390 protein-coding genes, 2 tRNA genes and 1 pseudogene (2 of these 393 running past the window's edge) are annotated in these 461373 nt (G+C 56.0%); 201 read left to right on the top strand and 192 right to left on the bottom strand.

Annotated features, from left to right (window positions below):
• On the top strand, positions 1-141 hold the 3' portion of the coding sequence (locus ABVF61_RS22715) for a VOC family protein (protein ID WP_353995804.1). 231 nt of this gene lie to the left of the window's left edge; the window shows 141 of its 372 coding nt (coding positions 232-372); its start codon lies off the left edge, out of view; its stop codon occupies positions 139-141.
• Positions 142-148: 7 nt separating this feature from the next.
• Here ABVF61_RS22715 and ABVF61_RS22710 read toward each other — a convergent pair whose 3' ends face one another.
• The 6 genes from ABVF61_RS22710 to ABVF61_RS22685 all read right to left on the bottom strand — a co-directional run bounded on the left by ABVF61_RS22710 (position 149) and on the right by ABVF61_RS22685 (position 6018).
• Complete coding sequence (locus ABVF61_RS22710; RefSeq protein WP_353995803.1) at positions 149-949, bottom strand: inositol monophosphatase family protein; 801 nt, start codon at positions 947-949, stop codon at positions 149-151.
• Between the two features lie 84 nt (positions 950-1033).
• The gene (gene der, locus ABVF61_RS22705) at positions 1034-2461 is read right to left on the bottom strand and encodes a ribosome biogenesis GTPase Der (protein WP_353995802.1); all 1428 of its coding nucleotides are present in this window, start codon (positions 2459-2461) and stop codon (positions 1034-1036) included.
• 150 nt (positions 2462-2611) lie between these two features.
• A complete protein-coding gene (locus ABVF61_RS22700) occupies positions 2612-3964 on the bottom strand; it encodes an outer membrane protein assembly factor BamB family protein (RefSeq protein WP_353995801.1) in 1353 nt (450 codons plus the stop codon).
• Positions 3961-4644, bottom strand: coding sequence for a tetratricopeptide repeat protein (locus tag ABVF61_RS22695; protein WP_353995800.1), 684 nt, complete (start codon positions 4642-4644; stop codon positions 3961-3963). The genes ABVF61_RS22700 and ABVF61_RS22695 overlap by 4 nt, the downstream gene beginning before the upstream one ends.
• Before the next feature lie 197 nt (positions 4645-4841).
• On the bottom strand, positions 4842-5420 hold the full coding sequence (locus tag ABVF61_RS22690) for an NnrU family protein (RefSeq protein WP_353995799.1): 579 nt from the start codon (positions 5418-5420) through the stop codon (positions 4842-4844).
• Positions 5421-5607: 187 nt separating this feature from the next.
• Positions 5608-6018, bottom strand: a complete 411-nt coding sequence (locus tag ABVF61_RS22685; RefSeq protein WP_353995798.1) for a Fur family transcriptional regulator — start codon at positions 6016-6018, stop codon at positions 5608-5610.
• A gap of 401 nt (positions 6019-6419) precedes the next feature.
• Here ABVF61_RS22685 and ABVF61_RS22680 point away from each other — a divergent pair, with 401 nt between their 5' ends.
• Positions 6420-7814 carry a mannose-1-phosphate guanylyltransferase/mannose-6-phosphate isomerase gene (locus ABVF61_RS22680; RefSeq protein ID WP_353995797.1) on the top strand — a complete coding sequence of 465 codons (1395 nt, stop codon included), beginning with the start codon at positions 6420-6422 and terminating at the stop codon, positions 7812-7814.
• A 90-nt stretch (positions 7815-7904) separates the two neighbouring features.
• Positions 7905-9110, top strand: coding sequence for a 3-oxoadipyl-CoA thiolase (pcaF, locus tag ABVF61_RS22675; protein ID WP_353995796.1), 1206 nt, complete (start codon positions 7905-7907; stop codon positions 9108-9110).
• Here pcaF and ABVF61_RS22670 read toward each other — a convergent pair.
• The 3 genes from ABVF61_RS22670 to puuE form a co-directional block, all read right to left on the bottom strand.
• Positions 9077-9412, bottom strand: a complete 336-nt coding sequence (locus tag ABVF61_RS22670) for a hypothetical protein (RefSeq protein ID WP_353995795.1) — start codon at positions 9410-9412, stop codon at positions 9077-9079. The genes pcaF and ABVF61_RS22670 overlap by 34 nt on opposite strands.
• Before the next feature lie 254 nt (positions 9413-9666).
• The gene (locus tag ABVF61_RS22665; RefSeq protein WP_353995794.1) at positions 9667-10050 is read right to left on the bottom strand and encodes a winged helix-turn-helix domain-containing protein; all 384 of its coding nucleotides are present in this window, start codon (positions 10048-10050) and stop codon (positions 9667-9669) included.
• Between the two features lie 1105 nt (positions 10051-11155).
• Complete coding sequence (gene puuE / locus ABVF61_RS22660) at positions 11156-12067, bottom strand: allantoinase PuuE (RefSeq protein ID WP_353995793.1); 912 nt, start codon at positions 12065-12067, stop codon at positions 11156-11158.
• 231 nt (positions 12068-12298) lie between these two features.
• Here puuE and ABVF61_RS22655 point away from each other — a divergent pair, with 231 nt between their 5' ends.
• The gene (locus ABVF61_RS22655) at positions 12299-12448 is read left to right on the top strand and encodes a hypothetical protein (RefSeq protein WP_353995792.1); all 150 of its coding nucleotides are present in this window, start codon (positions 12299-12301) and stop codon (positions 12446-12448) included.
• A 43-nt stretch (positions 12449-12491) separates the two neighbouring features.
• Here the strand turns inward: ABVF61_RS22655 and ABVF61_RS22650 are convergent, their stop codons facing one another.
• Complete coding sequence (locus tag ABVF61_RS22650; protein WP_353995791.1) at positions 12492-12854, bottom strand: hypothetical protein; 363 nt, start codon at positions 12852-12854, stop codon at positions 12492-12494.
• 316 nt (positions 12855-13170) lie between these two features.
• Here ABVF61_RS22650 and ABVF61_RS22645 point away from each other — a divergent pair, with 316 nt between their 5' ends.
• The 5 genes from ABVF61_RS22645 (at position 13171) to ABVF61_RS22625 (ending at position 20963) form a co-directional block, all read left to right on the top strand.
• Complete coding sequence (locus ABVF61_RS22645; protein WP_353995790.1) at positions 13171-13722, top strand: PadR family transcriptional regulator; 552 nt, start codon at positions 13171-13173, stop codon at positions 13720-13722.
• Positions 13723-13746: 24 nt separating this feature from the next.
• The gene (locus ABVF61_RS22640; protein WP_353995789.1) at positions 13747-14850 is read left to right on the top strand and encodes an efflux RND transporter periplasmic adaptor subunit; all 1104 of its coding nucleotides are present in this window, start codon (positions 13747-13749) and stop codon (positions 14848-14850) included.
• Entirely contained in the window at positions 14847-18830 is a 3984-nt protein-coding gene (locus ABVF61_RS22635) for an efflux RND transporter permease subunit (RefSeq protein WP_353995788.1), read from the top strand. The genes ABVF61_RS22640 and ABVF61_RS22635 overlap by 4 nt, the downstream gene beginning before the upstream one ends.
• A 143-nt stretch (positions 18831-18973) precedes the next feature.
• On the top strand, positions 18974-19876 hold the full coding sequence (locus ABVF61_RS22630; protein ID WP_353995787.1) for a fatty acid desaturase family protein: 903 nt from the start codon (positions 18974-18976) through the stop codon (positions 19874-19876).
• A 136-nt stretch (positions 19877-20012) separates the two neighbouring features.
• Positions 20013-20963 (top strand): helix-turn-helix domain-containing GNAT family N-acetyltransferase, encoded by a 951-nt coding sequence (locus ABVF61_RS22625; protein ID WP_353995786.1) that lies wholly within the window; start codon positions 20013-20015, stop codon positions 20961-20963.
• Positions 20964-20973: 10 nt separating this feature from the next.
• Here the strand turns inward: ABVF61_RS22625 and ABVF61_RS22620 are convergent, their stop codons facing one another.
• The 4 genes from ABVF61_RS22620 to ABVF61_RS22605 all read right to left on the bottom strand — a co-directional run bounded on the left by ABVF61_RS22620 (position 20974) and on the right by ABVF61_RS22605 (position 24007).
• Positions 20974-21507, bottom strand: a complete 534-nt coding sequence (locus tag ABVF61_RS22620) for a GNAT family N-acetyltransferase (protein ID WP_353995785.1) — start codon at positions 21505-21507, stop codon at positions 20974-20976.
• A gap of 80 nt (positions 21508-21587) precedes the next feature.
• The gene (locus ABVF61_RS22615; RefSeq protein ID WP_353996482.1) at positions 21588-22340 is read right to left on the bottom strand and encodes an SDR family oxidoreductase; all 753 of its coding nucleotides are present in this window, start codon (positions 22338-22340) and stop codon (positions 21588-21590) included.
• Positions 22341-22421: 81 nt separating this feature from the next.
• Positions 22422-23228: a CDP-alcohol phosphatidyltransferase family protein gene (locus tag ABVF61_RS22610; protein WP_353995784.1), complete on the bottom strand. Its 807-nt coding sequence runs from the start codon at positions 23226-23228 to the stop codon at positions 22422-22424.
• A gap of 74 nt (positions 23229-23302) precedes the next feature.
• Positions 23303-24007 (bottom strand): phosphatidylserine decarboxylase, encoded by a 705-nt coding sequence (locus ABVF61_RS22605; RefSeq protein ID WP_353995783.1) that lies wholly within the window; start codon positions 24005-24007, stop codon positions 23303-23305.
• 350 nt (positions 24008-24357) lie between these two features.
• On the opposite strand from ABVF61_RS22605, the gene ABVF61_RS22600 reads away from it, so the two are divergent.
• The gene (locus ABVF61_RS22600) at positions 24358-25248 is read left to right on the top strand and encodes a hypothetical protein (protein ID WP_353995782.1); all 891 of its coding nucleotides are present in this window, start codon (positions 24358-24360) and stop codon (positions 25246-25248) included.
• A 72-nt stretch (positions 25249-25320) separates the two neighbouring features.
• Here the strand turns inward: ABVF61_RS22600 and ABVF61_RS22595 are convergent, their stop codons facing one another.
• The gene (locus ABVF61_RS22595) at positions 25321-26238 is read right to left on the bottom strand and encodes a LysR family transcriptional regulator (RefSeq protein WP_353995781.1); all 918 of its coding nucleotides are present in this window, start codon (positions 26236-26238) and stop codon (positions 25321-25323) included.
• A 96-nt stretch (positions 26239-26334) separates the two neighbouring features.
• Between ABVF61_RS22595 and ABVF61_RS22590 the strand changes: the two genes are divergently transcribed.
• Positions 26335-26526 carry a hypothetical protein gene (locus ABVF61_RS22590; RefSeq protein ID WP_353995780.1) on the top strand — a complete coding sequence of 64 codons (192 nt, stop codon included), beginning with the start codon at positions 26335-26337 and terminating at the stop codon, positions 26524-26526.
• Between the two features lie 20 nt (positions 26527-26546).
• Here ABVF61_RS22590 and ABVF61_RS22585 read toward each other — a convergent pair whose 3' ends face one another.
• From ABVF61_RS22585 to ABVF61_RS22575, 3 genes are all read right to left on the bottom strand, one after another.
• On the bottom strand, positions 26547-28499 hold the full coding sequence (locus ABVF61_RS22585; RefSeq protein ID WP_502949989.1) for an ABCB family ABC transporter ATP-binding protein/permease: 1953 nt from the start codon (positions 28497-28499) through the stop codon (positions 26547-26549).
• 33 nt (positions 28500-28532) lie between these two features.
• Positions 28533-28925, bottom strand: a complete 393-nt coding sequence (locus tag ABVF61_RS22580) for an ArsR/SmtB family transcription factor (RefSeq protein ID WP_353995779.1) — start codon at positions 28923-28925, stop codon at positions 28533-28535.
• Positions 28926-29059: 134 nt separating this feature from the next.
• On the bottom strand, positions 29060-30862 hold the full coding sequence (locus ABVF61_RS22575; protein ID WP_353995778.1) for a LysM peptidoglycan-binding domain-containing protein: 1803 nt from the start codon (positions 30860-30862) through the stop codon (positions 29060-29062).
• Between the two features lie 190 nt (positions 30863-31052).
• Between ABVF61_RS22575 and ABVF61_RS22570 the strand changes: the two genes are divergently transcribed.
• Together ABVF61_RS22570 and ABVF61_RS22565 are read left to right on the top strand one after the other, a co-directional pair.
• On the top strand, positions 31053-31688 hold the full coding sequence (locus ABVF61_RS22570) for an LOG family protein (RefSeq protein WP_353995777.1): 636 nt from the start codon (positions 31053-31055) through the stop codon (positions 31686-31688).
• Positions 31689-31840: 152 nt separating this feature from the next.
• Positions 31841-33097 (top strand): GGDEF domain-containing response regulator, encoded by a 1257-nt coding sequence (locus ABVF61_RS22565; protein ID WP_353995776.1) that lies wholly within the window; start codon positions 31841-31843, stop codon positions 33095-33097.
• A 14-nt stretch (positions 33098-33111) separates the two neighbouring features.
• On the opposite strand, the gene rarD is transcribed toward ABVF61_RS22565, so the two are convergent.
• The 4 genes from rarD to cysS are packed head-to-tail and all read right to left on the bottom strand — an operon-like array spanning position 33112 to position 37615.
• Positions 33112-34029, bottom strand: a complete 918-nt coding sequence (gene rarD, locus ABVF61_RS22560) for an EamA family transporter RarD (RefSeq protein ID WP_353995775.1) — start codon at positions 34027-34029, stop codon at positions 33112-33114.
• A gap of 28 nt (positions 34030-34057) precedes the next feature.
• Positions 34058-35653 carry a citramalate synthase gene (cimA, locus tag ABVF61_RS22555; protein ID WP_353995774.1) on the bottom strand — a complete coding sequence of 532 codons (1596 nt, stop codon included), beginning with the start codon at positions 35651-35653 and terminating at the stop codon, positions 34058-34060.
• Between the two features lie 25 nt (positions 35654-35678).
• Positions 35679-36203, bottom strand: coding sequence for a GFA family protein (locus ABVF61_RS22550; RefSeq protein ID WP_353995773.1), 525 nt, complete (start codon positions 36201-36203; stop codon positions 35679-35681).
• Complete coding sequence (gene cysS, locus ABVF61_RS22545; protein ID WP_353995772.1) at positions 36200-37615, bottom strand: cysteine--tRNA ligase; 1416 nt, start codon at positions 37613-37615, stop codon at positions 36200-36202. The genes ABVF61_RS22550 and cysS overlap by 4 nt, the downstream gene beginning before the upstream one ends.
• Positions 37616-37726: 111 nt before the next feature.
• Here cysS and ABVF61_RS22540 point away from each other — a divergent pair, with 111 nt between their 5' ends.
• The 3 genes from ABVF61_RS22540 (at position 37727) to ABVF61_RS22530 (ending at position 40304) form a co-directional block, all read left to right on the top strand.
• The gene (locus ABVF61_RS22540) at positions 37727-39559 is read left to right on the top strand and encodes a L,D-transpeptidase family protein (RefSeq protein ID WP_353995771.1); all 1833 of its coding nucleotides are present in this window, start codon (positions 37727-37729) and stop codon (positions 39557-39559) included.
• A 140-nt stretch (positions 39560-39699) separates the two neighbouring features.
• Positions 39700-39888, top strand: a complete 189-nt coding sequence (locus ABVF61_RS22535) for a sugar transporter (RefSeq protein ID WP_353995770.1) — start codon at positions 39700-39702, stop codon at positions 39886-39888.
• A gap of 74 nt (positions 39889-39962) precedes the next feature.
• Positions 39963-40304 (top strand): ArsR/SmtB family transcription factor, encoded by a 342-nt coding sequence (locus tag ABVF61_RS22530; RefSeq protein ID WP_353995769.1) that lies wholly within the window; start codon positions 39963-39965, stop codon positions 40302-40304.
• Between the two features lie 29 nt (positions 40305-40333).
• On the opposite strand, the gene ABVF61_RS22525 is transcribed toward ABVF61_RS22530, so the two are convergent.
• Both ABVF61_RS22525 and ABVF61_RS22520 read right to left on the bottom strand, forming a co-directional pair.
• Positions 40334-40849 carry a CreA family protein gene (locus ABVF61_RS22525; RefSeq protein WP_353995768.1) on the bottom strand — a complete coding sequence of 172 codons (516 nt, stop codon included), beginning with the start codon at positions 40847-40849 and terminating at the stop codon, positions 40334-40336.
• A 160-nt stretch (positions 40850-41009) separates the two neighbouring features.
• Positions 41010-42245 carry an MBL fold metallo-hydrolase gene (locus ABVF61_RS22520; RefSeq protein WP_353995767.1) on the bottom strand — a complete coding sequence of 412 codons (1236 nt, stop codon included), beginning with the start codon at positions 42243-42245 and terminating at the stop codon, positions 41010-41012.
• Positions 42246-42615: 370 nt separating this feature from the next.
• Between ABVF61_RS22520 and ABVF61_RS22515 the strand changes: the two genes are divergently transcribed.
• The gene (locus ABVF61_RS22515) at positions 42616-43116 is read left to right on the top strand and encodes a MarR family winged helix-turn-helix transcriptional regulator (RefSeq protein ID WP_353995766.1); all 501 of its coding nucleotides are present in this window, start codon (positions 42616-42618) and stop codon (positions 43114-43116) included.
• A 131-nt stretch (positions 43117-43247) separates the two neighbouring features.
• Positions 43248-44600, top strand: a complete 1353-nt coding sequence (locus ABVF61_RS22510) for a DUF2865 domain-containing protein (protein ID WP_353995765.1) — start codon at positions 43248-43250, stop codon at positions 44598-44600.
• Here the strand turns inward: ABVF61_RS22510 and gltX are convergent.
• A complete protein-coding gene (gltX, locus tag ABVF61_RS22505; RefSeq protein WP_353995764.1) occupies positions 44563-45924 on the bottom strand; it encodes a glutamate--tRNA ligase in 1362 nt (453 codons plus the stop codon). The genes ABVF61_RS22510 and gltX overlap by 38 nt on opposite strands.
• 359 nt (positions 45925-46283) lie before the next feature.
• On the opposite strand from gltX, the gene ABVF61_RS22500 reads away from it, so the two are divergent.
• On the top strand, positions 46284-48440 hold the full coding sequence (locus tag ABVF61_RS22500; protein WP_353995763.1) for a hypothetical protein: 2157 nt from the start codon (positions 46284-46286) through the stop codon (positions 48438-48440).
• A 379-nt stretch (positions 48441-48819) separates the two neighbouring features.
• Here the strand turns inward: ABVF61_RS22500 and ABVF61_RS22495 are convergent, their stop codons facing one another.
• The 4 genes from ABVF61_RS22495 to ABVF61_RS22480 form a co-directional block, all read right to left on the bottom strand.
• Positions 48820-50025 carry an MFS transporter gene (locus tag ABVF61_RS22495; RefSeq protein ID WP_353995762.1) on the bottom strand — a complete coding sequence of 402 codons (1206 nt, stop codon included), beginning with the start codon at positions 50023-50025 and terminating at the stop codon, positions 48820-48822.
• Between the two features lie 62 nt (positions 50026-50087).
• Entirely contained in the window at positions 50088-51755 is a 1668-nt protein-coding gene (locus ABVF61_RS22490; RefSeq protein WP_353995761.1) for an NAD+ synthase, read from the bottom strand.
• A gap of 96 nt (positions 51756-51851) precedes the next feature.
• Complete coding sequence (locus tag ABVF61_RS22485) at positions 51852-52388, bottom strand: response regulator (RefSeq protein ID WP_353995760.1); 537 nt, start codon at positions 52386-52388, stop codon at positions 51852-51854.
• Positions 52389-52543: 155 nt separating this feature from the next.
• Positions 52544-53926: a class II 3-deoxy-7-phosphoheptulonate synthase gene (locus tag ABVF61_RS22480; protein WP_353995759.1), complete on the bottom strand. Its 1383-nt coding sequence runs from the start codon at positions 53924-53926 to the stop codon at positions 52544-52546.
• Between the two features lie 275 nt (positions 53927-54201).
• Between ABVF61_RS22480 and ABVF61_RS22475 the strand changes: the two genes are divergently transcribed.
• A complete protein-coding gene (locus ABVF61_RS22475) occupies positions 54202-54933 on the top strand; it encodes a VIT1/CCC1 transporter family protein (protein ID WP_353995758.1) in 732 nt (243 codons plus the stop codon).
• A gap of 22 nt (positions 54934-54955) precedes the next feature.
• Here the strand turns inward: ABVF61_RS22475 and ABVF61_RS22470 are convergent, their stop codons facing one another.
• Positions 54956-55549: a gamma-glutamylcyclotransferase family protein gene (locus tag ABVF61_RS22470; protein ID WP_353995757.1), complete on the bottom strand. Its 594-nt coding sequence runs from the start codon at positions 55547-55549 to the stop codon at positions 54956-54958.
• Positions 55550-55603: 54 nt separating this feature from the next.
• On the opposite strand from ABVF61_RS22470, the gene ABVF61_RS22465 reads away from it, so the two are divergent.
• From ABVF61_RS22465 to ABVF61_RS22455, 3 genes are all read left to right on the top strand, one after another.
• A complete protein-coding gene (locus ABVF61_RS22465; protein ID WP_353995756.1) occupies positions 55604-56797 on the top strand; it encodes an aminotransferase class V-fold PLP-dependent enzyme in 1194 nt (397 codons plus the stop codon).
• Between the two features lie 105 nt (positions 56798-56902).
• Positions 56903-58429, top strand: a complete 1527-nt coding sequence (locus ABVF61_RS22460) for a sensor domain-containing diguanylate cyclase (RefSeq protein WP_353995755.1) — start codon at positions 56903-56905, stop codon at positions 58427-58429.
• A gap of 266 nt (positions 58430-58695) precedes the next feature.
• Entirely contained in the window at positions 58696-60165 is a 1470-nt protein-coding gene (locus ABVF61_RS22455; RefSeq protein WP_353995754.1) for a diguanylate cyclase domain-containing protein, read from the top strand.
• A gap of 22 nt (positions 60166-60187) precedes the next feature.
• Here ABVF61_RS22455 and gor read toward each other — a convergent pair whose 3' ends face one another.
• The 3 genes from gor to rpiA all read right to left on the bottom strand — a co-directional run bounded on the left by gor (position 60188) and on the right by rpiA (position 63011).
• Positions 60188-61576, bottom strand: coding sequence for a glutathione-disulfide reductase (gene gor / locus ABVF61_RS22450; protein WP_353995753.1), 1389 nt, complete (start codon positions 61574-61576; stop codon positions 60188-60190).
• Between the two features lie 222 nt (positions 61577-61798).
• A complete protein-coding gene (locus ABVF61_RS22445) occupies positions 61799-62305 on the bottom strand; it encodes a DUF2059 domain-containing protein (RefSeq protein WP_353995752.1) in 507 nt (168 codons plus the stop codon).
• 64 nt (positions 62306-62369) lie between these two features.
• Positions 62370-63011 carry a ribose-5-phosphate isomerase RpiA gene (gene rpiA, locus ABVF61_RS22440; protein ID WP_502950013.1) on the bottom strand — a complete coding sequence of 214 codons (642 nt, stop codon included), beginning with the start codon at positions 63009-63011 and terminating at the stop codon, positions 62370-62372.
• Positions 63012-63285: 274 nt separating this feature from the next.
• Here rpiA and ABVF61_RS22435 point away from each other — a divergent pair, with 274 nt between their 5' ends.
• Both ABVF61_RS22435 and gph read left to right on the top strand, forming a co-directional pair.
• A complete protein-coding gene (locus tag ABVF61_RS22435; protein ID WP_353995750.1) occupies positions 63286-65055 on the top strand; it encodes a methyl-accepting chemotaxis protein in 1770 nt (589 codons plus the stop codon).
• Between the two features lie 95 nt (positions 65056-65150).
• Complete coding sequence (gene gph, locus ABVF61_RS22430; protein ID WP_353995749.1) at positions 65151-65825, top strand: phosphoglycolate phosphatase; 675 nt, start codon at positions 65151-65153, stop codon at positions 65823-65825.
• Between the two features lie 43 nt (positions 65826-65868).
• On the opposite strand, the gene ABVF61_RS22425 is transcribed toward gph, so the two are convergent.
• Entirely contained in the window at positions 65869-67872 is a 2004-nt protein-coding gene (locus ABVF61_RS22425) for a DUF4139 domain-containing protein (RefSeq protein ID WP_353995748.1), read from the bottom strand.
• 140 nt (positions 67873-68012) lie between these two features.
• Between ABVF61_RS22425 and ABVF61_RS22420 the strand changes: the two genes are divergently transcribed.
• A tRNA-Val gene (locus ABVF61_RS22420) sits at positions 68013-68087 on the top strand.
• Positions 68088-68134: 47 nt separating this feature from the next.
• On the opposite strand, the pseudogene ABVF61_RS22415 reads toward ABVF61_RS22420, so the two are convergent.
• Positions 68135-68350, bottom strand: a pseudogene (locus tag ABVF61_RS22415) (ATP-grasp domain-containing protein); the annotation flags it as partial.
• Positions 68351-68579: 229 nt separating this feature from the next.
• Here ABVF61_RS22415 and ABVF61_RS22410 point away from each other — a divergent pair.
• Positions 68580-70424, top strand: coding sequence for a tetratricopeptide repeat protein (locus tag ABVF61_RS22410; RefSeq protein ID WP_353995747.1), 1845 nt, complete (start codon positions 68580-68582; stop codon positions 70422-70424).
• 7 nt (positions 70425-70431) lie between these two features.
• On the opposite strand, the gene ABVF61_RS22405 is transcribed toward ABVF61_RS22410, so the two are convergent.
• From ABVF61_RS22405 to ABVF61_RS22380, 6 genes are all read right to left on the bottom strand, one after another.
• Positions 70432-71316 (bottom strand): class I SAM-dependent methyltransferase, encoded by an 885-nt coding sequence (locus ABVF61_RS22405; RefSeq protein WP_353995746.1) that lies wholly within the window; start codon positions 71314-71316, stop codon positions 70432-70434.
• Between the two features lie 57 nt (positions 71317-71373).
• Positions 71374-72558: a cytidylyltransferase domain-containing protein gene (locus tag ABVF61_RS22400; RefSeq protein ID WP_353995745.1), complete on the bottom strand. Its 1185-nt coding sequence runs from the start codon at positions 72556-72558 to the stop codon at positions 71374-71376.
• A 31-nt stretch (positions 72559-72589) separates the two neighbouring features.
• On the bottom strand, positions 72590-73339 hold the full coding sequence (locus tag ABVF61_RS22395) for a class I SAM-dependent methyltransferase (RefSeq protein WP_353995744.1): 750 nt from the start codon (positions 73337-73339) through the stop codon (positions 72590-72592).
• Between the two features lie 68 nt (positions 73340-73407).
• Positions 73408-74271 (bottom strand): N-acetylneuraminate synthase family protein, encoded by an 864-nt coding sequence (locus tag ABVF61_RS22390; protein WP_353995743.1) that lies wholly within the window; start codon positions 74269-74271, stop codon positions 73408-73410.
• Positions 74272-74515: 244 nt separating this feature from the next.
• Positions 74516-75328, bottom strand: coding sequence for a ferredoxin--NADP reductase (locus tag ABVF61_RS22385; protein WP_353996480.1), 813 nt, complete (start codon positions 75326-75328; stop codon positions 74516-74518).
• Between the two features lie 181 nt (positions 75329-75509).
• Positions 75510-76250: a TylF/MycF/NovP-related O-methyltransferase gene (locus tag ABVF61_RS22380; RefSeq protein WP_353995742.1), complete on the bottom strand. Its 741-nt coding sequence runs from the start codon at positions 76248-76250 to the stop codon at positions 75510-75512.
• Positions 76251-76589: 339 nt separating this feature from the next.
• Here ABVF61_RS22380 and ABVF61_RS22375 point away from each other — a divergent pair, with 339 nt between their 5' ends.
• Positions 76590-77624, top strand: coding sequence for a GlxA family transcriptional regulator (locus tag ABVF61_RS22375; RefSeq protein WP_353995741.1), 1035 nt, complete (start codon positions 76590-76592; stop codon positions 77622-77624).
• Positions 77625-77677: 53 nt separating this feature from the next.
• Here the strand turns inward: ABVF61_RS22375 and ABVF61_RS22370 are convergent, their stop codons facing one another.
• Positions 77678-78448 carry a sulfite exporter TauE/SafE family protein gene (locus ABVF61_RS22370; RefSeq protein ID WP_353995740.1) on the bottom strand — a complete coding sequence of 257 codons (771 nt, stop codon included), beginning with the start codon at positions 78446-78448 and terminating at the stop codon, positions 77678-77680.
• A gap of 204 nt (positions 78449-78652) precedes the next feature.
• Here ABVF61_RS22370 and ABVF61_RS22365 point away from each other — a divergent pair, with 204 nt between their 5' ends.
• Positions 78653-79870: a winged helix-turn-helix domain-containing protein gene (locus ABVF61_RS22365; protein ID WP_353995739.1), complete on the top strand. Its 1218-nt coding sequence runs from the start codon at positions 78653-78655 to the stop codon at positions 79868-79870.
• Between the two features lie 59 nt (positions 79871-79929).
• Here the strand turns inward: ABVF61_RS22365 and ABVF61_RS22360 are convergent, their stop codons facing one another.
• Complete coding sequence (locus ABVF61_RS22360) at positions 79930-80175, bottom strand: hypothetical protein (RefSeq protein ID WP_353995738.1); 246 nt, start codon at positions 80173-80175, stop codon at positions 79930-79932.
• Between the two features lie 66 nt (positions 80176-80241).
• Between ABVF61_RS22360 and ABVF61_RS22355 the strand changes: the two genes are divergently transcribed.
• A complete protein-coding gene (locus ABVF61_RS22355) occupies positions 80242-80898 on the top strand; it encodes a hypothetical protein (protein ID WP_353995737.1) in 657 nt (218 codons plus the stop codon).
• A 91-nt stretch (positions 80899-80989) separates the two neighbouring features.
• Here the strand turns inward: ABVF61_RS22355 and ABVF61_RS22350 are convergent, their stop codons facing one another.
• From ABVF61_RS22350 to ABVF61_RS22340, 3 genes are all read right to left on the bottom strand, one after another.
• On the bottom strand, positions 80990-81364 hold the full coding sequence (locus ABVF61_RS22350; RefSeq protein WP_353995736.1) for a DUF805 domain-containing protein: 375 nt from the start codon (positions 81362-81364) through the stop codon (positions 80990-80992).
• Positions 81365-82251: 887 nt separating this feature from the next.
• Positions 82252-83658, bottom strand: a complete 1407-nt coding sequence (locus tag ABVF61_RS22345; RefSeq protein WP_353995735.1) for a nicotinate phosphoribosyltransferase — start codon at positions 83656-83658, stop codon at positions 82252-82254.
• A 53-nt stretch (positions 83659-83711) separates the two neighbouring features.
• Positions 83712-84776: an NUDIX domain-containing protein gene (locus ABVF61_RS22340; RefSeq protein ID WP_353995734.1), complete on the bottom strand. Its 1065-nt coding sequence runs from the start codon at positions 84774-84776 to the stop codon at positions 83712-83714.
• A gap of 357 nt (positions 84777-85133) precedes the next feature.
• On the opposite strand from ABVF61_RS22340, the gene ABVF61_RS22335 reads away from it, so the two are divergent.
• The 3 genes from ABVF61_RS22335 (at position 85134) to ABVF61_RS22325 (ending at position 87095) form a co-directional block, all read left to right on the top strand.
• The gene (locus ABVF61_RS22335; RefSeq protein WP_353995733.1) at positions 85134-85337 is read left to right on the top strand and encodes a YgaP family membrane protein; all 204 of its coding nucleotides are present in this window, start codon (positions 85134-85136) and stop codon (positions 85335-85337) included.
• Positions 85338-85684: 347 nt separating this feature from the next.
• Entirely contained in the window at positions 85685-86071 is a 387-nt protein-coding gene (locus ABVF61_RS22330; RefSeq protein WP_353995732.1) for a hypothetical protein, read from the top strand.
• 55 nt (positions 86072-86126) lie between these two features.
• Complete coding sequence (locus tag ABVF61_RS22325) at positions 86127-87095, top strand: DoxX family protein (RefSeq protein WP_353995731.1); 969 nt, start codon at positions 86127-86129, stop codon at positions 87093-87095.
• Between the two features lie 37 nt (positions 87096-87132).
• On the opposite strand, the gene tdh is transcribed toward ABVF61_RS22325, so the two are convergent.
• From tdh to ABVF61_RS22310, 3 genes are all read right to left on the bottom strand, one after another.
• Complete coding sequence (tdh, locus tag ABVF61_RS22320; RefSeq protein ID WP_353996479.1) at positions 87133-88158, bottom strand: L-threonine 3-dehydrogenase; 1026 nt, start codon at positions 88156-88158, stop codon at positions 87133-87135.
• An 11-nt stretch (positions 88159-88169) separates the two neighbouring features.
• Entirely contained in the window at positions 88170-89357 is a 1188-nt protein-coding gene (locus tag ABVF61_RS22315) for a glycine C-acetyltransferase (protein WP_353995730.1), read from the bottom strand.
• Between the two features lie 124 nt (positions 89358-89481).
• The gene (locus ABVF61_RS22310; RefSeq protein WP_353995729.1) at positions 89482-90042 is read right to left on the bottom strand and encodes a helix-turn-helix domain-containing protein; all 561 of its coding nucleotides are present in this window, start codon (positions 90040-90042) and stop codon (positions 89482-89484) included.
• Between the two features lie 247 nt (positions 90043-90289).
• On the opposite strand from ABVF61_RS22310, the gene ABVF61_RS22305 reads away from it, so the two are divergent.
• From ABVF61_RS22305 to ABVF61_RS22275, 7 genes are all read left to right on the top strand, one after another.
• Positions 90290-91960: a formate--tetrahydrofolate ligase gene (locus ABVF61_RS22305; protein ID WP_353995728.1), complete on the top strand. Its 1671-nt coding sequence runs from the start codon at positions 90290-90292 to the stop codon at positions 91958-91960.
• A gap of 186 nt (positions 91961-92146) precedes the next feature.
• Positions 92147-92851 (top strand): cobalamin B12-binding domain-containing protein, encoded by a 705-nt coding sequence (locus ABVF61_RS22300; RefSeq protein WP_353995727.1) that lies wholly within the window; start codon positions 92147-92149, stop codon positions 92849-92851.
• A 52-nt stretch (positions 92852-92903) separates the two neighbouring features.
• Positions 92904-93524 (top strand): DUF1638 domain-containing protein, encoded by a 621-nt coding sequence (locus ABVF61_RS22295; protein ID WP_502950012.1) that lies wholly within the window; start codon positions 92904-92906, stop codon positions 93522-93524.
• Positions 93525-93626: 102 nt separating this feature from the next.
• Positions 93627-93929: a virulence factor gene (locus ABVF61_RS22290; RefSeq protein ID WP_353995725.1), complete on the top strand. Its 303-nt coding sequence runs from the start codon at positions 93627-93629 to the stop codon at positions 93927-93929.
• Positions 93922-94812: a methylenetetrahydrofolate reductase gene (locus ABVF61_RS22285; protein WP_353995724.1), complete on the top strand. Its 891-nt coding sequence runs from the start codon at positions 93922-93924 to the stop codon at positions 94810-94812. The genes ABVF61_RS22290 and ABVF61_RS22285 overlap by 8 nt, the downstream gene beginning before the upstream one ends.
• Positions 94813-95769: a methyltetrahydrofolate cobalamin methyltransferase gene (locus ABVF61_RS22280; protein ID WP_353995723.1), complete on the top strand. Its 957-nt coding sequence runs from the start codon at positions 94813-94815 to the stop codon at positions 95767-95769.
• A gap of 172 nt (positions 95770-95941) precedes the next feature.
• Entirely contained in the window at positions 95942-97975 is a 2034-nt protein-coding gene (locus ABVF61_RS22275) for an ASKHA domain-containing protein (RefSeq protein ID WP_353995722.1), read from the top strand.
• Between the two features lie 45 nt (positions 97976-98020).
• Here ABVF61_RS22275 and ABVF61_RS22270 read toward each other — a convergent pair whose 3' ends face one another.
• Both ABVF61_RS22270 and ABVF61_RS22265 read right to left on the bottom strand, forming a co-directional pair.
• On the bottom strand, positions 98021-98845 hold the full coding sequence (locus ABVF61_RS22270; protein WP_353995721.1) for a DUF1194 domain-containing protein: 825 nt from the start codon (positions 98843-98845) through the stop codon (positions 98021-98023).
• 300 nt (positions 98846-99145) lie between these two features.
• Positions 99146-99412 (bottom strand): hypothetical protein, encoded by a 267-nt coding sequence (locus ABVF61_RS22265; RefSeq protein WP_353995720.1) that lies wholly within the window; start codon positions 99410-99412, stop codon positions 99146-99148.
• A 225-nt stretch (positions 99413-99637) separates the two neighbouring features.
• Between ABVF61_RS22265 and ABVF61_RS22260 the strand changes: the two genes are divergently transcribed.
• Positions 99638-100459 (top strand): enoyl-CoA hydratase, encoded by an 822-nt coding sequence (locus tag ABVF61_RS22260; protein WP_353995719.1) that lies wholly within the window; start codon positions 99638-99640, stop codon positions 100457-100459.
• A 73-nt stretch (positions 100460-100532) separates the two neighbouring features.
• On the opposite strand, the gene ABVF61_RS22255 is transcribed toward ABVF61_RS22260, so the two are convergent.
• Positions 100533-100646: a BA14K family protein gene (locus ABVF61_RS22255; protein ID WP_353996478.1), complete on the bottom strand. Its 114-nt coding sequence runs from the start codon at positions 100644-100646 to the stop codon at positions 100533-100535.
• Positions 100647-100733: 87 nt separating this feature from the next.
• On the opposite strand from ABVF61_RS22255, the gene ABVF61_RS22250 reads away from it, so the two are divergent.
• A complete protein-coding gene (locus ABVF61_RS22250) occupies positions 100734-100988 on the top strand; it encodes a hypothetical protein (RefSeq protein WP_353996505.1) in 255 nt (84 codons plus the stop codon).
• A gap of 304 nt (positions 100989-101292) precedes the next feature.
• Complete coding sequence (locus tag ABVF61_RS22245; protein WP_353995718.1) at positions 101293-101730, top strand: hypothetical protein; 438 nt, start codon at positions 101293-101295, stop codon at positions 101728-101730.
• Positions 101731-101860: 130 nt separating this feature from the next.
• On the opposite strand, the gene ABVF61_RS22240 is transcribed toward ABVF61_RS22245, so the two are convergent.
• The gene (locus tag ABVF61_RS22240; RefSeq protein ID WP_353995717.1) at positions 101861-102406 is read right to left on the bottom strand and encodes a peptidoglycan-binding domain-containing protein; all 546 of its coding nucleotides are present in this window, start codon (positions 102404-102406) and stop codon (positions 101861-101863) included.
• Between the two features lie 261 nt (positions 102407-102667).
• Between ABVF61_RS22240 and ABVF61_RS22235 the strand changes: the two genes are divergently transcribed.
• Together ABVF61_RS22235 and ABVF61_RS22230 are read left to right on the top strand one after the other, a co-directional pair.
• On the top strand, positions 102668-103198 hold the full coding sequence (locus tag ABVF61_RS22235) for a CoA-binding protein (RefSeq protein WP_353995716.1): 531 nt from the start codon (positions 102668-102670) through the stop codon (positions 103196-103198).
• A 148-nt stretch (positions 103199-103346) separates the two neighbouring features.
• Positions 103347-104627 carry an O-acetylhomoserine aminocarboxypropyltransferase gene (locus ABVF61_RS22230; RefSeq protein WP_353995715.1) on the top strand — a complete coding sequence of 427 codons (1281 nt, stop codon included), beginning with the start codon at positions 103347-103349 and terminating at the stop codon, positions 104625-104627.
• A gap of 48 nt (positions 104628-104675) precedes the next feature.
• Here ABVF61_RS22230 and ABVF61_RS22225 read toward each other — a convergent pair whose 3' ends face one another.
• A complete protein-coding gene (locus ABVF61_RS22225; protein ID WP_353996477.1) occupies positions 104676-105695 on the bottom strand; it encodes a COX15/CtaA family protein in 1020 nt (339 codons plus the stop codon).
• Between the two features lie 224 nt (positions 105696-105919).
• Here ABVF61_RS22225 and ABVF61_RS22220 point away from each other — a divergent pair, with 224 nt between their 5' ends.
• Entirely contained in the window at positions 105920-106135 is a 216-nt protein-coding gene (locus ABVF61_RS22220) for a DUF2842 domain-containing protein (protein WP_353995714.1), read from the top strand.
• Here ABVF61_RS22220 and ABVF61_RS22215 read toward each other — a convergent pair.
• Positions 106095-107129 (bottom strand): polysaccharide deacetylase family protein, encoded by a 1035-nt coding sequence (locus ABVF61_RS22215; RefSeq protein ID WP_353995713.1) that lies wholly within the window; start codon positions 107127-107129, stop codon positions 106095-106097. The two genes, ABVF61_RS22220 and ABVF61_RS22215, sit on opposite strands and share 41 nt — an antisense overlap.
• Positions 107130-107338: 209 nt before the next feature.
• Here ABVF61_RS22215 and ABVF61_RS22210 point away from each other — a divergent pair, with 209 nt between their 5' ends.
• The gene (locus ABVF61_RS22210) at positions 107339-108547 is read left to right on the top strand and encodes a GNAT family N-acetyltransferase (protein WP_353995712.1); all 1209 of its coding nucleotides are present in this window, start codon (positions 107339-107341) and stop codon (positions 108545-108547) included.
• 97 nt (positions 108548-108644) lie between these two features.
• Here the strand turns inward: ABVF61_RS22210 and ABVF61_RS22205 are convergent, their stop codons facing one another.
• The gene (locus ABVF61_RS22205) at positions 108645-111104 is read right to left on the bottom strand and encodes an exopolysaccharide transport family protein (protein ID WP_353995711.1); all 2460 of its coding nucleotides are present in this window, start codon (positions 111102-111104) and stop codon (positions 108645-108647) included.
• Positions 111105-111300: 196 nt separating this feature from the next.
• Between ABVF61_RS22205 and ABVF61_RS22200 the strand changes: the two genes are divergently transcribed.
• The 8 genes from ABVF61_RS22200 to ABVF61_RS22165 all read left to right on the top strand — a co-directional run bounded on the left by ABVF61_RS22200 (position 111301) and on the right by ABVF61_RS22165 (position 120550).
• Entirely contained in the window at positions 111301-111858 is a 558-nt protein-coding gene (locus ABVF61_RS22200; protein ID WP_353995710.1) for a polysaccharide biosynthesis/export family protein, read from the top strand.
• A gap of 105 nt (positions 111859-111963) precedes the next feature.
• Positions 111964-113193, top strand: coding sequence for a glycosyltransferase (locus ABVF61_RS22195; RefSeq protein ID WP_353995709.1), 1230 nt, complete (start codon positions 111964-111966; stop codon positions 113191-113193).
• Entirely contained in the window at positions 113193-114797 is a 1605-nt protein-coding gene (locus tag ABVF61_RS22190; RefSeq protein WP_353995708.1) for an undecaprenyl-phosphate glucose phosphotransferase, read from the top strand. The genes ABVF61_RS22195 and ABVF61_RS22190 overlap by 1 nt, the downstream gene beginning before the upstream one ends.
• Positions 114794-116101: an O-antigen ligase family protein gene (locus tag ABVF61_RS22185; protein WP_353995707.1), complete on the top strand. Its 1308-nt coding sequence runs from the start codon at positions 114794-114796 to the stop codon at positions 116099-116101. Before ABVF61_RS22190 ends, ABVF61_RS22185 begins: the two co-directional genes overlap by 4 nt.
• A gap of 26 nt (positions 116102-116127) precedes the next feature.
• Positions 116128-116204 (top strand) — tRNA-Pro (locus tag ABVF61_RS22180).
• A 146-nt stretch (positions 116205-116350) separates the two neighbouring features.
• On the top strand, positions 116351-118219 hold the full coding sequence (locus ABVF61_RS22175) for an adenylate/guanylate cyclase domain-containing protein (RefSeq protein ID WP_353995706.1): 1869 nt from the start codon (positions 116351-116353) through the stop codon (positions 118217-118219).
• A gap of 635 nt (positions 118220-118854) precedes the next feature.
• On the top strand, positions 118855-119487 hold the full coding sequence (locus ABVF61_RS22170; RefSeq protein WP_353995705.1) for a hypothetical protein: 633 nt from the start codon (positions 118855-118857) through the stop codon (positions 119485-119487).
• Positions 119488-119695: 208 nt separating this feature from the next.
• Positions 119696-120550, top strand: coding sequence for a LysR family transcriptional regulator (locus tag ABVF61_RS22165; RefSeq protein ID WP_353995704.1), 855 nt, complete (start codon positions 119696-119698; stop codon positions 120548-120550).
• A gap of 365 nt (positions 120551-120915) precedes the next feature.
• Here ABVF61_RS22165 and ABVF61_RS22160 read toward each other — a convergent pair whose 3' ends face one another.
• A complete protein-coding gene (locus ABVF61_RS22160) occupies positions 120916-121524 on the bottom strand; it encodes a VPLPA-CTERM sorting domain-containing protein (protein ID WP_353995703.1) in 609 nt (202 codons plus the stop codon).
• A gap of 495 nt (positions 121525-122019) precedes the next feature.
• Here ABVF61_RS22160 and ABVF61_RS22155 point away from each other — a divergent pair, with 495 nt between their 5' ends.
• Complete coding sequence (locus ABVF61_RS22155) at positions 122020-122532, top strand: hypothetical protein (RefSeq protein WP_353995702.1); 513 nt, start codon at positions 122020-122022, stop codon at positions 122530-122532.
• Here ABVF61_RS22155 and ABVF61_RS22150 read toward each other — a convergent pair.
• Together ABVF61_RS22150 and ABVF61_RS22145 are read right to left on the bottom strand one after the other, a co-directional pair.
• On the bottom strand, positions 122453-123163 hold the full coding sequence (locus tag ABVF61_RS22150) for a hypothetical protein (protein WP_353995701.1): 711 nt from the start codon (positions 123161-123163) through the stop codon (positions 122453-122455). The two genes, ABVF61_RS22155 and ABVF61_RS22150, sit on opposite strands and share 80 nt — an antisense overlap.
• A 513-nt stretch (positions 123164-123676) precedes the next feature.
• A complete protein-coding gene (locus ABVF61_RS22145) occupies positions 123677-123919 on the bottom strand; it encodes a hypothetical protein (protein ID WP_353995700.1) in 243 nt (80 codons plus the stop codon).
• A gap of 218 nt (positions 123920-124137) precedes the next feature.
• Here ABVF61_RS22145 and ABVF61_RS22140 point away from each other — a divergent pair, with 218 nt between their 5' ends.
• From ABVF61_RS22140 to ABVF61_RS22130, 3 genes are all read left to right on the top strand, one after another.
• Positions 124138-125373, top strand: coding sequence for a cytochrome P450 (locus tag ABVF61_RS22140; protein WP_353995699.1), 1236 nt, complete (start codon positions 124138-124140; stop codon positions 125371-125373).
• A 46-nt stretch (positions 125374-125419) separates the two neighbouring features.
• Positions 125420-126619 carry a glycerophosphodiester phosphodiesterase family protein gene (locus ABVF61_RS22135; RefSeq protein ID WP_353995698.1) on the top strand — a complete coding sequence of 400 codons (1200 nt, stop codon included), beginning with the start codon at positions 125420-125422 and terminating at the stop codon, positions 126617-126619.
• A gap of 120 nt (positions 126620-126739) precedes the next feature.
• Positions 126740-128110, top strand: a complete 1371-nt coding sequence (locus ABVF61_RS22130; protein ID WP_353995697.1) for a hypothetical protein — start codon at positions 126740-126742, stop codon at positions 128108-128110.
• Positions 128111-128122: 12 nt separating this feature from the next.
• On the opposite strand, the gene ABVF61_RS22125 is transcribed toward ABVF61_RS22130, so the two are convergent.
• The 6 genes from ABVF61_RS22125 to ABVF61_RS22100 form a co-directional block, all read right to left on the bottom strand.
• Positions 128123-128707: a MerR family transcriptional regulator gene (locus ABVF61_RS22125; protein ID WP_353995696.1), complete on the bottom strand. Its 585-nt coding sequence runs from the start codon at positions 128705-128707 to the stop codon at positions 128123-128125.
• Positions 128708-128718: 11 nt separating this feature from the next.
• Positions 128719-129033, bottom strand: coding sequence for an integration host factor subunit alpha (locus tag ABVF61_RS22120; protein WP_023003819.1), 315 nt, complete (start codon positions 129031-129033; stop codon positions 128719-128721).
• Between the two features lie 143 nt (positions 129034-129176).
• The gene (locus ABVF61_RS22115; RefSeq protein ID WP_353995695.1) at positions 129177-130154 is read right to left on the bottom strand and encodes a beta-ketoacyl-ACP synthase III; all 978 of its coding nucleotides are present in this window, start codon (positions 130152-130154) and stop codon (positions 129177-129179) included.
• Positions 130151-131215, bottom strand: coding sequence for a phosphate acyltransferase PlsX (gene plsX, locus ABVF61_RS22110; protein WP_353995694.1), 1065 nt, complete (start codon positions 131213-131215; stop codon positions 130151-130153). The genes ABVF61_RS22115 and plsX overlap by 4 nt, the downstream gene beginning before the upstream one ends.
• A gap of 213 nt (positions 131216-131428) precedes the next feature.
• Positions 131429-132001 carry a YceD family protein gene (locus tag ABVF61_RS22105; RefSeq protein WP_353995693.1) on the bottom strand — a complete coding sequence of 191 codons (573 nt, stop codon included), beginning with the start codon at positions 131999-132001 and terminating at the stop codon, positions 131429-131431.
• A gap of 31 nt (positions 132002-132032) precedes the next feature.
• On the bottom strand, positions 132033-132581 hold the full coding sequence (locus tag ABVF61_RS22100; RefSeq protein ID WP_353995692.1) for a ubiquinol-cytochrome C chaperone family protein: 549 nt from the start codon (positions 132579-132581) through the stop codon (positions 132033-132035).
• 114 nt (positions 132582-132695) lie between these two features.
• On the opposite strand from ABVF61_RS22100, the gene ABVF61_RS22095 reads away from it, so the two are divergent.
• From ABVF61_RS22095 to ABVF61_RS22070, 6 genes are all read left to right on the top strand, one after another.
• Positions 132696-133133: an outer membrane protein assembly factor BamE gene (locus ABVF61_RS22095; protein WP_353995691.1), complete on the top strand. Its 438-nt coding sequence runs from the start codon at positions 132696-132698 to the stop codon at positions 133131-133133.
• A gap of 265 nt (positions 133134-133398) precedes the next feature.
• Positions 133399-134115: a class I SAM-dependent methyltransferase gene (locus tag ABVF61_RS22090; protein ID WP_353995690.1), complete on the top strand. Its 717-nt coding sequence runs from the start codon at positions 133399-133401 to the stop codon at positions 134113-134115.
• Between the two features lie 177 nt (positions 134116-134292).
• Positions 134293-135894, top strand: a complete 1602-nt coding sequence (locus ABVF61_RS22085; protein WP_502949988.1) for an LIC_10190 family membrane protein — start codon at positions 134293-134295, stop codon at positions 135892-135894.
• Positions 135895-135945: 51 nt separating this feature from the next.
• Positions 135946-136890: a UDP-glucuronic acid decarboxylase family protein gene (locus ABVF61_RS22080; protein ID WP_353995688.1), complete on the top strand. Its 945-nt coding sequence runs from the start codon at positions 135946-135948 to the stop codon at positions 136888-136890.
• A gap of 1 nt (position 136891) precedes the next feature.
• Positions 136892-137869, top strand: coding sequence for a glycosyltransferase (locus ABVF61_RS22075; protein WP_353995687.1), 978 nt, complete (start codon positions 136892-136894; stop codon positions 137867-137869).
• A gap of 101 nt (positions 137870-137970) precedes the next feature.
• The gene (locus tag ABVF61_RS22070) at positions 137971-138594 is read left to right on the top strand and encodes a hypothetical protein (RefSeq protein ID WP_353995686.1); all 624 of its coding nucleotides are present in this window, start codon (positions 137971-137973) and stop codon (positions 138592-138594) included.
• A 141-nt stretch (positions 138595-138735) separates the two neighbouring features.
• Here the strand turns inward: ABVF61_RS22070 and ABVF61_RS22065 are convergent, their stop codons facing one another.
• The 16 genes from ABVF61_RS22065 to ABVF61_RS21990 all read right to left on the bottom strand — a co-directional run bounded on the left by ABVF61_RS22065 (position 138736) and on the right by ABVF61_RS21990 (position 154707).
• Entirely contained in the window at positions 138736-140874 is a 2139-nt protein-coding gene (locus tag ABVF61_RS22065) for a sodium-translocating pyrophosphatase (protein ID WP_353995685.1), read from the bottom strand.
• A gap of 217 nt (positions 140875-141091) precedes the next feature.
• Positions 141092-142315 (bottom strand): MFS transporter, encoded by a 1224-nt coding sequence (locus tag ABVF61_RS22060; protein WP_353995684.1) that lies wholly within the window; start codon positions 142313-142315, stop codon positions 141092-141094.
• Between the two features lie 118 nt (positions 142316-142433).
• Positions 142434-143432 (bottom strand): thiamine-phosphate kinase, encoded by a 999-nt coding sequence (gene thiL, locus ABVF61_RS22055; protein WP_353995683.1) that lies wholly within the window; start codon positions 143430-143432, stop codon positions 142434-142436.
• 2 nt (positions 143433-143434) lie between these two features.
• Positions 143435-143953 (bottom strand): transcription antitermination factor NusB, encoded by a 519-nt coding sequence (gene nusB / locus ABVF61_RS22050; protein WP_353995682.1) that lies wholly within the window; start codon positions 143951-143953, stop codon positions 143435-143437.
• A 5-nt stretch (positions 143954-143958) separates the two neighbouring features.
• Positions 143959-144408 carry a 6,7-dimethyl-8-ribityllumazine synthase gene (gene ribH, locus ABVF61_RS22045; protein WP_353995681.1) on the bottom strand — a complete coding sequence of 150 codons (450 nt, stop codon included), beginning with the start codon at positions 144406-144408 and terminating at the stop codon, positions 143959-143961.
• Between the two features lie 145 nt (positions 144409-144553).
• Complete coding sequence (locus ABVF61_RS22040; protein WP_353995680.1) at positions 144554-145165, bottom strand: riboflavin synthase; 612 nt, start codon at positions 145163-145165, stop codon at positions 144554-144556.
• Position 145166: 1 nt separating this feature from the next.
• Entirely contained in the window at positions 145167-146291 is a 1125-nt protein-coding gene (gene ribD, locus ABVF61_RS22035) for a bifunctional diaminohydroxyphosphoribosylaminopyrimidine deaminase/5-amino-6-(5-phosphoribosylamino)uracil reductase RibD (RefSeq protein ID WP_353995679.1), read from the bottom strand.
• Between the two features lie 19 nt (positions 146292-146310).
• A complete protein-coding gene (gene nrdR, locus ABVF61_RS22030; protein ID WP_353995678.1) occupies positions 146311-146787 on the bottom strand; it encodes a transcriptional regulator NrdR in 477 nt (158 codons plus the stop codon).
• Positions 146788-146815: 28 nt separating this feature from the next.
• Positions 146816-148114, bottom strand: a complete 1299-nt coding sequence (gene glyA / locus ABVF61_RS22025) for a serine hydroxymethyltransferase (RefSeq protein WP_502950011.1) — start codon at positions 148112-148114, stop codon at positions 146816-146818.
• Between the two features lie 227 nt (positions 148115-148341).
• Positions 148342-148569 carry a DUF6898 family protein gene (locus ABVF61_RS22020; protein ID WP_353995677.1) on the bottom strand — a complete coding sequence of 76 codons (228 nt, stop codon included), beginning with the start codon at positions 148567-148569 and terminating at the stop codon, positions 148342-148344.
• A gap of 98 nt (positions 148570-148667) precedes the next feature.
• A complete protein-coding gene (locus ABVF61_RS22015; RefSeq protein ID WP_353996475.1) occupies positions 148668-149975 on the bottom strand; it encodes a L,D-transpeptidase family protein in 1308 nt (435 codons plus the stop codon).
• A 370-nt stretch (positions 149976-150345) separates the two neighbouring features.
• The gene (gene ldtR / locus ABVF61_RS22010) at positions 150346-150861 is read right to left on the bottom strand and encodes a transcriptional regulator LdtR (protein ID WP_353995676.1); all 516 of its coding nucleotides are present in this window, start codon (positions 150859-150861) and stop codon (positions 150346-150348) included.
• Between the two features lie 193 nt (positions 150862-151054).
• On the bottom strand, positions 151055-151945 hold the full coding sequence (mmsB, locus tag ABVF61_RS22005) for a 3-hydroxyisobutyrate dehydrogenase (protein ID WP_502949987.1): 891 nt from the start codon (positions 151943-151945) through the stop codon (positions 151055-151057).
• 95 nt (positions 151946-152040) lie between these two features.
• On the bottom strand, positions 152041-152460 hold the full coding sequence (locus ABVF61_RS22000) for a DUF6163 family protein (protein ID WP_353995675.1): 420 nt from the start codon (positions 152458-152460) through the stop codon (positions 152041-152043).
• An 18-nt stretch (positions 152461-152478) separates the two neighbouring features.
• Positions 152479-153513, bottom strand: a complete 1035-nt coding sequence (locus ABVF61_RS21995) for an enoyl-CoA hydratase/isomerase family protein (RefSeq protein ID WP_353995674.1) — start codon at positions 153511-153513, stop codon at positions 152479-152481.
• A 54-nt stretch (positions 153514-153567) separates the two neighbouring features.
• A complete protein-coding gene (locus ABVF61_RS21990) occupies positions 153568-154707 on the bottom strand; it encodes an acyl-CoA dehydrogenase family protein (RefSeq protein ID WP_353995673.1) in 1140 nt (379 codons plus the stop codon).
• Between the two features lie 270 nt (positions 154708-154977).
• On the opposite strand from ABVF61_RS21990, the gene hemB reads away from it, so the two are divergent.
• The 3 genes from hemB to ABVF61_RS21975 all read left to right on the top strand — a co-directional run bounded on the left by hemB (position 154978) and on the right by ABVF61_RS21975 (position 157846).
• Positions 154978-155973: a porphobilinogen synthase gene (gene hemB / locus ABVF61_RS21985; protein ID WP_353996474.1), complete on the top strand. Its 996-nt coding sequence runs from the start codon at positions 154978-154980 to the stop codon at positions 155971-155973.
• Positions 155970-157223, top strand: coding sequence for a threonine ammonia-lyase (locus tag ABVF61_RS21980; RefSeq protein ID WP_353995672.1), 1254 nt, complete (start codon positions 155970-155972; stop codon positions 157221-157223). Before hemB ends, ABVF61_RS21980 begins: the two co-directional genes overlap by 4 nt.
• 116 nt (positions 157224-157339) lie before the next feature.
• A complete protein-coding gene (locus tag ABVF61_RS21975; RefSeq protein ID WP_353995671.1) occupies positions 157340-157846 on the top strand; it encodes an RDD family protein in 507 nt (168 codons plus the stop codon).
• A 74-nt stretch (positions 157847-157920) separates the two neighbouring features.
• Here the strand turns inward: ABVF61_RS21975 and ABVF61_RS21970 are convergent, their stop codons facing one another.
• Positions 157921-158406, bottom strand: a complete 486-nt coding sequence (locus ABVF61_RS21970) for a TspO/MBR family protein (protein WP_353995670.1) — start codon at positions 158404-158406, stop codon at positions 157921-157923.
• A gap of 268 nt (positions 158407-158674) precedes the next feature.
• On the opposite strand from ABVF61_RS21970, the gene ABVF61_RS21965 reads away from it, so the two are divergent.
• The 5 genes from ABVF61_RS21965 (at position 158675) to ABVF61_RS21945 (ending at position 162883) form a co-directional block, all read left to right on the top strand.
• Positions 158675-159826, top strand: a complete 1152-nt coding sequence (locus ABVF61_RS21965) for an ABC transporter substrate-binding protein (RefSeq protein ID WP_353995669.1) — start codon at positions 158675-158677, stop codon at positions 159824-159826.
• Between the two features lie 62 nt (positions 159827-159888).
• Complete coding sequence (locus tag ABVF61_RS21960) at positions 159889-160962, top strand: FecCD family ABC transporter permease (RefSeq protein WP_353995668.1); 1074 nt, start codon at positions 159889-159891, stop codon at positions 160960-160962.
• On the top strand, positions 160959-161732 hold the full coding sequence (locus ABVF61_RS21955) for an ABC transporter ATP-binding protein (protein WP_353995667.1): 774 nt from the start codon (positions 160959-160961) through the stop codon (positions 161730-161732). Before ABVF61_RS21960 ends, ABVF61_RS21955 begins: the two co-directional genes overlap by 4 nt.
• Positions 161716-162195 carry a pseudoazurin gene (locus ABVF61_RS21950; RefSeq protein ID WP_353995666.1) on the top strand — a complete coding sequence of 160 codons (480 nt, stop codon included), beginning with the start codon at positions 161716-161718 and terminating at the stop codon, positions 162193-162195. The genes ABVF61_RS21955 and ABVF61_RS21950 overlap by 17 nt, the downstream gene beginning before the upstream one ends.
• Positions 162196-162202: 7 nt before the next feature.
• A complete protein-coding gene (locus ABVF61_RS21945) occupies positions 162203-162883 on the top strand; it encodes a class I SAM-dependent methyltransferase (protein ID WP_353995665.1) in 681 nt (226 codons plus the stop codon).
• Positions 162884-162981: 98 nt separating this feature from the next.
• Here the strand turns inward: ABVF61_RS21945 and ABVF61_RS21940 are convergent, their stop codons facing one another.
• Entirely contained in the window at positions 162982-163893 is a 912-nt protein-coding gene (locus tag ABVF61_RS21940) for a LysR family transcriptional regulator (protein WP_353995664.1), read from the bottom strand.
• A gap of 98 nt (positions 163894-163991) precedes the next feature.
• On the opposite strand from ABVF61_RS21940, the gene ABVF61_RS21935 reads away from it, so the two are divergent.
• The 5 genes from ABVF61_RS21935 to ABVF61_RS21915 all read left to right on the top strand — a co-directional run bounded on the left by ABVF61_RS21935 (position 163992) and on the right by ABVF61_RS21915 (position 168683).
• On the top strand, positions 163992-164396 hold the full coding sequence (locus ABVF61_RS21935) for an MAPEG family protein (RefSeq protein WP_353995663.1): 405 nt from the start codon (positions 163992-163994) through the stop codon (positions 164394-164396).
• Positions 164396-165070, top strand: coding sequence for an SDR family NAD(P)-dependent oxidoreductase (locus ABVF61_RS21930; protein WP_353995662.1), 675 nt, complete (start codon positions 164396-164398; stop codon positions 165068-165070). The genes ABVF61_RS21935 and ABVF61_RS21930 overlap by 1 nt, the downstream gene beginning before the upstream one ends.
• Positions 165070-165735, top strand: a complete 666-nt coding sequence (locus ABVF61_RS21925) for a cupin domain-containing protein (RefSeq protein ID WP_353995661.1) — start codon at positions 165070-165072, stop codon at positions 165733-165735. Before ABVF61_RS21930 ends, ABVF61_RS21925 begins: the two co-directional genes overlap by 1 nt.
• 307 nt (positions 165736-166042) lie before the next feature.
• Complete coding sequence (locus ABVF61_RS21920; RefSeq protein ID WP_353995660.1) at positions 166043-167878, top strand: SLC13 family permease; 1836 nt, start codon at positions 166043-166045, stop codon at positions 167876-167878.
• Positions 167879-167909: 31 nt separating this feature from the next.
• The gene (locus tag ABVF61_RS21915; protein WP_353995659.1) at positions 167910-168683 is read left to right on the top strand and encodes an arginyltransferase; all 774 of its coding nucleotides are present in this window, start codon (positions 167910-167912) and stop codon (positions 168681-168683) included.
• A 21-nt stretch (positions 168684-168704) separates the two neighbouring features.
• Here the strand turns inward: ABVF61_RS21915 and ABVF61_RS21910 are convergent, their stop codons facing one another.
• Together ABVF61_RS21910 and ABVF61_RS21905 are read right to left on the bottom strand one after the other, a co-directional pair.
• On the bottom strand, positions 168705-169370 hold the full coding sequence (locus tag ABVF61_RS21910) for a uracil-DNA glycosylase (protein WP_353995658.1): 666 nt from the start codon (positions 169368-169370) through the stop codon (positions 168705-168707).
• A gap of 9 nt (positions 169371-169379) precedes the next feature.
• A complete protein-coding gene (locus ABVF61_RS21905; RefSeq protein WP_353995657.1) occupies positions 169380-169973 on the bottom strand; it encodes a LabA-like NYN domain-containing protein in 594 nt (197 codons plus the stop codon).
• 378 nt (positions 169974-170351) lie between these two features.
• Here ABVF61_RS21905 and rpoZ point away from each other — a divergent pair, with 378 nt between their 5' ends.
• The 9 genes from rpoZ (at position 170352) to recO (ending at position 178302) form a co-directional block, all read left to right on the top strand.
• Entirely contained in the window at positions 170352-170753 is a 402-nt protein-coding gene (gene rpoZ, locus ABVF61_RS21900) for a DNA-directed RNA polymerase subunit omega (protein ID WP_353995656.1), read from the top strand.
• Positions 170754-170861: 108 nt separating this feature from the next.
• Positions 170862-173108: a RelA/SpoT family protein gene (locus ABVF61_RS21895; protein ID WP_353995655.1), complete on the top strand. Its 2247-nt coding sequence runs from the start codon at positions 170862-170864 to the stop codon at positions 173106-173108.
• A 30-nt stretch (positions 173109-173138) separates the two neighbouring features.
• On the top strand, positions 173139-173720 hold the full coding sequence (gene pyrE, locus ABVF61_RS21890) for an orotate phosphoribosyltransferase (RefSeq protein ID WP_353995654.1): 582 nt from the start codon (positions 173139-173141) through the stop codon (positions 173718-173720).
• A 34-nt stretch (positions 173721-173754) separates the two neighbouring features.
• Positions 173755-174357 (top strand): DUF2062 domain-containing protein, encoded by a 603-nt coding sequence (locus tag ABVF61_RS21885; RefSeq protein ID WP_353995653.1) that lies wholly within the window; start codon positions 173755-173757, stop codon positions 174355-174357.
• A 61-nt stretch (positions 174358-174418) separates the two neighbouring features.
• A complete protein-coding gene (acpS, locus tag ABVF61_RS21880; protein ID WP_353995652.1) occupies positions 174419-174850 on the top strand; it encodes a holo-ACP synthase in 432 nt (143 codons plus the stop codon).
• Between the two features lie 116 nt (positions 174851-174966).
• On the top strand, positions 174967-175719 hold the full coding sequence (gene lepB / locus ABVF61_RS21875) for a signal peptidase I (RefSeq protein WP_353995651.1): 753 nt from the start codon (positions 174967-174969) through the stop codon (positions 175717-175719).
• Positions 175720-175765: 46 nt separating this feature from the next.
• Positions 175766-176473, top strand: coding sequence for a ribonuclease III (gene rnc / locus ABVF61_RS21870; protein ID WP_353995650.1), 708 nt, complete (start codon positions 175766-175768; stop codon positions 176471-176473).
• A gap of 82 nt (positions 176474-176555) precedes the next feature.
• On the top strand, positions 176556-177482 hold the full coding sequence (gene era / locus ABVF61_RS21865; RefSeq protein WP_353996473.1) for a GTPase Era: 927 nt from the start codon (positions 176556-176558) through the stop codon (positions 177480-177482).
• 58 nt (positions 177483-177540) lie between these two features.
• Positions 177541-178302, top strand: coding sequence for a DNA repair protein RecO (gene recO / locus ABVF61_RS21860; RefSeq protein WP_353995649.1), 762 nt, complete (start codon positions 177541-177543; stop codon positions 178300-178302).
• 7 nt (positions 178303-178309) lie between these two features.
• On the opposite strand, the gene lepB (ABVF61_RS21855) is transcribed toward recO, so the two are convergent.
• Positions 178310-179014, bottom strand: coding sequence for a signal peptidase I (gene lepB / locus ABVF61_RS21855; protein WP_353995648.1), 705 nt, complete (start codon positions 179012-179014; stop codon positions 178310-178312).
• Positions 179015-179296: 282 nt separating this feature from the next.
• On the opposite strand from lepB (ABVF61_RS21855), the gene parC reads away from it, so the two are divergent.
• Complete coding sequence (gene parC, locus ABVF61_RS21850; protein WP_353995647.1) at positions 179297-181549, top strand: DNA topoisomerase IV subunit A; 2253 nt, start codon at positions 179297-179299, stop codon at positions 181547-181549.
• Positions 181550-181555: 6 nt separating this feature from the next.
• Here parC and ABVF61_RS21845 read toward each other — a convergent pair whose 3' ends face one another.
• Positions 181556-182464, bottom strand: a complete 909-nt coding sequence (locus ABVF61_RS21845) for an AraC family transcriptional regulator (protein ID WP_353995646.1) — start codon at positions 182462-182464, stop codon at positions 181556-181558.
• Here ABVF61_RS21845 and ABVF61_RS21840 point away from each other — a divergent pair.
• The 3 genes from ABVF61_RS21840 to ABVF61_RS21830 all read left to right on the top strand — a co-directional run bounded on the left by ABVF61_RS21840 (position 182463) and on the right by ABVF61_RS21830 (position 184581).
• Entirely contained in the window at positions 182463-182870 is a 408-nt protein-coding gene (locus tag ABVF61_RS21840; RefSeq protein WP_353995645.1) for a DUF2000 family protein, read from the top strand. The genes ABVF61_RS21845 and ABVF61_RS21840 overlap by 2 nt on opposite strands.
• 95 nt (positions 182871-182965) lie before the next feature.
• Positions 182966-184126 carry an iron-containing alcohol dehydrogenase gene (locus tag ABVF61_RS21835; RefSeq protein WP_353996472.1) on the top strand — a complete coding sequence of 387 codons (1161 nt, stop codon included), beginning with the start codon at positions 182966-182968 and terminating at the stop codon, positions 184124-184126.
• On the top strand, positions 184123-184581 hold the full coding sequence (locus ABVF61_RS21830) for an acyl-CoA thioesterase (protein WP_353995644.1): 459 nt from the start codon (positions 184123-184125) through the stop codon (positions 184579-184581). The genes ABVF61_RS21835 and ABVF61_RS21830 overlap by 4 nt, the downstream gene beginning before the upstream one ends.
• A gap of 186 nt (positions 184582-184767) precedes the next feature.
• On the opposite strand, the gene smpB is transcribed toward ABVF61_RS21830, so the two are convergent.
• Both smpB and dapA read right to left on the bottom strand, forming a co-directional pair.
• Positions 184768-185247, bottom strand: a complete 480-nt coding sequence (gene smpB / locus ABVF61_RS21825; RefSeq protein WP_305985277.1) for an SsrA-binding protein SmpB — start codon at positions 185245-185247, stop codon at positions 184768-184770.
• Between the two features lie 33 nt (positions 185248-185280).
• A complete protein-coding gene (gene dapA / locus ABVF61_RS21820; RefSeq protein WP_353995643.1) occupies positions 185281-186159 on the bottom strand; it encodes a 4-hydroxy-tetrahydrodipicolinate synthase in 879 nt (292 codons plus the stop codon).
• Positions 186160-186428: 269 nt separating this feature from the next.
• Here dapA and ABVF61_RS21815 point away from each other — a divergent pair, with 269 nt between their 5' ends.
• Entirely contained in the window at positions 186429-187358 is a 930-nt protein-coding gene (locus ABVF61_RS21815) for an alpha/beta fold hydrolase (RefSeq protein WP_353995642.1), read from the top strand.
• A 149-nt stretch (positions 187359-187507) separates the two neighbouring features.
• Here the strand turns inward: ABVF61_RS21815 and ABVF61_RS21810 are convergent, their stop codons facing one another.
• The 10 genes from ABVF61_RS21810 to phnC form a co-directional block, all read right to left on the bottom strand.
• A complete protein-coding gene (locus ABVF61_RS21810; protein ID WP_353995641.1) occupies positions 187508-188713 on the bottom strand; it encodes a porin in 1206 nt (401 codons plus the stop codon).
• Between the two features lie 543 nt (positions 188714-189256).
• Entirely contained in the window at positions 189257-191383 is a 2127-nt protein-coding gene (gene pbpC, locus ABVF61_RS21805) for a penicillin-binding protein 1C (protein WP_353995640.1), read from the bottom strand.
• 11 nt (positions 191384-191394) lie between these two features.
• Complete coding sequence (locus tag ABVF61_RS21800; RefSeq protein ID WP_353995639.1) at positions 191395-196932, bottom strand: MG2 domain-containing protein; 5538 nt, start codon at positions 196930-196932, stop codon at positions 191395-191397.
• 94 nt (positions 196933-197026) lie between these two features.
• The gene (gene parA / locus ABVF61_RS21795; protein WP_353995638.1) at positions 197027-197668 is read right to left on the bottom strand and encodes a ParA family partition ATPase; all 642 of its coding nucleotides are present in this window, start codon (positions 197666-197668) and stop codon (positions 197027-197029) included.
• 138 nt (positions 197669-197806) lie between these two features.
• Positions 197807-199006 carry a lytic murein transglycosylase gene (locus tag ABVF61_RS21790; protein WP_353995637.1) on the bottom strand — a complete coding sequence of 400 codons (1200 nt, stop codon included), beginning with the start codon at positions 199004-199006 and terminating at the stop codon, positions 197807-197809.
• A 146-nt stretch (positions 199007-199152) separates the two neighbouring features.
• Entirely contained in the window at positions 199153-199695 is a 543-nt protein-coding gene (locus tag ABVF61_RS21785; RefSeq protein WP_353995636.1) for a cysteine hydrolase family protein, read from the bottom strand.
• Between the two features lie 73 nt (positions 199696-199768).
• Positions 199769-201106 carry a phosphonate ABC transporter, permease protein PhnE gene (gene phnE / locus ABVF61_RS21780; protein WP_353995635.1) on the bottom strand — a complete coding sequence of 446 codons (1338 nt, stop codon included), beginning with the start codon at positions 201104-201106 and terminating at the stop codon, positions 199769-199771.
• A gap of 11 nt (positions 201107-201117) precedes the next feature.
• The gene (gene phnE / locus ABVF61_RS21775; protein WP_353995634.1) at positions 201118-201966 is read right to left on the bottom strand and encodes a phosphonate ABC transporter, permease protein PhnE; all 849 of its coding nucleotides are present in this window, start codon (positions 201964-201966) and stop codon (positions 201118-201120) included.
• Positions 201967-202239: 273 nt separating this feature from the next.
• Positions 202240-203157 carry a phosphonate ABC transporter substrate-binding protein gene (phnD, locus tag ABVF61_RS21770; protein WP_353995633.1) on the bottom strand — a complete coding sequence of 306 codons (918 nt, stop codon included), beginning with the start codon at positions 203155-203157 and terminating at the stop codon, positions 202240-202242.
• A 55-nt stretch (positions 203158-203212) separates the two neighbouring features.
• Entirely contained in the window at positions 203213-204046 is an 834-nt protein-coding gene (gene phnC / locus ABVF61_RS21765) for a phosphonate ABC transporter ATP-binding protein (protein WP_353995632.1), read from the bottom strand.
• Positions 204047-204439: 393 nt separating this feature from the next.
• On the opposite strand from phnC, the gene ABVF61_RS21760 reads away from it, so the two are divergent.
• The 6 genes from ABVF61_RS21760 (at position 204440) to ABVF61_RS21735 (ending at position 207806) form a co-directional block, all read left to right on the top strand.
• Complete coding sequence (locus tag ABVF61_RS21760) at positions 204440-205066, top strand: DapH/DapD/GlmU-related protein (RefSeq protein ID WP_353995631.1); 627 nt, start codon at positions 204440-204442, stop codon at positions 205064-205066.
• 79 nt (positions 205067-205145) lie between these two features.
• Positions 205146-205583, top strand: coding sequence for a GFA family protein (locus ABVF61_RS21755; RefSeq protein ID WP_353995630.1), 438 nt, complete (start codon positions 205146-205148; stop codon positions 205581-205583).
• Entirely contained in the window at positions 205580-205990 is a 411-nt protein-coding gene (locus ABVF61_RS21750; RefSeq protein ID WP_353995629.1) for a VOC family protein, read from the top strand. Before ABVF61_RS21755 ends, ABVF61_RS21750 begins: the two co-directional genes overlap by 4 nt.
• A gap of 78 nt (positions 205991-206068) precedes the next feature.
• Entirely contained in the window at positions 206069-206641 is a 573-nt protein-coding gene (locus ABVF61_RS21745; RefSeq protein WP_353995628.1) for a helix-turn-helix domain-containing protein, read from the top strand.
• A 48-nt stretch (positions 206642-206689) separates the two neighbouring features.
• Positions 206690-207310, top strand: coding sequence for an HD domain-containing protein (locus ABVF61_RS21740; protein ID WP_353995627.1), 621 nt, complete (start codon positions 206690-206692; stop codon positions 207308-207310).
• 130 nt (positions 207311-207440) lie between these two features.
• A complete protein-coding gene (locus ABVF61_RS21735) occupies positions 207441-207806 on the top strand; it encodes a SpoIIAA family protein (RefSeq protein WP_353995626.1) in 366 nt (121 codons plus the stop codon).
• A gap of 72 nt (positions 207807-207878) precedes the next feature.
• On the opposite strand, the gene ABVF61_RS21730 is transcribed toward ABVF61_RS21735, so the two are convergent.
• The 3 genes from ABVF61_RS21730 to ABVF61_RS21720 all read right to left on the bottom strand — a co-directional run bounded on the left by ABVF61_RS21730 (position 207879) and on the right by ABVF61_RS21720 (position 211454).
• Positions 207879-208994, bottom strand: a complete 1116-nt coding sequence (locus tag ABVF61_RS21730) for a class I SAM-dependent methyltransferase (protein WP_353995625.1) — start codon at positions 208992-208994, stop codon at positions 207879-207881.
• Between the two features lie 190 nt (positions 208995-209184).
• On the bottom strand, positions 209185-209973 hold the full coding sequence (locus tag ABVF61_RS21725) for a class II glutamine amidotransferase (protein ID WP_353995624.1): 789 nt from the start codon (positions 209971-209973) through the stop codon (positions 209185-209187).
• A gap of 14 nt (positions 209974-209987) precedes the next feature.
• Positions 209988-211454, bottom strand: a complete 1467-nt coding sequence (locus ABVF61_RS21720) for an aminotransferase class V-fold PLP-dependent enzyme (protein ID WP_353995623.1) — start codon at positions 211452-211454, stop codon at positions 209988-209990.
• Between the two features lie 104 nt (positions 211455-211558).
• Between ABVF61_RS21720 and ABVF61_RS21715 the strand changes: the two genes are divergently transcribed.
• Complete coding sequence (locus ABVF61_RS21715; RefSeq protein WP_353995622.1) at positions 211559-212020, top strand: Lrp/AsnC family transcriptional regulator; 462 nt, start codon at positions 211559-211561, stop codon at positions 212018-212020.
• Between the two features lie 58 nt (positions 212021-212078).
• On the opposite strand, the gene ABVF61_RS21710 is transcribed toward ABVF61_RS21715, so the two are convergent.
• On the bottom strand, positions 212079-214769 hold the full coding sequence (locus tag ABVF61_RS21710) for an SH3 domain-containing protein (RefSeq protein WP_353995621.1): 2691 nt from the start codon (positions 214767-214769) through the stop codon (positions 212079-212081).
• Between the two features lie 219 nt (positions 214770-214988).
• Here ABVF61_RS21710 and ABVF61_RS21705 point away from each other — a divergent pair, with 219 nt between their 5' ends.
• Positions 214989-215420 carry a hypothetical protein gene (locus tag ABVF61_RS21705; protein WP_353995620.1) on the top strand — a complete coding sequence of 144 codons (432 nt, stop codon included), beginning with the start codon at positions 214989-214991 and terminating at the stop codon, positions 215418-215420.
• Between the two features lie 100 nt (positions 215421-215520).
• Here the strand turns inward: ABVF61_RS21705 and ABVF61_RS21700 are convergent, their stop codons facing one another.
• Together ABVF61_RS21700 and ABVF61_RS21695 are read right to left on the bottom strand one after the other, a co-directional pair.
• Positions 215521-216645: a Gfo/Idh/MocA family protein gene (locus tag ABVF61_RS21700; RefSeq protein WP_353995619.1), complete on the bottom strand. Its 1125-nt coding sequence runs from the start codon at positions 216643-216645 to the stop codon at positions 215521-215523.
• A gap of 36 nt (positions 216646-216681) precedes the next feature.
• A complete protein-coding gene (locus tag ABVF61_RS21695) occupies positions 216682-217392 on the bottom strand; it encodes a GntR family transcriptional regulator (protein WP_353995618.1) in 711 nt (236 codons plus the stop codon).
• A gap of 231 nt (positions 217393-217623) precedes the next feature.
• Here ABVF61_RS21695 and ABVF61_RS21690 point away from each other — a divergent pair, with 231 nt between their 5' ends.
• From ABVF61_RS21690 to ABVF61_RS21665, 6 genes are read left to right on the top strand one after another with little or no spacing between them, the layout of a single operon-like run.
• Entirely contained in the window at positions 217624-218778 is a 1155-nt protein-coding gene (locus tag ABVF61_RS21690; RefSeq protein WP_353995617.1) for an LLM class flavin-dependent oxidoreductase, read from the top strand.
• Complete coding sequence (locus tag ABVF61_RS21685) at positions 218778-219668, top strand: aldo/keto reductase (protein WP_353995616.1); 891 nt, start codon at positions 218778-218780, stop codon at positions 219666-219668. The genes ABVF61_RS21690 and ABVF61_RS21685 overlap by 1 nt, the downstream gene beginning before the upstream one ends.
• Complete coding sequence (locus ABVF61_RS21680; RefSeq protein ID WP_353995615.1) at positions 219668-220183, top strand: flavin reductase family protein; 516 nt, start codon at positions 219668-219670, stop codon at positions 220181-220183. The genes ABVF61_RS21685 and ABVF61_RS21680 overlap by 1 nt, the downstream gene beginning before the upstream one ends.
• Before the next feature lie 58 nt (positions 220184-220241).
• The gene (locus ABVF61_RS21675) at positions 220242-220832 is read left to right on the top strand and encodes a TRAP transporter small permease (protein WP_353995614.1); all 591 of its coding nucleotides are present in this window, start codon (positions 220242-220244) and stop codon (positions 220830-220832) included.
• The gene (locus ABVF61_RS21670) at positions 220832-222322 is read left to right on the top strand and encodes a TRAP transporter large permease (RefSeq protein ID WP_353995613.1); all 1491 of its coding nucleotides are present in this window, start codon (positions 220832-220834) and stop codon (positions 222320-222322) included. The genes ABVF61_RS21675 and ABVF61_RS21670 overlap by 1 nt, the downstream gene beginning before the upstream one ends.
• Positions 222323-222349: 27 nt before the next feature.
• The gene (locus tag ABVF61_RS21665; protein WP_353995612.1) at positions 222350-223408 is read left to right on the top strand and encodes a TRAP transporter substrate-binding protein; all 1059 of its coding nucleotides are present in this window, start codon (positions 222350-222352) and stop codon (positions 223406-223408) included.
• Between the two features lie 204 nt (positions 223409-223612).
• On the opposite strand, the gene ABVF61_RS21660 is transcribed toward ABVF61_RS21665, so the two are convergent.
• Positions 223613-224053, bottom strand: a complete 441-nt coding sequence (locus tag ABVF61_RS21660; RefSeq protein WP_353995611.1) for a tetratricopeptide repeat protein — start codon at positions 224051-224053, stop codon at positions 223613-223615.
• Between ABVF61_RS21660 and ABVF61_RS21655 the strand changes: the two genes are divergently transcribed.
• From ABVF61_RS21655 to metG, 3 genes are all read left to right on the top strand, one after another.
• Complete coding sequence (locus ABVF61_RS21655) at positions 223994-225418, top strand: cytochrome-c peroxidase (protein WP_353995610.1); 1425 nt, start codon at positions 223994-223996, stop codon at positions 225416-225418. The two genes, ABVF61_RS21660 and ABVF61_RS21655, sit on opposite strands and share 60 nt — an antisense overlap.
• Positions 225419-225429: 11 nt before the next feature.
• A complete protein-coding gene (locus tag ABVF61_RS21650) occupies positions 225430-226425 on the top strand; it encodes a YeiH family protein (RefSeq protein WP_353995609.1) in 996 nt (331 codons plus the stop codon).
• Positions 226426-226920: 495 nt separating this feature from the next.
• Positions 226921-228441 (top strand): methionine--tRNA ligase, encoded by a 1521-nt coding sequence (gene metG / locus ABVF61_RS21645; protein ID WP_353995608.1) that lies wholly within the window; start codon positions 226921-226923, stop codon positions 228439-228441.
• A 90-nt stretch (positions 228442-228531) separates the two neighbouring features.
• Here the strand turns inward: metG and ABVF61_RS21640 are convergent, their stop codons facing one another.
• Both ABVF61_RS21640 and ABVF61_RS21635 read right to left on the bottom strand, forming a co-directional pair.
• Positions 228532-228819: a YciI family protein gene (locus tag ABVF61_RS21640; RefSeq protein ID WP_353995607.1), complete on the bottom strand. Its 288-nt coding sequence runs from the start codon at positions 228817-228819 to the stop codon at positions 228532-228534.
• A 33-nt stretch (positions 228820-228852) separates the two neighbouring features.
• Positions 228853-229455: a TetR/AcrR family transcriptional regulator gene (locus ABVF61_RS21635; RefSeq protein WP_353995606.1), complete on the bottom strand. Its 603-nt coding sequence runs from the start codon at positions 229453-229455 to the stop codon at positions 228853-228855.
• 357 nt (positions 229456-229812) lie between these two features.
• On the opposite strand from ABVF61_RS21635, the gene ABVF61_RS21630 reads away from it, so the two are divergent.
• Genes ABVF61_RS21630 through egtD form a run of 3 tightly spaced genes read left to right on the top strand, consistent with a single transcriptional unit; the run spans position 229813 to position 232213 of the window.
• A complete protein-coding gene (locus ABVF61_RS21630; protein ID WP_353995605.1) occupies positions 229813-230007 on the top strand; it encodes a hypothetical protein in 195 nt (64 codons plus the stop codon).
• A complete protein-coding gene (gene egtB, locus ABVF61_RS21625) occupies positions 230004-231269 on the top strand; it encodes an ergothioneine biosynthesis protein EgtB (protein WP_353995604.1) in 1266 nt (421 codons plus the stop codon). The genes ABVF61_RS21630 and egtB overlap by 4 nt, the downstream gene beginning before the upstream one ends.
• Positions 231266-232213, top strand: a complete 948-nt coding sequence (gene egtD / locus ABVF61_RS21620; protein ID WP_353995603.1) for an L-histidine N(alpha)-methyltransferase — start codon at positions 231266-231268, stop codon at positions 232211-232213. The genes egtB and egtD overlap by 4 nt, the downstream gene beginning before the upstream one ends.
• A gap of 65 nt (positions 232214-232278) precedes the next feature.
• Here egtD and ABVF61_RS21615 read toward each other — a convergent pair whose 3' ends face one another.
• Complete coding sequence (locus ABVF61_RS21615) at positions 232279-232905, bottom strand: LysE family translocator (protein ID WP_353995602.1); 627 nt, start codon at positions 232903-232905, stop codon at positions 232279-232281.
• A gap of 331 nt (positions 232906-233236) precedes the next feature.
• Between ABVF61_RS21615 and ABVF61_RS21610 the strand changes: the two genes are divergently transcribed.
• The 6 genes from ABVF61_RS21610 to ABVF61_RS21585 all read left to right on the top strand — a co-directional run bounded on the left by ABVF61_RS21610 (position 233237) and on the right by ABVF61_RS21585 (position 241969).
• Positions 233237-234106: a MurR/RpiR family transcriptional regulator gene (locus ABVF61_RS21610; protein WP_353995601.1), complete on the top strand. Its 870-nt coding sequence runs from the start codon at positions 233237-233239 to the stop codon at positions 234104-234106.
• A gap of 53 nt (positions 234107-234159) precedes the next feature.
• On the top strand, positions 234160-235128 hold the full coding sequence (locus ABVF61_RS21605; RefSeq protein ID WP_502949986.1) for a TAXI family TRAP transporter solute-binding subunit: 969 nt from the start codon (positions 234160-234162) through the stop codon (positions 235126-235128).
• A 185-nt stretch (positions 235129-235313) separates the two neighbouring features.
• Positions 235314-237941 (top strand): TRAP transporter permease, encoded by a 2628-nt coding sequence (locus tag ABVF61_RS21600; RefSeq protein ID WP_353995600.1) that lies wholly within the window; start codon positions 235314-235316, stop codon positions 237939-237941.
• On the top strand, positions 237938-238372 hold the full coding sequence (locus tag ABVF61_RS21595) for a universal stress protein (RefSeq protein WP_353995599.1): 435 nt from the start codon (positions 237938-237940) through the stop codon (positions 238370-238372). The genes ABVF61_RS21600 and ABVF61_RS21595 overlap by 4 nt, the downstream gene beginning before the upstream one ends.
• A gap of 363 nt (positions 238373-238735) precedes the next feature.
• Complete coding sequence (locus ABVF61_RS21590; RefSeq protein WP_353995598.1) at positions 238736-241165, top strand: EAL domain-containing protein; 2430 nt, start codon at positions 238736-238738, stop codon at positions 241163-241165.
• 27 nt (positions 241166-241192) lie between these two features.
• Positions 241193-241969: a substrate-binding periplasmic protein gene (locus ABVF61_RS21585; RefSeq protein ID WP_353995597.1), complete on the top strand. Its 777-nt coding sequence runs from the start codon at positions 241193-241195 to the stop codon at positions 241967-241969.
• A 45-nt stretch (positions 241970-242014) separates the two neighbouring features.
• Here ABVF61_RS21585 and ABVF61_RS21580 read toward each other — a convergent pair whose 3' ends face one another.
• Positions 242015-242902, bottom strand: a complete 888-nt coding sequence (locus ABVF61_RS21580; RefSeq protein ID WP_353995596.1) for a LysR family transcriptional regulator — start codon at positions 242900-242902, stop codon at positions 242015-242017.
• Positions 242903-242998: 96 nt separating this feature from the next.
• Here ABVF61_RS21580 and ABVF61_RS21575 point away from each other — a divergent pair, with 96 nt between their 5' ends.
• Positions 242999-244258, top strand: coding sequence for a M24 family metallopeptidase (locus ABVF61_RS21575; protein ID WP_353995595.1), 1260 nt, complete (start codon positions 242999-243001; stop codon positions 244256-244258).
• 9 nt (positions 244259-244267) lie between these two features.
• On the opposite strand, the gene ABVF61_RS21570 is transcribed toward ABVF61_RS21575, so the two are convergent.
• On the bottom strand, positions 244268-244915 hold the full coding sequence (locus ABVF61_RS21570) for a hypothetical protein (RefSeq protein ID WP_353995594.1): 648 nt from the start codon (positions 244913-244915) through the stop codon (positions 244268-244270).
• A gap of 11 nt (positions 244916-244926) precedes the next feature.
• Positions 244927-246327, bottom strand: coding sequence for a selenium-binding protein SBP56-related protein (locus ABVF61_RS21565; protein WP_353995593.1), 1401 nt, complete (start codon positions 246325-246327; stop codon positions 244927-244929).
• Positions 246328-246746: 419 nt separating this feature from the next.
• Between ABVF61_RS21565 and yghU the strand changes: the two genes are divergently transcribed.
• From yghU to ABVF61_RS21540, 5 genes are all read left to right on the top strand, one after another.
• Positions 246747-247619 carry a glutathione-dependent disulfide-bond oxidoreductase gene (gene yghU / locus ABVF61_RS21560; protein WP_353995592.1) on the top strand — a complete coding sequence of 291 codons (873 nt, stop codon included), beginning with the start codon at positions 246747-246749 and terminating at the stop codon, positions 247617-247619.
• A gap of 388 nt (positions 247620-248007) precedes the next feature.
• The gene (locus ABVF61_RS21555; protein ID WP_353995591.1) at positions 248008-249591 is read left to right on the top strand and encodes a Re/Si-specific NAD(P)(+) transhydrogenase subunit alpha; all 1584 of its coding nucleotides are present in this window, start codon (positions 248008-248010) and stop codon (positions 249589-249591) included.
• A gap of 12 nt (positions 249592-249603) precedes the next feature.
• Positions 249604-251037 carry an NAD(P)(+) transhydrogenase (Re/Si-specific) subunit beta gene (locus tag ABVF61_RS21550; RefSeq protein ID WP_353995590.1) on the top strand — a complete coding sequence of 478 codons (1434 nt, stop codon included), beginning with the start codon at positions 249604-249606 and terminating at the stop codon, positions 251035-251037.
• Between the two features lie 242 nt (positions 251038-251279).
• Complete coding sequence (locus ABVF61_RS21545; RefSeq protein WP_353995589.1) at positions 251280-253646, top strand: calcium-binding protein; 2367 nt, start codon at positions 251280-251282, stop codon at positions 253644-253646.
• Between the two features lie 321 nt (positions 253647-253967).
• Complete coding sequence (locus ABVF61_RS21540) at positions 253968-254567, top strand: RNA polymerase sigma factor (protein ID WP_353995588.1); 600 nt, start codon at positions 253968-253970, stop codon at positions 254565-254567.
• 14 nt (positions 254568-254581) lie between these two features.
• Here ABVF61_RS21540 and ABVF61_RS21535 read toward each other — a convergent pair whose 3' ends face one another.
• The 5 genes from ABVF61_RS21535 to ABVF61_RS21515 all read right to left on the bottom strand — a co-directional run bounded on the left by ABVF61_RS21535 (position 254582) and on the right by ABVF61_RS21515 (position 259695).
• Positions 254582-255580 carry an ABC transporter ATP-binding protein gene (locus tag ABVF61_RS21535; protein ID WP_353995587.1) on the bottom strand — a complete coding sequence of 333 codons (999 nt, stop codon included), beginning with the start codon at positions 255578-255580 and terminating at the stop codon, positions 254582-254584.
• Positions 255577-256611, bottom strand: coding sequence for a Gfo/Idh/MocA family protein (locus ABVF61_RS21530; RefSeq protein WP_353995586.1), 1035 nt, complete (start codon positions 256609-256611; stop codon positions 255577-255579). Before ABVF61_RS21530 ends, ABVF61_RS21535 begins: the two co-directional genes overlap by 4 nt.
• Positions 256608-257447, bottom strand: coding sequence for a carbohydrate ABC transporter permease (locus ABVF61_RS21525; protein WP_353995585.1), 840 nt, complete (start codon positions 257445-257447; stop codon positions 256608-256610). Before ABVF61_RS21525 ends, ABVF61_RS21530 begins: the two co-directional genes overlap by 4 nt.
• A 12-nt stretch (positions 257448-257459) precedes the next feature.
• Positions 257460-258374, bottom strand: a complete 915-nt coding sequence (locus ABVF61_RS21520) for a carbohydrate ABC transporter permease (protein WP_353995584.1) — start codon at positions 258372-258374, stop codon at positions 257460-257462.
• Between the two features lie 67 nt (positions 258375-258441).
• Entirely contained in the window at positions 258442-259695 is a 1254-nt protein-coding gene (locus ABVF61_RS21515) for an ABC transporter substrate-binding protein (RefSeq protein ID WP_353995583.1), read from the bottom strand.
• Between the two features lie 427 nt (positions 259696-260122).
• Between ABVF61_RS21515 and ABVF61_RS21510 the strand changes: the two genes are divergently transcribed.
• From ABVF61_RS21510 to ABVF61_RS21465, 10 genes are all read left to right on the top strand, one after another.
• Complete coding sequence (locus tag ABVF61_RS21510) at positions 260123-260776, top strand: NADPH-dependent FMN reductase (RefSeq protein ID WP_353995582.1); 654 nt, start codon at positions 260123-260125, stop codon at positions 260774-260776.
• Positions 260777-261016: 240 nt separating this feature from the next.
• On the top strand, positions 261017-261220 hold the full coding sequence (locus ABVF61_RS21505) for a hypothetical protein (protein ID WP_353995581.1): 204 nt from the start codon (positions 261017-261019) through the stop codon (positions 261218-261220).
• A 390-nt stretch (positions 261221-261610) separates the two neighbouring features.
• Positions 261611-264055 (top strand): tetratricopeptide repeat protein, encoded by a 2445-nt coding sequence (locus tag ABVF61_RS21500; protein WP_353995580.1) that lies wholly within the window; start codon positions 261611-261613, stop codon positions 264053-264055.
• A gap of 272 nt (positions 264056-264327) precedes the next feature.
• Positions 264328-265659, top strand: a complete 1332-nt coding sequence (locus ABVF61_RS21495) for a GumC family protein (protein WP_353995579.1) — start codon at positions 264328-264330, stop codon at positions 265657-265659.
• 30 nt (positions 265660-265689) lie between these two features.
• A complete protein-coding gene (locus ABVF61_RS21490; RefSeq protein WP_353995578.1) occupies positions 265690-266526 on the top strand; it encodes a CpsD/CapB family tyrosine-protein kinase in 837 nt (278 codons plus the stop codon).
• Between the two features lie 392 nt (positions 266527-266918).
• Complete coding sequence (locus tag ABVF61_RS21485) at positions 266919-267863, top strand: glycosyltransferase family 2 protein (RefSeq protein ID WP_353995577.1); 945 nt, start codon at positions 266919-266921, stop codon at positions 267861-267863.
• 2 nt (positions 267864-267865) lie between these two features.
• Positions 267866-269104 carry a glycosyltransferase family 4 protein gene (locus tag ABVF61_RS21480; RefSeq protein ID WP_353995576.1) on the top strand — a complete coding sequence of 413 codons (1239 nt, stop codon included), beginning with the start codon at positions 267866-267868 and terminating at the stop codon, positions 269102-269104.
• 338 nt (positions 269105-269442) lie between these two features.
• Complete coding sequence (locus ABVF61_RS21475; RefSeq protein WP_353995575.1) at positions 269443-271074, top strand: glycosyltransferase family 39 protein; 1632 nt, start codon at positions 269443-269445, stop codon at positions 271072-271074.
• 1189 nt (positions 271075-272263) lie between these two features.
• Positions 272264-275413, top strand: a complete 3150-nt coding sequence (locus ABVF61_RS21470; protein ID WP_353995574.1) for a right-handed parallel beta-helix repeat-containing protein — start codon at positions 272264-272266, stop codon at positions 275411-275413.
• Between the two features lie 460 nt (positions 275414-275873).
• Positions 275874-276713, top strand: coding sequence for an ExeA family protein (locus ABVF61_RS21465; protein ID WP_353995573.1), 840 nt, complete (start codon positions 275874-275876; stop codon positions 276711-276713).
• A 134-nt stretch (positions 276714-276847) separates the two neighbouring features.
• On the opposite strand, the gene ABVF61_RS21460 is transcribed toward ABVF61_RS21465, so the two are convergent.
• Both ABVF61_RS21460 and xrtD read right to left on the bottom strand, forming a co-directional pair.
• Entirely contained in the window at positions 276848-278191 is a 1344-nt protein-coding gene (locus tag ABVF61_RS21460; protein ID WP_353995572.1) for a nucleotide sugar dehydrogenase, read from the bottom strand.
• 327 nt (positions 278192-278518) lie between these two features.
• The gene (gene xrtD / locus ABVF61_RS21455; protein WP_353995571.1) at positions 278519-280129 is read right to left on the bottom strand and encodes a VPLPA-CTERM-specific exosortase XrtD; all 1611 of its coding nucleotides are present in this window, start codon (positions 280127-280129) and stop codon (positions 278519-278521) included.
• 268 nt (positions 280130-280397) lie between these two features.
• Between xrtD and ABVF61_RS21450 the strand changes: the two genes are divergently transcribed.
• From ABVF61_RS21450 to ABVF61_RS21415, 8 genes are all read left to right on the top strand, one after another.
• Complete coding sequence (locus tag ABVF61_RS21450; protein ID WP_353995570.1) at positions 280398-281672, top strand: glycosyltransferase family 4 protein; 1275 nt, start codon at positions 280398-280400, stop codon at positions 281670-281672.
• A gap of 114 nt (positions 281673-281786) precedes the next feature.
• Complete coding sequence (locus ABVF61_RS21445) at positions 281787-282374, top strand: acyltransferase (protein WP_353995569.1); 588 nt, start codon at positions 281787-281789, stop codon at positions 282372-282374.
• Entirely contained in the window at positions 282371-283270 is a 900-nt protein-coding gene (locus tag ABVF61_RS21440; protein WP_353995568.1) for a glycosyltransferase family 2 protein, read from the top strand. Before ABVF61_RS21445 ends, ABVF61_RS21440 begins: the two co-directional genes overlap by 4 nt.
• 369 nt (positions 283271-283639) lie before the next feature.
• Positions 283640-285094, top strand: a complete 1455-nt coding sequence (locus ABVF61_RS21435; RefSeq protein WP_353995567.1) for an oligosaccharide flippase family protein — start codon at positions 283640-283642, stop codon at positions 285092-285094.
• Complete coding sequence (locus ABVF61_RS21430; RefSeq protein WP_353995566.1) at positions 285084-285806, top strand: CatB-related O-acetyltransferase; 723 nt, start codon at positions 285084-285086, stop codon at positions 285804-285806. Before ABVF61_RS21435 ends, ABVF61_RS21430 begins: the two co-directional genes overlap by 11 nt.
• Positions 285807-285918: 112 nt before the next feature.
• Entirely contained in the window at positions 285919-287088 is a 1170-nt protein-coding gene (locus ABVF61_RS21425) for a polysaccharide pyruvyl transferase family protein (RefSeq protein ID WP_353995565.1), read from the top strand.
• 7 nt (positions 287089-287095) lie between these two features.
• Positions 287096-288301, top strand: coding sequence for a Coenzyme F420 hydrogenase/dehydrogenase, beta subunit C-terminal domain (locus ABVF61_RS21420; RefSeq protein ID WP_353995564.1), 1206 nt, complete (start codon positions 287096-287098; stop codon positions 288299-288301).
• 4 nt (positions 288302-288305) lie between these two features.
• Positions 288306-289673 carry an O-antigen ligase family protein gene (locus tag ABVF61_RS21415; protein WP_353995563.1) on the top strand — a complete coding sequence of 456 codons (1368 nt, stop codon included), beginning with the start codon at positions 288306-288308 and terminating at the stop codon, positions 289671-289673.
• 4 nt (positions 289674-289677) lie between these two features.
• On the opposite strand, the gene ABVF61_RS21410 is transcribed toward ABVF61_RS21415, so the two are convergent.
• The 6 genes from ABVF61_RS21410 to rfbC all read right to left on the bottom strand — a co-directional run bounded on the left by ABVF61_RS21410 (position 289678) and on the right by rfbC (position 295165).
• Entirely contained in the window at positions 289678-290727 is a 1050-nt protein-coding gene (locus tag ABVF61_RS21410; RefSeq protein WP_353995562.1) for a glycosyltransferase family 2 protein, read from the bottom strand.
• A gap of 203 nt (positions 290728-290930) precedes the next feature.
• Complete coding sequence (locus ABVF61_RS21405) at positions 290931-291731, bottom strand: FkbM family methyltransferase (RefSeq protein WP_353995561.1); 801 nt, start codon at positions 291729-291731, stop codon at positions 290931-290933.
• Positions 291732-291838: 107 nt separating this feature from the next.
• The gene (gene rfbA / locus ABVF61_RS21400) at positions 291839-292708 is read right to left on the bottom strand and encodes a glucose-1-phosphate thymidylyltransferase RfbA (RefSeq protein WP_353995560.1); all 870 of its coding nucleotides are present in this window, start codon (positions 292706-292708) and stop codon (positions 291839-291841) included.
• Complete coding sequence (rfbD, locus tag ABVF61_RS21395) at positions 292705-293553, bottom strand: dTDP-4-dehydrorhamnose reductase (protein WP_353995559.1); 849 nt, start codon at positions 293551-293553, stop codon at positions 292705-292707. The genes rfbA and rfbD overlap by 4 nt, the downstream gene beginning before the upstream one ends.
• The gene (gene rfbB / locus ABVF61_RS21390; protein WP_353995558.1) at positions 293550-294605 is read right to left on the bottom strand and encodes a dTDP-glucose 4,6-dehydratase; all 1056 of its coding nucleotides are present in this window, start codon (positions 294603-294605) and stop codon (positions 293550-293552) included. The genes rfbD and rfbB overlap by 4 nt, the downstream gene beginning before the upstream one ends.
• Positions 294606-294613: 8 nt before the next feature.
• Positions 294614-295165 (bottom strand): dTDP-4-dehydrorhamnose 3,5-epimerase, encoded by a 552-nt coding sequence (gene rfbC, locus ABVF61_RS21385; RefSeq protein ID WP_353995557.1) that lies wholly within the window; start codon positions 295163-295165, stop codon positions 294614-294616.
• 631 nt (positions 295166-295796) lie between these two features.
• Between rfbC and ABVF61_RS21380 the strand changes: the two genes are divergently transcribed.
• From ABVF61_RS21380 to ABVF61_RS21370, 3 genes are all read left to right on the top strand, one after another.
• Positions 295797-296471 (top strand): sugar transferase, encoded by a 675-nt coding sequence (locus ABVF61_RS21380; RefSeq protein ID WP_353995556.1) that lies wholly within the window; start codon positions 295797-295799, stop codon positions 296469-296471.
• A 666-nt stretch (positions 296472-297137) separates the two neighbouring features.
• Positions 297138-297866: a hypothetical protein gene (locus ABVF61_RS21375; protein ID WP_353995555.1), complete on the top strand. Its 729-nt coding sequence runs from the start codon at positions 297138-297140 to the stop codon at positions 297864-297866.
• Positions 297867-299113: 1247 nt separating this feature from the next.
• The gene (locus tag ABVF61_RS21370; RefSeq protein ID WP_353995554.1) at positions 299114-300262 is read left to right on the top strand and encodes a S8 family serine peptidase; all 1149 of its coding nucleotides are present in this window, start codon (positions 299114-299116) and stop codon (positions 300260-300262) included.
• Positions 300263-300265: 3 nt separating this feature from the next.
• Here ABVF61_RS21370 and ABVF61_RS21365 read toward each other — a convergent pair whose 3' ends face one another.
• Both ABVF61_RS21365 and ABVF61_RS21360 read right to left on the bottom strand, forming a co-directional pair.
• Positions 300266-302311 (bottom strand): trypsin-like peptidase domain-containing protein, encoded by a 2046-nt coding sequence (locus tag ABVF61_RS21365; RefSeq protein ID WP_353995553.1) that lies wholly within the window; start codon positions 302309-302311, stop codon positions 300266-300268.
• Between the two features lie 84 nt (positions 302312-302395).
• Positions 302396-303685, bottom strand: a complete 1290-nt coding sequence (locus ABVF61_RS21360; protein WP_353995552.1) for a hypothetical protein — start codon at positions 303683-303685, stop codon at positions 302396-302398.
• A gap of 519 nt (positions 303686-304204) precedes the next feature.
• Between ABVF61_RS21360 and bchI the strand changes: the two genes are divergently transcribed.
• From bchI to ABVF61_RS21340, 4 genes are read left to right on the top strand one after another with little or no spacing between them, the layout of a single operon-like run.
• Entirely contained in the window at positions 304205-305242 is a 1038-nt protein-coding gene (gene bchI / locus ABVF61_RS21355) for a magnesium chelatase ATPase subunit I (protein WP_353995551.1), read from the top strand.
• A complete protein-coding gene (locus ABVF61_RS21350; RefSeq protein WP_353995550.1) occupies positions 305235-307109 on the top strand; it encodes a VWA domain-containing protein in 1875 nt (624 codons plus the stop codon). The genes bchI and ABVF61_RS21350 overlap by 8 nt, the downstream gene beginning before the upstream one ends.
• Positions 307106-308029: an alpha/beta fold hydrolase BchO gene (gene bchO, locus ABVF61_RS21345; RefSeq protein ID WP_353995549.1), complete on the top strand. Its 924-nt coding sequence runs from the start codon at positions 307106-307108 to the stop codon at positions 308027-308029. The genes ABVF61_RS21350 and bchO overlap by 4 nt, the downstream gene beginning before the upstream one ends.
• Complete coding sequence (locus ABVF61_RS21340; protein WP_353995548.1) at positions 308010-309323, top strand: ATP-grasp domain-containing protein; 1314 nt, start codon at positions 308010-308012, stop codon at positions 309321-309323. Before bchO ends, ABVF61_RS21340 begins: the two co-directional genes overlap by 20 nt.
• On the opposite strand, the gene ABVF61_RS21335 is transcribed toward ABVF61_RS21340, so the two are convergent.
• A complete protein-coding gene (locus ABVF61_RS21335; RefSeq protein ID WP_353995547.1) occupies positions 309298-310686 on the bottom strand; it encodes a cytochrome P450 in 1389 nt (462 codons plus the stop codon). The genes ABVF61_RS21340 and ABVF61_RS21335 overlap by 26 nt on opposite strands.
• 52 nt (positions 310687-310738) lie before the next feature.
• On the opposite strand from ABVF61_RS21335, the gene ABVF61_RS21330 reads away from it, so the two are divergent.
• The 3 genes from ABVF61_RS21330 to ABVF61_RS21320 all read left to right on the top strand — a co-directional run bounded on the left by ABVF61_RS21330 (position 310739) and on the right by ABVF61_RS21320 (position 314383).
• A complete protein-coding gene (locus ABVF61_RS21330; RefSeq protein WP_353995546.1) occupies positions 310739-311518 on the top strand; it encodes a DUF2306 domain-containing protein in 780 nt (259 codons plus the stop codon).
• A 124-nt stretch (positions 311519-311642) separates the two neighbouring features.
• Positions 311643-313202: a phytoene desaturase gene (locus tag ABVF61_RS21325; RefSeq protein WP_353996470.1), complete on the top strand. Its 1560-nt coding sequence runs from the start codon at positions 311643-311645 to the stop codon at positions 313200-313202.
• A complete protein-coding gene (locus tag ABVF61_RS21320; RefSeq protein ID WP_353995545.1) occupies positions 313199-314383 on the top strand; it encodes a phytoene/squalene synthase family protein in 1185 nt (394 codons plus the stop codon). The genes ABVF61_RS21325 and ABVF61_RS21320 overlap by 4 nt, the downstream gene beginning before the upstream one ends.
• Positions 314384-314411: 28 nt before the next feature.
• Here the strand turns inward: ABVF61_RS21320 and ABVF61_RS21315 are convergent, their stop codons facing one another.
• Positions 314412-315248 (bottom strand): carotenoid 1,2-hydratase family protein, encoded by an 837-nt coding sequence (locus tag ABVF61_RS21315; protein WP_502949985.1) that lies wholly within the window; start codon positions 315246-315248, stop codon positions 314412-314414.
• A 5-nt stretch (positions 315249-315253) separates the two neighbouring features.
• The gene (gene crtD, locus ABVF61_RS21310; protein WP_353995543.1) at positions 315254-316852 is read right to left on the bottom strand and encodes a 1-hydroxycarotenoid 3,4-desaturase CrtD; all 1599 of its coding nucleotides are present in this window, start codon (positions 316850-316852) and stop codon (positions 315254-315256) included.
• A gap of 112 nt (positions 316853-316964) precedes the next feature.
• Here crtD and ABVF61_RS21305 point away from each other — a divergent pair, with 112 nt between their 5' ends.
• The 12 genes from ABVF61_RS21305 to pufC all read left to right on the top strand — a co-directional run bounded on the left by ABVF61_RS21305 (position 316965) and on the right by pufC (position 328047).
• Positions 316965-317834, top strand: coding sequence for a polyprenyl synthetase family protein (locus ABVF61_RS21305; protein ID WP_353995542.1), 870 nt, complete (start codon positions 316965-316967; stop codon positions 317832-317834).
• A gap of 21 nt (positions 317835-317855) precedes the next feature.
• Positions 317856-319055, top strand: coding sequence for a methyltransferase (locus tag ABVF61_RS21300; protein WP_353995541.1), 1200 nt, complete (start codon positions 317856-317858; stop codon positions 319053-319055).
• A 107-nt stretch (positions 319056-319162) separates the two neighbouring features.
• Positions 319163-320104 carry a chlorophyll synthesis pathway protein BchC gene (bchC, locus tag ABVF61_RS21295; RefSeq protein ID WP_353995540.1) on the top strand — a complete coding sequence of 314 codons (942 nt, stop codon included), beginning with the start codon at positions 319163-319165 and terminating at the stop codon, positions 320102-320104.
• Entirely contained in the window at positions 320101-321108 is a 1008-nt protein-coding gene (locus ABVF61_RS21290; RefSeq protein WP_353995539.1) for a chlorophyllide a reductase iron protein subunit X, read from the top strand. The genes bchC and ABVF61_RS21290 overlap by 4 nt, the downstream gene beginning before the upstream one ends.
• A gap of 15 nt (positions 321109-321123) precedes the next feature.
• Positions 321124-322710 carry a chlorophyllide a reductase subunit Y gene (bchY, locus tag ABVF61_RS21285; protein ID WP_353995538.1) on the top strand — a complete coding sequence of 529 codons (1587 nt, stop codon included), beginning with the start codon at positions 321124-321126 and terminating at the stop codon, positions 322708-322710.
• Complete coding sequence (gene bchZ, locus ABVF61_RS21280; protein WP_353995537.1) at positions 322704-324149, top strand: chlorophyllide a reductase subunit Z; 1446 nt, start codon at positions 322704-322706, stop codon at positions 324147-324149. The genes bchY and bchZ overlap by 7 nt, the downstream gene beginning before the upstream one ends.
• A 47-nt stretch (positions 324150-324196) precedes the next feature.
• On the top strand, positions 324197-324433 hold the full coding sequence (locus ABVF61_RS21275; RefSeq protein ID WP_353995536.1) for a hypothetical protein: 237 nt from the start codon (positions 324197-324199) through the stop codon (positions 324431-324433).
• Between the two features lie 129 nt (positions 324434-324562).
• A complete protein-coding gene (locus ABVF61_RS21270; protein ID WP_296594192.1) occupies positions 324563-324709 on the top strand; it encodes a light-harvesting protein in 147 nt (48 codons plus the stop codon).
• 27 nt (positions 324710-324736) lie between these two features.
• Complete coding sequence (gene pufA / locus ABVF61_RS21265; protein ID WP_353995535.1) at positions 324737-324934, top strand: light-harvesting antenna LH1, alpha subunit; 198 nt, start codon at positions 324737-324739, stop codon at positions 324932-324934.
• Between the two features lie 145 nt (positions 324935-325079).
• Positions 325080-325925, top strand: coding sequence for a photosynthetic reaction center subunit L (gene pufL, locus ABVF61_RS21260; protein WP_353995534.1), 846 nt, complete (start codon positions 325080-325082; stop codon positions 325923-325925).
• Between the two features lie 11 nt (positions 325926-325936).
• Positions 325937-326899 carry a photosynthetic reaction center subunit M gene (pufM, locus tag ABVF61_RS21255; RefSeq protein ID WP_353995533.1) on the top strand — a complete coding sequence of 321 codons (963 nt, stop codon included), beginning with the start codon at positions 325937-325939 and terminating at the stop codon, positions 326897-326899.
• 11 nt (positions 326900-326910) lie between these two features.
• Positions 326911-328047: a photosynthetic reaction center cytochrome PufC gene (gene pufC, locus ABVF61_RS21250; RefSeq protein WP_353995532.1), complete on the top strand. Its 1137-nt coding sequence runs from the start codon at positions 326911-326913 to the stop codon at positions 328045-328047.
• A gap of 137 nt (positions 328048-328184) precedes the next feature.
• Here the strand turns inward: pufC and idi are convergent, their stop codons facing one another.
• The 15 genes from idi to bchF are packed head-to-tail and all read right to left on the bottom strand — an operon-like array spanning position 328185 to position 344533.
• Positions 328185-328718, bottom strand: a complete 534-nt coding sequence (idi, locus tag ABVF61_RS21245) for an isopentenyl-diphosphate Delta-isomerase (protein WP_353995531.1) — start codon at positions 328716-328718, stop codon at positions 328185-328187.
• 25 nt (positions 328719-328743) lie between these two features.
• Positions 328744-329961, bottom strand: a complete 1218-nt coding sequence (gene hemA / locus ABVF61_RS21240; RefSeq protein WP_353995530.1) for a 5-aminolevulinate synthase — start codon at positions 329959-329961, stop codon at positions 328744-328746.
• Between the two features lie 33 nt (positions 329962-329994).
• Entirely contained in the window at positions 329995-330852 is an 858-nt protein-coding gene (gene puhE / locus ABVF61_RS21235) for a putative photosynthetic complex assembly protein PuhE (protein ID WP_353995529.1), read from the bottom strand.
• Between the two features lie 7 nt (positions 330853-330859).
• Positions 330860-331969, bottom strand: a complete 1110-nt coding sequence (acsF, locus tag ABVF61_RS21230; protein ID WP_353995528.1) for a magnesium-protoporphyrin IX monomethyl ester (oxidative) cyclase — start codon at positions 331967-331969, stop codon at positions 330860-330862.
• Positions 331966-332271 carry an O2-dependent cyclase accessory protein gene (locus ABVF61_RS21225; RefSeq protein WP_353995527.1) on the bottom strand — a complete coding sequence of 102 codons (306 nt, stop codon included), beginning with the start codon at positions 332269-332271 and terminating at the stop codon, positions 331966-331968. Before ABVF61_RS21225 ends, acsF begins: the two co-directional genes overlap by 4 nt.
• On the bottom strand, positions 332268-332762 hold the full coding sequence (puhC, locus tag ABVF61_RS21220; RefSeq protein ID WP_353995526.1) for a photosynthetic complex assembly protein PuhC: 495 nt from the start codon (positions 332760-332762) through the stop codon (positions 332268-332270). The genes ABVF61_RS21225 and puhC overlap by 4 nt, the downstream gene beginning before the upstream one ends.
• 9 nt (positions 332763-332771) lie before the next feature.
• Positions 332772-333452, bottom strand: a complete 681-nt coding sequence (gene puhB / locus ABVF61_RS21215; RefSeq protein ID WP_353995525.1) for a photosynthetic complex putative assembly protein PuhB — start codon at positions 333450-333452, stop codon at positions 332772-332774.
• Positions 333449-334234, bottom strand: a complete 786-nt coding sequence (gene puhA, locus ABVF61_RS21210) for a photosynthetic reaction center subunit H (RefSeq protein ID WP_353995524.1) — start codon at positions 334232-334234, stop codon at positions 333449-333451. The genes puhB and puhA overlap by 4 nt, the downstream gene beginning before the upstream one ends.
• Positions 334235-334269: 35 nt before the next feature.
• The gene (locus ABVF61_RS21205) at positions 334270-335706 is read right to left on the bottom strand and encodes a BCD family MFS transporter (protein WP_353996469.1); all 1437 of its coding nucleotides are present in this window, start codon (positions 335704-335706) and stop codon (positions 334270-334272) included.
• Positions 335706-336425 carry a magnesium protoporphyrin IX methyltransferase gene (gene bchM, locus ABVF61_RS21200; RefSeq protein ID WP_353995523.1) on the bottom strand — a complete coding sequence of 240 codons (720 nt, stop codon included), beginning with the start codon at positions 336423-336425 and terminating at the stop codon, positions 335706-335708. The genes ABVF61_RS21205 and bchM overlap by 1 nt, the downstream gene beginning before the upstream one ends.
• A gap of 16 nt (positions 336426-336441) precedes the next feature.
• Positions 336442-337371: a ferredoxin:protochlorophyllide reductase (ATP-dependent) iron-sulfur ATP-binding protein gene (gene bchL, locus ABVF61_RS21195; protein WP_353995522.1), complete on the bottom strand. Its 930-nt coding sequence runs from the start codon at positions 337369-337371 to the stop codon at positions 336442-336444.
• The gene (locus ABVF61_RS21190; protein ID WP_353995521.1) at positions 337368-341138 is read right to left on the bottom strand and encodes a magnesium chelatase subunit H; all 3771 of its coding nucleotides are present in this window, start codon (positions 341136-341138) and stop codon (positions 337368-337370) included. The genes bchL and ABVF61_RS21190 overlap by 4 nt, the downstream gene beginning before the upstream one ends.
• On the bottom strand, positions 341113-342684 hold the full coding sequence (bchB, locus tag ABVF61_RS21185) for a ferredoxin:protochlorophyllide reductase (ATP-dependent) subunit B (protein WP_353995520.1): 1572 nt from the start codon (positions 342682-342684) through the stop codon (positions 341113-341115). Before bchB ends, ABVF61_RS21190 begins: the two co-directional genes overlap by 26 nt.
• Positions 342675-343982, bottom strand: a complete 1308-nt coding sequence (locus ABVF61_RS21180) for a ferredoxin:protochlorophyllide reductase (ATP-dependent) subunit N (RefSeq protein WP_353995519.1) — start codon at positions 343980-343982, stop codon at positions 342675-342677. Before ABVF61_RS21180 ends, bchB begins: the two co-directional genes overlap by 10 nt.
• The gene (gene bchF / locus ABVF61_RS21175) at positions 343979-344533 is read right to left on the bottom strand and encodes a 2-vinyl bacteriochlorophyllide hydratase (RefSeq protein ID WP_353995518.1); all 555 of its coding nucleotides are present in this window, start codon (positions 344531-344533) and stop codon (positions 343979-343981) included. Before bchF ends, ABVF61_RS21180 begins: the two co-directional genes overlap by 4 nt.
• Before the next feature lie 384 nt (positions 344534-344917).
• Here bchF and ABVF61_RS21170 point away from each other — a divergent pair, with 384 nt between their 5' ends.
• The 6 genes from ABVF61_RS21170 to ABVF61_RS21145 all read left to right on the top strand — a co-directional run bounded on the left by ABVF61_RS21170 (position 344918) and on the right by ABVF61_RS21145 (position 351137).
• Positions 344918-345700, top strand: coding sequence for a cobalamin-binding protein (locus ABVF61_RS21170; protein ID WP_353995517.1), 783 nt, complete (start codon positions 344918-344920; stop codon positions 345698-345700).
• The gene (ppsR, locus tag ABVF61_RS21165) at positions 345697-347133 is read left to right on the top strand and encodes a transcriptional regulator PpsR (protein WP_353995516.1); all 1437 of its coding nucleotides are present in this window, start codon (positions 345697-345699) and stop codon (positions 347131-347133) included. The genes ABVF61_RS21170 and ppsR overlap by 4 nt, the downstream gene beginning before the upstream one ends.
• Positions 347134-347253: 120 nt before the next feature.
• Positions 347254-348174, top strand: coding sequence for a chlorophyll synthase ChlG (gene chlG, locus ABVF61_RS21160; protein ID WP_353995515.1), 921 nt, complete (start codon positions 347254-347256; stop codon positions 348172-348174).
• Positions 348175-348186: 12 nt separating this feature from the next.
• On the top strand, positions 348187-349557 hold the full coding sequence (locus ABVF61_RS21155) for a BCD family MFS transporter (protein WP_353995514.1): 1371 nt from the start codon (positions 348187-348189) through the stop codon (positions 349555-349557).
• 42 nt (positions 349558-349599) lie between these two features.
• Positions 349600-350805, top strand: coding sequence for a geranylgeranyl diphosphate reductase (locus ABVF61_RS21150; protein ID WP_353995513.1), 1206 nt, complete (start codon positions 349600-349602; stop codon positions 350803-350805).
• Positions 350802-351137, top strand: coding sequence for a hypothetical protein (locus ABVF61_RS21145; RefSeq protein WP_353995512.1), 336 nt, complete (start codon positions 350802-350804; stop codon positions 351135-351137). The genes ABVF61_RS21150 and ABVF61_RS21145 overlap by 4 nt, the downstream gene beginning before the upstream one ends.
• Here ABVF61_RS21145 and ABVF61_RS21140 read toward each other — a convergent pair.
• On the bottom strand, positions 351068-351514 hold the full coding sequence (locus tag ABVF61_RS21140) for a TspO/MBR family protein (protein ID WP_353995511.1): 447 nt from the start codon (positions 351512-351514) through the stop codon (positions 351068-351070). The two genes, ABVF61_RS21145 and ABVF61_RS21140, sit on opposite strands and share 70 nt — an antisense overlap.
• A gap of 384 nt (positions 351515-351898) precedes the next feature.
• On the opposite strand from ABVF61_RS21140, the gene dxs reads away from it, so the two are divergent.
• The 13 genes from dxs (at position 351899) to ABVF61_RS21075 (ending at position 374914) form a co-directional block, all read left to right on the top strand.
• Entirely contained in the window at positions 351899-353797 is a 1899-nt protein-coding gene (gene dxs / locus ABVF61_RS21135; RefSeq protein WP_353995510.1) for a 1-deoxy-D-xylulose-5-phosphate synthase, read from the top strand.
• A gap of 125 nt (positions 353798-353922) precedes the next feature.
• A complete protein-coding gene (locus ABVF61_RS21130) occupies positions 353923-354855 on the top strand; it encodes a cobalamin B12-binding domain-containing protein (protein WP_353995509.1) in 933 nt (310 codons plus the stop codon).
• A 207-nt stretch (positions 354856-355062) separates the two neighbouring features.
• Positions 355063-356703, top strand: coding sequence for a magnesium-protoporphyrin IX monomethyl ester anaerobic oxidative cyclase (gene bchE, locus ABVF61_RS21125; protein WP_353995508.1), 1641 nt, complete (start codon positions 355063-355065; stop codon positions 356701-356703).
• A 2-nt stretch (positions 356704-356705) separates the two neighbouring features.
• Positions 356706-357296, top strand: coding sequence for a bacteriochlorophyll 4-vinyl reductase (gene bchJ, locus ABVF61_RS21120; protein ID WP_353995507.1), 591 nt, complete (start codon positions 356706-356708; stop codon positions 357294-357296).
• Positions 357297-357937: 641 nt separating this feature from the next.
• Positions 357938-365494 (top strand): Ig-like domain-containing protein, encoded by a 7557-nt coding sequence (locus tag ABVF61_RS21115; RefSeq protein WP_353995506.1) that lies wholly within the window; start codon positions 357938-357940, stop codon positions 365492-365494.
• A gap of 582 nt (positions 365495-366076) precedes the next feature.
• On the top strand, positions 366077-366787 hold the full coding sequence (locus tag ABVF61_RS21110) for a FadR/GntR family transcriptional regulator (protein ID WP_353995505.1): 711 nt from the start codon (positions 366077-366079) through the stop codon (positions 366785-366787).
• On the top strand, positions 366780-367805 hold the full coding sequence (locus ABVF61_RS21105; RefSeq protein ID WP_353995504.1) for an ABC transporter ATP-binding protein: 1026 nt from the start codon (positions 366780-366782) through the stop codon (positions 367803-367805). The genes ABVF61_RS21110 and ABVF61_RS21105 overlap by 8 nt, the downstream gene beginning before the upstream one ends.
• Positions 367802-368938: an ABC transporter ATP-binding protein gene (locus ABVF61_RS21100; protein WP_353995503.1), complete on the top strand. Its 1137-nt coding sequence runs from the start codon at positions 367802-367804 to the stop codon at positions 368936-368938. The genes ABVF61_RS21105 and ABVF61_RS21100 overlap by 4 nt, the downstream gene beginning before the upstream one ends.
• Entirely contained in the window at positions 368931-370436 is a 1506-nt protein-coding gene (locus ABVF61_RS21095) for an ABC transporter substrate-binding protein (RefSeq protein WP_353995502.1), read from the top strand. The genes ABVF61_RS21100 and ABVF61_RS21095 overlap by 8 nt, the downstream gene beginning before the upstream one ends.
• Before the next feature lie 60 nt (positions 370437-370496).
• Complete coding sequence (locus tag ABVF61_RS21090) at positions 370497-371444, top strand: ABC transporter permease (protein ID WP_353995501.1); 948 nt, start codon at positions 370497-370499, stop codon at positions 371442-371444.
• Between the two features lie 14 nt (positions 371445-371458).
• Positions 371459-372322, top strand: a complete 864-nt coding sequence (locus ABVF61_RS21085) for an ABC transporter permease (RefSeq protein ID WP_353996468.1) — start codon at positions 371459-371461, stop codon at positions 372320-372322.
• Positions 372323-372357: 35 nt separating this feature from the next.
• Positions 372358-374145, top strand: coding sequence for a gamma-glutamyltransferase family protein (locus ABVF61_RS21080; protein WP_353995500.1), 1788 nt, complete (start codon positions 372358-372360; stop codon positions 374143-374145).
• A gap of 16 nt (positions 374146-374161) precedes the next feature.
• Positions 374162-374914: a DUF1028 domain-containing protein gene (locus tag ABVF61_RS21075; protein WP_353995499.1), complete on the top strand. Its 753-nt coding sequence runs from the start codon at positions 374162-374164 to the stop codon at positions 374912-374914.
• A 151-nt stretch (positions 374915-375065) separates the two neighbouring features.
• Here ABVF61_RS21075 and ABVF61_RS21070 read toward each other — a convergent pair whose 3' ends face one another.
• The 10 genes from ABVF61_RS21070 to ABVF61_RS21025 form a co-directional block, all read right to left on the bottom strand.
• Positions 375066-375818: an SDR family NAD(P)-dependent oxidoreductase gene (locus ABVF61_RS21070; RefSeq protein WP_353995498.1), complete on the bottom strand. Its 753-nt coding sequence runs from the start codon at positions 375816-375818 to the stop codon at positions 375066-375068.
• A gap of 24 nt (positions 375819-375842) precedes the next feature.
• Entirely contained in the window at positions 375843-376607 is a 765-nt protein-coding gene (locus ABVF61_RS21065; protein ID WP_353995497.1) for an SDR family NAD(P)-dependent oxidoreductase, read from the bottom strand.
• Between the two features lie 3 nt (positions 376608-376610).
• Positions 376611-377720: an ABC transporter ATP-binding protein gene (locus ABVF61_RS21060; RefSeq protein ID WP_353995496.1), complete on the bottom strand. Its 1110-nt coding sequence runs from the start codon at positions 377718-377720 to the stop codon at positions 376611-376613.
• Complete coding sequence (locus ABVF61_RS21055; protein ID WP_353995495.1) at positions 377720-378619, bottom strand: carbohydrate ABC transporter permease; 900 nt, start codon at positions 378617-378619, stop codon at positions 377720-377722. Before ABVF61_RS21055 ends, ABVF61_RS21060 begins: the two co-directional genes overlap by 1 nt.
• Entirely contained in the window at positions 378612-379553 is a 942-nt protein-coding gene (locus ABVF61_RS21050; protein WP_353995494.1) for a carbohydrate ABC transporter permease, read from the bottom strand. Before ABVF61_RS21050 ends, ABVF61_RS21055 begins: the two co-directional genes overlap by 8 nt.
• Positions 379554-379620: 67 nt before the next feature.
• Positions 379621-380895 carry an ABC transporter substrate-binding protein gene (locus ABVF61_RS21045; RefSeq protein WP_353995493.1) on the bottom strand — a complete coding sequence of 425 codons (1275 nt, stop codon included), beginning with the start codon at positions 380893-380895 and terminating at the stop codon, positions 379621-379623.
• Between the two features lie 119 nt (positions 380896-381014).
• Positions 381015-381755, bottom strand: a complete 741-nt coding sequence (locus ABVF61_RS21040; RefSeq protein ID WP_353995492.1) for an SDR family oxidoreductase — start codon at positions 381753-381755, stop codon at positions 381015-381017.
• A 9-nt stretch (positions 381756-381764) separates the two neighbouring features.
• A complete protein-coding gene (locus ABVF61_RS21035; protein ID WP_353995491.1) occupies positions 381765-382607 on the bottom strand; it encodes a fumarylacetoacetate hydrolase family protein in 843 nt (280 codons plus the stop codon).
• On the bottom strand, positions 382604-383917 hold the full coding sequence (gene eno / locus ABVF61_RS21030; RefSeq protein WP_353995490.1) for a phosphopyruvate hydratase: 1314 nt from the start codon (positions 383915-383917) through the stop codon (positions 382604-382606). Before eno ends, ABVF61_RS21035 begins: the two co-directional genes overlap by 4 nt.
• The gene (locus tag ABVF61_RS21025) at positions 383914-384927 is read right to left on the bottom strand and encodes a phosphotransferase family protein (RefSeq protein WP_353995489.1); all 1014 of its coding nucleotides are present in this window, start codon (positions 384925-384927) and stop codon (positions 383914-383916) included. Before ABVF61_RS21025 ends, eno begins: the two co-directional genes overlap by 4 nt.
• A 113-nt stretch (positions 384928-385040) precedes the next feature.
• Here ABVF61_RS21025 and ABVF61_RS21020 point away from each other — a divergent pair, with 113 nt between their 5' ends.
• A complete protein-coding gene (locus tag ABVF61_RS21020) occupies positions 385041-386039 on the top strand; it encodes a LacI family DNA-binding transcriptional regulator (protein WP_353995488.1) in 999 nt (332 codons plus the stop codon).
• 164 nt (positions 386040-386203) lie between these two features.
• On the opposite strand, the gene ABVF61_RS21015 is transcribed toward ABVF61_RS21020, so the two are convergent.
• The gene (locus ABVF61_RS21015) at positions 386204-386620 is read right to left on the bottom strand and encodes a DUF1499 domain-containing protein (protein ID WP_353995487.1); all 417 of its coding nucleotides are present in this window, start codon (positions 386618-386620) and stop codon (positions 386204-386206) included.
• A gap of 175 nt (positions 386621-386795) precedes the next feature.
• Positions 386796-388013: an FAD-binding domain-containing protein gene (locus tag ABVF61_RS21010; protein WP_353995486.1), complete on the bottom strand. Its 1218-nt coding sequence runs from the start codon at positions 388011-388013 to the stop codon at positions 386796-386798.
• A 273-nt stretch (positions 388014-388286) separates the two neighbouring features.
• Between ABVF61_RS21010 and ABVF61_RS21005 the strand changes: the two genes are divergently transcribed.
• Positions 388287-388868: an SOUL family heme-binding protein gene (locus ABVF61_RS21005; protein ID WP_353995485.1), complete on the top strand. Its 582-nt coding sequence runs from the start codon at positions 388287-388289 to the stop codon at positions 388866-388868.
• 200 nt (positions 388869-389068) lie between these two features.
• On the top strand, positions 389069-389851 hold the full coding sequence (locus ABVF61_RS21000) for an Fpg/Nei family DNA glycosylase (RefSeq protein ID WP_353995484.1): 783 nt from the start codon (positions 389069-389071) through the stop codon (positions 389849-389851).
• A gap of 316 nt (positions 389852-390167) precedes the next feature.
• Here the strand turns inward: ABVF61_RS21000 and ABVF61_RS20995 are convergent, their stop codons facing one another.
• From ABVF61_RS20995 to ABVF61_RS20955, 9 genes are read right to left on the bottom strand one after another with little or no spacing between them, the layout of a single operon-like run.
• On the bottom strand, positions 390168-390926 hold the full coding sequence (locus ABVF61_RS20995; protein WP_353995483.1) for a hydroxypyruvate isomerase family protein: 759 nt from the start codon (positions 390924-390926) through the stop codon (positions 390168-390170).
• Positions 390923-391570 carry a 3-oxo-tetronate 4-phosphate decarboxylase gene (gene otnC / locus ABVF61_RS20990; protein ID WP_353995482.1) on the bottom strand — a complete coding sequence of 216 codons (648 nt, stop codon included), beginning with the start codon at positions 391568-391570 and terminating at the stop codon, positions 390923-390925. Before otnC ends, ABVF61_RS20995 begins: the two co-directional genes overlap by 4 nt.
• Positions 391567-392799 (bottom strand): 3-oxo-tetronate kinase, encoded by a 1233-nt coding sequence (gene otnK, locus ABVF61_RS20985; RefSeq protein ID WP_353995481.1) that lies wholly within the window; start codon positions 392797-392799, stop codon positions 391567-391569. Before otnK ends, otnC begins: the two co-directional genes overlap by 4 nt.
• A complete protein-coding gene (ltnD, locus tag ABVF61_RS20980; protein ID WP_353995480.1) occupies positions 392799-393701 on the bottom strand; it encodes an L-threonate dehydrogenase in 903 nt (300 codons plus the stop codon). The genes otnK and ltnD overlap by 1 nt, the downstream gene beginning before the upstream one ends.
• Positions 393698-394651 (bottom strand): SMP-30/gluconolactonase/LRE family protein, encoded by a 954-nt coding sequence (locus tag ABVF61_RS20975; protein ID WP_353995479.1) that lies wholly within the window; start codon positions 394649-394651, stop codon positions 393698-393700. The genes ltnD and ABVF61_RS20975 overlap by 4 nt, the downstream gene beginning before the upstream one ends.
• Positions 394648-395592, bottom strand: a complete 945-nt coding sequence (locus tag ABVF61_RS20970; RefSeq protein WP_353995478.1) for an ABC transporter permease — start codon at positions 395590-395592, stop codon at positions 394648-394650. Before ABVF61_RS20970 ends, ABVF61_RS20975 begins: the two co-directional genes overlap by 4 nt.
• Positions 395589-396554 carry an ABC transporter permease gene (locus ABVF61_RS20965; RefSeq protein WP_353995477.1) on the bottom strand — a complete coding sequence of 322 codons (966 nt, stop codon included), beginning with the start codon at positions 396552-396554 and terminating at the stop codon, positions 395589-395591. The genes ABVF61_RS20970 and ABVF61_RS20965 overlap by 4 nt, the downstream gene beginning before the upstream one ends.
• A complete protein-coding gene (locus ABVF61_RS20960) occupies positions 396547-398064 on the bottom strand; it encodes a sugar ABC transporter ATP-binding protein (protein ID WP_353995476.1) in 1518 nt (505 codons plus the stop codon). Before ABVF61_RS20960 ends, ABVF61_RS20965 begins: the two co-directional genes overlap by 8 nt.
• Positions 398065-398120: 56 nt before the next feature.
• Positions 398121-399200, bottom strand: coding sequence for a sugar ABC transporter substrate-binding protein (locus ABVF61_RS20955; RefSeq protein ID WP_353995475.1), 1080 nt, complete (start codon positions 399198-399200; stop codon positions 398121-398123).
• 145 nt (positions 399201-399345) lie between these two features.
• Between ABVF61_RS20955 and ABVF61_RS20950 the strand changes: the two genes are divergently transcribed.
• Positions 399346-400371, top strand: a complete 1026-nt coding sequence (locus tag ABVF61_RS20950; RefSeq protein ID WP_353995474.1) for a LacI family DNA-binding transcriptional regulator — start codon at positions 399346-399348, stop codon at positions 400369-400371.
• A gap of 816 nt (positions 400372-401187) precedes the next feature.
• Here ABVF61_RS20950 and grrM read toward each other — a convergent pair.
• The 4 genes from grrM to ABVF61_RS20930 are packed head-to-tail and all read right to left on the bottom strand — an operon-like array spanning position 401188 to position 407762.
• A complete protein-coding gene (grrM, locus tag ABVF61_RS20945; RefSeq protein ID WP_353995473.1) occupies positions 401188-402339 on the bottom strand; it encodes a cyclophane-forming radical SAM/SPASM peptide maturase GrrM/OscB in 1152 nt (383 codons plus the stop codon).
• Positions 402339-402575, bottom strand: a complete 237-nt coding sequence (locus ABVF61_RS20940) for a hypothetical protein (RefSeq protein WP_353995472.1) — start codon at positions 402573-402575, stop codon at positions 402339-402341. The genes grrM and ABVF61_RS20940 overlap by 1 nt, the downstream gene beginning before the upstream one ends.
• An 11-nt stretch (positions 402576-402586) precedes the next feature.
• Positions 402587-406201, bottom strand: a complete 3615-nt coding sequence (locus ABVF61_RS20935; protein WP_353995471.1) for an nSTAND1 domain-containing NTPase — start codon at positions 406199-406201, stop codon at positions 402587-402589.
• Between the two features lies 1 nt (position 406202).
• Positions 406203-407762 (bottom strand): toll/interleukin-1 receptor domain-containing protein, encoded by a 1560-nt coding sequence (locus tag ABVF61_RS20930; RefSeq protein ID WP_353995470.1) that lies wholly within the window; start codon positions 407760-407762, stop codon positions 406203-406205.
• A gap of 142 nt (positions 407763-407904) precedes the next feature.
• Between ABVF61_RS20930 and ABVF61_RS20925 the strand changes: the two genes are divergently transcribed.
• The gene (locus ABVF61_RS20925; RefSeq protein ID WP_353995469.1) at positions 407905-408396 is read left to right on the top strand and encodes a RipA family octameric membrane protein; all 492 of its coding nucleotides are present in this window, start codon (positions 407905-407907) and stop codon (positions 408394-408396) included.
• Positions 408397-409126: 730 nt separating this feature from the next.
• Positions 409127-409786 (top strand): transglycosylase domain-containing protein, encoded by a 660-nt coding sequence (locus tag ABVF61_RS20920; RefSeq protein ID WP_353995468.1) that lies wholly within the window; start codon positions 409127-409129, stop codon positions 409784-409786.
• A 372-nt stretch (positions 409787-410158) separates the two neighbouring features.
• Here the strand turns inward: ABVF61_RS20920 and ABVF61_RS20915 are convergent, their stop codons facing one another.
• The 12 genes from ABVF61_RS20915 to ABVF61_RS20860 all read right to left on the bottom strand — a co-directional run bounded on the left by ABVF61_RS20915 (position 410159) and on the right by ABVF61_RS20860 (position 422919).
• Positions 410159-411664, bottom strand: a complete 1506-nt coding sequence (locus ABVF61_RS20915) for an aldehyde dehydrogenase (NADP(+)) (protein WP_353995467.1) — start codon at positions 411662-411664, stop codon at positions 410159-410161.
• 314 nt (positions 411665-411978) lie between these two features.
• Positions 411979-412983, bottom strand: a complete 1005-nt coding sequence (locus ABVF61_RS20910; protein ID WP_353995466.1) for a 4-hydroxythreonine-4-phosphate dehydrogenase PdxA — start codon at positions 412981-412983, stop codon at positions 411979-411981.
• Positions 412983-413696 carry a GntR family transcriptional regulator gene (locus ABVF61_RS20905; RefSeq protein ID WP_353995465.1) on the bottom strand — a complete coding sequence of 238 codons (714 nt, stop codon included), beginning with the start codon at positions 413694-413696 and terminating at the stop codon, positions 412983-412985. Before ABVF61_RS20905 ends, ABVF61_RS20910 begins: the two co-directional genes overlap by 1 nt.
• Before the next feature lies 1 nt (position 413697).
• A complete protein-coding gene (locus ABVF61_RS20900) occupies positions 413698-414609 on the bottom strand; it encodes a dihydrodipicolinate synthase family protein (RefSeq protein ID WP_353995464.1) in 912 nt (303 codons plus the stop codon).
• On the bottom strand, positions 414606-415781 hold the full coding sequence (locus tag ABVF61_RS20895; protein WP_353995463.1) for an L-rhamnonate dehydratase: 1176 nt from the start codon (positions 415779-415781) through the stop codon (positions 414606-414608). Before ABVF61_RS20895 ends, ABVF61_RS20900 begins: the two co-directional genes overlap by 4 nt.
• Before the next feature lie 3 nt (positions 415782-415784).
• Positions 415785-417281: a tripartite tricarboxylate transporter permease gene (locus ABVF61_RS20890; RefSeq protein ID WP_353995462.1), complete on the bottom strand. Its 1497-nt coding sequence runs from the start codon at positions 417279-417281 to the stop codon at positions 415785-415787.
• Positions 417282-417287: 6 nt separating this feature from the next.
• On the bottom strand, positions 417288-417728 hold the full coding sequence (locus ABVF61_RS20885) for a tripartite tricarboxylate transporter TctB family protein (RefSeq protein ID WP_353995461.1): 441 nt from the start codon (positions 417726-417728) through the stop codon (positions 417288-417290).
• Between the two features lie 93 nt (positions 417729-417821).
• Positions 417822-418766 carry a Bug family tripartite tricarboxylate transporter substrate binding protein gene (locus tag ABVF61_RS20880; RefSeq protein ID WP_353995460.1) on the bottom strand — a complete coding sequence of 315 codons (945 nt, stop codon included), beginning with the start codon at positions 418764-418766 and terminating at the stop codon, positions 417822-417824.
• A 702-nt stretch (positions 418767-419468) separates the two neighbouring features.
• Positions 419469-420290 (bottom strand): GntR family transcriptional regulator, encoded by an 822-nt coding sequence (locus ABVF61_RS20875; RefSeq protein WP_353996467.1) that lies wholly within the window; start codon positions 420288-420290, stop codon positions 419469-419471.
• Positions 420291-420335: 45 nt separating this feature from the next.
• Entirely contained in the window at positions 420336-421091 is a 756-nt protein-coding gene (locus ABVF61_RS20870) for an ABC transporter ATP-binding protein (protein WP_353995459.1), read from the bottom strand.
• Entirely contained in the window at positions 421091-421858 is a 768-nt protein-coding gene (locus ABVF61_RS20865) for an ABC transporter permease (RefSeq protein ID WP_353995458.1), read from the bottom strand. The genes ABVF61_RS20870 and ABVF61_RS20865 overlap by 1 nt, the downstream gene beginning before the upstream one ends.
• A gap of 26 nt (positions 421859-421884) precedes the next feature.
• Positions 421885-422919, bottom strand: coding sequence for an ABC transporter substrate-binding protein (locus tag ABVF61_RS20860; protein ID WP_353995457.1), 1035 nt, complete (start codon positions 422917-422919; stop codon positions 421885-421887).
• A gap of 218 nt (positions 422920-423137) precedes the next feature.
• On the opposite strand from ABVF61_RS20860, the gene ABVF61_RS20855 reads away from it, so the two are divergent.
• From ABVF61_RS20855 to ABVF61_RS20815, 9 genes are all read left to right on the top strand, one after another.
• Positions 423138-424679, top strand: a complete 1542-nt coding sequence (locus ABVF61_RS20855; protein ID WP_353995456.1) for a sulfatase — start codon at positions 423138-423140, stop codon at positions 424677-424679.
• A gap of 10 nt (positions 424680-424689) precedes the next feature.
• Positions 424690-426624: an acetoacetate--CoA ligase gene (locus ABVF61_RS20850; RefSeq protein ID WP_353995455.1), complete on the top strand. Its 1935-nt coding sequence runs from the start codon at positions 424690-424692 to the stop codon at positions 426622-426624.
• The gene (locus ABVF61_RS20845) at positions 426621-427784 is read left to right on the top strand and encodes a thiolase family protein (protein WP_353995454.1); all 1164 of its coding nucleotides are present in this window, start codon (positions 426621-426623) and stop codon (positions 427782-427784) included. The genes ABVF61_RS20850 and ABVF61_RS20845 overlap by 4 nt, the downstream gene beginning before the upstream one ends.
• Positions 427781-428212: a Zn-ribbon domain-containing OB-fold protein gene (locus ABVF61_RS20840; protein ID WP_353995453.1), complete on the top strand. Its 432-nt coding sequence runs from the start codon at positions 427781-427783 to the stop codon at positions 428210-428212. The genes ABVF61_RS20845 and ABVF61_RS20840 overlap by 4 nt, the downstream gene beginning before the upstream one ends.
• Entirely contained in the window at positions 428209-428658 is a 450-nt protein-coding gene (locus tag ABVF61_RS20835; protein WP_353995452.1) for a MaoC family dehydratase, read from the top strand. Before ABVF61_RS20840 ends, ABVF61_RS20835 begins: the two co-directional genes overlap by 4 nt.
• Before the next feature lie 108 nt (positions 428659-428766).
• Entirely contained in the window at positions 428767-429432 is a 666-nt protein-coding gene (locus ABVF61_RS20830; protein WP_353995451.1) for a class II aldolase/adducin family protein, read from the top strand.
• Positions 429429-430391, top strand: coding sequence for a carbohydrate kinase family protein (locus ABVF61_RS20825; protein ID WP_353995450.1), 963 nt, complete (start codon positions 429429-429431; stop codon positions 430389-430391). The genes ABVF61_RS20830 and ABVF61_RS20825 overlap by 4 nt, the downstream gene beginning before the upstream one ends.
• Complete coding sequence (locus ABVF61_RS20820; protein WP_353995449.1) at positions 430388-431143, top strand: SDR family NAD(P)-dependent oxidoreductase; 756 nt, start codon at positions 430388-430390, stop codon at positions 431141-431143. Before ABVF61_RS20825 ends, ABVF61_RS20820 begins: the two co-directional genes overlap by 4 nt.
• An 18-nt stretch (positions 431144-431161) precedes the next feature.
• Complete coding sequence (locus ABVF61_RS20815; protein WP_353995448.1) at positions 431162-432598, top strand: flavin-containing monooxygenase; 1437 nt, start codon at positions 431162-431164, stop codon at positions 432596-432598.
• Between the two features lie 356 nt (positions 432599-432954).
• On the opposite strand, the gene ABVF61_RS20810 is transcribed toward ABVF61_RS20815, so the two are convergent.
• The 4 genes from ABVF61_RS20810 to ABVF61_RS20795 form a co-directional block, all read right to left on the bottom strand.
• On the bottom strand, positions 432955-436224 hold the full coding sequence (locus tag ABVF61_RS20810) for a calcium-binding protein (RefSeq protein ID WP_353995447.1): 3270 nt from the start codon (positions 436222-436224) through the stop codon (positions 432955-432957).
• 328 nt (positions 436225-436552) lie between these two features.
• Complete coding sequence (locus ABVF61_RS20805; protein WP_353995446.1) at positions 436553-445702, bottom strand: SPM autocatalytic domain-containing protein; 9150 nt, start codon at positions 445700-445702, stop codon at positions 436553-436555.
• Positions 445703-447056: 1354 nt separating this feature from the next.
• Positions 447057-447587, bottom strand: coding sequence for a hypothetical protein (locus tag ABVF61_RS20800; RefSeq protein ID WP_353995445.1), 531 nt, complete (start codon positions 447585-447587; stop codon positions 447057-447059).
• 81 nt (positions 447588-447668) lie between these two features.
• Complete coding sequence (locus ABVF61_RS20795; protein ID WP_353995444.1) at positions 447669-448037, bottom strand: hypothetical protein; 369 nt, start codon at positions 448035-448037, stop codon at positions 447669-447671.
• 1403 nt (positions 448038-449440) lie between these two features.
• On the opposite strand from ABVF61_RS20795, the gene ABVF61_RS20790 reads away from it, so the two are divergent.
• A complete protein-coding gene (locus ABVF61_RS20790; protein WP_353995443.1) occupies positions 449441-451021 on the top strand; it encodes a hypothetical protein in 1581 nt (526 codons plus the stop codon).
• A 41-nt stretch (positions 451022-451062) separates the two neighbouring features.
• On the opposite strand, the gene ABVF61_RS20785 is transcribed toward ABVF61_RS20790, so the two are convergent.
• The 5 genes from ABVF61_RS20785 to ABVF61_RS20765 form a co-directional block, all read right to left on the bottom strand.
• Positions 451063-451479, bottom strand: coding sequence for a hypothetical protein (locus ABVF61_RS20785; protein ID WP_353995442.1), 417 nt, complete (start codon positions 451477-451479; stop codon positions 451063-451065).
• Between the two features lie 560 nt (positions 451480-452039).
• The gene (locus ABVF61_RS20780) at positions 452040-453986 is read right to left on the bottom strand and encodes a relaxase/mobilization nuclease domain-containing protein (protein WP_353995441.1); all 1947 of its coding nucleotides are present in this window, start codon (positions 453984-453986) and stop codon (positions 452040-452042) included.
• Positions 453987-454044: 58 nt separating this feature from the next.
• Positions 454045-454452 (bottom strand): hypothetical protein, encoded by a 408-nt coding sequence (locus ABVF61_RS20775; protein ID WP_353995440.1) that lies wholly within the window; start codon positions 454450-454452, stop codon positions 454045-454047.
• 241 nt (positions 454453-454693) lie between these two features.
• Positions 454694-456199, bottom strand: a complete 1506-nt coding sequence (locus ABVF61_RS20770; RefSeq protein ID WP_353995439.1) for a rep family protein — start codon at positions 456197-456199, stop codon at positions 454694-454696.
• Between the two features lie 857 nt (positions 456200-457056).
• On the bottom strand, positions 457057-457968 hold the full coding sequence (locus ABVF61_RS20765) for a DUF3102 domain-containing protein (RefSeq protein ID WP_353995438.1): 912 nt from the start codon (positions 457966-457968) through the stop codon (positions 457057-457059).
• 227 nt (positions 457969-458195) lie between these two features.
• Here ABVF61_RS20765 and ABVF61_RS20760 point away from each other — a divergent pair, with 227 nt between their 5' ends.
• Together ABVF61_RS20760 and ABVF61_RS20755 are read left to right on the top strand one after the other, a co-directional pair.
• Complete coding sequence (locus ABVF61_RS20760; RefSeq protein WP_353995437.1) at positions 458196-461246, top strand: type I restriction endonuclease subunit R; 3051 nt, start codon at positions 458196-458198, stop codon at positions 461244-461246.
• 13 nt (positions 461247-461259) lie between these two features.
• Positions 461260-461373: the beginning of a restriction endonuclease subunit S gene (locus ABVF61_RS20755; RefSeq protein WP_353995436.1), read on the top strand. It continues 1152 nt past the right edge of the window; 114 of the gene's 1266 nt are visible here — the first part of the coding sequence; the start codon lies at positions 461260-461262; its stop codon lies off the right edge, out of view.

Here is a 461373-nt window from a genome sequence, read left to right as displayed (position 1 = left end):
GATGTCAGGGAGTTACAGAAAGAGCTCAAGGCAAAGGGGCACAAATTCGAGGCGGAGGCCGATGAAACCTCGACCGGGCCGGCGAGTTTCGTGCTGATCGATCCTGACGGAAATCCTGTGCTCGTCGACCAGCACGTTTGACCTGCCCTTACTCCGCGGCTTCCAGCGGTGCAAAAGAACTGTCGGCGATTTCCTTGAGGTCGGCGAAAACGCCCGGCGCTCCAACGACAACACGTGCGCCGTGGTAAAGCGCGTGATTGACGTCCTGATCCATAACGATGCCGCCAGCCTCCTTGATCAGCAGCATTCCGGCGACGCAGTCCCACGCATTCATGTGCGATTCCACATAGCCGATCAGCCGACCGGACGCCACATATGCGAGCATAAGTCCACCGGAGGCATTCCTGAAAAATACACCACCCTTGGACACCAGCGCGCCGACGACATTTACGGCGTCCGTGATCGCCGTCCGGCCATTAAAGCCAACACCAACGGAACCGGTGGCAAGGCTTTCGCTGGTGGAGACCCTTATGGGTTTGCCGTTGAGAAGTGCTCCCTGACCGGCTCCGGCTGTGAAGGTTTCACCTGCAACCGGATCGTGGATCACGCCAACGATCACCTGACCCTGATGGACACAGGCAATGATGACGCACCATTGCGGGATGCCGGTGACAAAATTCGCCGTTCCGTCAATCGGATCGGTCACCCAGGCATAGCCGGAAGACCCTTCCTCCATCCCGTGTTCTTCGCCTAGTATGCTGTCATCGGGATAAGTTGCCGCGAGTTCCTTTCGGATAAGCGTTTCGACGTTCCTGTCAGCTTCTGAAACAAGGTCCTGGTGTCCTTTCTGGGTGATCGTCAGCGTGTCGAGCTTCCGAAAATAGTCCAGACCAAGTTCACCAGCCTTGATTGCAAGTCTTTCGGCAAAAGCAAGCCGTTCGGAAATCATCAAATCACTCCTTCAAAACCAGACTGAGCAGTTGCTGTGCTCGATTGAACCAAACGCCGATCGGCCGGCTTGTGGTCTCCAGGACTATTGTATTTTTCGCTTTTTCCTGGGGGCATAAGGGTTGTCCCCCTTTCTATAGGCCAGACGAATTGGTGTGCCTTCGATGTCGAACGCTTCGCGCAGGGAGTTCACCAGATATCGCGAATAGCTTTCCGGCAATTGTTCCGGCCGGGAACAGAACACGACAAAATGCGGTGGCCGCGTTTTTGGCTGGGTCATGTAGCGCAGCCTCACACGGCGACCGGAAACGGCAGGTGGCGGATGATTAGCTGTCACCCGGTCCAGCCAACGGTTCAGTTTTGCCGTCGATACGTGTGCGTTCCACGCTTCATAGGCCTTGAACACGCTTTCGACCAGACGATTTATGCCCTGGCCTTGTATTCCGGACAAAGTCACGATCTGAACGCCCCTGATCTGGTTGAAATAGCGTTCATTGGCGTCACGGATCTTTTTCCAGGCAGCTTCCCGGTCCTCGATCAGGTCCCATTTATTGATCGCAATGACCAGCGCTCTGCCTTCGCGGGCGACAAGGTCGATGATCTGCAGGTCCTGTTTTTCGAACGACATTGTGGCGTCGAGCGTCACGACAACCACTTCGGCAAACTTGATCGCCCGCAGAGCGTCGGCGACGGACAGCTTTTCGAGCTTCTCCTGAACGCGCGCCTTCCTGCGGATCCCTGCCGTGTCGAAAAGCTTGATGTGACGCTCGCGCCAGATCCAGTCGACGGAAATCGAGTCGCGTGTAATGCCTGCTTCCGGTCCCGTCAACATGCGGTCTTCGCCCAACATCTTGTTGATCAGCGTCGATTTGCCGGCGTTGGGCCTGCCAACGATTGCGACCCGCAAGGGCCTTTCTATTGTTCCCGCGGGATCCTCTTCATCGATCAGTTCGCCGTCTTCGTCGACGTCGACATTTGTGATGGCTTCGTCCCGTTTTGCCTCTTCCTCTTCCGAAACCCTGTCAACATGCGGTTTCAAAGCGTCATAGAGGTCGGAAAGCCCTTCGCCGTGTTCGGCGGAAATCGCGATGGGATCACCAAGGCCCAGTGAATAGGACTCATATAGACCGCTTTCGCCCGCACGACCTTCGGCTTTGTTCGCGAGCAGGATAACCGGCCGCGTCGTCTTGCGTGCGACTTCGGCGAAATGCGCATCAAGAGGCGTAACGCCGGCACGTGCGTCAATCAGGAAGAGGACAGCATCGGCGGTGTCAATCGCTTCCTCCGTCTGGCGGCGCATTCTGCCTTCCAGAGAGTTCTTGTCCGCATCTTCAAGTCCGGCCGTATCGACAATCGTGAACCGCAAGTCACCCAAGCGGGCCTCACCCGGCCGCCTGTCCCTTGTGACACCAGGCGTATCGTCAACAAGTGCCAGCCGTTTGCCGACGAGACGATTGAACAACGTGGACTTGCCGACATTCGGCCGTCCGATAATGGCGACAGTTGCGCCCACGGCAGTTACTCCTGACACGCGGGCTTCACAAAGGTCCCAACCCCGAAATCCGCTAAAACCTCTCCACGCCGGTCTCGGCGCAGGAAGCTACATATGCTCTTCAGCGCATGGCAGGGCGGGAACGGTCTTTGCGACCGGACCGCCTCCAGCCTAGTTGAACGCGGTGACCCCGTCTTTTCCGCTCAGAACGATCACCCGGCCACCGGCAACAATCGGCGTTACATAGACGTCCGCATTTGTGCGCTGCGTCGTCATGATGTTTCCGCTGGTTGCGTCGACAATTGCGATTTGTCCGTCGCTCGAAAACGCCACAAGCGCACCGTTAGCCAGGATTGGTCCGGCCCAATTCCGGCGACGCTTTTTCTTTTCGGGCCTTGGAAGCGATGTAGCCCATAGCGTGTCACCGCTCTTCAGATCAAGTGCCACCATGCGATCATCAAGATCCACCATGAACAGGGCACTTCCAGAGACAACGGGCGTGTGAACACTACCGAGATCCTGTTCCCAACGACGCAGACCGGTGCGCGCTTCCACGGCAACGGTTCTGCCGGCAACCCCCGTCGCGTACACCATGTTCCCCGACACGACCGGGCTCGCGGACACATCCGCCAGACCTGAAAGCGCGAGCGTACGGAATCCACGAGACACGCTGTCAATCCATTCAGCCTCGCCCGATTTCATGTCGATTGCCATGATCTCACCAGAAGAGAACGGAACGATGACGCGATTGCCCGAGATCGCCGGATTGGCTACGGACAACAGTCCGGCGGTTTCTTCAATGCCGGCGTATGTCCACGTGACGGTGCCGTCAGCCTGCGACAGGGCGTAAACCTCGTTTGACTGCGACACAACGAATACCTGACCGCCTCCGGCAACGGGTGCGCCACGCGCCGGCGTGTCGAGATCTGCGGTCCAAAGCACCTGCCCTGAACCGGCGTCCATCGCAATCAACTGTCTGTAGCTTGTCGCGGCATAAACAACACCGTTGGCAACGGTCACACCGCCACCCGGGCCAACATCCCGTTCGCCTTCAGGACGCAGGTTCTGCGTCCAGACGCGTCCACCGGCGGTTGACAAGGCCACCACTTCACCGTTGGGTTTATAAACATAGATCTTGCTGCCGTCGCTCACCGGCCTGGCAGACAATCGCAACGCCGATGATGTCAGGCCGCGCCCGGACGTTCCCACATTCGACCGCCAGGATGTCGTTCCGGAGACAGAAACCGCGACATTACCGGGATCGTTGGAAAGTCCACCACCACTGGTCGTCCAGCTCTGTCCACCTGTTGCGGGCCCAACCTTGGCGGTCTGGCCAAGCGCCCTCGCCGCCGGATCAGCGCCATCGAACACAGGCTGACGCTCGCCAGGCAAAATCTTTTCCCTGGAAAACGGATTCACCGATTCACCAAATTCGCTCACCGATCCGCAGCCCGTCAGCGCGAGCGAAATTGCAAAGACACCAAGCAGGGTGTTCCTGCTGCGAAAACCTGCCGCAAAAATCACTGATCGTTTCCCTCGCCGGCTGTCTCGCTGTCACCGCCGCTGGCGCGGATCACATCACGCAAAAGAGACGCGCGGTTAGACACGTCACCCGGCGTTTCCGGGTCATTTTCAAGTGCGGATATCCAGGTTCGAGCCGTTTCGTAATCACCATTTTTCCAAGCGCTTAGAGCAAGCAGCTCACGAGCTGCCGCCCTGAAGGGTCCGGTATCGCCCGTCAACGACTCCACACGGTCTGCAACAGCGGAATAATCTTCAAAATCAACCGCAATATAGCCCGCCCGCAAACTTGCCACGTTGCGCATGGCTTCCATCAGGCTGCTGTCGCGGGAAAGCTGATCAAACGCGGCGAGCGCTTCTTGCGACTGACCCGAGTTTGCCAGATCCGTCGCCATGCGCAGCTTCGCCAGTGCGGGATACCCGCCGACTGCGCCTTCCAGTTCGCCGTAAAGCTCGGCCGCTTCCTGGTATTGCTGGTTTTCGGACAGTTGAACCGCGTCAAAAAAAGTGTCGCCGGCTTCCTGGGACTGGACTTCCTGCCAGTAAAGCCAGGTGCGGTACCCGATTGTTCCAATAACGATCAAAACCGCAAAGGCGATAATCCACAGACCAAACTTGCTCCAAAGCCGACGATATTTCTCCTGGCGAATGTCTTCATCGACTTCACGAAAAATGTCAGACATGCGTGTCTTTTTCCTGCATTCGTCTTGCCGGGTCTTCACAGAACCGGACCACCACCCCGTTTTGAGTGGCGCACATTATCCATTTGATCCTTCTTGGGCAATTCCCTGAAGGGGCTTTAAGCCCCCCTTCATGGCGCAAGTGGGGCAATCCGTTCCAAATCGACAAAATCCCGGACGATTTTAGCGCGACTTCCGCTCTAACCTACCGGCACGCCGATAAGAAGGACGTGGAGTTTCCAGACAAACAACCCGTAAAGCGCCAATCCGATGAGAATCACTATGACATCGGAGTACTTTCCAGGCTCGCCGACTGCCGGGCCCTGCCCTGCGCCGGGTCCGCGTTTCTTGACCGATATGCGATCGGCAACGGCCCAGAGAAAGAAACTTCCAAACAACAGCACCGAAGCAAGGTCACCGTTTGTGAGCAAATGCGACAACGCCCAGAGCTTGACGGCAACAAGCATCGGATGTTTCAGAGCTCTTTTGATTTTGCTCGGGACATAGGCCGCAACCAGAAAGATGAAAACCGGCACCATAAGCAGCATTGTCACATGGTGCAGCCAGATCGGCGGATCGTAGACGAGCGGCGGGCCGTCTGCGCGTGCAGCGCCATAACCGTAGATCAACAACCCGAGGCCCACGGCAGAAACGAGCGCGAACAGTCCCTTGTAGGCGTTCTCGCCCAGTCGCTCGCTCAAACCGCTGCGCACTGCAGGGAGCATCGGCACGACATGCATTCCAAAAAACAAGATAATTCCGGCAATCAGCAACGACATGCCGCTCTCCCTCAGTCTGCCCAAAACCGGCCCGGGAATAATAGCTTAGCCCGGGCCGCCAGCGGACCATAAGAGGCAGACGAGATGCCTGCAACAAGGATAAGCCGACAGCTCAAAACGAAATCTGGATTGTCCGGATGTCCACCATATGTGGGACTTATCGCGGTTGCCCCACGGACCGTGCGTTTCACGGCGCCAGGCTGCTGCAATTCCTGCAGGTACCTCGCAATTCAATCGTCGTCCTGGAAAGACTGAATTCCTGAGCTTTCGTCCAGTCTTTCAACAAGCGCATCACTTCGTCCGGAGCAAATTCGCTCACTTGACCGCATTTCTCGCAAATTGCGAACGCCGCCGTTCCGTGGTCTGTACACCCGCTATGCGCACATGCAACGAACGCATTGAGGCTTTCCAACCGGTGAACCATCCCGTACTCAACGAGCTTGTCGAGGGCACGATAGACCTGAAGGGGTGCCCTAAAGCCGTTTTCGCGAAGCAGATCGAGAATAGCGTAGGCCGTCAGCGGACCGTCTGCATCCGACAAGGATCCGAAGACGAGCGACTGATTTTTCGTCAGTTCGGGATGAGCGTGAGCGGTCACTGACTGTCTCCTGGTATTTTTGCTCCGGATCGAGGTCCCGTTGTTGTGATCCGGCCCTTATCCTTCTCACGAGTCTCTTGTCGCGGACAAGACTGATAGCGAGCGCCTTCAGGAAAGCCACAACAAGAACCGGTATGGGCGATATATAGTCGTTTCAAGCGACATTGCCCGCTTAAACGCTCGATACCACTTCCACGACACCCGACGGAGCGAACTGTCTTTACCCGCGTCATGACAGATCTGCAGGTAACACGCAACAAAAGCCCGCTGCTTGTGAAATGGATCACGGAACTGCGTCAATTCTGAGCTCAGGCCGGACTTGAACGGATACCGTTAATCAATTCAACTTGTTTGACGTATATACAGCGATAGGGATCTCGCTTGCATTCAGGACCATCCTCATGATCTTTCCCTGCATTCTTTCCGGCGGTGTCGGCTCACGGCTTTGGCCCCTTTCCCGCAAGGACAGACCAAAGCAATTCCTGCCGTTGTTCGATGGTGAAAGCCTCTTTCAGAAAACCTGTAAGCGGGTCAACACCGAAGGGTTTGCCGCTCCGATAGTGATCGGCAGCAATACGCACCGCTTCCAGATGGGTGAACAATTGTCGGATCTGGGCATTGCAGCGAATACGATCCTGCTGGAACCCATTGGTCGCAACACCGCTCCGCCGGCATTGATCGCAGCGATCATCGCCGAAGAAACCGATCCGGACGCATTGGTTCTGTTGCTCCCTTCCGATCATCTCATCCGCAAAGAAGATGTCTTTCTCCAGAAGGTCCACGCGGCTGAAAAAACCGCCCGCGAGGGATCAATCGTCACTTTCGGCATCACCCCCACGGAGCCAAATACCGGCTACGGCTATATCAAGGTGGCAGCGGGCGATGCGCCGGTGCGTGCCGTCGAAGAGTTTGTCGAGAAGCCAGACTACGCGAAAGCCAAGGATTTTCTTCAAGACGGCAGTTATGTCTGGAACGCTGGCATTTTTCTTTATGCCGCCAGGACCATGATCGACGCCTTTCAAAAACACCAGCCCAAGCTTTATGAAGACGTGGTCGCCGTGATGCGAACCCGTCATAGTGACCTCGATTTTACACGGCTGGACCAGGACGCTTTTGAGAAGCTCGACAATATCTCCATCGACTACGCGATCATGGAAAAGGCAGACAATGTCTATTGTGCGCCAGTGGCGCCCGAGTGGGACGACCTGGGGTCATGGTCGGCAATCTGGACCGTTCTCGACAAGGATGAAGAGGGCAATACTGGTCTGGGCGACACCCGTTTCCTGGACAGCCGGAATTGTCTTGCCTATTCGCAACAAAGTCTCGTTTCTGTCATCGGACTGGAAGATGTGATGGTGATTGCAACGAGCGACAGTGTTCTGGTGGCTCACAAAGACAGCGCGCAGGACGTCAAGCGCGTTGTCGAGGAGCTCAAGGAGGAAGGCCGGAACGAGGTCGACCGCCACACCCGCGCCTACAAACCCTGGGGTTACACGGAAAGAATAAGTGCAGGAGACCGGTTCGCGGTTCAGTCCATGATGATCAAGCCCGGCAAGCAACTAAGCCTGCAAAGCCACCTGCATCGCACGGAACACTGGGTCGTGGTGTCCGGTACCGTCGAAATCACCATTGACGGTCAGAAGAGCCTTTTGACGGAAAACCAGTCGGCTTACGTCCCATTGGGCGCGCGACACACCTTGCACAATCCTGGCAAGATCCCTGTGCGCATGATCGAGATCCAATCCGGAACCTATCTTGCCGAGGATGATATTCAGCGCCACCAGGACGGAACGTGAAGCGACCCGCCGCACACGCCTTGTTGCATTTGCAGGTAAAACCGGACAAGACCTAGGGACTGCCGAAGTGGCGCTACCGGGGAACCGTCCATGCATCATGTATTTGTCTGCGATTATGTGCGCACTCCAATAGGCCGCTATGGCGGCCGGCTCTCCGGCGTTCGAACGGACGATCTTGGAGCAATCCCGCTTGAAGCACTGATCGAACGAAATCAGGATGTTGACTGGTCGCAGCTCGACGACGTGTTTTTCGGCTGTGCCAATCAGGCTGGCGAGGACAACCGAAATGTGGCGCGCATGTCTTCGCTTCTCGCCGGTCTCCCGGAAACCGTACCTGGTCTTACCCTCAACAGGTTGTGCGGCTCAGGCATGGACGCGGTGATGTCCGCAGCACGTGCAATCAAGTCCGGTGAAATGGATCTTGCGATCGCGGGTGGTGTGGAAAGCATGTCGAGAGCGCCTTTCGTCATGCCCAAGGCTGACACGTCGTTTTCAAGAAAAGCAGAAATCTACGATACGACGATCGGCTGGCGATTCATCAATCCCCTTCTGAAACGGCAATATGGCGTCGATTCAATGCCGGAAACCGCTGAAAACGTCGCCGAAGATTTTTCGATTTCCCGTGCTGACCAGGATGCTTTCGCGCTGCGGAGCCAGCAAAAGGCAGAGGCTGCACGAAAAAACGGCCGCCTGGCAGAGGAAATCGTTCCGGTAATGATCCAGCAACGAAGAGGCGACCCGATCCTGGTCGACACCGATGAGCACCCCCGCGCGGACACAAGCATGGAAACACTGGCGGCTCTGAAAACACCTTTCCGCGAACATGGAAGTGTGACCGCTGGCAATGCCTCCGGGGTCAATGATGGTGCTGCAGCACTGTTGCTGGCCTCCGAAGCGGCCGTCAAAAAATATGGATTGAATCCGCTGGCGCGGGTTGTCGGCGGTGCAACTGCGGGTGTGCCGCCCCGCATCATGGGGATCGGCCCGGCGCCGGCAACACGCAAGTTGTGCGCGCGGCAGGGACTGGCATTGTCGGAGTTTGACATCATCGAATTGAACGAGGCGTTCGCCGCTCAGGCAATCGCCGTCATGCGCGACCTCGGACTGCCGGAAGACAGCGAAACACTCAACCCGAATGGCGGCGCCATCGCGCTTGGTCATCCGCTAGGCATGTCCGGTGCCCGAATTGTCGGCAGTGCCGCGCTGGAACTGAACAAGCGCGCTGGCAGGCTTGCACTTGCCACAATGTGTATTGGAGTCGGTCAGGGCATTGCCCTTGCACTTGCCGCCGCATGATGGCGCACGGCGACCGTGCGCTCATCGTTCTCGGGTGTTTGAGCCGGTTGAGACTGTGACCGCTTCTGCAGATCATCATTGAATTTGTCGAGGCGATCCGCCAGACGTTCGAACACCAGAGACGGCATCCGCATCGCGGTCACATAGAGTGTGACAAACTCGTCCGATGCCGCCTTCCAGCGGAAGTCACGCACTTCCCTGTAAGCCCCGGTCGCCAGATTTTTCAACTCGACAGCATCTTCTACCATGGGACGAGCGAGTTGCACCGCACGATCGGGCCCGGTTGCAACCCAGGCCGCCATGAATACAGAAACACACGCAAAAACAAGTATATGGAAATTTCGCAGCAAGAACCGCATTGCAACCTCAGGCATCAATTAAGACTTTATTAACTTTTTAACGTCGTAAAAGATGCACGCAGAAGACGCAACCTGCTCTGTTCAGTTTTAAGTTGTATTTTCTGGATTAAGGTTAATCGTGGGCCTGCTGCCCAAAACGAAAAAAGCGCGGGGCCAGCCTCCAGCTCCCGCGCTTTCTCAACATTCAAAGGTGTTTTTCAGGCCGGACGTATTGCAGACGCGCGGATCTGCTCCTTGGTGTCGTCGTCGAGACTGTACCCCATTCCGACAAGCCAGTTGATGTTCACACCATGGGGTTTGAGTTTCTTGCGAAGGAGACAGATGTGCACACGCACATTTTCAAGCTCAGGACCACCGTCGTCACGGTCCGCATACAGGAATGCATGGATCTGTTCCCTGTTTGCAAAATTCCGTTTCAGCAAGAACCGCAGGATGCGGGTCTGGATCCGGGTCAGATCCCATTGCGTTGGGAACACGATCTGCTGGTCAGCGATCAAACGCTCCAGTTCCGCGATACGCGCTTCCTTTTGCTCCAGCTGCGCACGCAAGTGGACAATTTCATAGTCAAGCGCAAGGCTCATAGGCTGACCCTCCCGCCACTGTCATCGAGTTTCGATTCAAACAGTTCTGCCGAGCTTTGCTCAAAAGCAGGGACTGTTGCCACGGAGTTTGATTTCGTTGCCCCGACGTTTTTCGATGTCTGCCGCAAATTTGGTCTCATGGAGTTTCGTTCTCTTTTGGCCGTGACGAATTGCAACCCGACCGAGGACGAGTTGCCGGCACAGAAGTCACGGGTTTCGGTGTTGTTTTGTTCGAGAAACGCTGTTTCATCCATTCTGGAGTGTTTTCGACCGGGCGTGTCCAACAGCGACGACACGCTCGCACGACTCCGCGCAACATCATTTTCACAATTGCGCGCTACCGAACCAGCGATCGGGGAAACATCAGGAATTCCATTGCAAAAGCATGTTTTGCCGCTGTGAGACCGGCTGCGCCGAGCAGCCTTCACGGGTGTTGGCGATGCATTTCCAAGCCTTTTATCGACGTGCACAAGCATGTGTCGCCCTGCCCGCCCTCCGATTTGAGGTCTATTTGAAACTGCGCTGCCTGCCGCATTCCATACAGTTGATAAATCCACAGTCTGTTTGCCCGACATCCACCTGGTTTCACACAAGCCGGCCTCCGGCTGTGCAATTGAGTGATCCGGATCCCATTCAGGATTTCCGGCTCGACACCCCCACCAACTTCAAAACCCGTGAGACGCGGACGCCTTCCCAAAAAAAATAGACAAAAACCATACAAATTCGTTCTTCTTCCGAAGTTGAATTTAGGGCGTCAAAATATTCATGGTCAAAAATAACAGTAAGTATAAAGACTTGGAGAGGCCGGACAGATCGTAGCCGCCAGTACAGAGTACGCTCAGTGATTTGGTTAAGCACTTGCGAGCACCAACCTTTGGAGGCGTCTTCGAAGCCCGTTCGAATTTGGGTTCGGCAGCTCAATCACGCCCACCTAAATTCTATGTGTTTCAATCTTAACGTTAAAATTAACGAACGGTTTACTTACGTACCGTGATGCTGTTTCTAGACGCCGTTGCAAGCAGTTATTTTCATTGCCCCACGAGCCGCCCGGGAAACGGCTCGTGGGGTTAGTTTTGTTTGGGGCCAAGTCCAGTCGAGATCGTACTCACATACGCCCATGATGCGCGTGCCAGTGCCAGGCGATGTCAATACGTCGCGTGATCCAGACATCCGCGTGACTGGCAATGTAATCCAGAAAACTGGCAAGAGACGCAGTCCGCCCCGGCCGGCCGGCCAACCGGCAGTGAAGGCCGATGCTTAGCATTTTCGGCGCGCCGCGACGCCCTTCATCGTAGAGCGTGTCGAACGCATCCTTCAAATAAGCGAAAAACTGATCGCCTGAGTTGAACCCCTGAAGCGATGCGAAACGCATATCGTTGGTGTCGAGCGCATAGGGAATGACCAGATGATCCCCGTCCGGTCCGTCGACCCAATATGGCAGATCATCCGCGTAGCTGTCGGAATCATAAAGAAACCCGCCTTCTTCCTGCACGAGTTTCTGTGTTTGCATGGAACAGCGGCCCGTGTACCAGCCAAGAGGACGCGCACCGGTTACCTCCTCGTGGATCCTGATTGCCTCCCGAATCTGACGGCGCTCTTCGTCTTCCTCCATGTCCGCGTGATCGATCCACTTCAGGCCGTGCGATGCAATCTCCCAATCGGCTTCCTTCATTGCCGCCACGGCTTCACGATTGCGTTCAAGCGCAGATGCAACACCGAACACCGTTACCGGAAGCATGCGCTCGGTGAACAAGCGCCACAGACGCCAAAACCCGGCGCGTGAACCGTATTCATAGAGCGACTCCATGTTCCAGTGCCGTTTTCCGGGCCACGGTGCTGCGCCTATGATTTCAGACAGAAACGCTTCGGATGCGGGATCGCCGTGAAGAATGTTGTTTTCGCCGCCTTCTTCGTAATTCAGGACAAATTGAACGGCCAGTTTTGCCCTGCTCGGCCACTTCGGATCCGGTGGATTGCGGCCATATCCGATCATGTCACGCGGATAATTCTCGCTCATTCACTACTCCAGCCTTGCCGGTTTTGGCACCCCGCCAACGCCCACCGAATCCTAAGAATCAAGGGCATCAACTGGCTGCACAAGAGAACGCAACAAAACCCAGCGCGCAAGCTTTGGGAACTGCAGGGAGGTGAAATTCGACGCTACTTAAAATTTTATCTTTCTGGTTATGCGCACCTTAGATCCTGCCGGTTTATCCCTGCGTTTGCGGAACAAACCTGGGAGGCGATCATGATCGCAAGGACTGATGAGATGAAACTTTCATCCGCAGGTTTGCTGCTTTTGCTGGCCGCCGCCACCATGACCCTTTTTTCCGGCGACGGTTCGGGAACATCGAGCAAAGCCCAGGCGAACGCCGTACACCACGGGTTCGTTGAATGACTCAACCTCTTGGCCGGTTTGCCGCGTATCGCGTACGACGCCGTTAGCCGAACCTGGAGCGTGACGCCTCAGCGCGCACGGGAACCGGCTTGCCACTCACGAAAACCGGAAACCGTTTCCGCGGAGTGCCGCCGCCATTGTTCCGATCTCCCAAGAGCATAATCGCGGAGCCAATCACAACGGATCCAAGCGTAATGACAAGCCCGAAGGCCAGCATGAGGACTGGAAGAACCGGGTCTTCCGCCGTCGATACCAGAACCCTCAGATTGCCGATATTCGCCCAGAAAATTCCGACAAGCACGAGCATTGCGATGCAGAATCCGGCGAAGGCATTGATTGCAAGAAGCCTGAAGAAGGGATCGCTGAGCAATCTCGCCTGTCCCGGTTTCACCGTCGTATCCTTCATGAGCCTATCCCTGAGTGCTGCATGTGCGAACTACCTCACAATCCTAGCGCGTCTCCAGGAAACAGCAAGGTTTCATTCGGGTTGCGCTGCACACATTTTTAACCACCAAAGAAGCCATGCGGCCACTCCGCATGATGGCTATCGTAGAATTGTGCATTGCACGCTTGATTTGTTGCGGAATGATATATATTAGGTCGATATATCGATCCAGCATATACCCCTTGCTACGTTGCATCCTGTGATGTCATCCATCATCGAGACAAGAGCGTAGGAAGGCCGTCAGTCCGGAAGGACGCTTCCGGGAACGGAGAGATCCATGAGCGTAAGAAGCCTTTGCCTTGCTATCCTTTCCTTCGGGGATGCGACCGGGTACGAGATCCGGAAAGAAAGCACCGATGGCCGGTTCAGTTATTTCGAGGACGCCAGCTTCGGATCGATCTACCCGGCCCTGGCGCGACTTGAATCGGAAGGTCTCGTCACGGTTCGCGAAGAACCTCAAGCCGGAAAGCCCGCCCGGAAGGTGTATTCCATTACCGAGGCCGGGCGCGCGGAGTTTATCAACTATCTCTGCGAACCACAGGCGCCGGACACCTTCAAATCTCCTTTCCTTCTGATTGCGCTGAACGCTGCGCAGCTGCCGCCTGATGTGATCCGGCGCGCGCTGGAGCGCCGTAAGGCGCAGGTTCTGGAAGAACTGCGGCTGCTGACGGATTCAGATGAGGGATGCAATCACCCTGGCTCCAATTGGACCAGAAGCTACGGCCTTGCATGCATGAATTGCACGCTGGCTTACCTGGAAGAACATGGCGATGCGCTGGTTAAGATCGCAGAAGACGCAGCAAAACCTGTGTCCGACGCCGCCGAGTAAGCCCGAGTTTCGGAGTACCGAGCAATGAAAGTTAAATTGTCCTATATCATGGCAGTAGGCCTCGCCGCGGGCATCGGCTACTGGATGTCGAGCGGAACTGTCGTCATCGGCGGGGTTGGTGATGGTGAAAATGCCGTACCACCTCCTGCAGAGCGCGTGGCTGAGGGCGGAGACACAACCTTCCGCGTTCAGGTTCTGAACCTGACGGCACAGGACAGGCAGGCAATCCTGGAAGTCCGTGGGCGCACAGAGGCCGAAGCCAAGGTTGCCGTACGGTCCGAAACCACGGACGACGTCGTTCGGCGCCCGGCGCGGGAAGGTGCGTTTGTGTCGGCCGGTGATGTGTTGTGCGAGCTGGACAGCGGGACGCGGAAAGCCAGGGTTCTTGAAGCCAAGGCCTTGTTCGCACAGGCTGAACTTGACCACACGGCGGCAACCAAGCTTGCCGACAAGGGCTTCACCGCACAAACCCGAGCAGCTGCGACGCAAGCCGGGCTCGATGCCGCAAAAGCCCGCGTTCAGGAAGCGGAAATGGAGCTTGCGCGCACAATTATCCGCTCCCCCATCGATGGTGTGATCGAAAGCCCGATGGCGGAAATCGGCGCACAGCTGGACAGCGGCGGCATTTGCGCGACGGTCGTCAATTCGGACCCGATGATCGCAATCGGCCAGGTCTCCGAGCTCAATGTCGGACAGATTTCACTCGGCATGCCGGCGGACGTCAAGCTGGTCACCGGCGAGACGCTCAGCGGCAAGGTTCGCTATATTTCTCCATCTGCGGAGCCGGACACACGTACGTTCCGCGTGGAAGTGGAGCTGCCGAATCCGGACGGCAAGGCGCGTGACGGCATTACCGCCGTGACCCGGCTGCCGCTGCCCGTCGAGAAGGCACACAAGATTTCACCTGCGATCCTGACACTCAGTGATGAAGGTGTTGTCGGAGTGCGCGCCGTCGACGGGGAAAACAAGACGGCGTTTTATCCCGTTACCGTACTTGGCGGTGAAAATGACGGTTTGTGGGTCGGTGGCCTGCCTGAAGAAGTCACTGTGATTGTTGTTGGCCAGGAATATGTCGGCGATGGCGAAACCGTCGAACCGGTGTTTGAAACTGCGGAGCTCAGCAAATGATAAACATGCTTGAAGGCGTCCTCAGACGTCCCAAGACAGTCTTTGTGTTGATGATTGCTCTGCTGGTTGCAGGCGTGTTCAGCTATATCAGCATCCCGAAAGAGGACAGTCCGGACATTGACGTCCCGGTGTTCTATGTTTCCATTGTCCAGCAGGGTATTTCGCCCGAAGACGCTGAGCGGCTTCTGGTCCGCCCGATGGAGACGGAACTTCGAGGCCTCGACGGCTTGAAGGAAATCACGGCAATCGCTTCGGAAAGCCATGCCGGGATCATTCTGGAATTCGACATCTCGTTCGACAAGGACGAAGCGCTTGCCGACGTCCGCGACAAGGTTGATGCAGCCAAGGGCGAACTGCCCGCGGACGCCGAAGAACCAACGATTTCGGAAACGAATTTCGCGCTTGTTCCAACAATCACGATCGCGCTCTCCGGCAACGTGCCGGAACGCACGCTCTACCAGCATGCACGTCGCCTGAAAGACCAGGTCGAGGCGATCGACACTGTGCGATCTGCCGATCTGACCGGTCACCGGGAAGAACAGCTCGAAGTTCTGATCGACTCGGAGAAACTGGAATCCTACGCGATTACGCAGCAAGAACTTCTGACTTCGCTCTCGAACAACAACCAGCTTGTCCCCGCAGGTTTCATCGATGGCGGTCAGGGCCGTTTCAACGTCAAGGTTCCAGGCCTTGTCGAAACGGCACTTGATGTTTACTCCCTGCCGATCAAGCAAGCTGGCGAAGGCGTTGTAACGCTTGCCGACGTGGCCGAAATCCGGCGCACGTTCAAGGACGCCGACTCCTACACGCGCGTAAATGGCAGCCCCGCTATTGCGCTGAATGTCACCAAGCGGATCGGCACGAACATCATCGAGAACAACATCGCCATCCGCGCTGTTGTCGACGAAGCGACGAAAGACTGGCCGGAGACGATCCAGGTCGATTACATGATCGACATGTCGTCGAACATCTTCGAGGTGCTGGGCTCGCTGCAGTCCTCGATCCTGACGGCGATCTTCCTCGTCATGATCCTGGTTCTCGCAGCCCTTGGCTTGCGGTCTGCGCTGCTGGTCGGACTTGCAATCCCGACCTCCTTTATGGTCGGCTTCCTGATCCTGTCAGGTCTCGGCTACACCGTGAACATCATGGTTATGTTCGGCCTTGTGCTTACGGTCGGTATGCTCGTCGACGGCGCGATCGTCATGGTCGAGTATGCGGACCGCAAGGTGAGCGAAGGCATGGAGGACCGTGAAGCCTATATCCGGGCTGCACGTCTCATGTTCTGGCCGATCGTTTCCTCAACAGCGACCACGCTTGTGGCGTTCCTGCCCATGCTCTTGTGGCCGGGTGTTGCCGGCGAGTTCATGAGCTATCTGCCGATCATGGTCATCATCGTCCTGATGGCAGCGCTGCTGACGGCGATGGTGTTCCTGCCCGTGACAGGCGGCATCTTTGCGATGGTCACGCATTTCCTTGCAAGGAATGCGGCAGGGGTCTTGGCATTTTTGTTCGGCGTCATCGCTGCGGCAATGACAGTTCTGTCCTTGCTCGCCGGTGTGGATCATTCCGCAGGACTGGGTGCAAACTTCGGAGCATATTTCTTTGCCGTGGTGACGTCGCTTTTCGTACTTCTTGTTGCGGCGGTCGCGGCCTATTTCGCAATTCGTCCTTTTGTCCGCTGGTACAGAAGGCGGATTGCGGCAAGAACTGAAGTTGAGAACCAAAAGCCGGTCAAGCAGTTCCGTTCTGTGACGTTTGTCTCGCTGGCCTTCGAAATGGTCGCTGTCGGCTTTGCCGCCTACTTCGCCTATTTCCTGGCAACCAGCCGTCCTGCGGAAATAACCGACACCATCGGCTCCGTGTTCGGTTCAATTGCAAGCCTCGGGCATCCGTTTACGGTTTTCACGCACCCGATTGCACTCGACACAGGCTTCTTCCTCGTCGTGTTTGCACTCAGCCTGCTTGCGATCTGGGCTGCCTACAAGGCCATCTCTCCGCTCGTTCACCTGCTGGAGTGGTTTTTTGACGGCGTCCGCAAGAAACTCGGCTTCGGGTCCCGCAACAGCGGCAGCCAAAGCGACAAGCCCGAAGACCTGCGGTTCGATACAAGTACTGTCAAAGGCTTCACCGGTCTTTACGTTCGTCACCTCAGACTTCTTGCGGGCAACCCTGTCGGCAACATCCTGACGCTCGTGGTGGTGTTGGGGACGTGTGCTCTGATATTCACATCCTTTGCCTCGAACCCGACCGGTGTTGAGTTCTTCGTCGACGAAGAACCGGACCAGGCTGTGGTGATGGTATCTGCCAGGGGCAATATGTCCGCCGCAGAATCGCTGGAGATCGTCAAGCAGGTCGAGGCTGAAGTCCTTCAGACGGCCGGCATCCAGAATGTCATCACCTCCGCTTATCCTCCGGGTGGCGGGAGCGGGCCGGATTTCATCGGCGGTGTTCAGGACAAGCCGGGCGATCTCATCGGGGAAATGACGCTGGAGCTGGCGAAATACTGCTGCCGCCGGAATGCCTCGGAAATCTTCGCCGAGATCCGGGAGAGGTCAGCAGATATCCCCGGCATCAGGGTCGAGACGCGCAAGATCGAGGGCGGTCCTCCGACCGGCAAGGACATCCAGCTTGAGGTCACGTCCACCGACTATGACACCATGGTGAACCAGGTTGCCCGCATCCGGACGCATCTGGATACGATGGATCACCTGATCGACCAGGAAGACGACCGTCCCCTGCCCGGCATTGAATGGCAGATCGACATCGACCGTGAACAGGCAGGCCGCTACCAGGCTGGTATCGGCTCGGTCGGCAACATGGTCCAGCTTGTCACCAACGGTGTTCTGATCGGCAACTACCGTCCGACGGATTCCGAGGACGAAGTCGACATCCGGGTCCGGCTCCCAGCCGACGAGCGCACGCTCGACCGGTTTGACCAGCTTCGTTTGCAGACCCCGCTCGGTCTCGTCCCGATTGCCAACTTCATCGACCGGACTCCGGAGCCGAAAGTGTCTTCGATCACGCGGCGCGACGGCCTTTATTCGATGATGCTGAAAGCGACTGTCGACAAGACAGCGGTAGATGCCGAGGGCAAGCCGCTGACGGTTGATGCCAAGGTGCAGGAACTGAGCGAATGGCTGGACACCCAGACATTCCCGGACAATGTCTACCTTCAGTTCCGCGGTGCGGATGAAGACCAGAAGGAATCGGGTGAATTCCTCATGAAAGCGATGGTCGCATCCCTGTTCCTGATGTTCCTGATCCTGCTCACCCAGTTCAACTCGTTCTATCAGACCTTCCTGACGCTCTCGACAGTGGTCATGTCGGTCATGGGCGTGTTGCTCGGCATGATGCTGACGGGGCAGAAGTTCTCGATCATCATGACGGGAACCGGTGTGGTGGCGCTGGCGGGTATCGTGGTCAACAACGCGATTGTTCTGATCGATACCTACAACAGGTTCAGGCATGACGGGTTCGACCCGCTCGATGCAATCCTGAAGACGTCCGGCCAGCGTATCCGTCCGATCCTCTTGACGACGGTGACGACGATCGTCGGCCTTGTGCCGATGGCAACGGCGGTCAATCTGGACTTCTTCACCCAGACGATCGCGGTTGGCGGCATTACGGCGATCTGGTGGATCCAGCTGTCGACTGCCGTGATTTCCGGTCTCGCCTTCTCCACGATCCTGACACTCGTCATGATCCCGGTGATGATCGCGGTTCCGAGCACCTGGGCGCGGACATTCGTTGCGATCTGGAATGTGATCAAAACGGTGTGGAGCTGGACCCTCGCCCTCTTCGCAACGCGCCGCGAAGCGGCTGGATCTGACGAAGAGAAAGAGACGGACGCGGATCAGGACGTCGAATGGACCGATCCTGAGCTCGAAAAAGAGCGTCCTGCAGCCAAAGTGGTGTCGATGCCGAAACCGGCACCTCCGAAGGTGCCGCCGCAGGAACAGCCGCCGCTCGCGGCTGAGTAACTCCGCGAGCAGGAAAATCTGCCGAAACATCGAAAGGGCCGTGCAACGCATGGCCCTTTTGCTTTCAACTCGTGTTGGAGGCGTTCAGGACTTGAAACTCCCTTTTGGGGACGGCACGGTAAAGCCCAACTCATGAGGGCCCGATGGATCACCGCACCTTCATTGCCGGACTGTCCGCATCTGAGCGCGCCAGGCTGACCGAAAAGTCGGACGCAAAGGGGCTCGTCATGCTCGTCCTGCACTTCGGGTTGATCGCATTGTTCGGCACGTTGATCACCCTTGGCGTCCCGGGTTGGCAATTTCTGATGATCGTTCAGGGGATCCTGATCATCTTCCTGTTCACATTGCTCCACGAGACGGTTCACGGAACCGCGTTCCGGTCGCCCTGGCTGAATGACTGGGTTGCCAGGATATGCGGTTTTCTGATTGCCGTTCCTTCCGACTGGTTCCGGTATTTTCATTTTGCCCACCACAGGCATACCCAGGACCCGGACAAGGATCCGGAACTTGCCACCGGCAAACCGGAGACCGTCTGGCAATACATCGCGCATGTGAGCGGATTGCCGACGTGGCGGAATGAGTTTCAGACATTGATCAGGAACGCCATGGGATCCAGTCGCGACGCTTTTGTCCCCAAGAACGGGCGGAGGAAAGTCCGCCGTGAAGCCATTGTTTCACTTGCGCTCTATGCAACGCTCACCGCTGGCTCAGTTGCTGTCGGATCGGACATTCTGCTCTATGTCTGGATCCTGGCCTGCCTTCTGGGACAGCCCTTCCTGCGGCTCTACCTTCTGGCGGAGCATGGCCGCTGTCCGTTTGTTGCAAACATGCTGGAAAACAGCCGGACGACCTACACGAATACCCTTGTTCGCAAACTTGCCTGGAACATGCCTTACCACGCCGAACACCACAGTTATCCAACGGTGCCGTTTCACAAGCTGCCCGACTTGCACAGGCTCACGAAAGCACATCTTGGGGCGACATCGAACGGCTACACCGAGTTTCACGCCAACTATCTTTCTGATCTGAAGGGTGTTTCTGGTTAGCCCTGATCGCGCCCGCGCAAATTGCACAGCTTCCAGCGAGCCTGTCCGCGCAGATCCTCTATCGAAAACAGGCTTGCCTGGTTCTCGCGACGCCGATATAGTTGCACTATACAACTAATTGACTGAGTTTCTCCCCATGACCGATGTTTCCCCCTCTCTCGTTCAGGATGTTCGCGCAGCTTCGCGCCAGCTCGTCCGCGAATTCGGCTTTCTCGACAAGACGATTGCCGGAACGGATCTCTCCGGCTCCGGCGTGCACGCTATTTTGGAGATCGGCCTTAATCCCGGCGTGACGGCAAAGGAGCTTGCAGGTCGGCTGAAACTGGAAAAATCGACGATCAGCCGGCTTCTCAAGTCGCTCGAGGTCCGGGGCGAAATCATTCAGACCAGGTCTGAGCACGACGGCAGGGTCTTCGGCCTCAGCCTGACGCACGCCGGATGGAAGACCTACGACAAGATTGATACCTACGGCGATGATCAGGCTCGCGGTGCACTATCCAGGATCCGGAACGGGTCTGCCCGTTCCGTTGCAGATGCTCTGACAACCTACGCCGATGCCCTTTCGGAAACGTCTGAGGATGTGACTGCAAACCAGGGTCAATACGAGATTGTCGAAGGGTATCAGACCGGCATGATCGGCGACATCGCCGCGCTCCATGCCCGCACGCACGGTGCCATTATCGGCATGGGGCCAACGTTCGAAAGCGTCGTTTCCAGGGCGATGGCGGAGTTCATGCCCAGGATCGACAACAGCATGAACAACAGTTGGAGCATTGTCGAAAAAGGAGAAGTCATCGGTTCGATTACGATCGATGGCGAAGATCTGGACGGAAGCGTTGCCCATCTACGTTGGTTCATCCTGTCGGAAAAACTGCGCGGTCTCGGGCTCGGCAGGACGCTGCTCTCGCGGGCAATTTCCCATTGCGACACGCTCGGCTTCGATGAAATCCACCTTTGGACGTTGAAAGGGCTTGATGCCGCAAGATCCCTTTATGAAAAGAGTGGATTTGAACTTGCGAACGAATATGTCGGCGATCAGTGGGGCAAGACTGTCACCGAGCAGATGTTCATACGCAAGCGAAGCTGACACAAGGCTGTCACGCCGACCACAGCGCAGGATCATTCCAGGCCTTTGGAACAACCAGTGTACCGGCCAACCTTTTGTTGGCGTTTCCATCCAACAGCACAGACTGCCATGCTTCGTTCCATTCAGGCGGAATCGGGCATGGCGTTTCGACAAGGTCGTCCGCTTTGAAGCCGAACCGCCCGTAATAGGCAGGGTCGCCCAGAACCATCACCTGTCTGGCGTCGAGCAGCTCAAACCCCTTGCGTACCAACTTGCTACCGACACCCCGCTTCTGGTTTGCCGGAGCGGCGCACAAAGGTCCGAGGAGGGCAACAACGTGCCCGCCCGGTTCAACTGAGCAATACGTAAAGATCACGTGCCCGATGAGCTTCTGGTCCAACGTTGCGGCCAACGACAGCAACCGGTCACCGCCTCCCAAGAGTTCGGTTACCAGCGGAAAAAGATCTTCATCCGGAAATGCCGCGCCATAAAGCACTTCAAGGTCCCCGAGATCTTCGGGTGTTGTCGACCGGATTTCGATATCGTCTTTCATCTGCCCTGCCATGAAGTGCCAGTCCAATGCCGGAACGAAGTCAAAGGTCCCAGCGTTGCGCCCGGGTTCACAGACGCAACGCCGAAAACAGATTATGCCTTCGTGATCGAATTACCACCGTCGCATAACATCGCAGACCCGGTTACGAAAGAACCTGCGTCAGACAACAGGAATCGAGCAGCCTCCGCAATCTCCTCAGGTTCGGCCATGCGCTTCAGTGCATGCAGGCCGGCGACATATTCGTGAAAGGCCGGATCGTCCCCCGCCATCTCCGTTTTCGTACCACCCGGAAGCAAGGCATTGACCCGAATATTCTGCGGTCCGCATTCCACAGCGAGGACTTGCGTCAATCCGATCAACCCAGCCTTCGAGGCCGCATAGGCCGCCATGCCCGGCAAACCGATCGTGTGACCGACGAATGAGGATGTAAAGACAATCGACCCGCCACCTGATTTTGCCATGGCCGGTATCTGATGCTTTGCCGCCAGAAAGGCACTTGTCAGATTGGTGGAAATGACGTCATTCCAGCTTTGAAGGGTCATTTCGGCGAGCGGTCCCATGTCGCCAAGCATGCCGGCATTGTTGAACGCGCCGTCCAGTTGCCCGAAGGTTTCGAGCGCGACATTCACTGATGTCTCGGAAAACTCCGGGTCCGTTATGTCACCTGCGAAAATTACGATCCGCCCAGAGGCGTCTTCAAGGTCACCCCTCACCGCTTCCAGCCGGTCCTGTCGCCTGGCCGCAAGCACGAGATTGGCGCCTTCTTCGGCAAACATTCGGGCGGCAGCAGCGCCGATTCCGCTGCTTGCTCCCGTAATCAAGATCGTTTTGTTCTGTAACACGATTGGCTCCTCATGATTGTGAGGAACTCTAACTGAACCAGAATCGTGTGCGTCTAAACCCGATTTGCGAGACCGATTTGAAAATCAGCCGCCATGGTCCTTGTCGCGATCGGCAATGTTGTCGAGGTCCGTATCGCACTCATCGCCATCGTCGTCCAGCGTCAGGTTTTCATCCGCCAGGACAAGGTTCCTGTGCGCGCGCCAGGAAACGGGAATGGTCAACAGATACAGCACCGCAGCACCTGCCAGCATCTTGAACGGATAGCTGACCGTCAACGCGACCACCAGAACGGCAAGCACGATCAACGGCAACACGTAGTCCCGGCGCACGCGCGTTCCGAGCGTCTTGCCTGAATAGGTCGGCAGGCGGCTGATCACCAGGAACGAGATCGCAATTGTATAGGCCGCGACGAATGCCGAGTCGGCGAACCAGTGCGGAAAAAGACCAAGAAATTCAAGATAGAGGGGCAGGAGAACCGTCAACGCCCCCGCCGGGGCCGGCACGCCTGTGAAGAAGCGGGATGTCCAGGCCGGCTTGTCAGGATCGTCAAGAGCCACGTTGAAACGCGCAAGGCGCAGAGCCATCGAAATCGCAAAGATCAGTGCGGCGATCCAGCCCAGATTGCCCGCGTCCTTGAGCAGCCAAAGATAGAGCATGAGCGCTGGTACAACGCCGAAATTGACGAAATCAGAAAGCGAATCCAGCTCAGCACCGAAACGGGACGTGCCTTTCATCAAGCGTGCGACGCGGCCGTCCAGCCCGTCGAGAACGGCGGCGAGCAGTACCGCGCCAACCGCAAATTCCCATCTGCCTTCAAATGCCATTCTGACAGCGGTCAAACCGGAGCAAAGCGCAAGGAGCGTGACGAGGTTCGGGACGATAAGGCGCATAGGAACGCGCCGGAACCTTGGCGTGGCCTTACCTGTCTTTGTACCGCTTTGCTCACCCTTGGACACGTTCGACCTCAGCTCACACGTGACAACACTTGTGAAGCGCTTTCGGGCTGCCCAAGATCCGCCAGAACAGTTTCGCCCGCGATCATGGTCTGCCCGACGGCCACCTTTGGCTGCGTGCCAACCGGGAAATAAACATCGAGACGGGAACCGAAACGGATCAGTCCGAAGCGGTCTCCGGCAAGGATCGTTTCGCCTTCCCGGACAAAACAGACGATCCGGCGAGCGACCAGACCGGCAATCTGCACGACACCAATGCGGGTCTCCCCCATTTCGATCACAAGGCCATTGCGCTCGTTGTCGTCGCTTGCCTTGTCGAGCTCGGCGTTCAGAAATTTGCCGGCGCGATAGGCCACTCGCGCGATGCGGCCGCCCACAGGGGCGCGATTGACGTGGCAATTGAACACGTTCATGAAGATCGACACGCGCATCAGCGGCTCGTTGCCGAGTTCAAGTTCCGCAGGCGGCCTAGCAAGACCGACCTGGCTGACAACCCCATCCGCAGGGGAGATAACCAGTCCTTCGCCGACAGGCGTCACGCGTTTCGGGTCGCGAAAGAAGTAGCAAATCCATCCGGTAAAGAAGAGCCCAATCCAGAACAAAGGATCGACAAACCAGCCAACAACAAATGTTGCGACCAGCGAAATCGCAATAAACGGCCAGCCCTCCCGATGAATCGGGACCATGGCTTTGGTGACGGAATCGACAATCGACATCAAGACTTTCCGGCTTCAGAACGGGGCTGCAACATCAGCATGTTTACGCTCAAGAAACGCAAACCGTTCAAACACGCACCCGTTGCGCTTCAGTGTTGTTCGCTTCTAGAGCCATTTTCGCTGGAAGAGAACAGTTTTTCAGGATTGCAGGCACATTTCGCCTCATCCTCAACAAGCTGGTTCCACCCGTCTCGGCTTGTTCAAGCCGGATCGGGCCTTTCAATCGACCTTGATACCCATTCAAAGCCAGTCTTTGTGATCTCAAGCACGCCAGATCTTCTGAAGCCCGGATAAAAAATCAGGCGATGACCCGGGACAACAGAATTGGCACCACTTGATTGGAGACAAATATGGCGGGCAAAATCCTGCCTTCAGAAAACCAGCTTTTTTATCCCTTCGATACATCCCCGCCTGACGGTGGCAGGTGCATCGATGATGTCTATGAGGCATTCGCCGGATATCGGTTCGAAGGTGTTTGGTGTCTTCAGTGTTTCACCAAGGAGCTTGAGCTGAACGCACAGCGTCAAAGGGTCCGCGAAGCCTCCGCCAGCACCTTCGACATGATCTATTTCGAGCATCCTGCGTGTTCAGGCGGCATTGAGACCTTCCTGCACTTCCTTCCGCGAGGACTGGAGCTCTGTTTCTTTGACAGCCGGCATTACACGTGTTTTCCCGACCAGATGCTGAAGCTTGGTGTTTTTCAATGGCGCGCAAATGAACAAGCGGCGCTGCGCCGCCTCTTCTGCCGTGTCGCAATCAGTTGGTTTTCAGAAGGAACAACTGAGCCGCTGCAAGGGCCAACACACCAGACCTCTTCCTGGATCATGCGTGGCGATACCCCGCTTCATATCCTTCAGGCGCTTTTCTTCCTCAGGATCGAGCCGGCAGAGGTTTTCCGCTGGCTCCTCAAAATCGATACCAAGGCGGCGTGGTATGGCATCGCGCAATTGCTGAAAGACCCCTCGCCCGTTGAAACTCCTGTTTATTTCGAGCTCGCCGAAGACCGTTCGGAAGCCGACTACATCAAAGCCTGCGAGGCCCTCAACCGTCTCTGTCTGGACAGTCTCTACACCACGCTCTCCAGCGAGACGATTTTTGAGAAATGGGCGGAGGTCAATGAAACGGACTCGCGTTTAAGCCAGGAATTGAGCGATGTCGAAAGCTACTATGACCCGGCAACCTTTGTTCTGAGCAATAAACAGCGGGAAGAAGACCAATGCCTTCTGCGCAAATCCCTGTAAGGAAACAGCCGGTTTGAAGCGGCAGCGTTTCAAGCGGAAAACATCTCCGCTCAGGAGCTCAAGGGGCGCGCTTCAGGCCTGCACGCTTTTGTAGTCACTCTCCCAGTAGGCGGGCCGTCCGTATTTTGAGATCAAGAAATCGACAAGGGCTGTTACCTTGGGCGGGATAAATTTGGCCGGTGGGTATACCGCGTAGATGTTGCCCGTGCGGGAGACCGGATAGTTTTCCATGACCGCAACCAGTCTGCCGTCGCGAAGATCCTCCCAGACATGGGCGAGCGATTTTACCGTCAGACCAAGACCATAGATTGCGGCATCATATGCAAAATCACCGCTGTCGCCGGAGATCACGGGTTCTTCGAGATGATATGCAACCTCCCCTTCCGGTCCCTCAAAATACCAGACGGGCATGGGATCAAAGCCGACGCAGTCGTGGTTGCGCAGATCTTCGGGCGATCGCGGCTCGCCCTTTCTTGCAAGATAGTCCGGACTGGCACACAGAACTCTCGGGTTTCCGCCGAGTTTTCTGGCAATCAGGCTGGAATCCGGCAGCGGAGCCCCGCGGATAGCCATATCGTATCCTTCCGCGACGAGGTCGACGATCCGATCCGTCATATCGACTTCCAACCTCAGCTCGGGATAACGCTGCCTGAACTCAGGCAAATAGGGCAGGATGTGTTTGCGGCCGAAAAACACGTTCAGCGACATGCGCAGCATCCCGCGCGGCGTGTCCTCGGCCGCATCGATCAGCGCGCGGGCGCGATCCATTTCACCCAGTGCATTGCTTGTGTGACGCAGGAAAACCTGCCCTGCTTCGGTTAGCCCCGTGCGACGGGTCGTCCTGGCGACCAGTTGAGAGCCGAGCTCACGCTCAAGGTTGCTCAGCCGGCTGCTGGCCGCAGACGGTGACAGGCCGAACTCTCTGCCCGCTGCCGACAGACTGCCGAGCTCGGCAACACGTTTGAAGAACTTCAGATCATCGATGCGCATTATTCGAAACTTTCGAAAGATATCTTCCACGATACCCCAATTCTTCGAAAGCTCGCAACATGAGATAAAGCTCCCACCAAGCGAAAGGAGCCTGTCATGCTACACACTGGAAACATCTACGAAACACGCGCCCGCGCTGCTCGCAACCGGGAACTGCGGGCTCTTGCAAAAGCCGTTGCAGGGCTTTTCTTCGCCGCCGCGCCAAGCCGGAACGTTCACAGGAAAAAACCGGCGAACGATGCGGGTTTTGCAGCCGATACCGCCGCAAAACACGACCGCGCGGCCTGAGCCGTACTCGTAACGAGGGCTTATTTGGCCGGAATGTAATCTGCGGTCTGCCCGCGTGTGACGATCCCAAGTTCGTCGTTTTCGCGGGCAGCCCGCAAACGCTCTTCGGCTTCGTCGGCTTCGCGCTGACGCGCCCACATGGACGCGTAAAGTCCGTTCTTGTCCAGAAGCTCAGTATGGGTGCCGCGTTCCGCGATTTCCCCTGCCTCCAACACAATGATCTGATCGGCGTTCACGACGGTGGACAGCCGGTGCGCGATGACAAGCGTCGTTCTGTTGCGCGCGACCTGATCCAGCGCAGACTGGATCTCACGTTCCGTGTGCGTATCGAGTGCTGAGGTGGCTTCGTCGAGAATCAGGATCGGAGGCGACTTCAGGATCGTGCGCGCAATTGCAACACGCTGCTTCTCACCACCGGACAGCTTAAGACCGCGCTCACCAACCTCCGACGCATAGCCCTGGGGCAGTCTTTCGATGAAGTCGTGGATCTGGGCCATGCGGGCAGCTTCCCGCACATCCTCATCGGTTGCGTCCGGGCGTCCATACCGGATGTTATAGGCAATGGTATCGTTAAAGAGCACGGTATCCTGAGGCACCATCCCGATCGCGTGGCGGACGCTGGCCTGGGTGACGTCGCGCACATCCTGACCGTCAATTTCCACTGCGCCGCCAGTCACGTCGTAGAACCTAAACAGCAGCCGTGAAATGGTCGATTTTCCAGCACCTGACGGGCCGACGATGGCGATTGTCTTTCCAGCCGGCACCTCAAAATCGATGCCCTTCAGGATCGGGCGATCGGCGTCGTAGTGAAACCGGACATCCTTGAAGGCGATCTTTCCGGCCACGGCCTTCAGTGGCTCTGCCCCTTCCTTGTCCTTGATTTCTGCAGGCACCAGCAAAAGATCGAACATGGATTCGATGTCGGCGAGACCCTGCCTGATTTCCCGGTAAAGAAACCCGATGAAATTCAACGGGATGGAAATCTGCATCAACAGCGCATTGATCAGGACAAAGTCGCCGATATTCTGTTCGCCCGACAGCACAGCCTGTGCCGACAAGGCCATACAGGCTGCCATTCCGAAACCGAGAATGATCGCCTGACCAAGATTCAGCCAGGCCAACGACGTCCAGGTTTTTGTTGCCGCCGTCTCGTATTTTGCCATTGAGACATCGAACCGTTCGGCTTCCATCTTCTCGTTGCCGAAATACTTGACCGTCTCGAAGTTGAGCAGACTGTCGATGGCCTTTGAATTGGCGTCGGTATCGCTTTCATTCATCTCCCGGCGGATCCCGATCCGCCAATTGGAGCATTTGATCGTGAACCAGACATAAGCGGCGATCATGACCGCCACGATCACAACGTAGAAAAAACCGAACTGATACCAGATGACCACCGCCATGATGGCAAATTCGAAAACCGTGGGCACGCCGTTGAGGATGGTAAATCGGACAATCGATTCAATTCCCTTGACCCCGCGCTCGATAACGCGGCTGAGACCGCCTGTCCGGCGCGCCAGATGATACCGGAGAGACAGCTGGTGCAAATGACGGAACGTCATGATCGCAAGCTGGCGCACGGCATGTTGACCGACGCGGGCAAATAGCGCATCGCGCAGCTGGTTGAAGGCGACCGCCAGAACGCGCGCCGCGTTATACGCCAGCACGAGCATCACCGGGGCGACCAGAAAGCCCGGCAATCCTACATCGACACCTGTCAGCGCGTCGGTTGCCCACGCAAAGAAATAGGGCGAGAGTACCGTGATGAACTTGGCAATGATCAGCGCAAAGACCGCCAACAAGACGCGCCTTTTGAGGTCAGGCCGATCCGACGGCCAAATGTAAGGCCACAGATTGGACAGGGTTGAGAGCGTACTTCCTTCGTCCGCGCTGACCACTTTTTGAGGCTTCGATGTCTGGCTGCCCGCAGCCGCGTCGGCAGACGCCTTCGGCGAGGTGGCTTGTTGATCCGTCAATAGTTTCTCCAGGGCTTGGATTGGCCCTTTTCTTTATTCGGTCTTAAGGATTTCCAGACGCTCGCACGATGAGCCCCGCGATGACAGAGCGTCCAGCTCCTCCCAGAATTCCTTTGAGCAGATTTCAGCCCTGCCAAGCTTTTCCCGGTTCAAAAGGTAATGACAATTGCGGCCCCGGGCATCGCACTGAAGGATACCAGCTTCTTTGAGCACCTGCAGGTGCTGCGAGACGGTCGACTGGGCAAGCGGAAGATGATTGACGATCTCACCGCAGCAAGCCTCTTGCCGGGAAGCCAGCTGCTTGATGATTGCCAGCCGGGCGGGATGCCCGAGCGCACGAAAGAGCGCGGCAAGTTCCTCGCAGTTTGACAGGCACTTCGCCGTGTCCGCAGAAACTTCCACTGACGGCTGTTCCGTCTCGCTCATCAAGTCGCTCCCTGACACAGGCCATTCATTTCATCGTAGATATGCGATGAATGAAGCAAAAAACAAGAGGCGCAAAAACATTGGGAGGAAACCCGAAGAGGCTCCCTCCCAACCGTCTCATTCCGATTTCGCTGCTAGCCCCTGTTGGCGTTACCGGTGTTCGGCTCAGGCCAGTTCAGATCGCCTTCGGGTGTCAGGAAAACCTGCCCCGGATAGATCAGGTCCGGATCGCGGATCTGGTCCTGGTTTGCCTGATAGATGGTAGTGTAGCGGACCCCGTCTCCATAAAGGCGGCGGGAGATGCGCCACAGGTTATCGCCCTTGCGTATGATGACGACGGGAAGAGACTTTTGGACATCTGCGCCCTGGCTGCCCTGGCCCCCGCCAGTGCCGGTTGCGACGACTTTCGTGAGAACGATTTGTTTTTCCTGTTCCTTTTCGAAAGTCACGGCCGCTCTGGCGTCAACCGTATTGCCGTCTCCCCCAATCAAGTCTGCCCTGACTTCGATATCGCCTTCTGCAAGGTTTTTGGTGCCCTCCACCAGCCATTTGCCACTGGAATTGACTTTTGCCTCTCCCTGGTAGTCCTCACCGACATAAACGCGCACCGAAGACCCCGGTTTTCCGGTGCCGGCGACATAAACCTTGTCGGGCTCAGATTCGACAGCTTCAACTGTTACCTGCGGTGCCGGTTGATCCTGCGAAGCCGTGGACATGGAGCGTGTGGCGGTTCCTTCAGACTGTTGTGTACCATTTGCCGAAGCAGCCGGTTCGAGCGCGGCTGTTTGCTGCTGCGCGTTGTTTCCGCTCGCCTCGCCTGCAGCCGTCTGTGTGGCTGGTGCCTCAGATTGCGCTGCTGTTGGTTCAGGTGCCGGGTCCTCGGCTTGCGTTGTTTGCGTCTGCCCTTCGGTCGACCCGGAGTTTTCGGGTGCGGCCGGGTTTTGCGGCGCGACAGCTGCCTGGACGGCTTCCGGGTCGACAGCACCAGCGGATTGCGTCTGGCCTGCTTGAGCAGAAGGGGTTGTCTGATTTGATGCTGTCGCCTCAGTCGTCTGCGACTGAGGGTCAGTTGTATTGTCTAGCGCCGCTGCTGACGAAGCGCTTGAACCATCGGCTGCCGGCGCGGGTTGCTGAGCCGCCGCTTGCGTGTCGGCGTCTGAGGCCGTCTTCGGCAACACTGCGACAACGGTTTCTTCAGCCTGCTCTTCCGACTGCGTGGCCTGTTCCGGACCCGAACCAGCAATCTCCTGGGTGGTGGATGCCGCCGGCTGATCCGTTGATGCCGGCGCAGCATCAGAAGCGTCTGCGGTAAGTTGCTCGGTATCCGGTTTTTGCAGAATATCAGACGGTGCATTTGGCGCATTCAGAACGACAAGAGGCTGTTCCTTGCCGCTTTCCGGGACCGAAACAGCAAGTCTTTGTTGCGATTCCTCAATCGCGTCGCCCTTTTCGTCGTGAACTTCCAGGCCGACGTCGTAGTCGCCAGGCTTGAGCGGCTCTTCGAGAATGATCGTCCACTCGCCTGCCTGGTTGGCGATGCTCTTGCCGACGACCTCTCCATTGGCTGTCAGCGCGACAATTGCACCGGCATCTGACCTTCCGGCAACAACCGTTTCCCCCGTCGGCTCAACCCCTACGACGTCGAAGCTCGGGCCTTCAAGGGGTGCCGCCGGCTGCTCGGCTTCCGGTTCAGGCTGCGCAACAACTGTTTCAGGTTGTACAGCGGTGCTTTCAGTGTCGCCAGTCGAAGGCGCAGAAGCGACATTTGCATCTGATTTGCCGGAACTTTCGGGTGAGCCGTCACCCGCCGGTGCCAGTTCAACAGTCTCCTGAAGCGCCGAACGGCCGAAGTCGCCATAGAAATAGGCTGCGGCGAGACCCACCACCGCCAGAGGCACGGCTACGATCAAAGTCCGGATAAGTGTCTGGTTGTTCATTTCTTTCCCGTCAGAAGGCTTGCGAGCGACCCAGTCTGTTGCCAGTCCTTTTCACGGTCAGCTGCAGCATCTGCCCCTGTCACATCTTCTTAGCTGTCACATCCATAGCCCCCTTTTGGGGGTACGGCAAGAAATCCCGCTTATTTCCCAAGGGACTTAAAACAGAATGCTTGACCTTGAGGTGATCTGAATGCCACATCTTTGCGTCATGAATACGGTTTCTCAAAAACAACTTACCAGCGTTTGCGTCTATTGCGGCTCCAGCATCGGTTCCGACCCGGCTCACGAGGCTGCAGCAACGCGTCTTGGGCAGATTATCGCGGAAGCTGGACTTCGCCTGGTTTACGGCGGGGGCTCAGTCGGCCTGATGGGCACGGTTGCGAACGCAGCGCTCGAATCGGGCGGTGATGTCACGGGGATCATCCCGCATTTTCTCGAGAAGCGCGAAGTCATGCTGGAATCGCTCGATGATCTCGTCATCACGAAGGACATGCATGAACGCAAACATCTGATGTTTCAAAAGTCTGACGCCTTTATCGCGCTGCCCGGTGGTATCGGAACACTGGAAGAAGCCGTTGAGATGATGACCTGGGCGCAACTGGGCCAGCACAAAAAGCCTGTCGCCTTGGCCAACATAAATGGCTTCTGGTCACCGCTCCTGGAGTTGCTCGATCACATGCGGGCGCAAGGATATATTCGTCCGGACACCGAGGTTCCCTATCTGGTGGCAAAGAAAGTCGATGATATTCTGCCGATGCTGCGCCGCGCAGTTGCCGGAAAGGTGGTCGATGAAACCAGTGCCCTGGCTAAAGTCACGGAGCTTTGAGCCTCTCCGCGCGCATTGTTTACGACTGACGCGTAACAAAACGTCACAAGACGTGCCGCGCGAACAAGCTCGTTGAGTTGCTGCAGCGCAAATTGCAGTCCGTTTCAGTGAATAGTAGGTTCGCGCAAACCACTCCGGCTACGGACCTTTTCATGCAGACCACCCTCCTCGTTGAAGACGCATCGTTTTTCGAAAAGGCGATCGTCAAGAAATTGCATGAAGTCGGCCGAAACCAGATCATGGTGGCCAGAAACTACGCTGAAGCCGAAAGCTGCCTGTCGCTGCCGATCGGCGAACCTGATCTTGCCCTGGTGGACCTGACGTTGCCGGATGCACCAGACGGTGAAATTGTCGATCTCTGCGACAAGTGGAATATTCCCACCATCGTGTTCACCAGCCGGTTTGATCCGAAAACACGCAAAAAGATGCTCCAAAAAGGGGTTATCGACTATGTCCTGAAAGATTCTCCAGGCAGCCTGAACTATGTCGCGGACCTGATCCGCCGCCTGGCAAAAAATCCTACGATCGGCATCCTCGTGCTGGACGATGCGACGGTTGAACGCCGCGCGATCTCGCGCATCGTTTCCAAGCACCTTTACAAGGTATACGAGGCGGCAAGCACCGACGAAGCTCTGGCGTGTCTGAAAGAAAACAGCGACATCAAGCTCGTACTCGCGGACTACTTCCTGCCTGGCAAAGATGGTTTTGCGTTTTTGAAAGCTGTCCGCCGGCGTCACAGCCCGGAACAGGTCGGTATTATCGGCATGTCAGCCGTTACAAATGCAGACAATCGGGTCCGCTTTTTGAAATACGGGGCTGCCGACTTTGTCGACAAGAACGGCTCGCCGGAAGAGCTCTTGCTGCGAATTTCGCAAAATCTGGCTTATATCTACCGCATCGAAGAACTGAACAATCTTGCGATGCGGGACTCACTGACCGGACTTTACAATCGCCGCTTCCTGTTCGACGAATTGTCCAGGGAAATCAAATCCTGGAAAACCGTTCCAGAATGCCGCAACTGGCTCGCGCTCTTCGATCTGGATTCCTTCAAAAGCGTCAATGACAGCCGCGGCCACGATTTCGGCGACGCGGTTCTCAAGAACTTTGCGCAGAGCCTGACACAGTTTGCACGTGAGGAAGACTACGCCGTGCGCCTTGGTGGAGACGAGTTCTGCGTGGTGATCCATGATCAGTCAGAAGAAGAAGTGCATGCGCGCCTTGCAGCACTGCGTGACGAGGTCGAGACTGTTCCAGTGCAACACCGCGGCGAAAACATCAGCTTCAAGACCAGCATTGGCGTTGCGCCACTGCATCAGGGTGGTTTGCCGGAGGCGCTGAAGGCCGCAGATGACAGGCTCTATTCGGCTAAACGCACAGGACGTGGTCTGCTTGTGGTTTCGGACCAGTGACGGGATTTGCAGGTTCAGCTTGATGCAGCGCTGCGATACCGATTCCAGCTGTCGAATGAAAAGATGCCCAGAGCCACCCAAATCATGGCGAATGTCAGCAGCTTTTCCTGGTCCAATGGTTCGTTCCAGACATAAACGGCCATCAGGAAGTGCATCGAGGGTGCAAGATATTGCATCAATCCAAGCATGAATAACGGCAGCCGGCGCGCGGCAGCCGAAAAACATGTCAACGGCAGAGCCGTGACAATTCCCGTCCCTGCAAGTGTAATCAGAACCGGGATGTCATTCAGCACGAGCGCATCCTTGCCCCAACTCAGGCTCAGCAGAACGTATCCGATTGCCAACGGCAGGAGGAGCAGAGTTTCGACAAACATTCCGGGGGTTGCGTTTACCGGCGTCACCTTGCGGACGTAGCCGTATCCGGCGAAGGAAAACGCAAGCACAAGCGAGATCCATGGCAAACCGCCCGCCAGTATGGCCTGAATCAGCACTGCGATCGCGGCAATCGCGACGGCGACCCCTTGCCCGCGTGAAAGGCGTTCGCGCAACACCACAAGGCCGACGAGAATGCTCACCAGCGGATTGATGAAGTAGCCAAGCGAAACATCGAGGACACGTTCCTGTTCGATTGCCCACACAAAGACCAGCCAGTTCACTGCAATGAACAAGGCAGACGCAGTCAGGCCTTTCAGAACTGCAGGCTGCCTGAAAACGTCGCGAACTTCCTGCCATCTGCCGCGCAGGTAGAGAAACAGGCCGACGAAAAAGACCGACCACATTATCCGGTGCGAAACGATGATGTCCGGCGCTATGGAGTCCGTCAGCTTATAGTAGGCTGGTAGGAAGCCCCACATGCTGTAGGCCGCCAGACCATACAGCAGGCCCTGGCGAAATTCGGCATTGGCCTCGGCTTGCGAAACCTGCTGAGACATTCGGTTTGCCTTTCAGGCGCATTTGCGGTCAGGCGTTATCCGCCTTCAGCAGCGCAAATGTGATGGAATCGACCAATGCCTGGAACGAGGCGTCGACGATATTGGGAGACACGCCGATCGTGAACCACCGGCGCTGCGTCTTGGTATTGTGGCTCTCTATCAGCACACGCGTAACAGCGGCAGTACCACCGTTCAATATACGCACCTTGTAGTCAATCAGTTCCAGCCCCTCGATCGCAGTCTGGTACTTCCCGAGGTCCTTTCGCAGTGCCATGTCGAGCGCGTTGACCGGGCCGTTGCCCTCCGCCACAGACATGCGGGTCTCGCCGTCTATGTCGACTTTGACGACGGCTTCAGACACGGTGATGAGATCGCCAATAGCATTGAACCGGCGCTCGACCATGACCTTGAACGAATTGACGTCGAAATAGCGGGGAACTTCGCCGAGCTCCCTGCGCGCCAGGAGTTCGAAGGAGGCATCCGCCGCCTCATAAGCGTAACCCTCGGCTTCCCGCTCCTTCACAAGTGCGAGCAACCGGTCGAGACGCGGATCCGACTTGTCGACTTCGATGCCGACGCGTGACAGTTCGCCGAGCAGATTGCTCTTGCCAGCCTGGTCGGACACCAGCACCCTTCGCTGGTTGCCGACAACCTCGGGCGCAATGTGTTCATAAGTCTGCGGGTCCTTCAGGATCGCGGACGCGTGAATGCCGGCCTTCGTCGCAAAGGCCGTTTCGCCCACGTAGGGTGCCTGGCGATCCGGAGAGCGGTTCAGGATTTCATCGAACGCGTGCGAAATCGAGGTGACGTCCTTGAGTTGCTCTTCGCTGACACCGATCTCAAACCGGTTGGAAAAGGCGCTCTTGAGTTTCAGGGTCGGGATCAACGTGATCAGATTGGCATTGCCGCAGCGCTCGCCCAGACCATTGAGCGTCCCCTGGATCTGGCGCACGCCGGCATCGACTGCCGCCAGCGAATTGGCAACGGCATGGCCCGTATCATCATGGGTGTGGATGCCAAGATGAGTACCCGGGACGACCTCCTGGACCTTCGTGACAATGTGGTAGACTTCGTCCGGCAAGGTTCCGCCGTTCGTGTCGCACAACACCACCCAACGCGCCCCGGCCTGGTATGCCGTGCGTGCACAATCCAGGGCGTAGTCCGGGTTTGCCTTGTAGCCGTCGAAGAAATGCTCACAATCGATCATGGCCTCCTTGCCGGCCGCGACCGTTGCCGACACGGTGTCATGGATGGAATCGAGGTTTTCCTCGTTGGTGCATCCAAGCGCGATATCGACATGGTAGTCCCAGGTCTTCGCAACAAAGCAGCAGGCGTCCGATTTGCTGGACAACACCTGTTGCAAGCCAGGATCGTTTGAGGCAGACCGTCCGGCGCGCTTGGTCATTCCAAAGGCGGTGAACTTCGCGGCTTCGGTCCGCTTTTTGCTGAAAAATTCCGTATCGCCCGGATTTGCTCCGGGATATCCGCCCTCGACGTAGTCGACACCCAGCCGCTCAAGCAGTTCAGCGACAACGATTTTCTCGTTGACCGAAAAGTCGATTCCACTGGTCTGCGCACCATCGCGAAGCGTGGTGTCGAAGAGATAAAGACGTTCCTTGGTCATTCGCGTTTCCCGCCGGCCATGTGGCCTAGTTTTCTGTTTTTTGTGCTTCAGCCGACGCAGCAGGCAGAGCCTGCGGCCAGGTTTCTGTGTCATGATCCGGATGCTGGTTGGAAACGATTGTTGCCAGAAACACCAGTGTTTCCTCGTCTTCTTCCGTTGTGCGCGCCGGTATCTCGCTCATGCGGTCAGCATAGGGAAGCTTGCCCTCCACCCCGTACTGGATCACTGGAGCGATCTTGTCCGGTTCATCGAACGCACCGATGGCAATGCCGACCCCGTCGGGGGCTTCATAGGTAAGCGGTGTCCCGCATTCGGGACAAAATCCGCGGGCGACATGGTTCGAACTTTGAAACCGCTTCGGTTCACCCCGGGTCCAGGTCAGGACGGTCTCTTCGCGCACGCTGACCAGCGGCGCGTAAAAAGCCCCGAACGCCTTCTGGCACATCCGGCAATGGCAGATCGAGGCCGTGCCGAGCGGCCCCTCAACGCGAAACCGGACAGCGCCACACTGGCATCCGCCGGTCAGCACCTCTCTCGCACCAGTGCTCACCGCTGGACCTCCCAGGTCGTTATCCGTTCTCCGGTTTCAGAGTCTTTTGAATCCTTTAGAACAATTCCCTGAGACGACAGATCAGCGCGGATTTCGTCGGCCAGGGCCCAGTCCTTCTCCTTCAAAGCGGCAAGCCGCCGCGCCACGGCGTCCTCGACGCCGTCGCTGTCGACGCTGCTCAGATCCGCCTGTACAGGTGACAGGCCCAAAAGCGCTGCACTTGCCGAATATGTCTCCAATTTCGACGGGTCCCTCGCAGCCTCGCCTGCCAGAGCATGCAGGGCCTGGATCGCAGCGGCGGTATTGAGGTCATCCAGAAGAGCATCGACGACGATAGGCGTAGCCTCCGCATCGGTTTCGACCAGATCCGGCCACTTCGACAGAAGGTTCTCCGCCTCTTCCAGCTTGCGTTTGGAAAAGTCGATCGGCTCACGGTAGTTCGTCATGAGCATGGCCATGCGCAACACTTCGCCGGGCCATGTGCGGCCGCCGAAATTCTCTGTCTCCAGCAACTCCTGAATCGTGAAGAAGTTGCCCACGGATTTGGACATCTTCTTCCCTTCGACCTGCAAAAAGCCGTTGTGCATCCAGTAATTGGCCATTTTCTTGGTGTCATTCGCGCAGCAGGACTGTGCGATCTCGTTTTCATGGTGCGGGAAGATCAGATCCAGACCACCGCCATGAATGTCGAAAACGTCTCCAAGATGATGAGCGCTCATGACCGAGCACTCGATGTGCCATCCGGGCCGGCCACGTCCCCACGGACTTTCCCAACCCGGCTCTTTGTCGGAGGAAAGTTTCCAGAGAACAAAGTCACCAGGGTTCTTCTTGTGTGCATCAACGGCGATGCGCGCGCCAGCAATCTGTTCGTCCAGCTTGCGTTTTGACAGACCGCCGTAGTCCGGCATCGATGCCGTATCGAACAGCACCTCGCCCTCGGCGGCATATGCATGACCTTTATCGATCAGCCGCCGGATCATCTCGATCATGCCGTCGATGTGCTGGGTGGCACGCGGTTCATGATCGGGAGGCAGAACGCTCAGTGCCTGGATGTCTTTGTGGAACTGATCCGTCGTCCGCTTTGTGACCAATGCGATTGCATCGTTCAGCGGAAGGTCGGGATGATCGCGCAATGCTCGTGCGTTGATCTTGTCATCCACATCCGTGATGTTGCGCACATAAGTGACATGCGCGGGACCGTAGACGTGTCGCAAAAGCCGGTTGAGGACATCGAAGACGATGACCGGACGCGCATTGCCGATATGGGCGTAGTCGTACACGGTGGGTCCGCAGACATAAAGGCGCACGTTCTCATCATCGATGGCCTGAAAATCCTCCTTCTCACGCGTCAGCGTGTTGGTGATCTTCAAGCCCTTGATAGTGCCGGATCTTTTCGTCTCAGCGGCGCTCATGTCAAAAGGTCTCCTGGCCGGCTGACCGGGCGATCCGTCTCAGGGAATTTTTTGCCAAGAAGGAACGGCCACAGCCAGCGGTGTCGCTAGCTGCAAATGATGGTGATCGTAATGATGTTCCAAGTGGCCGTCATCATGCGGGCTTTATGGACCGGAACGCCGGACGCGGTCAAGGCTGCATTTAGCGCGCAGACCCAATTCAGGGTCTTCGTGGCGTTGGCGCTACACCTGACATCGACTAGACTTCAGTACCAGGGAATCAGAGGGGGATTTCATATGGTGTTGCCGCGTTCGATACTTCGTCTTACGACCGGGTCCGCTTTGTCTGTGGGTTTGTTGCTTTCAGCCCTCGTCTCGACACCTGTCAGTGCTGAACAAACCGCTCAGAAGACCCCTCCGGCACAAGATGGTGCTGCGACCGTAGCGCCGGAACCTGCGACACCGATCGCGATTGCGATCAAGGCAGCGATGTCCGATGACCTTCCAGATGGACTTCAGAGCTACTACACAGAGCGGGCATTTGCGCCCGCCTGGTTTGATCAATCCGGTCTGAAAGAAAGAGCTCATCTGGCGATCGCCGCTATGGCCGAAGCCAATGAACATGCCTTGAACCCGAACAATTATGCCCCGCTCGAGCTTGCGCAACTTTCCGAAACCGCGCAAACGCCAGAAGACTGGGCTCGGTTCGATCTGGAGCTTTCGCGCCAGTTTCTGCGCTATGCCACGCATCTATCCTCCGGGCGTGTGCAGCCCAACAAGATCAACAAGGCGCTGAATCTTTTCCCGGACAGGCCGGATCCGAAACCGTTTTTCGAAAATGCGGAAATGACCGTCGACTTCAGCGCCTTTCTGGACAGCTTGCAGCCACAGTCCGACAATTATGCACGTCTGAAGCGCCGTCTTTCGCAATATCGGGAAAAGGCTGCAGCGGGCGGGTTCACCTCGATCCCGGATGGCGAAGTGCTGAAACCCGGCATGACCGATCCGCGCATCGCGGTCTTGCGGAAACGCCTCGTCGAGGAAGACATTCCAGGCGCGGCTGAGCATTCGGGAGACACTTATGATGGGTCTCTTGTCGAGGCTGTGAAAGTGTTTCAGGACCACCACGGCCTGGCAAAGGACGGGGTTATCGGCAACAACACGCTTGCGCGCCTCAACATTCCAATTCAGGACAAGCTCATCCAGATGGAACTCAACATGGAGCGCCGCCGCTGGATGCGGGACGACCTCGGGGAGTTCTATGTGTTCGTGAACCTCGCGGACCAGAATCTCAAGGTAGTACGCAGTGGCAAGACGATCCACACGACACGTGTCGTTGTCGGCAAGCCGTACCACGCCACACCCGTCTTTTCCGATCAGCTGGAATATGTCGAGATCAATCCGTTCTGGAATGTGCCCTACTCGATCGCAACGAAGGAATACCTGCCGAAGCTGAAGCAAAACCCTTCAGCACTCAGCCGCCAGAATATCCGGGTCTTTCAAGATGGCAGCGAGGTCGCGGCGACACAGGTTGCCTGGAACAGCTATTCCGGCCGCAACTTTCCCTTTCGGCTGCGCCAGGACCCCGGCGACGGCAACGCGCTCGGACGGATCAAGTTCATGTTTCCGAACAAGTTCAACATCTACATCCACGATACGCCTTCAAAGTCGCTATTTTCACGCGCCGAGCGGGCCTACAGCCACGGCTGCATCCGGGCCTCGAACCCGTTTGCGCTCGCGGACGTCCTGTTGACCGACAACAATTCCACGCCCGGTCACTGGGAGCAGATACGCGACAGCCGGAAGCGCACAATCATCAAGCCCAAAGTCCCCATAGAAGTGCATCTGACCTATTTGACGGCCTGGATGAACAAGGATGGGTCGACCCATTTCCGAAAAGACATTTACGAGCGGGACGAGGTGCTTCTAAAGGCGTTGCGCAAGGCAATGACGGAAAACCTCTGACGTCATAAGCCGCTGGGAAACATTACTCTTTTTTGGCGTTTACGAATGTGAACGGACGCTGAACGCGACACTCAGCGTGAGTTCAAGGCCCTCATCGTAGTCTCCGGGCAATCGATACCGATCGCTCTTTGGAGACACACATGTTGAACCGCTTCTTTGTTATTCTTTTCCTGGCCATCGTCCTCGGTGGACCTTTCGCCGCGATCATTGCAATAACCGACGGGACCAAGGCGTTCGGCAACGACCTGCAGCACAAAAGCCTGTGTCTGCTGAAGGGTGCCGGGTGCGGTGACGGCAATATCATCGTTACCGTCGCAGGCCGTATTTAAAAGAGTTTGCAGAATTCGGCTCCTGAAGTGCACCTGGTCTTGCGGTTTTAACTTGTGTTTGGCAGAGTCTGCACATGGATTACAAAACTCTCGAAGATAAAGCGGAATCCGCGGCAGACTTTCTAAAGATGATGGCATCTGCCCCTCGTCTGCTCCTGATGTGCCTCGTTCTGGAAGAAGAGCGCTGTGTCAGCGAACTCGCCGAAGCGACAGGTATGCGGATGCCCACCGTCTCTCAACAGCTGTCGTTGCTGCGCGCCCAGGGCCTCGTGTCCACGCGCCGGGAAGGCACAACCATCTATTACCGGCTTTCGAGCGAGCCGGTCAGAGACATCATGGCGATGCTCTACAAGCACTTTTGTGCCGACGCCGAATTGCCGGTCGCCAAACATCTGGAAAAGCTGGACGCAGACTAGTCGGTCTGCGCACAACATGAACCACCCAATCAGTTGGTCACGAAATCCGCGCATTTTGGAGGCGCCTTGTCGCCCCATGGCATCAGCGGCACAGTGGAAGTGGAGTTTTTCGGGCTGCCTTCTATCAGTTTGTCCGAATAAACAAGATAGACCAGCACGTTCCGTTTTTCGTCACAGCCACGCACGATCTGCATTTTCTTGAACATGAAAGACCTGCGCTGGCGAAACATTTCCTCGCCCTGCTCGAACGTTTCCTTGATGGTCACCGGACCGACCTGGCGACAGGCCAACGATACATCTGAGACTTCTTCAGCGACACCGAGCCATCCTGACACGCCCCCTTTTTCCGGAACGGTAAAGTGACAGGCGACACCTTCCACCAGAGGATCGTCAATTGCGTAGGTGGCCAGCTTGTGATCAGGCGTCAGAAATTTCCAAACCGTCGATTTCTTGAAAATCAAATCCGGCTCGTCCGATGCCAGGACAGACCCTGTGCCCAGAATGAGGCTGGCAAGAACGAGGGCGGCGGCAGAACAAAAACGCATCAAAAACCTCCTTGGTTTGGATGGCCTCACATGTGGTGATCATGTTCAGGTGATCAAGCAGAAGTGGCACATTCACCCGGACACACAAAACGCGCGCCAGGAGGCGCGCGCTGCTTCTAACTCCAATAGGGCTTTGCCGGTGCTGCCCGCACAAGTGCTGTTAGCGGGCTGCTTCCATGAGCATTCTTGGCTCATCAGCCTCATGCTCGTCCGCTTCCCTTTCGACTGCCTCGTCTTCGGGTGCTTCGGGACCGACAATATCGTTGGAGGAAAGATCCAGGGTTTCTTCTTCAACCGTCTCTTCACTCGTCTGTCTTTCGAGCAACGAGGCGGCAAAATCATTATCGGAGACAAGTTCCGCGGTAATTCTTGCTTCCACATCGTCCAGAACCTGATCGGACAACGGCAATTCTGTTTCGTCCTCTGCTGGCTCCGCCGTCGTCACAACGCCATCCAGCGCATCCTGCAAATCAGCGCACCGTTCACGGGACCAAATCTGCGGCTGATCCAGACCGAGTGCCTCGTCATATGCCCTTGCAACATTGAACGACAGATGGAGATCGAAATCGTCTTTGGAACCGAATTGCGGGCTCAACGCGTCCTTCACCGCATTGAACGTGTCCTTGAGGCCCAATCTCTGCTCCACACAGGCTGAAGCCGCTTCCTGCAGCGTCGTAACGAAATCTCGCGTGTTTTCGATGGCATTTGCAACGGCAGACGCACCAACTGCGGAGCGCCCGCGTCCGGGCATGAGCGCCGTCGGACGGAAAGCTGTAATCCGGTCAAGCGCTCTTGGCCAGTCGGCCAGATGCGCATCGCCGCAATACGGCACAGCCGAAGACTGAACCAGATCACCGGCGAAAATCACGGCGCTTCCGGGGACCCACACCACGACGTCTCCCATGGTGTGACCTCTGCCCAGGTGCATCACGCGCACGTCCATGTTCCCCAGATCGATGGACATGGAGGATGCGATCGTCATGCTCGGCAGGCTGACTCCGGTCATTGACGGAAGACCAGAAAAAAGAGCGGGTAGCCGGTCCCGCGCGACAAGGATTTCTTCAGCGCCGCGCGTATCCATCATGCGCCGGGTAAGATCGGACGCAACAATCTCGCCCGCTTCAAAAGCCGTTGCCCCGAGCGTGCTGTCTGCGTGAAAATGGGTCAGCACGACCTGCTTGACTGGCTTATCTGTTTTTTCGCGGACCTTTTCGAGCACCTTGCCGGCAAATTCCGGCGTCGCCTGAGCATCGACGATCAGTACGCCCCGCTCACCGACAATAACACCCGTGTTCGAGCAACCATCGGCGCTGAATGCGTAGCAGCCGCGGCCAAGTTCCTCGAACCGTTCGTTCGCTCCAGGAGAAAGCTCGGAGTTGTTCGGTTCGTTCGTCATTGCGGCCTCGCTTTCATGCCAGCTGTCTGATTGACTTCCAGGATCTTTCCACCTGCCATACACACCATACCTGTTGACTGTAGCGTCTCAGTTTCCGTCTCTGATTCGCAATTTTCCACGTGCCAATTCCTTAACTATTCCTTCTTTATCAACAGATAGGTCAGCCAATTTCAGCACTTCATGACTTCATCCGGCGAAGCTCTCCGGCGAATCTGCTTCACTTCCTCATACTTTTACGAAGCAGCACTCACTGTCTTTCGTCTTCACTTCAATCAGCTATACTTGCTAGTGGTACAAAATGGCCGGAACACGGCATTGAATTTTGCAGATCCATTTCGGCGGACCAACGTCTTCAAGGCAGTTCAAACCCATGTCTCAGAAAGCAGGTTCCCCCAGATTACCGGACGCAGGGGATGACGGTGAAAGACCTGTCCTGGAGCTCAACCGGTTTTTGCCGTACCAGCTCAATCATCTCGCCGAGACCGTCAGCCGGTCCTTTTCAAAGATTTATGCCGAAAAGTACGGGATCGGCATACCTGAGTGGCGTGTCATTGCGATGCTGGGCGAACGCGGGGCGATGACGGCTCGCGACATAAGCGTGGCAACATCCATGCACAAAACAAAAGTCAGCAGAGCGGTTGCCGCTCTGGAAAACCGCGACTTTGTCATAAGGGTCAAGAACCCGGAAGACATGCGCGAGCAGACACTTAGGCTGACGGCAACCGGAACGTCGGTCTACGAAGATCTCATTCCCAAAGCGCTTGCCTACTCCAACGAACTGCAAAGCGCCCTCACCAGCGAGCAAAGGCTCTTGCTAAATGACGTGTTCGAACGCCTTCACGAGGCGGTGAAGCAGCGAGACGAAACTTGAAAGGTCAACGCACAAGGACAGCCGCATTAACCGAACGTGAGAGCTTTCGTTGCTATTGGTAAGGACAGGGGCGATACTTTCGTGATCGCTATGGACGGTTTGGCGCGGGAGAGCGCTGCAGGGGATAATCGATGGCGCGGCACTCAAAAGCCAGGTCTGTCAGGATTGCGCAAGCCGCAGGCGTGCTTGCAGCGCTCCTGCTGCCACTCAACGCAGCCTACGCGGCCACCTGTGCAGCTTTGAAGTCCGAATTGCGGCAACTGGAATCCGCGCCAAGAGCCCAATCGCCTGCGACTGTCAAATGGTCTACTGCGAAAAGACAACAGGAAAAAGCCATCTCAGCTGCAACGCGGGATGCAAGACACTTCGGGTGTTCGCGAAATCCGACCGCCAAGTGCCAGGATCTCAACCAGAAAATCAAACGCATGAAGTCCAACCTGTCTGCGATCGAGCGTCAGCTGAGCAAGGCGGGCGGCGGCGCAAGCAAAAAGAACACCAGGCGTATTCGCCAGGTGCGAGCGGCGCTCGAAAGACAAAGCTGCAATGCGCCGAAATCGCAGCGGCAGCGGCAGGCTTCGTCCCAGAGGCCGGTGAACGCAGAAAAGCCGAAATCGCTTCTGGCACGCCTCTTCAATCCTGAGTCAAAGACCCAACAGACGTCGGCAAGAACCGGAGACAGAGAAATCTCCTCCGTGAGGTCACAGCGTAAGCGGGACGCCACAAGACCGCGCCTGCCGTCCGGCAGTGCCTTTCGCACGTTGTGCGTTCGCACCTGCGACGGTTACTTCTTTCCGGTGAGTTTTTCGACGGGCAAAAGCCAGTTTGCAAACGATGAAGCGCGCTGTTCTGAAATCTGCCCGGCAGCCCCGACGGAGCTGTATATCTACCGCAATCCGGGCGGAGACCAGTCTCAAATGACGTCGCTCGCGGGAATACCCTATGCGGACCAGCCCTTTGCATTCCGCTACAAGTCTGAATTTGTGGAAGGATGCAGCTGCCGCCAGTCCAAGCAGGCGAAAACGCGCTCCGCCTGGTCCGAAGTCGGGACGTCGTCAGGACAAAGGCTCTTTTTCGCCGATATCAGCGCAGGCCTTCCACGCCGCACACAGCAGCCGAGCCTCGGCAGTACATTTGAGGAAGAACGCGAAAAGCCGTCTGCCCTGGCGATGACGCCTTTGCTTCCCGCTCATTTGCCGCGCTATGACGACCCCGGTACGCTTTTCAATCTCGAGAAAGGCTTCGACGTCACGTCAGTAGCGGCATTCGCACAAGAGAGAGTGGCAACCGCATCGAAGGCAGATGATTCCGAATTTGCCTCCGAAGACGGTTTTCCCTTGTTAACGCTGCGCAGGACAGACGAAGATTCAATCGAGGCGGTATCTGCTTCGCCGGTCTTCAAGACTGAAGACCCTGGCTATCAGCCCGCACCGGAGCGATCCTCGCCGGTCAGGGTAGTCGGTCCAGAATATTTTGTCGCCCAATGAACGGCAGCATCGCCTTCATGTCCGGTCCGTGATCCATACCGGTCAACACACGCCGAAGCGGCATGAACAGACCGCGGCCCTTTCGCCCCGTTTCCGATTTCAGAGCACTGGTCCAGGCACCCCAGGTCTCTTCGGTCACTTCGCCCTCGGGCAATAGTGCCTTCGCCTGGGCGACAAACTCACGGTCCTCCTCCTCGACCCTGCCTTCAACCGGTCCGGTGACAACCTTCCAGAGTGCCAGTGCATCGGTTACCAATTCACAATTTCCGCGCACGATCTCCCAGAACTCAGCACCGCCACCGATGCCCATTTGAGACAGGCGCGCTTCCACGGCAGCGAAGGGAAGCTCATGCACGAGCCTGGCATTCAGGCTTTTCAGCTCTTCGGGGTCGAATTTCGCAGAAGACCGGGAGACATTTGTCAGATCGAATTTTGCTATCAGCGAACCCATGTTCGGAAGCGGTTCGACGGCCTGGCTTGTTCCGGTCAGGACAGCGAGCGAAGCGACCGACATGGGCTCCAGACCCTCGTCGCGCAATGAACCGATGGACAAGGCACCTTTACGCTTCGACAACCCCTCGCCGTCGCTCGTCGTCAGCAGATTGTGGTGGCCGAAAGCTGGCACCGATGCGCCAAGCGCTTCGAATATGGCTATTTGAACACCTGTGTTCGCCACATGATCCTCGCCGCGAATGACATGCGAAACTCCCATATCGATATCGTCGACAATGGATGGAAGCGTATAGAGATACGTGCCGTCCGCGCGGATCAAAACCGGGTCTGACAGAGACGCCAGGTCAACTGTCTGATCTCCGCGGCAAAGATCCGTCCAGCTCACATCGGTGCGTCTGGTTTCAAAGGGATCGCCGTCGTGATTGGGCAGCACAAAGCGCCAGTGCGCTTTTCTGCCTTCGTTTTCGAACGCAGCCCGTTCATCGTCACCCTGCTTCAGTCCGGCGCGGTCATACACGGGCGGGCGTCCAAGCGCGCGCTGACGCGACCGGCGGCGCTCAAGTTCGTCCGGCGTCTCGTAACACGGATAGAGAAGGCCGGCGTCTTTCAGTTTCTGTGCCGCTTCATCGTACCGAGCGACACGTGCCGATTGCCGCTCAATCACATCGGGCTCGATGCCGAGCCAATGTAAATCGGTCTCGATGGATTCGGCATATTCCTGTTTCGAGCGCTCCAGGTCGGTATCGTCGAAACGCAAGATAAAGCGGCCCCCTTCCTTCCTGGCGAAGAGCCAGTTGAAGAGTGCGGGCCGGCTGTTGCCGATATGAATATGGCCGGTCGGCGACGGCGCGAAACGTACAGTTACGGTCATGCCGCCTCAGTTAGCCGCTGACGCGAAGCGCGGCAAGCCATAACTGGTTGCGCGAACAAAAAAGAAGATGCCCTGCTGCGCCCTCATCAACGGGGGCAGCCGATGCAATCAGACACTCTGCATTTTTCGAAGAAAGGTCTGGATCTGTAACAGATGTGTGCTCCCAGGAAAGGAATACAACCTCATACGCAAACTTAAGTTGTATTTCCTAGAGTATTTGATGATTTTTACTCGTGTGATATAAGTATTCATCGAGTGATTTTTTATTTCTTTCTACCGGAAGCAATTGACCGACAGATCCTGACGCAGAGTGCAAAAAACATACAAGGCACGTTGGTAATATTGAGGACTGACTGGCAATGACCACCACCTTCATTATCTCATCGATTATTACTTTTCTTGTCATGATAACGATCATCACGATCGACGAACGAACGATAAATGTTCAAGGCAAGGATCACAGACAATTATTCGACAACAAGTACATCAAGGCTGTCGTGCGCGCCGATATACTGATCGCGCTCGTCTTCATTTTCTTTCTAATTCTGTTCGGCCTGGCAATACTCCTCAGCGTCACGGGAATCCTGCCCAGCTATAATCATCTTTATCGTTGGCATGAGTTCCTGACTTCAGCGATCGTCTCCAAACTCATCCTCGGGATCGTATTTGGCGGTTTGCTCGCCGTCTGGGTCGCAAAGAACTACCGCAGGCCCGCGGAATCGAAGCTGACACTTCTTGAAAAGATCGAAGGTGTCGCCCTTGTTTTTCTCTTGATTGCTGGGATGACAACGGCCTCCCTTGACGAACTGTTGCGCTCCGTGAGCCTGAACGACGGCAAGGTCAACTTTCAGCTCGCTCAACCGGCTTCCCGGCAATCAAGCGGTCAGGAAGCGCAGTCTGTTAACACGAACAAGAACGACAACGGCAACGGAGGCAACAAGGAGTCCCCCTTCCTTGGCGGGTTTGGCCCGATCAAGGGCATGATCTCGACGATGAAAAGGGACTATGTGTACATCAAGGCCCACAATCCTGGCCTCGCCGATGCGCTGGCCGCGCATGAAGCGGAAAGCGGCTTCAGCGCAACGAACGACATCCGTCCCCCCTTGCCGGTTGCGACCGTTGCCGCCGTTGCAATCACCGCCGATCCTCAACCTGCTCCCCAGCCAATGGATCCGAAACTTGAGGCGATCCTCAACCACAGCCGAATGACGCAGGATTTCGAGACGTCCTTCAAGTCGTTTTTCGCATGTATTGCAGGCTCTCTGGATAAAACGGCTGACCGCCGCTACCTGTTCAACCAGATCGCAGAATTTCGTCCGCTCATTGGCGCGCTTTATCTCAATCTGATCGAACTCGAGAAACTGGTTGGGGACGACCTTTCCCAGGCCGAGATCCTGAAGAAACAGTCTATACAGGATCGCATCGCGGACGTTGTCACCAAGTTCAACAATCTGCACGCAGGCTCGGTCAGTTCAATTGCCGCTGCCTTCACCGAAATCAAAACGTTCGGAGCCGACTACCACGGTGTATCGGCATGTTCGGATCTAAGGATCGAGGATATCAATCTGCCGGTTGATCTTGAACTCGCCTCCGTTTCTCTGAGGCCCTATCTGGCGACAATCTACGCATCCCTCTTGTATATGGACAACCAGAAACTGGCGGCGATCCGGGCACTGAACGAAGATGTCGACAAGTTCAAGAAGCGCTTCAGAGGGGCTACTGTCTCCGATGCGGAATTCTGGTACCTGCAACGAGCGCTCTTTGATGTGATTTTCATGGTTGAGGATTTCTTCATTACGGAGACCCAGTCGCCGCCACCCGACATTCTGGAAGCCCACCTGAAGAACCTCAAATTCTACAGCAACCTGATCAGGCAAATCGACCGCCGGATTCCGCACAAGGAAATGTATGGAAATCACGTGGTCGGCAACTCTGAAACACTTGTGGAATCGCGCTTCAACCGAGATCCGGGATTTTCGTTCGCCTGTCCGGTGGAGGTCTCGGACAAAGACGCACTGGGGTATGACGGCGGATTTCTGTCATTGAGGCAGGCCGGGACGTTCAGCTACCTCTATTACACCATTCAGTCCATATACGTGCAGCGCGCGCTTGGTCACCCGGACTTCAATGACCTTTACGGAAAAGATGCCGGGCATCTGGCTGAAGTTATTGCAAATATCGATTTGAACTGCTCGATTGAAGTGCTGGACCACCCTGAAATCATTGTGCGCCAGCAAAGAGCATCATTTCTTCACATCTATGCCTTGTATGTGGAGCACCTCACCGAGGCAAAACGAAACATCTCCACAAATCACGTCGCCTGGCTTCGCGACCGGCTGGACCTCATCGACAATGCGGCGACCCTGGCACTGGAAGTTCTGGCGCGAAACGAAGCCACGCAGCAGAATCGCGATGAGTTGCGCAATTTCAAGCTTGATAGTGTTCAGGCTGAGCTGAGATACAATCTGCGTTCATTGCTTCGGAGAAACCAAAACAAAATAAACCGCATCCAATAAGACGCGATTTCAAGCACTTACGGAATTACAAGGCGTACCGGATTATGGCTGGGGCAGATACGGGGTAGCCTGAGCCACAGCAGTTGCAAACTGCAACGCCGCCAGCATGACCCCGACATATGATACTTTTCTAATCATACTTTTCTTCTCCATGGCTCCAACGTAGCTCAAAAAACGCTATTTTTCAAGTTACGCAGCCATATTACGCAGCTATCCTGAACCTAAGCTGAACGGCTCTGACCGGCACCAGATACACGATCTGCACTTCGTCGGGCCTCTCGCTGATATGGGCATCGGCAGATATAAAATCAATTACGACACGGGCAAGACTGAGCGCAATCGCTCAGTAAGCGGAGCCGTCAAACATGACTTCCCAAGCTCACGATCTTGCATAAGCCCGCGACATCGCGGCCAGAACGCTGCTGAAAACGAGGCAATAAAGCCCCATGCCGACGATCTGGCTGTCAAAGGCAACCCCGATATCGATCAGCCACCCGACAAGCCCGGGGCCTGCCGCAGAGGCAAAAACCATTATGGAGAAAGCGACGGCGCGGATCGCCCCCATATGCATGGTGCCATAGACCTCGGGCCAGAATGCGCCAACAAGCGTACCGTTGAAACCATGGCTGATGCCGACCAGACCCAGAAATACAAAGGCCGCAACCTGCGCCTCAAAATGTGCGAGCACAAGACAGGCCAGAGCCAGGGGGAGTAACGCATAGGGAAGCAATTGCCTGGCCGAAAACCGGTCAATCAGCGGACCGATTGCAAGCGACGCGCAGACAACACCGGCAGCCATGAGGAAAAACGCGCTTGCAAACACTTCAAGCGACCAACCGCGCAATTCAACAAGGTAGACCTGGTGGAAGAAGATCGCTGTCGCAATGAATGCCGGCGCATTGATGCCGAGCGAAACCAGCCAGAAACGCGGATCAAGCACCGCTTCCTTTCGTGTCCATTGCCGTCCTTCGGCCTTGGTCGACGCAATTTCGGCCGCCGAGGGCGTGCGCTCCTTGGCCAGAAGGATCATCATGACCGGTATCGCGACGATCACCAGGACGAGGGACGATGCCGTCCAGGCGCCGCGCCAGCCGATCGTATTACTCAAGACCACAAAGCAAAGCGGAAACAAGGCTTCCGCCGTTGGAAATCCCAGCATGGCGATCGAGACCGCCCGTCCTCTTTGCGCGGAAAACCAGCGCCCGGCGGCGGTGATCGATGTGTGCGTCATCATCCCCTGCCCGCACAGGCGAAGCCCGAAAAACGCCACAGCAACCGTCCACACAGCAAATGTGTGTGCCATTGCAAGGCAAAAGACCGCCAACCCGGCCATGACGACCAGAGCAATTTTCTGAACGGGGAAATGGTCGAGACTTTTGCCAACATATGGCAGGATCAACGCACTGCCGAGCGTTGCCAGCATGTACAGTAACCCCAACTCGCCATGCGTCAGACCAAACTCGGCGCGCAAGTCACCTGCGGACAGGGATATGAAGAATGTCTGTCCAAACCCCGAGAAGACTGCGAGCAGATAGCTGGACGAAAGCCAGCGCGCATTCTCCCGCAGGAAAGTAAAATAGCTCATGTCAACGAAGCCGGTTGCCCGAAATGGGGCAAATCAGGATGGGTTCCGGCTCCGAACAACAATCAACTGCGATCCCGGAACCGGTTTGTGATTGGGTATCTGCGATCCTTGCCGAAATTCCTCTCGGTGATCTTGACGCCCGGCGGCGCCTGGCGCCGTTTGTACTCGGCAATATAGAGTAGATGCTCGATCCTGTGAATCAGGGCTTTGTCATGTCCGCGTTTTTCGATATCGCCAACAGACATCTCCTCCTCGACAAGACATTCGAGAATGTCATCCAGGACATCGTAAGGTGGCAGCGAATCCTGGTCGGTCTGGTTTACCCGGAGTTCAGCCGTTGGGACCTTGGTTATGATGTTCTCGGGGATCACTTCACCATCCGGACCAAGCAAACCGGCGGGTTTTTGCGCGTTGCGCCAGGCCGCAAGGTGATAAACCTGGGTTTTATAAAGATCCTTGATCGGGTTGTAGCCCCCGTTCATATCCCCATAAAGGGTCGCATAACCGACCGACATTTCGGACTTGTTGCCCGTGGTCATGACCATGCGGCCGAATTTGTTGGAAACCGCCATGAGAATGACGCCGCGCGTACGCGACTGGATGTTTTCCTCTGTCGTATCTTCATTCGTTCCCGCAAAGAGGCTGCTTAGTGCGGAACCGAAGCCTTCGACGGGCTCGGATATCGGAACCGTGTCATATCGAATTCCGAGTGCCGATGCGCAAGCCGCAGCGTCCTTAATGCTTTCCTCGGACGTATATCGGAAAGGCAGCATGATCGCATGAACCTGATCGGCCCCAAGCGCATCGACGGCCATGGCGGCGCAGATCGCCGAATCGATACCGCCTGACAAGCCCAGTACGACGCCAGGAAAGCCGTTCTTGTTCACATAGTCACCGAGCCCAAGAACACAGGCGCGCCAGTTGGCTTCGTCAAGATCAGGCAGTTTTGCGACTTCGCCGCTTTCGCAGACCCAACCGTCCCCTGCTCTTTTCCAGTCGCTGATGCCAAGTGATGTTTCGAACTGAGGCATTTGAAACGCAAGCGAACGGTCCGCCTGCAGCGCGAACGAGCCGCCGTCAAACACAAGCTCGTCCTGCCCGCCAAGCTGATTGCAATAGACCAAAGGCAGACCGGTTTCGACAACGCGGGATACGACGACCTGGAGCCGCTCTTCAGCGCGGTTCACCCAATAAGGCGAACCATTGGGAACCAGAAGCAATTCTGCACCTGTTTCCTCAAGGCACTCGCAAACTTCATCATTCCAGATGTCTTCGCAGACCGGCAGGCCTATGCGCACGCCGCGAAAGTCCACAGGCCCGGGCAACGGACCGGCACTGAAGACCCGCTTTTCGTCAAATACGCTGTAGTTCGGCAGATCGTATTTGAAGCGGACGGCGCGGACTTCTCCCTGATCGAGCAGAACGACGGCGTTATAGAGCTTTCCTTCGCTTCCAACCCAGGGTGATCCGATAACAAGCCCGGGGCCGCCATCGGCAGTTTCGACGGCAAGCTGTTCGGCTGCCTCCATGCATTTTTCAACGAAGGCCGGTTTCAGAACGAGGTCTTCTGGTGGATAGCCTGCAAGCACCAGTTCGGAGCAAAGAACCAGGTGGGCGCCCTTTTCGGCGGCATCCCGCCGGGCCTTGCGCACCAGCTCCGCGTTGCCGGAAACGTCACCTACTGTCGGATTGAGCTGCGCAACCGCCAGCCTGAATTGATCGGTAATCATGGGAAGTGCACCAGGATGAGTCTTTCATCCCTGATTTAGCGGCAAGGCCGGACGGTTGCAATCACCCAGATCGGTGAAACCGACGCAGCATCAACGCTAGAGAAGCGCAAGCCCGGTATCGGCTTCCGGCTCTGCATCGGATGCATCATCGGAGATACCTGCAATGTTGAGCTTTCTCGACTTCTGCTGAGAACCGGGGCCCATTATGCCTTTTGACCGGCCCTGCATTTCCTGCCGCTCGAGAATATCTCCGATGTGGCGGTAGAGAATGGCCGGAGCAATCGGCTTGGCGACAAAACCGTGAACGCCGATTCCCATCGCTTCCAGGATCGTGGCGCGGTTGGCATGTGCCGATATCACGAGGACCGGAACAGTGGAGATCACCATGTCGTGGTCGCCGCGCAAAATTCTCAGGAACTCACTGCCGCCAAATGGGTTCATGACCCAGTCGAGCAAAACGATGTCCGGTTTGCGGTCGACGACCAATTCAAGAGCCTCTGCGCCATCACTTGCTTCGAAGATGGAGCGTACACCGAAACCGGTGAGCACCGAGCGAACAATCGTGCGCATGTGTGGATTGTCTTCCGCGATCAGGCACGAAATTCTCGAAAGATCCCACTTATCACGCAACACGGTTTCTCCCCCGCAATTCGACGGGCCCACTATGGGAAACGAGCGTTAAATGTGGCTTACCAGCCCTGCAATTTTTCGTAATATTCCGTCTGAAAACCAAAAAAGGGTGGCCAGAGCCACCCTTCAGGTTTCCGTCAGGCAATTTGAGAACCCGTTCAGGCGCTCGCTGCAATCGGTTGCGCCTGGCGCCCGTCACGCTCTTTCTTGAGGTTTTCAGCGATCAGGAACGCCAGCTCCAGGGCCTGATCCGCATTCAGACGCGGATCGCAATGCGTGTGATAGCGGTCACCCAATTGCTCGGCAGTCAGGGCATGCGCCCCACCGGTGCACTCGGTAACGTTTCGACCCGTCATTTCAACGTGCACACCGCCGGCATGCGTCCCTTCGGCCCTGTGCACCTCAAAGAAGGCTTCTACTTCGCTGAGAATGCGGTCGAACGGTCTGGTTTTATAGCCGCCGGCAGTGATCGTGTTGCCGTGCATAGGGTCACATGACCAGATAACCGACCGGCCCTCGCGCTCGACGGCGCGAACGAGCTGCGGCAGATGATCATATACCTTGTCCGCTCCAAAACGCGCGATAAGCGTCAAACGGCCCGGCTCGTTATCCGGATTGAGAATGTCGACAAGTTCCAGCAAGCCGTCCGGTGTCAAGGACGGCCCGCACTTCAGCCCGATCGGATTTTTGATCCCGCGGAAGAATTCGACATGCGCATGGTCCGACTGGCGCGTCCTGTCGCCGATCCAGAGCATGTGGCCCGACGTCGCGTACCAGTCACCGGAAGTGGAATCGACGCGGGTGAGTGCTTCCTCATAGCCCAGGAGCAAGGCTTCGTGGCTCGTGAAGAAGTCTGTTCCGCGCATTTGCGGCACATTGTCCGAACTGATGCCGCACGCACGCACGAAGGCCAGGGCTTCGGTGATCCGGTCAGCCAGTTCCTTGTAACGGTGGCCTTGCGGGCTGTCGGTGATGAAGCCGAGCATCCACTGGTGCACCTGATCAAGATTTGCGAAACCGCCCTGTGCGAACGCACGAAGAAGGTTCAGCGTCGCGGCAGACTGGCGATAGGCCATGGCCATCCGGCCCGGATCCGGAATCCGGCTGTCTGAAGAGAAATTGATGTCGTTGATAATGTCACCGCGATAGCTCGGCAGTTCAACGTCATCCTTCTTTTCAATATTCGACGAGCGCGGCTTTGCGAATTGCCCGGCGATGCGGCCAACCTTAACGACAGGCTGGCTCGCGGCGTAGGTCAGAACAACAGCCATCTGAAGAAAAACGCGGAAAAAGTCGCGGATATGATCGGGATGGTGCTCGGCAAAGCTCTCTGCGCAGTCACCGCCCTGAAGCAGAAAACCATTGCCCGCGGCAACATCGGCAAGCTGCTGTTTCAGCGCACGCGCCTCCCCTGCAAACACGAGCGGCGGATACGTCGACAGGCGCTGTTCAACACTCGCCAAAGTCTCTTGATCCGGGTATTCCGGAACCTGCAAGATCGGTTTCGATCTCCACGTTTCCGGGCTCCACTTCTCCGCCATTTTCTCTACTCCTACTGGACGCGCGCCGTGTCTCGCATTGTCGCGCGCGATCCGCACTATTCTAGACCTTTTCCGTTTGCGTATCTAAAGCAAACGTGCGGCGTTATACACGCCGATGAATGCTAACGCCACAGGGTAAATCAGCCAAATTAGCGCCAAACCTGGCGCAATATCTATCTGAGACACCTTTTGCGTGCCTTTCGCCATTGACTTTGATCATGGCTCGCTTCGCCCCGCCCGCGCACGCTGTCTTCCCGATTGATCAGGACAGACACATGCCCGTTCCCGTATTGGAGCACAGTCACCGGCCCGACGATATCGCGTCCAGGCTTTCCGCAAAGCCCGCAGCCAGCTACTTGCGCGACTGGATTTACGGCGGCATCGATGGCGCTGTCACCACGTTTGCCATCGTTGCAGGCGCGGTCGGTGCGAGCCTGACACCCAAGATCATCCTTGTTCTGGGCGTGGCAAACCTTCTTGCAGACGGTTTTTCGATGGCGGCGGCAAACTACAGCGGGTCAAAATCTGAAGATGAGGCATACGCCCGCCTTCTGGCGATCGAAGAGAAACACATCTCCCTCGCCCCTGAAGGCGAAAGGGAAGAAATCAGGCAGATTTTCAGCGCCAAGGGATATGAAGGTGACGACCTCGACGACCTCGTTCGTCTTGTGACCTCAAACCGGGCCACGTGGCTCGAAACAATGATGCAGGCCGAGTATGGTCTGACATCGAGCACACGTTCACCGTTCCGGGCGGCATGCGCGACGTTTGCAGCCTTTGTCTTCTGCGGCAGTCTTCCGCTCTTGCCGTTCGTGTTCGGATTCACGTCTTCTGCGTTTTATACCACTGTTCTCACGGCATTCGCTTTTTTCCTGATCGGCTCGATCAAGTCACGCTGGTCAACAAAGGGCTGGCTGCATTCCGGTGCAGAGACGATGGGTATCGGGCTTTCCGCCGCCGCAATCGCTTTCCTTGCAGGCTACCTCTTACGCGGAATAAGTATCTGAAAGCCCCTGACAAAAGCAAGATTCAGCGCGGACCGATAAAGCTCAAGCCATGGGATTGTGTCGCTGCGTCGATTGCGTCGCGCACCGTGTCATCAAGGGAGACCGCTCGAGGATAGACAGGCGCATGCCTGTCCCTCAGGACGGGAACATGCCACCCTTCCGTCGTTTCAAGGAAATGCTCAATTCCATCTTTGCCCCACAAACGATGGAATCCGGCCAGCACACAATCGAGGTAACTCTGCAATATCGGATGGCTCTCGGTTCCCCATCGGTAGTGCTCAGGCGCGGCCACAAAGACGAAAAGGTCCTCCGGTCCTTCGCTTTGCGCCGTGTCGCAGCGGAACGAGACGCCCAGGGAGCCAACCTTTCGATACCTTTTTTCCCGCCTCTCGAGGTCTTCAAGTCCTGCGCGGGGTTCACGAACCATGACACCCCAGATCTCCTTCTCCGGATCCTCGCGGATACTGAGCGCGCATCTGCCCTGACCATCGCTGCCTTTGCCGCAAACCCGCCACTCTCGCACCCAACCTTTCAGCTTGCCAGGCGTCGCATCGGCCCTTGCCGGCAAAGTGTCAAGATTGACGAGGGAGCCATAACCAAAATATGTGATCGTCATTGAGCGCAGGTCTTTGATTTGCGGACCGCAAGAAACACGGAGCCCAGGGTTGCCATGATTGTCCCGTCCCTTTCCCAGTATGATGTTGCGGTTCTGAGAGAGGACACACCCGGTTTAGGGGAGCTGATCCACTTTAACAATGCCGGAACAGGGCTGGCCCTCAGGCCGGTTCTCGATGCTGTGATCGGTCATCTTGAGGCGGAAGCCAGCCTGGGTGGATACGAAGCAGCAGCGAAGGCAAAAGCAAGCCTTGATACATTTTACTCCGCGCTCGCTGCACTGATCGGCAGCAAACCGCACGAGATTGCCTACATCGAAAACGCAACGCGCGCATGGGACATGGCGTTTTACGGTATCGACTTTCGGGAAGGCGACCGCATCGTCACCGGACGTGCGGAATACGTGTCAAACTATGTTGCCTTTCTGCAAATGAAAAAGCGCAAAGGGATTGAGATCGACGTTGTCGAGGATGATTCAGACGGCCAGATCGATCTGAAGGCATTGCGCAATGCCGTAACTGGCAAGACCCGTCTGATCGCCCTCACGCACATTCCGACATTTTCAGGCCTGATCAACCCGGCCGAAGATGTCGGTGAGATCGCTCGATCCAGGAAAGTTCTTTATCTGCTCGACGCCTGCCAGTCGGCAGGGCACATCCCGCTCAACGTCAATTCGATCGGCTGCGATATGCTCTCGGGAACAGGCCGCAAATATCTGCGCGGCCCGCGAGGAACGGGTTTTTTGTATGTCAGCGATCGGATTCTCGATCAGCTCGATCCGCCCTTCGTCGATCTGCAGTCGGCGAACTGGCTGAATGACAACACCTATGAACTCGTGCCGCATGCCCAGAGGTTCGAGACATGGGAGCGCTATGTGGCGGGCCAGATCGGTCTTGGTGTTGCCGTTACCTACGCTATCGGATTTGGAATGGAGCGGATCGGCAACCGGATCTGCGCACTCGGGGCCCAGCTCAGATCCGAACTGTCAGCACTGCCCGATCTGACGCTGCATGACAAAGGTGCGCGCAAAGGCGGGATTGTCACGTTCACCATTGCAGGTGAAACGCCCATTCAAACCCAACAGAGGCTGTCAAGCATGGGCATAAACGTCTCTGTCAGCACTGCGACTTCTGCGCAGATCGATCTTCCGCACCGCGGCCTCGACGCAGTTGTGCGAGCTTCCCAGCACGCGTTCAATACGGATGACGAAATAGAACGTTTCGTTAAGGCTCTCGGCAAGTCGGAGTGATTTCTCGCCAGAACTCCAGGACTGCGCACGCCGCGTTAAGCTTCGTCTGGTATTCGAATTACCAGATTGAAGGGGGTGTCAGCTTTGCTGGGAAACGACGCAGACATGGGGCAGTCGTATGTCACGGCGACCAGCCGGGCAGCGACAGGACGGCAGATCAAGATCTGGATCTTTGGCCTGGCTGTCCTGCTGATCGTTTTATCAACGGCTTCGTTGACATTCATTGCCCATTTGGCCTGGAAAGAGGCCGACAGGCGCTCGCTTGAAGGCGACAAACTTCGTTTCACCAGCGCACTGAACTCCTACCAGCGCCTCGTTGCCATGGATCAGACCGACATGGCGCAATGGGATGAGACATTTATGGCGCTGCAGCGCCCCCTGGACCGGGACTTTATCGAAGGCCAACTCGTCGCAGAGATGTGGGAGCAGTTCGATCTGGAGCGAACCTTCATCGTTTCCACAAGCGGCGATCTTGTTGCGCAGGCCCTTGAGGACAATGTGCGCTTTCCGGAACAGGCAACACCCGCAGATCCGGTCATCCGGGAGCTGGCAAAGCGGACCCGGGAAAGTTTCGAAACCAGGAAACGCCAATCCAATTCCGGTTTTGCCGAGTGGTACTTGCCGCAATCGGTGTTGCTTGATGTTGCGAATTCCGCATTTGCCACGATCGATGGCAAGCCCGCTCTTCTTGTCGCCGTGCCGATTTTGCCGGACTATGGACGCGTCAGGCTGACCGGCGAGTATCCGGCTGTTCTGGTCAACGCGGTTTACTTCGACGACATTCTCGTCGCGGAGCTCAACGAGAGCCTCAACTACCGCGACTTGAGGTTCCATGTCGGTGAACCGGCGAACAAGCATCCGACCAATCACCTCATCTGGGCTGCGGACGGTTCAGTCCTCGGCTATTTTCGCTGGGATCAGGCCAAACCCGGCCTTCATATCTGGCTCATGGCGCTGCCGCTCATACTGCTGATGACGGCGATCATCTCCATTATCGCATTCGCAGCAGCAACAAGGATCAGCCGTCTGTCGAATTCGCTCGAAGAAAGCGAACGCAAAAATCATCACTTTGCGAACCACGACGCGTTGACAGGTCTTCCGAACCGGCACCATTTTTCCGACCGTCTCGCCTACTCGATCGACAGTCTGCCTGAGAAAGGGTTTGCGCTGTTCACCTGTGACCTGGATCGCTTCAAACCGATCAACGATACATACGGTCATGAGGCCGGTGACAAGGTGTTGTGCCAGGTCGCCGCGAGATTTCAGACCCACTTCGGCAAGGACGCTGTTGTCTGCCGTATCGGCGGCGATGAGTTTATCGTGCTCCTGACGGCCTATTCCAGCCTTCAGGAACTCGAAGACCTTGCCGATCAGCTGAAAACGTCCATGTCGGTTCCCATGGATATCGGACATGGCGAGAAGGTCGAAGTCGGGTTGAGCATCGGCATCGCGACCGCTCCGGAATGCGGCCTGAACGACAAGGACCTGATCAGGATGGCCGATATGGCTCTTTACCGGGCGAAGGAGAACGGCCGCAACGCGATTGAGTTTGCGGCACCTCTCTATCTGGAGGCAACGTCCGGTGACACGCAGACGAACCGGTCTTTTTCACCACGCACTGCCGCGCAATAACGCGCTTGCATCATCGCGCTGCTTAGACTTGGCAAGACTTACAATAAATAACCGGAACATCCTCGTCTCGATCACACATAATTCATCGCCGCAAATGTCAGCGCCACGTCTTGTTAATTCATTTTATCTACATTGTTTAAATCGTTGAATGACTTGAAATAACTTTACGTAGCATCTTAAGAGACTGCAACTTGACCGAATTTCGCCGAAGGTACAGCGATCAGGCGCCCAAGCGTGCGAGGCAGCATATATCGCGACTGGCGTTCATGCTCGCAGCACTGCTCATTGCGGTCACATCCATATCATTGCTCTTCGTCGGCTTCATTGCGACCCGTGCGTCGACCCAACAGACAGTCGCGAATGAGGAACGACTTTTCGAAAGCGTTCTTTCCGACGAAATGCGCGCCCTTGTGCGCGAGCAACTCAGGATCACCTCGTCTGATCTTTCCGTCGAAAATCTGATTCACAGGTTCAATCAAACCTACGCGCGGCAAAGCTTCGACATGCTTTGGGGCGACTACGGACACGACAAGATCATTCTCGTGTCCGGAGGCAGCACCGTCCTGGCGGAGTCTTTCGAGGACTACACTCACATCGTCAACAGGCCCATTGGCGAAACACCAGAACTTGAAGTCATCGTCCGGCAGCAGACTTCAAAATACATGCTAAACCGCGTCCGGGTTCCCGGAGGATTCGGACACCGCTCCTTGCAGGACGTGACCCCTGCGAATTACGCAACGATGGGGTTCGCGCGCCTGGACGGCAAACCGGTAATGTTTGGTGCAATGCCTGTAATTCCGGACCGGTACGAGACCACATTGCCCGACGGTCCGCCAACAATCCTCATTTCGGCGCGTTACATTGACGATGCGCTTGCAGAACAGCTCAACTCGCAGCCAAACTTCCAAGCATTCAGCTTTCAGGAGGTGACGACCGCGCCGCTCGACGGCCCGGTACGTGAAGTCTGGAGCCAATCCGGCGACCTCTTGGGAGCCTTTCACTGGGAAAGCGGGTCCGCCACCACATCTATCTGGCCCACGATCATACCTGTCATCGCCATCCTCAGTGTCGCGCTCGGCGCGCTTGCATTCGGAATTGCATGGCGCATCGGCCGACTGACAAGTTCGCTTCAGGCCAGTGAGCAGCAAAACCGTTATCTTGCGCTTCACGACACACTTTCAGGACTTGGCAACAGACTTTTGTTCAACCGGGTACTGGACTCGTCGGTCAAGGAACTCCAGGACAATCGTTTTGCTGTCCTGCACTGTGACCTGGACAAGTTCAAAGCGGTCAACGACACGTACGGACATGCAGCCGGTGATGCGGTCATCAAGGCAATCGCCATGCGTCTGCAGGAGGTAATCGGCCGCCAAGGACTTGTGTGCCGGATCGGCGGCGACGAATTCATGGTAATTTATCGCAAGGACACTTCCAAAGAGCGGCTGCAATCCCTTTGTAGTGACCTTATCGCATCCGCCCAAGCGCCTGTCGCATTGCCGGGCGAACATGAGGCATGCGTGGGGCTCAGCATCGGCATCGCGCGCGCGCCGGAAGATGGCAGAGAGCCGGAACAGCTCGTGGGCCAGTCCGACGCCGCACTTTACCATTCCAAGGATCTTGGACGCAGCCGGTATTCGTTCTTCACTGACACGCTTCAGAAAATGCCTGCTGACCATTCTGCCGATACACAGGACGACCGCGAACACACCGGTCTACGTTCGGCAAAAACAGCCTGAGGGGCATGTCAGCCCCGTTTGATCAACTGCGCGCCAAAGCGCGAAGCTGCTCGCTCGGCTCGCGCATCGTGACAAGCTCTTCCGCGGCTGTCGGATGCACCGCGATTGTACGGTCGAAATCAGCCTTCGTGGCGCCCATCTGCAGCGTAACACCCAGGATTTGGGCAAGCTCACCGGCATCCGGGCCGACAACATGCACGCCGAGAACCTTTTGTGTGTCGGCATCCACGATCATCTTCATCAGCATTTTTTCGTCGCGTCCGGACAACGTGTGCTTCATCGGCCGGAAACTGGACTTGTAAATGTCGAGGTTCGGCGTGCGCTCCAGGGCTTGCTCCTGTGTCAGTCCGACCGTTCCCATCTCGGGCTGCGAGAAAACAGCGGTCGCAATCAGACTGTGATCGACGCTCCAGGGCTTGTTGCCGAAGACAGTATCCGCGAATGCGTGACCTTCCCGGATTGCGACGGGCGTGAGATTCGCGCGATTGGTGACATCTCCGACGGCGTAGATCGATTCAACGTTTGTTCGTGAATCGTCACTCACCTTGATCGCTCCGATCCGGTCGGTTTCGACCCCCGCCTTTTCCAGTCCAAGGTCCTTTGTATGCGGATTGCGGCCGATCGCGAACATGATCTTGCCCGCCTCCAGCGTCTTTCCGCCCTTGGTATGACCGATCAAAGAGCCGTCGCTTTGTTTTTCGATGCTGGAGAAAGTGTCGCCCAAGATGACCTTGATGCCTTTCTTCTCCATTTCCTGACGAACAGTCGTGCGCAGGTCCATATCAAAACCGCGCAGGATTTCCTCGCCGCGATAGATCAGCGTGGTGTCTACGCCAAGACCATTGAAGATACCGGCAAATTCAACCGCAATATAACCACCGCCTGCAACAATGATCTTGGAAGGAAGTTCTGCCATGTGGAAGGCTTCGTTGGAAGTGATCACATGCTCCATGCCTGGCACGCTGTTGTCGACGTTGGGTGAAGCACCAACAGCGACCAGGATGTATTTGGAACTCACGGTCTGTCCGGTCGACAGCAAACGCACCGTATGCGGGTCCTCGATCACCGCACGGCTGTCGTGCACTTCGACATTTGTCCGTTCAAGATTGCGCCGGTAGAGACCTTCCAGGCGCGTGATCTCCTGATCCTTGGCTGCAATCAGCTTTTCCCACGAAAAACTGCGCTCTCCAACGGACCAGCCAAACCCTTCCGCATCCTCGAATTCCTCAGAGAACTTGGAGGCATAGACAAAAAGCTTTTTGGGAACACATCCGCGAATGACACATGTCCCGCCGTATCTGTACTCTTCAGCTATTCCAACGCGGGCACCATGGGTCGCGGCAATGCGCGCGGCCCGGACGCCGCCTGATCCGCCGCCAATTACAAATAGGTCGTAGTCGTATTCGCTCATGTCTGCCTCTCGTTGATCTCGCCCATTGAAGTTTGCGGCGGAGTCAAAACCTGCCCCCAGATAGGCGATGCATTTCACTGTACAAGGCGCCTCCCGCGGAGAATGCAGGTCTGCCCAGACGAAAACGCGGCTCTCTGATACCAAATGGGCCGCTATTGCGGCCCATTTGCCGGCAAATCTGCCAGCATCAAATCTCTGTGTTGACCATACCGGTCAAGCCCGTCACTGAGCCTCGTTTCGTTTCTGCAGCTCCTGCTGCACCATGGTCACCATGTCGGTGGAAGTCTTGTCTTGCCACTCACGAGCAGCGCCGACCGAGAGCTGCGTGACGGCCGGCAGAGTGCTGGTGAGCTTTTGTCCAAGCTCGGTCTGATAAAAAACCGCAAGTTCGTTCAGTTCGTCTTCGGTGAAGTTTTTCGCCCAGGCCTGATAGACCAAGGCATTCAATTCGGCACGAGATGGTGCCAGTTGCAGCGCCACTTCCTGAGTCACTTCAATGATTTCTTCTGCGCGGGTCGGTTCAGCCTGGATGAAGGCGGTCCGGGTCTGCTCGGCAAGGATCGGCAGAATGTCGTCAAACGGCTCCAGGACCTTGGTAACCTCTGCAACGCGCTTGGCGGCAGCAATGTGACTCTCGGAAATCTCGTCCTGCGCAATCGATGTATTTATAAAGAAAGCCGTGGCTGTTAAAACAGCGCCAATAACAGCAGCCCGCGGCAACGCTTTCATAAGTGTCATTTTTCTACTCCTCGGCGGCTGTCCGACAGTGTGTGTGGACGCCAAATCCAAACAATCAGGCAGGTAAAACGGTCTTTACCCCATTCGCACCTGCTACGTAAGCCTTTGTTGCAAGTCCGATGAAAAGGCCATGTTCAACGACACCAGGTATCTCGACGAGCCGGTTAGCCAGAGATTGTGCCTGAGTTATGGCCTCAAGGTGAGCATCCAGGATGTAATGTCCTCCGTCGGTGACAAAGGGGGCCGCTTCGCCTCCCCTCAAGGTCAGCTTTTGGGGCAGACCGAGTTCACCAAGGATCTGTGAGATCGCATTCGTCGTTGCTTTCAGACCAAACGGTACGACTTCGATCGGCAACGGATATTTGCCCAGTGTAGTGACAACCTTACTGCTGTCGGCAATAACCGTCATGTTTCCCGACGCCGCCGCGACGATTTTCTCACGCAAGAGAGCGCCTCCGCCGCCCTTTATCAGGGTCAACTGTTCGTCCAGTTCGTCTGCGCCGTCAATCGTCAGATCGAGTTGGGGAAGATCTTCAAGCGTGGTCAGACGGATGCCCTGTTCCGCGGCAAGCGCATGCGTTCTTTCAGACGTTGCAACGCCAATGACATCCAGACCGTCTCTCACCCGTTCGGCAAGCGCGCTCACAAAGAACTCCGCGGTCGACCCGCTTCCTATTCCCAGCCGCATTCCCGGCATTACGTCTTCCGCCGCGCGCGCAGCTGCCTGTTTTTTAAATTCGTCGCTCACCAGTCATTCCCTCGCCCGTCACCCGAGAGCGTGGGTAACAGCCTATTATCTTTCTTAGCCGCCGGGTGCTTAACATGCGCGGCAACCATGGGTCCAGTGGCATTGCCGACATCATGACCAAATCCGTCACAACGGCTTCAAAAGTGTGAATTCATTAACCATGACTTTAGATTGATTTGCGATGTTTCGCTGACCTCATGAGCTTAGAAAAGCCTGGCCACACATGAATTTTTTTCGTCGCAAGCAAAACCGCCAAGAGCAGTCCCTCACTCCGTCTCAGACCCTTGAGGCCGAAAGTGAACCGAGCAGCGCGCAAGACACTGTGCCTCAGGCCAGCGACCAGCTGGAATTTGTGCTCGACAGCCTTGAAGACGACCTCCAGGTGGCAGCGAAGACAATACATGTAGCTGCCGACAAGGTTCAGGACCGCCTTGTTGGGCAGATGCAAACGCTGGAAAAAATCCGAAGTGACACGCAGTCGTTGTCCGATCAGTCTTCGATCGCGGATGAAAACGCCTCCAGCCTGGCAAGTTCAATCCAGGAGCTGTCGGTTTCAAGTGGTGAAATCGGATCACAGGTTGAAGTTTCGAACAAGCTGGCGGATGAGGCACGCGAAATTGCGGACCAGGCCAATGATGGCGTTCTTGAGCTCAAGAGCGCTATCGACGATATCGCGAATGTTGTGAGCCTCATCTCCGACATTGCCAAGCAAACGAATCTCCTGGCTCTAAACGCAACGATTGAAGCGGCCAGGGCCGGAGAAGCCGGAAGAGGGTTTTCGGTTGTTGCAAACGAGGTCAAGGCTCTTTCCGTCGAAACACAATCCGCGACGGAACAGATCGTCACCAACATCGAAAAGCTGAACCTTTCCGCGGAACACAGCCTTGGTTCGGTGAACAAGATCATCGACGTCATCGGCAAAATTCGTCCGAGTTTCTCCGCCGTTGAAGATGCCGTCCGCTCTCAGGTGGACACGACCAATCTCATCGGAGAACAGGCCAACAAGACAGCAGAGTTCGCCCAGGAAGTCGTTCAGAAAGCGCAGGCCATCACTGAAAGCGCGGTGTCGGCGGAAGAAGGTGGGACGCGGGCTCGTGAAACCGGCACCCAGATGAGCGCGGCGACCAAGTCGCTTCAAAACCGCTTTACGATGATGATCCGGCAAACGGGCCTGGGTAACAGACGCCGGCACGACAGGTTGCCGGTGAAACTCGCAGGATCGATTTCCGCCGGCGGTGCGACGGCACGCGGCGAAACCCTGGACCTTTCGGAAGGCGGCCTTCTCTTCACGACGGCGGAGAACATCAAGCTTCGTCAAAGCGAGACTGTTCAGCTTGATATGAGCGGCCTGGGCAAAACAGAGGCGCGGCTTGTCGCTGTGTCTGAAAATGGATTTCACTGTTGCTTCACGGACCCGGATGAAGCCTTCAGACAAGCCTTGCAGCGCAAGATCGCTGCGATCCATGAAAGCCACTCCAGAGAAGTTGAGTGTGTGCAATCGGGCGCTTTGAGAATCGCCAGTGCGATGGAAGAGCTTGTTGTCCGGCGCACGCTGAGCCTGGATGATCTGTTCGATACCAGCTATCAGCCGATCGCAGGAACAAATCCTGAGCAGGTTTCCACGAAGGCACTTCGCCACCTGGAGGCCATTCTTCCCGACATTCAGGAAGAAATTCTGGCAACAGGCAAACCGCACGGTATGGCTTTCTGCGCCTCTGTCGACCGCAACGGTTATCTCCCCGTTCACAATCTCGTCTTCTCAAATCCGCAGCGTCCCGATGATCCCGTCTGGAACACTGCCAACTGCAGGAACAAGAGGATTTTTGACGACCGTGCGGGCTTAAGCGCAGCCCGGAACACGCGGCCCTTCCTGATACAATCCTATGCACGCGACATGGGCGGCGGCAACATCGTCTGGATGAAGGAAGTCGACGCACCCATCCTGGTCCAGGGCCGTCACTGGGGCGGGTTCAGAACCGCCTACAAGCTCTAAACGCGGTGTTTGAGTTGCGGTTGCAAACGCCCGGTCTTGCCGTTCCACGCAGATCCGGATAGGCAGGCGTTTCCTGAACAGCCTTAGAGGGTTCCATGACCGTTCTTGTCTTTGACCTTGATGGCACGCTCGTGTCGTCGATGGAGGATCTTGTTGCAGCCCTGAATGCTGTCCTCACTGCGAACGGGCATAGTGCGGTTCCAAACGAGGATGTCGCCCATATGGTTGGAATGGGCGCAAAGGTGCTGATACAGCGCGGCCTTGACTACAACCAAGTCACGTGGACAGACGAATTGGTCGAGCCGCTCTTTCACCAGTTCCTCGAGTTTTACGCCGCAAACATTGCCGTCCATACGCGCGCTTTTGACGGTGTTGTCTCAAGCCTTGAAAACTTGCGTGAAGAAGGTTGGAAACTCGCAGTTTGCACCAACAAGGCGGAGAGGCTCACGCTGCCGCTCCTTGAAGTCCTCGATCTCGCAAAGCATTTTGATGCCGTTGTCGGCGGCGACACGTTCCCCGTTTCCAAGCCGCATGCAGAACCAGTGCATGGCGCAATTGAACGCGCAGGCGGGAGAATAGAAGGATCAATCATGATCGGTGACAGCGGCACGGATATCAATGCGGCCCGCAACGCGGGTATACCCGTCATTGCGGTCGATTTCGGGTATACACCCGTGCCCGTCACCGAACTCGGGCCAGACAGTGTGATTTCGCATTTCAACGAACTCGCAGCTGCAATACGAAAAGTGTCTGATCGCTCATTGCCTTGATTCGTTCATGCCGGTACCTGGCGCTGCCGAACGGGACGTCTAGCTAAAATGCCCTGATCTGATCTGCCAATTGTTGGCGAAGGTCAACAAGGCTCTCCCTGAGGGTCGCGGCCTCGGTTTCCAATACCTCGATCCTGGTTTCTGAGTCGCCCAGCTTCTTCAAAGACCTCTTGTAGAGATCCGAGCCAGCGGAAAGGGCCGCAAGATTGGACCGGTGCCGCTGCTGGTTGTTTATTTCCTCGTTTTTGTCCCTTTCCAGGCGCTGGATCCGGGCTTGAAGACGCGTCCTTTCCGCCTGAAGTTGCGCCAGCGCTTCAAGTTTGTCCGCATTTCCCTTGTCTGGAACCCGGCGCACGAGAGTCATGAGTGCCGCCCTGTCCGAATTGAAAAGTGTATGCCTTTCCTCAAGCGTGCGATCCATACGGACGGTCATGGCAATGGTCTCACCTTCCGGGACGGACCGCTTCAGACGATAATGCGTCCTTGTCGAATCCAGGTAGTCGGGCGACGACATCTGCCAGCCTTCCCAGAACGGATGTTCGATGATTACCTGCCTGTCGTCGTCAGGCGCTCCCTTCACCGTGTATGTCGTCGTTGAGGTTTCCTTGACAGTTGCCGTGAGGATCCCGTCGCTCACCTTCACGGCAGTAATTTCCTGGGTGGGTCTGGTTTCTGCGGCAATCGTAACTTTGCGATCCGTGGCAAAACTGGCGAGGCGAAGCTCCCCCGCCGGCATGCCGCTGATCTGCGCGTCACCGACATAGCCTTCTTCGCGGTCATAGACGGTCAGGATGCCTTTGGGCAGGCTGGTGTCGGTTTCGTTGCGGATCATTATCGCGGCGACAGGGTGGTCACCACCGCTTTCCGGTTGGAAAACGGAAACGGACTCGGCTGAAACAACGGCATCAACGATCGGCGCGGACAGTGTCTCACCGTTTTCAAGATCAACCGTTTCCGGCAAAGAAAAGAAAGCTGTTACAGCGCCTTCTTCAGCCTGGCCCACCTGAGCAGCGGCCATCTCGGTGTCCATGGGTGCTGCCGGCGCAGGCGCAGACGGCGCTGCAAAAAGCGCCTGGACACCGTTTCTGGCGACCTCGGCACGTTTCATCATCCTCTCTTCCACGAGCGCCCCTGCACCCATTGAAGGGGTCGCCCCGCTGTCAACCCGAGGCACGTAGCCGCCGGCGACATCTACTGCGACTTCGGGGCGCTGCCGCCAGTAAAGATCGTGCAGGCGCTGCTTCAAGGTTACGGGCGCGCCAGACGATAATGTTACGCTGACGCCGTCCCAATCCTCACCACTGGCATTTTCCAATACCGCCCATGCCTGAAGGCGGGCCTCGTCATCCGGCAACATGACGACCCTATAGGCCGTCTTCCAGATTGGTGTCGGTACAACGTACGATACGGCAACTTCACGTGCCCCCTCGCCCGCGATCTTCAGGGTTACGGTCCGCGCCCCGTCGGACTTGCCGCTGCCGACTGCCGACAATGCCTTGGTGATCTTCTCGCGGATTTCCCTGTCCATGAAGCGAACAACAGTGTCCGCCTCCAGATCGACGCTCACGATACTGCCCTCGCTCAGGATCGAAGCAACACCGATTTGTCCCTCATCGCCCCTGTTCAGGATGCTGACACCCATTACAAGGCCTTCGACAACCGTTCCCTCTTTTTCCAGCTCAACCTGCGTCCCCTGAAGCCGGGACAGCAGGGTCACCGGCGACTGCAGGTCCGTTGCCGTGAACGGCAGGTTCTTGAATGTCTCTCCCATTGGGTTAGGTCCGGGCAACGAAAGCCCTTCGACGACGCCTGCCTCATCATAGACCACGATGCTTTTCAAGATGTCGTTGACCTGTTCCAGCGGCACCGTCATAGCGATCTCGCCGCTGCTGTCGATGTCGGCCTTGCGCACTATTTCCGCAAGGCCACCCGAAGAGAGTGTAATGCTCGTGATCGGGCCATTTTCACTTGCGATCGCAACGGGCGACAAGGCAGTCGAAGAAACAATAGCGCAGCAAAATGCGAGCGTGGAAAAACGCATAATCATGAAACAAGCTCCAATTTAAATTCAATGTCGCAGCGTCCGTGAAAATTGCGGCTATTGTGGGAAGGAAGAGGTCGGCTGAGCGCCAAAAAAACCTTGCCTTTGCAACAAGTCTCCTTTAGACACCCGCCATCCTTTCTTAAGGGCGATTAGCTCAGCGGGAGAGCACTCCCTTCACACGGGAGGGGTCACTGGTTCAATCCCAGTATCGCCCACCATCTTGACTTCATGTGCAATTGAAACACGCCCGGAGCGGACCGCGTCTTCAAGCATCCGGGTTCAAGTCTGTGGCGATGCCAAGGTTCTCGATCGCTTCAGCGAGACGGATCAGATCCGCCTCGTAAAATCCAGCTGTATTGATGCAATTGGTTTCAAGCAGCTTCAGCCCCTCAGCGGTGCGGCAGATATCGATTACATAGGCCGGTGAATAGTCCGGATTGAGTTCCACCATGTGCTGCGCAAACGCCAGCGCATCGTCATCTCCTGCTGCCGCTGGTGACTGACAGTGCCAGTTCCTCTTTAGTCGTGTCGGTATCGTCTTATTCAACACGCCCTGCAAGCGTTTCCGCCAGCTCTTTCCTGCAAGGAGAAAAACTTGCGGCTCCGCTAGACTATCCCCAAGGGATTCGCCGACCTGCAAGCGCAGACATGCGCAAGTCGTCGGCTGGCTGATATGCTTCGCGGTGTGATTCCAAAGGGATTGAACGAACATGGCGACGCAAACGGCGGCAAATCCGCTACGCGAGAAAATGCTAAAGGGGCTTTCCTACCAGAAGTCCGGCGAAATCGAAAAAGCGCAACGCTGCTACAAACAGGTTCTGAAGAAACTTCCGAACAACGCAGATGCGCTTCACCTTCTCGGCGTTACCTATCGGCAACTCGGTTATCCCAAGCGCGCGGTCGAGTATATTCAAAAAGCCATAGGCGTGAATGCCAGCCAGGCACCATTTTATGCCAACCTGGCGCGGGCCATGATGGATATCGGCACAGACGCAGAAAGCATGTTGGCCGTATCCGAAAAAGCCCTATCGCTAAACCCTCGGGAAAAGGAAGCGCTCAATATAAAGGGGATCGCCCTCACCCGTTTGCAGCGGACGGAAGAAGCGGAAGAGATATTCCAGCGCCTGATTGTCCAATACCCCGAGTTCGGAGATGCCTATCGCAACTATGGCATGCTGCTGAGAGAGAAAAAGGACCACAAGAAGGCTCTCACCCTGTTCCACAGGGCCATTCAGCTCACGCCTGACAACCCTGAAAACTATATCGAACGGGCTAGGTGCCGTCAGGAACTGAAGGAGTTTGATGTTTGTGAGCAAGAGCTCGCAGACGCCATTGAAAGATTTCCGGATCACGCGGAAATCAAGCACGAGGCGGCACGCCTTCTCTTTTCGATATCCCAGACCCATGTCGGCGTGACATATGCTGAAGAGGCTGTGAACGACGATCCAAGAAACTACCATCGCCTTGTCACACTAGCGGTCCAATACCTCATGCTCGGGCGTGGCCACGAGGCCATCGACACATTTCTCAAAGCAAAGAAACTCGCACCTGAAGGGGCCGCAGGCATCGACTGGAATCTGTCGTTGTCTTATCTCTCGGTGGGAGACCTTCAAAATGGCTGGGCGTTTCACGGCGCGCGTTTTAGCGACAAGATGTCGACTTCGCTCGCCCGTGAGTTCCCCGTGCCCGAATGGGACGGAGAAGACATTTCAGACAAGACCGTACTCGTCTGGGGCGATCAGGGGCTTGGTGATGCGCTTAAAAGCGGAACGATGCTTCCGGATCTCAGGCCCCTCGCGAAGAAGATCATCGTTGAAGTCTCGCCGAAGGCAATCCCGCTTTACGAGCGTTCGTTTCCCGATATGGAATTCAGGACCAAACCCGCAAGTGACCAAGACGAGGCGACCGACTACGACCTCACGGCCAACATCACCGACCTCGCACGGTTTTTCAGGACCGATCTGGAGCAGTTTCGCCAAGCCACCTCGCCGGCCTATTCATTCGACAAAGAGCGCGCGCGTGCGCTTCTGGCCCGGCTTCCCGACGCCGCTGAAAAGCCTGTCATCGGTGTGGCATGGCGCTCCAGAAACCTTCAGAAGTACCGCGCCAGATACTACCTTTCCGCACCCGACTTTGCGCCGGTGATCGAAGCTGAAGACGCCATATACGTAAATCTTCAATACATGGCGATCCAGAAGGAACTGGATTTCTTGGCAACGCGTGCACGCGGACGCTTCACGTATTTCGAGGATGTCGATCTCTTCGACGACCTGTGCGCGGCAGCTGACCTGACAGCAATTTGTGACCTAGTCGTATCCGCAAATACAAGCGTTGCCGATATGGCCGGTATCATCGGTGTGCCCTGCGTGCGCTTTGGTCCGGTCGAGCCAGCGCTCTTGCTCGGCCAGGCGTCTCCGCCATGGTACCCGAGCATGAAATATGTCTATGTCGACGAAAGCAAAAAGACATCGGAGATCCTGCCGGAAATCGTCTCCGCGATGACGACTGAGCTCAAGAACGTCTATCCGCATGTTCGCCATAAAAGATTGCTCTAAGCCTGACTTACGGTTTGCGTGCGACGGCAACCAGGGTATCCGTCGCATCGATCTTTCTGAGTGCAGCCTCATAAGCCGACTTAAGTTCCGGGGTATCCAGCGCCGACAGAACGCTTTTGTGTCCACCCGGCTTTTCCTGTGACAGCCAGTTCAGATGATTGGACAGCGGATAGCGCTGTACACCTTCGATCACAATGTCGGAAAAGCCTCCAGCATTCAGCAATCTGCGCAAGCTCTCCCTCGTGTGCAATACAAGGTGCTGGCTCCAGAGTGTAAAGTCCTTGAAGGCGGCAGATCGCAAATGCGACAGGAGAATGTCGGATGCGTGCGGCACTTCAAACACCGCGATCCCACCCGGTTTCAAAATCGCCTTGAGATCCGAGAGTGAAGACAAGGGATCGGGCAAATGCTCCAGAACATGGAAAGCGAAGACGGCATCCTGCGAAACATCATCGATCTTCGATGCATTGTCGAAACACGGGATACCATCTTCAACCAGCGCCGAAATGAAGTCCTCCTGCAGCTCGATACCGGTGACCTGTTCAGATGCGCTTTCAATCTCCCTTAAGAAGGCCCCCTCGCCGCACCCGAATTCGGTGACGGTGCGCCCCGTGTAAAACTGACTGTAAGCGCCAACCCGGCGCCGCGTATCTTCACAGAGTTCGAAATCCCGGCTGCCGGCGCGCTGGAGTGTTTCCCGCCTGTAGACACCTTCCTGGTAGGTGTCGTCGCCGACGTAATAGTCTCCGATGTAGACAACGCCCGACTGGCTGTCCCGGTAAACGGTCAGCCCGGCACGGTCTCTCGTCGAGGTGGCAAAAACCTCCCGTGTCTCCTCGCTGGCCACGCCAAGCTGCTTCAGCGTGCGAAAAATGTCTGTTTCAGTCTGCATTAAAGACGTCCTTGCATCTCTCTGTCACATGTTCAGACATTGACGGCCTTCCGCGGATTAGCCTCTGCCAAGCATGCCACGGGAGATGAGCAACTCACCAAATTCATGTATCACTGCTGCGCCGCCCGCACTTTCAAGAACCAGGGTCGCGTTCGCCTTGACTTCGGCCGGTGCGTTGCGTGGGGCCGCGCTCAATCCGCACGCCTTCATGCAATCGATGTCGGCAATGTCAGCACCGATATATGCCATTTCGGCGAAGGAGATCTCCTGCTTGGCGCTCCAGTCGGACATGATCTGTAACTTATCAAAAGGATGGTATCTGTATTCCATCCCGAGCTTGCGCGCACGCTGGGCAGCAAGACCGTTGTCGTCCCGGTCAAGCATCAACAGCCTGAGATTGCGCCCGTGCAAGCGGTCAAGACCGATTTCGTCATAGCGGTTACACACAATCGATTCCGTTCCGTCCCTGTTGACGAAGACAGAGTTGTCTGTATGGACGCCGTCGAAGGCGGTCACCAGTGCGCGCACCGGGTTCACGCTTTCCGGCAATAGTTCACCCGTAAACTGTTCGGTACGGATGAAGGCTTCGGCCATATCCCAATCCTGGGACGTGTCGATCTCGATCCATGTTGAATCCACGGGGACCAGAATGGTCTTGCCGCAATACCGGTTGCCGGACTTCAAGAACTCCGGTACGCGCATCGCATAGACAGCACCGTTTTCTCTGTACCGGGCCGAAATGTCTTGCCGCCTGACACGTTGGGTGCTCGGATCGTGATTGAGCCCAATCCCGGCACCGTCCGGTCCGATTTCCCAGTAAAAACCATGGTCGTCGACGACGGAAATTGCGCTGGTTGCTTCCTTGTTCAGCAGCGCTTCAACGACCTGATCGACGTGATGAGCCTGCGTGAACGGCGCGGTGCACTGAAGGAAAACCAGAACGTCAGGCGGCTCACTCTGCAAAGAGGGTTCTTCTTCAAGAAGATGTACAAGGGCAGATTCCGATGTAGCCGTCGGCCCGGAAAGCTCCAGCGGCCTCAAAACAGGGCGGGCGCCGTACTTGGTGGCCACCGTCAGGATCTCATTGGAGTCGCTGGAGACGAAAACTTCGGAAACGAACCGCGACCCACGCGCCGCACGCACCGTGCGTCCGACCAGCGGAATTCCGTTCAACGGCCGGATGTTCTTGCCAGGCAGTCCAACCGACCCGCCGCGAGCGGGAATGGCTGCTACAATTTTCACACTTCAACTCCCAGCATTCAAAGGTCGGCCTTTACTCCGGTTTGCGCGCGAAAACGGTTACGAATGATCCCCAGAACGCAGGCGAAACGTCTGCCTCAGCGCGGATCATGGTTTCAAAGGCTTCGGGCGAAGCAAAACGGGTTCCAAAGAACGGATATTCGACCTGCTCGATGCGAAAGCCACAATCGCGAAAGAGCCGGATCAGCGAGTCGTCCGTGAACAGGCTCACATGCGTTGGGTCATGCAACAAGCGGAAACGGTCCTGAAACAACCGCGCTGCGGCACTAGCGAAATTGGGCGTACCGCAGATAAAGTCTCCGCCGGGCTTCAGGATGTCGAATATGGTTTCAACAAACGGGACCGGTTCGTCGACATGTTCAATGACATGGTTGGCAACCACAACGTCAAAGCTGTTATTCGCATAGGTACCGGGCTCCAGAACACCCTGCTTCAGTTCCGCAGAACAGCGCTCCCGGCCGATTTCGATTGCGCGCGCAGACGGGTCCAGCCCGAAGCAGGTATTGAGGTTTTCCACTTGCTCAAGCAGTTCCCCCAAGCCAAAGCCGATATCCAAGACAGTTCCCGGCGCGCGGTGATTTATATATTCAGCGATATAGCGGACATCTTCCTTGCGCGTGTCGCGTTCGGCTGCGGCGTCCCTCACCTTGCCATCCGGATCCCGTTTGAGGTCCCAATAGTCCTGTGGCAAAGGTCGCGCGGGATAGGTGACGTAGTATTTATCTCCCCGGTATAGCTCCAGACAACGGTCAATGATCGACATTCGTGCCCTCGGTTGAATTGAGCTTGCTCGGCAGAGGTTTTGTCTTGGGACCGCCTCACGCAGCCGGATTAAGCAGCCTGAAGCGTGTCCTTGCGGCGCAGCTTATCGGCAATCGGCTTTTCGTCATCGTAAAAGCGCAGAACACCGTCGCCGCGGACAAGCTCAAATCGGCGTACCTGTGCAACAAGATCGGCCAATTCGTGCATTTCCAGAGATGCTTTCTGGTCAGATCCCCAATCGGACCTGTCGAGCGTGACATGCCGCTCGAGCGACGCCGCACCCATGGCCGCTGCGCAGATGCTTGGCAGAACGCCGTTCTCATGGCCTGAGAAGCCGATTTCCAAATGCGGGAATGCCTTCTTGAGCGTTGCGATTCCAAGCAGGTTGATTTCGCTGTCGAGGGTCGGATAGGTCGATGTGCAGTGGTACAGGCACGCAATGGTTCCACCCGCACTTTCAATGATTTCCACCGACCGGCGGACCATTGCAAGATCACTCATGCCTGTGGAAACCAGCAATGGGCGTCTGGTGGATGCGCAATATTCCAGAAAATCCCTGTCTGTAACCATGGCGGACGCTATTTTTAGATAGCGCGTGTCATAGCCCATCAAAAAGTCAACGGAAGGCTCGTCCCAAGGTGATGCAAACCAATCGATTTCCAGACGCGCCGCCTCTCTGTGAATGGCATCATACTCGGCCTTTCCGAACTCCAGGCCGCGTTTCAAGTCGCCATTGGTTGCCCCGAACGCATTGGCACGCGGACGCGCCAGCTCTTCGGCCGAATAAACGATTTCAATGGTGCGCTTCTGGAACTTAACAGCGTTGCAGCCAGCCTTTTTCGACTCGCGCATCATCTGAATGGCCTTGTCGATGTCGCCGTTATGATTGATGCCGATTTCAGCAATCATGTATGTTCCATTTTCGGAGATCATGGCATGGCACCTTACTGTTTCACCCGCGCCGAATTGCCGCTCGCGCCGGTCTTACGAATTTCCATATAAACTCTTGCCACCGCTGGTCTGACCTGTCCACCCGACAGCCGGTATCAGCCACAGAAGCCGCGTGCTTTCTTTGGAAAACCTCAATTTATGTATGAAAATCAAAAGAAGGTCCGCAGGTACTGCGAACCTTCAATATTCAAGCTTGAAAAAGGAACGTTTTGACGTCGGTGGCGACTCAGCCGACGAACGCCCGCTCGACAACAAACTCGGCCGGCTTGTTGTTCGCACCTTCGGTGAGGCCCGCTTCTTCCAGCAGAACCTTCGTGTCCTTGATCATGTCCATGGATCCGCAGATCATGCCACGGTCGACCGCAGGGTCCAGCGGCGGGACACCGAGATCTTCAAACAGTTTGCCGGATTTGATCAAGTCGGTGATCCGGCCCTGACGCGGGAAATCTTCCCGGGTCACAGATGTGTAGTGAACCAGCTTGTCCTTCGCGAATTCACCTATCAGAGGGTCATTCACAGTCGCCTCGACAAGGTCCTCACCGTATTTGAGCTCGGCAACCTCGCGGCAGGTGTGGGTCAGGATCACCTGATCGAACTTCTCGTATGTGTCCGGGTCACGGATAAGACTCGCGAACGGCGCGATGCCTGTACCTGTCGAGAACATATAAACACGCTTACCTGGAATCAGCGCATCGTTGACCAGTGTTCCGGTCGGTTTCTTCTTCATCAGGATGGCATCGCCAGGCTGGATTTTCTGAAGGTGCGATGTAAGCGGTCCATCCGGCACCTTGATGGAAAAGAACTCGAGTTCTTCGTCCCACGCGGGGCTTGCGATGGAGTAGGCCCTGTAGAGCGGTTTTCCGTCGATCATCAGACCGATCATGACAAATTCGCCCGAGCGGAAGCGAAAACTTGCCGGACGTGTCATCCGGAAGCGGAACAGGCGGTCCGTATAATGCTGAACGGTTTTCACTTCTTCGACAAAGACGCCGGCGGGCGCGGCGGCTTCGAGATCTGATGGTTTGGCAAGTACATTCATGTCTGCTGAATTCCGTGAGTCATCGCGCATTGGGAGTTATGCTCCATGTAGACCACGCACTCTTTGATTTGAAGCAATTCAGATCCACAAAATGACCGGCGAACAAAAAAATCATTCTACAAAGACCCTGAAATAGAGGCGATTGGCAGAACTCGTTTTCAGGATTGCCGCCAAACCCAGATTATTCGACCTGAAAATAGCTCACCCAGGGGTCGTAGTAAAACTTCTTCAGCGACAGTTTTCCAATCGCGACCTTCTGCTTCAGGGCAATGGTTTCGCCCTGCCATTTTTTGCTGTTGATCTCGTCGAGCGCGACAATGCCCCCCTTTGGAACAAGAGGCAGAAGGTGATCCAGTGCGACGCGGGTCGGTTCGTAGATGTCAAAATCGAGGTAAAGAAGCGCAACGATGAGATGCGGATTGTCTTCAACGAATTCCGGAATGGTGTCGAGTGCGTCCCCTTTTACCAGTTCCATCTTCGGAATATGCGCGACAGCCCGGTTTCTGTCCTGCAATTCGTGCCACTTGCGAAGCTCGTCGTAACTCGTATCGGCAAAATCCGTTTCGCTCAGATTTTCATCGTCCTTGGATGACAGGCTTCTGAAGCCTTCGAATGTGTCGAACCCGATGATTTTCCGGTTGAAGTTGTAAGGCTCAAGAATGGTCGAGAGGTGATAGTAGAGAAACAGGGAGTTCGCCTTGTGCACGCCGCATTCGACGATCGCCCCTTGCACCTCCAGAACTTTCCTAAACAGGTCCATGCGTGTCAGCGAACTTGTGACCGTCTGCCGTTCGGCATAAACAAAAGGTGCTGCGGCGACATCATGCGACGGTGTCGATGACAACAGTCCGTCGCGCTGTTCGGCATAGCTTTTTTCGGATTCGGACCATTTAGAGCCCGAAAGTTCGGTCTTGGATTTCATCCGTGCCCCCGGCGGGAAATTTCTGGCGATTCCAGCTTTATCAAAGTTACCCGCCTGCTCCCAGAAGATCTTGCCGGAAATACCCAGACCAAATGGTTCCCAACACATACCCGCGTTGCCATTCAGATCCGGTCTGCTGGAGTTTCTGCCGTTTCGGACGAGGCCGATTACTTTGCTCGCAGTTGCACAATGGGACGGCAGGAATCCGCCTCCAATTATGACAATTTCGAGAAGTTGCTTGGCGATATATTTTTTTATTTGACAGACAAATACAAAATGCAAAAATTACTGAAATATCAAAAACAAAGCATAATAATACCTTCCAATGAGGTAAAGTAAATGTCCGGACGCACGCACGAAGAAACAGGCCAATCCATAGCATTTGTGCTCATGGACAGGTTCTCTATGAATGCATTCGCCAGCGTCATAGAGCCCCTTCGATTAGCAAATCGACTGCTTGGCCGCGAGTATTACAAATGGACTACTTATTCCCTTGATGGAAATTCAGTTGTGGCGAGCAACGGCTGCGATGTCCTTGTGAATAAGTCTATACGTGAGCTTGTTGATGCCGATATTACACTTTTGTGTACCGGCATCGATGTCGAGCGCCTCCCGCTTGATGCGGACCTTGGCAACAAGCTGCGCCGCCTCAATGCCATGGGCCGCACCTTCGGCGCGATCTGCACAGGTGCCTACCTGCTGGCTCGCTACAATCTTCTCGATGGCCGACGCTGCACCATACACTGGGAAAACCTCAGATCTTTGCGCGAGGAATTTCCTGACGTTGAAGTCACCTCGGACATCTTCGCGATCGACCGGAACTGCATCACCTGCGCCGGCGGCATGGCATCGCTCGATATGATGCTTCGCCTGATCGCCATCCAACACGGCGCCTATCTTGCCCATGAGGTCGCGGAAGTCGCGCTTTACCAGAACATGCGCTCCGGCGAGTCGGCGCAGCGCCATGATATCGAGGCCCGCACCGGCATCTCGAATGCCAAGATCCTCGATGCAATCCGGATCATGGATCTGCATATCGAGGACCCGCTCAGCTGCCAGCAACTGGCGATGACCGTAAGCCTTTCACCACGCCAGCTGGAACGGCTTTTCCGCCGGCACTTCAACTGCACGCCCGGCCAGTATTATCTGCGACTGCGGCTTGAAACTGCCCGGGACCTGTTGCGTCGGACTAGCCGTCCGGTCCTGGACGTTGCGCTAGCTTGCGGGTTTGCATCGACATCGCACTTCACCAAGTGTTACCGCGAACGGTTCCTGTGCACCCCGACGGAGGAACGCCAGTCCTATCAATGGGCAAACACCAAGACGACCTCGGGTGTCGGAACAGCAACGCCCATGCGGCTTGTTGCGAAGTAGCAGCAGCTGAATGCCAGCTTGTTCAATGAAAACGCCGCCTTCGGGCGGCGTTTTCATTGAACAAGCCGCCAGATACCGAGTGGAACGAGATAGATGCCGAGGCTCAGTATCGCGAGCTGTATCAGTTTACGAAAGGCTGCTTCCGAGACACGCCGGCGTATCTTCTGACCGACCCAGACGCCCGACAGCGCCGGAACGACAAGTACAAGAGAGGCAATCATTTCCCTGCCGGTCATGAGACCGTAGCTACCAAGTGAAACACCCAAAGCAATCGTGGACAGCAGGAACAAAAGACCCATCGCCTGAATGAAGGCGTCTCGCGGCAATCCGAGCGCCTGAAGATACATGACCCCCGGAACCGTGTAAGCCCCGGTCAGGCCGGAAAAGAAGCCGTTCAGCAGACCGGCCAAAACACCGACGGGTGTTTCCTGTCTTTCATCAAGCGTGAGCGACAGGCCCAGGAGCATGGGCACCGCATAGGCTACCATGAGCAGACCCAGAACAAGATCAGCCGCACCTTCCTGGATTTTTGTAAGAATGAATGTGCCAAGTCCGAGCGTCACGACTGCTGTTATCAGAAAAGGCCAGAGGCGCTTTAAAAGCGGTTGCAGATTGCCACCGGAAAGCGCTTGCCAGACATTCGTCAGGAAGGCGGGCCACAGGATCAGCAACATCGCTTTTTCAACGCCGACGAAAATGGTCATCAGGGACAGCCCGATCAGAGGGAGGCCAAAACCGACAAGGCCTTTTACAAGGCCGGCAAACACAAACGCCAGGCTTGCGATCACCATCAGGTTCGGGCCCAATCCCAGAAATTCACTCACGCCCGTATCCTGCCTTCATTCGCCGCTTCCCCATTGGCCCAAGCGCTCAGGCAAACCAAATGCCTCATGCGCATAGAGCCATACATCCCTTCGATTTTCTGCGCCAGTGTCGAAGCGCAGCCGCCGGTGCCGCAACGTGCGCGGTTCAAAATGTCAATCGCAAACCAGATTTCGACTCACCTGCGATAATGCTAGGGTCCATGCATGCCAGTATCTCCCCTCCCGCGTCTTTCCAACGCGCAAGCCCGTCGCCTCTTTCTGCACAAACACGGCCTTTGCCATCATCCGAAGGGCAGCGGTAAGGGACAGGATCTTTCAGCGGTCATCGACCAGCTCGGGTTCGTACAGGTCGACAGCATCAACACGGTTGCACGCGCGCATCACATGATCCTCGCGGCGCGGCGCCCGGCCTACAAGGAAAAGAACCTCAAGCTGCTCCTTGAGCGTGACAGACATCTTTTTGAGCACTGGACGCACGATGCGGCGATCATCCCGACAGAGTTCTTTTCGCACTGGAAACTTCGCTTCAGCCGGGACCGGGAAAAGCTTATCCAGCGTTGGCGGAATTGGCACCAAAACGAATTCGAGGCAAAGCTCGACGAGGTCCTGAAACGGATCAACGATGAAGGCCCGGTCACATCCGCCAGCGTCGGTGAGGATGAAAACCGAAGCTCGGGCGGCTGGTGGGAATGGCATCCGTCCAAGACGGCGCTGGAGTTCTTGTGGCGCACCGGTGAATTGTCCGTCTGCCGGCGTAACGGCTTCCAAAAGGTCTACGACCTGACCGAACGTGTTATTCCTGACGAGCATCGCTCATACAGTCACGCGCCCCAAGAAACAGTTGACTGGGCCGCACGATCCGCGCTCGACCGGCTCGGATTTGCAACGTCCGGGGAGATAGCTGCGTTTTGGGATCTGATCTCACCGCAGGAGGCAAAGGACTGGTGCCAGGACGCGCTTCAGGACGGCCTCATTACCGAGGTGGAGATCGAGTGTGCGGGCGGAGTGTTCCGGAAAGTGTTCCTCTATCCGGAAACGCTCGCAAGTCTTGACGAGGTTCCCGAACCCCCAACCCGCTTGCGTATCCTGTCGCCTTTCGACCCGGCGCTTCGGGATCGCAAGCGTGCAGAACGGCTGTTCGGATTTTCCTATCGTATTGAAATCTTCGTGCCGGAGGCAAAACGGCAGTACGGCTACTATGTCTTTCCGGTGATGGAAGGCGACCGGCTGATCGGGCGGATCGACATGAAGGCGCATCGGTCAGACGACCGCCTGCAAGTGCGTGCCTTCTGGCCTGAAAGAGGCGTCCGGTCCAGCAAGGGGCGACTATCGAAACTGGAGGCTGAACTCGGCAGAATGGCGAGGTTCAGCGGATGCTCAAGCGTCGGCTTTGACAAGGATTGGTTGCGGGAGCCGTTTTGAGGGCGCTGCGCTGATCTCGCGCAATTTTCCGGGATACGTCCACAACACCGCAAGCATCTTCAACGGATCAGCTCAATTTCCGTTTGCGGAGATCGGTACGTTTCAAATTGGATCAGGAGTAGCGCCAAAGCCGGCGCTTTTCGCATGATTGTTGCTGACCCACCGATGCATTCGCCATTCAGCAATTCAGCTCCGGTCGAACGCTGAGTAATCTGCGCATCGCCGCGCGTTTTGACCATATTCGGGCTTTCCATCATCAACCGAACGACGTGACATCCTTGGTATTGCAAGGAAGAATTAAACATAAAACAATTGACTCAATTTATGATTTTAGTCTAACTCACTACAACTAAAAAATTTTGGGCCTTCTAATGAAAAATATTTTCCTTACAATAATAACCACTATAATACTCTCAATAAGTTCTGCATACGCAGCACCAGTCACCTATAAATATCAAGCTCTGGTCACATTTATTGAAGATAGATCGGGAAATTTAAGTCAACTTGAACTAAATTCTATTGTGACTGGCGAGTTCACTTACCTTTCTGGCCAGAGCCCGGTTTTTGAACTTTTCGAGGCCGACTTTTTCTCTTTCGGGACTCTTTTAGGCGCCTCCGCGGAGTTTGCCGGAGTTTCGGCAACGGCTGGACCGGGTGAAGCCTTTTTGAAAGAAACAAACGCTTCTGTGCAATTTGGGCTTCGCTCGAATGAAGCAGGCGATGCTGGAACTGGACTGGGTTACGACTTTACCAATTGGGCTTTTGACTTCGCCACTTCCGATAAAGCACTGTTTCAAAATCAAATGACTCCCGAGGAGCTGAATTTACCGGACTTTGATGAACTCAAGAGTTTCGTTTTCCTTGGGGGCACGTACTTAGGTAATGACTTTTTCGCTGCGCAGCTGACTTCGCTAACCAGAGTCACGCCCGTGCCGGTGCCGGCCACCATTTTTCTGCTCGCCGGTGCACTGGGCGTTCTTGGGTGTGCAAGTCGAACACGCCGCATATCGCTCGCGTCGGGTCGATAGCCAAACAACCTGAGTGGTATGAAATCAAGTCAAACAAAGACTGTTTCAGGTTAGCTCAAATTCAGAAGCAAAAGACTACGGAGAAGCTGCGTCACGAAAACACTTCCGCATTCACTTTCGGCTTGCCCGGCAAAAGCAGCAGTACAAACAGAAAGACAAGGTTGCCAACCGGCACGTACGCCAGGAGAGCGAAAAAAGGAGACCAGCGCAGATCCTGCAGCCTCATGATCTGAAAACGAAGGTTGAAATAACCAATCAGCAGACCGGCACAAAGAAGAATCAGCGCGCCAAGCGTTGCATCAACAGACTGGCTTGACGTGAGAAGCACAACCCCGGTCCCGACGACCAGTAAGACCACAACACGAACAAAGAACTCCATCCGGTTCAAATAGCGTTCGCGCGACGTGGTGAAATAGGCCGCAACGAACAGACCGATCGGAACGACGATCATCAACAACTGGAACATCGATGCACCTGTCTATTATTGGCCTATGGCTTATCGGCCAAAGTTCATTGAAATCATAGTTTAAGGCTGCTTACTGAAAATCATTTCACCCTCACCCCCAATGTTGTCCACACACCGAGACCTGAAATACTTATTGCGATCACGGCAGCGGTCACAAAACGCTCCCGAAAATGCGGCGAAACAGCGTTTCCCGACACTGGTGCTTCACTGTTCCAAGTTCCAATCGATCAGAGTTTTTCGAAATCGGCCAAAAGACTGATATCTGAATCAAGATGAAAAACACTATCTCATTCGTAAAAAGTTGCACTTCCGCGCGTAGACGCGGGTAGATTGAAAAAGCAATTGCTGTCAAATCAGATATTTGTCGAATTATATTGGCGTGATCGAGTATTCCATCAGAGATATACTAATGCAACTCTAGGATGAAGCGGAGGAAATCATTTATCGAATTTATTTTAAGTGATTTATTAATAAATCTGACGTAGCGTCAATGTTGCGAACCTTGAAGTCGCCCGCAACCTCGCGAATGTTTCTCCGTATACCCAACCATGATTCGCGAGGTTGCCTTTCACCTTCCTCACCTGCTCCGCAAAATCCATATTTGCAACACGGAAGAAGCGCGACTTAAGGGGTTGTTTTGCAGATAAACACCTAGCTTACCCTAATATACACGCGAAACTTACTTCAATCCGCTCGCTGAGCACGAACCGGTGGCAAGCAGGTCTCAGAATTGTCGTTGAAATCAATTTGAACCGACCTGACTGACTGCAATAAGTGTTTCGCGTTTTTGCGAACAGCGATTGCACGAGCCAGCCTGTCAGAGACAAGGTGAGCGGCAGGCGGTCTTGACTTGACCGCCTGCCCTCGCTGATTTGTCCGATGCACTGTCAGGTGGCTACCTGCGATCGCAAATAGGAATCTGCGCGGGCTCGAACATCCTTGAAGCTGGTGTTCACGATGAGCTCACCGTTCCGGTAAACAACCTTCAACAAGTCCTTTTTCAGTTCGAGTTCGTCTTGCCGGACCGCGGTCAAAGTACCGTTTTTCTCAACCACGGCCTGACGTCCTGCCTTGGAGGCTTTGCCCGGATCCGTGGCCGGGTTCTTGGAAATGTCTTGCCAGACACCCTCGGCATCTTTCATGGCATTGGCCTTCATTGCAAAACGCATCGTATCCCGATTGACCTGCTGCTGCAGCCCCCCGCCCATGCCAAAGGCAATATTGTCGAGTGACCACTTTTGATCGACCAGTTCACCGACCAGCTGCGTGATCGTCGCCAATGTCATACCATCTCCCTGTATGACGCGGACAGCAGGATTGAGTACCTTCGCCCCCTTTCCGTTCACCTGGCCGCCGTAGCTTTGCCAGAGCGTTTCCAACACGCGGATCGGCGTCTTGACCGGGTCTCCGGAATCCGGCCGGATTACAACCGTTGCGCCCGAGCGGAGGACCCTTTCTTTCAGCGCACCGCACCAGATGTCTCTTACAGCGCGGTCAAGATCGTAGCTGTCGGAAACGACCGCGACGAGACGATCCTTCTCGGCAAACTGCTCAAGCATGTTTGCATAAGCTTCCTGTTCCCGGTCCGGGCCCCAACTGGTCATTGTCGAGTGCTCGGCGGCAGGGATGGAGAAGCCGGCAATATCGGCCGAATAGAACGTCATGGCAGCTTCCAGTGCTTCCATCGTGTCTGTCCCGGCGAAATTGACCAGGTGTGCCATGCCGCCAAGTGCGGCACTTTCGGCTGAAGACACACCGCGTGCGCCGAAGTCGTGCAGCTTGAACGGGATCTGTCCGTCCGGATCTTCTGATGTTCCAAGAAGACCCTCGTAGATCACTTCTTTGGCCTTGAACGAGAGCGTTGCCACTGTGGAAGGATACCAGAGCGAGCGCAGCAGGGCCGTTTCCACCCAGGTCGTCAGCCAGGGCATGCGCTCGTCAGTGTTTTCCACCTGCACGAGGGGCACGCCGTTCGGGACAAGAGTTCCCTCAGGCAGCGCTTTGATTTCTAGCGGAAAATACCCGCCGTAGTCAGTCAGGATCGCTTGCCAGCCCTCCTCGTTGAAGGGAACACCATGTGCGGCACAGATGCGACCCGCCTGATCAATGTCAGCAGCCGTAAATGGCCTCAGCAAGGTATTTTTCAGATAGCTTTGAAGCCCGAAGAAGAGGACATCATCTGAAAACGCGTTGTTTCGCGCTTCCACATATGCGGAAATCGTTCTGGTTTCGGGCGGGTATTGCTTGAAGTGCGACTGCTTGTAGCTGTCAGTCGCCAATAGTGGGTTTGTCATTGTGAACTCCTCACGCGACAGAGTGCTTTCCCGCAGGCCTCCCCTGCGGGGTGTCAAAGGCCGGCCATCACCTCGATGATCGACCAGTGATCTTCGAAAAACTGTTCCGGACGCAGGTCGCCCAGGCGATGCCAGCTCGCCGAACGGGCGTCGTCACCGCCGGTCACAGAAAAGAGCTCCCGGCGCTCAGGAAGACGGAGCAAAAATGCATGGGTTATGATCCGTCCGCGCAATGACCGGTCGGGATGATCGAAGACCCGTGTGCTGGCGCTGTCGATGAACGAAGCGAGCATTGCAGGTGGTATTTCACCCTTGTGGTCGCTGATCGCTGTCTCTTCCTTGAGTTCGCGGATCGCCGCATCCTTGATGCTTTCGCGCGGATTGAGAAATCCGCCCGGCAAGGCCAGGAGCCCCTGCCCCGGTGCCTGTCCACGCTCGACGAGCAGGATGTTGCCGGACTGAATGACAACCGCATCTACGGTGACAAACGGCCCAACGCCCCACTCCTTCGGATAGGCCTCCAGATATTCGGCTTCTTCAAGCAGTTCCCGGAAGGTCTCGGTCATCGAAAACGCGTCGAGCCAGTCCGCAACTTCTTCCGACAGAACCGATCGGGAAACTGCGGGAATGCGCTGAAACAGCTGCTTGCGGACATCCGTTGAGGAAAAGGTTCCGTATTGGCTGTCGAGCTGGATGTTTCCCCATTCGGGAAAAAGTTTCAGGTAGTAGCTCGTGCGATCCTTGCCATACCCGGCGAGTGCGATCCTGATGTCTTTCAGACCGTGAAGCACCACACCGGACTTGTTGTAGTCCCGCAGGACGATTTCATTGACCGCACGCTGTACTTCCGCGCACCAGGCAGCATCTGAATAGGGATGGTCCGGCACAGGAGCCAGGATGAGACGTCCCGTCGCTATTTCATGCTTGAAGACCTTTGAGAACAAGTCTGCGCGCTCTGAATAGGTGAAGGGATTGCGCGGATCACGCGCCTGCCGGGCTGACCCGATCAGGACGATCAAGGTATCCACCTTCTCCAAGGCCGCACGGACAACTGCTTCATGTCCGGCATGCAATGGCTGGAAACGGCCGACAAAGACACCGTAGTGAAATCTGGACATTCGAGACTCCCCCGAATTGATGATGTGGCAGCCAAACTCCTCGGCTGAGATGAACATAATACTCCTTTTGAGTATAAGCAATCCCCCCGCCCTCACAAAAGCGTCAAAATGCGGTTGTGCTTAACAAAACGCATGATCTGTGCGGCGAGGCTGATTGTGATGGGAGTGACTTGTTCCCGAGTGCGCGCCCTGACACAGGTTGCCGGCTGGCTCGAAACGCCAGCATCACTCACAACAATGCGAACGAAAGAACACATTCGCGTCACGATGACGCTATGCGCAACATTCCGGCTGGCTTCAACCGATGCCACCCTTTATATTCATATTTTCGAAACCTTGCATTAAAGGAGCTTTATCATGACTGTGGAAAGAGCCATTCTTCTTGTTGTTGGAACGCTGGTCATCGCATCGGTGCTGCTGGCTGTATATGTCAATCTCAACTGGCTCTGGTTGACAGGCATACTTGGCGCGCACCTTGTGCAAGCGTCGTTTACAGGCTTGTGCCCGGTGGTCATGATCTTGAAAAAACTTGGACTGCCACAAAAATCCGGATTTGCATGAGTGCTCGCCGGTGACTGAAGCAGAGTTTAACGATTTCATTGGCGCCCCGGTTCTCGGTCGGGTCGCCCGCTAACCGAATTACCTAGAAAGACGGCCGTCAAAATCGCCATTGAACAAAAGTCCGGATGAGGCTGCGGCTTTGGTCAAGGTACGTGTCCAAAGTCCTGTCTGACTTAATCACGACACACTCTCATGTGACGTCGCGCTGCCGTTCCACGAAACCGGGGCTTCATTTTCACAACGACAGAACTCCACATCAAATTTACTTTAACGTGCTCTTTTGAATTGAACTCTTTTAAATTGCATGAAATGCTGCGATGCAGTGATGTCGAGGTCCGGTCCTGAACATGCAACTTCACAGCTGGCGCAAACACCCTGCGATCGTGATGATCCTGCTCGCTTTTTGGGTGAGTGCGCAGACAGTGTCTTTCTCACTGGCCGCTGTCGGCTCACAAGATTTGCCGATCGTGACAGCCCATTCAGCCGAGGACGGCGAAACATGGCTGGTGGCGTCGATTGAGACCCAATCCCCAGCCGGTCAATCGCGCCCTTGCGTGCTGACTTGCTTTGCGAATGCTGACGTTTGCCTAACCCAATGCGCCACTCAGACAGCCAAGGTGTCGGTGGCGGAACGCATCAGCGCCGCCTCAACGCGTCTACCACTCCAGAAACCTGCCACGCTTGCAGGTGAAACGGTCCCGGTGGAGCCTGCCCCTCCAAAGACATTCGGTTAGCTCGCACGCCCGGCAGACCCGGGCCGAACAACCAATTTCTTATGGAGTAATCGAAATGTCTGCGACACACTCGCACGAAAAGGACCTGAACGGTCCACTCAGTATCCTATTGTCTGCAGGACCGGAAAAACTGTCCTCCCGGCAGGCCGACCAAGCCGCTCTGGTGCTTAGACTGGGTCTTGGCAGCGTCTTTGTCGTCGGCGGCTGGTGGAAGCTGCAACGCGCGATTGATGCCACCAGATCCTCCGATCTCGTGGAAAAATACACTGCCTCCAACGGCTACATAAACGAGTTTTTCCAGTCCTACCTCTTTGCCGATGGCTGGATATCGGCCTGGGGGTTTCTCACAGCGCTGTCGGCATTTGAACTTGTCGCAGGAATCGCATTGGTCGCCGGGATCTTTGTGCGGCCTCTCGCAATCGTCTTCGGATTGCTCATGTGGTCGTTCGTTGCGGCATTGCCGGTTTCCACCGTTCCTGGCCAGGAAGTTGCCGTCAGTACATTTTTCACGCCTGCCCTTATCGTGCAGATCCGGGATGTCGGTCTTTCGGGAATGTGCTTCGCACTGGCAGCGCTCGGGTCCGGGGTCTACAGCCTTGATGAGCGTCTGACTGGGCGCGGCCTTGGCGTGGAGCGTGCCGACTGGAAATCCCTCGGATTGCTTTTGAGGCTTTCCGTCGCCGTTGCGTTTCTTGCAGGTGGCTTCTTCTATGGCCTCGACCATGTCAAAAGCTGGTCCGGCATTCCCCTGCTGCTTGCGCTTGTCGGCATCGTCCTAGCGTCCGGCCACGGCGTACGGTTGGCGGCCGGTGTCGCGTTTGCCGTGCTGGCGATCTATTGCGTCGGGAAAATCTCTTTCGACAAATCGCTCTGGGACAATCTCAACGCAGTCAAGCGGGAGTTTGCCTTTCTTGCCGCGTGCCTCGTCCTCATGCGCTTTTCCGGTGGGGCGGGCTTCAGGGTCAATGACCTCGTCGCCGCGCCGCGTGACGTGTTCTTTGGCAGAGCGCGCACTGAAGCGTGATTAAAGCGGATAGGAGGGCAGAGATGCCCTCCTTACCTCAGGTCCAGCTAAGCACCACTTTTCCGGCTTCGCCCGATTTCATCGCGGCAAAGCCTAGTTTGAAGTCGTCAACGCCAAACCGGTGCGTGATGACGTTGCGCACATAAAGGCCGTTCTGCAGCATCGCAATCATCTTGTACCAGGTCTCGAAGATCTCCCGACCGTAGACGCCCTTGATGGTGATCGCCTTGAAGACGATGCGGGACCAGTCCACGGGCGACTTGCCGGGCGGGATGCCCAACAGTGCGATGCGCCCGCCCATGACAAGGTTTTCGACCATCTGATCAAGCGCCACCTGATTGCCCGACATTTCCAGACCAACGTCGAACCCTTCGCGCATACCCAATTTCTGCTCAATGCCCTTGAGGTCCTCCCTGGCGACATTTACGGGCACCACATCGGCCACTTGTGTCGCAAGGTCGAGCCGCGCCTGATTGACGTCCGTGATAACGACATTTCGTGCACCGACATGGCGTGCAACGGCAGCGGCCATGATCCCGATGGGACCGGCCCCGGTGATCAGAACATCTTCGCCGACAAGATCGAAGCTCAAGGCCGTATGAACGGCGTTGCCGAGAGGATCCAGGATTGCACCGATTTCGTCGTCTATCTCATCGGGCAACGGCACGACATTGAATGCTGGCAGGCGCAGATACTCGGCAAACGCGCCCTGTTCGTTGACACCAATTCCCCTTGTCTCGGGGTCAAGATGGAACTTTCCGGCACGCGACTGGCGAGACTGCTTGCCGATCAGATGACCCTCTCCGGAGCAACGCTGACCGATTTCGAATTCTGTCACGTTCTTGCCGAGTTCAACGATCTCACCGGCGAATTCGTGTCCCGTGACAAGCGGCACTGGAACGGTTTTCGCGGCCCAGTCATCCCAGTTCCAGATATGTATGTCCGTGCCGCAGATACCCGTCTTGTTGATCCTGATCAGGACATCATCCGGCCCGATCTCGGGAACGGGTACATGGGTCATCCAAAGCCCCTCTTTCGGCTCGGCTTTGGAGAGGGCCTTCATCTGGTTGCTGTTCACGACAGAACTCCCGTCTTCCTGCCCGCCTTTTTGAACGCCTCAAGAGCGCGGTCGAGATCGTCACGCGTCAGCGCCGCGTTCATCTGCGTGCGGATACGCGCCTGTCCACGCGGCACTACGGGAAAGAAAAAGCCCGATACATATACGCCTTCCTCGAAGAGTTCGGATGCCATGGCCTGTGCCAATTTCGCCTCGCCCAGCATGACGGGAATGATTGGATGTTCGCCGGGCAACAGTTCAAATCCGAGCGCCTCAAGTCCCGAGCGCCAATAGTCCGCGTTGTCGAACAGGTGGCGCCGAAGATCGTCGCCTTCCTCAACAAGGCGGATTGCCTCAAGTCCGCTCATGACGACCGCCGGAGGCAGTGAGTTTGAGAAAAGATAAGGCCGTGCCCGCTGACGTAGCAGATCGACCACCGGCTGCGGACCGGCAATATAGCCGCCAATTCCGCCACCAAGTGCCTTGCCGAGCGTTCCGGTCAGGATGTCCACATCGACGCCGAAATGGGCCGGGGTCCCCTCACCTTTCGGACCCATGAAACCCGTTGCGTGACAGTCGTCGACCATAACCACCGCGTCATAGCGTTGCGCAAGGGCTGTGATCTCGGGCAGCTTTGCCAAGTACCCGTCCATCGAAAAGACGCCGTCGGTCGCAACCATCACATGCCGGGATCCGGTTTCACGCGCCTCTTTCAGTTTCGCTTCCAGATCCGCAATGTCCGAATTCGCGTAGCGATATCTCTTCGCCTTACAAAGCCGGATGCCGTCAATGATCGAGGCGTGATTGAGTGCATCCGATATGATCGCGTCTTCGGGTCCAAGAAGCGGCTCGAAGAGACCGCCATTGGCGTCAAAGCACGCTGCAAAAAGGATCGAATCATCCTTGCCCAGGAAATTGGCAAGGCGCTTTTCCAACTGCCTGTGAATGTCCTGTGTCCCGCAGATGAACCGGACAGAGGCCATGCCATAACCCTTCGGTTCCAGTGCCTTTCTGGCCGCTTCCTCCAGAGCCGGATGATCTGCCAGTCCGAGATAATTGTTGGCGCACAGGTTGATAACTTCACGCCCGCCAACCGTGATCCGACCTCCTTGAGGTGATGAGATCAGGCGCTCGGTCTTGTAAAGACCCTCGGCCTCTATCTCCTTGAGCGTTTCAGAAATATGGGACAGGAAGGCATCAGGCACGACAACACTCCGGCAAATTGGATAACTCATCCACTATACCGGATCTTTATTCAGGATAAAAGACGTGCCGTCCGTTATCGCGGAAAATTGTTTGAACGTTTCCGTTGAGGCGGTCTTTGTCGATCTAGAATTTGACCACCATGAGAATGGCCCGTGCCGGGCCATTGAGCGCTTCAATGCAGTGGGGCACATCAGCGGCGTAGCGCGCGGTTTCGCCCTTGTCGATGACACCCTTGGCGACACCGGATGTCACCTCGAGCTTGCCCTCTTCAGCGATGAGCTGTTCCCGGGTGCCGCTTTCGTGCGGCTTGCTGTCGAGTTTACCACCTTCGGAGAATATCAGCTCGTAAACCTCGAGTTTTCCGGTGTCCTGCGGAGGCGACAGGATCCTGATCTTGCAGCCGTCTCCGGCCCGATCGAGCGATGGGGTCTGATGTTCATGCAGGATCTCGACCCGGTCCTCCGCGACATCCTCGCCGAGAAGGCCAGCGAAATCGACATTCAGTGCCCTTGTGAGATTGAGTAGTGTTGCGACAGTGGGATTTGACTCGCCGCGCTCAATCTGGCTGACCATCGAGCGGGAAACGCCGGAGAGCTTTTCAACCGCCTCAAGCGAAAGGCCTTGCGCGCGGCGCGCCTGTTTCAGGCGTTCGGGCAAACGGGAAAGAATGTCGGAATCTGTCATGACGGAGTTAAAATCCGTTTCGCCGGACTTTGCAATTTTTCTTTTTCCGAACGATCGGCCACGCTGAAAATCGCCAATTTGTAAGCGGGAATCGCTCTTCAAAGATCATCGTCGTTTCCGGAGTGCATCCTGTCGCATTCGGAACACATGCTGCACCGCGCTCTCACATAGCGTGCCGTCGGATGTCAGCGGGCCTGTGCCTGCGAGATTTAAGCCCGTTTTCAAGGACACGCCGCGGAGAAATAGAATGGCAAGCGATATCGAAATTGCCCGTGCAGCCAAAATGAAACCGATTCAGGAGATCGGCGACCGGCTGAACATTCCTGACGAATCCCTCCTTCCCTATGGCCGGACCAAGGCGAAGGTTTCTGCCGAGTTCATCGAAAGCCTCGGCGAGCGGGAAAACGGCAAGCTTATCCTTGTAACGGCCATCAACCCGACACCTGCGGGTGAAGGCAAAACCACCACCACGGTCGGTCTCGGCGACGGTCTCAACAAGATCGGCAAGAATGCCATGATCTGCCTTCGCGAACCTTCCCTGGGCCCCTGCTTCGGCATGAAAGGCGGCGCGGCGGGCGGCGGTTTTGCCCAGGTCGTTCCGATGGAAGATATCAACCTGCACTTCACGGGTGACTTTCACGCGATCACGTCCGCGCACAATCTTCTGTCCGCCCTGATCGAGAACCACATCTACTGGGGTAACGAACTGGGCATCGACCAGCGCCGCGTAACCTGGCGCCGCGTGCTCGACATGAACGACCGCGCCCTGCGGTCCATCGTCTGTTCCCTCGGCGGTGTTGCAAACGGCTTCCCGCGGGAAGGCGGTTTCGACATCACGGTTGCCTCCGAGATCATGGCGATCCTTTGCCTTGCGACGGATCTGGAAGATCTTCAAAAGCGCCTCGGCGACATCATTGTCGCTTATCGCCGCGACCGCACGCCAATCTACGCGCGCGACATTGAAGCAGATGGCGCCATGACGGTTCTGCTGAAGGAAGCCCTCCAGCCGAACCTGGTGCAGACGCTGGAAAACAACCCGGCATTCATTCATGGCGGTCCGTTCGCCAATATCGCGCACGGCTGTAACTCTGTCGTCGCCACACAGACCGCGCTCAAGCTCGCCGACTACGTCGTGACGGAAGCCGGTTTCGGTGCGGATCTTGGCGCGGAAAAATTCTTCGACATCAAATGCCGCAAGGCGGGACTTTCTCCTGACGCCGTCGTGATCGTCGCAACGATCAAGGCGCTCAAAATGAACGGCGGCATTGCCAAGGACGATCTCGGCACCGAAAACGTCGAAGCCGTCGCCAAGGGGTGCGCCAACCTCGGAAGGCACATTGAGAACGTAAAGCAGTTCGGCGTCCCGGCCGTTGTTGCAATCAACCATTTCACCGCCGACACGGACGCCGAAATCCAGGCCGTCAAGGACTACTGCGCCGAGCTCGGCGTCGATGCTATCCTGGCCACGCACTGGGCCAACGGATCTGCCGGCACCGAAGAACTGGCGACCCGCGTGTCCGAACTCGCCGAAAGCGGTGCAGCACAGTTCGCCCCGCTCTACGAAGACGGTCTGTCGCTCTTCGAGAAAATCGAGACAATCGCCAAACGGATCTACCGTGCGGACGAAGTGCTTGCCGACAAATCGGTCCGCGATCAGCTCAAGCGCTGGGAAGCGGACGGTTTTGGCGACCTGCCGGTCTGTATGGCCAAGACACAGTATTCTTTCTCAACCGATCCGCAGCTACGCGGCGCTCCGACAGGCCACAGCCTGCCGGTCCGCGAAGTGCGCCTGTCGGCAGGTGCCGGCTTCATCGTTGCGATCTGTGGTGAGATCATGACCATGCCCGGCTTGCCGCGCGTGCCGTCAGCAAACCATATCCGGCTGGATGACAACGGCCAGATCGAAGGTCTGTTCTGATCTGTCCGGACCAGAGCAGTTAACTCAGGCGGGTCAAACGACCCGCCCTTTTCTTTGTGAACGCCGGTTTACCACCACTGTCGCGTAAGCGACTTGCCGTGTCGCATTGGAGATATCGGAATTTTAAGCTTCGGGCATAACATTTTGCACTAAGTTATAGTCACTTGCGCCCTGTTGGAGCTGCCAATGTCCGATGAAGAAGATATCGATCTCGCGTCGCTTTCCGATGACGAACTCGTCGAGCAGATGCATGACGACCTCTATGACGGTCTTCAGGAAGAGATCGAAGAGGCCGTCAACATCCTTCTGGAGCGCGGCTGGGTCCCCTATGACATCCTGACCAAGGCCCTCGTGGAAGGCATGCGGATCGTCGGCATCGACTTCCGCGACGGCATTCTGTTTGTGCCAGAAGTCCTGCTTTCGGCAAATGCCATGAAGGCCGGCATGGGCATCCTGCGCCCGCTGCTGGCGGAAACCGGCGCACCGAAGGTCGGCAAGATGGTTATCGGCACGGTCAAGGGCGACATTCACGATATCGGCAAGAACCTCGTGTCCATGATGATGGAAGGTGCCGGGTTCGAAGTAATCGACATCGGCATCAACAACCCTGTCGAGAACTATCTCGCGGCGCTTGAAGAGCATCAGCCCGAAATTCTAGGCATGTCGGCGCTCCTCACCACCACCATGCCGTACATGAAAGTCGTTATCGACGAAATGAAGGCGAAAGGCATCCGGGACGATTATATCGTGCTTGTCGGCGGTGCACCGCTGAACGAGGAGTTCGGTGAAGCCGTGGGCGCGGACGGTTACTGCCGTGACGCGGCTGTTGCGGTGGAAATGGCGAAGGACCTGATCGCCCGCCGCCACAACCAACTCGCCTCCAAAGGCTGAGACCGTGTTCGATGGGGCTGCCGGGATGCAGGTAGGCGAGCCTCTCTTTCCGATCGAAAACGATGAGGACGCGAACGACAAGATCGGCCGCGTCCTTATTATTGCCTGCGGCGCGCTGGCACGAGAGATCATCGCAATCCGCGATCTGAATGGCCTTGACCATATCGACCTGACCTGCCTGCCGGCCCAGCTTCACAACACGCCGGACAAGATCCCGGATGAGGTCCGCCGTTCGATCCTCATGAACCAGGACGCGTATTCTGAGATCCTCATCGGATACGGCGATTGCGGCACGGGCGGCCTGCTTGACCGGGTGCTGGAGGAAACCGGGACCAAACGGATCGAGGGCGCGCACTGCTACGCGTTTTTCTCCGGCCTGGAAGAGTTTGAAAAAATCGCCGAGGAAGAACTCGGCACATTCTATCTGACGGACTTTCTGGCACGCCATTTCCAGACAATGGTGATCGAACCGCTTGGGCTGGACTGGCATCCACATCTTCGGGACATGTATTTCGCGCATTACAAGCGACTGGTCTATCTGGCGCAAACCGACGATCCCGGTCTCGAACAAGCGGCAAGGGAGGCTGCCGACAGGCTCGACCTGACATTTGAACTGCGGCGAACCGGCTACGGCATGCTGTCGACGTTTCTGCAAGGCAGTGACGCGCGTTGACGCGGGTGTTGGACAGGTCGGTTTTTCACGCGCCGATGCCGTTATCAGGCGACCTGAATTCGGCGAACTCCGTCAAAGATGCTCTCGGAGGAAGGTGAGCTAATGGCGCAGAAAATCATCGTTTTTTGGAAAGATATTCCCGCGCAGATCCTGGTGAAAAAGGGTCGCAAATCCGCGCGTAGGGAGCTGCCGCCAATGTTCATGGAGGCGATCGATGCCTGCGCCATGCGTGTCGGTGCCAAGGACAGCGAAGCGTATATGGCCGAATGGCGCCGCACCGACCCGGTTGAAGTGTCGGACGATCTTGAAACAGAAGCGGAGGCAGCCCTGAGCGACCTGCTTGCGGCTTACCCGAAAGACCGGTTGAAAACCCTGCTCGCAAGTGGAGGTACGGAAAATGACTGAACAGCGCCTTTTGGCCAATGGGCGCCTGGCCGCCTCCACCGAAATGTCGCCGAAGCAGGTTGTCGAAAAGACCGAGCTGCTGGCAAACATTCCCGCAGGCACGCAGGTCTACGTCACCGATCTCGGCAACGCATCGGAGGACATGATCGTCGATGCCACGCGTACCTTGACCGACCAAAAGCTGATTGCCGTTCCGCATATGGCAGCGCGGCGCTACCCGTCCCTTGAGGCGTTTGAACGCCGGATCACGCGCCTGACGCAGGAAGCGGGCGCAACCGAAGTTCTCGCGATAGCCGGCGAGGCCGAAACGGCCGGACCGCTGACCTCCTCAGTCGCGCTTTTGGAAACCGGCCTCTTCGACAAACTCGGCATTCGGAAAATCGCCGTGGCGGGTCATCCGGAAGGCGCGCCGGACATCAAACCCGACGTGATCCAGTCTTTCCTGATGCGCAAGCATGAATTGGCCGCTCAGAGCGACGCAGAATTCCGGATCGTCACACAGTTCGGGTTCGATCCGCACAGAGTGAGCATTTGGCTGGATGAATTGAGAGAGTGGGGCAACACGTTCCCGGTCCATATCGGTGTCGCAGGACCTGCGAAAATGACCACGCTCTTGAAATATGCAGCATTTGCAGGCGTGGAAAACTCACTCAACTTCCTGAAAAAGCGCGGCGGCGCAGTGGTTTCCCTGCTCGCCGGATATGACCCGAATACGATGGTCGAGCCGCTGGAAACGCGTGTGACAAGCCAGCCGGATACACAGCTTGCCCAGATCCATGTCTATCCGTTCGGCGGCGTCCAGAAGACAGCTGACTGGCTGCTCGGACGCGGGAGCTGGTCCTTTCAACCTTCATCATCCATGACTGCCAACGAGAGCGCCTAAATGACACGCACAGTCGTCGCATCCGCCACCAAAGAAATCGTCATCGGCTTCGATCAACCGTTCTGTGTCATCGGCGAAAGAATCAACCCGACCGGACGCAAAAAGCTTGCAGCCGAAATGGTGGAGGGAAACTTTGAAACGGTTAAAGCCGATGCGCTCGCTCAGGTGGCAGCAGGTGCGACCATGCTGGACGTCAATGCCGGCGTGACGGCTGTCAATCCGAACGAGACCGAACCACCTCTACTTGTTAAAACTCTTGAGATTGTTCAAGAGCTTACAGACATTCCCTTGTCAATTGATTCATCCGTAACAGAAGCGATCAAGGCCGGTCTTGAAGCCACAAAGGGGCGGCCGCTGGTTAACTCCGTCACGGGCGAAGAAGAAAAGCTTGAGGCAATCCTGCCACTGATCAAGAAGTATGATGTGCCGGTTGTCGCCATTTCCAATGACGAGACCGGTATCTCCGAAGACCCGGACGTCCGGTTTGAGGTCGCCAAGAAAATCGTGGAGCGCGCCGCCGATCACGGCATTCCCGCACACGACATTGTCGTGGATCCACTGGTGATGCCGATCGGCGCCATGGGCACTGCAGGGCTCCAGGTGTTCCGGCTCGTGCGGCGGTTGCGTGATGAGCTGAAAGTCAACACGACCTGCGGCCTCTCAAACGTTTCCTTCGGACTGCCCCATCGCCATGGCATCAATGCTGGTTTCATTCCAATGGTCATCGGCGCCGGCATGACTTCGGCAATCATGAACCCGTGCCGTCCGGCAGAAATGGAAGCGGTCCGCGCAGCCAACGTGCTCAATGGTACTGATCCGAATTGCCAGGAATGGATCATGACGTACCGGGACCACAAGCCAGCGGCAGCCGGTGCAACGGCAGCTCCGGCTGAAAGCGGCGCGGCGGCTGGCGGGCGTCGCAGAGGCGGCCGCGCAGCGCGGAGGTCAGCGGGCTAATCCTCCGGACGGTTTTGCTGACGTTCACACAGTACGTCAGGTTACATAGCGTACCGCTTTCCCCTCCCCTTGCCCGGGAGGGGTTTTGCATTGAAAGAACGGGGCTCAAGACTTGCGACCAAAACCAGAAGCGTGAGTTGCCAGCCAGCCAAAACAGTTAGACACAGCAGCTATGAGCGAAGACACCAAACTTGCGAAAGTCGTATTTCAGCCGAGCGGACGACGCGGAACATTTGCCGTGGGTACGCCGCTGCTCGATGCGGCGCGGTCCCTGGGTGTCTATGTGGAATCCGTGTGTGGCGGGCGCGGGATCTGCGGACGCTGTCAGATCTCGGTTTCGGAAGGGACCTTCGCCAAGGAAAACCTGACAAGTTCGGCCGGTCATCTTGAAGGCGCGACGGAAGCGGAAACCCGCTACGCGACTTTGCGGACCCTTGCATCCGACCGCCGCCTTTCCTGCCAGGCGAAAATTCTCGGCGACCTGGTGGTGGACGTGCCGACGGATGCGCAGACCAACCGGCAGGTTGTTCGCAAACGCGCAGAAGCCAAACACATCGATGCTGACAGCGCGGTTACCCTCGTTACCGTTTCGCTCGCAGAACCGGACATGGAGACGCCGCGCGGCGACATCGACCGCCTGCGGGAAGCGTTGGCTGAAAGCGCCGGGATTAGAGGCCTGACGGTGGACCCAGTTCTGTTGCCACGTGTCCAGTCGATCCTGCGCAAGGGCAACTGGACGGTGACCGCCGCTGTTTATACCGATGAAGCGGTACCACCGGTCGTAACGGCCCTTTGGCCCGGCGAGAAGAAGGCCGTATATGGGCTTGCCGTCGATATTGGCTCGACAACAATCGCCGCGCATTTGTGCAACCTGAAAAACGGCCGGACCGTCTCCTCGGCAGGCACGTCCAACCCGCAGATCCGCTTCGGCGAGGATCTGATGTCCCGCGTCTCCTATGTGCAAATGAACCCTTCGAAGCTGCCGGATCTGACCAAGGCAGTGCGCGAGGCGATCAATGCGCTGGTTGGAAAACTTGTCGGCGATGTCGGTGCTGAAAGATCGGACGTTCTGGACGCGACCTTTGTCGGCAATCCGGTAATGCATCATCTCTTTCTCGGGATCGACCCCGTTGAACTCGGCGGGGCACCCTTTGCACTGGCCGCATCCGACGCGATGGTCCTGAATGCGCGCGATCTCGATCTGGAACTCAATCCAGGCGCACGCGTTTACATGCTCCCTTGCATCGCCGGCCATGTCGGTGCGGACGCCGCTGCCGCGACCTTGTCGGAAAGCCCCTATAGTCACGACGAAATCACACTGCTCGTTGACGTGGGCACGAATGCGGAAATCGTTCTCGGCAACAAGAACCGGCTGTTGGCGGCCTCCTCTCCAACCGGTCCGGCCTTCGAAGGTGCCGAGATCTCGTCCGGCCAACGCGCCGCGCCGGGCGCAATCGAACGAATCCGGATCGACAAGGAGACGCTCGAGCCCCGTTTCAAGGTGATCGGTGTTGACGAATGGTCCGACGAGGACGGATTTTCGGAAAAGATCGACAGTGTCGGCGTCACGGGTATTTGCGGATCGGGCATTATCGAGGCCGTTGCCGAGATGTATCTGGCCGGCCTTATCACCGAAGACGGGGTCATAGACGGGTCCCAGGCGGAGCGCACACACCGTGTCCGTGCACAAGGCCGGACATTTTCCTATGTCATCGCCGAAGAAGGCGTTGAAATCTCGATCCTGCAGACGGACATCCGCGCCATCCAACTGGCCAAGGGCGCGCTTTATGCCGGTGTAAAACTGCTACAGGACAAGCTTGGAACCTATTCCCTTGACCGTATTCGCCTCGCCGGTGCTTTTGGCAGTTACATCGATCCACAATACGCAATGGTTCTTGGCCTCATCCCGGATTGTCCTCTGGACGGCGTGACAGGGGTTGGCAATGCCGCTGGAACGGGCGCACGCATGGCGCTTCTGAACAGGTCCTACAGACGGGAAATCGAACAGACCGTGCGCGACGTTGAGAAGATCGAGACAGCTCTGGAGCCGAAATTTCAGGATCATTTCGTCAATGCCATGGCTCTACCGAACAAGGTCGACCCGTTCCCGAACCTGAGAGCAGCGATCGAATTGCCGGAGCGCAAAGCCCAAGATGTCGCCGACGCATCGGGCGGCGAACGTCGTCGACGCCGCCGGAGGGGATGAAACTCCTCTTCACCCTTGGGAAAAGCTCAAACATGCGGCTCCCGGTCACGGATCCCAGTAAAACTGCTCGCGCAGACGGCGCCAGATCTTTTCTCCGACGAGACAATCATAGGGCTCTTCGAACGTGAACTGGGCGCGCTGAACCAACGGCTCCAGAGGCGCAAAACCACCGATCTCCAGGATCAGTTTCCGCCGAACCGCATCTGGAAACTGCGCCCAATCGGTAACCGGTATGACAAAGCTTGCCGGCCCGCCCGTGACGCATCGTCGATAATAGACGTCAAGGTCCGGAATGTTGAACTGTGACCCGGGGCCGCCGGTGGTCATCAAGGGCAGTCCATTGATCGTGATACCATTTTCAACGGCGGCGTCGCGTGCCAGCGTCACAGGCGCGCCGTGGTTGTTCGGTCCGTCACCGGAGATATCAATGACGTACCTGTCCGCTTCAAAGGGCACTTCCTCAAGCATTTCCGAGGCATGCTTGATTGCCCCGGAGATCGACGTCCGGCGCTGGCTGAAGGACTCATCCCTCAGAACCTTGTCGGCAAAGTCGACTGCGTCCGCCTGCTCGTCGATCAACGTCCAATCGACAATCACCCTGACGTGGTTGTCATTCGCCCATTCGAACATCATCAGAGCGATCTTGCCATGCGCCCCGAGTTCAATCGCGCGTACCACTTCTGCGCTTGAAATTGCTGCGGCATAACCGCGACGCTGGATCCTCAGCTCATCATAAGACATGGATCGGGACACATCGACCGCAAGCACGAGCGCGACGTCGACCCTTTCCCGAGCTTTTGCAAGCGACAGGGGCGTCAGCAAGGCGAGAAGCACAAAGGCTAAACGCAGCCAAAGATGATGCCTCAACATAGGCGAAGGATAGCCGATAATTCAAAAAGCTGAAGCCGCCAATTTTCAGACGGCCATAAACCATCCGTGAGTGAGCTGGATATCGCCACAAAAAGCCTGCTTCTGACAAACAAGCTTCGCCGGTGTTTCCCTAGACAGAACGATGCATCGCCGTATTAAAGGTGATTTCGAAGCATTCCGGGTCATTCATCTTTGGCCTACACAGGGACAAGGCTTACGCAACTAGGCAATTTCCAGATTAAAAACAAAGAAAGGGCCGCTTCGAAAAACGACCCAATAGCTCTCTGTCTTTCATCAAACTCAGTTTTCGATCTTGACCCAAAACGGGGAGCCAACATCTTTACCATTGTACACTGCTACACCATCTCCGCGTTTTGTCGCAATAAAGATTGGATCGCTGTACTTTCCCTGGTCGATCTTAACACTACCGGTTACCCAACATGGATTATTGCTGCTTTCGCCGCACATCGTGCTCTGTGCAGTTGCACCCTTCGGGCCTAACCCTTGAACAGCGATGACGATCAGTCCAACTGCAATCACTGTGAGAATAAAATTCTGGTAAGTCATTACAAATTCTCCACAATTATATGCTGATGGATTTATCTAACGCTACTTTTGCGCGATCTACAACCACTGTCTACAAATCAAACAATTCGTAGCGTCAATTAGGCTCATGAACACGCTATGTTAGCGGTGCAAACGCCTTGCTAAGCCGACGGCTATTGCCCCTTTCGCGCAGCGGCGCAGTTCAGCTATAAAGCCAGCAACGAGAGCCAGTCCAGGAAACGCCGCATGTCTGAAACCGCCGCAAACGATCATCTCGAAAAGCCAATGCTGGGAACGCTTCTGCACGAGGGCGTCTACCGCATCGTGATGCAGCGCCCGGAGCGAATGAATGCCCTGTCGACCGCTATGATGACGGCTTTATCAGACGAACTTGCCAAGGCAGCGCAAGATCCGGCAGTGCGTGTTGTTCTTCTTGGCGCTGAAGGCAAGGTGTTCTGCGCAGGCCATGATCTGAAAGAACTGACTTCAGCGCGAGCCGAGGAAGACGGAGGGAAAGCGACGTATGAGCGGATCATGCGCCAGTGCTCCGATCTCATGCAGCAGATTGTCCGCCTTCCAAAGCCCGTGATCGCCGTCGTGACGGGTGTTGCAACGGCAGCCGGCTGCCAGCTGGTTGCGTCCTGCGATCTCGCGATCGCCGTCGACACCGCTACGTTTTGCACGCCCGGCGTCAATATCGGACTGTTCTGCTCAACACCGATGGTTGCTCTATCGCGCAACGTCGCTCCGAAGCAGGCGATGGAAATGCTGCTGACAGGTGAGAGCATCGATGCGTCAACCGCAAAGGAATTCGGTCTCATCAACCGGATCGTACCGCGGGACTACCTGGATCAGGTTGTTCAGAAATATGCCGAGGTAATCGCCTCGAAATCCTCAAGGACCCTCAAGATCGGCAAGGAAGCCTTCTACCGGCAACTCGAAATGCCGCTTTCCGAAGCCTATGACTTCGCCGCGAAGACCATGGTCGACAACATGCTCGCCAACGATGCTGAAGAAGGGATTTCGGCCTTCCTGCAAAAGCGTAAGCCGGAGTGGACAGACAGCTGATCAAACAAGACCTGACTGAGTGCAAAAGAAAGGGGCCTTGATCGCCCCTCTCCTTTTGAAGCTATGATGCCGGTCAGCTGCAGAATTTTCGAGCACCGGAAAAAGCCAGGTATGTCCCGATCTTCGGGTCGAACGACTTGAACTTTGCTGCGCAGTAACGGTGCCATGCAGGCGTCCAAGGCTGCAATCGGGAGACGGATTTATGCGGCCTCTGATTGAAGAAGGCCCTTGAATTCTTGTGCTGTCTTGTATCCAGCCGGCGTTTGCCGAAGTCGTGGCGGCGGTAGAATTTGTCGAAGCGATCGAACCGGCTATGACGGCTGAAGTGCCTGTGTTTCCGGCTGCTGCCACGGTGCCGTTTGATTTTCTTATGTTTTTTGAAATTGGCCTTGTGAACCAGGTCTCCAGTCTGAGTGAGCTGATTGGTTTTCACGGCCCCAAGCTTGGGTCCGGTCAATGCGCCGGCTTCTGCAGAAAAACTTATTCCTGCTGCGACAAACAACGCTGCGGTAAAGGTGACTACTCTTGAAATCATGATTTTCCTCACGAAGATTTCGCTTTAGGTAACAACAGAGCAACTGAAGTCACTGCTGTACTTCACATGTTATTGCCGCTCATCAACAATTGGGATTGAGGACCAACCGCTTCAAATCACGTTCCCGAAACAAGACGTGAACCACTTTGAAAGATCCAGTAAACCGGGAGAAAATCCTCGAATTGACGCGCTCCCGCGTGAACCCTGCCATTGTGGTCCACAAAGGTGCCTTGAGCGCGAAAGGTCACGTCACACCAACCCTTTAGGGAGCCGAATTGTTCCAATACGGACAAATGTCATGAACCAGAGTGGATATTCGGGCCGCCCCCTGGCTGCAAAGCTCGGCCTGAAGCCGGGCATGACCTGCTGGCGGCTGAACATGCCGGACGAAATTTCCGGAATACTCGACGAACAGGTGCCCGAGTTGCGGGTCGGGCCCTCACCTGCTTCAGGGCTCGACTGCGCCCACCTGTTCATCACCGAAAAAGACGTTTTGGCAGAACAGCTCGGCGTTTTGCGTCGAAAGATTTCTCCTGACGGAATGATCTGGGTTTCCTGGCCCAAAAAATCCAGCAAGGTGCCGACGAGCGTGACGGAAGATGTAATACGCGAAGTCTGCCTTCCAATGGGGCTGGTTGATGTCAAGGTGTGCGCGGTCGATGCAGTTTGGTCCGGCCTCAAGCTCGTGATCAGAAAGGAACTTCGCTCCAAACAGGCACAGAAGTCAGCCGTCTAAACCAGCTTTCCCGCACCCGGTTCACTGTCGAACGATGCGCGCGGAAATCGACGAAACCCTCTATCGTCTTGTCGCCGGATCACTAACGAAATGACCCGGCGTACCATCGATCTTCCGAATGGCTCTCGGTTCAGTTCTCGATTGTGTAAAGGAAAGACTTGCCCTTGCCCTTCTGGCGCGTCACGTAGAGGCCGGCAGGCGTAACACGATAGACTTGGCAATCTGTGTTCTTGGAATGGGTCGTGAGTGTTCGGCACCAATATATATCTTGCCAATTCCACGTTCCTGCCAAAGCCTTCTTGCCGAAATTGCCCTCGAATGTTCCATCCGCTTTTATGATGACCCAGTTTCCGTCGAGGGTTAGTTTCTTCCCGATAACCTTTTCACGCAGTTCCGCTTCCGTATCCACCAAAGCAGCTTCATTTGCAGCCTTCAGTGTCTTGCACCATTCATCGGAATTGTCCGAAGACAGCTTGGCCGTTTCAAGCTGGTAGTCCTTTCCCATCTCGGCAGCTGCATTGTAGGTTTTTTTCCCGAGTGCACCGTCAACCGGGCCAGGTTTATAGCCCGCTGATTTAAGCTCGGATTGAACGCAAGCAACATCCGCCATCGCCACTGTCGATCCTGTGACAACAAACAGCACGGCAATGCCGATCTTCCCAATAAACTTCATCATGAAAATCTCCTTTGAAAACAACTCCGCCGCATCTCCTGGAGTTTACAACCGTCAAAGAACGTCTGATTGAACATCATTGTCGTGGAATGTGCATGGTCCGTATGGACTATGCGCGCGTTGATACTGCATCGCTGACGCACCGTATCCGGTGAAACCGCGTCAACACGTCCTCAAACCTGTGACCGGAAAGCGCACGCGAAACCCTTGCGCACTCGGCCTGTTTCGCATTGGATGGCGCATACGCGCTGAGGGCCATCAAATATGAATCACGACAATTATTCCGACACATACATCAAGGGCATTCTCGACGAGGTCAAAACCGTCGCGATGATCGGCGCAAGCGCCAACAATGTGCGTCCGTCCTATTTCGTTCTGAAGTATCTCTTGGCGAAAGGCTACGATGTCTGGCCAATCAATCCAGGCCAGGCCGGCAAGGAAATCCTCGGCCAGCACGTTTACGCTTCGCTGGACGATTTGCCGGATGTTCCCGACATGATCGACATATTCCGCAACTCGGCAGCCGCGGGTCAGATCGTTGACCAGATCCTTGAAAGCGGCAAACTGCCCAAGGTCATCTGGATGCAGTTGACCGTCCGGCACGACGAGGCCGCACAGCGTGCGGAAGCCGCTGGCATTAAGGTCGTGATGGACCGTTGTCCGAAGATCGAATACGGACGTCTTTCCGGTGAAATCGGCTGGGCCGGTGTCAACTCCAAGACACTTTCCTCAAAAAGGCCAAAACTCCAGGCCGGCTTTCAGCATCGGGGGCTGTCAGGCAAACGATCCGGTTGAGGGTTTGCGAGCTGGTCGCAAGCGCCAGACTTCGCCCTAAGCCTTTGACATCGATATTTTAACACCGTGCGTTAATTCGAAAAATCCTGCTTTGACCTGCCGTCTGCGTTCGGTCAAACTGGCCGAAATTCCAAAAGGGAGGTTGTTTATGAGCGATAATATTCCAGGGTTTTCCACGCTGGCCATTCATGCCGGTGCCGCGCCCGATCCGTCAACAGGCGCCCGCGCCACGCCGATTTACCAGACAACATCTTTCGTGTTCGATGATGTGGACCATGCCGCCTCGCTCTTTGGCCTCCAGGCCTTCGGCAATATCTATACGCGCATTACCAACCCGACCACCGCTGTACTGGAAGAACGGATCGCAGCCCTGGAAGGGGGAACCGCTGCCCTTGCAACCGCGTCCGGCCATTCCGCCCAGTTGCTTTGCTTTCATACCCTGATGAAGCCCGGCGATAACATCGTCGCGGCCAACAAGCTCTATGGCGGGTCGATCAATCAGCTGAACCATTCGTTCAAGAGCTTTGGCTGGGAGGTCAAATGGGCCGATCCGGATGACCTCAACACGTTTGAAGCTGCGATCGACGAGAACACCAAAGCGATCTTCATTGAGAGCCTTGCCAATCCGGGCGGGATTGTCATGGACATCGAGGCAATCTCGGCACTTGCCAAAGCCAAGGGTGTTCCGCTTGTCGTCGACAACACGATGGCCACTCCGTACCTCTGCCGTCCGATCGAGCATGGCGCCGACATTGTGCTTCACTCGCTGACAAAGTTCATGGGCGGACACGGCAATTCGATGGGTGGTGTCATCGTCGATGGCGGTAGTTTCGACTGGTCTGCCGGCGGACGTTATCCGTTGTTGTCGGAACCGCGTCCGGAGTATCAGGGCATTGTTCTACACGAGACCTTCGGCAATTTCGCGTTTGCCATTGCCTGCCGGGTGCTTGGCCTGCGCGACCTTGGCCCCGCGATCTCTCCCTTCAACGCTTTCATGATCCTCACGGGTATTGAGACGCTCCCGCTGCGCATGCAGCGACATTCGGACAACGCAAAGAAAGTTGCGCTCCACCTGTCAGGACACAGCAAGGTGAACTGGGTTTCCTATGCCGCGTTGCCGGAAGACCCGCATCATGCGCTTCAGCAAAAATACATGCCCAAGGGTGCTGGTGCCGTGTTCACGTTCGGTGTTGAAGGCGGCTATGACGCAGGTGTCGCGCTGGTGTCGAAGTGCGAGCTCTTTTCGCATCTCGCCAATATCGGCGACACGCGCAGCCTGATCATTCACCCGGCTTCGACAACGCACCGACAGCTGACCGACGAACAGAAAACGGCTGCTGGAGCCGGGCCGGACGTTGTACGGCTGTCCATCGGGCTTGAAGAAGTTGACGACATTATCGCGGATCTCGATCAGGCGCTGTCCGGCTGATTGAGCAGGCAGACAACACCAAATGCCCGCCGCCGGCGGGCATTTTTTTCAAGCAGACTTGATGGGATATGCGCCTTTCAGAAGCGCCAGATGGTCAACCGAAGCCGCGAGCACAAAAACGGCAAAACCCTGGTGAACCAGCGCTATCGACATTGGCACCTGCCAGATCAACGTCAAGATCCCGATGACCGCCTGCAACAGTATAAATGCGGCGACATGAGCGCTCGCCCGCCGTAATTCGCTTCGTTTGCTGACCCTGAATGTCGACAGCAGCAAGAACAGCCCGAGCACAATCAACAGATAGGCCGTCATGCGGTGCTGGAACTGCACGGTTAAAACATTTTCGAACAGATTGAGCCAGACCGGTTGCATCATCAGCAAACCGTCCGGAATGAACTGACCGTCCATCAACGGCCATGTGTTGAAGGTGAAACCGGCATTGAGACCGGCTACGAGACCGCCCAGAAACATCTGAAGGAAAACGAAACACAGGACCAGGGTACTGAACCCGGCCAGGCGTGCCTGCTCCTCGGGGAGCGGGTCGGCGAGAGGCGACAACCGTCGCGCTATCCAGAACAGGTATGCAAAGATTATCAGTGCGAGCGTCAAATGCGTGGCCAGCCGGTACTGGCTCACATCGACGCGGTCCACAAGACCAGAGGCGACCATCCACCAACCAACGGCCCCTTGCAAACCGCCAAGGGCAAGCCCGAGAAGAAGGCGCGGTTTCAGCCAGGGCTCAATACGTCCCGCCGCCCAAAAGACGACCATGGGCACGAAATAGGCAATGCCGATAAACCGGCCCAGTTGTCTGTGGCCCCACTCCCACCAAAAAATGAACTTAAATTCTTCAAGGCTCATGCCCTTGTTGATGAGCTGGTACTCCGGGATCTGGCGGTATTTCTCGAGTTCCTCTTCCCACTCTGCTTCGCTCAACGGTGGAATTACCCCGTGGATCGGTTTCCACTCTGTAATGGAAAGACCGGATTCGGTGAGCCGGGTCGCGCCTCCGACCACAACCATGGCTAGGATCAGGGCACAGACGCAGTAAAGCCACCAGCGGATCATCGCCCTGCTGCGTCTGGTCCGTTCCAGTTTCGCCGGCAGGATCTGGACCTCCCCTTTACCCGCGCCCTCAGCAAATGCGTTCATGAAGCCGTTCCGATTATTCCCCTGGGCCGAATTGACCTTTTGTGTGCGGAGATATAGGTGCAAGGCCATAACGGCAAGCGGTCTGAGACATTTTGCCGTCTTTCAGCACAGGCCCCAACTGGTTCAACGGATACCCAAAGATGGTTCCCTCGTTTCGCAAATTTGTCGGCATGGTGGTACTCGTCATTTTTGTCGTGGTTTACGCCTTCACCGCAATGGTTATCGGCGACATTACACTGCAAGACTCATCCAACCTGGCGCGTTTTGTCTATTTTGCCATTGCCGGCCTTCTTTGGGTCATCCCGGCGGGCGCAATCATCTGGTGGATGGAAAAAAGCGGGAAAAACCAGACCTGACGCCAAACCCGGACGCCGCCCACCGGGCAGCGCGGTAAAGAGCAAAGGGAGCGCCGGTCAGATACTGATCGACGATCGCCGGATCTTGAAACCTGCCATTCAGCGAAACGCGCGGCAGCATCATCGGATCGCGCGCATTCACGGACTGCAACACGCCCGGCAAAGTCGTTACAGAAGACGAAAATCCGATATCCCGCAGGATATCCGCATCGCGCAGGCTTACTGCATGAGACTTTCCATAGGGATAGGCGAAGTGTTTCGGGCGTCGTCCGAGCTCCTTTTCAAGGATTTTCATGCCCTTGGTCACGTCAGCGCGCGCCGATGAACTCTCGAGCCGCGCCAGTGCAAAATGATCGTGGGTGTGCGCACCGATCGTCACCAGCGGATCTGAAGCAAGCTCTCTCACCTCGTCCCAGCTCATCATCTGCTCGTCCGCCAGCTCGGCGAGATCGAGGCCATATTTCTCAGACAGCGCCCTGATGATCTTGCGTTGATCCAGCTCACCGATTTCCAGTGTCAGGTAATCAACGATCCGTTCAAAACACGCGCTTTTTTCCTCGGTCGTGCCACACGAAATGCCGTTTTCTTCGCCCGCCCGCGTAAAGACCACCGTGTCGTTTTGCGCAACGATCCGCTCAAGTGCCAGCCACCAGAGCTCACTTGTGCGCTCCACAAGGCCCGTCGCCACAAACACTGTGAAAGGTGCCTGCAATTCCTTCAAAATCGGATAGGCAATTTCCAGGTTATCCCGATACCCGTCATCGAAGGTCAGGACCGCGTATCTGTGATGGCCATAGCCGGATTTCAGCAGATCGACCGCCTCATCCAGGGAGATGATTTCGTAGCCATTTGCCCGGATGCGTTCGACTGCAAGACGCAGGAACTCTGGCGTGATTTCCAGATGAGCGTTTGGCTGAAAGGCGTCGGTGCGCGACATACGCACATGGTGCATCATGAACACCGCCCCGCACCCTTGGGTCAGCGGTGCGAGCATTCGGCCGATTCCGGTTCCTTTCAGGACCCTGAACGCACGAGAGACTGCTTTTTGACGTATGCCCATGTGGCCTTAATGCCTACTCATCAATTGTGCACCAGTAAGGCACGTATTCTTTAACAATTGTTGCTAAGTCTATCGCGACGTCAGCTTGCCAGCCAGCGCAACGCCGAGCTTTCGCCGATGTTCGTTTAAAATGGATTACCCCAATGTCACCGATTGCCGCGACCGTCTTGGAGACAGACTCAACCGAAAGTTCGGTGCGGAATGAGACATCGCTCGAATTGGCCGTTTTTTCAGACTTCCGCGACATTGAAATGGATTGGCGTCAGCTTGATGCCATCGGATACAGCAATCCCTATCAGTCGCCTGGATGGCTAACGGCGTGGAGCGAAACCATCGGTCGCAGCCACTCCCTTGAACCGGTAATCGTCGCCGGACGGCTTGATGGAAAATCCGTTCTCATTCTCCCGCTCGCCGTGCAGCACCAGTCGGGCGCAACGACTGTTTCCTTTCTTGGGCATGAAAACGGCAACCAGAATACGGGCATCTGGGACCGCCGGTTCTACGATAATGTCACTGCCCAGCAAATCCATGATTTCCTGACGCAGATCTGCCGAACGCTCGACGCCGATCTCCTGATCCTGCAAAATGTCCCGGAGATCTGGCAAGGCCGCCCACACCCACTGGTGCTGGATGAAGCTGAAACCAGTCCCAGCCCGATTTTTGTACGAGACCTCCCCTCCGACTTCGAAGTCCTCTTCAAGGAGACCCACAGCAAGTCGTCGCGCAAGAACCTCTCGCGCAAGCAGCGGAACCTGCAATCCGTCGAGGGTTACGCCGTTGTCAAAGCCGAAACGAAGCAGGATATCCGGCGCGGCTTTGATGCTTTTTTGGAACAGCGAGCGACACGCGCGCAGGAAGCTGGAATTCCGAACGTTTTTTCAACGCCTGTTGCCGCGCTATTCCTGGAGAAACTGATCGGGCTCGGTGACGAGGCCGAAGCTGCACCCGTCCTGGATCTCTGGTTCCTGGAGGTTGGCGGAAAAATCCGGTCAACCTATCTTTGCGCCCACCATAGCGAAACCATCTTCGCCTACAGCAACAGCATTGCGCATGACGAGTTTTTGCCGAACAGCCCTGGCCTTGTTCTGATCAAGGAGATCATCGAACGGGCCTGTGCGGCTGCGGATGTCAGCGTGCTGGATCTCGGTCTCGGCGAAGAACGTTACAAGACCTCATGGGCGGAACCGGTTGTTCTGAAAGACAGCCTTGTAGCTGCGTCCTTCATGGGAAGATGCCAGAAGAACATTGCTGTACTTCGCCTCAACGCAAAGTCTGCAATCCGCAATTCCAACGTTCTGTGGCCGCTTGTTCGCCGCATGCGCAAATGGACATCAGGGCTGGACAGCCGCTGACAGAGCAGATTGATTTCCGGACAGTTTGATGGCCACCGCCGGTCTTCTGGACCAGCGGCGCCATAACGATCAACAAAGACATTGGCATTGACACTGCTTACGCAGCGTGGCCGTCTCCGTTGCGACGGGGATCCGGGCTGGTTTCGCCTGCGATCAGCACTTCCACACGTGCACCGGTGTTGTGGGCCAACAGGTTGGCTGCACTTTGGAGTTCGTGGCTGTGATCAGGGGCGCTTGCAGCGATGAACACTCTGTCGGCAAAACTCAGCATGCGGGCGCTTGCAAGCGATCCGTCGATCGCACCCAGGTCCACCACAACAGCTTCGTAAGTCGTGCGGATGGCGTCCAGGGCGAGTTTGAAGCGTTCCGATTTGACCATGTCATCAGTGATCGCATACCGGCCAGCTTCGATGATGTGCGCCTTTGACACCGCATCCCTGTAGACGACCTTGGCAAAAGGCATGCGTCCCGACACAACGTCGGAAAATCCTTCCGCCCCCCGTTCATTCGCCTGGTCGGGAAAGACCTCAACAACCAGCGAGGACTTGCCGTTTTTGGAGGCCTTGCGTGCGAGTTCGAAAGCCAATTCGTGCGACAAGGCTTCGTCGTCGACACTCAGGACAACAATGCGCCCTTTTACGTCGATATCCTTGGAGAAGGTCGCTTTCTGGTTCTTCTTCCATGGAACCTGCGGTACCTTCTCACCCAAAGGCTGCGGTTCTGATGAGGGGGGGCTCACTCGTTCCTCTTCGCGAGCAGTTGCCGGGACATCCTCGCTTCCGCGCAGGCCGCCAAGCCAATCCGGAGCAACGTCCTTGTCATAGTCTCTATAGACATCGTCCAGTGACCGGCGCTTGGTTTCCCTTTGCGGTTCCGACATGTCCCGAACTTCGTCAATGTCAGGCACCGGGCTGGATGCAAATTGGTCTGCACCCTCCGGATGCGCAGGTATTGGCCGGTCTTTCAGGTCAGCACCGAATGCGTAGTTTGCAGAGGCCAGGCCGTAACCCTGATGCCAGCCGAGAGGCTCTCTTGTGCTGATGCTGCCAGCCGGGGTCGGTGCGGTTTGCGGGAAATCGGGATTTGGCATGCCCGGGTTTCCAGCGCGCTTGTTGCGCGTCCCGGCAACCTGAGGCGCTCTGGCTGTTCCGGCATTATAAAGCGCCTCACCGGAGAGGAACGCTTTCATAATGACGAAGGCACATCCCAAAATGAAAGTCACGAGTGCTGCAATTATCGTGCTTGGAATGATCTTCGGCGCATAGGGTTCGACGGGCACGCTTGCCCTTGAGATAATGCGCGCATCCGCCGGCAGGACCTGCGCGCGCAGGCGCGAATCGGCCTCTTGAAAGCTGAGCATGAGTTGATCGAGCTGGGCAGCTTTCGCATTGGCCTCGCGCTCAAGTTCATTCAGCCGAGCCTGGTCAGCGTTGGATCTGGCCGCCGCAACTTTCAACTCTTCAAGACGGGCTTCCAGGGCAAGAGCCTGCTGGTTGGCGACCTTGGCGTCGCTCTCGAGCCCCTGCAGGATTTTGCCGGCTTCCGACCGGATCTGCCGGTTGTAGTCGTTCAGCTGGGACTGCAGCGATCTCAGTTGCGGATGGTTCGGCAACAGTGTGATCGACAGTTCCGCGATGTTCGACTGAATTTCGACCTGACGTTCCCGCAGTCTCTGGATCAGCGTTGAATTGAGTACATCGCTCGCCGTTTCCAAAGATCCACCGGAATTGAGCAGTTCCCGCAAGAGGTCCGCCTTGGCTTGAGCCTCCGCTTTGGACGCTTGCGCAGCCGAGTAATCGCTGCTCGTCTCTGCAAGCTGCTGCTGGTTCAAGGGGATGTTGTCCGCGCCGATCAGAAGGTCCGCACGTGCACGGAAATCGGCGACTGCCTGTCGAGCAGCCTGCACTTCCTTGCGCAATTCCACAATCTGCGGCTCAAGCGCTGCAGATGCCAGTTCGGTGGTCTGCCTTTTGGCGCTCGATTGTAGCGCAAGATATTCGTCAACAATCGTGTTGGCGACCTTTGCGGCCAAGACGGGATTTTGAGCGGAATAATCAACTGCAATCACCCTGGAGCCTTCCAGGCGATATATGTCCAGGTTCTCGTAAAAGTGTTTGAGAACCCGCTCTTCCTCGCTGTTGCCGGCCGTGTCGCTTTTTAGGCCCACATATGTAAGCAGGTCTCCAATCAGCGAACCATCGCCCTTGGCATCGAACTCAGGGATCGCTGCAAGATTGAGTTTGTTGGCAACACGGCGCGCGAGATCCGCAGACATCAGCAGCTGCACCTGGCTGGCAACGCCCTCTGCGTCCAAAAGCGCCCTTTCTTCTTCGATGCCACGGGAAGCGCCCGGGAACTTGTTGTCCGTGCTCTCGATCAGGACCCGGGCTTCGCCCATATATTTCGGGGCAACAAACTGGAGACCCAGAAACACGGAGGCAGCAACGATCAGCGTGAGCGGCAACAGCCAGCCAAGCGAGCGCCCAATGGCACGGAGCAACCCTCCAAGGTCCAGCGCCATGTCGTCATCGGGATAGGTCTGCCGCTCAGCGTTCATTGCGTTTTGTCTCCACGTTCCGGCAAACTATGTCGAATTAGGGTAAGCGATCGGTTAAGCAATCTGCAAATGGGCGTTTGTCCCCGTTAATAATTGCCTTTAGAGCCGCGACGTTCCTTTTTCAGCCCGAAAACGCTCTTCACCCTCAATTAACCATAACACGCGATGCTGTTACGGAATTGTAGGAGAGTCGTTGATGCGAACGAAAGCGCTTCTGGTCCTGGGTCTTTGCCTGGGCCTTGCTGCGTGCAGCGGGTACAGACAGCCACCGACCGCGTTTCATGAAACGCTGACCCAGCCTTACCGCTTGGATTCAAGCGACCGGCTGCGCATCATCGTGTTCGGTCAGGAAGACCTCTCAAACACCTATGTTGTTGATCAGGCAGGGTATATCTCCTTTCCGCTCATCGGCAGCGTTGCCGCAAGAGGCCAAACCCAACAAGGTCTCGCCTCCGAGATTGCCGCCAAATTGCGGCAAGGATATATCCGCAATCCCGACGTCTCAGTCGAAGTGGACACCTACAGACCCATCTTTATCATGGGTGAAGTGCAAGATGCAGGCCAGTACAACTACGTTGCGGGCATGACCGTTCAGAATGCCATCGCAACAGCAGGTGGCTTCAGCACCCGGGCCCAGCAGACCAATGTCGACATCACCCGTCAGATTAATGGTGAAATTCTAAACGGTCGTGTTCCCATTTCGGACCCGGTGCGTCCGGGTGATACGATTTACGTTCGGGAACGCTACTTCTAATCCTCCGTAAATTAACTGGGGACTCATCTCCCTTTGCTAGTGTGCAGCCCTAGTGCTCCACGGGTTCAAAAAGAAACCCGGGGGTAAAAACAGGGAAACTGCACCATGACAACGACCCCAATGCGGATCGTGCATTGTGTCCGGTCGCCTATTGGCGGAATTTTCCGTCATATCCGCGACCTTGCGACTGCGCAGACGGAAGCAGGACATGATGTCGGCGTGATCTGCGACAGCAGTACGGGCAGCACATTCGACAACAGGCTTGTGGAGGAGCTCAAATCCACGCTTTCTCTCGGCCTGGAACGCTTTCCAATGCAGCGTCAGCTGACTTTTCAGGATCTGTCCGCGACGCATTCTCTCTATAAACACGTGAGGGACCTGCGCCCCGATATCTTGCACGGGCATGGTGCAAAAGGCGGTGCATACGCGCGTCTTATCGGATCAGTGCTGAGGTTGCGCGGCAACAGGACCGCGCGGGTCTATTGTCCTCACGGGGGCAGCCTGCATTACGATCCCAACCGGTTCGAAGGACGTGTCTACCACACGCTGGAGCGTATCTTGGGGCGTTTGACCGACGGCATCGTCTTTGTTTCCGACTATGAAGCGGCCGCCTATGAGAGCAAGGTCGGCCGCCCAAGCGCAAAGACGCGGATGGTCTATAACGGCTTGACCCCGAGCGAGTTCAAGCCCGTCGAAGTCGGCCCGGATGCAGATGACTTTCTTTACATCGGCATGCTCCGCGACCTGAAGGGAACGGATCTCTTCATTGAGGCACTTTACAATATCCGCCTAAAGACCGGCGAAGCGCCAAGCGCGCATATCGTGGGTGAAGGCCCGGACGAGGAAAAGTACCGCCGCATGGTCGGCATGCTTGGCCTGGACAAAGCCGTGACCTTTCATGGCGCCCTGCCCGCACCTGAGGCCTTCCATCTTGCCAAAACGATTGTCGTGCCGTCCCGCGCTGAGGCAATGCCCTACATCGTTCTGGAAACCGTGGCAGCTCAGCGTCCGCTCATTGCAACACGTGTCGGCGGCATCCCGGAGATATTCGGCAGATATGCCGACCGCCTGATCGAACCGGGGCATATCGGCAAGCTGACAGTCGCAATGGAAAACGCACTGATCGATCCGGGCAAAATGACTGCGGATGCCAGAGAGTTGGGCAGCTGCCTGGCGGAGACTTTCTCCGTCGAGCTCATGAGCGATCGCATTACGACACTCTATCAGGAGCTGAAAGGCCTCAAGACGGCGGAAACATCCGCTGCCGGTGCAACGGCTGCGACCGGAGGTCTTTCGCGAAACCAGTCCGTATACGCCAGATCGAGCAACCGATAATGAGCAACCCCGCGTTCAAACCCACCGAGATTGTCGGCCCCGCTCCGGAAGACAAGACAGGCGTGGACCTGCGACAGAATATGGAAAAACAGTTCCGGCACAGTGTTAACGACGCTATCGGCCCGCAGAATTTCCATACGTTGTCACAGGCCGGCAACGGCCTTTCCGCCGGGGCGGTTCAGATTGCACAAAGTCTTGGCGGAAAGGGTGTTTCCGTTCCTGTCCTGACCGGTTTGGTGCGTCTGACCGATATCCTGCTGATCGTCATCGCTGCTGCGGCCGCCATGGCCGGAGGTGCAGAGAGCGTTGCGAGCTGGTCTCATGGCCTGGTCACGGGTGCAGCCGTTCTCTTCACCCTCGCCTTTTTCCAGGCCGCGGACGTTTATCAGGTCACGGTCATGCGCCAGGGCCTGTCGCAATTGGGGCGCGTGGCGGCCGGCTGGACCCTTGTCTTCGCAATGCTTGCACTCCTGCGCTCAACGACCGGGATCGGGTCGGGCCTGTCGGATACCTGGATCGGCGCGTGGTTCGCGCTTGGACTTGCCGGATTTTGCCTGTCCCGCTTTGTCGTCTATTCGCTCGTCAGACACTGGATGAACAGCGGACGCCTGGAACGGCGTGCCATTATCGTCGGCGGTGGCACTGCGGCAGCGGAGCTGATCCACGAACTGGAAGCGCAACCGGACAACGACATCCGCATCTGCGGCATATTCGATGACCGGAACAACGACCGCTCGCCGCCCGTTGTGGCAGGGTACCCGAAGCTGGGCAATATCAGCGATCTGGTGGAGTTCGCCCGGCTGGCCCGTATCGACATGCTGATCGTCTGCATTCCGCTGCGCGCCGAGCAAAGGGTTCTGGAGCTTTTGAAGAAGCTCTGGATCCTGCCGGTCGACATCCGTCTTTCCGCGCACACCGACAAGGTCAGGTTCCGCAACCGCGGCGCGTCGTTTATCGGAACCGTTCCTTTTGTCGATGTCGTTGAGAAGCCGATCGCGAACTGGGACATGGTTGGCAAGCGCATCTTCGACCTGATATTCGCCTCTCTGGCGATCGTGACCCTTTTCCCTCTGATGATTGCAGCTGCGATCGCAATCAAACTCGACAGCAAGGGACCGGTTCTGTTCCGCCAGAAGCGCTATGGCTTCAACAACGAGATCATCGATGTCCTGAAATTCCGGTCCATGTACACGGAAATGGCGGATCCGGATGCAAAGCAGGTCGTGACGAAGGGCGACCCGCGGGTGACACGGGTCGGGCGCTTTATCCGAAAGACATCCATCGACGAGTTGCCGCAACTCTTCAACGTGCTCGCCGGCAGCCTGTCGCTGGTCGGACCGCGTCCGCATGCCGTCAACGCCCACACGGACAACACGACCTGGGATGACGTCGTCGACGGGTATTTTGCGCGTCACAAGGTCAAGCCGGGCGTTACCGGCTGGGCGCAGATCAACGGCTGGCGCGGTGAAGTGGACACGCAGGAAAAAATCCAGAAACGTGTTGAGTGCGACGTCTACTACATTGAGAACTGGTCCATCCTGCTCGACCTGAAAATCCTGCTCTTGACGCCGTTTCGTCTGCTCAATACGGAGAACGCCTATTGAGTGTCGCGGGCGGACATTTTGGCGATGCCCGCCTGCATGCGCCAATCGGCCTGCCGGTCAAGAGCCTTGGCAACGGCGCACTTTGGCTCGCTGCCTTTCTGTCCGGATTCGTGATTGAGGAACCGGCACCCTACGAACTCTACATGGTGCTGCTGTCTGTGGTCTGGCTCGCTTGCGGTCTCAAACTGCGCCGGGAGTTCGGGCCGCTTGTCATTTGCCTCATTCTCTACATCACCGGCGGGATTGCCTCGATCCCCATCGCCAAGGACATCGGCGATGCCTCCATGTATATGGCCGTGTCGGGGTTCCTTGCGATCACCGCTATCTTCTATGCGGCCATCCTCGCCGACGACCCCGGCCGCTTTCGCATCATTCAAAACGGTTACACGATCAGCGCCGTGGTGGTTTCGGCAATCGGTATCGCCGGCTACTTCAACCTGTTTCCGGGAGCCGAATATTTCACGCTCTATGACCGCGCGCGCGGAACATTCCAGGATCCAAACGTCTTCGGGCCTTTTCTGGTCCTGCCGACACTGCTGATCATCCGTAAACTGCTCAGTGACTCCGTCTTTCGGAATTTCATTCTGCTGGTGCCGCTCACCATCCTGCTGCTCGGCATTTTCCTGAGTTTTTCCAGGGGCGCCTGGGGCGTGCTTTTTGCCGGCGTGCTTGTTGTCTATTTCCTTGCGCTGGTCACAGAACAACGCAATCGACGCCGCATGAGGCTGATCATGCTCGGAATAACCGGCGTGCTGGCCGTGTTCGCCCTGTTGGCAGCCGCGCTCTCAATCGACACGGTCGCGGATATGTTCGAGCAGCGTGCGCGTCTGGTTCAGGACTACGACAGCTCCCGTCTCGGCCGTTTTGCACGTTACGCCCTCGGATTTCAGCTGGTGATGGAACACCCGCTCGGCCTCGGACCGCTCGGTTTTCGAAATTACTTTCCGGAAGACACCCACAACGTCTACCTGAAGGGCTTCACCACCTACGGCTGGCTTGGCGGGGCAACCTACATTGCACTGGCAATCTGGACGCTTGCCGCCATGGTGCCTCTCCTCTTCAAGCCTCGTCCCTGGACCGGCTTTCTTCAATGTGTCTTTGCCGTCTTTGTGGCGCATCTGATCCTGTCGGTGGTCATCGACACTGACCGCTGGCGGCACATGTACATGCTCTACGGGCTTGCCTGGGGCATGATCGCGACGGACAGGCTCGAACGACGGCGGCGCCTTGTCTCCGAAGGCCATCAAAAGACGGATGGCTGGGTAAACCCGGCTCCGGGCGCAACAAGCCGCTTGCGCTCTTAATGTGAACAAGTTAGGTAGGAGCCGTTCGGGCAGTAGCGCAGCCTGGTAGCGCACTTCACTGGGGGTGAAGGGGTCGTCGGTTCAAATCCGGCCTGCCCGACCAATCATTTCAGCAGCAACAAGTAAAAATCTCCTGTTGCTAGAAAGGCTGAACACCCCTGCCCGCTCTTGCAAAGGCCCAGTCAGGCCAATAGCTTCGAAACTAAGCGCCGAAAACAGGCGCTCGTCGTGGGGCGACGAATGGGGCTGATGAAACCACTTTCCAGACTTTCCATAACCGTCAGCCTGTTCACGGTGACCTTGAGCGTTGCGCTGGCACTCGCGGCAACGATCATTTCCTATACCCACTATGCCAACCGGGAGACGGCCCTGACGGCGGGGCGCGAGCTGATGGAACGGTCCGCCGAAGTCGTGCGGCTCCAGACCGCCTCCCTGATCGAACCGATCAACGCCATCGCGCGATATTCAGGTGACTGGCTCGACGTCAACGTCGATCCGAAGGCAAGCGGCCACCCGGCGCGCAAACGGCTGATCTCGTTTCTTTCCGCCGTGCCGCAAATCGCCAATATCTATATCGGCTACGACGACGGCAGCAACTATCTGGTCGGTGCCACGCGCACCCTGCCCGAAGCACGCCTTGAAGAAATGCGCGCACCGGAGGGAACGGTTTATCGCGAGCAGATCATCTTGAGGGGTGACCGGTCACGTCCGGTGCAGATCGACCGCTTTCTGGACGAGAACAGTGTCACGCTTCATACAAACTCGAACGAAGACGAGATCTCGTACGATCCGCGAGAGCGGCCCTGGTACAAGCAGGCCATCGACAGTCCTTTTGTGGAGCGCACGGACGTCTACCTGTTCACAGGCTCGAAAAGACCGGGTCTGACAGTCAGCAAAAGACATCCGCGCGGTGTCGTCGGCGTCGACATTACACTCTCGGACCTCAGTTCGTTTCTGGATTCAGAACCTCAAGCGAAGTCTGGCGTGCTGGCCATCATCAGTCATGAGGGCACGCTCCTCGCACATTCCTCGCTTAAGGACAGTCCTGATGGCGATGACAGATACGCTGCCCTTGCGGCGCTTCAGGATCAAATTCGCAACCGGGATCGTGATACGATCAAGACCGTCGAGGTAAGCGGCCACCCCTGGATGACGCACATATCCGCGATCGGGCTTGGGGCCGGCGAGCGCGAAAATCTGGCAATTGCCCTGCCTTCACGCGAAGTGATCGGTGAAATCACCAAGGCCTCCCAAAGAACGATCCTCGTGTCCGCCCTCATCGCGCTGTGCAGCATCCCCGTTATCTGGCTTGTTTCGCGCTCCTTGTCGCGCCCGCTCAAGACTTTGGCGAAAGGCACGCGACGCATCCGGAATTTTGAGCTCGACAAGCCGTTTGCGCGTTCCTCCGTCGTCAACGAGGTTTTCCAGCTCGAAACCGCTCTGGACCAGATGCGCACATCGCTCCTGACGTTTGGCAGATATGTGCCGAAGGCCCTTGTCCAGCAGATGATCAAGCGGCAGGAAATACCCGAACCCGGCGGCGAGAAACGGGACGTTACGGTTCTCTTCATGGACATTGAGAACTTCACCGCCATGTCGTCCAAGCTTCCGCCGGAAGAAGTCATGAACCGGATGTCGCGGTATTTCGAAGTCGTCACGCAAACGCTTCTGGAGCACGATGCAACGATCGATAAGTTTATTGGCGACGCGGTCATGGCGTTCTGGAACGCGCCGAACCTGGTGGAAGATCATCCGGTGAAAGCCTGCCGCGCTGCGCTTGCCGTGATCGAAGCCTGCAAGGCCGAAACGGATTCCTGGTCAGACGAGGACATTCTGCCACTGCGCACCCGGATCGGCCTTCATGCCGGCGAGGCCATCGTCGGTAATGTGGGCAGTTCGGACCGCCTCAACTACACGGCTCTTGGAGACACGGTCAATTTTGCCTCCAGGCTTGAAGGGCTCAACCGCGAAAAGAAAACCAGCATTCTGGTCAGCGCTGAATTGGCGACCCGTGTTGAAGGCCGTATCAGGGTCCGTTCGGCGGGAGAAGCCAGCATCAAGGGGTATGAGGACGCCATAGAAGTTTTCGAACTTTTGCCGGAAGACTCGAGTGCCTAAACCTGGAACTGGCGCTTCTTTTGTGTTCTATGGGCCTCCGCCCGGCGCTGCCGCAACGAGGAAGAATTGCTGCCCCTGCAAGTGAACACGCGGGTCGCGCAGAAGAGGTCAGTTGACCCTTCGCGGCGCGGCGTTCAAGCGCACTCGATCTGTGAAGATTTGCAGACAGGTTTTCGCTGGTTTCCCTTTGAAAAACGACTTTGGCCAACGGTTTTACTGCGCTTTTTCGGGTTGAGGTTACTTGCGACTCACCAGTCCGCCTTGACCTAAAAAATCTCGCTCCGCGTCTCGAAACCGAGCGGGTCTTTGGCGGCTGAACAAACCAGAGCCTGCACGCGATGCTTCCTGCAATTGTTTCAATTGTATCAAAACAAGCTACGCACCTTTTACAATTGAAACAAAGCGCGAAAACCGCGTGAAACAATCCTCATTCACATTTCGAGTGTCGGCAACAAGGCCAGCGATCAAACCTCCGCAGGTGGGCAACTGATATTTCACTGACCCTAAATGCATGAGTACCGTCGCGTTATCGGTGCATGCTCAAGCCTGCCCAGGTTCTGTGATTGGCATTGTCGCATAGGGACGGCCGCGTGACTGGATCAAAGTCAAGATACGATTCTTTGATAGGTGATGAGATGAAAATTTTTTCAGAAATACGGATAGTAATTTTCACAACATTTTTTCTTTTCGTTCTTGGTGTCTCTGGTCACGCGGCCACCCTCAACATTGAAATGGGTATTTTGACCGGTGCCACCGGCGTTGATGTCAACGGGACTCTCTACGACGTGGAGTTCTTTGAAGGCAGTTGTGCAGACGCAGCGGCTGGCTGTGATGAACTCTCCGATTTTCTGTTTGCCGGAGATGAGGTTACATCTCTTGCCGCGAGTGCGGCGCTTCGCGATCAGGTGCTGACAGACAGCGTGCTGGGTGACTTTGATTCGTTCCCTAACCTGGTCAGAGGATGCGGATTGGAGCAATCCTGCGCGGTCAGGACACCGTTTGATTTAGATGGTCTCACCGTTGTTGCGTCGCTGTTCAACAACCTCTCAGCTGCCAGCATGATACCAGAGGCGCTCACCACAAGTACGTCGGGGATCAATTTTGCCAGCGACGGCACAACATGGGCAATTTTCTCCGAGACCTCGGACATCAAACCCGTGCCATTGCCAGCAGCCGCACCCCTTCTGCTGATGGGTGTATCCGGCCTCGCCTTTGCGGCACGGCGCAGGCGCAAGTCCAGATCATTCAACCGACCCCATCAAGGCTAAAGAGAACAATTGTCTCTTTCGTTTGAGAGGCGCTCACCTAATCGATCCGGATTGTCGGATCACCAAGCTGGGTGAGGCCATTCAAATGGAACCCGGAAAAACAATGAGTGGATCGAAAGATACGTGCCACATGCGCTTCTGAAGCTACGGTCCGCTCGAACCAGACAGAAACACAGGCGAAGCAATACTTCTGCATAGAGGCGTCGAAATGGATTTGAACTGGGATGATATTCGTATTCTGCTCGCTCTGGTGCGCGCCGGTTCTTTGAAGCGTGCCTCGCAAGTTCTGGAAATCGATCAATCCACCGTAGGGCGCAGATTGACGTCACTGGAACGGTCACTCGGCACCACTCTTTTCCTGCGCTCAAAGTCTGGCATATTGCCAACAGAGACCGGCCAGAAAATCATCGCGGATGCGTTGGAAATCGAGCGACGGACTGACCGGATCATCCAAGCCGCTTCCTCAGAAGGCAATGAACCGATCGGTGAAATCTGTATCCTTGGCGAGCAATGGATCTTGCAGTTTCTGGCAGCTCACTTTCTTCCCTCGCTCGTGGCTTCCTATCCCAAACTGACGGTCCGGCTGGTTTCCAAACCCGAGGGCATTTCCTCCAGGACCGCAGCAACGGTTTCTCTCTGGTTCGAGGACCCGCCTCAAGTTGGGGAGTTCGCTATCAAGCTGGTTGAGGTTCCCTTTGCTCTCTATGTCAAGCAAGGCATAAACGAACGCGACACAGAATGGGTTGCGGCGCGCGACATCAACACGACCCGTAAGGCACCAAGTGTGCTAACGGACAAGTTGAGAGAGCGAGATGAGCCGGTGCGCATCCTCGCAGACGACCTGGGAATGGTTGAAGCCTGCATTCAAAGAGGGCTTGGCAAGGGCGTTCTTCCTGTGTGCCTGGGCAAACAGAACAGTGAGCTTGAAAGGGCCGGCGGTAAAGAAGCCGAGGTTTCGCGTCAGCTGCATCTGCACGCGCATCCGGACACCGTCCAGTCCCATCGGGTCCAAACGATTATCCGCCGCTTGCGCGAAGATGCCAGCGCACTTTTTGCCGCTTGAGCTCAGTGGTTTCTCTCGGCTCAGACGGCACCAAGCCTCGTGGCTGCGGTGTTTTCCGTCGGGGTTCCGGCCTGGGAATCGGCCTCTGTTGACGCTCGGGAACCACAAGTTTGCACGCGTATTTCAGTTGTAATTGCAACACACCAATGTGCGACAGACGGTCGGTTCCGTCTCTTCGGGCGGAATGAAAACCGGCGGTTTCAGGCAAGCAGCAAAGGTTCGGTTTTATCCATCCACCGTTGGGCCTCAGGCGACTTTGGTGACAACATAGTTTGCCACGACCTTCAGCTGCAATTGCACCAACGAAAAACCCCGCCAACCAAGATATGGAAGGCGGGATCTTTTAATCGTTGAGGTTTGGAAACTTATGCTTGGCGACGCCGACGGCGCAGAAGGGCCAAACCGCCCAGACCCGTCGCGAGAAGCAGAGCGCCAGCCGGCAATGGCACCGGAGTGACGCGCACGGCATCAATGTCAAACCCGCCGGTCAACCTTCCCTGATCCGGGGATGTGTCCTTGATACGAACCGTATCGAATGTGCCGTCGAGAAGTATCGGGAGAATGCCGCCACCCTGCGCGTCCGCATTTGAGATCATGCCGATCGATGTGAACGAAACGCCATCGCCAACAAAGATCTCAGCGCTTTCCGGCCAGTTCGTCACGGTACCGAAGGTAATCTCAAACAACTTAACGCTTGTATCGAACAAGGTGCCGAATGTGAGGTCGACATAGCTGCCAAATCCGATCTCAAAGAAATCTGAATCTGCTGATCCAAGAGCGTTCGCGGCATTGTCGCGATCGTTGGTGGTGCCGCGTGCAGCATTTTTGTCGAATGTGATCGTCGTCGCGTAGCCGTTATCGAAGCCGCCGCCGCCAACAGTCTGCCAATCGGCAGTCACTGGCAAAGCGCTTGCTGCTGCGCTGCTCGCAAAAAGGAGTGCGGCTGCTAACGCAGTGCGCGCATGTCCAAACATGATTGTTCTCTTCCGTTGTTCAACTATTACGGGCCCCGACATCGTCCTCGTATCTTGTTTGCCGACCGGGTGTCAATCGCATTTGGAAATTATTAACCCTGCCGTACAAGCTTTTCAGTTGCTTGGTTAACTTTGGACACAATTTTCACGTGCCTGAAGCCGCTCCAAGTCGACAAGGTAAATACTCCCGCGAAAATCTGCCGGCTCGCGCACCAACCGCGGGCGTTTGTTCCCGTTTCCCTTGTCTGCAGAGCGCCGGCACAAAAATTCGAACACCGGCGCTTTGTTAAACGGCCAGTGGTGTTCGCAGGATGTAGTTGCCCCTATTTTTACGGATATGGAAAAGCGGGTATGATATCAGGTAGTTTGTTCGGTTGTAATTGAAGGGTATGATGCAAACTCGAACTGGCGGGACTTCGTGCGCGGCACGTGGACCGGGATTATTCTCGATTGTTACAGGCTGGTGGAATGCCTGTGGCAAATGGAGCAAAATGAATGCACATCAAACGCCTTGATCCTGCAAACATGAAAGGGTTGGCGGGACAGCACATTCAGGAACTTGACGCGTACCTGCGGTTTTCCCAGGCGACGTTTCGTCCCGACATGCCGCAATTCCACCGCGTGGTGTTTACCTCAATCGAGGCGATGGGCGATCATATTCCTCAGATCGGGTATGTTGGCAAGAACAGCTACATCAAGGAAGTGATGGAAGGACAGTTCGGGAGCGATATTGCTTCCGCAATCCGAAATCAGGATCCCCAGTTCGACCAGGCGGTTGCCGGCGGGTATGCAAGAGCTGCCCAGGGCGATCGGGTCTTTGAACTTGTGGAGATGGAGGTTTCGCCTCCCGGAGCGCTGACAAACATTCCGGTCAGCTACTACCGACTTATCGAAAGGCTCTGGCTCGGGACGCCCCAACCGGTTCTTATCAATCTGACGCTTCCGACGGCTGCCCAGTTTCATGAGCATCTATTTTTGCAAGATAGAGCACGTCAGACGGCCAATTGAACAAGAACATGTCATCCTGTTCACGATCTTCCGGCGGATTGATCCATCTGGTTGCATATGGGTAACGATGGAAGGCTCCGTAGATGTCGCCCAATGATTTTTGCACCCTGTTGGCGCGCGCAAGACCAACGCATGCGTTGGCCTCCTGCCAAGTGGCCAGTCCCAGATAGAGGTTCATCCGGGCGATCAGCGCCAAGCGTTCGAGCGCCAAGCGTGCAGAGCCGAACCCTTTGACATTGAGAGCGTCGCCGGAATAGATCACCTTGCCCTGGATCTCTTTCATCGGCGGACATATCCAGGACATGTCGACCTCGTAGTCGGCACCGTAGATCCGCGCCAGTTGGACCCGGTGATATTCCAGATAATTCATGCCGCCGGTGTCGAAAAGCTGACTGCAGTAGAACGAAACCGGTTCTTCGTTCGCGAAGGCGACATGACAAAAGCCGTTGTGTCCGTTGAAATCAAAAAAACGCGTCTGGAAAAAAGGGGTCACATCCTTGCCGCAGGCCTCAAGCGCGGGAATGACCTCACTGAAGTCGCGCAGCACACGCACAGAACAGCCGAGTGCGTAGAGCCGGGAACGGCACGCTGAATACGCATTAAACAATGTCGAAACGTTTTCAGGTCCCAAGGAACCCCCCACTACGTTTTGCCAAAAGTCCGAATTGATGCGGTCAGCGAGAAATGGACAGGATGCTCTTCAAACCGGTCTTCAAAAGAACCCGGTCTCCGGAGGCCCTTGCAATCAACCAACGGACTGTTTCAGGCCTCACGTGATCAGTATTATTCGCTATGAGTTGTTTTGCCTAGAAAAAATCGTCAAATTTACCATAAATTGAAGCTTATATAGGAAATGAAACCCTTCCAATTCCAGTAAAATTTTAATTAAAAAGTGTATATGCAAAACAAACAATCAAGACACCCGCTAGAAGCAGGGGCCGCACAACTACTTCAACCCGTAATGTACTCGAAATGTTGGGCATACGCACGTTCCAAGGCGAAACAAAACTCGTTGTACTAAGACTAGGCAGTAAGTATTCGAGATTATGGTAAAGGCGACGCAGGGGAATGTAGCAGCTTCATCAAGCCAAAGGAGCCGGACCTGGGCATGAAGGAACAGTGGTTATCCGTGCATACCTTTTGATCAGGCAGCCCGGTGGCTCTTTTGACTGACCTTGCCGATAAAATCAGACAGCCAGCAGATCTCTTTCAGGTACACTTCCATGCTCAGGGACGCCAGTTCCATCAACAATTCCTGAGGATCAGGATTGTCGAATCCTGTTTCCGTCAAAAACGTTTCGTATTCTTCCCTGAATGCTTCCGGCACCTGCATTTCAGCCTCATGTGCATTTGTTACGCTTCCAATGGTCGCGCGTATTCGCGACATCTCGCCCTATCGTTACGGTTTGTCCCTGGAACCGGGTATCGTCAGTTCTTGCCTTTCCTCGTTATCCTCAGCAGCATTGCTATCCGCGGCACGAATTGTGGTAAATTGCAGAAAAAGGCGGTCAAACGCCTCTCTCCTCTTGAAGTTTCCCGGCCAAAAACGCGACGCTGACAAGAATCACGATTTTAAATCATCATACGCCTTTCCATGAGCCCTGAATGAGCCCGTCCACAGACCAAGCGTTCAATCCTTTGTCAGAAGCGTTCGCAAAAGACCCGCATCCGTACTACGCAGCTCTACGGTCGCGGCCCGGGTTGACTTACTTTGAGGACTTTGATGTGTGGCTCGCCGCCCGGTTCGACGATGTTTCTGCCATCGTCATGCATGACAAGATGGTGCGGTCGATGGAGCATGTTGCCAGCGCGGACGATATCGCCCGCCAGAAAAAAGCTGGTAACTGGCACGACATGCCGCACCACAGTCGATTTGTGCAGTTTTCTCTCCTCGACAGCGACGGTGACATTCACGACCGCTTGCGCAAGCAGGTTTTCAAGCTGTTTACCCCAGTCATGGTCAACAGACTGCGTAACGATATTCAGATTTATGTCGACGCCCTGTTTGCGAAATTGGCAGACAGGCCGCAAATCGATTTCGTCGAGGACCTGGCCGCGCATGTTCCCGGACACATTATCGGCCGTATTCTTGGCGTCCCCGATGAAGACTGCCCTCAACTGCGCATCTGGTCCGAGAATATTGTCCAGTTTTTCGACATTGACCGTTCCGATGAACGGAAACGGCTGGCGGAAGAGAACACGACGGAATTCTACCAGTATCTCCTGGAGCTCAAAGCCAACCGAGAAAAACTGCCGAAAGACGATCTGCTTTCACTGATGATCGATGCGGAGCGGCAAGGCCTCATGTCTCATGACGAATTGTTTTCAACCGCAATGCTGATCCTGATGGCCGGACACGGATCGACAATCGACGTCCTTGGAAGCGGTATGCATGCTCTGTTGAAGTTTCCCTCCGAAATGCAAAGGTTGCGCGACGAACCGTCCCTGATGAAGACAGCTGTCCAGGAGATGTTCCGTTATGAGTCTCCCCTGCCCTTCTTTCATCGCTATTGCACCGAAGATGTTGAAATCTGCGGTGACCACTTTCCTCGCGGCACAAAGTTCGGTGTTCTATACGGGTCGGCAAACCGCGATCCCAAACAGTTTCCGGAGGCCGACAGGTTCGACATCGGGCGAACGCCCAACTGGCATATCGCCTTCGGGCGCGGCGCCCACTTCTGTCTCGGCAACCATTTGGCCCGCCTCGACATGGACATCATTTTCACGACACTGTTACAGCGCTTCGCCATTCTTGAGCTTTGTGACGAAAATGTCCGCTACAAGAGAGGGCTCTCGGTTCGAGGGCCGGAATCGCTTCAAATCAGCTGGCGAATGAGTTGACCAGATCGATCTCAACTCAACGTCGCAACCAACATTCAGGTCTCTGATGCGCCCTTTTGTATTTCCACTCCTCACAATTTTCTTCCTTGCTCCAACCGCTTCGTTGGCGGGCAGCGTCGAGCTCGGCCCCCGACCGGCCTACCTGGTCAGCCAGATGGAGGAAGGAAGCTTGAAACAGAAACTAAAGAGCTGCATCGGACAACCAGCCAAACGCACAATGTTTTCCATAGGTCACCGCGGCGCGCCATTGCAGTTTCCCGAACACACGGAAGAAGGATACCGCGCGGGCGCGTTGATGGGTGCGGGGATACTGGAATGCGATGTAACCTTTACAAAAGACAAGGAACTGGTGTGCCGGCACTCGCAAAACGACCTGCACACAACAACCGATATTCTGGTAACGGAACTTGCCGGCAAATGCACAGCCGGCTTTACACCTGCCAGCGGAGGTGCACAGGCGTCTGCCGAGTGCCGTACATCAGATCTGACGCTCGACGAATTCAGAGCCCTGAACGGCAAGATGGACAGCGCGAACAAGAACGCGCAAAGCATCGACGCCTACATGAAGGGGACGGCTCCCTGGCGCACCGAGCTTTACGGCAAGACCGGAACCTTGATGACCCACAGGGAATCCATCGCCCTGTTCAAGGAGCTCGGCGCGAAATTCACGCCGGAACTGAAAGCGCCCAAAGTGGCCATGCCGTTCGACGGCTTCACGCAGGACGACTATGCCCAGAAACTTATCGATGACTACAAGGCCATGGATATCGCGCCGGAGGATGTGTTTGCACAGTCCTTCAACCTTGCACATGTTCTTTACTGGATCGAAAACGAACCGGAATTCGGCAAGCAGGCGGTTTTTCTCGACGGGCGGCGGAACCTTGATCCACTCGATCCGTCAACGTTTGAACCGTCAATGGCCGAGTTGAAGGAGATGGGTGTCAATTACATAGCCCCACCCCTGTTTGTGCTTTTGACGCTCGAGGATGGCATGATCGTGCCTTCGCCCTACGCCACGGCGGCAAAATCGGCCGGACTCAACATCATCACCTGGACGCTTGAACGATCCGGTCCGCTTCATGAAGGTGGCGGCTGGTACTATCAGTCCGTGGGCGATGTGATCGACAGCGATGGAAAAATGCTTGAAGTCGTTGATGTACTTGCACAAGACGTTGGTGTTACCGGCATCTTTTCAGACTGGCCGGCGACAACGAGCTTTTACGCCAGCTGCATGGGACTGGAATAACGCCTGCCGGTTTGACCGCAAGCTACGCCACAACGCAATTATCCTGAATTTTGCTAATACCTTGTTCACCGGTTTTGTTTACCCTTGCGGAAGTTTGAAATCGAATTTGCGGTCAATGAATTGAAGATACACACTCTTGCGAGCATAGACTGCCAGATCCTGTGCCGGCAGTTTGGACCCTTGAGCGATGAGACGCTCAAGGACGCAGTGATATCGGCAGCCCGCGCCTCAGGTCTGGATGCCAACGATTGCGAAGTGTTGGATGCACCGGCAATGCATGATATTTCAATGCGTTGCGGTCTCTATCAGGTATCCGTCACGCAATCGGTGCCGTTTGCCGAAGATGATTATCTACAGGTCGCCCTCGATACGTTCTCACTGGAAAGCGCCATTAGCGGACATCCCCGCGTAGACGAAACGATTTCGGCCTGCACGCACATTTCGGTTCAGAAGATCGCCCCAGCCTCCGGCGCGGCACCGCATTCCGGCGTTAATGATATCGGAGAAGCCGGCTCAGGTTTCGACACATCCGAAGAAGCCATGCAGGCAATGGCTTTCACAAAGTCCGTTGCCCTGCTGCTTGTCGATGAAACAGAAGCAGAATCAATCTTCTGGGGTCCGAGCACATTTTTGCTTAGCAGCACGGATTTCAAACGCCTTGCGACCTCAGGCGATCCGCTGCTTCTTTACCTGCATTGCCACGTCTATCCGGAATTCGACAAGGTAAGCGGCAGGGAGCAAACCGGTGTTGTTGCCTCTGGTGCACAATGGCTCATCGGGTACAACGTCGCTTTTCAGCCATCCTGGCGTCCGGCGGAATACCTTGTTGAGAAGCTCTATGATTTCGTTCGGCTCACGCTGAAGTCGGGCAGCAAGCCTGAAAACGGCATTGTTCTTGAAAAAGACAACGGCGACAAGACGAAGATCAGCATACACGCGGCAGGCGGGTCAGGCCCGGATAGGGTCGAGTTGAGCGTGATGGAAACGCCGGACGTCGCAGCCCATGTCGACAGACCCGCGGAGCTTCGCGACTGGCTGAGACCCGATCAAAAGCATATGGGTTTCGACTCTCACGAGGATGAGGACAAGGATCTTGATCCTGATGATCCGGTCGATGCCGCTATCCTGGCGCGCCTGGCGGAGCTGAACGCGGAAAATACAGCTCCCGCAACCGAAGAGCCGGCGCCGGTTGAGTTCATTGAGGTGCCTGTTGGCATCATACCTGAGGCAAAGTCGGAAACAGTTCCGGAAACCGAGTCGAGCAGTCCCGCGCTTCAGGCGAGCGAAGACGTGACATCAGCCGAAACAGTTTCGGCTCCGGCAACAGAGCCGGCTGGCAGTTCCCGTCCCCAAAGACGGCCGTCACAAAAAATGTCCATGGCTGAATTGCGGGACTTTGCCAGAGAAGCGCAGGTCGCTCCTCAAAACCGCGACGTCGACACGAAAAAACGCGGCCTTATCGGGAAGATGTTCAACAAGAAGTCCGGGTGACGTGTGGCGCCTTTAACGCGCCTGATCCAGTGTCCGCTTGCACTCAAGAAGCTCGAACAGAGTTGCCTGCAATCGGCGTATGTCTTCTTTTGAGACAGCAGATTTGCCAACGCTTGGGCTGGAGGCAGATTTGTCGCCCCGCAGCCTGTTCAGAATATTCAACCCACCGGATGAGGACGGTGCGCTTTCCTCCGCGCTCGTTTCGGGTAGCACGCCATTTGGAAGGGCTTCCTGGGATAAGTTTGCAACAGGCGGCAATTCGACATCAGCAACGTTTTCGTCACTGTTCGGCGCCATCGCCTGCAGCGGGGAGGCATCTTCGCGCCAGATCTGGGTGACAAAACGCTGCCCCTGCTCTTTCAGGATCCGCTGCACGCCCTTGATCGTGTAGCCCTCACCATAGAGCAGATGCCGGATCCCCTTGAGAAGCTCAACATCGTCCGGCCGGTAGTAACGCCGGCCACCGCCGCGTTTGAGCGGCTTGATCTGTGAAAAACGTGTTTCCCAAAACCGCAGCACATGCTGCGGCAAGTCCAGGTCTTCTGCGACTTCGCTGATCGTCCGAAAGGCGTCCGGGCTTTTTTCCTGTGAACTCATCCGGTCTTTGTTTATTTGCTGGCCTGTCCAGTCAGCGCATCATTGATCCGCTGTTTCAATACGTTAGATGGTTTGAAAACCATCACTCTACGCGGCGAAATCGGCACTTCCTCGCCGGTCTTCGGATTGCGGCCGATACGCTCACCCTTCGAGCGGACCACAAATGAACCGAAGCTTGACAATTTTACCGATTCTCCGGTGACAAGACAGTCTGAAATTTCAGAAAGTACACGTTCAACCAATTCAGATGACTCGGTCCGCGACAAGCCGACCTTTTGATAAACGGCTTCACACAGATCCGCACGGGTAATAGTCCGATTGCCCATAACCCCTCCACAACGACGCCAGCGATCTGGCTGATTTTGCAAGAGAACTCCAACGCAAGGCCCTACGGTATTGCCTCACGGCGAGCCGGTCAACCGGAACTCGGCATCAAGAGAAGTTTTGTCGGCAAAGGTGGTCCGGCCCGCTACCAGCGCAGAAGAACCGATCCCCAGGTAAATCCGCCACCCATTGCCTCCAGCATCACAAGATCGTTCTTTTTGACACGTCCGTCCGTGATTGCGGTATCGAGCGCCAGGGGAATCGATGCTGCTGAAGTGTTGCCGTGCATTTGTACCGTTGTGACCACCTTTTCAGGTGCAATCCTGAGCTTCTTGGCACTTGCGTCAATAATGCGCTTGTTGGCCTGATGCGGGACAAACCAGTCGAGATCATCCGACGTAAAACCGGTCGCTTCGTAAGCATCCTCGATCACATCGGTGATCATGCCGACGGCATGTTTGAATACTTCACGGCCTTCCATTCGAAGGTGCCCGACCGTTTGGGTCGCCGACGGCCCGCCATCAACGTAAAGCTTTTCCTTGTGTCTTCCGTCAGAACGCAGATGCGAGGTGAGAATTCCCCTGTCGCTGGTCGTGCCTTCACTTTCGGACTTTTCCACGACCAGAGCCCCTGCGCCGTCTCCGAAGAGCACACAGGTGGTCCGGTCTTCCCAGTCCAAAATGCGGGAGAAAGTCTCTGCTCCGATGACAAGGCACCGCTCTGACAAACCTGCGCGAATGTAAGCGTCTGCCGTCGTGAGGGCATAGACAAAACCGGAGCAGACAGCCTGAACATCGAACGCGAAGCCGTGGGTAATCCCAAGGCTGGCCTGAACGGTAACAGCAGTCGCCGGGAATGTATTGTCGGGAGTCGCCGTTGCCAGGATAATCGTATCGATGTCGGTCGCATCTCTCCCGGCGTTTTGAAGGGCGCGTTGCGCAGCTTCAAGTGCAAGGTCGGATGTTACCTGTCCCTCGGAGGCGATGTGACGTTGCTCGATACCCGTACGCTGGACGATCCACTCATCAGATGTGTCCACCATCTTGGCGAGATCGCTATTGGTCAGAACTTTCTCCGGCAGAAAACTGCCGCAGCCGGTCACGATAGAACGGATTACGCTCACAAATCACCTTCCGATGTCGGCGCGGCTTCTGCGAAGCGGCCACGATGGTAATGCACAAGATCCTGCGCGATCTTGTGGGTCAGTTCATTTTTCACCATGTCATAGGCCAGATCGATCGCGGAGGCATAGCCCTCAGCATCCGTTCCCCCATGGCTTTTGATCACAATGCCGTTCAGTCCCAGGAAAACGCCTCCATTGACCTTGCGCGGGTCCATTTTCTCACGCAACAGGTCGAAAGCTCCCTTGGCAAACAGGTATCCGATCTTGGACATGAATGTACGATTCATTGCGGACCGCAGATAGCTGCCGATCTGCTTGGCAGTCCCTTCAGCGGTTTTCAGCGCAATGTTTCCCGCAAACCCTTCTGTAACGACAACGTCGACCGTTCCCTTGCCGAGGTCGTCCCCTTCGACGAAACCAGCATATTCAAGTGATCTCAGCGGGGTTTCGCGCAACAGGCGACCGGCGGTGCGGACCTCTTCCAGTCCCTTGACCTCCTCAACGCCGATATTCAGCAACCCGACACTTGGGCGCTGAACGCCAAAGAGCGCACGTGCCATCGCGCCGCCAAGAATTGCAAAGTCGATCAGTTGCTGCGCGTCAGCACCTATGGTCGCGCCGACGTCGAGAACCACCGATTCTCCTCGCGTTGTCGGCCAGATAGCCGCAATCGCCGGACGTTCGATGTTGGCCATCGTCCGAAGGCAGAACTTCGACATAGCCATCATTGCACCCGTGTTGCCGGCCGAAACAGCGACAGACGCGTCGCCGGACTTAACCGCCTCGATCGACCGCCACATGCTCGAGCGCCACCTTCCCTGCCGGAGTGCCTGGCTTGGCTTTGTGTCCATGGCAATGGAGACGTCGCAATGATGCAGCACCGAGGCGTCCCGTACGCGCGGATACTGTTCCAGCAGCGGGCGCACCACGTTTTCGTTGCCATAAAGAAGGAACCGAATATCCGGGTGTCTTACGAGCGCTATTTCCGCTCCGGGAATGACAACATCGGCCCCGTTATCTCCGCCCATGGCATCCAAGGAAATCGGAATTGTTTTCGCCATTCAGAAGGTCTTTTAACGTTTCACATTCAAGAACACACCATATAGCGCGTTCAAAGGAGTAATGCCCGTTTGGCAGGTGCCCGGATCGGGCGCGAACATAAAGGTTTTGGTCGGAGTGACAACCGTTTTCATGGACTCATTCAGAACTGACGTTGAAAACCCGGTTTGAAGACAATTTTTATTCCCCTATCCGTTCTCAAAGAAGCTTTCATGTCAGTCTTCCTTCGTGATCTTTAAACCCTCCAGAGCTGCAAAAGGAGACGGCTTCTTTCCGATTTCTTCTTCGTCTTCCGGTATTTCCTGTTCGTTTGCGTCAAATTCCACTCCTGCCTTTCTCGGAAAAGGATCAAGCGACAGCGCAAGTTCTTCGCAAATCAGGGCTCCCAGGTCGAGCACGCCATCCATGATAACGTCCGGCGGATCCAGCGATTCCAGGTCTATTTCAATTTCACCGTCTTCGTTCAGATCCCTGATCCGCGCAGGACGGCTCGATGTCGGCTCGAATGTCCTGTCGACCTCAAGCTCCAAACTGCTTTCAAACGGTTCGAGCGAAACAACGCAGGTCTGCACGATTGCAGTCCTGATTGTTCCAACGACGCGAACACCCTCTTTTCGGTAAGGTTTAAGAGTGAACCGTGCATCCAGACTGTTCATTGCCACCAGATCGTAGGCCTTGGCGATAGCCTGAAGCTCTTGGTCGCCCGGTGCGACGGTGATGGCTTCGTCCTTATCGACAATCCGGCTGGTCTTGACGGTGTGTGAATATGGAAACGCACCCGTTGCCATGGTCTTTCTTTCTTGTTGCTGTTTTGCTGCTTCAGACGGCGATCGCTGCAAAGGCCTCGGCTTCGGGCCAGGTCAAGTCGCCGCCGATCAGGTTTTCGGTTGATTGTTGTGACAGTTTTTCTGCTGCAGACATCATGTAGAGGGCGAGCCGTTTTTGAGCGACCAGTTCTTGGGCATCGGGGAACAGATTGCGGCCAAGTGCTTCAGCCAGTTCTTCAGCGTCGTTGTCATCAATCGCGCGGATATAAACATCGGCACGGCCATAGAAGGCCTCCCCCATCACTTTTACCTTCTTCGGCACACGCGTGTCACTAACACCCATCTCGCGCAATGACGCATCCATATCCTGGAAGAACAGGTCAAATACGCCTTGCGTAAACTCCGATACTTTCGCCCCCTCCCCGCGCATGCGACGGAAATACAAGACAGCGTGCAGCACGATCAGATCGAATCTGCCATCGATCGTGTCAGGAACAAGAAAGTCTGTATAAAATACCGGCTGCCGCGCTTGAGCCACGATTTCACAATAAACCTTGCGTTCGGCGTCACGTGACCGGCGGCGGAACAGGTTGAATACCATGACCGTCTCCATTTGACTCAGGTGTTGCCTTGTGCCCTATCCCACGATAGTGACTTTGCCAAGCAACGAAATTCAAAAGCAGCCAGAGCGATCTGGCGAAACGGGACTTCTTAGATGAACTTCAAGGCGAGCGCCCTGATCCTTCCGCTTCTGGCCACGCTTCCGCTCGGCGGCTGTTTTACATCGACGTATACGCATGGGCATGTTGTGACCACGTCCATGCTGAACCAGGTGCAAGTCGGGTCCAGCCGAGAGCAGGTGGAACTTGTGTTAGGGTCGCCGTCGACGACGTCAAGCCTGAGCGGCGACGCCTACTATTACATATCCCAGAAAACCGCGACCACGGCTTTCCTCGCCCCCGACATTGTCGAACAGCGGGTCGTTGCGATCTATTTTGACGAAGACGGTTTTGTGAAAGATCTCGGCAACTACACGCTCGAGGATGGCAAGGTCGTCGACATCGTAACCCGCAAGACACGGACCGGCGGCGCGGACTACGGCTTCCTGACCCAAATCCTGAGAGGCGCCACGAACCCGGGTCTCGGGCTCTAGCGTCTGCAGCGCGCGCTCATGGTTCAAAATGCCGGTCTTTGAACCGGCCGCCAGGTGAGCGGGCAAAAATCTCACGTCCGATATTTTTCGCCACGCGCTGATAAAGGCGCCGCATTACGGCCTTTCCTTAAAATCTCTGCGGACGCCAACTTGTCTGCACTGCACCTGTGCAGTGTGACGGTTGTTGACGTTGCCGAATTTCGCCTAGACATATTCCTTCAACGAGGCTACTCGTCGCGCCACACTCACCGTGAGGCGGACCGCCGTGCTGCAAACAAAAGAGAAAACAAGCTACTCGGGTTTTGACGAGTTGGTTGCGATTGACAAAGCAATGCCGCGGTACAACTCCTTTATTGCCGAAACGATTGCGCGCAGCCTCGGCTCAAGCAAAAAACCAGTCGATTTCGGCGCTGGCATCGGAACACTGGCGGACTGCTTTCACGCAAAAACCGGACTGAAGCCAACATGCGTCGAGGTCGATGAAACCTGCAGGGGCATTCTGATATCAAAGGGCTACGAAACGCTCCAGGACATTTCCGGCGTCGACAATTTTGATTTTGTATTCAGCTCAAACGTTCTGGAACATATTGAAGACGATCAGGAAATTCTGAAATGCATCTTCGATCGGTTGGAAAAAAACGGGCAAATTGTTCTTTACCTGCCCGCTTTTCAGAAGCTGTTTTCCGATCTGGACGCGAGCGTCGGTCACTATCGCCGTTATGACAAACGCATGCTCGTTGACAAGCTGACGAGCGCAGGCTTCAGAGTTGAAGAAGTGTTTTATGCAGACTGTGTCGGCTTCTTTATCAGCCTGTTCTTCCGTTACTTTGGGTATTCGGCCGACAAGGGGCTTGCATCGCCCTCGCGGCTGGAAACCTACGACAAATTTATTTTTCCATTTAGCAAGGCTCTCGACTCGCTGGGTCTGAAACACTTTTTTGGAAAAAATATCTGCGTTCGGGCAAAGAAAATCTCTGAGTAACCAAACTTGGCGACCGCTTCGCACGTCCAGTTACTTTCCTCTTAAACTGAGAAACGATCTTCCCCAAAACTTTGCAACCCTTGCCCGGTTGAAGGGCGGTACGGTTGTCATTTGACGTTGTCAGATCGTGCAGCGAGCGGTAAGTAAGCCTCACAAAACAACAGAAGAGCAGTCTGTATGCTTCTCGACCTCATTTTATTCCCAGCTTTTACAGCGGCTATTACTATACTAGGCATCGGGTTCTGGGATTGTGTTCGAAGAGTTTCGCGACTCCAGGCAACCCAGTTGCCAATGTTTTTCTTTCCGTTGCTTGGTGCTTTCGCGCTCGGGATGATCGCTCTCGTTGTCAATTTCTTTGCCGGTGCTGCGAACTCTTTTTCATACGGCATCGCGACAGCACTGCTGATCTATGGCTGCTGCCTTGTCGATAGGACAACAATCAGATCGGTAGGCCTGATCTGCCTTTTTGCGGCCCTTTGCACACCTTTGGCTGCCGACATGCAACCGGGGCCTGATGGCGGCCTGTATCACTTTGCACATCAAAGATGGATAAGAGAGCACGAGATCATTTTCGGGTTCGCACATCTCCATGCACGGTATGGCTTCAGTTCATTTCTGGAATACATCAATTCGCTCTTGTGGATCGGCGAAGCCTTCAAACTGCTCTCATACATGTCTGCACTCTACTTTGTGTGCTTACTCTCGTTCATTTACTTTGCAATCAACTCAAAAAACAATTTTATCAGAATATTAGCTCTCTTTATTGGGATAAACCTTCTGATCTATGACGGATACTTTATTTGGAAATATGGCTATGCCGACAGCGCTGCCGGTTTAACCTTCGCTCTTTCGATCCTCGCCGGGCTGTACATACTTGTCAGCGAAACGCGGGAAAATGAATGCCGAGCCTCACAGCTCTCGGCGTTTTTCATGCTTTGTGCAATGGCTGTCGCTTTAAAGGTCAGCAGCATACTCGTCGCGCTGTGGGCAGTATTCGTTTTCGCAACGTTGCTGTGGCGAAAACAGATCTCAACGCGACGCATACCAGCCATCCTGGCATTCCCGGCAGTGTTCACGCTGCTTTGGCTTTTGCGTGGAGTTATCACAACGGGATGCCTGCTCTTTCCCGTGTCCTGGACTTGCCTGACCGTACCGTGGCACGCAAAGCAAGAGGCGATCCTTTACAGTGATCTGGTGACTGCATGGGCGCGCCATCCCCACACTGGTCGCTCATCTCTTGAGGGTTGGTCCTGGCTGACGGACTACTGGCTTGAAGCGAACGCAAGTTTTCTGATCTATCTCAGTCTTGCAGCCGTTGTCATAGTCCTGCTGGCTGCCATGGCGCACCGTTTTTTCGCAACAACCAGGCTGCAACCGGCAATCGCCTTTGCCTTGGTCGGCGTCATAGCCGTCTCGCTGATCCTATGGTTTCTCAAAGCACCAACCGACAGATTCGGCATTGGCATATTTCTGATCGCAGTACCGGTGATAGCACTCGCCATTTTTGGTGCACCGATGCTTCGGACAGGGCCGCATTTGAGGCTTTTGAGTTTTATTCTCGTCATCCTGCTCGCGAACGGCCAGGGCGGATTTTCGATCAAGGGTCTATCGACGTTCCAAATGTTGACCCTTCCACAGACTGAGCTTGTTGCTCATCCCGTTTTTGGGGTACATGGCAAGAACCCCAACGACTTTTGCTGGGCTGCGAAGGATTGCGTGCGCTCCAAGAACCTGCCCGCTCCGGTAACACGATCTGGTTACCTGTTTTTCGAACAGTGAGACAACCGGGAAGTGCATGGCGAAAAGCCGGATTGAACGAGGACATCAGGAATGAAGGTTGTAAACAGACAGCGCGTGCTTGTAACCGGCGGTTCGGGGTTCCTCGGGTCTCATCTGTGCGAGCGACTTCTTCAAGAGGGAATGGATGTCCTGTGCATCGACAACCTCTACAGCAGCACGAAAGACAACATCGTTCACCTTCTTTCAAATCCGAACTTCGAGTTTCAAAGGCACGATGTCACCTTTCCGATTTATCTGGAAGTTGACGAAATCTATAACCTCGCCTGCCCTGCCTCACCAATCCACTATCAACGCGATCCCGTCCAGACCACGAAAACAAGCGTCCATGGTGCAATTAACATGCTGGGCCTGGCGAAGCGCACGCGCGCGCGCATCTTCCAGGCTTCAACAAGTGAAGTCTATGGCGACCCCGAAGTGCACCCACAGACCGAGGATTACTGGGGCCGTGTAAACCCGATCGGCGTCCGTTCCTGTTACGACGAAGGTAAGCGTTGCGCGGAAACACTCTTCTTCGATTATCATCGGCAGCATGGGCTCGACATCAAGGTTGCCCGCATTTTCAATACCTATGGGCCGCGCATGCACCCGAACGATGGCCGCGTGGTCAGCAACTTCATAGTGCAGGCTTTGCAGGGTAAGGACATCACGATTTATGGCGACGGCCTGCAGACACGCAGCTTTTGCTATGTCGATGATCTTATTGAAGGGTTTGTGCGGCTCATGTCTTCGTCATCCGAATTGACTGGACCTGTGAACCTTGGAAATCCATCGGAATTCACGATCCTCGAACTTGCCGAAACGGTTCTGGAGCTTGTCGGCGGAGCTTCCAAGCTCGTCTTTCGCCCGCTTCCTCACGATGATCCGAAACAGAGGCGGCCGGATATCACGATTGCAAAGGATCAACTTGACTGGACGCCGACAATCCCGCTCAAAGAGGGATTGAAGGAAACAATCACATACTTTCGGGATTTGTAAGATGGTCCCTTCTGACACACACTTTATTGTCGTTACCCCGGTCTACGAAGACTTCGAGGCAAGTAGCAGACTGTTCAAGGAACTGCACGCAGAGCTTGGCGACTCTGTGTACATCGTCGCCGTCGACGACGGATCCGTGAAACATCCCCTCGACACATCCGGGCTCGAGGTCGCTGGAGCAAAAGGCGTTGTGCTTAAGCTGAGACGCAATGTCGGTCATCAGAAAGCTATCGCTATCGGTCTTGGCTACGTGGCAACACATATTCAGGACGACCAAACGGTCGTTGTCATGGATTCCGATGGCGAAGACCTGCCGTCATCGATTTCAAAATTGGTGAGCGACTTGCAAAGCAACACTGTGGATGTTGTCGTCGCGCGTCGCAAAAGTCGGGTCGAAACACTGCGTTTCAAGACCTTCTACAAAATCTACAAACGGCTGTTTCGGATTGTCACCGGCAGAACGATCAGTTTCGGTAATTTCATGGCCATGAAAGCCGACGGGGTTCGGCGACTGTCAGCAATGCCGGAGCTGTCGATACATGTCGCCTCGGCGGTCCTTGCGTCGAAGCTGCGGATCGCCACATGCCCTCTGGACCGGGGTCCACGATATGCGGGTCAATCGAAAATGAACTTCGTTGGATTAGCGCTACACGGCTTCAAGGGGATGATGGTCTTTGCCGAAGATGTGCTCGTACGTGTAGGCATCGCGTCCGCCATCGTCGCCATCCTGTCTGTCCTCGGCGGAATGAGCGCTATCGTGCTCAAGACCATTGGCTATTCGACACCTGGTTGGTTTTCGGTCGCGTTCGGCATCCTGGTGCTGATGTTCATGCAGACCGGCGTCCTTGCGCTGATGACGCTGATGCTTACGGGCGTTGTTCGAAGCGGAACTGTCACTTCGGAACTGGCTTATCGAGACTTTGTCGAAAAGGTTCTCTACAGCGCCGTGGGAAATTCGAAGCTCGAAGAAGCCTCCTGAACGCAACCGGCTGCGCAATCCCGTTGTCCAGCACCGTGGAATGACCTCGCGCTGAAGGCGCTACGACAAAACGCACAAATTTCAAAGGATACGAAAGTCTCGTGAAACTAGTTTCAAGCATCTTCGCGACATGCATTTTTGTCGCGCTGCTCTTCATGACCTATTGCATTCATGTTTGGTATTTCCCAGTAAATGTTGTGTTTTACGCGTCAATTGCCGATGCGGTCATTGCTGCGATCATTGCTTCTGCCATTTTGTTTCTATCAGGGATCTTTTCCAGACTGGGCACCTTCGAAAAAGTTCAATTGGTCGCGATCTGGCTCCTAGGGGGGTACGCTTTTGCGATTTCCGTACCAACGGTCATTGACCGCTCGCTGTCCTTCTACATCCTCGAAAAACTTGACCAGCGCGGCGGCGCTATTCTTGTCGACCGTTTTGAAGATGTGATTTCAAATGAGTTTATGCATGAACACCGCCTCATTGACGCTCGGCTGACGGAGCAGCAGCAATCGGGAACGGTGAAAGTGGTCGATGGGTGCGCAATTCTAACCGAGCGCGGTCGCCAGATCGCCGCATTCAGCAGTTTCTTCCGGCTAAATCTCTTGCCGCAACATCGTTTGCTGGACGGCGAATACACGAATGACCTTACGGATCCATTCAAAAACAGTATAGACGCCCCGGACTATTCCTGCGGTCCGGGTACAGCGGGTGGGTCCGAAAACTGACCAATTCCGTCGTCTGTTCTATAAGCGAACGACTGCATCATCTCGTTGATCAGCCCTTCAAAGACAAACGAAATGGCGCGGCCTGGAATTTCTTCCAAACCGCGCCATCTCTGTCTTTCTCGACTGGTTAAGGCCTGCCCGTCAGTGCGCCAGGATCGCCAAGAGCAGCAACGCCATGATGTTGGTGATCTTGATCATCGGGTTCACTGCAGGACCAGCTGTATCCTTGTACGGATCGCCGACGGTGTCGCCTGTGACGGACGCTTTGTGTGCTTCGCCACCTTTTTGGTGCGTCACCCCATCCTTGTCGGTAAAGCCGTCCTCGAAGGACTTCTTGGCGTTGTCCCAAGCACCGCCGCCTGCCGTCATAGAAATGGCCACGAACAAACCGGTGACGATAACGCCAAGCAGCATTGCTCCGAGCGCTGCAAAGGCATCAGCCGGTGTCGCAACCGCGCGAACAACGAAGAAGACCACGATCGGTGAGAGAACCGGTAGCAGCGAGGGAACGATCATTTCCCGGATGGCAGCCTTGGTAAGCATGTCGACTGCACGTCCATAGTCAGGACGCTCCGTGCCTTCCATGATGCCCGGCTTTTCCTTGAACTGACGGCGCACCTCTTCGACAACCGCTCCGGCTGCCCGGCCGACCGCCGTCATGGAGATCCCGCCGAAGAGATAAGGCAGAAGACCGCCGAACAGCAAACCGGCCACCACATAGGGATTGGACAGCGTGAACAATGTGTCCACATTGATCCCTGCGAAGATTGATCCTTCTTCAGCGGTGCTGGAGAAGTATTTCAGGTCTTCCGTATAGGCGGCGAACAGCACGAGCGCACCGAGACCCGCCGAACCAATGGCATAGCCTTTGGTGACAGCCTTGGTGGTGTTGCCAACCGCATCGAGCGCATCGGTCGTCGTGCGGACCTCGGCCGGAAGATCGGCCATTTCGGCAATGCCGCCGGCGTTGTCCGTCACTGGCCCGAAAGCGTCGAGTGCAACGACCATGCCCGCAAGCGCGAGCATTGTGGTCACCGCGATCGCGATGCCAAAGAGACCGGCAAAGCTGTAGGTCACCAGAATACCTGCAATGATGATGATTGCGGGAAGGGCAGTTGCCTCAAGCGATACCGCGAGACCCTGAATGACGTTCGTGCCATGCCCGGTCACGGATGCCTGGGCGATGGATTTCACCGGACGATATTCCGTACCGGTGTAGTATTCGGTCACCCAGATGATCAGGCCGGTCACCAGCAGGCCGACAACACCGCATACGAACAGATCAAAGCCGCTGAATGTTGTTCCGCCGGATGTTGTGTATTCCGTGCCTGCGCCCAGCCAACCGAACACGATGACGGCAAGAGCCACAGCCGAGAGCACCGAAGTGGCAATAAAGCCCTTGTAGAGCGCTCCCATGATGGAGTTGTTTTCGCCGAGCTTGACGAAGAACGTGCCGATTATGGAGGTGACCACGCAGCTTGCGCCGATCAACAGAGGCAACAGCATCAGTTCCATCGCGGACGTGCCCGTGAAGAAAATCGACGCCAGAACCATGGTCGCAACCACGGTCACCGCGTAAGTCTCGAACAGATCGGCAGCCATGCCCGCGCAGTCGCCGACATTGTCGCCAACGTTATCGGCAATAGTTGCCGGATTGCGCGGATCGTCCTCCGGAATTCCGGCTTCAACCTTACCCACGAGATCGCCGCCAACATCGGCACCCTTGGTGAAGATGCCGCCGCCCAGACGTGCAAAGATGGAGATGAGCGATGCGCCGAAGCCCAATGACACCAAGGCATCGATAACGGTCCGGTCCGTCGCTTCGTAGCCCATCATTCCGGTGAGAATGGCGTAATAGACCGCAACGCCGAGAAGCGCGAGCCCGGCAACCAAAAGGCCGGTGACGGCACCGGCCTTGAATGCGATCTCCAGTCCGGCTCCCAGACTTTGGCTGGCAGCCTGAGCAGTGCGCACATTCGCGCGAACAGAGACCATCATGCCGATATATCCGGCAGCACCTGAGAGAACAGCCCCGATCGCGAATCCGATTGCAGCGGGCCCGGACAACAGGATCCAGGCAAGTACGAACACAACGGCACCAACGATGGCAATGGTCGTATACTGCCTATTGAGATAGGCACTGGCCCCTTCCTGAATCGCCCCCGCGATTTCCTGCATGCGGGCATTGCCCGCATCCGCCGCCATGACGGATTGGATTGCCCAGGCGCCATAGGCGATGGACAAGAGGCCACAAACAACGATGATGACAAGCTCGATCATACTTCCTCCCAGAGCTGCGGCGGGCTTTTGTTATGTCGTTTTGGCCGCCAGACTGCACCTCACGCAATTTCCTCAGCGTGAAGAGAGCACACGATAGCAACAAAGCGCGGCGCTTCGTCAAGCTCTCACATCGTTTAATTTCACTCTTCCGTTGCGGTATCATTTGGTGCAGCGCGGCATTTTTGCTGCAGGCACGAAGTGAAAATCGAAGTAGACTTTAAGCGGTTGTAACTTCTTTTCTTTCAGCAAATGCCAGCCATAGCAGCAATGCGATGCACAGAACAACAAACGGAAAGACCAGGATGTTCACCGTTCCCCAGCCAAACGCGTTCAAAAGTGCTCCGGAGGAAAACGAAGCTGCAGCAACAAATCCGAAGACCAGAAAGTCATTGACCGCCTGAACCAGATTGCGCTCCTCCGGCCGGTAGGTGTCAGTCAGCATGGCTGTTGCACCGATGAAGCCGAAATTCCAGCCAAGCCCGAGGAGGACCAGAGCCGTCCAGAAATGGGCAAGCTCAATCCCCATCAGTGCCACGACAGAACAACCCGCGAGCAGCACCAGGCCGATAGATACAATCCTTTCCTTGCCGAAGCGTGCAATCAGACTTCCGGTAAAGAAACTCGGTCCGAACATCGCCAGAACGTGCCACTGAATACCCAGTGCAGCATCGGTTTCCGACAGACCGCAGGCAATCATGGCAAGCGGGGTTGCCGTCATGACGAGGCTCATCAATGCATAGGAGCAGATGCCACATGCGGCGGACACGATAAAGCGTGGTTGTGACATGATCGTCCGCAACGGCCGTCCACCGGAGTGCGATTTTGTCTGGCGCGGAGGCTTTGGTATCTGAATGAAGATGAGCAGGAAAAGCGCAATCAGCGCGAGTCCAGCCTGCGCCAGATAGGTTCCGGCAAAGAGGATAGGCGCAAACATGTCTTTCGTCGCGATGACCGTTTGCGGCCCTACAATGCCTGCCAGCACACCACCTGCCAACACCCACGAAATTGCCTTGGGCTTGAACGCGTCGCTGGCCGTGTCGGCCGCAGCGAAGCGGTATTGCTGAACGAACGCGCCGGCAAACCCACCCATGCAGCACGCAAGTGAAAACAGCGCAAAACTGTCGCGAAAGACGGCGAACGAAGCAAGCAAACCTGAAATCACACCCAGAAGCGAAGCCCCGGTAAACCCGGCCCTGCGTCCAAAACGGCGCATTAGAATGCCGGCCGGGATCGTTCCGAAAGCTGTGCCCAGAACCATCGCGGAAACCGGAAGCGTTGCAAGGGACTTGTCCTCATCAAGCATCATATAGCCGACAAGCGGTCCGGTCGCGATCACGATCGATGCTGACGCCCCTCCCAGCGCCTGAGCCAGCGCCAGCAGAACGGCATTGCGCTTTGCCAGTCGATCATCAACAACGGTGTCCGGCATTGCGGTGCTCATTGGTCAGGTCTCGGGATTTGCCGCAGTGGCGTCTATGGGAAAGAACTTCACCGGTAGCACGACGGGAGGCGTTCGTAAAACACCTGTTCGTCAGGAATTGAGAAGCCGGTGCCGGCAATCAGAAATGCCGAAAGCCGCCGTCTGCCGCAAGAGCCAACGGATGGCCATCCTTTGTCACCTTAACTCTACCAGCCTCTTCGCTCACAATGCCGATTTCGGTAACAGGACAACCGGCGAGTTCCGCCCCTCTTCTGAAGCGCTCGGCCTTTTCAGCGGGAACCGCAGCCAGGATCTCGTAATCATCGCCGCCATTCAAGAAGCGCACATAATACTCAAACGCTTTGTTCTGAAGGTGCTTCATTGCCGGGGAAACAGGAACCTTCGCCAGATCAATTTCAAGACCGGTTCCAGAGGCGTTTGCCAGGTGTCCGCAATCGGCAAAGAGACCGTCGGAAACATCCATGGCAGCGGAGGCGTGGCCGACAAGCAAAGGCGCAAGCTTCGTGCGCGGCCGGGGCAGCAGGTAACGATCCAGAATATGGTTCTCGTCTCCGACGGCTAAAGACGCGCGTTCACAAAATACCGGGTCAAGCCTTGCAGCGAGACCTGCGGCAGCGTCTCCGATCGTGCCTGTTACGAACAGGATATCGCCAGGGCGGGCACCCGACCTTCGCACCGCCTTGCCCTCTTCCACCTGCCCAATTGCCGTAATGGAGACTTGCAGGCCATTGTTGGACCGGATCGTGTCGCCGCCAAGCAACCGGACATCATAAGCCGACTGATCGGCCGATAATCCCGCGCAGAAGCGTTCGAGCCATAACTCTGTCCAGTCAGACGGCAGCGCCAGGCCGAGGAGATAACCGCGTGGTTTAGCGCCTTTGGCTGCCAGATCAGACAGGTTCACGCGCAAAGCCTTGGCGGCGATTGCTTCTGGTGCATCGTCAGCAAAGAAGTGAACGTCTGCGGCAAGAACGTCCTTTGTCAGAACCAGATCGAAACCGGGTTCCGGACGGAGGACAGCGGCATCGTCCGTCAGGCCGAGACTGCCAGGATCGCTCGCGAGGGGCGCGAAATACGACTTGATCAGCTCAAACTCTCCGGGCCGGTCTTGCGCCATTTTCAGGAAGCGCCGCCTGCCTTGCCAGTGTCGAGCTCATCGTCGCGCAACTCGTGTGCAAGCCTGTCGAGAACACCATTCACCAGACCCGGCTCATCGTCTTCGAAAAACGCTTTGGCGACGTCGATGTATTCCGAAATGATGACTTTTGCCGGTACGTCCTTACGCCGCAGGAGCTCGTATGCGCCCGAACGAAGAATTGCGCGCAGAAGACTGTCAATGCGCTTTAGCGGCCAGTCTTCCGTCAAGGCGGTGTGAATGAAGGGATCCAGGAATTTCTGGTCCTCCACAACGCCGGCCAAGATCTGTTTGAACCACTGCTCATCCGCGTCGCGATACTGCGCGCCATCTATTTCCTTGCCGAGCCTGAACGCGGTGAACTCGCTCACCACGCTGGTCAGCGGCGCGCCGCCGACGTCCATCTGGTAAAGGGCCTGCACAGCGGCCAGCCGCGCGACACCGCGCTTGTTGGCGGGGCGCACGGTTTTCGCCTGTGTTTCCGGGTCGGCCTTGCCGGTCATTTTGCTTATACTCCGAGCCGTTCGCGCAGCGCGATCATGTCGAGTGCGGCCCTTGCTGCCGCACCGCCCTTGTTCTTGTCGCCGACTTTTGCGCGCGCCCAGGCCTGTTCATCATTTTCGACTGTGAGAATACCGTTTCCGACTGCCAGATCCGCATCGACGATCAAATCCATGATTACCCGGTTCGACTCGTTCGCAACGATATCGTAGTGCGTTGTTTCACCACGGATCACGACACCCAGAAGGACAAATCCATCATAAAGAACGCCTTGGCTTTCCATAGCGGTCATCGCCATGGACAGCGCTGCCGGGATTTCAAGAACGCCGGGCACGGCAATCCGCTCGTACGTGGCTCCAGCCGCCTCGATTTCCTTTATCGCGCCTTCCGCCAGCGCATCGGCCAGATCGTCGTAAAAACGGGCTTCGATGATCAGCAGTTTCGATGCATCGCTCATGGGTCTTCATCCTGTAAGGGGCGGCGACAGGAACCATGTCTGTCCCGGTTTGTCCAGTGTCATTCGTACAAGGCAGTCAGAACCGTACTGCATCCCTGCAGTCAGACCCAAGCATCGCCAGGTTCTTGAAGTATTGTCCCGTCCCCTACCCGGTCTTCGGGAATTCCGCAAGCCGCGCGGCATAACGCGCTATCATATCCACTTCGAGATTGATCCCGTCCCCCACATCCCGTTCCGACCATGTGGTCACATCGAGCGTATGCGGGATCAAAAAGACGGAAAACAAAAGTCCGTCGACGTCGTTGATCGTCAAAGAGGTCCCGTCCAGGGCAATCGATCCCTTCTTGGCGATGAAAGGTGCGGTCTCCCTTGGCGCTTCGAACTGGAAATAGACAGAGTCAGGATGATCTTCCCGCTTTACCACAGTCGCTATTCCATCGACATGACCAAGCACCAGATGGCCGCCCAGCTCGGCTCCCAATTTCAACGACCGTTCCAGATTGATCTTTTGTCCGGCGCGCCACTTGGAAACCGTGGTCAATGCAAGGGTTTCGGCAGCGGACTCGACTTCAAACCAGTTTCCGTCGGCCTCATTCGCCTTCTTCGTCACCGTGTGACACACACCGGCGCACGAGATGGAGGCACCGATATCGAACGTTTCGGTGTCGTAAGCCGTGCGGATCCGGGTCCGCTTTCCGGCCGGGATGTCATCAACTGTCAGGATTTCACCAAGGTCGGTCACAATGCCGGTAAACATGTCAGGCTCCACGGCGTCTGAGGTAGATGAAACTGTCGGCATCGAATTTACCGGCGTCGATCTTTTCGAATTTGGGGTCGCGATAGACATCCGCAAGAGCCAAATCGTGCAGAGCAGATATGCCGTCTTCACCGATTTCCAGGTCACCCGTGACGACGCAGAGGTCGTCAACAAGGTCGGCCTCCAGAAAAGAGGACGCCATTCGCGCACCACCTTCGACCATGACCCTGGTAATGCCTCTTGTGGCAAGTGCGCTCAAGATAACACCCGGCTCAATCGCGCAGTCGCCCGCCGGCACCCGGATAACGTTCACACCCGCCGCCGTAAGAAACTCGATCTTTTCAGGATCCGCGTCGTTTCCGCAAATGAGCCAGACAGGCACGTCGACACACGTTCGTACAAGTTTCGATTCCAGCGGAATACGCGCGCAGCGGTCTACGATAACACGCACCGGCGAACGCTCGGCCAACCCAGGCAGACGACATGTCAACTGCGGATCATCTGCAAGAGCCGTTCCCGAACCTACGAGAATGGCATCGTATTCAGCGCGGAAGCCATGCACCTTGCGCATCGACAAGGGACCTGAAATCTTGACCTGCCCCTCGCCGGCACGCCCGATATAACCATCGCGCGAAACGGCAAGTTTCAGGAAAACGTGTGGCCTTTGCTTCAGTTGGCGCAGCGTAAATCCGTGATAGAGATCCCTGATCTCGCGCTCCCTGACACCGATTTCCACGGCGACACCGGCATCGCGCAGCATCTGCGCGCCGCGCCCGGCAACGCGCGGGTTTGGGTCCAATATACCGATCACGACACGCGTAACGCCTGCCTCGATCAACGCCAGGGAACAAGGAGGCGTGCGTCCATAGTGGGAACACGGCTCAAGCGTTACGTAACAGGTCGCATTCCGCGCCAGCTCACCGGCGTGGCGCAAGGCGTTCACTTCCGCATGTGCCATGCCGGGCCGGGAGGTGACACCACGCCCGACCAGAACAGGTCCTGCCTCGCCTTCCTTGACAATAAGGGCGGCAACCGCCGGATTCGGCCAGACCCGTCCGAGCCCACGACGGGCCAAACGTTCCGCTGCCGCCATGAAACGGGTATCAACTGAACTCACTGAAGACATAAAAACTATTTCGCAAAGATCATTGGTCTTTTAGAGGCGCGCTTTCAGAATCGCTCAATTCATCCAGAAGCGCTTCAAAATCCTTGGCCTCGCGGAAATTCTTGTAAACAGAAGCAAATCGCACATAGGCAACGTCATCGATGCCCTTGAGGCCTTCCATGACATGGTTGCCGATGGTCTCAGCCGTTATCTCACTTTCGCCCGAGCTTTCGAGCTGACGCACGATGCCGCTCACCATGCGCTCAATGCGGTCCGGCTCCACGGGCCTTTTACGCACGGCGATCTGAACCGACCGCATAAGCTTTTCCCGATCGAACGGCACGCGGCGCCCCGATCGCTTCAGAACCATCAGTTCACGCAGCTGCACCCGTTCGAATGTCGTGAAGCGACCGCCGCAGGTGTTGCAAATCCTGCGGCGGCGTATCGCGGTATTGTCCTCGGTCGGCCGGGAATCCTTAACCTGGGTTTCCTCGCCACCGCAAAAAGGACATCTCATTTCTTATAGCTCCTGAGCGAGCCCGCTGTTACCCACCGTAAATCGGGAACCGGGCTGTCAGTGCTTCTACCTTGGCTTTGACTGCAGCTTCAACCGCTGCGTTGCCTTCTTCACTGTTTGCAGTCTTCAAACCGTCCAACACTTCCGTGATCAGCCCTGCAACTTCACGGAATTCGGCAACGCCAAAGCCACGCGTTGTTGCGGCAGGCGTGCCGAGACGAATGCCGGACGTCACAAACGGCTTTTCCGGGTCAAACGGAATACCGTTCTTGTTGCAGGTGATGTTGGCACGTCCCAGTGCTTTTTCTGCCGCTTTGCCGGTGGCATTTTTCGGACGAAGATCGACGAGCATGGAGTGGTTGTCGGTTCCACCGGAAACAATATCCAGTCCCTGTTCTTTCAGTGCTTCGGAAAGCGCCTTGGCATTCTCGACAACCGCACGGGCATAGGCCTTGAATTCTGGTTGCAGGGCTTCCTTGAAGGCAACGGCCTTCGCTGCAATCACATGCATCAACGGCCCACCCTGCAGACCCGGGAAGACAGCGGAATTGACCTTCTTGGCGATTGTCTCGTCGTTCGTCAGGATCAGACCGCCGCGCGGACCGCGCAGGGACTTGTGTGTGGTGCTGGTGACGACATGCGCATGCGGCACCGGGGACGGATGCACGCCACCGGCGACAAGACCGGCAATGTGTGCCATGTCGACCATCAGATAAGCGCCAACGCTGTCGGCGATCTCACGGAATTTCTGCCAGTCCCAAAAACGGGAATATGCGGTACCGCCCGCCACGATGAGCTTGGGTTTGTGTTCGTTTGCAAGGCGCTCGACCTCTTCCATGTCGAGACGGTGATCGCCTTCCCGCACGCCATAGGACACAACGTTGAACCATTTGCCCGACATGTTCACCGGCGAACCATGTGTCAGGTGACCGCCGGAATTGAGATCAAGACCCATGAACGTATCGCCAGGCTGCAGCAGCGCCAGGAAAACCGCCTGGTTCATCTGGCTGCCTGAATTGGGCTGAACGTTTGCGAATTGGCAACCAAACAGTTCCTTGGCCCGCTCTATCGCCAGCGTTTCGGCAACGTCCGCAAACTCGCAGCCACCATAATAGCGTTTACCCGGGTATCCTTCGGCATATTTGTTGGTGAAAATCGAGCCCTGTGCTTCCAGCACTGCGCGCGAAACGATGTTTTCAGACGCGATCAGCTCGATTTCGTGCTGCTGCCGGCCGAGCTCCTGCTGTACGGTCCCGAAAATGTCTGCATCAACTTCGGCAAGACTGCTGGTAAAGAACCCGGAATGGGTCTGTCCGGAGCTTTCCATCAAAGACATCGCATTTTCCTTGTATTCGTATTCGAGGAGCCTGATCGTGGCTTTCCGTCCCAAACAAGCCGGCTTGAACCTGCGGACCACTTGGCGCGAGGAATTAGCACAGCGTCCCATGAGAACCAAGGGGCATACCGACGCGGCCAGTTTGGAAAACGACGCCAACGCCTTTCGAAAATCTGTTCAGATGACGGAAGGCCGCGCTGCGGAGACGCGTTGCCCCTTCAATAGAGTGTGGGATCAGAATTCTGATCCCCTGCCCCGGCAATCTGACTAATACGGCGTTTGAGCTTGCGAACCGCGAGGCGCTTCAGGTCTTCCTCAGACACCGATGCCGGTCCAAAGGTGGAAACCTCGATTCCCGTTGCCGCATCGATCGCGGTGACTTTCACCTGCTGACCGATCGGATGGAATTCAAGGTAGATCTCACCTGGCCGCGGGTTGCGACTCATCCGCATTCTCCCAACTGCTGCTTCCCTTAAAAGCCATGAAACGCCGGCCTTATCAAGACCGGCGTTTCATCTGGTAAGCTCAAAAACTGGCAGTGGGCTCAGAGCCTGGCCTGTGTCTCGGTCGCAAATACATCGTCGCGATTGTAGATGTCTTCACGGAAATGAACGACACCGTCGGAATTTGCCCAGGCAGTCACATAGGTCATGTAGAGCGGAATGGCCTTCTTCAGCTTCACATCTTCACGTGCACCGGTTCGGATCACGCCGTCAACGCGGCCTCTGTCCCAATCAGGTGTGGTCGACTGCAACATCCAGGTCACGAGTTCACGAACGTTTTGAACGCGGACGCAACCGGAGGAGTGGAACCGTTGGCTTTCGCCAAAGAGCGTCTTTGAAGGCGTATCGTGCAGATACACCTGATGCTTGTTGTGGAAATTGATCCGTACGGAACCAAGTGAGTTCTCGGCGCCCGGATCCTGCGTAAAGCGGTACTGAGTTGCCTCGTCCGTATTCCAGTCGATCTGCTGCCAGGCGAGTTCATTCCCGCTCCAGTCAAAGATGCGGATGTTGTTCTTCGAAAGGTACTCCGGATCCTCTTTCATCTTGGGGATCAGGTCCTTGCGGATGATCGACACCGGAACCGTCCAGTAGGGATTGAAGTTCAACTCATAGATCTTGCTGTTCAAGATCGGGGTTTGGCGGTCGATCTTGCCGACAACCGCCGTGTGCCGCGAGCGAACACGGCCATTTTCAACGGCCTCGATCTCGGCTGCCGGAATGTTCACCATCACGTAGCGATCGCCCAGGAAACCCGACATGGACCGCATGCGCACGATATTCGTTTCAAGCTGGCCGAGCCGCACGTGAGCCGGAACATTCAGAGCCTGAACAGTGTCGTCGCCCATAACGCCGTCAGGGATCAGGCCATGGCGAAGCTGAAAACGGCGCAGAGCGGCTTCGACATAAGAATCAAACGCATCCGAAAGACCGGCCTGCTGCTCAAGGTCGCCGGAGGCAATCAGGCGGCGGCGCAATTCCACCACGCGTGGGTCCTTGGCACCAATGCGAAGCGCCTTGCCGCCACCGGTCACAGTTCCCCAGCCACCGGCCTGAACGATCCGCTGATACCGGTCGATGGCGATGGCGATATAGTCAGCTGTCTCGGGCGACAGTGTCGGCGCCGAAGAATTGACTTCGGTGATGTTCTCCGTGGCAATATCGAAATTGTCGGCCCACTCGACGTTCTGACGGTTCTGCTGCAGAGACTGCAACGCCGTCTGCGCATCTGCCGGAGCGGCATGCGCAAGAAGCGCGCCTATGCTCAATGTAACTGCGCTGAAAAGTGTCTTTCCCGCCGACCACTTCGGTAAGCATTTTGATCCGGATCGACCAGTTTGAAGGTGCATCGCCAATTTCATCTGCCGCGCCTTATACAATCGGTTCACGTGCTCAACGCCGCCGAGCTATTTTCACTTTGCCCGGTCGGCGGTTCAAGTTTGAATTCATAATCGACGGGAGTTAACAAATCGCTTGATTTTTTAACCATGTCACCGTCTTAGGCGCCGCACAAAGCCACTCTTTTGTGACCACAAGATGTCAGGGAACATCGGAATTCGAACAAAATCCAATGTTCAGAGCCCTTTGTGGTCAAACGGCGCGCTCAGGATTAGATATGACGGGACCGGAGAAGTGTGAAACGCAAATTTACGTGATGGGCGGAAAAAGAAAAGCACCGCCCGATGGGCGGTGCTTTGTCATCTGGAATGTGCCGCAACCTTAGAGGCGGTAGAGGATCTGGTCAGTCCAGAACCGCTCGAGACGACGGAGTGACTTGTTGAGTGCAACAAAGTCTTCCGGTCCGATCTCGCCGACCTGTTCCACGGACAGGATGTGACGCTCATAGAGATCGTTGACGATCTTGGCGACTTCCTGGCCCTTGTCCGTCAGGCTGACACGCACCGACCGACGGTCCATGCGGGACCTCTGATGGTGGATATAGCCGGTTTCGACCAGTTTTTTCAGGTTATAGGACACGTTCGAACCGAGATAGTAACCGCGTGTGCGCAATTCGCCGGCGGTCAGTTCAGCGTCGCCGATGTTGAACAGAAGCAGAGCCTGCACACTGTTGACATCGGACCGGCCCATGCGATCGAACTCATCCTTGATGACGTCCAGAAGACGCCGATGCAGTCTTTCAACAAGAGTCAGGGCTTCAAGATAAAGTGGCTTGATTTCCACTTCTTCCGCTTCGCCCGGTGAAACAGCGTCGACTGCCCTACTTGCGGTGATCATGTGATTGCGCCTCTTATAGTACCTGTTGATGGACGGATATTTTCCCGCCTTGAGACGCAATCTAGCCGAGTGTTTCTAAAATCCGCTTAAGAGACACGCTGAATCGTTCGTTAACGTTTGAAGGCACTTTCAGCACCCTGATTCAGGTTTTGTTAACCAGCTCCATCCAGTCGAACTGACTGCTCGAAAAAGTCTAAGATCCACGCAGGAATTTTACGATGCCTGAAAAGTCCGTCCCTTCTCCGCCGCTGTTGCAGAAGAGCGCATAAAGCGCCGATGCCTCTGCCCCCAAGGGCGTAGCGGCACCCGAAGAATTGGCAGCTTCCTGCGCAAGTTTCAGGTCTTTCAGCATCATCTCTGCCGCGAATCCCGGCTGATAATCCCGGTTTGCGGGCGACGACGGCAACGGTCCAGGCACCGGGCAATAGGACGTCAGTGACCAGCACTGACCGGACGCCGTTGACGAAATATCGAACAACTTCTGCGCATCCAACCCCAGTTTTTCGGCAAGCACAAAGGCCTCGCTGACGCCGATCATGGAAATGCCGAGGATCATGTTGTTGCAGATTTTTGCCGCCTGACCGTTGCCCGCACCACCGGCGTGGACGATCGTCTTGCCCATTATGTCAAGGTACGGCTTGGCTGCGGTGAACCCTTCTTCGCTGCCCCCGACCATGAAGGTCAGCGTTCCTGCGGTCGCACCACCGACCCCGCCGGAGACTGGTGCATCGACCATCGCAAGGCCCTTTTCCGCTGCTGCTGAGCTGACAATACGAGCGCTGTCGACGTCGATCGTGGATGAATCGATCAACAGTGTTCCGGCTTTTGCGTTTTGGAGGATCCCTCCATCGCCCTGATAGATCTGGCGCACGTGCTTTCCAGCCGGCAGCATCGTGACCACGACGTCGGCAGCCGCGGCAAGCTCAGCGACACCGCCGGCTTTTGCGCCGCCCGCGTCCGCGTGGGCCGACATTGCTTCCGCCGAGAGGTCAAATCCGATGACGCGGTGCCCGGCCTTGATCAGGTTGGCTGCCATCGGGCCGCCCATGTTTCCAAGACCGATAAAACCGATTGTGCTCGCCATGTTCGTTCTCCCAGATGAAATTCGTGAATTTAAAGAGTCTCTTTGTCGGCTCTTTTGATGATTTGATTCAGCGTGGGCGGCTTTTTGTCAGAGGTTCAGCCAGCTGCCGCGCGGTTTTCCTTGTGCATGAGGTAAGCGAGACCGGCATAAATCGCGACCGTCACAACATAGAAGGTGATTTCGTAAGGTCTGCGGCCATAGAGGTCACTGAAAGCCGTGTGCATGACGATCTGGCATCCGCATCGGAAGATCCACATGACCGTGCCCCAGGACACGGTGAGCCAGAGACCGGTCGCTGCAACGAGGTCCAACACTGCAAAAAAGACCGTTGCACCCTGAAGCGCGATCGGCATGTCCCAGAAAAAATTCCCATGCCATTCGACAACACCGATGATGCGGGCCCAGTAAATGACACCACCGCTGATCAGAATGATGGCTATGCACCGCAGGTAAAGGATAAGGATCGTGCTCCAGGGCGGGCGCGCGTCGATGAGGTCCTGAAAACTGGTGATCATGGCCGGTCCGGTCGCGGGTTAAAGAGGAAGGTCTCCGTCAGACGGTTCCTCGAAATACGACGCCAAATCGGCGCTGTCCACATGTGCGAGTTGCGTAGGTGTCCATTTCGGCGCTTGATCCTTGTCGATAACGACCGCGCGAATGCCTTCAAAGAAATCACTGCCATGCAGGAGACGCGACACGATCCTGTATTCGAGTTTCATACACTCGTTGAAGGAAAGATCTGCTCCACGCCGCATTTGTTCGAAGGTTATCAGTATGCTCGTCGGAGATTTCGTGCGGATTGCTGATGCGACCTTCCGGCCAAATTCCTTTTCAGACCGGTCCAGCCGCTCCAGTATGTCGTCGACGGAAGCCGCCGCAAATGCCTCGTCTATGAGCGCTTCGTTTTCTTTAACCGGGCCCGGTTCCGGAACAACCTGAAAAACTTCGAGCGCTTTGTCCACATCATCGGCCGTCTCCAGTGCCCGTTCCAGGTCCGGTAAGCTTGATTGTGCGACAGCATGAGTGAGAACGCCGGTTGCGAGCGCGTCACCCTGTTTCAGCCTGCTCGCTGCCAATGCGCAATAGACACCGGTCATTTTGGGCATCCGGGGCAGGAAATAGGTGCCGCCGACATCAGGAAAGAAACCGATCCCGGTTTCCGGCATCGAAAAAAGTGTTTTTTCCGTTCCAACCCGATGGCTGCCATGCACGGATACGCCGACACCGCCTCCCATTACGATACCGTCGATCAGCGCGACATAAGGTTTCGGGTAGGCCTTGATATAGGCATTCAAGGTGTATTCATCGCGGAAGAATTGCTTCAGCCCGTCAACCTCGCCTGCCTGTTTGGCATCATAAATGCTGCGGATGTCTCCACCGGCGCAAAACGCCTTGTCGCCTGCACCTTTTATGATGACGTGCGCGACGGAAGGATCATCCGCCCAGCGCTTTAGCTGGTCTCCCAGCGCGATCACTTTCGAATGTGTTAGCGCATTGAGCGTTTGCGGCCTGTTCAGCGTTACGAAACCGGCTTTGCCGCGAACTTCAAAAAGGATCTCGTCGCTCATTTATGCGCCTTGTGGAAGGAGAGTCGTTTCAACGGTTAAGCGGACGGCGTTCACTCAATCTTTCAACAGATCACGAGCGATGATCAAGCGCATGATCTCGTTTGTCCCTTCCAGGATCTGGTGCACCCGAACGTCGCGGAAATAGCGCTCGATCGGATAATCGCGCAAATAGCCGTAACCTCCATGCAGCTGCAATGCCTCATTGACGACCTTGAACCCGGTATCGGTTGCCAGCCGCTTTGCCATGGCCGCGAGGCGCGTCGCCTCATGCGACTTGGCGTCCACAGCGAAGGCTGCCTTGTGCAAAAGAAGGCGCGCAGCTTCAAGCTCCGTTGCCATATCGGCAAGACGGAATTGCAGCGCCTGGAAGTCGGCGATCGGTCGCCCGAACTGTTTGCGCTCTTTCATATAACCGAGCGCGAGATCCAGACAGGCTTGCGCAGCGCCGAGTGAACACGCGCCGATGTTCAACCGCCCGCCATCGAGCGCGGACATGGCTATCTTGAACCCCTGCCCTTCCTCGCCGATCAGGTTTGACTTTGGGACACGGCAATCCTGGAAATTCACTTGCGCCGTCGGCTGGCTTTTCCAGCCGAGCTTCACCTCGTTGGCCCCGAAGCTGAGGCCAGGTGTTCCCTTTTCAACAAGAACACAGGAAACGCCTGCAGGACCCTCGCCACCGGTTCGCACCATAACCGCATAAAGGTCACTCACCCCGCCACCGGAGATAAACGCCTTTGATCCGTTGAGAACATAGTGGTCGCCATCGTCATTAGCGCTTGTTCGCAAGCTGGCGGCATCGGAGCCGGAGCCGGGTTCCGTCAGGCAATAGCTGGTCAGGAGATCCATGGAGCAAAGGCTCGGGAGGAACTTCCGGCGCAGATCGTCGGACGCATAGGTGTCAATGATCCAGGCAACCATATTGTGGATCGAAAGATATGCTGCGGTGGAGGTGCATCCCTTGGACAATTCCTCGAAGATCAGTGCCGCGTCCAGGCGTGACAATGCGGATCCGCCCACCTCTTCCGTGACATAGATACCGCCAAAGCCGAGTTCAGCGGCCTTGCGCAGGGTCGGCACCGGAAAGACGCTGTCTTCGTCCCATTGTTTGGCGTTGGGTGCGAGTTCCTCCCGGGAAAAACTCGCCGCCATGTCCTGAAAGGCGCGCTGATCTTCGTTCGGTGAAAAGTCCACGTGTGTCCTCCCTTCGCGCTGGCGCAACTGCTCCTGGAACGCCAGTCATCCTCCCGACGTTGCGTGCGCACTAAAACATATTTGACGCGAACGTCAAACAATCTCTTTTTTGTTTTTATTTTCAGTTATTTTACAGAATGTTGGAATGCGTCAATCTGCGTGATAGATTGGCGCTTAACTTCCACCAGAATGAATTTCACCTTCACAATTATCGAGCTAGCAGAACAGATGCCGTCCAAACCGCCTCTTCCGCCGATCACATCCGACCATATGGATACGTTGCTTGCCGGTACCCGCATGAGACGCAACCGCCAAACAGACTGGTCGCGCCGGCTCGTGCGCGAAAACACGCTTACAACCGATGATCTGATCTGGCCGATCTTTCTGGTAGATGGCACGAACGTGCGTGAACCGGTGGCGTCAATGCCGGAAGTATTCCGTCTCTCTGTCGACCAGGCGGTCCGTGAGGCAACGCGTGCGGCGGAGATTGGCATTCCGGCCCTGGCTCTCTTTCCCTACACCGACCCCGATCTGCGCGACGACACTGGTTCGGAAGCGCTCAACTCGCAGAACCTGACCTGTCAGGCGCTCCGCGCGATCAAGGCGGAGGGGCTGAATGTCGGTCTGATGACGGACGTTGCGCTCGACCCCTACACCAGCCATGGCCATGACGGTCTGATGGATGGCGACACGATCCTAAATGACGAAACCGTTGACCAGCTCTGCCGTCAGGCGCTGGTTCAGGCGGACGCTGGATCTGACGTCATTGCGCCATCGGATATGATGGACGGCCGGATTGGAGCCATCCGGCAGGCGCTGGACAGCCAGGACTTTCGCGGAACGCAGATCATGGCGTATTCAGCGAAGTATGCGTCGGCCTTCTACGGCCCGTTCCGTGATGCCGTCGGATCGTCCGGCACGCTGAAGGGCGACAAGCGGACCTACCAGATGGACCCGGCAAATACCGATGAAGCCTTACGTGAAGCAGAGCTCGACATCACCGAAGGCGCGGACATGGTCATGGTCAAGCCCGGTCTGCCCTATCTCGACATCGTCCGGCGCATCAAGGACGAATTCCAGGTCCCGACCTACGCCTACCAGGTCTCCGGTGAATACGCGATGATCAAGGCGGCAAGCGCCAATGGCTGGCTCGACGGCGACCGCGCGATGCTCGAAAGCCTGCTCGCCTTCAAGCGCGCAGGTGCTGACGGGATCCTGACCTATTTTGCGCCCAAAGTCGCCGAGATGCTGGCGCCCGGGAAATGACCGCGTCTCCTGTCCAGGCGGACGCATCCGAAGTCACATTCGAACGCATCCGGGCAGCCGCTGATCTCATCAAGGGTGCCGTGCTTGAAACGCCGTGCCTGCCCGCGCCGCGCCTGTCACTGCTGACCGGTGCGGATGTTTTCGTCAAATACGAGAACATGCAGGTGACCGGCGCCTTCAAGGAACGCGGTGCACTTGTGAAGCTTTCCAGCCTGAGCGAGCAGGAAAAGGCGCGCGGTGTCATCGCGGTGTCCGCGGGCAACCATGCGCAAGGGGTTGCCTATCATGCCGGACGGCTCGGCATACCGGCAACGATTGTCATGCCGGTGTTGACACCGTTCGTGAAGATTTCCGCGACCAGAGGCTACGGTGCGGAAGTGGTTCTGGCGGGAAACACTCTGGCGGAAGCCAAGGCTGAGGCTGACCGGCTTGCCGCGGAAAAGCATCTCGTCTGGGTTCATCCCTATGACGACATGCATGTCATTCACGGACAGGGCACCATCGCGCTTGAGATGCTTGCCGCCCAGCCTGATCTTGATGTGATCGTTGTGCCGATTGGCGGTGGCGGACTGATCGCCGGTATCGCCACGGCCGCGAAAGCCATCAAGCCTTCGGTCCAGGTTATCGGCGTTGAAACAACGCTTTACCCCGGCATGTGGGGTGCGTTTTACGGCAAGGAAGTCCTGTGCGAAGGCGCGACGATCGCGGAAGGCATTGCCGTTCGCGACATTGGGCTTCTGACCACCGAGGTTGTCAAAAGATCCGTCGATGACGTTGTCCTTGTTTCGGAAAGCAGCATTGAGCAATCGATCAATGCCTATCTGACGCTTCAGCGAACCATCGCCGAGGGAGCTGGTGCCGCCGGTCTGGCTGCGCTCCTCTCCGACAGAGCCCGGTTTGAGGGAAAGAAAGTCGGCCTGGTGCTGTGCGGCGGCAATATCGATCCCCGGCTTCTTTCCAAGATCGTGGTGCGCGAGCTCGCGCGCGACGGCAAGCTCGTCTCCATCCGGATCGACACGCCGGACCGCCCTGGCACACTCGGCGAGATCGCAACGGTCATCGGCGACATGCAGGGCAACGTTGTCGATGTGGAGCATCACCGGCTGTTCCTCAACGTCCCCGCCAAGGGCGCCACGCTGGATGTCTCCTTCGAAGCCTTCGACCGCGAACACGGTGAACGCATTGTCGCGGCGCTTCGCGAACGAAGCTACGTCGTCCGCTATCTGGAGATCGGCGAGCGGATGGACTGACGCGGCCGCGCAAGGCGTTACGATTGCCGCATTCACCCTTTTTGCGGACGCAGCACATTTGCGTTTTCGCCCCTCAGTCCCCACATCAGCCTCATCACGTTTTTGGGAGCCGATTTATGTCAGCAGAGACTTCGACCGACTATGTCCGCCAGGATGTTTTTGACCCTGCCCGTCATCCGGAATTGTTTTCGGGTGTCCGCAGCAGGCGGATCTTTGCGTTTTTTATCGATGTGATCGCGATCGCGATTTTTACTGTTCTCGCAGGTATCCTGGTGTTTTTCCTGGGCGTCTTCACGCTCGGTCTCGGTTTCCTGCTCTACGGCATCCTGCCGGCAACGGTCGCGTTGCTTTACGTTGCCTTCACGCTCGGCGGACCGCAAGCCTCGACCCTCGGCATGCGCGCCATGGGGCTTGAGATGCGCCTGTGGTACGGCGCCAAGCCCTATCCCCTGCTCGCGGCCGTCCATGCGCTGCTGTTCTGGTTCTCCGTCTCGTTGCTGACGCCGCTGATCCTGCTGGTGTCGCTCTTTTCAGACCGCAAGCGCCTCCTGCACGACATCATCCTAGGCGTCGTCGTGATCAATTCGGACTATCACCGGCAATATGTAGATGGACGTTACTGAGCTGGGCGGGTCTGCTAAACTTGACAGACCGTTGTTTTTGTTGATCGTTTCAGCCTCGAACGACACTCGACCCGTCAATTCAACAGCGCCAGCGACAGGTTGAGAAGACCGGCAAACCCGACCCAGGCCGCGTAGGCGCAAAAGAGCAGTGCGGAGGCCGGGTCCGGGTGCCAGCGGTCCTTGATGAAAAGCAGGATCAGCACGAACATGCCGGCAATCACCGCGAACGCGATCCAAACCTGATGCAGCACAAAAAAGAGCGGTGACCAGGCCCAGTTGAGCGCCATCTGGCCATACCAGAAGACCATTGCTTTCGAGCGCGGGGCTGCCCGAAAGGTTCTCCATCCGGCGACCGCAATAAACACATAGAGAACAGTCCAGACCGGTCCGAAAATCCAGTTGGGCGGATTGAAGAACGGCTTGTTCAGGTTCGCGTACCACGCCCCCGGTGCCGACTGTGTTCCGATAAAGATCCCCATTCCAAGAACGACGATCAGGAAAAGCGCAAGGAGCGCAATCGCGCCTGCGCCGCGAAGCCGGGATGAGATCTCGATTGACATGGATTTGCAGTTTCTCCCGTTCGCTCTTCACACTTCCAAAATGCGATTTGTGCTGACTGTTGATGGCTTTTGCTCTTTACGCAGCAGGCGTGCGCTGAGACTTTCCTTCGCCTGATAAATCTGGTGACAAACGTGAGACGGACGTTCCACCGTTTTCCGGTCATTCCACCAGAGCGAGTAAGTCGCCCCACAAAACCTGAATATTAGAGTCGACTTTAATTTTCAGACCTGTTATTGCTGCGCTGTAATCTAACTAACGGAAAACGCTATGTCTTTCTTCAAACGCGTAGGCGCACTGACGTGCGCTCTCGTGGCCGGTACCTTGTTGACTACTCAATCGACAACCGCCCACGCCGAGGCTCTCACCTTCACCGATATCGCGGGGCGTGAAGTCACCCTGCCGGAAATGCCGGACAAGATCATCCTTGGCGAAGGCCGGATGATGTATGGCATCGCACCGCTGATCGAGGGCAACCCGTTCAAGAAGATCGTCGGCTGGAAAAGCGATCTGGTTCAGTACGACCCCGATGCTTTCCGCAAGTATCAGGGGGCCTTTCCGGAAGAGACTGCGCGGATGATCGACTTCGGCAACCCATATGCAGGTGATTTTTCAATCGAGGCCGTTCTGGAAGCTGATACGGACCTCGTGCTGCTCGATGTGGGCAATCTCTTCAAGGCAGAGGAAACCGGCCTTGTCGAAAAGCTCGGCAATGCCGGCGTGCAGGTCGCCTTTATCGATTTCCGGCGGAACGCGACAGAAAACGCCGTTCCTTCAATGCTGATTCTCGGCCGGATCTTCGGTGAGGAAAAGCGGGCTGCGGAATTCATCGACTTCTACATTGCGCAGATGCGCAAGGTGACGAATATCGTCGACACCATTCCAGCGGAAGACCGTCCTCTTGTCGTTGTCGAGAACGCAGCCGGTTGGCAGGATGATTTCTGCTGCTGGTCTTTTGGACCCTATAATTATGGCCGGTTTGTTGAGCTTGCCGGCGGCAAGAACTATGCCTCAACGCTTGCCAATGCCTATTCGGTCGATCTCAGCCTTGAAGGCATCATCGAAGCCGACCCGGATGTCGTCTTCGGGACAGGTGCGAACTGGAAAGAAGCGCGCCCTGAAGTCACGTCGACTTTGCTTGGCTATGAAGGCGATCCGGAAGTCAACGCCGAACGTCTCGCAGCCCTTGCCGCGCGTCCGGGTTTCGCAGATCTGCGCGCCGTCAAAGACGGGCGCTTCCACTCGATCTATCACCAGTTTTACAATTCGCCCTACCATTTCATTGCGATCCAGGTATTGGCGAAGTGGCTGCATCCGGACGACTTTGAAGATCTGGACCCCGAGGCGACTTTCCAGGAACTGCATGACCGGTTCCTGCCTTATGAGACCTCCGGTCAATTCTGGATAACGCTCAACCGATAAGGCAGTTTATTGCACGAGGTTCCGCGGCGGTTTGCTGCGGAGCCCATTTTCACGGGTCATTTATGTCTGACAGTTCACTTGTCTCCGGCGAAGCGTTGTCGCTGGTGCGCGCTTACAAGCTTCGCAATGTGCGCAGGGCCGCGCTTATCGGAATTGCCTTCCTGCTTCTTGCCGCTCTTGTCGTGATCGACGTGACGACAGGTCCGGCGAATCTTTCGATCTGGCGCACGATCGAGGTTATTTTCGACCGGTCTCTGGCGACGCCAAAGGAAGACGTCATCATCTGGCAGCTTCGAATGCCAGTTGCCATCATGGCGATTGCGGTCGGCGCCATGCTGGGGGTTGCCGGTGCGGAAATGCAGACCATCCTCAACAATCCGCTGGCTGATCCCTTCACGTTGGGCTTGAGCTCGGCAGCCGGTTTCGGCGCAGCCCTTGCCATTGTACTTGGATGGTCCGTTATCCCCGGCGTTGGTGGTCTGTTTGTATCGGTCAACGCCTTCGTCTTTGCCATGCTGACCTCATGCGCGCTGTTCCTTTTCACAAGACTGCGCGGCGTTTCGCCGGAAGCGATGATCCTGGTCGGCATTGCCATGCTCTTCACGTTCAATGCCCTGCTGGCATTTCTTCAATACGGCGCGTCGGAAATTCAACTGGCGCAGCTGATCTTCTGGCAGCTGGGGTCCCTGGCACGGGCGACCTGGCCGAAGGTCGGCGTCTGCTTTGTCATCCTCGCACTCATTCTGCCGTGGTTCATGTATCGCTCCTGGGCCCTGACAGCTCTTCGCATGGGAGAAGACAAGGCGGCCGCCCTTGGTGTCAATGTCGGGCTCTTGAGGATCAGCGTCCTTGCCGGTGTCTCGCTGCTTTCGGCGGTCGCCGTCTCCTTTGTCGGGGCAATTGCCTTTGTCGGACTCGTCGGACCGCATATCGCGCGCATGATTGTCGGCGAGGATCAGCGCGGGTTTCTTCCGCTCTCCGCACTGTGCGGCGCTCTCATCCTTTCCGGCACATCCATCGCCTCCAAAGCCATCACACCGGGGATCGTCTACCCCATCGGCATGATCACATCACTGATCGGCATACCGTTCTTCATTTTGTTGATCCTCAGCCAGCGAAAGAGGCACTGGCAATGAGCGCTCTAACGGCAGAAAACCTCTCATTTTCCTACGGTGCCCGACGGGTATTCGACGGTGTTGGTTTCGACCCGATCAAACCCGGCCAGCTGACCGCACTCATCGGCCCGAATGCGGTAGGCAAATCGACGCTTTTCCGGTTGATTGCAGGTCTTTTGAAACCGGAAACCGGCAAGGTTCATCTCGGAGATACCGATCTCGACACGCTGTCAACGCGCCGTCGGCTGGAGCGTGTCTGCTTCATGCCTCAGTTTTTCACCGCGAATGCCGCCCTTTCCGTCTTTGACGTCGTCATGATGGCGCATAAGCAGTTGAAGGGCTGGCGTGTGAGCGAAAACGACATGATTGCCGTCGGCACGGCTTTGCAGGAAGCCGGCATCGGTCATCTCTCGGAAGCCTATGTCAGTGAACTTTCCGGCGGCCAATCGCAGATGGTCTCCGTGACACAGGCACTGATCCGAAAGTCGGATGTCTACCTTTTCGACGAACCGACTTCGGCGCTCGACCTCAGGCACCAGCTGGAGGTGCTGGGGCAGATCAAATCCGCTGTGGCGAACCGTGCCGCAATCGGCGTTGTCGCCCTGCATGATCTCAATCTCGCAGCGCGTTTTGCCGACACCCTGATCCTCATTGGCGAAGGGCGGATCCTTGCGCACGGACCGCCTGCGGAGGTGCTGCGCGCCGAAGCCATTTCAAGCACCTACGGTGTTGCCATCGAAACAACAAAAGGCCCGAGAGAGGAGCTGATCGTTCATGCTTACGCGTCGTAATTTCGTGTTCTCGGTCGCAGCGATGGCCGGTGCCGGATCAGCGCTCGCCTGCCCGGCTCCGGAGGCAACCGGGAATGCACACGGCATCCTCATGCTGAACGCAGCCTGCGGCGATCCGGATACACCCAACGTCTTCGAACCGGCGATCTTGCGCATCAACACAGGCGACAACGTCACATTCGTCCCGACCGACGCAGGGCACAATTCCGCCTCCAAGCGCGGGATGATCCCTGATGGCGCGGAACCCTGGAACGGTGCGATCGATGAGAACCTGACGGTCAACTTCACGGTTCCGGGCATCTACGGGCATATATGCGTGCCTCACTATGAGTGGGGCATGGTCGGACTGATCGTCGTTGGAAACGACTTTTCCAACTTCAAGTCGGCCAGGAAAATCAGGCACCCGGGCAGCGCGCGCAAGGTCTTTCGCGCGCTCCTGAAGGAACTGGAAGCAGAGGCATAGATCCAAAGTGAACGCGAACCTGATCGACACCTGGTCCAACATTTCCTCTGAAGAAGACACAATGACGGCGGACCACACCTGGATCTGGTGTGAGATGATCGAGGCGATGGACGAACGCAATCTTGCGAATGCGACCGTTCTTGATTTCGGCTGTAACCAGGGCGGCTTTCTAAGGCTGCTTTACGATCTGCGTCACTTCAAATCCGCCGTCGGCGTCGATATTGCCCGGCACGCCGTCGAAATTGCCGAAGCAGCAAAGGGTAACCGGCCGATTGCGTACCGGTCGACAACCGACATTTCCGAACTGGAAGAACGCTTCGACCTCGCATTCAGTCATGAGGTCATCTACCTGATCAACGACCTCAAAGAGCACGCCAAACAGATTGCGGGTGTTCTGAAACCGGGCGGGAGCTACTACGCGGTAACCTGCTGTCATCGCGACAGTCCGCTCTGGGCCATGTGGCGGCCCCAGATCCAGGAGTTTTCGAACGTTTCCGTCCCAAATCACAGCATCGCCGACATTGCGGGTGCTTTCCGGGAAACGGGGTTCACGGTGTCTGTACGCCGGTTTCTTGCCAATGCTTTCATCCCGCTCACCGACCCAAGCGACTATTTTCCAACAGATGTAGACCGGCTCGAAGTCTACACCCGATGGAAGCTGATGTTCCGCTTTGAGATGGAAGCTTAGTTGGGAGCGTCACAATGGCTTTTGAAAACCTGCAAGGCAAACACGTGTCTCGCCACACGGGCACGGTGCCGAAAGCGTCGACCGGCAATCAAGCAGCCCTATTTGACGGCACCGCTTTCAAGGGAACTGCTTTCAAGCAAAGAAACCAGGCTCGCGACGTGGCGCGCTTCCTTGGGCTTTGCGGACCAGCACGCAAAGAGTTCCAGCATCGCCGCACTGCCATCCGTTTCCAGGATCGGCAGGCACGGCCCCTGCCGCAATCTGGAAACCTTGCTGGCCGGCAGCAAGGCAGCGCCCAGTCCGAGGTCGGCCCAGTTTTCCAGCGCCGCATAGGAAATTGCACGGCCCGGATAAAGATCAAGCGACAGACCCTCAGTCTCGAACATCGCTTCTGTTGCCTGTGACAGACCGCAGTGCCCGGACGTCAGGATCAAAGGCTGGTTTTCAAGTTCCCGCAGCGATACCGCGCTGTCCGCAAACCGGTTGAGCTCGGCACCACTTGGCAGAAACACCCAGGGGTCTTTGTAAAGCCGGGATGTCTTGATCCCTTTTCGCTCGATGGCGGTTTCCGGAAGGATCGCCAAATCAAGGGTCTCTGAGTGCAGGCGGTCATGCAGGTCGTCGACGAAACACTCCTTGAAGACAAATTCCACTCCCGGATACTGCCGCTGATAGTCTGCAAACAGATCCATGATCCGCGGCACTTCCACGATGGGCGAGACGCCGATCCGTATCAGTTTGACCTCCGGCTTCAAGAGCTGCCTCACTTGAGCCAAAAGCGCTTCTTCTGACGCCACAACGTCGGAAATTGCGGTTAGAACCTGCCGGCCGAACTCGGTTATGGCGACAGACCGCGTACTGCGCTGGAAAATCTTCGCGCCGAACTGATGCTCGATCTGCTTGATCCCGGCCGAGAGCGTCGGTTGCGTCACATTGCAGGCGTCCGCTGCCGAACGGAAAGATCCTGTTTCCGCAACGCTCAAAACGAACGCCAAATGCCGTATGTTCATTGATAGAAACTCCCTATCAATTTGAAAGATTATTCAATTTCTCCAAAATTACGGCAAATGATACCCAGTGATCAACCGAAAATCACAAGAGGTTCCAAATGCAAACCACTCCTGAACTTGCCTGGTTGATCGCCATCTCCATTTTTACCGCGGCGTTGTGGATGCCCTACGTCCTTGAAAGCTTCGTGCGGCGGGGCATCTTTGCGACAATGGGGAACCCGTCGCAGGATGATCCTCCGATGCCCGCCTGGGCGGAACGGGCAAAGCGGGCTCATCTCAACGCTATCGAAAACCTGGTCGTATTTGCGGCCGTTGTCCTTGCAGCCGTGCAGATGGGCGTGACAGGCGGCAACATGCTCGTTGCGGTTCAGGTCTATGTTCTGGCGCGTCTGGCGCACTATCTCGTCTATGTCGCAGGCATTCCTGTCGCCCGCACACTGACATATCTGATCGGCTTTTTCGCAACACTCTTCATAGCCGTTGGCGCTCTCGGAGGCATTTGATGACAAACAAACTTGCAATCATCGCAGGCGCCGGAGGAGCACTTGGCCCGGCGCTCGCGCGCACTCTCGGCCAGGCCGGCTACGACACGGTCGGGGTTGCCCGCAACAATCCGGGTGGCGCCTTCAAGGACTTCGTGCAGGCCGATCTGTCTGCGCCACAAGATGTCGAGAGCGCGTTTGCTTCCATCCTCTCACGTCACGGTGCTCCGGCGGTATTGATCTACAATGCGCACAAGTTCTTGATTGAAACCTTCGAAGATACTTCGATCGAGCAATTCGAAGCCGTCTGGCGCACCGATACGCTCGGTGCGTTTGCAGCGATCAAATCCGTGCTTCCGGCGATGCTGGCAGGAGGCGGCACAATCCTCTTTTCCGGCGCGACTGCGTCGACCCGTGGCAGTGCGAAGTTTTCCGCATTCGCATCCGCTAAATTCGCGCTGCGCGGGCTCGCGCAAAGCCTTGCCAGAGAATACGGCCCAAAGGGCATTCACGTTGCCCATATCATTATCGATGGATTGATCGACGGTGGCCACGCGCAACAACTGTTCAGCGTTCCGGCAGCAGACTGCATTCCAGCGGATGCTTTGGCCAGGCAGTATCTTGACCTGATCCGGCAACCGAGCGGCGCCTGGACCCACGAAATAGACATCCGTCCTTCAGGAGGGAAATTCTAATGCAGCTTCGCGCCGATTTTGCGCGCCGGGAGGTCGTTCTTCCCGGAGACGAGGCCTGGCGCCCTTCGCCTTCCCCCGGTGTCGACAGACGCATGATGGATCGGATCGGAGATGAGGTGGCGCGCGCAACAAGCATTGTCCGCTATGCGCCGAACACCCGGTTCAGCGCACACATACATGATGGCGGCGAAGAGTTCCTCGTTTTGGAGGGTGAGTTTGCCGACGAACACGGCGCTTATCCGCAAGGTACCTATGTCCGCAATCCGATCGGAACCTCGCACAGTCCCAAGGTTGGGAGCAAAGGCTGCACGATCCTTGTAAAACTGTTTCAATTCGACCCCGAAGACCATGTGAGGATCGTGATCAACACACAATCTGCAGACTGGATCGAGGAGACTGTTCCGGGCATGAGACTGCTGCCCCTGCACAAGTTCAAATCGGAGCGGGTCGCATTGGTCCACCTGGAGCCGAACACCAGCCTGGAGCCTCGTGAACATCGCGGCGGAGAGGAAATCCTGGTGCTTGAAGGCGCGTTTCGCGATGAGTTCGGCCGCTATCCCAAGGGTACTTGGGTCCGCTCTCCACATCTTTCGAAACACGTCATGATGACGGAAACGGAAGGCGCACTGCTTTATGTGAAAACGGGGCATCTGCCGAAAAACTGAAAGGTGGTCAGTGCCAATCCTCGCCTGTGTTCACCTGACTGCCAGGCAGCTCGAACGAGGGGAGACCGTCAATTCAGCTCTTTTGTCCTGGTGCGACAGGCGACCCACTCAATGAAGTAGGCCAGCGTCGTCAATCACTTACAAATGCCTGTTCCGATTTAGATTCATCTGGAGGAGAAGGCTAATAATCGGTGCGCAAATACCTTTCGATGAATGCAATCTCACCCGCCTGCCCTTTCAATCGCCCGGCTGCCTGTTCTAAACTGTATGTTCGTTAAGAATGGCCACGGTGGCTTTGGGCAGGTGAATGCACTCAGTTGATATCGCGATGGCGCTCACGTTTGTGGTGATCGCGTCAACCGTCATCCTGTACGCTGTAGAGCGCTATCCGATCGAGGCAGTCGCTCTGGGATCCCTGACAGCTTTTGTTGTTATCTTTTCGATCATCCCCGTTGAAACCCCGGACGGCGGGACCGTCGCGACGGGCGACTTTCTCATGGGGTTCGCCAATCCAGCCCTTGTCACGGTTATCTGCCTGTTGATCATTGGCCAAGGCCTGTTCCAGACCGACGCACTGGAAGGACCGGCGAAGACCATCGTCCGTATGACACGCGGGCGCTCGGCATTCGCGACCATTCCGATTTTGTTGGTAGTGGCTGTTTTGAGCGCGTTTTTGAACAACACACCGGTTGTCGTGATGTTCCTGCCCATTCTGACAGCGGTTGCCGCAACGGTTGGCCAGTCGCCTGCGCGCGTTCTGATGCCACTGTCCTTCATCGCGATCCTGGGTGGCATGACCACCTTGATCGGGTCTTCGACCAATCTTCTGGTTGCCAACTACGCTGCCCAAACCTCCGACCTCAGGCTTACGTTCTTCAGCTTCACGCCCATTGGCCTGATCATGGCGGGCGTCGGTGCGATTTACGTGTTTTTCGTCATGCCCAAGCTCATGAAAGCTCGGAAAACCATGGCGGAAGAATTCCAGGCCACTTCGGGAAAGCAGTTCATTGCCCAGATCGAAATCACCTACGGCCATCCGCTTGTCGGGGTCGAAGCGGTTTCGGGCATGTTTCCGAAGCTGAAAGACATGACCGTCCGCCTGGTGCAGCGCGGCCAAAAACCACTTTTGCCTCCGTTTGAGAACGTAGTGCTTTCTCCCGGTGACACGGTCATCGTGGCTGCAACGCGGACCGCGCTCGCAAATGCGCTTGCGCGCCGGCAGCCACTTATGGAAACGGAGACTGATCCGACGAATTCGGGCCGGGACCAGCAGGCAGCACAGCCAGGGTCAATCAGTCTTGCCGAAGCTGTGGTTGCCCCCGCCTCCCGCCTTATGGGCAGAACGTTGCCGCAGTCGGGATTTTATACCGACACCGGCTGTCTCGTCATGGGCATCCAAAGGCGAAGCCGTATGCCCCGCATGGCGATGAATGATATTCGGCTTGAAGCCGGCGACGTGCTTCTGGTCGCAGGAGACGAAGACGACATCGCCCGCCTGCGCGGCAACCGGGATGTACTTCTCCTCGACTGGTCGACAGCAGAAGTGCCAAGACGGCGTTACGCACCTCACGCGCTCACAATTTTTGCCTGCGTTGTCTTTCTTGCAGCGACGGGGCTGGTGCCGATCGTCGCCGCTGCGATCGGCGGTACGTTTGCCATGATCGCGTCAGGTTGCCTGAATATCCGTCAGGCCATGCGGGCAATCGACAGCCGGATTTTCATGCTGGTCGGCGCGTCTCTCGCTGCTGCCGTCGCACTCGAGGCAACCGGCGGGGCGACTGCAATCGCTTCCGGGCTTGTTAGTCTGCTGCAGGGGGCGTCTGCGGCGACTATGTTGTCCGCCCTGTTCTTTCTGGTGATGGTGCTGACGAATTTCCTGTCAAACAATGCCGCGGCCGTTCTGTTCACACCGATTGCGATCAACCTCGCCAATCAGATCGGTCAGCCTCCTGAAGCCTTTGTTGTCTGTCTCATCATTGCCGCCAACACATCATTTGCCACGCCTGTCGGATACCAGACCAACCTGATCGTCATGGGGCCCGGTCACTACAGGTTTATCGACTTTATCCAGGCAGGCGCCCCACTTGCCGTTATTTTATGGTTGACCTTCTCGTTGGTCGCGCCATGGTACTATGGGATCTAGGGCAAGAATTGAGGTATTGCGGGACAACAAGGTGACACGACACCCCACAGATCATCCCCAGTTCTATCTGACGGCACCGGCGCCCTGCCCGTATCTTGAGGGCAAACAGGAGCGCAAGGTGTTCACGCATCTCGTTGGGCATGGTGCACCTGCCCTCAATGAAGTGCTGACGCAGGGCGGTTTCCGCCGCAGCCAGAACATCGCATACCGTCCGGCTTGTGAGCAGTGCCAGGCCTGTGTTTCGGTGCGTGTGCGCGTGAACGACTTCAAGTGGAGCAAGTCATTCAAACGCGTGTGGAAGTCCGCCTCTGATCTGATCGGAGCCCGGCTTCCGGCCAGCCCGTCAGCTGAGCAGTATGATTTGTTCAGGGACTATCTTCAGGAGCGTCACGAAGACGGCGGCATGACGGAGATGAGCGTCCTGGATTACGCGATGATGGTTGAAGATACCCACGTCGAAACCCTCGTGATCGAATATCGCAAGCGGGGACCGGACAGCTTCGTCACCGGAACCGGCGAAGGCCCTCTCCTGGGTGTTGCGCTGAGCGACCAGCTCTCCGACGGTCTGTCGATGGTCTACTCGTTTTACGATCCGGCTTACGCCGATACTGCCCTCGGCACCTATATGATCCTCGATCATATAGACCGCGCCCGGAAACTGAGGCTGCCTTATGTCTATCTCGGGTATTGGGTCGCGGGGTCTGCAAAGATGGCCTATAAGGCGCGATTCAAGCCGCAAGAGCACCTGGGCCCGAATGGTTGGACAACCGTGACGGCGGACGAATATCTGACCCGTGACGACTGAGGTCGTCGCTGCTTTTTCTTGTTATTGCGCTGGCAAATGCGCTCTTATCTTGTCGAAGACCGAACGGAACATGTCTTCGGTCAATCGACCCGTGTTCGTATTGTAGCGCGAGCAGTGATAGCTGTCGAAAAGCGACATTGCATACCCGGGCAACACATGTTCAGACGCGTGCGCGAACGGAAAAGCCGCGCGGCGTTGCCCAAGAGCTGTCAGAAAAGTCTCGTGCGCTATGCGCCCCAGGGCCAGCACTGCACCAATGGAGGGATTGGCGGCAAGCGTCGAAAGCAGATAGGGCCTGCAGGTCTTGATTTCCAACCCGGTCGGCTTGTTCTGCGGCGGCAAACAGCGCACGGCGTTTGTGATCATCGCATCCTTGAGGACCAGTCCGTCATCCGGGCGCGCGTCATAATTGCCCGCAGCAAAGCCATACTCCAAAAGCGTCTTGTACAACAGATCACCGGCGTAATCACCGGTGAAAGGACGCCCTGTACAATTGGCGCCCTTCATGCCCGGTGCCAATCCGATGATAAGCAACCGTGGCGCGCCGGATGAAAAGGAAGGTACCGGCGCGTTGTGCCAATCCGGGTGCGCCACTTTCAGCTCTTCACGCAATGCAACGAGCCTCGGGCAGTCCGGACAATCCAAAGGAGGATCGACGGGACCCGGATTTTCAACGGTAAGTGGCATCAAAACGCCTTAGTAGTCATCGTCCTCATCGTCATCGTCGACATGCGACGACATTTGCGGACGGACCGGCCGTTCTGACGGATCGCGGCCGATCTTGTTGGCAAGGCTTGCCAGGTCGATGAAGTGATCTGCCTGACGGCGCAGATCGTCTGCGATCATGGGTGGCTGGGTTTTCAGCGTGGAGACAACGCTCACCTTACGCCCCTTGCGCTGAAGGGCTTCGACGAGCGATCTGAAGTCGCCATCTCCGGAAAACAGAACGACATGGTCGACGGACTCCACCAGTTCCATCGCATCGACGGCAAGTTCGATGTCCATGTTTCCCTTGACTTTGCGGCGTCCGGCGCTGTCTACGAATTCCTTGACCGGCTTCGTGATCACTTTATAGCCATTGTAATCCAGCCAATCGATAAGCGGCCGGATGGACGAATATTCCTGGTCCTCGATCAACGCCGTGTAATAGTACGCGCGCAATAGATATGCCTGTCCCTGAAACTCCTTCAACAGCCTTTTGTAATCGATATCAAATCCGATCGCTTTAGCCGTCGAATACAAGTTGGCTCCGTCAATGAACAAAGCAACTTTTTCTCGAGCGTCAAACATATTATTTGAAACCTTTCCGAGTTAATGCGTCGTCAAAGGAAAGTCATTGTTGATCTGGCGTCCCGCAGCCAAATCCGAAATGTCTACCACTCGGCCAACGCATTTTCGCTGAGAATACATCTAACGCGTGTCGCCGCTTAACTCAGCTTATTGTTTTCTTTTTCCCACCGACCCTATTGATTCTTGTAGGTCCTAAATAGTGCCCTACACTATAATATTGGACAGCTGCAATGCAAAAGCGAGCGGCGCTGAAAAAAAATCGATAAAAACTCAGCCTAAAGCGGCGTGCTCCTCTCAAATCCAACAGGGGGTTGCTTTTTGGAATTCTGATCACTATACGCTCTTTTTTCAAGTTCCTTTAGCCTATGGAGACGTCGAATGGCGCGCGTGACCGTCGAGGACTGCATCGACAAGGTCGAAAACCGGTTTGAGCTGGTGCTGCTTGCTGCGCATCGCGCTCGCATGATCTCGAGCGGTTCGCCGCTGACAATCGAACGCGACAACGACAAAAATCCGGTCGTTGCCCTGCGCGAGATCGCCGAGCAGACCGTCAGCCCGGAAGACATGAAAGAAGACCTTATTCACTCGCTGCAGAAGTTTGTCGAAGTGGATGAGCCGGAAACCGAAGCGGTACCGGTTGTGCCTTCTGCAAACCAGCATCAGGTGACACAGGTCAACAATGTAGACGACAGCGCGGTCGAATTCGATCGCATGTCTGAAGAAGACCTGCTGCGCGGTCTTGAAGGCCTTGTTCCGCCGGAACGGACCGACGACGTCTGAAAATTCACCAGGTTCCCGCCTGATACGCGGCTTTCCCGCACCGGCGTTTCAGGCGGATTTTCTTTTTCGCGCTGATGTCTCAGCCGGTTGCGTGGGTCGGTTGCGACCATGATGCGTCAATACGAACTCGTTGAACGGGTTACGCGTTACAATCCGGAAGCCGATGAAGCCTTGCTTAACAAGGCTTACGTTTATGCCATGCAAAAGCATGGCTCGCAGATGCGCGCTTCCGGCGACCCCTACTTTTCACATCCCCTTGAAGTTGCCGCGATCCTGACCGATCTGCGGCTGGATGATGCGACGATTGCCGTCGCCCTCCTGCATGACACGATTGAAGACACCGACGCAACGCGTTCGGAAATAGATTCGCTGTTCGGAGAAGAGATCGGGAAGCTTGTCGAGGGGCTGACCAAAATCAAGCGGCTCGACCTCGTTTCGCAAAAGGCGAAGCAGGCTGAAAACTTCCGCAAACTGCTGCTTGCAATTGCCGACGATGTGCGTGTGCTCCTGGTCAAGCTGGCCGACCGGTTGCACAACATGCGCACCCTGCAGCACATGCCGCAGCACAAGCGCGGGCGCATCGCCGAAGAGACGATGGAAATCTACGCGCCGCTGGCCGGACGCATGGGCATGCACGACATGCGTGAAGAACTTGAGGACATCTCGTTCCACACGCTCAATCCGGAAGCCTACGAAACGATTACCGACCGTCTTGCGGATCTTCGGGAAAAGAACCGCGACCTGATTGCCGACATCGAAACCACACTTACAGAGCGCCTCAGCGAAAGAGGCATGGCAGCGGAGGTCAGGGGCCGCGAGAAACGGCCCTATTCGATCTTTCGCAAGATGCAGCGCAAGGCGATCGGCTTTGAACAACTCTCGGACATCTACGGCTTTCGGGTGACGGTCGGCACCATGGAGGCCTGTTACAGGGTTCTCGGCGTGATCCACACGACATGGCCGACAGTTCCTGGACGGTTCAAGGACTACATCTCGACGCCCAAGCAGAACGATTACAAGTCGATCCACACCACAATCGTCGGCCCGTCCCGCCAACGGGTGGAGCTTCAGATCCGGACGATATCCATGGACCGGGTCGCCGAATACGGGATTGCCGCGCACGCCCTATATAAAGATGGCGAACTGGGCGGACGAAATATTGCCCGCCACACTGACGATTGCCGGGCCTTTGAATGGCTCAGGCGCACCACGGAGTTGCTGGCGCAAGGCGACACGCCCGAGGAATTTCTGGAGAACACCAAGCTCGAGCTGTTCCACGACCAGGTTTTCTGTTTCACACCGAAGGGGCGCCTTATTGCGCTCCCGCGCGGTGCGACGCCGATCGATTTCGCGTATGCCGTCCATACCGGGATCGGCAACACCTGCGTCGGCTGCAAGATCAACGGCAAGATCATGCCGCTTGTGACCGAGCTCCATAACGGCGACGAAGTCGAAATCATACGCTCGCCGGCTCAGACCCCTCCCCCTGCCTGGGAAGCCATCGCGGTCACCGGCAAGGCGCGCGCTGCAATCCGCCGGGCGACACGTGAATCCGTGCGCAAACAGTATGGTGCGCTTGGGGAACACATTCTCAAACGGGCCTTCGCACGCGCCGACAAGGCGTTTTCAGAGGACCTTCTGGACGCTGTGCTGAGCGAACACCACCAGTCAAGCGTTGCCGATCTTCTGGCCGCTGTCGGGCGGGGTGATCTCAGCGCGCAGTTGGTATTGAAGTCTGCGCATCCGGATTATCAGGACGAGCGCGTGGCGGTCACGGGCCCGCCCATGGAGGAAGGCTGGTTCGGTCTGAAACAGGGCCACGGCCTCAAGTTCCGCATCCCCCCTGCCGATCTGCAAGGCGAACGGAAACCGGACGAGGCCAAAACAGATTTTGGGGAAGGTCCCGCGCTTCCGATCACGGGTTTGTCCGGTGACATTCCGGTGAGTTTCGCGCCGGATGGAGGCGCTGTCCCCGGTGACAGGATCGTTGGTATCTTGACCCCTTCGGAAGGACTGACCATCTATCCCATACAATCGCCGTCACTCAAGGAATTCGATGACCAGACGGAACGCTGGGTCGACGTGCGTTGGGATATCGATGTCAACAATCCGGAACGTTTCCCGGCAAGACTTGATATCTCGGCCGCGAACGAGCCAGGGTCTTTGGCTGCGATTGCTCAGGTCATCGGTGAGAACAGCGGGAATATCGACAATGTGAAGATGCTCCAGAGAGCACCGGACTTCCACCAAATGATGATTGACCTGGAAGTGTGGGACCTGAAGCATCTGAACCGGATCATCAACCAGTTACGTTCCAAGCCGAACGTATCAAGCGTCAGCCGGGTGAATGGCTGAGCGCATCCCGAGCCAAGAGGATCTCGATTTATGACCCGCGATGAAGTTCTGGCGCATTTTCGCGAAGCCGGTGCCATCCTGGAAGGACATTTTATCCTGACTTCGGGACTGCGCAGCCCCATTTTCCTGCAAAAAGCCCGTGTCTTCATGTATCCGGACAAGACGGAAGCCCTTTGCAAAGCGCTTTCCGACAAGATCAAAAACACCGGTCTCGGACAGATCGACTACATCGTGTCGCCCGCACTTGGTGGCCTTATTCCAGGATATGAGACCGCGCGGCACTTGGGCGTTCCGGCGATGTGGGTCGAGCGTGAAGACGGTGAATTCCGCTTGCGCCGCTTCGACCTTCCAAAGGGCGCCCGGGTCATCGTTGTTGAGGATATAGTTACCACAGGTCTATCAAGCCGAGAGACGGTAACTTCGTTGAAAGCTCTTGGTGCTGAAGTTCTCGGTGTGGCCTGCCTGATCGACAGATCAGGTGGCGAGGCGGATGCATCGGTTCCCATCATTGCGTTGGCAGACTACAAGGTTCCGGCGTATGAACCCGACAATCTGCCACCGGAATTGGCGGCCCTTCCGGCGGTTAAGCCGGGCAGCCGCGGACTGAGCTGAAAACGAACGAGCTGATAGGACTAGAAAAAACTTTATGCTGTTCCAACGCAGAAATAGACCTTCGCGCATCGAGCGCTTGCGCGTTGCAGTCTGGCCGCGGAACAGCTGGTCCAGGTCGACCAAGTATTTCGGCAAACGGGTTCTGAGGCTCACAGCGACACCCCATGCGATCGCCGTCGGGTTCGCAGCCGGCGCATTCGCATCCTGCACGCCTTTGGTCGGATTTCATTTTCTGACCGCTTTTGCAGCTGCCTACCTGGTACGCGGCAACATGATCGCAGCCGCACTTGGAACTTCGATCGGTAACCCGCTCACATTCCCATTCATTTGGGCGTTTACTTTCAAGATCGGTCAATGGATCCTGCATGGCCGGGCGCCAAAAGCCGATCCACAACAGGTACAACAGCGTTTTCAGGAAGGCCTTTTTGAAAAATCGCTGGATTCGCTCTGGCCGATGCTCAAGCCCATGTTCATCGGTGCAGTGCCCCTTGGTCTCGTGGTCGGGACCGTCTCCTACGTGATTGTGTATAAAAGCGTTGAAGTCTATCAACGGCGCAGGCGCGTCACGCTTGAAAACAGGAACAAGCGCGACTTTACGGCACCGTCCGGCACCATGGAAGAAGACGGCAGCGCTTGAGATCCGGTGGCCCAGTCCCCAATTAAGCGTGATTGCACCTGAAATACGGATCAACAAACACATGATCTTGGGAATTGGCAGTGACCTGATCGATATTCGGCGGATCGAGAAGACACTTGATCGTTTCGGCGAGCGGTTCACAAACCGGGTTTTTACCGAAATAGAACGGACCAAATCCGACAAGCGTGCGCAACGCGCTGCGTCTTACGCTAAGCGTTTCGCGGCCAAAGAAGCCTGTTCGAAAGCGCTCGGAAGCGGGATTCGCATGGGCGTTGCCTGGCGAGAGATGGGGGTCGTCAATCTTCCGTCCGGAAAACCGACAATTGCGTTGATAGGCGGTGCGGCCGAACGTCTTGCTGCCATGACACCGGACGGTTTCCGGACAACCATTGATCTGACGATTACCGACGATTTTCCGCTCGCACAGGCATTTGTCGTGATTTCAGCCTGGCCGTTGGACTGGCCTCACCCGCCATCAACAGGTTCTTCATGAAGCGGTCCCTGCTGACCAGCGCCACTGCATTGCTTCCGTCGGCATGAACCGTTAAGAGTTCCGCTCAGCAGCTGGCGGGCGAACCGGAACCACCGAGAAGATTTTTAAGGGATATTATGAGCGTGTCGGAGAACAAGAAAGAAAAGGACGGTGGTCTTTATGAGACCGTGAAGGTCGTCGTCCAGGCGCTGCTGCTTGCTCTGATCGTTCGAACGTTCCTGTTCCAGCCGTTCAATATTCCCTCCGGTTCGATGAAAGACACTCTGCTGATTGGCGACTATCTCTTCGTTTCCAAATACAGCTATGGATACTCGCGCTATTCGTTCCCGTTCGGACTTGTTCCCTTTTCCGGCCGTGTCTGGTCGGCGGACCCAGAGCGCGGTGACGTTGCGGTCTTCAAGCTGCCGACGGACACCTCCATCGATTACATCAAACGCGTCATCGGGCTTCCGGGCGACACCATTCAGGTCCGCGAAGGCGTGGTCTACATCAATGGTGAGGCTGTCAAACGCGAACGCATTGACGACTATATCGAAACGTCCGCGTCCGGCGCCGTCCGCCGCGTGCCCCGTTTCCGGGAAACCCTTCCGAATGGCGTCACTTACGACACGCTCGACTTGACGACCCGGGGCCAATTGGACAACACGCGCGAGTATGAGGTGCCGGAAGGTCATTACTTCATGATGGGCGACAACCGTGACAACTCGGTCGACAGCCGCGTCCTTTCCAAGGTCGGATACGTACCACTCGAAAACTTCATGGGGCGCGCCGAGATCCTGTTTTTCTCAATTGGTGACGGAACACCGGCCTGGCAGATATGGACCTGGCCTTGGACTGTCCGCTGGGACCGTATCGGCAAGACCCTTTGACGAGGGGCATGAGAGCCCTTTTGCGCTTGGTGCCAAAGCAGGCTGAATGACACAAAAACAAAAACCAAACGCGTTTTCGACGCTCAAGGCAGCGCTCGACTATGAGTTCAAAGATCTTGACCTTCTGCGAACAGCGCTGACCCACGCGAGCGCCCTTGCCCCCTCCGAGACCGTTTCCGGCAGCTACCAACGCCTCGAATTCCTCGGGGACCGGGTTCTTGGTCTCGTCATCGCGTCCATGCTTCACGAGCACTACCCCAAAGCCGATGAAGGAGAACTCGCGCGCCGGTTCAATCACATGGTGAAACGTGAAACCTGTGCTGAAATCGCGCAGGAACTCGGTGTCGGCGATGCCATGCGGATCGGACTTGCAGAAGCCCAGACCGGCGGCCGCAAGAAAACGGCTCTTCTTGCAGATATCTGTGAGGCCGTGATCGCCGCGATCTACCTCGATGGTGGCTTTTCAGCCTCCGAGCGGTTTGTAAGGCGCTTGTGGGAACCCCGCATGCTATCATGGACGGGACCGCTGCGGGATGCGAAGACGACGCTTCAGGAGTGGGCGCAATCCAAGAGCCTGCCGACGCCGCACTATGAAGTAACCGGTCGTGAAGGTCCCGACCACGCCCCAAGTTTTACCGTGTCGGTAATCGTACGGGGCCTGCCTGCGGGCGAAGGTCAGGGCGGGTCGAAACGCATTGCGGAACAGAATGCGGCCGAGGCCGTCTTGCGCCGGGAAGGCGTTTGGAAGGATTGAGAGTACCGTGAACGACGAAAACAACCGCGATGAACCTGCAGATGAGGAAGACGGTTTCGTCCCGGCAAAGGGCCGATTCGATATGCCACTTCCCGAGCCGCTGGCAGACATGCCAAGCGATACCAAAGCCGGGTTCATTGCGCTGATCGGGGCCCCCAACGCGGGAAAATCCACGCTGATCAATCAACTGGTGGGCACCAAGGTTTCCATCGTCACGCACAAGGTTCAAACGACGAGATCGATCGTGCGCGGCGTCGCCATGCACGGCAAGGCGCAGCTCGTCTTCATCGATACGCCGGGGATTTTCAAACCCAAGCGGCGGCTCGACCGGGCAATGGTCGATACGGCCTGGGGGGGTGCGCGCGATGCGGATCTGATCGCGCTGCTCATTGATGCCCGCAAAGGCATCGACGAGGAAGTGGAGAACATCTTCAAGCGTCTCAAGAGCCAGCCTGCGCCGAAGGTCCTGATCCTTAACAAGACTGACGTCGCCAAGCGAGAAAAACTGCTCCAGATCGCTCAAAAGGCAAACGAATATCTTGAGTTCGAAGAAACCTTCATGATTTCCGCGCTTACCGGAGACGGCACCGAGGCGATCCTGGACCATTTCTCCTCGAAAGTCCCAAGTGGCCCGTGGCTTTATCCGGACGACCAGCCCTCCGATCTACCGCTGCGCATACTGGCTGCGGAAATAACCCGCGAAAAACTGTTCGAACGCCTGCATCAGGAGCTGCCCTATATCTCGACCGTTGAGACCGAACAATGGCAAAGCCGCAAGGATGGTTCTGCGCGCATAGAGCAGACGATCTATGTTGAAAGAGACAGCCAGAAAAGCATTGTGCTCGGCAAACGCGGCCAGACGATCAAGGCTATTTCCAAGGCCGCACGCGAAGAGATCTCGGAGATAATCGAAGCGCCTGTGCACCTGTTTCTGTTCGTGAAGGTTCGTGAAAACTGGGCAGACGATCCTGAACGGTATCGCGAAATGGGACTTGAGTTTCCGAAGTAAAAGGATGCACGCTCGCCCTCCAATTATAGGCGAATTGTCCTAACCCAGGGTATTGCACGTGGAATGGAGCGACCGCGGCGTGGTGCTCACCACCCGCAAACACGGCGAAAACGACATTATTCTGGAAGCCTTGACCACTGAACACGGTCGGCATCTGGGTCTCGTGCGCGGCGGCCGGTCTCAGCGGCATCGACCCGTGTTACAGCCCGGCAATGAGTTGAACCTGACCTGGAAAGCCCGCCTGACAGACCACCTCGGCAGCTTTCAGGTTGAAGGCAATACGCTGCGTGCCGCCAACCTCATGACAACCGGGGTCGGACTTGCGGGACTTCAACATCTGGCCTTCCTTCTGAAGCTCCTGCCGGAACGGCATCCCTATCCCCGCCTCTACGATGCCTTGAACGTGGTTCTTGACCATCTGGATGCACCGGATGCAGCCGCCGCCCTTTTGATTCGTTTCGAGCTGGAGCTTCTCCGCGATCTCGGCACAGGCCTCGACCTCAGCACCTGCGCGGCAACGGGACAAAGCGACGATCTGGTCTATGTGTCTCCAAAGTCGGCGCGCGCGGTCAGCCAGGATGCCGGCAGGCCCTATCACGACCGACTGCTTTCCCTGCCCTCGTTTCTGGTGGAAGGCCAGCGTCAGGCCGGAAGTGAGCTCACCTGGCTAGACGTCACACAAGGGTTCGCCCTCACCGGCTTTTTCGTGACCCGCCACGTGCAGGAAAACAACCGAACCACCGCCGGCACGCGTGAACAGCTCTTGAGCGCACTGGAGCGGCGCTACCGTGAGGACTTTCCCTGGAATTTTCAGCCATGACTTACGATCAAGGTCGCCCTAGCTTCAGCGACCGCCAGACAACCTGACCTGTTTTTCCCGAAAGGTAGACCCTGTTGGCAATCCCAACGATGTTTCCTTCCGGAATATACCCCACGCGAGACAGGACACGGCTGTCAACCGAGTTGTCGCGATTGTCACCCAGCATGAAGTAGTGTCCTTTGGGAACAGTGTACTCGCGGGTGTTGTCCAGTTGTCCGTTCTCGGTGAGATCGAGAGTGTCGAAGAACACTCCGTTAGGAAGTGTTTCCCGATATCGGGGGCTACGGCGCTCTTCTCCGCTCGCCTGCACTTCCACGTAGTCGTCAATGCGTTCGCGCTTAACAGGTTCTCCGTCGATATGTACGACCCCGTCGACGACCTTTATCTTTTCTCCGGGAAGTCCTATCACGCGTTTGATGTAGTCAACCGACGGGTCGATCGGAAGCTTGAAGACCACAACATCGCCTCGCCTCACGTTAATTTCAGCTGCGTAATCGCGCTGAATTAGACCTGCATAGGACGCAGTCGCCGGAAGATGAACATAAAGGCGGTCGCCTACCTCAAGTGTCGGTTTCATACTTCCCGCGGGTATATGAAACGCCTTCAGCTTGCTGACAGTCAGGTTCCACCAATCAAGGCCGATGTCCGTGCTGGTTAAAGTGATCGGAAGCAGCAACGGCAATCCCAGCGACAGAAGTTTCAATTTCGGCATTTTTGCTCGCAAAATAAACTTGAAGGAATCTGGCATTTCAAATGGACACTGAAGGTTTGTTTGGCAACCTGGCCAACCCTGTTTGTTGCAAACCGCTTGTTTTGACCGAGCAGCATGGCACACCGTATCGGGTTCATCAAAGAGCAGTCCCATGTGTCTCGAGATACGCGGAAGACGTGTTACAGCAGTTGCCTGTCGAAATCCGTTGAAAATCAGCCGATTTCAACGCTTCTGGGACACTCCCGAATTGCGCCCTCTGCTTAAAATGGCTAGCAAGCAGATATGGGAAAAGAGACGACACCACCGCCGAGCGGCATTGAAGGTATCAACCTCAGGGACGCCCTTGAGGAACGCTATCTGGCATACGCCCTTTCGACGATCATGCACCGGGCCCTTCCCGATGTCCGGGATGGCCTGAAGCCGGTTCACAGGCGCCTTCTTTACGCGATGCGTCTTTTGAAGCTGGACCCGGGTGCAGGCTTCAAGAAATGCGCGCGCGTCGTCGGCGACGTCATCGGTAAGTATCACCCTCATGGTGACCAGGCCGTATACGATGCCTTGGTGCGTCTTGCGCAGGACTTTGCCCAACGCTACCCGTTGATTGACGGCCAGGGCAACTTCGGTAACGTCGACGGCGATAACGCGGCGGCGATGCGATACACCGAAGCGCGCATGACCGACACGGCCAAGCGGCTGCTCGACGGGCTCGACGAAAATGCCGTCGACTTTCGCGAAACCTATGACGGCGAAGACAAGGAACCGATCGTCCTTCCCGGCGGCTTTCCGAACCTGCTGGGAAATGGTTCCTCCGGCATCGCCGTTGGCATGGCGACATCCATTCCACCGCACAATGCCTATGAGCTTTGTCAGGCCTGCCTTCACCTGATCAAGAACCCCAAGGCGGAAGTTGATGACCTTCTTGAGCATATCAAAGGACCGGATTTTCCGACCGGTGGGTTGCTCGTTTCCGATCAGGGGTCAATCCGTGAAGCCTATGCCACCGGGCGCGGCAGTTTCCGGGTTCGCGCGCGGTGGGAGGTCGAGGATCTTGGGCGTGGACAATGGGCAATCGTTGTTACCGAGATCCCGTATCAGGTTCAAAAATCGCGGCTCATCGAAAAGATTGCCGAGTTGCTGACGGCCCGCAAGTTGCCTTTGCTGGACGACGTGCGCGACGAGTCCGCGGAAGACATCCGCATCGTACTCGTTCCCCGCTCACGCAATGTCGACGCAAGTCTCCTGATGGAATCCCTCTTCAAGCTGACCGACCTTGAAAACCGGTTCTCATTGAACATGAATGTTCTTTCCATGGGTAAGGTGCCCATGGTCATGGGACTGAAACAGGTTCTTCGGGAATGGCTTGATCACCGCAAGGTCGTGCTGATCCGGCGCTCGGAACACCGCCTCGGACAGATCAATCACCGGCTCGAAGTCCTTGAAGGCTACCTGATTGCCTATCTTAATCTCGACGAGGTCATCCGGATCATTCGAGAGGAAGACGACGCCAAGGCCGAGTTGATCCGCACTTTCGAGCTGACAGATGTCCAGGCCGAAGCGATCCTCAACATGCGCTTGAGATCCTTGCGCAAGCTGGAAGAACTGGAAATCCGCAAGGAGCACGAAAAACTCACCGACGAGAAAGACGAGCTGATCAAGCTGCTTGGATCTGACGGCCGGCAGTGGACCAGAATTTCAAAGGAAATTGCAGAAATTTCAAAGGTCTATGGGCCAGAGACCGAGATTGGCAAGCGCCGCACGGATAAATCCGAGGCACCAGAAGCGGATCTGGTCGACATCCAGCAGGCAATGATCGAAAAGGAACCGATCACCGTCATCATATCTGAAAAGGGCTGGATCCGCGCACTCAAGGGACATCAGACCGACCTATCCGCGCTCTCCTTCAAGCAGGGCGACAAGCTGAAACTTTCCTTCCACGCGGAAACGACAGACAAGATCCTGGTGTTTTCAACCGGCGGCAAGTTCTTCACGCTTGGGGCGGACCGGCTGCCGGGCGGCCGCGGACACGGCGAACCGATCCGATTGATGATCGAAATGGACGAAGCTCAGGACGTGGTCAACGCCTTCGTGCATAAGCCGGGACGGAACCTCCTCTTGTCCAACAACGAAGCCCGCGGCTTCGTCGTCTGTGAAGACGATGTTGTTGCCAATACCCGCAAAGGCAAGCAGGTGCTCAATCTGACAGCTCCGGCGGAGGCCGCTCTATGCGTTGATGCCACAGGGGATCAGGTTGCCATTATAGGCGAGAACCGGAAGCTGATGGTGTTCCCGCTGTCCCAAGTTGCGCAAATGGCGCGCGGGCGCGGCGTTCGCCTTCAGCGCTACCGAGATGGAAAAGTCTCTGACATCAGGGTGTTTAGTGCTGCAGAGGGACTGACGTGGACCGACAGTTCAGGGCGCAGCTTCACGCGCACCATGGAAGAGCTTGCCGATTGGCGCGGCGACCGTGGCAATGCAGGCAGATTGCCGCCAACCGGATTTCCGCGGTCCAACAAATTCGGCCCGACAAAACTTTGAGCAAAATCACTGGGACCTGGCGGCGTTCAGATTTCGCCAGGTCCCAGGCGTCATACCGAATGCACGTCTGAACTGCCGCGTCATATGGCTCTGATCGGCGAACCCGCTTTCCATCGCCGCATCAACAAGCGATGTGCCCTGTGCGAGCAGGCTCTTCACACTCTCCAGTCTGCGCATGATCAAATAGCGATGGGGGCTGGTACCAAAGGCTTGTCTGAATTGCCTCGACAAGGTGAAACGGTCCAGACCGGACAGGTTTTCCAGATCCTTTACCTGGACCGGATGCCGATGACATTCCTTTAGGAAATCGGTGCATTGCCGCAATACCTGCCAATCCAGGCATCGCTGTTTCAGCGGCCGGCTGGTGGCCAGCCTCGTGAAACAACTCGAAAGTTCTGAAACGAGGTTACTGCGTTTCAGCTCTCCCATTTCGCAGTCAATATCCTCAAGCGCCTCGACAATACTCAACTGAAGTTCCGGGTCGTTCAGAACGGGGTCTTTCAAGAAGGGCAGACCTTGAACACCGGCATGGAGCAGTGCTTCTGCAAGCAAATCGGGTTGCACATAGATCATGCGGTACCGCAGACCCGTTTCGGTCCCGGCTCCGCCATCATGAAGCTCGTCGGGGTGTATGACGATGATTTGTCCTGGCAAAGATGCCCGTGTTTCACCCCGATACCTGAACGTTTGCACACCGCTCAACGTCAAGCCGATCGCATATGTGTCGTGACGATGGAGATCGAAACCATTGCCCGAAAATCGGGCCTCGATCCGCTCGATGCCTTCTTCGACAGGTGCGAGATGAATGGCGTCGCTCCTCACCTTGCACAAACGTTCAAGACCCTCGTTCTCATCACATCCTAGGTTCGCGCAAACCCTTGTTGATCGAAGTCCGTTGATGGAGTTGCGAAGCATGTTCGACACCAAATTCGTCGTGGTTGTCAGGGAAGACCTGGCTGTCTGGCAAAAACTCAATGTAACAGCTTTTCTGGCGACAGGTGTTGCCGCATACAAACCGGACATCATCGGAGAACCTTATCGTGATGCAGTGGGTAACGAATACCATCCCATGAGCGTCCAGCCGATCATCGTTCTGAGCGCCGATGGACCAACACTCAAGAAGATCCATGCACGAGCGCTCGAGCGCAAGGTCGCAACCAGTCTCTATCTGGAAGAAATGTTCACAACCGGTCATGATCAGGCGAATCGCGCGGTTTTTGAAAGATTCTCGCCACAAGAGGCAAAAGTCGTCGGTCTTGCGCTTCACACAGACAAGAAAATTGCCGACAAAATCACCAAGGGAGCGCGCATGCACGCGTGATTTGCGCGTCCATCGGCACTCGCCTAAATCAGCTCTCGACGGACGCAAATGCAGCGGGCAATCTGTCTTTCCGCTCGACACCGGGGGAACAGATGATCAGTCCTTTCGCTTTCAACACAAGCCAGCGCATTTTGTTTGAAACAGGAGCAGCATCGCGGATCGATGAACATGCCTCTTTCTGCCTGGGTCCACGGCCATTTGTCGTTACTGATCCCGGTATCGTGTCGTTGGGCCTGCTCGACCCGTCCTTGTCCGCACTCATAGAAGCCGGACTTGATGTCGGCCGATTTGAAGACGTCGTTGCTGATCCGCCGAGGTCTTTGGTTGAAACGGCGACGGCTGCTGCAAAATCGCACGGCGCAACATCCGTCATCGGTTTCGGCGGCGGTTCCTCGCTCGATGTCGCCAAGCTCGTCGCCCTGCTGGCAAGAAGCGATGAAGATCTCGACGCGGCCTGGGGCATCGGCAATGCGCAGGGTCCACGGCTTCCCCTGGTTCTTGTTCCAACGACAGCAGGCACGGGCTCCGAAGTCACACCCATATCAATCATCACTGTGGGCGAAGAGGAAAAGCGAGGCGTTGTCTCGCCACTGCTCCTGCCGGACCTTGCCATACTCGATGCCGAACTGACCCTCGGCCTTCCGGCACACGTGACCGCTGCGACCGGTATCGACGCCATGGTTCATGCCATCGAGGCTTACGCGTCACTGTCGGCTAACAACAATCCGATCTCCAGAACACTCGCTGTCGAAGCGCTACGGCTATTGGGTGCCAATATTGAAACCGCTGTTTCCTCACCGCGTGATGAAGGCGCGCGCAGCGCCATGCTGCTCGGTTCAATGCTTGCTGGTATGTCTTTCGCCAACTCTCCCGTTGCGGCGGTCCATGCCCTCGCCTACCCCCTTGGCGGGACGTTTCATATCCCGCATGGATTGTCCAATGCGCTGGTCCTGCCGCATGTCATTAAGTTCAACAATGTGAGCGCCGCGCCCACTTACGCGGAAATCGCACCTGCACTGTTTCCGGATCTTTCCATGATGCACGACGCAAGCGAACGCGCCGAAGCTTTCGCAACCAGGTTGGGTGAGCTTTCAGCCAAGCTCGGGCTCGAAACCAAGCTAAGAACTCTGGGTATTGGGGAGGCCGACCTGCCGAAGCTGGCAAGAGACGCCATGAAACAAACCAGGCTTCTGGTGAATAATCCTCGCGAAGTAACGGAATCCGACGCTCTGGATATCTACAGGGCAGCCTTATGAACTCCACAGGTTATCCACAGGACGAGCGCCCTAGACCGCTGACAAGATCATTCTTCAAGGCGTTCCAGGAAATCCCCACACGGTGGATGGATGTGGACATTTATGGACATGTGAACAACGTACAGTATCTGAGCTTCTTCGATACTGCCGTAAATGGCTGGTATGTCACCAACGGTCTTCTCGCACCACGAACGAGTGACCAGGTGTTTCTCGTTGTTGAAACAGGCTGTCACTACTTCGCGGAATTGACCTTCCCTGATGTCGTTTCCGCAGGCCTTAGAATCGAAAAACTCGGCACCAGCTCTGTTGTTTTCCGGGTCGGCTTATTCGCCGGCAAATCTTCTGAGACTGCAGCCCATGGACGTTTTGTTCATGTTCTGGTAGATCGCAATTCCAGACGTCCAGTCCAGATCCCAGACAGGACGCGCGGCATCTTAGCAAGTTTGATGGCTTAAGAAACCAGTTGATGCACCTGAGGCAAAGTTCCACAACTTGACATCAGGAAATCCCCGGTAAAAAGGCTGTATGAAAACGGGCTGAAACCACAGCCAACACACAGATGCTCCACATGTTATCCGCAAGATATCAACAGGTGGAGTGGATCTGCACAGGTCGAATTTCCAACATGTGGAAAACCGGTTTCATCCCAGGTTCTTCATAAGGCGCGATTTTTCCCGCTGCCAGTCGCGTTTCTTCTCTGTCTCACGCTTGTCATGCAACTTTTTGCCGCGCGCTAACGCGAGCTCGAGCTTTGCCCGTCCCTTGTCGTTGAAATAGAGCTTGAGCGGCACAATTGTCTTGCCCTCCTTCTGAACAGCGCCGGCGAGTTTGCCGATTTCGCGTTTGTGCAGAAGAAGCTTACGTGGGCGGCGAGGTTCGTGATTGAACCTGTTGGCCTGCAGGTATTCCGGAATGTAGACATTATAGATCCAGATCTCCCCGCCGTATTCGGCCGCGTAGGATTCGGCAATATTCGCCTTGCCGTTTCGCAGGGACTTCACTTCCGTGCCCTTAAGCTCGATGCCTGCTTCCAGCGTGTCCTCTATTTCGTAGTTGAAACGGGCCTTCCGGTTGTCCGAAATGATCTTTCTTCCCGGATCGCCTCCCTTTTTCGAAGCCATTTGTGTCCTTCAGGGTCCTTGCCCCCTGCCTTGTCAGTTGATCAGACCGGCATGCGCCATTGCGTGGCGAATTTCGGTTTGAGTTTGTTCGGTTACCGGCACCAGAGGCAGACGCATTTCTTCCTCGATCTTTCCAAGAACGGAAAGCGCATATTTGGAACCGGTCGGGCTTGGTTCCAAAAAGAGCGCGCGGTGCAACGGCGCAAGACGGTCCTGATATTCCAGAGCCTTGGCGAAATCACCTGCCAGTGTGGCCGCCTGGAACTCCGCACACAAACGTGGCGCCACATTTGCCGTAACCGAGATGCATCCAACACCTCCATGCGCATTGAAAGCCAAAGCTGATATGTCTTCTCCGGACAGCTGGTTAAAACCCGGTCCGCACAAGTGGCGTTGGCGGCTCGCTTTTGCAAGATCTGCAGTCGCGTCTTTTACGCCTGTAATGTTGGAGCAGGTTTCAAAAAGTTCAGCCATCGTTTCCGGCGTCATGTCGATGATTGACCGGCCCGGTATGTTGTAGATAAGGATCGGCAAACCGACAGCATCATTGATCGCCTTGAAATGCGCTTTGAGACCCGCCTGGTTGGGCTTGTTGTAGTATGGCGTAACAACAAGCAGCCCATCAGCCCCAGCCTTCTCCGCATACTTGGCAAAGTCGATTGCTTCAACGGTGTTATTGGAACCGGCACCGGCAATAACAGGCACGCGTCCTGCTGCCGCCTCGACACACAGTTCAATGACGCGCTTGTGCTCTTCATGGCTCAGGGTCGGACTTTCGCCGGTCGTTCCAACCGGTACCAATCCGTTCGAGCCCTCCGATATCTGCCATTCCACAAAATCCTGGAACCGTTTCTCATCAAGCGCTCCGTCCTTGAACGGGGTAATCAGCGCTGGAATGGAGCCTTTGAACATCTCGGTTTCCTCTTGGATCAATTTTGTAGTTACGGCGAAGGCAAATCGACCGGTCTCAATGGAGGCGCAACATACTCACCTGCTGCAAAAGGAGCAATCCTCCCTATGGCGTTTCAGTGTCTCCACCGGTTTTTCTTTCGCGCATTGCGTTCTTTGCGCGACACTCACGCCGCTCCGAAAGGAAATACGAAATCTACCTATTGGCAGCATACAAAGCGCAGCACTATCTTTTGAGAAAATCAAAGGGTGGAAGCGTTTTGGAGACAGACATGAGTACTGCGCCGACAGAAGCGCTGTCCGGCGGCGCACGCGCCGAGACAACCGGGTCTCAAGAGTTCACTTGGCAAAGTGCCGACGGTCTGCGCCTATGCGGACGAGAATGGGTCCCTAGTCAGGACGATTCACGAACGGATAGCGATAAGGTACCAGTACTCTGCCTCGCAGGATTGTCGCGCAATTCACGTGATTTCAATGATATAGCTGCGTTTCTTCATTCAAAAAATCATCGCGTGATCGCGCTCGACTATCGTGGACGGGGCAAAAGCGATTGGGACAAGGACTGGCGAAACTACGCTCTGCCCATCGAAGAAAACGACATTGCGCTTGCGATCGAGCGTCTTGGCTTAACCCGTTTTGCAGTGCTCGGGACGTCTCGCGGCGGACTGCATGCGCTTGCGATGAGCTACAGATTTTCTGCAGACCGCATGGCCGCCGTCATTTTCAACGATATAGGTCCCCACATCGAAATGCGCGCGATACACAGAATCGCAGCGACCCTCGGACGCAACATGACGAGCGGATCAAAAGAAGAAGTTGCGCAAAACCTCGAGCATACAATCGGACACCAGTTCCCGGCATTCACCAAGCCGGAATGGCTGAAGCTTGCCGGTCAACTTGCCTCGGAACAAAACGACAAGGTTGTAATGGACTATGATCCGGCCCTGGCACACCAACTGGCCAGCCTCGACGACGCCGCGCCCGCTCCCGACCTGTGGCCCCTTTATGAGAAACTCTCAGATAGGCCGGTCATGGTGATTCACGGAGAGCATTCGGATCTTCTAAGCGCGGACACTTGCAAAAAGATGGTCGATAAACACCCAAACGCGTGTTTGATTACGATCCCGGGACAGGGTCATGCTCCCGTTTTGTGGGAAGCGGCCACTCATGAGGCGATCGCTGGATTTTTGGCGCAGCTATAAGAACGATCCAGTTGAAACCGGCTTGAAAAACGCAATCGAGATGTCCGTGCATCTTGCACCAAGTTGAAATCTCGGACTTGTCGCTGAAACGAAAAAAGAAAACCCGGCGTTTCCGCCGGGTTTTCCATCAAACCTCTTGAGAGATTTGATTAGAAAGTGCGCTGCATACGAACACCGAACTTCAGTTCGTCCAGATCGTCAATGTCTACACCACTGACATCCGCGCTTGAATTGGAATAACCGACGTCAGCACCCATGACGAAGCCAGAGACTGGCTCCCACTGTACCGAACCGTCGATTGCCCAACGGTCGATGTCCGCATCAGCCGTTCCAAAGACATCTTCCTGATCGACGTGTGCATAAGAGCCGTCAACTGCAAGGCCGATGGTCGGAGTTGCCTGAATGTAAACACCAGCAGACAGGGAGTAGCCAGTGCTTGTGTCACCGTTTCCACCGTAATCAGATACGGAACCAACAGTCGCACCTGTCGCAGAGTTTACGACTGAAAGACTGGTGATGCCGTTACCGATGTAAGACAGAGCGCCGTCAGCGTAGAAGCCCTGGAAGTAGATGTTCGAACCAGGGTTGGCGAACGGCAGGTTGACGTTCACACCAGCGCCGATTGCCCAGCCGAAGCTGTCTTCGTCACCAGAAGCATTCGTGCTGTTGAACGCTGCATCTGGGTAAACCTGATGCAGAGCACCGGAGAGCTGTGCAGAACCCCAGCCCTGGGACAGGCCGAGTGCAGCAACGAGGTCAGGAGCACGCGTGCCGCCGTATGCACCGACTTCACGGCCGGAACGATCTTCAACAGCGATCGTTGCGGAGAAGCCGTTGCCGAAAGCAGCAGTGTAAGCGAGCTGGTTGACGGTGGAGTCTGACCAGTCACGTGTGACAACACCCATGAATGTCTGACCGGTGTAGATGTTGAAGTTTGAACCGAGGTAACCAGCTGTCAGGCCGCCCCACTGGATGTAACCAGCGTCGAGCTTGAAGCCGCTTACGCCATTGGTGATGTCCATGCGCAGACCGACATAGGCACGCAGAGTGCCGAATTCGGTGGCGTTACGGGCATCGAGGTAAGCGTAGCCGCGTGTCAGCCACTCGTAACCGTCAGAGTCACGATCGCCCCACGGGCCATCTTCCAAAACGTTGTTGGCGATGAACTGCGTACGCAGACGGCCACCAACGCGCAGGCAGGTTTCAGTGCCCGGGATGTAGTAGAAGCGAGAGCCGTAAGCGTCACAGACGCGAACGTAGTCAACCGGCTCCGGAGCAACCGGAAGATCGGCTGCCTGAGCGGTGGTAGCGGTAGCAGCAGCTGCCACGCCGAGCATCAAGCCCTTGAGTTTCATTTCTGACCTCCAATCAGTCATATCAATCGGCACTCAAACAGAAGCGCCATTTGTCCCCGCGAATTTACTCTGCGTTTGCTTCCGACCGGAGGTTGGATGTCCGAGGCGTGCAAACCAGTGCGGCTCGAAGCCGCTCGCACCATGACCATACGCATCCGCTTTCCCGGTTCAACACAGAATGCGCTCCACCCGTGGTTCTGGTGCTGTTTTCAAAAACCGGTGTTGCGCGAATGTCACAAAACCAGGGCCGATGTTTAGAAACTGTTAGGAAAAGAGTGGCCTAGCGAACCGAAATCGCCAGTGTAACAGCCTTAACAGATTGTTTAAGACACATGGAATCGACGTCAGGCTATCCGGGAATCGCCCCCACCAATCGGAGCCCACCGGACAGATTGAAGCCCACTGGGCCGCATCACTGACCAGGCTTCAGGGTCCTTCAGTCGGGTCAAAGTCGAAGACCAGAAAGCGCGCTGCATACGAACACCGAATTTGCTTTGCTTTTCCGCGTAGCTCTGCAGCTGAACTTTGGTTTTGGTCAGGCGACTATCGCATCTTGATAGAGACGGCAGCGCTTTCGCCCTTGGCGTCCATGACCGTCACGTTGGTAAATCCTGGAGCCTCAGGTTGCAGCACCAGTTGATATTGCCCGTAGTCCGTCTGATGCGGACGTCCGTTCACGAGGATCGCATAAGGTGCGACACCACCCTTGAATTTCACAACAAGAGGCTGGGCCGAATGCCAACCACGCTCTGTTGACGTGAGACCAAGATCCAATTCCGCACCGTTTGGAGGATAGGCAATTGAGAGTGCCTCAACACTGTCTGACGCGAACCGGTGTGACGAAGTCCGGGCAAACTTCAAGGATGGCGGCACGCTTGATTGCCATGCCGTGGGAAGATCGGAAGTGGTGTTGGGCAAAGGCACCCGGTTAGGTCCCAGTTTCTGAAAGACTTCGAAAAGGAGCGGCACGGCGTTTTTCTGACCGGTTTGCCCCGGGACTGGGGACCCATCCATGCGCCCCACCCAAACGGCGACCACATGGCGTCCGTCAAACCCTACGGCCCAGGCGTCCCTGTAACCGTAGGAAGTACCCGTCTTATAGGCGATCTGCTGTGTCTCGGCACCGCGCGCCTGAGGCATGCCTTTCAAGATGTCCGTGACCATCCCTGCCGACTTTGGCGACAGCATATGCAAAGTACCGGCGGTCCAGACGTCTTCCGGACAATTCGCGCGACATGTTTTCAAACGAACGGGCGCCCCCCCGCTCGCCAGCGCGCCATAGGCCTGTGCCAGGTCCTTCAACGTGAGCCCGAGGCCGCCAAGGCTAATGGCAAGACCGAAGGACCTGCCCTTTTCAAGAACGGGCCGCGTGCCGCCACGTTTCAAACGCGCCATCAGGCGGGCTGGCCCCACCGATTCCAGCAGTTGGACCGCCGGCGTGTTCAGGGAAAGCTGCAACGCTTCGCGCAATGTCACCGTTCCCTGGTAGGCACGGTCGAAATTTGTCGGCTGATACCCACCGATATTTGTCGGCTTGTCAGCGATCAGGCTTTCCGGCACGCCAATCCCTTCTTCAAACGCCAGCCCGTAGATAAAGGGTTTGAGCGTCGACCCCGGTGAGCGGATCGCACGAGTCATGTCGACATGACCTAGGCGCGTCTCATCCAGAAGATCCGGAGACCCGAGCCTTGCCAGAATGTCGCCACTACTATGGTCGGCCACGATTATCGCAAGCGATACCGGCGAAGGGAGCGCATTGGCACGTCTGCGCGCCTGCGCCTCCAAAGTCGCCTGGAGTGCTTTGTCGAGCGTCAGACGATGATGGGTGCGTGCCGGAAATGTGTTCCGGACATGCCGGCTTTCGTGGGCCGCAAGCAGAGGCATGTCATAGCGCCGTGTACGGACCGGTTCGGCAGCCGCCGATTGGGCTTCGCCTTTTGAAATGACACCAGCCGCTGCAGCGCGTGCAAGAACCCTGTTGCGTGCCTTGCGAGCGTTATCGCCAAACCTGTCGGGCCGCCGCGCTTCCGGGCTTTGTGGCAGGGCAACGAGCAATGCTGCCTCTGCGGCCGTCAATCGCCCCGGCTCCTTCCCGAACCAGGTCAGGCTCGCGGCCCGAATGCCTTCGACATTTCCGCCAAATGGTGCTCTGAGCAAATAGAACCGAAGTATATCCCGCTTCTTAAAAGTGCGTTCCAGTTTAAAGGCCGTGAGGATCTGTTCGTACTTGCGCCGGACGCTCTTGGTCGGGCGTTCGTGCAACAGCCTTGCGACCTGCATTGTCAGGGTCGAACCACCGGAGACGACCCGGCCATGGTGCAGGCTTTGGACAAGCGACCGCAGGAATGCACGGACGTCGACGCCGCCATGATCAAAAAAGCGCTTGTCTTCAAAGGCCAGCAGCATTTCCACATAAAGGGGATCCACGTCCGCCAGCTCCACCGGAAGCCGCCATTTTTCATCCTTGCTGGTGAACGCCCTAAGCAGTTGGTCATTTCTATCCAGAACGACCACCGACAGGGGCAAATCGGCTACTTGAGGCAACGGAGCCAACCGGTCGATGTCACGCTGAACTTTCCATGCTCCTGCCCCCGCCAGTGCCAAGAGACACGCAGCAGTGACAAGGGCTGGCCGCCAGAGGCGCGACCAGCCTTTCGCAATCCGAGCCATTGCCCGCCTGATCACCTGACAGGGCCAAGTATGTTGAAGCGGCCTGTTTGCGAGATCGCCCGGCGGTCCGGCTGATACATGTCCTCAACGGAGGCAGGCGGATGTGCGAATTCGCCTGGCGTAGCCGCGCGAGCAAGATACGCGAAGGTCAACTCTTTCCCGCTTTGCCGGGTCTGATCTACCGCGACCTCGAACCGGTCTGCATGAAACGCTGCATGTTCCGGACGATCAATTGTTGAAAGGAACTCAAGACCGCCGAGATCTCCGGAGCGGACAAGCCGCGGGTTGTCAATGACAAGACCGGCCGGCAACCTGTCGACCACCATGAGCCGCGCTGGTTGATCCGTCAGCGCTCGCACGGTGACAACGACCGCCAGACGCGTGTTGACCGGGACGGCTGACGAATCAATCACATTGCCGTCCAGATCGTAGATCACGCGTTCAATGGAATAGTCCCGGCCTCCTGCGGGTTCAGGCACAACAGGTTGTCCCACGACCGACACAAGCAGGTCTGTCGCAGACGTTCCATTATTCGTTACGCGAACCGGGCCTGCTTCAACGTCACCGCCTTTGAGCGACCAGGCAAGGCGACCAGGTGTTTCGGTTCCATCAATTGAAATCCGGGCCTCATCGGCCGACTCGTTCAACGCCTGTGCTGCCAACAACAACCAGGCCATATCCTGGGTCGAGCGGTTCGCGGTTTGCGCCTGTGCTGATTTCAACAACTCGACGGATTCGTCCTGAAGGCGCGTTCCGACAGAAGCTGAGACGATATAGTCCGTGACCGCCGCACTGTCGCGCAAACGCGATCCGTAATCGCTTCTGTATGACTGCTTCCGATCATCCGGCAGTGCGCTAAGCGCCGCGCTGAAGCCTGTCACTGCCCGTTCCCGTTCACCGTAGAGCGCGAGTCCGGCTGCGACCTGCGCCTTTGCCAGCGGCGTCGCGAAGTCCTGCAGTTTGGCATCGAGGTAGTACCGCAGATCGCCCATTGAGGCGCGACCGTTTCGCGCAAGCACATAAAGCGCATAAGCAATACCTTCACCGCCATTCTGGAAATCGGACGCATAGGCAAGCCGGTTTTCCAGGTTATCGAGCGCTGTCGTGAAAGCGAGATCGGGAACCTGATATCCCTTCTCTCGCGCACGCGTCAGGAAGTCGGTGACATAGGCTGAAAGCCAAATGTCGCCTCCCCCATAGCTGTTCCACAAACCGAACTCGCCGGACGAGGATTGATTTGCAAGAACCGCGGCGATCGCCTTAACGACGCGCTCTCGAATGGCATCGTCACCGCCAAGACCGGCTGCTTCGGCAACTTCGCTGAGATAAAGCAAGGGAAGTGCGCGGCTGGTTGTCTGCTCGGTGCAGCCATATGGGTACCTGTCGAGAGCTGAGAGCAACCCGGCAAGATCGATGCTCGCAGCACCTCCGGCCGTGAGTGTCACGTCGACCGTTTGCGCTCGCAAACCATCGAGCGTGTCGGCGCTGAGCGTAAGGCTTCCGCCGGCAGCAAGCTGAAACGATGACCTTCGAACCACTTCCGGCTGCGTGTCCTTGATGTCCAGTGCTACCCGCTTGATCGTGGTTGCCCCGTCAGGACCGGTCAGGGCCGCAACAAGCTCGCTCTCTGACGGAACAGATCCGGCCCGCAACGGCACCAGGGCGACGGCTTTTTCACCCTCACCGATCTCAAGCGAGCGAACCTCGCTCGACGTGTCGCCTATGAACAAGCCGTCGGCAGCTGATACTTCGAGCTCATAGGTCCCCGCTGCCCCGTCAACGTTGTTGATTTCGATAGCGAGGCGAGACGTATCATCAGGCGCAAGGAATGCCGGCGCGCTTGCCGTCAGGACCACCGGCGAGCGCACTTCAACGTCCTGCTCGGCGTGTCCGACACCCTCCTTCGTCCAGGCCACCGCCATAAGCCGCAGCGCGCCATTGAATGCCGGAACTTCAAAGGAAACCACGGCCTCCCCATTCGTTCCCACGTCCACGAGACCAGAGAACAGCGCCACCGGCTCATCATCCGGAGGAGGTGACTCAAGGCGCAAGGCCACCGCATCACCTCCTGACCGGACGCGGCCTTGCGTCCCGGCCATCCGGTCAATCAACTGCCCGTAGAGATCCCTTATGTCCGTTCCCAGACGCCGCTGACCGAAGTACCAGGTGTCCGGGTCCGGGGTCTTGAAGTTCGTCAGGTTGAGAATGCCGACATCAACGGCGGCAATCGTCAGATAGGCTTGTGTGCCCGCTTCAAGACCGCTCAGCCGCACAGGAACGTTCAATGTGGTTTCGGGAAGGATCCGCTTTGGAGCCGACATCTCAACGGCAAGCACGCGCTCTTCCGGGTCGACTGTCAACCAGGACAGACCAACGGCACGGGAGGGCATGCGTTTTTGCTCAATATCCATCGGACGGTAGAGGCTCGCAGTGACATAAGCACCAGCTCCCCAGTCATCACTTACCGGGATATCGATTTCGGTTTCTTCTGCAGATACCTCGACAGTCTGACTTGCAAGCAAACCACCCGAGACAACGTTGACAACCGCAATACCGGCCATCTGCGGTTTCAGACGCAGCTTTGCGATTTCGCCGGGGCGATAGCTGGCCTTGTCCAGGCCAACCTCAAGATAATCTGGCGTGTCAGAAGTCGCATCCGCCGAATACCAGCCTGCATTGAACGTGAAGCTCGATGCGGCCTGCAGCGCACCGCTTCCAGAAACATCGAGCCGGTATTCACCCCATTCAACCGGAAGCGAAAGCTGCACCGGTTTTGACGCTTCAAGATCAAGTTCACCGCTGGCTACGCGTTCCGACGTTGTAATGGGTTCAAAAGACCATCGTCCGTCCAGCCTGTACCACTGGTATCTGCGATTGACCTTCGACAGCGTCCACGACAAGCCTGTTGCGTCCTGAGATTTACCGTCGGCACCGACAACGACTACCGAAAAGGCCGCCGGGCCGCCCTCGTCAACTCCTCCATCGAATGCAGGTTTTATCCCTATGCGCGGCCCATCGAGCGCGACGGCGAGATCCAGATCACGTTCCACGTAGCGTCCGCCTGCTTCCACAAGCCGCGCCACAAGTTCACCGTCGTAAAGCGCAGTGGTTTCCGGCAAATCAGGCAGTGACACTTCAAAGGAGAGCTTGCCATCTGAATCCGTTTTCAAGCCCGATGGCAGTGCACCGCGCTGTGAATAAGACTCTTCGTTTTCCAACCCGAAAAGATAGCCCGGATAGTCTTTCAACGTGCGCACGGGACGGACAATAATATCCCCTTCGAGCGTCTGACCGCTGGCCGGGGAGCCATAGAGAAATCTGGCGTCCAGAGAAACCGGTGTCGGAACGGTCCGACTGAAGGCGCCTGCATCCGTTTTCAGCTCAAAGTCAACGCGCTCCGGCTGATAGTCTTCGACAAGGAATGTTGTTTGTGTGAGTGCGCTGCCCTTGGGGTTGGCGAAGACTTGCCAGGACCAGATGCCTTGTTGCGCAGATGAACTCAGGTCCAGGTCCTGCAAGTGGCCGCCAAGGCCGCTGTCCGTCACGGTAAAGCGGGCGTGCTCAACACCATCCGGCCTAGTGAAAACGAATGTCAGCGGAAAGTCTTCCTGGGCAACTGCCTCTGCGTTGCGCAGCAATGCCTGTGCATGAACCGTCTCGCCTGCCTTGTAGATCCCGCGATCGGTCCAGGCAAAGACGTCAAGCGGTCCAGGTGCAGGGCGGCCTTCCACCCCTCTGTCGGACAAATCGAACGCTGGTTTGCGCAAATCCAGGAACGAGTAATCGCCACTGTCTGTTTCCGCTATCAGAACACCCGGCGCTTGCCCACCACGACCACGTGTCAGGCCGGCGGCAAATTCGGCGAAACCCGCTTCGTTGGTCTGCGTTTCAGCGAGAATTTCGTTGTTTACAGCCAACAATTTTACGGACACGCCTTCAATTGCTTTTGCCGTTGACAGCGAGCGGATGTTTGCGGCGATGCCGTCGTCACCGGACAGCGCCGTCAGGCCGAGATCCGAGACCAGAAACCACTGGGTCGCCAGCGTGCCCCATCTGTTTTGACTATCGAGTTTCGAACGCGCCGTCATGGCATAAATGCCGGGCTTCAGTTCGATCCCGGTCTCGGCAACGGGAAAAGCAGTCGTCACGTCCTGATTGAGAAGGTTCTCGCTCTCCAGGATACCGGACCAGACTTTTTCGCCAAGTTCCTCCTCGATCCGCTCTGCCTGCCAGGAATCGAGCTGGCGCAGGAACCGGTTGTCGCGAAGTACATCGGCGACCGACCTGGTTCCGACACGATAAATGGCCGTTTCGATCTCGGTCGTATTGACTGAAACGATTGGTATCGTTGGCGTTCCACCGGACGGCAAAACATATGAGCGGCTCAGGAAATGAACCGACGGAGACCTGTCTTTCACATAGATTGAAAGCTCCGCAGTCTTCTCCAGCTTTTCGCCGTCGGCCGCGGGCAGCCCGGACCGGGCGGTTACCTGATAGCGGGCACCGTGTTCCAATCCGTCCGCGCAGATCTGCGTTCCCTCCGCTTCAATTGAAACAGTACCCGAGCCCCTGACGTTGACATATGGACGAAGGTCCTCGCCAACCGGAAGTTTCTGGGAAAAGACAAGACAGATCCTCGGAGAAACACTGTCGGAATCGACCTGATGATCGACGATCCGGAATCCGTGCTGTGCCACAAGTTCGTCGTAGCGTTTGCGCAGGGCATCGTTTTCTTCAAGAGCAAGTGCAGCCCTGAGCGCCTTGATCGCAGGTTTGTATTCGCTTCGGCGGACCAAGGATCGCGCAATCAGGTCGAGTGCCAGGGCTCGTTCCTGAGGATCGATGGCACGCAGATAAGTGTTGATCGACGCCGAGATCGCGTTTTTCTGCTTGGTCTCCCTTTCCCGCCAGTTATCAGGATTTTGAAGGAGCAAGGCCGCGCTGAGCTGGGTCCAGGCGTCGAAATCGCCGGGTTCCAGTTTTATCAGTCTTACAAAATCAGCTTCGGCAAGTAGCCCGTCCCTGTTTCTGAGAGCCGCAAGCCCGTCTGCACGCAGTTGCTCGACAGTGGCGCCCGCAACACGGCGCGCGTTTGCGAGACTTTGCGAATATGTTTCCGCGTTCTCCAACCGCTCGCGGGAGAGAAACGTCAGCTCTGCCCGGCGATCCGTGCTGAGATCGGCACGCGGCGCCTGTACTTCGACGACCCGGCCCGCAATTGCGCCGCTGAACCCCTGCAACTGACCAAAATCGGACTTAAGAAAGCACCAGCTCGCGGATGTATTGTACGTGAAGGCACGGCACTGGTTGTCCTGAAGGCACGCGGATTTGCATCCTTCCAGATCAACATCCTTGACCGTTCTGTAGTCACCGCCAAAGAAATCGGCATCATCGATTGTGACGATGCGTTTTTCCTGCGCATACGCCGCGGGACCTTGAAGCGCAGTAGCACCCAACAGAATCAGACTGAAGAAAAGGGTGGGCAATCGGTTGATATGAAACACTGAAGATGACCGTTCTGGATTGAAAAACTTAGAAAAAAGAAACATGCCTGTCCTCCCGGACCGAGATTTCTTCTATCAAGGCACCGGAACGTGACAAGGACAAGGCATAAAATTGTATCAGTCGGTCCTGTTCAGGTCGCTAGCCGATCCTGGCGACCAGTTCATCAATCAAAGCGGCGACTTCCTGCGACGCCTTGCTGGACGGAGCGTCTTCAGTCACGGCAAAACCCTTGCCCATTGCGGAGGCAAAGACTGTCCGGTTTCCAAGGCGTGTTTCCAGTGTGTCATACCCGGATTCGGCGATCGCCTCCGCCATTTCGCCTGTCAAAGAAGCGCGTGGGGGAACGCGATTGAGGACAAGCAGCGCGGGTGTGCTTTCCCGCGCGGCAAGCTCGATCGTTTGCGAGGTTGCCCAAAGGTCAACAGGCGTCGGCTGGACAGGTACAATGACGTAGTCAGCTGCATCGATTGCCGGTTTGGCGTCCGTGTCCGTTTTCGGCGGTGTATCAACCACGACATAGCCATGAGAACGCGCCAATGATCTGGCCTCACGCCGCGCTCCCCATCCGGATGCCGTGCGAAACTCCAGACCTGTTTCATCCTCGCCGAGATTTTGCTCGCGCGCTTCGAACCAGGTCCCAAGAGAACCCTGTGGATCGACGTCCAGAATGGCGACCGGTTCGCCCGATTGTTTGGCAAGTGCAACAGCAAGATGGGCTGCAAGCGTGGTTTTGCCGGACCCGCCCTTTTGCTGAGCAACTGTCAATATTCGACCGGACATCGCAATTCTCCAAAATTTGCGGCGTATATTGCGATGCGATTTTTCGCAGTGCAACAAAACAATGCTGCAAAACGCGGAAATCACGCAAACTCAGAATGCGACAGAACGTCCGGGCTCCCCTTAAACCGGATCAAACGGCTATTTGCCGCCAAGAGCCGAGTAGACATTCCAGGACGGCCGCCCGGTGACGGGCAACCCGTATTTGGCTTCGGCCTTGCGAATTCCCGCCCGGGTCAGCGGGCCGACCTTCCCATCCGGTTCACCGACATTGAAACCGTTCTTGTTCAACAATTTCTGTAATTCCAGCCGCTGAGCCCGGGAAAGTCCCGGATTATCGGTGGGCCAGGGTGTCGCGAACGGATCGCCGTCGGAAACGAGTTCCGACAAAAGGGCAATCGCCAGGCCATAGGAGGTCGACGCGTTGTATGAGCGCAAGGCGTTGAAGTTACGCGTCACCAGAAAAGCAGGGCCGTTTGCACCTGCCGGGCGGATCAAAGCTGCTTCGGTCTTGCCCGAAAGATTACCTCCGCCAACTTTCTTCAGGCCGCGCTGTCCCCATGTCGACAATGCAGAACGCTTTTTCAGTCCGGTTGGTCCGGAATATCCGGCCGGTACCGTGACCTCATAGCCCCACGCGCGGCTCTCCCGCCAACCGGCATTCTTCAGGAAGTTTGCGGTTGATGCCAGGGCGTCCGGCACCGAATTGACGAGATCCTTGCGACCGTCGCCATCAAAATCGACGGCAAGACTGTTATAGGTGCTGGGCATGAACTGGGTCTGTCCGAAGGCACCTGCCCAGGAGCCCTGGAAATCACCGACCGGAACGTCACCGCGCGAGGCGATCTGAAGCGTCTTGATCAATTCGCCCCTGAAATATTTCTGCCGTCTCTTGCCCGCACAAACCAGGTTTGCGAGCGCGTGCGGAGTGTAAAAGTCACCCTTGAACTGGCCGAAGTCGCTCTCGATGCCCCAGACCGCGACAACCACGTGGCGGTTGACGCCATAGCGCTGTTCGATCGCGCTCAGTGTCTTGCGATGCTTCTTCAGGTTTTTCTTGCCGTCCTTGATGCGTTCTGCGTCAACGAGGAAGGCCATATAGTCCCAGATCTCGGTTTTATACTCCGGCTGCGACGTCGAGAACCTGATGACCTTTTCATCGAACGAGGCGTTTTTCAGCATGCGATCGGCGATGTCGGGGCGAACGCCCGCTGAAACCGCCTCTTTCTTAAGCGAGGCAACGCAGCTTTCAATCGCCAATGCGCTTCCGGAATGGGCGGTCAGTATCAGTCCTGATCCGAGCGTGAGTGCTGCCAGTCTCTTCCAGCCTGTTGACGGCATGTGCCCCTCCAAGAGCGTTGAATCGTCATTTCGATGCTGTGACCATCGCACGACGGAAATGCGGCAAAAAAGGGATGACGCGGGACTTAACCCCATACATCCGCCGGCGAACGGCAAAAACCGTACCTTCCCTCACAAAATCCTGACTATTCGGTGCTGAGCTGACTTTTGCCTGTTGCATCCGCCCAGACATTGTCGCGGCCGATAAGCCGGCGGAGTGCAATGAGCCCGGCGGTATGACCTTCCCTATCACCACCGGACGCGCAAGCCCACGCAAGCACGACCGGTTTGATGGAGATCTCGAACAACGCCGTTGCCGAGGTGAGCACGCAAACCTCGGTGTCGATGCCACACAGGTGAACTTCCGAAAGCCGATTGAGATGGACCCACCGCAGCAAATCGTACGAAACCGCCGAATATTGCGGCTTTTCAAAAACAAAGGCCTGCGATGAAGGCGTGAAGGCGAGCTCGGTTTCTTCAGTGTCCGGCAGCAAGCGCTTCCAGCCGAGAAACCGCTGATGCGGCGAGTCAGGCCGATTGATAAATCTTGAAGCCGCGACATGAGCATAAGCTTCCTGCAGCTCTTCGACGATTGCCGGAATGTGCGTGGTCGTGGGGCTGACAAAACCCTTCTGCACATCAATGATCAGCAATCCGATGTTTGCCTGCGTGCCCGGTACATCCTGCATGCACACACCGAATCACGAAGGCTGGCAAAACGCAACGCTCAAAGCCGCAGGCAATCCACTTACAAACGGCCTGCTACCTGCCTTCGATGAGTTTGCGCCGCAGCCATCCCGAGGCCTGATCCATCATGATCACGACCACAATCGTGAGAATGATAATGTAGCTGGTGTTTTCCCAGTCGCGGGACGTCTTCATGGTCTCAACGAGCATCAGGCCAATGCCGCCCGCCCCGAGTGCCCCGATGACGGTCGCGGATCGCGTATTGGATTCCAGATAGTAAAGAACCTGAGACACGAAAACCGGCAGGATCTGGGGAATGACACCAAATCGATAGCGCTGAATCTGGCTGGCTCCGGTTGCCCTGACACCTTCGACCTGTTTGTTATCGATATTCTCCAATGCTTCGGAAAACAGCTTGCCCAGTGTGCCGGTGTCGGTAAAGGCAATCGCAAGGGCACCGGTCAGCGGACCGAGCCCAAAGGCGCGAATGAAGATCAGCGACCAAATCAGCATATCGATACCGCGGAGAAAATCGAACAAACGCCGTGTGCCGAAACGCAAGATGATGGATGGCGTGAAATTACGCGCAGCCAGAAAAGCCAGCGGCAATCCGACGAGGGCGGCGATGAGCGTGCCGAGAACGGCCATCATGATCGTCTCGAACAGAGCCGTGAACACCTCGCCATGCTGCCAGTCAGGATTTCCGAGAAAGTCGTGCATGATCAGCGACATATTGGACTGCGACGGATCTATGCGTTCATTCGAAAGCGCCAGTGCCCAAAGCTGGCTGAAGGGCATGCCGTGCAGCTCCGACTGAAATGAGAACCAGAAATTCTCCCATCCTCCGAAATAGTTGTGCACCTCGATCTTTGTCTTTGTTACCTGAACACGCCGGTCCAGCGTCGGGCGTGCGTCGAACTTTCTCGGATCGTCTTTCAACCACTCCGGAACGGGACCCGGCGGCAATTCGGTGGTGACGCCGTTGTTCGTTGCGGTGACCTTGATGTTTCCATAGTCGGGAACAAAGAACTCCATCACCTTGCCGGTGATCGTGACTTCATAGCCGTCGCCGAGGTCGACACTAGCATCTGTCCCGTCGACTTCGACCCACTCCGGCAGATCTTCCTGGCCGTAGGTCGCCCGGCGCTCGCCTTCGATGGCGACTTCCATGATGTCGCGCCGCAGGAGCTTGGTGACATGAACCTTGTAGGCGACACTGTCAGTCGCCAGAATTACCGCCCTTTCGGGCTGCGCTTTTGCGAGCAGATCCGGTACGCCAAAGGCAAACCAGGTGTATGCCAGATAAAGAACGATCGCCAAAGGTGCGCCGATGGTTATCCAGGCCCGGCGGCGAACATTGCGGAACACGGTTTCTCGGTCGAAGACCGGTTCATTGAGTGTGTCGACAGCCATTATGAAGTTCCTCAATGCGCCCGGCCAGAGCCGACGAGTTTGCCACGCAGGTAGGACGAGACCTGGTCGATCATCATGATGGTGCAGAACAGAAGCACGAAGATTGCAGCTGTCTCATCCCCTGCGCCCTGCCCCCAACCGATTGTCCGGCGCAGTTCCTGTCCGATGCCGCCCGCGCCGACGAAGCCGAGAATGGCAGATGCACGAACGTTGATCTCAAGACGCAGCAGAAAGTAGCTCAGATAGTTTGGAGCCACCTGGGGCATCACGGCGTAGCGAATGCGCTGCAGCCAGCTCGCGCCGCAGGCAGACAATCCTTCGATCGGCTTTCGGTCTATGTTCTCGTTGACTTCAGAAAAGAGTTTACCGAGCGCCCCTGCCGTGTGGATCGCGACCGCGATCATCGCTGGAACGGGGCTGGACCCGAGAACAAAAATCAGGAACAGCGCGATGATCAGTTCGGGAAAGGCCCTTGTGATGTCCATGATGCGGCGGACGACCGGGATGAGTGGTCCCCAACTGTCAACGTTACGCGTCGAAGCCATTGCAAGCACTACCGCCATCGCACCGCCTAAGAGCGTCGCGACCGCGGCGATGTTCAGCGTCTCCAGCATCGCGGGGACAAAGGTCAAAATAAGCCCGAAGAACGCGGGCCCGGCCTGCCAGGCTTCGGCGACAATTTCACCTGGATAGTCAAAAAACTTCGAAAGCCCTTGCAGGAAGCCGCCGGAATTCATCTCGTTGGATTTCGAGAAACCGGAAACAAGCACCGCAACAACCAGCAGCAACCCGATCAACGAGTAAAGCTGGCGGCGTTTGCGCAGTATCAGGATTTCCTGTTCGAGAGCGGCAACGGCCATGTTCGAGGAGCCTTCTGTGAAACAGTTTTCGCGTGTCAGCAACGCAATGCTGCGCAGTGAGATTTTGGTCTTGTCGCACTGCGACCGCTGCCGCGAGCGCATACCGCTGCAGGGACCCGGCAACTAAAAGTGCAACAACATTCCCGTTGAGACGTCAGTCTTGTGAGCACAGGATCCCGGCTCTGAGCTCTGCATCAACGGCGATGACAGTCAGCGCCGGGCCTCAAGCAAACACGGGCCGGCGTCCGGCCCGTGTTCAGGTTCGACTGAACCTTAGTTCTTGTTCTTGGCCTTACGGGCTTCGACGATGTTGACGTAAGCTTCGTGCGTGATCGGCATGAAGCCCTTGGTCTCACCGGCGGCGATGTTGTAGGCGCAATCCGGATCAATGGAATTCAAGGACGCGATCAGGCCGGTCATCTTGATTTTGACGTCTTCCGGCAGCTTCTTGGACAGAACGATCGGGCCTTCCGGGATCACCGGAGACTGCCAGATTTGGCGCAGTTCGGTCATGTCGACAAGGCCAGCATCGGATGCCTTGCGCAGAGCGCCGGAGTTGTAACCGTCTTCCCATTCGCCGAGACCGTCAGCCCATGTCACGCCTGCGTCGATGTCACCGTTGGATACGGCAACGATGGTCTGCTCGTGACCACCGGTGAAGACGACGTCGCCGAAATAGTCGCCGGCTTCCATCGAGTAGCCTTCCTGCGGAATAGCGATGGACGGGATCAGGTATCCGGATGTGGAGTTCGGATCACCAAAACCGAAGACCTTGCCCTTCATGTCTTCCAGCGAGTTGATTTCGCTGTCGTTGCGGGCAAAACCGATGGAGTAGTAGCCATAGCCGCCGTCAACATTGACCTTGACCAGAACCGGATCGACTGCCTCCGGATCGGTCAGGTAAACCTTGGCGTAGCTGGAGGCACCGAGCCAGGCAAGGTCAAGGTTACCGCCGAGCAGGCCTTCGATTACGCCGTTGTAATCGGCAGGTGCGAAGAGCTTGACCGGAACACCGAGAAGGTCGGCCGTTTTCTGCTCAAGGCACTCATAGGCGCGCAGACGGTCAGAGGCGTTTTCGCCACCCAGGATACCGATACGGAACTCGGTGATCTCTTCGGCGCCGGCAACGGACGCATTGAGAGCGATCATGCTGACAGCAGCAAGCGCAGCAACTTTGGAAACGATTTTCATTTGGGACACTCCCCGAGGGTCTGGATCAGATGACGTTTAAAGGTGCGCAAGCGGACTAGACCGCCGCTGCCGCCGGGGTCATCGCACCGGCGGATTTCTGGGTAACGGCGCGACCGGCATCAATGGCAGTGGATGTTGCTGCCTCGTTGAAGCTCTCATCTGCCCCGTAGATTTCACGGGCTGCACCGGTCGTGAGTTCTTCCGGTTTGCCATCAAAGACGATGAAACCGTCCCGCATTCCGATCACCCGGTCGCAGTAGGTGCGCGCGGTGTCGAGCGTGTGCAGGTTGCAGATCACGACCTTGTTGTCGCGTTCGTGGATCTCGCGCAGCGCGTCCATGACGATTTTCGCATTCATGGGGTCAAGCGATGCAATCGGCTCGTCGGCAAGAATCATGTGCGGCTGCTGCATCAGTGCGCGCGCGATAGCGACACGCTGCTGCTGTCCGCCTGACAATTCCTCGGCGCGTTTGGTCGCTTCCTGAACGATGCCGAGACGATCGAGCGCAGCGAGTGCATCGGCGACATCCGAAGCGCTGAAAATGTTGAAGAGGCTCTTGAGCGTTCCGTGACCGTTGAGACGTCCGAGCATGACGTTGGTGACAACGTCGAGGCGCGGCACGAGGTTGAACTGCTGGAACACCATTGCGCAATCGCGCTGCCAGCGGCGCATCATGGCGCCTTTCAGACGCAATATGTCGCGGCCCTCGAACAAGATCTCCCCGCCGGAGGCCGGGGTCAGCCTGTTGATCATCCGCAACAAGGTCGACTTTCCTGCACCCGAGCGGCCGATAATGCCGACCATTTGCGGTTCATCGATATTAAAACTGACTTTGTTTACCGCAGTCCGAGATCCGAAAACCTTGGTGACGTCCTGAAACTGAATCACGCGTTAGCCCTGTCCGTTCTTGCCTTAAGCGCCCGGGGGACAGAGCCACTGCTCGATTACAAATACATGACAAGTTTTTAACGGTGAGGCTAAAAATTCATGTCAATTCAATGACATGAAGAGCTTCCTGCTTTTCCTGAGTTAGCTGGATAACTAAAATTCCGAAGCTTTGCGAGAGCACTACGGCCTTTCCGCGGCACCACTTCTACGCCCAACCATCAGAGTTTTCGCGGTGGCGTTGTTCCACCAAAAGCACGGTATGAAATCAATTACGTGCCGCAAGACCCGACAAAAAAGCAATATCCGTCATACCGCTGTTATCAAACCTTCACGAACACGACCCCGGTCCCCGCTAAAACACAGCTCCCAAAATCGACAACAGATGGACTCGCCATGTCTGCGCCAACACAGAAGTCTTCCCTCACCGAAGCTCCGAACATTCACCCTGAGGCGAAGGTGCTCAATTGCGACCTGGGCATCTGGACGGAGGTCGGTGCGCGCACCGAGATGCGCGAAAGCCAGATGGGAGACTATTCCTATATCGTTCAGGAAGGTGATGTCGTCTGGACGACGATCGGCAAATTCTGTTCGATTGCCCGCCGTGTGCGCATCAATCCGGGCAACCATGCCACATGGCGCGCCTCACAGCACCATTTCACCTATCGCGCTGCCGCCTATGACCTGGGAGACGACGACGCCGATTTCTTTCAATGGCGCAAAGATGACTGGGTCACCATCGGACATGATGTTTGGATTGGGCACAATGCGACCGTTCTTGCCGGCGTTTCCATAGGTACAGGCGCCATTGTCGCCGCCGGCGCGGTCGTCGCCAAAGACGTTCCGCCTTACACCGTGGTCGGCGGCGTGGCAGCCAGGACGCTCAAGCGGCGGTTCACCGAAAAGCAGGAAGAAGCGCTCATGGAGATCTCCTGGTGGGACTGGACCCACCCGCAATTGCGCGAACGATTGCCCGACTTCAGAAACCTGCCGATTGATGCCTTTATTGAAAAATATCGATAGGTGTGTTCGACACGACCCCTATTGAATTCTCCCGCCGCCAGGTGCTTTGCTGTTGGAAAGGCAGCGTGGGAGCCGGCGAATGATGAAGCGAAGTGCGTCTTGCAGATGCGGACAACTCAGTGTGGTCTGTACAGGTACACCGGTACGCGTTTCCGCCTGCCATTGCCTTGAATGCCAAAAGCGAACCGGCAGTGCCTTTGGTCTGCAGGCGCGCTGGCCCGACGATCAGGTGACCCTTTCCGGCAACTATTCAGAGTGGAAGCGGGATTGCGACAGCGGGCATGTCGCGACCTATCGCTTCTGCCCGGTTTGCGGCTCTACGCTTGCTTTCGTGATCGAGGGCTGGCCCGGCGTCATCGCCGTCCCGGTCGGTGCTTTCGCGGACCCGGACTTTCCAAGTCCGAGGTTTTCCGTTTACGAGCACCGCAAACACGACTGGGTTTCCATCGAAGGTGACAAAGTCGAGCACTCATCCGATCCTTCGATCGCTTTTACGCAAGGCGAACTGAGAAAATGAGCGCAACGGAAGGGCTGGCAGCACCAAATCAACGCCAATCGCCGGCCCTCGGCATCAATCGGATCATTCTCTACGTGCGCGACGTGGAAATGAGCGCTTCTTTTTATGCGTTCTTTTTCGGCTTCAAGGTGATGACGGCACCAAAAGACAGGCTCACCGAGCTCTTCATGGAAGACGGCGGTGCCCGGCTTCTGCTTCACAAGGCCGGAAAGGCCCAGAAACTCGGGCAGGTTTCCCTAAAGCTTGTCTTTGATGTGGAAGACGTCGGCGCTTTCAGCAGCGCTTGCGCGGACAAAGGTCTGAAATTCGGGACAATCCACCAGGCAGACGGTTATGAATTTGCAAACGCGAAGGATCCGGACGGCAATGCCATCCAGATTTCGAGCCGGGCCTTCAAGGCGCCTTGAATTGCGTCCAAGAGCCGTCCCCGAAATCCACCACCTGATGCACTCCCATGGCTCGATGAATAACGCTATGATAGCGTCATGACGGAAGAGACCGCAGTACTACAATCCAGCCTTGGCCCTTCCCTGCGCAGATGGAGGGTTCTGAACCGCGTCAAACAACAGGCTTTGGCAGCAGATCTGGGAGTGTCGCAAAGCCGGATCTCCAGATGGGAAAGCGGCGTGCTGGAACCGGACGAAACAGACCGGCGCAAGATCACGCGCCTGCTGCGCGCACGCCCGGAAACAGTTTCGGACCGGGCTCTCCTGGAGCTTGTCTCCTTTGCCTCCACACCAGTGCATCTTGTATGCGACCTGACACACCGGCTGCTTGCCGCGTCTCCCAAGCGCACCCAAAACTGGCACGTACCGGTCGCCGAACTGATGGACAAACCATTGTGGCGGTTCGCATCGCAAAGCATACGCGAAGTCGAGCACACGCTCGATGAAAAGGGCTGGTTCGAGCCGCTCGGACCGGACATTGTCTATCAGACCGAGCGTGCCGAATTTGCGGAACTCACCATCCCGCAAAGCCGTATCCGGATATCCCGTCTCGCGCTTTCCGATGGCCGGTACGCACGTCTGGTGCGCGATGACACGGTTGCCGCTGAATAAAATATTCAGACCGTCGCAATCCTCAAACAGATCGCTAGTATCTGCACCATGACCAAAAGCGATCTCGCAGCCGCGCCGGCAGCCATCCCTCATCCCCGGCTCGAGGGGATCCTCGCTTTCCTGCAGGAAAGCGAGAGACTTAAAGACACCCTGCGTTCCGGCTCAACGCGCCAGGGACGACCGGAAAGCACCGCCGAACACAGTTGGCGGCTCTCTCTCATGGTCCTCTTGTTCGAAAGAGAACTGGCCGGAATTGATCTTCTGAAGCTGGTCAAACTGTGTGTGATACATGATCTCGGCGAAGCGATATCCGGCGACGTGCCAGCACCGTTGCAGCAGGAAGGTGATGATCGTGAGGAACGCGAACGCCGGGACTTTCTGATCCTTTGCCGCGAGCTTCCTGAAGACCTCGGCGCAGACATGCTCGCGCTCTGGGACGAATACGCGCAAGCTGAAACACCGGAGGCCTGCCTCGCCAAGGCCTTCGACAAGCTCGAGACGATTTTGCAGCATCAGTTGATGCCACCCCAAAGTGTCGAATTTCACGAGTTCAATATGACTTACGGGCGTTCACGTACCGACGTTTCGGACCTCACATCGCAAATCCGGGACATTGTCGACGGAAACACTCAGACCATTATTTCCAGCTTGAAAGAAGGGACTGCGTAATCCTCAGCGCAGATACCGGAAGGTGACCGCTCCTCCAATTTGTCGTGTCCCCTGCTTGCTATGGTTGCGCCTGGTGCTCTAGCATTTAGTGCTGAAGACGCTCGGTGAAACGCAACAGAGGAAGGCGGCCATGTACACGATCCTCCCCCGCAGCAACGGTCCGGTTCTCGGTGTCGAGATCACGGGCAAGATCGACATCGAGCAGGAGAAGGAACTGATTGCCGTTGCAGAAGACCTGATCGAGGAACACGACAGGATCAGTGTCCTCGCAGTCCTTGGCGATCATGTGTCCCTGTCGGTCGAAGCCGCAACAACCGACGTCAAATGGGCGTTGACACACATGGCGCATCTGCAAAAAGTGGCCATCGTCGCAGACAGCAAATTGATCGCTGCGTTTGTCGCTGTTGACGCGACATTCGCCAAGTTTGCGGGAATACAAGAGATGCATTTCGCGACCGACGAGATTGAAACGGCCTGGCATTGGATCGAAAGCTGAGGATCGCCTGATCGCTCGTTTACGGAGACGACAGGCAGATCCTCAATGCGGCTCAACCGAATACCTCTCTTGTCAGCACGTCATCAGCTTCTTTCTCAAAACAACCGTCAGAATACGTTTGCGCTCGATATGACGCCGGTATGGACCGGCAAGAACGTCGCTGAGGATCGCTCGTTCCATACGGGCGAAAAACTCCTCGGAAAGCTGCCGAAGCTCTTCGGGCGACTGTACGCACCGGCGGAAGACGTTTTCCTCGAGCGTGGTCTGAAGAATGGCCCGGTCCGACAGCGTTTTCTTTCGTGCATAGACCTCCGGCTGATCCAGAAAGCGGGCGTATGGATCGCTGTCTTCGCGCGAGCGCGATCTCACCTGAACAAGTTCTATGTCGCAGCTCGCCGCCAGTTCCTCGTTCTGCAGGATCGCTTGCCTGGCGTCTTCCTTGGTAAGGTACCAGACAGGAAAGAGAAAGTTGTTCAGGAAAACCTGATCCAGTATCCCGTCTGCCACCATGTCCTGAAGGACTTCCCTGGTAAACGGAACCACCACGTTGTTTGAGGGAACGATCCCATTCGGTGCCGTTTCCGCTGAGGAAGATCCCAAGGTTGAAACGAGCAAGCTGCCTCCGGGGACGAGTTCATTGACGCGTTTCTTGACGAAGAGGGCAAAGTCCGCCATCGCAACCTGTCTCAGACGCTGGTATTGGTGCGCTTGCAGATCGGAAAACCAAAAAGCGTTCTGAGACTGCAAATAGACCGGATTGCGAAGCCAGTGGGTGGCAAAAAAGGAGATTGCCAACGAGACGGATTCGCCGGACAGCATCTGGTTGTAAAAGTCACCGGCCAGCATTTCGATCTGCGGCACATTGTGACCGGAAACCAGGCCCTGTTGCCCGAATACCGTTTCGCGCAACACGCCCCAGTCGTTTCCCGGAAGGTCCGCGAAACACGCCGAAAGCTGTTTCCTGGGAGCCTCACCAGCCCAGGTCTCCAGTACCGGACGAACAGCCTTCAAGCTGCACAGTCCCGGACCACAGCCGAAATCGGCCACTTTTGGCGTTTCGGCAATATGGAATGTGCGAAGCGCGAGTTCCCGAAGCAACTCGCCGTGCTCGTCGATGTCTTTCAGCCGATGTGCTGAATTTTCGTTATAATCTTCCGGCGCACTTGTCGCGGCAGCATAGGTTACCATCCCGACTATTCTCCATATGTCTCATGACAATCTGTCCCTGCGGAGAATTTGGTTATGGTTTGCCAACGTACAAATTAAGGCTTTGTAATCTTTACGTTAAGCTACGAAACCCGCTGCATAAGCCGCGCTCAGCAGTCCGCCTTGACCTCGTCGGAAGACGGTGTTTCCTGCAGCCTGACGGTGCCAAGGCTCAGGCTTCGGCAAGCTCTTCGCGGCTATGAAATGCGAGGGTTGTCACGCGTCCGTCGCGGACTTCGATCATATGGCCTTGCGGCACTTCAACCCAGCAATCGGGGGCTTCGTCCAAGGGTTCTGAGACAACCATGACCCCGTCTGAAAATTCGCGAAAATAGAGCGTCGGGGCAAACTTGTCAGACGCGTATCGCGCGGCGTAAAGGGTTGTGCCGTCCGACCAGGCCGACGCAAAACGCATGTGGGGTGTTACCCCTGCATATCGGGACAGCGCTTCAGCTTCATGAACCGCGCGAGCCATCGCGGCGCGCGGGTGCAGCTTAAGTCCATAGGCGAGCGCGATCAGAAACAGGCACTCACTGTCTGTCCCGCCCATGCGATGTCTGTAAAGGTCGTCCGGGATCATATTGTCGAGACGCCGGCGAACCTTGTCGTATCCCCCGACCTGACCGTTGTGCATAAATGTCCAGCGCTCATGCGTGAACGGATGGCAATTGTCCCTGGTGGTCGCAGTCCCGGTCGACGCGCGCACATGCGCAAGAAAGTGTCCGGACCGGATATGCCTTGCGATTTGAAGAAGGTTCGGGTCCGACCAGGCGGGACGGACATCCTTGTAGAGGCAAGGCGTCTCACGGTCGCCGTACCAGGCAACACCGAAACCGTCGGCGTTGACCGCAGTCTTGCAAGATAGCGCGTTGCGGCTTTGGTCAATCAGAGAATGCGCCGGATCGCAGATCACTTCTTCCAGATATCTTGGAGCTCCGCTCCAGGCTGCCCACCGGCACATGTTGAATTACCTTCCTATGCAGCGGCCTTGGCGACGCTAAAGCGCGCCGTTTCCTTATCGCAGGCATATCCGTCCGCGAGCGGATAAGGATTGCGCGCAAGTTCGTCGACCGCCGCGATGATCTTACCGGCCTTTTCTTCAGTCAGCAGAACGGAAAAATTCAGCCGTGTCCATCCGGGTTTCTTAAGTTCCTCCCCGGACAGAATGCCCGCGCGCAGTGCGTGCGACTCTTCCGGCCCGATACCGAGCAGGCGATGCGCATAGGGCCCGGCGCACGCGCAACCGCCACGCGCCTGTATCCCATAGGCATCGGACAGCATTCGCGTGACGAGTTGCTGATGAATGTAACCGCCACGTTCGAGATCGCGGATCCGGAACGAAAACACGGGCAAAACACGTTTTGCGGTCTGATTCCCCATAATCTCAATTGCCGGGTTCTCATTCCAGACAGCGAGTGCTTTTTCGCGCCAGGCTGCGTTTCGTGCATCCATGACCCGCTGACCGATAGCCTCCTTGACCTGGAAGGCCAGTGCCGACCGGATGTCTCCGATGACATTCGGCGTTCCCGCCTCCTCGCGCGCCGAAATGTTTTCAGCATAATCGTGACCCCAGGGCGACACGAAGCGCACAGTGCCTCCGCCTGGAAAAACCGGAGCCGTTCTGCGCACGGCGTCTTTCCGAACGATCATGATGCCCGAAGACGCCGGTCCGCCGATGAACTTGTGCGGCGACACGACTACCGCATCCTTTTGAGCGTTTTGGGTGGGTTGCAAATTAATGGGAAGATAAGGACCGGAGCCGGCGCAATCCCAAACGCTCAGAGCGCCATACTTTTTCAAGATGCGTGTGACCTTCTGATCATCGGTCACGATGCCGGTAACGTTGGACATCGTCGAAAAGGCCCCGACGATCAGTCGCCCTCTCTCTGCCGCGGCAAGCACGGCCTCCAGCTCTCGTAGATCGGGACCACCCGCTGCGTCTTCGCCGAGTTCCATGACCTCGGCTCCGCTTTCACGCCACGGCAGAATGTCGGAGTGGTGCTCGTAGGGACCCAAGATCACCAGCGGGTTTTCCCCTCGCTCAACCGCATCCGTCACGCCGAGAAGATGAACCAGACGATTAAGGCCCGCGGTTGCGCCTGAGCCGCAGAAAACCGTCTCAAAACGGTCGTCTGCATTGCAAATGCGTGCAATCTCAGAGCGCGCCGCCTCACGTATCCGGGTCATGACGCTGCCGCAATAGGACGCCTCTGTGTGGCTATTGGCGTAGACCGGCAGGATTTCTTCCAGGACAAATTCCTCCACCTGACGGAGAGCCCGGCCAGACGCCACGTAGTCGGCGTAAATCAGCTCGCATTCGCCCATCGGTCCCGCAATGCTTGCGCCTTCTCCAATAAGCCCAGCACGCAACCGCTCAATCAACTGCGGACCTTCGAGTGACTGCTTGAAATGATCGAGTGCGGTTCCTGTCACGTGTGTCATAAGTATCTCCGAAATCCTTCGAATCAATCATATGACCAAACTGACTTGGTAAACTTCACCTAAAACCTTTGCGAACTGACATTTTGTGTGTCATTTGATTGCGAATGGAAAAGTCTTTCGATCAAATTGACAGGTCTTTGCTGCGTGCGCTGCAGCGGGACGCGCGTTTGTCGCAACGCGAACTCGCCGATATCGTGGGCCTTTCGCAAAATGCCTGTTGGCGCCGCCTTAAGACGCTTTACGAAAGCGGACTTATCGAAGGTCACACGATCAGGCTCGACCCGGCGCGTCTCGGCCTCAACCTTACGGTCTTTGTGATGATCCGCACCCGTCATCATTCCAAGGACTGGCTTCAAAACTTCAGGCAGGAAGTTTCCGCCATTCCCAATGTGATCGACTTTTACCGTGTAGCCGGTGACTACGATTACATGCTGAAGGTCGTTGCGGAGGATATGAACGCGTTCGACCGCGTTTATCAGCGTCTTATCGAGAAAATCGATCTGGATACGGTGACGTCCTACATGACGATGGAAGCGATCGCGGATTCCCGCGACCTTCCAATCTGACCGACAGCGCTCACCTTGTGGTCTCAAAGCTGCGGCATTTGTTCCGTCAAAAGCAGCCTCAGCGCCTGCGGTGCCCACCGCCCCGGCGCTTGACGTTGCCGCCCCCACGGTTCGGACGCGCCTGCTGCGGCCTGCTCTGTTTCGGACGTGTCTGCTGAGGTCTTGTCCGCTGAACGTTGCGTTGCCGGTTGACCTGTCGGTTGCCGGCATTGCGGGCTTTCCTGTCCCTGTTCAGGTGGGCTGGCGCGGGCCGTGTCTGCGGAGCCGGACGGGTTGCCGGCCGCTGCGCAGGGCGTTGCACGTTCGGTCGTTGCACATTGGGTTGCTGTGCAGGCCGCTGAACATTCGGTCGTTGTGTGTCCGGCTGGTTCGCCGGACGATTCACGTTCGGACGTTGGCCCGCGGGAAGGTTCTGTGGTCTCTGGAGATTGCCCTGCCCGGCATTCGGCCGGTTCTGCAATCTGTCGCCCGCCGGACGGTTTGCAATCGCAGCCTCTGCCCCGGCCCCAATCGCGGCGCCGGTACCGATCTCGCCCAAACGGTTCTGCAAATTCTCGCGCGACGGAGCTGCTACGTCTCCCCAGCGGCCACCTTCAAACTTCTGCCAGTTTTCGCCGTCGCGCCGGTAGACCGAACCGTCACGGCCGGCAAAGACATCGTTGCGCCGATCAAGGCTGGCGACACGTCCGAGATTTCCATCCTGTTTCCACCTTTGCACCGCATCGGCTTGAATATCCCGGGTGCGCGACCATTGCGGCCCGGACACAGCTGCGCCGCCCCATGATCCGTAAATTCCGCGGGCACCTCCAGCAACGATACGGTTGCCGGTGCGCGGATTGTAGGCGGTTATGAAACCCGCGCTGCCGCGTGGGCCGCTGATTGCCGCGCCGCGAATGTAACCACCGGTGCGGGGATTGTAGATACCACCCCCGGCAATGCCGCGCCTTGGGCCATACGCATAACCGTAGCGTCCATAAACGCCCCGAACAGGGTTATAGAAGGCACCGATGCCGTAGGTCACCAGGCGAGGAAAATAGATCGGTCGGATGCCCGGCCGGTACCACGGGCGATAGTACCACCCGGTTCCATAGACAAAGACGCCCCAGGCAAGGAAGCCGGTTACATACCCCATTGTGTAGCCGTACCAGACCGCGTTGGGTTCGGTTTCGTAAACGCGAACATATGTGGTGTTGTAGACCGGAGACGATGGCGGGATCGTGTAAATCTCGTCGGGCACAGACGTTGCCACGACAAATGGCCCTTCCGGGCTGTCACCGACGAACCAGACACCGTTCTGAAGAACGTAATATTTCGCGCCAACCTGAATGACCTGGTCGTTCGTGTTGACCGCGTAGGACATTGAGGTTCCTTCGATCGGCTCAAATTCCGGATCACCGGCATAGGCGATATCGGCGCTGACGGACCCGACTTCCACGCGGGCTGTCGTCGGAATGCTCGCCTTGAGGCGTGCCTGCGACGCTTCGGATGTGCCCGGAATGGAGGATCTCACGGAATAATAGGGTGCATTTTCCGGAATATTCAGGAAATCGGACGGCATGTCTGGCGTCGTGAATACCCACGGTCCGTCGAGCGAGGCCGATTTGAACCAGCGTCCCGAAACCAGAATGTACCAGGTTGACGTGGTCTTCAGGAAAAAGACATCGCTGTCCGTGTTGGATGCCCATTCAAGATTGGTACCCTCGACAGGCTCAAGCTTCGGCTCACCTTCGAAAACGATCATTTCGGCGGGCTTATCGGAATAGATAACTTTCGGCGCTTTGTCGTCAGGGAACGGCTGCGGCGGGATCGCCTCGCGGGTTTCAGACCAGTTGTCGTCTTCGGGCAGGTGGGTAATAAGATCCGGCAGCGCCGAAACCGTTTCCCAGCCGCTGGAGACATCCTTGGTCATCAGCCAGGATTTTTCGTCGCGGAGATAGAATTCCTCCGTATCGTCGATCTTCAAGACGTCCCAGTTGGTGTTGACCACGAAACTCAAGCCCTGGTCCCCTTTTACAGGCGCCAGGATGGGCGCGCCCTCGGTCTGAACCAGGATCGCTGGCTCGGTTGAGATGAAAATCGGAGGCGCTTCGGAATTGAGACCATTCACGTCCTCCATGCGCTGATATTCGGCGAGACCCGCCGTGATCCTGTCCTCTTTTACCGTAATGGTTCCGGTGGGCATGATCTTGCCGACCTGCAGCGTGAGATCTGTGAGCGAAGCCCGGTCAAGGGCTGAAAAATCCAGTTCCGTAACGCGAATATTGCTGACCGCAACTTCGCCGTTCGCCGGGTCTGCAACTGTTTCGCCGCTGACCCCGATCACCCCAAAGACCGGCTGCGCATCCTTGTCTTTGACATACTCGGCAGCCACCAGCGCCTTGAGCGACTTGAAATCGTCCCAGGCCGTGAACTGCGGCTGATACAGAACGAGGGTCGCACCGCCGTCTGTTTCAAAAGACCGCGGCCACCCCGTTGTCTGTTCCGGTTCGGTCAATTGAAGATACTGTCCGCTGATAAAGCCGTTCTGACCGTTGTAGCTGACCGTGCACCAGGCACCGGTGTCATCACAGTTTTCAAGCTCGACCTGTGTTCCATTGGGCACCGTGCCCAGGGATCCGAAACCTGTGCCCGGGCCCTGCCTGAAATTCACATTGGCCGTTGTGACCGCCGGCGCGGCATATGCCCCATGGACCAGCACTGTTTGTGCGATCAATGCTGATGACAAAATGACCGAAAGAATCTTGCGCATCTGGCCCTCCCAAAGGCGGAAAATGCTTTATCTTCAATAACGAATGCAGCTTCTGGTTATCTTTTCAGAGTATGCAATCCGAATTACGGAACCAATCTTTCGCAGCAATTTTTGCCTGTGTCCAGCGTCACAGGTCATGGAAAACACACCGCGCTAAGTTCGTTCTCACAGCAGCATGACACAGATTTCAAAGGCCTGTAAGGCTAGGAGGTTTTGACAATGATGCCCGGAAAATTCGCTTTGAGAGCCTTGTTGAGTGGCGCAGGTCTCGCCCTGCTCGCAGTAACTTTCGCACCTTCAGCGGCAGAAGCCGAAACCTTTTTCTGCGAAAGCACAAAGACACCCGGCGGCAATGCCAAGTACTGCAATTTTCTGTTGTTCGATAACGGTTTCAATCGCCATCGCCAGATCGTTGTCGCACAGGGAGCAAGGCGGCACGTGGAGCTAAATGGCCGCTACGATTTGTTCTGTGTTTTGGTTCAGAACCACAAGGGCGTGCCGAACAACCTCGCACTTCGCACACAGCAGTGCAAAAACACCCACAATGGTCGCGAATACAAAGTCGCAATACGTGAATTCAATTTGCGCCGCGGACGAAACGGTTTCAGCACGAATACAGCCCCCATCGTGCGGCCCGTCGATCGGTGGTAGCAAATGCGGACCGGCGCGTCCGCATTCGCGCCGGTCCGTCTAATCTCTTGATTACACTATATTCAACGCGCCTGCTGACACCTGTGCAACACTGAAGTCCTCAGCAGGCAACCGAAGAAACGCCAGGAGAAGAGAGCGAAACAACCTGACCTGAACGCGCGGATTGCTGAGCGGCCAGGCCCATTTCCACAGCGCGCCACCCGTCTTCAAGGGAGACTTCCGGCAACGCGATTTCACCGCGCACAACTGCCACGAAACGTTCATGCTGATAAAACGTGGACCCGTTGTGGTCTCCTGCATCGAGCAGTGCCGGATCTACAGGGATATCGATGCTGCGCGGTCCTTTCGGGTTGCGCGGCGAAACGACAAGCTGCGCGACGGGTGGCTCGCCTAGATCTTCCGGCCAGAAGCGGCTGGGACCGGGAACAAATGCCTCGATTTTTCCCTGTGGCCCGATCGCGACGACCTCTTCCTGATACTTCGAGCCTTCAGCGAACATGCACAGATCGAGCAATGCACGCGCGCCGTTCTCGAAGTCTACAATCACATAGCCATTGTCGAGAATGTCAGGCTGTTCGCCGTCGTAGACCTCGTCCTTGTGATTCGCGTCCTGCCCGGCGGACGCCATCACGCGAACCGGCTCGGATTTCATCAACAGCCGCATCAGATCGAAAAAGTGACAGCACTTTTCAACAAACGTGCCGCCGGAGTAGCGGTTGAACCGGTTCCAGGCACCCACTTTTTCAAGGAACGGAAACCTGTGCTCGCGGATCGTCAGCATCTTGATGCCGCCCGTCGCATCGTCAACCTGATCGATCAATGCGGCAATTGCCGGCATATAACGGTATTCCATCGCGACCCAGATCGGTGCCGGGTAAGCCGCCTTGAATGCTTCAAGTTCCGCCTGTTCCTTCGGGTCCGTGAACAGCGGCTTTTCAACAAGCAGCGGCAACGGGCGTTTTTGTCGGATCTCCTGCATCTGCGGGACATGACAGTGGTTCGGACTGGAAATCAGGATGCAGTCCAACTCCTCCACCTCAAGGAGATCGCTGACGGAGGAGACGAATTTTGCCGACGGGGTGATCTCGGCGGCTTTCGCCGACATCTCTGCGTCGGGCTCAAATATTACTGTGACCTCGGTGTCCGGCAGCAGCGCGATGTTACGCAGATGCTCCTGTCCCATCATTCCGCAGCCGATAACACCATATCTTACCTTCGCAGGCATCCAAGTCTCCTTCACGGCGGGCTTCTTGCGGCCCGCCTATTTCAACCGCTGTACGTAATGCGCCCTGTTCGTGTCGAACCAGGTGCGTGAATATTCGACCGGTTCCGGCCGGTCTGACCAGCTGAACCTCTCGATGAAACCCGTGACTGTCCCCGGCACAAGTGTGAAATCCTGCGGAGCCCAGTCTGGCACCTCTCCTATCGTCACACGATCTTCTGCGCGCGTGATCCAGAATCCGAGATGCTTCTGGTAGAACCTGTAAAGGGAGTCCGAAAGCAGGTCTCGTTTCACAAAACCCGCATCACCGTCAAGCCAGATTTCCTCGACGGCTATCACGACATCGTTGAGATATCTCAACCTGCGGATCCGCGTGCCTTCCGGACTTTTGCCGAACTCAGGAAACTCGTCCGGCTTCCGCAGACGCTCCGTGCTCAGGATGTCAGCCCGTGGCAAACCGCCTCCGCTCAGGAGCTCCAGCCGGAACATCGCGTAGATGCTCTGCTGAGTACGGCCCTGGCGTATGTAGTTCCCCGAACCCTGGACCCGTTCGAGTAAGCCTTTCTCCGTAAGGTCGGCAAGCGCCTTTCGGAGCGTTCCGATGGAAATACCCAATTCATCCGCCATGTCGCGTTCAGGTGGCAGACGCTCTCCATCGATCAGTCGTCCGGCGGCAATATCCCTGATCAGAAGCTCACTGATCTGCAAATAGAGCGGCAGCGCATTTGAGGTCTGCGACGATGATTGCATGGCGTTCGGGCGGCCTGGCTTTTAAATTGATACACTATTGATTTACATCAATGCGGATGATAAGCAAGAATAAATCGACGGTAAAGTGAACCCGTTCGAAATCAAACGAAACCCAGATCCGAAATCACCCCGATCGTTCGCGGTCCAGCTGCTGAAAACAGATCGATTTGAATGAGTTAGAGCCCGCGACCTGCGTCAGAACCAGTGCAGGCGGCTCCAGGGAGAAAATGAATGACTGTTGTCCCAGTGACATCTCCGGACCTCGATGCAGCGGAAGTTTCCTGGTTCTCCGCGTTGTGCTCGGACGACTACCAGTTTCTGGGGTTTCCGGAAGGTGACTTGCGCTCGTCCTGGAAGCATTGCTCGGAGATTGTGACAACCGCGGAAGAACAAGGTTTTCGCAATATCCTGTGCCCGTCGTCCTATCAGGTCGGTCAGGACACGCTCTCTTTCGTTGCCGGCTGCGCGCCGATCACGGAGAAAATCAATCTGCTTGCAGCTGTGCGCTGCGGAGAAATGCAGCCGATCATGCTTGCCCGTACGATCGCAACGCTCGACCACATGCTGGAAGGCCGGCTGACGGTCAATATCATTTCTTCGGACTTTCCGGGGGAACAGGCCGACAGCGGATACCGCTACCAGCGTTCGCGCGAAGTTGTCGAAATCCTGAAACAGGCATGGACACAGGATGAGATCAACTACGAAGGCGAAATCTACAACTTCAAGGGTTTAACGACAGATCCGGTAAGACCCTATCAGACGGGCGGCCCGCTGCTTTATTTCGGCGGTTACTCTCCGGCGGCGCTTGAGCTGTGCGGACAGCACTGCGACGTCTACCTGATGTGGCCTGAAAAGATCGAGGAACTTGAAGGCCGCATGAAGGCGGTTAACGAGGTTGCGGAGAAATACGACCGCACACTCGATTACGGCCTGCGCGTCCACATGATTGTCAGAGACACGGAAAAAGAAGCGCAGGAATATGCCGACTATATCGTCTCGAAGCTGGACGACGTTCAGGGTACGGCCATTCGTGAACGCGCCCTCGACGCAAAGTCGCTCGGCGTCAGCCATCAGGCAAAGAACCGGGAAGTTGCAGACGAATTCGGCTACATAGAGTCGAACCTCTGGACAGGTGTCGGCCGGGCCCGGTCCGGATGTGGTGCCGCGCTTGTCGGCTCTGCCGACCAGGTCATGTCGAAAATCGAGGCCTACCAGAAGATGGGCATTCGCGCGTTCATCTTCTCCGGCTACCCGCACATCGAAGAGGCAAAGCATTTCGGGGCGCGCGTCTTACCGAACCTGAAGACCTGCTCCCTGCCCCACGCCTATGGCCGCGTTCCGGCCGAAACACCTGCAACCCCGCTTGGCAATGGAGTCCGCCGCTAATGGAACGTGTCAAACTCTCCGACACTCTGGAATTTTCCCGTCTGATCTATGGCATGTGGCGGCTCGGCGACGATGCGGACACGTCGCCCGCATATGTGGAAAAGAAAATCCAACTGTGCCTGGACCAGGGTATCACCACGTTCGACCAGGCTGACATCTATGGTGGCTACGCTGCTGAAGCAGTTCTTGGCGGCGCGTTGAAAGCCAATCCGTCCCTGCGCAACAGCATGGAGATCGTCACGAAGTGCGACATCGTCGCCCCGGTTGGCCGATACGCGGATGCGAAGGTGAAATACTACGACACGTCGCGCGCGCATATCGACAGATCGGTTGAAAATTCGCTGAGCGACATGGGGATTGAAACGATCGATCTGTTGCTCATTCACCGTCCGGACCCACTCATGGATCACCATGAGACCGGCGCTGCGCTCGACAATCTGGTCAAAAGCGGCAAGGTGAAAAACATCGGCGTTTCCAATTTCCGTCCGTGGGACTGGGAGTTGCTGCAATCCGCCATGTCCAACACGCTCGTGACGAACCAGATTGAAATATCGCTGGCGGAGATTTCTCCGTTCACGAATGGCGATCTTGCCTTTCATCAGCGTCTTGGCACCAAGCTCATGGCATGGTCCCCGCTCGGCGGCGGCGCCTTAGTCTCCGGAAGCGGGAAACTCGGTGAAGTTCTTGACGAGATTGCCGCGCAATTTGGCGTCGACAGGTCTGCCGTCGCGGTCGCGTTTCTTCTCGCTCACCCTGCAAAACTGCTGCCGGTGATGGGAACGAACAACCCTGACCGCATCGCGAAAATCTCGGACGCGCTGAAAGTCACCCTTGATCGTGAAACCTGGTACCGGCTCTATGAAGCCGCCCTTGGAAACGAGGTACCCTGATGACCATGCAAAATGCCAATCATCCCGTTACCTTTGAACCGCATACCGAAAACACCCGGCTCCTGCGCGACGCCTTCGGCCGTTTTGCCACAGGGGTGACCGTCGTCACCACAGGGTCACATGACGGACCCGTCGGCATTACCGCCAACAGCTTTTCGTCCGTCTCGCTTGATCCGCCGCTTGTTCTTTGGATGCCGGACAAAGGTTCGCGCCGGTTCCAGTATTTCGAAACGGCAGAAAACTACGCCATTCATGTTCTCAGTCATCATCAGGCTGAGGTATGCAACGGCTTTGTGCGCAATGCACACGCCTTCGACCAGCTGCCGCACACCATCGATGAAAACGGTGTGCCGCTGATCGAGCATTGCCTTGCCCGTTTCGAATGCAAGCGTTTTGCTGCTTATGAAGGCGGCGATCACCTGATAGTCTTGGGTCAGGTCATGCAGGCAGAAATGCGCCACGGGGAGGCGCTGACTTTTTTTGCAGGCAAACTCGGACAAATCGCTCCAGAATGAGAGCACACGGTCGGACGGAATCGCCCGGTCGGATAAGAAGTACTAGGGAGGAGCCCGTATGGGGGCATTGCTGGCGGTTCTTGCACCGCTCGCCTACGTCAATTCGCAGCTGTTGCGGATAGGCCGGGCGATAGGCATCGTTGCGGTGGCCTTGATGGTCATTGCGATCTTGATTCAGGTTGTTTTCCGATACGTGTTCAACAACGCGCTGCCCTGGCCTGACGAGGCGGCGCGTTTTTGCATGTTGTGGATGACCGGGCTCATGGCGCCAACCGCCTTCCGGCGCGGCGGGTTCGTGGCGATCGACATGCTCGGTCATGCGCTGCCCCAAGCCATTGGACGGCTTCTCTCGCTCTTTCTGCTGCTTATCTCGCTCCTTGTTCTCGTGATCGCCGTGCAGATCGGCTATGCAGAGGTGACCGGCTTCGGCGGCAAGTTTGCGACCGCGTCCCTCTATGTACCGGGCAATTTCACCTTGACGGAATGGATCCGCGTGCCGAGAAGCTGGATGATGATGTCGCTTCTGGTTGGGGTCGTTCTCCTCACCCTGGTGAACATTGAGCTCATTCTTCGAAGCGTGATTTCAATCGTTGGCGGCGACGATCGCCTGCCGGCCATTCCGGATGCTGACATGGCGGGGGCTGACTGATGCTGATCTGGTTCCTCCCCGTCTTCCTGTTCTTCCTGATGATCGGCCTGCCGGTCTTTTTCGGTCTGCTCGCAGCACCGGGCATCCTGTTGTGGATGAGCGGACAAGAACGCGACATCACGTTGCTTTACCGTAACGTTTACAACGGCATGGACAGCTTTCCTCTGATGGCGATTCCATTTTTCATGCTCGCCGGCGAGCTGATGAACAAAGGCGGCATCACGACCCGACTTGTGGAATTCAGCCAGGCGCTCATGGGACACCTGCGCGGCGGTCTGGCGCACGTGAACATCCTGTCTTCGATGCTCTTTGCAGGCCTTTCCGGCTCGGCCGTTGCCGACACATCTGCGCTTGGCTCGATGCTGATCCCGGCGATGGAAAAACAGGGCTATACCCGCCGGTTCGCCGCGGCTGTTACGGCAGCCTCCTCGGTCATCGGGCCGATCATTCCGCCGTCCGGCATCATGATCATTTACGCCTATGTCATGGGTGAGAGCGTGGCTGCGCTCTTCCTCGCCGGCATCGTGCCCGGCGTGATGGTCGGCGTCGGCCTCATGCTCGTCGTCCGTCTCATGGCGGATAAGTACGATCTGCCCAAGGCCCAGAGGATCGTGAACCCGGGTCAGAAAATGGCGACTGTTGAGTACTGGGTGTCGTTTGCCCTGCTCAGGATCAACCTTGCATCCGTGCTGATTGCCATCGCTTTCGGCATTGTCGGTCAGACATCGCTCGAGCTCACTGGCGGCACAACGGCAATCCTATTCGTCGCGCTTCTGGGCATTTCGCATTTCATTCTGATGGGTCTGCGCGGAGCCGTTTCAGACGATTTCAGAATGGTATGCAAGAAGGCCGTTGCCCCGCTGCAGACGCCGATCATCATTCTTGGCGGCATTCTCATCGGTGTGTTCACGCCGACGGAAGCCGCGGCAGTTGCTGTGGCCTACGCCCTGATTATCGGTTTTTTCGTGCTGCACTCCATCAAGGTGAAGGAAATTCCCGGCATCTTGAACAGAGCCGGGATCACGTCTGCCGTGGTTTTGCTGCTGGTGGGAGCTGCCATGGCGTTCAAGACCGTTGTCAGCCTCAGCTACGCACCGCAGATCATGGCGGATTTCGTGCTGTCGCTGTCTGAAAACCCGCTAATCCTGCTGTTCCTGATCAACCTGCTGCTGTTCATCGTCGGCATGTTCCTGGACGCGGGCCCGGCGATCATCATTCTCGGACCGATCCTCGGGCCAATCTTTGTGGAATTGGGCGTTGATCCCATTCACTTTGCGATCATCATGAGCGTGAACCTGACCATTGGTCTGGCGACACCGCCCATGGGACTGGTCCTATTTGTTGCAGCGTCGGTTTCAAAGGAAAGGGTTGAAACCATCGCCAAGGCTATTCTGCCGTTCCTGGCGGTAGAAATCGCGGTGATCTTCCTGATCACCTACATACCGGCACTTTCGATGACGATCCCTCGATTGACCGGATTTGCCAACTGATCTTGAGCTTAATATGGGAGGTACCTGATGCTCAAATCTGCCCTTAAAACACTCACTGTCGCGGCAATGCTTGCCGGATCGTCATTGAGTGCCGTTGCCGCAGATTACACGCTGCGCGCAACTGCAAACTCCAACGAGAACGACGAGGATTATGACGGTCTTGTCGTTTTCAAGAACTTCGTGGAAGCCGCATCCAACGGCGCGATCGAAGTTGAACTCTTCATTGGCACACAGCTCTGCTCGAACGGCGCGGAATGTCTTCAGGGTGTCGCAGGCGGTGCCATCGACATCTACATCTCCACCTCGGGCGGTGCCTCGGGCATCTTCCCGTATGTGCAGGTTCTCGACCTGCCCTACATGATGTCCGACGACCGTATCGCCGAGCACGTTCTTTCCGGTGACTTCGTCCGGACCATGCGCGGCATGGCTCTTGAAGATTCCGACAACACGATCCGCCTGATGACGGTCGGCAACACCGGTGGCTGGCGGAATTTTGCCAATACGAAGCGCCGTGTAGCAGCTCCTGCCGACATGGAAGGCCTGAAGATCCGGACCGTTGTAGCTGACCTTCCGCAGGAACTGGTCAAGGCACTCGGTGCCTCTCCGACGCCGATTCCGTGGCCGGAACTGTTCACCTCCTTCCAGACCGGTGTTGTCGAAGGCTCCAAGAACGGCATCACCGACATCATGGGCATGAAGTTCCCGGATGCCGGCCTGCAATATGTCACGCTTGACGGCCACGCCTACATGGGCGCGCTGTGGTGGATGAGCAACGAGAAGTTCCTCTCCATGCCGGAAGACATGCGCCGTGTCGTTGTGGACGGCTTCTATGCCCTTCAGCAGGCAACGTTCGCTTCGCCGAAGCGCAAGTCCATCCAGGCTTACGAAGATTTTGTCGCCGGTGGCGGTGATCTCTATGTGCCGACGCCTGAAGAAAAGGCTGCCTTCAAGGAAGCCGCTTCTCCGGTCTATGACTGGTTCAAGTCGAATGTCGCCCGCGGTGGTGAGATCTTCGGTGCTCTGGAAGAAGCCGTCCAGGCAGCTGAAACCGACATCAACGGCGCACGCGACGCCGACCTGAACTAAGGTTAGTTGACCAGACGCGTCCGGCCGAGGCCGGGCGCGTTCGCAATTTTCCCTGCTTTCGTCATTCCGGACGCGGCTTATGCCGAGATCCGGCACTGGAAAACACGCAGCGAGGGTTGCTGAGCGCAATCACTTTTGTTGTAGCGCTCTGACCCCGGCTCGCGTTACGCTTGGCCGGGATGTCAAACAAACCGGGTGGAAACCTCACCGGAACGGATACATCCAGACCTTGTAATCATCGACCAGAATATGCGCCTTTTCGATCTCTTCCTTGGTCATTTTCTTCACAACCTCCTCCAGCGAGATCGCAGCGTCGGGGTCGCCCCCGATCGCCGACAGCGTGTACCACATGTAGGCGCGCACGAGATCCGGTGCGGGCATGCCTCTGCCGACTTCGTAGTACCAGCCGATCCCGGATTGAGCGCCCGGGTGCCCTTTCATGGCACTCCTGAGATACCACTCGAAAGCCCGTTGATCGTCCCGCTCAACGCCGAGCCCCATGGCGTACATGACGCCGATGAGTTCCTCGGCATCCGCATTGCCGGAGCGCGCGGCCGGCCAAAGCTCCTTGCGCGCCTCCTCGAATTGTCCGGCCTCCATCAGGTCGCGGGCGGCTTCAATTTCGGCCTTGGCCGGTACCGCCATAAGAGCACATCCGATCAGGGCGGCGGTCAGCGTCTTCTTCATCTGTTTCGTTCAATCCCACTCGTTGTTTTTCTGTCCGCTCCAGCACTTGCAGCAGACCTGCCGCCTCCCCTGAACGAAGACGATTTCATCGCATTCGACAAGAAGCAGGCCGCACTCGGCCAACTCCTCTTTTACGACAGGATTCTCTCGGGAAACAGGAATATTGCCTGTGCGACCTGCCATCATCCGTCTCTTGGGACCGGTGACGGGCTTTCTCTCGGGATCGGTGAAGGCGGCGAAGGTCTTGGACGGCACCGGACCGCCCTCGTCGCTGAAAACAGGATTAAGAAACGGATTCCGAGAAATGCTCCAGGCCTCTGGAACCTAGGCGCAAAAGAGCTTCACACCCTGTTTCACGACGGCCGCCTTTCGATTTCCGATGACTATGAGAACGGCTTCAATTCACCCGCAGAAGAATGGTTGCCCGAGGGGCTCGAAACGCTGCTGGGGGCCCAGGCCATTTTCCCGTTGGTCGCCCAGTTCGAGATGGCCGGCAACCCGAAGGAAAACGAAATCGCCGGCGCTGTTCACGACCGGATTGATGCGTCCTGGCCGATTCTGGCCAAACGGGTCCGGGTCATCCCGGAATACGGAAAGTTGTTCGTCGAGGCCTTTGATCATATCGAAGAGCCCGCACAGGTCACTATTTCAGAAATCGCCAACGCCCTCGCGGCTTTCCAGGCCATTGAGTGGACAAGCTTCGACAGCCCGTTCGACCAGTTTCTTTCCGGCGACGACAACGCACTATCGGCTGAGCAGAAACGCGGACTGGACCTCTTCTACGGCAAGGCCAACTGCGCGAGCTGCCATTCCGGCCAACTTCTCAGCGATCAGAAATTCCACGCGCTCGGCCTGCCGCCGTTCGGTCCGGGCCGCACCCGGCGGTTTGACCCGATGGTGCGCGATGTGGGGCGCATGGGTGAAAGCGACAGGCTCGAGGACGCCTACCGGTTCCGCACGCCCATGTTGCGAAACGTTGAACTGACGGCTCCTTATGGACACAACGGTGCCTACCCGACACTTGAAGGCATTGTCCGTCATCATCTGGACTCACACGCGATGCTTGAAAGCTGGCAACCGGATATGGCAAACCTCCCGGAGGCACCGTGGCTGGAACCTATTGATTTCGTGGTCTTCAACGACAAACGCGAAATGGCAAGACATGCTCGCTTCAGGGATATCGAGCCAATATCCCTCACCGACCGTGAAATCGCAGACCTCGTCGCCTTCTTGAAGGCACTGACGGGTACAAGGTCCGTTTCCGAACCGCCCTTTGGCATACCAGAGAGCGTACCAAGCGGTCTTCCGGTCGACCGACCGTAGACAGGACCCTCATGATCAAAGCTTTAAAGAGCCGGGCAAATCAGCTTTTTCCCGGCATTGCAATTGCCGGCCTTGTCGCCATCTCCGCCCAGTTTCTGAATGAGCACTATGGCGCGCCTGCCATGCTGATGGCGATCCTGCTCGGCATGCCCCTCAATTTCCTGTCAGAGGAGCCGCGCACGTCAGACGGAATCGCATTCGCGGCACGTACGCTGTTGCGCATCGGTGTCGCTTTGCTCGGCGTGCGGATCAGCATAGATATGGTCCAGGCGCTAGGGCTGCCGTTTCTGCTGCTGGTCATTCTTGGTGTCCTCGCAACCATCGGCTTTTCCCTGCTGATCGGACGTTTTTTCGGAAAAGACCGGCTGTTTTCGTTTCTGTCGGGCGGCGCTGTCGCGATCTGCGGTGCGTCTGCCGCAATGGCGATCGGTTCGATACTTCCAAAGCGGGAAAACGCCGAACGCGACCTTGCCTTCACGGTCATTACCGTGACCGTTCTGTCGACACTCGCCATGATTTTTTATCCAATCCTAACCGCGAGCCTCGGCCTCTCGGTCGATGCAACCAGCGTCTTTTTGGGCGGAACCATTCACGATGTTGCGCAGGTGGTCGGAGCAGGCTTCTCGATCTCGAACGAAACAGGCGATCTTTCAACACTCGTCAAACTGATCCGGGTGACGCTTCTGGCGCCTCTCGTTCTCATAGCCGCCCTGATCTTGCGCAGTGCGAGCGAAGTCGGATCCGCCCGGCCACCGCTCATGCCGCTTTTCGTGGTCGCTTTCCTGATCCTGGCGGCCATCAACTCCTTCGGCCTCATACCCGAAACGGCCAAGGAACTGGCCGGTCAGGTGTCCCGTTGGGCCTTGCTGGCGGCGATTGCGGCAGTCGGCATGAAAACGTCGATCCCGAAACTTCTTGAAGTCGGCGGCCCGGCGATCTGGATGCTGGTGACGCAAACGGTGTTTTTGGCTCTCTTCGTTCTCGCGGGCATATGGGTGATCGGGTAGCGGCGTTTGGTCCGCGTACTCGCTGCCTGATGAATGGGAGCGCCACTTTGGCCCGGTGGACCAAGATGGGGCACTCTCGGGTTGTCGTCCCGGTTCGGCGCGTCAGCAGCAAAGCCGGGACCCAACACTCCGTTTGGACGGCAATTGAACAAGACGGTCAGACAGGAGAATACCGGATCTCTGCCTTCGCAGGGATGACACGGCGGGAAACAATCAGCCTTTGTTGTGAGAATTCGGAATTCGCACCGTTTTGTCGTCCCCGTCGGAGTTTCCCCCGTGCGAGCCGGTGCACGAATGACAGTCAAAGCCGGCAATACCGGAGCATTGCCTTCCAGCCCGGGAACCCCACATTGATGTCAGAAACCCGACCCGGGGCTTTCCTTGATCCCTTGAGTGTGAAATATAGCTGCGGTCCCATTCACGGGCACGCTGCAGCATGCGGAAAACGTTTCAGCGCGTCTTCCGGCAAGGCCCCGAAAATTCGAAAGCGTTTGGATGAAAAGCTACATCACGACCCCGATCTATTACGTCAACGGTTCTCCGCATATCGGTCACGCTTTCACGTCCATCATGGCCGACATCCTCAAGCGTAACCGCCTGGCTCTCGGATATGAGCTCAAGCTCTCCACCGGTGTTGACGAGCATGGCCAGAAAAACCAGGAAGCCGCGCAGGACCTCAACATGCCGGTCGAGGAATATCTCGACATGCGCTGTGCGGAGTTCCGGGATGTGTTCGAGAAGCTCGGCGTTGAATTCGACTATTTCGTGCGTACCAGCCGCGAAGGCCACAAGAAGGCTGTCGCGGAGATGGAGCAACGCATCTTCGACAAAGGCCTGATCGTCAAGAAGCAATATACCGGCATCTACTGCAAGGGCTGCGAGGAGTTCAAGAAAGAGAGCGACCTCAACGAGGACGGACAGTGCCCGCTGCATCCGACGATGAAGGTCGAGCAGACGGACGAGACCAACTACTTCCTGAAGATGGAACCGTTCCGCGAGAAGCTCTTGAAGCACATCGACGACAATCCGGATTTCGTGCAGCCCGAGCCGTTCAAGAACGAGCTCAAGAAGATGCTCGCCGAACCGCTTGACGATCTGTGCATTTCACGGCCGAAATCCCGTGTGACCCTCGGGGTCGAACTGCCTTTCGACACTGATTTCGTCACCTATGTCTGGTTCGACGCACTCGCCAACTACCTGACCAACATCAACTGGCCGGATGACGGCTACCAGGACTGGTGGGCCGTTTGCGAACACATGATCGGCAAGGACATTCTGAAGCCGCACGGCGTCTATTGGCCGCTGATGCTGATGGCCGCCGATCTGCCTTTGCCGAAAAAGCTCTCCGTGCACAGCCACTGGGTCGGAGCCGGCGGGGTCAAGATGTCGAAGTCCATCGGCAACGTGGTCGATCCGATCGAGGTGATGGACAAGCTCGGTGTTGATGCGCTGCGCTGGTATCTTGCCCGCCACATGCGCGCGGACAGCGACAGCCAGATCTCGGTTGAGCTGATCGCACAGACCTACGAGAGTGAGTTGAACAACAAGCTCGGCAACCTGCTCTCGCGCGCCGCCAAGTTCGCCAAGTCCAAGTTCGACGGCAAGCTCCCGGTCAAGGGTGCGCTCACGCCGGAAGACGAGGCCTTGCGACAGTCCGTGCTGGAAGCGACCGCGGGTATGGGTGAATGGATCGATCTGGCCGACATTCCGGCGCGGATGCAGTCCATCATCGACGCCGCAGCGGAGATGAACAACTATTTCGACAAGCAGGCCCCCTGGACACTCTTCAAGTCCGAAGAAACCCAGGACCGCGCCCGCACCGTTGTTTATGTCGGCCTCGATTGCCTGCGCATCGTCATGGAAGCGCTGCAACAGGTGATTCCGGTATCCGCCGGCAAGGCGCTTGCCATGCTGAACGTGACCGATGTCGCGCGTCCTTGGAAACCGGAATTGGACAGATTGCCCGGCGGCACCGAACTCGGCGACATCCAGCCGCTGTTTCCGCGGGTTCAGTAGAGGCCGGGCCGGATAAAGCAAACACAAAAGCGCCCTTTCCGGGCGCTTTTTTCATTCTGACCTGGCCGAGGCTTGTGATTCTGCGGAGCCTTATGCCGCCAGAAACTGCAGACGCTCGTCCATGCGTGCGGGGGTGATTTCAAGGATTTGTGCCTTGACGACCTGTTCGGCCACGAAGGGGTCTCCAGCGATAAAGGCTTCCAGGTCTTCGCGTGTCGTATTGTGAGCGATGATACCGCCGCCCGCGTTCGGCTGAAGGCTGCCAACCATCAGAAAGAGGCCCTGATCAAAGCCTTTTGTGATCCAGTCCTTGTGCCCCTCCATAAGCTCGCCCGCCCTCACCTTGTTGTCAGCAAAAGTCAGTGTGACGACAAACATCTTTTTCTCCTTGATGCCGATTTGCAAAATTTGTCAGCGACCTGAAGCACCCTTCAGCGCATGGTCAGCCTGTTTCTTGGCCGCTTCGGCCCAGCTGAGGATCTGTTCCACTTCACGGCGAACGAAGGCTTCGTCCTTGAAGGCTTGCGCCAGTGTGGCAACGCCCTGGCTCCAGCTGAGCACATGAAGGGCGTGCGCAGACGCTTCGTCGCCGCAGCCAAGCTCAAGAAACTGCCGGGTCAGCCAGTCCCGGAACAGGGCGAGGATCTCGTTGGCCTTTGCTCCCGATCCATGATCGATCTTGGCAAGTTCAGCCGTCAGCGTGCCGACCGGACAACCATAGGCCATGATTTTGGTCTGGTTCACGACGACGATCTTGATGAAACATTCGATGCGTTTGAGCGGATCGTCAGATGTCTCGCCCCAGATTGCGAGAAGCTGTTCACGGTCCGCCAGCCGTTTCTCGATAACCGCGTCCAGGATCTCGTCCTTGGATTTGAAGTGATAGTAGAAATTGCCGCGCGAAATGCCGACAGCGCCGGCGATATCGGCAAAAGACGTCTCGCCAAATCCCTTTGCGTAAATCAGCTCATCCGCTCTTTCGACGATTTTTTGCCGTGTGGCTTCGGCTTTCATGGGCACTCCTGCAACGTCACAACTCTAACGGGTCGACTGCCGGCTTGAGAGTTTAGGACGAACGACCTATTTCCAATTAGGACAATTGACCTAATTCGTCAACGTACTTCCTGTGCCTTTGGAATTAAACCTCGTCGCATGGATTGCAGAAGAGTGCCGGGAGAAAACTCAGGGGTGAATTTTTCGCGCCTCACACGTTTGTGAAGGGAAGACCTAAGCAATCCTGACAGGCAGCTGTCAGGAACACTTTTCTAAATTCAGGCTCAGGCGAGGCGCGCAAGTCCCGCGCCACACGGCAAGAAAACCCGCCGAATATCAACGAATTGCTGATTTAACGCTAATCAGGAGCGAATTTCGATGATTTCTGAAATCATGGTGATTTTCTTAAACACCAAGCGTATTGCCACGTTATTAGCGCATTTTTGCACCGGTGTGGTGCGTTTCCCAACGTTGGAATGCCAACTTTGTTTCCTACGTTCAGGTCGCTTGGTGGCAGTCACAGGGCCGGTGGAAGGCAATCTTGCCGATGCCCTCGTGGAGGGAAATACATGACTTACCTGGACGAACGGAGCGACACATCCTCCGCTTCTGATCTATTGGATTTTTTCTACGCAACAAGGACACAGACGGAAAAACTTACCGCCCCGCTCAGCGACGAAGATATGGGGCTTCAATCGATGGAAGACGCCAGCCCGCCCAAATGGCATCTGGCGCACACGACGTGGTTTTTTGAAGAATTTATCCTGAAACCGCATCTGCCCGGCTACCATCCCAAAGACGACAGGTTCGCCGTTCTATTCAATTCGTATTATGTGCAGGCTGGCCCAAGGCATACGCGATCGAAACGTGGCCTCTTGTCCAGACCCAGCGTGACCGAGGTCACCTCCTATCGCGCCCATGTCGAAGACGCGCTGCGCGAAGCACTGATCTACGACAGGTTCACGCTTGAGCAGGATCAGTTGAACGCTCTGCTAACGCTGGGATGTCATCACGAGATGCAGCACCAGGAGCTGCTCGTGACCGACCTCCTGCATGCCCTTTCATACAACCCGCTCCTGCCGACCTACATTACGCCCCAGCCTGCCGTCGTCGGGACACCGCCGGAGCGCAGCTGGACGTCCTATGACGGTGGCCTTGTTGAGATAGGGCACGACGGGACCGGATTTGCCTACGACTGTGAGGGCCCCAGACACAAGGTCTGGCTCAATCCCTACAAACTTGCCGACCGGCCAGTGACCAACGGGGACTGGATCGCCTTCATGGATGACGGCGGCTACGAGACCCAAACGCTCTGGCTGATGGAAGGCTGGGCGGTGCGTGAGCAAAACGGCTGGGATTCGCCCCTTTACTGGTGGCAGCAGGACGGCCAGTGGTGGACCTATACCCTTCAGGGCCCGCGTCCTGTCGACCTGAACGCGCCCGTTGTTCATGTCAGCTACTACGAGGCCGAAGCCTTTGCGCGCTGGAGCGGACACCGCCTGCCAACGGAAGCCGAATGGGAAGCTGCGGCGGAGCCAACTGAGATTGACGGAAACTTCCTTGAAAGTGGCAGCTACGTACCGATCGGTCAACGCAAAGGTCTTTGGGGAGATGTCTGGCAATGGACCAGCAGCGCCTTTTCGCCTTATCCGGGCTTCCGGCCGCCCGAGGGAGCGATCGGTGAATATAACGGCAAGTTTATGGTGAACCAGATGGTTCTGCGCGGTGGCTCCTGCGCAACCCCGAAGCTTCAAATGCGTTCTTCTTATCGAACCTTTTTCTATCCACATCAGCGCTGGCAAATGCTGGGGCTCAGACTGGCAGCAGACCAATGACCAAACATGTTCCCCCTGTAGATCAGGTGACTGAATTCAGGAACGATATCCTGGCAGGTCTCAAGGCGCCGCGGAAAACCATCAGCAGCAAGTGGCTCTATGACGATGTCGGTTCGCATCTGTTTGAAGCCATCACGGAGCTGGATGCTTACTATCCAACGCGCACCGAACTTGCTCTTTTGGAAAAACACGCACGCAATTTCGCGCGCCTCCCAGGAGCGCGCGGCGCTATGGTGGAACTCGGCAGCGGATCGAGCCGAAAGACGAACCTTTTGCTCGACGCCTTTCCGGACCTGTCGGTCTATATGCCGGTTGACATCTCGGCCAATCACCTGAAAGATGCCGCCGATCGTGTTCGCCGCGCCTACCCTTCCCTTGCCGTGATACCCGTTGCAGCCGATTTCACCCAACCTCTCGGCAAGCTCCCCTTGCTGCCCGAGTTACCGGTTCTGGTATTTTTTCCCGGCTCCACGATCGGAAATTTCGAAAAGGACGAAGCTACCTTGCTGCTACAATCCGTCCGGGAGGCCATGCCCGATGCCACGATGATTGTGGGTGTCGACAGGCCAAAGGAGGAAAAGGTCCTTCTGGAAGCGTATGACGACCCCTCCGGCGTGACAGCAGCTTTCAATCTTAATCTGCTGCAACGGATCAACCGGGATCTTTCAGGTACTTTCGAGCTGAAACGTTTCGTCCATAGAGCCGTCTGGAACGCATCGGAAAGCCGCATTGAAATGCATCTTGAAAGCCTTGCGGACCAGTCCGTGCAGATCGGTGACGCCGTGATTCCCTTCCAGGAAGGTGAAACCATCCACACGGAAAACTCGCACAAATATGACGCGGCCGCATTCGCTGAAATAGCCAACAGGAGCGGCTGGCGGATCCTGGACGAGCACCGCGATGCGCAATCCTGGTTTTCTGTCTACGTCCTGCAGGCGATCTGAACTGAACAAACGCGCTTTGCCTGGAGACCGCCTTCGTAGCGCCTCCAGGCAGTTCTGTTGCGCGATCAACGCTCTGCGATGGCAAGGCGGGCGGCCAGCACGACAAAGACGGTTCCCGCCAGGCGGTTGAGCCAGATCTGAGCTTTTGTCGAGCGCCGGAGATAGCTTCCGAGCAAGCCGCCGCCCAAAGCCACTGCACCAAACACCAGAATTGTTGCCACGATGAAGAGTGCACCCAGCACCAGGATCTGAAGCGGAACGGACCCTCGTGCGGGGTCCGCGAATTGTGGCAGAAAGGCCAGAAAAAATATTGCGACCTTGGGATTGGTGACATTCATAACGATGCCGCGCCGGTAAAGCGCAAATCCCGACAGGACCGGTCCGTCGCCTTTCGGTAATTCAGCGCTTCCGGCGCGAAAGGCCTGATAGGCGAGAAAAAGCAGGTAACCGGCGCCCACCACCTTCAGAACCGTGAACGCCAACGCAGATGTTTCAAAAATCGCGGCGACACCAAACGCGACCGCGACGGTATGCACGACAAGCCCCGTGCACAGGCCAAGTGAGACCAACAGGCCGGCAAACCGGCCATGAAGCGCCGACTGTGTCAGTACAAAGATGTTGTCCGGCCCCGGCGCAAGGCCAAGCGCGACCGCGGCAACGAAAAAGACACTCAACACTTCAATGGGTATCAAGGCTAGCTCCCCCGTTTCTCAGGAAGGTTTGGCGAGTGTGCCCAAAAAGATCAAGCCCCTGCGAGGCGCAAAGCCACGGACCTGAATGCCTCTTCAATCCGGAGAATGATTGATCTCGTTCCCGCTGACAGACAGTCATCATCACTCTTTTTCCAATAATGAACAGGCCAGGCTCGAGCGACAACGCTGCCTGCGATTACAACGGCCAAAGCACATGCGGGACAGCAGTGAAAGGTCATTGGGGAGTGGTCGCTTCACTTTCAAAAGTCGCGCCAGCGAAACATTTGTTTCAGGGTTTGACAAGGCAAAAAACAAATGAAACAGTAAACAAATGGTAGCAAGTTCGCAGCCCCAAATCCGCACGGCAATTTCGGCCAGTTATGCTGAGCTGAGTGAAACTCTTCGCATTGCTGCCGACTATATAGCTGAAAATCAAGTGGAAATAGCGACACGAAGCTTGAGATCCGTTGCGAGCGCAAGCGGCGTCAGCCCGGCAAGCTATACCAGACTGGCAAGGGCGCTCGGCTTTTCAGACTATGAAGCGCTTCGGGAACAGGCGCGATTTGAGCTCAGCAAACGCGAGCAGGACAGTTTTCAGGACAAAGCCCGGCGTCTTCGCAGCGACGTGGATCAACCGTTGCTGCCGCGCCAGGTTGCAGCCTGCATCGACAATATCCAGGGCCTCGTCGCGGACATCGACCCTGCAACGCTCGAGACCGTCGTCGACCGGCTTGCCGTTTCACGGAAGATCGTTCTCATCGGCGCGCTCGCCTCGGCCGGCTTCACGGATTACTTCGCCTACCTGGCAAAGTGGTTTGACGACCGCTGGCTGGTCGCCGGCCGGAACGGAACCACTTTGGGCAGCACCCTTGCCGCTCTGGGGGCGGAAGACACGGTATTGATCATCTCCAAGCATCCTTACGCACACCGCTCGGTCAGGGCGGCCAAACTTGCGTCCGGATGCGGTGCCAAGGTGGTTGTTCTGACGGACAGCCGAGCCTTTCCCGGCCTGCAATATGCCGACTTTCACTTCATTCAACGCACTGAAAGTCCACACTTTTTTTCGTCTTACGCAGCCACGCTTGTGCTCATAGAAACAATAACAGGCATGTTGGTTGCGCGAGCCGGATCCGAAGCAGACGCAAGGATCCAGGAGGTCGACAAGTATAATCGCTTGCTCGATGAGTTTGAAAATGTCTAGGGTGGTGAACCACGCTTGACTTGAGAATTTTAACAAGAGGGAAGCCTAGTCAAATGATGATGAAAATGAATCTTGCAGGTGCCGTCCTGGCATCCAGCATTGCATTTACCGGTGCAGCATCGGCTGAAGAATTCATCACGATTGGTACCGGTGGTGTCACAGGCGTCTACTACCCGACAGGCGGCGCGATCTGCCGGCTGGTCAACAAGGGCCGGAAAGACCACGGCATCCGCTGCTCCGTCGAATCCACCGGTGGCTCGGTCTACAACATCAACACCGTGCGCGAAGGCGAACTGGAATTCGGTGTGGCGCAGTCCGACTGGCAGTATCACGCCTTTAACGGGACTTCGAAGTTCGAAGACAAAGGCCCGTTCGAGAACCTTCGCGCGGTCTTCTCGGTGCATCCGGAGCCGTTCACTGTTGTGGCACGCGCCGATTCCGGCATCGCGAACTTTGAGGATCTCAAAGGAAAACGGGTCAACATCGGGAACCCCGGCTCAGGTCAACGCGGCACGATGGAAGTCCTGATGGACGCCATGGGCTGGACCACCGGCGACTTCGCACAGGCGACCGAGCTGAAAGCAGCCGAACAGTCCGCAGCGCTTTGCGACAACCAGATCGATGCCATGGTCTACACGGTTGGTCATCCGTCCGGTTCGATCCAGGAAGCAACAACCGCCTGCGATTCCGTTCTGGTGAATGTTGGTGGTGACGCTGTCTCGAAACTCGTCGACGACAACAGCTACTACCGCACGGCGACCATTCCGGGCGGCATGTACAGAGGTAACGACGGCGACACCAATACCTTCGGTGTGGGCGCGACTTTCATCACCTCTGCAGACGTTGCGGACGACACGGTCTACACGCTGGTCAAGTCGGTCTTCGAGAACTTTGACGCGTTCAAGAAGCTGCATCCGGCGTTTGCCAACCTGAAGCCGGAAGAGATGGTCGCTGACGGCCTGTCCGCACCGCTGCATCCTGGCGCTGCCAAATATTACAAAGAACAAGGCTGGATCAACTAAGCCACATTCATTCAGGGTCCGGAGACATTTCTCCGGACCCATCCTTTTGCGCCGGAAGAAGCCGTCTGAAAGGCTCAGGTGCGTTTCAATTGCACGACATGTGATTTCGAGGGCCGGAGAGGCCCTGAAGACCCGAAACCAGTGGGCAGCGGCTCAAAACAAGAGCCGAAAGATGGGGAACTTTCATGGCGGACCAAAACCAAGCAAACAATCAGGACACGAGACGAGGTCTTTCCGAAGAAGAACTTCAGGAACTGGTCGCTGCTTCTGATTCCGGATCCCGCAATCCGGCCGGCAGTGTTGGCCTGTTGCTCGCCGCCGTCGCCTTTGCCTGGTCAGTCTTTCAGGTTCTGCTGGCCTCCCCGATCGCCTACTACGTTCTGCCGGGGGACCTGATCAACAACAGCCGCCAGTTTCACCTTGCGTTTGCAATGTTCCTGGCATTCATGGCGTATCCGGCGCTGCGGAGCAGCCCGCGCCATTACATCCCGATACAGGATTGGATCCTCGCCCTCTTCGGCGCGTTCATCGCCCTCTACGGGTTCTTTTTCTACGAAAAAATCGTCAACAACGGCGGTCTTGCCGATGACATGGACAAATGGTTCGCGCTTGCCGGCATCGTTGTTCTGTTTGAGGCGGCGCGGCGGGCGCTCGGTCCGGCCATGGCAGCTGTCGCCACCGTTTTTCTGCTTTACGTCTTCTTCGGTTCATCGGAATGGGTGCCAGAGGTCATTCGCTGGAAGGGCGCCTCGCTGAAGAAAGCCATGAGCCATATGTGGATCACGTCGGAAGGTGTCTTCGGCATAGCGCTCGGCGTTTCCACCAAGTTCGTGTTCCTCTTTGTTCTCTTCGGTGCTCTGCTCGACAAGGCAGGTGCCGGAAACTACTTCATCCAGATGGCCTTCGGCGCGCTCGGTCACCTGAAGGGTGGACCTGCGAAAGCCGCTGTCGTCGGTTCTGCCGCAACCGGTCTGATTTCCGGTTCTTCGATCGCAAACGTTGTGACCACCGGCACTTTCACCATTCCCCTGATGAAACGTGTCGGCTTTTCATCCGAGCAAGCCGGATCCGTTGAAGTCGCATCATCCGTCAACGGACAGATCATGCCACCCGTCATGGGCGCTGCGGCCTTTTTGATGGTCGAATATGTCGGTATTTCCTATGTCGACGTGATTACGCACGCCTTCCTGCCGGCCGTCATTTCCTACATCGCGCTGGTCTATATCGTTCACCTTGAAGCCGTGAAGCGGAACATGCCCACCATCGGGCACAAAACCGTTTCGACGCTGCGCACCGTGCTTGGCATGTTCTTCTTCTTCGCCGGTTTCGCCGCACTTTGTTACGGCGTGAAATTCCCGGTCGGCTGGATCGTTGCAGCCGTTCCTGAAGGCGCGAGCTGGATCCTGGCCGTCCTCGTCTTTGTCGCTTACCTGGCTCTCTTGAAGCTTGCAGCGACTGTCGATGACCTGCATCCGGACGATCCCAACCAGAAGGAAATCACACTTCCGGAAATCTCCGAGATCTACAAGGCGGGCCTCTATTATCTGCTGCCGATTGTCGTGCTCGTCTATTTCCTCATGATCGAGCAGAAATCGCCGGGTCTTTCCGCCTTCTGGGCAACCGCGCTTCTATTTGTGATCCTGCTGACCCAGCGCCCGATCAAGGCGATCTTCCGCGGGGAAAGCGAAACCTTCAATGAGCTGAAGGAAGGTGTCAACGATCTCGTCCACGGCATGATCGACGGCGCCCGCAACATGATCGGCATCGGACTGGCCACGGCCACCGCCGGCATCATCGTCGGCACCGTTACGCTGACCGGTATCGGTCAGGTCATGGCCGATCTGGTCGAATTCGTATCGGGCGGCAATCTTGTGCTCATGCTGATGTTTGTCGGCCTGCTGTCGCTTGTGCTTGGCATGGGACTGCCGACAACGGCGAACTACATCGTGGTGTCATCGCTGATGGCAGGTGTCGTGGTTGAGCTGGGCGCCCAGTCCGGCCTGATCGTGCCGCTCATCGCGGTTCACCTATTTGTCTTCTATTTCGGGATAATGGCGGATGTGACGCCACCGGTCGGATTGGCGTCCTTTGCCGCGGCGGCCGTCTCCGGCGGCGATGCGATCCGAACGGGATTCACGGCCTTCTTCTATTCGCTGCGAACGATCGCCCTCCCCTTCATGTTCATTTTCAACACGGACCTGCTTTTGATCGATGTCGGCTGGCTTCAGGGGACGCTCGTCTTCTTCGTGGCGACGATAGCGATCCTCGTCTTTACCGCGGGCACGATGGGCTATTTCGTAACAAAAAGCCGGATTTATGAAAGTGTCGCGCTGGTGCTGATTGCATTCATCCTGTTCCGGCCAGATTTCTTCATGAACCGTATCCAACCCCCGTTCGAGCAGATCGAGCCGTCACAGTTCGTGCAGGCTGTCGGAAACGCACCGGCGGGTCAGGAGATCCGGGTCACGGTAAGCGGACCCGATTTCGACACAGGAAACACCACCGAAAAGACAATCGTGGTGAAACCCGGTTCAGAAACAGGCGGTGAAGCCAGGCTCGAGGCTCTCGGCCTTACTGTATTGGATGAGGATGGCGTTCTGAAAATCGACGAACCGTTCCCCGGCACGCCCTATTTCGAAGAGCTGGGAGATTTTGATTTCTACGCCGACGACCCGGTTATTGCGAAGACGGCTCAAATCGAGGTCGAACAGCTTCCCAAGGAGCTTATCTATATCCCCGGCCTTCTGCTTCTGGTGTTGGTCTATCTGATCCAGCGCGCACGCGTTGGTCGCGAGAAAGGAGTGGCGGCATGACGGTCAAGTCAGTGTTGTGTGCGGTCGACGTTTCCCATGAGGACGATATCCGGGTTCTCGAGACCGGCGACAAGATCGCGCGCCTCGACGGCGCGCAACTCGATGTCATAACGGTGGTTCCAAACTATGGCGTGACGCTTGTGAACTCCTACTTCGACGAGAATTTTCAGGGCGAAATGGTTTCAAAGACCAAGGACGCGCTGACGGCTATGGTCAGCAAGGTGCTTGGTGAGGAGCGCAACAAGGATATTCGTCATATCGTCGCGGCGGGTTCGATTTATGAGGAAATTCTGCAGGCAGCCAAACAGGCAGGCTCCGACCTGATCGTCATTGGCGCACATAAGCCCGATCTGAAAGAGTTTCTGCTCGGTCCAAACGCTGCCCGCGTTGCAAGACACTCGGAGTGTTCCGTTTACATCGTGCGGAACTGACCGATGCCAATTGTAATCAGGAGCTGACAGCCGCAAAAGCAAAAGCCGCTGAATGCCTTCAAGCACGGTTTACCCGTGCGCAAAAACCGCGTGGCTCACCATAGCGGCAGGACAAGTAACTGACAATAAAGGGAATACTCAGCTCTTGCGTTGCAAGAAGAATGTGCCAGGAAGACAGCATTCGTTTCGTTTGCCTGCAATTATCAAAATGTATTTTGAATTCGATTAGGCGAATCAGGCTATGTTTTGTGCTGATAGCTGCTGAAAAATAACAACATACGCAGCGATAGAATAGACAATACGCAACACTTCTCAACCATAAGAGAAGCACTTTGTTTACCGCAACCGGGGTATTCTTACTCCATGCTGAGACTGATTAAGACATCAACGCAGCGGAAGTTTCTCGCCATCATGTTTGCGGCCTTGATAGCTGTAAACGGTCCCTTGCTCATAACCTTTTTCATCATCACGAAGGACACTCTGGAAGGCGAAATGCTCGCCAAAAAACGTGTTTTTCTGGAAGCCAACAGCAAGGCCCTCAGCAAGGTTCTCTGGGATTTCGACTACGAAAATCTGAGAAAATGGGCTGGGGCGATCGCAAATGACCGCGACATATTCAGCATCGAAATCCTGGACGATAAGGGCAAAAGCCTCACGCACGTCACCAACAGCGAAAACCTGCACACGATGCCCGGGACTGAAGAAGCGCTCTTTTCCAAGGAAATCACGCATTCGGTCGACGGCACGGATCACCTTGTGGGTACGCTGCGCATCCGGTTCATGTCCGATCACATAAGCAATGCGGCTATACGGGAGGTCGGCAAATCCGCGATCCTGTTTATCGTGTCCACGATCTCGGTCCTCGTGGCCGCACTGATCGCCAACCGTTTCATGATCTCCAGGCCTCTGACGCGCCTGAATGCTGCCATTGAGACGACGCATCGCACGGGAACGCGAAAGAAAGTCGACTGGACGTCTTCGGACGAGTTGGGCCGGGTTACAAACGCCTTCAACGAAATGCAGGACAGTCTGGATCAGGACGAAGCGCAGCTGATCAAGGCGAACAAGCGGCTGGCGTTTCTCTACAACAACACGCCGGTCATGTTGTATTCGATCGACAGCAAAGACCGGATCATCAAGGTTTCGGATTATTGGCTTCACGCGACCGGTTACAGCCGAAAGCAGGTCATCGGGCGCAGGTTCTCCGAGTTCATCCACGAGGACTTCAAAGACGGTTATCTGACGAACCGCGGAATGCTCTCGGTTGGAAAGAACGAGACCCTTGAGGTCACCTCGGTGTTTCAAAAGGCGGACGGAACACGCCTTGATGTCCTGATCACCGAAACCAAGGACTTCGACGACAGTTCGGCCGGTCGGCGCTCGCTCTCAGTCATGACGGATATCAGCAAGTTGAAGGCGGCTGAGGCCAAGATCCTGCGGCAGGCGCGCACGGACTTCCTGACGGGACTATTGAATCGGGAAGGCTTCGCAGACCGACTGAATGCCGCAATCGAAAACAGCGATGGCGAGGCAGATATTGCGGTGCTGTTTTTCGATCTCGACCGTTTCAAGTGGGTCAACGACAACCTGGGTCACTTTGCAGGTGACCGTGTCTTGCAATCCGTGACCCGGGAAGTTGCACAGCTGCTGGACGAAGGCGACAGTTTCGGCCGTTTCGGTGGCGATGAATTCGCAATAATGTTGTCGTGCGAATCTACCAAAAAACGCGCTGTTGACCTTGCGACCAAGATCAACCGGACCCTGAACCGGCCGATTGACCTCGGCGGCCGAACTTTGCAAATTTCCGCCAGCGTCGGCATCTCGTTCTACCCGGAGAACGCAAAAAGTGCGGAGGAGCTTCTCAAGGCATCGGATGTTGCGATGTATCGGCAGAAGAACAGCGGACGCAACGGTTTTTGCGTTTTCAACGAGCAGTTCGGCAAAGAGGCAGCGCAGCAGCTCGAGGTAAAGGAGATCATCTCCGAAGCGCTGAAAAACGACTGGTTCGAGCTGCATTTCCAACCCATCGTCAATCTCAAGAGCGGCACCCCCGTGGGATTTGAAGGGTTGTTGCGGCTGGTGCACCCCGAAAGAGGCGTACTTCCTCCGCTGGAGTATATCCGCGCGGCGGAACAGACCGGCGGGATCCTGGAAATTGGAGATCTCGTCCTCGAACTTGGGCTCCAAGCGCTTGACCGCCTGCAATCTGAGGACCAGTGGCGGTCGAGCTATGTGGCGCTCAATTTTTCTGCGGCGCAGTTTCTTCCCGACTTGCCAACCAAGCTTGCCGGCAAGCTTTCGGCGCATTCCATTCGCCCCGGTCAACTGGTGCTCGAGATCACGGAAACGACCTTGATGCAGAACAGCATGGGACTGGACGGTCTCATTGAAGACATCCGCCAACTGGGCTGCGCATTTGCGCTTGACGACTTCGGTACCGGTTTCTCTTCGCTCAGCTACATGAACCGTTTCCCGGTCGATATCGTGAAGATCGACAGATCGTTTATCGATGGTCTCGACGCAGGTAACGGAAACGAACGCTCTTTGAAGAATGCCGCCCTGATCGAAGCGATTGTCGGGCTCGCGCGAAAGCTTGACCTTAGTGTCATTGCGGAAGGTATTGAAAGCCAACGCCAGCGCAAGTGCCTTGTCGACTTGGGCGTAGAAACAGGCCAGGGCTTCCTGTTTGGAAAAGCAGCGCCCCTGGACGTTCTGCTTTCCCGTGAAAGCAGCGCAAACGCAGCAACAGCGCCGACATTGGACGTTGCATTCAAAAACACCGGATTTGGTTAGGACAACCTGGAGAACGAGGGTCAACCGATGCGAGACTTGACGAGGAGATCCGTTGTCGCCGGCCTTGCTGCCTTCTCTACCCTGCCCCTGGGACGAGCATCATTTGCTCGCTCGGAACTGAATGCGCTCAAGGTCATGACTGAGGAATATCCCCCGTTCAACTATCAGAATGGATCGGGCCTGAGTGGGATCAGCGTCGAAATCATGGCCGAAATCTTCCGGCGGACGAATTCAGGTCATGATCGCAGCGATATTGAACTGCTCCCCTGGGCACGCGGTTATAACCTCACGCTGCAACGGCCGGGGCATGCGCTTTTTTCGACGACGCGCACCCAGGACCGTGAGGAGCTGTTCAAGTGGGTCGGGCCGTTTGTGCCAACCGTCGTCGGCTTGACGGCGAAAAAGAGCCGTGAGCTGCAAATCAAGACCGTGCATGACCTGGCGAACATCAGGATCGGTGTCGTAAAGGACGATGTCGGACAGCTTTTGCTACGGGCGCAAGGGGTTCCGGACGACCGGATCGAAGCGGTCCTGTCAAACGAACAGAACTTCCGGAAGCTGATGGCCGGCAGGGTCGATGCGATTTCTTACGAGACCAAGGTCACGCGCTGGGGATTGCAACAATTCGGCGCCAATCTGGACGACTATGAAACTGTCTACGAACTAGACCGCGGGCAGTTGTATCTGGCACTCCATCACCAGACCTCAGATGAGGTCGTCGAGAAATTGCAAAATGCTTTCAATTCGCTTGTCGAAGACGGAACGCACAGCATGATCCTGAAAACCTACGGGATCACGTCTTGAAGCTGTCATTCAAGAACTTTGTCCGTAAGCGCCTTCTGGAAGGGTTCAGGGGTCGCTTAAGAGAGCATTTTTCAATCTCCTCGCCTCATCGCTGAGCGGTCGTGCCTGGGGCCAGGCAATGAAGTACCCCTTCCCCGTTGAGTGCATTCTTTTCGTCATGGCGACCAGGGAACCGGATGATATTTCGTCTTGCAGGAGGGGCAAAGCGCCAAGAGCAAGGCCCTCGCCCTTGAGTGCTCGGCCGATCGTCTGATTATAACTTGCACATTCCAGAACAGGCCATTGGTCGAACTCCGCCCAACCTGTTCTCTGGATCCAGACAGGCCAATCCGTCCAGTTGGGGGCCATGCGCGCGAAGTTCAGAAGCAGTGGCGCTCCATCCGGCGATGCCTTTTCAGCCGATTTCACAACGCGCGGCGTTCCAACCGGAACAATGTCTTCGGGAAACAGCAGCTCGGCATTCCATCCAGGCAGTCGATCCTCGCCGTGCAGAACCACAAGGTCATGCTCGGGCCGTAACAGGTCGCCAAGTTCGTCGGCGGTGACAAGATTGAACGGGCACGCATCATCCGACAACGCAAACTCTCTCAGCTTCGGCTGCAGCCAGAACGTTGCCAGTGCCGTTACAGATGCGATGCGTACGACCGGTCTTGCAGGCACTTTTACCGTGCGCAGCGCCCAGTCGAGATAATCGAGCGTCATACCCGTTTTCTCTGCCAGATACGCGCCCGCCTCCGTTGGAACGAGTTTGCGGCCCGTTCGTTCAAACAGATCAACGCCCAGCCAGCTTTCCAACTGCCGGATCCGTTTGCTGACCGCAGCCTGCGTAACAAACAATTCGTCCGCGGCTTCGGTAAAATTCAGATGCCTCATAGCGGCTTCAAAGAAGACCAGCGTATCAAGCGGCGGCAAGGATTTGCGATAGCTTTCCATAACTTCAGGTTATCCAATAGGCAGAGTTTTTCCAGACTTTTCGGACAGCTTACGAATGTGGTTATTCCGTGTTGTGCGGAAACGGAGCTAATCACCATGGCGGAACTCGACTGGCACGCGGAACGGAGCGACCTTGACGGGCTGGCCCAGTTGGACAGCGTCACTTCAGACGACAGTATCGATCTCGTTGCCGTTCGCACCTACCGGCAAGCGCGCGTACGCCAGAAAATGGCGGAATACGGCGTCGATGCCGTCATTCTTTCCGATCCGGTCAATATTCGCTATGCCACCGGCGCTCGCAACATGCAGGTCTTTTCCATGCGGAACGCGCCATCGCGCTATCTGCTCCTGACCGCGGACAAGAGCATTCTCTTCGAGTTCACAGGATGCCGGCATTTGGCGGAGGATCTGGAAACGATCGACGAAGTCAGGACATCATCCACGGCCAGTTACGTCGCTGCCGGGCCGCATATTGCGGAACGGGAAAATGTATGGGCGACGGAAATGGCGGATCTCATCCGCAAACTCACGGGCAACAAAACGGCAGTTGTCGGGCTTGAACGGCTGAATGCCGGCACGAGCATCGCGCTTCGGGAAACTGGCCTCGGGATTGTCGATGCACAGCAACCCGTTGAAATGGCGCGCGCGATCAAATCTCCTGAAGAAATGAAATGCATGATCGCCTCCTTGCGCGCCACCGAGATCGGGGTCGGGAAGCTGCGTGACGCGATCCGCCCGGGATTGACTGAGGCAGAGTTGTGGGCGGTGCTCCACAAGTCCATCATCGAGCAGAATGGCGATTATGTTGAGACGCGTCTTCTAAACGCCGGTGCGCGGACAAATCCCTGGTTTCAGGAAACCTCATCCAGCGTGATTGCCCCCAACGATCTGATCGCGCTCGACACGGATGTCGTCGGCTGCCACGGCTACTACGCGGATTTTTCCCGCACCTTTCATGCCGGTCCGGACAGGCCCAGCTCCGCGCAAAAGGATCTCTACAAGGTCGCCTTTGAGCAGGTGCATCACAATATGGATATCCTTTTTCCGGGCATGACCTTCCGGGAATACGCAGACAAGGCTTGGGATATTCCAGAGCGGTACTACACCAACCGCTACTATCTTTCCGCCCACGGCGTCGGCATGACCGGTGAATATCCATATCTTTATCACCACGGAGATTTCCCCGACGCCGGCTACGACGGCGTGCTGGAACCGGGCATGACCATCTGCGTGGAGAGCTTTATCGGTGAAGACAACGGCCGCGAAGGCGTCAAGCTTGAACAGCAGGTGCTGATCACGCAGACGGGGATAGAGCTGCTGTCCGAGTTTCCCTTTGAAGACAAGTTGTTGTCTTAAAGGGTGTGGTCAGCCGTGGGCGAAGAAAAGCGCGAAAGCCCCTACGAGAACGAGACTGACTGCCCACACCCGGTCGAGGTTGAACCAGGCCTTTTGCAGGAACGAAAGACCCAGCCAATGGTAGACGCCGAAGGCGAGCAGACCACCTGCGGTCGCCATCGCGAGCGTATGCACGACAGCGACCAGCAGTGCCATTTGAACGTCTGCCGCCATCAGCATCCCGGCAGCCTGGTGCCCCTGACTGTCCTGAATTGAGCAAATGCCCAGATAGATCGGAACCAGCATCAGACCAGCTCCGTGGGCGATCGCAACCAGGAAGGACCAGATACCAAGTTTGGCAGGTGATACTCTTGCGAGAAACCTCGGATGGCGATTGGTGATGAGCAGGTAGAGCCCCAGACCGATCACAAGACACGCTGCAACGATCTGAATTTCACGCTCAAGACTGACAAGCACGATCATTGCCGAGAACGGCAACAGGATCGCCAGCATTGCCAGCAAATGCCCGGCAGCAAGGGACAAAAGTGCCCGCGGAAGCGCTTGTGTCTGCCGCTCCATGAGAGCGGCGGACACCGCAAGCGGCCATCCCATTCCCGGGTTGAGGCCGTGATAAAGGCCGGATCCGATGACGGCCAGCCAAAGGGCCGTCACGCTCATCCCCTCCAAGGTCAGACCGATGGATAGCAGAAACTGTCCGTCGAACAGTCTCCGCCTTCAAGGCGGATCTGATGAGAGCGGTAGCCTTCGGGAAACTCGACCCAGAACTTCTCATCGAGCGTCAGCCCGCCGTCCGGTCCCGCATTCGCCATCACCATGGCAGCGCCACGCTCACCCGGATAGAACTGATCGTCCCAGGTGGAGTAGAGGGAATTGGTCCAGTAGACCCGCTTTCCGTCCCGGCTGATCTCGACCATCTGCGGTCCGTAGCCGAAGTCCTTTCCATTCGGATGCTTCGTCTTCTTCACGATCCCGCCAATCTCTACTTTGCCGGCGAGCGTGGGGTTCATGGGATCGGAAACATCATATTGATGCATCTCACCCGTCCCCCAGCACGCAACATAGAGGAATTTGTCGTCCAGGCTGAGATCAATATCGGTGACGAGCGGCGGCACCGCCGAAAATCCCTTCAACAATTCCGGCAAGTCGTTCGGGTCGGCAGGCTGCGGATCGATCGTGATGGTTTTCTTCGCCTCGAATGTCCCATCGTCCTTGCGCCACCAGGTAAATATGGAACCCTGGAGATTGGTCGTATCAACAACCACACCGCAAAATCCATATTGTTTCGCCGGATCGTGTGCCGGGCGAATTTCAAGCGCCATCTGATGGTTTTCACCCAAATCGATTGTCTGTACATTCTTGCGCGCGCGCAGGTCCCAGAAGTGGATCCGGTGGCCGTATTTGTTCGACAAGAGATCTTCCGCGACAATTCCGTTTTCGAATTGTGGAGGCAGGCCCCACTCTGACGAGACCATGTAGTCGCGCGGCAGGTTCCACCAGAAATCGTAATGCTTGTCCTGAATGCCCCGATCCATCTCATACCGCCCGAGGATCTCGAACGTTTCGCAGTCCATGATAAAGATCCCCGGAGGTCCGTCGGTACCGTCGGCCCCACCGCCGCCAAGCGTTGAGACGTAAACGCCCTCCGGTCCGCAATGGATCGTGTGCGGGCGTGAGTATCCTGTTTTTGCGAAAACTTCTTCGGGTTCGATGATCTTGTGGATCTTTGCCTGCAGCGGCTCTTTCACATCGATCACATAGATCCGGGAGGATCTGATGCCTGGGATGATAAGGTAGCGCCGCTCAAGAAAGGCATGACCAGTGAGCGGAGACAGCGCCGACGAACAGGCATTCCAGCCGAAATGGTGAAATTCATCTCCCTTGTTTGGCATCATGACCGTGTGCACGATCTGGCCGTATTCCGCGCTCTCCGGATCGACATTCACCACGGCCAGCCCGTCCGGCCTGCTGAAATCTGGACTTAACATCAATGTGAAGGCCAGCTTTTCAACCGGTGCCTCCATTGCCATTTGCGCAGTCGGATAAAAACTCGGATCTGGCCTCAAATTCATGTCGTCCTCCCTGAATTGCGACAATTATCAAGACGGGTGTTGTTTTTTCTTCTTGGTCCCGCAAAGTTCTCCTGAGCTCGATTTCAAAGATCTTGCTGCTATGAGGACCAATGCCTGTATTGACCTATTCCTCCGGCCCTCATACACGCAGAATGCCCTAACGTCATCCGCCGGTCGAGAGCAAAAGAGACATTAAATCTTGGTCTTAGCCACAATGAACGAAATCGTTGATGGTTACAGACCAACAGGGAAAGGGCTCGGAACTTCCCTCTTGGAAAAAAACCGTTCCCGACGCAAACTTGCTCTAGGCAAACATCACTCAGCGTCCTATCTAATCGTAACATTGCGATGAGTTTCGTTGCTTACGCCGAGACGCACGCTGACCTGTCCAACGTGATCCGAGCCGGAGAGCCTTCCCGATGAGTGAGACCTCAACCTACACGCCGCCCAAAGTATGGACCTGGGAGCAGCCGAACGGCGGCGAGTTTGCCAGCATCAACCGTCCCGTGTCCGGGTCGACGCATGAAAAGGACCTGCCGGTCGGCGAACATCCCCTACAGCTCTACTCGCTCGCAACGCCAAACGGCGTCAAGGTAACGATCATGCTGGAGGAGCTTCTCGCCCTTGGCATCGAGGCGGCCGAGTATGATGCGTGGCTGATCCGCATCAACGAAGGCGATCAGTTTTCGAGCGGCTTCGTCGGCGCAAACCCCAATTCGAAAATCCCGGCTCTGGTCGACCGCAGCACCACGCCACCAACCCGTGTTTTTGAATCCGGCTCCATTCTGCTTTATCTGGCGGAAAAGTTCGGCGCGTTCCTGCCCAAGCACCCCGCTGCCAGAACCGAAACGCTCAACTGGCTGTTCTGGCAAATGGGGTCGGCTCCCTACCTCGGAGGCGGCTTCGGACACTTCTACAAGTATGCGCCGGAAAAGTTTGAATATCCGATCGATCGTTTCACCATGGAAACAAAGCGTCAGATCGATGTGCTCGAAAAGGCTCTTTCCGAACGGCCTTACATTGCAGGCGACGACTACACCATCGCCGACATGGCAATCTTCCCATGGTACGGCGCGCTTGTTCTCGGACGTCTGTATGATGCTGCAGAATTCCTCGCCGTCGACGACTACACGAATGTGAAGGCGTGGGCCGAAAAGATTGATAACCGGCCGGCTGTTATTCGTGGGCGAAAAGTGAACAAGGCCTGGGGTGAAGAGCACGAGCAGGTACACGAGCGCCACAGCGCTGACGATCTGGAACCAAAGCCTGCCGTTGAAAGCGCGGCAGAATAGTCATACAGGTAGCGGCCTGCGTCCACAGGTCGCTACCTGATCGTTCATGTGCTTCCTTGTTCACACAGATCAACAACATACGGAACTGGTGAGAAAAAAATACTAAAGTCGTTGGAATTGCGAGTATTCCGACCAATCTTCTACACAGCTTGCAAGACTACGATGCTAATGGAGCTCGTTTTCGCAAACTCTCCCACTGCGCGCTTATGCAGGATCAGCACCGAAATACCCTCCGGTTCACTCGCAAACACATCTTGTCATAAGTAAAATTTTCGTCTCTATATGCGAACTGGCACACAAGATCCGTGGGGCAGCGGTGAATCCTTTGCCGCAACCGCCGGATTCTCTCTCTTTAGGCCACGTCCCGGTCACCATCTCGGAGCGACATATGTCAGAAGCCCTTAAGATTGGCACACCAAAGGAAGTCTTTCCCGGGGAGGCCCGCGTGGCCATGACCCCGGAGTCGGCGAAGCAGCTTCAGAAACTCGGATACACCTGTCTTGTCCAAAGCGGGGCCGGGAAAGCAGCCGGTTTTTCGGACGAGGCCTACCAGGAAGCCGGCGTAGAAATCGTGAAAACGGCGCCCAGCCTTTGGAAGAAATCGGACATTGTCGCGAAGGTTCGACAGCCGGAAGAAAAGGAAATGGGTTACCTGACGAAAGGCAAGACCCTGATTTCCTTCTTCAATCCGGGCGGCAACGAAAAGGGGCTTGAGGGCGCCAAGGAAACCGGTGCCAACGTCATTGCCATGGAGATGGTGCCTCGGATTTCGCGCGCGCAGAAGATGGATGCGCTCTCCTCCATGGCTAACATCGCCGGGTACCGTGCGGTCATCGAAGCCGGAAACAATTTCGGGCGTTTCTTCACCGGCCAGATCACGGCGGCCGGCAAGGTGCCACCCGCCAAAGTACTGGTCGTTGGCGCAGGTGTTGCGGGACTGGCTGCCATCGGTACATCGACATCACTCGGCGCAATTACCTATGCATTCGACGTTCGCCCGGAGGTCGCCGAACAGGTCGAATCCATGGGCGCGGAATTCGTCTACCTCGATTTTGAAGAAGAACAGCAGGACGGCGCCTCGAGCGGCGGCTATGCCAGTGTCTCCTCTCCGGAATTCCGCGAAGCGCAGTTGGCGAAGTTCCGGGAGCTTGCGCCCGACATGGACATTGTCATTACCACGGCATTGATCCCCAACCGCCCTGCTCCCAAGCTCTGGCTGGAAGACATGGTCAAGGCCATGAAGCCAGGTTCGGTCATCATCGACCTTGCAGCGGAGCGTGGCGGTAATGTCGAGGGAACTGTCACTGACGAGAAGGTCGTGACAGACAATGGCGTGACCATAATCGGGTATACCGACTTCCCGTCCCGCATGGCGGCGCAATCCTCCAGTCTCTATGCAACGAACATTCGTCACATGATGACGGACCTCACCCCCGAAAAAGACGGGCAGTTGGTTCACAACATGGAAGACGATGTCATTCGCGGCGCAACGGTAACGCATGAAGGCGAAATCACCTTCCCGCCACCGCCGCCAAAAGTTCAGGCGATCGCCGCTAAGGCCAAGGAAAAGCCAAAGGAACTGACGCCTGAAGAAAAACGCGCGCAGGAAGTTGCGGCGTTCAAGGCGCAAACAAAACAGCAGGTTACACTCCTGGCTGTCGGTGGTCTCTTCATGCTGCTGGTCGGCCTCGTCGCACCGGCGAGTTTCCTCCAGCACTTCATCGTGTTCGTTCTCGCGGTCTTTGTCGGCTTCCAGGTCATCTGGAACGTAAGCCATTCGCTGCACACACCCTTGATGGCCGTCACAAATGCCATTTCGTCGATCATCATTGTCGGCGCGTTGCTACAGGTGGGCTCAGGTTCGTTCCTGATCATCCTGCTCGCAGGTCTCTCCATCTTCATGGCCGGAATAAACATTTTCGGCGGTTTCCTCGTCACGCGGCGCATGCTCGCCATGTTCCAGAAGTCTTAAGGAGGCCGAACCATGGAATTTGGTTTCACCACTGCCGTTTATGTGGTCGCGGCTATCTTGTTCATTCTCTCGCTCGGCGGCCTGTCGGGTGAAGAAAGTGCAAAACGCGCCGTCTGGTACGGCATCGTCGGCATGGCCCTCGCTGTTGTCGCAACACTTATCGGGCCCGGCTCCGGTCTCTGGCTGCTGTCTCTCATCCTGATCGCCGGCGGCGGCGTCATCGGCTACTACGTCGCCCAGCGCGTCCAGATGACCGAAATGCCGCAGCTGGTCGCCGCCATGCACTCACTGGTCGGCCTTGCCGCTGTCTTTGTCGGCTTCAACGCCTATATCGAACTCGGCCGCGTACTGGCCATGAGCGACGAAGAGCGCAAGGCACTCGAAGGTTTCGCTGCCATTCTTGCCAAGAAGACCTCTGCCGAGCAAGCCATCCTGAAGGTCGAGGTTTTCCTCGGCGTGTTCATCGGTGCGGTGACTTTCACCGGGTCGGTCGTGGCATTCGGCAAACTGGCCGGAAAGATCACATCCAAGGCAGAAAAGCTGCCAGGTGGCCACGCCCTCAATGCAAGCGCCGCGATCCTGTCGTTCATTTTGCTGATCCTGTTCCTCAACGGAGCCGGCATCTGGACGCTCATCCTCATGACGCTGCTGGCCTTCTTTATCGGCTATCACCTGATCATGGGTATCGGCGGTGCGGACATGCCGGTCGTCGTCTCGATGCTGAACAGTTATTCGGGCTGGGCAGCGGCGGCCATCGGCTTCTCGCTCGGGAATGACCTCCTGATTGTTGTCGGCGCGCTCGTCGGCTCGTCTGGTGCGATCCTGTCCTACATCATGTGTAAGGCGATGAACCGGTCGTTCATCTCCGTCATCCTCGGTGGTTTCGGCAATACAGCCGGACCGGCAATGGAAGTCGAAGGGGAACAGATCGCCATCGATGCCGACGGTGTGGCTGCTGCCCTGGACGATGCGGACAACGTCATCATCGTTCCCGGCTACGGCATGGCGGTGGCCCAGGCGCAGCAATCGGTCAGCGAACTGACCAAGCGCCTCAGAACCAAGGGCAAGAATGTCCGGTTTGCCATCCACCCGGTTGCCGGTCGCCTGCCCGGCCACATGAACGTGCTGCTGGCGGAAGCGAAGGTTCCTTACGACATCGTTCTTGAAATGGACGAGATCAACGAGGACTTCCCGGAAACGGATGTCGCCATCGTCATTGGCTCCAACGACATCGTCAATCCGGCGGCCCAGGAGGATCCAAACTCTCCGATTGCCGGCATGCCGGTCCTGGAAGTCTGGAAAGCCAAGCAGGTGTTTGTTTCCAAGCGCGGTCAGGGAACAGGTTATTCAGGCATCGAGAATCCGCTGTTCTACAAGGAGAACACGCGCATGTACTACGGCGATGCCAAAGCCAGCCTCGACAAGCTGCTGACCATGATCGAGTAATCGCCTGACACTTTCGAAATGACAGCCGCCCGGGACGACCTGGGCGGCTTTTTCTTTGTTCGCAGCCTTGTCTGTTGGACTGCCAAAATTTTTTTTTGAACCTTTTCCGGCCAGCCGCGAACATAGAGGTACTCGCACCTCGCGAGCGCACCGGCACACTTTCCCAATCACAGTTTTGAACAGCCCCGCCGCACCTGGCGGGCCAATGCAGGTGCTTTTTTCAAGACGACAGGAGATCTGCAATGAGCTTCCTTTATTCCTTCCTGAATTTCTTCCGCCCTCAATTCATCAACGGATCCGATCAAGGAGATCTTCTCTTTGGCGGCTTTGGCAATGACCTGATTTTCGGTAACGGCGGCAACGACAAAATCTTCGGCGGGTTCGGCAACGACCTCATCTTTGGCGGTAAGGGTAACGACCACATCTTCGGTGGCTTCGGAAATGATCTGATTTTCGGCGGCTATGGCAACGACAAGATCTTTGGCGGGTACGGCAACGACCTGATGTTCGGCGGCATCGGCAACGACAAGATCTTTGGCGGATATGGCAACGACCTCGCCTTTGGCGGCGCAGGCAATGACAAGATTTCCGGAGGCCACGGCAACGACAATCTGAATGGCGGCGACGGCGAGGACACGCTGCGTGGTGGCAAAGGTGATGACCGTCTGGTCGGCAATAAGGGCAACGACAAGATGTTCGGCGGTGCCGGCGACGACCTGCTGGTCTGGAACAACGGTGATGGGTCGGACCTCATGAACGGCGGCCGCGGCTACGACCGCGTTCAAGTCAACTTCGACACCGATCTCGTCAATAACGATCTTCAGAACAAGGACGTCGCCGAGTTTTCCGTCACCCCTAAGGGAGTCCAGTTTGCAAGGGTTGAAGTAAACGACCAGACCGTCAACGGGTTGTTTGAACTCGACATTCGCAAGACAGAAGTGCTCGAAACCAATTTCGGTGGCGGCGACGACACGGCACAGATCGTCGACAACGTTCTGGACGAAATCAAACTGGATCTGGATGGCGGCGACGGTATCGATACTCTTGACCTGTCGCGGGCTGCTGCCGGTGTTGAGGTCGACCTTGCCGCTGGAACGCTGGAAAACTCCAAGGCTGTCAATTTCGAGAACGTTATCGGCACGGAACTCGACGACAAGATAGCCGGCGACGATAAGGACAATGTCATTTCCGGGCTTGGCGGCGTCGACACGATCTATGGCCGCGCCGGCAACGACACGCTGGTCGCCAACAAGGGCAATGATTTTGTCTTCGGCGAAGACGGCGATGATTTGCTTGTGTGGAACAATGGCGATGGTTCGGACCTGATGGATGGCGGTGCCGACTACGACCGGGTCCAGGTCAACTTCAACACCGATCTCGTCAATGACGACCTGCAGAACAAGGACGTTGCCGAATTTTCCGTGACACCCGACGGCGTGCAGTTTGCGCGTGTTGAAGTCAATGACCAGACCGTCAACGGGCTCTTCCAGCTCGACATCCGCAATACGGAAGTGCTTGAGACCAATTTCGGCGGAGGCGACGACACGGCACAGATCGTCGACAACGTTCTGGACGAGATCAAACTGGATCTCGATGGCGGCGACGGTATCGACACGCTGGACCTCTCAAAGGCAGCTGCAGGTGTTGAGGTCGATCTTTCGGCCGGTACGCTGGAAAACTCCAAGGCTGTCAATTTCGAGAACGTTATCGGCACTGAGTTCGACGACAAGATTGCCGGCGACGATCAGGACAATGTCATTTCCGGGCTTGGCGGCGTCGACACGATCTATGGCCGCGCCGGCAACGACACGCTGGTCGCCAACAAGGGCAATGATTTTGTCTTCGGCGAAGACGGCGATGATTTGCTTGTGTGGAACAATGGCGATGGTTCGGACCTGATGGATGGCGGTGCCGACTACGACCGGGTCCAGGTCAACTTCAACACCGATCTCGTCAATGACGACCTGCAGAACAAGGACGTTGCCGAATTTTCCGTGACACCCGACGGCGTGCAGTTTGCGCGTGTTGAAGTCAATGACCAGACCGTCAACGGGCTCTTCCAGCTCGACATCCGCAATACGGAAGTGCTTGAGACCAATTTCGGCGGAGGCGACGACACGGCACAGATCGTCGACAACGTTCTGGACGAAATCAAACTGGATCTCGATGGCGGCGACGGTATCGACACGCTGGACCTCTCAAAGGCAGCTGCAGGTGTTGAGGTCGATCTTGCGGCCGGTACGCTGGACGGTTCGACGGCAGTGAATTTTGAAAATGTTACCGGCACAGACTTCGATGACGTCATCACGGGCGATGCTCAGGACAATGTCATCCGCAGCGGATCGGGTTTTGATATTCTGGCGGGCGGCGAAGGCTCGGATACGTTCGTGTTCACTGCCGAAGACACAGGTGTGAAGATTATCACTGACTTCGATATCAACGCGGATCGGCTTCTTTTCATCACGGATGAAAACCTGACGGCGTCTGATCTTGTGAACCAGCTTGTGCAGGATGGCGATGACGTGCAGCTCGACGTCAACGGGAAGCTGATCACCTTTGAAGACGCAAGCGTTGAGGATTTCAGCACCAACGACTTCCACTTCGCATAACGCACGCAACAAAACTCCTTTGGAAGCCTCGCCGGTCTGCCACCGGCGGGGCTTTTCCTGTGCATCTTCGCTTTATTTTCCTTCGAAGACCCTGGTGCTGACGAACTCAACGTCTCGCGATGATTTTAGTGCATCTTGCAAGAGCACAGCTCTTTGGTTGTGACGCGCGTCATAAGCACTGAAGCGGAAGATTGCCATCCTAGGCTCAGGTTCTGCAGAGAACTGCGAACTTCAAACTGGATTTGAACAGGACTGCGAGACCGCAAGCTCTTTCCCCGAGCCGGCGAACGCACCCCCTTTGCTTAAGGATAGGCGCTGAAGATGGGACAATTACACGCGGTCAACAACGGCAAAGCGCACCAACTGAGAACGGACGATGATCAGTTGCTGCGCGCCGTTACGAGAGGCGACCAGGCAGCCTTCGAGACAATTCATCGCAGACACGCGTCACGTCTGCTGAATTTTGCGCGGCGGGTGACCGGGGATCATGAAGCAGCGGAAGAAGTCACCAACGATACCTTCCTGGTGGTCTGGCGCAAATCCGATAGGTTCCAGGGCCGGTCCAAGGCGTCCACATGGATGTTCGGCATCGCCTACCGGCTTGCGATCAAGCAGAGGCAAAAACGGAACGGGCGTACACAAGAACTCGATTTGGATTCATGTGAGATCCCGGCCGGTGATGATACAGCCGATACCATCGTCCAACGACGCGATCTGAGAAATGCTCTTCAAAAGCTGAAGCCGGACCTCAGAACGATTGTCGAACTCACCTTCTTTGAAGGCTACCTCTATTCCGAGACTGCCGACATTCTCGGATGCCCGGTCGGTACCGTTAAATCGCGCATGGCAACGGCTAAGAACGAATTGCGGCACCATTTGAGCGAAACAGCCACCAGCGCCAGTCTTGCTGTTGCCGCGTGAGCGCGATCGCAGGATCAGGCACTCAAACGATCGCCTGCGGCATCGAAGAAATAGGACTTGCCATCCGAAATAGAGAGATCCAGTTCCCTCCCCGGCTCAATCTGATGCTGTCCAAAAAATCTCGCCGTGACCGGGTGTCCTTTCATTCTGGCAATGACATTGGTGTCGCCGCCAAGATGTTCGACATGTTCGACCGTCGCCTTCAGCGCGCCGCTGTCGGACAGAACGAGGTCTTCCGGACGCACGCCGAGCGTCCGTTCATCACCTTCATTCAGAAGTCCGGCCGGCAGAAAGTTCATCGCCGGGGACCCGAGGAAACCGGCAACAAACCTGTTGACCGGATTGTTGTAGAGTTCCATCGGACTGCCGATCTGTTCCACATACCCGTCCCGCAAAACAACGATCTTGTCGGCCAGCGTCATCGCCTCGGACTGATCGTGGGTAACATAAATCATCGAGGCTTCGAGCTGGCGGTGTAGGTTGGCGATCTCCAAACGCGTGTTCATTCTAAGCGCTGCGTCCAAATTCGAGAGAGGCTCGTCGAACAGAAAAAGCTTGGGATGGCGTACAATGGCCCGACCGATCGCAACCCGCTGGCGCTGTCCACCGGAAAGCTCTGACGGATACCGCTCAAGATAGTCCTGCAGGTTCAGCATGCGCGAGGCTTCAGCGATCCGCTGTTCGATAACGTCCTTGCTTTGCCTTTCCTGCTTCAAGGCCAGCGACATGTTGCCCCTGACGTTAAGATGCGGGTAAAGCGCGTAGCTCTGGAACACCATAGCGATGCCGCGTTTCGAAGGCGGTGTGAAATTCACCTGTTCCCCGCCGATGTGAATGTCGCCGGAAGTGACATCCTCCAATCCGGCAATAACGCGAAGAAGCGTGGACTTGCCGCAGCCGGACGGGCCGACGAAAACAACGAATTCACCGTCTTCGACCTCAAGATTGACGTCCTTGAGGACATGAACCTGACCAAACGACTTGTTGACGTTCTTCAGCGTGAGCGCCGTCATGGCGTTGGCTCCTTCAGTGATACAGGCTGCCCTGTGCGCACGCTCTGATCGGCAGCCAGACAAATGGCGAGCGAGCGGACGGCATCCTGCATGTGCCGGGTCAGATCAATGTCTTCTGATACAGCGCGCAGCATAAAGGCCTGCTCCGCATCGCAAAGTTCCTGATGACCGGGTTCGTCCGGCAGATCGATGTTGATATCTCCACCCGGGCGATGCACCAGCAGGCCGCCAACTTTTGTGTGGCCGTCGACGTCGGCTGAAGCGCCCTTGTTGCCCTCCACGATGGAAACGGACCCGGCGGGTGAAACGACGTCTTTCACGAAGAATGCCGTTTCCGACATCATGGGTCCCCAGCCCGCTTCGTACCAGCCGACGGACCCGTCGTCGAAAGTCACCTGAAACTGCCCGTAGTTGTACATGTCCGGCGCGATCTCGTCAGATAGCCGCAATCCCATGCCGTTGACCGTGACAGGAACTGCGTCCGTGATCTGGCACCAAACATCCACATAGTGCACGCCGCAGTCGACAATCGGCGCTGTTGTCTGCATCAGGGCCTTGTGCGTTTCCCATTCGGCACCCGTGCTCTGCTGGTTGAGGTTCATGCGGAACACGTATGGGCCGCCGAGGGCCCGGGCTTCCTCAATCAGCCTCACCCAGGACGGGTGATGACGCAGTATGTAGCCAACCACCAGCTTCTTGTTTGTCTCCCGGGCACATGCCACGACCCTCCTGGCGTCTTCAACAGTCGTCGCCAGCGGCTTTTCGACAAAAACATGCGCGCCGGCATGCATGGCTGCCACTGCATAATCGGCATGACTGTCTGAATACGTGGCGATCACCACCAGGTCGGGCGATGTCTTTTCAAGAGCGACTTCGTAACTGTTGAAGACCGGATACCCGTCCAGCTCCGCGTGGTCGACCTCACCGGAACGGTTCACCAAGGCGACAATCTCGGAGGCGTCATTCCGATGGTGCGCGAGCGCATGAGAAAGGCCCATATTGCCGAGCCCGGCAATCAGAACACGGGTCATTTGACAGCTCCTGAAGTGATGCCGCGGATCAGCTGGCGCGAGAAGATCACATAGAGGATAAGCACCGGCAGGATGGCCATACTGAGCGCTGACAGCACAGCGTTCCAGTTGGTGACGAACTGGCCGATGAAAACCTGGCTACCGAGCGTCAGGGTCTTCGTTTCCTCGGCCGGCGCCAGAATCAGCGGGAACCAAAGGTCATTCCAGATCGGGATCATGTTGAACACTGCAACCGTCGCCATCGCCGGACGCACCAGCGGCAAAACGAGGCGGAAGAAAATCGTGTACTCGGAAAGCCCGTCGATCCGGCCCGCATTCTTGAGATCATCGGAGACCTGGCGCATGAATTCACTCAGGATAAAGACCGCAAGCGGCAGGCCTTGTGCCGTATAGACCAGGATCAGGGCGAACAGCGTATTCACCAGCCCTGTCGCGACCATCATTTCGAGGATTGCGACGGTTCCGATCCGGATCGGGATCATGATCCCGAGAGCCAGATAAAGCCCCATCAGCAGATTGCCGCGAAACCTGTATTCGCTGAGCGCGAAAGCTGCCATGGCTCCGAAAAGCAGGATGAAGAACAGCGAGACGACAGTGACGATCATTGAGTTCTGGAAATAGAGGAAGAAGTCCCCCTGTTTCATCACTGTCTGGTAGCCGATCATGGAAAACGTGTCTGCGTTCGGCAGGCTCAACGGTTCACGGAAGATCGCCTTCCGGTTCTTGAAACTGTTGATCAGGATCACGAAGACCGGGAAGAGTGCGATCAGCGTGTACATGATCAGCGCGCCGTGCATCGCAGCTGTGTTGAAAGGGTTCGTGCGGGCCTTGTTCATCACTCCCTCCCCTTACAGCTGATATCTGCGCATCCGGGTCTGGATGCCGAAGAGGTAAATACAGACACCGACCAGAATGATCGCGAACATGGCGCTGGCGATGGCCGAGCCCATATAGGGATCACCCAGCTGGAGCTGAAAGCCGAAGAAGGTGCGATAAAGGAACGTGCCCAGTATGTCGGTCGAAAAATCCGGCCCGGCGAGCGCGCCCTGCGCGGCGTAGATCAGATCGAAGGCGTTGAAGTTGCCGACGAAGGTCAGGATCGAGATGATACCGATCGAGGGCAATATGAGCGGCAGCTTGATCTTCCAGAAGGCCGACATGCCGGTTATGCCGTCGATTTCGCCGGCCTCGAGTATTTCTTCGGGAATGGACAGCAGCGCCGCATAGATCAGCATCATGGGGATGCCGATGAATTGCCAGACCGAAATCAAAGAGAGCGTTGTCAGCGCATATTCTTCCTTTCCAAGCCACGGTGCATAAAGCCATTTCAGACCCACTGCATCAAGCATCGACGGTGCAATGCCCCAGATCGGCGACAGAATCAGTTTCCAGGCAAACCCGACAATCACGAAGGAGAGAATCGTCGGAATGAAAATCGCCGAGCGATAGAACGCGGCGAAACGCAGCCTCGGATGAGAGAGCATGGCGGCGAGCGCGATGCCGATCGGGTTTTGAACCAGCATGTGGATCAGGAAGAACCAGAAATTATTCGCCAGAGCGTTCCAGAACTGATCCGCCCAGATCGCGTTCTCGAACAAAGTCGTGAAGTTCTGAAGGCCGACAAAAACGCGCTCCTGATCAATCTTGCTGTAAAGAGCAAGCCGCAAGGTGTTGAATAGCGGGAAGATCATGACCGCCGTGTAGACGAGAACCGCTGGGGCCAGAAACACGACGATATGCCAGCGAAAACGAGGCTTGCTCATCCGAAGCTCCGGTCAAGGGGTCCGGACGAGGCGGCCTCGTCCGGATATGATCGCAGGATGGAAAGTCTTACTGGTGCGGCGCGTACCAGCTCGCGAGACCGTCCTGCAGCTTCTGGCCAAGGGCTTCCGGAGTGTCCGTGCCCTTGATTGCCGCAACTGAAGCGCCCCAGGTTTCATTTTCAAGGTTGGGCGTTCCGCGGGACAGGATCTGATAGGTAGACCGGATCGTGCTTTCACACTCTTCACGCCAGCCGACGAACTCTTTTGCGAGCGGGTCTTCAAGTTCGACCGGGGTCTTCGACAAAGGGAAGAAACCGGGCAGCGCGTTGCCGAAGATGGCAGCGAAATCCGGAGACGCGACCCAGGCCAGGAACGTCTTGGCAGCTTCAGGGTTCTCGGTGGCTGCATTCATGCCGATGCCGATATCCGTGTGATCGGAAATGTAGCAAGTGTCACCAGTATTCTGGACCGGTGGCTTGAACGCGCCCATTTCAAAATCGGCCTGTGTGTTGAAGCCTGCAATTTCCCAGCTACCGGCCGGATAGATCGCTGCACGCCCCAGCGTGAACAGGTTCTGGCTGTCCGGGTAGGTCTGCGCCTCGTAGCCGTCGCCAAGGTACGGTCCCCATTTTGCAAGTGTCGCATAAGGCGCGACCCATTGCTCATCGGTTAGTTTCTGCTCACCCTTGATAAGTGCGTTGCGGCCTTCCTCGCCTTTCCAGTAGTTCGGACCAATGTTGTTGTAGCCCATCGTGGCGGCTTCCCACTGGTCGTTGGTTCCCATTGCCATAGGGATATAGCTGCCGTCTTCCTTGAACTTTTCTAGAACGGCAAAGAATTCCTCCTCCGTTGTCGGCACGGAAACGCCAAGTTCATTGAATGCGTCTTTGTTGTAGATGAACCCATGAATCACCGATGCCATGGGAACGCAGAAACTGGCTGACCCGTCGTCAGACTGCCAGGCGGCTTTTGCCACGTCGGAGAAATTGTTCATGGCCTCCATGTCATCGAGATCAACCAGATGACCAGCGTCAAAAAGTGCCAGTGAGGCATCAAACGGACGGCAGGTAATCAGATCACCGGCCGACCCCGCATCCAGTTTGGAATTTAGAGCCGCGTTGTATTCAGTCGGCGCCGATGGTGTGAATTTCACCTTGATGCCCGGATGAGACGCTTCAAATGCAGGAATGATCTTTTCCTGCCAGAGGGCCAGATCGTCATTGCGCCAGCTCTCGATTGTCAGTGTGACGTCCTGCGCATAAGCACTGCTTGTCACAAGAGCCGTGCTGACCATTACCAAGGATAAAAACTTACGTGTCATTGCGCTGTTCCCTGTTTTCAAGCGATTGTGTCTTTATTCTTTTGTTTCTGTCTGACGGTGCAATGCCGTTCTCTCGAGTTCATGACATTCGCAGCTCTATTGCCATGGTATTGTTCTTGCGCATCCAAATGGACAACGATTTTTCGGCAAAGCGAGCCCGTCAGCCCCGCAAATATAATACCTATCTAATACCATTTGTCGACCGTTAAGTTTTATTTTGAGAAATTTGCCTAGTTTGGAAAGCCTGACAGGCTTGAAAGCGGGGTTTTGGCGTTCTTGAGGCGCTTTCTCAGTGGCAAAGGCATTGTAAAGGTATTACGCAAAGACAGACGGAATCGCCACCGGGCGCTTGATTTGCAAGAACTGGTACGCCGCGTTCGCTGCGTCGTACTAAACCGCTGTGTTAGACTTCGCGAGGCAGAGCCGCATGAACTTTCTGGTATTTCTTGGCACGGAACGCGCAAGCACACCACCACGTCCCGCTCGGCTGGGAGAACGGGTCGCAGCCGCGTGCTGCCGCAGGCTGGATGCCTATGGCGCAGCTCATATTCTCGTCGATCCTCTGGAAATTGATCTTCCCAAGCCGTTCAAGCCACACTTTTCTTACGCGAAAGGCAAAGCGCCGTTCCAACTTGAGGAGCTTGAAGCGCGTATCGCGAGTGCTGATGGCTATGTGATGGTCAGTCCGGAATACAATCACTCCATGTCGCCCAGCCTTGCGCATTTGCTCAACCACTTCGGCAGTTCTTTGTTTTCTTATAAACCGAGCGCAATCGTGACCTACTCTGCTGGCCAATGGGGTGGTGCAAGAGCCGCTGTGAACATGCGCACATTTCTGTCCGAACTCGGGTGCCTCCCGGTTTCAGCGATGGTTCACGTGCCGCAGGCGCAAGAGGTGTTCGACGGGGATGGCGCTTACCTCGCTGGGACCGACAAGGATCGCTGGGACACTTATATCGACCGCACGATCAGGCAGCTTATGTGGTGGGCGGAGGCCGCAAACCGCCAGCGCGCATCAGGTGATCTTCCCGCGCCCGCCGCGTTCAGGTCAGCGCCGTCGCAGAGAAACGCGCCGGATTGAGAACGGACTGTTTCAGCTGGGCGATTATGCTTTGTGGCGTTCACACGGTCGACTGGCAGGACCAAAAGTGACCGCACGAGAGACGCCGCCAATCGGGCCAAATACCCCTGCCCGGTTTCTCAAAAGCACGTGATTAACCATTCCCTCTTCCTATTTTTCCGCCATCGTTATATTCTATTAACCAATTTCGAGGCACCAGATGGTTTATGCATACGCCGAACTGGCTAACGGGATTTTGAAATGTTGCTTCTTATAGGCTTGGGGATTTTTGCTTACCTGGCCGTTGCTTTGGCTTTCTTCGCACTAAGTGCAATGGAATTGGCTGAGACGGCACGCGCGGCGCCGGGTTCGCTCTCGCTTGCACTGGTTACCGCCGTCTTCTGGCCAATCACACTGTCGGTGATGTCCGCCCTTGTGTTGGTTACAAAAACGCGCCATTCATGAGGTCGAACGCAGAGCTTGGTTAGGCATGCTATTCGTGAAGGTTTTTCAAAAGCGCCGAAACATGGCACATTAAGCCGCTTTTTGCCGACGTTGGCGACCAACCGGCGCGACGAGCACCAGTACGACGGTACAAAACGAGACCGCACTAAACATTGATTTTATTTAAGTTGAAGCTTGTTGAATGTTAAGCGTAGGGTACAACGGCCTATTAAAGGTAACATAGCCGGTGGTTCGGGAATTGAACCGCGCTTGATGTCTATTCGAGCGGCTCACATTCGCCCCACAGCTTTAACCTTGAGTTAAATTTTACAAATTGGTTACTCGAATTTTCCGCTAAAATCCTTATTTTACGCGCACGTTCGAATGTTGAAATTGTAGGAGCACCATTAAATGAACCTGGCAAAAAAGCATGGGCGTACAACTGTCTGTGCGGCCCTTATTTTCAGCGCTCTTGTCCTGGCAGGGTGCAGTTCCTCAGAAGAAAGGGCTCAGGATCATTACGAGCGTGGAGTGGAATTCGCAGAACAGGGCGATCTTTCGAAGGCTGGTATCGAATTTCGCAATGCGATCAAACTGGATTCCAACCGCGTTGATGCCTTGTTTGCATTCGGTGAGATACAAGAACGCCAAGGCGACCTTCCGGCCGCGTTCAGGGTCTATACCTCTGTGTCTGAACAGGCCAGCGACCATATTCAGTCGCGAGTGAAACTGGTCTACATGCTGCTCTCCGCGAACCAACTTGACCGCGCAAAGGAGAAGCTGGACGAGGCCATAGCGATTTCCCCGGAAGAACTGAGCGTACTCGTCGCCAAAGCAAGTTTCGAGCTCAGAAACCGGAACCCGGATGAAGCTGAAAAGATCGCCAAAAAAGCGTTCTCACTCGACCCGACAGCGTCTGACGCCCTAATTGTCCTCGCTTCTGCACGCATGCTGGCAAAAGATCCGGAAGGCGCTTTGCAATACCTCAACCAAGCGCCGGCGGACAGCGACAAACACGTAGGGCTGCAAGTGTTGCGCATGAGCGTTCTTGAGGCCCTGGACGATCAAGATGGTATCGAAGACCTTTTCGAAAATCTGGTAGAGACGTTTCCCGATACACCGCAATTCAGCCAAGCCTGGGTAAGGTGGTACTTGAGCCAAGACCGAGAAGACGACGCTGAACGCGTTGTGCGCAAGTTTGCTGCAGACCGCTTTGAAAACAACGAAGCACAACTGGCTCTTGTCTCATTTCTCATTTCGCGACGGGGACCGGATGTCGGCAGAGCTGAACTCGATAGCATTATCAAGCAGCGTAACGAGCAAAACATAGACTCTTTCGAGATCCGTTTGGCGCTTGGTGAGTTGATGTACAATACCGGCGAAGTCTCAGAAGGGATCGAAGTTATTGAATCGGTCGTCGCCGATACCAGCGACGAACAGCAGAAAAACCAAGCTCGCCTGATGCTTGCAACCATGCTCGGCCGGTCGAATGACATGGCTCAAGCTGAAGAACTGATAAACGAGGTGCTTGAAAACGATACCAAAAATGTCGAAGCTCTCAGACTGCGGTCGCGAATAAAAATCACTCGGAACGACAATGCTGGCGCGGTAGACGATATTCTTTTGGCCTTAAACGAAGCACCAGAAGACGCACGTTTGCGCACCATGCTGGCCAGTGCCTATGAGCGCGATGGCGCTTCTATTCTCGCGGAGGAGCAATTCGCCAGAGCCCTGGCGCTTGCCGACAATGCTCCCGAAGTCGGGCTTCCCATGGTTCAATTTTTGCTGCGTCACGGCAAAGCAGAACAGTCTTTGCGTGTTCTCGAAGCTCTCCGGGAGCGCAATCCGACAAACCGTCAGGTGCTGACACTTCTTGCCCAGCAGCGGCTTGCCCGTCGCGACTTTGTGGGCGCACAGGAGATCTCCGACACGCTTCGACAAATTGAAAACGGCAGTTCGGAGACGGCTGACAAGATCGCTGCCGCGGCACTCGGTGGACTAGATCGTCACGATGAGAGTATTGCGCTTCTGCAGAACTCATCGGCTGCGACAAATGATGATGAGGCACTGCTTCCAGACCTCATTCGCGCCTATGTGCAGGCAGGTCGTCAGGATGCGGCAGAAGAACACTTGAACTCTGTATTGACGGAAACCCCGGAAAACACGCTCGCCAAAGTCCTTCTCGGTTCGGTGTATTTGTCTCAAAATCGATCCCAGGACGCAGAAGCCCAGTTCCTTTCCGCAGCCGCGGAAAGCGAGAGTGTCCTTGGAAATACATCGCTTGCGCAATATTACCTCGCGACAAGAAAATTCGACGAGGCCGAAGGTACGATACGAGATGGGTTGGAAAAGCAAAACGACAATATGACCTTGCGGCTCATGCTCACTACCGTCCTCCAGCAAATGCAGCGTTTTGACGAAGCAATAGACGAATATGAGATAATGTTTGCCTCCGATCCGGAATCCACGATCGTTGCGAACGACCTGGCGAGCCTGTTGTCTGAACGTCGCGGGGACGAAGCATCGCTTGATCGCGCATTTGAGATTGCACAAAGATTCCGATCATCCGAAGTACCGCAATACATGGATACTTTGGGTTGGGTTTACTATTTGCGTGGTGAACATTCTTCAGCACTTCCACTGTTGAGAAACGCCTCACAGAAGTTGCCGAACATGGGCCTGGTGCAGTTCCACTACGGCATGGCGCTCGCGGCGCTTAACCAGAAAGACCAAGCAATAAATTCGCTGGAAAAGGCACTTGATCTTAAGACAATGATGACAGAAGACGATCTGAAAGAGGCGCGCGCGACGGTGGAGCGTCTCAAAAACTCTGACGGTTCCGCGGAGTCGAACTAAGTTGCTTAAGAAGAAGCGGAATTTTGAGTTTTCAGACATGGTAAGGATAGATGGAACAGAGCTTTGATCTGAGTGCGATTACGTCAATCGTTCGGCGGCGCTATCTTTATTTCGTCCTACCGTTCGTTTTCGTTCTCGCGGCCACAGTTTTCGTCGCCTATTCGCTACCTCGCAGCTACGAGGCGAAGGCGACGATCCTTATCGAATCGCAACGTATTCCGAGTGAACTTGCGCTGACCACAGTGAATGTCGATCCAGGCGAGCGACTGAAAGTGATCGAGCAGCGCCTTCTTGCGCGCGACAACCTGCTGAGCATTGCAGAAAAATTTTCGCTTTACCGCAGCGAAGGCAAGCCCCCCTCGCCGACGGCCATCGTAGGCAGCATGCGGGATTCAATCTCGATTGACCAGATCGGTGTTTCCCGGTCGCGCAGAAATACGCAAATCGTCGGCTTTGAAGTCGCTTTTCGGTATTCTAACGCAACCATGTCAGCACGTGTTGCAAACGAACTCGTGACGTCAATTCTATCGCAGAACCTTGAGACGCGCTTGAGCCGCGCAGCAGAGACAAGTGAATTCTTTCAACAACAATTGCGCGACCTCGAGAATGAGTTGCTCACAATGGAGCGCAAGATTGCAGCCTATAAACGCGACAATGAAGCCGCATTGCCAGATACCCTGGGAATAAGACGCGAACAGCTAACAATCATATTGTCCAATCTCAATCAGATTGACGCTCAACTTCAGATCGCGAGCAATGCGGACTCTAATAGCGCGGCTACAGGTGACGCCAACGCACAACAGCTTGCGTTCAGTCTCCAGTCCCAGGAACTCAACTACGACGCATTTGTGGAGCGGCGTGAATTGCTGACCCCGCTGTTGGAAAAAGGATTCGTTTCGCAGCGGACGATGGATGATCTGGACCGGCAAATTGCCCTTGCGGAGATCGAAATTGCCGCTATTAAAGCGCGGATGGCCCAGGAAGGTTTCACAACTGATCCCGCGACAAGGACCAAGTTGCTCGAAGCACAGCAAAGCGAACTGACGAGACGGGCCGACAACCTCAAAGAAAGCATCGCAAAAACCCCAACGGTTGAGGTTGAGCTTGCCGCGATGACACGAGACTATGAGAATTTGAGGGACGAATTCAGCCAAACGAAAGCAAAGCTTACGGATGCCGAGATTGGCGAGCGGCTGGAACAGGACCGGCAGGCGGAAAGATTTGAAGTTCTCGAACAAGCGACTATTCCTGAAGCTCCTACCAAGCCAAACCGCATACAAATCGTAGCCGCAGGCGGCGGCGGAGCGCTCGCTATCGGCGCTGCACTTGTGTTTTTGCTCGAGTTTCTAGACAACAGCATCCGGACGGCCGGCGACTTAGAAAGACGTCTCAAGGTTAGACCCATTGCCGTCATTCCATACGTCACAACAAGGCGCGAGCGCATTCGACAAGTTGTGCGCCGCCTTCTTACCTTCTGCCTGTTTTTGCTGTTTGTCGCATGCGTGACGTTGCTTGTTGATCGTTATGTCATGCCAATAGACCTTCTGGCGGAAAGAGTTTGGCTCATGATCGAACCACTCTTGTCGAAATTCAATTTGACCTAAGCGTGCTGAAAACAAAGTCGGAGTTATCGAGTGGAACATATCAAGAGTGCGCTTAAAAAAGCCGGCGTGTTGGACGAAACAGTCGCTCATGCGACTGAAACGCCTCGGCCGGCAGAACGCCGCCTGCCACTTCAGAAAGTCGACTCTACCGAGGTTTCAGCCAAGCCCGAAGAGCTTGTTCTCCGCACCGTCGAGATTGACCCAAAGCATTTGGAAAGAAAGCGGATTGTCTCCAAATCGATGGATGACCCAAACTATATTGCTTTCAATCTGCTGCGTACACGCGTTCGCCAGGCGATGTCTGACAACAATTGGAAGTCGCTTGCAATCACCTCCCCGACACCCAACTGCGGCAAGACGATGGTCACGCTCAATCTTGCCTTCAGTCTTTCCCGCAATCCAGGCCTTAAAACTGTCGTTGTAGACCTGGATCTGAGACGTCCTTCAATCGCACCGACATTAAATATTGAACCGGATCGGTCCATTGCACAGTTCCTGCTGGGACGAGCTGAGGCAAAGGACTGTTTTCTGAAAGCCGACGAGAACTTAACTCTTGGATTGAATAGCGGTCACACGCCTGCATCTTCCGAATTGCTGCAAGCGCCAAAAATGCTAGAGCTTTTCGAGTTCATCAATAAAGAACTTTCACCAGAAATCATCTTGTTCGACCTCCCGCCCATGCGTAGCAGCGACGACGCGCTCGGGTTTCTCCCTCGCGTCGACACGTCTTTGCTTGTTGTGGCGGCCGGCATGACGACAACAGCAGAAGTAGACGAATGCGAGCTACAAATTAGTGAACTTGAAAAACTGCTCGGAATTGTGCTGAACAAGTGCGAAACCGTTAAAAGCGAAGATTATTACTATTGAAAATAATTCTGAATTCGGCCTTACCTGCAAATTCATCTCTATTTGGACCAAATGATTGGTCTCAAGTTGAGGTTCTAGTCAAAAAAAAGTACGTACGAAAGCCATCCGTTTGCATTTAACAGAACTGTCGAATTGCAACGATAGCCGGATGTGATGCTCAATGCCGCTAATCATTGTCCAGGTTATTTAACGACGTAAATCATGTTCGAAAGCTTACATTTTTTTTTCGTGATCAATGATATAGGGTCCCACTCAGATCTTAGCTTTAATTCAGCTTAAGAACTGCGGATATCCAGATATGCATCTCTGTTTGACGATCAAGACAACTGTCAAATCTTGATACCTAGAAGTGATCGATCAAGTTAATCTTCGAATGAAAGATAAAACAAATCATGCAGCTTTCGATTATCATTATTAGCTGGAACACCCTGAAAATGACCAGGGAATGTCTTGAGACCGTTTTTTCCGGTTTGAGCGAAGTCGACGCTGAAGTAATCGTAGTTGATAATGCTTCATCTGACGGTTCGAGAGAAATGGTAGAAGAGTCTTTCCCCGAAGCAGTGTTAATCGCCAACTCGGAGAACCGAGGCTTTGCCGCGGCAAACAATCAAGCGATTGAAATTTCAAAAGGGGAGTATGTGCTTCTACTCAATTCCGATACTCTCATTCATGGCGACGTATTGCCAAAATCGGTCGAATATCTTGAACAAAACCCAGACGTTGGAGTCATGGGGTGCCGCGTGCTCAACACAGACGGATCTTTACAACCGACCTGTAGCCGGTTTCCGACTTTGATCAATCTGATGCTTCAAACGAGCGGGCTGTCGAAACTTCGGTGGCCCAAATTCCTCGACCGATATCAGATGGTCAATTGGAACAGAGACGACGAAAGAGACGTGGACGTTGTGACCGGATGCTACATGCTGGTCCGCCGCACGGCGATGGAACAAGTCGGGTTACTGGACGAGAACTTTTTCTTTTATGGAGAAGAAACCGACTGGTGCAAAAGATTTCAAGACGCTGGGTGGAATTTGCGTTTTGCACCTGTTGGCGTAATCACCCATCACGGCGGCGGTTCCGTTCGAAAACTCAACTACAAACGCGACCTGATGCTCACGAGTGCGACAGTGAAGCTGCATGCGAAACACTACGGCTTGTTAGGCAGTTTTGCCACCTGGCTCGTTCTTCTTACCTTTAATGCGACTAGAGCCGCGTACTGGAGTTGCGCCAGCCTGCTTCAAAGAGACGCTAAATCAAAAGAACGGCGCAATCACTTTATCAATGTCGTTCTGCACCATCATCGGACATGGTCGACAAAAAAGTCGGTAGGAATTTGAACATGACGGGACGTTTGCGCGTTCTCATTGTGGCCTCGCAATGCGACAGATCGGAGATCGGCGAGTCACATTGCGGCTATGAATGGATTTCGCGCATAGCCAAAGTCTGCGACGTTACACTGCTGACTTTACATCTTCCAGGGCGCGTTGCCCCTTCCCTCCAACTGCCCGGTGTGCGTGTTATCGAATGGAACGCATTGGGTTGGGTTGACGGTTGGCGTCGCCTCAATGGAACCCTCAAACCATTCTACGTACCATTCTACTTTCGAGCCAGATCATGGATCAAAAATGCCCGAAAGAAAGGCGAACACTTCGACCTCATTCATCACTTGACGCCCATGGCCTTCAGATTCCCTACCCCCTGTGCAGGCTTGGGATACCCGTACATTATTGGCCCGGTGGCAGGCGGCTTGCCCACGCCGGAAGAATTCAAGGCGGAGTTGAAGACAGAGCCTCTGTTCGCCCGGCTTCGTGAAACAGACAATTTCAGGCTACGATACGATCCGTTTTTGCGCCGCACTTACAAGTGCGCCGAGGCCGTCATTTGCTCCGGTGAATATGTATCAGAGGCGTTGTCCCACCTTAATCTCAAGCGAGTCGAATATGATACTGAAGTGGGTATCGACAGTTTGGCTATTTCAGAAAAACGTCCGTCTGTTGGCCGCGGTAAACTCCGTCTCTTGTTTGTGGGTCGCGTCATTCGAACAAAAGGCGTTCGCGACGCCGTAAGAGCGATGGCCAAATTGAAGGATTTGCCAGAGGTTGTGCTCAAGATTGCCGGAGACGGGGAAGATCTGCAGGACTGCCGCAAGGAAGCTGAGGCATTAGGTGTGACCGATCAGGTGCAGTTTCTTGGGCGGGTGCCAAAGGATGAAGTGGACGAACTTTATGCGGATGCAGACGTGTTTCTCTTTCCAAGTTTTCGAGAGCCAACAGGGATCGTGCTCTTTGAGGCAATGCGCCACGGATTACCGGTCATTACGACATCGATTGGCGGTCCCGGGCACATCGTTGACAACAGTTGCGGAATAAGACTTTCCCCCTCCGAACCCGCCATATTTGCCGACGAGTTGGCAAGCTCAATTCGCACACTTGCGACAGACGCTGAAAGATTGTCGGCGCTCGCAAAAGGGGCTCTTGAACGGGTTCAAGAAATCGGTCTATGGGATCGTAAAATCGAAAGGCTGGTCAAGCTGTACAACGGCGTGAGTGTCGTAAAAAACGAAACACAAATGCGCTGAACCACAAAGAGAACTTAATTCCAATTCTTTCGTTCATTGTCGGTGCGAGCATTACATTTGCTGATGGCACAGCGAACATTCAAAGCAAATTTCGGCTTGGAATGAGTATTTGAGAGAATGAAATTTTATCAGAACGTGTACCAATAGCAGTCAGAGTACTCCGAGAAGTAAATGAACCTTCGTTCTTTTTTACTTTGAGCACTATGACGGAAAACTTTGTCTGCTTTTTTTTAAAAAAGTTTGAGAACTTGAATGCTACAGAAGATGTCTCACAATCATAAAACGTACTTTTTGAGTAAGATGCGCAAATCTCAAAAAGTTTGTGAATCGAGCTTCTCATGAAATTAGATAGGCACATATTTTATGAAAACAGAGCGAGATTAGCCACTGCCTTTGTATTCATTGTAATGATATTTGCCTTCCTGGTTAGATTTCATAACATTTCAACACTTTCATTTTGGCAGGACGAAGGCTACAGCGCTTGGTTTTCTGACCAGAGCTGGCACTATCTTTGGACCAAGGTTCCTACATTTGAGACTCAACCTGTTCTCTACTATTCGATACTAAAGTTGTGGCGTAATCTGGGATCGGACGAAACGACTCTTAGACTGCTGTCGACACTCTTTAGTGTTGCCTCAATTCCATTTGTCGCCGCTACAGCATGGATTTGCGCACCTCGTAAAGACCAGCTCACTGTAACCGTCTTGGCTTCTTTCCTATTCGCAATGTCGGAAACGCAAATTAGGGTGTCTCATGACGTTCGATCTTATTCGATGATGTCGCTAAGCTTGGCAACCACTCTATTTTCGGTTTCTTACCTGCTAATCAACGGCGAGCGTCTTACAAGACCACTCATTGAGGTATTCAGACGTGATAAAACACTTACGCTTGCTTTAGCATTGCTTGGCCTTGGAATGGCGATGCTTGCGTGGAGCCATAATATAGGAATAGTTTATGTTTTTTTGTTTACTTTTTTCTTATTTTTCTGGTGGATTGGCTGCGAGGAAAAGATACACACACTTACCAATCTCACATTTGCAGGATTGATCGCACTAATCGCCTATTTTCCGGCTCTATTTAACTCGCTGTCACAGGTTCAAGGCATCGGCGAACATGGATTTTGGATGACGCCACCTTCAGCCGTCAGATTTGCCAAAGATGCCTTTGGCTTGGCCATTGGAAAGTCATGGGCTGGGCTATTCATTTTCCCGCTTTCGTTGTTGGGAATTTGTTTTCTGTTCTATTCATCTTTGAAGAATCAAGAAAACCGAGCCAGATCTTTGATACCTGTGCTGCTGGTCCTGACTGCTTTTCTTCCAATGATAACGACCGCAATTCTCAGTTATTTATGGCAACCAATCTACCTGCGAAGAACATTTGAAGCCTCGCAAATTGCTCTGATTATTGGTTGTTCAGTAGCGCCGGTTGCTATAGGCCACTTCACGCGACGCCGTTGGAAGACTGTCACCGTATCGCTTATTGCCATGTTTGGTGTCGCGAGCGCCTTCAGTTACCATTCTGTGGTTGCCAATCCGGATGAACGAAGGGCAGCAAATTTTCGCAAATTAGTTGCCCGCGTTATGGAAAGTGCCGAGCCTGGCAGCAAGCCAACCATTGTTGCCTCACCAAACTCCGTGGCTCTTCCAATTATGTACTACGAGGAAATTCAAGATACCGAATTTGATCTGCGGCCCGTTCCCGGACCGTTTCCGGCGACCAAAGCACAGTATGTCTACCCCGCGGGAAACACGGGTGTTCCAGCCATCAATGCGAGCATGGTGGAAGAATTGAGTGTTTCACTTCAAAATGTTGACACTATCTGGTTGGTAGAGAGACAGCCGTGGCGCTTTGATCAAGACCGGCACGTGGGACGATACATAGAAAGCGCCTTTCCTTGTATTCTGGAAAAGCTCCCACCTTATGCAACAAAGCGCCAACGTCGCACTGATTCCGGCAAATGTGAGCAATAGGTCTTTGACTTAAGTCATCTTCCACGAGCATGCTAGTCGAACTCCGTTCTCTCAGGCCAAGTGGTTTACACGTGTTTGCATTTCGACAACAAACATGGCCTCAACCGCCATTCTCCTGAACTTTCACGCCGTCTATATGCCTCATCGCACTCTGACAGAAGTTAGACTGGAACTGATTTGTAGACCGTCCAGTCAATTCGACCGGCGCACGGCAAAACGATCGACGCCTGTTCTTGAACAGGATCTAACGGCGACTGGGATTTTGTGCCTTCAAGTCGCATGTTTGGTGAGAGAGAATTGAATGCCCGGATCATAGCACAGCGCTGGTTTGCCCAAGCTTGAAAAGTTGACTATGTCGCCGAGCACACCATGCGCCACGTCCTTACGGTTCTTTTTTGGTTCGATGCACTGCGCTTGGTCGTTTGGATAATCACAAAAAAGCGCAACAATATCCGCTTCGCCCGCGAGCAGGGAGGATGCATCCTGTTTCCCGCTTTGCAGAACTTATTCGATACCCCCAAATTACTGCGATCTTCGATTTGGACACGAATTGTATTCGTTCCAACCATGGAGACCTCCTTCCTTGGGCAGGCTCAGGATAACTGACCGACTCTTTGGCTCGGCATCATGAACAAATGCCCGTCCTGAGGAGCGACATGGTCTCTCGCTATGTGCAACATCAAACTTGGTTGCGAGATTTCAGTCTTATCTTACCCGTCTTCACTTTTTTTGTGCTTTGGAACTTTGCAAAAGGAACATTTCGTTCCGTTGCCCATTGCGTTGAACTACTTGTTACCCGACACACGCAAATGAACTCAGCATGGATTGCACGGCGTCAGGCAACAAAGGCATTCGCTCTTTCAAGGGTCCAAAAAGCGCGAATCGTCAAAAATAGCCGCTCTTTGAGCCCAAAATTGCCACTCAAGATCGATAACGTCCACATCCTGTTGCTTTGCTGACACTCAATGGCACTGTCTGGTGCATTTCAGAGACTCGACGAAAAAGACGTTCACTTGAATATGATGAAGCCGTTTTCAACACGCAGGCGTCCGAAAACATCTTGTCTATGTTAACATGGGCTTGGCACATAGTGGCCACTGTTTACTCGACACAAGTCTATATCAAATTGGATCACGTTATTACCTGACCCTATGGTGTTCGCAAAATTGCATTGATTGGGAGCTTCGCAGTGCCAACCAACAAGTATCGCAACTACAGGAGACGCCGTCGCATGTTATATGTGCCGGTGCTCGTTGCAATGTTTGTATCGTCTTTTGGATTCGTTATTTTTCTAGCTGGGACGATTATTTCTGGTAACGGATTGAGTTTGACGGAGACGTCGAACGCTTTATCAAATTTTCAAACAACAGTCTCTAAGCTACTTAAAAACCAAGAAGAAGCTGTCGAAACTGCTTCGTGTGAGGAAGGCTCTTCAGAAAACAGTTCGAAAGTATTTAAATTTTGCATAAATAACGAGACCGACATTAAACTGCCAATCAACAGCAGCTTGATAGGTTCCTCTCAACTTGGTCATTTTGAGAGGCACTCTATGTCCGGAACTGTATCTGATGTAAACGAGGCAAGTGTAGAAACCCTTTTGGTTTCGACGCCCGAAGAGCTTCAAGCCGCAATTGCAAAATCGGATGGTGGTGAAACCATTCTTTTGAAAGGCGGTGACTGGGGTGGGCTGACACTCGCTGACTTTAATCCGGCAAGTACCGTAACCTTCAAGTCCGCTGACCCGGACAACCCTGCTGTGTTTTCTAATCTACTGGTCACAGAATCTTCCAACATTACGTTTGAAGAAGTTACATTCGATTACACATTCAGCGAAGGAGACCGTTACAACACAAGGCCGTTTCAGGTTTTGGGTTCCGAGAACGTAGAAATCAAAAACTCGGTGATCGACGGCGATGACGCAGAAGGCATAAATGACCTCGACGACGGTTATGGCAATGCCATTGGTCTATGGGTCAGAGGGTCTTCCGACTTTACACTGACCGAAACCGAACTTTTCAATTTTAATCGTGGTGCAGTCTTCTTCGAGACGGACAATCTGACCGTTACGAACAATGACGTGCATTCGATGGCAAGCGATGGCTTCGATTTTGCCGAAGTGCAGAATGTTCTGATCGAAGGCAACCATATTCATGACTTCGATGCGCACGAGAATACTGAAAACCACAAAGATATGATCCAGTTCTGGACGAACGGAACGGATGAGCCAAGTGTCAATGTCGTTATTCGAGACAATTTGTTGGACCAGGGCGAAGGCGTTTTCACGCAATCGATCTTCATCCGCAATGAGGTCGTGGATTCGCAGGGTGGCGGCGAAGACATGTTCTATCAGAATTTCGTCATCGAAGATAACGTGATCATCAACAGTCATCTTCACGGAATTCGCGTTGGAGAAACAGATGGGTTAAAAATCTCCAACAATACTTTGGTCAGTAAAGAACTGAATCCAGATCCAATCGAAGTTCCGATCATCAACGTCCAAGTTACATCCACAAACGTAACGATTACGGATAACATTGTTGAGTCTGAGGTCATTTATAATGAGGACACTCAGGTCAGCAACGGCAACGTTATTGTCCAGTCAACCGATCCTTTTGGTGCGAACTTCGCCGGAGACTTTTTTGCGAACTATTTTGCAGAAAATGTAACAGCAGCAGACCTAGCTGTTGTTTCGGACGAAGTTTCAGCAACCATTGGGGCGAACATGTCCAAGGTTGTTGAGCCTGGTCACGTTGAGGCTTCACTCGGTTATGGGCGCGATGCTCTAGAAGTTAGCTACTCTTTGTCCGGGAATGAGGCTGAAAACGTCAAATCGGTCGAGTGGGTGTTTTCGGACGGAACGACCAAACAGGGCGTCGACGTAACACACACTTACTCTGAATCTGGACGACAGGACGCCACGGCAAAGGTTACCTACGAGAACGGCGAAGTCGTCGAGTTCACGAAATCCGTCGTTCTGGAGTCTCCGCATTACTTCAATCTTGAAGTCGAAGATGGACAAGCCAAAGATGCCACCGGAACTCCGAACGGGGTGCATTTAGGCGACAAAGTGACGATCACAACGATCGACGGCAAAGAAGGTCTAAGCCTTAATGGCGACAACGTGAGCATCGATGCCACGCAAGACTTCCTGAACAACAAGCAATACTCGGTTTCGTTTGACATTGCGTTCAATGGCTCTCAAGACGCTGGCGGCCGCGTCCTGAATTTCTCTTCCAGCTTCGTAATGTTCATGACGCCGACCTCGATATCGCTCGCTCTAACGACCGATCACGGGGCAACATGGCTGAAATCGTCCTTTCCGAAGCTGTCAGCGGACGAATGGAGTGCCGTCACGTTTACGTTCAACAACGATACCGGCAAAGCTGCCCTTTATTTGAACGGCGAAAAGCTGACGGAAGTCAGTGGTTTGGAAGGTCAGATACAGGTCGGCAACGGCTCACACAAGCTGACACTAGGCGATCCCTACGATGATACGGATATGGGCGTCTCATTGGCTGAGCTCACCTATATTGGTTATGAACTGACGGAAGAAGAAGTCGCAGACGGCTTGAAGATGGGGTCGTTTGAAAAAGCAGTCGATGCCACCGATGAGGATGAAGCTCCAGCAAATAACGATCCCAAGCCGGTCAACGATTCGGATGACACTGACCCACTGGTAGATGACAGTGATGAAACAAACAGTGATGAAGGCCAAACGAATAAGGCGCTGTTTGGAACCGAAGAAGACGACACCATGTGGGCGGGTAGTGCTGAAGGCCAGATTGTGGACGGCGGCGCCGGGAACGACGTTATCGCGACCTACGATGGTGATGACACACTCATCGGCGGTTTGGGGAGCGACAAACTGTTCGGCGGCAACGGGAACGACATACTCGTTGCAGACGCAGATGACAAAAGGCTCGATGGTGGCGCCGGCTTCGACAGACTGCAATTCGACGAGAGTCTCGTAGATATCGACATGCGCGAGTTCAAAGCCTATTTGATTGGGATTGAGGCGTTTAACATCGAAAACGATACCAATCAGACACTAACGATCGATCATCGGGACGCCAGTGGCCTCGACTCAGCCGACGGTTTGTACGTTTTCGCAAATGACGGCGACAGCGTGGTTTTTGATGACAGCTCAAATGCCGTTTCGTTCGTTGCAAGCGGTCAAACTGAGTTTGATGGCAATCTCTTCAATGTCTTCACGTCCACTCGTTACAAGGAAGAAAAGCTCTTCTACATTGATGCTGACGCCAGCGTTTACAATTCCAACGGAGATCTTCTTTCTCCGCTCGAAATTAGCCCGCTGTTGGCAGATGATATAATTGCCTGAGCAATCGGAACTAAAAGTTTGACAGGTCGGGTGGCAACACCCGACCTTTTTCTTTTCTAGTGCGCTCAATCTGAATGCCCACGATTCGGGCCAGAGGCCTCCGCGGCGATTATCCTTGGCGGGAAACGAGCTGTTACATCAAATCAGGTTAAAACCGATGCACTGAATTTGATCTGAGCAGCCCTTTCCAGCTATGGGGCTACATGTTAGCGTTTTGGTGATCAGATCTGGGAAGCTGTTGATCTACGCGGCAAATGCACCATATGAGCGTAAGGAAGAACTGAGTAGTGGATTTACCATTTTTAGAGTAAGATCTTGAAAATGTGCCATAAAACGGCCTAAAAAACCATTCGAGCGATAAATGTTGATTCAACTTGGAGCTTCCTGGTTGTCGCAACGTTATCGGCTGTAGAAGATGCAACATACAAATTTTGAACAGTCACGCACCTCGGGGGCGCTAATGTATGAGCCGTATTACGGGCTCTTGACGAAGCCATTTGCGCTGGTTCCGGATCCGCGTTTTATCTATTGGGCGGGACCCCATAGCATGGCGTTTGCGATGCTTGAATACGGCATTGTCAACCATGCAGGTTTTACAGTGATTACCGGCGAAGTCGGTGCCGGAAAAACTACGCTTATTCAACACCTTTTGAGCAAGTTGCCAGGAGACATCTGTGTTGGTCTTCTTGCGAATACGGGCGGTGCGGGAGAACTTCTGCAGTGGGTCCTGATGTCATTCGACCAGGATTTCGAAAGCGACTCCCACGTCAAGCTCTACAAGCAATTCAGGGACTTTCTGATTGCACAGTACGAACAGGGGCGCCGCACCGTTCTTATCGTCGATGAGGCTCAAAACCTGGGTTCGGAAACACTCGAAGAACTTCGAATGCTGTCCAACATCAACACGCATGATCGTGAACTGCTGCAGATCGTTCTGAGTGGGCAACCGGAACTCAAGACACTGCTTGGTGCGCCGAGCCTGCGTCAGTTTGTTCAAAGGGTCACGTCCGACTTCCACCTTTCGTTTCTGGAGCAGCAGGAAGTTGCCGGATACATCGCGCATCGTCTCAAGGTGGCCGGTGCAAAACGCTCCCTCTTCACACCCGGCGCTTGCGACCTGATTTACTATGCAACGCAGGGAACGCCTCGCCTGATAAATACCTTGTGCGACACCGCCCTGCTCTACGGCTTCGCGACGGAGGCCGAAGAAATAACGCCAGACATCGTCAAGCGCGTGCTCGACGACAAGCGCCGGTTCGGCGTTTTTGCGGTTCAACCCGATCTGGCACTGCCTCAGTAGGATTAGAGCGCGCACGCGCGCTTTCCGCAGCCATGGCACAGTCCTTTGTCGTGGCGCGGGCACACCTGATATTACTGTGATCAAACACCTACAGACCGATTGCTAGCGCGCTCTGCCAAGCACAGCGTCGTTTACTAGGCTTTGGTCACAAGGTTCATATCCAAACAACGGGAATCAATGGCATTGCGCGTGTCAACGATGGGTACGCCGAGACCGACAAGACCTTCATAGTCGATCGCGTCATGATCAGTTGAAATGAGAACCGCATCGTAATCGGCGGCAGTAACATCCTTTAGCGTGATGCTCGCGCGGCCAAACAGGTGCGGAAATTCGCGCATGCGTGGAATAGTCTCAATGTGAGGATCCAGAAAATCGACGGCTGCGCCGTTCTTCAGCATCATGTCCATGAGGACAACGGAAGGGCTTTCACGCATGTCGGGAACATTCTTCTTATAGCTAATGCCAACAAGGAGAATTCGTGATGTCGACAGTCCCTTGCCGCAGTGCCGATCCAGCACTTCACGCAGTTTGGAAATCACATAATTGGGCATGTTCACATTGATTTCGCCTGCCAGCTCCACAAAGCGTGTTGCGTGGCCGAATTCACGAGCCTTCCATGTCAGGTAGAACGGGTCAATCGGAATGCAGTGCCCTCCCAGCCCCGGTCCGGGATAGAATGGCATGAAGCCGAACGGCTTGCTGGAAGCCCCTTCGATAACCTCCCATACATCGATCCCCATCGCGTCGTAGATCACCTTGAGTTCGTTTACGAGCGCAATGTTGACGGCGCGAAAGACGTTCTCTGTGATCTTGACGGCCTCTGCTGTCCCCGTTGAGGAAACCGGCACGACCTGGTCCACGACCTGACTATAAAACGCGACGACGAGGCTTCGAGCCGCGTCGGTATCACCGCCAACGATCTTTGGAATGGAATGCGTGCGAAATGCCGCGTTCCCCGGATCTTCGCGTTCCGGGCTAAAGGCGACCCAAAACTCCTCTTCGACGGCAAGCCCGCTTGTCGACAGTATCGGCGTCAGGACATCTTTGGTTGTTCCGGGAAACGTCGTTGATTCCAAGACCACAAGCGTACCCGCTCGCATGTTCGCAGCGATCTCTTGAGCTGTGCCATTGATGAAAGACAGATCCGGTTCCCGGTGACGTGTCAGCGGCGTCGGGACGCAAATAACGATAACATCGCACTCCGCCAGTCGGGAAAAATCGGTTGTCCAGCTTGCTGAATCCGTGCGTGCAACGTCCTCAAGCATGGCGTTGTCAACAGCCGCAATATAACTCTGCGCCTTGTCGAGCGCCTCCGGTTTGGATCTGTCGATGTCAAATCCGATCACATTGAAGCCGCGCAAAGCGGTCGTCACGGCAAGAGGCAAGCCAACATAACCCAGTCCGATAACCCCAATTCTTGCCGTCTTGTTTTCAAGCTTAACCAGCAGGTCCGCGTGCTTCATATTGTTTGCGTTCATTTCACGTTCCATTGGAGATCCGGTGCGCCTGTCTTCTATATGATCAGAACGAAATCCTTAGACATTTTTTCTCCGGTGCAGGAGAATTTTGTACGAAACCGCTGCATGTCATGCGTGAGTGCGGACATGAACGAACAAAACGCGAGGTGGGAAAAACCCTACGGCCGGCCAAAGGTGCACCGAATAACACAATCGGAGTGACTCTACCTTTGAGGATTTAGCGCCGTCACCAGAGTGATCAAAACTGCGGCAAAGGCAAAGGCACCTGACCCAGACAAAAGAAAACGGCCCGCATTTGCGGGCCGTTTTGACGTCGCGGATGCGATATCAGGCGTCGATCGCCGGAAAATAGGTCGGCAGTTGCGGCACGACGCCAGCAAGGAACGACTGAAGGCGCTCATCGGCGATCTCAACGTCTTCTCCCGGCTTCATCGGTGTGACCACACGCACAAGACCACCATCGGACCGCCCGTCGTTGAACGTATCCCACATGGAAACAAACTTGGCTTCAAAGTCGTTCGTGATCTGGCGGCCACGTTGCTCAAACCAGAAGTAAACCAGCTGACGCTCGAGGCCGCGCTGGATAACCGCACGGTTCACGTTGATCGCCTTGGCCTGGTCGCCGTTGCCGACAGTAATCGTCTTCTGCTCCCATTTGGAAACCTCCCAGCCACCGCCCGGAAGACAGATCTCGGGTGAGTGAATGCCGGACCCTTGCGTCTGCGACTTGTAGAATGTCATCAGCAGATTGACATTTTCGTTGCCGGACTTGTAGTCAGCAAGCAGATACTCATCAGCACCAAGAACGTACTCGATGTCACGATCAAGGATCGTCGCACGTCCCTGCCAGTTGTCGACTTGCATCGGGAAGATGCCCAATGGCAGCCGATCGATGGAGGCCGGTGCCGGCGTCGGGGTCAATTGCCACGCGATACCGGCAACCAAAGCGATGATCGAAGCTGCAACGAACGACTTTCCGGCCTTGAGTGATGGCAGTTTGCGCAGCGGCCCGAGAACGCCTTCGTAGTCCATTCCGATGATGTATTTCGGGCGCTCTCTGCCAAAGGAGCAGAAACGCGACAGAAGCCAAGCGATCAGATACAGGATCACCGTGCAAGATATGAAGATAACCCAGCCTTCAAAGTAGTGAATGAAGCCTTCGGCATGGCCAATCCCGAAGTAGTTGACCAGAACACCGATCATGCCGACCCGGAAGCTGTTCATCAGGATGGTAACCGGTATCGTCGCGAAGAAGATAATCACTCTGTGCCAGTTGGGCCCGTTGTAGAGAACGGCCATGAGCCAGCCGAAACTGAATAGCGGGAAGAGGTAGCGCAGGCCACTGCAGGCTTCCGCGACAAGCAGTTTGTATTCGCCGAGATCGATAACCGTACCATCGAGCAAAACGGGGATACCCATGAACTGGATAACGGCAACGCCAATCTCCGCAGACACCGCCTGAAGGTGCGTGGAAACGCTGAGATAAATGAACTGCGGCAGCGGCAACATGAAAATCAGGTGCAACCAGCCTGGCCAAAAGCGGAAACCTTCCCGTGTGCCCGCCAGTATCAGGATCAAGGCGCCGACGTAAAGAATGAAGCCGTAGGTAATAACGTCCGGGATTTCCACCAGGTTCCCGAGCAACCCGACCAAAAGGGCAAGCCCAAGGACGACAAACCCGACAATCCTGCTGCCATGATCCGGTTTGACCGGATGACGATGGATTTCAAGCAGCGTCATGTAGCCGGTAATCAGGGGTACAAGGGGACCATAGCTGTACTCTGGCCGCGACCAGGCGGCACCGAGTGAAATCAACCCATCCCAATAAAAGGCAGCAGCGCCAAGGGACGCAACCAGTATCCAGGGGATAGCGCGCATAAAGAGAGATCCAAAGTCTCCCGGCAGGGCTCCACCGCTTTCACGAATATCGACAGTCATGAAAAGTTCCGTCCAAAAAACCTTAACAATTGGCTGTTTCAAACAACCGCGCTGAACTATGGCCTTTATTTCCCACATTCAGCGCCCATTTGTAACTAAATTATTGGTGAAAATGCGAGGATCATGCAAATTTGAGTAAAAGCTTTGTCGAATTAATCTTAATTTCGTTTCGAATTTGAATCCAGGCAGACTCCGTTTGACCTGGCAAATACCTTGGCCGTATATCAAGCATGTTTGAATATTGTATTTCCCGTTGAGGAGTTGATCGTTGCCTGATGCGCAAAACATGCCGCAGCCTGTGGCCGGTAAAGTCCTGATTATAGTCGAGAACCTGCCCGTTCCATTCGATCGGCGGGTCTGGCAGGAGGCGACTGCCCTTCGCGAAGCGGGCTATGAAGTCTCTGTCATTTGCCCGACCGGGAAGAAGCACACGGAGCTTGAGGAAACCCTGGACGGTATTCATATCTACCGTCACAACCTGCCCTTGGAAGCGTCCGGAGCACTTGGCTACCTTGCAGAGTATTCAGCTGCACTTTTCCACGAGATGCGGCTTTCCATCAAAGTGCTGCGCAAACATGGTTTTGATGTCATTCATGCGTGCAACCCGCCGGACCTGATTTTTCTGGTGGCCGCCTTTCACAAATTGTTCTTCGGCAAAAAGTTTCTTTTCGATCAACACGATATCAATCCGGAGCTCTATGAAGTCAAGTTTGGGAAAAAAGGGTTCTTCCACAAGCTTCTGACGATATTCGAGCGCTGCACCTTCAAACTCGCGGACGGCAGCCTTGCGACAAACGAGACGCTCAGGGACAGAGCCATCAACACCGGCAAGATGCCGCCCGAAAAGGTTTGGGTTGTCCGAAGTTTCCCGGATATCGGACGTTTCAAGAGAGCTGAACCGGATCCGACCGCAAAGCGCGGGCGCCGCTATCTGGCGGGTTATGTCGGCATCATGGCCGAGCAGGATGGCGTTGAATATCTGGTCAGGGCCATGGACCACATCGTCAACGCTGAAGGGCGGGACGATATCGGCTGCATTATCATCGGCGACGGTCCGGATTACGACCGTTTGCGAGCGTTGTCTGAGGAACTGAACCTGACTGACTATGTCGAGTTCGCAGGCTATGTTTCGGGTCAGCCCCTTTTGGAAAAACTCTCCGCGTGCGACATCGGCGTGATCCCGGACCCGTCGAATGTCTGCAATGACAAGCTTTCGATGAACAAGGTGTTCGAGTACATGGCGCTTGGTATGCCCTTCGTACAATTCAACCTTGAACAGGCAAAGATAGATGCAGGTGAAGCTGCACATGTCGTTGAAGAGAGCACTCCCGAGAGCCTTGCGAAGGGAATGATGGATCTTCTGGCCGACCCGGAACGGCGCGAGCAGATGGCCACATACGCCAGGGAGCGGGCGCAGCGCGAGTTCCACTGGGATATCGAGAAGCATTCAATGCTGGACGCCTACAAAACGCTTCTGAGCCCGAAAGAACGAATTCACGTCACAGACACGGTCAGCAAAGCGGCCAGCACAGCGAGTGAATAAGCTCCAGCAGACACCAATGGGACGACCCTGTTACTGAACTCAACCATCGCTCGTTGGTGCCTGTTTCTTTTGGTCAATTCGACAAACGTCGGGATCGCTTTTTGAGTGGAGCAGATGAAGAAAAAACAACCAGGAAAGCTCTCCCGACTTCTAAGACTGGTAGTCTCCTCGCTCGATCCGCGAGCGTATATTCATCTCTTTCGGATGATCAACTACTACAACTATTCGCATGTCGTCCCCCGACGCAAACTCACTTTGGGACCGGGTGCTGCGATCAGCCCCGACAGTGTGTTTTCAAATCCCGAGAGAATTACAGCGGGCCGGAACTTGAGACTGGGCTCACGGTGCCACCTTTGGGCAGGCCCGGCAAAAGGTCGTATAGTGATGGGGGACGATGTGCTCTTGGGACCGGAAGTCATGGTGACAGCTGCCAACTACCGGTTCAATGACGGCCAGCCGGTTACGCAACAGCATATGGACGAAGCGGATGTCGTGATCGGAAATGATGTCTGGCTCGGGACGCGCGTTGTCGTGCTTCCCGGTGTAACGATCAACGAAGGCGCTATTGTCGGTGCGGGAGCAGTTGTCACTAAATCAATTCCCGCATTCGCTATCGCGACAGGCGTCCCAGCAAAAGTTGTTGGTACACGGCAACTCGCATCTCCTGAAAACGCGTCACAAAACGCAGGGGATTCGCCATGACAACGGCTAATCCACCAACGCTTTTTGCCGTGATTATTCCGCACAAGGATGATGTCAAAAGGCTACAGGTTTGCCTTGACGCCCTTGTGCACAATTCGCGGAACACAGATGTGTTGCGCCGCGGCGAGGTCATCGTTGTCGACAACAATTCTGAGGCGGACCTCACCGGCACTATCGCCAAGTATCCTGAAGTCAGGTTCGTTTCGGAACTTGAGCCCGGAGCGGCGATGGCCCGAAACCGAGGCGTTCGAGAAACCAATGCAGATCGGATTTTTTTCCTGGACTGCGACTGTGTTCCAGACGACTCCTGGCTTGAAACAGCAATGCTCGCTATCGAGGACGCGGAGATTGTTGGCGGCTTCATCGAGACCTTCGATGAAACGGAACCTCCTCGCACCGGAGCGCAGGCTTTCGAGACCGTTTTTGCGTTTCGTCAGAAATTCTATGTTGAGCAGAAAAGTTTTTCGGTCACTGCGAATCTGCTGACCTGGCGCGAAATTTTTACCTCTGTTGGAGACTTCAGACCTTTCGTTTCAGAAGATCTTGAGTGGTGCCAAAGAGCTAACAGGAAAAACTACAAACTTACATATGATGGTAGATTGAAAGTCGCACATCCAACCAGAAATGACTGGCGCGCCCTAAGTCGAAAATGGAGACGGCTTGTCGATGAATCCTTCGCACTGCATCGACTGAATGAAGGCAGCAGACTGTCCTGGCTCATACGTGCAGGCATGGTTCTCGTTTCGCCCTCTATAGACATTTTCAAGGTCTTCAAGAGTAAAAAGAAACTAAGCTCGAACGAAAAAATCAGAGCTGCAACAACCCTTGTGCGAATACGCGCGTATCGTGCCCTTTGGATGTGCCAGCAGGCCTTGGGTTCTACCACCACCCAATAGCACTGAGAAAAAATGTCGGATGGAAACACAGCCTATGCCGACATAACGAATTGATAGCTGACTTGATAACTTGATTGCTTCTTGCAAGTGAGCTCTTGCAATTTCGAGATGTCCATTACTGAAGAGTGCTTTTACTGAAAGGCTTCCCATGCTGGACGCGCGCAATGTTGCAAATCATGACACGCCTCGGCTACACGGAGCGAATAATTTATGGAAACCTCAAATCGGCATCACCTCTCGGCGACTATCACAAAAATTGCCGTCTGATGCAGCTTGACACGCGAACTGCTTTTTTAAATCTCGACCTTATTGTCCGAGAGACCGAATGAAAATCCTGACCTGCATTGTAAGGCAACTATATCGGCGATCATGCTAAAACAAATAACCTTTTTATTTGCTGGGACTGGCGCCGCAACTATTTTACCGTTTGTCAGAAACATTTTTATCGCGAGGATGATATCCGTCGAGGACTTTGGTATCGCGACAACTTTTGCACTTATCTTTTCTTTCATTGAAATGATCACGAATGTCTCCCATGGAAGATTAATCGTACAGGCAGAGGCTGGCGAAGGTAAGGTTTTCCAGGGAAGCCTTCAAAGCATACAGTTATTGCGCGGGTTCTTGAATGCGATTGTGATTTTCGCGTGCGCACAACCACTTGCGGACTTTTTGCAGGTCTCTGACGCCGCTTGGGCCTTTCAAGTGATGGCGCTGTGTCCGCTGCTCAGAGGCCTATCACATTTCGATTTGCTGCGTGACCAAAGAAACATGAAGTTTTCAAGCACGGCGCTTGCAACGGCAACGCCGCCGTTGGTCTCGTTTGCGACAGCTTTTGCACTCACCTTTGTTTTTGATGACTACCGGATAATGCTTTGGGCAATAATCGCTCACGAGCTTACTTTTACAATTGCTTCACACGTGCTTTCCAGCAGAGCCTACCGCCTTCATTGGGATATTGATGTAATCAAATCCGCATTTTCGTTCGGCCTACCATTGCTCGGTAGCAACATTCTGATGTTCTTGAATTTTCAAGGAGACCGTTTGATTGTCGGCAACCAACTCGGACCCGAGACGCTAGGTTGGTATTCGGTTGCGTTTCTTCTGATTGCGACGCCGAGTTTGAATGTCGCCAACACCTATCAGATCCTGACGCTCCCTCCCCTCTCCAGGCGGCAGTCACAAAGCAAAGCTTTCAGATATCAGGCCGACATAACGCTGGAGGGGATCTTGTTTCTGTCCTCACTGGTTGTGTTGGGAGTTTCACTCGTTGGGCCTTCAATCCTAATGCTGTTTTTTGGAGCCCGTTATGACGCCGCGATGACTATCCTGGTCGTTTTTGCGGTCGCGCAGGCCGTCCGGCTTCTGCGCGTTGGGATCGTCATCGTTTTGATTTCACGCGCGCGGACCGACATAGTGTTTTACACCTCTGTGGTGCGCGTGCTCGCCCTTCCTTGCGGTTACATTGCACTTGTCAACGGTTATGGAATTTTCACACTTCTTTTGTTCAACATACTGGGAGAGATCGCAGCTGTAGGATTTGCGCTTTCCCGCAGCCAGAAACTGCGAATGATCAATGCCAAAAAACACTGGAAGACGTTGACCGTCTATTCAACGTTTTTAGGAGTGTGCGTTATCGACTCGTTAATTTGGCCACCATCTGCAAACCTTCAAGATAATATTCACCCATTTCAGCTGGTAATAGTTCTGTGGTTCTTAGCGTCTGTATACTTACTGAGAGCAGGCCGTCTGTATCTAAGGGAGAATCTCTTGCCAGAGTTAGCGAGAAAGTTCTTTGCAAGCAGGAGACACGAAAATGGCTCTTAGCTTGTTTGAAAGAGCCCTCGCCTCCGAAACAGCTGAACCGAACGAACTGATTGTTCGTCTTTGGCGATTTCGTACGCTGCGACGCCTATGTGCAAGACTGTTGCTCCAGCTCGAAGGACCGCCGATGGTCTCGATAACGCAAAGAGCCATCTTGAACAAATATTTCGGTGTCCGCGTGGATAAATTCAGTTATGGGGACATTCTTGAGTTCGGCACTCTGCCAAGTGGAACGACTGTCGGTTCATGGTGCTCTGTCGGCAGGGACCTCATTGTTCGCAGAAGAGATCATCCTACGGCAAGGATCACGCAGCACCCGTTTTTTTACAACCACAAACTAGGACTTGTGAAAGAGGACACGATTCCGGTCGATACCGACAATCCCCTGACAATAGGTCACGATGTCTGGATCGGTGACAGAGTGACTATCTTGTCGGGCTGCAAATCAATCGGAAATGGCGCTGTTTTGGCCGCCGGAGCAGTTGTTACCAAGGATGTGCCGGCTTACGCAATCGTTGGCGGTGCGCCAGCAAAACTCATTAAGAATCGCTTCAACGACGAGGTGATTGAAATACTGGAAACCTCGGAATGGTGGTTGCTTTCACTAGATCAATTACTGAAAAAGAAATCACAGTTGGTCAAAGACCTTGACGTCTCAAGTGCGGCACTTTTTGCAGATTGGGCACATCAGACAAATTCTGAAAAAAAATGTTGAATCGGCATGCGACATTCCAGATCGAACAAACCGCATCTGGTCACGGGCACCCTAACAAAGCGATTTTTCAGTAAACGCCAATTCCCTTCTATCGACTTCCAAGCGAGATCTTATGAACAGCATCACGATCGGCCTTCTCTGGCACTCGGTAAATTCGGACAATTTAGGTGTAGGAGCGCTTACCGCTTCAAACATTTCAATCATTGAAGCCTTGTGCGAACCGCTTGACCTTCATCCCAAATTCAAAGTTTTCGGTTGGCGTGATCCGGGACCGGTTTACATATCAGGAGACAATGTCGAGCCAGTGGCAATCAGAACACGTGACTTGCTGAGGCCTTCGAAACTGCATGCGGCGATCCGAGAATGTGACCTTGTTATCGACATCAGCGCAGGCGACAGCTTTGCAGACATCTACGGAACCAATCGGATCGTGACCAATTTCCTGGGCAAATTGGCTGTTTTGCTGGCAGGAAAACCACTTCTGTTCGCGCCGCAGACCATCGGACCTTTCAAGTCCAGATGGGCACACCTGATTGCAAGATTTTTCATTAAGCGAGCAGCGCTTGTTACCGCAAGGGACCGGCTGTCGAGCTACTTCATCGCTGAACTGAAACTTGGCGACAAAGCAATAGAGGCAACCGATGTTGCTATGCGACTGCGCTATGATCCGAACGCTTATCCCCGTAGTGAACGATTGCGGGTGGGGTTGAATGTGTCTGGTTTGCTGTATAACGGCGGTTATACTGGTAAAAACATGTTCGAGCTCAAAGCAGACTACAAGACCGTGATCCAAAAAGTAGTCGGCGCGCTTTTGGCAGATGAAAGCAATCCAGAGGTCCATTTCATTGGCCACGTGAACTCAGAATATCAACCTGTCGAGGATGACTTTCGCGTTGCGCGCGCACTCGCCGAAGAGTTTTCCGGAACTGTCCTAGCGCCGCGTTTCAAAAACCCTTCGGACGCCAAAAGCTATATTTCAACGATGGACTTTTTCGCCGGCGCCAGAATGCATGCTTGTATTGCTGCCTTTTCATCTGGTGTGCCGGTGGTTCCCATGGCCTATAGCCGCAAGTTTGAAGGTCTCTTTGGGACACTTGGCTATGATCGAACCACTGACTGTCAATCAGAAACAGAAGACAAAATCGTTTCTTCGATTATGACCGGGTACCGCAACAGGTTGATATTGAAAGAAGAAGTAGCAAAAGCATTCGCGAATGCGGACAGCCGTCTCAAAGTGTATGAAGAACGGATATCAGCTGCAATGCTAGGTCAAATTGGATAGCGTTCATATGTCCTCCTATTCTTCTCCTTCGCTGAAAAAAGTAATGCGTTCCAACCTTTGTGCAGGTTGCGGCCTTTGCGCAGGCGTGTCAGACGGAGCCATTACGATGGGGCGCGATGCAGAGGGTTTTCTTCGCCCTTCACAATCTGAGCACGTCGCGGAGACCACCGAAAAAAAAATTGAAGCATGTTGTCCTGGACTTCGAGTTTCCCGGCCGCGCAATGCGTCCAATTACCATCCCGTCTGGGGCGCGTATTCAGAAGCACACGTCGGATGGTCGACAAATGAAGCATTGCGCAAACACGGCTCGTCGGGAGCTGTACTCTCAGCAATTGCGCATTACCTGGTGCAATCCGGAAAAGTCGATTTCATCCTGACTATATGCGACGACGATGAAGACCCTATCTCCAACGCGACCTACATGGCCAAGACCTACGAAGACGTTTACCGCGCCGCCGGGTCGCGCTACGCACCTTCCGCACCGCTTTCGCAAATTAATGAATTTCTAGAGAGTGGTAAACGTTTCGCTGTCATTGCGAAGCCCTGTGACATTTCTGCCCTTCGTACGTTGTCACGCTTTGATCGAAGAGTGAACGAACAAGTGCCCTATTTGCTATCGTTTTTTTGTGCCGGTGTTCCAAGCCGCGAGGGCGCGGTCCAAGTATTGGAAAAACTCTCGGTCACCGAGGACGATTTGAGTTCTTTTCGATTTCGTGGAGATGGCTGGCCCGGGTTTGCGAAAGCAGTGCGCAAAGACGGCTCGTCATCAACAATGAGCTATAGCGACAGTTGGGGAGGAATTCTCTCCAACTATGTTCAATTCAGATGTAAAGTGTGTCCCGACGGCACTGGGGGGTCTGCGGATCTGGTCTGTGCTGATGCTTGGAACTCCGATGAAAATGGTTATCCGGTATTCGAGGACGAGGATGGAAAGAGCCTCGTTTTGCCGCGCTCCGACGTTGGTCTAGCTCTGATGCAAGAAGTGATAGCTGCCGGCAGTATTGAAATCGGCCCGTTTGATATGTCCAAGCTGATTGCGATTCAGCCCGGTCAGCGGCGTCGCTCCTATGCTCTACTCGCACGTTTGCTGGGTTTGTTCTTGAAACGGGGAGCTCGGCCCAGGTTTACAGGCTTTTCTGTTTTTCGCAACGCAAGAGCGCTGAGCCCCGCTGCCTTTCTCAAAACGTTCATTGGAACGTTTCGGCGGGCATGACCGAATGAGCAAAGGGTCGATTTTTATACCAATTTTCTTGTTTTCATTGGCGCTCCCACTCGTTTTCTCGGTAGGGCCACTGAGCCTTTCACCCTATCGGTTGTTACTGATTCTGGCGTTTATCCCAGCGACCATCTTGTGGTTTTCCAACAAGCGATACGCGAAAATTCTACCCGACTTTCTCGTATTGTTTTTTCCGCTATGGGCGACCATCGCATTGACTGCGATTTACGGCTTTGGGCGCGCGATCGAAGCAGGCGGCATTATTGCCATTGAAACCGCAGGCGCATATTTTCTTGCCCGGGTCTTGGTTTGCACTCCTGAAAGGTTCGATCAACTTTGCAAATGGCTGATATTGGTCATATTGATGCTGTTGCCATTTTCATTGTTCGAAACAATCACCGAGCGAAACATTCCACTCCAAATTTTCAATGCGATCGGAAATACACCTGGTCTTGTGCTTGCCGATAAGCGTTGGGGTTTTGATCGTGTTCAAGGACCTTTCGAGCATCCGATACTTTATGGGGTGTTCTGTGGAATGGGAGTAAGCATCGCGTTCTACTACCGGTATTACGTACAATCCGTTTTTGTTCGGTACACCCGCACCTTTTTTGTCGTTTTGGCAGCAGTATTGTCATTTTCATCTGGCCCACTGGCGGGAATATCGGGTCAAATCATGCTGATAGGATACGACCTTGTAACGCGCCATATCGTTACACGTTGGAAGATATTGATGGGCGTTGTTGCTGTTCTTTGGGTGAGCATTGATCTGCTCTCAACGCGCTCACCTCCACAGGTGTTTATCACCTATTTCGCGTTTAGTGCGCACTCCGCCTACAACAGGGTGTTTATCTGGAGGTATGGAACCGAATCCATCCTCAACAATCCATTGTTTGGAATTGGATACGAAGAATACCAACGACCATGGTACGTATTCTCTTCAAGTGTCGACATGTTTTGGATTTTGCCAAGTATGCAATTCGGAATTCCTGCAGGATTTTCGTTGCTAATAGCTTTTGCATTCATCGCGATTAAAACGGCCCGCGCCGATATCAAACAAGAAAAGGTGCTCATTCAACGACGCGCCATGATGATCTGCCTATTTGGCATTTTCCTTTCTGGTTGGACCGTGCATTTCTGGAACGCAACATATGTGTTGGTCGTCTTCATGTTCGGAGCCAGCGTATGGTTTTTCACTAACAAAGAAATAGCGAATGACGAAGCGAGTACCCTCGCTTCAGAAGACTCATCTGGACGCCACGAAGCGTCCGAACGAAAAGAGAAAAACAAAACGCAAAACCGACACACAACCAAAACCACGAGATTGGGATACACGCGGCCAAAAAGAGACAAAGTGAATTCAAAAGACTGACAAACTAGGTTTCCAGTCCAAGCAGCTTTCGAATCTCCAGATATTCGTCGATCAAACCTGTTTGCTTTGACTTAAAAAGCCGGGGAACCTTGAGGAGTGCGTCAAAGGCTCCTTTAAGCCGTTGCCTGCCATAGTTGGAATTGATTTCCCCGAGAGACAATAGCAGTTTGTAGCCTGCGAAGATCCAGAACGTCCGTTTGACTGACGCGCTCAGGTCTGAACGCTTCGCCAAAACATACGCCATGTTTAACATCAAAATCACACCGATCGTGTACCCGTTATCGCGTCGCTCTGGAGACTTGTAGTGATAGATTTCAGCGTTTCGTGCTCCAACCATAAGATAGTTATCGAGGACAGCGAGGCTCACATCTATGTCCTCGTAGGCGGCGTATCGACCGAGAGATTCGTCAAAAAGAATTGAACGTATTACTGACGTCCTGAATGACATTCTGAATCCGGTAGCCCACTCAACACGGACGGCGTTGTATTCCTCCAACCACTCTGGTTCAGGCAGGTCGGTCATCTTTTGTCGCGCCAGGACCAGAATTGGGCTTTTTAGAAAATTCCTTTCAAGATTGTAGCGTAGACGATAGAGGGCCCGGCGCAGCTTGTCCCCACGGGACTGCGAATAACTTTCTTCCGTTTTCTTTCTAAGAAATTCAGGCAACTTCGTTGCTTCGGCACTACAAACGCCACCGACGAGACCTTCCTCGTCGCGTTCGTAGACTTTCATGATTTCTTCCATTGCGCCGTCAAAGAGCAGCGAGTCGTCGTCAGGAAACAAAACGACTTCATGCTTTACCAATGCCAATCCAATATTGCGCTGCTTCGTCATACCCGGTTCACTCGTGTGATACTCAATGGCGAAGCCGTATTTTTCTCCACATCGCTCAATAACACTCCGGCTTTCTTCCGGGTTGTCACTAGAGTCAATTACAATCACCTGGGAAGGGGGCCTGCTTTGTGCGAGCATAAGTGGAACACTTAGCTCGAGTGCTTTGTGCCTATTTCGCGTAACGATGACGATCGAATATTTCGTTTTGGTTTCAGACATTTGGCAACATATTTCCCGAAATAAAAGTTTGACAGTCTGAGCCAAGCCGGCTCCTCTGTGCTTCGATGCATTAATTTTCGATGTGCAAACGCATCATTCCAGATAAGTCTTGCCATGCATCGACATGTACTCCCGATTTGGCCCTCGCGTCACCGTGCATCCCAAGGCGCAAATCCGATGTTCTTGAAGTATGACCGTGGAATTCAGTTGATTTCGTTTGAAATCGAAAAAATGTTCTCCCGCCTGTACACAAAATCACGATTCTTGGAGCTGACAACCTTCAAGAAATTTCGGCTGTTGGCTTCTTTTGGAAGCATCCAGTCATGTAGCTCGATCACGAGCAGATATGTCCTGTCGAGCCAGCCCGTATTCTTAGAAAACAAATCCTCTTCAAATCCTTCAATGTCAACTTTAACGAAGAAGAGTTTGTGCCCCTCGAATTCCTTCGCGATATCTTCGATCGTGACCAATGGAATGCCGTCAGGCGAATTGTGAATTTCGGTTCGAAATGCGTTTGCAAAGTCGTCGGTATTGACGATTGTCACATAACCACTCTCAGACCCAATCGCGCACTTCCGGATATCGATGTTTGGTTTGTCGGCGCAATTTTTCTTCGCTAGCTCGAAGTTTCGCGAATCCGGTTCGAGGGCCACGACCTTTGCCAAAGGAAACTCTTCTGACAAAAAGCGGGCGGAAAGGCCGATGTTTGCACCGCAATCGATAATCAAGCACTTGCCGCCGTTTGACACAGTGTCTTGATAGTGTTTTCTAATTTCGGCTCCCCGCTCGAGGAAGTCGATGTCGTAGTCCTGGTTTGTGTAGATCTGGTCAGCGGTATAGACGTCAATTCCATTTCTCACATGAATTGAGAATATCTTCTTCGTTTTCTTGCTGAAAAAGATCACTTTACCTTTCTTGTTAGGGGTCAATCTGATAAATTTCTTGTTGCGAAGTAGAACATTCCGCATAAAAAACGCCAAAAATCTCAGTAAGTTTCCAGCCATTACCCGTCCCTGTCACTTTGCAACAAATACTTCAAGATATCATAACGATACTTTCAGAATCACCTCAATGAGCAGCTATTTCGACACAAGATCTGCATCGCGAATTTTCATACCAATCCTTTGAGATATTTTCCGTATTCTGTCTTTCCGAATACTTTCGCATGTTCGAGTAGCCTGTCGCGATCGATCCAGCCGTTGCTAAAGGCAATTTCCTCAGGGCAGCCAGATTGCATGCCTTGCCGTACCGACAGCGTTCTTACAAAATTGCCGGCGTCAAGCAGGGATTCGTGCGTACCTGTATCCAGCCATGCAAAACCGCGCCCCATGCGCTCCACGCTCAGAGCCCCTTCGCGCAGGTACATGTCCAGCAGCGTTACGATCTCTAGTTCACCGCGCGCAGACGGCTTGACATTGCGGGCCCTGCGGGGCGCTTCGCCATCGAGGAAATAGAGTCCTGTTACGGCGTAGTTTGAGGGCGGCACGGCAGGTTTTTCGATGATTTCCTGGGCGAGACCATCCTCGTTGAATTTCACCACGCCGTAGCGTTCAGGATCGGCGACATGGTAACCGAACACGGTTCCGCCTACCTCTCGCTGATCGGCGGCGAGCAGAACTTCCGGCAGGCCGTGGCCGAAGAAGATATTGTCGCCAAGAACCATTGTCGACGATGCGCCATCGAGAAAATCTTCGGCGAGAATATAGGCCTGCGCCAATCCGTCCGGTGAAGGCTGTTCAATATACTCAAAGCGCATGCCCCATTGACTGCCATCTCCCAACTGCCGCTTGAACTGGGGTTGGTCCGCCGGTGTCGTGATAATCGCGACTTCCCGAATGCCCGTCAGCATCAAGACGGACAGCGGATAGTAGATCATCGGCTTGTCGTAAATTGGCATAAGCTGCTTCGACACGGCCATTGTCAGCGGGTAAAGTCTCGTTCCGGACCCGCCCGCGAGAATGATGCCCTTGCGCTTTGTCATGAAGTCACACCCAATCTGGTCAAAGTATCTGCAACGCCGGCCTTCCAATCGGGACGTTCCATGCCAAATGCGGCCAAGGACCGGCAGTCCAAGCGGGAGTTTAGCGGACGTTTTGCCGGGGTTGGGTAGGCCGAGGTGGGAATATCTTCCACCTCAACAGCCCGTCCCGCCTGGCGGAAAATTTCGCGCGCAAAATCTGCCCAGCTGACATCCGGTGCCCCGGAAAAGTGGTAGATCCCGGATTTTGACCGGTCGTCCTGCAATATGCGTGCAATTTTGACACAAGCTGCGGCAATCGCGGCCGCCGGCGTCGGTCCTCCGACCTGATCAGCAACGATTGTCAGATGTTCGCGTGTTTCCGAAAGACGCAACATGGTTTTCAGGAAATTGGCGCCATGCGGAGAAAAGACCCAGCTTGTGCGCAAAATTGCATGGTTAGCCGCCTCGCCCGCTATCGCCTTTTCGCCGGCCAGCTTCGATCGTCCGTACGCTCCGAGCGGTCCGGTAACCGCGTCTACGGCAAATGGTGCTTCTCCACTACCCTCGAACACATAATCGGTCGAAATATGAACCAGCGGGATGTCCAATCTTGCAGCGGCGTTTGCCATCTGCCCTGGCGCTTGACCGTTGACTTTCAGCGCCAACACTTCTTCTTCTTCGGCCTTGTCGACAGCAGTATAGGCAGCTGCGTTGATTATGGCTTCGGGCTGTACTTCCTCTATGAGCTGCACGATATCCGTGTTCGCAGCGAGATCGACCTGCGTCCGTCCCAGAAAGACCCCATCCGGGAGCAGCGCACGAAGTTCGGTTGCCACCTGTCCGGATGAGCCAAAAACCAGCATCATGCCTTTGCGCCCGCTGCCACTCCGAGCCTCTGGCCAACACCCTTCCGGTCTTGCAGGGCGCGCCACCACTCTTCGTTGTCCAGGTACCACTGGACGGTTTTCTCCAGGCCTTCCTCGACATTCACACTCGGCTTCCAGCCAAGTTCGTCGCGAATTCGCGTCGGGTCGATCGCGTAGCGCATATCGTGGCCGGGCCTGTCCGTCACGAATGTGATCTGGCTGGCGTAGGAACCGTCCGCTTTTGGCCGCTTCTGATCGAGCAGAGCGCAGATGGTTCTGACGAGATCAATGTTCCTGCGTTCATTTTCACCGCCCACATTGTAACTGCGACCGGGTGTCCCTTCTTGCAATACGAGCAACAACGCATCCGCATGGTCTTCGACATAAAGCCAGTCGCGCACATTCTCACCCTTGCCATAGACCGGTATCGGCTTTCCGGCCAGCGCGTTCAAGATCACAACAGGAATGAGTTTTTCGGGAAAGTGATAGGGCCCGTAATTGTTGGAGCAATTGGTGACAACTGCCGGAAGCCCATATGTTTCGTGCCACGCCCTTACAAGATGATCGGAAGACGCCTTCGAGGCCGAATACGGGCTGCGCGGATCATAAGCAGTCTCTTCCGTGAACAGACCCGTTTGCCCGAGTGAGCCAAAAACCTCATCCGTGGAGATGTGGTGAAAGCGGAACGTCTCCGGTTTCCCCGCTTCTTCCCAATAAGTGCGGGAGGCCTCAAGCATATTGAAAGTTCCGCCGATATTGGTCTCGATGAAATCGGACGGTCCGTCGATCGAACGGTCAACATGGCTTTCTGCAGCAAGATGCATGACCGCATCTGGCTGGTGTGCGGCAAAAATACGCTTCAAGGCGCTCCTGTCGCGAATATCCGCCTGCTCGAATGCATACAGCGGGCTGTCGGCAACCGGGGCAACATTTTCCAGACAGGCGGCGTAAGTCAGGGCATCTACGTTTACGACGCTCAATCCACGCTTCACCGCAAGGCGGATAACTGCAGAACCGATAAAGCCCGCTCCGCCAGTGACAAGAATTTTCATGGAAACCCTCAATACTCGAAAGGTGTTTCAAACGCGGCGAGTGCCGGCGCAGCGGCGTCTTTCTCTGACAAGACCGGTTCGATGTCCGCAAGCGGCCAGTCAATGCCGCAACTGTCCCAGCGAACAGCTCCGTCACATTCGGGCGCATAGAAGTCGGAACACTTATAAATGATCTCACTGTCCGATTCGAGTGTCATGAAACCGTGCAGAAACCCCTCCGGAATAAAGAGCTGCTTGCCATTTTCAAAACTCAGTTCCATTCCGAACCAGTTTCCGAATGTCGGGGAACCACGCCGGATATCGACAGAGACATCGAAAATTCTGCCCCGCCCGCATCTGACAAGCTTCGCCTGTGCGTGAGGTGGCGCTTGAAAATGGAGCCCCCTTACGGTTCCTTTTGTCGTGCTGAGCGAATGGTTGTCCTGCACAAACTCGGTGTCGACGCCGATTTCCTCAAAGGCTCGCTTGTTCCAGCTTTCCGAGAAAAAACCCCGGTCGTCGCCGAAGCGTCTCGGGGTCAGCACTAAAACGCCTTGCAGATTGGTTTCTTCAACAATCATCTAAACACCAAATCAGTCCGCAACTAAAACTTCTTCACTGGCAATGGTCCGGTCCAAACACGTCTGTTTCGTCGTAAAGCGCAAGGATCCGACGATTTAAATTGTGATGCACCGCAGATCTTCGCAAAATGCACCGCGCTTAGTTCAATTTCCGCAATTGGCTACACCGAAACGAGAGGTGGGAGCAAGCCCGCCAAGCGTGCGCGACTATAACGATTGAGATACAAGATGACGAAAATTAAATGACCTAATTAGGATTTTGGTAAATTTAACGAAATGTGAACACAGACCCGTCAGAACAACCAAAGCTGCCGCCCAAAAGAGCTTCACCCGAAGATGAAACACTTGGCGGCTTCACGCCGCAGGAGCGCCCTACATCGATCGGAAGAGCCTCACTAATAAAAATTTCGGATCATTTGTTTTATTATGTAACTGAATGCATGCGTTAATTTGTGTTACCCACTCAACCTCCGGAAAATTTGAAGTTGCATCGCCTCGCGCAATCGATTAACGTCCGATTAACCAAATTTATGGGGACCACAATTTTTTTTAGTGGTCGGCAGATTGATGACAATACTTGCGTCCCGCGTTTTGTCCGGGGTTTTGCGGTAAAAGTGTAAGAGATTTGAGAATGACTGACGACGTTTATGGTTTTCATAATACTGAATTGGGCCGTGCGATTGAGCACACAGACCCCTCCTACAGCTCCAAGATCGTCAAACGCGGATTAGACTTGGCCGGGTCGTTTTTTGGTCTCCTCCTACTCATTCCCCTTTTCACTTTCTTGGCGGTTGCGATTAAAGCCACAAGCAAAGGCCCGGTTCTGTTCAAACAGAAACGCCATGGGCTGAATGGTGAAACATTTACGACGTACAAATTCAGGTCGATGTACGTCGACCACTGCGACGCCTCCGGTGTGCGACAGACTGTTAAGGACGACCCAAGGATAACACCAATCGGGCGGTTCCTGCGCCGGAGCAACTTTGACGAGTTGCCGCAACTCATCAATGTTCTCAAAGGTGAAATGTCGCTCGTCGGACCCCGTCCGCATGTTCCTGGCATGCTGGCGAACGGTTTGCCTTACGAAGACTTTGATCCGCGCTACCAGCTGCGACACCGCATTAAACCTGGAATCACCGGTCTTGCACAGGTTAACGGGTTCCGCGGCGAGACACGCGACGCCTACGCCGCTTCCATGCGCCTTTATTACGATCTCAAGTATATTGAGGTTCGCTCGACACTACTCGATGTGAAGATAATCTTTAAAACCGTTTTGCAGGAATTTTTCAGGGGCAAGGGTTACTGAGGTCAGTCAAAACCGAAAGTGAGTATGAACCGCGTTTGACGCAATCACTTATGAACCACTGCAATCTAAGTACCCTTATTTGGAAATCATTAGGACCCGGCAAAAGATCTCTGCATGGACAGCACGAAAGTTTCTTAACAACAGACTTTTTGGTAACGTTTTAGCGATTAGCAGGTTGGCTCAGATCCGATGGGTGATGATAATTTTAACAATAATTGTTTTGAATCCGATGTTTGACGACTGAATTCGGCAAAATTTTTAGACACCACTCACAACCCAGAGTTATAGGTAGAGTCGCAACTGCGACACTATTGCAATTCGCCGATTATTTCGCGGAAAACAAGGCCTTCCCCACTATCGACACCCCCTGGAAATTTCGAATTTCCAACAACTTCAGCTTGACTTTGCATCGATTAGGTTGCATATTCGAGATGGAAAAAAATGAAATTTGGATGAATCAGCAGGGCTTAAAAATCAGTTTTTCATGTCACCTTGGGCCGTGGTTAACGAACACCAAAAATTCATGAATAGAATTGCAAATAAGTCTTGATGGTATTGTCAAAATTTCGTAACTACCGACGCAATGCGGCTTTTTTGAAGAGTGCGGAATTTTTCCGATGAGCTAGGCAGTTATGCCTATGAATCAACGATGTGAAGGATATTGTGATGAAAGTTAGTGCGATATTAGCCGCCGCAATGATGACTGTGTCGTCTGCTGCGGTTTCCTCGGCGGCGACTTTGTCGTTCCTGGGAGCGCCGGATCTTTCGGTAACGTCCGTTCCCTCCAATTTTGGAGTGCTTGAAGACGTAAATGGCGCCGTTAGCCGGTCCGCCGGATTCTTCCGCGACACAAATGGTGTCCTGGTGCTTCCGGCAAACAATGACCCGTTCCAGTTCTCTGTTTACAACTCGACGAACGACGCGGGTGGTCTTGCACTGGACGGTGAAGCGAAAGTCACTTTCACATACCTGGGGTTTGAAGCTGGAAGAGCGAATTCAGCAGCATCCACTACCGGGTTTGGCGGCGACTCATTCGTGAACAAAGGCGCCGGTGCATCAGAGTTTGGTGACCAGATCAAAGACGTATTCAGCTCAAATGTTACCCCATTTTTGCTCGACTTCTTCTTCTCGTCTTCTAATAGCGTGACCACAGAAGTTGCAGACAACGACGGTACCATTGACGGCGACCTGACGCTCGCGTTTGGCCCGATCTTCAACGGCGGAACTTCTGTGTTCGCGTTTTTGGGCGATGGTTCAGGCGATGACGACTTCGACGATATCGTCGTTCGTATCGACGTCGCTGCTGTTCCTATCCCTGCTGGTCTTCCGCTGCTTGTTGGCGGAATGGGCATGCTGGGTTACATGGGCTGGCGCAGAAAGAAAGCTACTTCTTAAGCCTCGGCAACGCCTTGACTTAATTGGTGATTAGTGAGTTCGCCTCCTTTGTTAGGAGGCGAACTTTTTTTAGCACCCGTCCGTCTATGTCGCCGCCTTCACTGGTTCAAAACTTGTTTGAATTGCCGTTCATGTGCGAGCGGCGCATACTGATCTGCTCATTTTTTGGCTGAACGCAGCCGCAACAAGGTCAGTTCCTGATTGCTTCGAAGCCCCATTGGCAACGAAAAGTTCAACGCACATTGCGTCGTGAGTATCGACGGTCGACACTGATCTCAGGATGAGACCTGTGAATTTCCGCGGCTGATTATCCATTTCCAATGTCATTATCAGGCAAAAGCGAAATCCATGAGCGCATGAAGTCCAAGCGCCAAGAGAGTTTCGCAATGTCCCGTTGCCTGTCTTGAGCCCTCACGAAATGTCGATACAATAAAGATCTTTGTAACAGAACACCGAAATCAGCGCTGAGCTTGGTGAAAATGCTCTCTTTTTCCTCTCAGATATTCAGATTGGGACGCTTCCTGTTGTTGTCGAAAAGTACTGCGCATGGGTCATGACAACTTCGGAGAGGGAATCGGACGACGCGATCTGAAATGACAAGACGCGTAAAAATGCCCGGCAAATGTGAAAGGCTATTAGCGGGAAATATCAGGTTGAGATTTGGGTAGGCGATACCGATTCCATCCATCGCCATCTTCGCTAATCCAATGTTTGTCGAACGGCGCGCAAGGCGGCTGCATTTCCACTCACACGCTTTGGCGGAGACGGCTACAGATCATAGTGCAGTGCGAGTGTGAAAAAACGAACCCGGCACATAACCGCTCGGCGCAAGCAAACTGACGCACCCCGTTAACCTCTACTCCGCATAACTCATTGTTTATTCGAGTTACTTTGTATCGATGACGACATGCATTTTGGAATTTCATACAAAACCAGAAACGCATAGCCGATTTCTTTCTGTCGCGCCTTGGATGCGGTCACCAACGCAGAATATCTATTTTCAGTTTCCCGTTAGCGCGAGCGCACAGAGCGCACTATTCTGCACGCCTCCATGAAACGCACCACAGCTGCAAGGAGAGGCAATGCGGTGTCCGGCAAATCTCGTATGGCAATGTCTGCACCCAGGCACTTTGTTGCGTTGTGCTGTACTGATATCTCTCACCTCGGCGAGCGGATACGCTCAATCCTCCCAAGAGGCAACAGACTGGATTGAGCAGTCCATCGCACATGTGTGCGGCAAGCCTGACATGACGGGATTGGAGGTCCAAGGTGCCCTCCCCGAAAGTTGGCTTCTGGAAGAACAGCGCGTGCCGCAGAGCGGCACACCCGCCCGCATTTCAATCCGACTGGTTTTACCTGGCGGCGACGAGCTCACACTTGAATCCCGGTTGAACAATGGCGCCTTGCGCCAATTCCGCGCCAGCCTTGCCGAAGTAGACGGTCAGGACGTCAATCCGCTGTTCCTCGCCATTGCCGATGGCAGCTGCACCGTGCGATCTGCTCGAGCCATCCGGAAAGGAGATCCACCCTGGGTCTATCTCGATCAACTCGACGGAGATCTGACCAGTTTGCGCTGGACGGAGGTCCTCCAGGCTCCATGGCCGCCGGGTCAAGATCCAGGAGGTGTCCGTGTGGCGATGGTCGATTCCGGACTTGCATATGATCTTCCTGTGTTTCGCGACCGCCTCGCACGGGACGAGACCGGTACGCCTTTAGGGTTCGATTTCTGGGACATGGATCCATTGCCCTATGACGGCGATACATCCAGGGGCGCATTTCTCCCGATACGGCACGGAACGGCGGTCGCATCGGTCCTGGCGCGCGAAGCTCCTCAAGCGGGCCTCGTTCCCTACAAATACCCAAGACCGGACATGTCACGCATGGGAGAGCTGGTTGAACGCGCGCTCGCAAGTGACGTCAAAATCCTCGCCATGCCCCTCGGAAGCCGGAATGCCTCGGACTGGGAATCGTTTGAAGCCGCTATGAAGGGGCAGGAAATCCTTGCGATCGTTTCCGCTGGAAATGACGGCCGGGACATTGACACAGAACCGGTCTACCCTGCGGCACTGGATCTCGACAACATCCTCACAGTGACATCCGCAGATGCGTTTGGGCGGCTCGCACCCGGGTCAAACTGGGGTGCGCAGCATGTCGATATCATGCTGCCTGCGGAAAATGTCAGCGTCACGGATTTCCGAGGCGCTTCTGTCGTTGCGTCGGGCTCAAGTTATGCTGTTCCGCGCCTTGCGGCTCTTGCCGCGCGCCTTCTTGCCGAAGACCCGGATCTGACCGTCTCCGAACTGAAAGAACGTATCCTGGCGCGCGCCGTGCCCTCACCCTTCGAGCGCGAAGGTGTTGTCTCCAAGGGATGGATCGCTGATCCTGACGCAGATTGACCTTCAGCGCGGCTGAGGGGCCGGCGGCGCATTGTCGATAAAGCGCCGGGCCGCCTGCGCCTGCCTTGGGTCGGCCTTCAGCAGTGCCTGATAACCCTTTTCCGCAAGTTGCAGATCGCCGCCCCAGACCCCTGATTGGATTGAAAAACGCAGGGCTTGAGGGTCGTCAGGCGCTGCCTCCACCAGCCAGTGGGCATGTTTGGTCATGTCCTCGAAGCGGGCACCGAGCTGAAGAGAGACCAGAAGAGACATTCTGGAATTTATAGAATTCGGGACCTGTTCCGACGCACGCTTGTGTAAACCGGCCGCCGCCTCGAAATCGCCCGCCTGGGCCAACAGACGCCCGGCTTCCAGAAGCTGTCCATGGTTCGACGACGCATTGCACGTCTTTTCAAGCATCTTCAGGTTTTCCGGTTGGCGCTCTCCTGTCGTAACAGCGTCGACCGACGCAGCGCAGGCGGCGAAATTAATACCGAGGCGGCGCGTCGTTCGCACTGCTTCCGGGTCACTACGAAGCTGGAGAAGTGATTGAACAGCAGAGACCGGAATGGCTTCAAAGCGGCCATCACCGCCGCCGACCGCAATACCCGTCAGTTTTCCGTTCTGATCGACAAGCGCGCCGCCGCTCACGCCGGGTTGCATCTTCGCACCAACATGGAGACGACCGAGTTCCGCCCCCTCTGCAGGGGGCATGATCAGGTCTCCCGGATCAAAGACCCGTACTTCCCGCCGGGCGATGTCGGCACCGATTGTGTAAAATGGCTCTGCAGGTTGCAAGGTGTTTGCCAGCTCAAGAACCTGGCCCTTGTCCGGCAATCCCTCTGCTTCCAACAGTACCAGGTCGCCGCTAAAGGCCGAGGGAACAACCTTTGCTGCTTTCGGTCCGTCAGGTGTGTGCACCGTTGCATCGAGGCGATCACCGACAACGTGTCTGTTGGTGACAAGGAGGGTGTCAGCGATACGTGTCGCGCTTGCGACGGGATCGAAGCTCGAAATCGGAAATACGGCCTGACGCTGCAGGCAGACCGCAATTGGATGCGGGCAACCAGGGTCTCCCGTCTCCGGTCCTGAAGCAAGGGGGGCCGGATCCGGGGCCCGAAAATGCAGGCTGACGGTCTTTTTCTCGCCGTTTCGGTTCAGCACGACCTCGACATTATCAGTATCGTCCTCAAACAGCGCCAATGCCGTCATGGCGTCGCGCGGGCTGCGTGTCTGCCGACCGCCAATCTCGAGAATAAGGTCACCTGCAAGAACACCGGCAGCATTCGCCGCCCCTCCGGAGCTCACAGACCTGACAACCGGAGCGGCAACTTCCGCCAATTGTGTCCGGTCTGCAAAGCCAAGTTGCCAACCAGGTTTCAGATAGGTCACTTCGCCGTCTTCATTCAAAGCGTCAGCAACACGGAAAAGCAGCTCATTGGAGACAGCGAAGTTGACGCCGATATTTGTATCGGCGCGTGATGCGAATATCGCTGAAACCATGCCGATCAGCCTGCCTTCCCGGTCAACCAGCGCACCGCCGGAGGTTCCGGGGTTGGCGGCGGCGTCCGTCTGGATGAAGTCCTCGACAGCGTTAAACCCCGCATTGGTGACGCCGGTTGCTGATACGACACCGCACGTGATCGACAAACCAAGCCCGAATGCGTTCCCGATCGCGCAGACCGGTTGTGCAAGAGCGGGTTCAGGCGCAATTTCGATCGGAGCCAGTTCTGCTTCGACCGCAAGAAGAGCTATGTCACTCGCATCGTCGCCCGCCACAAATTGCGCCGGCAACACCCTGCCATCCGGCAACCGAACGTCGATGCGTTCAGCCGGTTCCACAACATGAAACGCAGTGACGATCAAACCTGGCCGCACGACGATACCGCTGCCCTCGGGCGCGGTGCCGGGCGCGCCGCCCTGACCACCCTGCCCATGGCCCGGCCACACTGGCAAAACCGACACGACATGCTGCAAGGCGCTTTCCGGTGATGCGACCGCAGGCCGAGCCGCAAGCACAAAGAGCGCTATCATTGCACAAAAAAGGGAAGTCCTTAGCAAGTGCGGCATCAAAGCCTCCGATACATCGCAGAAGTTCGAGCCGCGACTGTCCGGCGACTGCAAATCATGATTGTCCAGCTCAGCAGTCCTTGGTCAATTCTTCGCATCAGTTGCAAGGAACCGGGCCATGCGCGCCAGCGCCTCCAGTTTGGCGTCAGAACTGTCAATGTTCAACGCCATTAACAATGCCAGGGTCGTATCCCGGCCGGTTTGAGCGTTGATGATCATGTGATTTGCGTGTTGACGACTGCGAGCATCCGGAAGCGAAGCAATCAATTTGCGAACCGCTTCTGGATTGCCTGAAAGGGACTCCGCGACGGCGACCGCCACGATCGCATCGTTGAGCATGTATCTGTCGCGTTCGGTTCTTTGACCAGCATTGCGGATCAGACCTTCCAACAACACGTGCGCTTGTTCAAGGCATGTGTTGGTGCCGAGCTCACCGCGTGCTGCAAACCCACTCGCGCACTGTCCATAGACTGATGCCAATGTATCCTGGGCATCCGCTTCTTCTGCCAGATCTTTTGCAAGGTTCCAGTTACCGGATTGGGCCGCCGTGTAGACAAGTCCGCCGAGGACCTTCTTGCGCACATCTTCAGGTGCAGCGCTGCGGGCAATTTCCAAAGCCCGGGCCGTGTCACCCTGCCTGATCCAGAACTCGGCGGCCCGGGAGATCGGCAAAGATCGCTTTTCCGGCGGAAGCTCTTCTCTCAACACCGCAGCCTCGGCCATCAAGGCGTGCGCGTCGCCTTCGCGTCCCTTCTGTGCCCGGCGGGTGGCCAATTCAATCAGCGTAATTGCACGATTGGACGGATCCGCAATGGCGCGTGCCCGGTTCTTCGCAGCTTCATGGTTTTCCGCCATGTCGAGCGCGCTGGCGAGCCGGTAGTGCCCGTGTGGAGTCCCTGTGCCGGCTTCAATTTCCGCCGCGGCCTTTAGGGCCAGATCCAGAAAAACACGCGCTTCATCGGCCTTGTCCCTGCGAAAAGCCGCCTCTGCCATCATGGCATAGTCAACAACCCGCCGTTCGGGCTCTATGCCTTCATCCAATAGAGCATTTGCCGCCTGCCCGCCGCCTTTGCCCGGCTGTTGCGCCGCCAGGGTTGTCAGAACCTGGTTGCGGCTCCGATCGCTTGTGATACGCTCCAAAATCATGACCGCTTCTTCGTCACGCCCTGACAATGCAAGCGCTCGGGCGTAATCTGCCAGAACGGCGTCGGTGCGGTAACCGGGCCGTAGGTCATCGATGCCCGACCCGACCATTGCCAATATGCAGTCCACCGTCGGATCCTTGATACAGTATGGGTCCGCGTCCAGCGCAAGACCGGAGGACGGAACCGCAACAAGAATGGTGCAAGCAACGAGAAACGACTTCCAATTCAAGACCAGTTCCTCCTTGTTCAAAAATACTCCGTTGGCGCTGGCCAAAGTCACCGCCCTAGCCCCCATCCTCTTTCAAATTGCGTCGCGGCGACGTGTTGCGACGTCCTTATGTGCATAAAACGGATCCAGTCTACACTTGGGTACCGGAATTCAAAAACGTTCTCCCTGACCGCCTGCATCGAACAACCCCAGGTGCTTTCGGCTTGCGTTGAACATGGCAAAAGAAAGTCACGCGTTTTGTTGCAACGGAACCAGTGTTTGCCGAACTGCATGTGAGACCATGTCGATGCCACGCTTGCGAATGTCCATAACCGGCAAAGCGCATCGGCACAGGTTTTAAGGACAAGGTGATTGCGTGATGCCAACCGAGGTCGCATTGGCATCGAGATGTTATCTGACGGCGGCGAGTCCACCGTTTAAGTCCGGCACACTGGCGCGCGCCAACCGGCAATCATTTTCCACTTCAAACCAGGACGAAAATGTGTCAACTTACATTGACACTCAACATAGGCAGGAACCATGTCCAAACCGTTTCCCTTTTCGGCAATCGTCGCCCAGGAGGACATGAAAAAAGCGCTCCTGATGGCAGCCGTGGAACCGCTGCTGGGCGGCGTTCTGATCTTTGGAGACCGGGGCACGGGTAAGTCGACCGCGGTCCGAGCCTTGGCGGAATTGCTCCCCAAAATCGAGACCCGTGCCGGTTGCCGGTTTAACTGCGAACCGGCGCGCCCGCAGGACGCCTGTCCTGTCTGCAATACAGTAAACGGCCAAAAAGCGCCGAAAGCGGTCAAAACCCGAACACCGATGGTCGACTTGCCGCTTGGGGCCACAGAAGACAGGATCTGCGGTGCGCTCGATCTGGAAAAAGCGCTTGTTGCCGGCGAAAAAGACTTTGAGCCGGGACTGCTCGCAAGCGCTAACCGGGGTTTTCTTTATATCGATGAAGTCAACCTGCTGGAAGATCACCTTGTTGATCTGTTGCTCGACGCGGCCGCCTCAGGTGTCAACGTAGTTGAACGCGAAGGCCTGAGCATCCGCCATGCCGCGCGCTTCGCACTTGTGGGCAGCGGCAACCCGGAAGAGGGAGACCTGCGCCCTCAATTGCTCGACAGGTTCGGCCTCGCCGTGGATGTGCGCACAATCGATGACCTGAAACAGCGGATCGAGGTGATCCGGCGCAGGGACGCGTACGAGGCGGACGCGGATGGGTTTTGCCAGAGCTGGGCGCGCAAGGATGCCGCCATCCGGAGCCGCGTTGTCAAGGCACGCAAGATCCTGCGCGACGTAGACATTCCCGACGATGTCCTCTCCCGCATGTCTCAATTGTGTATGGGGCTTGGCATAGACGGAATGCGGGGTGAATTGACCCTGATGCGCGCCTGCAGAGCCTCTGCCGCACTTGGCGGACGGCTGGAAGTCACCTGGAGCGACGTCTCGGAGATTTCTCCGCTCGTGCTTTGCCACCGCCTGCGCCGCGACCCCCTTGACGATGCCGGCAGTGCACCACGTGTGGAGCGCGCGATTGCCGCGGTCAGTGCAGGCGCCGGCCATGGTTGAACCCGGCGCAGGACACGGCTTAGTACCAGTTCCGGACGGCGATCGGTCCGGTGCCTGGGACGACGCTCTTCTTGCGGCGAGACTTCTTAAAACCGGCGGTCGTCAACTGGGTGGCCTATGGCTGAAAGCGCGTGCCGGCGGTGTCCGTGACGCCTACCTTGCACATTTGAGGGACATTTTCGGCTCCAGAACGAACTGGATCAAGGTTCCTAATTCCGTCGGTCATTCCGCTCTCCAGGGCAGCATCGACATTCCGGCAACTGCCAAGACTGGGCGGGTTGTCACAATGCCGGGCCTGCTGGCACGCGCAGACCAGGGCGTTTTGCTCCTGCCCATGGCCGAAAGGCTGAACGCTGCAACTGCAGCCGTCATTGGCGAGGCAATCGATACGAAAGTAAGCTCCTCGCCCTTGCAGTCGAAAGATCGGAGCGCCGTGCAGGTCAAAACACGCTTTCAGGTGATTGCAATTGATGAATCAGCCTCGCCCGAAGAGCACCTGCCACATGCGCTATCGGACCGCCTCGGCCTGATCGCAGACCTGAGTGCCGTCTCATGGAGCGACGTGTCCGCAACAAGCCCAAGAGCGCGGGAAGATGCGTCGCTGACATGGCAAGACATTGAAATCTCAACGGCAATCACAGAACTGCTGGCACAGGTTGCCTGTGCGGCCGGCTGCTCTTCTCTGCGTCGATTGCGCTACCTCACTTTGGTCGCTCGCATGCTGGCGGCTATGGAAAGCCGAGGCAGCGTCGCCGAAGCTGATGCGCTTAGAGCTCTGCGCCTGTGTCTCGGTGTCAACCTGCAGTCGCAGCCGGTTCAGGATGAAGATCAAATTCCCGAAAATCGCACGCAACCGTCCCCCGATGAGTGCCAAGCCGAACCGTCCGGACGAGCCGAACCAGAGCCGAAAAATGAGGACCGGACCAGCTCTTCACAAGACCTGACCGAGTTAACCGAATTGCTCTCCGCTGTTGAGGCCGGTACCATCTCTGGTCTGCCGGAGCTTGCGGACAAAAGTCCTGCGCGGTCGAGCACTTCCCGGACCGGGAAGGCGGGAACGCCTCAGAAGAACGCACGTCGCGGCCGGCCAGTTGCCGTTTCCCGTACAGCGCCTTTCCCGGACGCGCGGCCGAGCATCATTGCGACGCTGCGCGCTGCTGCCCCCTGGCAGATGATCCGCAGCCAGAACCGGGCCATGTTGCTCGCGCGTCTATCTGATCGGGACAAAAGGCATGTGAAACAGCCTCGCGCGCTGATCACACGGGATGACTATCGCTTCCAGCGTTTGCGTCACGAAACGCCCTCAACCGCCATTTTCATGGTGGATGCATCAGGATCAACGGCGCTGGAACGCCTCGGAGAGACCAAAGGAGCGATCGAGCAGCTGCTGTCCAGATGCTACGTGCGCCGCGATGAGGTTGCCATGATTGCATTCCGCGGCAGGGGCGCGGAGACGGTACTGCCGCCGACACGATCGCTGGTCATGGCAAAACGCAAACTTGCCGGTCTGCCGGGTGGAGGCGCGACACCCCTGGTTTCCGGACTGGAAAAGGGGCTGGAGCTTGCATTGTCGGTCCGCCGGCAAGGCAGTACGCCGGTCATGGTGTTGCTGACCGACGGCCGTGGGAACATTGCTCGGAACGGTGAACCGGACAGAAACCGCGCCAAAGAAGAGCTCGGGCTTGTCGCGGGTCAATACCGGAGCCTTGAAATGCGCTCGATCTGCATCGACATCGCCCGCCGCCCGCGAGAATCCGTAGCCTCACTGGCACAAACGATGGGCGCGGATCTGCATTTCCTGCGTCATGCGGATGCCGGGTCGATGTCCGATGTTGTGAACGCGTCCCTTGTGGAGGCAAGAGCATGAGGCGAGATCGCGACTGGTTGGATTGGGAAAGAGACGGAAGCGATTGGCCGTTTCGCGACGCCAGCCAATTTGTCGAGGTTGCGGGCTATCACTGGCATGTTCAGGATCTTGGTTCACGAACCGCACCCTGTGTCCTCTTGATCCACGGGACCGGCGCTGCCTCGTTTTCATGGCGCAATGTGTTGCCGCTTCTGGAGAACCGTTTCAGGCTGATTGTGCCGGATCTCCCGTGCCATGGTTTTACACGCCCAACAGCGTCGCCGGACCTCTCCCTTGAAGGCATGACGACCTCGATCCGGTCTCTCATGAATGAGCTGGCTATGCAACCGCTTACCATCATCGGCCACTCGGCGGGCGCCGTCATAGGTGTCTCGCTCGTTTCTGCCGCTCAAAAATCCGTGGAGCACAGCCGACGCTCGCATCGCGTTCTTGGCATAAACGGGGCGCTCAAGCCGATCCGTGGAAATCGTGTCCTGTCTCCCATGGCAAAAGCGCTTTTCGCGAACCCGCTATCGGCCTCGATGTTTTCCCTTTTGGCAAAGTCAACACCACTCGGTCAAAACCTCTTGACGGCGACCGGGTCTCCGATCGATGCCCACGGCGAGGAAATTTATCGCCGGCTGCTGGGTTCGGCCGGACACGTGCGCGGCGCCCTCGGCATGATGGCGTCCTGGGACTTGTCCCATCTCAACGCCATGCTTCGGCGCCTTTCAACACCGCTGGATCTGCTCGCGGCAGAAGACGACCCGATGGTTCCGGCCTCAAGCTCGAAGAGAGCGGCAGGCCTTGCACAGCACAGCAGTCTCACCCTGACACCAAAAGGCGGACACCTGGTGCACGAATGCTATCCGGAGATCGTTGTCGACTGGATCGAGACTATCGTCTCGAACGGTCACTCGAATGGAGCGGACGCAGCATGAGGCGAATACGCAAACTCTTCGGAACGCCGCTGAAATTGGTTCGGTCTGCGAGGTGCACCGAGATCTGGAGGCATGCGTTGTGTCGCGCGGCAAATCGATAACCGTTCTGCTGACGCTTGGACGCCTGCCGAAAGCGCTCGAGCTTGCACGTGCACTCACTGCGGCCGGATGCCGGGTACTGGTTGCCGACCCTTTCGCCTTCCACCTTTGCCGAGCGTCGAACGCTGTTGAAAAATCCTTCAAAACACCTTCGCCGCACAGCCATCAGGAGCAATATCTTGCTCATCTGCTCGACATTGTTGCGCGTGAAAAGGTCGACCTTGTCCTTCCCGTTTCAGAAGAAGCACTCCACGTAAGCCTCTTGAAGAACCGACTGCCGGACGAAACACGGCTGTTCGCGCTATCGAACGACGTTCTTCAGGATCTTCATGACAAATACACGTTCAACCAAATCGCCCAAAACGCAGGGATAAGCGCCCCGGAAACATACCTTGCTTCAGACGCACAAGCATCGCGACTTGCTGCGTCTGGCGACACCGTCCTGAAGCCGAGGCTCGGCTGCTCCGGACAGGCATTGCGTATGCTTTCACCCGATAGCCTCCCGACGGAGCAGCCAGGCAACGCGGACACCATCATTCAAAAACGGATCTTCGGGCGGGAAGTCAGCACCTTGAGCCTCTGCCGAAATGGTGAGGTGCTCGCGCATGTCACCTACGAAGGCCTCGTCTTTGCCGGAACAGTCGCCGTCTGTTTTCGACGCGTAAGTGATTTGCCTCAAGTGAATGAGTGGGTTGCCGATTTCGCCCGATCAGGCGGCTATTCCTACTTTCTTGCTTTCGACTTCATCGTGGATGAAGTGGGCACACCCTGGCCTCTGGAATGCAACCCGCGTCTGACAAGCGGCATCCACTTTCTTGACCCAGACGGTATTGCAAACGCGATTGCGAATTTCGAAGAGACAACAGAAGTCGGTTTGAAACCGGGCGAACGCTTTCAGGAAGGGCACACAACGCTCCTGCAGGTCTATGGCAACATATTCCGACCCGGGACAGCCCTCCGCCATCTTCGCGCAATGCTGAGCGCGCGGGACGTCCTTTGGTCCCTTGACGACCCCGCCCCTTTTCCGCTCATGACACCCTACTCGTGGCCCGTGCTGAAGCAGGTGATGTTTCGTGGCCGAACCTTCGGCGAAGCAGCAACACGCGACATTGCCTGGCCACCACAAAAGGCTGCCCAAAACGACGCGTCAATACAGGCAGCCGAACAGGTTAGTGCCCATGGCTCCTATTCCTGACCCGCACCTGGATCTCCTGGGACGGCCGCGTCGTCAGGCGCGCCGCCGGCCTTACGTCTCCGGTTTCGACCGGAGAAAAGTCGAACGCGCGTGTCAGGCGCCCCAGGATCAATGCGCTTTCAATCGCCGCGAAGCCGGCACCGACGCAGGTGTGAGGTCCGGACCCGAACGGAATGTAGGTTCCAGGAAAAACCTCCTTCTCCCGGTCCGGCATGAAACGGTCGGGATCAAAGCGATCTGGATCCGTCCAGTACCGCGTGTGCCGATGAAGCGTCCAGGGCGAGATCATCAGGAGCGCGCCTTTGCGCACTTTGTAGGTGCCGATCCGTGTTGCCTTGAGAGCAACGCGCGGCATGAAGGTGATCGGCGGGTAGAGCCGCAGAGTTTCTCGGAAAATTGCTCTGGTGTAGGTAAGCGAGCGCGTCGCCTCGAAGGTGAGTTCCTGACCCTCAGCGACGGCGTCCACTTCGCTTCGCAGCCTCGCCAGTATGTCTGGACACATCGCGAGCATATAAAACGCCCATGTGAGCGCACTGGCCGTTGTCTCGTGACCGGCCAGAAAAAAGACCCCAAGCTGGTCAATAAGCTCGTCACGCGTAAAAGGGTCTCCGGTTTCCGCGTCCCGCGCGGAAATGACCGCACTGGCAATGTCGTCGAACCGGTCAGCATCAGGCCCGGTATGTGTATCAATCAGCCCGCCCAGATGATGGCGGATACGCTTGCACGCCGCCAGCACATCTTCGCTCTGAGGCACCTTCGTCCAGGCCGGGTCCATGATCAGCCGCCAGATCTTCACTTGTGCGACACCGCGTTCAAAGACCTCGAAATCGTCAAAGACGTCTCTGGAAATCTGGGTGTCGAGAGATGTCGAAAACACCGTCCTGCAGATGATGTCCGCCGTCAGCTCACTCATGATCCGGTCGAGCGACAGGACTTCGCCGCGTTCTGCGCTCGAATGAAGGCGTTCGACATAGGCGTCAACGGCTTGCTGCATCGCCTTGAAGGCGTGTGTCAAACGCATCTTGGAAAAGGCCGGGTCGATCATCGCCCGTTGCCGTCGCCACTTCGCACCATCCGAAACAAAAATGGAATCGCCAATCAGAGCCTCCAGCGCGCCAACCATGAGGTCACTCTTGGGAAAAATGCCATCGGCGTCGTGAAGGATCTGACGCACAAGTTCCGGATCATTGAACAACTTGATCGAACGCCGCGAATAGCCGAGTTCCCCGGCATCCATGGCAAAGGCGGCGCCGGGCAACAGGCTGAGAAGGTCTCCCTCCCCGTTCCAAACCGTGCGCAAAAGCGCCATGACGGGCGGCAAACGCGACGGGCGCGGAGGAACGTAGATCTCAGCTGCCGACATTTTTCCCTCCGACCCTCAAGGTGTTGCAGGCCATCACGGGAGATCCGCACCCATGACCGTTTATGACCTCTTCAAAGTGTTCATCGCTCTTCATATCGCGACTGGTGCGCCTGGACTGATCGGGTTCTGGGTTCCGGTATTCGCCAAGAAAGGCGGAGATAGACACCGGTGGTGGGGCCGGCTTTTCGCCGCGGCCATGCTGTTCACCGGCACGGTCGCCATGCTGATGGCAACACTTACGCTGATTGCCCCGATGGCGACCCATCCGCATCTCGTCCACCACGAGGAGTTCTCCGATCCGGTTCTCGTCCGCGGGATCTTCGGCTGGATGATGCTTTATCTCGGGCTCCTGACGGTCAACCTTGCCTGGTATGGCTGGCTTTGCGCGGTCAACAAACGGGACCAGCGCAAAAACCAGACGCCTCTGAACTGGGGACTGCAGGTCGCGCTGTTCATCGCTTCCGCAAATTGCGCGCTGCAGGGTGTCCTGATCGCGCAGCCGATGATGATTGGCATTTCCATGGTCGGATTTGCGACGGTCGCAACAAATGTCTGGTTCCTGTTCAAGACAGATCCAGGACCGGTCGAGTGGCTGCTGGAACATATCAAGGCGATCGTTGGAACCGGGATCTCGGTCTACACGGCCTTCTTTGCCTTTGGCGCCGTGCGCCTCATGCCGGAACTCGCGCTCGCGCCCGGGCTCTGGGCGATCCCTCTTGCAACCGGTCTGGCACTGATCTTCTACCATCGCCATCAAGTCAGCCGTCGTTTCCTGAACAGGACTGCAAGACCTCCCAGCGGCAGGCCTCTCGACCTGGATGCTGCAGAATAATCCGAAAAGGTCTTCTTTCTAAGACAGAAAAGTGTAAACTAAAATTTACACAAGGGAAGAGCCTGATTGGCACGCGGTCGTCAAGCCAGGCCGGATCGATGGGGAAAGGAGCACAAACGTGAACATTGCCCCGGACATTCCATCAACGATCACGGAAACGGACAAGCCAGGCTTGCCCCACGCCGTTGTGATCGGGGCGGGCGTCGGCGGGCTGTCCGCCGCGGCCCTCTTGGGCAAAAGAGGGTATCGGGTAACTGTTTTCGATCCTCTGGACGCACCGGGCGGGCGCGCCTATGTCTACCGGCAGGACGGGTTTGTGTTTGACGCCGGCCCGACGATCATCACCGCACCGTGGCTTTTCGAAAAGCTCTGGGCGGATTGCGGTGGCAGACTCGCGGATGACCTGGATATTCGCGAGAACAACCCGTTTTACAAGATCCGTTTCTCCGACGGCTCGGTGTTCACCTATTCGGGAGACCAGGCCGCAATGGAAGCGGAGATTGCTCGCTTCGAGCCCGATGATGTGGCCGGATACCGCACTTTCATGGAAGAAAGCCGCCAAATCTACGAGTATGCTTTCCTGGAGCTTGCAGACAAGCCGTTTCACAGCCTGGCTTTCACGCTGAGCACATTTGCGCAACTCGTCAGGCTCGGGGGATACAGATCGGTCTACAGTGTCGTCAAGAAGCACTTCAAAAGCGACAAACTGCGGTCAGTCTTCTCATTTCATCCGCTTCTCATTGGCGGTAACCCGTTCACCACAACGTCCTTTTACTGCCTGATAGCGCATCTTGAGAGCAAGCACGGCGTTCACTATGCGATTGGCGGAACAAACAAACTCGCCCACGGAATTGCAGGCCTCGTTGAAAAGAACAACGGCACTATCCGTCTGAACGAGACCGTCGAAACCATTTTGACCAACGGCAAGAGGGCGACAGGTGTCCGTCTTGCGTCCGGCGAGACCGTGCCTGCGGACATCGTTGTGTCCAATTGCGATTCGGCGATGACATACGGAAAACTCCTGAAAGACTACCCACGCAAACGCTGGAGCGACCGCAAGATCAAACGCGGCGACTTCTCGATGAGCCTGTTCGTCTGGTATTTCGGCACCGACCGCCGCTATGACGATGTCGGTCATCACACGATGCTGTTCGGACCGCGCTACAAGGGACTGCTGGAAGATATCTTCATCAAGAAACACCTGGCGGAAGATTTCAGCCTCTATCTGCACCGTCCATCGGCCAACGATCCGTCCGTCGCTCCGAAGGGCTGTGACGCGTTTTATGTCCTCAGCCCGGTTCCCAACCTGGCGAGCGGTACGGATTGGACGACCTTTGCCGAAAACTATCGAAAGAAAATTGAAGCGCAGCTTGAAGAAACGGTGTTGCCTGACCTCTCCAAGCATGTGGTGAGTTCGCGCGTCCTGACACCAGTGGACTTTCGCGAGCGCCTCCTGTCCTGGCAGGGCGCTGCGTTTTCCTTTGAGCCCAAACTTCTCCAGAGTTCCTGGTTCCGGCCGCACAACAAAAGCGAGGAACTTGAGAACCTCTACCTGTGTGGAGCCGGGACGCATCCTGGAGCAGGATTGCCCGGCGTGGTCTGTTCGGCGCAAATCGTGGCAGACCTCGTCCCCGATCCCGCGACATTGGTTCAATCCGGACGAAGCGCGGGGGAAACGGAATGAACAAGGTCAGCCAGAGTGCGCTGGAAGGCTTTGAGCCCTTTGCGCTTCACGCAAAGAACGCACTGGACTCCTCCGACAAGCGCTATGGTCTCTCACGCTACCGCAGCGACCTGAATGCCTGCACCGCATCCATCCGCAAAGGCTCAAAGTCCTTTCACCTTGCCTCGTTGCTGCTGCCTCCCGAAACCCGAAAAGCAGCCGTTGCGCTTTATGCGTTCTGCCGCCATTCGGATGACCTGATCGACGATCCGCGTTCGGACAGGCACTCGCTTCAGCAATTGAGAGAAAGGCTCGACCTTATCTACCGGGGCACCCCGGCGGACTATCCATGCGACCGAGCTTTTCAAAAGACTGTCAGAGACTACGCCATACCCAGGTGTATTCCCGCTGCATTGCTCGACGGCTTTGAAATGGACATTTCCAAGCGAACCTACCGGACACTGGAAGACGTGAAGGAATACGCAACGGGCGTTGCAGCGACCGTCGGCCTGATGATGGCTCTTCTCATGCGCACCGGCGAGCCGGACCATCTTGCCCGGGCCGCAGACCTCGGCATTGCGATGCAGCTCACAAATATCGCCAGGGATGTCGGTGAAGATGCGCGAAACGGGCGCATCTATCTGCCGATGGATTGGCTCGACCAACATGGGATCAATCCGCAGACGTTCCTGGTGTCACCCCGGTTTTGCCCCGAGATAGGTCAGGTCGTGAAGCGCCTGTTGCAAGAAGCAAACCGTCACTACCGCCTCGGCCATGCCGGCATTTCTGCACTTCCGTCCGATTGCCGGCATGCGATCCGGTCCGCCGCTCTCATCTATGAAGAGATCGGTACCGAGATCGTCGCGAACGGGTATGACAGCGTGACGCAAAGGGCGCACACAAGCCTGATGCGGAAGGTCTCGCTTCTGGCGGCTGCGCGCCGGCCCGCCACAGACCGAAGCGCCAGCGCAAAACAAGCACGGGAAGCGGCTGCCGACCCGGCGGCAGCCGGACTCGTCAATGCAGCCGCCCGCTCCTTCTCAATCGCCAAGGCCAAAAAATCGGTTCAGTCGAACGGGCTGCCAGACGCTTCCTCGTCTGAGCGATTGTTGTGTCTGCTGATCCGGCTACAAAACGAAAGCCGGCAGGATGTACGCTTCCACAAACTGGCGGCGCGGCAACGCGCGGCAAGGCTGACGTGAAACGCGGCAAATCCAGCCGCTAACGGACTTAACTCCTGGTGTTTCTGGGCATCCTGAACGGCAGCATCATTCGCACGAACGGATTGGCAAGGCGCGTGCAATCAAGCGTCTCATGCACCATGTTGAGCCTTTCTCCTTCAAGGGTCGTCTCGACGAGCGACCGTGTGTAGAAAGGCGTGTCTTCCAAACGTCTCGACCTGCTTGGGCTGGCCGCTTCATCACAATGTATGTTGCCGCGTATACCCCACGCCCCGCGTGGCAAGCATGTTCGGGGCGGCAACTCAATTGTTTCGGCGTCGCGTCCGGCGGAAAAAACCAGGCCAAGTGTGCGCTGTTCACCCTTGCGCATTTTGGCGTCGTAAAGAACGATCGTCTTCTTGTCTCCTGCCCGCCCACGAGCCCAGTCCCAGGACGTGAAATCGCTTTCGAGCGGACGTGATCCGAAGTTGAGGTCGTGGTACGCCTCCCCTTCCCAGCCGCCGCCCGGGAGAAGATCGCACTCGACCTTTATCCGCGCCTGGGGGACCAGTGGCCACCACACATGACAGCCCTCCGCATCCAGACTGAACGGCTTCAAATGCAGAAACTCCGGCTCCAGACGGATGCGACCCGTGAACCGCCGCGGCAACAATCGATGTCCGGGCCAGGGAAGCGCCGTTTCTTTGAATTCCAATTCCAATCCGCCATCGGACCAGCTTAGGCCGCTGTTCCCGATCCGAAGCCCCCTGGCGTTGCGGACCAGGCTTTTCGATCCGCGTTCAGTCATTGCCCAGACGTTTCCGGAGGGCTGATAGAGCGCGACGTTGAACGCCACGTGGTTCTCCGGCTCCTTGCGGCCGGACAGATGGTAGTATGGAGAAAACACAGATCCTATGAAGGCAATGACCGTGAGGGCGTAGGTGCCGCAGTTGCTGGTCGCGTCGACATACCACCACTGATAGCCGCCCGGTGGAACCGGCCGGTCATAGCGGCATCCGCCATCACCTGTTCGGCTGCCAGTTTCCCCGACAGCGCGGCCATCGGGATGCCCGGTCCCGGATGCACGCTGCCTCCGGCCAGATAGAGCCCCGCCAGCTTGCCCGTCGCCCCCAACCGGCTGAACGACGCCATCCAGCCGTGCGAGGCCTGACCGTAGAGTGCGCCGCCTGTTGCCGGGAAGAGCTTGTTGAACCCGTCCGGCGCCGTCAGAACCTGGGCTTTCCGGTCTCTGTGAAGCGTCAATCCGTTCTTCGCCAGCCGGCGGTCCATCGCTGTGAGGCATTGCTCCAACTCGCTTGTCGAATAGCTGTGGGTGTCGCCGTCAGCCGGCAGATTCATAAGGCAGTAAATGCGCTCTCGGCTCGTTTGCGGGCCGGCAGAATGGATGCCGCCAGAGCTGTTCCGGTCTTGTGCGCAAACATAGACCGTGGGATCCGCCGGGGCTGCACGATCCTGAAAAACCGACCGGAACTCGGCTTCATAGTGATCTGAGAAAAAGACCGTGTGATGTGTCAACGGCACGCCCTCGGCGATCGCCAGTCCGCACGAGACCAGAGCCGATTGGGAGCGTTTCTCGTCGGGCACTTTCTTGTAACCCTTTCCCGAAGCGGGTGTCAGCAGGTCCTTGAGCGCACTGACATCGCCATTGAAAATGATCCGGTCGGCCTCGATGACCTCGCCCGACGACAGTCGTACGGCCGCGACCTTGCGTCCAGAACCATCCGTCTCGATCTGATTCACGCGGGCCCCAAAACGAAACCTGACACCGTAGGTCTCGGCCAACGCCTGAAAGCGGCTTGCGATGCCATGCATGCCACCCTTGGGGATCCAGACCCCTGCCTGCTCAACATGCGCAACAAGCATAAGCGTTGCAGGCGCCGCATAGGGAGAAGACCCGCAATAGGTTGCATAGCGCCCAAAGAGCTGTCTCAGCCGCGGATCAGAGAAATAGCCGCCCAAGGCCGTCCACAAAGTCGAGAACGGGCGCAGCGCCAACATGTCCGCGATCCTGTGAAATCCGATCCGATGGGACAGTGTCACCGGATTGGGTCTGGACGCGCTGATAAAGGTGTCCTTGAGCGTTTCGAAGACACGCTTGCTGTCCGCAGCAAACATTCGATACCCGGCCGCGTCTTCCCGCCCGGAAAAATTTCCGATCGCGTGTGCGCTTTTCTCAACGTCGGCAAACAAATCGAGAGCAGCGGCACTCTTCCAATAGTGTCTGGCGAGCAAATCAGCCTTTTCCAGTGAAATTTCGTCTTCCAGACTGGTGTCCAAGCCCGACAGCAAGTCGTCGAAGACCCACTTCATCGTCAGAACGGTAGGTCCAGCGTCAAAGGCCTGGCCACCTGCCTCCACCTGACGCATTTTTCCGCCCGGCGCGGCCGCTGCCTCGAGCACGGTCACGGAGACACCGGCGTTGGCCAGGCGTAGTGCCGCCGCGAGGCCGCCCATACCGGCTCCAATGATCACGACCTTAGTTTCCGGCATCTTGCCCACAACGCGGTCCTTGAAGTTGACATTTCAATGCAATGTGTCACTCTTAATTGACAGTATAACGTCAAATAAAATTGACATCCATGCTAAATTGAGGAGTGGCTCCATGGACCTGTCGGATCGCATCGAAACCGGGATGCAAGCAGCCATACGCTACGCCACTGCGAATGGGTGCCCTCAAAAACTATCCGATGCCTTCCGATACGCCGTTTTCCCAGGAGGCGCCCGCATTCGCCCCAGACTGTGTCTCGCAGTGGCGCTCGCATGCGGCGACCGCGATCCGAAAGTGGCAACGGCTGCTGCGACAGCGATCGAACTCTTGCACTGCGCTTCGCTGGTTCATGACGATTTACCCTGTTTCGACAATGCGGACACGAGGCGCGGCAAACCGTCGGTACATGTCGAATTTGGCGAGGAGATCGCCGTGCTGGTCGGCGACGGCCTCATCGTGAGTGCCTTCGAAACCGTCGCGCGGGAAACCCAGCACGCACCAGACCTGACCGCGCCCCTCGTCTCGACCATCGCGAACGCGGTCGGCTCGCCCTATGGGCTGGTTGCGGGACAGGCGTGGGAAAGCGAACCGGAAATCAAGATTGCCGCCTATCATCGCGCCAAAACGGCCTCACTTTTCACCGGTGCGGTTTCAACCGGCGCACTTTCTTCCAATGGGAACCCACTCGAATGGTACGCCCTGGCCGACGCCCTCGGAGCCGCCTATCAGGCAGCCGACGACCTCTATGACGCCATGGATGACAATGGCAGCATGGGAAAACCGGCGGGACAGGATCAGGCGAACGGGAAGCCGAACCTGGTGGCGGAACTTGGCTTGGAAGGCGCGATGAAACATCTGCACAGCCTCGTTCTCCAGGCCGCGGACAGTGTTCCCGAATGCCGCGGATCGGACATGCTCAGAGCCATGATCCACAAGGAAGCGAAGAGACTGATGCCGAAGAAGCTCGCGGCAAGCGCTGCCTGAGGTCGCCAAACGGAGCAGAAAGTGGCAACAAGCAGAAACGACGAAGGCACAGCCCCCGAATTGAGCCTGCCATCCACTGCCCCCCTCTACCAGGAGGCAGAAAAGCGCCTGTCCCAGCGCGCCGTTCGCATTCGAAACTGGCGCAATCGCAAAATTGCATCGGCAAGTTTTCGGAACTGGATCATGCGCATCCCGGGATTGCGCTCCATTGCCAACCGGAAGGCCGCAGCCCTCTTTCGTCTGACGGCAGGTTTCGTCTTCAGTCAGGTGCTAAGCACCTGCGTCAGGCTGGGTGTTTTCGAGCAGCTTGAGAAAGGTCCCCGGTCAGCAGAGCAACTGGCACGCGCAAGCGGAATCGGGCCCGACAAAATGCAACTCCTCCTCGAACAGGCGGAGCGGCTGGATCTTGTGACACAAGTTGAGCCGGGATCCTGGATGCTAGACGATGCCGGTGCGGTCGTGGCCGGCGATCAGGGCATAAGACAGATGGTCCTGCACCATGAGTTGCTTTACAGGGACCTTGATACGCCCGAAGACCTTCTGAAGAACCCGGAAAAAGAGACACGCTTGAAGTCGTTCTGGGCGTATGCGCGCGGCAGGCAAACGCTTGAACTGAATGAAGATACGGCCCAAGACTATTCTGCTCTGATGCACAGCAGCCAGAGCATGCTCGCTGATTGCATTTTGGACGCGAATGACTTCGGCGCATACGGATCGATCCTGGATGTCGGTGGCGGAGACGGCAGCTTCCTGACAGCGTGCGCCGAGCGGCACCCGAACCTACATCTGCATCTGTTCGACTTGCCGGTCGTCGCCGATCTGGCGCGTGAAAACCTGTCAGCCAATGGCCTTGAAAAAAGGGCGAGCGTTCATGGCGGAGACTTTGCAAGCAGTCCGATACCGGGCATGGCCGACTGCGTCTGCCTCGTTCGAATCCTATGCGACCATGATGATGATCGTGTTCGGGACATACTTAAGAACCTGCATGCCTCTCTCCGGCCCGGCACAAAACTGATGATTGCCGAGGCGATGGCCGGCCCATCGGAAGGCGCTCGGCTCGCGGCTGTCTATTTCAGCTTCTATTTTCTTGCCATGGGGTCCGGGCGCTGCAGGAGCGATGCGGAAATCAAGGCATTGCTGTCCGAATCCGGGTTCAGCAAGCCCCGCACCGTCAAGACCAACAATCCCCTCTTGGCAACGCTGGTGTTCGCGGAACGCTGATTTTCACGCTCATTATGTCAAAATGTGTAAATATTAATTGACACTTTTGAGCGTCAATTTAAAATGACAGTTGTATCTGCTGGATCCGATGTGCGGGAGGCACACAGATGGACACCACGGCAATTGTCTTTGAAGAGCCAGGCACGCTGAGCGTGAAGCAATTGGCACTGACTTCGCCGGACGCGCGCGACGTGGTTGTCGAAACCCTTTTCAGCGGAATATCCACCGGCACTGAGAAAATGCTTTTCGAAGGCTCCATGCCGCAGTTCCCCGGCATGGGTTACCCGCTCGTGCCCGGATATGAATCCGTTGCCACGGTCATTGAAGCAGGACCGGAGTCGGGTCGGCGACCTGGGGAGACCGTGTTCGTCCCCGGCGCAAACTGCTACACGAGCGCCGCCGGCCTTTTTGGAGCCACGGCAGACCGACTGGTCCTACCGGGCGATCGAACCATCCCGGTACATGGGGACATTGCCGAGGACGCCGTGCTGCTTGCCCTGGCCGCGACCGCGCACCGGGCCGTGAAGCGGGCGCAGCAGCCCGTAGAGATGATCATTGGTCACGGCGTGCTCGGACGATTGATCGCACGCGTTGCCATCGCGCTTGGACAAACGCCACCGCGCGTTCTGGAAGCAGACCCTGAACGGCGCAAAGGCGCAGCTGGATACGAAGTGTTTAGTCCCGACAGTGACGCGGCCGAGGCTGCAAGCTGCTGCACAATCGACGCCAGCGGCAATCCCGCCGCGTTGGACGGCGCGATCGCGCGACTGAACAGGAATGGGGTCCTGGTTCTGGCCGGATTTTATGGCGAACGCGTAAGCTTCGCGTTTCCCCCTGCATTCATGCGCGAAGTCTCCGTTGTGCTTTCCGCTGAATTCAAACCGCAGGACACCACGGCCGTTCTGGACCTGGTGGCTGGCGGACGCCTTTCCCTGGAAGGCCTCATCACACATCACGCACATCCGAAGGAAGCTTCGCAGGCCTATCGAACCGCCTTTGACGATCCTTCCTGTCTGAAAATGGTCATCGACTGGAGGAAGCCCTCATGATCCTCGAAAACCAGCCCGGTCAACGCTACCGGATGCAGGACTTTCTCCGTGAAGAGGCGGCGGTCGAACCGGATGCCCCTGCGACCGGCCCGGTTACCAAGGAAACGCAGATCATAGCGATTTACGGCAAGGGCGGGATCGGCAAGAGCTTTACCCTGGCGAACCTCTCCTACATGCTTGCGCAGCTTGGTAAAAAGGTTCTCCTGATCGGTTGTGATCCGAAAAGCGACACCACCTCGCTCCTGTTCGGAGGACGGGCCTGCCCCACCATCATCCAGACCGCATCGAGCCGCAAGGAAGCCGGCGCGGAGGTCGCAATTTCAGACGTCTGTTTCAAACGGGACGGCGTCTTCGCGATGGAACTTGGCGGCCCTGAAGTCGGGCGCGGCTGCGGTGGACGCGGTATCATTCACGGGTTCGAAACGCTCGAGAAACTCGGCTTTCATGACTGGGATTTCGACTACGTCCTGCTGGACTTCCTTGGCGATGTCGTCTGCGGTGGTTTCGGACTGCCAATCGCCAGAGATATGTGCCAGAAAGTCGTCGTTGTTGGTTCCAACGATCTTCAGTCGCTTTATGTCGCCAACAATGTCTGCTCAGCCGTGCAGTATTTCCGCAAACTTGGTGGCAATGTCGGTGTAGCCGGACTTGTCGTCAACAAAGACGACGGCACAGGCGAAGCTCATGCTTTTGCAGATGCCGCCGGCATTCCCGTTCTGGCTTCAATCCCCCAGGATGAGGACATCCGCCGAAAAAGCGCGAATTACCAGATCATCGGCATGCCGGGTGGGAATTGGGGACCTCTCTTTGAGTCGTTGTCCATCAACCTGGCAGAAGCGCCGCCGGTGCTGCCCAACCCGCTTGATCAGGACGGCCTGCTGGGGCTGTTCGATTCCAGCGAAACCGGCGCTGACTATCAACTCGAGCCTGCGACCCCTGAAGACATGTGCGCGGCCGGCGCGGCCGACAAGCCATCTCTCGAGGTGGTCTACGACACGATTTAGAGACCGGACAGGACCATGAAAACGCACCCGAAGGAACGCGAGCCGGATTTTGCAGGTGGCACTGAAGCCACCGGCGATGAACAGATCGCGCGCCCGGATGATTCCGCAGGTCTCAAGGCTGAAGGCGCCGGTTGCCACAGCAAGGCTGAGTTTTCGAAAGCAACAGCGCGTTCCCTCGGTAACGGCGACCTGATGGATCGTCTGGAGGCAGACTATCCCAAAGGGCCGCATGACCAGCCACAGTCCATGTGTCCGGCCTTTGGGTCCCTTCGGGTTGGCCTGCGCATGCGCCGGGTGGGAACCATCCTTTCCGGCTCAGCCTGTTGCGTCTACGGCCTGACTTTCACATCCCATTTCTATGGCGCCAAACGGTCTGTCGGTTACGTTCCGTTCGATTCCGAAACGCTGGTGACTGGCAAGCTGTTCGAAGACATTGTTGAATCCGTTCATAAAATGGCGGATCCGAAGAAGTTCGACGCTGTCGTGGTTACAAATCTCTGCGTTCCGACGGCTTCCGGTGTTCCGTTGCAAATGCTGCCGCGCCAGATCAACGGAGTGCGCATAGTCGGTATCGACGTGCCGGGCTTCGGAGTGCCCACGCATGCAGAAGCAAAGGACGTCCTTTCAGCCGCCATGCTGGCCTATGCGCGGCAGGAAGCTTCCGAAGGCCCCGTCTTGCCGCCGCGCGACGGCTTGAACGACAAGCCTACCGTAACCCTTGTCGGTGAAGTCTTCCCGGCCGATCCTGTTGTCATTGGCGGCATGCTCGATCCCATGGGGCTGGCCGCCGGACCGACCGTACCCGTCCGGGAGTGGCGCGAACTCTATTCGGCACTCGACTGTGCGGTCGTCGCCGGAATTCATCCGTTCTACACCGCAAGTTTCCGGGAATTCAAAGCCGCGGGCCGCGAGATCATCGGTTCTGCACCAATCGGTCTTGAAGGTACCGATGCCTGGCTTTCGGCGATCGGTGAAAAGTGCGGGATTGCCGCTGAAAAGACGAATATCAGCCGCAACGCAATGCACGGTGCGATTTCTGCAGCCCTCGGAGCCAATCGTATCGACGGACGTATCACGCTCTCTGGCTACGAGGGGTCCGAACTGCTTGTCGGCCGCCTGCTCGTCGAACTCGGCGCTGACCTGCGTTACGTGGGAACCGCCTGCCCCAGAACACCTTACAGCGAGGAAGATGCCCAGTGGCTGGAAGCACGCGGGGTCGAGGTTCGGTTCCGCGCGTCGCTGGAACAGGATCTGGAAGCTTTCGAAGCGTTTGAGCCCGACCTGGCAATCGGCACGACGCCGGTCGTCCAGAAGGCGAAGGAAAGCGCGACGCCCGCACTCTACTTCACCAACCTCATCTCGGCCCGGCCTTTGATGGGACCGGCCGGCACTGCCTCATTGCCCGGCGTTATCTCCACCGCAATCGCCAACAAGGACCGGTTCCTGAAGATGCAGGACTTCTTTGAAGGGGTTGGCCAAGGGGACACGTCCGGTATTTGGCAAGGCGTTCCGGAAGACAAGAGCGGTTACCGCCAGAAGTATGCGGCGCGTCTCAAGAAGTCTCAGAATGCAGTAGACAACGGGGAGAGCGTCGGATGCTGATCCTCGACCATGACAGGGCTGGCGGTTACTGGGGTAGCGTTTACGCCTTCACGGCGATCAAGGGGCTTCAGGTCATCATCGACGGTCCCGTGGGCTGCGAAAACCTGCCCGTCACTTCGGTGCTGCATTACACCGACGCCCTGCCCCCTCACGAATTGCCGATCGTGGTCAGTGGCCTCTCCGAGGATGAGCTTGGTCAGCATGGAACCGAAAGCGCAATCAAACGCGCACGCCAGGTGCTCGATCCGGATCTTCCAGCAGTCGTCGTAACTGGATCCATCGCGGAAATGATTGGCGGCGGTGTCACTCCGGAAGGCTCGAACATCAAGCGCTTCCTGCCCCGCACCATCGACGAAGATCAATGGCAAAGCGCGGACCGGGCACTGAAATGGCTCTGGACGGAGTTCGGACCAAAGCGCGTTCCAAAACCGCGTAAGCGCAAGGAAGGTGCAAAGCCAAGGGTCAACATTATCGGGCCGATCTATGGCACCTACAACATGCCGTCCGACCTTCACGAGGTGCGGCGACTTGTTGAAGGCATCGGCGCGGAAATCAACATGATTTTCCCGCTTGGAAGCCACGTGGAAGACCTGCGGAAGCTTGGCGATGCCGACGCGAACATCTGTCTTTACCGTGAATTCGGCCGTCTCCTTTGCGAGGCGATGGAGCGGCCCTACCTGCAGGCTCCCATCGGCATTCATTCCACAACAGCCTTCCTGGAAACACTCGGCGAGATCCTCGATCTGGATCCGCAGCCGTTCATAGAAAAAGAAAAGCATACAACGCTGAAACCCTTGTGGGATCTGTGGCGCTCCGTCACGCAGGATTTCTTTGCGACCGCCAACTTCGCGATTGTCGCCAACGAAACCTACGTTCGCGGGGTCCAGAACTTTCTTGAAGGTGAGATGGGGCTTCCCTGCACGTTTGCAGTTGCCCGCAAGGCCGGAACCAAAACAGACAATCCGGAAGTTGCGGAGCTGACTGCGAACAGCACACCCATGATCATGTTCGGCTCGTTCAATGAACGCATGTACATGGCAGAAGCAGGCGCGCGCGGCAAATTCATTCAGCTGTCCTATCCGGGCGCGGTCGTGCGCCGGCACACCGGCACACCGGTGATGGGGTACTCCGGCGCCTGCTGGCTGATCCAGGAAGTCTGCAACGCGCTTTTCGATGTGCTGTTCGAAATCCTTCCGAGCGCCGGTGAGCTCGATGCAATCGAAGCGACCTCCGCGCGCCAGAAGACAGAATACCAGTGGCATCCGGATGCCCTCGCGGCACTCGACGCACGGATCAGCCGTGAACCGGTGCTTGCACGCATATCCGCCGCCAAACGCCTGCGTGAAGCAGCGGAATTGGAGGCCTGGGCCGACAACGTCACTGAAGTGACTTTTGCGCATGTCGCACGGGTCGCCAACAAGTCCGGGATCACCGCATGAGCCATGTTTCTCTAAGCCGCAGACCGGGAACCGAAGGAGCAGAACAAATGGTTTCAACAACACACCACGAGCACGTTGTCCGCGATCGTTACCGGGAGCGGGAAGCCGAACGTGTCATGATGAAACGTCTGTTTTTATTGGTCTTTCCGCTTTGCCTCACAACGATAGCGCTCACCCGGATCAGCACTGTTTTCAGTGCGCGCGACGCCCGGGCTGAAGGCTCCGTTTTCGAGGAAGCCAAAGCATCGGCCTATGCAGCCTTGGGTTATGCCTTCCATGTGTAGCCCCCCACTTTGCCGGCGTTTACGGCGTTGGCGAAAGCCCAGAGGAACCGGTTAACCGACTTCACTGGAACCCTGCCGCGAGGGTTGTGCGCGGTAACCGCCGAAAGGCAAGCAGCGGAGGTCATTTCAATGGCTTCAGACAAAGAGTCCCTGACGGGGATTTCTCATGAGGAGGCGCAGGAGTTTCATCGATACTTCGTCAAAAGCGCGATCTTGATGTCGCTCTTTCCCTTCCTTGCCCACATTTCGATGTGGCTCTACCAACCGTGGCTCTAGGTCCACAGCAGATAAGGATGTGAAGACATGTGGAGAGTTTGGCTCCTCTTCGATCCGCGTCGAGTGCTCGTTGGCCTCGCGGTGTTCCTTTTCACCTTGGCAGTGCTGATTCACTTCATCCTGCTGAGTTCGGAAAAGTACAACTGGCTGGACAACGCCGCTCTTTGGGGACCCGGATCGCAAATCGAATTGCTTCATCCGGACCAAAACACCGCCTTGGTCTGACAGACCAGGACGGCTCAACATCATCGGTGGCGGAGGGTCCCGCAGTCTCCCGCTCACGCGGCGCTCAGCGTCTTCCGCCACCAAGACCTGCTTCAAGAGTTTAGCTGCGCTGATGCACCGTTATGCAGCGGCTAAGGAGGACTTCATGGCTTTGCTCAGCTTTGAAAGAAAGTACCGCGTACGTGGCGGGACGCTGCTTGGCGGAGATCTCTTCGATTTCTGGGTCGGCCCGTTTTATGTAGGCTTCTTTGGTATAACCGGTGCCTTTTTCGTTATTCTGGGCACAGCCCTGGTGATCTATGGCGCGGCGATCGGACCAACCTGGAACATTTGGCAAATCTCGATTGCGCCCCCTGATCTTTCCTATGGCCTCGCTCTGGCCCCCATGAAGGAAGGTGGCCTCTGGCAAATCATAACGATTTGCGCGATTGGGGCATTTTGTTCCTGGGCACTCCGCGAAGTCGAGATATGCCGTAAACTCGGGATGGGTTATCATGTCCCGATCGCGTTTTCCTTTGCGATTTTCGCCTATGTGACACTCGTCGTGTTTCGCCCGCTGCTTCTCGGCGCCTGGGGACATGGCTTTCCATACGGCATTTTCAGCCATCTCGACTGGGTGTCGAACGTTGGCTACCAGTACCTGCATTTCCACTACAATCCAGCCCACATGATCGCCGTGACCTTCTTCTTCACGACGACGCTCGCGCTCTCGCTTCACGGCGGCCTCATTCTTTCAGCCGCCAATCCCGGCGCGTCCATGGAAGGTGGCGGCCAGCAGGCCGAGGTGAAGACACCCGAATATGAAGACACCTTCTTCCGCGACATCATAGGCTATTCCATCGGCACGCTCGGCATTCACAGGCTCGGTCTGATCCTCGCGCTGAACGCAGGATTTTGGAGTGCCGTCTGCATCGTCATCAGCGGGCCCTTCTGGAACCAGGGCTGGCCACAGTGGTGGAACTGGTGGCTTGACCTGCCGATCTGGAACTGAGGGGAAACGCTATGACCCAATACCAGAACATTCTTACGATCGTTCAAATCAGCGGCCCCGCCGAAGAAGGCATGCCGCTTCCCAAGGACGACAGTCCGCGCACCGGAACGCCGGTCATGTCGAGGCTGCTGGGCTGGATCGGAAACGCGCAGATCGGTCCCATTTATCTCGGCTATCTTGGGACATTGTCCCTCGTTTTCGGACTGATCGCGTTCGAGATCATCGGCCTCAACATGTGGGCGTCGGTTGGCTGGGATCCCATCCAGTTCGTCCGCCAGCTCTTCTGGCTCGGCCTTGAACCGCCGCCGGCAGAATACGGCCTGTCCATGCCGCCTTTGAACGACGGTGGCTGGTGGTTGATCGCCGGTTTCTTCCTGACTGCGTCCATCCTGTTGTGGTGGGTGCGCGTCTACCGGCGGGCCCGGCAGCTTGAGATGGGAACCCATGTTGCCTGGGCGTTTGCATCGGCAATCTGGCTCTTCCTGGTTCTTGGCTTTATCCGCCCGATACTGATGGGCAATTTCTCCGAGGCCGTGCCGTTCGGCATCTTCCCGCATCTGGATTGGACAGCTGCGTTTTCGATCCGGTACGGCAACCTCTACTACAACCCGTTCCACTGTCTCTCGATCGTCTTCCTCTATGGGTCGGTGCTGCTGTTTGCAATGCATGGTGCCACCATTCTGGCCGTCGGCAAATACGGCGGCGAGCGTGAACTTGAGCAGATTACCGATCGAGGCACCGCCTCTGAGCGCGCCGCGCTGTTCTGGCGCTGGACCATGGGCTTCAACGCCACGATGGAATCCGTTCACAGATGGGCATGGTGGTTTGCCATTCTGACACCCCTGACTGGCGGCATCGGGATACTTCTGACCGGAACAGTCGTCGACAACTGGTACCTGTGGGGAATTGAGCACGGCATCGTCGCCCCCTTGCCGGACATTTATCCGGATGTCGTCGACCCGGCGGCGCAGTAAGGAGAGGGAAAATGCAACTTTGGATACCATTTGCAGCATCCGCCGGAACGCTCCTCGCTATCGCCAGCTTCGTCGGCGCGGACTGGGATGCCCCACCCGTTGAATCGGTCCAGATCGGGTATCGCGGTACAGGCATGTACCTTGAAAAGGACATTGAAAAGGAAAAGGCACTCAGGGCCGCCAATGAGGTTCCCGAGGCTCCCTGGGAAGCGGATCCGGAGGGGGATCGCGCGAGCGAGCTTTACGAGAACGTCCAGGTTCTGGGGGATCTTTCAGATGATCAGTTCAACCAGTTCATGGCTGCGATCACGGAATGGATCTCGCCCGAAGAAGGCTGCGAATACTGCCACAACGCAGAGAATTTCGCCTCGGACGAGGTTTACACAAAGGTCGTTGCCCGGCGCATGATCCAGATGAACCAGACGATCAATGTGGACTGGGGCGATCATGTCGGCGATGTCGGAGTGACCTGTTACACCTGCCACCGCGGCCAGCACATCCCGGCAAACTACTGGTACGACGATCAGGAGCCGAAACCGGCAAGCGCCATGAGCCGCCACGGCGGTGTGGGCAAGTTCGTCGGCAACACCTCCATGCCTCAAAATGCGCTTATGGACTATCTGCTTGAAGACAAGTCGATCCGGGTGCATTCGCTCACGGCCCTGCCTGACCCTGACAGTCCGAATCCGGCCGGCACCAAGGAAACCGAGAGCACGTGGGCGTTTATGATGCACATGTCAGAGGGCCTTGGGGTCAATTGCGTGACCTGCCACAACTCGCGGGCCTTCAATGACTGGGACCAGAGCCCGCCGCAGCGCGTGACCGCCTGGCACGGGATCAACATGACCCGCGCGCTGAATGTCGACTATATGGTCGGCCTGACGCCCGTCTTCCCAGAAAATCGCCTTGGACCTGAAGGCGATGTGCTCAAGATCGGCTGCTCGACTTGCCACAACGGTGTTCAAAAACCGCTCTATGGCGTCTCGATGCTGCAGGACTATGTCGACGCGCTCGACAAGAAAGGCCCAACCGACGTGCCTGATTTTTCGACTTATGTTCCTGGGGAAACTCAGGTCATGGGTGCGGAAACGCCGGCAAATTCATCCGCGCTCCCTCTCCAAACCACAGTCGCGGATGTTGCCAAGTAGCACCCCAACCGGCGTGACCGTCACTTGAAAGGGAGCCATCGCGGCTCCCTTTTTTTGACCTCACGGTCACCACTGAGTGTTCTTGGGAGAGAGAGGCGGATTGCGGTCTCGAAAGGGTTGGCCGGCCGCGGAACCCTCTAGTCGTTTGTGCTGAACTTGAAAGCGGGAAACCGCTCAAGGTAGATACGGAACCATGGCGTAAAGTCGTCGGGTGACTTTTGAACCTCCCTGTGGAGGCTTTCAGGGTCGACCCAGCGGACTGCATCGACTTCTTCCGGGTTCGGCCGAATGTCGAGCTGCCTTCGGTCGACCTGGGCGCTGAACAGCGTTACGCGTTCGTGCTCGCTGAGCCCCTCGCCCACGCTTGCCTCGTATTCCACGGTCTGATGTCGTGTCAGTGGTATCGAAAACCCAAGTTCTTCCTGAAGTCTGCGTTCGGCACAAGATTCTACCGTTTCATCCCAGTGAGGGTGGCTGCAGCAGGTGTTGGCCCACTGTCCGCCGCAGTGATACTTCACGGCAGCGCGCTTTTGAATGAGAAGCAAATCACCATCGAAGACAAATACCGAGACGGCCAGGTGCAATAGACCCTGGACATGGGCGGCCATTTTTTCGACCGGAAACAGCGAGCCGTCGTCGGCGACCGCCGGTATGATAATGTGCCTGTTCATCTAATCCAGGGTCCACTTAAAGGTTTCAGGCAACCGCGCGCGCCAAGGCGCATTGCGACCATAGCGAACACACCGCCTCGGCAAGCTGCCGGATGTCGGCGTCGCTGTGAAGTGGTGTCGGCGTGATCCGCAGCCGCTCGGTTCCAACCGGAACCGTGGGATAGTTGATCGGCTGGACATATATGCCAAAGTTGCTCAGAAGAACATCGGAAATCCATTTGCACTTTGACGCGTTTCCGACAAGAACCGGCACAATGTGGCTCGGATTTTCCATGTGCGGGATGCCCCGCGCATCAAGCGCTGCGCGAACCTTGGCAACAACCGCCTGGTGTGCCTCCCGTTCCCTGGTGCTTTCCTTCAGATAGCGGATCGACGCCGTGGCCCCGGCCGCAAGCGCCGGCGGCAACGCTGTCGTGAAAATGAAACCGGAAGCGAAAGAGCGAACGAAATCGACCAGAACGGTCGGGCCGGTTATGTATCCGCCCATGACGCCAAAGGCCTTGCCCAAAGTGCCTTCGATGACCGTCAGACGGTCCATCAGACCTTCGCGCTCTGCGACACCGCCACCGCGCGGACCGTACATGCCGACCGCATGCACTTCGTCAAGATACGTGATTGCCCCGAACGCGTCTGCGACATCGCAGATCTCTTCGATCGGCGCGATGTCCCCATCCATCGAATAAACGCTCTCAAAAGCAACCAGCTTCGGGGCGTTAGGATCGTCCGCCGCCATCAGCTCCCGCAAATGCTGCGGATCGTTGTGCCGGAACAGTCGCTTTTGACATCGCGAGTGACGAATGCCCTCGATCATCGACGCGTGGTTGAGTGCGTCGGAATAGACGATTATCCCGGGGATCTTGGCCAGGAGCGTACCGAGCGCCGCCCAGTTCGAAACGTACCCTGAAGTGAAGATCAGTGCAGCTTCCTTGGCATGCAGATCCGCGAGCTCGCGCTCCAGCAGCACGTGATAGTGATTTGTGCCGGAGATGTTGCGTGTCCCCCCCGCACCGGCGCCACATTTCTCGATGATCTCGGTCATTCGTCTTGTGACGAGCGGGTTTTGCCCCATGCCCAGGTAGTCGTTGGAACACCAGACCGTGACGTCGCGCGTTTCGCCCTCGTCGTCATAGAAAGTCGCTTTCGGAAACTGCGAACAATGCCGTTCCAATTCCGCAAAAACCCGATAGTTTCCAGCGGTGTGCAAATCGGAGAGTGCTGTCTCCATGTGCTCAAAAACGTTCATCGGCCTCTCCTCTTCCCTCATCATTTTTTCGCGTCAGGGTGCGTCCGTCTGGCGCTTCGCAGCCGCGCCGATAGACGACAAGTTTGTTTGTGTTGCGTTCGGAACCGCATCGGCCGGGACCCTCTTGGGTACCGCCCAGCGCCAAAGCGCAGTGTCGGATACCGGCAAAACCAGAATGAGATGTTCAAAGATCGCGAGCGCCATAAAGGTCGCAAGCAGAATATGTCCAACCACGGAATAGTCGAGATTCGCTTGTGCAGCGCCGACCACAAGAGTTGCAAACAGACCTGTCGCAATTGCCAGGATCACCGGAAACAGGCGTGTCGTGCGGCCGGTGTTGAAATAGGTGCGCAGATGGAGGATCGCCGGCGGCATCAGACCGCTGACCGCATGACGCGCGCCGAGAAAAATCAGCACCTTGGACGAAATGCGCATACCCCATAGAAGGCCAAACGTCGCCAGTCCGAACAGATTGTCACCACCTGCAAGCGTGGCCCAAAGGAAAATGCCGGTGACGAGTATTGCGATTTCATGGTCGCAAACTGCTTTCCACGCCGCCTTGAAACGCTCGAAACCCGATAGCCCTGGCGGACATTCGCCTTTCCGGCGGCCAGTGACCATGCCGGTCAGGAACGTGGTTTCGTGCCAGGCCCACACAAGAAGTGCGCCGAAGAACCCGGCGTAAGATCCGAGCGGCGTCAGGTTGCGGCTGCCATAAAGCATGAGCAGAAACCCAACGACACCGAAAACGGTCACAATCGGCAGGAGCTGCCAGGGCTCCAGTTTTCGATTGGTAGACCAGTGAACCATCGCCAGGACGAGCCCGGTCGACAGCCACCAGACACCGATGGCTACCAGAATTGCTGTGACCGGGTTCGCAAGGTTCATCATGTACGCGTCACCAGACCGGCTGCAGCCGGGAGGTTTCCGGCAAGTCGTTCTTTATTGAAGGCACCATGTACATGCGCAGGAAGTTGACGCCGGCGGCGGCACCCCACCAGGCTTTTCCGACGGCGCCTGTCACGCCACCTTTTTCGGTTGCAGCCTGCATTTTCCGGTTGATACGCTCCATGCGGCGGAACCCTTCCACCAGCGCCGGGTTTTCCAGATCCAGCACGAGCGGGAAGCATTGGCGGGAGATCTCGGACGTCAGGCGGAAAACCTTCATGTCATAGTCTTCAATATCGACCCCAAGCGCCTGGTGAAACGCCGGACGCATGTGATCGCGCACATACATGGTCGCAAACACCGCGAGCAGGAAGAATTTGATCCAAAGCTTGTTTCGGCCCTCAAGCAGGCGTCTGTCCGAGCGGATGATCAGCGAGAACGCCTCTCCATGGGAGAACTCGTCATTGCACCACTGTTTGAACCATTTGAAGATCGGGTGGAAGCGCTGATCAGGATGCTTTTCCAGATGGCGGTAAATGGTGATATAGCGCGCATACCCGATCTTTTCGGACAGGTAGGTCGCGTAGTAGATGAACTTCGGTTTGAAGTAGGTGTATTTCTTGGCCTTCGCGAGAAAACCCATATTCACGCCGATGCCGAAATCCTTCAGCGCGTCATTGATGAACCCCGCATGACGGGATTCGTCGCGGCTCATGTAGCCGAAAAGCTCGCAGATCTCTTTGTTCTTTCCACGCCGCTTCATTTCCTTGTAGAGGACGCAGCCCGAAAACTCCGATGTCAGCGATGAGACAAGAAAGTCGATCAGCTCTTCACGCAGGTCATCCGGAAGAGCATCGATGTCTATGTCTTCCCACTCCTCGTTCCGTTTGAAATGGCCCCGGTTCGGATCGCTGCGCATCTGGGAAATGAGAGCGTCCCATTCCTCGCGCACCGGCTCGACGTCGATCTTGTCCATTTCATCGAAGTCGGTCGTGTAAAACCGTGGTGTCAGCATCGTGGACACCATGGCGCTACGGGTTGTGTCGTTTTGGGCGGCCAGGCGCTTTTCTATCGTCGGCTCATTGGCGGCCAGATCGGCCGGAGATACGGTCTTGTTCATGACAGCGCCCTCTCTGTGAAGCTGAATTCGCACAGTTCCATGAATTCGAAATCGCCGGTTGCACGGGTCCAGACGCGTTCCAGCGCACTTGCCCGCTGGATCGTTGCTTTGCGACGGAAACTCTCGCTCTCGCCGTAGGGGATCGAGATGGGAGCACCGTGAACGAACACTTCGTCGCCCGGGTGCACGACAACACCGTTGTCAAAGCGAACATGTGCACCAAGCTGATCGAACGTGTTGTTGATCTCAACGGTGCAGTCGACGTCTTCCTTCCACCTCAACAGTCCAAATATCGGGTTCATTGGCTTGCTCCTCCCTCTTGACCAAGCAGAAATTCGAAAGCCGCAGCGTTGTCTTTGCCAAAAGCTTCCAAATAGATACGTTCCCCAGTCGCAGTGTCCGAAAGGCTGACGGTACCCGCCTCCCATTTGATGATCCGGTAGGGTGCGGTATCCGAAACCTTGGCAACCATGCGCATGCGTTCAAACGCCCGTAGCGAGCCGCGCACAAATCCACCTGCGTCTTTTTCGTACGCGGCGATCTGAACACCGCTGCGGGCGTCTTTGACGATCACCTGATCACCGGCGGAGCGCGTAATCGTCACGTCACGGATCGCAACAGGGGCACCGGCACGATGCTTGATGACGCCAATACCGGTCGTCTGACCGAACACAACTGCACCCGCAGCGAAGACGAGCAACGCGATTGCACCGATCAGCACCCCCTTCGGAAAGGTGTTGGTGCGCTTGCCTTTGCGCTTACCGAAATACCCAAGGTGAGATACGGACCCCATTCCCGCCTCCTATTCCGCAGCTTCCACTGCTGCCGGTGCAACGGCCGTTCCCTGGAGAGGGCCGACCTGCGTAAGGCGCGCGTGACCTGAGTGCACGGATGCATGCTGACTGATGGCCAATGCCAGGACATCGGAGGCTCTTTTCGCATCTGTCAGGCAAATCAGGCTGGGTTCGACATTCGCAAACCGCCAGCCGCGCACATGCGGCCATTGAACCAGCCAGGACAGGCGGTGCCCGGGCAGAAGCTGGATAGCGACATTGCCCGCACCTTTGCCCTGGTCTGCCAAAGCGAGCGCGCCAATCTGCTTGAAGGGCAGATTGAGCGTTATGGAAAAGGCCACGCCAAACCGCAACACAACCCGGTTTGTGGTGATTGTATAAAGAGTTGTCTTCTGGACCCCCCAGGCAAACAATTCGAGCATGCCGATCACGATGGCCGCGAGCGCAGTCAGGACGGCAACGGAAAATACGATCCCCGCGAGGGGCCGGCCGTCGTAGAGCCCGCCAATGACGGCCCATACCGCCAACAGCAGAAAATATCCCGCAATCCAGCGGTTCTTGAGGACATGACGTGCAACAAGGCGCGCGGACGGGCGACCCTGCCAAAGGATTTGCTCGCCGTCGGGAAGGGTTCCCGGCAAACCCGGTACGGGCTCAAGTTCATGCTCCCTGGTGACAAACTGTTTCACAGGAACGCCTCCTGACGGTCACGCAGCGCATAGAGGAGACCAGCACCGAAATAGGCGGCAATCTTGTCTTCCTCGAGCAGCGTCACCGTTTCTTCCTTGGCCCGTGCTGGAACATCCGCAAACTGTCCCGACGTAATTGCATGGACATAAAGACGAGGTGCCCTGCCCCGTGCATTCCCGCCCTTGATCACGACGAAATTGTTCGGCAACAGCGTGCTGGGCGAGCCGCCCTCGACCTCGATCTCGTAATAACGGATCAGGTGTTCCGCGCGGTCGACCCAGACATCCTTGACCGTGCCTGCTGCCTTTCCGTCACACCCAATGACAGTCAGCCCGATCGGGTTGGTTTCACCTTCAGCGATGTCGAAACCTTCCGCCGTGCGCATCGGAACAATGCGCGCATCACCATGGGCGGTCATGTCGGGCGTATCGGAACGTTCAGCCCAGGATCCGGGGCCAACACCGGCCAGGAGGGGATTACCTTCCGGTACGAGTGGATAGCCGGGTCCCTTGGCCGTCCTTTTGGCGTTGAGTGGGCGATCGTCCCGTTTGAAATCGGGAACCTTTTTCACGCCCTGACCGTGCGGCAGGACGAAGGTCTTTTTGTCGGGTACGAACAGCCAGGGATCCTTGCTGTGCCTGCCGGTGACATCGTCTTCCAGGGGGTAGCCTTCACGACGGTCTTCCTGGCGGATGTACCAGATCAACCCTGCGAAGAAGATCCAGAACGCGTAGAGCACCACTTGTGCGACATCCAAGCTGCCGCCGAGGGAACCGGTCATGTCAATTCCTCCATTCAGTTCTCGGCCGTGCGGGCTCAGCCCGGTAGTTCGGCCAATCCAAATCGCGTGTCACTTTCCTGGGTTTGCCTGTAGCGCAGACCTGTCAAAGGTCCGAGAACCGCCAGACAAAGAAAAAGAAGTCCGATTTCAAGGTGATAGACAAAGAGATATCCCGTACCGGCGGTGTTCATCGCCGGCCCGAGAACGCCTTCGAACGCAAGCGCGTTGACGACATTCTTGATAACCCCGCCCAAAAGCAGACTGACGCCGATCGCTGTTGCCTGAACCGCGCTCCAGGCCCCGACAAGGATGCCGCTGTCGGCCTTTTTGGAGATGCCCATCGCAGCCAGCATTGTGCAGACGGCAAACAGCCCGCCGCCCAATCCGACTCCGACCGCGCCTGCAAAGAACAATCCGTCCATGCCCAGCGGCGAAGCGAGTATGATGCCTGAAAACGCCGCTATTCCTATAAGCAGCCCGCGTGCTGCCACGCGGTACATGTGCGCACCTTGATTCAGGCTGTATGCGGCCCAGGCGAAACCGGACATGGTTCCAGCAGCCCAGAGGCCTGTCAGGAGCGTCGTCTGCGCAACGCTCATACCCAGGATTTCGCCGCCATAAGGTTCAAGCAGGATGTCCTGCATGGAAAAGGCTGCGGATCCGAGCGCCACAGCTAACAACAAACGCATGGTGCCGGGGTGCTTGCGGTAGTCGGAGAGAGCTTCAAAGAACCCGACGAGCTTCCTGTCGGCCGCCGTGCGGCTCGGGTCCCGCGCTTCCTGTTTCCAGATGGCAATGACATTGATCACAAGGGTCAGCAGGGCCGTTCCCTGAATCACCTGAATCAGCTGTTTGTGCGAAAAGTCGACGAGGAAAATGCTGTAAAAGACCGAGGCAACGATCATTCCGACAAGCAGCATTACATAGAGCAATGCCACGACACGGGGCCGTTTCTCGGACGGAACGATGTCTGTTGCGAGAGCCAGACCGGCTGTTTGCGCCGTGTGGAGCCCAAACCCTGTCAAAAGGAAGGCAAATGCTGCGCCGGCTGGCCCGGCCCAGCTGGGCCCGACAGTCTGCGTGTGCAGGAGCAGCAGCACGAAGGGCATGATGGCCAGACCGCCAAACTGAAGCAGGCTGCCGAACCAGATATAGGGGACGCGCCGCCAACCGAGCACCGACTTGTAGGTGTCGGACCGGTATCCGATCAAAAGGCGCAGCGGGGCAGCGAGCACCGGTATCGCAACGACGGCGGACACAAGCGCAACCGAAACGCCGAGCTCGACGATCAACACCCGGTTCAAGGTACCGGTCAATAGAACAAGGACGCAGCCCGCCGAAACCTGGAACAGAGCGAGGCGCAGAAGGCGGGAAAGAGGCACGTCTTCCGAGGCCGCATCCGCAAACGGCATGAAACGCGTTCCGGCCTTCTGCCAGAGCGCGATCATCTTCCTGTTTGCGGCGTTCAGCATCACGACCGGACCACCTCCATGGCTTGTGAGGTGTAGAACCCGACCGAGATCCGATGTGTGCGGCCTGCGTGCCAGCCGGTCATATGCGGTTGCTGGACGAGCTGGTGCACAAGCCGTTCCGGATGGGTCGGATAGATGGCAGGCGCCCGGTCTCCCCTCGGAAAGGCCTTGCCAACCATCAACATCGCTCGCAGCAGATGGGAGCTGGGCGCGAGGGTGAACAGCAGACTGCGCCGGGTGCGCATTGCCAGGCCTTCCAGGACCCGCTTTGCATCTTCCGGTGCGTAGTGGATCAAGACATCCATGGCGACAACGGCGTCGAAGGTTCCGAGCGCCGGATCAAGCATGTCGCCGCTTCTGAATTCGACTGAGCCTGCCTGAGGCAGACTGCCGGCAGCACGCATGTCCGCCGCCCGTTGCCGCGCATAGGAAATCATGCGTGCGGACAGATCGATGCCGACAACATCTGCCCCTCTTGCCAGGAGTTCGAGCGACAGCACCCCGGACCCGCAACCGGCATCCAGAATGCGCCAGCCGCTCAGATCCTGCGGCAGCCAGCCGGCAAGCGTGTTACGCATCTCATCCCGGCCCCGACGGACGGTTGCGCGAATGCCGCTGACCGGCTGATCGCCTGTCAGCTTCTTCCAGGCATCCAGCGCTGTACGATCGAAATAATGTTCGATTTCACCGATCCGCTGCAGGTAGTTGGCCCGTGTCATCGTCGTCTCAGCCCTTTTACTCGAAGCCGAGAAATTCAAAGATCTCCCGGTCCTTCATGGGTTCAGCGCTCAAGGCCTCCGTGCCCGCCCAAAGCTGTTCGGCGAGTTGGAGATATTCATTCTGAATGGCAGTGATTTCCGCCGTGTCGCCCATCTCGAAAAGCGTGCTCTTCTTCAGGCGGCTCAGACGGACGTGATCGGAGTCGGGCACATGAGCCAGTCGCTTGAGCCCGACTGAAGCGTTGTATCGGTCGATCTGATCTGTTTCGCGTGACCTGTTGGCGATGACGCCGCCAAGGCGGACCTCGTAGTTCTTCGCTTTCGCCTTGATCGCCGCAACAATGCGGTTCATGGCGAAGATGGAGTCAAAGTCATTGGCGGCGACCACGACAGCGCGTTCAGCATGCTGCAGCGGCGAGGCAAAGCCGCCGCAAACAACATCGCCGAGCACGTCGAAGATGACCACATCGGTGTCGTCCAGAAGGTGGTGTTCCTTCAGAAGTTTGACGGTCTGGCCAACCACATAGCCACCACAACCGGTTCCGGCAGGTGGGCCCCCAGCCTCGATGCACTGTACACCGTTGTAGCCTTCCACCATGTAGTCCTCGGGGCGCAGCTCTTCCGTGTGGAAATCAACCTGCTCGAGAATGTCGATGACCGTCGGGATCAGGCTTTTTGTCAGCGTGAATGTGCTGTCGTGTTTCGGATCGCACCCGATCTGAAGAACGCGTTTGCCGATTTTGGAAAAGGCGACGGAAAGGTTCGATGATGTCGTCGACTTGCCGATCCCCCCCTTGCCGTAAATCGCAAAGACCTTTGCGCCGTCGATTTCCATCGTCGGATCGAGATGCACCTGAACACTGCCTTCGCCGTCCGCGCGTTCGCGCAGCTTTTCGGCTTGGCGCGCCTCGCGCTCGGCTGTCTTCGGATGGGTGTAGATGTTCATTCGGCAGCCTCCGTCACCAGGCCTTCCAGCCGGTCTTCCAATTCCTCACCAGCCCGCTGCAATGCCTCGAGCGTTTCGGCATCCGGGTGCCAGTAGTTGCGCTCGTGCGCCTCAATCAGCCGCGAAGCGACGCGCGCCGCCGAAGCCGGGTTGAGGTCTGCGAGGCGCCGGCGCATGTCTTCGTCCAGAACGTAAGTTTCAGTTATCTTCTGATAGACCCAGGGATCGACGCCTCCGGTCGTCGCCGACCAGCCCAGCGTGTTGGTTACATTGGCCTCGATGTGGCGCACGCCTTCATAGCCATGCCGAAGCATGCCCTCGAACCACTTCGGATTGAGGGTCCTCGTCCTTGTTTCCAGAGCCACCTGTTCACCCAAGGTTCTGACCTTGCCGTCCCCTTGTGTCTGGTCTGATATGTAAACCGGTATCTCGGCGCCGCCCTTGGCCTTGGAAACCGCCTTGGAGAGCCCTCCGAGCGTATCGAAATACTGCTCAATGGTGGTAACGCCGATTTCGACCGATTCCAGGTTCTGGTAGGCCATGTCGACATCACCAAGAATGGCATCGAGCAGTTCCGCCTGGCGGCTTGTCTTGCCTTTGTGGTTGATCGCGAAGCTTTTCCGGCTCGTGTAGGTCTCGGCAATTTCCTCATCGTCGGTCCATGCGGATGACCCGATCAGCATGTTGACGTTTGACCCGTATGCTCCGTCGGCATTGGAGAAGACGCGATAAGCGGCTGCTTCCAGATCGCATCCGTTGGCTTCGCAATAAGCGAGTGCATGCTTGCGAATGAAGTTCTGGTCAGAAGGCTCATCTGCAGTCGCCGCCAGGTAGCTTGCCTCCGCCAGCATGCTTGCCTGGATCGGAAGCAGGTCGCGGAAAATACCAGAGAGCGTCATAACCGCGTCGATGCGCGGTCGGTTCAATTCCTCAAGCGGGATCAGTTCAGCGCCGCAGACCCTGTTATAGGTGTCCAGCCTCGGCCGCGCACCCATGAGCGCCATGGCTTGGGCGAGCGGTGCACCACCGGTCTTCAGATTGTCGGTTCCCCATAAGACAATGGCAATTGTTTCAGGTAATTGACCATCATTCTTAAGGTGTCGATTTAAAATACGAGCTGCCTGTCTTGCGCCGTCCTCGAGCGCAAATTTGCTTGGAATTCCGAAGGGGTCGAAGCCGTGCAGGTTCCGCCCGGTCGGCAGCAGATCAGGTGTTCTCAGCAGATCGCCTGATGGCGCGGGCGGCACAAAGCTGGCGTCCAGGGCACCGACCAGGCCATCGAGCTCTTCGTTGGATTTCAGATTATCGTTGATTGCCTTCAGGTGTCGAACAGTTTCACGTGCTGTGTCGTCGAGATCCGAGACGACTGCCTGAAGCGCGGCATCGTCGTCGGCAACAATCAACCGGCAAAGGTTGGACGCGTCACCGATGTGTTCGTTTTCCGGCATCGCGGCGGCTATATGGGCGAGCGTTTCGGCGCGCTCGCTTTGTTCCATCCCGCGGCCGGCGACATGCAATCCATGCGGAATTAGCGCATATTCCGTTTCCGTGATCGCGTTCACGAGGTGCTGGATGAAGGCTTCCGTGGAAAGCCCGGTTGCGTCGCCAGCAAGATCCAACTCCCCGGCCTGGACACGGATAACCTCCAGCAGTCGCTCGCGCTCAGCCTGTGCTTCAGGTGCAGTTGAGCGGTATTGATCCAGGCTTGCCTTGAGACTGTGCAGCCCCTTGTAGAGACCAGCCTCTGTAATTGACGGCGTCAGGTAGGAAATCAGCGTCGCCGCCGAGCGGCGCTTTGCGATTGAGCCTTCCGACGGATTGTTCGACGCATAGAAATAGAAATTCGGGAGCCTGCCGAGCAGGCGGTCCGGCCAACATGCACCGGACAATCCGGTGTGCTTCCCAGGCATGAATTCCAGCGCGCCGTGCGTACCGAAATGAAGAACCGCGTCCGCGCTGAATGTTTCCCGCAAATAAGTGTAATAAGCGGCAAAGGCATGGTTCGGTGCAAAGCCGCCTTCAAAGAGGAGACGCATCGGATCGCCCTCGTACCCAAAGGGCGGCTGAAGCGCGATCAGGAGATTGCCGAATTGACGGCCGAGAACATGGATACCACGGCCGTTGCTCAAAATCCGGCCGGGCGCCGGTCCCCATTGCGCCTCGATCTCTGCGAGAAACTGTTCCTGGCGCACGTGATCGTCCGCCGTGACCGTCGCATGCACATTCGCTTCCGTGCCGAAGCGATCCGCATTTCCGGTCAGGAGCATGTCCTTGAGAGTCTCGGCATCTTCCGGCACCTCGACATCGTAACCTTCCGCTTTCAACCGCTTCATGGTTTCAAGAAGGCTCTCGAAGACGGCAAGAAAAGCTGCCGTGCCTATGTTGCCGCCATTTGGCGGATAGTTGAAAAGCGTCGCGGCGATCTTGCGTTTCGCGCGCGGTGTCTGGCGCAGCTGAACCATTGCCGCAATGCGGTCAGCCAGAAGACCGACCCGTTCGTCGTCAGGACGCATGCAGGCGCGACCCGAAGGGCAGGTTCCCAGCTGGCGCGCGCAAATACAGCTCTCCGAAGACTTGGTTGAAGCGCTGCGTCCGCCGATGACCATCGACCCGACGGCACCGTCAAGTTCAGGAATCGCGACCATCAAAGTGGTCTCGATCGGTGTCAGTCCTTGCGTTGAAGCCTGCCAGCCATCCCGCGTCTGGAATTCCGTGACGCAGGCGGAAAGATAGGGGACATTGAGTTTTTGAAGCGTTTCCGCAGCTGCGGCGGCATCGCTGTAGGCCGGACCACCGACAAGCGAGAAACCGGTCAAGGAGCACAAGACGTCAACGGTCGAATTCCCGCTGCCATCTTTCATGTATTGCTCAATTGCGGCGCGCATATCGAGCCCTGAGCAGAACACCGGAACGACGTTGAAGCCGCGCGCCTCCAGTGCCGCAATCACGCCATCATAGTGGCCAGTGTCTCCGGACAGGATATAGGTACGCAGCAAGAGCAGGCCGATTGTACCTTTGGCCCTCGAAACCCCTGCGAGATCTTTCAGCTGTGTGACCACCCTAGGTGTCGCTCTCGGGTGATAAAGACCCATGTCGGGATATTCTTCAGGCGACTTTGCGGACACGGAAGACCGCAAAACCTTGCGTTCTCCGGAGGCGTATTTGCTGACCAGCAATCGCACCATGTTCGCGATGTTTTCATCTGAAGCCGCGATCCGGTATTGCAATGTCAGAAAGTAGTTGCGGACGTCCTGTGCGGTCCCCGGAATATACTTCAGAAGCTTCGGCAAACGCCGCAGCATGGCGAGTTGGCGCTCACCGGCGGTACGGCCGCTTTCCTTGCCACCACGGGAACTGCTGCCGCGCAGTTTCTTGAGAAGCGCCAGCGGACCCTTCTGGTCACCGCTCATGCGGAACCGGCCCATGGCCGTATACTTCATGATCGTACCGGCGGACATGCAGCAGACCATGGCGTCGCAGTTCAGATGCCGCTCCTCAAGAGCATCGGCAATCGCCTTGACATGTTCCTCGACGAAAATCATCGAAACGATGATGATGTCGCCGGTTCGGATCGCCTCCCGGCAGGCCGCGAGACTGTTTGGATTATCAGCCCAATCGGTCGCGGCATGAACAGTGAACGAAAGACCCGGGATGTCTTTCTTCAGACGTGCGCGCGCATCGTCAACAGCTGCTGCAACATGATTGTCAAGCGTGACGAAGACCACCCGGATGGAGTGGCCGCTATCGGGCGAAATGGGCTTTCGCATCGTACAACGTCTCCACGGTAATCGGGCGAATGCCGTTATCTGCGGCAAATGTTTCTGTGTTGCGGCGCGCCTTTCCGCGCACGAAAAACGGCACTTTCTTCAGTTCGCGTTCTGCCTCGTCGGTCCAAAGCGATGCCACTTCCGAAACGGTGATCGGTCCCGGCTCACGTGCTTTGGGTTCAAACGCCGCCTCTTCGGTCAGGCCATCGCTTGTAGCTGGATTGTGTGCGTGCAGATGGGACGCGACAGCGTCGTCGTTGAATTCAAAATCATCCCGGAACATTGACAGAAGATGTTCTTCCAGGCCCATCATCAACGGGTGAACCCAGCTGTCGAAAATGACATTCGCGCCCTCAAAACCCATCTGGGGCGAATAGCGCGCCGGGAAGTCCTGAACATGCACCGGCGCAGAGATCACCGCGCAGGGCACGCGCAGCCGCTTTGCGATGTGACGTTCCATCTGGGTCCCCAGGACAAGTTCCGGGCGGGCCTCGACGATGGCCTGTTCCACCTCCAGGTGATCGTCCGTGATCAGGGGTTCGACGTCGTATTCGCGCGCTGCAGCCCTGACGTCGCGGGCAAATTCGCGCATGTAGGTCCCGAGACCGCAAACCTTGAATCCGAGTTCTTTGCTTACAATCCGCGCGGCTGCAATTGCGTGCGTGGCATCACCGAAAACAAAAACGCGCTTTCCGGTCAGGTAATTGCTGTCGATCGATTTTGAGTACCAGCTCAAACGATCCGCATCAGCGCCCTCGAGAGGCATGTCTTCCAGACCTGCAAGCGCACGCGCTTCGACGATGAAACGCTGCGTTGCCTCCACACCGATCGGCACAGTCGACACAAACGGCATACCGTGCGCCTTTTGAAGCCAACGCGCTGCGGTTTCGGCGATTTCCGGATAAAGCACGATGTTGAAGGCAGCTTCCGGAAGGCAGGCAAGATCCGCAGGCCGGGCTCCAAGTGGCGCGACGACCCGCACATCGAGGCCATTTTCGCTCAGCAGCCGAGAGATCTCGAGGACGTCGTCCCGGTTGCGGAAACCCAGCGACGTCGGCCCAAGGATGTTGCAGCTGTTGGGCGCAATATTGTCGGGCCGTTGCCGATTGCCGGCAAAAGCACGAACCAGACGGTAAAAGGTTTCAGAAGCGCCCCAGTTTTCCTTTTTCTGGTAGGACGGCAATTCAAGAGGCACGACCGGAATGTCCAGATCGAGCGTTCTGGCGAGGCCTCCAGGGTCATCCTGCAGCAATTCAGCCGTGCAAGACGCTCCGACCAATAAAGCCTCCGGCTGGAAACGCTCGGCGGCACTGTGACAGGCCGATTTGAAAACGTCCGCTGTCGAAGCGCCGAGGTCACGCGCCTGGAACGTCGTATAGGTCACGGGTGGCCGGGATTGCCGCCGTTCGATCATCGTGAAGAGAAGATCGGCATAGGTGTCACCCTGCGGCGCATGCAGGACGTAATGCAGTCCTTTCATGGAGGCTGCTATGCGCATCGCACCGACATGCGGCGGGCCTTCATAGGTCCACATACTCAGCTGCAAAACGCACCGTCCTTTCTTGCGGTTTCGCCCTGCAGGGCGCTCCGACGCACGAGAGGACGTGCAAAAAGCTCAGCTAGGTCGCCTGCCTGCTCGTATCCCTGGATTGGTGTAAATGCGAACTCGATCGACCACTTTGTCAGCCGGCCCTCTGCTTCAAACGGATTGGCGAGCCCCATTCCACAGACGATCAGATCCGGATCCGCCGCGAGACAGCGATCGATCTGCAGGTCGACGTCCTGTCCTTCGGAAAGAGCGACACCCGGTGGCAGCAACGCCAGCTCGCCCGCAACATGTTCACGGTGCAGATAAGGGCTTCCAACCTCGATAATGTCCGCGCCGATTTCGCGCGACAGGAACCGCGCCAGCGAAGGTTCGAGCTGACTGTCGGGAAACAGGAAAATACGCTTGCCGTTCAATTTTTCCCGGTAGTGTTCCAGGGCGGCTTTCGCCCGCTTGCGAGCGGATGCGGTCACCCTCTCAAAACGCTCGGCAGACACATCGAACGCGTCGGCGATTGCCTTCAGCCACGCAGTCGTGCCCTCCTCCCCGAGCGGAAAAATCGTGTTGATCCTGCGTGCGTCGCGCGATTCCAATGCCTGCGCGGCCGCCCCCAGATAGGGTTGTGCAAGAACGAAGCGTGTATCGGCGTTTATCTTCGGGATCGAATTGCTTGTCCGGCCTGGCAGAAAATGAACGTCTTCGATGCCCAGCTCCGTGAACAGACGCAGGAACTGATCCTCAACAACGTCTGGCAGGCAACCTGCGACAACCAGTGGCGCGCAGTCTGCCCCCTTGCCGCCTGCTGGTGCTTCGCGAACGAGAGCGGCCAGGAAATTGTCTTCGCCCTGTGTGAATGTCGTCTCTATGCCGCTGCCGGAGTAGCAGATCACGCGGTGCTTCGGCGCATGCAAGCGGTTGAGCCGTTCTGCGGCCTTGCCGAGGTCGAACTTGATTACCTCCGACGGACAGGAACCGACCAGGACAAGCATCTTGATATCGGGCCGCCGCGTCAGCAGTTTCTCAACGACCTGGTCGAGTTCATCGTGCATGTCAGCCATGCCCGCCAAGTCTCGCTCTTCCATGATCGCGGTGGCAAAGCGGGGTTCTGAAAAGATCATGACACCTGCAGCCGACTGCATCAGATGGGCGCAGGTCCGGGATCCGACGATCAGGAAGAAAGCGTCCTGAACCTTGCGGTGCAGCCAGATGATTGACGTCAGGCCGCAGAAAACCTCGTGCTGTCCGCGCTGCTTGATGGGGGTGGGCCTGTCGCACCCGGGTCTGAAGGGCTGGTTCATTGGACCGACCCCGCAACCTGCAGACTTCCCGGCGCAGATGAATTTTCTCGCGCCTCGGTTGCCTCCCGCGAGGCCTGATCCAGCCGCGCCAGTCTTAACTTCCAGACAAACTGACCTGCATTGACGACATAGGTCGCATAGGCGGCGAGCGCGAGCCACATCAACGGCGCTGGTGCAAGGCTGTTGGAGAAGAGCGCAACCAGATAGGCTGTGTGCAGCCCGAGCACCAGGATCGAAAACACATCTTCCCAAAAGAACGGACGCGCAAACAGATAGCAGCCAAAGACATGCTTTTCCCAGATCGAGCCCGTTATCATGATGGCATAAAGCGTGAGCGTCTTGATGACGACAGAGACTTCGGCAGGCCCCTGCCCTTTGCCCGTTGTCAGGAAATAGACGATCAATCCGAGGCTTATCAGAAAGACGAAGAACTGGATCGGAGCGAGTATGCCCTGAACCAGTGTCCAAACGCTCGCATCACGCCGTTTCCGCTCTTGCTCGGTATACAGCACCGTTGCTTTTACCGCCTTACCTGCTTCGCTCAACGACATGTGCTCCTCCCCCCGAACCCAGACATCAGGGTCCGGCAGATGAGGAAGCGTAACGCTTCTGGCGCAAAAGTGTCAACTAAACATGACGTATATTTTTATTTACACTCACTCATAACAGAGTCATGCTAAGGCGCTCGCAGTTGCAGCAAGCAAGAGGGACACAATCGCATGCGTGTCCCAACGGCAACGGTCAGGGAGGCCCGATGCAAAGTGAGGATAACCGGCACAATTGGTTCCCCATCGAGTGATGAGCGCGAGCAGTCAAGGACTGACGCCAGCGCCGAAGGTTTTGTCACGCGCGATGCACAAGTGCTAAAACGAAACCGTTTGCACAGGGGTGACAAGAACAAGCTTCGTCACCTTATCGAAGGGCCGGTGGCAGCGATGACAGCTGAGCAATTGTCTGTTGACCTGGACACGGGCCTTGAAAACCACCCCCGCTACGAGGATGCGATTGCCGGTCTCCACCGGCTCATCGTGGAACCTGGAACCCGGCTCGATCAATTGCTCTCCTGCCTTGAAAACGCGCTTCCGGCAAGTTCACCGCCAGCGCTCAAGGTCCTCGCGGTTGAGGCTGTTGCAAGACAGCTCGGCCGGGAATGGTCTGATGACACATCCAGTTTCATTGATGTCACAATCGCCTCCACGAGATTGCAGGATCTTGCTCAAGCACTGTCCATTGAAACCGCTGACCGCATAAGCGCTCATTCCGCTCCATTCGCGGCGATCCTTCTGCCCAAAGACGAGCAACACAGCCTTATGGCGCACTTAACGGGCGCGTTCTTTCAAGCGTTCGGGTGGCAACATCAGGTGCTTGCGCACGATGAGCCCACGCACCAGGAAATTGGCAGTGTCGTCGCCAAGGCTAACGCCGTGTGTATCGGCTGGAGCAATATGCGCCTCAGATCGCAGGTAAAGCAGCTCATTCACGACATAAAGTTGAGTTCACCAGACAGAAATCAACCTCTGATAGCAGGTGGCGTTGCTGCGCTCGACTCAGTTGAATTCCTTGTGGAAATGGGGATTGACTGCGTTTGCGATACTGCGTATTCAGCGGTTAAAATTGCAGATAATTTCAACAATTTGGAAAAAATGGATTTCGTCTCGCCACAAATTCGCAGTGGACAATACGAAAAAACAAGAAGGATTGATTGGCGAAACCCATGACCCCACGCGCCCCTAATAGCGGACAGCAAGGCATTGAGGTCGCGGGTGAACTGCAGAAAACACTCGAGGCCGAAGGGCTGGTTTCGCTGATAGGGCTTGGAACGGACATTGTTTTCCTCGTCGACAAGAACGGAAAAATTACCCACTCCCATTTCGAGAACCCTGACTTTGATGCCTACGGCCTTGATGAGTTCGTAGGCAAGGCGCTGCGGGATTGCGTCACGATTGAATCCGTTTCCAAGATCGACGCTATGCTCAAGCCGGGCAAAAAACGGCCGGCCCGTGGCTACCAGGTAAACCATAGTGCTTCAGGCCAACCGGACTTGCCGGTGGCCTATACGGCTTTTTCAAAAAAGGGATTGCCCTTCACGATCGTTGTTGGCCGTGAAATGCAGCAACAGATGCAGGACCAGCAAAGGCTGGTCGAAGCACAGATCACAATGGAAGCAGACTATCGCGATTTGCGGCAGGCCGAGGCAAGGTACCGGACGGCCTTCAAGCTCGCGGAAACTGCCGATATCATGCTTGACGGCGAAAAGAGGACCGTCCTTGAGGCCAACTCTGCCGCAGTTGCTCTTCTCGCCGGCAGTTCCGGCAACTTGCTCAACAAGCCGGTTCGCGAGTTGTTCAACAAACAGGACCGCGACCGGTTGGGTGATGCCATCGGCGAGGCAAGGCACAGCGGCGAACCAGTTTTCATTGACGCGTTGAAGAGTGCAAAGGGAACGAACCTTCAGGCAAAACTGAGGGCTTACCGTGAAAGCGGTGCGGCCAATCTCATTTTAACGCTGAAGTCCGCCGGCGACACGGACCCGTCCGAGCATGCCACAGCTGATAACCTGCCTGGATCTCAGGCCATTAGCCTCGACACACTGCCGGAAGCTGCAATCCAAACCGATAGCGATGGGAATCTCATTTCGGCCAACGCGCTCTTTCTGGATCTCGTCCAGGCCCCAACGCTCAATCAGGTCCTTGGCAGAAATGCCAGCAACTGGATCGGTAAATCGGCAGTGGATTTGAACGTGCTGTTTGCGCGAGCCAGCGATGAGCGAACGGTACGGGGCTACTCTTCCGTTCTGAGCGACAACATCGGCGGTCAGCAGCCAATCACCTTGTCCGCTCACTTTGATTCAAAGTCGGGGACGGTTCAGCTCATCATTGTCCCGCAGGCAGCCAAGCCGGAGAGCATCGGCCTACGGTCGCCTGCAAGCAAGGAACAGGCGGAAGGCTTTGCAAGCCTTGTCGGCAAAGTCCCCCTGAAAGAGCTGATCAGAGAGTCTTTGGATGTTGTTGAGAAAATCTGCATCGAAGCTGCCCTTGACCAGACAAACAACAACAGGGCAAGTGCTGCGGAAATGCTCGGGCTCTCCCGGCAAAGTCTCTACATCAAGCTGCGCAGGCATGGCCTGGAAAATTACCGTCCCGGTTCGTGACCACCAGAGAATCGACACCCCGCGACATCTGTCAAACCTCCGTTACATGACATAAAGCTTCATGCGCCAAAGTGTCAATTTTAATTGACACATTTACATGCCGCGCATAGCATCTTTGCCATGGAACTGATCCGGCACAGACCGCAAGCCAGTTGGCCGACACCCGGCGCTGTTATTGCCCTGCTCAAGCCTATCACTTGGTTTCCCCCAATGTGGGCCTACGCCTGCGGCGCGATCTCCACTGGCGAGGGCGTCGGCAACCGGTGGGTTTTCGTTCTTTGCGGTGTCCTGCTCGCGGGGCCCCTGCTTTGTGGAACAAGTCAGGCGGTGAACGACTGGTTCGACCGCCACGTCGATGCCATCAACGAACCGCATCGCGTCATTCCTTCCGGACGCATGCCCGGGCACTGGGGGCTCTATGTGGCCCTGCTCATGTCCGCTTTCTCCCTGATCGTTGCCGCGATGCTCGGAACGCTCATATTCGCGGCGGCACTCATCGGACTGTGTTTTGCCTGGGGTTACAGCGCGCCACCGCTGCGCTTCAAGCAAAACGGTTGGATCGGCAACGGTGTCGTTGGTTTCAGTTATGAGACCTTGCCCTGGCTGACCGCGGCAACGGTCATGACCGGTTTCGCGCCAAGCGAGCCAATCTGGATTGTTGCACTGCTTTACGGTTTTGGCGCGCACGGCATTCTTACTCTGAATGATTTCAAGGCGATCACGGGCGACAAGGAGATGGGCATCAACACCCTCCCCGTCCTTCACGGCCCCCGATCCGCAGCTGCCATTGCGTGCGTGATCATGGCTTTGTCGCAAGCGGGCGTTTTCGCAACCTTGTTTTACCTCGACCTTCCGCTTTTCGCGCTTGCTGTTGGGGTGCTGCTGGCATTGCAGATCGGTTGCATGATCCGCTTCGTACGTGACCCGATCCGCCTTGCTGTCTGGTATTCCGCGATCGGGGTCGGTCTTTACGTCACGGGGATGATGATAACGGCGTTCGGACTGCGATCGCTCGCTCAATCTGCGCTTTCAACGATGTGAGGGAAATTTCCCATGTTTCGGACAGCTGCCAATCACCGAGAGCATCATCAAACGGCCAATGGTCTGAGTTGGTTTGCGATCGTTCGACTTGGCTTGATCCAAGCTTCTCTGGGTTCCATTGTCGTATTGACCAACTCCACGCTCAATCGGGTCATGGTCGTGGAACTGAGCCTTGCGGCGGTCATACCCGGACTTCTGGTCGGCATTCATTATGCCATCCAGCTTTCCCGGCCCGTGTGGGGACACCGATCGGATGTCGGAAGTTCCAGAACAGCCTGGATCCTGGGCGGATTGGCGCTTCTGGCCATAAGCGGCACGGCCGCGGCCGCGACGACATTCCTATTCGAAGCCAATTTTTACGTTGGCCTCGTCGCAGCAATCGCGGCCTACACCCTGATCGGCGTTGGTATCGGGGCGAGCGGAACCTGTTTGCTTGCCCTGATGGCGGCCAAGACCGCTCCTGAGCGGCGCGCATCGGCTGCCACGATCACATGGATGCTCATGATTGCAGGAATTGTCGTGACTTCCATTGCCACCGGCATCAACCTCGACCCCTATACTCATTCACGGCTTGTCGCCGTCACCGCGATAACGGGCCTGGTGGTTCTCTGTGTTTCAGCACTCGCCATTGCCGGTATCGAGAAAAAACCGACCGTCATCGGTGACAAGGACCGGAAGCCCGCCACGAGTTTTCAAGAGAGTATCAAGGAAGTCCTGAACGACCCGGAAGCGCGCTTGCTTACGCTTTTCATTTTCATGTCCATGCTCGCCTACTCCACACAGGACCTCATTCTGGAGCCTTTTGCTGGTCTTCTTTTTGGCATGTCACCCGGTGAAACAACCAAGTTGTCAGGTACACAGCACGGCGGCGTCTTCTTCGGCATGGCGGTTGTCGGGATCGCGGGCGGGCTTTTTTCGAAACGCAAGCCCGGTCTCATCAAGTTCTTTATCGTTGCAGGGTGCCTTGGGTCCGGGCTAGCGCTCGCCTTTCTTTCACTTGCCGCATCCGTTGCCCCGGCCTGGCCGCTGGAAGCGAACATTTTTGCGCTCGGCTTCATGAATGGTGCTTTCGCGGTTGCAGCTGTCGGAACGATGATGGTTCTGGCCGGAGCGGGCAAATCTTCCAACGAAGGTGTGCGAATGGGGGTCTGGGGCGCTGCGCAGGCGGTTTCCTTTGGTCTGGGCGGCGTTGCCGGAACAGTGGTTTTGACACTGGGCCGCTGGTCCACGGGCAACGATGCGACAGCGTTCACGCTGGTTTTTGCGCTGGAAGCCATTCTGTTTCTGATGTCGGCACTGGTTGCGCTCCGGATTGGCGTCAAGCCGGTGCCACGACGCGACACCGAAGCCCACACCGCGCCTTCGACGGTCCCGGCTGAATAGATCATGCATCTTGAAAACTGTAGTGAAATAAAGAGGTCAGGCATGGATACCACATTCGATGTGGCCGTCATCGGCGGCGGTCCAAGCGGCGCAATCGCAGCAGAAGCGCTCGCGAAATCCGGCCACTCTGTCTTGCTCGTCGATCCCGATAGCCGCATCAAGCCCTGCGGCGGCGCAATTCCATCGAGAACGCTGAAAGACTTCTCCATCTCCGAAGATATGCTCGTTTCACGGGCAAACGCGGCGCGCGTAATTGCGCCGTCTGGCAAATCGGTGGAGATGCGGATTGGCGACATCGGCTTCGTCGGCATGGTCGACCGGGCAACCTTTGATCCCTATCTGCGCATCCGCGCTGAACAAGCGGGCGCGGATCTGCTGAAGGGCAAGCTGGTGTACATGGAGGAAACCGCAAACGGCACCCTACAGCTCTCGATTGAGCCCACGGATGGCAACAAAGCCAGGGAAACAGTGAGCCATAAAGCGCGGATCGTAATCGGTGCGGATGGCGCGAACTCCGCGGTGCGCCGCATCATGTTTCCGCGCAGCAAGAAACCGCCATATGTTTTCGCCTATCACGAGATTGTCGAATCCCCCGAAACCGGCGCATCCGCAGGATTTCAGGGAGACCGATGCGACGTCATTTATGATGGCCGGATTTCTCCCGACTTTTACGGCTGGATCTTCCCACATGGCGAGCAGACGTCTGTCGGCTGCGGGTCCGCAGTCAAAGGCCATAGCCTGCGCTCAGCAACGGCACAGCTTCTGAAGGCATCTTCCCTTGACGGACAGCGCGTCATTCGCCGGGAAGGTGCGCCCTTGCCTTTGAAACCCATGCGGCGGTGGGATAACGGCAAGAACGTCCTCTTGGTGGGTGACGCTGCTGGAACCGTCGCCCCATCGTCCGGTGAAGGCATCTACTACGCCATGTTGTGCGGGCAGTTGAGCGCCGAGGCCGTTGCCACATGCCTTGCGACAGGCAAAGCGTCGGCACTTTCAGAGGCCAGGAGACGTTTCATGAAAGATCATGGCCGTATCTTTTTCATTCTCAGGATCATGCAAAACGTCTGGTATCGCAGCGATCGCTTCCGCGAACGTTTCGTGACTATGTGTGCTGATCCCGACGTCCAACGTCTGACCTGGGAGTCTTATCTGAACAAGAAACTCGTTCGGCGTGATCCCCTCGCACATATCCGCGTCTTCTTCAAAGATCTCGGCCAGTTGCTTCGCATTCCGGCGGGCCAGAAATGAATATCCTGATGACATGGCTTGAAAGCGGCTGGCTGGCGGTTGCGGCCATGGCGATCCTCTGGGCGGAGACTCTGCTGCTCTGCTTGCTTTCAAGCAGCCCCATGGCGCGCTTCAAGGCCTTGGCGGGTGGTGCTCTTGCCGGAACATTCCTGCTGGCGGCATTGGCGTTTGCGCTTCGCGGCGACGCGCTTGGCTGGGTCCTTCTCTTTCTCTCACTGTCGCTGTTTGCGCACTTGCTCGATGTCGCCGGGCGCTTGAAAGATCACTCTGCCGCGTTGAGCCGCAACACCGACAAGTTAAGCAGTCCCGCCGTGCTCACCCAAAGGAGATAGGGGACGAAAAGAAGAGACGCGAGCGCTGAAATCGGCCAGGCCGCCAGGATGAAACCGGCGATCGCGAGCCAGAGCAGGCCTAACTCGAACAAAGCCAGGTCCATCCGTTTCAATCCGAAAAACAGCCAGGACCAGCATCCATTCAGGATGAGCTGCAAGATCCAAAGCCCCATGGCAAACGACCACCCTGCCTTGGTCCATATGTCCCAGCCGGCGTAGGCGATCATGACATAAAGGATCGTCCAGACCGTGGGGAATGCCCATTGCGGCGGCGTCCAGGAGGGTTTTCGCAGTGTTTCGTACCAAGGTCCGGGCTTGAATATCGCGCCGCTCATTGCGGCCAAAAAGACAAGACATGCAAATGTTGCCGCAGCCATACTTGGTACCTGCTTTCACCAAATTCACTCGGATCAGACTATGTCACACCAGTGCGACGAAACAAATGTCAGACGCATTGGAGCGGTCACTCCGCAGCCAAAATCTCCAAAGCCAAAGCTCAAAACTCCTCTTCGGTTGCACGGCGAAAAAGTCTGCCTCTTCGACAATCCGATTTTGCCCGCCCAACATGCAATAGACTGACAGATTTTTAGGCAGAATGTGTAAAAAAAAGTTTACACATTCGTCAAGTTCGTCAAGAATAAAGGACACCTTGCCGTTCACAGGTGAAGCCGAAACTGCTCCGGTCTGACGTTCGGAATATCGTCGGATCTTAAGAGGAGAATGGTGCCAAAGAAACGGCCTCAGGCGCGGGAGGAAAAGATATGAGCTTCATATCAAGGAGCGTTGCGGCAACGCCATTGCTCGATCAGGTACAAGACCCGCAGCACCTGAAACGCCTGACACCGGATGAGCTTGCCGCACTTGCGGACGAACTCAGAACCGAAATTATTTCCGTCGTGTCGGAAACTGGCGGTCATCTTGGTTCCAGCCTCGGCGTTGTCGAACTTACCGTTGCCATTCATGCCGTTTTTGACACACCGGATGACAAGCTGATCTGGGACGTAAGCCACCAGTGCTATCCTCACAAGGTTCTTACCGGACGCCGCGATCGCATGCGCACGTTGCGCAAGAAAAACGGGCTGTCCGGTTTCACCAGAAGGAGTGAAAGTCCTTTCGATCCGTTCGGCGCGGCACATTCTTCGACATCGGTGTCAGCCGGTCTCGGCTTTGCGGTCGCCCGTGATCTGACAGGCGGCACAGAAGACGTGATCTGTGTTGTTGGGGATGGTGCCCTGACCGCAGGCATGGCGTATGAAGGCCTTAACAATGCCGGCGACCTCGACCGGCGCATGTTCGTTATTCTGAACGACAACAACATGTCGATTTCGCCGCCAACCGGCGCGGTTTCAGATCATCTCAACGATCTGGCCTCCCGGACTGACGCGCTTGCGAAGGAGCGCAGTCTCTTTGAGCACATGGGGTTTCAATATCACGGGCCCGTGGACGGACACGACGTCAAAGAACTGGTTGCGGTGTTGCGAAAACTCAAGCGCGAAAGCATCGGACCCGTCCTGCTTCATGCCATCACACGCAAAGGTGCCGGCTACAGCTTTGCCGAAACCTCCCACGACAAGTATCACGGCGTTTCCAAATTCGATATTTCGTCGGGAAAACAGTCCAAGGCGAAAGCCAAGGCACCGAGTTACACCAAGGTCTTCGCCAATGCACTTGTTGAAGAGGCAAAAAGCGATGACCGGATTGTTGCGATAACGGCCGCGATGGCAGCCGGTACAGGGGTCGACGTCTTCGGAAAACAGTTTCCGGAAAGGACCTTTGATGTCGGCATTGCTGAACAGCATGCCGTCACCTTTGCTGGTGGACTTGCAGCAAGCGGGATGCGCCCGTTCTGCGCCATCTACTCAACATTCCTGCAACGTGGATACGACCAGGTCGTCCACGACATAGCACTTCAAAACCTTCCCGTCCGTTTCGCGATCGACAGGGCTGGCCTGGTCGGCGCGGACGGCCCGACCCATGCGGGCGCATTCGATGTCGGATATCTCGCAAACCTGCCCAATTTCACCGTAATGGCAGCAAGCGACGAGGTTGAGCTCACCCACATGGTGGCAACGGCGGCAGGCCACGACACGGGCCCGATTGCGTTCCGCTACCCGCGCGGTGAAGGCGTCGGCCTTCCTATTCCGGACAAGGCCGTTCCTCTTCCGATCGGAAAAGGCAGGATTGTCGAAACGGGAAGCAGTGTCGCGCTCCTGTCGTTCGGCGCGAGGCTTTCCCAATGTCTCGGGGCTCGTGAACGGCTCGAGGAAGAAGGGATTTCCGTTACGGTCGCGGACGCAAGATTTGCCAAACCGATTGATCAGAACCTGATCCTCGACCTCTTTTCCAATCACAAGCTTCTCGTCACGATCGAAGAAGGAGCGACCGGCGGCTTTGGCGCGCTGGTGCTACATTATCTGGCCGGGAACGGTTTGCTCGATGGCCGCTGCGACATTCGGACAATGACGCTGCCGGACAGTTTCATTTCCCAGGCTGCACCTCAGGAAATGTACGACGAAGCCGGCCTGAATGCGGAGCATATTGCCAACATGGCACGCAACGTATTGTTGCAAAACAAGAAAACCACAAGGCGCAGCATGCAGGCCTGGTCGGGGAAGCAGGAAAACTATGTCCAGTTGACGCATCGCGCGGAAGACAGGTGAAAATCGAGGGTGATTTATTCCAATTGAAGCTCCGTTACGCGTTTTGCGGCGCTTCTTTGGTGTAGTACCCTTACCTTAGTCGAGGAGCGCCTGACCGCCTAGGCCGAGCTTTCGGGAGGGGGGAATTGGCCTACAAAGAAAACGGCGAAAACGCAGCGACCGGAAAAGACGTGTCGCCACCGCTCGCCGACAATGGCCAGCCGTCAAAGGCAGAAGAAAAAAACCAGTTGAACTCTCAGGATCTTTCCATCCTGGAGCACGCTATTCGTGAACGTGTTTCCGGACTGGTCAACGACTTGCATCCTGACGTCAACGGGCAAGCCTCGTCTTTGCTTTCGGAGACAGATCTGGATTTCCGCCTGCATCCTGAACTGGATGCAAAGGCGCGCCAGCTTCCGGCAGCCGATAAAGCGATTGCCTTTCGCGAGAGATTTCTTAAGTCGCTCATCGATCCGGACCCCAGACACCACAGGGAAATCATCGAGGAGCTGCTGCAAGCAAACATTCCGATGCAGACCCTGGCGATTCATCTTTTTTGCCCGGTCGCAACGCAGCTTGGCACTTACTGGTGCAACGATGAAACCGACTTCATGCAGGTCGCTGTCGCATCGACACGATTGAACACCATCGTCAATCACGCCACCCATGCCGGCGCTCAATTGGTCAACCCCCATCCTTCGGCAAAGAGAGTCCTTCTTGCCCGGTCGCACGGCACAAAGCACACGCTTGGCGTCACGCTGGTGCGGATGTGTTTTCGCGACATGGGCTGGATCGTTGATGGCGGTGCCGACATGGAAATCGGCGACACCCTTTATATGCGTCTTTCCTCCCGCCCCTATCACCTTCTTGGTCTCTCGATCGGCCAAATTGAGGAGACAGCGGATTGCAAAGACGCGATCGAGCGATGCCGGTCGGAACCGGCAACGCGCGACGTGAAAATTGCACTGGGTGGTGCAGCGGTCGTGACCCGGCCCGATGAGTTTCAGAACACCGGCGCCGACGTCATCGCGCGTTCGGCCCTGGAAGTCATGCACTTGGCGGAATATATTCCGCACTAACTGCCCAGGGCGGATGCCGACAGATTGGGCTGCGCCGTTCGTGATCAGTCCCTTGTGCGCAAAACCCGTTCACCTGCAGTCTTCCAACTCAATTCTGCCGTCCGTGTTTCAGCCGCAGCATTGCGGATGAGATCGGCCCAGTTTGATCCATGTCAAACTCCGATACGCCCCTTAGTGTAAACTTAAGTTGACACATAGGAGGCAACCATGCGCATCGTCCTGATCCACCCGAACTACCATTCCGGCGGGGCGGAAATTGCGGGAAATTGGCCTCCTGCCTGGGTGGCTTACCTTGCCGGTCATCTGCGAGAGGCCGGGTTCGAGGACATACATTTCATCGATGCGATGACGAACAACCTCACTGACGAAGCGCTCCGGCAAAAACTGCGCGACCTAAAACCGGACGTCGTCGGCAGCACGGCCATCACCCCATCAATTTACGTTGCCGAGCAGGTGCTGAAGATTGCACAGGAAGAGTGCCCGGACGCCATCCGTGTGCTCGGCGGAATTCACGCGACCTTCATGTATAAACAGGTTCTGTCCGAAGCCCCATGGATCGACGTCATCGTTCGCGGCGAAGGCGAGGAGATTTTCCGCGACCTTATCCGCTGCATTGCCGCGGGCCGCTGGCCTCAGGACCAGCGCAACATCAGGGGCCTCGCTTTTGCGGAAGGCGATCAGTTCGTGGCAACCCAGGCCGCGCCGACCGTCAAGGACATTGACGCGATCAATCCGGACTGGTCACTTCTGGAGTGGTCGAAATATATTTACGTTCCGCTCGGCGTGCGTGTCGCCATTCCAAACATGGCCCGCGGATGCCCCTTCACCTGTTCGTTCTGCAGTCAGTGGAAATTCTGGCGTGACTATCGTGTCCGGGACCCGAAAAAGGTCGTCGATGAAATCGAAACGCTGGTTGCACAGCACGATATCGGCTTCTTCATTCTCGCGGATGAGGAACCCACCATCAACCGGAAGAAGTTCATAGCCTTTTGCCAGGAACTGATCGATCGTGGCCTGAACGAAAAGGTCAAGTGGGGCATCAACACGCGTGTAACCGACATTTACCGAGACCGTGAACTGCTATCGTTCTACCGGAAAGCAGGGCTTGTCCATGTCTCTCTCGGTACCGAGGCCGCGGCGCAACTGAAACTCGACCGCTTCAACAAGGAAACAAAGGTCGCCGAAAACAAGGAGGCCATCCGCCTGCTTCGCGAAGCGGACATATTTGTCGAGGCTCAGTTCATCGTCGGCCTCGACAACGAAACTCCGGAGACCCTTGAAGAAACCTTCCAGATGGCCTGGGACTGGCAGCCTGACCTTGCCAACTGGGCCATGTACACGCCATGGCCCTTCACACCGCTGTTTGCGGAAATCAAGGACAAGGTCGAGATCTTCGACTTTTCGAAATACAATTTCGTCACGCCGATTATGGCACCTGAAGCAATGGACCGCGCGACCCTGCTCGACCGGGTGATGCACAATTACCGACGCTTCTATTCACGAAAGGCCCTCTTTTACTATCCCTGGCGCGGAACCGGGTTCCGGCGCAGATATCTTCTTGGTTGTCTCAAGGCCTTTCTGAAAGCCGGCTTCCAAAGAAAATTCTATGATCTTGGCAAGGCGAATTATTGGGGGCCCCAATCCAAGAAGGGGGTCAACTTCAATTTTGACCGCAAACGCACAATCGTACCGGCACAAATGGATGATTGGGAAGCTTCCGCAGACCGGGCGGCACGCGCCCGTGCGCGCCGCGAAGCTGCCGATGCGATTGTCCCGGACAAGATGCTTGCGTGCGGAGGCGGATCACAGCAAATGTCGCAGGGCGCGGCAAGCCTGCCGGGTGAATGACAATGCCGATCGATTTGGCTGCCGGAGGCGCGGGAGTTGTTGGACCCAATGCCGTCGTGCAACTTGGCTTGGCCTTGCAGGATCATTATGGCCCTCAAACGGCCCAAGCCGTCTTTTCAAGGAGCGGTTACCCGGACCTTGTCGATCATCCACCGGACGTGATGATCAATGAAACCATTCCGGCTTCGCTGATGGCAGGCCTTTGGGCGACACTTCAAGCTGAAGACGCGCATGCCATCGCATTGGAAGCTGGTCGTCGGACTGCCGACTACGTGATTGCACACCGCATTCCGCGCGCTGCGAAATGCGCACTCGCCTGCGCGCCCAAAGCCCTTGGAGCCCGACTGCTTCTCAAATCGATCCATCGCAATGCCTGGACCTTTTGCGGATCCGGCGTGTGCACAATCAGAACGTCCCCTCCCCTTGCTCTCTTGCTCCGAGAGAACCCGATCCGCACACCCGGTTGCGTCTGGCATGTCGCTGTCCTTGAGCGGTTGTTTTACAGGCTTGTGTCTTCGCATGCGCAAGTGACGCATCATGCGCTTCAGGTTGAAAATTGCTTGGTCGACAGGTTCGAAATCGCGGTGGCGTGAAGCTGTATGGCGGGATGGGAACCTACCAAAGAGAGTGCGGCACCGGCTGAACGACAGATCATATGTCCGGTTGCATGAGCTTAATCCGATCATGTGCGGGACCAAAACTTCGTGAATTTTCAAATCACGTAAGGAAGGCATTTCGGAAACTGAACACCTGTTCATATTCTAATCATGTCTTCCAGAACTGTCTTCGGCATCAACTCTGCGAGGTCGTTCATTGAGACCATTTGGCTGTTTGGAATTTGTCCAAGGGCCACGCATGTCACCAACAGCCCCAGCTGAAACAGGCATAGATGCAACTTAAGTGTGTGTATGAGTTCAATAAAAATTTCGAAGTTATTTTCGATTCAATTTGCATCCAAATTCACACATCCACCAAGCCCCACACCGGAAACAAAGCAGTCTATTCCAGAAGAAAAACGTCTTATTTCAACTTTTGAGAGTGCTTCAGGTTGAAGGGGCAACAATTGTGAATTAGTGCATTTGCACTATTTCTTTATTTACAAAAGTTGCAACTTTACATTAAAATACAGTATAATTTGCAACCATTTGTAAAAAAATCGTTAAGATGTTATTAACTTACCCAAAGTTCGAGATCTATTTTCTAATTTTTGTTTTCAAGCTGGGGGGCTTCTTAGATGGCAAACATTATTGGAACGCCAGGAGACGACCAATTCGGGCTTCAACTCATCGGGACTGCTGCCGATGATAATTATTTTGGCTTTGCCGGAAACGACTGGCTGATCCCATCGCTGGGTGACGATGTTCTTGACGGTGGGGCAGATCTGGACGTTGCGATCTATGATGCCAGCCCGCTTGTCAACGGTGTTTTCATCAACAACACCTCAGTGGCCATCAGCGGTATCGCAGCGTTCACAGTCGACAAAGGGCTGGGTGGCACCGACACGCTCATCGACATCGAAAATTTCCACGGAACGAATTTCGATGACACGATTTATGTTGGAGGCCTGGGCCTCTTTTTCACCTATACGTTTGATCGCGCCGGAAACGACTATGTAGAAGCCAGTCAGGATCCGAACGCAACCAGCGGGCACACCTTTTTTGCCGGGAGCGGCAACGATACTTACGTCGGCACAATTCAGTTTGACCGGGTGGATTATCAGGACGACGGATCGGCGGACGCTGCTGGTCCTGTCTTTCAGGGTGTGAATGTCGACCTGGCGGCAGGTACTGCAACGGACGGCTGGGGTGGAACCGATACACTGATCGGGATCGAAGATGTATCCGGAACCGATTTGGCGGACATCATTTTCGGCGATGCAAACACCAACAACATCTTCGGCAACGGCGGCAACGATCAGATAAACGGGGGTGCAGGAGGCGCGGACTATCTGAACGGCGGAACGGGTAATGACACGATCATCGCCGATCCCGACGGATCCTTTATGGTTGGCGGCGAAGGAGACGATACCCTGATCGGTGGATCAGGCTTCGACACAATCGCCTATAACGAAGACGCCGGAAACGGCGGTACAAACGGAATTGTTGCCGACCTTGTTTCCGGGATCGTAGTCGACGGCTTCGGCGATACCGATACTGTGAGTGGTATCGAGCGTATCATAGGGACCGAATTCAACGACCAGATGACCGGGGACAGCAATCCAACGCGGTTTCGCGGGCTCGCCGGAGACGACTTTATTGATGGTGGCAGCAGCAGCAGGGACCGTGTCGACTATGACCGGGATCCAAGCGGTGTCACAGTAAATCTGCTTACTGGAACCGCTACAGACGGCTGGGGAGATACAGACACCCTGGTCAATATCGAGCGCATTCGCGGCTCGAATTTTGATGACAACTTGACGGGTGACGCAAACCGGAACCAGATCAGACCGCTGGAAGGCAACGACTTTATCGACGGCGGCGACGGAAGAGACACGGTTGACTATTCCGATGAGACTTTCAACGGAGGTTTGCAGGGTGTCAATGTAGACTTGGCAGCCGGAACGGCCACTGACGCGTTCGGAACGACGGACACGCTCATAAACATCGAGGAAGTCGTCGGAACATCGCTTGACGACGTGCTTCTGGGCGACAGCGGCGATAATTATCTCGAAGGCCGGGAAGGCGACGATGAGCTTCGCGGATTTGGCGGCTTCGACGAACTCAGCGGAGGCCAGGGCAACGATATCCTGGACGGCGGCTCAAATCCGTTCGATTTTTCCGGCGGTGACCGTGCTTCCTACAGTCAGGAACATGAGAACGGCGGATCGTCAGGGATCGTTGCCGACCTGAATACCGGGATTGTTACCGATACATTTGGTGATACCGACACGCTTATCGACATTGAAGAAATTCAGGGATCGGTCTTCGACGACATCATTACCGGTTCCGCAGGCGACGAACAGCTTCGCGGCGAAGACGGCAACGACACGCTGACCGGAAACGACGGAAACGATGACCTATCCGGAGGTGCCGGAAACGATAGCTTGGACGGTGGTGACGGCGGGGACTTTCTCCAACCGGGAGCAGGTACTGACACGGTCATCGGCGGTGCCAATGGCCCATTGGGCGAGGACGACGAGCTTTCCTACATTTTCGACAGCAGGGATGTCGGAACGTCAAACGGTATAGCTGTCACCTTTACAAATGCGACCGATGGCACTGTCATCGATTATGCCGGTGACACCGACACATTCACCGGCATTGAACGTGTTCGAGGTACGAACAACGCGGATACATTCATCGGCTCGATAGGGGACCAGACGTTCCAAGGATTTGGCGGCGCTGACCATTTCGACGGCGGCGCGGGTGATAGAGACCGCATAGACTACAACCGGGAGCGGGCGGACCTGGATTCTCCAGAATTCGGGATCGTGGTCAACATGGTCGCCGGAACAGCGACCGACACCTATGGCGACACCGACACGTTTACAGGCATCGAAGAGATCCGCGGCTCACGGTTCGACGATTTCATCACCGGAGACAATAATCGGAACAACATCCAAGGCGGCGACGGGGTCGATACTCTCGACAGTTTCGGTGGCTCAGACAACTACATCGAAGGCGGCGCTGGCAACGACATAATTCACGCTCGCGGCGATGATGACTCCGTGAACGGTGGCCAAGGCAATGACGTCATTACGTTTTACGGTAATAGCGGGTTTGTAGATCCAGGGCTGGGCTCGGACACGATCACAGGTGGAACCACCGGCTTCTTCTTGATCGCTTACCAAAATGTCAGTGAAAGGGTCGTGGTGGACACGGCTCTCGGCACGACGCAGCTGGCCGGTGGTGACGTCGACACCTTTACCAACATTCGCAACGCGCAAGGTGGTGAAGCAAACGACGACTTACTCGGCGATGACCTTGACGAATACCAGGAATTCCAAACATCCCTTGGCGATGATTTCATCGACGGCCGCGGGGGTGACGACGATTGGCTGATTTACGACTACAACTACAGGATTGATAATCCCAACGCTGCAGACGTGCAGGTCACGATCGACTTTATAAACGGAACGGCAACAGGTGTACTTGCCGGAAACGACACCTTCCAGAACATCGAAGGTGCGCGCGGGACCTTTGGCAACGATGTATTCATCGGAAGCAACCAGGCTTTTGAAGAGTTTCAGGGCCTAGCCGGAAACGATACCTTTACCGGCAATGGCGGTCTTGACAGACTGAACTACAGCTTCGATGACAATCGTGGTGGCCTGAGCGGTGTAGTCGTCAATCTCTCGACTGGTACGGCGACAGACGGCTTCGGCGACACCGACACCTTCACTGGTATCGAGCAGGTCAACGCCACCGATTTCAGTGACACCCTCACCGGTGACGGTAACGAAAACATCCTGATCGGTCGCGCGGGTATGGATACCATTTCCGGCGGCGCCGGAGATGACGGTATTTACGCCGGGGGCGACATTGACACAGTTACAGGAGGAACCGGTTCCGACATCTTCGGCGGGCGAATCTGGGAACTGGATGGCGATATCATCACGGATCTGTCTTTCGAGGACAAGATCCGGGTCTTCGATGAAGACTTCAACGACATTGGTGCGAACCTGACCATTGTCGGCAGCGAGTTGCGCATCGACATAGATGGCGATGGCGCTGCTGATGCGACCATGCAATTGACCAACGGCTACTCCGGCCCTGTCGAGTCCTTCGGCGGCCCCGTCGGGGGACCTGTGCCCACCTTTTTGACCGTTGAGAATGCAGGTCTTTTCGGAAACGTCATTAGCGAAGACAATACTTCGGTCACGATAGAGGTCACGCGCAGCGGCGACGTGTTCACGACTGCGTCCGTGGACGTCACGATCACCGGCACGGGCCTCAACCCGGCGAACGCGAGCGACATTTCCTCGCCATTTTCGACGATTGAGACCGTCACCTTCCTTCCAGGGGAAATGGTGAAATCCGTAGTGGTCGACATTTCCGAAGACGGCGCAATTGAACCAAACGAAGATCTTGCCGTTACGCTTTCCAACGCCGTCTCCGACGGCACGCTTCCGGCTCAGATAAACGGCGGCGAAACCTATATCCGTATTCTGAACGATGATTTTCCCGAAACCGTCAGCATTGAGGGAGGCAGAGCTCCGGAAGATTCAGGTGTTCTAACCTTTACCGTTGAGCGCACAGGAGACACATCGTCTGCGATCGATGTCCCTTATACCATCCGGTCCGCGGGCGGCACTCAGGGCGCAGAGAGCGATGATCTCGTCAATGGACTCGACCAGTCAGGGGTTGTGACAATTGCGGCGGGCCAGACAACCGCGACATTCACAATCGGGATTGTTCCCGACAGCATTAATGAATTGCATGACGATGTGATCGCGTCGATTTCCACGGATCCGAGCTGGCCGGCCAATCTTGCAATCGGTACGCGCGAGGCAATCGGATCAATCCGCAATGACGACGGCGTGCCGCCGAACCCGCCCCTGGGAGCAACCGCATCCAACTGGGGAGATCCTCACATCGTTACCCTTGACGGCCTTGGGTACGATTTCCAGGCGGTCGGCGAATTCACTCTCATAGAGGCAACATCCGGCGATCCGCTGAATGTGCAGGTTCGTTACAAACCTGTACTCGGGTCCGACATTGCCAGCCAGACGTCGGCGGTTGCAACGACACTAGGTACGGCGCGGGTCGTAATCGATATCGATGCTGCGAGCCTTGTGACAGTCAATGGGGTTGCGTTCGACCTGGCAACAGCAGCAGGCGGCGCGAGCCTCGGCGACGGCCAGATATTCTTCGACGGTGAAATCATCACGCTAGTCTATGCAAACGGCGAACAGTTGCACGTGACGGAACCCGGAGATTTCCTCAACACGAATGTGTATCTGAACTCGGGAAGAGACGTCCGTGGACTTTTGGGCGACGGAGACGGCGATCCATCAAACGACCTCGCCCTCAAGGACGGCACAACACTGTCTCAGCCTGTTGATTTCGATGTGCTCTATGGCGCTTTTGCTGCGGACTGGCGCATCACAGACAGCACATCACTATTCAACTACCCCGCAGGCCAGGGAACGGACGACTTCACCGACCTTTCCTTCCCGAGCGGCGTTCTGTCGATAGACGACCTTCCGGACGAAATTCTTCAGCCACTTCTTGATGCTACCGCAGATATTTCCGACCCGGTTGCACGCGAGGCAGCCATCCTTGACGCTCTTCTGACCGGCGATATCGAAACGGTTCTTCAGTCTGTCGAGGACGTGAATGAGGCCGATGACTCAACCGAGCCGGACAATGCACCGGTTGTTGAGTCCGCCGTTGGCGTGATTGGTTCCAGCAGCCAGCTTATTGAAGGCAATACCGGCGTTCAGAGCCTGGTTTACACCATTTATCGAACAGGTGATTTGAGTGAGGCGCTTTCGCTTGACTACAGTTTTTCCGGCACAGCGGACAGTACGGATTTTTCCGGAATTGGCGGGGGGACACTGAACTTCGGTATCGGTGAAACAGCCAAGCTGGTCGAAGTCGGACTGCTTGGCGATACGGACGTCGAAGGCAATGAAGATCTTGTCTTCGAGATGTCAGTTACATCGGGGTCACCATCACTCATCAATTCGACCTTCAAAACGACGGTCCTAGACGATGACGCAGCGCCGAACGCGCAACCAGTTGCCGAAGACGACGACTATAAGGTCGATGAAGACGTGACGCTGAGCGTCCCAATCGACGGTGTTCTCGACAACGATACGGATGCCGATGGGGATACGCTGACGGTCACCGTTACCTCTGATGTGTCACATGGCAGTCTGGACCTGAAAGATGACGGTTCCTTCGACTACACGCCGGATGCGAATTTCAACGGGGTCGATAGCTTCACGTATGAAGTTTCCGACGGCAAAGGCGGAGTTGACGAGGCCACGGTGACGATTACCGTGGATCCGGTCAACGATGATCCGGTTGCTGGTGACGACTCCGGCTTCACCACAGATTTTGAAACCCCGATTGAAATCAACGCCACCGATCTGCTTGACAATGACGATGACGGTGATCCGGACGAAACGCAGCCTCTGTCCATTACGAATGTCGGCAATCCGCTCGGCGGCACCGTAAGCCTTGCGGCGGGCATCATAACGTTCACTCCGGCTGAAGGTTTTAGCGGTGAAGCCCAATTCACCTATGAGCTTTCGGACGGAGCCGGCGGCACCGATACCGCGGTCGTTTTGCTTGAGGTCGGCGAGGCTTCGAACGACGCTCCAATTGCCGTCGACGATACCACTGAGACCGACGAAGACAATGCGGTCACGTTCAACATTCTCGACAACGACACCGATCCGGACGGGGACCAAGTACAGTTGAACCAGGTTTTCGCCGAGGACGGCACACTGATCCCGTTCGACGTCGAAACGGCACTGGCCAGCGGTGGAACGATCACGATATCTCGGGATGGAACCACCGTCTTCGATCCGGCTGGTGATTTCGAGGCACTCGGCTTCAACCCGCAGCCGGAGCCGCCCGCGGCCGCTTTCGACCTTGTCTACAACATCATCGAAGACACCGACGAAGGGCTCGTCAGCGACAATGCGACCGTAACCATTTCCGTTCGCGGGCAAAACGATGCACCGCTCGCGGACGACTTTGAAGTCGAGACGACAGAAGACATGTCAGTCATTCTGCCGATTCTCGACATGGTGTCGGACGTTGATGGCGACGATTTGGAACTGGAATTCCTGATCGATCCGGCGATTGGCGAGATCACGTTTGACGGCGAAGACTACAGGTTCACGCCCGCACCGGACGTCAATGGCGATTTTGATATCGAATATATCGTCACCGATGAGCACGAAAGTTCCTCCAGAGGAATACTCAGCCTGACGATTGAGCCAGAGAACGACGACCCGGTCGCAGTGGACGACAGTGCCACGACGGATCAGGACACGTTCGTTGCGATCGACTATCTGGCAAACGATACGGATCCCGATGGCGACGGCTTGACTGTGACGAGTGTCGGCCCCGCCTCGAACGGTGTGGCATCGCTCACAGGCTATACGCCTGATCCAGGCTTCTTTGGAACGGATAGCTTCACCTACACAATCTCCGACGGCAACGGCGGCACTGCGACGGCGACGGCAACTGTCACGGTCGTCTCAGAAAGTTCCGAAGTGGCGGATTACTCCCAGAACTCCGGGGGGGTCTACACCCGTTTGGACCGGGGCTGGTCGACGGATATTGAGAACAAGGCGCTCGGATGGATACCGCTCACACAAGGAATTGCCGCCAGTACCGTCCCACATGACGATCTCGTCAATGTTCAAGACATCGTCGGATCTGACTTCCTCGATCTTATTGTCGGAGACGCTGCAAACAACCTGATCCGCGCCGGCGACGGCAACGACTACTTCAGCGGCCTTGCCGGCGACGACAGTCTCTTCGGAGAAGAGGGCAACGACAGGATCTTCGGCGGATTGGGCAACGACACCCTGGACGGTGGGGAAGGCAATGATCAGCTTACGGGTGGCGAGGGCCTCGACATTTTCATCTTCAATGGCGGGCACGATGTAATCCGGGACTTCGACCCGCAGATCGGTGAGGATGAAAATGGGGCCGACGGCGATCTTGTCTCGATCTCCATTTCTGGAATCTCCGATTTCGACGACTTGCTTGCAACTGCATCGCAGGACGGCGCTGATACCGTGTTCAACATCAGTGATGACGATCGCCTGACGCTTCAGGACACCCTTCTGGTGTCGCTGGAGGTGGACGATTTCAAGTTTGTCTGAACGCTAACGCGGGGCACTTTCCAACTTGCCGTTGGACTCCAAAGCGCCCCGCTGTTTCGAACAGCCTGCGCGTGTGTTCCTCGTCAACTCTCTTTGCCATGCCAACGGTACCATAAGGTAAGCGGTAACGCTTGTTTGCAGTATCAGAATCGCCCCGCCCTCTCTCACGTGTTGCGAGAGAACCCGATCCGTACGCCGCGTTGCATCCGGCATGTCGTTGTCTTGGAACGGCTGTTTTGCAGGCTGGTGTCTTCGTAGACGCGTGTGACGCATCATGCGCTTCAGGTCGAAAACTGCTTGGTCGACAGGTGCGAAATAGCGGCGGTGTAACGAGGTTACAGAGCTTTTCCCAACAGTGCGATGCCTCACCATTTTGCTTGTCAGAGCAACTGCAGCGCTGAAAGCGCAATTTTGTCGCAAAAAATTCGGCCCGTTAGGTGCTCCCGCTGCAAGTCAAGATAATGACGGCTTTGAGGCGAATTGGACCACTTCTTCAAAAAATGCAGCCTGACCTGTTGCCAAGCACTCAAAAAGGGACAAATAATGTGACCAATTGAAATTGGTTCCATCAAGAGATTTCGCATGACAGAAGATCGTCCAACTCGGCGAAACTCCAGTCTGGCGCTAGAACGCCTTCGAATTCTCGTTGATCAGCTTGCGATGGACGGCGTACGTCAACTACCGACAGAACGGGACCTTTCCGAGCAAATTGGTGTCGGTCGGCGTGCCGTGCGTAGGGCTCTGGAAGTGCTTGAAACCGAGGGGTTCATCTGGCGGCGGCAGGGTGCCGGCACCTTTATCGGGTCAAAACCGAGCGAGGGCGAGCAACAGCTCAGCAAACTGCCTGAAATGAGCAACATGCTCGAGGTCATGGAAGTGCGCTTGCGTCTGGAACCTGCGCTGGCTCAGCTGGCCGCCATACGGGCGACGCCAAAAGACATTGTCCAGATGCGCCATGTGGCCGACAAAGTCGGCGAAGCCGATGACATGGACGGACGCGAATTGTGGGACGGCGCCCTTCACCGCGCCATCGCGAAGGCTGCGGGCAACACCCTTTTTCTTGCGCTTTTCGACGTGGTCGACCGCATGCGTCAGAACGACAGCTGGCGCCACGTGCGCGAAGCCCTGCGCACCCGCGAAACCGTCTCACAATACAAGGCGCAGCATTCAGATATTGTGGATGCGATCGAGCGCCACGACCCCGTTTCCGCAGAACGCCTGATGCGCCAGCATCTGCTTGCCCTTCAGGAACGGCTGTTGTTCCAGACTTCGGAAAACGCCGGCAATGAGTGAGCGCCAGGAAAACCAGCTGCGATCATCAAGCGACGCCCCGCTTTTGACAGTCGAGGACCTCTCGATCCGCTTCAAGGGCGCTCCGGCCAATACGGTCGACGGCGTATCTTTCAGCATCAAGCGTGGCGAGACGCTCTGTATTGTCGGCGAAAGCGGGTGCGGGAAATCCATCTCTGCGCTGGCGTTGATGGGTCTTCTGCCAACGCCTCCAGCGGAAATCGCAGCTTCGCGCATTTCCTTTGACGGGCGCGATTTGTTGTCGCTTCCGCCCAAAACCCGGGCGGACCTGCGCGGCGATCGCATGGCGATGATCTTTCAGGAACCGATGACGTCCCTCAATCCGGCCTTCCGCATCGGGGACCAGATAGCCGAAGGTGTGTTGCGCCACAGAGCCGTCAGTCAAGCAGATGCCCGTCAACGTGCGCTCGACATGCTGGATCGCGTGAAAATCCCGGCGGCCGCGGAGCGCCTTGACGACTATCCGCACCAGCTTTCGGGCGGCATGCGCCAGCGAGTGATGATTGCAATGGCGCTTGCAAATGATCCGGATCTGTTGATCGCGGACGAACCGACGACCGCGCTCGATGTGACTATCCAGGCCCAGATCCTTGACCTGATGAGAACGCTTCAGGAGGAAACGGGAACCGCGCTGATCATGATCACACACGATCTGGGCGTTGTTGCAGAAGTCGCTGATCAGGTTGCCGTCATGTATGCCGGGAGAATTGTCGAACAGGGGCCGGTTCAGGCCATTTTTGACGATCCGCAACACCCCTACACCATCGGCCTGATGAGCTCCCTGCCCTCGCTTGGGCAAAGACAAAGCCGGCTGACGACGATCTCCGGAATGGTCCCGACGATCGACAAGATGCCAGGAGGATGTCGATTTGCCCCTCGCTGCCCTTTCGCCGCGGATCGCTGCGAGACTGAAGCGCCTTCGCTGACAACCATGTCTCAGACGCATCTTGCCGCCTGTCATCTTGCTCCGCTGGAAAACCACATGATGGAAGCGGTATGAAGCACTTTGCGCAGGACACAATTCTGGAAGCGCGTAATGTCGGCCGCAATTTCACGCGTGGTGGCGGTCTTTTCCATCCAATGACAATCGTCAGGGCCGTCGACGGTGTAGACCTGGCGGTCAAGCGCGGCGAAACGCTCGCCATTGTAGGGGAGAGCGGATGCGGGAAATCGACACTCGCCAGAACCCTGGTCCGGCTCTTGGAACCTACCAGTGGTGAGGTGCTTTACGAAGGCAATGACATTGCTCACCTTCCAGCCCGTGATATGCGCAAGCTGCGCAAGGACCTGCAGTTCGTTTTCCAGGATCCTTTCTCGTCGCTCAATCCGAGGATGACCGTCGGGGCCATCGTTGAAGAGCCGCTGACCGTTCACACCAACGACAGCAAAGCTGAACGACAAAAGAAGGTGGTCACTCTGCTGCAGCGAGTCGGGCTTCGCGCGAGCATGGCGGACAGATACCCGCACGAATTTTCAGGTGGTCAGCGGCAGCGCATCGGCATAGCCCGTGCCCTTGCGAGCGATCCGAAAGTGATTGTTGCCGACGAGCCTGTCTCAGCCCTCGATGTGTCCGTGCAGGCCCAGGTGATCAATCTGCTTGAAGACTTGAAAACCGAATTCAATCTCACATTGATCCTGATCGCCCATGATCTCGCTGTGATCCGTCACATGAGCGACAGGGTCGCAGTCATGTATCTCGGCGAGGTCGTTGAGATTGGTGATACGGAAACTGTCTACGGCACTCCCCGGCACCCCTACACCCAGGCGCTGATGCGCTCGATCCCGGTTCCAGCGCCCGGGATGCGATCAATGAAGGCGGATCTTCCGGGCGATATCCCCTCGCCGCTGAACCCTCCTCCCGGCTGCCGTTTTCATACCCGTTGCCGGCATGCCGGCGAACGTTGCGGAACCGAGCGTCCAACGCTTGAAACTGCCAATGGATCACGTGAGGTCGCCTGCCATCACTGGCAGAAAATCGCAGGCACCCAGACCAGACAAAAACAAGAACCGTCCCGAAGCGCGGCCACTGAAAAACGCTTTTCCCTTTACCGGGAATGGAGCGAAAAAATGTCGATAAGCACAGCCTCCTCCCCCGGTACCACTCCCACCCAGAGGAAAGACAAAAATGCGTAAATCTCTCTTAGCAGCACTGCTTCTTGGTGTTTCGTCAATTATCACGCCAGCCATGGCGGCCGACCTTCGCATCGGTCTTCAGGAAGACCCGGACGTCCTTGACCCCGATCAATCGCGGACATTTGTCGGCCGTATCGTCTATGCGTCCCTTTGCGACAAGCTTGTCGACATTACACCGGATCTCGAAATCATTCCGCAACTCGCCACTGGCTGGTCCTGGTCCGACGACGGCCTGACCCTGACAATGGATCTGCGCGACGATGTCACGTTCCATGACGGTACACCGTTCGATGCCGAAGCTGTCAAAGCCAATATCGACCGCTCCCAGAACCTGCCCGAAAGCCGGCGCAAGAGTGAAGTCAAGAACATTCAGTCGGTTGAAGTCACCGGACCTCATCAGGTGCAGTTCAAGCTGAAAGGTCCCGATGCGACGCTGCTGGCTCAGTTTGCGGACCGGTCCGGCATGATGCTGTCACCGACCGCAGCAGCTGCTGCCGGGGTCGATCTGGGAGCGAAACCGATTTGCTCCGGCCCGTTCAAATTTGTCGAAAGGGTTGCGCAAGACAGGATTGTTCTTGAAAAGTTTGCCGAATACTGGAATGCGGACGCGATCAATTTCGACAAGGTCACCTTCCTGCCCATTCCCGACACGACCGTCCGTCTCGCAAACCTTCGCTCCGGCGATCTTGATATGCTCGAGCGCCTGGCGGCTACCGATGCTGCGTCCGTGAAAGGCGACGGATCGCTTCAATATGAAGAGGCCGTGAGCCTCGGCTATCAGGGGATCACGGTGAATGTTGCCAACGGAGACCGCGCCAACAATCCTCTGGGCCAGGACGCCAAGATACGAGAAGCCTTCAGCCTGTCCCTCGACCGCGAAGCAATCAACCAGGTCGTGTTTGAAGGCGCATTTGCACCCGGCAACCAGCCCTATCCGCCGACGAGCCCCTGGTACGACACAGACCATCCGGTTCCGGCAAGAGACGTTGAAAAGGCCAAGGCGCTTTTGAAAGAAGCCGGTTTCGACAGTCTTGATGTCGAAGTCCAGGTCGCCAACAACCCGGTACAAACGCAGCTCATGCAGGTCGTACAATCAATGGCTTCTGAAGCCGGCTTCAACGTCAAACTGAAGTCGATGGAATTTGCCAGCCTCCTGTCGGACCAGTCTGCGGGCAACTATCAGGCCAGCCAGATCGGATGGTCGGGACGCGTCGATCCGGATGGCAACATCCATCAGTTCGTGACCTGTGAAGGCGGGATCAACGACAGCAAATACTGCAATCCCGAAATTGACGCCCTTCTGGACGAAGCCCGGACTTCAACGGATCTGGAGATCCGCAAGGAAAAGTACGACGCGGCCCGCGACATCCTGAACGCGGACATGCCGCTCATCTACCTCTACCACGTTACGTGGATCTGGGCTCTCTCGGACAAGCTTGAAGGCTTCAAACCTTATCCGGACGGAATGATCCGTCTGGAAAACGTGAAGTTCAAGTAACTCCTGAACATAGCGGGACCCGGCATATCCGCCGGGCCCCGGTCACCGGCGGACCCCAATATGCTGTCTTTCATCGCAAGACGATTGGCCATAGCTATCCCGACCATTTTTCTGGTCTCGGTATTCGTCTTTTTCTTGCAAAAGCTTTTGCCCGGAGATCCGGCGCTGGTTCTGGCAGGCGAAGAGCGCGACCCGGAGACGCTGGCGTTCATCCGGGAAAAGTACCACCTCAACGAACCGATCCTGCTGCAATATTATTACTGGGTCAGCGGCATGTTGCAGGGTGACTTCGGCATATCTCTGCGCACCAACCAGCCCGTTCTGGAACTCATCGGCGAAAAGCTTCCCGTGACGATCCAACTTGCTGTCATGGCCATGATTATTGCAATGATCATCGGCATACCAGCGGGCATCGTATCAGCGGTCAAGAAAGGTACTGCTGTCGACTACACCGCCAATATCGTTGCGCTATCCGGCCTGTCGATACCGAATTTCTGGCTTGGGATCATGTTGATCATGCTGGTCTCGGTCCATCTCGGCTGGCTGCCGGCCTCCGGCTATGAATCGCCGTTCGTCGATCCGATCCGATCCCTTGAAACGATGATCATGCCCGCCTTCGTGCTCGGAACGGCCCTGGCGGCAACCTTGATGCGCCATACACGCTCGGCAATGCTTGGGGTGCTGCGGGCCGATTATGTCCGGACCGCACGCGCGAAAGGGCTGCAGGAGAAAGTGGTTGTCCTGAAGCACGCCTTTCGGAACGCCCTGCTGCCGATCGTCACCCTGAGTGCCCTTTTGTTTGGTGAGCTGCTCGCTGGCGCCGTCCTGACCGAACAGATTTTCACGATCCCCGGCTTCGGCAAGCTGATCGTCGATGCCGTGTTCACGCGGGACTACGCCGTTGTTCAGGGCGTGGTCATGTGCACGGCGGTCGGCTTCATTCTCATGAACCTCATCGCCGATGTTCTGTATTTCCTCCTCAATCCACGCATGAGGACTGCCCTGTGACCGTCGCCGCCGACATTCCGAGAGCCGGATCCGAGGAGCAACCAAGATCCGGAAACCGGGCCTGGAAGAAACTCAGGGCCAACAAGAGTGCCTTTGTGGGCTTCCTTCTGGTCGTGTTTTTTGTCTCCATTGCTATTCTTGCGCCCGTACTGCCGATCGCCGATCCGACCGCAACGGACTGGGGAGCCATTCGCAAGGGCCCTTCGGCCGCGCACTGGCTCGGGACCGACGAACTCGGACGCGACATTCTCTCCAGAATGATCTGGGGTGCACAGGCATCGCTGCTTGCAGGCGTTGTTTCCGTCCTGATTGCCGTCTCGATTGGTGTCCCCTTCGGCCTGATTTCAGGGTATTTCGGCGGCTGGATCGACCAGATCATCTCACGCGCAACCGATGCACTGCTCGCAACGCCATTTCTCATTCTGGCAATAGCACTTGCCGCATTTCTCGGACCGAGCCTGACCAACGCGATGATCGCAATTGGCCTGTCGGCGATGCCGATCTTTATCCGGCTGACACGGGGCGAAGTCCTGGCGGTCAAAATGGAAGACTATGTGGAAGGTGCTCACGCCATCGGCCTCTCCACACCGATCCTGCTGATACGCTACATCCTGCCGAACGTGTTCGCTCCCATTCTCGTTCAGGCAACCCTGACCATTGCGACGGCCATCATTGCGGAAGCGAGCCTGTCTTTTCTCGGGCTTGGCCAGCAGCCCCCCGCGCCAAGTTGGGGCTCGATGCTGAACGTTGCCAAGAACTTCATGACCCAGGCTCCCTGGATGGCGATGTGGCCAGGCATCGCGATCTTTCTGGTCGTCCTTGGCTTCAATCTACTCGGCGACGGGCTGCGAGACGCGCTCGATCCTCGTGAGACATAAAAAAACCCAGGAAACGCTCAAACCCGGATGTCCAAATGACAGTCTTTACCACCAGACCCGAGATCAAAGGCACCTTCGGTGTCGTTACGTCGACACACTGGATCGCCACTGCGGTGGGCATGCGCATGCTGGAACTCGGCGGCAATGCGTTTGATGCCGCAGTCGCAACCGGTCTTGCCCTTCAGGTTGTCGAGCCGCATCTCAACGGACCCGGCGGAGACCTGCCGGTCCTCTTCCACAACGCAAGTCAGAACGAAACCAAGGTCCTTTGCGCGCAAGGCGCTGCACCGGCAGGTGCAACAATCAGTCACTACAAGTCCGAAAACATCGACCTTATTCCCGGGAACGGCTTGCTTGCGACCGTCATCCCGGGAGCCTTTGACGGATGGATGCTGCTTCTGCGGGACCATGGCGTCCTACCGCTCAGAACCGTTCTTGAGCCGGCAATTCACTATGCCAGCCAAGGGCACCCGCTTCTGCCGCGTGTCAGTGCGACGATCGCGGGCCTGAAAGACTTCTTTGAGAGCGAATGGCCGACATCCTACCAAACCTGGGTTCCCGGCGGCAGCGTTCCAGCCCCTGAGTCGAATTTCACGAACCCGGTGCTGGCCGAAACATGGTCGAGGATTTTGAAAGAGGCCGAAGCTGCAACCGGGCGCGAGAAGCAGATCGATGCGGCCCGTGACTGCTTCTATCGCGGATTTATCGCAGAAGCCATCGGCGACTATCTGCAAACGGCCGAAGTGATGGATGGTTCCGGCGCTCGCCACAAAGCCGTTCTGAGCGCTGACGATCTTGCCGGCTATGCCGCTACGTATGAAGACCCGGTCAGCGCTGCTTATAACGGCTGGACGGTTCTGAAGACCGGCCCCTGGGGCCAGGGCCCTGTTCTTTTGCAGTCGTTGTCCCTTCTGCGCGGGTTCGATCTCGCGTCGCTCGAGCCCACCGGTCCACAATTCGTGCATCTTGTCACGGAGGCGATGAAACTCGCCTATGCGGATCGGGAGGCCTATTACGGCGATCCCAATTTCTGCGATGTCCCGCTGAATGTCCTCCTGTCAGAAGCTTACAACGCGGAGCGCAGATCGCTCATTTGCGAGCAGGCGTCCACCGATCTGCGGCCGGGTGTCATTCCCGGTTTTGAAGATCAGGTCGAACGCACGATGAAAGTCATCGAAAGCGCGGGTATTTCTGAAACCGGCGTCTATGAACCAACGATGGCGCATTTGTCGGAAAAACGCGGCGATACCGTCCACATCGATGTCATAGACCGCTGGGGCAATATCGTGTCCGCGACACCGTCAGGCGGATGGCTGCAATCGTCTCCGGTTATTCCCGGACTTGGGTTCGCGCTCAATTCCCGCGCCCAGATGTACTGGCTTGAAGACGGCCTTCCGGGCTCCCTGGCACCCGGGAAACGTCCGCGCACTACACTCACGCCGAGCATAGCGTTTCACGATGACGGGACAGCCCTCGCATTCGGCACCCCCGGCGGCGACCAGCAGGATCAGTGGCAGCTTGCCCTGTTCCTGCGCCTGGCACATCACGAACGCAATCTGCAGGCTGCCCTCGATATGCCGCTCTTTCACACCACGCATTTTCCGGCGTCCTTCCATCCGCGTCAGCGCCAGCCGGGGCATATCATGGCGGAAGAAAGCTTTGGCGCAGACACGCTCTCCAGCCTGAGAAGCCAAGGGCATTCGGTTGAAGTTGCCGATGAATGGACGATCGGCAGGCTGACGGTGGCAGCACGTGACGCGCACGGCTTGTTGCGGGCCGGTGCAACACCGCGCCTGATGCAGGCCTATGCGGCCGGCAGATGAGGAAAGGCAGACAGAGATGACATTTTCAATTGTCGCTCGAGACAAGGCCACGGGGTACTATGGGATCTCTGTAGCGAGCCGCTTTTTTGCCGCTGGTGCCGTCGTGCCGCACCTGGCCGGACAGGTCGGTGCGATCGCAACGCAAGCACTGGTCAGTCCGATCTATGGAACGGAAGGGCTTTCCCTCCTCCGTTCGGGTGTCTCTGCACAAAGGGTCATCGATACGGTCGTGGACCGGGACGACGGGAGCCATTCCCGCCAGATCCACCTTATCGACGCAAAAGGCAGGGCCGCAGCCTTCACCGGTGACAAATGCATCGACTGGTGCGGTCATCTGATTGAAGACCACGTCACGGTTGCCGGAAACATGCTCGCGGGTCCGCAGGTTATCGAAGCCGCCATGGAAGCCTATCTGACAAACACCAACCTGCCCTTCGAAGAAAGGCTCTTGAGCGCGATGGAAGCGGCTGAGGCTGCCGGGGGAGACAAACGCGGGCGCCAGTCAGCAGCCCTCAAAATCGTACACGATGAAGACTATCCCTGGCTGGACATACGCGCCGACGACCATGCAGCGCCGCTGGAAGAACTCCGCCGGTTGCATGCGGTCGCACAGGAGCGCTATCTGCATTTCGCAGAACTGATGCCAACGCGCGAAAATATCCACGGCCTCCTCGATCGCACCGAAATCGACCGGAAAATCGCCGATCTGGAAGCGGAGAGAAAGAAAGCGGGACGCCTCAGTGCTTCGTTTGCAACGCCTGCAAGCTGAGGCCGCGAGCGCTTTTGATGCAGCCCGATCAACCTGACCTTTCGGGTCAAGAGGCGGCTCCTCGCGAACGCTGATCTTTTCAAGCGCCTTGCAGCTGATCTGTTCTTACCCGAACGCGATCAGCTCCTTTGGCGGTTGCAGTTTGTTTTGCCTAGTAAGTTGCGCGGCCTCCAGACAGATCGTAGACGGCACCGGTGGAATAGGAACAGTCTTCAGATGCGAGCCAGCTTACGAGGCTCGAAATCTCTTCGACCGTGCCCATGCGCCCCATCGGGATCTTGGCAAGCATGTAACCGAGCTGCTCTTCGGTTACGTCCTGAAGCATTTCAGTCCCCACGACAGCAGGAGCAACGACATTTACCGCAATGCCTTGTTGCGCGAGTTCCTTGCCGAGGCTCTTGGTCAGCGTGATGACGGCGCCCTTTGAAACCGAATAGGCGGACGCATTTGGGTTTCCGTCCTTTCCTGCCATTGAGGCAATATTGACGATCCTGCCGTAGCCGCCGGATTGCATATGCGGCACAACAGCCTTGCAGGTATGAAAAATCCCGTTGAGGTTGACGCTCATGACCTGGTTCCAGACATCAAGGGGATAATCAGCGAGCGGTGTATTCACACCGGCAATCCCGGCGGAATTGACGAGAATGTCGATCCTGCCATGCTTTTCCTTGACGCGGTCGGCGGCAGCCCGGACGGCCGGAAAGTCGACGACATCAAGCTGCTCGGCCTGCACATCGCCAAATGCGCAAAGTTTTTTCTGCGCCTTACGCAAAGTGTCCTCTTTCAGGTCCCAGAGCATAACGGACGCTCCGGACTGCAAAAACCGCTGTGCAATCGCGTAGCCCATGCCACGCGCGGCTCCCGTCACGATCGCGACACGACCGTCTAGATCAATTCTGTTCATGAAAAGTCTCCGGTTATTAAGAGGTTAGATCCAGCCGCCGTCGAGCGTAAATTCCTGGCCCGTGCACATGGAACTGTCGTCGGCGCTCAGGAACATCACCAGTGCCGCCACATCCCTTTCGCTGATCGTGCCGCGCAAAGGCTGGTTTTGTTCGAGAATGGAATTGCCGTCATCACCGAAATGTTCTGTCAGCTGTCTTTCCGTCAGCACCCAGCCCGGAAGCACGGTGTTTATGCGCACGCCGTGTGCACCGAACTCCCGCACAAAAGAACGCGTCAACCCGTGAATGGCGGCCTTTGCGGTCGTATAGGCGGGCATGCCCCCGTGTTTTGCCTTCCAGGAGATCGAGCCGAAATTGATGATCGAACCGCGCTGTCTTTCCATCATCCCGGCTGCAACGGCCTGTATGGCGAAGAACACCGGGTTGAGATTGACCGCGAGCGACTTCTCCCACATTTCCGGCGTGACGTCGCTCCATGCGTGGCGCGTATCGTTGGCGACGTTGTTGACCAGAAGATCGATCGGCCCTCCTCTCTCCGAAAACGCCTCAATGGCCAACTGCAGCTCCCGCGTCTCGGTAACGTCCACGGCGCGGAACCAGACCTCTGCTCCTTGCTCTTTAAGCCGTTTGCGATGAGCCGTCCCCGCATTTTCATTGATGTCGACAAACCCCACCCGAACACCTTGTGCCGCATAAGCCGAAACGATCGCAGCCCCGATACCGGTCGCACCTCCCGTCACGAATGCGTTCAGGCCTTGAAGGCTCGGGTAAAGTGCGAAGTCGGTCATGCTTCAGGTCCTCGGAATCCGCTCGGTTGTCTCGGGGTCGAAAAAGCAGATGTTCTCAAGGTCGAGGAAGAGGTCTATCCGGGCATCTTCCTCCGGGCGGAAATTCGCTGGCAAAACCGCCACAAGCGAAAGATCCGCAGACGAAAACACCAGCATCGTGTCGGGGCCTGTCGGTTCAACCACATCGACACGGGCGGAAATCGGCACGCATGCGTCTTCACCTGTACTGGTCAGGACGAAATGCTCCGGGCGCGCGCCTATGGTAACGGTCCTGCCGGCATAGGCGGCAAGCTCATCATGACGGTCTTTCAGAGGGATCGTCAGTTCGCCGTCGCCGGACCGGCGAACCAGGGTGATGTTTCCGGGTTTACCTTCGACCACCGCATCAATGAAATTCATGGAAGGCGATCCCATGAAGCCAGCAACGAACCTGTTCGCCGGTTCGCGGTAGATCGTGTCCGGATCCGCGAATTGCTGAACGATCCCGCCATTCATGACCACGATGCGATCCGACAGCGTCATCGCTTCGATCTGATCGTGCGTGACATACACGATCGTCTGGCCCAAACGTTTGTGCAGCTTCTTGATTTCGGTGCGCATCTCGACGCGGAGCTTTGCATCGAGATTGGAAAGAGGTTCGTCAAACAGGAACAATTCAGGATCCCGCACGAGCGCGCGCCCCATGGCAACCCGCTGTCGTTGTCCGCCTGAGAGTTGCGACGGTTTCCGCTCCAGAAGCGCTTCGATCTGCAGAAGCTTTGCAACGTCCGCGACCGCCTTTTTCTGCTGGTCCTTGGGGACCTTCCTGTTTTCCATGCCGAACGTGATGTTCTCTCGCACCGACATGGTTGGGTAAAGCGCGTAGGACTGGAACACCATGGCGATATTCCGGTCCTTTGCGGACAGGTCGGTCACATCCCGGCTGCCCATGTTCAGCGTCCCATAGGAGGTTTCCTCAAGTCCGGCAATGATCGAAAGAAGCGTGGATTTCCCGCACCCCGAGGGTCCTACAAGAACGACAAACTCTCCGTCCTCGATGTCCAGATTGATATCGCGAAGAGCCAGAAAGTCGCCGTATTTTTTCCAGGCGTTGCTGATAGTGAGGCTTGCCATTACTTGACAGCTCCCTGTGTAAGACCGCGGACGAAGTAGCGGCCGCCGAAGAAGTAGATCAGGAGAGGCGGTATCGCCGCGATCAGAACGGCGGCAGATCCGAAGCCGTATTCGCTGACACCGGTGTCATCCGCGTTGAGTGACATGAGCGCGGCCGTAATCGGCCGGAAATCGGAGGAACTGAACGTCACCGCAAAGAGGAACTCGTTCCAGATGAAGGTGAACTGCCAGATCACCGTCACGATGATGATGGGCGGCGACAAAGGCACAACGATCTTCCAGAACGTCCTGAAGAAACCTGCACCATCGATACGCGCCGCCTTGATCAGATCATCCGGCAGATTGATCAAGTAGTTGCGGCAAAAGAGCGTGGTGAAACAGGTCCCTTGAATGATGTGCACAAGCGCAAGTCCTGCCAGCGACTTTGAAAGACCCAGCCAGGACAGCGCGATGGCCCAGGGAAGCAGGACCACCTGCGGGGGCAGGAACACACCTATGGTGATCGCAACGAACACGACACTTGCAAACGGCATTTTCCACTTGGTGAGCGCGAAGCCGTTCAGCAGACCGATCGCGGTGGAGATGATGGTCGCCGGAACGACCATCAGCATGGAGGCCCAGAAATAGGGTTCCACGCCCGTGCAACTGGCGTTGATGCAGGCAGAACTCCAGGCAACGTCCCAGTTTTCCAGAGTGATCCTGGTCGGCCAGCCAATGAAGCTTTCTCTGAGTATGTCCTCGTTGTAGCGAAGCGAATTCAGGAAGATCACCGCCAGCGGCAGGATGGCGAAAAGGCCCACTACAATCAGGGTCGCATAGACCAGCACTCTGGAGGCAAGCAGCCGTGCATTGAAAGGTCGTTTCCGGTTGAAATCAGGCAATGCTTGCGCGTCAGCCATGTCCACCTCCTGCTTTCTGCTTGCGGTAGACCCAACCGAGCGTGATGACCGGAAGCAGAACGACAATCAGGCCAATTAACAACCAAACCGCAGCAGCCGCGCCCTGGGCGAGTTCCCCGGCGGCAAACAGCCGGTCGTAGACGAAGATCGCCGGAAATGTCGTTGAAATGCCCGGGCCACCATGGGTGAGCGCCAGTACGAGGTCGAATGTCTTGATCGCGAACTGCAGCAGGATGATCAGCACCGAAATCATCACCGGCCAGATTGAGGGCAGGATGATCCTCCGGTAGATCTTGGTCATGCTGGCGCCGTCGATACGCCCTGCCTTGACCACGTCCTGATCAACGCCGCGCAGCGCAGCCAGAACCATAACCATCACAAAGCCCGACGCATGCCAGACAGCGGCCAAAACCACTGCATAAAGCGCGGTTTCCCGGTTCGTGATCAGGCTGAACTCGAACCCTGTCCAACCGAGATCATGGAAGAACTTTTCAAGTCCGGTCGACGGGTTCAGGATCCACTGCCACGTGGTGCCGGTGACAACAAAGGAAATTGCGATCGGATAAAGAAAGATCGAGCGGAGGAAGTTCTCACCTTTAACCCGCTGGTCCATCAGTATGGCGAGCGTGACACCGACAAGAACGGAAAACAGGATGTACAGCGTTCCGAACACGGCAAGGTTCTGCACGCCTGTCGTCCAGCGCGGGTTTCGCCAAAGCCTTGTATAGGCGTCAAACCCGGCAAAGTCGTAGACCGGCAGAAGCGTCGAGCTGGAAAGCGACAGGTAAATGTTCCAGCAGACAAAAACGAAGATGTAGATGCCCGTGGTGACGAGAGTCGGGAGCAGTACAAGCGTCGGGACCAGTTGCGCCATCCTCGCGGCGCGACTGACCGGCCTTGCCCTGAACTCCGGCGTAAGCGCAACAGACTGCATGACGTGCCCGAGTGGTTGGTAGGACGCAGGAAGGGCTGTGACGCAGCCCTTCCCTGAATTGAGGCGATCAGTATTCGTTGATCACGGCTTCAGCCATTTTCTGTGCCGCGTCCTCAGAACTCATATCGCTGGTGATGAATTCCGAAATGACGGTGAACATCGCTTTACGGAATTTCTCCGGAACAGCCATGTTGTGCGCCATGGACCGCACGACCGTGCCGGCTTCGGCGGCATTTCTCAGATCGACGAGATTGAGCTGCTGGCAGGGATTGAATTCATCTCCGAGCTCAATATCCATACGCGCCGGAATGGAGCCCTTGGCAACATTGAACACTTTCTGGAAATCCGGGGACATGACCAGCGACGCCATCATCTTCTGGCCTTCGATAAAGTCAGGATCCGATTGCTTGAAGAAAACGACGGAGTCTGAGTTGAGGATGTATCCCGGATCGCCGCTGTTCATCGGCGCACCGGCGCAAAGATAGTCCTTGCCGTATTCATATCCGGCCGCGTTCATCGTCCCGATGGCCCAGTCGCCATGGAAGTAGAATCCGGCTTCGCCCTTTGCCATCATGTTCAGAGGCTCTTCCCAGCCGCGCCCTGGAAACGCCGGGTCCATCCAGCCGACCATTTTGCGCAGCTGATCAAAGGCGGCCACCATTTCAGGACTGTTCAGCGCTTCGAGATCGAGTTCGATGAAGGCGCGTCTGAAAAGGTCGGAGCTGATGCCCTGAACCACGATTTCAAACAGCGTTCCGTCAATCCAGTCCTGTCCGCCATGGGCGACCGGAATGATGCCTTTTTCCGCCATCTGTTCGGCCAGAACATTGAACTCATCCCAGGTCTTCGGCAATTCTTCAGCGCCAATCGCGTCCATGGCCGATTTCGACGCCCACATCCAGTCGATCCGGTGGATGTTCATGGGAGAGGCCACCCATTGGCCGTGCGGTTTCATCACGCTGACGAGTTCAGGCGCGACAACGTCTTCCCATTTTTCCTCTTCCGCCAGCGCATTCAGATCTGCCGTCAGGCCGGTCTTGGCCCATTCTCCGATCTCCGGTCCTTTGAGCTGAACGGCCGATGGCGGGTTTCCGGAAATAACGTCCGCGCGCAGGCGTGCAATCGTGTTTGACGTGTGCCCAGGGATAGCCGTCTGGTTCCAGCTTCCACCCTGCGCCTCGAACATTTCGCCAAGTACGTTGATGGCTTCGGCATTCGAGCCTGAATGCCATTGATGAAGAAGGTTTGTCTTTGGTTCAGCCAAGGCACTGCTGGCCAGGACACCTGATGCCACCATCGCAGCGGCAGCCGGCATTATCAGTTTCTTACGCAAGATCGTCATCGGTCTTTCCTCCTCGAAAATGACCCTTGTTCGACTTTGCTGCACACAAACGTTCACGTGAACATTTCTTGCCGAATTTTGAGTGTGCAGCGCTTCCCGGTGAGCTCGCACGAGCCCGCCTAGATGGTGATCCCCCCGTCTATGTTGATCGCCTGCCCGGTTACAAAGGCGCTTTCGTCCGACGCCAGATATGCACACAGGGCGGCAATCTCCTCCACCGTTCCGAACCGCCCTGAGGGTTGGCGGTCTGTGAAGAATTTCCGGGCGGCCTCCCGGCCACCCAACTCATCCGACAGTTGTTCAATTCTTTGACGCAAGGTCGGGCTGTCGACCGTCCCGGGACACACCGAATTGCAGCGGATACCGCAGCTCAGATAATCCGCTGCAACAGATTTTGTCAGGCCGATCACGCCGCCCTTGGCCGCCGAATAGGCCGCCCGTTTCGGGAACCCCTTGATCGAGCTGGCGACAGACCCGATCGTGATGATGCTGCCGCCGCCTTCCTTCATTTTCGGAATGGCCGCACGCAGCACCCTGTAGGCACTGGTTAGGGAAATATCGCAGGAGCGCAGCCAGTCTTCTTCAGCGCACTCCTCAATCGTTCCCTGGTGCACATAGCCGACACAGTGAACCAGAATATCGACGCGGTCGAAATCTACGAAATACGCCTCGACAGCGGCACCATCGGTCGCGTCAAGCTGCATGGTCCCGGCAGAGGACAGGCTGCTCAGCAGTGCTTCGTCGAGATCACTGGCAAAGACGGTTGCGCCGTCAGCATGGAGACGCTCGGCAACCGCACGGCCTATGCCCTGCCCTGCTGCCGTTACGATCGCTGTTTTGCCATCCAACCTGCCCGCCATGGCTTTCTCCTAAAGCTCCTCGACCGACTGTTGCTGGCTGCCCAGGCCCTCGATCCCGAGAGAGACCGTGTCGCCGACTTTCAGCCAGACAGGCGGTTTCATACCTGCCCCGACACCGGGCGGTGTCCCCGTGCAAATAAGGTCACCCGGTTCCAGGCGCAGGAAATCGCTCAGGTAACTCACGATCGTTGCCGGATCAAAAATCATGGTTGCCGTGTTGCCGGTCTGCATTCGGGTGCCGTTGACATCCAGCCACATCGGCAATTCACGCGCATCGCCGACCTCGTCTCCAGTGACGATCCAGGGGCCTGTCGGACAGAAATTCGGAAAACTCTTGCCCTTGGCCCACTGACCGCCGCGCTCAAGCTGCCAGGAACGCTCCGACACATCATTGACGAGGGTGTAACCCAGTATGCACTCAAGCGCTTCGGCCTTCGACACATTGAGTGTCGGACACCCGATTACGATGCCAAGCTCAACTTCCCAGTCGAGTTTCGTCATTTTCGGCGAATAGAGGATCGGATCGTTGGGGCCGCAGTAGGTTCCGGACGCCTTGTTGAACAGGATCGGTTCTTCTGGAATGTCCATTCCCGCTTCCCGGGCATGGTCGCTGTAGTTCAGCCCGATACAGTAGATATTGCGCGGCTGACTGACAGGTGCCGCGATCCGGACACCGTCCTGGCCAACGGACGGAAGTGCGCTCAAATCGGAGCGCGAGACAGCCTCCGCCAACCCGGAAATGGTTTCGGGCGAAATATCGGAAACCAGGCCCGAAATGTCTCTGGCCACGCCATCTTGATCCAGAACGCAAGGGGTCTCCTTACCGGGGTCGCCCAGTCTCATGAACTTCATCTATTCATTCCCGTTTGCTTCCTGCCCCACCATGTTCCACGCAATGCGCGGCCCGCGGCGAACGTATCCGTTCCCAGTTCTTCCTGAATGCGCAGGCACTCGTTCCATTTCACCATGCGTTCCGATCGCGTGAAGGAGCCGACTTTGAGCTGATCGCAGCCAAGACCAGTTGCAAGGTGAGAAATCGAGACATCCTCTGTTTCGCCGGAACGCGCGGAAACAATCGCGCCCCAACCGGCCTGCCTGGCCGCCGAGAAGGCCTGAACGGCCTCGCTGACCGTTCCCGCCTGGTTCACCTTGACCAGAACGGCATTGCAGGCACCATCGGCCTTGGCCTGTTCGACGAGATCCGCGTTCGTGACCAGATAATCATCTCCGATGATCTGCACGCTTTCACCGTGCCTCTTCGTGAATTCGACCATGCCCGGTGTATCATCCTCGCCAAGCGGATCTTCGATCGAGACAATCGGATAGGTATCAAGCCAGCTTCCCAGCAGATCAATCAGCTCGCCGCTGTCCATTTCCCGGTCTTCAAGCGCAAGACGGTAGCGGCCTTCGCGTCCGAACTCCGAAGCGGCAACATCGAGAGAAATCACCACACGATCGCCCGGTTTCTCGCCAGCCTTCTCAATGGCAAGGATCAGCGTTTCCAGGGCTTCCTCGTTGCTCTTGAACTCCGGCCACCAACCACCTTCGTCCGCAACACCGGCAAGACAGCCGCGCGACGACATCAGGTCGCCGGCGGCAAAATAAACCTCGTTGGTCACTTCCATAACCTCATCGAAGCTCTTTGCCCCAGGCACCATGATCATGAAGTCCTGGATGTCGACCCGCCGTCCTGCATGCGCACCTCCGCCGAAAATCTGGATTTCAGGCAGAGGCAGCGACGCAGTGCAGCCATAGTGATCGGCAACGTGTTGCCAGAGCGATTTTCCAGCGCTCGCGGCCGTGGCATGAAGAACGGCCAGCGACGTGGCAACCATCGCGTTGCCGCCCAGGTTTTCCTTGATCGGCGTCGGGTCCAGCGCGAGGAGTTTCTGATCGATCGACAACTGGTCGGCCGCATTCATTCCGATCAGCGCCGGTGCGATCCTTTCGTTGAGGCCGCGCAATGCGTTTGCAACGCCCTTGCCCCGCAGCCGGTTCCCACCGTCGCGCAGGTCCAGCGCTTCGCGTGTCCCCCTGCTCGCCCCAGCCGGCGCAATCGCCCGGCCAAGGGAACCGTCTTCCAGGCGCACATCGACTTCGATTGTCGGATTGCCCCGCGAATCCCATACGCGCCGTCCTTTGACCGAGTGAATTGCAGTCACGGATTATCGCCCTTCCAGGTATCAAGCAGTTCATCGACAATGCCTGCGATGGTGGTTTTGGGGACCATCAGAAGCCTCATCGATACGTCACGGATAACGCCTCGCGATTCTTCATCGAGGTATTCGACTGGCGACTTTCCATCGACCCGTGCCAGCATCAGGGCCGGCAAAAGACGGCAGACCCTTGCTTCCAGCTCCGCAGCCGGCTCCCAGCTGACCTTTTCCGCATAAGCGGACCAGAACACATGCGCGTGCGTGGCCAGATCGGCACGAAGGGAGGCAACGTGCTGTGCCTTGAGAACAAGGTGATTCAGGCAGAAAGCAACATCGAATTCCGGCGCTCCCATAGTCGCGCATTCGGCATCCAGAATGATCGGTTTTTCCACCCTGAACAAAGTGTTCTTAGGACTGACATCTCCATGCACGAGTACTTTTGAGGTTTCGTAAAGGCTGTCGGCAAGTTGATGTAATTCCGAAGAAACTTTCGCGTGTTTTGACGCCGTGAACACGAGATAGGGCTCGATGCGGATTGCGTAAAAGTCGTCCCGGTTCTGGAAGGGCGCGGTGTCGAACTCCGGCTTGCTGGAAGCCTGGTGTATCCGGCCAATGAGATCTCCGACGGCAGCCGGTCTGCTGCTGTCCGACTTGCCTTCCAGAAGATCTGTTTTCCAGAGAGAGACCTCCTCACCGGAGACGTACTCCATTGCAAAACCGTGCAGGCTATCCGAACGGCCAAACAACTTTACGGCACACTCCGGTGCAATCCGTGCCGCGGTCCGCAGCCACTCATACTCCGCCTTGTTCCTGTGAACCGGCGCATGCCAGTCTTCGGCCACCTTCAGTTTCGGCAATGCGAACTTGATGCAGAACCGCTTGCCATCCGCGTTCACCATGGCGATGTCCGAAGCGACACCACCGGTCAGCGGCAATACGTCGTCGATCGCAGCCGGATCCACCAGGCCGATCTCAGCCGCCAATTGTTCGCATCTGTTTCGCAGGTCTGTCGGCATTTTGTGGTTTTGTCGCCTCATCAGGAAACTATGTTCACGTGAACATTTGCCATTGCACTATCAGATCTGTCAAGCCATAGTTTGCGCAACAATGAAAAATGGAGAACGTCCTCTTGGCGGCTCGGGTCACAATCAAAACCATTGCCAGGGACCTCGGCATTTCGCACATGACCGTGTCCAGGGCACTTTCGGATCACCCAAACGTTCAGAAGGAAACGCGTGAACTTGTCAGGAACAGAGCAGCGGAACTCGGCTATGTGAAGAACGCCGCGGCGATGGCCATGCGCGGCGACGGCACCAAAATCATCGGGCTGCTGCTGCCCAATATCGTCAATGAGTTTTATGCGCGGTTTGCCAATGAACTTGCCAGCATCTGCGAGAGTTTTGCGTTTCAGCTCATCATTCATCTGACAAACGATGACTTCATCACGGAACAGCATGCCCTGCAGCAACTTCGAGAGGTTCAGGCCAAGGCCGTCGTTGTGGTTCCAGCACCTGTCGCGCAGGCGGAGGAAACTCAAACGCCGGTCCATCTCGACGGCATCAACATCATTCAACTGATCCGGCAGCGGCCCATGAATGGCAGTGAGAGCGCCATTTTAGTAGATGACACGAACGCGATTGCAGGTGCCGTTGAACACCTTTACATCCAAGGTCACGAACACATCGCCTATATCGGCGCGCATTCCAGTCTGTCGTCCGGGCGGAACAGACTGAAAGCTTACTTGAGCGGGCTCGCAAAATGCGGGCTCGAACGTGACCCGGATCTGGTCAAAACCGCGCCACCATCGTTTCAGATGGGAGGCGCTTCGGCCAACGCGCTGATTGAGCAAAATAAAGCGACAGCCATTGTGTGCGGGGGGTTCGAAATTTCCAACGGCGCTCTGAATGCGCTGCTCACCTCAGGCAAGAAACCCGGCGAAGCAATCGCGTTCATCGGCTACGGCGATCCCTCGTTCTACACGTGGATCGAGGGCGGCATTTCCACGATCAGCGTCCCTGTCACCCCCCTTGCCGAACAGGCCCTTCAAGTCCTGCGTGACAACGGCAATGACAGCGGCGCCGAACAGACATTTGAGTTTGAGGCCCAGTTGATCGTTCGCGGCACCTGACGAACCGCGCCGCTGCAAGGGCTGCGGCCTTCAGCACCCTCCTCCCTTCGGGCCTTTGCTTTCGGATCAGAAAAGCGTAAATCTCGGCCGTACGCAGGTGCAGAGCATTTCAGCCCAAAGAGTATCTCTCTGCCGCACTACCCTTTTCTGCTCGCGTGCGTTCCCTAGAGCCCCAGGCTGGCAAACCAGGACTGCATTCTTTCGCGGTTAACGCCAAGGTCGCTTTTGCCGAAGACGAGATGGGAGTGGACATGCAGGTTGTCCGCGTCGACCCAGACATGGGTCACATCCGGAAACCCCCACACCAGTGAACGGTGGATAAAAATCATGGGAAGGTCACGTGCTGAACCGGACACCTTTTTGGTGCGCACCGTCGCTGCAATCTGCGCTTCCAAAGCAACTGGATCGACAGCTTCGAGCGGGCGCACGGCATAAAAGCCACCGGGCAAGGCATAGTCGCCTGGCGCATTACTTGGCAGCAGTGATACATCGGCGCTTTTGACGGGTGCAAATCGGATGTAAACCGCCACGACGACCGCGACCAGCAAAAGAACGACAACGGCAAGTGCCAAGATTTTCATGTCTCGCGTTCAGTCCTTTTTGGATACTGTATTGCCGAGCAGCGGCAGGGATTTTGCCTGTCGTTCTTATACATCCCAGGCGCCAGCACGCGACAGGACAGACAGACGCATCGAGACTCCAGCGATATACGGTTTTCGCGTTTTTGCGCACTGGGCTGTGTCACATCGGTTTCTGTTACGCAGCAGCCATCGTGTCGAGAATGTTGGGGATCTGCTTTTTGACCTTGAAAAAACCTGCCGAAGCGTACCGCCACACAGCGTCGTCCCAGGGTCGGCGACATTCACTGAGACAGAGGCCTTGCTTTGCGATTGCCGGTGCAGCGGCGTCAAAAAAGTCCTTAAGCGGACCGGTCGGTGCGAAGGGCGCAAGAAGCTGCCGTGCACCGCAGCGCTCAGCCAAGACAACCAGGCTTTCAGGCAATGCCGCATCCAACATTTCATGGCCGTTTCCAAACCGCTCTCCAGCGTCCAGAAGTGCCCCGGTTTCGAAACGCGCAACCGCGCCGGCCACGGGACGCGGAGACCGCAATTCGCTGGTCGGGAGAATGGCGACGCTCCGGATATCGAGGTGATCTGGAAAAAGCGTTTCTGGCAAGCAGTCATCTTCGGTAAGCACAACGAGTGTCGGCGTGTTGCGCTCAGGTGGACGTGCGGGACGAACGGGTTGCAATGGCGGCAGCCCCTCAGGCTCAGTCCCGTCAAGTGCAATGGGTGCGGTCTCGAAGTCAAAAGGTTCTGGCGTAAAGCGACCGCCAGTGAACTTTTCAATGTTCCAAGCCTGTGCTTCGTAGAGCTTGCCGCGCGTGTGCAGTCCCGCAACCCAGCGCCAGCTTAATGTGTTCGAGGCAGGATCACCATCCAGAAGATGCCGGAGGAAAAAGTCAGCGCCAACGCGCCAGGGCAGTTTCAAGGTGAAGATCCAAATGGATGCGAACCACATACGGGCATGATTGTGCAGGTATCCCGTGTCTGTCAGCTCCCTGGCCCAGGCATCAAAGCAGTCCAGTCCGGTGCGGCCTGATTCCGCTTCCTCCAAGGCACGTTGCCGTCCCGCATTTGCCGAGACAGCGTCCAGATCCTGTGCGAGTCCTTGCCTATAGGCGGACCAGACACCAGGCCGGCGCTCAAGCCAGCCTTTGAAGTAGCTTCGCCAAAGGACCTCTTGAATGAATTTTTCCGCGCCTGACTGACCGTGGTGCTCCAGTGCCGCGTTCACCACTTCCTGCTCGGTGATCAGGCGTCGCCGAATGTAGGGTGACAAGCAGGAGACAGATTGATGCGCTCCCGGGCCGTGGTCATAGTTGCGGCCGGATGCATAAGCCCGGCCCATCTTCGGGATGAAGTCTTCGAGCACCTGAAGAGCTTCAGAGCGTGTCGGTTTCCAGGTGATCATTGGTATCATTGCCTCACTTCGTCGCTCTGAATACGGAGGCAAGCTGTCTATGGATGCATGAGCTCGCAAGCTCGCATGCGAAACCGGATCTCCGATCAGCAAAGGAGCACGTTCACTGTCAAAAAACTGATTTGCTCGGAACGGTTACCGGCGGTCGACTTGCGTCACGCTGTCCCACTTGATCTGGCAGTCGCTCTCATTTGCACCAGATGGCCGAGATAGGTGGAAGCTGCCGTCGCGTCGGCCGCTTACAGTCAACCGGGGGAGTTGAGATTGGTAAAGGCGAACCACGAACGTTCCACACTTGAGCAGCCGTCATACGAGGTGCTGGACACGCATGGCAGCTACGAACTTCGGGATTATTTCGAATGCAGTGCTGTACAGATCAAGATCCCGGGAGGGCGCAGTCACGCAACGCGCAAAGGGTTCAACGCGCTTTACAGCTATATTTCAGGCAATAATCGCGACCGCCGGACATACGCGATGACCGCGCCCGTGATCCAGCAGCCCGAGACCTTTTCCGCTGAAGACACGTCAGAAAGAAACGCGGTAGCTGCGCTCCCGGAGTATTGGCTGGTTTCCTTTTTTCTGCCAGCTGCCACGACTGCACAGACTGCTTCCGCGCCAAATGACAAGCGGGTCGAACTCGTCAGTCTGCCTTCCTGCCGTGTTGCGACATTGTCGTTTTCCGGACGCTGGTCGGATCGGAACTTCCAAGGTGCTGCCGCTCGTCTTAAGGCACTCCTCAAAGAACACAAGATTACGACGCACGGTGCGTTTGCATATGCCTTTTACGACGCGCCCTATGTCCTTCCAGCGCAACGGCATAACGAGGTTCATCTTGCGGTGAGTTGACTATCTCTCGGCAAAAAATTCGGCGGACAAAACCTCAACGATTTTGCGCAAAACACTCTCAAGTCGGGCCTTTTGTCTTTTGGAAGGCAGGATCCACCCTATTTTGAAGGTGTTTTTCAAAAGGTGAGGTTCGGCAAACTGCTGGACCGTCTGCGGCGTAACACACCGAAAACCTGGTTGAAATATCTCAAGGAGTCATCTTGCCGGAAGGTCACACAATCCACCGCGCAGCGCGCGATCACCGCAAAGTTCTGGCTGGTCAAGTTCTGGGCGTTTCTTCTCCGCAAGGAAGGTTTGCCGAAGGGGCAAAGCGAATAGACGGTTTGCTTTGTACAGGTGTAGAGGCCTACGGAAAGCATTTGATCTACCACTTTGAACAAGGACTGTCCCTGCACATCCATCTTGGTCTATTCGGCAAGCTCCGCAAATCAAAGCTTCCGCTTAGTGAGCCAAAGGGCGCTGTGCGTGTGCGTCTGGTGGGTCCCGGTCATGTAATCGACATCAATGGTCCAAACACTTGCGAGGTGCTCGACGAGCCGGAGTTACTCACGCTGACAGCCCGCATTGGACCGGATGTGCTCAGGGCGGATGCAGACCGGGACCGGGCTTATCACAGGATCTCCAAGAGCAAAGCTCCAATAGGTCGATTGATCATGGACCAATCTGTGATGGCGGGGATTGGGAACATTTACCGCACGGAGATCCTTTGGCGCCTGGCCATCCATCCCTTTACGCCGGGCCGGGAGTTGAACCGCGGTGATTTTGATCGGCTTTGGGAAGACGCAGTTGCCTTGCTGGAAATTGGTGTCTGGCGCAACTCGATCATCACGACAGAACTTGTCCCAAAAGGACGCGGACGCCTCACCGAGCGGGTCAACATATTTGGAAAGAAGGTATGTCCGAAGTGTAAGGGAAATGTGGAGTGTCGCGAAATTGCAAATCGGAAAGTGTACCTCTGCGAAGCCTGTCAACCCGCGGTTTGACCCACTGGCCCGGACCGGGCTGTCAAAGACCTGAAATTGCCAAACATCGATCTTTGTTCCAAACCCGCCGCGTTTGAACTCCATCACGGCGACGCCTGCAGGAACAGGCGCAAACGCCAAACACATCCCAAGGGATCCACGCCTACAGCCCGGTCAAACTCCGAGCCAGCACAAAACAGCGAAAGCGGGCGTTCATTCGGATTGTGTGCTCGGTGACTGGCGGTTCAAAGCTGACCAGGGTCGCCTTCAAGCCGGTCTGATGTCCCGCAGCGTCATTTGCGTAGCTCATTGGCGGAAGCATGGGCCGGTACGGCTGCTAATGCGTATATTCGCGCAACCAACCAAGACTGGTGTCGGTCTGGCCATCAGGTTTGTATTCCGCCCCGATGGGGCGTTGCCATCCCAATTCCAGGATTTTTGCAAAAATCGACGGGTAGTGTAATTCCCCGTGGTCAGGTTGCCTTCGGTAAGGAACGGAGGCGATTTGAATGTGGCCGACAATCGGCAAAAGTTCCGTGAGGCGGGTGATGACATCGCCTTCTGAACGGCCGACATGATAGCAGTCAAACATGAGTTTAAGGTTCGGTCGCGCGAGTTCGGCAATAATGTCCTTTGCCTGCGTCGTCGATTCCAGGAAATAGCCGGGCGCATCATGCCGGTTGAGCGGTTCGATCAAGATCGTCCGGCGTGTTCGATCCGTCGCGTATGCGAGATTCTCAAGAAAGACTGCATGCGCCTTTGAGCCTGTGGCCTTTCCCGCCATTACGTGGATGGCCGCCGCGTCGACCGCATCGGCGTAGTCGATGGCCTGATCTATCGCTGCGCGTGCTTCCGCCTGCCGGTCCGGAAGTGCGGACAAGCCGTTTTCACCAGCAGAAACATCACCGCGCACCGTGTTCAGCCCGAGCATATCCAGGCCGGTTTCCTCAAGCGCCGCCTTTATAACAGGCGCGGCTGTTTCATATGGCCAATGGCACTCAACGGCATGGAACCCGGAAGCTTTCGCAGCCCTGATCGCTTCTGGCAAAGGCAGATCATTCCACAAGAACCCAAGATTGGCGGAAAACCTGGTCAATCATCCCACTCCACATTGAACTTCGTCACAACTGCCTGGATCTGTTCGGCATTGAGCGCCAGAGCACCCGCGCCACGAAGCATCAGTGCCAAGCGCGCTGTTGCCTCCAGTTCCTCGATTGCGTTGCAGGCAGCTTCCACATCCTTGCCGGCGACAACGGGACCGTGATTGGCCAGCATCACCGCGCTTCGTTTGCCTGCCAGCCCCCGGACGGCAGTGCCCATCGCTGGATCTCCCGGCACAAAAACCGGTAAAAGCTTTACCTTTCCAAGCAGCATGATGCCATAAGCCGTCAAGGGTGGCAGAAAGTTGTCGGGGTCGACATCCGGAAGCATGGAAAGTGCCACCGAGTGGCAGGAATGCAGATGAACGACCGCGCCTGCCGTTGAACGGGTATCGTAGAAAGCTGTATGCAGGGGCATTTCCTTGGTCGGCTTGTCGCCGCCGACATGTTTGCCCTGACAATCGAACCTGCTGAGCCTGCCCGGATCGAGACGGCCGAAACTCGTACCCGTCGGTGAAACCAGAAGTCCCCCGTCTTCGGTGCGTGCCGAGATATTGCCGGTAGAGCCATGGGTCAGGCCACGTTCAAAAAGCGACCGCGCCAGCAGGCAGATCTGGTCCCGTAAGGCGGCTTCCTTCATCCTTGAAGAACCCGGTCGGCTTTTTCGAAAAAGTCATCGGCACCGAAGTTGCCGGATTTCAGGGCAACGACAAGGTCTGGTCCGGCTCTGAGCGCGGGAACACCCGGATCGATCTCCGGACCGATTTCAAGCGTTTCCAATCCAAGTCCTTCAACGACCGCACCGGAGGTTTCGCCGCCGGCGGTAATGATCCGGGTCACGCCGCCATTGAGGGCACGCCGCGCAGTCTCCGCAAAAAAGCGCTCAAGGGCGGTTGCTGTCCGTTCCCGACCGTGTTTTTCCTGAACTTTTGCAACCTCCGCCGGATCTGCGGAACTGTAGACGAGCGGGAGACCCTGCGCATTTAACAGCCATTCGGAAACGTCCGCCGGCACCAACCGGCCTTCCATGACATCGGCAGCGTTGATCTCAAATGCTGGATACCGGGCGCGGTGAACGGCGACCTGCCTGCGCGTGGCGCTGGAGCATGACCCGGATAGGACAACCGCTCGACCCTGTTGCGCCGTCCAGGAAACCCTTGACGGCTTGCAGCCAAAGTTTGCCGGCAACCCAAGAGCAACACCGGATCCTCCGGTAACGAGCGGCAGGCCGTGCGCGGCCTTCCCGATCGCCATCAGATCCTCATCTCTGATGGCGTCGACGACGATCAGGCGCTTGCCGTCAGACTGCTCCTGGTCCAGGGCTGCGCGAATTGCATCGGCGCCCCCAAACACAGACGCGGCGGCCACGTGCCCGACGGCAAGATCGGTCTGCCGCGCCAGCCAACGCCGGATGTCGGGGTCGGTCATCGGTGTGAGCGGATGCGCTTCCATGCCGGATTCGCTCAAGAGACAGTCCTTGACGAACAAATGGCCCTGGTAAATGGAACGGCCGGTTCCCGGAAATGCGGGACAAACGATGACTTTTTCCGCACCAACGGCGTTTGCGAGCGCCTCTGCCACGGGACCGATGTTCCCGGCGGGTGTGGAATCGAAAGTCGAGCAGTATTTGAAAAAAAACTGCTCGCATCCTTGAGCTTTCAGCCAGTCCAACGCTTCAAGCGATAGCGCGACGGCTTCCTTTGGGTCTATCGACCGGCTTTTGAGCGCCACAACACCGGCATCAACGGTTTCGGCTGCATCGAAACTCGGCGTACCGGAATACTGTGTTACGCGCATACCCTGTTTTGCCAGTGTATTTGCGAGATCGCTTGACCCTGTGAAGTCGTCGCCTATGCAACCTAGCTTCATCAGTTTTCCCCCGGGAGCTGCAGCCCGGCGCTGCGGGCATATACCTTGGTGACAGCTGCATCGTCTTCGTGGCCCAGCCCCATCTCAACCGCGGCCGTGTATTGTCGAAGAGCTGCATCCGTGATCGGCGTTTCCAGTCCGGACTTTTTGGCTGTCTCCCGCACGATGCCGAGGTCCTTCGGCCAGATCACAACCTGGCTGTGCGGGGTATAATCCCCGGCGGCCACATGCGGAGCACGGTTTTCAAGCATCCAGCTCGTTCCGGCGCACCTGCTGATGACGTCGATAAACTTCTGCGGATTTATGCCCTGCGTCATGCCGAACGTCATTGCTTCCGCCATTGCCGCAATGTGCACACCTGCCAGAAGCTGATTGACCGCCTTCATCGCCGAGCCTGCGCCGGCCCTGTCTCCCAGTTGGAAAACGGTTTCGGATGTGGCATCCAGAACCGGCTTGGCGGCGGCAAATGCTTCAGGCGTCCCGGCGGCCATTATGGAAAGTTTGCCCTCTCCCGCCTTCACCGATCCACCGGAGACGGGCGCGTCGAGGTAATGAATGCCGTGCGACTGGCAACGCATCTCCATTGTCCTGGCGAATTCCGGAGGCACAGTCGCACAAGCAACCACGACCGCTCCCGGCTTGAGCTTTGGAACAAGGCCGGCTTCTCCAAACAGGGTGGTCTCGGTCTGCTCGGCATTGAGCACGACGATCACGACCGCATCGAGGCTCGCGGCGACAGTTTCGACAGCATCATCTGCACCGCCCTCCCTCCGGAGACTGTCGACGCGTTCGGAAACGATGTCTTCCCCGAAAACGTCATGGCCGCTTCGAACGCATGACCGTGCCATGCCAAATCCCATGGACCCGAGTCCAATGACAGCAATTTTCAACGGGCTGGTCATGAGGCTCTCCCCTCGTTTTCGCGAAGCACTTGGGCAGCATCCCTGCGGTTGCTGTGAACCCGGTAGACCTTGTCGGAGGACGTGATGAACATTGTTTTTCCACCTTGCCCGCCGAAGCAGACATTGGAAGTCTGCGCGGGCAGCACGATCTTGCCAATGAGTGCACCCTCGGGCGAAAGGCAGTGGATACCGTCCAAAGCCGAAGTCCAGACGTAGCCCTCATGGTCAACACGAAATCCGTCTGGAATGCCGGGAGCAACGACAGCAAAGACACGGCCGTTTTTCAGCGTTGTGCCGTCGACTTCAAATACCCTGATATGGTGGGGAAGACTGTAGTCGATGCCGGGAAAGCTTGCGCCGCGAATGGCCCCGGAATCGGCAATGTAGAGTTTGGTCTCGTCCGGTGAAAAAGCCAGACCGTTCGGCTTGTCGAAATCTGTTGCGACAGCGCGTATTTCCCCGTCCGCCGCGACGCAATAGACATAGCAGCCACCAATTGCGCTCTCAGCCGGGTATCCTTCAACGTCGGAGTTGATGCCATAAGGTGGATCGGTAAACCAGACCGATCCGTCCGAGCGGACCACGACATCGTTGGGGGAATTCAGCCTTTTGCCTTCGAACGTGTCGACGATTGTCTCCGCAGCGGTCAAATCAAACGGATCTTGCCGCCGGACAACCCGCCGCCCGCCATGTTCGCAGGACACCATCTTGCCAGACAAATCCAGCGTGTTGCCGTTTGCGAACTCGCTGTTTGAAAGCGCGACCGATACCCCATCCCGTTCGCTCCACCGCAACATCCGTTTGTTGGGTATGTCATTGAAGAAGAGACCGCCATTGAGCCAGACCGGTCCTTCTGTCCAGACACAGCCTTTTGCGATGACTTCGGGCGCGACTGACGTGTCGATGAAATCCTCAAAGAGTGGATCAACCGTTATGTATCCGGGTGTCATGCGCGTGCTCCTTTGCGCAGTGTCTGGAACAAAAGCATAGCCAGTATGATCGCGCCGAAAACGATGCTTCTCCAGGCGTCACCGATCTGCATGACAGAAAGTATCGACGTCAGCAGTGTAATAAACAGAGCACCGCCGACGGTCCCGAACAATCCGCCCCGTCCTCCCAGTATGGATGTTCCCCCGATAACGACAGCAGCGATTGTCGGAAGCAGAAACGGATCTCCCATCGATTGATAGGCCTGGTTTGCATAGCCGGCCAGCAAAACGCCGCCCATCGCGGAACACATGCCTGCCAGCGCGAAAGCGACAAAAACGACGCTCGGCGTCGAGACCCCGGACAAAAACGTCGCCTTTTCGTTGTAGCCGATCGACCTCAGATAACGTCCAAACGGCGTCTTGGTCAGAAACAGCATGATGCCGACGCAGACCGCCATCCAGATGAGAAAGCTCATGGGCAGCCCGAACAATCTTCCTGCCGCCATGGATACCATCAGCGCGCTCGACTCACCCTTTGGGTTGAACCCGCCCGTATTGAGAACGGCGAGGCCCAGCAGGATCGAGTTGATGGCCAGTGTCCAAACCATTGAAGGAATACGGAGGATCGCGACCCCAATTCCGTTCACAATTCCGATCAACGCTCCGAACGCCAGGGCTGCCGGGACAGCCAGAGCGGTCAGCAGTGGATCGCCGGAACCGACAAAAGCGGTCGACAGGATGGCTGCACCCGTCAGAACCCAGGGAACCGAGAGATCGATGTGGCCCAACAGGATGACAATTGTTGCGCCGGTTGCCAGCAGACCAAGAAATGCCGCGATCTGAAGCTGCTGCGTCAAATAGTCGAAAGTCAGAATTTGCGGAAAGAAGAAGCTTCCCGCCGCGATAAGCAGGACGGTGCCGATATAGGGCATCAGGCTGTCAGGTGTGATTGCGCGGTTCATCGGCCGAACACCTCCAGTCTGTTGCGGGCTCGCAGCACGTCCGCGCCGCCAACGGCGATTGCAGCTGCCAGGATCAGGCCCTCGAACAGAGGCTGCGCGAGAGATGGAATGCCCGAAAAGAACATGAGCGACGCGATGGTCTTGAGAATGAAAGCGCCAGCCATCGCACCGACGAGCGACCCGACGCCACCGCGCAGCAGGACGCCACCGAGCACAACTGCCGCAATCGAATTCAAAGTGAAATTCGCCGCGATCCCGGCATCACCCGTGGTGGTGACAAAGCTGTAATAGAGGCCGGCCGCCCCGCCGAAAAGACCGGCCAGCGTAAATGCTGCGATGCGGACCAGCCGTGTGTCTATGCCCGACTGGAAAGCCGCCTGTTCGGAAGAGCCCAGCGCATATAGCCCCAATCCCAGTCCTGTTCGCCGAAACGGTATCCAGAACGCGAAAATCAGAAGGCCGGAGAGGATCAGGGCCGTCGGCACACCGAATACATCCAGCGTAACCGCGTCGGCAAGATCGTAATTGATCGCGCCGCCGGGCGTCGGCCGAAGCATCAGCGCGACGCCTACGAAAATAGACGCCGTCGCCAGTGTCACGACGATCGGTTGAATGCGGCCGTAGACAACAACGAGCCCGTTCACGAGCCCGCAGGCCGCTCCGGCGGCCAAGACAGCGACCATGCCGAAACCGATCCCGACCGCCGAGCCGTCCAGCAGGTGTGATGCCAGGGTATTGGTCAGGGCCATGACGGCACCGACCGACAAGTCGATACCGCGCACGACAACAGCAAAGAACTGTGCGATGGCCGCCAGTCCGAGGATCAGGCACTGGTTGGCCCAAATCGTCAAAACGTAAGTGGAGGCGCCACGCGGATGCGTTCCCAGATAAAGAGAAAGAAGTACCAGCAACACAATTGCTGCGATAACTTCGCGCCTGTTTGAGCGAATGTAGTCAAGCATGAACCACCTTGCGTTCTTCAGGGACGTTCAGTGATGCAGCAATGATGTTCTGCGCGGTCATGTTGTCTCCGCTCATGGAAGCCGTCAGGCGTCCGGCGTAAAAAATGTGGGTTTCATCACACAGCTGGATCAGTTCTTCATAGTCTGTGCTGAGAAGCAAAATGGCCGTTCCCTCATCGGCAAGGCGGCGCAGCATCTGGTAAATCTGGGTCTTGGTTTTCACGTCTATGCCGCGGGTCGGGTCCGCAAGCAGAAGGCAGCGCGGTTTGATTGCCAGCCATTTCGCAAGAACAACCTTCTGCTGGTTACCGCCCGAGAGCGACGATACCGGCAGCTCCACTCCGCCATGTTTCAGCTCAAGACGCTCGAGCGAGCTTTTGTAAAGCTCCGGATCGGAGGCATCGAGATCCTTCAGCCCGAGCGCGGCAAGCTGCAGGTTTTCAAGAATGCTCTGCTCCTGAATCAAGCCTTCGGTCTTGCGGTCTTCGGGAATGAACGCCAGCGCGATATCCGGCTGCTTGGCCGTTTTGGGATTTGAGACCGAGACAGGTTTTCCCGAGACCGATATTTTTCCTTCCGCACGCCGCAACAGGCCGAAGAGCCCCATCAGAAAAGCCCCCTGCCCCTGTCCGTCGAGGCCGCCAAGGCCCACGATCTGGCCTTCGCGCACGCTCAGGCTCACGTCAGTAAAGCGGTCTTCCCATGAGAAGTTCTCGACCTTCAGAACCTCCTTTCCGGCCGCGGTGACAAGAGGTTTGGGTGGGAACAGCTCTTCGATCTTCTGACCGACCATCATGTTGATGATCTCATCGTAGGAATGGGCGCCCTGGTCGAAGGTTGCGACACGGCTGCCATTGCGGAAAACCGAGATCCTGTCAGCCAGAGCCTCAATCTCATGAAACCTGTGTGATATGAAAAGGACGCTCGTGCCCTGGTCCCTTTCCGCACGGATCAGGTCAAAGACCTTCGCAACCACGGAGGCATTGAGAGCAGATGTCGCTTCGTCCAGAATCAGGAGCCTTGGAGCACGCATAAGCGCTTTTGCGATCTCGACCTGCTGGCGCGACGGTAATGAAAGATCGGACACCCGCGTGGACATCTTGATATGCCCGCCATCGATGCGGCTCAACACATCCTGCGCTTTGGACAACGCCTGCGAGCGCAACCACCCAAGACCGCTCCCAGGTGCACCAAGAAGCAGGTTCTCGCGCACTGTCAGGTCCGGCACCAGAGACAATTCCTGAAACATGCAGACCAGCCCAAGATCCTGGGCGGTACGCGGTGTTGAAAGCTTGACGTCCGAACCGTCCAGAGTGATCTGGCCTTCGGTCGGCTGCAGAACGCCGGCGATCAGCTTCATGAGCGTCGACTTGCCGGCGCCATTTTCCCCCAGAACAGCATGGATCTCGTGGGATCTGCAGGCGAAATCGACCTTTTCAAGTGCCTTGGTTGCGCCAAAGTGCATTGAAATGTCCCGCATTTTCAGCAAGGGCGCATCATGTTGGTTCATCAGGCGTTTCCACATTTTTCCGGCGGCATCTGGAAGACGCCGCCGGAGTGTTGGTCTTAGGTATTGTCTGGATTTTGGCCCGTGATTTCCTCAGGCGTAAACGGGGCGAAGCATTCAGCGAAACCCGTGCCCGTATTGAAGGACTTCGGAAGATCGGGGAAGTAGTTCACGCCCGCCTCGAGGTTTTCAGCCTTGACCTGTGGAATTGGCAGGAAAATGGTCTGCGGCAGTTCATTGCCTTCAAGCAGCGAGACGGCTGCTTCAAGCGCAATCGCCGACATGGCCGGTGCCTGGCTGGCAGAGATACCCGGTATGTCGAGCTCGTCCATCAGAATGCGAACACCGTTTTCGCCGTCGACACCCATTGGAACGATAGGATGCCCAGCGGATTGCATGGCATTGATTGTTCCAGCCGAACCGTGCTGCGAGACAACCGCGTCAAACTCACCATGTGTTGCGAGGGCATCAGCCACCACTTTCTGGCTGGTACCGGTATCCCAGTTGCCGACGACTTCAACAATCTCAAGCCCGTCAACCTGCTCCAGCACGCTCATCATGCCAAGGCGCCTGTCGCGATCAGTCGCGTTGCCGGGCAATCCGTTGACCATCAGGATTTTTTCGGCCTTGCCGTCCAATATGTCCATCACGGTCTGCGCCTTCAGCGCGCCAAGTTCCTTCTGGCTTTCGTTGACCTGAACGACCTTGTCGGTGTCCAGAACGTTGTCGAAGGGCACAAGAATAGTGCCGGCGCGCTCGGCACGCCGGATAACCGGCTCAAACGCTGTCGGATTGACCGCGATGAAGGTAATTGCGTCGTAACCGGCGGCAATGAAGTTGTCGATCGCGGCGATCTGGGCTGCACTGTCGTTGCCGACAGAGACAATGGAGAACGTGTCTATCTTGCCAGCGTTCTCAGGGCGTGCGGCCCAGGCCTTTGCAGACTGGATCGCCTGAATGCGCCAGTCGTTGCCGGCAAAACCGTTCACAAAGGCCAGCTTGTACGGGCCGTCCTTAGCGTCATAGGAAATCGTGGATGTCTCAGGTGCCGGAACAAAACACTCCGCCCGATAAGTGTCGGCGAAAGCGACGCCGGCGCTTGCCAGCAACATAGTCGCGCTCAAAAGCAAATTCTTCATCATATCCTCCCTGGGGTGACCAAAAGGCCGAGCTGTTCGTCTACAGCTCCAATGTGTTTACGTAAACACACATTGCGATATCATTTATGTTTATGTAAACATTCGTCAAGAAAAAAATGAAACGCGTTGAATTCCAAGACCTTCGATGTCGACCAGACGGAACAACAAAGCCGCTAAAAACCAGCCTACGATGCACGATGTCGCGCGCGTCGCGGGCGTCAGTCAGATGACTGTGTCACGGGTCATGCGCGGTGCCGGCTATATTTCGCGGACCGTACGCGAACAGGTGAACAATGCGGCGCGCGAAATCGGTTATGTGCACAATCGCCTCGCCGGCGGGATATCCTCCTACGACAATCCGCTTGTCGGTGTCGTGCTGCCGACCCTGCAGAACCGGGTCTTCACGGAAGTCCTTTCCGGCATAAACGAAACCCTCAACACGGCCGGCCTGCGCCCGGTTTTCGGCGTTTCGGAGTATTCTCAGGCAGCCGAGGAAGAACTCGTGTTCGACCTCCTGTCCTGGCGCCCGCGCGGACTGATTTTACCCGGACTGGAACACAGCGATTCCGTTCGGCGCATCGTTGAGCAGACGGGTGTCCGGGTTGCTGAAATCATGGACGTCGACGGCGAGCCCATGACGGCAAGCTTTGGGGTTTCACACATTGAGGCCGGCCGTGAAATGGCGACACACCTGCTTGAGCGCGGTTACAGATCCTTCGGATATATTGCCAGCCAGGGCGGGCACGACTTGCGCGCAACAAAGCGCTTCGAGGCCTTCGCCTCCAGGATACGTGACGGTGGCGGACAACTGATCGCGCAACGCATGTCAAACGAACCGTCTTCCATGGTGGCGGGCCGGCAATTGACCGAAGAGGTGCTCACACATCCCGATCGGCCCGATGCCATCTATTACGCGAATGACGATCTCGCCGCCGGCGGCCTCATGCATTGCCTGTCGCAAGGTGTGGATGTTCCCGGTCAGGTCGCAATTGCCGGCTTCAACGGTCTTGGCTTCCTGTCAGCACTGCCCATGAAAATCACCACAACTCAAACGCCCCGCTATGAGATCGGTGTCTCGGCAGCCCAATGGATCTCGACCCCGCTGGACACTCCGGCCGAAAAACTTATCGAGACGCTGGACACTGAAATTCTCTTTGGCGAGACGACGTAACCATAAAATCGGCATCGCCTCACCGCCCGCTTTGCGGCGGTAACGAACCGACGTTTAGCGCGCCCGGTCGGAAATGACCCTTCCAGCAAACGGCACCTCGTCACCCCACCCTTTTTTGCCGCATTTGAAAGGAATGGCGGCTAACCGGATGCGTGTTTGAATTGTCACATGACCCGTTCGAGTGCGCCGTGATTTCAGTTCGATCGAGATGTTATGAAGGCCTGGTTTGAGCCCAATGGAACCGATGCTGCGCCGTTGCCGAACGGCTGCTTTGCGCCCGCACACCTGCCGTTCGTTGGATATCGACGCGGTCTGAAAAGCTGCCATTCGTGGCTAGGTGATCGAAAGTCTATTGCGGGCGGAAAGCTATGTTTGTTGCGCAACGAACTGATGACGGGTATCGATACCTAGCTGCCTTAATTGGTGGTGACGTGTCGACTGGCGCAGTGTAAAAAGATCTCGCACGGTTCACCCGATTCTTACAGCTCCCAACAAGCGGGCTCGCAAAATGTGCCCATTTTGTAAATATTTTCGGCACTCAGACGTAAGTTTTCGGTATCGACATCGCCCAGACGAAGCTCATATTCATGCTCATTAACTGAGGCGGACATTTCTACTGGCGCAAGTTCCCATTGGTATTTCAGAATGCCGTCGGGCAAAAGAAATGTTGCACTCTGTTGGGAGACCACTTCGATACTGTCCGCGACCGGCTAAAGAAAATTCGTGTTGAGTACGGCACTCTTATCGCCGATCTCCACAAGCCAGATTAACAAGAAACTAAACCACTACCCAACGCGGTATTTTTTCGTTGTGACCCTAGGCGCGCACGCATTTGCCTAGATCCTGCTCAAGGCGCAGCAGAATTACGTCGCTAAGCGCCTGTTTGTAATGGCGACAAGCAGCCGTCTCTGTTCCGCGCATGGTGGCAAGTTCCGCGATCTTATTCGACGGAGCACCACCTTGACAAACACAGAAGTAGGGACATTTGACGGAGCATTCGGCGACGCCGGCAGCAATGTCTGACTCTAACGTGAGAAAAGGTTCTCGCGTGACGATCTCCGCCAGTCGGTCTTGAAAGACGTTGCCGAGCCGGTAGTTCTGATAATGTGCAGAGCGCTGACCGGCAAGTTCGGGTGAGTAGGTATAAAGGTTGCCCTCTACGTCCACCGTTACAATGGTGAATGGTTCGTTTTCCGAATTCCGGCCCCGTCTCCCAAATTCTGGATCCCGTAACATAGCAGCAATCGTTCGCATCTCTCGCATCTTTAGTGATGGGCTTCGGGCAGCGTAATCTACAAGCTCGGTCAAAAAGCTTCGCATCTCTGGCGCGACGGCAAACGGGCCCAGGGAAGAAGATACGTTAACACCTTCCTGCTCTTCAAAGTTCAAGCCGATCTCCTCAGCTCTTAGATCCTCCATGAAAGCAGCGAAGTTGACCGCGCAGCCACTGACGGTTGCCGCGGTCACCACTGCTATGACGTGAAAGGGGATCCCACTGTCGCGTAAGCGGGCTATGCCTCGCATAGCCTGCGCATGGGTGCCTGCGCCTGTTCTGGTCTTGCGGTTTGCGTCATGGAGCTCTTTCGGCCCATCGATACTCACCCCGATTTGCACATTGCGTTCCAAAAAAAGATCGCACCAATCGTCATTGATAAGCATGGCGTTGGTTTGAATGGAGTGGACAACGTCACGCCCAACGGCTGCCTCGTCGATTGCGTCGAACGCCTCTCGGTACCACTCTACTGGAAGGACGAGGGGTTCGCCAGCGTGCCAGGCGATGCTAATACGATCCGGTGCGAGCCCCTCTCGGACGAGCCAGTTCACCGCCCCGGCAGCGGTTTCGATCGGCATTCGGCTACTGTCGGAGCGGTGTGGTAGATAACAGTAGCTGCAGTCAATATTGCAGAATGGCGTCGATTGAAGGACGAGAAGCGATGTGCACCTGCGCTTTACTGGACGTGCTGCCATCAGTAGTTTCGCCAATTGCCCCAGTTCGGCCAATTGCCCCAGTTCGGCCAGTTGTACCATTGCGCAAGATGTGATGCATCGTCACCGATAGCATCGTCTTCCTCAAGAAGCGCTGCGCGAATCTCTTCGATCCGCTCAATCGCCGGTTCATCCGCCTCATCTCGCTTTGCTTCTGCTGTGCCGGCTACAACAAATGCTGTGATGAAGGACATCAAGGCTGCAAACAAACGTGACATGTCAGCACCTATTACGGTTTCGGTTGGAGTTTATCTAGTTTTGCGATTTCCGCCTCAATGAAAGAAATGGTTTCAAAGCCGCACTGATAATTTTTGCAGTCCTGCAAGATTGAAACAAGAGTGGCTTTAGCGGCTACTTTATTTTGATATTTATCGGTGAGGGAGTGTTCTATAAGTTGCGTCACGTTGCTAACCGGCTCCATGACCTTTAGGACCCGTATATCATCAGACAAACTTTCGAACGCTATGAGAACTGCGCCGTTCTCCTTCTTAATTGCTAGATCTGTTATGCCATCGGGCTGGAATGTTCCAAGTTCGAAGTCCTCCGTGACTGTGCCGCTTTCAGCTCCGTCGTCTGTTTCATCGGCTTCGAATTGTCGTCGGAGAATTATTTTGTATGAAGGTATTGGGATTTTCTTTAAACCGCCATTGAGGCGGGCAAATCTCCAATTCAACAGCGCGTAAATAATGATCTGGTCAGTTTCGTTGAAACCCGGCGGTGTGTAATTTAGCCTAGCCTTGTAGTAAGTTGTTGTTCCAGCGTCGAATATTTCAGTCCTCTTACCTTCTTCCTCAAGGCTAGACAACATCCGACATTCATCGTCGCTGGCTAGTGTTTCACTCCAACACCACTCCATAGTCTCCGAACGTCCTGATGCCTTTGACATTGATGAATACCATTCCGATTCATCAATTTCACCGATCGATTTACCCCGTGCCGACTCCGATACTGTCACTGGAAAATATCTGCCTTCGTAGAAGAAAGCTTTGTAAGGATCACCGTCATATTCGAACACGATCTCCCTTTTCCATGGTTTCTCCAGAACCTCAGAAATACCCGTCACTTTGGCAGCCTTGGAAAAATCTGTGCTATTGGATGACTCCATCTTACTTTTTTTACTAAATACATCGCCAAAATATGTTGGCGAGTTGATCGGCATCACCTTCAGGTATCGCTGTGGGATCTCCTTCGATTCATAAAATCTATACGTAGCCATCTCCCGCAAAATATAAACACTCGGTGCCACGTTATTCCTGAATACGATTGTCATGACCTGACCGTCCGGTGACAAGCAGATCTGTTGCAAAAATTCGAAACGCGGTAACTTGGAAGAAGTTTCGAGAACCGGAAGATCAACCGCAGCAACGCTGGATTCATCACGTGCCTCGAAAACGTATTCGTCTCTGCCCGCAAAGGTCAATTGCAACCCCCCACCTGTAAGTACGCTACTTGTAAGCTTACTTAGGTCGACACCTGCGCCCTCGCTGTGCTCGATGCTTACACACTCTGGTTCCGGCCAGTCCCGATTGTGATCAAGCGATGGTGTGCTTACGACATGCAGGGTAGCGCCCATCAGGTGTTGGAACATACCGTCTAGCTCCGAATGCGTACGAAGCAATGTCCGTTCCGGAACCATGCCTTGCTGCATATCCTGGTGCTCCATGGCATACCTAAGAGCCTGGTAGGAGACAGCGAGAGTTCGTGCAGCCATGAGTGGGTTATCCTGCCCATTGACCGCCCCGCGTTTGTTCGCGAGCAAAAGCCCTCTTAATGCGCGTGCGCGCGTCTTCTCGCGGGCCGAGATAGCGTTCCTAACATTGGCTTCAGTTACCGCCAATTTAGTCGCAGTCGCTGCCAATTCAGCCTCAGCTTCAGCCTGCTGTATTTTTGCAAACAAACCTAAAACAATTGCGCCGCACAATATTAATACGCCAACTGAGCCCGGTATCGCAGCTGCGCGCGCAAATATCCAGGCTTGCTTCCTTCGCCACGCTGCCTTCAACGAGTCAAAGATGTCCATTGGCGACACTGAAAACTTAAAGTACTTGTAGCTTCCTGAGCGCTCAATCGCATCAGTGATCCACTCGTTCGTGAACGTGGATAAATAGCGCTCGTCCTCTTCAGTCAAGTGACGCGCGACTGATTTCGGTGCGCAAACCTTGGCGAGGACCGACATGTTGTCTTCGTTGATCTTGACCCCGTCCCGGTCGATCGACATAGCGATGGCATCGCGGATCTCGGATTCAATTGTCACCCAACGATCCAGCTTGGACCAATTGCGGATCAACGCTTCGTGCATGACATCGAACGAAGGTTCGTCATGCCGAGAATGGGTGCGCACAAGCAATCCACGTTGGCAAAAAGTCTCTAGTGAATTGGTGACGGCGTTTTGCAACGCGGTTCGTGCTTTACCCTGGATAAAGGGAAACCTCTTCTCCAGTACTTCGCTGACACGCACAAACTCACGATGATACCGGCGGTTTTCTTCAAGCGACGCCATCTCGCAGAGAGCTGCACGGATCGCAGTCTTTGCCGTGACGCCGCAAGTTCGCGCGCCTTCCGTCTTGTCGAAGACGGTTTTGGCCTCCGTCAGTGCATTGGACGCAACGGCTTTCAATACGCCTGAAAACCAACGGCTTTCTGTGCCACTCCTTTTGATCAATGCATTCAGATGATCTTCGGTAATCTCGAATGGACCAGTCTGCTCCGCCTCTGGGCGGCGGCTCCACTCCTTCACGGCATTCCTCCAAAGTTCCGTAAGGCCATGCTGGAAGAGAGGCAGATGATCGGCGGAGTGGCCCAATCTCTTCTTCATCCGTTCAACCTGATCTAGCAGGTTGTCAACCACGGATTCTTGATAAGGAGCTGTAGGCGTGTCTGCCATTGGGACGCGCCATTCACGTAAAACTCGTCGCGCCGGCTCTATAATAGCGGACTTCAAGCCTTCACGATCAAGGAACTCTACAAGGTAAAACGAGTCATTGATTAAATCCGGTAGATCCGGAACTTGCGTGCAGCGATGCAGATCCTCTGATCGCATAGTGATAACAAGGAAGACACCCGGTGGTTTTGTCGTGTGAACATAGCGGATCATGTCATAGAGCGCGGTCGCCTCGACATCGTCGACCTTCTCGCGAAAGACTTCCTCGAACTGGTCAATAAGGAAGAGAACGTTAGCGGACGTTCGTTCCTCGTCCGCCTCTTCCTCACCTTCGCAGTCGTGTTGGTAATGGTCCGCACCCGATTGCGATAGCCAAGCGCTGCTGTAGGCGGCGTCAAAGGCGTCAATCCAGATTTGGGCCGCAGCGAAACTGTCGTTGCGCCCCTCGCCCTTGGCACCCGTGAGCCCGTCCAGATCTGCTTCAACGATGCGCCGAGCCTCGGTCTCAGTTACTTCAGCGCCAAAGAGACTGTTGCGAATGTAAATCGCAATCGGATCGGGGTGCGCGCCTTCTGACCGGCGGAAGGTGTCGGCAAACACCTGATCCCAGATCGCATCGCGGAACTGGGTAAACGGCTTGGTCGCCGGGCGGAAGACGACCGAATGCCAGGCTCCGCTTCTACCCTTAACTGGAAATGTACCCGAACTGATCTCGGAAATAACCCGGCCACGAACAATTGAGGACTTTCCGCTGCCTGAACCGCCGACAACGGCTACGGTTTGTTCCTGCTCGAATCGCTTCCTGATTTGTTTGGAAGACTGTTCGCGGGCGACTTGTAGAGGATTTGTCCTCTGGTCGAAGAAACGCAACCCCTGATATGGCGATGGCCCCAAGCGCCCGTCGCTTTCCTCATCGTTGAGTAGAGCCGAGGCATAAACTTGAAGTGGATCACTCTGCGACATATCAGGCCCTTGGCGCGATGAGTTCAGAGTTGTCAAATGTTTCCCAATTTTCGCTGTACCAGTTCTTGAAGGTTTCGCACAGGTCAGATAGGCTGTTTGGGCAGGGTTTACCTCTCCGAGGGTCTTCAAATCTCAACACCTCCCAAACCCGGCCGTTCACATCATGCTGGGCCGACGCTTCCTTCGTGTGCTGATACTGCAGAAAGACCCGAAATATACGCTGCTCGTCGTTGTCAATCTCGAGTTCGTCAATCTGATTTTCGTATTGTCTTAGGTGAATTCGAAAAAGTTCGTTTAGTTCACGAGAATTGCTTGTATGCGCCCGCACTGCTTTGTCGCCGATTGCGACAATAGTAAGACGCTTTCCGGTAGGCCATCCGGACTTCAAAAGCGACTTCATGGCTGGCGCTCCGGTAAACACCTCCGAGTTGGCTTCGATCTCAAGATTGGGTGGTAGCTCAGACTTCGCAAAGTGCTGCACGCGCTGGAACTTGCCGCTGTGTTCAAGGAGAATTTCTACCTCCCGATCGCAACCTACGAGTCCCAGAATCGAGTTCGCCATCTTTTTGGCTGAGCCGCCACGGTATTCGAACCTAGCACCCGTATTTATAGCCTCCGGCTCCTCCTCGTTATAGCTTGGCATCCAGAGATAGCGTTTAGCCACTTGAGCAACGGTCGCGTCCGGCTCTCCGATGTTCTGGTAGATCTCGTCGAGGATAATTTTCTCGCCCTTTCGCTGGTCTTCGGTAAGGAAATCTTTTTGAAGCCGTTCATCTCCGACCGCGATTACATGAGCAACGCTCGACTTTCCTTTCTCGAAGAGTGCCTCGTTCTTAGCTCGAACCAGCGCTTTGCCCCACTCGTCGCCGACATTTACGATCATGTTGCCGACCGAAGCTTCGAGTTTCGCAACAAGGTCGTCCCGCGCCTTCGCAACCTTTTCGGACAATTTCCATTCCATGCCTCCGAAAACATAAACGGAGGGCTCGTCGCGGGGCGATGGTCTCTCTTCTCCCGAAGTACTGGAATCCCACTCTTGAAAGACACTACCAATATTTTGCGAGAGGCGATTGATGAAGTTTCGGACATTGGGACGTAACATCGCCCTATCATCGTCCTCGTCTACCATGAAAAACTTCTTGCGCTGCGTTCCGTCATGTAGCTTGTGCCACACAATATTGCGGAATTCTTGAGGAGTATCCGTGTCTTCTAAAAATTCACTCCACCACTTGGATGCCTCTGGACAAAACAATATCGGAACGAACAGCCTACGTTTTTGACCCCATGCTTTCCTGAGATACTCGGCTTCCTTGCCACCAATGCTTTCACCATATCTCTTACAAATCAGGGCAACAAAGACGTCGCAACTTTCAATCTTCCCGTGCAAGCCGTCCCAAAGCGATCCGACCATTTGTGGCGTAATCAACCAATCGTCGACATGTTCGATATCCGCACCCAGTTGGTCTTTGAAAGACGAATGGAAGTAATAAGCTTCGTCGGCCAAATCTTTCGTGTAACTGAAAAAAATTCGTCGACTTTCTTTTGACAAAGAGTCGCTCATAACAGCTCCCCACCTAAATAATCAATGTCGTTAAAGTTGTATTATGAAAGCTGTTGTGGTTTGATTCAAGGGCGATTGAGCAAAGATCAGCATTGAAATTAAAAGAATTATGAATTCAACTACTTAAAGACGAGGTCAGGCGATGACGTTAAGAGAAAATCTAATTTCGGTTGGTGACGAGGTTTATGGCACAAAGTACAACGAACACTGCATGGAAATCTACAAGCTTTATGTCGCAAGTGCTGAGTCGATTAGCGATCGACGTGAGAAAGCAAATACATTTTTTCTTGCGCTTAACACCGCGACGGTCGGTTTCATTGAGTTGTTTGCAGATGAAAGAGCACAGTTGGCCATGATCGTGCCACTGGCAGGCATTAGCCTTTGCGTCATCTGGTCGAGGCTTATGAAATCTTATCGAGGCATGAACACTGGCAAATTCAAGGTGATCCACGAAATGGAGAAGCGATTGCCACTCGCCGCATTCGACGCAGAGTGGGAAGCACTTGGTCAGGGTAGGGACCCAAAAATCTACGCGCCGTTTACCAAGATAGAGGCACTGGTGCCGTGGGTTTTCGCAGCCCTTTATGTAGCTCTCTTAGTTATGGGCCTGATCGCGCAACCCAATGCCAATTAAAATAAGAACTGCTCTAAACGAAAGTCGTTAGTGCAGTACAGTGGCCTGCTTGGCGCAATAGCGCTAGTTTATGTCGATAATCCGGTCTGCTGTGTCTTTTGTTCCGCGTACTGCGACGATTTTTTTACCACTTTTGGATGACAGAAGGCACTTGGGAAGGAGCAAATTACCTTGGTTGAGTAGTCTCCAAAATCAAATTAATAAATGGCTACATTCTTCCATATAAAGTACTTTTTCTGGAAAATAAGCCCCTTCGCAGGAGCTCGCAGAAGTATTGGTACTGCACTTACTTTTGACACATAGCAAAGTATGCAGGGGCCGCTGCCCTAGCGCATTAATTGGACATTCATTGCAAAGAGCTCCGACGGCGATTAAGAGCCGAGAGCTAGCGCAGAAATTGTTCTTATGCATGTGAGCCTATGTAAGCCTGTTTCCAGAAGCCGACAGTCAGCTACCGGCCCCAAAGCTGACACTAGCCAACACCGCGTGTACGGCAGAAAAGTCCGCCCTTTGGCCACTCATCTTGATCGCAACAAACGACCACCTTCAGGAGAGAACTATTGCGTTTGAGCAGCCGAAATGGGCGCGCGACGCGGGTGGTCTTGTAAGGCGCAGCGAAGGCCCGCTTTGAGCCCAAGTTGCGCGCTAGAACCGCCGCGTGTGTTATTGTTAGCTCTGGTTCCGGAGGGCTCGGCAGCAGCAATATGAACAGCTTTGCAGCTCTTGTTTCATGAGAAAACTTTTCAAATTCTTGGCTGCGTCTGTACTGCTGCTACTTGTGGGCACGACAGTGTATGGAGCTTCGGGATACCTCGATGCAATTTCTGACTCGAAAGAACTGGAGGCGCGCGCGGACAGGCTTATCGCCGCAGATTTAGGTGGCGCATCGCTCGGCAACGAACGCTATCGCCAGCTGCTGACGGTTCAAGACCCGGCGTTTGAGGCGCATGGCGGCATTGACATGTCCACGCCGGGCGCCGGTGTCACGACGATTACCCAATCGCTGGCCAAACGGTTGGGTTTTGAAGACTTTACGCCGGGTATCGGCAAAATCAGACAGACGGGCTACGCGCTTGGATTGGAGCGCGAGCTGACCAAAGCGCAGATCATGGCGCTGTGGCTTGATACTTTGGAAATGGGGCGCGGACCGGACGGCTGGGTTACCGGATTTCATCAGATGAGCGAAACCGTATATGGCTCGACGCCGGATGCAATCGAAGCTGATGAGTACCTAACCCTGCTTGCAGTTCTTATTGCGCCGGGCCGCTACAAACTCGGAACGGACGACAACGCCCTTCGGGAAAGGACGGATCGCATTCGCCGGCTCCTGGCTGGAGAATGCACTCCCAATGGCAATTCCGATGTTTGGCTGGAAGGTTGCAGTTCCTAAGTCGACTGGCAGCACAGTCCCGCACAGGAGGCGGTCATTTTTAGTGTGGTCGAGGTCGACAACAGCTCTGCGGGCAGAGTGACCAGTTTGGGCTTGGTCAATCAGTGAAAAAGCACCTGCGAACCCCGAAGCGTGGTCAGGACGCGGTATGCGCCCCGTTGCAGTTGTTCAAGGCACCGGCGCCGGGCGCAAACTCTCTGAAAAAGAGGGATTTACTGCGCATACAAGCAGCCAGGACCAAGACGGCTCTGGGACCAGCGCAACACGCTCAGCCCCGAGACAGACAATGAACCGACCCGATCATGGCGAACTTGCCGTCCACAAACACGTTGATCGGACCGCTACCTCGTTCACGCGCGGCAATTCACGCAGTCAAAACGGTTCGGGGAGAAGTGCGTCCGGGAGGTTCTGATAGCAAACGGGACGCAGAAACCGGCGGATCGAGAGTGTGCCGACCGACGTGGCACCGAAATTGGTCGAAGCCGGGTAAGGCCCGCCGTGCACCATGCTGTCGGCGACTTCAACGCCTGTCGGGAAGCCGTTGGCCAAGATACGGCCCGCCTTGCGTTCAATTATCGGCATCAGGCTTTGCGCGATTTCAGCATCCTCGTCATCCATTTGGATCGTGCATGTCAGCTGCCCTTGCATGGTTTGCGCAACTTTGGCCATTTCATCTGTGTCTTCGGCGATGACAACGATGCCGAGCGGCCCGAAAACCTCTTCTTGCAGAGCATGATCAGCCAGCCAGTCTTTGGCCGCCACGCGATAGAGGTAGGGTTTTGCTTCACGACCGGTGCTGGGTGTTCCGACAAGTTCACGGACACCTTCTCCTTTGGCAACACGGGCGACGCCCTTGCGATACGCATGTGCAATGCCATCGGTCAGCATTGTCTGACCGGCCACCTTGGTCAAAGCGGCCTCTGCCGCGAGGATAAACGCGTCAGCGCCCGGCAGCACCACGGCGATGCCGGGATTCGTACAGAACTGTCCGGCGCCCATGGTAAGAGATCCTGCCCAGCCGGTTCCGATCTCAGTACCACGGCTGTTGAGCGCGTGGGGTAGAAGGAACATTGGATTAACCGAGCCGAGTTCTCCGAAAAACGGGATCGGTTCGGAACGGCGCGCGCACAGGTCGAACAACGCGCGGCCGCCAGCCAAGGACCCGGTGAAGCCAACCGCCTTGATAAACGGGTGCTGCACAAGTGACGCGCCCACATCGCGTTTGCCCCCTTGAATGAGGGAGAAGACACCTGCCGGCATGTCACAGGCCTTGACCGCCGCATCAATCGCCTCAGCAACGATTTCGGCAGTGCCCGGATGCGCAGAGTGTCCCTTTACCACGACCGGGCAGCCCGCCGCGAGGGCTGCTGCGGTATCTCCACCCGCTGTTGAGAAGGCAAGCGGAAAATTTGATGCACCAAAGACAGCCACCGGTCCGATGGGGCGCTGGATCATCTTCAGGTCCGGACGTTGCAGGGGTTGGCGGTCTGGAAGGGCAACATCGTGACGCTGGTCCAGGTACTCGCCGTTTTGGATGTGTTTTGCAAAGAGCCGAAGTTGGCCCGTCGTGCGCCCGCGTTCGCCTTGCAATCGAGCCTCGGGCAGACCGGTTTCCTGTGTCCCGATCTCGGTGATGGCATCACCGCGCGCTTCGATCTCGTCTGCGATGGCGTTCAAAAAGGCTGCGCGCTGGTCCCTTGTACTGTAGCCGAATGACCAGTAAGCCTGCTCAGCGGCAATACACGCAGTCTCGACCAGATCAGGCGTTCCGACGAAAAAGTCATGCGCGGGACCATGCGCCGGATCGGAGCTGAATTTCTGTCCACTTTCGGTCCAGTGACCGGCAATCAGGTGTTTCCCGTGCGGGGTAAAGCTCATTGTTGTGTCCGTCCTAAAGGTATCTGGTTCAGATCGACACCATGCGTTCCGGTGTCATGTGTTTTCAGCTGCAAGCACGGCGCTGAGGCGCTCGGCCCCTTGGCCTTGCAACACAAGAACGCCGACGTGTTCCGCAATCGGAATTGGCTAAGACTGCGGGGATCGCTCGATGCGTTGGCGGCGTTTCATGTGAGGTTCGATTGCGGCACAGTTGCTAGAGCAAGGGAGGGCATGATGGCGCTCGGCAGGTAGCAGGCAATCGGCCAATCCCGCTCCCGTGAATGCGAAGCTGATCAAGCCTCCGGGCAGGTTGCTCACGCAGCGATCTCACTGTTGACGTTGCGAGCCATGCGCACAAGCAAATCAAAGGCTTGCCGTGTCGCGCCGACGTTTGCGATGCCTTTTCCAGCAATATCAAATGCGGTCCCATGCGCGGGCGTTGCGACCGGAATTGGCAGCCCTCCGGCGACCGTCACACCACGCTCGAACCCCATCAGCTTGATCGCGATTTGACCCTGGTCGTGATACATGGTCACGACTGCGTCTACCTCGCCGCGTTTGGCCTTTAGAAAAACGGTGTCCGACGGCCAGGGGCCGGTGACGTTCATCTGGCGCTTTTGGCATGCCTTGACGACCGGTTCGATTATGTCGATTTCCTCACGTCCGAATTTGCCGTTGTCGCCTGCATGAGGGTTTAGCGCTGCAACAGCCACGTGAGGCCGCGTTTTTCCGGACCGGGCCAGTGTCGCATGGGCAAGCTCGATCGCGCGCTCGATCCCCGGGCCGTCTATGTTGCTCGCGACGTCCTTCAGGCCGATATGGCTCGTAACCCGCGTTGTCATCAACTCGTCCAGCACGTTGATCTCTGAATGATAGCCTGTGAAACCCAGATAACGCGCCATGTAGCGATGTTCGTCTTCAGCATTGAGGCCGGCGGCGGTCATTGCTGCTTTGTTGAACGGGGCAAATAGCACACCGTCAACGTGGCCCGCCTGAGCAAGATCGAGCGCTTTGTCGAGGCAGCGGAGCGAAGTGGTTCCGCCTGCGACTGTCACCTCGGATACCTGGACGGCCTCCGGACTGATGGTTGCAAGATCCAGATGGCCAAGCCCGTCAAAACCGGGAACATCGGCTTCGTCGATAGAGTTGAGTTCAATGTCGGTCCCTGCCTGCTCGGCCCCGCGCTGCCATAGATGCGCATCCCCGACCAACAGGATATCGGCCGCGTCACGGACACCGTCTTCCTGCAGCAACTTGGCGATCAGTTCCGGCCCGATCCCCGACGGATCACCGGGCACAATGGAAATTCTGGGGCGCATCAATCGGTCTCCTTCTGGGCGTCGAGTTCCGCTATTGCGGCTGCAATATTGGTTTCAGCGGTGCGCAGATGCTTTTTCAGGGTTCGCCGTGCTGCCGTTGCGTCTCGCGCAAGCAGGGCTGTGACGATGTCCGAGTGTTCCTGCCGGGTGGCTTCGCGTCCGGAAATGCGCTGAGACGACAGGAACCTCACACGCCAAAGCCGGGCGTTGTAGGATGCATGCGTCTCGGCGAGCGCCGCATTTCCAGAGGCCGCGACGATCGCTTCGTGAAAGCGCATGTCCCTGCGAAACGCTTCCAGCTGTCCATCGGCGTCACGCGCCTCTTTGATCGAGGCGTTTATGCGCGCAATCTCGGCCAATTGCTCATCGCTCGCAACGGTGCAAGCCAATTCTCCGGCCAAGGCTTCCAATGCGCCCTGAACACGAAGCCAATCGTTGATTTCATCCAGGGAAGGATCGGCCACGTAGGGACGCCGGGTCGGGCCGTAGACGATCAGTCCTTCGCTTTCCAAAATGCGCAGCGCTTCTTTCAGGGGCGTGCGACTGATCCCGAAGGCTTCCGCCAGATCCCGCTCACGGACCGGCATGCCTGGAGCCAGCTTGCCGAGCATGATGAAATTGCGCAGATTTTCCGCCGCCTCTGAAGCAAGCGACTGCCGCGGTTTCAGTTCCACGAGTTCACGCAGTTCGTTCGTCCAGACCGGGTCGCTCATTCTAGTTTCCCCACTTCAAGACCAAAGGATCAAGCGGACGCAGCAGGTCGATCAGGCGTGACCGGATTGCCGGGTGCAGCGGAGGGATTGGATGACGGCAGTATTCGGATCTGATCACCCCGCCCTCCACCATTGCCGCCTTGCACGATTGCCAGCCGCATTGCCGGTTTTCATGATTGATGGCCATGGCGACCCGGCCATAGGCCGCAGTTGCGCCTTCGACGTCGCCGGAATGGTACCTGGTGATTACAGGCTTTATCTGGTCAACAATCATGCCGCTTGTCATTGAGCCGGTAGCGCCTGCATCCAGATCGGCCAACAGGGTAATCGCTTCCTCGCCATCAAACGGTGCTTCAATTGCATCCCCACCCGCGGCGATCAATGCCCGGATCTTGTTTGCCGCCCTGGCACATTCGATCTTGAAGAGTTTTACGGCTTCGATTTCGCGCGCCATGCGCACAAGAAGCGGGACGGCAAGCTCAACGCCGGACAAAGGTGCATCTTGCACCATGATCGGAATGCCTACTTCTCCGACAGCTGCAAACTGCTCAAAGCTTTGTTCAGGTGTCCCCTTAAGCAGTGCCCCATGATAGGGCGGCATCATCATGACGATATCTGCCCCAAGATCCTTGGCGAACCGGGCGCGTTCCACCGCGATTTGAGTGGCATAGTGGCTTATGGTCACAATCACCGGGACCCGGCCACCGACATGCTCGACACTCAGGCGCGCCAACACCTCGCGTTCAGCATCCGATATCAAAAACTGCTCGGAGAAATTGGCCAGCACGCAAATGCCATCCGCGCCCTGATCGATCAGGCAGTCCAGCACGCGCTTCATGCCGTCTAGATCAAGCGTTCCGTCCTCATTGAACGGCGTGGGAGCAACCGGCCATATTCCAGAGTATCTGTTCATTCGGTAATCTCGAAATGGTGAGCGTGTTTGTCCGTAATTGAGATGCCGAGACCTGGAGTGTCGTCATCAAGTTGCAGGTAGCCGTCGACCGCTTCGACGTCGCCTTCAAAAATATAATAGAACAGCTCGTTGCCTACCTCGACGTCGAAGACAGGAAAGTACTCGCTGATCGGACAGTTCGCATTGGCCATGGTCAGGTGGTAATTGTGCATCTGACCAGCATGCGGGATGACGGGGATTTGCGCGGCCTCGGCGATGGCATTGATCTTTTGCGCAGCGGTAATGCCCCCCACCCGGTTGGTGTCATATTGCAGGACGCTGACGGCTTTGCGATTGATCAGTTCGGCGCAGCCGATCACGCTGAACTCGTGCTCACCGCCTGAGATGGGCACAATGCCCATCGCATTGAGTTCCGCATAACCGGCGACATCGTCTGCGATGACCGGCTCTTCCAGCCAACGCGGTTCAAACCTGGCAAGCTTGGGCAGCATGCGCTTGGCGTAGTCCAGGTTCCAGCCCATGTAGCACTCCAGCATGAGATCGACATCATAGCCGAGCACTTCGCGCAGAGCTTCAACACGCTTGAGGTTCTCCCGCATCCCGGCCATTCCGTCTTTCGGGCCAAAGCCGAAGCGCGATTTGTAGGCCTGGTAGCCTGCTTTCTTCGCCTTTTCCGCCTCCAGCTGCATCGCGTCCACGCTGTCGGCATAGAGCTTGGAATAGTAAACCGGAATTTTTTCCTTCGTGCGTCCGCCGAGCAGCTTGAAAACCGGTTTGCCAACCAGCTTGCCCATGAGATCCCAGATCGCGATATCAATGGCGCTGATCGCCGTCATGCCGATGCCTTTGCGCCCCCAGGCGTGCGTGCGGCGATACATCTTTTCCCAGATATAGGCATAGTCGAACGGGTCTTCGCCGATGACCAGAGGCGCGTACCAATCATCAATCGCCTTTTTGACAACGGTTGGTGCAAGGGCAGCATTCCCGATGCCGACGGACCCGTCGTCGGTCTCCACTTCGCATGTCAACCATTGGTGAAACCGGAACGAGGCCATCGCATCGCCCTTCATCCAAAGCGCATCTGAGGCATTGGTGCAGAAATTACCCTGTGGCGGAACCGTCGGTCCGGTCCAGTTCCAAACGCGCGTGCGGATAGATCGGATCTTCGTCATGAATTACTCTCCGGTGGAAGCCATCGGGTCGCGCTGCTTGAACAGGCGCCAGAAATACGGCCCGAACAATGCGAGGATGGTGAGCACAAAGAACAAAAGGGTAAGCGGGCGGGTGAACATCAGCCACCATTGGTCGTCCAGCATGATCAGGGATTGACCGAGACGCTTTTCCAGCATCCCGCCAAGGATCAGTCCGATCGCAAGAGGCACGACAGAATATCCGAAACGACGCATGAAATAGCCGATAACGCCTGCGGCCAGGGCTATGAACACATCCAGCATCGACTGATCAAGCGCATAAGCTCCGACGATTGAGAATGTGAAAACGATTGGCCAAAGGATCTGAACTGGCACAAAAGTAACCCGCGCGAACAGTTTGGCGCCGAAGAGCCCGACAAAGATGAACATCACATTGACGAGGAGCATGGCCCAGAAGATCGCGTAGGCGAATTCGGCCTGTTCGGTAAACATGGTTGGTCCGGGTTGAAGACCGTGGACCATCAATCCAGCCAAAATAACAGCTGCCGTCGGGCTGCCAGGGATGCCAAGTGCCAGCGTCGGCACCATCGCTCCCCCTGTCGCGGAGTTGTTTGCAGCTTCCGAACCCGCGATGCCTTCAATCGAGCCTTTGCCGAATTCTTCCGGGGTCTTGGACCAGCGCCGCGCCTCGTTGTAGCCGATCATAGAGGCGACGGTGGCCCCCTCGGCCGGCAGGATGCCGATAAATGTCCCGATCCCTGAACTGCGGAGTATTGTTCTCCAGACCTTGCGATAGTCTTCGCGTGACGGCAACTTGATAGCGTTCATGAAAACTTGCCGTCGCTCTACGTGTATTCGTTCAGCCTGCACAAGCAGCTCTGAAATACCGAAGATGCCGATCATGACAGGCACGAAGGCAATACCCTCCGACAACTCGTTGAAACCGAAAGTAAAGCGCTCGACGGTCGTCAGAAGATCCTTTCCAACCAGCGCCAGCAGAACTCCGAGCGCGCCCGCAATGATGTTTTTCAGCGGCGTACCGTCACCAATTGTGGCCAGCATCGAAATCCCGAAAACCGTCAGGGCGAAGTACTCGGGCGGTGCGAAATTGTAAGCCATACGAGCCATCAGCGGCGCGGCCAGCATCAAGCAAAAGACGGAAATGATGCCGCCGATGGTGGACGAAATCGTCGCCATCCCCAATGCACGCCCCGCCTCGCCTCTTTGGGCCAGGGGATAGCCGTCCAAACAGGTGGTCGCGCTCGCAGAAGTGCCGGGCGTGTTGATCAGGATTGCGGTAATCGCGCCTGCAAATGTCGCCGCGCAGTAAATCGTGGTCAGGATCGCGATGGCGGGAATGGGTTCCATCGTGATTGTGAACGGCAATAGCAATGCTGCGCCGGTCGTTGCGTTCAGACCTGGCAACGCACCGATCATCACTCCACCTATTGTCGCCAGAAACAGCAACACTAATAGATTGGGATCCGAAAGCGCGACCAGACCGGCAATTAGGGGTTCCATGGTCTCTTATCCGTACCAAATGTTGGTCAACAGCCCGCGCGGAAAGCGGATCTTGAACACCTGATCAAACAGGAGGAAGATCAGGGCCGGACTGACGACGCCGACAAGTCCGATACCCCAGGCGCGGCGTTCACCCCAGAGCCACGCAAGTGCGGCTGCAAAGACGCCCAGGCCCAGAAACAAGTCGATTTGCACGACAAGGGCGAAGACCGCAAACAACCCTATGCTCGCCCAAACATTGGGCACGACAGGGCCATGCTCGATCGGCCGGTCGAAGATCATTACAAGCACCGAAAGAGCCATGATCAGCAGCAAAACCATTTGCGGGAAATCGGATGGCTGCATTCCACGAAGTAAGATCGGGGGAACGCGATCGAACTGCGTGGTCAGCCAAAAGGCCATAAGGCAAAAAGCGATTATGCCGCACGGAACCGCGTAGCGTGTCATCGATACACACCTGATGAGTTGTACTGTCGGAATGAACTGGTCTGTCCGGCCGGTCCGCAGCAATGTGTGCCGCGGACCGGTCGTTGCTGAAACTTATTGAATGAAGCCCAGCTCGCGCAGTGCTGCGTCCATGTCGGTTTGCATTGAAGTCAGCTGGTTGCCCCATGTTTCGGCATCAGCAACCGAATCCGCATCAAGACCGACTGACGTCAGGAAGCCTTGATAAACCGTGTGGTTCATGGCCTTGAGCAATGACTCTTCAAGTTTTTTCGCCACTTCGTCGGGCGTGTCGGCATGCACCACGAAGCCCCGAACGGTCGAGAAGTTGGCATCGATGCCGAGTTCCTGCGCTGTAGAAACGTCCGGCAATCCGTTCATGCGCTCCGGCGCAAGAACAACGATCGGGCAGATGTCGCCTGCTTCAATCTGTGACCCCGCTTCGGCAAGGTTCAGGACGGCAACATCCACCGCACCGGCGACGAGTTGGGTGGCAAGCTCACCACCGCCCTCGAACGGCACAATCTTCGGCGTCGCAAGATCGCCTCGCCGCGCAAACATGAAGGCCGATACGTCGTCAATGCCGCCGAGATGAGTCGTGCCGTAAGTCAGAGGTTCGCTCTTTTGGGCATCAACGAACGCCTGGGCGGAGTCGTAGACGCCGCAGCGGGTCATCAGGATCTGCGGGTCATCGGTTCCACGGGCAATCGGACGCACGTCATCGAGCCCCATTTCGGTCTTGCCCAGAGCAACCGTTGCCGAGTGGCCGATTGTGAAAGTCAGGATGCTATGTCCGTCTGCCGGCTGGGTCAGGTAGTAGTCCATCGCGGAAGCGCCGCCGCCACCGCGTTTGTTGACAACGACCATGTCTTCGCCCAGCTCCCGGCGCGCCCTGATCATCATCATGCGTGTGGTCACATCTGTGCCGCCGCCGTTGCCAGCGTGGGTCACAACTTCAATGGTTTTGTTCGGAAACTCTTCCGCGACGGCTCCGCCGCCAATCACTGCGGCGGCTGCCGCAACAACGAGAAGTTTTTTCATGAATTCCTCCCTTGCGCAGGCGCGAAATCGCGCCGTGGAGGTTAGATATCATGATATTTGGAATTTTGGAATACCAAATATCATTTTGTTTGCGACCGAGATCGAAGATCAGGGATTTGATCCGGGCTGCCGAACGCATTCATGCGAGGATTGACCTGATTTGCAGGGGCGACTGATTGCGTTCGGCGCTGCAAATTGCCGTGCAGACCCGAGCTGTTGAATGGCCCGGATTGGCAGAATGGCGACGAACCCCTTGCTCCATTGCGCGTCGCCCAGCCGATTGTGACTGATTTACCGGTCCTTAGGTGGCCTGGTTCTATGTGTGGCGCCACACCATCACGAAGGTCGATACCGGCGCATCATCTTCGCGAGGCGTTTTGCCGATGTCCGTTGTTCGCGGCTTCGTTCAGGCTTTTGCGAGGGCCGTTTACCCGTATGGCGCTTTAGCTCGACGATCCGGCGACCTGCGCCAAGCCCGTGATCCAGGTTGTTCAGTCACTGGCCGCTTTAACGTTTCAGTCTGATGATCGGTTTGTGCTCAAATCCCGCCGCGCGGAGCGATTGCACAGCTTAAGTGTGGCAGGCTGGCTTTTCATGAATTCAGGACCATTCAAATCAGAGAAGGCAGCACGACGGCTGTGAACGTCCTGACAGGCCGACCGAACTCCGGACCACTGTGCCTGGCCGGTGTTGAAATACACTCTAGTCCGAAACGGATATATGAATGCGGGCGGCGGCGCTGTTGTAGTAGGCGCGGTAGTACTCCAGAGGGGAACCGTCTTTTTCAAACCCGATCGACTCGATCCAGATCAGCGGATCCTGACTTTCAAGCTCCATGCGCTGGATCACTTCAGGTGGCGGCATGACGGCAGAAAGCCAACGTTCCGCTCGCACTAATCTACGTCCATAAAGCTCGCGGATAGTCCCCTGGATCGACTTGCCTTCAATCGGCACCCGCTCGAACCCGGGAACCTTCTCCGCCGGAAACGACATGATCGAGTGTGTTATCGGTTGACCGTATGCCCAGAACACCCTGCCCGCCCGGACAACACAGGCCTCTTCCTTGAGCTGAAGGGCTTCACGCTCCTCATCATCGGCAAGCACTTTGACAAATTCAAATGTCTGCGTCCTGAGCTTGGCCCCACGGGCCAGCATGTCATCAAACAAACTGACATTCGACGTGACGAACCCGCTTTCTCGCGGTCGATCGCCAACAAACATCCCTTTGCGAGGAATTTTGACCACGAGCCCGCGCGCGGCCAGCGAGGTAATCGCGTGGCGCACAACCGCCTTCGAAACTCCGAAAAGGTCACACAGCGCCGGTTCGGACGGAATACGGCTACCGACCGCCAGTTTGCCGCTTAAAATCAGGTTTTCGAGCTGAACACTGAGTTGCTCCCACAAGGGGACGGAAGCACCGCGTGAGAGGACAATTCGGCGGCATTCGAAAAGAAAGATCTCGACCGCAAGACTGTCCTGTTCGGCAAATCCGGGACGGCCGACTGCCTTGCGGGTATTCTGCATTCCTTTCAAACAGCCGCTCCTCTTCGGGCTGGATTCAACACTGTTCTAGTGTTCTAGCATTCCCCACAGCTTGCGCTTGATGTCCAGAAACTCTGATTCAAGGCGCATAGCATCTTCACGGGGACGCGGCAAGCTGACTTCCTCGATGTGCCGGATACGGCCCGGACGCGCTGACATCACGATAATCCGGTCGGACAGAAAGATTGCTTCTTCCAGATCATGCGTGACGAAAATGACGGTTTTCTTTGTCTGGTTCCAGGTTTTCAGGAGATCGGACTGCATGCGCTCCTTTGTCTGTGCGTCGAGTGCCCCAAAGGGCTCGTCCATCAGAAGCACGTCCGGATTGTTGGCATAGACCCTGCCGATATCGACGCGCTTGCGCATGCCTCCCGAGAGCTCTCGCGGCCAGCGGTTCTCGAAGCCTTTCAAGCCAACCATCTCCACCCACTTGGCTTCGATTTCAGCCTGTTCGGCGCGGCTAGCCCCCCGAAGACGCGGTCCGTAGGAAACATTTTTGGCAACTGTCATCCAGGGAAAGACCGCATCCTGCTGGAACACCATCCCGCGCCTGTTGTCCGTCCCGTTGATCACGTCGCCATCGAGCGTCATTTCGCCATCGGAGGGGACAAACAGTCCCGCCATCATCTTTAGCAGTGTCGACTTTCCGCAGCCGGATGTTCCCACGATGGAGGTGAAGCTGCCTGAGGGAAAGGTGAGGTTTATGTCATCCAGAACGGTCAGGGCAGCCGGTGTGTTCTTGCCGAAGGTGTGGCTGAGGTGATTGACTTTAATTTCAGGCATTATTCACGTGCCTCCGACCAAACCATCAAGCGCTTCTGGATCGCGCGAAACGCCCGGTCCATCGTGAACGCACAGACACCTATGATGACAATGATCATCATGACCTGATCTGTGAGGAAATAGCGCCTGCCTTCCTGCAGCAGATATCCGAGACCGTTAGGCGCTGCGATCAGTTCGGCCGCGACCAGTGTGGTCCAGGCGGCTGCGAGCGCTATCCGGTATCCCGTTATGATAAACGGAGTGGCCGCCGGAATGGCCACAGTCCGGAAAATCTGGATCCGTGAGGCTCCAAGCGTTGCGGCTGCGTCCACGTAGACCTTCGGAACGTTTTTCATGCCCGCGATCACATTGACGACGCACACCATGAAACATGCAATTGAGATGAGCAGCACGCGGCTGAACTCTTCAATACCGAACCAGATGATCACGATGGGAATGTAGGCCAGCGGCGGAATAGGACGCACAGCCTCGATCAGGGGGTCGACGAGATATTCTACCGTTTCGTACCATCCGACCAGGCACCCGATCACCAATGCGGCTGTCGTTCCACACAGAAAGCCGAGAAAGATCCGAAACAGGCTGGCCGACAACGCATCCAGCAACGTCCCTGCTTCCAGGTTGGTGAAGAAAGACCCGATAATACTCGATATGGGCGGCAAAAGGCTCGGATTGTTGTCAGGCTGGTTTGTCACAACCACGTAGATTACCAACACGGTCGTGATCGACAGGGCGCCCAGGAACAGGCGCCCACGCAGAAGGTTTTTCATAACAAGCCTATTCGTTCGGACGGCTTCTAAATTTGCCGGACAATCTGATCGGACACCAGTGCCGGGAGATCCGGAACACCACCGATCCGATCATTTGCGACCAGGAACTCAGACTGTACTTTCAGAGAATTCTCAAGAATACCCTTTGAGTAGACGTCCTTGATCTCAGGCTTGTCAAAGTAGAAGTAACCGTTGAGCAATGGCTCGACGTCTGCCGGCGTAACCCCTGCCCGGCCGACCTGCTCCTGCCATGCGACCATGCGGTCAACGACAGCGGCATTGTCCTCGCGCAGCATCTTCACCGCTTTCTCATGAAAAGCCCGGACCAGCTCAACATAGGCCGCTTCGTTTGCGTCCATGTTGTCTTGTGTGGTCATAAAGACGTCCATGATGGACGGTCGGGAATCGATCGGCAGCTTGGATCCGTCAACGAGCAGATTTGCTTCCGGCATCGCGTCGTAAATCAACTTGCGGGACGTTGCCAGTGGCACCGTTGCGTCGACGGCACCGGCGATGAAGGCGGATTGCCCGTCGATTGGCTCCATATTTACGCGGGTTAATGGCATGTCGGCCAATCCGTTCACCCGAAGTGCCGTGTCGAGGAAGAAATCAAAGTTGGAACCCGACGTAACAGCGATTTTCTTGCCTTCCAGATCGGCAAGTTTCTTCACATCCGGCGCACCCACAATCTGGAAGAGGCCGGACGCATCACCGCAGACCGAGATTTCCCGGAAGTCCGCAACCTTCCTGTACATGGCCGCCAGAGGCGGCACGGAACCGACCGTGATGGCATCCACCGACCCACCAACCATCGCTTCAATTGCGGGTGGACCGGACGGGAAAACCGCAAACACCTGCTCAACATCAGGAGCGAAGCCCTGATCCTCGATCAACCAGTACAGACCGAAAGAATACGCAGGAATAATGCCGATCCTCAGCCTTGCGCTCTTTCCGAGCGCACCGCTTGAGAGCACCGCAGGCGCAGCCAACGCAGCAAAACCCGCCGCACCACCTTTCAGCACTGAACGGCGACTAAAATTCCCAGTTCTTATTTTGCCCATCACGCATCTCCTCCCTATGACCATGCGGCGTCGAAATACCACATGTAATGCGACCAGGATTATTATTGATTATAATCAGAATTAACGAATGTCAAGCTTGCAAGAAATGGATTTTTTCGTTTGACATAATTCTGATTATAATCAAAAAAGAAGATGGCGATCTGAAACGGAACGCCTCTCCAAACTGCAAATCTGCCTACAGCTGCTGGGAGGGCGCTGTGAACATTATTCTTATTCTGGTGGACAGCCTGAACAAGGAAGCACTGCGGATCTACAACCCGTCCACAGTGTGCGAAACGCCCAATATCCAGGCATTCGCCGGAAGGTCGCACGTATTTGACGGTCATTTCATTGCTAGCCTGCCGTGCATGCCTGCACGCAGGGAGATCTTTGCCGGCCGCAAGGAATTCATGTGGCGCCCCTGGGGCTCCCTCGAAGTTTTCGATCCGCGCCTGCCGCGCGAAGTTCAAAAACAGGGTTACAACACCGGCCTAGTGACCGACCACTACCACTACTGGGAAGAGACCGCGAACGGCTACATGCAGGGATTCATGTCACTTGAAATGATCCGAGGACATGAAACCGATTACCACACGCTCCCGGACAGCGGGCCTGCCCCCAAGTGGGTGGAGAAGATGAGCGAGTTCCGCTCGCCATATCACATGCGCCAGTACTGGGAAAACGTGAAGAATTTCAAAGGTGAGGAAGATTATTTTCCGGCCAAGACATTTACGGCTGCGGGAAACTGGCTGGAAAAATATGCGAAGCGCGCGCCCTTCTTTCTGCAGGTCGAGAGTTTCGACGTCCACGAACCGTTCCACATCCCCGAGCCTTATGCGTCAATGTACACGCAAGGCATTGAAGGCAACGCGGACGACTTCAACATCTGGCCGCCCTATCAGGTGTACAAGGATCTGGACGCCTTCATGGACCAGACAACACCTCAGGAACTCGCGTATCTGAGATCCCAGTACTACGGCAAGACCACGATGGTCGACAAATGGCTGGGCAGGTTCTTCGACAAGATCGGTGAGCTCGGCTTGTGGGACGACACGCTGGTCATTTTCACGACCGATCACGGGCATGATCTGGGTCAGCGCGGTGTCTTCGGCAAACAATACCCCCACTACGACAGTCACGCGAATATTCCGATGATCGTTTGGAACCCTCATCATCGTGGCGAGGGGCAGCGTGTCCCCCACCTTACCCAGACCGTTGACATCTTTTCGACCGTGATTGAAGCCGCGGGCGGAAAACCACCGGAAGAAACGCGGCATTCCAGAAGTATCCTGCCGCTGATGGAAGGCAAGGAAGCCGTCCGGTCGGAGATTACCTACGGAACTTTCGGGCAAGGCGTGTGCATTACCGATGGCGAATGGACGCTTTTCAAGTCGCCGATCAAGGACAAGCCGCTTTTCAGCTATTCCACCATGATCGCCCGCCCGCTTCTGGTGGACAATCCCGTGGATGGCCGCGTTGGAGCAATGCCGCCCCAACCGGTTGACCAGGACAGGTTTGATCCGAGCATCCCCTTCCCGCTCTGGAAACTGCCAATCAAGATCGATCCAAGAACGCATGATGACTTTCTGTTTCATCGCTCGGTCGATCCGGATCAGACCCAGAACCTGTGGGACCAAGAGCCTGAACAGCGCACGCGCATGTTGAAACTGCTTCGGACCACTCTGGATCAGGAGGGATATCCGCTGGAGCAACTCGCGCGGCTCGGTCTTGAGGAATTTGAACCCGTCGCAGCACAGTGAAAGCAAGACGATGACGGATGCAGTTCTTTGGCAGCCTCAAACGGAAGCCTTGTCGGAGAGTTCTCTTGCAAGATTTGCGATGGCGGCCGGATTTGATCCAGCAGACTACGACAGCCTTCATCGCTGGTCGGTAAGCGACCTTGGCGAATTCTGGGAGGCCGTCTGGGCGTTCACAAAAGTTATCGGCGACAAGGGAACCATCCGGTTCGCACCCGATGACGCCGCCTGGATGACAGGCGCGCGGTTTTTCCCCGAAGCCCGCCTCAACCTCGCTGAAAACCTGCTTTTGCGGGGAGACACGTCTGACATCGCGGTTTGTGCGATGGATGAAACCGGTTCTTACCGGGAGTATACACGCGAAGATCTCACCTTGCGGGTCGCGCGCGTCGCAACGGGCCTGAAAGAGTGTGGCATTCGACCCGGCGATCGTGTTGCGGGTGTTCAGACAAACAGCATTGACGCGCTCGTAGCGACACTTGCCACGTTGAGCATCGGCGCCGTATGGACATCCTGCAGTCCCGACTTTGGCAAATCCGCAATCATCGACCGTATCGGACAGGTTGAACCGAAAGTCTTGTTCGCGACGTGCCGCTACACGTATGCCGGCAAGGACCACGATATCAGCGACCGCATAGCCGAAGTGGTTGCGTCCGTGCCCTCCATTCAGACCGTCATCGTCAGCGGCAAGTCTGCGCTCGATGCCATCGATCAGGAAATGTTCGGGCACGAAAAGACACTGGAATTCGAACCGGTCGCATTCGATCATCCGGCCTATATTCTTTATACATCCGGCACCACAGGCGTTCCCAAGGCGATCGTTCACCGGACCGGCGGTGTCCTGCTCCAGCATTTCAAGGAACATATCCTTCACGGAGATGTCCGCAGCGGTGACAGGGTAATCTGGTACACCAACACGGCCTGGATGATGTACCACTGGATGATCTCGGCCCTCGGGACGGGCTCAGCTGTCGTCCTTTTCGATGGTGCGCCCGTACTGAAATCAAACCAAGGTCTCGACTGTTCTCCCCTCTGGAGCCTGGCTCAGAAGGCTCGCGTGACCCATCTGGGCGTCAGCCCGAAATATCTCGCAACGCTGGCTGCCGAAAGCTACCGGCCTGGCGAAAGACAGGACCTTTCAACATTGAAGGCGCTGCTGGTTTGCGGAGCGCCCTGCCTGCCGCACCAGTTCGACTGGGTCTATTCGGCGATCAAGGCGAACATGATGTTTGCCTCCATTTCGGGAGGTACCGAGATATTGGGGTCTTTCCTGATCGGGTCTCCGGTCCATCCCGTCCGGCGCGGTCAGCTGACCGTCCCGGCACTCGGTCACGCCGTCAGCGTCATGGACGAAAGAGGAGCTCCGGTCATCGGAAAGCGCGGTGAGCTTGTATGTACAGAACCGTTTCCCTCCATGCCGCTTACCTTTTGGGGCGACAAGGGTGAACAGAGATACCGCGACACTTACTTTGCCGACCGCACCGAGATCTGGACCCATGGCGATGTCGCCGAGCTCACCCATACCGGCGGCGGTTATGTTCATGGGCGTTCCGACAACACGCTCAAGCCGGGCGGCGTCCGCATCGGGATTTCTGAAATCTATTCCGTGTGCGAGGCCTATCCCGAGTTCAGCGATTTCCTGGCCTTCGGGGCAGATCATGATGGCGACGAGGAAGTCGTGCTCGCGTTGAAACTCGCCGATGGTGCGACTGGGTCCATGGAAACCTTGAAAAGACTGCGGGCGGATATCCGAATGTCCGCGTCTCCGCGTCATGTTCCCGCACGAATTCATTTCGTCAGCGACGTTCCGTACACGATCAATGGCAAACGGGTGGAAGGCGCTGCCCGCACGACCGTGAACGGCGGAAAGGTCAAAAATCTCGGGTCGATCGCAAATCCCGGCTGTCTTGCCGAATTCGCGGCCCTGAAACGGGAGGATGCCCTATGAGGCATCTTTCTCCCCGCGCGGCTATTTCCGGGATTGGCGAATTGAAACCGGTCCGGCGCACGGAAGGCGTAACGACGCTGGAACTTCTGATGCAGGTTTCCGCGCTTGCGCTGGAAGATGCCGGAATTGGTCCCGATCAAGTCGACGGGCTGCTGGTCGGACCGCAGGTCGGAGAAACGCCTCAGCACGTGCCCGCAATGGTGTCTGAATATTTCGGCCTTCAACCCACCATGTCGAACATGGTCGACCTTGGCGGGGCTTCCGGTCCGGGAATGATCTGGCGCGCCGCCGCAGCCATAGCTGCCGGACAATGCGAAACGGTTCTGTGTGTCCTTGGAAACCATAGAAATACACCCGCGCCGCGATCCCCCAATCGGAACCCTGCCAGAGAATTCGACCCGCCATTTGGCGCCTCCGGCGCAAACACATCCTATGCGCTGCTCATGCAGGCACATATGGCCGCGTTCGGCTGTGCTGCTGAAGACTACGCGGTCATAGCGGCTGGCGCGCGAGGTAACGCGCAGCTCAATCCCGATGCAATCTTTTATGGGCAGCCTGCGGATGTCGATGAGGTATTGGCCTCGCCGATGGTCGCCTCGCCGCTCCATCTCTTTGAGATCGTCATGCCGGTTGCAGGCGGAGACGCGGTTGTTGTCACCACTGCGGAAAATGCAAAAGAAGGGCCTCATCGTCCTGTCCACCTTCTGGGGGCGGGCGAGAAAATCACGCACCGCGTTGTCAGCCAGGCCCCGAACCTGACATCGGGTCCTCTAAAGCCAGCGATGGCACGGGCCCTTTCCCAGTCCTGCCTCGGCATCGAGCAGATCAAGTTCCTGAGCCTCTATGATTGTTACACGATCATGGTCGCGACAACGATTGAAGACGCCGGTCTTTGCGGACCGGGGCAATTCGCAAACTGGCTTCGTGACAATGGCGGCATGGGTCCTCAAGCCAACCAGCCGATCAACACACACGGCGGACAACTCGGCTTCGGGCAGCCGGATCTTGCAGGCGGCATGACCCATGTTGTTGAGGCCGTCAGGCAAATCCGCGGCAATGCGGGCGAGCGGCAGATCCCCGATTGCGAAACCGCCCTGGTCACCGGAAATGGAGCCACGATGAGCGAAGCCGTTGCGCTTGTGCTGGGAGGCGCCCAATGAAGGATCTGTCGCAACTGGACGTGCCTGGACCAACCAAAACACCTTTGACCGCGCCCTTCTGGGAAAATGCGGCCGAAGGCAAACTGACAATCCAAAAGTGTGGCAGCTGCGGCGAGCACTTTTTCTACCCGCGTCCGCTTTGTCCGAATTGCTGGAGCAGTGACGTTGCCTGGACCGAGGTCAGGGGCTCCGGTCGGCTGAAATCCTTCTCGCAAATCTGGAAGCCGGGCCATCCCGGCTGGTTACCCGTCACCCCTTACCTGGTTGGCCTCGTTGAGCTCGATGAGGGTCCGACCCTTCTCAGTCACATTCTCGTGGAGCGAAATGAGGCCAAGATCGGTGACCGGCTCGAATTCATTCCGCAAAACATCGGTGGCCAAATGCTGCCCTGCTTCAAGTACCCGGACAACAAGGAGGAACCGGTATGAGTGAACCCAAAGACGGCTGGAAAGGTGTCATCAAGGGGAAGCCCGCCAACGGCCAGATCGCAACGAGAAGCCGGACGACCAAGATTGAGGACATCCATTCGTTCACGGATATGACAGGCGATCGCAATCCCGTTCACTACAATGAAGAATTGGCGAAGAAAACGTCCTTCGGCAAACTGATTGTACAAGGGGGCGTAACCACCGGGATCCTGAATGCGTGCGTTGCCGAGGACCTGCCTGGTCCGGGAACCGTGTTTTTGAACACGAACCTGAATTTCAAGAAAGCGGTTGGTGTCGGCGAAACGATAACGGGCAAAGTTGAACTCACTTCCGTACGCGATGACAAACCGATCTGCCAGATGGCTGTCGAGATCACAGACAGCGCCGGTGACATCTGTGTCGAAGGCACTGCAACGACCTACACGATGCCGCTGGACGGCCTTTGAGTTGCCCGGATCTGTCTTTGGACTACGGGCCAAGGGCCGCCTTTGCCTGATGCCGGAAGCGGCGGTGATTGCCGCCGGGCGCCACTAAATTGAACCGAAACACAGACCATGCGTATCGATTTCACCGAACTGGAAAAACGGCAGTTGATCATCGAGCACTGCCTGAAAATGAATTCAAGCGGGCTCAATCAGGGTACGTCCGGCAACATCAGCATCCGCCATGAGGACGGTTTGCTGATCACGCCCTCCAGCATGCCCTACGATCAGATGGGCGCCGACGATATCGTCTATCTGGACACGGATGGTACCGCCACTGGCCAGAACAAGCCTTCGAGCGAGTGGCGGTTTCACAGAGACATCCTGGCTGCAAGACCTGATGTTGAAGCCGTCGTTCATGCCCACCCTGCCTATTGTACGATCCTGGCCATCCACAAGATGGAGATTCCGGCAATTCACTACATGATTGCAGTGTTCGGCGGCCCGTCAGTCAGGGTCGCGCCCTACGCGATTTACGGCAGCCAGGAGCTTTCCGATTTCGCCGTCGAAGCGCTGGCGGACCGCAAGGCCTGCCTTCTTGCCCATCACGGCATGATTGCCATCGGTTCGACCATTCAACAGGCCTTCTGGCTTGCAGAAGAACTCGAAACACTCGCACACCAGTATTTTGGTGCATTGCAGCTCGGCAAACCGCCTCTCTTGACCGACCGGCAAATCCAGGACGTCAGCGACAAGATCGCAGGCTATGGCCTCACCGATGAGGGAAACAGCAAATGACCCACTCCGATCTATCTGCGGTCGGCTTTCTTGTGCTCGACACGCTTTGCGCCCACGCCGATGAAATGCCGCCGCGTGGAGGCGCCACCTTTGTTGATCAGATGACCATGACCGTCGCGGGCACAGCCGGTGCGACGGCTCTCGATTGTGCAATGCTCGGCCTGAAGGTGAAGGTGGCGGCGGAAGTCGGCTGCGACCCGATGGGCGATTGGTTGCTGTCGGCGATGCAATCCGCCGGGATCGACACCAGCCTGGTCGGGCGCAGCCCGTCCCTGCAGACGGCAATGTCCATGTTGCCGATCGCAAAAGACGGGGCCCGATCCGCCTTCTTCGTGCCGGGAACATCCAACAGTTTCACTTTGGACGACGCGGGAATCGAGGCGGCTTGCGACGCTTCCATTGTGCATCTGGGCGGCACGGGACTGCTCGCAAATTTCGATGGTGCGCCGTCTCTCAAGCTTTTGAAACGCGCAAAGGAACTCGGCCGGACAACTGTGTTCGACCTGATCCTCGCGAATGAAGAAACGGTCAGGCTCGTCGAGCCGCTTTTGCCCTATATCGACTATTTCGTTCCCTCGATCGAAGAGAGCCGAGCCATGGCCGGAGGCGGCACGCCTGCCGAAGTCGCCGGCTGGTTCAAGGCGCGGGGTGTCAAAAACGCGGTCATCACCCTGGAGGGGGACGGCGTTTGGGTAGACCCTGAAAATGCTGCTGCGTTTCAGCTGCCTGCCCACAGGATCGACGTCATCGACACGACGGGCTGCGGGGACAGCTTCACCGCCGGGATCATCACCGGTCTTTCGAAGGGCTGGGAGCTGCACCAATGCGCCCGGTTTGCAAACACCGTGGCTGCGCACGTAGCCCGAGGTCTCGGCAGCCAAGGCATCCTGAAAGACTTTGAATCGGTAATGGCCGCAATGGAAAGCTGGCCATTAAAGGAACTGGAGGCAGCACAATGATCCTCGAAGGAAAAACAGCTCTTATCACAGGGGCGTCCCGCGGTATCGGTGCAGCCCTTGCCGTCGGGCTGGCAAAACATGGAGCGAACACCGTCATCACAGACCTGGATCGTCAAACGGGCGAGCTTAAAAAGGTCGCCGCGCAAGTCGGCGAAACCGGACAGAAATGCCTCGCGCTGCCTTTGGATGTGACGAACAAGGGCATCGTCGAAAGCGTCGTTGGTGAGGCGACGGATGCTTTCGGGCAAATCGACATTTTGGTGAACAATGCCGGCATACTGGTGCCGAAACAGCTCGAAGAGCTGGATGAAAAAACCTGGGACGCCCATTTCGACGTCAACGCCAAAGGCGTCCTGTTGTGCACCAATGCGGTTCTCCCCCAGATGCGGCAACGCAAGTCCGGAAGGATCATCAACATCGCTTCGATTGCCGGGCGCCAGGGCGTTCCAACACAGGGGCATTATGCGGCCACAAAGGCGACAGCGATCACGCTGACGCGCGTCTATTCACAGGAAGTCGGCATGGATGGCATTACAGTCAATGCGATCTGCCCGGGAATCATCCTGACCGAAATGGGCAAAAACAACCTCGGCAGCCAGGAAAACATCGACCACTGGACCAACGTGGCCGCGTTAAAGCGTCTGGGAGACCCTGACGACATCGTCGGGCCTGCTGTTTTCTTCGCCTCCGATCTGTCGGATTTTGTCACCGGCCAGGCGCTGAATGTGTGCGGCGGGATCTATTTCCACTAAATCAGTCGACGGTTGGTCATGACAGATATCGCGATCATTGGTGCAGGACCGGGCGGGATTGCCGCCGCCAGATGGCTCAAGGCACAAGGCTTTTCGCCGATAATCTTCGAAGCTCACACGGAGGTCGGGGGACAATGGTCCGTCAGCAATCCGATGAGCGGCGTCTGGCCGCAAATGGTGACGAATACATTTTTGGAAGCAACCCGGTTCTCTGACTTGCCCTATCCAAAGGGCACACCGCTGTTCCCCCACAACGGAGCGGTTCGCGCCTATTTCGAGAACTATGCACGCGAATACGGCCTTCTGGATCTGGTTCAGTTTCGCACGCGTTTGATCAAACTTGCACGAAAAGACGGGACATGGGCCCTGCTGCTGAAAAGAGACGGCGAGCAGTTCGAAAGACGTTTCGAGCGTGTCGTGGTCGCGACGGGCCGTTTCAACAAACCGGTCATTCCTGTCATTCCAGGTCACGAGACCTTTTCCGGCGATCTGGGGATCATTCACTCCTTCAACTACAAGGATCCCTTCGCCTATCAGAACCGAAATGTTGTGGTTCTGGGCGGTGCCATTTCCTCGCTCGAAATCGCCTCTGATCTTTCCATGCTAGGGGCGGCAAGTGTTCATCTTGCACAGCGGCGGCAACGGTACGTGAACCCCAAGATGGTTCGGGGCCTGCCGATTGAATATCTCCTGTTCACCTATGAGCGCGGTGCGCTAGCCCTGGACGATCCGGAAACGCTGCTGAAAGACAGCGAAGAGAAGATCCTGCGCTATTCAGGCGACCCCAGCCGCTATGGCACGCCGAAACCGCATCCTGAGTTTTCGAAAGCCGGCGCGACCGGTTCACAGCACTATCTCAACCTCGTTGCGGAGGGGCGTGTCACGCCGGTCGAATGGCCGGAACGGATCAGCGGACGGACACTGCGGTTTCCAGGTGGCTCCCACCTGGACGTTGACGGCATCATTTCGGGCACCGGTTTTGCGCTCAACCTGCCGTTTCTCGACGAAGAGACCCGGGACACGCTTCGATTGAGCGACAACTATATCGAACTTGACGAATTCACCTTGCATCCGGACCTGCCAGGGCTTGCCTTTCTGGGGCTCTGGAGCCAGGCCGGCTCCTACCCGACGCCCTTGGAGCAACAGGCACGCTATCTTGCCTACAGCTGGGGCAGCGTTATCCAGGCGCGAAGCGAAGAGACCATGCGTGCAGGCCTGCAAGACTGCGCGCAAAACGGTCACCACACGGGCTACCGGACCCAGTCCGAGATGGCGCTCAGATTCGCGCGCCTATGCGGAACCGATCCGAAAGACCCACAGTCAGACGATCTTGCGCAAACCATCCGGAAAAGCGCAACGTCGGGACTTCTCTACCGTCTCGTTGGACCCGACGCGTTTGACGACGGGCCGAAACAATTAACCGCACAATACACCGCTTTTTGTCCCGAGGACTAAGCAAAAACCGATGGAATGACATGGCGGAAAAACATCGCCAGGTCCTCTGTTGACTGACAATGGGAAACGCATGGTAACAAAGACGTTCGCGCCCCGGTCAACCCAGCAAACGCGGACATTTCTTCGCATTACCGATTTGAAAATTTAAAAGATGTCGAAGCAGCTTTTCTGGCTGCCAGATGGGTACTCTGGCAGCCGGCCCATGACCTATGATTGGGACCGATTGAACCTACGGACGCGAAGCACAACGCAAGCCTATGAACGGCGTATCACTTCAGCATTCAGATTCACCCGCATAGATTAAGTCGACGCGCGAACCTGAATCCGTTTCGGGACTATATTTCAAACCGGTGCAATCAAACAAACACGAAGTCATCGCTTTGCAGGTTTGAGACCAGAACGTTTTTCAAAACAACCTGGCTGTCAGCATCCAAAGTGATCGTCGTGTCCGTGCCATCATCAACGGCAGCAGCAAGAACGGCATTAAAGTCGGCAAAGACTGCACTTTCGAATTGCAGCACGTCGGCAGACCCACCGTTGCTTTCGAAATCGGTGACCGTGTCGGTCGCAGCGCCCGTGCTTATAAAGACAAACGTGTCCGAACCGGCACCACCCGTGTGGATGTCGCTTCCAAGTGCACCGTCGAGCCTGTCGTTTCCGGCCATGCCAAGAAGTATGTCTGCGTTGACGGTGCCTGACAACACATCGTCACTGGTAGATCCCGATATCGTTTTCGCCTCGTAGATCTTCACATTGCGATAAAAACTGTTTGCGTTTCGCAAACCGTTGTCATGATCGTTCACGAACGCCAGAGCACTGATTGCTCCCGTCAGATAGTCTCCAGCGCTGATCGAAAAGTGTTCCCATTCTCCCGAACCGGAGTAAGAATAGGCACGGTCAAAGCTGGCATGGTTGTCTGACCCATACATTTGAATGACCTTTGATCCGGTTGTGAAGTCATTGTCCGTTTCGAAAACCAGCCCCTGCAATTCGCCCTGGATGGTCGACTTGTACTCGAATTCCAGAACAGTGTTAGCAGTTATCGAATAATCGAATGCCATCTGCTTCCAGGTGTTGCCTTCGAAGGCAAGCTGGTTGCCATCGCTGAGTATTGAAGCTATCCCGCCAACATCCTGGTTGCTTGTGTAGCTTGTGAAACTGACACCACTGAAATCAATTGCGGGCGCAACCGGGTCAGCCGCCGGAAGAACTGGCTCACGCAAGGCTTCACCGAACCCGCCCTGACCATCACCAAGACGCGTCCAGATAGACCCATCCTCTGAGGTTAGAACAGCATCGACAACACCATCACCGTTCAAATCCTGGTAAGTCGTGGTGACGGGATCAGACACGCCAATGACAGTCATGTGCTCATCATGGACCCAGGTGACGAGCTCAGCCGGTGCACTACCGACCTTAAGCAAAGTGTCGCCTATCCGGCTGCCTGTGAACTTGAAGCTGGCGTCTGCATATAGTGTCACCGCTGGATCGGACAAAATCGTGCTCGTGTAGAACACCACTCCGTTTTGCAAATACTGAACCGTGCCATCCGCAAGACGTTCGATACTCAGTTCATCACCAAAATGATAGTCGCCAAAAGTGCCTATGCCCACGCCATTTTCAAAAACGCGAAGCTTGCCGTCACCGTGCTGGTAAATGGCAAAACCGATTGAAAGATAGCCCGAATCTCCGGGTTCCTCAGACAGTCCGACCATTATCGGTTGATCGGTTTGATACACCGCAGTCGTGAGAGACCCCGCACCGGCTAGACCTTCTTCGGAAAAAGCGCCTCCGTTCCAAGCGGTTCCACCACCGGTCTTTTCCAGACCATTCGTTGCCAGATCCCTGCCCTGCGCCTGTGCTTCACCGAAACCGCCCTGACCATCGCCCAGACGTGTCCAAATCGAGCCATCCTCTGAGGTTAGAACAGCATCGACAACGCCATCACCGTTCAGGTCCTGATAACTCGTGGTGACGGGGTCCGACACGCCAATTACAGTCATGTGCTGATCTTGGACCCAGGTAACGAGCTCAGCAGGTGCACTACCGACCTTAAGCAAAGTGTCGCCTATCCGGCTGCCTGTGAACTTGAAGCTGGCGTCCGCATATAGTGTCACCGCTGGATCGGATGAATTCGTGCTCGTGTAGAACACCACGCCGTTCTGCAGATACTGAACCGTGCCATCCGCAAGACGTTCGATGCTCAGTTCATCACCAAAATGATAGGCGCCAAAAGTGCCTATGCCCACGCCATTTTCAAAAATGCGAAGCTTGCCGTCACTGTGCTGGTAAATCGCAAAACCGATTGAGAGATAGCCTGAACCGCCGGGTTCCTCAGACAGTCCGACCATTATTGGCTGATCGGTTTGATACACCGCAGTCGTAAGAGATCCCGCGCCGGCCAGACCTTCTTCGGAAAAAGCGCCTCCGTTCCAAGCGGTTCCACCACCGGTCTTTTCCAGACCATTCGTTGCCAGATCCCTGCCATGCGCACGAGCCTCACCGAACCCGCCCTGGCCATCGCCGAGACGCGTCCAGATCGAACCATCTTCAGATGACACAACCGCATCGACAACGCCGTCACCATTCAGGTCTTCATAGATTGTTGAGACGACAGCGGTCGTGGAAGCAACCACTAGATCAGCATTTGCAACCCAGGTGGCAAGATCTTTCGAGCCGTTGCCAGACTGCAAATACGTATCGCCCAATCGACTGCCATGGGAGAAAAAGCTCGCATCCGCGTAGAGCGGCGTGGCGACGTCGGACAAAAGCGTGCTGGTATAGAAGACTGCTCCATTACGCAGATACTGAACGGTGCCGTCCGCAAGGCGCTCGATACCCAGCTCATCGCCAACATGATAATTGCCAAACTCACCTTTGTTCACGCCACGCTCATAGACCCGGAAAGTGCCATGAACGGTTTGAAAGATCTTATAGTCGATGGACTGATAGCCCATATCACCGGGGTCAGCGGACAAGCCCAGGAATACGTTCTTGTTGGTTGCGACAACCGTCGTGGTCAAGACCCCGGCACCAACAAACCCTTCTTCTGAATGCGTTCCTCGGTCATAGGCCGTGTTGCTCCCACCAACCTTCTCAATCGCGTTCGTTGCAAGATCGCGGCCCTGGGCCTCAGCCTCGCCGAACCCGCCCTGACCGTCGCCGAGACGCGTCCAGATCGAGCCGTCGTCTGCGGTAAGAACAGCATCAACAATGTTGTCGCTGTTCAGGTCTTCGAAGGTTAGTGAAACATCGCCGACGTCACCGGCAATCGAAAGATCAGGATCGGCAACCCATGTGACAAGCTCTTGCGGACCAGAACCTGATTGCAAGTATGTGTTGCCCAAACGACTGCCGTGGAATACGAAACTCGCATCCGCATAAAGCGGCGTGGAAATTTCAGACACAACTGGGCTGGTATAAACCACCTCGCCATTGTGAAGATATTGTATCGTACCATCTTCAAGGCGCTCAATACGCAGCTCATCGCCAACACTAAGCGTGCCTAGGTCGCTGGTTTTGACGCCACGCTCATAAACCCGAAAAACACCGTTCGAGTTCTGCAATATAGTGAAGTCAATGGAGGTGTAGCCGGAATCGCCCGGATCCGCAGAAAGACCCAACATCACCGACTTGCCAATTGAATCAACTATTGTGACCAGGGCCCCAGCGCCGAGAAACTCTTCTTCCGAATAAGCTCCTCGGTCCCACGAGGTGGCGCCACCACCGACCTTCTCAATCGCATTCGTCGCAAGGTCGCGTCCCTGGGCCTGAGCCGTTCCGAACCCACCCTGGCCATCGCCGAGACGCGTCCAGATCGAGCCATCCTCGGCAGTGAGGACTGCGTCGACAATGGTGTCACCGTTCAGGTCCTCGTAGGTGGTCGCGACTGGGGCCGATGCCCCAACGAGCGCTAAATCTGAATCACGAACCCAAGTGACAAGAGCTGCTGTGTCAGTACCAGACTGAAGAACGGTGTCGCCAAGCCGCCCTCCCTCCGTAAGGAAAGTAGCATCCGCCTGTAAAGCGGNAGTGGTCGGAAAGACGCCCGTCTTCGGACAATCCGAACATCAGATGCTTATTCGCTTGAACCACCGTCGAAGTCAGCACACCTGAACCGGTGAAGCTTTCTTCAGAGTAAGCGCCACGATTATAGGCGCTACTGCCGCCACCGGACTTTTCCAAGACATTCGTCGCAAGATCCCTGCCCTGCGCCTGAGCCTCACCGAACCCGCCCTGGCCATCACCCAGTCGCGTCCAGATCGAGCCGTCGTCTGCGGCAAGAACCGCATCGACAACGCCGTCACCGTTCAGGTCCTCGTAGGTGGTCGCGACTGGGGCCGATGCCCCAACGAGCGCTAAATCTGAATCACGAACCCAAGTGACAAGAGCTGCTGTGTCAGTACCAGACTGAAGAACGGTGTCGCCAAGCCGCCCTCCCTCCGTAAGGAAAGTAGCATCCGCCTGTAAAGCGGTAGACGGGTCAGAGTGAGCTGCGCTGGTGTAGACGACAACACCGTTTTGCAGATACTGAACCGTGCCGTCCGCAAGACGCTCAACACTCAGCTCGTCACCTACATGGTAAGTGCCGAACGTGCCAACATTGACACCCTTTTCCCAGACATTAAGGGCGCCGGTATTTTTAAGTTGAATGGCATAGTCGATCGACAAGTGGTCGGAAAGACGCCCGTCTTCGGACAATCCGAACATCAGATGCTTATTCGCTTGAACCACCGTCGAAGTCAGCACACCTGAACCGGTGAAGCTTTCTTCAGAGTAAGCGCCACGATTATAGGCGCTACTGCCGCCACCGGACTTTTCCAAGACATTCGTCGCAAGATCCTTGCCCTGCGCCTGCGCCTCACCGAACCCGCCTTGGCCATCACCCAGTCGCGTCCAGATCGAACCGTCCTCTGACGACAGAATAGCATCGACCACACCGTCGCCATTCAGGTCCTGGTATGTTTGTGTGACGACGCCGACATCATCGGCGATCGACAGATCAGCATTTGCAACCCAGGTGACAAGATCTTTCGAACTGGTGCCAGTCTGCAAGTAAGTATCGCCCAAACGACTGCCATGGGAGAAAAAGCTCGCATCCGCATAAAGCGTCGTAGTGACGTCGGATAGAAGCGTGCTGGTATAGAAGACCTCTCCATTACGCAGATACTGGAGCGTGCCGTCTGCGAGACGCTCGATACTTAGCTCATCGCCAACATGATAATTGCCAAACTCACCTTTATTCACGCCACGCTCATAGACCCGGAAAGTGCCATGAACGGTTTGAAAGATCTTATAATCGATGGACTGATAGCCCATATCACCAGGCTCAGCAGACAAACCCAGGAACACGTTTTTGTTGGTTGCGACAGCCGTCGTGGTCAAGACCCCAGCGCCAACAAACCCTTCTTCTGAATAAGCGCCACGGTCATAGGCTGTGTTGCTCCCACCAACCTTTTCAATCGCGTTCGTTGCAAGATCCCGGGCGGCATATGGCTCAGCGTTCAACTCTTCTGTCGTTATGAAGCTGAAACGCTCTACCGGGATGGATGTTCCGGTAAAGCGAACCCACTTGCCGTTTGCCGCATCCCCCCAGGAGACTTGCGTGAATAGTCCGAGCAACGGATCGTCGACAATCTCGATTTCGAGCTGGTCTTCGGCAATATCAATGAACTGGAGTATATCATTGCCGCCGGTTGCTGGGTCCGCGTCCTCGGTGATCCACAGGTAGGATGTTTCCGGCCGGATGACGTAGGTGTCGTCCCCAGATCCGCCGTCGGCGCTTTGTGTTTTGCCCGCAACACCAGCGCCGGCTTCCAGAATGTCGTCCCCCTCGCCGCCGACAAGCGTGTCGCTGCCACCGCTGCCGATGAGAACGTCGTTTCCAGCGCCACCATCAAGGTGATAGTCGATCGTATCGAACTCTCCGGTGACGCGATCATTCAGCTCCGCGCCGTTGAAGACTTCGAAGCCGAGCGCAGAGAGTTCGTCCGTTATAAAACCCGAACCCGCCTCAACGACAAGCGTGTCCGTGCCCGCACCGCCGACATCGCGCGAGTTGCCGCCTGCGGTCCAAAAACGATCGCCGAGACCGTAATGAACCTCGTCATCGCCATCCCCTGCCAACACGGTGTCCTGACCTTCGCCACCGACAATCTTGTCGTTTCCGGCGGTGCCGGTGATGACGTCGTCTTCATCTGTGCCGGTGAGATCAAAGCCGCCATCCTGATTTTCGGAGATGGACTTAATGACGCTTCCGTCCGCAAAGGCAATGCGTTCGACGTGCTGGCCGAGGTCGTTTAGCCAAAGCTCACCGGAAGCGCCGTCTTTGTTCCAGGAAAGCACAAGCGCATCAGGTTCGGTTTCAGAGGTCGCGCCAAGCGGATTGTCGGTGTCGGTGGAATAGTCGTAGGTGGATATCGTCACGTCTTTGATGTTGAGATCTGCAAAGGTAACAATGTCCTCGTCACCGTTGATAAGCTCGGTTATGCTGACACGACCGTGGTCCCGTTTGATACTGAACTCGTCGTCACCCTGGCCGCCCTCGAGCTTTTGCCAGCCCAGACCGGCATCTCCTTTTCCAGCGTCAAGAAAATCATTCCCGTCGCCGCCTAGGAGAACGTCGTTGCCTTCGCCGCCGAGGAGAACGTCGTGCCCGTCTTGACCCTCCAGAGTATCGTTGCCGTCGCCACCCAGGATCAGGTCGTGCCCAGCGCCGCCCTTTATGAGATCGTCGCCCTCCAGGCCGGAGAGCCATTCATTTGCGCTTCCACCATTGAGCGTGCCGGTTCCCGCTGCATCGTCTGAGAATGCGGTGAGATGCTCCACCCAGTAGACATCGCCATTGTCGAACGACAACAGATCGATCCGATTGTCGTAAGATGCAGACCAGTGCTTGACGGTAATCGACCCCTGAAGTGGAGCAAGGCCTGCAGCAGCGGCTTCGGCTGCGTCGGCAGTGCTTTCAGAATAAAAATCGAGGACAAGATCGGACCCAACGAGGTCGAATTTGACGTCATCGATCTGGATCCCGGTTCCGAAGGAAATCACGTCGATAGGTGTCGTTTCCGCGATATATTGCTGCGCAGAGGGCGATGACGCTTCAGGTACGGACGTTGCAACGAGAATGGTTCTGTTGCTATCGAATATCGCAGCTTTCGGCTTCGTCACGTTATAGGAAAGGTATGCACCCGTACCGCTTCTGGTGGGGGGATTGTAGGGCGTGTAATAGCTGGCGCCACCCGACACCAGTGACAATTTGGGAGGCTCGGGTGGCGCAGGTGCAGGAGGAGGCGGTGATGCTTCGATGATCGTATCGTTACCGTCACCTCTTTCGTAAAAGTAGGTGTCGCCGCCGTCCCAGCCCTCTAGACGATCGTCACCGGTACCGCCCGCTAGAACATCGTTTTCGTCTTGGCCCTTGAGCGTATCGTCTCCAGCACCACCGACCAGTACGGTCGATTCCACGGCTCCGTTGAGCGTGTCATTGCCGTCCCGGCCATAAATGGCGTCATAACCGGCACCGTTCAGCGTTTCACCGGCGGCGCTGCCGATCAGGATGTCGGCATCTTTGGCTTCGATCTCGACGGGACCGCCGTCGAAGGAGACCTGGAGCGGGTCTTCCTTTTCCAGATCCATCAGGAAGACGTCCTGGTTGTTGGTCGCGGTATGACCGTTTCCAACAACCAGATGCTCGGCGGATTCTGCCAGCGCCGCGGAAATTTCCGCGCGCGTGGCCGTCCCGCTGGTCAGGTTCGATACGTGGCTTTCCAGCTCATCAAGCGACGGTTCACGTCCGAGCGTGTTGTGATAGAGCCGGGCCACAAAGCCGGCGTCGCTCAAGGCTTCATAGCGGATCATGTACTCGTTGGACGTGAGCAGCGCATCCGACAGGGCAACCCGGTCAAGCTGACCGCTGGAGGCGTACTGAACCAGGACCTCGACTTCGGAGAGATCCATGTCGCGGTCGAGCACGGCATCGTAAATCCGGGCAGCCTCCGCCAGCAGGCGATCCTTTGCCTGCGCGTCGAATGTCTGCGTAGTGACCGTCGTGGTGCCGCCCAGGGTTTCGCGCATTTCCCAGGTTTCAAGACCCAGACCATCAACCATATGGGTAACAACGACGTGGGTATCCCTTGTCGTTGACGTAACGCCATTGTCCCAGCTGTAGGACCCGTTCTCCACCGGAGACCGGCTGATGGTCTGCGTGACGCCATCTCTGTGGATCGTTGTCAGAAGGCCATCGGAAGACGTTGTCGTGACAGCGCTTTTGGTATCAGTGTCCTTATCGCCAATGGCGGTCTCGGTGACTGTGACGCTGCCGTCGGCCGCCACGATCGAGACGAAGGTCTTGTCGACAGCCGTGTCGCCGTCAAGGTCATAGGACCGCGTGACCGTGCGCCCGTCGGCACTGACCGTTTCCTCAAAGCTGGAGCGCATGTTGCCGGTATCGAACCAGTCGGTGCTGTTCATCGTGGTCGAACCGTCGGCATTCAGCGTCGTTATCGTCTTCTCGGTATTGTCCGCTTCACCGTCGCCATCGGAATCGACCACCGTTTCAGACGTCAGCCCATTTGTGGAGGTTGTCGTCGTGCTGGCAAATTCCAGGCGACCTGCCGCGTTGCGTTCTTCAAAGGTGCTGATCTCATTACCGGCTGCGTCATAGGACATGGTGGTGACACGGGTGATGTCCGCCGTGCCATCGCCATCAATGTCAAAGGCGTAGCTCTGAACGGTGCCATTGGCCGATGTCGTCTGGGTAATGATCGCCTCTGGCGAGCCGTCGTCCGCCTTGTCGGTATAGGTGACCGTTTCGGTGCGGCTGAGATCGATCTGCGTCACTATTTCCAGGTCATCAGACTCGTCGCCATCGCGGTCGATGGTGGAGGTGACGGTGCGCCCATTTGCGGTGACGACAGTCCCGGAACTGCGCAGAAGCGTGCCACCGGACCCAAAATAGCTGTCTGTTTCCGTGCTGCCGCCGGCAGCCCCCAACTGAATGGAGTTGATCCGGTCCGCATGATTGTCGGCATCAAAATCAGTCGACTGCGTGACAACAAGACCGTTGCCGCTGGTCGTGCGCGTCTGGAATGCCGTCAGCGCATTTGCAGCGTCGCGGGTTTCCCAGGTCTCCAGGGTCTCACCGTCTGCGGCAAAACTGGTGGAAAGCGTAGTCTTCGTCTCGAACGTCTCGTCCCCGTCAAGATCCAGCGAGACAGTGCTGCCGAGACCGTCGTCGGAGGTTACGACCTCTTCTTTTGCGAGCAACACCCCCGCACCGTCCCGGCGCTCGAAGGTTCTCGTGCGGCTGCCGTTGCTGCCGAGAACGGTCGCATCGCTCACGGTGCGGTCATTGCTGCCGTCGCCGTCAAGATCGTAGGCCATCGTCCGGGTCAGGCCATTGCCGCTTTCCGTGGCAACCATCCGAGCCAGCAAAGCGCCGCTGCCAGCAAAATAGGACGAGGTCGTTGTCGTGACCCCGTCATCGCCGACGGTGGTCACCATGTCCTCATCGTTCTGGCCATCGCCATCGCGATCAACAGTCATCGTGGTCGTGCGGCCATCGCCACTGGCGGTTTCGATCGACTGTTCGATCAAGGACCCGTCCTGCGCATGAACATCCGTGGTGCTCGTGACCGTGCCATCCTGGGCAATCACCGTCTGGCGTGACGTGGTGCGGTCTGATGCGCCGATGCCATCAATGTTCTCTTCAAGGGTGCTGGAAAGGCCGTCATCACCGGTTGTAGCGACGGTCCGTGACCACAGCGTTCCCTCATTGCCCAGAAGATCGGTCGTGACAGTCTCTGAGCCGTCACCGTTCAGAACGCGGGTGGTTTTGACCTCTGTCTCGAAGGTGCCATCGCCATCACCGTCGGTGCTGGCTGTCGTTTCCAGGCCATTGGCGCTGGTGACGGTCTGCACCTGGCTTTGCAGACTGGTGTCTTCGGCCAACTGCTCTGTGAGCGTGATCACTTCGCCATCGATGGCGACAGTCGTCCTGGTCTTTGTATCGTAGTTCTCGTCTCCGTTGACATCCACGTCGGTTGTGACGGTCTGCACGATACCCGTGGCGATCATCTCCTGACTGGTGTGATCAATCACCTTGCGCGTCGACTCGCTTCGAAGACCATCCAGGGCTTCCAGCCTGACAACGGTCTCCGTCGATCCGTCGAGCCCCAAGGTGGTCGTCGTTGTTTCCACCAGATCCCAGTTCACGCCCTGGTCGCCATCGGCATCGGTCCTCACGACCGTTTCAAGACCGTCGTCGCTGACCTCCGTCCTTGTCCGGCTCAGGAGCGTGTCGTTCGAAGACCAGTTATCCAAGGTGGTTGTCGTGTAACCCGTGTTTTCCAGGACACGCGTCTCAATGACCTTGCGCTCATCGACTTCATCACCGTCGCGGTCGATCAGCGTCGTGGTTTTCAGCCCGTCATCGCTGATCTCGACAACCGTTTGGCTGCGCAACGTATCGTCGGCATTTTCAGCGCGCGTCGTTGTTGTCCGGCTGCCATTGGCGCTCAAGACGGTGGTGCTTGTCGTCGTCACATCGTCGACCAGATCACCGTCAAGATCCGTTGCCGTTTCCACCACAAGGCCGTTGGCGCTGGTGCCGGTCACCGTCCGCCCGAGCACCGTGCCGTCATTGGAGGTTACCGTCTCGGTGAGCGTCACAGCCCCATCGGTGCCCTCGCTGCGGACGGAGAGGTTGTCCGTATTGCCGTCGCCGTCCCGGTCAATCGTGACCGTTTGAACACGCCGGTCAGCGCTGTCATGCACAGTGGTTTGTGAGAGCAACGTGGTCTCATTGCCGGCATAGCTGGAGGTCGTGCGCGTTGTTCCGCCGTCGGTCTCCAGGACACGCGTGTCGACGCTTTTCTCCTCGAAGACATTGTCACCGTCAACGTCCGTCCGGGTGGTTGTGGTCAACCCGTCCGCGCTGGTGACAACCTCCGATTTCGTGCGCAAAGACCCATTCTGATTGCTGGTCGTGACCGTGCGCGTCGAGCTGCCATCACCGTTCAAAACCGTGACGTCCAGGACCTCCAGATCCGTGTCGTTATCCCCGTCCAAGTCGGTTGTAACGGTCCTCGTCAGACCGTCCGAACTTGTCGTTGAAGTTGTGGTCGCGTTGACAGAACCATCCGCATTGCGTGTGTATTCTTCTCTAATTCTCTCTAAAGTTGTATTGTCGACCACAACAGAAGACACAAGGTCCGTTGACTCAAAACTCCCGTTTCGGTTGAGATCCACCCAGGTTGTAGAGCTGACCTTGTCCGCCCCGAGCGTTTCCTTCGTCATAGACCGCAGGGAATTATTATGATTTGTCACCGTCACAGTCGTTTCGCGGCTGCCATCGGCGCCGATCACCGTGACCTCATGGGTCTTCACTTCGAAAACAGTGTCGCCGTCCTGATCGAGCTCTGTCGTCTTGGTCAGAGCGTCATCGGACTGAGTGGTCTTGGTCTCACTTCGAAGGCTGTCGTCATCATTATAAATCTTCAGCGTAGAGCTGGTGGCCCCATCCGAAGCAACCGTGATCACATGCTCTTCGCGTATGTCGTCATCGCCGTCGCCGTCGAGATCACGCAGGATCGTCTTGGTCCGCCCATCCGCGCTGACATCTTCCTGAACGCCGGCACGCAACGAGCCGTCCCGGTTCGTCGTCGCAACGGTTTCCGTGCGGCTGTCGTCCGCATGCACCGTCACCGTGTGGGTCACGATGGTGTCATCCAAACCGTCGCCGTCGCTGTCCGTGCCGTCGGTGCGCACAAGACCGTCGCTCGTAACGGTTTCGGAGCGGCTGGTGATCACAGAGCCGTCCTGCGCCAGATCACTGACAACAATCGTCCAGCTGCCATCGGCATGTTCGGTGCGCACCTCGCGCTGGTCATACCAGCCGCCGCCCATCAGATCGCGCTCGATGGTCTCTATCTTGTCGCCGGTTCCAGCGTCCTCGCTCGTCGTGGTCACAATGCGCGTTTCAAGCACCGCTGTCGCCGCGTTGCTTCCGGAAAGGTTTGTTTCCGTTTCGGTACGGCTCTGGTCCGGGTTGACCACTGTCACAATCGTCTGGATCCGGTCGACAACCCCATCGCCATTGTCGTCATAGCGGTTGGTGATATTCAGCCCGTCCGGGCTGGTGACCGAGTGGATCTCATAGGCCTTGCTGCCGTCCGCCGCATAGGCGGTTGAGGTCAGCACACGGTTGCCGCTGCTATCCGTCGTTTCCACCTGCTCAACCCGGTGTCCCTGGGCTTCCGAGGCCAGCAGCATGTCGCCGACTGTTCCCGTGGTCCCATCGGAACGGGTGAAGGTCGTCTTGCCGGTGATCACAGAGCCGTCGGACAGCTCAATGTTGGTCGCATCCGCCGTCAGGTCGAGCGCGGTAATGCCAAGCTCGGCCAGGGTCTTCGAGACGATCGACCCGTCCGCCAGGGTCACCATCAGCTTGAACTTGGAAAAGTCGTCATCGCCGGCATCCAGAACGCCGTCGCCGTTGGTGTCGAACACGGACGCAAGGGCTTCCAGATCGCTCGTTGCAGTCGGATCCCACTCGGTGAAGACAAACTGGCGCTTTTCCGTGATCTCGTTGCGGCCGTCAGGGTCAAAGTAGAGCACCGCGTCACCGGCGGCAGCCCAGGCGGTTCTATGGTCCAGACCCTCGCCGCCCGTGTCCAAAAAGACCGACGATTGATCCAGGCGCGTTACTTTGATGCCGTTGTCATCGAGATCGAGGATGATTGGTTTGATATTGTGAACGCGGAAGCCGCCCGCGATATAAGTGTGCTTGTTTTCAACGGTGAAGTTGTAAACCGTGTGAACACCTTCCACGTCTGATATTTTTTCAATCGTATGCAGCGAACCATCAGCTCGCACGATCTGCGCACCTGCACTCAAGGAGCCGATCGGTTGAAAGCTTCCATCCGCGAGCAGGAACGGATGTTCCGGCGTCGTCAGCACGCCGTCTACATCTATTACCTTGCGCTTTCCGTGGACGAAGAGATCAGTGACTTCGGCAGGGGCAAGAGGTCCAAAACCGTCGAACGCCAATACCTTGTCTTCAAGCTGTATTTGCTCGATTGGCTTGGAAGAGCCATCAGCCATCGAAACCGGGGTACCCGCTACGAAGCAACCCAAGTTATCACTGAAAGAACCCTCGTTACCGCCACTGTAACCATAGCCGCCGCCGCCACTGTATCCGCTGTCGTAGCTACCTTGATAGCCACCGGAACTCCCGCCGTTGTTATTTGATGGCGCGCTTGGATTGCTGCGACCACCGCTATAGTTGTCATTGCCGCTGTTTCCACCGTCACTGCCACCGCTATTGCTAGGCTTGGAGCGCGGTGCAGGAGGGGCGCTTCCGGTGCTGGAGCCCCCGCCAGATCCGGGAGCTATTGAACCATCGCCAGGACCATATCCTCCGAAATATCCAAACGAAGGGTCTACACCCGCATCAGACCTCGATTGCGCTGCGCCAGGGTTTCTAACGGATCCGGAAGATGCAGCACCGTAACCGGTCGATCCACTTAAGCCTCGAAATCCTTCGCCATAGTAGTCTGTCCCAAAATAAGTGCTAGCGGCAGACTTTGACGTTTCTTGCAGTAGCTGTTGCTCGACCCCTCCACCATAGTATTCATCGCGTCCTGCGAGAGGCGGGACACTGTTGTTCTTCGAATATAGCCCCTGTTCACGGGCTATAGCGCCAGCCCGACTCCCCGGGTCGATGTCTTGTAGTTCGACGCCGCCAGAGGAGCTCCTAGGCTGAATAGGTGGTGATCCGATAGGCTGAAAAGGTGGCAACCCAAATAGAGTGCTTATATCTGGAATGTGGTTAGGGATTGGTCCAAGCGGCACGTAAATCGGCTCACCGGGCAACACGTCGCCAATTGGGCTAAACAGGCCAGTCGTTTCGTCAAAATTGACCCCAGAAATTTCCGGGGACGGAAGGGGAAAGTTGTTTACCTTTGACCAAATAGGATGCCCAGCAACGACACTCTGATATCGGTCTTCGTATGAAAACAGGTTTCCAAGCGCACCCGGATGCCCAGTTAAGCCATAAACATGTTCCGCGAATTCAACGCAAGTTTTTCCATCAAGAGCATAGTTGAACCGATGTTTATCGTTGATGAGATCAGTAAAATAGCCGTGTAAAGTCTCATAAGTTTCTTTGTTGATAGGCACTTCACGTGAAATATGATTTCGAGGTGTCTGATCAGAATTAAAGGTTAGTTGACCTTCTTCGCGTTGAATTATGCCTTCTCTTTTGTCACCCAACTCTGAGAGAATACCACCGAGGCCATAATCCCTTGGATCTCTTACGTTTGCACCAACTATCAATTCCTCCCTTGAATCAACGCGCGAACCCAACGTCATGTTCGCGTGCCCGGGCGCTGTGAAATGAAAATCGATGCCTCCAAATTGAAAGGGATTGTGAATAATATTAAATCTCAAGTAATAATCACTCATCTCTCGCCCTCATTTTATAAATAAAGAAGCCATTACACGCTTCTTTTTCTTTCAATTTAAACTTCAAATTGTTGAATTCGGGATATTTATTTAAAAATTTACCTAGATTTCTGTCTGTTAATTCGCTTCCTGCAGCTCTCTTAAGCTCGCTTCGATTAATTCTACTGAGCAAGCTTTCACCGCTTTTATTTGTTATATACACGACTTCAAAATCATTGATGAAAAATCCAAGCGGATTTACGCTTGCGTTACTGTATATAAATTGACAATGCTTTTGATCTTCACCATGATTGCTTTCTACTCTAAAATTACTGCATTCATTTTTGGGAAAAACATCAGTCCCAATATTACAAATTACGTATGACTTCTCCCGTTTGGAAAACGATTCATTCGCTATGTGGTGAGCATAGTATTTAAATTGTGTATATTTGCTATGACTGTTAATAAAAGTTGCAACAAAAACAAAAGCTGCCACTGCAATCACAAGCAGAAATATTATAAATTTTAAGTATGACTTGAACATCAAAACTCACTCACGACAGATAAGTTCTATTCAAACACGCAACTCTTTACCCTTTTACTGATGTTATTTTATTACATTTTTCTATGAAAGACACAGCTTTAGTCGGTTTTTCGATTTATGTATGTTGCGTTGCGCGTCACAAAGGAGCCCGAAACGGTTCGGCTGGGCTGTTGCTTTTTCAAAGATTGTGCGCGCTTTTTCTTCGGAAAACGGAATGTCGCGGAAGATCGTGTTCTGATGTGCTTCGCGAGCGAGATAGACACCGGCGCGGTAATCGGCCTCGGACCCGTCGGCCAGCCGGACAACCATGTTCCCATGAGTTGCCCCCTCTGCCACACGACCTTCAGGCGACGCGGCATACGCGTCTTCTCCACTCACTTGCGCAGCCAGTCCCGTGTCGCCGGACGCAATTTCCGCGCGCCCGGAGAGATCAGAATTGCTTCTGTCCACCTTGCCCCATTCCCCAACTTGACCGGAAAAAACGCGCTGCCTCAGGCGCACTTGACACGGTCAGGGCCGCCTGGCGGCAACCCAAGATAAGTTAACAAAACCTTAGCAATAGTACCAAGTGACGTGCAACCGAATTTATTCGATTTCCGGTTGAGTTTTGAACTTCCGCTGCGTTCTCAATCAGATCCGTGCAGAAATGTGATCAAACGTCGCAAATTCCCTTTGGTCAGGCTTTCTCTCAATAACGAACGAGCCGCAGACGGTGAGCACGTCTCCAAACCACCGGAAAAGCGTCAGTGCGAAGCCGAGGAGAAAGCCCTCCGCTTTGCAGCCTTGCCAACCGGTTTTCGTTTGTGGGTTGCGCGGTCGTTCTCCGGGCTTCCTGTGTACCCGATCACGCCACGGGCGTCACCAAGAGCCGCAAATTGGCGTTACCAAACCCGACGCCCACGAGGTGTGGCACGAGCCTCGAAGGCACTCAGCTCTTGCAAGCAAACGCAACAAGTTCCGTCTTTCGGCACCAGGCGAACGCAATGCCGTCCTTAAGTCTCTCTCAGCGCAAGAACCTCGGACCCATTTTTCTTTTTAGAACTTCGGGGAGTTCGCCAATGCGCGCTCCAAACCAAGTAACGTCTCGTGCACTGGACCAAATCAGTCGTGGACGTCCCAAATCGGGTTTCGCAAAAACTATTAAAGAAATGCCCCACACACGGCGATGGTTCGCCGAAAAGCTGAAAGCAACAAGATCGAATGTGTTGGGAATGGACCTTAACTAAAGTGGCGGAGAGGAAGGGACTCTCACCCGTTTTTGGCGTAAGCCATTGATTTTACGTCAAGGCGATTTCTCGATTGGGTACCAATTCGGGTACAATTGACCGTCAGAATTGTCAACAATTTAATCTGCCAAAAGCATCAGCAGCCCCGTAGTACCACTTCTTGCCACTCGTTCCTTCACCCCTTCAGGAAAGCCATCTGTGTTCTAATCTATCGAATTTTTTGCAAGAAGCGCGCCCATATCGCATGGACATCCTTGCAATAATGCTAGTTTGCGCAGCAGCTTACATAAGGCCCCACTTTTTTACTCATCTGGTCGATCTCCTAGATCTGCCAACATGACAGCTATGGGTTCTGGTTGCTCAAGTTCCCGCTTGGTTTCGTTCTGCAATTTGCTCACGCTCCAACTCGCGCACCTACGGCCAGCTGCCCAAGAGGCATCTGCCCGATCGCGGACATCGTGTCGCTGGCCGGTCTCTTTGCCTAAAACCCAGGCTGCGTTTTCTCAGGACTTGCGCTCTTAAGTCTACTTAGCGTATGAACATAACTCTTGATTGATGTTTTTGAATTTGCACCAATGATCAAACTGACTGGCATTTGCTAGAAAAGATGCAATATCGGGAGGCAAGATGGATCTCTCCAAACTTGCGGAACACGTTCGGACCACGCATTTCGCAATAATCGTTGTTTGCGTGACAATTTTGATAATCGCCCAAGCCAATCAAGATTCACAACCCTACGATGCTTACAACGAACTCCTTATTGTTGAGAGACTAGCAAGCGATTGGAAGCCCAACGATTTAGAAAGGATTGCGCTAGGCGCGTATAGTGACCATTATGGCAAACTGCCTCCGCTTCGGACGCACGGGACAGTAACGCTATACCCGAATGAAGCAAACAATGGAATATTCAACTCCGCTCCAGAAGAATTGGGTTATCCAACAAGCGAAGAATTTTCCGCCTCTGCGATCTCATTACTTTCGGACACACTGTTGGCAGCATGGCACGATTTGTCTTCTGAAACGCTATCTTCTGACAAGTATGCGCCACCTAGTATTTTCGCAAATGAGGAAATTGAAGATGGCCCTTACTATTTCAGACCACACAGCCAAGTTTTCCTCCAGCGGCCTTCATCTCTCAGCGACTTCAGTGATTTTTGGAACGTACTAGCCTTGGACCACAGTCTTCAGACGATTGATGATGGTCAATCAAGTCTCACAGGCGTTTTCTCTATGACCAAGTATATTCAATTTGCCTTCGGTGATGCTTACTTAGAATTTCATTCACAAAACTGTGGACTTGACGATATTGAAACTGAAACATCTGGAGACTGTCTTTGGATGTTTGCAGGAGGTCTTCAAAACGGCCGCGATGGATACGGAAGCCTAAGGCAGACCATTGACGCTTTTGTTGAAAATACTGCTGAGATAGCTGATCTCGATTATCATTTTGACGGTGACATTACGAAGTATATTGATGAGTTAGAAAACCGTTCAGGTGAAATTCTACACTTGTCGTTGAAGAAAAACTTTTTTTCCATGGCCAATGTTGGGACCGGTTGGATGGAAGACTGGGACGGCACAAGCGCTGCAAAAGACTTTTCGGTCGACACACAAATACTATTCCCAGTAAAGACGAAGCGAACCCCTTTCGACGCCCAAGCGTTAGTATTGGAACGTTTACCGCTCGGTATGTTAACAAGAACACCAACTATTACTGGGTCCTTTGAGGAGAGCTTTCCCAAACTGGTAATTTACCACAAACAATATGGGACTACTCCGCTTGTAGAACTTAAAACACTGATTAACCAGCAGCTAGAGGAAGGAAAAAGCGCGTCAACAGTAAATCTTTTTGGCCTCTCAATTCCCATAGGATTGTTGTCACTGTTTGGCGGCGTTTTTGTCTTTTTTACCCAAACCTACCACTATCTCCACGCTGAGAATTTGTTTCGTAAGTTGAAACAAGCAGACGGAGATAACGCAGTCTGGTCTGTACCTTGGGTGGGTTTGTATTTCGACCGAAAACTGGCCAAGCTTACAATATTACTGACGGTAGTTTTCCTACCTTTCGGCGCTGTAGTTTATACGACTGGTTCGCTTGCCCTAAACGGAGATTGGATCGCGCTTATTCTGATACCAGTTGCCATAATGTCTTTAAAAACCTTGGCCTTGTACGTTCAAGCATGGCCACGTCGGGATGGAACCTTTTGAAAGCAGTTTAGTTTAGGAGCCGGACGGTTTCCGGCTCTCATTCAAATTACAAATGCTCGGATTTTCATTTTCTCGATATGCTCAATAGCCTCAGCTGTGCCGCGTCTTGCAACTATATCTCCGACGACCGCGGCTTCCCGGTCGACAATTTCGCCAAACGCGTCTTTGATCTCTTGTCTTAGGTCCTCGATCTTTTGATTAAATGCCTCTGACACCCTGTCCGGTGCGCAAATTCCCGACTGTTCTCGCCAAAAATCAAAATGGTCATCATCATCGCCAGCACATCTAAGGTCTTGTATATCGCCCCTCCGAAATACTTGATGTTCTAGAAAGCCGTGCAATTCTCGGGGTGTCCGCGCAATTATTTCCCGGAAAGTCCGGTTTTGTGGGGAAAAATTTAGGTTCCGCTCGTCTCTTTTTAGTTGCTTTAACAACTGGGAGATTGGTCTGTTGTTCACTTGGCCTCCTTTCAGGTTCTTGCAGTGAATGGTTCGTGCCTCGAAATCTAAGTCTGGGAACACTTCTGGAAAACAAGCTGACTCCAAGCACCGCAAAGAGGATCGATAGCCAGTTCGCTCGAGATTTCCGCTTTCTCCTCAACCGCAAAAACATAGAAAGACGCCAACGATCGAGGCAGCCGCGTCTTCTTTCACGCAGTCTAGAAGTTCGTTTGCGAGCGTTTTCCATTTCTCTATGATGGCAGGAAAAATGACCGGCGGAACTGCGGGCCAAACAATTTGAGTGGTCGGGATCTACGACTGATCAAATTTCAACAACTCGAAAGAAATCCAAAGGTCCTCAGGCGGCTGCGAGCACTTCACCAGAAGGCTTTCATCTGAAAGAAGATCTGATCTTCGGAGCCGCCGTCGCTTGACCTGAAAGGCATCGGGAGGGGCGTATGACAAGGTGGAAAGCGGAGCGAGCCTTGTAATGTGACCAGCCAGGTGCCAGGTCAAGAAGCGACGAAGCGGCCGGAGTTCTGATCTTTGGTGAGCCGGAGCACCCCTTTTTCGAAACCTTACGTCCGGAACGACATCGTCGTTTCCGGATCGATCTCACACTTGAGTTTTTCCTCGTAGTCGCGTTTCCGGATGCGCTCGCTCGCCTCTTCCGCAAGTCGTTCGATCGGCAGACGCATATTGATGGGATCCTCTTTCACCATCCGGCGGATTTCACCGATCAATTTCAGTTCGCGCATCGCCTCAAATTTCGAGTCCTTGGACAGCCCTTCGATCTCCTTCCTAGAGTGATGGTCTTTCCAGCGTCGCTCGGCACTCTCAAGCTTCACCTGTGCGACGTCGCGGCGGTCCTTCAGCGACATCTTCCGACTTGACGCCTTTACGGCGATCGACCGTAAACGGTCCATTTCTCGTTTCCAGCGGCGGTAGGCGAAGGGCCGGAGCGCCCAGTTCGGCCTCCGCTCCTTCAAGGATCTGAAGGCCTCCCAGGAGTTGGAGGATTTCATCCAGGCCTTGCTGTAACGGCGTTGGAGTTCGACTTTCTTCTGCCGGGCCCCCAGGAGCCATTTGGGCTCCGGCGCATGGCCATCGACGATCGCCTTTGCTGCGGCGAAGCGCACGGCGAGCTGACGATCAAGCTTTTCTTCCGCCCCCCTGAAGACGTCGCGGAGCTTCGCCATGAAGCCGCGTGTCTCGATCCTCGAGAGGCGGATGGCGGCCGCCTTGTTCCGGATGAAACGGCGAGTGGCATACGCTTGGGCGCGCTGCTCGGCACGCTCGCGAATTCGCTGGACCTCGCCAGAGGACAAGCCCTTCCGGAGCCGGCTGGACGCTACTGCGTTCCGTGTTCGCTTCTGTCCGGCCGAAGCTTTCGACCCTGGCGCAGAGCGATCACGTGCGCCGTGTTGTCCTCGATCGCCGTCGTCAAGTGCCGCTGCCCCAGCACGATTTGTTCGAGTAGTTCTTTGATCTCCTCGATCGGATCCGACGCCTCGTCCCCTTCCAGGCTCTCCAACAGATCCAGGAGCGGCTTCAGCTCGTCCACGCTCCGGCCGACCTGCTGCGTCTCCTCGAGGACTTCCATTGCGATATTCCGTTTCTGCGGGGTCTGGGGCCTGTCCGACATCCAGATCTCCTTTCGTTGATTCAAACTTCGAATCCCATGAGCGATCACCCTCGGGACTTCCGGAACGATGCTCTACGGCCTTCCTAGAGCGTCCGATTTTCGACAATTCGGCCAAAACGGGCAGATCGAGACCCTCGAGCCTCGATCGGACGTCGGCGGCCGAGATCTTGTCGACGCCCGTTTTCTTGGCCTCCCGGGCAAGCAACCGAGCAAGGGACTCGGCAGCCCCTTCGCGCACGACGACAGTCGTCTTCTCACCCTTGGCGATCCAGATCCCGGCATCGGCGAGCGCCGCCCGGAAGGCGGTGCCGCTGTCGGCGGCCCGCCATGCGGCCAGGATGTTGGCGTCCATCGAGCGGGCGGGCACACCAGTGCGCTCCGCAATGTGGCGCTCGGTCGGTGTCACCGCGTCCGGACGCGGCTTCTTGGCCAAGCCCGCGGCAACCATGGCGTCGGCGATATCGTGGCGTCCGTCTTTCCGGAGGGCCGCTTCGACAGACTTGTTGTGCTTGCCGGCGATCATCGGCAACCCGAACTCGACCTCGATGATGCGAGAGATTTTCTCCCTGCGAGCACGCTCCCAGGAGAGGTCAGCGGACTTCCCGTCCGGCCCGACGATCGTGTAGACGCGGTGCTCATGAAGACGCCCGTTTTTCTGATGCCGGACTGCGAACGACGGGGCGTCGGTCAGACCGAACTCCTGTTCGTAGAGCTCGCGATGCCTGGCGAAAAGTTCGGGTGTCTCCGCACCGTGGGGCGGATCTACGTGGACGTGATGGATCGGTTTTCTGGTCCGTCCGTGCGCGGAGATCGCCTCCAGCTCGCGCATCGCGTCGAGCGGATCGTCAGCGACGAGACCGCGATACGGCAGGATGGTCACGTCTTGGCCGGCCTTGCGACTGAGCAAGTGCCTGACCAGGGCGGGGCCGCCGCATCCTCTAGTGCCGCCGGACAGCATCACGCACCATCAGGGCTGCATCGACCAGGCTCGGCTGGATCGACCGGAGATCGGCGAGCACGCGCTCCCCTTCCGCATGGAGGCCAGCCGCTCCGAACTCCCGGAAAGCGACCTGGAGCTGCACCACGGCTCCGTTCAGTCTGGCGACCGAAGCCGTCAGCCTGCTGATCCCCTCAAGATCCGCGGGCGGTACGACAGCCCGTGACGTCGGGGCGGCGAGGTCGGGATCGACACCAAGATTTTTGACGGCAAGATCACGGAGCCAGGCAGCGTCCGACAGTCCGGCCTGTTCGGCCGCGCGACGTACACTCCTGGCGAGCTCGGGCGCCATACGCACGAGCACTTGGGCCGTTTTCGGCCGTATCTCGCTGCCTCGTTGACCCGGCATGACGTCTCCGCATTCGGCGATCCAGAAGGATCGTGGGGTGGGTTCACGGGAGGGGTTTACCCTCCCTGACCAGCTGATCGATGAAGCGCCGGAGGGCGCGGATATCGGTCACGGCTGGCTGCCCTCACAAAGGGCGTATTCATAAGGATGCCGCGGCATCCGGCAGAGACAAAATCTGTCGGTTTCGCCGGCGGCTTTAACGACGACACATCCTTCCAAACACAGGTATTCCGGGTATTGATCAGCCCCAGATGTCAATCACGGGCGCAATCCGGGCGTTGGCATCAGATTTCTTAATGCCCAGAGCTTCCTCCACTGCCTTGATGATGTCGTCTCCCTCCCCAAGATGGAACACAGGAACCTTTTCAGGGGGCGGATCGGGTGGAATTTCACGAGTTGAAGTTCCGTGGTCTGGGACAGTTACGCTACTTTTGTGAACTCTAAGGTTCCGCCGCTCCGCGTCGGCCGCCAGGAGCGCTTCTGTGCGATCTTCAAGAGCTTCAGGAGCGAAGGCGACGACGTTTGAGGCCTTTCCGGCCTGCTCCCATTCCTGGGCGATCAGGAGGGCAGTTTCAGGCGCTGGAGCGCCCTTCTTGTCCCACTGCTCTTTCCAGTAAGCTTGCTCGTGTCGGATCTCTTGAAGTCGATCTAGCGACGACTGGGAGACCGGTCGGGGATTGTAATTGTGGATCAACAAAACCGGCTCCGCCCATGGCGTCGCACTGTGCTGCGGCAGCGTGACGCCCAGAAAAATATTCTCGGCCTCGCCGATGAATTCCTTCTTCGTATCGTCACGTTTTTCATTCGCCTCGGATCGCTCCGAAGCGTCTTGATCGATCGTCGAGGCAACGTCACCATCGTCGGAATGATCAAGTCGCGTCGATTTCTGAGCGATCACAAGCTCGGAAACATCGCCGGCATGACGGCGGACAACCTTCAGATTTTCTTTGCGGAGCTGTTTGTACCAGGTCTTGAAAGGTCCAAGCGGGGCCATTTGGCGGAGCTTCGTCAGCTCATTGAATAGCCACCTGGCTTCAGCGGCATCGATCGGCTTGTCGCCTTCGAGGAGGTCTGAGGGCTTGCAAACATATTTCACGATCTCACGGATGTCCCGGATCGGTCCGTTATCGCTCCAATGCGATCCGAATCTTTTACTCATCCAAGCGAGGAATTCCGCCCATTTTTCAGCGGACATTTTCGTCCTGGGCCGATAGAGGAAATTCTGATGCGGATGATAAAGAACGAGATCCGGCCGCGTTTCAGCGAGCTTTTTCATTGTTCCGGAAGCGGCGTGCCGCTCGGCCGCCGTGGCGCGTGTGAACTCACCGCCCCGGAACAAAAATTCAACATCGAATTTCTTCTTTGCGAGATTTGCGATCCTTGAGATCTTTCGGCTCATCTTCTGCATTGCTGCCCGCAATGCATCTTTTTCCATGGCTTCGACCAGCTCGCCTCCGGTCACCACGCCATACCGGACATGGGCCGGAGCTTCGTGGATTTCTTCCAGATAATATTCGAGTGCATTCAGCATCGGCCGGCGATCGCGCGCGGCGATTTCAGGCAGGAACATTGTCGGCCTGAAGGCTACATGATCGGTCCTGACGTCCGTGACAGACGTCAAGAACGTCATCATCGTATCCAGGCGGGATTTCTCACCGGCCTCTTCGAGAAGCTTTGCCAGGGCCTCTGTCTGCTGACGCAGCACCCTTTTCGTCTTCTGCCTCTCTGCCCACTGGCCGGGTTTCATCGCCCAGCCCACGTTCTGATGGCTTATCTGGTCGTGGGAATAGCGACGGTTCGGGTCGGCTGGATTCGGTTTGGCCGAGCTCGGCCTAGCAACAATTCGGCCGGCAGAATTTGCTGTAAGCAAATTCGAAGTTAGTTGTCTGTTCGGCAGTTGTTTTGCTGCTGAACTGGTGCGAACTGACGAAGAACCCAGACCAGATCTAGGTTTGTCAATATTTTTGACTGAGGGGGTAGATTTCGACGTCGGCTTGGAACTGGCGTATCCAAGCCCGGATCTCAATCGCCAACCTGGCGTCGGTTGACTGGCATATCCAGAAGTTCGATCATAAAACCCGCTCTGATTGATACCCCCGGTGAGCGGTTCCAGCCGCGATTGAGCCGGGGGTTATCTTTCAAGCGTGTCTATCGGCTGAGATTAGGTCAAATCGCCGGCGAAATTTCCTTCATCGTCAAGCCGACCATTTTGAGATGTAGCGTTTCATTTTAACGCGCTGAGCTGATTGAGGTGTGAAGATTGATTTATCGGCACGGTCACAATTTGCCGAAAATCCAGCACTGGAAATCACTCTGAAGTTTGACTTAAGCTGCCTCACTAGGGGGCCAGCCCCCTATGGCGCACTTCGCTTGCCTACCCCCGGGATATTTTTAGAACAACCGGAAGTCCTTGTGTCTCTTCGGCCGGCGTGACAGCATCATATTACGGCACAGGCGGGGACGCCGATGACCGTGAACAATACGGAAGCCCGTCGCACTGCGACGGGTTTTTCCCATCTGTACTGACGCAAGAAAGCTTGCTGATAGAGGGACTCGGGTCACTAGCACGTTTCTACTTGAGAGCCTTTCCACATCAAAACGTAATCAAGCCTCTCGAGCGAGAATAGCAAGCAATGCGGTTCTGCCTCTCTGAAGTAAAGCGGGAATGTCAGACGATTTGATCGCTTCCCATGCCAAGGAATGCGCTATCTCGCGAAAAAAACTTGTGACGTCGGCCCAAGGACCGGGCTTGTGATGCTGACGGTCGAGTAGTGTAACGTGGATCAGTTTCGCATCAGAGACAGCTCGCTTCTGGGTAAGCTGCTCTAAGGCGTCTGTAAGCCATTGAGCACGAACACGCATTTGGGTTTCCAGACTCTTTTTGCTCGGCTTTTTAGCTTGGGCGTCTTCGATCAGATTGAGGAATTCCTCGAGACGCTCAACAACCAACGGAAGAAGTTCTTCTCTCGCTTGGTTCGCCATAGAACGAAGGTCATCGATAGCGGATTTCCCGCTAGAACTGACGTTTTTTTGTGCGACCGACCCATCGGTTTCCAAGTTTATTGACCTGCGATGTCGCGTAATGATTTCGCTGACGTCTGACACTCGAAGTTGCTGACCGTTCGCGAGACATTGCCGAACATCCTCAAATGCCGGATCCGGTGCTGTAGCAAGACGTACGAGCGCTGTTTGCGGCAGAGCTAGACCAAGTTCTTCCAAAAACAATGGTTCTTCACGGAACCTGAGATAAACATTTATGGCGTCACGTGCCGATTGCTCCGATAGCCCCGTTTCTGTCTGCAACCACGGTATCCAGGCGCCATGCGGAAGTTTCATCCGACAATTCGCCAAGCGTTTCCCGACTTCCATGAAAGAGATCGCAGCCCTCATTAGGCCCTTGCGAATTTCCCGGGCATCGGCTTGCAGCTGTTTCCCAAGCTCCTCTGGAATAGGATCGTAATTGAAACTAACAGCACCCTCGCCTGCGTTCTTTTTGGTGTGCGAGATTTTTCTCATGAGGTGTCACCCGAAATCAAAAACTACACGCCATTTACGCGAATAAGGTTCTCAAATCCCCAATGATTGGGGATTTGCACCCGCCAACCACTTGGTCCCTTTTTGGCGCACAGAACCCAAGACCAGTAGAGAACGGTTTTCTTGCTCAGAGCTAGAACGTTGAAACACACGCCCGGCAGTCGCGCGTGTACAGCACTCTGGCTTACTCGGATAGGAAGCAAAAAGGGATGCGGATCTTTGAAGCACTTGGTAACAAGGTGATACTTGATAGGGAATCGCATTCAAGCCAAGTACGAGGCGCCTCTGTGGCTACATCGGAAAATCAGATAGAGCTCGAGTTGATCGAGAAGCTGAAAGATTTAAAGTACATTTATCGCGAGGACATTCGCGATCGTTTTTCGCTCGAAGACAACTTCCGAAAGCACTTTCAAGACTTGAATCGGGTGAATTTGACCGATGGTGAGTTCGATCGACTACTCGAAGAGATCGTTACACCAGACGTGTACAACGCTGCTCGAACGCTTAGAGAAAAGAATACGTTCGAACGGGATGACGGAACGCCGCTGGACTACACCTTGGTGAACACAAAGGATTGGTGCAAAAATACTTTTGAAGTAACCAACCAGCTCCGCATCAACACAGACAATAGCCATCACCGATATGATGCGGTTCTTCTGATTAATGGCGTGCCCGTTGTTCAGGTTGAACTCAAGACGCTCACGATTAGTCCCCGCCGGGCCATGCAGCAGATCGTCGACTATAAAAACGATCCCGGAAATTCTTATAGCAAGACGCTTTTGTGCTTCCTGCAAATGTTCATTGTCAGCAACCGCAACGACACTTGGTATTTTGCGAACAACAATAGCCGCCACTTCAGCTTCAATGCAGATGAGCGATTTCTGCCGCTTTACCAATTTGCGAGCGAAGACAACAAGAAGATTACTCACCTGGAGACGTTCGCCGAGAAATTCCTGGCTAAATGCACTCTTGGCCAGATGATCAGTCGCTATATGGTTCTGGTGGCGAGCGAGCAGAAGCTGATGATGATGCGTCCGTACCAGATCTATGCGGTTAAGGCGATTGTCGACAGCATTCATCAAAACACTGGAAACGGATACATCTGGCACACCACTGGTAGCGGAAAGACTTTGACGTCTTTCAAGGCATCGACGCTATTGAAAGACAATCCTGAAATTGAGAAGTGTTTGTTCGTTGTGGATCGTAAGGATCTCGACCGCCAGACTCGGGAGGAGTTCAATCGCTTTCAGGAAGGCTGCGTGGAGGAAAACACCAATACGGAAACACTCGTTCGCCGCCTGCTTTCGGACGACATTGCGGACAAAGTGATCGTCACGACGATCCAGAAACTCGGGTTGGCTCTCGATGGTACCAACAAGAAGAACTACAAGGAGCGGTTGGAACCACTGAGCGGCAAGCGCATCGTGTTCATTTTCGATGAGTGCCATCGCTCACAGTTCGGCGAAAACCATCGGGCGATCAAGGAGTTCTTCCCCAACGCACAGCTTTTCGGCTTCACCGGAACACCTATCTTCGAAGACAACGCATCGTACCAGCAAATTGAGGGTGAGCAGGCGTCATATGTCACCACCGACGACATCTTCCAGCAACAACTGCACGCCTACACGATCACGCACGCCATTGAAGACCGGAATGTCTTGCGGTTCCACGTCGACTATTTCAAACCAGAAGGGAAAGGCGCGAAGGCCGCTGGTGACACATTTCAGAAGCGTAAGGTGGTTGAAACCATCCTTGATAAACACGACGCGGTGACTGCGAACCGCCGCTTCAATTCCGTTCTGGCGACCGCCTCGATCAACGACGCCATCGAGTACCATGGCTTATTCAACTCGATTCAAGCAGAGCGCAAAGCCGCCGATCCCGATTTCGTGCCATTGAACGTTGCGGCCGTGTTCTCGCCACCCGCCGAAGGCAGCAAGGATGTTAGGCAACTCCAGGAAGATCTGCCTCAAGAAAAGGCGGACAACGCCGTCGAGCCGAACAAAAAGAAGGATGCGTTGAAGGGCATCATCGCGGATTACAACGGACGCTTTGGGACAAATCACAGCATCAACGAGTTCGACCTGTATTATCAGGACGTCCAGAAGCGGATCAAAGACCAGCAGTTTCCGAACCAGGACCTTCCCCACAAAGAAAAAATAGACGTCACGATTGTCGTCGACATGCTGCTTACGGGTTTCGATTCCAAGTACCTGAATACCCTCTACGTCGACAAGAACCTCAAGCACCACGGACTGATCCAGGCGTTTTCCCGCACCAACCGAGTGCTGAACGATACCAAGCCCTATGGCAACATCCTTGACTTCCGACAGCAGCAGACCGCGGTCAATGATGCCATCACATTGTTTTCCGGTGAGTCCAGCAAGCCGCCCAAGGAGATCTGGCTAGCCGACACGGCACCCGTCGCCATCGACAAGCTGAAGACGGCTGTGAAGACCCTCGACGACTTCATGCAGTCGCAAGGCCTGTCCTGTGCGCCGGAAGAAGTCGCCAATCTCAAGGGAGACGCGGCGCGCAGCCAGTTCATCAACCTTTTCAAGGAAGTCCAACGCATAAACACGCAGCTGGACCAATACACCGATCTGTCGGCCGAAGACAAAGCGGCCATCGGAGACCTCATGCCCAAAGAACAGCTTCAGGGGTTCCGCGGCGTATATTTAGACACGGCTCAGCGGCTGAAAAGCCAGCAGGATAAAGGGCCGGAAAAGACCAGCGAGGACGTAGATCAACTCGACTTCGAATTCGTGCTCTTTGCCTCGGCGGTGATCGACTACGACTACATCATGAGCCTGATTGCCGATTACTCGCAGCAGCAGCCGGGCAAGCTGAATATGACACGCGCGCAGTTGATTGGATTGATCCAATCAGACGCAAAGTTCCTCGACGATCGCGAAGAGATTGCCGCCTACATCGACACGCTTACCGTTGGTGAGGGCCTCAGCGAAAAAGCTATCCGCGACGGGTTCGAGAACTTCAAGGCCAACAAGAATGCCGTGGCGCTTTCGGCTATAGCGAAAAAGCACGAGTTGGACGTCGCGGAATTGCAAACGTTTGTCGAGGACATCCTGCGGCGGATGATCTTTGAAGGTGAGATACTAAGCGACCTTTTAGCTCCGCTAGACTTGGGATGGAAGGCGCGAACCCAAAAAGAGCTGGCCTTGATGGAAGATCTTATCCCGTTGCTTCAAAAACGCGCTCACGGGCGTGAGATTTCGGGCCTCGGGGCGTATGAACAATAAGGCAGAAGGTGAAATGAGCCAGACAAATCAGTCCAGTCTTTTGCCAAAACTCAGATTTCCGGAGTTTTCGGAACAAGGAAGCTGGGTGGTTAAACCGTTAGGCGATCTCGCAGCATTAGTCACGAAC

Origin of the sequence: Roseibium sp. HPY-6 (assembly GCF_040530035.1) — a bacterium.
Classification (GTDB): Bacteria; Pseudomonadota; Alphaproteobacteria; order Rhizobiales; family Stappiaceae; genus Roseibium.
This window is presented reverse-complemented; position numbering and strand designations above follow the sequence as displayed.

Bases quoted from the DNA above. Each gene is read 5' to 3' on its own strand.
- ABVF61_RS21970 (WP_353995670.1), bottom strand. From the start codon at position 158,406: ATGTCAATCGAGATCTCATCCCGGCTTCGCGGCGCAGGCGCGATTGCG.
- ABVF61_RS21905 (WP_353995657.1), bottom strand. From the start codon at position 169,973: ATGTTTGACGCTCGAGAAAAAGTTGCTTTGTTCATTGACGGAGCCAAC.
- rfbC (WP_353995557.1), bottom strand. From the start codon at position 295,165: ATGATTGTTGAAGAAACCAATCTGCAAGGCGTTTTAGTGCTGACCCCG.
- ABVF61_RS21500 (WP_353995580.1), top strand. From the start codon at position 261,611: ATGAACCTGGCAAAAAAGCATGGGCGTACAACTGTCTGTGCGGCCCTT.
- ABVF61_RS22160 (WP_353995703.1), bottom strand. From the start codon at position 121,524: ATGTTTGGACATGCGCGCACTGCGTTAGCAGCCGCACTCCTTTTTGCG.
- ABVF61_RS21150 (WP_353995513.1), top strand. From the start codon at position 349,600: ATGGATACCACATTCGATGTGGCCGTCATCGGCGGCGGTCCAAGCGGC.
- puhE (WP_353995529.1), bottom strand. From the start codon at position 330,852: ATGATGAACCTTGCGAACCCGGTCACAGCAATTCTGGTAGCCATCGGT.
- pufA (WP_353995535.1), top strand. From the start codon at position 324,737: ATGTGGAGAGTTTGGCTCCTCTTCGATCCGCGTCGAGTGCTCGTTGGC.
- ABVF61_RS22080 (WP_353995688.1), top strand. From the start codon at position 135,946: ATGAAGGTTGTAAACAGACAGCGCGTGCTTGTAACCGGCGGTTCGGGG.
- ABVF61_RS21525 (WP_353995585.1), bottom strand. From the start codon at position 257,447: ATGAACAAGGCCCGCACGAACCCTTTCAACACAGCTGCGATGCACGGC.
- ABVF61_RS22285 (WP_353995724.1), top strand. From the start codon at position 93,922: ATGACTGAACAGCGCCTTTTGGCCAATGGGCGCCTGGCCGCCTCCACC.
- rpoZ (WP_353995656.1), top strand. From the start codon at position 170,352: ATGGCGCGCGTGACCGTCGAGGACTGCATCGACAAGGTCGAAAACCGG.
- phnE (WP_353995634.1), bottom strand. From the start codon at position 201,966: ATGGCCGTTGCCGCTCTCGAACAGGAAATCCTGATACTGCGCAAACGC.
- ABVF61_RS21040 (WP_353995492.1), bottom strand. From the start codon at position 381,755: ATGGCGGGCAGGTTGGATGGCAAAACAGCGATCGTAACGGCAGCAGGG.
- ABVF61_RS21745 (WP_353995628.1), top strand. From the start codon at position 206,069: ATGACGGAAGAGACCGCAGTACTACAATCCAGCCTTGGCCCTTCCCTG.
- ABVF61_RS21800 (WP_353995639.1), bottom strand. From the start codon at position 196,932: ATGTTTCTTTTTTCTAAGTTTTTCAATCCAGAACGGTCATCTTCAGTG.
- hemA (WP_353995530.1), bottom strand. From the start codon at position 329,961: ATGAACGTTTTTGAGCACATGGAGACAGCACTCTCCGATTTGCACACC.
- ABVF61_RS22390 (WP_353995743.1), bottom strand. From the start codon at position 74,271: ATGATCTCCGAAAATGGAACATACATGATTGCTGAAATCGGCATCAAT.
- ABVF61_RS21330 (WP_353995546.1), top strand. From the start codon at position 310,739: ATGACCGTTTATGACCTCTTCAAAGTGTTCATCGCTCTTCATATCGCG.
- rpiA (WP_502950013.1), bottom strand. From the start codon at position 63,011: ATGCCGGGAATGCGGCTGGGAATAGGAAGCGGGTCGACCGCGGAGTTC.
- ABVF61_RS22580 (WP_353995779.1), bottom strand. From the start codon at position 28,925: ATGAGCGAGACGGAACAGCCGTCAGTGGAAGTTTCTGCGGACACGGCG.
- ABVF61_RS21140 (WP_353995511.1), bottom strand. From the start codon at position 351,514: ATGGCTGCGGCAACATTTGCATGTCTTGTCTTTTTGGCCGCAATGAGC.
- ABVF61_RS22190 (WP_353995708.1), top strand. From the start codon at position 113,193: ATGAGCAACCCCGCGTTCAAACCCACCGAGATTGTCGGCCCCGCTCCG.
- smpB (WP_305985277.1), bottom strand. From the start codon at position 185,247: ATGGCTTCGAAAAAGGGAGGCGATCCGGGAAGAAAGATCATTTCGGAC.
- ABVF61_RS20870 (WP_353995459.1), bottom strand. From the start codon at position 421,091: ATGCCTGAAATTAAAGTCAATCACCTCAGCCACACCTTCGGCAAGAAC.
- ABVF61_RS22375 (WP_353995741.1), top strand. From the start codon at position 76,590: ATGTCCGGACGCACGCACGAAGAAACAGGCCAATCCATAGCATTTGTG.
- gph (WP_353995749.1), top strand. From the start codon at position 65,151: ATGACCGTTCTTGTCTTTGACCTTGATGGCACGCTCGTGTCGTCGATG.
- ABVF61_RS22195 (WP_353995709.1), top strand. From the start codon at position 111,964: ATGACAACGACCCCAATGCGGATCGTGCATTGTGTCCGGTCGCCTATT.
- ABVF61_RS22465 (WP_353995756.1), top strand. From the start codon at position 55,604: ATGATTGTCCCGTCCCTTTCCCAGTATGATGTTGCGGTTCTGAGAGAG.
- thiL (WP_353995683.1), bottom strand. From the start codon at position 143,432: ATGGCGCAAGACCGGCCCGGAGAGTTTGAGCTGATCAAGTCGTATTTC.
- ltnD (WP_353995480.1), bottom strand. From the start codon at position 393,701: ATGACCAGCCCGTTGAAAATTGCTGTCATTGGACTCGGGTCCATGGGA.
- bchE (WP_353995508.1), top strand. From the start codon at position 355,063: ATGCGCATCGTCCTGATCCACCCGAACTACCATTCCGGCGGGGCGGAA.
- ABVF61_RS21170 (WP_353995517.1), top strand. From the start codon at position 344,918: ATGACAGCTGAGCAATTGTCTGTTGACCTGGACACGGGCCTTGAAAAC.
- ABVF61_RS21375 (WP_353995555.1), top strand. From the start codon at position 297,138: ATGAAAGTTAGTGCGATATTAGCCGCCGCAATGATGACTGTGTCGTCT.
- ABVF61_RS20815 (WP_353995448.1), top strand. From the start codon at position 431,162: ATGACAGATATCGCGATCATTGGTGCAGGACCGGGCGGGATTGCCGCC.
- ABVF61_RS22230 (WP_353995715.1), top strand. From the start codon at position 103,347: ATGAGCGATAATATTCCAGGGTTTTCCACGCTGGCCATTCATGCCGGT.
- ABVF61_RS21060 (WP_353995496.1), bottom strand. From the start codon at position 377,720: ATGGCAAGCCTCACTATCAGCAACGCCTGGAAAAAATACGGCGACTTT.
- ABVF61_RS22205 (WP_353995711.1), bottom strand. From the start codon at position 111,104: ATGAACGCTGAGCGGCAGACCTATCCCGATGACGACATGGCGCTGGAC.
- ABVF61_RS22280 (WP_353995723.1), top strand. From the start codon at position 94,813: ATGACACGCACAGTCGTCGCATCCGCCACCAAAGAAATCGTCATCGGC.
- ABVF61_RS22595 (WP_353995781.1), bottom strand. From the start codon at position 26,238: ATGCGCATCGATGATCTGAAGTTCTTCAAACGTGTTGCCGAGCTCGGC.
- ABVF61_RS20975 (WP_353995479.1), bottom strand. From the start codon at position 394,651: ATGACACCCGGATACATAACGGTTGATCCACTCTTTGAGGATTTCATC.
- pcaF (WP_353995796.1), top strand. From the start codon at position 7,905: ATGCATCATGTATTTGTCTGCGATTATGTGCGCACTCCAATAGGCCGC.
- ABVF61_RS21830 (WP_353995644.1), top strand. From the start codon at position 184,123: ATGAACTCCACAGGTTATCCACAGGACGAGCGCCCTAGACCGCTGACA.
- ABVF61_RS22405 (WP_353995746.1), bottom strand. From the start codon at position 71,316: ATGCAGACTGAAACAGACATTTTTCGCACGCTGAAGCAGCTTGGCGTG.
- ABVF61_RS21980 (WP_353995672.1), top strand. From the start codon at position 155,970: ATGACCGCGTCTCCTGTCCAGGCGGACGCATCCGAAGTCACATTCGAA.
- rfbA (WP_353995560.1), bottom strand. From the start codon at position 292,708: ATGACAAAGCGCAAGGGCATCATTCTCGCGGGCGGGTCCGGAACGAGA.
- ABVF61_RS20905 (WP_353995465.1), bottom strand. From the start codon at position 413,696: ATGAGCGACCCGGTCTGGACGAACGAACTGCGTGAACTCGTGGAACTG.
- ABVF61_RS21650 (WP_353995609.1), top strand. From the start codon at position 225,430: ATGATCAAAGCTTTAAAGAGCCGGGCAAATCAGCTTTTTCCCGGCATT.
- ABVF61_RS22625 (WP_353995786.1), top strand. From the start codon at position 20,013: ATGACCGATGTTTCCCCCTCTCTCGTTCAGGATGTTCGCGCAGCTTCG.
- ABVF61_RS22040 (WP_353995680.1), bottom strand. From the start codon at position 145,165: ATGTTTACCGGCATTGTGACCGACCTTGGTGAAATCCTGACAGTTGAT.
- ABVF61_RS21660 (WP_353995611.1), bottom strand. From the start codon at position 224,053: ATGGCGGTACCGGCCAAGGCCGAAATTGAAGCCGCCCGCGACCTGATG.
- idi (WP_353995531.1), bottom strand. From the start codon at position 328,718: ATGAACAGGCACATTATCATACCGGCGGTCGCCGACGACGGCTCGCTG.
- ABVF61_RS22610 (WP_353995784.1), bottom strand. From the start codon at position 23,228: ATGCGCCTTATCGTCCCGAACCTCGTCACGCTCCTTGCGCTTTGCTCC.
- ABVF61_RS21410 (WP_353995562.1), bottom strand. From the start codon at position 290,727: ATGTCTGAAACCAAAACGAAATATTCGATCGTCATCGTTACGCGAAAT.
- ABVF61_RS21050 (WP_353995494.1), bottom strand. From the start codon at position 379,553: ATGCAGTCTGTTGCGCTTACGCCGGAGTTCAGGGCAAGGCCGGTCAGT.
- ABVF61_RS22525 (WP_353995768.1), bottom strand. From the start codon at position 40,849: ATGCGTTTTTGTTCTGCCGCCGCCCTCGTTCTTGCCAGCCTCATTCTG.
- ABVF61_RS21545 (WP_353995589.1), top strand. From the start codon at position 251,280: ATGAGCTTCCTTTATTCCTTCCTGAATTTCTTCCGCCCTCAATTCATC.
- ABVF61_RS21965 (WP_353995669.1), top strand. From the start codon at position 158,675: ATGTCTTTCTTCAAACGCGTAGGCGCACTGACGTGCGCTCTCGTGGCC.
- ABVF61_RS22355 (WP_353995737.1), top strand. From the start codon at position 80,242: ATGAAAAATATTTTCCTTACAATAATAACCACTATAATACTCTCAATA.
- ABVF61_RS21055 (WP_353995495.1), bottom strand. From the start codon at position 378,619: ATGGCTGACGCGCAAGCATTGCCTGATTTCAACCGGAAACGACCTTTC.
- ABVF61_RS20940 (WP_353995472.1), bottom strand. From the start codon at position 402,575: ATGTCACGTTTGTTTGCAGCCTTGATGTCCTTCATCACAGCATTTGTT.
- ABVF61_RS22475 (WP_353995758.1), top strand. From the start codon at position 54,202: ATGCCCGTTCCCGTATTGGAGCACAGTCACCGGCCCGACGATATCGCG.
- ABVF61_RS20840 (WP_353995453.1), top strand. From the start codon at position 427,781: ATGAAGGATCTGTCGCAACTGGACGTGCCTGGACCAACCAAAACACCT.
- ABVF61_RS21740 (WP_353995627.1), top strand. From the start codon at position 206,690: ATGACCAAAAGCGATCTCGCAGCCGCGCCGGCAGCCATCCCTCATCCC.
- ABVF61_RS21445 (WP_353995569.1), top strand. From the start codon at position 281,787: ATGAAGAAAAAACAACCAGGAAAGCTCTCCCGACTTCTAAGACTGGTA.
- ABVF61_RS22650 (WP_353995791.1), bottom strand. From the start codon at position 12,854: ATGAAGGATACGACGGTGAAACCGGGACAGGCGAGATTGCTCAGCGAT.
- ABVF61_RS22095 (WP_353995691.1), top strand. From the start codon at position 132,696: ATGAACTTCAAGGCGAGCGCCCTGATCCTTCCGCTTCTGGCCACGCTT.
- ABVF61_RS22500 (WP_353995763.1), top strand. From the start codon at position 46,284: ATGACCACCACCTTCATTATCTCATCGATTATTACTTTTCTTGTCATG.
- ABVF61_RS22060 (WP_353995684.1), bottom strand. From the start codon at position 142,315: ATGAGCACCGCAATGCCGGACACCGTTGTTGATGATCGACTGGCAAAG.
- acsF (WP_353995528.1), bottom strand. From the start codon at position 331,969: ATGAACAAGACCGTATCTCCGGCCGATCTGGCCGCCAATGAGCCGACG.
- ABVF61_RS22065 (WP_353995685.1), bottom strand. From the start codon at position 140,874: ATGATCGAGCTTGTCATCATCGTTGTTTGTGGCCTCTTGTCCATCGCC.
- puhC (WP_353995526.1), bottom strand. From the start codon at position 332,762: ATGGGGTCCGTATCTCACCTTGGGTATTTCGGTAAGCGCAAAGGCAAG.
- ppsR (WP_353995516.1), top strand. From the start codon at position 345,697: ATGACCCCACGCGCCCCTAATAGCGGACAGCAAGGCATTGAGGTCGCG.
- hemB (WP_353996474.1), top strand. From the start codon at position 154,978: ATGGATACGTTGCTTGCCGGTACCCGCATGAGACGCAACCGCCAAACA.
- ABVF61_RS21365 (WP_353995553.1), bottom strand. From the start codon at position 302,311: ATGCCGCACTTGCTAAGGACTTCCCTTTTTTGTGCAATGATAGCGCTC.
- ABVF61_RS22360 (WP_353995738.1), bottom strand. From the start codon at position 80,175: ATGTTTAATTCTTCCTTGCAATACCAAGGATGTCACGTCGTTCGGTTG.
- bchC (WP_353995540.1), top strand. From the start codon at position 319,163: ATGGACACCACGGCAATTGTCTTTGAAGAGCCAGGCACGCTGAGCGTG.
- ABVF61_RS21680 (WP_353995615.1), top strand. From the start codon at position 219,668: ATGACCATGCAAAATGCCAATCATCCCGTTACCTTTGAACCGCATACC.
- ribH (WP_353995681.1), bottom strand. From the start codon at position 144,408: ATGAGCGATGCATCGAAACTGCTGATCATCGAAGCCCGTTTTTACGAC.
- ABVF61_RS21155 (WP_353995514.1), top strand. From the start codon at position 348,187: ATGTTTCGGACAGCTGCCAATCACCGAGAGCATCATCAAACGGCCAAT.
- lepB (WP_353995648.1), bottom strand. From the start codon at position 179,014: ATGCCGAAATTGAAACTTCTGTCGCTGGGATTGCCGTTGCTGCTTCCG.
- ABVF61_RS21580 (WP_353995596.1), bottom strand. From the start codon at position 242,902: ATGGAAAGCTATCGCAAATCCTTGCCGCCGCTTGATACGCTGGTCTTC.
- ABVF61_RS22260 (WP_353995719.1), top strand. From the start codon at position 99,638: ATGTCTGAAACCGCCGCAAACGATCATCTCGAAAAGCCAATGCTGGGA.
- ABVF61_RS20935 (WP_353995471.1), bottom strand. From the start codon at position 406,201: ATGTCGCAGAGTGATCCACTTCAAGTTTATGCCTCGGCTCTACTCAAC.
- ABVF61_RS20835 (WP_353995452.1), top strand. From the start codon at position 428,209: ATGAGTGAACCCAAAGACGGCTGGAAAGGTGTCATCAAGGGGAAGCCC.
- ABVF61_RS21635 (WP_353995606.1), bottom strand. From the start codon at position 229,455: ATGAAAGCCGAAGCCACACGGCAAAAAATCGTCGAAAGAGCGGATGAG.
- ABVF61_RS22605 (WP_353995783.1), bottom strand. From the start codon at position 24,007: ATGTCGATTGTCGATTCCGTCACCAAAGCCATGGTCCCGATTCATCGG.
- ABVF61_RS21350 (WP_353995550.1), top strand. From the start codon at position 305,235: ATGGTTGAACCCGGCGCAGGACACGGCTTAGTACCAGTTCCGGACGGC.
- ABVF61_RS21100 (WP_353995503.1), top strand. From the start codon at position 367,802: ATGAAGCACTTTGCGCAGGACACAATTCTGGAAGCGCGTAATGTCGGC.
- ABVF61_RS21010 (WP_353995486.1), bottom strand. From the start codon at position 388,013: ATGATCACCTGGAAACCGACACGCTCTGAAGCTCTTCAGGTGCTCGAA.
- ABVF61_RS21225 (WP_353995527.1), bottom strand. From the start codon at position 332,271: ATGAACCCGATATTTGGACTGTTGAGGTGGAAGGAAGACGTCGACTGC.
- ABVF61_RS21105 (WP_353995504.1), top strand. From the start codon at position 366,780: ATGAGTGAGCGCCAGGAAAACCAGCTGCGATCATCAAGCGACGCCCCG.
- ABVF61_RS22410 (WP_353995747.1), top strand. From the start codon at position 68,580: ATGGCGACGCAAACGGCGGCAAATCCGCTACGCGAGAAAATGCTAAAG.
- ABVF61_RS22105 (WP_353995693.1), bottom strand. From the start codon at position 132,001: ATGGCAACGGGTGCGTTTCCATATTCACACACCGTCAAGACCAGCCGG.
- ABVF61_RS21760 (WP_353995631.1), top strand. From the start codon at position 204,440: ATGTCTGCGCCAACACAGAAGTCTTCCCTCACCGAAGCTCCGAACATT.
- ABVF61_RS21080 (WP_353995500.1), top strand. From the start codon at position 372,358: ATGACAGTCTTTACCACCAGACCCGAGATCAAAGGCACCTTCGGTGTC.
- ABVF61_RS22435 (WP_353995750.1), top strand. From the start codon at position 63,286: ATGAATTTTTTTCGTCGCAAGCAAAACCGCCAAGAGCAGTCCCTCACT.
- ABVF61_RS21885 (WP_353995653.1), top strand. From the start codon at position 173,755: ATGCTGTTCCAACGCAGAAATAGACCTTCGCGCATCGAGCGCTTGCGC.
- ABVF61_RS22225 (WP_353996477.1), bottom strand. From the start codon at position 105,695: ATGATCCGCTGGTGGCTTTACTGCGTCTGTGCCCTGATCCTAGCCATG.
- ribD (WP_353995679.1), bottom strand. From the start codon at position 146,291: ATGTCTTCAGTGAGTTCAGTTGATACCCGTTTCATGGCGGCAGCGGAA.
- ABVF61_RS20810 (WP_353995447.1), bottom strand. From the start codon at position 436,224: ATGTTGGGTCTTTCTGCGGATCCGGGCGATTCCGGCTACACCTCCATT.
- ABVF61_RS20790 (WP_353995443.1), top strand. From the start codon at position 449,441: ATGGATCTCTCCAAACTTGCGGAACACGTTCGGACCACGCATTTCGCA.
- plsX (WP_353995694.1), bottom strand. From the start codon at position 131,215: ATGGCGAAAACAATTCCGATTTCCTTGGATGCCATGGGCGGAGATAAC.
- ABVF61_RS22635 (WP_353995788.1), top strand. From the start codon at position 14,847: ATGATAAACATGCTTGAAGGCGTCCTCAGACGTCCCAAGACAGTCTTT.
- ABVF61_RS21930 (WP_353995662.1), top strand. From the start codon at position 164,396: ATGACAAACAAACTTGCAATCATCGCAGGCGCCGGAGGAGCACTTGGC.
- bchI (WP_353995551.1), top strand. From the start codon at position 304,205: ATGTCCAAACCGTTTCCCTTTTCGGCAATCGTCGCCCAGGAGGACATG.
- ABVF61_RS22215 (WP_353995713.1), bottom strand. From the start codon at position 107,129: ATGCTCGCACCGCTGACCCAAGGGTGCGGGGCGGTGTTCATGATGCAC.
- ABVF61_RS22220 (WP_353995714.1), top strand. From the start codon at position 105,920: ATGGTTCCCTCGTTTCGCAAATTTGTCGGCATGGTGGTACTCGTCATT.
- ABVF61_RS21550 (WP_353995590.1), top strand. From the start codon at position 249,604: ATGGAATTTGGTTTCACCACTGCCGTTTATGTGGTCGCGGCTATCTTG.
- ABVF61_RS22710 (WP_353995803.1), bottom strand. From the start codon at position 949: ATGATTTCCGAACGGCTTGCTTTTGCCGAAAGACTTGCAATCAAGGCT.
- ABVF61_RS22385 (WP_353996480.1), bottom strand. From the start codon at position 75,328: ATGAATGTACTTGCCAAACCATCAGATCTCGAAGCCGCCGCGCCCGCC.
- ABVF61_RS22515 (WP_353995766.1), top strand. From the start codon at position 42,616: ATGTCTCAGAAAGCAGGTTCCCCCAGATTACCGGACGCAGGGGATGAC.
- ABVF61_RS21730 (WP_353995625.1), bottom strand. From the start codon at position 208,994: ATGGTAACCTATGCTGCCGCGACAAGTGCGCCGGAAGATTATAACGAA.
- ABVF61_RS22265 (WP_353995720.1), bottom strand. From the start codon at position 99,412: ATGACTTACCAGAATTTTATTCTCACAGTGATTGCAGTTGGACTGATC.
- ABVF61_RS21095 (WP_353995502.1), top strand. From the start codon at position 368,931: ATGCGTAAATCTCTCTTAGCAGCACTGCTTCTTGGTGTTTCGTCAATT.
- ldtR (WP_353995676.1), bottom strand. From the start codon at position 150,861: ATGATCACCGCAAGTAGGGCAGTCGACGCTGTTTCACCGGGCGAAGCG.
- ABVF61_RS21575 (WP_353995595.1), top strand. From the start codon at position 242,999: ATGGCGGAACTCGACTGGCACGCGGAACGGAGCGACCTTGACGGGCTG.
- ABVF61_RS21270 (WP_296594192.1), top strand. From the start codon at position 324,563: ATGGCTTCAGACAAAGAGTCCCTGACGGGGATTTCTCATGAGGAGGCG.
- ABVF61_RS22540 (WP_353995771.1), top strand. From the start codon at position 37,727: ATGATGTTCCAAGTGGCCGTCATCATGCGGGCTTTATGGACCGGAACG.
- ABVF61_RS21665 (WP_353995612.1), top strand. From the start codon at position 222,350: ATGCTCAAATCTGCCCTTAAAACACTCACTGTCGCGGCAATGCTTGCC.
- pufM (WP_353995533.1), top strand. From the start codon at position 325,937: ATGACCCAATACCAGAACATTCTTACGATCGTTCAAATCAGCGGCCCC.
- ABVF61_RS20965 (WP_353995477.1), bottom strand. From the start codon at position 396,554: ATGCTTGACTACATTCGCTCAAACAGGCGCGAAGTTATCGCAGCAATT.
- ABVF61_RS22175 (WP_353995706.1), top strand. From the start codon at position 116,351: ATGAAACCACTTTCCAGACTTTCCATAACCGTCAGCCTGTTCACGGTG.
- ABVF61_RS21190 (WP_353995521.1), bottom strand. From the start codon at position 341,138: ATGCGAAAGCCCATTTCGCCCGATAGCGGCCACTCCATCCGGGTGGTC.
- ABVF61_RS20880 (WP_353995460.1), bottom strand. From the start codon at position 418,766: ATGAAAAAACTTCTCGTTGTTGCGGCAGCCGCCGCAGTGATTGGCGGC.
- ABVF61_RS20970 (WP_353995478.1), bottom strand. From the start codon at position 395,592: ATGAACCGCGCAATCACACCTGACAGCCTGATGCCCTATATCGGCACC.
- ABVF61_RS21845 (WP_353995646.1), bottom strand. From the start codon at position 182,464: ATGCTTCGCAACTCCATCAACGGACTTCGATCAACAAGGGTTTGCGCG.
- ABVF61_RS20875 (WP_353996467.1), bottom strand. From the start codon at position 420,290: ATGCAGAATACCCGCAAGGCAGTCGGCCGTCCCGGATTTGCCGAACAG.
- ABVF61_RS20845 (WP_353995454.1), top strand. From the start codon at position 426,621: ATGAGGCATCTTTCTCCCCGCGCGGCTATTTCCGGGATTGGCGAATTG.
- glyA (WP_502950011.1), bottom strand. From the start codon at position 148,114: ATGGAAAGCTCCGGACAGACCCATTCCGGGTTCTTTACCAGCAGTCTT.
- ABVF61_RS21025 (WP_353995489.1), bottom strand. From the start codon at position 384,927: ATGCCGACAGACCTGCGAAACAGATGCGAACAATTGGCGGCTGAGATC.
- ABVF61_RS22645 (WP_353995790.1), top strand. From the start codon at position 13,171: ATGAGCGTAAGAAGCCTTTGCCTTGCTATCCTTTCCTTCGGGGATGCG.
- ABVF61_RS21690 (WP_353995617.1), top strand. From the start codon at position 217,624: ATGACTGTTGTCCCAGTGACATCTCCGGACCTCGATGCAGCGGAAGTT.
- ABVF61_RS21895 (WP_353995655.1), top strand. From the start codon at position 170,862: ATGATGCGTCAATACGAACTCGTTGAACGGGTTACGCGTTACAATCCG.
- mmsB (WP_502949987.1), bottom strand. From the start codon at position 151,945: ATGGCGAGCACAATCGGTTTTATCGGTCTTGGAAACATGGGCGGCCCG.
- ABVF61_RS22630 (WP_353995787.1), top strand. From the start codon at position 18,974: ATGGATCACCGCACCTTCATTGCCGGACTGTCCGCATCTGAGCGCGCC.
- ABVF61_RS22120 (WP_023003819.1), bottom strand. From the start codon at position 129,033: ATGGGCAATCGGACTATTACCCGTGCGGATCTGTGTGAAGCCGTTTAT.
- phnE (WP_353995635.1), bottom strand. From the start codon at position 201,106: ATGGCTGTCGACACACTCAATGAACCGGTCTTCGACCGAGAAACCGTG.
- ABVF61_RS22170 (WP_353995705.1), top strand. From the start codon at position 118,855: ATGAAAATTTTTTCAGAAATACGGATAGTAATTTTCACAACATTTTTT.
- ABVF61_RS21520 (WP_353995584.1), bottom strand. From the start codon at position 258,374: ATGAGCAAGCCTCGTTTTCGCTGGCATATCGTCGTGTTTCTGGCCCCA.
- ABVF61_RS20910 (WP_353995466.1), bottom strand. From the start codon at position 412,983: ATGCGCCCCAGAATTTCCATTGTGCCCGGTGATCCGTCGGGGATCGGG.
- ABVF61_RS20920 (WP_353995468.1), top strand. From the start codon at position 409,127: ATGAGAAAACTTTTCAAATTCTTGGCTGCGTCTGTACTGCTGCTACTT.
- ABVF61_RS21565 (WP_353995593.1), bottom strand. From the start codon at position 246,327: ATGAATTTGAGGCCAGATCCGAGTTTTTATCCGACTGCGCAAATGGCA.
- ABVF61_RS22365 (WP_353995739.1), top strand. From the start codon at position 78,653: ATGCCAGTATCTCCCCTCCCGCGTCTTTCCAACGCGCAAGCCCGTCGC.
- pbpC (WP_353995640.1), bottom strand. From the start codon at position 191,383: ATGGCTCGGATTGCGAAAGGCTGGTCGCGCCTCTGGCGGCCAGCCCTT.
- ABVF61_RS21065 (WP_353995497.1), bottom strand. From the start codon at position 376,607: ATGACCGACTTCGCACTTTACCCGAGCCTTCAAGGCCTGAACGCATTC.
- ABVF61_RS20890 (WP_353995462.1), bottom strand. From the start codon at position 417,281: ATGGAACCCCTAATTGCCGGTCTGGTCGCGCTTTCGGATCCCAATCTA.
- ABVF61_RS22665 (WP_353995794.1), bottom strand. From the start codon at position 10,050: ATGAGCCTTGCGCTTGACTATGAAATTGTCCACTTGCGTGCGCAGCTG.
- ABVF61_RS21035 (WP_353995491.1), bottom strand. From the start codon at position 382,607: ATGAAGTTCATGAGACTGGGCGACCCCGGTAAGGAGACCCCTTGCGTT.
- metG (WP_353995608.1), top strand. From the start codon at position 226,921: ATGAAAAGCTACATCACGACCCCGATCTATTACGTCAACGGTTCTCCG.
- ABVF61_RS22380 (WP_353995742.1), bottom strand. From the start codon at position 76,250: ATGAAATCCAAGACCGAACTTTCGGGCTCTAAATGGTCCGAATCCGAA.
- ABVF61_RS21515 (WP_353995583.1), bottom strand. From the start codon at position 259,695: ATGACACGTAAGTTTTTATCCTTGGTAATGGTCAGCACGGCTCTTGTG.
- bchZ (WP_353995537.1), top strand. From the start codon at position 322,704: ATGCTGATCCTCGACCATGACAGGGCTGGCGGTTACTGGGGTAGCGTT.
- ABVF61_RS22395 (WP_353995744.1), bottom strand. From the start codon at position 73,339: ATGTCGATCATTGACCGTTGTCTGGAGCTATACCGGGGAGATAAATAC.
- ABVF61_RS21750 (WP_353995629.1), top strand. From the start codon at position 205,580: ATGAGCGCAACGGAAGGGCTGGCAGCACCAAATCAACGCCAATCGCCG.
- pyrE (WP_353995654.1), top strand. From the start codon at position 173,139: ATGACCCGCGATGAAGTTCTGGCGCATTTTCGCGAAGCCGGTGCCATC.
- ABVF61_RS21555 (WP_353995591.1), top strand. From the start codon at position 248,008: ATGTCAGAAGCCCTTAAGATTGGCACACCAAAGGAAGTCTTTCCCGGG.
- ABVF61_RS20900 (WP_353995464.1), bottom strand. From the start codon at position 414,609: ATGAACAGATACTCTGGAATATGGCCGGTTGCTCCCACGCCGTTCAAT.
- bchO (WP_353995549.1), top strand. From the start codon at position 307,106: ATGAGGCGAGATCGCGACTGGTTGGATTGGGAAAGAGACGGAAGCGAT.
- ABVF61_RS22350 (WP_353995736.1), bottom strand. From the start codon at position 81,364: ATGTTCCAGTTGTTGATGATCGTCGTTCCGATCGGTCTGTTCGTTGCG.
- ABVF61_RS20775 (WP_353995440.1), bottom strand. From the start codon at position 454,452: ATGCCGGGTCAACGAGGCAGCGAGATACGGCCGAAAACGGCCCAAGTG.
- ABVF61_RS22270 (WP_353995721.1), bottom strand. From the start codon at position 98,845: ATGTTGAGGCATCATCTTTGGCTGCGTTTAGCCTTTGTGCTTCTCGCC.
- era (WP_353996473.1), top strand. From the start codon at position 176,556: ATGCCACTTCCCGAGCCGCTGGCAGACATGCCAAGCGATACCAAAGCC.
- ABVF61_RS21370 (WP_353995554.1), top strand. From the start codon at position 299,114: ATGACGGGATTGGAGGTCCAAGGTGCCCTCCCCGAAAGTTGGCTTCTG.
- ABVF61_RS21755 (WP_353995630.1), top strand. From the start codon at position 205,146: ATGATGAAGCGAAGTGCGTCTTGCAGATGCGGACAACTCAGTGTGGTC.
- ABVF61_RS20765 (WP_353995438.1), bottom strand. From the start codon at position 457,968: ATGAGAAAAATCTCGCACACCAAAAAGAACGCAGGCGAGGGTGCTGTT.
- ABVF61_RS21510 (WP_353995582.1), top strand. From the start codon at position 260,123: ATGAACTTTCTGGTATTTCTTGGCACGGAACGCGCAAGCACACCACCA.
- ABVF61_RS22340 (WP_353995734.1), bottom strand. From the start codon at position 84,776: ATGTCCAGATTTCACTACGGTGTCTTTGTCGGCCGTTTCCAGCCATTG.
- ABVF61_RS22275 (WP_353995722.1), top strand. From the start codon at position 95,942: ATGAGCGAAGACACCAAACTTGCGAAAGTCGTATTTCAGCCGAGCGGA.
- parA (WP_353995638.1), bottom strand. From the start codon at position 197,668: ATGTCCGGTCGAATATTGACAGTTGCTCAGCAAAAGGGCGGGTCCGGC.
- ABVF61_RS22445 (WP_353995752.1), bottom strand. From the start codon at position 62,305: ATGAAAGCGTTGCCGCGGGCTGCTGTTATTGGCGCTGTTTTAACAGCC.
- ABVF61_RS21475 (WP_353995575.1), top strand. From the start codon at position 269,443: ATGAAATTAGATAGGCACATATTTTATGAAAACAGAGCGAGATTAGCC.
- puuE (WP_353995793.1), bottom strand. From the start codon at position 12,067: ATGAGCGAGAATTATCCGCGTGACATGATCGGATATGGCCGCAATCCA.
- ABVF61_RS20825 (WP_353995450.1), top strand. From the start codon at position 429,429: ATGACCCACTCCGATCTATCTGCGGTCGGCTTTCTTGTGCTCGACACG.
- tdh (WP_353996479.1), bottom strand. From the start codon at position 88,158: ATGAAGGCCCTCTCCAAAGCCGAGCCGAAAGAGGGGCTTTGGATGACC.
- ABVF61_RS20850 (WP_353995455.1), top strand. From the start codon at position 424,690: ATGACGGATGCAGTTCTTTGGCAGCCTCAAACGGAAGCCTTGTCGGAG.
- ABVF61_RS22100 (WP_353995692.1), bottom strand. From the start codon at position 132,581: ATGGTATTCAACCTGTTCCGCCGCCGGTCACGTGACGCCGAACGCAAG.
- ABVF61_RS22330 (WP_353995732.1), top strand. From the start codon at position 85,685: ATGCAACTTCACAGCTGGCGCAAACACCCTGCGATCGTGATGATCCTG.
- ABVF61_RS21685 (WP_353995616.1), top strand. From the start codon at position 218,778: ATGGAACGTGTCAAACTCTCCGACACTCTGGAATTTTCCCGTCTGATC.
- ABVF61_RS21435 (WP_353995567.1), top strand. From the start codon at position 283,640: ATGCTAAAACAAATAACCTTTTTATTTGCTGGGACTGGCGCCGCAACT.
- ABVF61_RS21700 (WP_353995619.1), bottom strand. From the start codon at position 216,645: ATGCCTGCGAAGGTAAGATATGGTGTTATCGGCTGCGGAATGATGGGA.
- ABVF61_RS22235 (WP_353995716.1), top strand. From the start codon at position 102,668: ATGAATCACGACAATTATTCCGACACATACATCAAGGGCATTCTCGAC.
- ABVF61_RS21480 (WP_353995576.1), top strand. From the start codon at position 267,866: ATGACGGGACGTTTGCGCGTTCTCATTGTGGCCTCGCAATGCGACAGA.
- puhA (WP_353995524.1), bottom strand. From the start codon at position 334,234: ATGACCGGTTCCCTCGGCGGCAGCTTGGATGTCGCACAAGTGGTGCTC.
- cimA (WP_353995774.1), bottom strand. From the start codon at position 35,653: ATGACCAAGGAACGTCTTTATCTCTTCGACACCACGCTTCGCGATGGT.
- ABVF61_RS21810 (WP_353995641.1), bottom strand. From the start codon at position 188,713: ATGAAACTCAAGGGCTTGATGCTCGGCGTGGCAGCTGCTGCTACCGCT.
- otnC (WP_353995482.1), bottom strand. From the start codon at position 391,570: ATGAAGGAAGCCGCCTTACGGGACCAGATCTGCCTGCTGGCGCGGTCG.
- ABVF61_RS22570 (WP_353995777.1), top strand. From the start codon at position 31,053: ATGCCACATCTTTGCGTCATGAATACGGTTTCTCAAAAACAACTTACC.
- yghU (WP_353995592.1), top strand. From the start codon at position 246,747: ATGAGTGAGACCTCAACCTACACGCCGCCCAAAGTATGGACCTGGGAG.
- ABVF61_RS21705 (WP_353995620.1), top strand. From the start codon at position 214,989: ATGATGCCCGGAAAATTCGCTTTGAGAGCCTTGTTGAGTGGCGCAGGT.
- ABVF61_RS21290 (WP_353995539.1), top strand. From the start codon at position 320,101: ATGATCCTCGAAAACCAGCCCGGTCAACGCTACCGGATGCAGGACTTT.
- ABVF61_RS20955 (WP_353995475.1), bottom strand. From the start codon at position 399,200: ATGAAGAATTTGCTTTTGAGCGCGACTATGTTGCTGGCAAGCGCCGGC.
- ABVF61_RS21045 (WP_353995493.1), bottom strand. From the start codon at position 380,895: ATGACGATCTTGCGTAAGAAACTGATAATGCCGGCTGCCGCTGCGATG.
- rfbD (WP_353995559.1), bottom strand. From the start codon at position 293,553: ATGATGCTGGTTTTTGGCTCATCCGGACAGGTGGCAACCGAACTTCGT.
- ABVF61_RS21485 (WP_353995577.1), top strand. From the start codon at position 266,919: ATGCAGCTTTCGATTATCATTATTAGCTGGAACACCCTGAAAATGACC.
- egtD (WP_353995603.1), top strand. From the start codon at position 231,266: ATGACCAAACATGTTCCCCCTGTAGATCAGGTGACTGAATTCAGGAAC.
- nrdR (WP_353995678.1), bottom strand. From the start codon at position 146,787: ATGAGATGTCCTTTTTGCGGTGGCGAGGAAACCCAGGTTAAGGATTCC.
- ABVF61_RS21610 (WP_353995601.1), top strand. From the start codon at position 233,237: ATGGTAGCAAGTTCGCAGCCCCAAATCCGCACGGCAATTTCGGCCAGT.
- ABVF61_RS20770 (WP_353995439.1), bottom strand. From the start codon at position 456,199: ATGAAACCCGGCCAGTGGGCAGAGAGGCAGAAGACGAAAAGGGTGCTG.
- ABVF61_RS21715 (WP_353995622.1), top strand. From the start codon at position 211,559: ATGGAAAAGTCTTTCGATCAAATTGACAGGTCTTTGCTGCGTGCGCTG.
- ABVF61_RS22670 (WP_353995795.1), bottom strand. From the start codon at position 9,412: ATGGCGGCCTGGGTTGCAACCGGGCCCGATCGTGCGGTGCAACTCGCT.
- ABVF61_RS22600 (WP_353995782.1), top strand. From the start codon at position 24,358: ATGGCGGGCAAAATCCTGCCTTCAGAAAACCAGCTTTTTTATCCCTTC.
- ABVF61_RS22145 (WP_353995700.1), bottom strand. From the start codon at position 123,919: ATGTCGCGAATACGCGCGACCATTGGAAGCGTAACAAATGCACATGAG.
- ABVF61_RS22300 (WP_353995727.1), top strand. From the start codon at position 92,147: ATGTCCGATGAAGAAGATATCGATCTCGCGTCGCTTTCCGATGACGAA.
- ABVF61_RS21070 (WP_353995498.1), bottom strand. From the start codon at position 375,818: ATGAACAGAATTGATCTAGACGGTCGTGTCGCGATCGTGACGGGAGCC.
- acpS (WP_353995652.1), top strand. From the start codon at position 174,419: ATGATCTTGGGAATTGGCAGTGACCTGATCGATATTCGGCGGATCGAG.
- ABVF61_RS20885 (WP_353995461.1), bottom strand. From the start codon at position 417,728: ATGACACGCTACGCGGTTCCGTGCGGCATAATCGCTTTTTGCCTTATG.
- ABVF61_RS22455 (WP_353995754.1), top strand. From the start codon at position 58,696: ATGCTCGCAGCACTGCTCATTGCGGTCACATCCATATCATTGCTCTTC.
- ABVF61_RS20760 (WP_353995437.1), top strand. From the start codon at position 458,196: ATGCGGATCTTTGAAGCACTTGGTAACAAGGTGATACTTGATAGGGAA.
- ABVF61_RS20800 (WP_353995445.1), bottom strand. From the start codon at position 447,587: ATGTTCAAGTCATACTTAAAATTTATAATATTTCTGCTTGTGATTGCA.
- ABVF61_RS21695 (WP_353995618.1), bottom strand. From the start codon at position 217,392: ATGCAATCATCGTCGCAGACCTCAAATGCGCTGCCGCTCTATTTGCAG.
- ABVF61_RS21910 (WP_353995658.1), bottom strand. From the start codon at position 169,370: ATGCCACTTACCGTTGAAAATCCGGGTCCCGTCGATCCTCCTTTGGAT.
- cysS (WP_353995772.1), bottom strand. From the start codon at position 37,615: ATGAGCGCCGCTGAGACGAAAAGATCCGGCACTATCAAGGGCTTGAAG.
- ABVF61_RS21585 (WP_353995597.1), top strand. From the start codon at position 241,193: ATGCGAGACTTGACGAGGAGATCCGTTGTCGCCGGCCTTGCTGCCTTC.
- ABVF61_RS22015 (WP_353996475.1), bottom strand. From the start codon at position 149,975: ATGCACCTTCAAACTGGTCGATCCGGATCAAAATGCTTACCGAAGTGG.
- ABVF61_RS21975 (WP_353995671.1), top strand. From the start codon at position 157,340: ATGTCAGCAGAGACTTCGACCGACTATGTCCGCCAGGATGTTTTTGAC.
- ABVF61_RS21090 (WP_353995501.1), top strand. From the start codon at position 370,497: ATGCTGTCTTTCATCGCAAGACGATTGGCCATAGCTATCCCGACCATT.
- ABVF61_RS20830 (WP_353995451.1), top strand. From the start codon at position 428,767: ATGCGTATCGATTTCACCGAACTGGAAAAACGGCAGTTGATCATCGAG.
- xrtD (WP_353995571.1), bottom strand. From the start codon at position 280,129: ATGACTGTCGATATTCGTGAAAGCGGTGGAGCCCTGCCGGGAGACTTT.
- ABVF61_RS21440 (WP_353995568.1), top strand. From the start codon at position 282,371: ATGACAACGGCTAATCCACCAACGCTTTTTGCCGTGATTATTCCGCAC.
- ABVF61_RS21960 (WP_353995668.1), top strand. From the start codon at position 159,889: ATGTCTGACAGTTCACTTGTCTCCGGCGAAGCGTTGTCGCTGGTGCGC.
- ABVF61_RS22695 (WP_353995800.1), bottom strand. From the start codon at position 4,644: ATGTCTGACATTTTTCGTGAAGTCGATGAAGACATTCGCCAGGAGAAA.
- ABVF61_RS21335 (WP_353995547.1), bottom strand. From the start codon at position 310,686: ATGTCGGCAGCTGAGATCTACGTTCCTCCGCGCCCGTCGCGTTTGCCG.
- ABVF61_RS20915 (WP_353995467.1), bottom strand. From the start codon at position 411,664: ATGAGCTTTACCCCGCACGGGAAACACCTGATTGCCGGTCACTGGACC.
- ABVF61_RS22165 (WP_353995704.1), top strand. From the start codon at position 119,696: ATGGATTTGAACTGGGATGATATTCGTATTCTGCTCGCTCTGGTGCGC.
- ABVF61_RS22200 (WP_353995710.1), top strand. From the start codon at position 111,301: ATGCGAACGAAAGCGCTTCTGGTCCTGGGTCTTTGCCTGGGCCTTGCT.
- ABVF61_RS22480 (WP_353995759.1), bottom strand. From the start codon at position 53,926: ATGGCGGAGAAGTGGAGCCCGGAAACGTGGAGATCGAAACCGATCTTG.
- bchJ (WP_353995507.1), top strand. From the start codon at position 356,706: ATGCCGATCGATTTGGCTGCCGGAGGCGCGGGAGTTGTTGGACCCAAT.
- ABVF61_RS22085 (WP_502949988.1), top strand. From the start codon at position 134,293: ATGCTTCTCGACCTCATTTTATTCCCAGCTTTTACAGCGGCTATTACT.
- ABVF61_RS22345 (WP_353995735.1), bottom strand. From the start codon at position 83,658: ATGACAAACCCACTATTGGCGACTGACAGCTACAAGCAGTCGCACTTC.
- parC (WP_353995647.1), top strand. From the start codon at position 179,297: ATGGGAAAAGAGACGACACCACCGCCGAGCGGCATTGAAGGTATCAAC.
- ABVF61_RS21600 (WP_353995600.1), top strand. From the start codon at position 235,314: ATGGCGGACCAAAACCAAGCAAACAATCAGGACACGAGACGAGGTCTT.
- ABVF61_RS22690 (WP_353995799.1), bottom strand. From the start codon at position 5,420: ATGTCGTTGCTGATTGCCGGAATTATCTTGTTTTTTGGAATGCATGTC.
- ABVF61_RS22460 (WP_353995755.1), top strand. From the start codon at position 56,903: ATGGGGCAGTCGTATGTCACGGCGACCAGCCGGGCAGCGACAGGACGG.
- ABVF61_RS21460 (WP_353995572.1), bottom strand. From the start codon at position 278,191: ATGAACGCAAACAATATGAAGCACGCGGACCTGCTGGTTAAGCTTGAA.
- ABVF61_RS21540 (WP_353995588.1), top strand. From the start codon at position 253,968: ATGGGACAATTACACGCGGTCAACAACGGCAAAGCGCACCAACTGAGA.
- rfbB (WP_353995558.1), bottom strand. From the start codon at position 294,605: ATGAAAATTCTTGTCACTGGCGGAGCGGGCTTTATCGGTTCTGCAGTT.
- ABVF61_RS21505 (WP_353995581.1), top strand. From the start codon at position 261,017: ATGTTGCTTCTTATAGGCTTGGGGATTTTTGCTTACCTGGCCGTTGCT.
- crtD (WP_353995543.1), bottom strand. From the start codon at position 316,852: ATGCCGGAAACTAAGGTCGTGATCATTGGAGCCGGTATGGGCGGCCTC.
- ABVF61_RS21425 (WP_353995565.1), top strand. From the start codon at position 285,919: ATGAACAGCATCACGATCGGCCTTCTCTGGCACTCGGTAAATTCGGAC.
- ABVF61_RS22335 (WP_353995733.1), top strand. From the start codon at position 85,134: ATGACTGTGGAAAGAGCCATTCTTCTTGTTGTTGGAACGCTGGTCATC.
- ABVF61_RS21840 (WP_353995645.1), top strand. From the start codon at position 182,463: ATGTTCGACACCAAATTCGTCGTGGTTGTCAGGGAAGACCTGGCTGTC.
- dxs (WP_353995510.1), top strand. From the start codon at position 351,899: ATGAGCTTCATATCAAGGAGCGTTGCGGCAACGCCATTGCTCGATCAG.
- ABVF61_RS22000 (WP_353995675.1), bottom strand. From the start codon at position 152,460: ATGATCACCAGTTTTCAGGACCTCATCGACGCGCGCCCGCCCTGGAGC.
- ABVF61_RS21955 (WP_353995667.1), top strand. From the start codon at position 160,959: ATGAGCGCTCTAACGGCAGAAAACCTCTCATTTTCCTACGGTGCCCGA.
- egtB (WP_353995604.1), top strand. From the start codon at position 230,004: ATGACTTACCTGGACGAACGGAGCGACACATCCTCCGCTTCTGATCTA.
- ABVF61_RS22490 (WP_353995761.1), bottom strand. From the start codon at position 51,755: ATGATTACCGATCAATTCAGGCTGGCGGTTGCGCAGCTCAATCCGACA.
- ABVF61_RS22680 (WP_353995797.1), top strand. From the start codon at position 6,420: ATGATCTTTCCCTGCATTCTTTCCGGCGGTGTCGGCTCACGGCTTTGG.
- ABVF61_RS21920 (WP_353995660.1), top strand. From the start codon at position 166,043: ATGCACTCAGTTGATATCGCGATGGCGCTCACGTTTGTGGTGATCGCG.
- otnK (WP_353995481.1), bottom strand. From the start codon at position 392,799: ATGAAGCTAGGTTGCATAGGCGACGACTTCACAGGGTCAAGCGATCTC.
- chlG (WP_353995515.1), top strand. From the start codon at position 347,254: ATGGAACTGATCCGGCACAGACCGCAAGCCAGTTGGCCGACACCCGGC.
- gor (WP_353995753.1), bottom strand. From the start codon at position 61,576: ATGAGCGAATACGACTACGACCTATTTGTAATTGGCGGCGGATCAGGC.
- ABVF61_RS22135 (WP_353995698.1), top strand. From the start codon at position 125,420: ATGCGCCCTTTTGTATTTCCACTCCTCACAATTTTCTTCCTTGCTCCA.
- ABVF61_RS21590 (WP_353995598.1), top strand. From the start codon at position 238,736: ATGCTGAGACTGATTAAGACATCAACGCAGCGGAAGTTTCTCGCCATC.
- ABVF61_RS20820 (WP_353995449.1), top strand. From the start codon at position 430,388: ATGATCCTCGAAGGAAAAACAGCTCTTATCACAGGGGCGTCCCGCGGT.
- ABVF61_RS20930 (WP_353995470.1), bottom strand. From the start codon at position 407,762: ATGAGCGACTCTTTGTCAAAAGAAAGTCGACGAATTTTTTTCAGTTAC.
- ABVF61_RS21530 (WP_353995586.1), bottom strand. From the start codon at position 256,611: ATGACCCGTGTTCTGATTGCCGGGCTCGGCAATATGGGCCTTTCTCAT.
- ABVF61_RS21950 (WP_353995666.1), top strand. From the start codon at position 161,716: ATGCTTACGCGTCGTAATTTCGTGTTCTCGGTCGCAGCGATGGCCGGT.
- ABVF61_RS21205 (WP_353996469.1), bottom strand. From the start codon at position 335,706: ATGCTGAACGCCGCAAACAGGAAGATGATCGCGCTCTGGCAGAAGGCC.
- ABVF61_RS22075 (WP_353995687.1), top strand. From the start codon at position 136,892: ATGGTCCCTTCTGACACACACTTTATTGTCGTTACCCCGGTCTACGAA.
- ABVF61_RS21735 (WP_353995626.1), top strand. From the start codon at position 207,441: ATGTACACGATCCTCCCCCGCAGCAACGGTCCGGTTCTCGGTGTCGAG.
- ABVF61_RS21570 (WP_353995594.1), bottom strand. From the start codon at position 244,915: ATGAGCGTGACGGCCCTTTGGCTGGCCGTCATCGGATCCGGCCTTTAT.
- ABVF61_RS22495 (WP_353995762.1), bottom strand. From the start codon at position 50,025: ATGAGCTATTTTACTTTCCTGCGGGAGAATGCGCGCTGGCTTTCGTCC.
- ABVF61_RS21015 (WP_353995487.1), bottom strand. From the start codon at position 386,620: ATGAAAATCTTGGCACTTGCCGTTGTCGTTCTTTTGCTGGTCGCGGTC.
- ABVF61_RS20860 (WP_353995457.1), bottom strand. From the start codon at position 422,919: ATGGGCAAAATAAGAACTGGGAATTTTAGTCGCCGTTCAGTGCTGAAA.
- ABVF61_RS22535 (WP_353995770.1), top strand. From the start codon at position 39,700: ATGTTGAACCGCTTCTTTGTTATTCTTTTCCTGGCCATCGTCCTCGGT.
- ABVF61_RS20865 (WP_353995458.1), bottom strand. From the start codon at position 421,858: ATGAAAAACCTTCTGCGTGGGCGCCTGTTCCTGGGCGCCCTGTCGATC.
- ABVF61_RS20960 (WP_353995476.1), bottom strand. From the start codon at position 398,064: ATGAACCAACATGATGCGCCCTTGCTGAAAATGCGGGACATTTCAATG.
- bchM (WP_353995523.1), bottom strand. From the start codon at position 336,425: ATGACACGGGCCAACTACCTGCAGCGGATCGGTGAAATCGAACATTAT.
- ABVF61_RS21630 (WP_353995605.1), top strand. From the start codon at position 229,813: ATGATTTCTGAAATCATGGTGATTTTCTTAAACACCAAGCGTATTGCC.
- ABVF61_RS21785 (WP_353995636.1), bottom strand. From the start codon at position 199,695: ATGCAGGATGTACCGGGCACGCAGGCAAACATCGGATTGCTGATCATT.
- ABVF61_RS22510 (WP_353995765.1), top strand. From the start codon at position 43,248: ATGGCGCGGCACTCAAAAGCCAGGTCTGTCAGGATTGCGCAAGCCGCA.
- ABVF61_RS21320 (WP_353995545.1), top strand. From the start codon at position 313,199: ATGAACAAGGTCAGCCAGAGTGCGCTGGAAGGCTTTGAGCCCTTTGCG.
- ABVF61_RS22565 (WP_353995776.1), top strand. From the start codon at position 31,841: ATGCAGACCACCCTCCTCGTTGAAGACGCATCGTTTTTCGAAAAGGCG.
- ABVF61_RS22325 (WP_353995731.1), top strand. From the start codon at position 86,127: ATGTCTGCGACACACTCGCACGAAAAGGACCTGAACGGTCCACTCAGT.
- ABVF61_RS22210 (WP_353995712.1), top strand. From the start codon at position 107,339: ATGTCACCGATTGCCGCGACCGTCTTGGAGACAGACTCAACCGAAAGT.
- ABVF61_RS21110 (WP_353995505.1), top strand. From the start codon at position 366,077: ATGACAGAAGATCGTCCAACTCGGCGAAACTCCAGTCTGGCGCTAGAA.
- ABVF61_RS21275 (WP_353995536.1), top strand. From the start codon at position 324,197: ATGGTTTCAACAACACACCACGAGCACGTTGTCCGCGATCGTTACCGG.
- ABVF61_RS21670 (WP_353995613.1), top strand. From the start codon at position 220,832: ATGCTGATCTGGTTCCTCCCCGTCTTCCTGTTCTTCCTGATGATCGGC.
- ABVF61_RS22310 (WP_353995729.1), bottom strand. From the start codon at position 90,042: ATGACAGATTCCGACATTCTTTCCCGTTTGCCCGAACGCCTGAAACAG.
- rnc (WP_353995650.1), top strand. From the start codon at position 175,766: ATGACACAAAAACAAAAACCAAACGCGTTTTCGACGCTCAAGGCAGCG.
- ABVF61_RS21465 (WP_353995573.1), top strand. From the start codon at position 275,874: ATGTATGAGCCGTATTACGGGCTCTTGACGAAGCCATTTGCGCTGGTT.
- ABVF61_RS22155 (WP_353995702.1), top strand. From the start codon at position 122,020: ATGCACATCAAACGCCTTGATCCTGCAAACATGAAAGGGTTGGCGGGA.
- ABVF61_RS21675 (WP_353995614.1), top strand. From the start codon at position 220,242: ATGGGGGCATTGCTGGCGGTTCTTGCACCGCTCGCCTACGTCAATTCG.
- ABVF61_RS22575 (WP_353995778.1), bottom strand. From the start codon at position 30,862: ATGAACAACCAGACACTTATCCGGACTTTGATCGTAGCCGTGCCTCTG.
- dapA (WP_353995643.1), bottom strand. From the start codon at position 186,159: ATGTTCAAAGGCTCCATTCCAGCGCTGATTACCCCGTTCAAGGACGGA.
- ABVF61_RS21415 (WP_353995563.1), top strand. From the start codon at position 288,306: ATGAGCAAAGGGTCGATTTTTATACCAATTTTCTTGTTTTCATTGGCG.
- ABVF61_RS21725 (WP_353995624.1), bottom strand. From the start codon at position 209,973: ATGTGCCGGTGGGCAGCCTGGAGCGGAGCTCCAAGATATCTGGAAGAA.
- ABVF61_RS22140 (WP_353995699.1), top strand. From the start codon at position 124,138: ATGAGCCCGTCCACAGACCAAGCGTTCAATCCTTTGTCAGAAGCGTTC.
- ABVF61_RS22425 (WP_353995748.1), bottom strand. From the start codon at position 67,872: ATGATTATGCGTTTTTCCACGCTCGCATTTTGCTGCGCTATTGTTTCT.
- ABVF61_RS22240 (WP_353995717.1), bottom strand. From the start codon at position 102,406: ATGATGAAGTTTATTGGGAAGATCGGCATTGCCGTGCTGTTTGTTGTC.
- rarD (WP_353995775.1), bottom strand. From the start codon at position 34,029: ATGTCTCAGCAGGTTTCGCAAGCCGAGGCCAATGCCGAATTTCGCCAG.
- bchL (WP_353995522.1), bottom strand. From the start codon at position 337,371: ATGAACATCTACACCCATCCGAAGACAGCCGAGCGCGAGGCGCGCCAA.
- pufL (WP_353995534.1), top strand. From the start codon at position 325,080: ATGGCTTTGCTCAGCTTTGAAAGAAAGTACCGCGTACGTGGCGGGACG.
- ABVF61_RS20925 (WP_353995469.1), top strand. From the start codon at position 407,905: ATGACGTTAAGAGAAAATCTAATTTCGGTTGGTGACGAGGTTTATGGC.
- ABVF61_RS21535 (WP_353995587.1), bottom strand. From the start codon at position 255,580: ATGACGGCGCTCACGCTGAAGAACGTCAACAAGTCGTTTGGTCAGGTT.
- ABVF61_RS21340 (WP_353995548.1), top strand. From the start codon at position 308,010: ATGGAGCGGACGCAGCATGAGGCGAATACGCAAACTCTTCGGAACGCC.
- ABVF61_RS21935 (WP_353995663.1), top strand. From the start codon at position 163,992: ATGCAAACCACTCCTGAACTTGCCTGGTTGATCGCCATCTCCATTTTT.
- ABVF61_RS22470 (WP_353995757.1), bottom strand. From the start codon at position 55,549: ATGACGATCACATATTTTGGTTATGGCTCCCTCGTCAATCTTGACACT.
- ABVF61_RS21405 (WP_353995561.1), bottom strand. From the start codon at position 291,731: ATGGCTGGAAACTTACTGAGATTTTTGGCGTTTTTTATGCGGAATGTT.
- ABVF61_RS21605 (WP_502949986.1), top strand. From the start codon at position 234,160: ATGATGATGAAAATGAATCTTGCAGGTGCCGTCCTGGCATCCAGCATT.
- bchY (WP_353995538.1), top strand. From the start codon at position 321,124: ATGAAAACGCACCCGAAGGAACGCGAGCCGGATTTTGCAGGTGGCACT.
- ABVF61_RS21430 (WP_353995566.1), top strand. From the start codon at position 285,084: ATGGCTCTTAGCTTGTTTGAAAGAGCCCTCGCCTCCGAAACAGCTGAA.
- ABVF61_RS21180 (WP_353995519.1), bottom strand. From the start codon at position 343,982: ATGAACCAGCCCTTCAGACCCGGGTGCGACAGGCCCACCCCCATCAAG.
- ABVF61_RS21380 (WP_353995556.1), top strand. From the start codon at position 295,797: ATGACTGACGACGTTTATGGTTTTCATAATACTGAATTGGGCCGTGCG.
- ABVF61_RS22590 (WP_353995780.1), top strand. From the start codon at position 26,335: ATGCTACACACTGGAAACATCTACGAAACACGCGCCCGCGCTGCTCGC.
- ABVF61_RS22520 (WP_353995767.1), bottom strand. From the start codon at position 42,245: ATGACGAACGAACCGAACAACTCCGAGCTTTCTCCTGGAGCGAACGAA.
- ABVF61_RS22655 (WP_353995792.1), top strand. From the start codon at position 12,299: ATGATCGCAAGGACTGATGAGATGAAACTTTCATCCGCAGGTTTGCTG.
- ABVF61_RS21145 (WP_353995512.1), top strand. From the start codon at position 350,802: ATGAATATCCTGATGACATGGCTTGAAAGCGGCTGGCTGGCGGTTGCG.
- ABVF61_RS22020 (WP_353995677.1), bottom strand. From the start codon at position 148,569: ATGAGTCGCAACCCGCGGCCAGGTGAGATCTACCTTGAATTCCATCCG.
- ABVF61_RS21925 (WP_353995661.1), top strand. From the start codon at position 165,070: ATGCAGCTTCGCGCCGATTTTGCGCGCCGGGAGGTCGTTCTTCCCGGA.
- ABVF61_RS21420 (WP_353995564.1), top strand. From the start codon at position 287,096: ATGTCCTCCTATTCTTCTCCTTCGCTGAAAAAAGTAATGCGTTCCAAC.
- ABVF61_RS21710 (WP_353995621.1), bottom strand. From the start codon at position 214,769: ATGCGCAAGATTCTTTCGGTCATTTTGTCATCAGCATTGATCGCACAA.
- ABVF61_RS22305 (WP_353995728.1), top strand. From the start codon at position 90,290: ATGGCAAGCGATATCGAAATTGCCCGTGCAGCCAAAATGAAACCGATT.
- ABVF61_RS22620 (WP_353995785.1), bottom strand. From the start codon at position 21,507: ATGGCAGGGCAGATGAAAGACGATATCGAAATCCGGTCGACAACACCC.
- lepB (WP_353995651.1), top strand. From the start codon at position 174,967: ATGAGCGTGTCGGAGAACAAGAAAGAAAAGGACGGTGGTCTTTATGAG.
- ABVF61_RS21640 (WP_353995607.1), bottom strand. From the start codon at position 228,819: ATGTTTGTCGTCACACTGACTTTTGCTGACAACAAGGTGAGGGCGGGC.
- ABVF61_RS21790 (WP_353995637.1), bottom strand. From the start codon at position 199,006: ATGCCGTCAACAGGCTGGAAGAGACTGGCAGCACTCACGCTCGGATCA.
- ABVF61_RS21305 (WP_353995542.1), top strand. From the start codon at position 316,965: ATGGACCTGTCGGATCGCATCGAAACCGGGATGCAAGCAGCCATACGC.
- grrM (WP_353995473.1), bottom strand. From the start codon at position 402,339: ATGGCAGCACGTCCAGTAAAGCGCAGGTGCACATCGCTTCTCGTCCTT.
- pufC (WP_353995532.1), top strand. From the start codon at position 326,911: ATGCAACTTTGGATACCATTTGCAGCATCCGCCGGAACGCTCCTCGCT.
- nusB (WP_353995682.1), bottom strand. From the start codon at position 143,953: ATGACCGGCAAGGCCGACCCGGAAACACAGGCGAAAACCGTGCGCCCC.
- ABVF61_RS22530 (WP_353995769.1), top strand. From the start codon at position 39,963: ATGGATTACAAAACTCTCGAAGATAAAGCGGAATCCGCGGCAGACTTT.
- ABVF61_RS21940 (WP_353995664.1), bottom strand. From the start codon at position 163,893: ATGAACATACGGCATTTGGCGTTCGTTTTGAGCGTTGCGGAAACAGGA.
- ABVF61_RS22290 (WP_353995725.1), top strand. From the start codon at position 93,627: ATGGCGCAGAAAATCATCGTTTTTTGGAAAGATATTCCCGCGCAGATC.
- ABVF61_RS22640 (WP_353995789.1), top strand. From the start codon at position 13,747: ATGAAAGTTAAATTGTCCTATATCATGGCAGTAGGCCTCGCCGCGGGC.
- ABVF61_RS21995 (WP_353995674.1), bottom strand. From the start codon at position 153,513: ATGAGCGACGAGATCCTTTTTGAAGTTCGCGGCAAAGCCGGTTTCGTA.
- ABVF61_RS21815 (WP_353995642.1), top strand. From the start codon at position 186,429: ATGAGTACTGCGCCGACAGAAGCGCTGTCCGGCGGCGCACGCGCCGAG.
- gltX (WP_353995764.1), bottom strand. From the start codon at position 45,924: ATGACCGTAACTGTACGTTTCGCGCCGTCGCCGACCGGCCATATTCAT.
- bchF (WP_353995518.1), bottom strand. From the start codon at position 344,533: ATGTCGTTGAGCGAAGCAGGTAAGGCGGTAAAAGCAACGGTGCTGTAT.
- ABVF61_RS20895 (WP_353995463.1), bottom strand. From the start codon at position 415,781: ATGACGAAGATCCGATCTATCCGCACGCGCGTTTGGAACTGGACCGGA.
- ABVF61_RS20950 (WP_353995474.1), top strand. From the start codon at position 399,346: ATGTCGACCAGACGGAACAACAAAGCCGCTAAAAACCAGCCTACGATG.
- ABVF61_RS21595 (WP_353995599.1), top strand. From the start codon at position 237,938: ATGACGGTCAAGTCAGTGTTGTGTGCGGTCGACGTTTCCCATGAGGAC.
- ABVF61_RS21115 (WP_353995506.1), top strand. From the start codon at position 357,938: ATGGCAAACATTATTGGAACGCCAGGAGACGACCAATTCGGGCTTCAA.
- phnD (WP_353995633.1), bottom strand. From the start codon at position 203,157: ATGAAAATCGTTTCCAAAGTTGCTGCGCTTGCTGCTGTCAGCATGATC.
- ABVF61_RS22125 (WP_353995696.1), bottom strand. From the start codon at position 128,707: ATGAGTTCACAGGAAAAAAGCCCGGACGCCTTTCGGACGATCAGCGAA.
- ABVF61_RS22245 (WP_353995718.1), top strand. From the start codon at position 101,293: ATGAACCAGAGTGGATATTCGGGCCGCCCCCTGGCTGCAAAGCTCGGC.
- ABVF61_RS21075 (WP_353995499.1), top strand. From the start codon at position 374,162: ATGACATTTTCAATTGTCGCTCGAGACAAGGCCACGGGGTACTATGGG.
- ABVF61_RS21720 (WP_353995623.1), bottom strand. From the start codon at position 211,454: ATGACACACGTGACAGGAACCGCACTCGATCATTTCAAGCAGTCACTC.